We start from the raw sequence: 434,487 nt of genomic DNA, 5'->3' as shown, positions 1-434,487 counted from the left end.
GCAATAAACTTTTCACCCTTATGCTCTACAGTAATCTTTACTTTCCCTAAAGCTTCTTGTCCGCGAGATACACTGTTAATATTATACTCAACAAGCTTGACATCAATATTTGTAATGCTTGCAATTGCAGAATAAAGTGCATCAATAGGACCAGAACCAACAGCGCTTGACTTAAACACTTTATCACCTTTCCGTATTTTCACACTAGCTGAAGGAAAGCTTGTGTTGCTAATAACTTGTAAGTCATCGAAGCTGAAAAATTGCTCGCTATAATGTGTTGCATTTATATGATTTGCATCGTGTTTTTCATAATATTCTTCCACAATTACATATAAATCATGGTCATATACTTCTTTTTTAGCATCTGCTAGCTTTAAAAAACCTTCAAAAACACCTTCAAATTCATTTGTCGAAAGACTGGAGAATCCTAATTTTTCGAGTGCATTTTTTACAGCATGTCGACCAGAGCGTGCTGTTAATACCAATTCCATATCCTCTAGCCCAACATCCTCAGGGTGAACAATTTCATAGGCATCGCGCGATTTTAATAAGCCATCCTGATGAATACCTGATGAATGGGCGAAAGCATTCTCTCCTGTAATCGCCTTATTTACTTGAACATCCAATCCCATAAAGCTCGATACAAGACGAGATGTGTTCATAATTTCTTTGGTCTGAATATTTGTATGCACATCATATACATCGCCCCGTGTTTTAATCGCCATTACGACTTCTTCCAAAGCTGCATTCCCTGCACGTTCACCGATGCCGTTTATCGTACATTCTACTTTATCTGCCCCGTTTTTAATTGCCGCCAAAGTATTTGCCGTTGCCATACCTAAATCATTATGACAATGCACGGATAATAACACTGAATCATCTGTATTTTTCATCCGATAGGCAAGTTTGCCAATCATTTCTCCCCATTGCTCTGGCTCAGCATAGCCTACTGTATCAGGTACATTAATCATTGTCGCGCCAGCCTTCATAACGGCCTCGATTGTTTTCCATAAATATTCAAAATCTGAGCGTGAGGCATCTTCTGTTGAATATTGTACTTGTGGTAGTAACATTTTTGCATACTTAACAGCATCAATACCAATTTGTAATATTTGATCCTTTGATTTGCTAAACTTTTTCTCAACATGAATATCTGAAGTACCAAGCACCATATGAATCATTGGATTTTCTGCATATTTCACCGCGTTATAAACCGAGTCTATATCTGCTTTAACAGCACGTGCTAATGCTGTAATCATAATATCACTTGTATTTCCCACCTTTTCAGCAACCGCCTTAACAGCATCAAAATCTCCTTGGGAAGATGCTGGGAAACCTGCTTCAATAATATCAACACCTAATTTTTTTAGCTGTTGTGCAATCTCTACTTTTTCAAATAAATTCAATTTTGCCCCCGGTACTTGCTCCCCGTCACGTAATGTCGTGTCAAACACCCAAATTTTTCTGCTCATTTCCAGCACTCCTTCTTCTCATGTATTTTTTGAAAATCAATTACAGCTCGGTTTAATTGCTTTCAGTTTTTTTCGAGCTTACTCGAAAAACCCTTACTGAATCCATTGTTGATAAAGCATTCAGCTCGTTGCAAAAAACATGGCTGAATTAAAACAAAAAAACCCGTCTCTAATTAAATAGAGACGAGTTTATGCTCGCGGTACCACTCTAGTTGGCTTCCCATTCATGAAAAGCCCGCTTCATCAACAGCTAACACTGTTTATCCCAATAACGGAGGAAACCGATTACCCTTACTATTTGTTCAGGGAATAGCTCATGGACGAGTTCAAAATGTGCGTCTACTGATTTTCACCAACCATCAGCTCTCTAAAAGTACACAATCATTTTTACTATTTCCAATCAATGCTTAAAATTTATTGTTAAATAGCATAGTATATGACTGAAAATAATTTGTCAATAATATTTTGAAAATTTTATTTTTTCGGCATTTTTATAGATTTTTTCATATGCTAACTGTGATTTTTAAGGATTTATCTACGTTTTCTTCTAGATAATCTATGAATTCTAATATCAAAACTAATATACTGTCTTTTAAATTTTTTAGGTGTATAGATATGCCCTTTGAAAATTTTGCTAATAACTATGTTTTCTATGCATAGTAAAAGCGCCCAAGCACTTCTGCTGGGCGCTCTGCTTTATAATGCTTTTTGACCTTGGCTTTGAACACAGTTTGGGCAAGTGCCGTACACTTCCAAACGATGTGAATTCACTGTAAAACCTGTTACATGTGAAGCAAAATGCTCCACTTCGTTTAAGCCTGGGTAATGGAAATCCACAATTTTACCACAAGTTTCACAAATCATATGATAGTGGTCGCCTGTTGCAAAATCAAATCGACTTGCTGCATCTCCATAAGTAAGTTCCTTTACAAGACCTACTTCTCGAAATACGCGCAAATTATTATAAACTGTTGCGACACTCATATTGGGAAACCTATCTTCAAGCGCTTTATATATATCATCTGCCGTCGGGTGATTCATTGACTGAATTAAATACTCTAAAATCGCATGACGTTGTGGAGTAATCCTTACACCAGTAGCCTTTAACGTGTCTAGCGCATTGTTTAAATGCATTTTAGACATCGCCATGCACCTCTTTTCATACATAATTATTAATTTATAATTGTTACAATTAGTGTATCGAATACAACTACACTCTGTCAACAATTGCTTCCCCTAATTAAGTAGAAGTTCATTCAAAAAAGCGAATATTCACATAATATCTCAGCAAAAGCTTCTACAAATTATTCCAAAATTTTCTCGTTAGCTTGAGAAAATTGAAGTAGGCACTATTAAATTAATAAAGAAAAAAGAGGCAGTCTTAAGAATTATAACGCAAAAAAATATTTATTCTCATTTAAAAATATTATATTCTCAATTAGGCTTAATAACCACGTAATAAATCGATTTTATTTTCTAAATTACGCTCACCCTGTAGCCATTTTTTTAAGCTTGGCTCAAAAATTTCAAGAGCCCGTTCTACATAGCGGGATGAGTGACTCGAGAAATGTGGCGAAATCGTTGCATTATCCAGCTTCCATAGTTCGCTGTCCTTTGGCAATGGCTCCACTTCAAATACATCTAAAACGGCATGCCCTATTAGCTTATTTTGAAGAGCGCGTACTAGCTCCGCCTCTTTTACTACATTGCCACGACCAAAATTCATAAAAATTGCATTTTCCTTCATCAACTCAAAATGCTCGTATGTTAATAAATGCTTCGTTTCCTCTGTGCTTGGTAGCATCGAAATAACAATATCCGCCTTTGGCAAATGCGCTTTCAAGTCAAGAATTGCGTATGTTTCATCCATTGATTCAATTGATTTCCCACTGCGATTACAGCCAATTGTGTGCACACCAAAAGCCTGTAAAATGCGCCCGATTTCTGCACCGATTGCCCCAGGGCCGATGATAAGCGCAGTAGAGCCATTTAGCTCTGATAGACTTGTTTTTTTATTCCATTCTCCTTTTTTCTGCTGCTCATAAATAAATGGCAGTCCGCGTTTTAACGCTAAAATATGCGCTAACACGGATTCGGTCATTGGTTTCTTATGAATTCCTCGTACATTTGAAACAAAGATTCCTCGTTCAGCAATTGCTTGTGCAGGCATTTTTTCTACACCAGCAGACGCCACAAAAATCCATTGTAATTTATTTGCTAGTGCAATATTTGCCGCCGTTAAATCCTCTCCATATGTCACAACAATATCCGCCTCTGCCAGCTGTTCCTCACGCAGCTTCGCATCAAACACAAAGTTTACCTCTGGGAATTCAGCTACTAGCGGCTTTTGTAAATCCTCTCTCGGTTCAAACGTAAAATAAACATGCATTACACATTACTCCCTTCACGTAAAAAAGTTAAAACATCCTCAATATGATTTTTAACACGCACTTTGCGCCATTCCTTTACTACCACTCCGTTTTCATCGATTAAAAAAGTGGAGCGCTCTATCCCCATAAATTCACGTCCGTACATTTTTTTCAACACCCATACCCCATATGCTTCTGCAACAGAATGGTCACTATCGACTAATAATGAAAACGGTAAATTATATTTCTCAATAAATTTCGTATGCTTTTTAGCATCATCTGCACTAATTCCTAATATGATTGCATTTAACTCTGAAAAATCTTTGTAGGCATCACGAAAATCACATGCTTCTGTCGTACAGCCTGGTGTCATATCTTTAGGGTAAAAATATAGCACAACATTCTTGCCTAAAAAATCGTTTAAGTGCACAGGCTGCCCCTGTTCATTTTCTAGTGAAAATTGTGGTGCCTGCTTATGTAACAATGTCATCTTTATCCGCTCCTTTTCAGTATATTTGCGCCTTGATTAACTTTGCTCAGAAATTTCATATGCCCAATGTTAACCTTTACTCATTTTCTATCGTACCGAACTATGTCCATCCTTTCAAATTCTTTGGCATGAAATGAAAATTCGGTCTACAATAGAAGTGAATCAAACTATTTGGAGGAACAAAAAATGAGATACGCAAAATCAGAAGCTTTACATGAGGAAGCATTACAACATATCGTGGGTGGCGTTAACAGTCCATCACGTTCTTATAAAGCGGTGGGTGGTGGAGCACCTGTCGCGATGGCATACGGAAAAGGAGCCTATTTTTATGACATAGATGGCAATCGTTATATCGATTATTTAGCAGCATACGGACCTATCGTTACAGGACATGGACATCCACATATTGCAAAAGCAATTGCCCATGCAGCAGAAACAGGCGTGCTTTTCGGTACAGCGACAGAGCACGAAGTAAAGTTTGCGAAAATGCTGAAAGAAGCAATTCCAACATTAGACAAAGTTCGTTTTAACAATTCTGGTACAGAGGCAGTGATGACAACAGTTCGTATTGCTCGTGCCTATACAGGGCGTACAAAAATGATTAAATTTGCAGGCTGTTACCACGGTCATTTTGACCAAGTATTGGTTGCTGCTGGTTCCGGCCCGGCAACATTAGGCTCACCTGACTCAGCAGGGGTTCCCGAAAGTGTTGCGACAGAAGTAATTACAGTTCCATTCAATGACCCGGAGGCATTTAAGCAGGCAATGGTACGGTGGGGTGAGCAAGTAGCTGGTATTTTAATTGAGCCAATCGTTGGTAATTTTGGTATCGTGGAACCAAAGCCTGGATTTTTAGAGCTCGTTCATGAAATAGCACAACAATATGGTGCATTAACTATTCATGATGAAATTATTACTGCATTCCGCTTCCATTATGGCGCAGCACATACGATGCTTGGTCTAACACCAGATTTAGTGGCGCTCGGAAAAGTAATTGGTGGCGGTTTACCAATAGGTGCTTACGGTGGCAAAAAAGAAATTATGGATACAGTTGCGCCATTAGGACCTGCCTACCAAGCAGGAACAATGGCTGGGAACCCAGCATCAATGCAAGCAGGCATCGCATGTTTAGAAGTACTAAGACAGCCTGCTATTTACGATAAGATGGACCAGCTAGGGGCTATTTTAGAAAAAGGCATTTTAGAAGCAGCTAAAAAGCATCATGTAACAATTACAGTGAATCGTCTAAAGGGTGCATTAACTATTTACTTTACAAGCGAAAAAGTAGAAAATTATGAACAAGCAGAAATGTCTGATGGTGAAACTTTCGGTCGCTTCTTCAAGCTTATGCTTTCACAAGGCATCAACTTGGCTCCTTCAAAATATGAGGCATGGTTCCTAACTACTGAGCATACAGAAGAAGATATTATTGAAACAATCGCTGCAGTTGATTATGCTTTTTCACAACTATAAATAGGTAAACCGGGGTGTCCGAAAAGTGGTTTAACGTGCCACTTTTCAAATGTTGTTTTATTGAAATGTATCTCATTCAGAAAAACTCTCTAATGTTGAAAACACTCAATTCAACGCCTTTGTATGGACATGAAAGTGAATATGTAAAACCATATTTTCTGTAATCACAGAGTGGGTTTTGACTTTCTGGATAGCCCTGCTTTACTAAAAGAAAAGGGGATCGCTATTATGAAATTCGGTGCTCGAATTTTAAAAACTGGTGTCGCTATTGTTTTCGCGCTGTTTTTAGCTGAATTATTTAATTTGCCATCGCCCGTATTCGCTGGGATTGCTGCTATTTTTGCGATTCAACCATCTATTTACCGCTCTTATTTAACTATTTTAGAGCAGGTACAGGGCAATTTAATTGGCGCTATTGTTGCTGTAGTATTCGGGCTGTTGTTCGGTCATCACTTAGTTGCTATCGGAATCGCAGCAATATTAGTTATCGGGATTACGATGAAGCTAAAGTTAGAAAAATCATTAACACTTGCACTTGTTACAGTTGTAGCTATTATGGAATTTCAGGGGGATGACTTTTTAACCTTCGCACTTATCCGATTTACTACAGTAATGGTTGGTGTTTTTGCAGCATTTATCGTAAATTTAGTTTTCTTACCACCGCGCTACGAAATAAAACTATTTAAAAACATTAATTCTATGCAAGATGATATTATTCGCTGGAGCCGTCTCGCTGTGCGTCAAGCAAGCGAGCATACATCTACAAAAATCGCATTAACAAAATTAAAATCGCGTCTATCGCAAATCGATGTATTGTATGAACTTTATAAAGAGGAACGTAGATATTTAAAAAACCAAAAATATGTCAAGGCACGGAAGCTTGTTGTTTATCGCCAAATGATTACGGCATCTAAAAAAAGCCTAGAATTATTACAACGTCTGCATAAACATGAAAATGAACTATCAAATTTACCTGATGCCCTGCTAATTATTATTCAAGAGCGTGTTGATTTGTTATTAACGTATCACGAGCAGTTATTGTTAAAATTTACTGGTAAATTGCGCGCAGACCATTCTACATGGGTGCGGCAGGAGGAGCATTTACAGCGTACAGAGGTTATGGATTTATTTATTAAACAAATTACGATAGCAAAGGAGTCTGAGAGTGAAGAGGAATTTTCAAGCTACCACCTCCTTTACATTTTATCGCGCATTTTAGATTACGAAGAAAACTTAGAGCATCTTGATAAATTAATTATGTCTTATCGAAACTATCACAGCAAAGAAGCAAATATTGATTTAGAGACAGAGTTTTATTAGAAGGGCGTTTCCCAAGCTGTACAGTTACTGACTTGGGAACGCTCGTGATGGCGTTTATTTAAAGAGTTCATTCTTGGAAAATAGCGCTAAGCCCCCTGTTTTTCATATTTTCAAAGCAAATACAAACAAAAGCGTTCAAAATGCCGGCAACTGCCCGGCTGTTTTGAACGCTCGCTATCTAATTCTTCATCTTCGGGTCTAGGGCATCTCGCAAGCCATCTCCCATTAAATTAAAGCCAATAACAGTAAGCATAATTGCTAAACCAGGGAAGACCATTGCCCACGGTGCATTCAACAGAAAAATACGTGCATCTGCAAGCATTTTGCCCCATTCAGGTTGCGGTGCTTCAGCGCCTAGCCCTAAAAAACCTAATGCTGCCGCTTCGATAATTGCTGTTGCAATAGCTAACGTTCCTTGGACAATAACAGGGGTCATCGAGTTCGGCAAAATATGCCGCCATAAAATACGTGAATTTTTCATTCCAATCGCCTTAGCTGCGTGGATATATTCCTCCTCTTTAATGGATAGCACGCGTGATCGAATTAAACGACCAAAATTCGGTACATTAATAATCGCAATAGCAATTAAAGCATTGCGCAAAGATGGCCCTAAAATCGATACAACTGCAATTGCTAATAAAATACTAGGAAATGCTAGCATAATATCGAAAAGGCGCGAAATAATTGTATCCACCCATCTTCCATAATAGCCCGCAATAATCCCTAAAAAACTCCCCACTGTTGCTGATATAACTACAGCAAAAAAACCAACAGTTAAAGAAATGCGTGCACCATGTAAAATACGTGAAAAAATATCCCGCCCTAAATCGTCTGTACCAAACCAATGCTCAGCCGATGGGGCCAATAAACGTTGTGATAAATTTTGATCATTAATCCCTTGCGGTGCAATGAATGGACCCAAAATTGCTAGAAGGACGAAAAATATGACGATAGCTGTTCCAATTAGCGCCGATTTACTTTTACGAAAACTGCGCCATGCCTCTTTCCAAGGTCCAGCTACCTTATCTTGTTGTACCATAGTAACATTGCTTTTCGATGCAATTTCAGACATATTTTCCCCTCCTCCTAGTTGTATTTAATCCTTGAATCAATCACTGTATACAAAATATCAACGATTAAATTAATCATGATAAATAAAAATGCTACGATTAAAATCCCTGACTGGATAACAGGATAATCACGGTAGCCAATCGCCTCGTAAATATAGCGTCCTATACCCGGCCAACTAAAAATGGTTTCTGTCAAAATTGCCCCACCTAATAGCATCCCTGTTTGGAGTCCGACAATCGTCAACACTGGAATTAGTGCATTTTTCAATGCATGTTTATAAATAACAACAAACATTTTTTGTCCTTTTGCACGTGCAGTTCGCACAAAATCTGAGCGCATTACTTCTAACATTGAAGCTCTCGTCATACGTGCAATAATAGCAGTCGGAATTGTCGCCAGTGCGGCACCAGGTAAAATTAAATGTTTTAACGATACGACAAATTGATCAAAGCGACCTTGCAACAACGTATCAATTAAGTATAAATGCGTAATTGCCGATACAGGATCGCGTACTTCCTCTCGCCCGGATGTTGGTAGCCATCCCAAATTAATACTAAAAATCCATTGTTCCATTAAACCTAGCCAGAAAATGGGCATAGATACGCCAATTAGCGCTACAACCATCGCAATATAATCGAACCATGAATTTTGAAACCATGCGGAAATAATCCCTGCATTCATTCCGACAATAACAGCAATAATCATTGCAAAAATAGCAAGCTCAAATGTCGCCGCTAAATAGGGCCATACTTCCGATACAATCTCCTGTCTAGTTCTTAATGATTCACCTAAATCACCTGTTAAAATACCTTTTAAATAATCAAAGTATTGTATGTACCAAGGATTATTTAAACCTAGTTTCTCACGCAATGCTGCAATTGCTTCAGCCGTTGCCTGCTGTCCTAAAATTACTTGGGCTGGGTCACCAGGAATCGCTCGAATAATTAAAAATACAATAAACGTCATTCCAAGAAGAACCGGAATTAAATGCAATAAGCGTTTGCCAATGTAGTGAAGCATGATTCTTCACCCCTCTATAAAATCTTGTTGTCTATATACAGTTGTCCGAAAAGCAGACTGGTGTGCCACTTTTCAGACATCAAGTTGTAATTGCATTAAAACATTCACCATTTAGAAAAATGAATACACCCTTTGAAAAGTTAACACTGAATAATTTACTTTTAATTTTAACTTCAATTGCTTAAAAGTAATTTCAACTTTTTCACAATTTTTCTGCAAGGTTGATAGTATTTCGTTTTCATGCAGATGCATCTAGAAAATCGGGGCGTCTGAAAATTCCATTTTATTTTGACACCGCATTAAAATAAAGGTTTTCATCACTCCACTTTACTGGAGACAAACACTGTTAAAGCCAGTGTTCATCTCAATTTAAAAGAGGCGTTCTCTATTTATAGGAGTCAAGATTTTATAAAACATCATCGCTACTGACCAAAATGCCGGCTATGCACGGCTTTTTGGTCAGCCCCCCTATCTCACTACTCAATTGATACATTTAATAATTTGTCAGAGCCTGTTGGATGCGGTAAGAAGCCTTTTACTTCTGCTTTCGCAGCAAGTAATGGCGTCGAGTGCGCTAACGGAACCCAAGGTGCTTCATCATGAATAATTTCCTGTGCTTTTTTGTATAGCTCAATACGCACATCTTCATCTGTTTCAGATTGTGCTTGAATTAATAATTTATGTGTTTCTGCATTTTTGAAGTATGAATAGTTGTTGCTACCGATATTGTCTTCATCTAGTAATGTATAAATGAAGTTATCAGCATCCCCATTATCACCAGTCCATCCCAACATAAATGCATCTGCTTCCCCATCTTTTGCTTTATCTAAATACGTAGCCCATTCATATGTGACGATTTTCGCTGGCATACCGATATCCGCAAGATTTTTTTGGATAACTTCAGCTACTTTTGCACCATCAGGCATGTATGGACGTGGTACAGGCATCGCCCATAGTTCAATCGGTGTTCCATCATAGCCTGCTTCAGCTAATAATGCTTTCGCTTTTTCTGGGTCATATGGATATCCTTCAATATCGTCGTTATAGCCACTAATTGAAGGTGGCATTGGATTTTTCGCCACTTGTGCACGCCCTTCAAAGAACGCATCGACAATACCTTGCTTATCAATCGCATAGTTTACTGCTTGACGTACTAATTTATTATCAAAAGGCTTACGTGTGCTTGTTAATCCTAAGTAACCAATATTCATAGATGGTCGCTCAATTAATTGTAAGTTTGCATTCGATTCAATATTTGCACCATCTGATGGATTAATACCATCTGCTAAATCGATTTCATTTGCTGTTAAAGCATTCAAGCGCGCTGAATTATCTGGAATTGAACGGAAAATAACTTTATCAAGCTTCGGTAGCCCGTCTTGCCAGTAATCTGCAAATTTTTCAATTGTAATAGAATCATTGCGCTTCCATTCTACAAACTTAAATGGACCTGTTCCTACTGGGTCATCGCCAAATTTATCGCCCGACGCCTCAAATGCAGTTGGTGAGGCGATACCAAATGGACTCATCGCAAGATTTTTCAAGAATGGCGCTTGTGGACGTGATAGTGTGAATACAACTGTATAATCGCCCTCCGCCTTTACATCTGTAATAATATCTTGCCCCTCTGCTTTAAACATCGAGTTGAAATAGTAGAAATCTTCCTCTGTTCCACCTTTCCAGCGATTAACATTTTTCACGACTGCTTCTGCATTGAAATCTGTCCCATCGTGGAATTTAACACCTTGCTGTAACTCAAATGTGTATGTTAAACCATCATCACTAATATCCCACTTCGTTGCTAAACCCGGGTGAATTGTCGTATCTTGCTCACCAAAGTTTAACAATGTTTCAAAAAGATTTTGTGTTACTTTAAATGATTCACCATCTGTTACGATTGCTGGATCTAAAGAAACAGAATCTCCCCCGCGACCAAATACTAAAATTTGAGGCTTCGATGAAGTTTCTTCATTGCCATCATCTGTGTTATCCGCATTATCTGTATTGTCAGTATTTGATGACGAGCTATTGTCTCCATCTGTTTTGTCAGCACCGCAAGCTACTAAAAAGATAGAAAGTACTAATAACAATAAACCAAGTAGCCAAAAATTCTTTTTCAAATGAACCCCTCCTAAATTTTTTATATCTATTATCATCGTTATCTATCATTTATATAAATGACAGGCAACAGAATGACCAGATTTAACTTGCTTAAATTGTGGAATTTCTTGCTTACAAATATCCATTGCCATAGGACAGCGTGTATGGAAAGCACAGCCCGTCGGTGGATTAGACGGACTCGGGATGTCCCCTGTTAAAATAACCTGCTCACGCTCATAGCTAGGATCTGGTATCGGCACAGCGGAGAGCAATGCTTGTGAATAAGGATGTAGCGGCTCCGCATATAAATCTTCACTATTTGCTAGCTCCACCATTCTGCCAAGATACATTACTCCCACACGATCACTAATATGGCGGACAACACCTAAATCATGTGCAATAAAAATATATGTTAGTTTTAAATCTTCTTGCAGCTTTTGCATTAAATTTAATACTTGTGCCTGAATTGATACATCGAGTGCCGATACTGGCTCATCTGCAATGATGAGTTTCGGATTTGTCATTAGTGCTCTGGCAATACCAATACGCTGGCGCTGCCCTCCACTGAATTGATGCGGGTAGCGTTTCGCATGGTATGCGCTTAAGCCTACTACTTCTAAGTATTCGATTACTTTACGCCTACGTTCTTCTGCATTTCCGATACCATGAACAATTAAAGGCTCTTCTAAAATTTTCTCTATCGTATGACGTGGATTTAGCGAAGCGTATGGGTCTTGAAATACCATTTGAATATCGCGCCTAGCCTTTCGCATCTCCTCACCTGAAAGGGAGGTTAACTCCACCCCATCAAAAGTGACTTTACCACCTGTCGGCTCATGCAGCCGCATAATCACGCGCCCTGTTGTCGACTTTCCACATCCTGATTCTCCCACAATCCCTAATGTTTCACCTTCGTATACTTCAAATGATATGTCATCAACTGCTTTCACATCTCCAACTTTTCGTGCTAACATACCTGCACGAATCGGAAAATATTTCGTTAAATTCTCAACTTTCAATAATACGTTCGTCATTGACATGTCCCCCCACCTCTGGCTGAAGCACTGCTTCATGCTCTGAATCTAGTAAAAAGCAGCGCGCTGTATGCGCTTTCTTTTTACTATAAAGTTCTGGATTTTCGACACTACAACGTGGGAAGGCGTAGGCGCAGCGCGGTGCAAAACGACAGCCTTGTTCAATAGAGCCAGGTTTTGGCACATTGCCAGGAATGGAATACAATGCATCCTTTTTATAGCGCATATCTGGCACTGACTGAATTAGCCCTTTCGTATATGGGTGCTGTGGATTATTAAAAATTTCTTGAACAGGTGCTTGCTCTACAATTTGTCCTGCGTACATGACAATAACGCGTTCACATGTTTCTGCCACAACTCCTAAATCATGCGTAATTAATAAAACAGCCGTTTGCAATCTTCTATTCAAATCTCTCATGAGCTTTAAAATTTGCGCTTGAATTGTTACATCTAAAGCTGTTGTAGGCTCATCCGCTATCAATACCTTTGGGTCACAAACAAGCGCCATAGCAATCATAACCCTTTGACGCATCCCCCCAGATAGCTGATGCGGATATGAGCTTAGCAGCTCTTCTGCACGTGGTAAGCCAACTAACTTCAGCATTTCTATCGCTCTATCTTTAACTTGTTTTTTCGTCCATTTTTTATTATGAATACGTATCGCTTCAATCATTTGATTGCCAATTGTAAATAACGGATTTAGCGATGTCATAGGCTCCTGAAATATCATTGCAACATCTCTTCCTCTAATTTTTCGCATTTCTTTTTCAGAAAGTGTCGCTAAATTTTTACCATCAAGTAAAATTTCACCGTTTGTAATTTTCCCCGGCGGGCTTGGCACTAACCCCATAATCGATAATGAGGTAACACTTTTACCACAGCCTGATTCCCCCACTATAGCTAGAATTTCACCTTCCTCTACAGAAAAGCTAATGTAATCGACGGCGGCAATCCTTCCATCGTCTGTAAAGAAACTCGTCTCTAAATCTTTCACCTCAAGAATTTGCTTTCGGCTCATCTAGCTGCCCCCTTATTCATAAAATACATAAAATAGTATGTAAACCATCTATTTTGAAAACTTAATTAAATTATTCATTTTTTCGAATAGTTAGTTATTTCATAATATTCTATTTCACCTTCATTGTACAGAAAATTCTGTAACTATTATTCTACAAAAAAATACGAAATCCTTTTTAGAATTTCGTGCTCCGTGCAAATCCCTATAATTGCGAGGTATATACATACTCCACTTACTATATATCATCCTTAAAACGAAAATTCGTGTAAGGTTTTTCTCACACGAATTTTATATCTAGCTATATGCTATGTAGCTATTATTCAAGTTTTTGCACTTGAAACAAACTATAATAAGCGCCCTGCTGCTGCATCAATTGCTCATGATTACCTTCTTCGACAAGTTGTCCATGCTCAATAACGAAAATTTTATTTGCATGTGTAATTGTTGAAAGGCGATGAGCGATAATAATCGTTGTGCGATTATGTGCTAGACGCTCTAGCGATTCTTGGATTAATGCTTCACTTTCTAAGTCAAGCGCGGATGTCGCCTCATCCAATATAAGAATCGGAGGGTTTTTCAAAAATACACGAGCAATGGCAATACGTTGCTTCTGCCCACCAGATAGCTTGACGCCGCGCTCACCGACTTGCGTATCATAGCCATTTGGCAAATTCATGATGAAGTCATGAGCGTTTGCCGCCTGAGCTGCCGCAATAATTTCTTCCTCTGTAGCATCTGGTTTCCCCATTAAAATGTTATGCTTAACAGAGTCGCTGAATAAAATATTATCCTGCAATACAATACCAATTTGCGAGCGTAGTGATTCAAGTGTCACATCTTGCACATTCATACCATCGATTACTACAGCACCCGATTTCACATCGTAAAACCTTGGAATCAAGCTAACAATCGTTGATTTCCCTCCACCGCTCATTCCTACAAAGGCTGCTGTTTCACCAGCTTTAATTGTAAAATTGATATTTCGTAAAACGTTTTGCCCCTCATCTTCATAGCGGAAAATAACATCTTTAAATGCCACTTCCCCCGCTACCTTTTTTAAAGGCTGAGCGAGCTCTTTATCGACAATATCATATTTTTCATCAAACAATTCGAATACACGATCCATCGATGCAATCGATTGTGTTAATGTAGTTGAAGAGCTTACAAGTCGGCGCAACGGACCATATAGACGTTCAATATAAGCGATGAATGCGACCATCACACCGAGCGATAGGTTTTCATGTATTACTTGGTAGCCTGCATAAGCAATGACTAATAGCGGTGCAATATCTGTAATCGTATTAACGACTGCGAATGATTTTGCATTCCATTTTGAGTGGTCTAGCGCTTTATTTAAAAACTCTCCATTCGTCTCATCAAATATTTTTTGCTCATGGCGCTCTAAAGTAAAGCTTTTAATAATGCTAATTCCTGCTACACGTTCATGCAAATAACTTTGTACACCTGCTAGTGCCTGCGAACGTTTACGTGTTAAATCACGTAATTTACCGAAAAAGTATTTCACACTGAACGCATAAAGTGGGAAGGAAATAAGTGCGACTAATGTAAGCTTTACATCCATCGTTAGCATAATCGCTATGGCAATCAAAATCGTTACCAAGTCAAGCCATAAATTCATTAAGCCAATCATCACAAAGTTTTTTGTCTGCTCAACATCATTAATGACTCGCGAAATAACTTCCCCTGCTCGTGTATTTGAATAATACTTTAAGCTTAATTTTTGCAAATGTGTATACAATTCCTTACGAATATCAAATAACACCTTATTGCTAATATTTTGTGCAAAATATTGACGATAATATTCAATTGGTGGGCGAATAATAAAGAACACAATTAATGTTCCACCTAGCCAATAAACAAGCTGCTTCGTCATTTCCGCCCTTGTTAGTGTATCCGAGCCAATAATATCATCAATCACAATTTGTATAAGCAACGGAATGAATAATGGGATTGCAAATTTTAAAACACCAATAATAATTGTTAATATCAATTCCAAAGTATATGGCTTCACAAAGCGCATATATCTTTTCATACTGTCCAAGTGCTTCTCCACTTCCTTTTTAATACTTCGATTGTCTAAATATTGATTATAACAAATTTAAAAGAAAATCTGTATCTGGCGATTCGCTTTCAGTACTAAAAGACAATTGCTCCTGCGGTTGAAGATTTGCTGAATCAAGATAAAGTGAAATTTCTATCAGTGGGTGTTCTCCCCACTGATTGTTAGTTGAATCATTCGGGCTTTTACCGGCAGTTATTCTCCAACTTATTATTAACCCGATTTCACTCAAGTCTTGAAGTGGGAGGCTTACTGCCCGTTAATGCGGGATAAAATACAAACGAAACGTCCGAAAAGCAGTGCTTTAGCACGCTTTTCGGACGCCTATTATGACCTATTTTCCCCTTGAATTTCACGGTTTAGATGATAGCGATTTGTCCATACTTCGATAAAATCAGGTGCAAATGGACCTCTGCGCTGTTGAATCCAGCTTATTAGCTTGGCTACATTACGCTTTAAAATTTTATCAATTACTTCAGGATAAGCCATTGCTGTTTTATGCTCTTCATACTCGTCCTCATCTAGTAATGTGTATGACATATCCGGGAAAACCTTTACATCTAAATCGTAATCGATGTATTTAAGGGAATTGCTGTCATATACAAATGGTGAACTCATATTGCAATAATAGTACACACCATCTTCGCGTAGCATACAAATAATATTAAACCAATGCTCTGCATGAAAATAACAAATCGACGGCTCTCTCGTCAACCAAGTTCGCCCATCTGATTCTGTTACAAGGGTCTTTTCATTTGCGCCAATAACGACATTTTTAGTTCCCTTTAGCACCATCGTCTCTTGCCAGATACGATGAATGCGACCATTGTGTTTGTAGCTATGTATTTGTATCGTTTCTCCTTCTACTGGTAATGCCATATCAAAGCCCACCTTTTTGTCCACCATTAAGCAATTCTGTCTCGACTCCTACTGACTATTTTCTTCTGAATCGAGATAAATATTTATATTATAATGTAACATTCATATTTTATTATAGCAATCGTTCAGATAAACGTGTAGTGAGAAAACACAAAATTATTAAAAACAACAAATTGGCCAAACAAGCAAGAAGGGCGTCGGGAAAGTTTTGTTTTCCCGACACCCCTCTTTTATAACTATTTCGTTTCTTCGTTTTGGTTGCCAAAGCTTTTCTTCGGCTGCTGTTTACCAGCATATTGATTATTTTTTTCCATCTCGCGGAAATCTGGCTCTGTTGCAAACTCCTCGCGTTGTGTAGGGTTTTGATTTTGCCCTTGCTCATTGTTTTGACGATTGCGTTTCATCTTCAAATCACCTCCGTGCTCATTATTGTGCGCGCGATAAAGTGATTTATACATCCATTTTTGACCAAATTTTTAACATTGGGACGGGCATCGGCAAATTTGCTATTTGCTCCTTTGTAAACCACTCCCTATTTTCAGATAAAATAGCTGTTGCTACTGTGTAATAGCTATCGATATGCCATGTTAAATGTGAAAAAACATGCTTGAACTGGAGTATAAGCTTTTGTTCACCTATTTCCACCCCATATTTTTCTGTTATATTTTCTTTACCTCGCTCCAACATCGGAAATTGCCACATATCAGCAAGTAATCCCTTTTCTGGTCGCCTCTCTAATAAATAGCTACCCTCATTGTTTTCAATAACAATTACATCATAATTAAGTTCTTTCATTTTCACTTTCTTCGTTTTCACAGGCAGCTCCGCTGCATCACCTGCTTCAAATGCTATACAATATTCGCGTACAGGGCATAATAAGCATTTAGGAGAAGTCGGTGTACAAATTAATGCGCCTAGCTCCATCAATCCTTGATTAAAGGAAGATGCATTTTCTGGGTCAATTAAAAAATCAACTGCCTCCTCAAAGACTTTGCGCGTTTTTTGTAAAGCGATATCCTCTTTTATATGTAATACCCTGCTTAAAACACGCATTACATTACCGTCGACTGCATGTTCTGGCTTGCCATAAGCAATACTAAGAATGGCACCTGCTGTATAAGGACCAACACCTTTTAGCTTGGAAATATCTGCTCGGTTATCGGGTACAACGCTATTATAAGTTTCAACAACTTCACGTACACCTGCCTGTAAATTGCGAGCACGTGAGTAATAACCTAGCCCTTCCCACATTTTTAAAAGCTCCTGCTCGGGTGCATAGGCAAGCGTCTCGGCAGTTGGAAAGCGCTCAATAAAACGATTGTAATAAGGAATAACGGTATCTACACGTGTTTGTTGTAGCATGACCTCTGATACCCATATATGGTAAGGCTCTGTCGTCTGTCGCCAAGGTAAGTCTCTTTTTTCTTTATTAAACCATTCGACTAAGGCGTGTCGAAATTGTTGCTTATATTCGTAATTCACAGTTTCCTCCGCTTATTTTAGATTTTCTTTCATTGAAAAAGGGTATATGATAGAAGTAATAAGATGTCCTTAGATAAAGTGAAACTTCAATCAGTGGAGGTTTTCCTCATCCCACTGATTGTTAGTTGAACCAATCGGGCTTTTACGGGCAGTTGATCTCTCACTTATCCTTAAGCCGATTTTCACTTAAGTCTTGAAGTGGGAGTTTTACTGCCCGTTAATGCGGAATAAAAGGAGATGATAAATTTTGGATTCTGGTACACATTTAGTTATGGGCATTGCACTTGGCGGCTTAGCGCTAGCTGACCCCGTCGTTGCAAACCATTCCATCACATTTACTGCAGTAATGGTAGGTACAATTATTGGTTCACAAGCACCCGATATTGATACTGTGTTAAAAATGCGTAATAACGCTATATATATACGTCATCATCGAGGAATTACTCATTCTATTCCCGCTACTTTATTATGGCCTCTCCTCATAACGGCTATTTTATCGTTAATTTTCCAAGATGCCAACAGTTTTCACTTATGGCTCTGGATTCAACTTGCTGTCTTTCTTCATGTTTTCGTTGATATTTTTAACGCTTACGGCACACAAGCATTACGCCCATTCTCGAAAAAATGGGTGGCATTAGGTGTTATCAACACATTTGACCCATTTATTTTTACAATTCATTGTATTGGTCTTTTACTATGGGCCTTCGGGGCAAATCCAGTTTTAATGTTCAGCATTATGTACTTTATTATTTTTCTATACTATATTCTACGCTTTTTCGTGCAAAATGCTGTTAAAAAAGCAGTCCATGCGACAATTCAGGATGAGGAATTTGTTATTGTTGCACCGACAATGCGCTTTTTCAATTGGCGCGTAGCAGCCGCCTCTAAAACGCATTATTATGTAGGAAAAGCTTACGGACGAACAGTCAATATTTATGACAAATTCGAAATTCACCCACTACCTAAAACGCCGCTTATAGAAAAAGCTTTGAGCGATTCAAATTTAGCAGCCTTTGTCTCTTTCTCTCCTCTTTATCGCTGGGAGATTTCCGAGCTTGACAATGACTTAACAGAGGTTCGTCTAATTGACTTGCGCTATCGCAGCAATAATCGTTATCCATTTGTTGCTGTAGCACACTTAAATGATGATTTAGACATCATCACATCATATACTGGATGGATTTTCACAGAGGATAAGCTGCAAAGGAAGCTACAAATTGGGGCAAGTGATTAAAGGTGTTCGAAAAGTCGTGCAGTTGTCGGCTTCTCGAACACTGTCGGTAGTGCTTTGAGAAACTGTTTGCTTATTAAAGTGGAGAGAGCTTTCTTTGAAAATAAAAGAAACATAGGGACTAGCGATGTTTCTCCTGTTGTTAAAGTGAGAGTCTAGAACAATTTGTTTTGATAGTGTACAGTGTCTCCTTTTTTCACTTAGGGGAAATGCCAATAATACAATTTTGTAGCAAAGCATTGCAAAAAAATTTTTATCTCTCCCCTTTTACTAAGGAAAACACTGCAAAAGTCTGGTTCCTCTCTTTTCCAAAGAAATCACTCGCTATTTTCAAAACCAAACATTTTACAAAAACACTACCGCTAGCGGCCCAAATGCCGTGTAGTTGCCGGCATTTGGGTCACCCTTACTCATCACTATTATTTAATAAATGTGCATATTTTGGATTTTTGCCCGCAAATTCATGTAGCTTGTCACCGTAGCTCTCTATTAGTTGCTTTACAAGGTTTGCCGTATAGTCGGCTCCCCGAAACGCATAACCCGCTTTTGCGGAAGTTGCCTCAAAATCACTCCACAGCAACTCGACCCATGTGCGTGCACGCCCTTTTGATAGTGCTGGATTTTTTTTCAGCAAATGCGCTGTTAACTTTTCAATATGCTGCTCCATGTTATTTCCCTACCTTCATCGGCAATAACATGGCTACAGGCAACGCTTCCTCATAGCGCTCACTGCCTAGACGATGCCCCCAAGCAAAGCGTCCTTTTAAGCGGTCAACTTTAAAAAACTCTCCCGGCGCACCGTCAATACGGTACATTTCACCGAGCACGATTTTATCTAAATCCACTAAATAAGATGCTGCCATAATTGCTTTTCGGTCATAAACGGCAAACTCATTCATAATGCCTAGCTGCTCTGCCTTGCGTGCCTTTTCTCTCAATGCCGCAATTTCTACTCGCAACTCCTGCCCTGTCATAGCTGCATAATTTTTTTCCATTACTCTTCATACTCCTTATGATTTATATAGCTATTAATAATTTCAATTGGAAAGCCTTTTTGATAAAGTGCCTGCTTCACTTTCATATGTAGCTCAATGCCTTGCAGCTTCGCTGCATATTTACGCCAAATTTTATCGCCCTGCTCTTCAATTAAATGCTGCCACTCCTCATCTTGTCGCTCAATCGTTATTTGTTCAAGCACTTCTTGTACAATTGTAAACGAATATCCTTTGCGTACAAGTACATCTTGTATTTTTTGCTTTATTTGAGCTGGCGTTCGCCCTTTGCCTCCACGTACTTCCTTTTCTGCTAGCTGTAGGGCAAGTTGTAGCTGGTCCTCATGTGTAAACGTTTGTAACACCTGCTCTTGAAGCTTTTTATCAATCCCTTTTTTCATTAAATCCTGCTTGATTGCACGTGGCCCCTTACTTGCTGTTTTTTTCTTCGTTTCTAGCAAGGCTTTCGAATAGGTTTCATCGTTTAAAAACCCTAGCCGCTCTAACTTGCGAACAGCTTCTAAAACAACAGCCTCCCCATGCCCTGCATCAAGCAATTTTTTTTTCACTTCATATTCGCTACGCATTTGAAAGCTTAAAAAATGCAATGCCTTGCTAAACGCCTTAGCAATTTCATCCTCATACGTAATTTCATCTATATCAAATTGCTCAAGCACCTTGCCTTTTGTCAATCCAAATTGAATTAGCGTTCCTTCGTCTACGGCAAAGGCATATTTTTCATTCAAATAAATATTATAGCGCTCTGCATTGTTTTTTTGACGCCCTATTTTCGTAATAACAAACATGCCTTCTTTCCTTTCTTCTACGAATTATCTTTAGTATACAGGTTTTTTTGCAACCTTTCACGAATACAGTATGAAAGGCAAAAGGAGGAGATTACGATGAAAATTGCAATTGCAGGTGGTACAGGCTTAGTTGGTCATACACTTACAACTTTGCTACAACAACAAGGGCATGAAGTCATCATTTTAACTCGTGGACAGCCAAAGCTTGAAAAGGGCGTACACTATGTTCAATGGTTAAATGGTGTATTGCCCCTTGAGCAACTTGAAGGCATTGAGGCATTTGTCAATTTAGCAGGTGTTTCTCTAAATGATGGACGTTGGACCGCTGAACAAAAAGAAGCAATTTATAATAGCCGCATGACCGCTACCGAAGAAATGCTACGCATTGTGACGCAGCTAGGAGCACCTCCTCAAGTTATTGTAAATGCGAGCGCTGTCGGTATCTATCCTATTTCTACAACGGCTACATATAATGAAACATCAACACAACGGGCACAGGATTTTTTAGGAAAAACAGTGACAGATTGGGAACAGAAGGCACTTCTTGCAAAACAATTAGGTATTCGCACATGTTTAGCTCGTTTTGGTGTTATTTTAGATAAAACCGCCGGTGCACTGCCATTAGTCGTTATGCCTTATAAAATGTTTGTTGGTGGTACGATTGGTTCTGGCAAGCAATGGCTGTCATGGATTCATGTCAATGATGTGGCACGAGCTATTTTATATTTAATTGAAACATCTTCACTTGAAGGTCCGATTAATTTTACAGCACCACATGCACAGCGGATGAAAAGCTTTGGAAAAACAGTAGGACGCGTTTTAAATAGACCGCATTGGTTACCTGTGCCAAGCTTTGCACTCCAACTTGCACTTGGTGAAAAAAGTGTGCTCGTCCTAGAAGGTCAACATGTTGTGCCCGATAAGCTAGTTGCAGCAGGCTTTACTTTCCAATTCCCTACACTTGAACAAGCACTTCGTGATTTGTATAAGTCTTAGCTTTTTGTGCAACCTACTTAGAAAGTGAAACTTCAATCAGCACTACTGATTGTTAGTTCGGGCATTTACAGGCTATTAGCGCACAGCCTGTAAATGCTACATTGAAAAGGGAGGCTTGCACGAATATGTGGAAACATCATTTTTTAGGCATCATGCTTATTTGCGCAACAATCGTTACATTTATGCTATCAACAAACTCTACTGCACAGGCAGCTGAATATCATTGGGGCTTTAAGCGTTCAACAAATAACGAGCCCGCACAGGCTGGCGCACAGCTCGATGCACTGCTTGACAAATATGGGGCTATTTACAAAGGAAAGCCTGACGAAAAAATTGCTTATTTAAGCTTTGATAACGGCTACGAAAACGGCTTTACTGAAAGTATTTTAGACACATTAGCTACCGAAAATGTCCCAGCAACCTTTTTCTTAACAGGGCATTATTTAACGAGCGCCACGGATTTAGTAAAACGCATGGTGGCGGATGGTCATACAATTGGCAATCATTCTTATGGACATCCAAATATGGCACGACTTTCTGATAGCGAAATGGTCGCTGAATGGCAAAAGTTTGATCAGAAGTTAAAGGAGCTAACAGGTATTGAACGTACTTATTATGCCCGACCACCAGAAGGAATATTTAATGAACAGCTATTAAAGGTAGGCAATGAGTATGGCTATCGTCATATTTTTTGGTCTGTTGCCTTTAAGGATTGGCTGAAGGATGAGCGCCGCGGCTATAAATATGCCTATGATGCCCTAATGCAGCAGCTACATCCTGGCGCAGTTATTTTAATGCATACAGTCGCACAGGATAATGCCGAGGCATTGCCCAAATTTATACAGGATGCAAAGGCTCAAGGCTACACATTTCAATCATTAGATGACCTCGTTCTTGAATATGAAGGTGTCACATTACCTTAATCTTTTTTTTTCATCCCACCATGCGTTATAATGGTGGGATGAACTCGTATAAGGATGTGAAAGCAATGAACCAAATAACAATGACACTCGGGCAAAAATTCCCTTTAACAATTAAAAGACTTGGCATTAATGGAGAGGGCGTTGGCTTTTTCAAGCGCAATGTTGTGTTTGTCAAAGGCGCATTACCTGGGGAAGAAGTAACGGTAAAAGTAACAAAGCTGCAACGCAATTTTGCCGAAGCGGAAGTTTTAGCAATTCGTAAAAAAAGCACTGATAGACAAGAGGCTCCTTGCCCTGTTTATGATGAATGTGGGGGCTGCCAGCTTCAGCATATGAATTATGAGGCACAGCTAAGAAATAAACGTGATATCGTCATACAAGCACTCGAAAAATATGTGCCGCAAGTAGCAGCAAACGCTATTATTCGCCCAACAATCGGTATGGATAACCCTTGGCATTACCGCAATAAAAGCCAATTTCAAGTGCGTAAAGAAGGCAAACGCGTATATGCTGGACTCTTCGCAGAAGGCTCCAACAAGCTCCTTAATATTAATGATTGCCTCGTGCAGCACCCTGCCACATCGAAAATTACGGTCGGCACTCGTAAAATTTTACAAAAGCTCGGCATCTCTATTTATGATGGCAAAACATTAAATGGATTAGTACGTACAATCGTTGTGCGTACAGGTATTCGAACAGGTGAAACACAAGTATGCCTTGTAACTACACGCAATGAGCTTCCACATAAAGCGGAATTAATCGAACGTATGAAAAAGCTAGATCCATCTATTGTATCAATTACTCAAAATATTAATCGTGAGAAAACATCACTTATTTTCGGGGATGAAACAATTATTTTAGATGGGAAAGGAACAATTCACGAGGAGCTTGGTGAATTAGCATTCGATTTATCTTCACGTGCCTTTTTCCAGCTTAATCCCAAGCAAACAGTGCACTTATATAATGAAATAAAAAAAGCAGCAGCACTAACTGGGAAAGAAACAATTGTCGACGCTTACTGCGGTGTCGGTACGATTGGCTTATGGCTAGCACGTGATGCAAAGGAAGTACGCGGCATGGATATCGTACCAGAGAGCATAACTGACGCAAAGCGCAACGCCCGTAATCACGGCTTCAAACACGCGCGTTATTATGTAGGTAAAGCAGAAGACTTGCTTGCCCGCTGGCGTCGCGAAGGCTTCACGCCAGATGTTATTACAGTAGACCCACCGCGTACAGGGTTGGACGCAAGCTTCATCCAATCTGTTTTAAAAATTAAGCCGAAGCGTCTTGTCTACACGTCTTGCAACCCTTCCACATTAGCGAAGGACTTACAGCAATTAACGAAGCTGTATAAGGTGGAATATTTGCAGCCTGTTGATATGTTCCCACAGACTGCACAAGTTGAGGTTGTTTGTAACATGGAATTACGCAAGTAAAATAAAATGTATGTTGCAAAGTGGCTGTCCAAAAAGCCGTGCATAGCCAGCATTTTAGACAGTAGCGATGATGTTTCGCAAAATGTTGATTCCTATAAAGTGAACCTCCAATCAGTTGGGGTTTTCGCACATCCCCACTGATTGGTGATAGAGGTACACAAGCGTTTTCGCATCCTGCGAAAACGCTTGTGTGACCAACATCGTGTTGGCCTCATTCTTAGTTTTTACAGGCTGTTTGATTCCCCACTTAAACATCTTGATTTTATCTGCTATTTTGAAGTGGGGGTCTGTGCTCCTGCGGTTACTCGTCGCAAACAAATTTGTTAATACGGGATAAACAGAGAACGCCTCTTTTAAAAATTTGATGAACATTCGCTTTAGCAGCGCTATCCTTCAGTAAAAGGGAAGCGATGAAAACATTGATTTCAATGCGGTGTCAAAATAAAATAGGCTTCTTGGACAACTCCTTGTTATATGGAATTTGAGTAAAATATAATATAATGTAATTGCTTAAACTGATTAATATTTTTAATTAATAAACTAGGTCAAGTAATGCTTCATGTAAATAACCAAGATAGTTGGATAGAGAGGGGAGGCAGAGTTGATTCTGCGAAAACATATATGAAAAATAGACATATTTTCATAATGATAGGATTATTTATACTCATATTATCAGGCTCTCGTATTTTATGGGAGGCTACGTTTCAAAACCTCTCACATACGCAAATAGAGAATGGACAATTGGATTTGCTGGATTGGAATACGCAGGAGGAGGAAGTTCTGTTGCTTGACGGGGAGTGGGAGTTTTACCCGTCACAATGGTTGATAGATGATGAACCGCAAACTAATTCAAGCAATCAACAGAGGAAGCTTGTTCAAGTACCAGGTAGGTGGAATGAGGGCCTTTATGATGGAGCATCAACTCCTTATGGATATGGTTCCTATCGCTTACGTATAATTGTAAATCCGACTGAGAGGATGAATTACAGTCTATACGTACCAAGTGTACGTAGTTCTTCTGAATTATATATTAATGGGCGACACTTGGCCGGGTCAGGACAAGTAGGTAAAACTGAAGATGAATACAAAGCAAAAAATTTGCCCTATTCAGCAACCTTCACAGCAGATGAAAATGGTGTAATTGAAATTGTTATTCAAGCAGCAAATTTTAAAGATGTTCGACGAAGCGGTATGATTCGATCGATAAAATTTGGTTCAGAAGCGGCCATGTCTACTGAAAGAAACTTGTCTTTATCCATGCAAGTATTAGCTTCAGTAATATTCTTAATCCACTCGGTTTATGCCTTTGTTCTATATTTTTTAGGAAATCGTGAGAAAAAGCTGCTATCCTTTTCTTTGCTTTTGTTATGTATAACGTTAATGAATTTAATAAGCAATGATGAAAAATTATTTCACCTACTATTTAATGTTGGATATGAGTGGGATTTTCGTTTAGCAAATGTGACAATTCCGATTGCTTCCTTTGCGTTGTTACAGTGCATAGACCATTCTAAGCTGTCTTATAGGCGGATTATGACATACATATACTCGATTGTCTGCATCGGGATGGCCATCATTACTTTGTTTTCATCTCCGACTCAAATTATGATGTTGTTTCCTGTTTATTATCTATTGGCAGGATTTGCAGTTGCTGTCGCGCTATTTGCGATAATTAAAAAAATTTATATAGATATCACAGGTAACGTTTTATTATTACTTTCCTTTACAGCAGCCATTCACCATTTTATTTGGGGTATCTATTGGAGAGAAGCGGGCATAAGTATTGTTCATTACCCATTCGATTTGATTATTTCTATTGGTTGTTTTGCCTCCATTTGGTTCAAGGATTATCTTAAAATGCATGCTGAAACAGAGAAACTTGCATTAAGATTACAAAAAATGAATGAGCATAAAGACGAATTTTTAGCGAACACCTCCCATGAGTTTAAGAATCCACTTCATGGGATGATTAACATGTCTCAATCAATATTAAATAGAGAAAGACATCTATTAAAGAACAGAAGTGTCCATGAACTTGAAACAATTTTAGCGGTCGGTCGGCGGATGTCATTGTTATTAAATGATTTACTTGATGCCGCAAGCCTTAGGGAGGGGCATCCGCGTCTACAGAAAAAAAATATTACGATTCAGCCCATTGTCACTGGTGTAATCGACATGCTGCAATTCCTTGTTGAAGTCAAGCCAGTAAAAATTGTTAATCAAATTCCAGAGGATTTTCCACCTGTGATTGCAGACGAGAATCGGGTCAATCAAATTATCTATAATTTACTTCACAATGCTGTGAAATACACGAATGAAGGTGAAATTTGCATTCAAGCTAAGGTAGAGGATAAAAAAGCGTTTATTATGATATCCGACACAGGGATAGGAATGAACGAGAATTTTATGGAACGTTTGTTTCAACCTTATGAGCAAGCGGCAGATGAAGCAATGAATGAAGGCGGCCTTGGATTAGGTTTGAATATAAGTAAACAATTAGTTGAACTGCATGACGGACAACTAGAAGTATCGTCAACAATTGGAAAAGGGTCAAAGTTCACCTTCTCACTAAAGTTGGCCCCGTTGGATGAGTATGAAAAAAATAAAAATATTTCATCCATGAAAGGTCAGTACACCACATTTCAAAGAAAGTCTGAGAGTCATGTAATTGAAACTTCCATCGATTTGGCGAATCTAGAAACATCAGTTGCTACAGATCAAACGACATTAATGGAGGCAAAGTCCGCGCAGCCATCCATATTAATTGTTGATGATGATCCGATTAATCTACAAGTGCTTCAATCGATTTTATCAGTTGAACAATATGAAATCACTATCGCGACGAGTGGAAAAGAAGCTCTTGAGAAATTAGATGGAAAGGAATTTAGTTTAGTTATTTCTGATATCATGATGCCACAGATGTCTGGCTATGAGTTAACCAAGAAGATTCGTAATCGTTATTCACCTACAGAGCTCCCTATCTTACTACTTACCGCTAGGAGTGAGCCAAATAATATACAAGCTGGTTTTTTAGCTGGTGCTAACGATTATGTGACAAAGCCTGTTGAAATGTTGGAGTTTAGATCGAGAGTTAAGGCGCTCACAACTATAAAAAAAGTAGTTCGCGAACAATTACAATTAGAGGCTGCATGGTTACAAGCTCAAATTCAGCCCCACTTTCTATTCAATACATTAAATTCAGTCATTGCATTAAGTTCCACCGACTTAGATAAGATGAATGATATGCTAAATAATTTGAGCGATTTTTTAAGAAGCAAATTTCAATTTCAAAATATTGAAGGGTTAATCCCAATAGAAGAAGAATTAAATATTGTGCGATCTTATCTGAATATTGAACAAGTGCGTTTCGGCGATAGATTACAGGTTGTTTGGAAAATGGATGAATATAAAGATCTCAAGATTCCTTTCCTGACAATTCAACCCTTAGTAGAAAATGCCGTAAGACATGGAATTATGAAGCGTATCAGTGGAGGAAAAATCGTTATTAGAGTTTCTGTTCATGAAGATTATGTTGAGATTTCAATTGAAGATGATGGTGTTGGTATGGATGATACTCAATTACAAAGCTTATTGGAAAGAAAGAATGATAACCAGACGAGCATTGGTTTAATTAATACGAATCAACGATTAATGAGACTTTTTGGTACAGGTCTTCAAATTAAAAGTGCACCAAATCAAGGGACAGTAGTATCCTTTGTTGTGAAAATCTAGTGTCCGATGGTAATCAATCATATGCAACGATTCTTTTATACTTGAGTAACATGATGTATCTTTATTCAAAAAGATATTTGTATTGAAATGAATTATGTTCACATGCACGTATCAATTTAAAAGAAGAAGCAGGGATATAATTAGTTTCAGTCCATTCAAAAAAAAACGAAGTTGCGACATGCAATTTCGTTTTTTGTACTTTATATATAGAGGGATTATCCCTGTGTTGCCACATACACTTCACATATCGTGAAGTTGTCGCACGGTTAGATTAGTATAATTAAAAAGTGAGCTACACCTCAATTGTTAGACACATCTACCAATTCAAGATGCAATTCAAACAAACATCGCAACCTTCATTCCAAGGAACAAAATTTCATTTTACCTCACGATAAAGCGCATTGTCAATAATAAATTTGTGAATTTTTCAGAAAAATGTTATAATAATTTTACAATTGTTTTTTCAATCGTATTCCTAATTCCGCTGTACTTTTGTAGATAGAATTATGGATGCGTTTTTTTATATCTATTTTTTATGGAAGAAAAGTTCAAGCAATTGTATGGGTTTCAAAAGAAGTTAGTTGGATAAAATCACTAATTATTAACTAATAGTAACCGATTTTTTTATTCTATAAGGAGGGCTAAAATAATGAATCTAATCAATAAGAAAGTTACACACAAACGTTTTGGCACAGGGAGTATAGTTAAACATAATGACTCCACTATCGAAATACATTTCGCAACGGAAAGTAAAAAGTTCATTTTCCCTGATGTATTTGGAAAACACCTAAAACTGCATGATGAAAGTGCTGCTAATTCACTTGAAAAAATTATACAGCAAAGAGAAATAGAACAAAAAAAGGAAGAACAGAAGAAGGAAGAAGAAAAAAAACTTCAACGAAAAAAACAGGAGCTCCGCTTGGAATATGAAAAGCTTATGAATAACCATAAACTTCATCCCAAATCACAAATGGTTTTTTGGTGTGACATAGAAGAACAGAGTAGTTCTTTTTCAGAGTGGAAGGTTTTTTCGGGTGTAATAAAAAGCGGTACTAACAAAGGGAAACCAAACAAACCGATTCGCTTGCATCAAAATAGCGCTGTCCTGTTAACGGCAATAGATTCCAACATGCCTGAAAAAGACAGATGTATTTTAGGTGTCTATATGGTGAATGAAGATTTTATCGGTAAACTTTGTGAAGATGGCTATATTCCTGCTCATTCAAAATACAAACTCCAACTTACAGAACAAGAAGCAAATCAGATGCTATTTTGGAAATACTATGTAAACGAAAAATCTCCGCAGAATATGACATGGAAAACAGGCAAATACCGATATTTCGACAATTTATGGATGGCTCAAATTTTGCACGATATAGTCTCATTGAAAAGTGACCCAACGGAACGAGAGCTAGCACAACAGTTTTTAAAACACTTTTGTAAAATGAATCAGATAACAGAACAGGAGTTATCAAAACCTGATGGTGCATTAATGCGTATTTAGACGTTAGCCCAAAGATAATAAGAATAACAGGAAACTTTACTAATAGCAAACAGTGCTTGTCTCTGTTTGCTATTAAGTGTGTAAATAAACATTCAAGCGATAGTAACTGACACTATCCAGTAATATAAGTTAATATTTAAATTAAATTGTCCCCCCTCATATTGTATTACCATATCCCCTCTCGACATATGGAGTGTTTGGTGAAACTAATTAACAATTACGCCAAAGTTAACTGACCTCATCACGAAGGCTTCTGTACCTGTTGCCTTCCTATCGATACAAAATAATTTGCTCCTGCGGTTACTCATCGCACTATACCCTGCTGAAAGAAGTTAAAGCCTATCGTGTATTTTACTCTCCAAAATCTACTCCTTATATCGAAAATCTAACCACTTATCCGAAAATTTCGCATATGCAAATTTTTCTATGCTACATTAATTATAGCGAATTCGATTTGAGGTAATAAGGAGGCCCCCAATTGAAAATTCAATTAACAATTAACAGTGCCTTAGAACAAACAGAGATTCATATATATGCAAAGGAATATAATGAACAAATTGAACAGTTGATGAAGCAATTAAAAGCTGCCAATACTGTGCATGCAGGTGTAATTGATGGTTATTTACAGCAAGAAATTCATTTGCTCAAAATCACTGATATTTTTTCTATCTATGCCGAAGATTCGAAAATTTACTTGCAAACAGATGAGCAAGAATATGAAGCGAAGCGAAAATTATACGAGCTAGAAAAACAATTAGCGAAGGATTTTGTCAGAGTAAATAAATCGACACTCGTCAATATTCACAAAATTTCCTCAATCCAAATGGGTAAGATTGGAACAACCCAGCTTTTGCTCGAAAACGCTACGAGCATTCCTGTAAGCCGCAAATATTTAAAAGACTTGAAGCGCCATCTCGGCATTGGAAAGGATTGATAGAATGAAAATTTTACGCATGATTGTTATCGGCATACTGATTGCACTTAGTAGCTCTTATATTTTAGTAACAATTAGTGTACTTTCTGAATCAAACACGCTTATATCAGGTGAAGCACTACTTCAACAAATCATTATTGCTACAGTTTTAGGTGCTGCCATTGGACCGCTATCTCTGCTTTTTGAGGCTGAACGTATACCTTTTGCATTACAGCTTCTCTCTCACCTAATTGGCGTAACCCTTTTCGTAGTAGTTGCTGGTTATTTCGGTGAATGGTTTACTCATTTTGGAATCGTCAATGTACTCATCTCAGAGGCAATTATTTATTTTATCGTTTGGACGATGATGTATTTACTACAGAAGAAGGATATCGAACAAATTAATAAAATGATTCAAAAGCGAAGGGGGCAATGAAAGTGAAAACCGTTATCCAAGTTGAAAACTTACGTAAGTCCTATGCTAAAAAGGAAGCTGTAAAAGGCATTTCATTTTCGGTTGAACAAGGCACATTTTTCGCCTTTCTTGGTACAAATGGGGCGGGTAAATCAACAACAATTGAAATTTTATGTACCTTATTAAAAAAATCTAGTGGTGTAGTAACGATTAATGGTCATACTCTCGATAATAGCTCTAGCAATGCTGAAATTCGCAAGTCGATTGGTGTTGTCTTTCAACAAAGTCTGTTAGATGAGCGTTTGACAGTATATGAAAACCTAATGCATCGAGGAAAAATGTACGGACTGTCAAAAATACAGCTACTCGAAAACTATCAGTTTGTTTTGAATTACTTAAATTTAAAAGATATTGAAAAACAAAAATATGGCACATTATCTGGTGGGCAAAAAAGGCGAGTGGATATTGCGAAAGCACTCATCCACCGCCCTACTATTTTGTTTTTAGATGAGCCTACGACCGGACTTGACCCACAAACGCGCCAATTTGTCTGGCAAACAATTAAACAACTACAGGAACAAACTAATATGACTGTTTTTTTAACAACACATTATATGGAAGAGGCTGCAATGGCTCATAAAGTAATTGTGCTTAAACAAGGTGAAATTGTCGCTGAAGGGACTCCTGACGCTTTAAAAGTGAAATATGCCTATGACCAGCTCGCAATTTCCTTCCATGAATTTTCAGACGGGATGACATGGCTTAGAGAAAATAGTATTAGTTATATAGAAAAACAAGGCATTTTTACAATTCGAGTCCAATCTACATTAGATGCATTAGCATTATTAAATCGATTAGAGCCTCTCATTGCATCCTTTGAAGTAATAAAAGGTACGATGGACGATGTCTTTGTACGTATTATGGAACAGGAGGAACCTTATAATGGAAGCGCTATTAAGCCTAGTTGGACGTAATAATAAAGTATTTAGACGTGATAAAGCAGCCGTTTTTTTCTCATTATTATCAGTTATTATCGTTATTGGTCTTTACGCATTATTTTTACAAAAAACACAAATTGATTCACTTCAACAAACAACAGAAGCAACGCCCGAGCTTATTACAATGGTGAATGAATGGTTTGTAGCGGGACTGTTATCAATTATTGCGATTTCATCCACACTTGCAGCATTTGGGATTGCAATAAAGGATGTTGAATCAAAGGCAACAGCAGATTTTCTAACAGCACCTGTTTCCCGCGCGACAATTCAAATGAGCTATGTGCTCAATGCATTTATTATTGGCTTGTTTTTCACTTTCATTGCCTTTATCATTTGTGAGATATTTATTGTAGTCGCAGGCGGTACTTTGTTAAGCATCTCCTCTTTTCTAAAAGTTAGCGGACTATTAATTTTATCTGTCCTACTAGCTAGTATAATGAATTTTTTCTTTGTACTTTTTATTAACACTCAAAATTCCTTTGCAGCCTTGGGCACTATCATTGGGACACTTAGCGGTTTTTTATGCGGTGTCTATGTCCCCATTGGTGCACTACCAAGCTTTGCACAAAATATCATTATGTACTTCCCCGTTAGTCATACTACTTTACTATTGCGCAATGCCTTTATGGAAAACTCACTAATTAAAGTATTTGCAGAAGCACCTACTGAAGCAATAGAGCAGTACAAATTAATTTACGGCGTATCCTATGAACTGCATGGCACTGTGCTTAATCAATCAACAAGCTATATGATTATTATATTTACTACTATTATACTTACAGGGGTGTCTATTTCGATTTTTAAATTAAGGCATAAATAATCTAATTGCCATTACGGTTGGCGCTCTTTCCACACGCAAGAGCTCCAACTCATATTTCTGAACTTACTAAAAGTGCATTTATCCCCTACGCTTTTCCTGTCGGAAGATTTACTTTGCGACATGTAACCATATCACCTCCGCTTCAATAAGCTAAGAGATAACCTTGACAATCCCAATATTTATATAATTAATAGGCGTGATAAATAATCTGTATAAAATATAAAGGCCTAGCAAATCTCTAGCTTCCCTCTCATAATTCATGGTACTATTTTCCTCATACAAGGAAGGATGATTTACTTGAAATTTGATAAATGGACTAAACATATAATAGAAATAATCGGCTTCCCTTTTACATTAACTAATAAATACATTAATAGAAAAAGACAAATAAATGAAATCGGTCAGCGAATTAAAGTTGAGGATAAATTCATACACGCAATCGTTTACGGTAAAAGCGATGCTTCTTACACTGTAATATTGGACGCTGGACTAAGCTGCTGTTCTTTAGATTGGCATTATATTCAGCCACAGCTATCTGATTTTGCAAAGGTTCTCTCATTTGATAGAGCAGGCTACGGCTGGAGTTCGACAGTAAACACACCGTATACTAGTGAAGATGTTGTAGCCGATTTAATACATATACTTAAGGAATTACAGCTAAAGCCTCCATACATTTTAGTTGGGCATTCCTTTGGTGGATTAAATATGAGATTATTTGCAAGTAAGTATCCAGAGCAAGTTGCCGCATTAATTCTTATTGATGCTATACATGAAAAAAGATACTTAAGCAATGAATGGGACAGCGTTCGTAAGAAATCACACAAAAAGAATCTTAATTTATTTAGATTCGGTTACTTAACCTCTGGAATAGGTCTCCCAAAGCTGTTAAAGCAACCTGTCGGACGCAAATATCTTCCAGAGCCTTATCAAAAATACATCGACTACATAGGGTACCACCCTAAATCATACGAGGCTGTGTATAAGGAATTTTTATATAGTGAGGAATCGGCTTTACAAGTCAAAAGCTCAAAAGCTTTGAGCACAGACTTACCAGTAGTTATTTTGTCTTCAAATAATGCAGACCCTACTTGGGTTGAACACCAAGGCTTGTTAAGTCAGCTAACTCAAAATACAAGACAAATAAAAACAAATCATCAACATTCGATTCATCTAGAAAATCCAGATTTAATCATTGAAACGATTAAAGAACTTATGAATTAAAAAGCTAGCCTCGCCTATTAAGCGCAAATGCTAAGAAATTTTTTTATCAGAAAATGAATCGGAGTTGAGTTAATGGGAAATATCGATATTTTTGAAATGATTGCAAGCAGCTATGATACGAGCGAAAGAACGGAAATTGCGAAACTTGCGGCAAATGCCATTCGTGAGCGTTTAGTCAATGCTACAACTAAAGATGCTATTGATTTTGGCTGCGGCACAGGCCTTGTAGGCATGTATCTACTAAATGACTTTCAATCTGTGCTATTTCTTGATGCATCGCAAAATATGGTGAAGCAAATACAACAGAAAATTACGGAATTTGATATTCAAAATGCATCTACATTATGTGTGGATATTGAAAATGAAAGCACAAAAAATTTGCAGGTCGACTGTATTTTCATGGCACAAGTATTATTGCATATTGAAAATACGGAATTCGTTTTATCAAAATTATATGAAATGTTAAAGGCAGATGGGCATTTGTTCATCGTTGATTTTGATAAAAATGGAAATATCACTTCAGACATGGTACACAATGGCTTTGAGCAAAAAAGGCTAGCAGAACTTTTAGCTAAAATTGGTTATAACAATATTCAATCTAAAACTTTTTATTATGGCGAAAAAATCTTTATGGCACAGGATGCTTCAATGTTTATTTTGGATTGTAAAAAATAAGGAATTTCATTGTACAATATTCTGAAACTTTGCTTACCTCCATTCGTATAGCAACTAAAGGAGGGATTTAATTGAAGAAATTTATAAGTTTTATCGGTATTTTCATAGCAGCTTATATCGCACTACAAATCGCTTCAGGTATGCTTTTAACATTGCTTTATAAACCAACACTCGATTTAATAACAGCTCCTTTATCATCAGAGGTTTCCTTTGGTGTTACAGGGACAAGCTATGTAGTAACGTTCTTTCTACCAATTATTGCAGCATGCTTAGCATATGGTGCTACTAAATTACTTGAGCGAAAAATAATATTTTAAAAAGAGCTAATGAAATAAGTAGGGAGTTGATGATTTGTTAAAGCTTTATATTACTAGACACGGCGAAACCGTATGGAATACCGAAGGAAGGCTACAAGGCTGGCAAGATTCTGACTTAATGGAAAGCGGTGTTAATAATGCTCTCGCCCTAGGCAATCGTTTAAAAGACGTAAAATTTGATGCCATTTATAGTAGCCCTAGTAAGCGAGCAACAAAAACTGCTACCCTTATTAAAGGCAATCGAAACCAACTAATTATTGAAGAGCCAAACTTGAGAGAAATCTTTTTAGGTGATTGGGAAGGTCAGACACATGAGGATGTAGAAAGACAGCAGCCAGAAGAATATCATGCGTTTTGGCATGCGCCCCACTTGTACAACCCGACATCTGGCGAAAGCTTTGAACAACTGCAAGCAAGGGTCACAGACTTTTTAAATCAACTAATCTCGCAACATAGTGCTGGAAATATTTTAATTGTTACACATACTGTATTTATTAAAATGTTATTAGTGTATTGTAAAAAGCAATCTATTGAACAATTATGGACCCCTCCTTATATACATGATACAAGCTTATCTGTTATTGTGATTTCCAATGGGCATATCAATATCATAATGGAAGGCGATATACACCATCGAAGTAGGGAATTGCTCAATGATTAGGCAGGCTGTCGGTGCTATCATATTTCACCAAGCTGAAATATTATTAGTACATAAAGTAAAAATAAGTACAATTCGAGATATGCAAATACAAGGTGAGTGGGATTTCCCAAAGGGCGGTATTGAGCATAACGATAAAAATTTAGAGGCTGCTCTGTTAAGAGAGCTTATGGAAGAAACAGGTTCTGTCAAATATAAAGTGTTGGAACAATTAGACGAGAAAATTATTTTCCATTTTGCTGAAGAATTTACGCACAAAACAGGCTACAAAATGCAAGAAACAACGATGTTTGTCATTGAATACACGGGGGACCGCTCCGATTTAATGCCACAAGACAATGAAATTAGAGCCATTGAATTTTTTAGCCCTAATGAAACACTTGCCAAATTAACACATCAAGACACCAAATTGTTTTTTGAAAAAGCTCTGAAAACATTAATCATATAAAATATGTAGTAATCGTAGGTGATACAATGAACTATATTATAAAACATGGTAGAAATTTTATGGCGATTTCAAATAATATAGAAGCAGATTACCATAAGCACTGGCTACTCCAAATATTTCTAAGTAGTCAAAAAGATTTTAATATTGAAGTGAATGGGCAGCTTATTTCTTGCAGTGCCATTATTGTAAATATGGATACACCTCATTTATTTGACGCTGAAGGAGAAGCTCATTTTACGATGCTGATTGACCCTACAACAGAGCTTGGGCGTGTACTTAGGAGGAAGTTATTAGAGCAGCCCTATTATATTTTCCCAAACGAAAACATCATCACTATGCAGCAAGCTTTTCAAAATGCTCTTGAACAAAAAAATCATACTACTATTATTTCCTTTGTTAAGAACATCATGGCTCAATTCGATTATCACCATATGAAGAATTTTGATAGTCGTGTTATGAAAGTATTGTCTCTTTTGGATAACTGTCCACATGAAGATGAATTTCATCAAATAAAATACTTTTCCCAAAAAACAGGGCTTTCTGAAAGTCGATTAGCACATTTATTTAAAGAAGAAACAGGTATTCCACTAAAAAGCTATACTGTTTTGCATAAACTTCAAATAGCATACGAAGCCATTTTTAATGGAGTTAGCCTGACAACAGCCGCGCTTGACGCTGGTTTCAATAGCCCATCTCATCTTGCATATACGAATAAAATGATGACTGGAATGTCTGCAACAAATATCATTAAAAATAGCGAGTTTTTGAAAGTTTACTAATAAGTACTTTGATAAAGTGTAATCAAACTAGAAGGAGGATTACACAATGAATAAGTACTTGCAAGAAACCCCATTACTGAATTTTTCCCATAGCTCAATACAAAAATTAATAGAGGCTATGCAGTGGGCAAACGAGAGTGATTTTCAGAAAATCAAAAAAATATACAATTTTGTGCGCGACGATATTGCCTTTGGATATAACAAAGACGATGCTATTCCCGCTTCAGAAATTTTAAAAGATAGATATGGGCAGTGCAACACAAAAGGAATATTATTTATGACATTATTGAGAGCAGTTGGAATACCTTGTCGAATTCATGGCTTTACCATTGATAAAAAACTGCAAAAAGGGGCTATGACAGGCCTAATTTACCAGCTCGCACCACAAAATATTGTACACAGCTGGGTGGAGGTGCAGTACGACGGACATTGGTATAACATCGAGGGCTTTATATTGGATAGTAGCTATTTAAAAAAGCTTCAAGAAAAGTTTGCTGATTGCGAAACTAGTTTTTGTGGCTACGGTGCAGCTACTAATAATCTTCAAAATCCACAAATAGACTGGGATGCGAATGATACTTATATTCAAAAAGAAGGCATTAATAATGACTTTGGCGTATTTAATTCACCTGATGAATTTTTCAAAAAACATCAACAGCGGCTGTCACCTTTTAAAAAATGGATTTATCAAACTATTATACGCAAATTGATGAACCGCAATGTAGAGAAAATTCGCAATTGAATTATAGTCGTTTGGATATTAGAGAAGGGGCATCCCAAAAGTAGTGCATTGCTGCTTTCGGGATGCTTTCTCATCAAATGAATCATTAGATAAAGTAGAGAAAAATAAGATGGGGCTGTCCAAAAAGCCGTGCATAGACGGCAGTTTGGACAGTGGCGATGATGTTTCGCAAAATGTTGATTCCTATAAAGTGAACCTTCAATCAGTGGGGGCTTTGCCCCCCACTGATTGGTAGTTTCACCATTCGGGTTTTTACAGGCTGTTTGATCCCCCACTTAAACATCTTGTTTTTATCTGCTGTTTTGAAGTGGGGGTATTACAGCCTGCTCCTGCGGTTACTCGTCGCAAACAAAATTTGTTAATACGCGATAAACAGGGAACGCCTCTTTTAAAAATGGGATGAACATTGATTTTAGCAGTGTTATCCTCCAGTAAAAGGGAAGTGATGAAAACATTGATTTCAATGCAGTGTCAAAACAAAATGGACTTTTCGGACAACTCCTTTGAATTTTCAAAACAAGCATAAAGCTCATTTTTCAGTGTGCTGAGAAGAAGCCCGACTTTTTGGGCAGCCCTTTTCTAACTTCAACACAATTTGTGGTTATTTCATATAGGTATTCAATGCTTTTTCAATATCGTTATTTAGTTTGTCGATATCCACTGTTGTTACTTCGATATTTTCGATTTTATATTTCTGTTTTAGCTGAATAATTCTGCGGACGCTATCATTAATTCTAGCTTCAGCTATTTCTCCATTATTTACTGCCGCCTTAATTTCTTTTATTGCTGATGTTACACTAGAAAAACCATGGGCAATTAAAATAATATCATTGCCAGCCTTTACAGAATCTACGGCAGCTTGCCCAATATCATAATGATTGGTGATAGCTTTCATTGTCATATCATCCGTCATAACAACGCCATCGAATCCAATTTGCTCCCTTAAAATATTTGTAATTATTTCCTTTGACATCGATGAAGGATATTTCTGATCAATCATTGGTAATAAAATGTGAGCTACCATAACTACATCTGCCCCATTTTCAATTGCCGTTTTAAACGGAATTAGCTCTAGCTTATTCAAATCATCTAAGCTTTTTGTCACCTTCGGTAATTCTAAATGGGAATCTACAGTGGTGTCCCCATGCCCAGGAAAATGCTTAATAACAGGGATTACCTGCTGAGATTCTAGTCCTTTCATCGTTTGAACCCCTAATTGACTAACAATATCCGGATTATCTGAAAATGAGCGATTACCGATAACTGGATTATTCGGATTGCTATTGACATCTAGCACTGGCGAAAAGTTAAGATTGAAGCCAAATGCTTTTAATTGCTGCCCTAATAATTTACCAACTTCAAATGAAAATTCAGGTTGGTTGATATTTCCAATTGCATTGTTCGATGGGAAATTTTTCAGTGGCCCCGGCAGTCGGACTACTGTGCCCCCCTCCTGATCGGTTCCAATAAAAATCGGTAGACGGTTATCCACATTTGCTCTCATCAAGTCATTAATAAGCGTTACTGATTGGTGGGGTGTTTCTAGATTATTAGCATAAAGAATCACTCCTCCAATCTTGAAATCCTGAATCAAGCTTGTTGTTTCCTGTTGAAGTTTTATGCCTGAAACCCCGGCAAACATCATTTGGCCAATTTTTTCATCCAATGACATTTGCTCAATCATTTCAGCCACTTCATCCTTTAGTTTTGTATAAACCGAAATATGATGAACACTAGGATTGATATCGATTTCTGTCGGTTTCGGTAGTATCCATTTTAGTTGATATGCCGGATTTACTTGGTAAACTAAAATAATCTGATTGGCCGTCTGATCCTGGTAATAACGAACTTCAGTAGGTTCACCCATACTATTTTTAATATCGGCTAAATGAATTTTCTGTATATTTGCATGAAAGGAACGGATATCAAAAGCTTGCGCATCTTGATAGCCGATTGTCACAGCCTTCTGTAAATAATCCTCATATATTCCATCTGCTATATCGGCTACTTGCTGCGGCTTCCCCCACTCCTGCTGAACCCCTTGCCTATCTGTCTCTCCAACAACGAATGACACATTTGGCACTTTGCCCTCTTGCGCAGAATCAATAATACGCTGAATAATTGTCTCCAAATTTTCAGATTCCTCCTCTTGAATTGGAGTTGGAGCAGGTTTAGAATCATCAGCCTTTTCTGGCATTGACCCTCTCTTCATACCAATAAACAAAAGCACTCCGGTTAGAACTATTATGAGAACTAGGAGTATACCCCATCTTTTTTTCCACATACCGCAAACCTCCTTATCCAGCATAATGCTAAAGGATGATGAAAAATACTAACATTCATTTATACGAATGTTAGTATTTACATTAGAAATTTTTATATTCTTTGCTGAATTGTGTGAGAATTGTGTGCGTGCCTGGCACCTTATTTTTTGAACTGAATATGATGCAAGTTCGCAAAAACGCCACCTGCTGCTACAAGCTCATCATATGTTCCTTGTTCCTCAATACCCTTCTGAGTTACAACGAAAACCTTATCTGCATTGCGAATTGTTGCAAGGCGGTGTGCGATAACAAGCGTTGTACGATTTTCTGCTAGCTCTGCTAGAGATTCTTGAATAATCATTTCTGTCTCAGTGTCTAAAGCGGATGTCGCTTCATCCAAAATTAAAATTGGTGGGTTTTTCAAGAACATTCGCGCAATCGCTAGACGCTGTTTTTGGCCGCCTGATAGTTTCAAGCCGCGCTCGCCAATTTGTGTTTCGTAACCATCGGGTAAGCCTTCAATAAATTCCTTCAAATGGGCACGATTAGCAGCAGCTTTTATTTCTTCAAAGGAAGCACCAAGCTTTCCATACTCAATATTTTCCCGAATCGTCCCTGTGAATAGGAAAACATCCTGCTGCACGATACCGATTTGCTCGCGTAATGATTTTTGTGTCATATCGCGCACATCCAAGCCATCAATAGTAATTGCCCCATCACTTATATCATAGAAGCGTGGAATTAATGAGCAAATCGTCGTTTTCCCCGCACCACTCGGACCAACAAAGGCAATTGTTTCACCAGCATTTAAGGAAAACGAAATATCTTTTAGCACCTGCTTCGTCTGGTCATAGTTAAAGCTCACATGCTCAAACGTAATATCACCGCGCAATGACGTCACATCAATCGCATTTGGCTTGTCCAACACTTCAGGCTCCTGCTCAATTAAATCGCGGAAGCGCTTGAAGCCTGCCATACCTTTTGGATAAAGCTCAAGTAATGCACTAATTTTATCGATTGGCTTAATTAAGACATTTGTATATAAAACAAAGCTCACTAATTCCCCCGCTGTTAACAGTTCATTATAAGTCAACCATGCGCCGACAACGAGTACGACAAGTGTCAAAAGTCGAGTCATCATATAAATACCTGAATGTGTGCCAGCCATCACTTTATAAGCATATAATTTTGCAGAGCGGAACAGTCCGTTTTGCTTGCGGAAGCGAGACATTTCAAAATCTTCATTTGTAAAAGATTTGACAACACGCACACCAGATACACTATCCTCAACACGTGCGTTAACATCGGCGATTTCACCGTACATCTTTTTCCATGCTTTGTTCATTTTAATATTACTAAACGTTACGAGCCATGTTAAAAATGGCACCATTACAAGTGCAATAAACGCTAATGTCGGATTGATGTTGAACATAATCGTAAATGCCCCGATAAACGTCATAATTGCAATAAAGAAATCCTCTGGGCCATGGTGTGCAAATTCACCGATATCAAATAAATCATTTGTAATACGGCTCATAATATGTCCTGTTTTTGTATTATCAAAGAAACGGAATGATTGCCTTTGCACATGATTAAATAGCTCTTGACGCATATCTGTTTCGATATTAATCCCAAGCTTATGCCCTAAATAGTTAACGATGAAATTCAAGAACGTACTTAAAATATATACGAGTAATAATAGTACGCTAATTTTTACAATCATTCCCCACTCGCCCGTCGGTAGCAATTTATCAATAAACCATTGCACAGCAAGCGGAAAAGCAAGCTCTAAAATCGCAACGATAATAGCGCTCGAAAAATCGACCATAAACAGACGTTTATGCGGTTTGTAATACGAGAAAAATTTTCCTAGCATTGTTTTGTCCTTTCTTGTGTTAACGGTAATTTACGTCCAAAATAGAAAATGATAATAAATATGGCTGCTAGCATAGCAGCAATGAATAGCAAGAAACTCATACTATCTACTAATTGTAAATAGCCCCCACCGAGAAATGGACCACTTAAGCTACCTAAGCTAAAGAAAATACCGCATAGTAAATTGCCATTTGGCAATAATTCCTTCGGTGTTAAATCTGTCATATACGTTATACCGAGCGAAAACATCGTGCCGACACACATTCCGGCAAGTGCAAAAAACATGACGACACCCCATTGCAAATGCTCGACGAAACTACATGTGGCAAAGATTACAGCTCCACTGAGTAAACCACCTAAAATCACCTTTCGTCGCCCAATTCTATCTCCAAGCATCCCTAAAGGAAGCTGCAAAGCGATTGTACCTATAGAAAATGCTGCAAGCACAAAGGAAACCATCGACACTTCAAAGCCTTTGCGCAAAGCATACACCGGAAAAATAGCATTTAATGAAGACTCTAAAAATCCATAGATAAAAGGCGGTAAAAATGCTACCCACGCATAGCGAAATACCAGCTTATAACGTGTCATGCTACTTGCCTGCTTTGTATCCCCCTTTAAAGCTTCAGGATGCTCATTCGCTAAAAAAAAGACAAGTGACCAAGCCAATAAACAAAGCACTGATGATACAACAAACGGCAACGCCTGTGAAATTTTAATTAAAGGAACAAAGAACGGGCCTAAAGCGAAACCAACGCTAAATGACAAACCATATATTGCCATGCTACGCCCTAATTTATGCTGAGGTGTAGAGGCCGTTAGCCATGTTTGTGTCGCAAAATGTAATGCATGATCACCAATACCTATAAGCAACCGGAGGAAAAACCAAAACATTATATTCTTCCATAATGGAAATGTCGCAAGTGAAATAAAAACAAGCGCTCCCCCGACTATAATCGTCGGCTTATAGCCAAATTTGCGTAGCGGCTTTTCAATAAAAGGAGAAATTAGCAAAGTGCCTATGTATAAGCCTGTTGCATTCAAGCCATTTAATGTTGTAGCGACACCATCTTGTTCAAAAATTACCGCAATTAATGGCAGAAGCATTCCTTGCGAAAATCCTGAAATGGAGACAATGGCTACTAAAATCCAAAATCGTTGCTTTTCATATGTTGCTGCCATCCATGTTGCCTCCGAAAAATTCTCTTTTCATCTATTAAAATATTGTACCATTTTTTCTACGGAAGTCGAAGTAAAGTTTGAATGGAAACAAAACAAAACCCTAGCAAACTTTATCTCTAAAAGTTTACTAGGGTTTTAAATTTCACTTATATCCACTAATTTTTGTATAAACTATTCCCTAGCTTCTTACTAGAAAATGTTTAAACTCCCTCCCATTCATCGTATATTTTGGCTACATGTTTTTTCCGATCAACCCTTTCTTTCATTTATTAAGATTACATTAACACAAAGTTAGAATAATGTAAATATTCTGAACAAAGAATTTTAAAAAAACTTTTCCTAAACATATGTATAATAGAGCTGATATCTTATTCAGAAAGGGGGCATATGATGAAGCCTATTACAAATAAAGAGCAGCAAGTTACCTATTTAAAAGAGCGCCTAGAAATTTTCCTTGAAGTGCTAGATGCCATTGACCCAGAAACGACAGAGCTTGACGATATCGATCGCCTTATTCAAATGATGGATGATTTAGAGGATAAAATGGAGCAATTCCACCAACGAACTGACATAGAAGAATAATTATCTAAATCAATTACGCCTCAGCATAATTGCGTTCAGATTTTTCGAGCTGTTTGGTGGAAGTTACCCTAAAGCCGTTACGTCCTGTGACAACGCTTAACTGACCTGCATCGCGCAGGCCTCTCTCCAAAATCCGTGAGAGTTTAGGTCAACACGATGTTGGTCACTCAGTCGTTGCCACAGGATACGCTAGTTTTAAACTGAGTTCTTCTTCATCAGCGGGCGCTAAAAGAAGTTAAAGGAGGAATATCGTCACTTAAGACGCTCCCCTTTTTTTAGTGGTCTGAAAGGAGTATAATGATGTTGGACACTTCATCTAGTAAAATTATTACTATTTGAAAATAACACATTTCATTACTATTTTTCGGGGGGAAAAATAACATGTCATATTTAGAAACTTTGGAGAAAAGCCTGTACAATTTAGTAACAGAAACATCTACAAACTTACCAAAAGACGTGCGCCGTGCGATTAAAATGGCAAAAGAGGCCGAAAACGCTGGTACACGTGCTGCAATGAGTTTAGATACGATTACAACAAATATTGTCATGGCAGAAGATAATGTCTCTCCAATTTGTCAGGATACAGGTTTACCAACATTCAAAGTATATACTCCTGTAGGCGTAAACCAAATCGAAATTAGAAAGGCAATCGAAACGGCGATTGCTGCGGCAACAGCTGATGCGAAATTACGTCCAAACTCAGTGGATTCATTAACTGGGAAAAACTCTGGAACAAATATTGGCGCTGGCCTCCCAGTAGTAAAATTCGAGCAATGGGAAAATGACTACATTACAGTGAAGCTCATTTTAAAAGGTGGCGGCTGTGAAAATAAAAATATCCAATATTCCTTACCTGCCGAATTGGAAGGCTTAGGTCGTGCAGGACGCGATTTAGATGGCATTCGTAAATGTATTTTACATGCTGTTTGGCAAGCACAAGGTCAAGGTTGTTCAGCTGGCTTTATCGGTGTAGGTATCGGCGGCGACCGTTCAGCAGGCTATGATTTAGCAAAAGAACAATTATTCCGTCATGTGGACGATGTCAATCCAATCGAAGATTTAGCAAAGTTAGAAGATTATATTGTAAAAACATCTAACACATTTGGCGTAGGTACGATGGGCTTCGGTGGCGAAGCAACATTATTAGGCTGTAAAATCGGTGTAATGGATCGCTTACCTGCTTCATTCTTCGTATCAGTAGCTTATAATTGCTGGGCATACCGTCGCATGGCAATTGATATTAATCCAGCAACTGGTGAAATCATCAATTGGCACTACCAAGAAGGTGAAAAAATCACATTCAAAGAAGAAGAGCAAACAGCGGCAACTACTGACAATGACAGCCAAGTTGTTGAATTAGTCGCACCAATTACAGAAGAAAAAATACGTTCTCTTAAAGTGGGCGACGTTGTAAAAATTTCTGGTCGCATGTACACAGGGCGTGATGCCATCCACCATCACTTAATTGGTGACGGTGTGGAGGCTCCTGTAGATTTAAACGGTCAAATTATTTACCACTGTGGTCCAGTTATGGCAAAAGACGACGAAGGTAACTGGGTAGTTAAAGCAGCAGGTCCTACAACATCAATTCGCGAGGAACCATACCAAGGCGATATTATGAAAAAATTCGGTATCCGCGCTGTTATGGGTAAAGGCGGCATGGGCCCAAAAACATTAAAAGCATTGCAAGAACATGGTGGCGTTTACTTAAATGCTATCGGAGGCGCTGCTCAGTACTATGCTGATTGTATTAAATCCGTAGATGGCGTTGATTTAATGGAATTTGGCATTCCAGAAGCTATGTGGCACTTAAATGTTGATGGTTTCACAGCAGTTGTTACAATGGATTCACATGGAAACTCGTTACACGCTGACGTTGAAAAATCTTCACTTGAGAAGCTAGCACAACACGCTGAGCGTATATTCTAAAAAAAATTAGGCTGTCCAAAAAGAAATTCCTTTTTGGACAGCCTTAGCTTCTATATTCAATATTCCCCAAAAAGCTTATGTTCCGATTGCTTTGCTTGCGGCCCAAAAATAATTCGCTCCTCGATGGTCGCAATATCCCGTCGCAAAGGGAGTTGTCCGAAAAGTCTATTTTGTTTTGACACCGCATTGAAATCAATGTTGTCATCGCTTCCCTTTTACTGAAGGATAACGATGCTAAAGCCAATGTTCATCCCATTTTTAAAAGAGACTTTCTCTGTTTATAGGAATCAACATTTTGCGAAGCATCGTCGCTACTGCCCAAAATGCCGGCTATGTACGGCTTTTTGGGCAGCTTCTTTTTTGCTTTTAATTTGTCATATAATAGCGTGTCAATTTTAAATTTATATTTATCCATCCCAGATGCCCGTTTAAGCCCTCTATTCTCCGCTCCTCATCCGTTACCACTATCCCTTTCATATTCATTTATACTTCAGCATGATTATTTTTATTGCTTTTTTTTATAATTACTCATATACTTTAATTATAATAATTCTAATTTAGAAATTAGACTAATCTAAATGAAAAACATTATCAAATAGCTAATAGTTTGTTAAATGAAAGTGAATTTCATTATCAAGGAGTGTTCATATGGATATTACTAATCGAGAAAAATTATCAATAAATGAGAAAATAGCAGAGCATAAAGAATTGATTGCTGCACTTGTTGCAGGCTTCATTATCGTTCTTGCTTGGCGTATGGATAGCAGTGGTCAATCAACAGCTGCCATTATCGCTTACTTAACCGCCTTCGTAATTGGTGGCTATGCAAAGGCAAAGGAAGGTATAGAAGATACAATTGAAAATAAAGCATTGAATGTGGAAATTTTAATGATTTTAGCTGCTATCGGTTCAGCAATTATCGGTTATTGGACAGAAGGAGCGATATTAATTTTTATTTTCGCAGTAAGTGGAGCGCTAGAAACTTATGCGATGAATAAAAGCCATAAGGAAATTTCTGCACTCATGGCATTACAGCCTGAGGAAGCATGGCTAGTGAGAGGCGGGTTTGAACCAATTAGCGTTCCTGTTGCCTCACTAAAAGTCGGAGATCATATTTTAGTAAAGCCCGGGGAGCGCATACCTGCCGACGGTACTGTCTTTAAAGGGGTATCTACTGTTGACGAGGCTGCTATCACTGGGGAATCTATGCCGATAACAAAAAATATAGAGGATACAGTTTTTGCTGGTACAGTTAACTTAAATGGTGTGTTAACGATTAAAGTATCAACACTTAGTTCGGAATCTTTATTTCAAAAAATCATTACGCTTGTACAGTCTGCGCAAAGCGAGAAATCCCCCTCTCAACAATTTATCGAGCGCTTCGAGGGAGTATATGTAAAAGGTGTGTTGACAGTTGTCGCATTAATGATGTTCCTACCTCATTTTTTATTAGGCTGGGATTGGACGACAACATTTTATCGCGCGATGGTGCTGCTTGTAGTTGCTTCACCGTGTGCTTTAGTTGCTGCGATTATGCCTGCTACACTAGCAGCGATTTCAAATGGAGCAAGGCACGGTATTTTATTCAAAGGTGGTTTACACTTAGAGCATTTAAGTGTATTACGCGCTTTGGCAGTAGATAAAACAGGTACATTAACTCAAGGTACACCTGCTGTAACGGATTTCATCGTCCGTAATGAAGAACAACGCATGCATACATTAGCGATTTTAGCTGCCATCGAAAAACACTCAAATCATCCTCTCGCACATGCGATTACCGCATATGCTCATGAGCAACGCGTGGAAAAAATAGAAGCAGCTATTGAGGATGTGCCGGGCTTTGGAATCAAAGCAGTTATCCACAACAAGCAATATATTGTAGGAAAGCCTGATTTCGTTGGTTACGAGGCTTCACAAAACTTCGCAAATGGGGCTGCGGAAAAGCTTGCTTCACAAGGGAAAACGGTTATCTTTTTAAAAGATGAGGAAGGTATTGTAGCGCTCGTTGCGATGCAGGACATCGTACGAGAAGAAGCAAAACAAGCTGTTGCGCTACTGCAAGAGCTCAATATTAATGTTACAATGCTCACTGGGGATAATGAAAAAACGGCTAAAGCAATAGCCGCACAGTCTGGTGTCGATGCGTATGTTGCTGAATGTTTGCCAGAGGTGAAAGTACAGTATATTAAAGAATATCTTACAAAATATAAAACAGTCGCGATGGTTGGTGACGGTATCAACGATGCTCCAGCGCTTGCTACTGCTACAGTAGGTATTGCAATGGGAGGCGGTACAGACGTTGCCCTTGAAACAGCCGATGTTGTACTAATGAAAAATGATTTATCGAAAATTGCCTACGCTGTTAAGCTATCACGTAAAATGCAACGTATTGTAAAGCAAAACATTATCTTTTCATTAAGTGTTATCGTTTTATTAATTGCATCAAACTTTTTCCAAGTAATTGATTTACCTCTTGGCGTTCTTGGCCATGAAGGAAGCACCATTTTAGTTATTTTAAATGGCTTGCGCATGTTAAAAAATATATAGAAGAGGAGTTGTCTGCAAGCAGGCTAGGGCGCCGCTTACAGACAACTCCTTCTATGTTTATTGAAAGGTTAAAATTTATCAAACAAGAAATGTTCCCTTATTCTCCTTCGCTTTCTTGGCTAAAAAGAGGTTTTGCAAAGCTGCATTTAATAAGCCGCCTAAAATTAAAATCATCCCCGTTAAATAGAGCCATAGCATGAGCACAATCACCCCTGCGATACTACCATATGTAGCACCGAAGTTGCTAAAGCTACTAACATAAAATGAAAAGCCATATGTTAAAGCTAACCAGCCTAAAGTAGCAAAAGCTGCCCCTGGAATAATGCTAATTAATGAAAGACGCGGGTCAGTATTTGGCACAACCCAATACATTAATATTAATACCGCGAAAATAATGATGTTTGGCATAATCCAGCGAAGCAATGTCCAAGTGGATTCAAATGAACTTTCTATCCCAATATAAGAAAATATAAAGCTACCAATCTGCTTACCGAAAACAGGAAAGACTAGTGCGATTAATATAATGCCTATAAAAGCTAATGTAAAAAGAAGCGCCCATAAGCGATTGACTACACCTGATTTTCCTTCTACATCATAAGCACGATTCAAGCCTTTAATTAATGCATCAATGCCGCGTGAGGCCGACCAAACTGTACCGATAATCCCGAGCGATAATAGCCCGCCATTCGTCGTCGTTAAAATCTCACCAACTATATTTTCTGTCAATACATATACTTCCTCGGGCATAATATCTGCCATAAACTCAAACACTTGATGACGCTGTAGGTTCAAATACGGTAGCAATGTAACTAAAAATATAAGTAAAGGAAAAAATGATAACAGAAAAAAGTAGGCAAGTTGTGCACCCATTCCTGATATATCAGCACGTTTCACACGTGCAAACATATCTTGAAAAAAACCTTTTGGTGTTGTGACATCAATATTAGCCTCTGTGGGCGCAATAAAGGATTTCCAGAAGGCAATAGTGCCTGATGCATTCTTTTTAAACTCTTTCATCAAGCTCTCCCTCCCTCTGCTCCTTACTATGCATTACTTTTTGAAAAAGCATCCTTCGTTTCAGTTACCAAGCTCTTTACTGTATTTGGTAATGTTTTCGCATCATCTACATGCTCCATAATAGAGGCGATATTGTTTGTTACATCCGCATATAGTGACTGAGCCTGCTCCATTTTCGTTTCAATTAACTCCTGCAATTCATCACGATTTTGCGAATAATAAGAAACCGTTTCCTTAACCTTTTTAGATGTTTCTATTGTATGCTGGCGCGTTTGCTTATCTAACATGCTAAGTGCTGCTCCCGCCAATGCACCGAAAATGATAGCTGGTACTAGTTTACTTTTCATTACTTTTCCTCCGCTCTTTCGTGTATTATTCCCAATTCTTTTCAAAGTAAAACGTTACTTACTGTTATTGTAACTAAATTTCTCTATTTTTGAAAGCATCCCTACATTCGCCGTTATTCATAAAAATATGTTATAATAGGTCGGATTAATCCATTTATTTTGAAAGGTAGGCTAACAATGGACTTAACAATCCCATCTAAAGAGAATGTTATTTATATGGTTGAACAAATTAAAGAAAAACTACGCATGGTAAATGTCGATGCAATGAAATCTGAACATTTCAATGAAAAGCACTATGAAGATTTATGCTATTTGTACGAAATGGTGATGAAGCGCGATACTTTCAGTCCTAGTGAAATGAATGCGATTGTCGCTGAGCTAGGCTCTTTGCGTAAATAAATAGGAGCGTCCCAAAAGCAGTGCGGTTGCCTGCTTTTGGGACGCTTATATTTGTGTCTTATAAAAATAATGAGTAATTCAAAAGATAAATAGCTGTTTTTAAAAAGTTATAAACAGTAAATCAAGCGGCTTTCATGTTGCATTTAAAATGAATAAACAAATATCAGCTTTTCGAACTCACTTCACCTTCAATACTAAAAAGCGTTGCTCTGCAAGAATCACAAGGGACGGAGTTGTCCAAAAAGTTCATTTTGTTTTGCCACCGCATTGAAATCAATATTTTCATCGCTTCCCTTTTACTGAAGGATAACGCTACCAAAGCCAATGTTTATCTTATTTTTAAAAGGGGCGTTCTCTGTTTATAGAAATAAACATTTTGTGAAACATCATCGCTACTGTCCAAAATGCCGGCTATGCGCGGCTTTTTGGACAGCCCCTCCTTTTTTTACATCTAACTCTACTGAACTTCGTGTATTACTGCGCGGCTGCTTGAATCTCCTCAAACGCCCAATGCGCTGGTTGAACATCTGTAAATAATGGTGCATGTACATCTGTTTGTAGTTGTTGTTCAAACAATTGATTTAATACCTTCACCGCCTGTGCACGTGTTAAATCACCTTCAGGATTGAATGTTGTTGCACTCGTACCAGTCATAATATTAAGTGCATTTATCTTCGCAATCGCCGAAGCAGCCCAATGGTTTGGAGCCACATCTGCAAACGTCATTGCTGCATTTGATGTCACACAGTATGCCACTGTACTATCCTCTGCACAGTTCCGTTCAATCCAACGCACAGCTACTGCTGCCATTTGTGCTCTTGTAATAGAACCATTCGGATTGAATGTTGTTGCACTTGTCCCTTGGAACAAGCCCTGTGCCCTCACATACTCAATTGCATCCTTTGCACCGTGCTTTGTCGTATCTGTGAAGCTTGCTTGTACTTCTGAAATTTCATTATTTGTTAAGTAGCGCGCTAACATACTTGCCATTTGCGCTCGTGTGACAGGTGCATTCGGACGGAATGTTCCATCTGCATAGCCTCGAATATATGGTATCGATATTTTTTCTTCTACAATTTCCTCTGCTTTCGGCATATACAAAATTGAGAATGTTGAGAACTTCGTTACTTCAAATTGAATGCCGCGCACACCTTCTTTAAATGCTACGATTTGTCCGCGTACTACTTCCTTCGTACCATCACTATGCTCGATATACACCGCTAAATTATCTAGCTGCTCCTGTGTCACATCATTTGGTAATGGCAATGTTAATGTCACAGGACGGTTTTGCATATTTGTTTCGATTGTCATTGGTTGACCAAGCAATGTTACCGTTGCATTACCCGCTAATTGTTGCACCGCTTCCTCTTTTGCTACTCGTTCTTCTAGCTGTTCCTGTCTTTCTCTTGATTTAACTGGCACAATGCGGAAATAAAGGTCTTCATTAAAATCTGCTAAAGAAGTTGCAGGAATAGCTAGCTTTACTGTTTCCATATCAATTTCTAATCCTGTTTGTCCCTGTGCAAGTAATTGCGCTGCTTCTTTTTCAATATCAATTGTTGTTTCACTCACTTGTTGCTGCTCATCTGGAATGACAATACGTGATTTCTTGTTTTCTCGATTCGCTAATTTTTCAATTGACTCACTAGCATTTGTCGCTGTAAATTTCACTGTATCTTTTACTACATCCCCACTGCTATCACGATTAATCACCGTTTGCACAAGTACCTCATCTGGGTTGCTCGCATCGACTACATTTACCGTAATTTGGTTTGATGTAGATGGCGCTGGTGTAGTACTTGGTGTAGATGGCGCTATTACATTTGGTGATGCAACATTCCACTTTGCATAAAGTGTTATATTTGCTGTCACTTTGTCTGTTGCAAAATTCCAAGCCGTTTGGAATGTCGGCTCTTTGTACCAGCCCGCAAATGTATGATTAGCCTTTGTCGGAGCAGCTGGCGCTGTTATAACGTCATTTTGCGATACAGTTTTAGATATTACAGCACTACCACCATTTGTGTTAAAGGTAACTGTGTAAAGCTCTAGTAATGGTTTTAAATAAAGTGTCATCGCCTGTGGTACTGTTTTATCCCATACCTGACTAATTTGCCCGTCTACATACCACGCCAAAACAATGTTGTTAAATTGCATATCAAATAGTTCATTTCCTAAAGTAGGGATTGCGCCTTTAAATTCAATTTTCACAATTTTATTATCATAAAAGCTTCTATCATTGATTTTTTTAACGGTCGAAGGAATGCTAATATTAGAGATTTCGTTACCTAAAAACGCATCAGTTCCAATTATTTGTAGTCCCTCGTTCAGCATTACTGTTTGCAGCTTACTGTTATTAAAAGCATAACTTTCTATAACTGTTACAGTAGAAGGAATTGTAATGCCTGAAAGACTCGTTTCAGCAAAAGCATATTTCCCAATTTTTTGTAAGTTCTCTGGTAATGTCACTTGTTGTAATTCATGCTTGTTTTTAAAAGCATTAGCCGCAATCGCTGTAACGTTTTTTCCATAAATCATATGAGGGATTACTAGCTCAGTAGGAACTTTACCTTTAAATCCTGTAATAGCTATCGTTCCATCGCCATTATCAGATGTAGTAAATAGACTGTTATCTACCCATTTCGCATATAATGTCACATCTTCTGTTACTGTATCGGTCATAATATCCCAAGGAATTTGTAAATTCTTATCCTTGTACCAACCAGCAAATGTATAGTCTATTTTTGTCGATATTTCTAAGCTTGGTAATTTTTCTCCCTCAGCAATTATTTTAGCTGCAATCGGACTTCCTCCATTTGTTTCAAATAGTACTGTATAAGTAGTTGGTGCAACAGAATACATCGACATCGCCTGTGGAACACTTTCATCCCATCGCTCTGTTAAAGCATAATCTGTAAACCAGCCTTTAAATTTAGGATTGCTTAAATTTTGTTGCCCAAATGCCATAATACCTATTGTATCGACTGCTCCTTGAAACACGACCTTTTCCAATTTATTCTCTAAAAAGGCCCCTTGCCCAATAGACGTTACGTTTTTCGAAATAAGTACATTTGTCAAATTACTGCCGTCAAATGCAAATTCTCCAATTTGTGTCACACTTTCTGGCAGGGTAATCTCTGTTAGCTTATTATTAAAAAATGTATAATCCTCGATTTTTGTTATGCCATCAGGTAAATGAACACTTGTCAATTGATTGTCACTAAATGCCCACTCCCCCATAAAAGTGACACTATTTGGTATCGTTAAATTTGTTAATTTATTTCGTTGAAATGCCTCTTTTCCTATCTGCGTTACAGTGGATGGTATCTGGACGCTTGTCAAATCATTTCTTTTAAACGCTAAGCCTTTGATTTCTGTTATTCCTTCTGGCATTGTGACACTATTTAATTTATTATTTTCAAATGCGGAATCCTCAATAACCGTCACTTTTTCAGGTATGACAATATTCGTTAGTTTATTATCCATAAACGCACCGATTCCGATAGATTCCACGCTGTTCGGTAAAGCGATATCGGTCAATTGATTATCCCCAAACGCCAAAGCCTCAATATTCGTAATACTTTCTGGTAACGTGACATTCACTATTTTATTTTCATAAAAAGCAAATTCATCAATATATGTGACGCTATTTGGAATTGTTATTTCTGTTAATTTATTTCTTGAAAAAGAACTATAATTAATTATTGTCATATTTTCAGATAATCTTAAGTTTGTTAATTTATTATTCTCAAAAGCAAACATACCTATATCTCTCACATTATCTGGGATAATAAGTGATGTTAATTGATTATCCTGAAAGGCAAAGCCTCCGATAGCTTGCACGCTATCGGAAATCGTTAAGCTTGTCAATGCATTGCCAGCAAACGCTGCATAGCCGATATATGTGACACTATCTGGAATCACTATATTCGTTAGCTGATTTCCATTGAAAACATAGTCAGCAATTGACTCAAGAGCGCTTGGCCATGTGACATTTTGCAGATTATTATCTGAAAATGCAAATTGCCCTATATAGCTTACATTATCGGGAATCACTATATTCGTTAGTTGATTTCCCCAAAAAGCTTTCTCGCTAATCCATTCAAGCGTACTTGGCAATACAACACTCTGCAAATTTCCGTTCCTAAATGCTTCGTTGCCTATTCTTGTAACATTGATTCCATCAATTTCCTCAGGAATTATTAAATCTGTCGGTAGGTCCCCCTGATAACCTGTTATTGTCCATGCATCGTCGCTATTTTTGACTGTCGTAAAAGGATTCGTCCATTTTGCATATAACGTCATGTCCCCTGTTATCATATCTATAAAATCTAATTTGTCTGTTAATTCTGGATTTTTATACCACCCATCAAATGCTAAGCCCGGTTTCTCTGGTCTTTGCCAAATATTTAAAAAATCATTTTCCAAAAAAGTTACGGATGGAAATGAATTACCGCCATTCGATTCAAAATGAACGGTAAAGGTTGCAGGTGTTGTGGAATAAATCGTAAAGTCTCCAGGCGGCACATCTCCATTCCATGGATTTGTTAGTTCAAGGTTGGTAAACCATCCCTCAAAGCCCCCGTCTATTACTTGACTACTAAATGCGTCAGTGCCAATTGTTGCTGTCACCCAATCAAATCTAACCATTCTCAAATTATTACCTGCAAATGCTTCCTCCCCAATATACTCCACTGTATAAGGAATATGTACGAATGTTAATTGTTTATCGGCGAAAGCGTGAGCAGCGATTCCTGTAACTGCTACCCCCTCCAAAGCATCAGGTATTAAAAGATTGGCTGGTGGAGTACCATTATACCCTGTAATCATTCCTTCATTTCTATCAAATACAAATAAGCTGTTATTGGCTTTTGCTGGTGCTGCAGGCAATTGAGTTAATATAAGCATCACCATTAATACAATCAAGCCCATTTTTTTCATTTAGCTAACCCCCATTACATATGTTGTTATATTTAGTATAAAAGAAGTATGAATACTCTTGGCGTTAAGATTTCTTAATGTTCATGTAAGAAAAAAGTCCACCAACCTTTATTCCCAGTTGGTGAACTTTTATTTATCTATTACTATTGTGCTGCTGCTTGAATATCGTCAAACGCCCAATGTACTGGTGTCACATCTATGAATAATGGCGATTGAGTGCTTGTTTGTACTTCACGTTCAAACAATTGATTCAATACTTTAACTGCTTGTGCTCTTGTTAAGGCACCTTCAGGGTTAAAGGTTGTATCGCTTGTACCTGTCATAATGCCTAATGCATTCACTTTAGCAATCTGTTCAGTTGCCCAGTGATTTGCTTTAACATCTGTGAATGACAAAGTTGTATTAGACGCTAATTCTTCACCTTGCTGTTCCATCCAGCGTACTACTACTGCTGCCATTTGCGCGCGTGTAATTGTTCCATTTGGATTGAATATTGTAGCTGTTGTACCTTGGAACAAGCCTTGTACTTTTACATATTCAATCGCATCCTTTGCCCCATGCTTTGTTGTGTCGGTGAAGCTTGCTTGTACTTCTGGAATTTCATTATTTGTTAAGTAGCGCGCTAACATACTTGCCATTTGCGCTCGTGTGACAGGTACATTCGGACGGAATGTTCCATCTGCATAGCCTCGAATATATGGTTTTGAAACAAATTGCTCCTCATTTGGCTGTTCGCCTATTTGTTCTTGTGGCATATATAAAATCGAGAATGTTGAAAACTTCGTTACTTCAAATTGAATGCCGCGCACACCTTCTTTAAATGCTACGATATGTCCGCGTACTACTTCCTTCGTACCATCACTATGCTCGATATACACCGCTAAATTATCTAGCTGCTCCTGTGTCACATCATTTGGTAATGGCAATGTTAATGTCACAGGGCGGTTTTGCATATTTGTTTCAATTGTCATTGGTTGACCAAGCAATGTCACTATTGTGTTACCTGCAAGTTGTTGTACTGCTTGCTCTGTTTTTGCACGTTCTTCTAGCTGTTGTTTAGTCTCAATTGATTTTACAGGAATAATGCGGAAATAAAGGTCTGTAGCAAAATCCAATAAAGATGTAGCAGGAATGTCTAATTTCACTACTTCCATATCAATGCCTAAGCTCGTTTGTCCTTCCGCTAATAGTTGTGCTGCCTCTTGTGCAATATCAATTGTTGTTTCGCTTACTTGCAATTGTTCATCTGGAATCACGATACGTGATTTCTTGTTTTCTTGATTCGCTAATTTTTCAATTGACTCACTAGCATTTGTCGCTGTAAATTTCACTGTATCTTTTACTACATCCCCACTGCTATCACGATTAATCACCGTTTGCATAAGTACCTCATCTGGGTTGCTCGCATCGACTACATTTACCGTAATTTGGTTTGATGTAGATGGCGCTGGTGTTGTGCTTGGTGTAGATGGCGCTGTTACATTTGGTGATGCAACATTCCACTTTGCATAAAGCGTTATATTTGCTGTCACTTTGTCTGTTGCAAAATTCCAAGCCGTTTGGAATGTCGGCTCTTTGTACCAGCCCGTAAATGTATAACCTGCTCTCGTTGGAGCTGTAGGTGCTGCGATACCTTCACCTTGTGTTACAGTTTTTGGCTCTACATTAGTACCACCATTTGAATTGAATGTAATGATATACTTTGGGAAACCTACAGAATAAATTGTCATTGCCTGTGATACAGTCCCATCCCATAATGCAGATGGTTGCATAGTGCGATTTGTATACCAGCCTGTAAACTCCGGTGTTACCATTTGTCCGCCAAAGGCTGTACCATTTATCGTAGTTACAGCTCCCTTAAACTCGACCTGTCCTAAACTATTGCCTTTAAATACTGTATCAGCAATTTTTTGCATTGTAGATGGTATCGTAATACTTGTTAAATGATTCCCTGAAAAAGCGGATACTTTTATTTCTCGTACCCCTTCTGGGATAACAACACTCGTCAAGCCTTTTTGCATAAAAGCAGTTATACCAATAATGGTCACAGGCTTGCCATTGATTTGTGGAGGAATCACTAAGTTTGCTGGCACTTGCCCCGTATAACCTGTAATCGTTACTGTGCCATCCCCATTGTCTGAGGTAATGAATGGACTCGGTGCTGTTAATTGTTTAGAGTAAATTGTCATTGGACTTGCTACCGTTCCGTCCCATGGCACTTGTAGTGAATCGTCTTTGTACCAGCCTGTAAATGGTTGATTTAATATTTGTTGATTAAAAGCCGTTTCTCCAATTGTAGTGACAGCACCTTTAAATTCCACTTGCTCTAAATTATTCTGACCAAAGGCCGTTCCCTGAATTTCGATTACTGTAGATGGGATTACTAAAGTTATTAATTTATTAGTATGAAAAGCATTCGTTTCGATCTTTTCTACCCCTTCAGCAATATCCACATATGTTAACTCATTTACAGCGAAGGCGGCTCCTTTAATAATCTTTACAGAGCTAGGAATCGAAATATTTGTTAGATTGTTCATTAAAAACGAGTTATTTCCAAGTTCTTGCACACCATTCATTATTTCTACATTCAGTAACTGGTTTTTTTCAAATGCGGAAGTACCGATTTTTTTAATTGTTGATGGTATAATTAAAGTCGTTAAATTATTCCCTCTAAAGGCAGCTGTCCCGATTTCCTGAACTCCTTCTGGAATGATGACACTTGTCAATCCTTTATTAGAAAAAACATTCATAAATGTGTTATTTCCCCCGATGGCTATCACATCTTGACCATTAATTTGCGCAGGAATAACTAAATCCGTAGGTATTTGACCTATGTAGCCTGTAATTGTTACTGTGCCATCACCATTGTCGGAAGTAGTGAATGGACTAGGCGATGTCCAGCCTGCATATAGCGTAATATTTTCTGTTACTCGGTCAAGCGCAAAATTCCAAGGAATTTGTAATTGCTCATCCTTATACCAACCTTCAAATAAATAACTATCTTTTGTCGGATTAGCTGGTTTAGCTACAAGCTCTCCACTCATTACTGTTTCATTTGCGATTACACTTCCACCATTTGTTTCAAATGTTATTTCATATGTCGGTTGTGCTGTCGTATAAAGTTTTAGTGCTGTTGTGACACTTAGTTGATCCCAAGGAATTGACGGGTTTCCATTCACATACCAAATAGGTTGGTCAACACCCCCTTGGAATTTAAAGGCATCTACTCCAACTGTAATTGAAGTCATTGGTTCTTTAAATTCAATTTTATTTAAATTGTTAGAATGAAAAGCACCTACATTTATTACTTTCAAGCTAGATGGAAATATAATACTTTCAATTTCATTCATTCCAAAAGCAAAGTCTCCTATATTTTCAATAAGACTTCCTTCTTCAAATTCAACGGCTGTTAGTTTATTTGCTATAAAAGCACCAGTTCCTATATCGGTAACACTCGCAGGAATAATTATATTCGTTATTTTATTGAAATCATTACCAATGGCACTTGCAAACGCCTCATTCCCTATTCTCTTTAAATTAGACCCTAGTTCGAAATGGACTGATTCTATATTATTCATTTGAAAGGCACTATTTCCTATCGTTTCAACAGAAGAAGGAATGGTAACACTTTTTATACCTCTCGATATAAATGCTCCAATCCCTATAGCGGTTACTCTTTTTTCGATATTGTCGGCAAAAAGCATCTCAGGAATAACCAAATCCTCTGATGGAAGTTGCCCAGCATAACCGATAATAGTTAATGTGTCATCTGGATTTGTCATTGTTAAAAATCCTCCATCGGCCTTCGAAGACACTAACCCCAACTGCGACCAAATAAGTATTGTAATTATAAAAATGCTGCTCCATTTTTTTATCATCCGTGATTCTCCTTTTTTTGTATGTCTCGTTCTATCTAGTATAAAAGAATCATGTATTTTTGTAGCGTTAAGATTTCTTAACATTCATCTTAGATTTTTAGAAGAAATCTTGTTTTAATAGGTCGAGCTATCTAGTATAATCCAACTAAAACAGTGTTCAATCAGTGAGAAAATTCAATGCTGAAAGGATTTTCAAGATGAAAAAAATATTGTTGTTATTTGCTATTGTTATTGCTTTACTAGGAATAGCTAGTGTTGTCTATTTATTTACCCAACCAAATACGGACGGACCTCAAGCGACTAAAGGTGTGATGGACTTGCGACATTATACATTTCGCGATAATGCACCTATAAAGCTAGATGGAGAATGGGAGTTTATTCCTAATCAATTGATCGATAGCTCATTGTTTGATACGTATGAAAGCTATGTAGTTGATGTCCCTTCTATTTGGACTAACTATACTGTTGATGGGCAGGAATTACCATCTTTTGCAAGCGGGACTTTTCGACTTAAAATTTTAATTAGTGATTATGAGGAAATTTTAGGAGTTAAAACGAGCACCATCCGCATGTCGAACACACTCTATATAAATGGGAAACGCATTGGGCAAAGCGGAGAGCCTGCGGAAGATAGCGGCTATATACCACATAACACACCTTATACAGCCTATTTTTCACCTAATCAACAGGAGCTCGAATTGCTTTTACATGTAGCCAATTTTGATTATGTACCAGGTGGAGGGATTGTCAGTTCGCTGTTTTTAGGAGGCCAGATGAGCATTATGAAGCTGCGTGAAGCGGCGCTTTTCTATGACCTTGTCACAATGGCAGCATTTTTAACAATGTTTATTTATTTTTTAGGCTCCTACCTTTATTCTAGGCTAGGCATTGAGCAGCTTTATTTTGCCCTCTTTTGCTTTGCTGGTGCACTTTACACCCTTACACATGGTGAAAAGCTTTTATTAACTCTAATCGATATGGGCTATGCTCCATTTCAAAACTTACAAATGATTTCAAGCGTATTTGTAGGGTTCTTTATCTTATTATATTTTTATCGTGCCCTACCTAAATATATGAATCGTCAAATAGTAAGAATCCTAAGTATAATAGGTGTTGCACTTATGCTTATCGCAATGCTACCTGCATCAATCAATTCTTATTTACAAAGCATCAACTCATTATATATATTTGCGAATATCGTTTATATTTTCTATGCGCAAATTATGGCGATTTATAAGCATGCTACGGGGGTTATGTATTTGACGCTAAGCTCAGTAGCGATTTTCCTTTATTTTATCGTAGCGACTTTTAACACACATATCAGCTTAGAATTAAATGCTTTACCACCATTGCTACCGTTTATTTGTTTGACGATGCTCTCTTTATATATTTCCCATCGCTTTGCTGATTCTTACTTAGAAAAAGGTAAGCTGACTGAAGCACTTATACGTGTAGATAAATTAAAGGATGAATTTCTTGCTAAAACCTCTCACGAATTCCGAACACCTTTACATGGGATAATGGCGATTTCACAGTCTATGTTGACGAGTACGAAGAAAGCCTCCTTAACAGTTGAACAAAAGGAGCAAGTGTCACTTATGTTTAATATTTCAGAGCGTCTATCACATTTAGTCAACGATATATTAGACTTCTCTAAACTAAAGGAGAATGAGCTGACATTGCGGATAACGACTGTCGATTTATTTGCTGTTACTCATATGATAGTCGGTGTGTTGTCCTACACACTCAGTAAGGATGTAAAAATTATCAATCGTATTAAGCGTGGACATTTTGTACAAGCAGATGAGGACCGACTTAGACAAATTTTATATAACTTACTTCACAATGCAGTGAAATATACAAATAAAGGGCAAATCGAAATTAGCTGTTACGAGGAGCAATCATTCGTTACGATTCAAGTGAAGGATACAGGATGCGGCATCGCTCCAGAAGATTTAAAGGTAATCTTTAAGTCCTTTCAGCAATTAGAGCATTCTGTTGCTGGTACAGGATTAGGCTTGCATGTAACTAAAGAGCTTGTTGAGCGACAGGGTGGGAAAATTGATGTTGAATCTACTGTTGGAAAAGGCACTAGTTTTTTTGTGACTTTACCAAAGGGACAATCGTCAAGTGAAGAGCTTCCAATGCGCTCTCCACAAATATACGAACAGCCTTTTTTATCATTTCCGCAAATTGTTGAAAAAACAGGTATGAAAAGAATTCTCATTGTGGATGACGATGCTGTCAATCTGAAGGTGCTTCTTGATATTCTTACACAGGAAAACTACTCCATTATAGCGATTGATGATGGACAGCAAGTTTTTAATTATTTAACACAATATCCTGATATTGATTTATTAATTTTAGATATTATGATGCCCAATATTTCTGGCTACGAAATTTGCCAACATATTAGAAAAAACTACACATCAACAGAGCTACCTATTTTAATGCTGACTGCCGCTCTTCGTCCAGAGGATATGGTAGCAGCCTTCCAATCGGGCGCAAATGATTTTTTGCACAAGCCACTCGACATCATCGAGCTAAAGACACGTGTGCGCAATTTAATTTTATTAAAGGATTCTGCTGAAGCAGCAATTACAATGGAATCCGCATTTTTACAAGCACAAATTAAACCACATTTCGTTTACAATGTATTAAATTCAATTTTATCACTTAGCTATTTAGATTTAGAGCAAGCACGTGCTATGATTACAAATTTCGCCATATTTTTACGTAGCAGCTTCTCATTTGAAAATACGAATAGCCTCGTGCCGCTAAAAAAAGAGCTAGACCTTATTCAAGCTTATGTCAATATTCATCAAACGAGATTTCCTGCACAGCTCCAGCTTGATATACAAGTAGATGAAGAGATAACAAGTAGCTTAATCCCACCATTGCTACTACAGCCTTTAGTAGAGAACGCATTAATCCATGGCTTGAAGAAAAAAAAGGAAGACGGCAAGCTATCAATTCATATCGAAAAGCAACAGCAGCAAATTATATTTACAATAAGTGATAACGGTATTGGGATTGAGCAAGAGCAACTAGAGCATATTTTTACAGAGGATGCGATGCGTAGTCAAAGTGTTGCTTTACGCAATATTGCAAAGCGTTTAAAAAAATACGAGCACGCCTCTATTACCATTAACAGTACAGTGAATCAGGGCACTACTGTTATCATTAGATTCCCTATTTTATATAGCTTAAAGGAGTGATTCCTATTGTTAAAGGCTTTAATTGTTGATGATGAAATATTAGCTATAAATTTATTGGAGGCACTTTTGCATGAAGGTCAGCTTGTACAGATTGTCGGGAAATTTTTGAATCCAATAGAAGCGTTGGAGCAAATCCCTATTTTGCAGCCCGATATTTTATTTTTAGATATTGACATGGCAGATATGAATGGGATTGAGCTTGCCAGTACATTTGAATATGCAACACAGCGAATTGATATTGTTTTCGTAACAGCCTATGAGCATTATGCCCTCGAGGCCTTCAATGTTCAAGCAGCAGATTATATTTTAAAGCCGCTTGATAAAAGTAGATTGTTAAAAGCCATCGATAGAATCCAACAGCGTCGAAAAACAAGCAATATAGAGCATTCTACAGAGCCTACAATTATTGGTGCTCTTCATTTCCATATACACTCGGGAAAAGTATCGATTAACAATACGATGCTATCGCTAGCAACAAAGGAATTTCAAATCTTATTCTTTTTAGCCCAGCACGCTGGGCTAACTTTCCCAGCATCCGAGCTCTATCAACTTATTTGGGATGAGGATAGCATCGGTCAAACACAGGCTTTACGAGTGCACATTAGCAATTTGAGAAGGAAGCTAGAAGCGATTCCAGGCCACCATACACAAATTGTAATGGAGCGAGGACAAGGTTACCGTCTTACTTTCCAGTAGAGACGCTATATCGCTTATTATCATGGTAAATTAATTCCTAGCCCTCTTGTAAAAAAAGCCTAAACAATTAAGTGTCCGATGCTGCACCATCTTCCAAAATTATTTAGGCTTTTTTATTTTTAGCATAATATTGATTATTTTTGCATTAAGGCTACAGCGATTCCTGCGCCAACTTTTGCGTTATGCTTCACTAATGCGATATTTGCATCTAATGATTTTCCTTCTGTTAGCTCTTTTACTTTACCTAGTAAAAATGGCGTAACATCCTTACCAGCGATGCCCTTTTCTGTTGCTTCTTTTAATGCACCTGTTATAATGCCGTTAATAAAGCTGGCTTCCATTGAATGTTCGACAGGAATCGGGTTTGCAACGATTGCACCACCGCGTAAACCTAAATCCCATTTCGCGCGCATCATTGCCGCTACTTCCTCAGCAGAATCAGCACGGAAATTTACTGCAAATTCGCTTTCTCTCGTAAAGAATGCTGGTAATACATCTGTTTCGTAGCCGATAACAGGTACACCTTTTGTTTCTAAATATTCTAATGTTAAACCGATATCTAAAATAGATTTTGCGCCTGCACACACAACTGCTACCTTTGTCATTGCAAGCTCCTCTAGGTCCGCTGAAATATCCATTGTCGTTTCAGCACCGCGGTGTACACCACCGATACCTCCTGTTACGAATAACTCAATGCCAGCAAGCTCTGCACAAATCATCGTAGCTGCAACCGTCGTTGCACCTAGTTTTTTCGTTGCGATTAAATAGCCTAAATCACGGCGTGACGCTTTCGCTACACCTTGCGCATTACCGAACATCTCAAGCTCTTCATCGGATAAACCAATTTTAATTTGCCCGTCAATTAAAGCGATTGTTGCAGGTACTGCTCCATTATTACGAATAATTTGCTCCACTTCACGCGCAGTTTGCACGTTTTGAGGATAAGGCATGCCATGAGAAATAATTGTTGATTCTAATGCGACAATCGGTAATCCTTTTTCCTTTGCTTCTAACACTTCTTGTGAATAAGATAAGTATTGTTTCATTTTAAATTCCTCCAATTTTTATATTCATTTTGTTTTACTAGGCGTACTGTTGTATTGGCCTGTAATGTTTTTGCTGCATGATACAGTGCAAATTGCGCCGCTTCGTGTAAAGTATCACCTTGCATCACACCGTGTAAACAAGCACTTACAAAGGCATCACCTGCACCTGTTACATCCTTAATATCATTAATTTTATATGCACTATAATGCTGGAGCTTATCCCCTTCTCCAACTAGCACACCTTTTCCACCTAAAGTGAGCACAACATGCTCTGCACCTTTTTCCAGCAATGCCCTTACAGCCTCTTCGTAACTTGCCTCATCCTTTAAAGTCATGTGTAAGTATGTTTCTGCCTCATCTCTATTGCAAATAAAATAAGTCACACCTTGTAAATCATCTGGCATGCGATTCATTTTAGGTGATGAAACAGGAACGATTGCTAGTGGAATATTACGCTCCTTGGCAAGTTGCTGAACATACATTACCGTTTCCTTTGGACAGTTTAAATCAATAATTATAGCTGAAGCATTTATTAATGTTGCCATATGCTTGTCAAGTAGGCTAGGTGTCAGCGCTTCGTAAATAGCCATGTTTGCTAAGGCAATAACTAAATCACCGTCTTTATCTAATACCGCTGTATAAGAGCCTGTTTGCTCCTTTTCTAACTTTTCAATGATATCGAGCTCAATAAAAGCACGACTAGCTTGTTCAATCATTTGCGCATCGGCATCATGCCCAAGTGTCGTTAACAATTTCACTTGATTGCCTAAGCGCCCAAGATTTTCTGCAATATTACGTGCTACGCCACCAACGCTTTCGTTTGCTGTTACGGGGTTGGACGTCTCTAGCTGTACTTTATTTGTAATATGCAATTTGCGGTCGACATTTGCTCCACCGATAGCAACAATGGATTGTTTGACCGGCAAAACATATGCCCGACCAATAATTTCGCCTTTTTTTATCAATCCTGAAATAATATTTGCGAGAGCTGGACGTGACATATTTAACACTTCTGCCATTTCCTGCTGCGATAAATAAGGGTTTTCTTGGACTAACTGTAATACAAGTTTCTCCTTGTCATTCATTGCAACTTTCCTCCTCTCAAACTTTTGTTTAAATTATAAACTTTTGTTTATTAAATGTCAAAAAAAAAGAGCTATAAAAGACGAAATTAATTTTTTCAGTCTTACACATAGCTCTTTTTCTTCAATTATTCATGAATCTCACTGCCGTCCTCTAATATTAATGGCTGGATTAATACTTCAACACGGCGATTTTGGGCACGCCCATCTACTGTATCGTTGTTAGCAATCGGCTTGAATTCACCAAATCCTCTAATACTAAACTGCTCTGAGTCTAGCTCGGGATTACTGTCGATTACATTTTTCAGGAAATTAACTGCGCGCATGACAGATAGCTCCCAATTGGACTTAAACTCTGCGCTGTAATGAGGAACATTGTCTGTATGCCCTGTGACAATAATACTTCGCGGTGTGTCCAACTGTAAAATTTTTGATAGCTCCTGTGCAATTGCTGCATATTCTGGCTTGACATTTGCTTTACCCGGGTCGAAAAGCACGCTATCGCGAATTCGAATGAGCACACCGCCCTCTTCTGTCCTGCTCGTTTCAAACTGCTCTTCTAGTTCATTAATAGCAATGAATTCATCAATTCGCCCTTGAATTTGCTGCAGCTCTTCTTGGTCTCTTAAATACTTTACTGTTTGTTCTGTGATTTCACCGCTTATTGCATCTGGATGATCTGGAATAGACGGATTATCCAATACTCCGGCCCCACCATCAAATATTTGACCAAATACTTGCGACATTCTTTCTAGCTTCTCTTGGTCTACTGAACTAGAAGCAAAAAGAACAATAAATAGAGCTAATAACAGCGTTAATATATCAGCGTATGGAACTAACCATGACTCATCAATATGTTCCTCATGCTTTTTATGTTTTTTATGCCTCTTTGCCAAGGCCACCCGCCCCGCTTTCCATGATTTGCTTACGTTCTTCTAAAGGTAAGTAAGAAGCTAGCTTTTGCTCAATTACACGTGGTGCCTCTCCTTCAAGAACAGATAAAATTCCTTCAATCATCATGCGCTTTTGCTTCGCTTCTACAGAGGATTTTCGCTTCAATTTGTTAGCAAATGGATGCCATAATACATAACCTGTGAAAATCCCTAATAATGTCGCAACGAAGGCGGCTGAAATAGCATATCCTAATCCATCTATATCACTTAAATCTCGCAAGGCAGCAATTAAACCTACTACAGCCCCTAGTACCCCTAATGTTGGGGCATATGTACCCGCTTGTGAAAAAATCGCGGCTCCACTAGCATGGCGATCCTCCATCGCCTCTACTTCCTCTGATAGTACATCGCGAATATAATCTGCATTTTGTCCATCGATAGCAAGCGTTAAGCCATTTTTTAGAAATGGGTCTTCAATCTCCGCTGCTTTGCTTTCAAGGGCAAGCAACCCTTCTCGACGAGCTAAATCAGCCCATTGAGAAAACATTTTAATGATTTCTATATCACCTGTTAACTTTGTTTCTGTAAATAGCACTTTAAATAGTTTTGGTACTCGCTTTAATTCCTTCATAGGAAAGGCAATTACTACTGCGGATATTGTACCAAAAATAATGATTAAAATGGCAGCTGGATTTGCTAGCGCACCTAAGCTTACCCCTTTTAATATCATACCCGTCAGTAGTGAAACAAATGCCAAAATTATACCTATTAACGAGGAAAGATCCATTATGTATAACCTCCAATAACCCATACTTTTTATTTAATAATTGTATTCTATCATTTAGTATAATCTTATTTGCATTTTTTTTCGATGCATTAATGCATTTTTCTGCAAATTTCGGTATATTTGATTAGATGGTATCAATACATTTGATTTTTATCATATAAATATTGGAGGACATGAGAAAATGAGCACAGTCTTTGAAGAAAATTTATTAAAATATGCTGAACTCGCTGTAAAAATAGGAGTAAATATCCAAAAGGATCAATATCTCTTTATTCAAGCTTCTACAGAGGTAGCGCCATTTGTTCGTTTAATTACAAAAGTAGCTTACGAAAATGGTGCACGTCAAGTATTTGTTGATTTTACAGATGATGAAATCGCACGTTTGCGCTATGAGCTGGCGCCAGAGGATTCCTTTGATTTCTTCCCAGAATGGAAAAAACTTGAACGCGAATCGTTAGCTGAACAAGGGGCCGCATTTATGTCCATTGTTTCGCAAAGCCCAGATTTATTAAAAGGTATTGACACGAAGCGTATTGCGGCAAATCAAAAAGCAGCAGGCATGGCTTTAAATAAATATCGCCAATATGTGCAATCAGACAAAATTAGTTGGACGGTAATTGCCGCAGCTTCTAAAGAGTGGGCTGCTAAAGTATTCCCAGAGCTCTCAGCAGATAAGCAAGTGGACGAGCTATGGGAGGCAATTTTCAAAGCGACTCGTGCTGACTTAGAAAATCCAGTTGAAGCATGGAAGAATCATGATAATACACTACATGCAAAAGTGGATTATTTAAACGCTAAAAAATATGAAAAGCTACACTATACAGCTCCCGGCACAGATTTAACAATTGACTTGCCGAACGGACATTTATGGTGTGGTGCAGGTAGCGTTAACGAGCGTGGTCACGAATTTATGGCAAATATGCCAACGGAAGAAGTATTTACTGTACCGCATAAAACAGGTGTAAATGGTTATGTTTCTAGCACAAAGCCATTAAGCTATGGCGGTAATATTATCGACAACTTTAAATTAACTTTTGAAAATGGTCGAATCGTTGGTGTCGAGGCAGAGCAAGGTGAAGAAATATTAAAGCAATTAGTAGAAACAGATGAGGGCTCGCACTATTTAGGGGAGGTGGCACTTGTTCCACATCAATCCCCAATTTCAGCATCAGGTCTATTATTCTTTAATACTTTATTTGATGAAAATGCCTCAAACCATTTCGCTATCGGCAGCGCCTACGCATTCTGCCTAGAAGGTGGCAAAACAATGTCACAGGAGGATTTATTAGCAAATGGCTTAAACCAGAGCATTACACATGTTGACTTTATGGTTGGCTCAGGTGAAATGAATATCGATGGTATTAATGCTGACGGTGAAAAAGAGCCAATATTCCGCAATGGGAATTGGGCATTTTAGTCGAAATTGCCTTCAAAATGTTGACATAAGTTCAGCTATTAAATTCGAATAATATGAATTAGCTCTACTTTGATAGCATGCTTTCATGTATAATATTAAATAATGATTGTATGAAGGGAGATATAAAGTAATGTTTATTTTTAATCATCATCATCCGCTTGCTGCCCCGTACTTAACAACGGTACTTGGCTTTACAGTAGTTCTTTTAATTTCTGTATGGTTCTTTATTCATTACTTACGTGTAGGCTTAAATTCAGCTGATTCTACTCGTATTGATAGTAAAAAATAATAAAATGAACTACGGGGCTGTCTCAAAAGACGGCCTCGTTTTGTAAGTGTACTAAAAAAATTGATTTTCACCTCCATACTTTAACCTCCTAAAAAAGCTGCTAAACCTAATATGACTCCTATTTTCAAAGAAGCTCTCCAGCCATAGCTTTTTTGATGAAACATCATCAAAGGCAGGCGATGCACACCTCCTTCCCCCTTGATGAAGATATACAGCCGATAGATATACCTCAATGAAATTTAACATTTAATATTTCCTATATACAATTGGAGTTGCCCGAAAAGTCCATTTTGTTTTGCCACCGCATTGAAATCGATGTTTTCATCGCTTCCCTTTTACTGAAGGAGTACGCTGCTAAAGTCAATGTTCATCCCATTTTTAAAAGAGGCGTTCTCTATTTATCGCGTATTAACAAATTTGTTTGCGACGAGTAACCGCAGGAGCACATACCCCTACTTCAAAACAGCAGATAAAAACAAGATGTTTAAGTGTGGGATCAAATAGCCTGTAAAAACTAAGAATGAGGCCAACACGATGTTGGTCACACAAGCGTTTTCGCAGGATAGCTTGTGTTCCTCTATCACCAATCAGTGGGGGCAAAGCCCCACTGATTGAAGGTTCACTTTATAGGAATCAACATTTTGTGAAACATCATCGTTACTGACCAAAACGCCGGCTATGCACGGCTTTTTGGTCAGCCCCTATTTAACTTTTTCAACGTGTATTCCACATCTTTCGAAAGGAGAAAATTTCTGTACCTATTGCTTCACCTTCAGCATACAAAACATTTGCTCCTGCGGTATTGTCATTTCTCTCATTGCAAAGAGAATGTTCAAAATGGCTTTTTTAACATACTCTTCTTTTTGTGCGGATGTCGTCATTTTTGAAGGAAAAGACTGCAATTTTACTATTTGGCATTCTTCCTCTTTTGCTTTACAATTTAGTAGTAAAGGAAAGGGGCAACTATATGACTTCATTACAAGATATTTTAAATTTTAATGAATTTTTCGTAGCACATAAACAATATGAGCCTTATATTACGACTAAATATCCTGATAAAAAAATCGTTATCCTTTCTTGCATGGATACACGACTCGTTGAATTGTTGCCAAAGGCGATGAATTTGCGCAATGGCGATGTGAAAATTGTAAAAAGCGCTGGGGCAATCGTCAATCATCCATTTGGCGGTATTATGCGTAGCTTGTTAGTAGCTGTTTATGCCCTACAGGCAGATGAAATTTATATTATTGGTCACTATGATTGTGGCATGAGTGCTGTTGATCCAGATCAAGTGCTTGCTAGCATGAAAGAACGTGGTATTAGCCAAGAAACGATTGATATTATTAGCTATTCTGGCGTTGATTTGCGTGAATGGCTACGTGGATTTGGAGATGTAACAACAAGCGTTTTAAAAAGTGTCGACATCGTCCGTTCACATCCTTTAATGCCTAAAGGTATACCTGTTCATGGACTTGTCATCGACCCAAGTACAGGTCGCCTAGACTTAGTACAGGATGGGCACGAATTTCTTTAATAAGAAAGAAAGTGTAATCTGCGTTTGAGAAATGTTTAAAGGCTATGTTTTCGGACTTTCAAAGAATGCCTATACTTTAAGAAAAGCACATGTTTAGCCCAGACGCTTCTCAAATGCCAAAAGCTTACTTTAAAAAACAAGAGCTGTATGAAAAATGCCTATTTTTCATACAGCTCTTTTGAATCCTCTACCAATAACGCATACATATAGTGGTCTACCCATTGTCCGTTAATAAATAATAGCTTACGTAATAGCCCCTCTTTAACAAACCCCGCCTTCTCTAACACGCGAATAGAAGCTGTATTAGCCGGCGCTACATACGCCTCGACACGATGGACTCCCACTTGCTCAAAGGCAAATCTCACAACTGCTTTTGTGGCCTCTGTCGCAATGCCTTTTCCAGCAAAATGCTGATCCATTGAATAACCAATAAAAGCGCTTGAATAAGGAAGTTGTTTTACTGCATATAAAGAAATGTGCCCAATTAAACGATTTGTTCCTTTTACAAATATACCAAAAGAAAACTCACGCTTTTCCTCTAACAAATATAAACTTTCTATAATTTTTTTGCGTTGTGTTTCCACTGTATAAAAATTAGGATGATGTAGTGGCTCATATGTTGACCAAAAATATTTATTTTCAGCTAACAATACAGCCAAACTAGGTGCGTCCGCTTCTACTAAAGTTCGTAAATCACATCGTTCACACGCAATAGTAATCACCGTATCACCTTTCTTTTGAAATAAGCTTAAAAAATCTTTTAACATTTTTTATACATCGCTAAAGAAAGCGCCTTCTCCTAAAAATTTTTTCGTAAGTAAAAACAGATTATACTTTACCTCATATTGGCAGACTGTAAGGCATCAATTTTATGAGGCTAATATCTAATAGAGCCACCTGAAAAGTCATTTTGAAATGGCTTCTTTGTTCCGAAAGCGAAACGGTAGGTACACAAAATGGACTTTTCGGACAACTCCTTACTTATTTATACTTTCGCCTTTTACTTTTTACAACATTTTTCGGCTTAGTGACAGTTTCTTTTACCTGCTCCTCTGCTACAATTGCCTCTTCCTCAAATTGTTGAGGGATATTGTCCAATTGATTGACTAAATGCAAGCCTCTTCTTTCCGCTTCCTTCTCTATATGAGCTAGCGTTTCCTTTAATACTTGCACACGTGCATATAATTTATCATTTCCAGGTATTAAAACCCAAGGAGCTCGCTTGCTATCAGTTTTAGCGAATATATCATCTGCGGCTGCTGTGTAATCTTTAAATTTTTCTCGATTGCGCCAATCCTCATCTGTTAGCTTCCAAGCTTTATAAGGATCCTCCGCCCGTTCAGTAAAACGTTTTAACTGTTCATCCTCATCGATATGTAACCAAAACTTAATAACGATATATTCACCGTCCGTTAGGAGTTTTTCGAAGTTATTTATTTCTTCATATGCCCTACTCCACTCGTCTTTTGTAGCAAAGCCTTCTAGGCGCTCAACAAGCACCCGCCCATACCAAGAGCGGTCAAATATCGCAATTTGCCCATGCTGTGGTAATTTACGCCAAAAACGATGTAAATAATTATAACGTAGCTCATGTGGCTGAGGAGCAGAAATTGGATGCACGACTAATCCGCGAGGGTCTATACGCTCTGTTAATCGCTTAATTGCGCCACCTTTGCCAGCAGCATCCATTCCTTCAAATACAAAAATTAAGCCAATTTTATTATTAAATAAAAACTGTTGTGCATTGAGCATTTCATATTGCAGCACTTTAAGTTTCTTTTTATACATTTTTTTATCCATGCTTAATGTTAAATCTAAATCGCTTAACTTTTTCAATTTTCCCACTCCTTAATCAGTAAATTATTATTATTCTATCCTATTTAGAACGACAAGCATATAGGTAAGCGGTGGAAGTATTTAAAAAACTATAAAAAGTAGCCAGTGTCCAAAGTGCCAACTACTGTATGATATTTTGGACGTCTATCCTGTCTTTTAGTTGTGGGAGCGAAATAAAAGATATATAATTTTTTACGGAAAGGGGAGCGCTATATGGCTCGAACTACATTTTTGTTCAGCTCTACAATTTTAACAATACTTTTTACAATACATACATTTTGGCGTCATTTATTCGGGTTTTCAACATTGGACAGCATCAATCGTTTACCCCTATTATTTTCTCCCGCTAGTTATGTATATTTATATTGGCTAGCTGTTTTTATAGGATTAATAATATACTCTCTACGCAAACGCCATCAAACTTCTATACAACTGTCATTGCTTCTATTAGCTTATATTTTTCTCATTAGCTTTTTCGTCAGTTGGCATGCGGAGCATCATATTATCGCGCTTTTACTATTAATGATACAGCTTCTTTCGCTCTTTATGCTTTATCGGACATATTCCTTAAAGAGGAAGCCGCGACAAGAGCGCGTAGCCATCTCATTATTTTTTGGCTGGATGCTATTTTTAACATATGTCTTTTTCTCATATACGATGGTTTATAATAATTGGCATGGCTTAGGGTTAAGTAATGCTTTATGGGCTGTTATTTTATTAACTATCGGGGCTGCAATGGCACTTCATTTTCGATATCGTTATTTTGATAGGCTACTACCTTCCATATTTATTTGGGGCTATTTAGGTATTGCATGGCATAATGGGTTTGAAGAGCTATTTGTAACAGCTGCGGCGCTATTTTTAAACGCTGTGCTTGTCGCCTCTCTTATTTTTTCGAAAAGCAAGAATAATTAATGCTGTAAAAAAATCAATTACACTTCGGTATAATTGATTTTTTCAAGCTGTTTAGCCGTCCAGTGACAAAGACTGAATTCCTCTTTATCAGCAGATGTTTGAACACCTGCTGAAATGAGCTTAACAAAGGTATTATCTCGCTAGCTGTAGGGTTTGGAAACTTCTATATCTGTCGCCTTATTATCGGTATAAAAACACGTGCTCCTACGGTTATTCGTCGCAAAAAACATTGGTCCTAGATGTTAATTATGTGGTTAGCATAGAGGGAGCTTCTTAATGTTTTCAACAAAACAGCAAAGAGCTGTATGATAAGCGGTTTATTCATACGCTTTTCATACAGCCCCTATTTCTTTAATCTTCTAGCTCTGTTAAAATTATTGGTTTATTCTTTGTCACAATAATAGAATGCTCAATTTGTGCAACAAGTGATTTATCTGGAGTAATAAATGTCCAACCATCACCTGCTTCAACGATATGCTCTGCCTTCGCTGAGATAAAAGGCTCAACAGCAAGCACCATACCCTCTGTCATAATTGTTGAATCCCACGCATCATAGTAATTTAAAATATGGTCAGGTGCTTCGTGCAGTGAACGCCCTAAACCATGTCCTGTTAAATTCATAATGACTGTTAGCCCATTTGCATTGGCCTCACGCTCAACCGCTTTTCCGATTTGATTCAATTTTGAACCTGCTTTTACTTTCGTCATTGCACGTTCAAAAGCAGATTTTGCTACAGTACACAATTTTTCCTTATCGGCATAGCCTTCACCAACAACGAAAGAGATGCCTGTATCTGCAAAATAGCCGTTGTAGGAGCCTGATACATCAATATTGACTAAATCGCCCTCTTGAATTACTTTATCACCAGGGATACCATGTGCAACCTCGTGATTCACACTAATGCAAGTATACCCCGGGAAATCATACTCTCCTTTAGGTCCAGACAGCGCACCTGCCTCCTCAAACATGCGTCCAGCTATTTCATCTAGTTCTTTTGTTGTAACACCTGGCTTCGTAGCAGATTTCATCGCCTCACGGATTTCCGCGACGATACGACCAATCTTTTTAAACGCATCTAATTCTTCTTGAGTAGTTACAATCATCTTAAACGCCCTTCCTTTAAAGAAAATCTTTAATTACTATACCACAAATGTACAAATAAATTGTATATTGGACTTCCACCAACAAAATTATAAATTTTCTGAAGATTTTAATAATTAAGCATTTACTCAAACGCATGAGGTGATGCAATGACAAGCTTAGCTATTTATTTTGTATTATTTATCATCCCTATTTTCATTTTAACATCTATCATTGTTAAGTTATTACTTAATAATTTTAAAATGACAGAAACAAGGTTATTAAGTATTGCGTTACTAAGTTTTTGCTTTGTATTATTGGGAAGCTTTTTACGTTATACTTCCTCATTTCAATACGTCCCATTTTATACTTCGATAGTAATTGGTTTGGGTATTTTAGTTTTCCTTTCTACTCTTTTGCATTTAGTGTATGTATTACTAGTGAAATATTGCCACCTTCAAACAAGTTGGTTAATCGATATTCTTTTTTACATGCCCGTATTATTTCACGTAATTGCCCTTTCTTTAGGCTTTCGTTTATCTGCTGATATTTTTTATAAGCAAGGTCTTTGGATTTATCAAAGTATGTATGCGGAGAAACGACGTATTAAAGCATTATTAAAAGAAACGCTTTAGGAAGCAACCGTGCTAAGTCGGTATTTTGGTCGTTTTTGGTATTGCTTATTCAAATCAATTATGCCAAGGCGTAAAATTTAAAATAAGCATAAAGCTAATTTTTCATTGTACTGAGGAGAAGCTCGATTTTTGAGACAGCCCTTTCTTCTTTGCTAAAATCATCAATTATAAATGGTTTGATTAGGAGGTTTTTTTATGAATAGGCTTTCCATATATTCAATAATTCTTGCAGTTTTAGGCATGCTATTTTTTATTCTTTCAAGTGTGTCAGTAGGGTGGAATAGAAGTATAGCTACGCCTGGAGGACCACCGCCTCTTACTACTTGGGAGGTAACCTTGTTTTATATATTTTGTGGCGTAGGACTGCTTTGTTTTATCTTGAGCTTTGTAGTGGGGGTTTTAGGCTTCAAAATGAAAACAGGGAGTAGATTATTAAGATATATAGGTCTTCTATTAGTCCCAATTATCCTAATTTGCTCAATATCCTTTGGACTGCTTATTGCTATAGCTCTTGGCTGAAAATTTCATTCATTTTCATCAACTACCAAAGGGAGTTGTCCGAAAAGTCTATTTTATTTTGACACCGCATTGAAATCGATGTTTTCATCGCTTCCCTTTTACTGAAGGATAGCGCAGCTAAAACCAATGTCCATCCCATTTTTAAAAGAGGCGTTTTCTGTTTATCGCGTATTAACAAATTTGTTTGCGACGAGTAACCGCAGAAGCAGGCTGTAAGACCCCCACTTCAAAACAGCAGATAAAAACAGGATGTTTAAGTGGGGGATCAAACAGCCTGTAAAAACTAAGAATGAGGCCAACACGATGTTGGTCACACAAGCGTTTTCGCAGGATGCGAAGATCCTAGCTTGTGTTCCTCTATCACCAATCAGTGGGGGGCAAAGCCCCCACTGATTGAAGGTTCACTTTATAGGAATCAACATTTTGTGAAACATCATCGCTACTGTCCAAAATGCCCGCTATGCACGGCTTTTTGGACAGCCTCCCTACCTCTATATCAAATATTCGCTAAAATGCTGTACCTATCGCTTCGCTTTCGGTACAAAGTGGTCGTCTCAAAATGATTTTTCAGATACCCCCTTGATATTTTACTTTATGCTACCTTTAATAGTCTTGGCGCAGTTGAAAACAATAAAGAGCCTACAATTATTGTTAAAATAGCAGACGGAATCATATGTGTTGCATTATAAATAATTGAGTAAATCCATGGGTTTTGGTCTCCTGCATATTGAGAGAAGAACACAACACCTGATAACACATGCGTAATAAACGAAAGAGTAGCACCGAGCAAAACGCCTATCGTCATATATTGTGTAATCGCTTTTTTATTTTTTTCATGAAGCGCATTTAATAGTGGCTTGCGCATTACTGCTGCCAAACCAACTACCGTTGAGGCTAGCCCAAAATCTAAAACGGCCTGAAACCAATGCAAAATATAGCCGCCCATCATCGCACTGATTATCCCCTCAAGAAATCCTGTTGCCATACCAGCAAGTACACCATGTCTAAACGCTACTAATACAATTGGTAGCATGCCAAAGCTTATTGAGCCGCCCTGTGGAAGACTAAATGCCAGCTTGCCTAAAATAAAGCTAAGTCCTGCCATAATCGCGATTTCCATTAAAATTACTAAATTTTTATTGTTCATAACAAGTCTCCTTTCTTTTGTTCATTGGAACCAAGAGGAAGAATAGAAAACAAAAAAGCAATGTTAGGACAGAGCCTAACATCGCTTAGAAGTCGGTTTCTATCCACATCCCTACGCAAGCTTTAACTTACAGGTTCAAAGAGTCAGTACAACGAGTGTACAATCTCAGCCGACTTAATCGGCTCCCCTTGTGGTCATATGATGATTTATTTGTTAGAACAGTTTCATTGTACTGAATATCGCTTTGTATTTCAATACGTTTTAGTGGATTACTGAAAGTAGTTAACTAATGCATATCTAGTTATTCAGCTACTGGCTTTTTCAATAAGCCAACAATAAGCGCTGTGACAATGGAACCTACTATTACTGCTAGCAAGTATAGGATTGGGTTTCCTTCAACAACAGGGAAAACGAATACACCACCATGTGGCGCAGGAAGTCCAATACCAAATATCATCGTTAATGCCCCTGCTACTGCTGCACCTATAATTGAAGCTGGAATCACTCGGACTGGGTCTGCTGCTGCAAATGGAATTGCGCCCTCTGTAATGAAAGATGCGCCCATAATATAGCATGTTTTCCCTGCATCTCTTTCCCTTTTGGAAAATTTGCGTTTGAAAAATGTTGTCGCAAGTGCTAAACCTAATGGTGGCACCATACCCCCTGCCATTACTGCTGCATGTGGTGCAAAATTTCCCGCATCAATCATAGCGATACCGAATGTAAAGGCCGCTTTATTAATCGGTCCACCCATATCAACTGCCATCATACCACCGAGCAATAAACCAAGCATAACTAAGTTTCCTGTCCCGAGGCTAGATAACCACGATGTAATTGCCTCATTTACCCCTTTTACAGGCTCAATTATAATGTACATCATAATAAGTCCTGTAAATAAAATGCCAAATAGAGGATAAAGCAGTACAGGCTTAATTCCTTCTAGTGACGTAGGCAATTTATCAAATACTTTTTTCAGACCAAGCACTAAATAACCCGCTAAAAACCCTGCAATCAAACCACCTAAAAAACCTGCCCCACCTGTTGCTGCCATGAAGCCACCAACCATCCCCGGTGCAAAGCCTGGTCGGTCTGCAATACTCATCGCGATAAATGCCGCTAATACTGGAATCATTAAACCAAATGCATTACCACCACCGATTGTGTTCAATGCTTCGGCAATTGGATGATAAGAAGGATCTGTCGGGTCAAATGCTTTAATTCCAAACATAAACGATATTGCGATTAAAATACCGCCACCAACAACAAACGGAAGCATATTTGATACACCATTCATTAAGTGCTTGTAAAAGCCTGAGCGCTTCTCCTTTTCTGTTCCTTCCTGTTTTCCTGTTGCTGTATGAATAGGTGCATCTTGCTCTAACGCACGCTCAATTAACTGCTGCGTTTTTCGAATGCCATCTGCTACTGGCACTTGAATCACATGCTTCCCAGCAAAGCGTGCCATCTCAACCTGTTTATCTGCCGCTACAATAATAGTCGTCGCTTCCGCAATCTCCTCTGCCGTTAGCGCATTTTTCACACCTGTTGAGCCATTCGTTTCAACTTTAATATCCACACCCATTTCAGCAGCCTTTGTTTTAAGTGCATCAGCAGCCATATACGTATGAGCAATACCTGTTGGGCACGCAGTTACAGCTAAAATTTTTGCCCCGGGTGAAGCTACTGACTTTGCTGACACTATTGGTTGTTCTTCATCCTCATGATCCTGACTATCAATAAGTGCTAAAATTTCATCCTCTGATTGTGCCTTCAATAACTGCTCACGGAATGCCGCATCCATTAATAACATCGATAAGCGCGATAATGTTTCTAAATGCGTATTGTTCGCCCCCTCTGAGGCAGCTATCATAAAAAACAAATGACTTGGCTGACCGTCTAATGCCTCAAAATCAACACCCGCCTGTGAGCGTCCAAAAGCGAGTGCTGGCGTGCGCACTGCGTTTGTTTTAGCATGTGGTATCGCCACCCCTTCCCCGATACCTGTCGTACTTTGTGCTTCGCGTGTTAAAATAGCTTCTTTAAAGGCTTTAGCATCTACTAATCTATTAGCCACATCTAATTTCGATACTAGCTCATCAATCACCGCCTCTTTAGATGTTGAAGCTAAATTTAAAATCATCGTATCTTTTTTCAACAGCTCAGTAATCCTCATCCTTCTCTCCCCCTTATACGTGAATTAATTGAATTTGCGGCAGTAGCTCCTCTACTTCTGCTTGCGTACATAGCTCTAATGAAAAGGCCGTAGCACTACCAGAAGCCACCCCATACCGAAATGCCTGCTGCACATCTCCCATGCGAAAATAACAACTCAAAAACCCTGCCACGACAGAGTCGCCTGCACCTACTGAATTTTTCAGTACACCCTTCGGTACATTTGCATAAAGCGCCAACTCCTTGCTGAATAACAAAGCACCAGCACCAGCCATTGAAACAATCACATGCTGTGCGCCCATTTCAACAAGTCGCTTCCCATAAGGAATTGCCTCTTCTATAGTTTCTATCGTGACATTAAATAACTCACCAAGCTCATGATGGTTCGGCTTAATTAAAAATGGGCTATTTGGCAAAACATTTAATAATACTTCGCCTGTTGTATCAACAACTACCTTCGCACCTTTTTGCGTCACTGTCGCTGCCATTGTTTCATAAATTGTTGCTGGCAGACACTGTGGAATACTTCCTGCTAATACAAGTACATCCCCATCAGCCAATCGATTAATTTTATTCAATAAATTTGCTAGCTCCAGCTCTTGAATTGTCGGTCCACGTCCATTGACTTCCGTCTCCTGTCCCGTCTTAAGCTTAATATTAATGCGCGTATCCTCTTGAACATGAACAAAATCCGTCGCTATTCCCTTTTGCTGTAAGGCATTCACAATATAATTACCTGTAAAGCCTCCTACAAATCCTAATGCCTTGCTATCTGTCCCTAATCGCTTCAACACTTGCGATACATTTATTCCTTTGCCCCCTGGAAATTTTGCTTCTTTTTGAATAAGATTGAGTGCACCTAGCTGAAAAGGTGTTACTTCCACGATATAATCAATAGATGGATTTAATGTCATCGTGTAAATCATGCTTCGACCACCTCTACTTTAGTTTTTGCATGCAATGTTTTTTGCATATTATTTTTAATTTCATTTGTAATAATTATCGCTTCCTGCAAGTCAGCTATTTTAGCAAAATATACTTCCTCGAATTTCGAAGCATCTACTAGCACATATGCTTCCCGCGCTAATTGTATAGCTGCTTTTTTAAGCATCGCTTCTTCTGGATCTGGCGTTGTATAGCCATATTCAAGGTGTACACCATTTGCCCCAATAAAGCATTTATCAAAACGATATTGCTCAAGGCTAATTAGCGCACCACGTCCAATCATTGCCTTTGTTTTATGCTTAATTGCACCACCGATTAAATAAGTTTTAATATTATTTTCTATTAATAAATCAAGATGATGCACACTGTTTGTGACAACAACTACTTCTTTCTGCTGTAAATAAGGAATCATTTCATAAACCGTCGTTCCAGCATCTAAATAAATGCAATCACCATCATCTACAAAGCTCGCTGCATAAGCAGCAAGTGCTTTTTTCTCCTGAAGGTTTTTGAAAGATTTTTCAGAAATACTTGGCTCAATTAATTTGCCTTGCAATCTTGAAGCGCCTCCATGAATGCGCTTTAATATTTTAGCGCGCTCTAATTGAATTAAATCTCTGCGGATTGTTGATTCGGACGCTTTCGTTATTTCAATTAATTCTTGCATCGTTACAATCTCTTGTTGTTTTAAAAGCTCACGAATTAAATGCTGTCGCTCAACTGTTAGCATCGTTCCACCCCCAACTTACTATTAGCTATATAATAATTAGAATTATAAGATTAATCAACAACTTTATTTCAAATTCATTCAAAATAATTCATATTTCTTCACGAAATCTTTTTGAAACTTCTATTTGTCTTCATACGTAGATAAAATTAGATTAAAGTAAAATTTTTATAGGGGATGATTTCATGGAGGACCGTAAAATTTTAAGTGCACTTAGTTATTTGAGTATCTTCTTTGCACCATTTATAGCGCCAATTATTGTATGGCTAGTATCGAAGGATGAAGAGGTTCGCTATCATGCAAAACGCGCACTGATTTCACATGTTATTCCTATTGTCATAGGGATTGCTGTAGGTGTTTTCTTTATCTTCACTACGATATTTGGTGGGGCACAGGAAGATGCGACTTTATTTTTTGCAGGCTTTGGTGGGATGCTGCTTTATGGATTAATTTATTTAGCATTCGTCATTTGGAATATCGTTCAAGCGGTGCTAGTATTCCGTAATGTTTAACGGCAGAGTTGGTAGGGTATAATAAAAGCACTAATTGAAAGCTTTCTCTGAATCAAAATAGAAGGAGCGAATATATTATGAAACTCGGTAAAATTGTAAAAACGGCTATAAAATGGGCACCAGTTGCTTATCCAATCATCAAAAAAATACTTAACGATAAGAAACAGCCAACCGTTCGCCGCAAATAATGTGACTCTTTCATCAATAACGGCTGTCTGGAAAGTAATGTAGTTCCGCGATAATTCGTCGCAAAAAATCTACAACTTCTAGACAGCCGTTTTTTATATGCTATACACTTGGCACTTTAATCGTGGTTCGACTATAGCCTTCCTTCAATTTCTCAACATGCAAAACAGTCGAAATGGCTGCCTTTAGCTCAGCTACATGAGAAATAACGCCAATCATGCGACCTGATTTTTGCAAGTCGATTAAAGTATCAATCGCACGCATTAATGATTCTTCATCAAGAGACCCGAAGCCTTCGTCAATAAACATCGTATCAATTTGCACATTGCCCTGAAAGCTTTGAATAATATCAGCCATGCCTAACGCTAAACATAGAGAGGCATTAAATTTCTCTCCACCAGACAATGATTTAACATCGCGAGTTTGCCCTGTATAGCTATCATATACGTCTAAGCTTAGCCCACTTTGTCGTCCATGCGATTCTTGGCGGTCAGAGCATACTAATTGATACTGCCCATTCGATAAATGTTTTAGGCGGTGATTCGCCGCCTCAGTAATTTGCTCTAAATAGCCCATTTGTACATAACGTTCGAAGGAAATTTTCCGCTGATTTTGCCCACGCAACACATTATAAAGCATGATTACTTCATTCGCCGTTTGTGTTAACGAATGAATTTCATCCGCTATTTGCAATAGCTTGTCTTTATATTCTAAACAAAGTTGCTTGTAATTTTTTGAGGTATTGGCAGTTCGTAACGCCTCCTCATATGCCTCCTTATATGCTTGTAGCTGTTCCTGTGCAGCTGTTATATCTACCTTTTCTGCATTAGCTAATTGCTGCTTTTCTTGCTCGACAAACAACGTTAAAGCATGTAGCTCATTTGTATAGTTCATATATTCCTGTTGTAATTGCTGTATTTGCTGCTCTGTACGACATGAGTTGACAAACTCTTCCTCTGTCGTAAATCCTAATTCTTGTAGTTTCTTGTTGAATTGCTCTATCACTAATACAAGCTTTTGCTGTAATTCTTCATGATGTGTAATTGATAGCGTGTACGTTTCTGTTATTTTCAAATAGCTAGCATAGGATTCATCATAATGCTTCTGCGCATTACTTAATGCTTGCTGTAATACAAAGAGCTGCTGTTGCTTTTGCTGATATGTTTTCTCTAGCTGCTTGATGCTACTAATCGCTGATGGCATACTTAAACGTTTTTGCTCTAGTACCGTTTGCTGCTGAATAAATCCATGTTGAACTTGCTGTAGCTGTTGCTCATTGTGTTTTTGCTCTTGTTCATGCTGAATAATTGTAAGCTGCATATCCTTTAGCTTTTGACGACAGTCTACTAAATTTTCCGCTACATGTTGCAATTGTATGATTTCATCCTTGCCCTGCTGATAACGCGTTAAATAGGTGGACTCCTCAGCAATTTCAGCATCTAATTGCTGAAGCTGCTGTTGTAGCTGCTCTTGCCCTTGCAATACCAATTGATACTCTGTTGTAAGCTGCATATATTGCTTGTGTAGCTTGTCAGCTCGCTCTTTAAATAACTGTAATTGTTGTTGCTCCACTTGCTCAGTTGCATTGTCATTAATCGCAGGATGCTCCGTACTGCCACAAACCGGGCACGGTTCACCAGATACTAGCTCAAGTGCCAGCATATGCGCTTGATTTGCTAACCACCGCTCCATTTCTCGTTCATAATGCTGCTGTGCTTCCTCATATTGCTGATTGATATTTGTGAGCTGCTCAGCCAATTTCTGCTCCTTTGCAGTTGTATCTCCTAAGTTTTTAAATAGGGCTACCACTTCCTTCAGATATTGCTGCTGTTCTAATAATTTCGGTAGCCTTGCCACTTGCTCTTCTTGCTTTTCAATCGAATTTTGCTGTTCATTCATTTGTTGCTTCAATTTTTCAATCTGCTCATTAGCATGATGAATATTTTTTTGCTGTAAATGGAGCTGTTGCTGCTGCTTTTCAACAGCGCTGGCTAGCAATGCGATTTCCTCATAAAGCGGTTTGATTTTTTCTAGCTCCTTCAGCTCCTGCTGATATGTTAATCGTTCATTATCTCGTTCTTTTTCTGTTTGTAATATGGCATATGCTTGTTGCCGCTCTTGTTGTAACTGCTCTTTTTTTGCCAATAATGTCGTTAACATAGCCGCTTTATTAGCCTCTTCCTGCTGTAGCTGTGTACATTGTTCAGCTATTGGAATAAGCTGCTGTGCCTTCGTAGCCGCCTCATATTGCCTTTTCTTATTTTCAAATAATGCCAGCTCTAGCTTTTTAGCTGCAAGTTCCCGCTTCTTTTGCTCAAAATTCTCGATTCGCTCATTCAGTCGTTGCCATTCTAAAACAATTTTTTGCTGCTTCTCATGTTGTGCAAATGTTTCTTGATAATGCTTAACATCAGCATCTGCCTTCAATTCATAGTAGTGTAGTTCCTGCTCTAAAGCCTCATCAATTTGATATAAATTAGACTCATCTTGCAAACGCTCAAAAAGCAATGAATCGCGTTTCGGTAACGCTCCTACAAGTTGTTCTACATAGCTTTCACTGCGTGCAATAGCCATTTTTTGCTGCTGCTCAGCCTGTTGCTTTTTCTGTTCAAGTTTTTTAGCAATTTCTCCATAGCGCTCCGTCTTGAAGATTTTTCGTAAAATTGCCTCTTTATTTTCTGATTGTGAGGTGAGTAGCTTGCGAAATTCACCTTGTGGTAACATAATAATTTGGCTAAATTGGTCGTAGGATAAGCCAATTAATTCCTCAATTTTTTTATTAATATCCGTTACTTTTTGCCGCTCAACAGCGGGTTGTTCTACCCCATTTTCTTGTAATCGCATAAATTCATATGCTTCGCCTGTCGCTGCCTTACGTCCCTTTTTTATATGCGCTAATTGACGCTTTACACGATACGTAGTGCCGCGCACCTCAAAAACAAGCTCTACTGCTGTATGCATATCATCCTCAGCAAAATCACTGCGCACCGATTTATTTTCTTTGCGATCTTGTCCGCTTGCCGCACCATATAAAGCAAAGGTAATACCATCAAAAATAGTCGTCTTGCCTGCACCTGTTTGTCCCGATATCACAAATAAACGATGTTTTTGTAGCTCACTAAAATCGATTACCTCCTTATGCTTATATGGCCCGAATGCTTGAAGAGTCAAACGAATTGGCTTCATTTCACTTTTTCCTCCTCACGTTCTTCCTTTAAAAGCTCCTGTAAAGCTTCATCAAATAATTTGCATGCAATAGCTGAGGGTTCCTCGCCTGTCATTTCCTTCATAAAGCCTTGAAATAATGTACGTTCATCTAGTTGGTCACGCATTGGTATTTGCTCTTCATCACGTTCCAAAAACATTGCTTTTCTCTCCACATGCAATGCATTTTTATAAACTGTACGTATTTGTTCCATTGCACCAATTACTGGTGTCGTATCAATTAGACGAACAAAAACATAGTCCTCACTTTCTTGATGGCGTAAAATTTCCTGCAAAGTACCCTCTACAATACGCAAATCTCTGCGAGGAATAAGTGGGCGTTTCGTTACGGTAACTGTACCATCAGCGGCTAAGTCTATAATTAGGAAGCCTTTTTCATGATTAGCCTCTGATGCTGAATACTTAAGAGGTGAGCCTGCATAACGTATCGTTTCATTCAGCACATAATGTGCGCGATGTAAATGCCCTAACGCCGTATAATGAAATGGTGCAAAATAATGGGCATCGACACATTCTGAGCCACCGATAACCAACGGTCGCTCTGAGTCGCTTGTATTCTCTTGCTTATCACCATTTGGTGTTACGAAGGCATGGGCAATAGCTATATGGCGTGCATCCGAATTTAAAGTTGGCATAATTTGCTCAATCACTTTTTTCATCGCTTCATCGTATGTAGTGATGCTATCATCCTGCAATATGGTCTTTACTATTGCTGGCTCCGTAAATGGAATGAAGTGAAAATGAACTTCACCATGTTCATCATTTAAAATGATTGGCTGCCATATAGCATTTATCTCTCCAGCGATATGTAAGCCTGCTCGTTCCATTAACTGACGTCCGAACTGTAAGCGAGTAGGACTATCATGATTGCCCGCAATAGCTAGAACAGGAATTTTTCGCTGCATTGTAATTTTACTTAATATATCATCTAATAAATCCACTGCCTCTACTGGAGGTATGGCACGGTCATACAAATCACCAGCGATAATAACAGCATCCGGCTGTTCTTCATCAATCGCTGCAATAAACTGCTCTAAAATAAAGCGCTGCTCGTCTGTCATATATACACCTTGTACAAGCTTTCCTAAATGCCAGTCTGCCGTATGAAAAATTTTCATGATAGCAACTCCTTATAAAAAATCAATAGGGGTGTTTGAAAAGTCAATACACACCGACTTTTCAAACACCCCTTATACTACTAATAATTTGGCGTCAATGCACCTTTTGTGATGTCTTCCATATAGTGACATGCCGCTTGATGGCCTTCTTTCATCAAGTCGGATGTACGTAACACTGGCTCCTCTGTACGACATTTATCTGTCGCAAATGGACAGCGCGTATGGAAACGACAGCCGTTTGGCGGGTCGATTGGTGATGGTACATCACCTTTTAAAATAACCCGCTCTTTTTTAGCATCTGGATCTGGAACAGGAATTGCTGATAGTAATGCTTTCGTATATGGGTGCTGTGAATTTTCAAACAAGCTAACCTTATCTGCAATCTCTACAATTTTCCCTAAATACATAACGATAATACGGTCTGAAATATGTCGTACTACCCCTAAATCATGCGAGATAAATAAATATGTTAAGCCATATTCATTTTGTAATTCCTCTAATAAGTTTAAAACCTGTGCCTGAATCGATACGTCTAGTGCAGATACCGCCTCATCACAAATAATTAGCTTTGGATTTACAGAAAGCGCACGCGCAATACCAATACGTTGACGCTGACCACCAGAGAATTCATGTGGGTAACGGTCCGCTTGATATGGACGTAAACCTACCGTTTCCAAAAGCTCCTCGATGCGCGCACGTCGCTGATTGGTTGGCAATACATTTTGAATTTGCATCGCCTCGTTCAGAACAGACGCTACTGTTTGACGCGGATTTATCGAAGCGTAAGGGTCCTGAAAAATAATTTGTAAATCTTTGCGGAACTTACGCATTTCTCCTTTAGAAATCTTAGTTAAATCTGTACCTTGGAACTCTACAACACCTTCTGTAGGCTCCTCCAATCTTAAAATAGCACGGCCAGTTGTTGATTTACCGCAACCTGATTCTCCTACAATACTTACAGTTTCACCTTCATAAACTGTAAATGAAACACCATCCAGTGCTTTTACGTGGTTCACTGTACGACCAAGAAAGCCACCTTTAATCGGGAAGTATTGCTTTAATCCCTCAACCTTTAACAGTTCTTTTTTCGCCATATAGCGTCACCTCCGAATCGCCATCCCACTCTTCTGAGTACATCCAGCAACGAATTTGCTCGTTATTGCCCTTCTTTTCAAGCACAGGTGGCTTAGTATGACAACCCTCCGTAGCCACTGGGCAACGTGGTGCAAAACGACAGCCTACAGGCATTTCGTGTGGGCTTGGCACCATTCCTTTAATCGGAATAAGCTTTTCTTGATCCACATCGTGACGCGGTAAAGAGTTTAGTAGCCCCAGTGTATATGGATGCTTCGGATTTTTAAATAACGTACGTACATCCGAGTATTCTACTACCTGACCTGCATACATAACAGCTACATAGTCACATGTTTCTGCTACTACACCTAGGTCATGTGTAATCATAATTACAGACATGCCTAAGCGATTTTGTAAATCACGAATAAGCTCTAAAATTTGCGCTTGAATTGTTACGTCAAGAGCAGTTGTTGGTTCATCCGCAATTAAAATTTCTGGGTCACACGCCAATGCCATGGCAATCATAACACGTTGACGCATCCCCCCTGAAAGCTCATGCGGATACTGTTTTACACGCTTTTCAGGAGAAGGAATTCCTACAAGTTTCAGCATATCTACCGATTGCTTCATTGCCTCTTGCTTGGAAATCTTTTTATGAATAATAAGTGTTTCACTTATTTGTTGTCCTACTGTATAAACAGGGTTTAACGAAGTCATCGGCTCCTGGAAAATCATTGAAATTTGATTTCCTCGAATATCACGCATTTGTTTATCCGATAGCTTCAGTAAATCTTTTCCTTTGAAAAGAATCTCGCCATCTTTAATCTTCCCGTTTTTCGCTAAAAGGCGAAGAATTGATAAAGATGTAATACTTTTACCTGAACCAGATTCCCCTACAATACCAATTGTTTTTCCTTTTGGTACGACAAAGCTGACACCATCAACCGCACGTACCTCACCACCGTCAGTTGAAAAAACAGTTTGTAAGTCATTCACTTCTAAAATATTTTCTAATTGTTGTGTCACAATGATTCACCTCATTTCACCTTAAACTAATTCAAGTCGATTCGTTTATTTAAGAATTTATATGAAATATCTACAAGTAAGTTTACTAGTACGAAAATGACCGAAATAACTAGTACGGTTCCTTGCACAATTGGGAAATCCCGCTGCCTAATCGCATCGATTGTTAGACGTCCCATACCGTTAATTGCAAAAATCGTTTCTGTTAAGACCGCTCCACCTAAGAAGCCACCAAATTCAAGTCCAATTACTGTTACTACAGGAATTAAAGCATTTTTAAGTGCATGTCGATAAATAACAATACGCTCTGAAACCCCTTTTGCACGAGCTGTACGAATATAATCTTGTCCGATTACTTCAAGCATAGAGGAACGGGTCATACGAGCGATAATAGCTGCCCCACCAGTACCTAACGTAATAACTGGCAGCACCATTTGTCGCCATGACTCACCCCAACCAGAAGGTCGCATTTGAACAATTTCGAAGAGCCATTCAGGCATAGGTATACCGAATGGTAAATTCCCTAATGCGAACCATTGAATTAATACTAAACCGAGCCAGAAGTTCGGCATAGATAAACCGAATAAGGCGATAATCATTATGAAAATATCTGTTAATGTGTAATGGCGTACAGCAGAAACAATACCTGCAATTAAGCCAATAAACACAGCCAAAACCGTTGAATATACTGCTAATTCTACCGTAATCCAAAAGCGAGCTGAAATTTCATCCATTACAGGGCGACCACTACGAACCGAGTTTCCTAAGTCCCCTTTTACCGCACTTGTCAGAAAGCGACCATACTGTACATATGCTGGGTCATTTAACCCTAATTTCTCACGTAGATTTTCAATTGTTTGCTCTGAAGCTCCTTCACCAGCCATTACGCGTGCAGGATCCCCAGGAATAAGGAACATCAATGAAAATACTAAAATCGATACCCCAAGTAATACTGGAATCGTTTGTAACAAACGACGAATAATATATTTTGTCATAGCTGCCCCTCCTTTATTGCTTCATTTTTGGATCTAGTGCATCACGTAGACCGTCTCCGAATATATTAAATGCTAATACAACAATAACAATCATCATACCCGGGAACATTACCATATGACTTGCATTATGCATATAAGTACGCCCTTCGTTTAACATTGCGCCCCATTCAGGCTCTGGAGGCTGTGCACCTAAACCTAAGAAAGCTAAACCAGAGGCAGTTAAAATAGCTGTTGCAATACGCATTGTTGCTTGAACAATAATTGGTGACATAATATTAGGTAAAATATGTAGGAAAATAATACGCCCATCACTTGCACCGAGTGCCTTTACAGCATCTATATATTCCAATTTTTTCACTTGCAGCGTAGATCCCCGAACAATTCGGGCAAATGCTGGCACAGAGAAAATACCTACCGCAATAATTACATTTGTTAAGCTACCACCTAATACAGATACAATTGCTAATGCTAATAAAATACCTGGGAAAGCAAGCAGAATATCCATAAGGCGCATCGTAATCGTATCAACTAGTCCACCATAATAACCAGCAACGATTCCTAATACTACACCGATAACTCCACCGATAAATACTGATAAAAACCCTACCTTCAATGTAAGTTGTGTACCGAAAATAATACGAGTAAATATATCTCGTCCAAAATTATCAGTTCCAAACCAATGGTCCTTTGATGGTGGTTGAAGTTTATTCACTAAATTTTGCGCATTTGGATCTGTTTTCAAAAACATTGGACCAAATATACCAACTAGTATAATGAATAAAATAATTAAGCCCCCAACTACTGCAGCCTTATTTTTCAGCAATCTCTTTGAGAAGGTTTTAAAAGCCTCTACTCGTGGATTACTTCTTGTTGCGCTTGAAACCTTTTCAGTTTGCACGCTCATTGTGATCACCCTTTCATTAATCAAACTGTTCAGATAATTGCATTTATCGTTAGATACCTCGGCTTAAAATGCATTCAGACTATTTAAGTGAATATACAAAAATCTGTTACATCCGCCAAATACTTATCTTACCATGCAGCGGGAGCTTTCTCCTCTTAAATATTAAATATTTGTCTTATTGCTGTAAACATAGCACACAACTACTATACTTACTTGCTGGTGCTACACCCTTTAGTCCACATAGTTACGGTGATTTGTACAAACAGAAGAAGTATATGCCGGCGCTTTTTTACACCAAAAAACATTTGCTGAATGAAGATAAAATTTAATCAGTATGAATAACAGTATATATATGAATATAGTGCCTTTTCAATAGTTTTTTTGATTGTTTGAAATATAAAATTACTTTTTGGTGAATAATTAGTTTGACAAAATTCGATATTTTTCACTATAAGACCTTATGAAAACACGCGTTTTGAAAGGGTTTTCATAAAAGTTTTTTTAAGTTGTAAACGCTTATCTGCTAATTGAATTCAGAGAAAAATCTTTATTTTTAAACAATTGATTGCCTGTTAATAAAAAGGTATGGTATATTCTAACCAGATGTTACAAAAACGTAATATTCTAGAATAATTTTTTTGAAGGGGGATTTTCCATATGACATTTTCAAAAAAGTCACTATGGTTACTCTTCTTAACTTTAACGCTAACACTTGTTTTAGCAGCTTGTGGTGGCGATAAGAAAGAAGAGACAGACAACGGTGGTACTTCAAACAACAACGAAGGATCACAATCGGAAGGAAGCGAAACAGCAACTGAAGCTGGTGGCGATTTAATTATTGCTGAATTATCAGATGCTTCATCATTAGACCCACACGGTTCAAATGATGTGTCATCTTCAAATGTTCAAGGTAATATTTATGAAACTTTAGTTGTACGTGATGCTAACGGTGATTTAGCACCTGGCTTAGCAGAATCTTGGACACAAGTTGATGACTTAACTTGGGAATTCAAGTTACGTACTGGTGTTACTTTCCACGATGGCGAAGCATTCAATGCAGATGCTGTTAAGAAAAACTTTGATCGCGTATTAGACCCGGATGTTGGTTCTCCACGTGCATTCTTATACGAAATGGTTACAGAAGTAAAGGTAGTTGATGAAACAACTGTACAATTTGTTACAGAGTATCCATTCTCACCATTACTTGCACACTTAACGCATAACGGCGGTGGCATCATTTCTCCAAAATCAATTGATGATGACTATGCTGCAATGACTGGTGATACAGCAGCAGGTTCTGTAATCGGTACAAACCCAGTTGGTACTGGTCCATTCAAATTCGTTTCTTGGACGCCAGGTAACGAAATTAAATTAGAGAAAAATGCTGACTACTGGGGCACGCCAGCACATGTTGACACTGTAACAATTAAAGTAGTTCCAGAAATGGCTACACGCGTTGCTGAGCTACAATCAGGCAATGCCCATATTATTGGTACTGTTGAGCCTAACCAAGTAGCAAATGTAAACGCTTCAGGCGTTGCAACTGTTGATGAAACACCATCAACATCTTTAACTTATATCGGTTTCAATACACAAAAAGCACCATTTGATAACAAGCTTGTTCGTCAAGCGATTTCAAAAGCAATTGACCGTCAAACTTTAATTGATGGTATTTATGAAGGTTACGGTATTCCAGCAATCAGTCCACTTTCACCAGGCATCTTTGGTTATACAGAGGACGTAACACCGACAAACTATGATATTGAAGAAGCGAAAGCTTTACTTGCAGAAGCAGGCTATGCTGATGGATTCAAAACAACACTTTGGACAAATGACAACCCTGCTCGTCAAAATGTTGCGGTTGTTTTACAAGATGCTTTAAAACAATTAAACATTGATGTAAGCATTGAAGTAATGGAGTTCGGTGCATATTTAGAGAAAACAGCTGCTGGTGAGCATGATATGTTCATCCTAGGATGGTCAAACGCTACTGGTGATGCTGACTACGGTCTATATGCATTATTCCACTCTTCTCAACACGGTGACCCAGGTAACCGTTCATTCTACTCTAACACTGAAGTAGACGAATTATTAAATGCTGGTCGTCGTGAAGCAGACCAAGATGCTCGTCTAGGCATCTACACTGACGCAATCAAAATGATTTCAGACGATGCACCAATGGCATTCGTTTTACACCCATCAATTTTAACTGGTGTATCTGATAAAGTGTCAGGCTTCCGCGTAACATCTGACAGCATGTACCACTTAAAAGACGTTAAAATTAGCCAATAATCGCTAATAATAACCGAAAAAGCTACCTCGGAAATCGCTAGGCGATTTTCCAAGGTAGCTTTTTTATTTCCGTATTTAAACAATTCACTTCCCTAAAACGGGCTCATACGCATATCCAATTCTGTTGTTATTTTTTCTATTTGTAGCAAACTTTCAAATGACAATGGGTTTGGCTGTGGTAACTGCTCTTTTGTTAATAGTGTTTGATTAAATTTTTGTAAAAATGCATTCGCCATCACTAAATAGCCTTCCATTGTCGGATGGACATCTGAAATATTTGGCAAGTACGCTTTAGCATTTGCTGCAAAGACTTCTTCAACGGCAATAAAATGCGCACCATGTCGCTCAGCTTGCTGCTGTAAAATTTGATTTAACATACGCAGCTGCTGCTGTGTGCCTTCCATTTGTGTAGGATGTACATGCGGGTATGGGAAGTAATAGCCCATTACATAGATTGTAGCATGTGGTGCATATTGCTCTAGCTTCTCTAAAAGTACTCCTATATTTTGGCGTACTTGATTCAAAGAAAAATCGGCTGCTAGCTGCGAAAAGCTCAATGTTCCCGCCTGTGGCCGATGTTGTACAATTTGCAATAAATCATTTGCTCCTGCTGAAATCGTAACAATTGTCGCCTTTGACAACAGCGCTTTTGCATCAGGCTGCTCTATTCGCTGTAAAACATTCGCCACTGTATAACCTGGAAATGTTAATTCCTTTGAGTAAAATTGCAGCTCATTTGTCCATGTAAGTTGCATCGCGATTAAATCCGTATAGCCTGTATCAATTTGTCGATATGGAGTTTGCCCCGCAGCTAGTGAATCCCCTAGTGGAATATACACTTCCTGTGCCTGCACCGTTGTAGCACCTAGCAATAGCAAGATGACAATAAGCCATTTTTTCATTGCCTCACCTGCTTAAAATGCCCAGCTTCCTTGACGGAAAATTGGCTCATATGTGCCATCCTCTAATTCACCGTCAATATCCATCTCACCGCTACCAATCATAAAGTCCTCATGTGTAATAGATGTGTTGATACCTAACGATTCAAGCTGAGCTTGTTCAAGCTCACGTCCACCTTCGTAGCAGGTCGGATATGCTTCACCAATCGCTAAATGATTTGATGCATTTTCATCAAACAATGTGTTGTAATACAAAATATTTGAAGCTGAAATCGGCGATTCATGTGGTACTAAAGCAACTTCGCCTAAATAGCACGAGCCTTCGTCCGCATGAATTAATTCCTGCAATAGTTCATTACCAACCTCTGCCTTCGCAGCGGTAATTTTCCCCGCCTCAAACGTCAACGTAAATTGGTCAATGATGTTCCCTTTATAAACTAGGGGCTTCGTATTTGATACTGTGCCGTTTACACCATATTTCGCTGGCAGCGTGTATACTTCCTCCGTTGGCATATTAGCAATAAAAATTGTTCCTTGTGGGGTTTTACTACTACCGCATTGCCAAATATGCTTCTCCGGTAGCTCGATTGTTAAATTTGTACCAGATGCTTTGTAATGTAGCTTTTTATATTTTTTACTATTTAACTTTTCGGCTCTCGCCTCCAGATTTGCAATATGGTTTTGCCATTGCGCCACAGCATTTCCTTGCCCAATATGCACCGTTGCAAAAATTGCCTCCCATAAAGCGTTTACTTGCTTATCTGCAGCCAAGCTTGGAAATACTTTTGCCGCCCATTTTGTAGATGGTACAGCAATAATCGACCATGCAATATCATCATTCATTACCGCTTTTCGATAATTCACAAGCGCACTTCCTGCTGCCTTTTGCTGTGTGGCAAGTTTTGCTACATCAATACCTGCTAATAAGTCTGGGTCCTCAGCATCAATCCATAATAATGCTCCTTGACGTGCAATTAATTCCTCACGCTGTGCAACAATCCACTGTGGAAACTTGTTAATCTCCTCTGTTGTTGCATGCTCAAAAAATGCGCGCTCAAATACTGCATCCGTTAAATTAACATGTACACGCCCTGCACCTGCCTCATATGCTTTTTCTACAACTAAGCGTGTAAAATCTAACGTATCTGTCGATGTATTAATTAATAAATACTGCCCCTGTTGAATGTTTACCCCTACGCGTACAGCTAGCTCCGCGTACTCAGCTAATTTCTCCTCAAATGTCATAGTAAATTTCCCCTTTATTTGTTAATTGTTTTTGAGTTTCCTTCGATTAGCTCACCTTTATGCCATATCTTTTGAATCGCTTTAAGTCCTAGTTCACGCAGCCATTTCTTATATGTTTTTTCATCGCGATATGATAGCAATGTCAACACTTCACCATCTGCACCAGCACGCCCTGTTCGACCAGAGCGGTGCGTATACTGCTCAATTGTACGGGGAACATCTACATGTATAACATGTGTTAATCCGGTAATATCTAATCCTCGTGCGGCAATATCTGTAGCAATTAAAATGCGAGCTTCGCCTTTGCGAAATGCATCTAATGTTTTCTTGCGCTCTTCCTTTTTCATATCAGAATGAAGCGCAACTATCGGTGCTTCTTTATAGGATAATTTACTTTGCTTCATTAGCACTTGGTCAATATTATTAGCAAATGCTAATGCGCGCACACCCGAAATATTTGCTAAGCGACGTAGCAAATCTGTTTTATCTCGCTCATCCACCTTTATAAATGAATGAACAATTTTACCGACCTTGACCATATCTTCAGGCTTAATTTTAATATTTACTGGCTCAAACATTAGTCGTTCTGCTACAATTTCAATTTCCTCTGTAATTGTCGCCGACACGACAACAACTTGGCGCCCATATGCTGCCCCATCTATAAATGACTTTACAACAACGCGATATTCACGGCTTAATAGCTGATCACACTCATCAAGTACAACCGTTTCAATTTCCTTTAATTTTAGCTTTCCGGAACGGGCTAGCTCATTTAAGCGCCCTGGCGTACCTACAACAATTGTCGGCTTCTTTTTCAGCTTTTCAATTTGACGGGCTGCATTTGCTCCACCAATTAATTGCTGGACGGTAATTTCTGACCCTTCAGTCCACTCACGAATGACATTTACAATTTGCATTGCTAGCTCTTGCGATGGTGCAACGATAAGTGCCTGTGTCTGTTTTTTGCTACCGTTTACTTTATTTAAAATCGGAAGTACATATGCTAATGTTTTTCCTGAACCAGTTGGTGATTCTGCTACGATATCTTTCCCATCTAGCATTGCTGGAATCATTTCCTGCTGAATTTTCATTTCTTGCTCAAATGTCCACTTTTTTTGTAATGTTTCATTCAATAATTGAATCGCCGACATGATTATACCCACCTTCATCTTACTTATTGTATTAGTTAGTGTATCATATTTTTTCATATAAACGATAGCGTCCCAAATGCTCACGGTTGCTGACATTTGGGACGCTATCGGTGATTTGCCTTTTAAAAGAGTTACTACACGCCTTTAATTATTTACTTCATAGCCACATGCAATAATCGCTGCTTCTGCAAGAACGAGTAGTGAGTCAATATAGCCTGCCCCTAAACGCAGCTCCTTATTAACGATTGATAGCTCCGTACAGCCTAACACAATAAAATCGCATTGCTGCTGCCACAATTCCTCTTCAATTGGTTGCCACAATTCCCTACTCACATCTTTGCCTGCTTTCACATAATTATAAATAACAGTCATTAACTGTTGCTGCATTGCCTTTTTTAGCAAAACTGGCTCAATATCTACCTCTTGCAATGCTTGTTGATATACGCCTGCCGCTAAAGTGCCATCTGTCGCTAAAACCCCTACTCTCTTTGCCCTATGCTTACTAGCACGTTTGGCCGTCTCTCGAATCATATGCAAAATCGGCACAGGACAAGCTTCCTGCATATCGTCATAAAAAGTATGCGCCGTATTGCATGGGATACAAATAATATCAGCACCATATGCAGCAAGCTTTTGTGCATCTCGCTGCAAGTATGGTACAGGGTTTTCTTTTGTTCTATCTAAAATATAAGCCGTGCGATCAGGAATTGTTGTGTCATTATCGATGATTGTGTGTATATGCTCTTGGTCTTTATTTGCTAGCGTTCGGCGCACAATCATTTCGCCGATAAACATTGTTGCAAGCGGACCTACACCGCCAATAATACCTAGTGTTTTTTTCATCTATTCAGTCAAACCTTTATTGTTAAAGTATTTCTTATATTTTCGATAGTAATTTAAGCTGTTGAGTGTAAGCTTTGCCCAACGCTTCATATTCATATCCTTGCTATAAAATAAGGAGTTAGTAAATTTCCCTTGACGAATTAAGCTTTTCGCTTCCATTTTCATTTTTTCATTGGAAGCATATTTGAACAATACGCCTTTCGGAATAATCATCCATAAATGAGGGTTGTCGCCATATGTTAACTGCTGCTTAATATTTAACATATAATCATCTGCGACATATTTCATTAAATTATAGCCAGCCGCTGTTACATAATAGCTAGAGCGACCGTTACGTAAATTGATTTCAAATAGCTTATACTGTCCATCGCGCGTATCGTATTTCATATCAAAGTTAGCAAAGCCTGTGTAGCCAATATCCTCTAAAAAGAAGCGTACTTGGTCCATTAACTCCTTATCATACGTCGTAATAATCGCTGCATAGCTCCCAATACCTTCGGGTGAATGCTCCTCTAAAATTGGGTTGCCTAAGCACATTAGCTTCACTTTTCCATCCTTCCCTACATACGCATTAAGTACACGCATATACGAATCATCGCCGGGAATAAACTCCTGAATAATTAATGTATCCTGATAGCTCGATTGATAAATTGCCTTTAAAATAGCCTTTTGCTCAGCCTCATCATGCGCTACGAATACTTTCTTTTTTCCTGGGAATGAGCAGGCCCAATAAGCTACCGAGTTCGAGGCTTTAATAATAATTGGGTAGCTAAAAGGGGGCTCAAAATGCTCATAGTTTTCCACTGTGACCGTTGTCGTACCCGGGTATTTAAAGCCATATTTATCACACATTTTATAGAAGTTTTCCTTCAATAAAATTTGATCCATTAGCTCTTCATCGATATACGGCACGGTGAAATAGTTTTGTAGTGCTGGTTTATTTTTAATAATTAATTTTGCATAATCATCACCACATGCTAATAGTAACAGTTTTTTCCCCTCATATTGCTGTGCGATTTTTTCTAAGGCAGGTAAAAATACATCATCTTCATTTAAACGGTCAATTGCTTGGAAGTTTAAAATACTGCTATCTTGCGTGGCTGTTAAATGTGAGCGCCCTAGTACAAGCGGGCGAATACCGTATGCCTCAAAAAAAGAACGAGCCATACCATAAGCGTTCATATCTGATCCTAATAATATTGGTAAAAATGGTTGTTCCATTGATTTTTTCAACTCTCTTTATTTTGTTTTATAGGCTTTAGTGTATCATATTTTAGCCATTTCTTACGCAAAAACTCTTTACAAAAAGACAAAAACATAAAAACAGGCTATTATATTTATAGCAAAAATGTGGATTCACCTTCCCTAGCTTAAATCTGTATTTTCAACTTCTTTCAGCGGATGTTTGGACACCCACTGATAAAGAAGAACTCAGCCTAAAACAAGTGCTTGCTAAGATAACGAATGAGTGACTAACATTGTGCTAACCTGACTTGCGGTGGATGTCATAAATTTTGCAGAGAGGACTGCGTGATGCAGACCGGTTAAACATTGCTACAGGATATGACGGTTTTATGTGAACTTCCACTAAACAGCTCGGAAAAATCTGGACTAGAGTTAATCAAGGCGTAATTGATTACTCATTGCTATGTCTAGACCAACTAGAGTTTTTATAATTTAATAAAACAAGCGTTAGTTTTCCACATAATAAATACAGAGAAGGAAGTGATACGATGCAACAAACTGCTGAACAGCTACAAGCGCTAGAATTAGAAATTATACAAACATTAGACATGCTAATCCATTTAGCAATAGAGGAAAAGCATGCTGAAATGAATATAGCCTTTGCTAAATTACTAGCAAAAGTACAGGAGGCTAGCTTGATAGATTATCAACTAAACATACTTGTCGAGCCACAAGCCTACGCGACTGAAACATGTCTCCTCCTACAAAGCTTGCAAGAAGCAAAATCAAAGCCGCGCAAAAGGCATAAGCTTCTAACACATCGCATGATCCTGAAAATATGGCTCCGTAAAAATCAACTTTTTAGAAAAGAATTTTTGCCGCAAATGTTCTAGGCTGACATCTTCACACACCCTTTGCAACGAGTAACCGCAGGTACACATTCTTTTTTATGCCAAAAGCAAAGCGACAGGCACATATGTTTTTTAGCGAATATTGAATTTGAAGGCTAAAATCGTCTGAAAAGGAGCTGCCCAAAACAACTTTTGGGACAGCTCCTAGTTTTTTAGCTCATATTGTTTATTTTTCCATTGCTGAAACCAGCTTATTATCTCTACATCGGGCTCTATCGCGAGCTGTTCTTTGAGCATTTTCTCTAATAATACATACTGCTCCTCAACCGCACTCTTATTCCCAATTGCATCATAGAGCTTCATCAATGTGAAATAATGCGATTCCTCCTCTATATTTAGCTTTTGTAGCTTCTTTTCAATTGCAATTGCACGTTCAAATTTTTGTTCTTTTATATAGAATTCACTCAACTCTAGTGCATGTTGGAGCCACAATCGTTTTAAATGCTCTCGCTCACTTTCTGCCCAAATATAATCACAATCATTTAAAAAGTGCTCCTTATAAGCATTTACAGCCTCCTCATGCTTTTCATATGTAGCATTTGAAAGAGCTGGTAATGCTTTAAGCTGCTTTCTCCATTCATGAACATCGACAAGGACATTTCCTAATTGCAGCTGATAGCCTGAATCAAATAATGGGCTAGAGATTGAAATATCGTGCAAATTATATTTTTTTAATGTTTGGCGAATGGTAGAAATTGTTGTGTATAGGTGATTTACAGCCTTATTGACGTCCACACCTTCCCAAAACATTTCTAGTAATGCATCTCTCAAAATTGTTTTTTCATGATTAGATACCATATAAGCAAAAACTTCCTTTGCCTTCGCTGTGCGCCACTTCATTGCCTGCACTTGCCCGTCTGCTAGAACAACTTTAAGTCCACCAAAAAGTTGAAGTAAGGTGCTATTGTTTTTAGTTATTAGCTTATTGCTATAGATTGATTGCAATCTAGTCATCGTCTTATGCAATCGCTCTTTTCGTACAGGCTTTAGCATATAGTCAATCGCATGTACATTAAACGCATCAATTGCATAACGATCATATCCCGTAATAAAAACAACTTCCACATCCGGTTGAATTTCTTGAATTTTCTCGGCAAGCTCTAAGCCGTTTAAAACAGGCATTTCAATATCTGCAAAGATAATATCAGGCTTCAGTTCATTTATATTTTCCAAAACCTCTAATGGATTTGTAAATTCACCGACAATCTCAATCGGCTGTATTTCGCAATTGATTAATAGTTTCTTTAAACGTTGTATTGGTAAAATTTCATCATCTACAAGTATTACCCTCAAGGTACATCCTTCCTCCTTCCAATTATCACCTTTACAATATTGACCTTAATTCAAAAATTAAAGGAAACACCCTTGTGAAACAAATAAAAACTTCCTTGCAGCTCAAGAGTGATATAAGTCAGTTAATCATTGGCGCGTATAGTACCATTTTGAGCTAACTTCGAGTAATTAGCGCGAAAAGAGTTAGCCCAATCATAATCCATTTTAAAATGGCTTTTACACTTTAGTACATCATATTATACTCTTGGTAAAGTCTAATATTTGATGTAACATACTTATATATCGGATGTTTAATAAATATTTTATTCGTAAATAAAAGTATTTCAATAAAAATGGAGCGATATTCTATGCTTACTAGAAATCGAAAATATAAACGAGTACTACAAATTACAATAATTTTTTCACTATTTATTGTATTACTTTTTTCTTTACGCTTTAGCTGGTTGCATTACTTTTCCTTTTCCAATGAAGCTGAGATTAACAAAGGCGTATTAGATTTCGAACAAATCCAAAACACTAGAGAGTTTAAAATGCATTTAGATGGTGATTGGGTTTTGTTCCCTAACATTTTACTTATTTCAAAAGATGCAATGCAATCTGGTACATCCCTTTATTCCCATTTACCAGAAACATGGGATCCGTACATTGAGCAAAAGCCAGGTCATGTGCCTTATGGTTCGTATTATTTAAAAATAATTAATGTGCCTGACTTGCCTATTATTTATAGCTTAACCATTCCAGCGAGCCTTTCACCTTACACTCTTTATGTGAACGAAAAATATACCGGTAGCCATGGAAAGCATACATTGAATCCTAAAAAGCCATCTGAGGACCCTAGACCAGCTACTTACCATTTTCAATTGCAGCCCGGCGATAATGAAATTATTATTTCTGGCTTTCATATGAATCAGCATCTACCAGGTGGATTAACAACATCACTTATTTTTGGCGATTCGTATTCTATAGATCAAATAAAATGGTATTCAATTATTGCACAAATAATCGTTTGCGCATTTATTGTTTTTTATGCCCTATGTGCTATTTTACTATTAATTTTAGGAGTAAAGAGAAGTGCTGTCGGCTATTTTTTACTTTTAATTACTTCCTTGTTTATGACTATTATTCTTTCCAGCGATAAGCTTCTTCTTTCGTATGTAAAAATCGACTGGGTATCATCAGCGAAAATATTACAGTTTTCCTATGCCATGATGTTACTTTGGCTAATATTGTTTTTTAATGAATTAACAAAAAAATACATTAAAACTAAAATATTAAACATTTTTGCTTTCATTTGCTTTGTTTATTTATTGTTGATTGCAACAATGCCAATTGATTTTATTTACTATATGGAATTTATATTTTATATGCTTTTCGTTATCACAGCAATTTTGCTAACAGTTTTTATTTATAAAATTGCTTTACTTCAGCGCAAAGGCTATATAATGTTGCTTTTAATAGCTGCGGCACTCATTAATCATAGTGTATTTTTAATCCTGAATCATTTTGTAACGACATCTTATACTTATTATCCATTTGATTTACTAATTGTTGTAACAGCTTTCTTAGCCTTTTGGTTTATTAGCTATTTTTATAAATCATCTAAATCGGAGCAACTTGCTAGCAATCTCCAACAAGAGATGTATAGGAAAGATGATTTTCTTGCCAATACGTCCAATGAGCTGCGTACACCTTTACAGCATATGCTAAGTATCGCCCAATCTTTATTAGCCCAAAAAGAACAGCATGACCTAAGGCTATTAGTAACAATTGGTCAGCATATGTCCTTTATGTTGGATGGTTTACTCGATTTGATTCACCTGAAAGAACAAACAATTAAACTGGAAATTACCCCTGTTAATATTAACCAGATTGTAACGAGTGTTTGTGATATGTTCCAACTAGCCATTAAAGACAAGCCGCTAAAGCTGCTTATTGATTTCCCAGCAGATTTACCGCCAGTGCTAGCAGACGAAAATCGCCTTATTCAAGTATTCATTAATTTAATTCATAACGCGATTAAATTTACCGATGAAGGCTCTATTACAATTCATGCCAAAGTGTTAGGCAATCAGCTTTATATTTCTGTTATAGATACTGGGATTGGAATTGAGAAGAGCAAGCAATCTCTAATTTTTGAACCCTACGAGCAAGTTGAGGCGAATATCACCTCACATGCTCATATTGGCTTAGGGCTCGGTCTAAGCATTAGTAAAGAAATTATTGAATTGCATGGTGGCTCTCTTGATGTGACATCAACATTTGGGATTGGCTCTACCTTTACATTTTCTCTACCAATCGCAAAAGGGTTAACGCTTGGACAAAGTGAGTCTTCACTTGAACAAAGCAATAATTTATCAAAATATATCTTTTTACAAAATGATTTAACTGAAATTGTGCAGGAGCTCGCCGTTTCAGCTAGTGAGCATGTAGCAACAGCTAACCCAGCCCATATTTTGCTTGTCGATGCAGACCCTTTGAGCTTACAAGTATTATTAAAAGCTTTAACAACTGAATTTTACCAAATCGAAACAGCAATGAACGGGATAGATGCACTTGCTAAAGTTGAAAAACATAGCTTTGATTTAGTAATTTCAGATACGGTATTGCCACAAATGTCAGGCTATGAATTGGCAAAGCAAATTCGTCAACGATTCTCTATTTCAGAGCTACCTATTTTATTTTTAACGGCGCGCCAGCAAAGTGAAGATATTCGACTTGCCTTTTTAAACGGCGCAAATGACTATGTGAAAAAACCAATTGAATATGTTGAGTTGAAATCTCGCGTCGATGCGCTTATTCAAGTAAAACAATCTAGTGAGGAGCGATTACGCTTCGAGGCTGCATGGTTACAGGCACAAATTCAGCCACATTTTTTCTTCAACACACTTAACGCAATTATTTCATTGCATAATGTCGACAATGAAAAAATGGAGGAGCTATTACTCGCCTTCAACGACTATTTACAAATGAGCTTTAATTTCGAAAATGTTGACTTACTCGTACCTATTGATTATGAATTAAGGCTTGTGCGCTCTTACATGGCAATTGAACAAATTCGTTTTGATAATCGAATTGCAATCGTATGGGATATTCCAGATAATATTGCATTTTCTGTCCCGCCTTTAGCGCTACAAACACTTGTCGAAAACGCGGTGCGCCATGGTCTATTAAGCCGTCCAGAAGGTGGTACAGTTACACTGCGAATTATAGAACATGCCGAACATTATCTAGTCGAAATTATCGACGATGGCGTTGGCTTTGAGAAAAAGTTAATTGACCCAAAAGAAAGTGTTGGACTTACTAATACGGAGCAACGTTTAAAGCAATTATTTGGCGTAACGCTAACCATTGATAGTGTTGTCGGAAAAGGGACAACAATTTCCTTCCCGATTCCGAAAGAAAATCATTAAGCTTATTTTCAATTCAACTACAAAGATTTTCAAATACTTCAATAGAATGCAGCTAGCTAACACTTTTATTTACCGACAGCCATTTGCACTTTACCCCGCATTAACGGGCAGTAAGAGACTTAAGTGAAAATCAGCTTCAGAATAAATCCAAGGTCCACTGCCCGTAAATGCCCGATTGGTTCAACTAACAATCAGTGGGGAAAAGCATCCACTGATTGAAGTTTCACTATATTGAAGTATTTATTTAAAGCAAGCTTGAATACTCAAAACAAGCCTGCTTTACCCTTATATTCGATTTTGTAACTTCTTTTTTCGTCTATTTTGCCATTGCTGATACCAGCTCGTTACTTCCTTGCTTGGCTCTATTGCTAATTGCTCCTCTAATACTTGCTTTAATAATGTATATTGCTCTTCGACTGCCTCAGCGTTATTTAATATGTCATATAGCTTCATTAACGTGAAGTACTGTAACTCCTCATCTACATCAAGTAATTGCAGTTTTTTTTCAACCGCAATTGCTCGTTCATACATTTGCTCCTGTATATAAAATTCACTGAGCTGTGAGGCATGCTGACGCCACATTTTCTTCAAGCGCTCTCGCTCACTTTCAGCCCAAATATAATCACAATCCATTAAAAAATGATTTTTATACGCATTAAATACACGCTCGTGCTCCTCGTATGTATCCTTTGTCAAATTCGGAAGTGCTTTCAACTGCTTTATCCATTCATCTACATCAACAAGTACACTACCAAGCTGCAATTGATAACCTGAATCAAGCAATAAACTGGATATTTGCATATCCAAACCGTATTGCTTTAATGTTTTTCTAATAGTATAAATCGTTGTATAGAGCTGCTTTATCGATTTCTCTATATCTACTTCAGACCAAAATAATTCGAGTAGCATATCCCTTGATATAGATTTTTCATGTCGAGATAATATATAAGAAAAAATTTCCTTTGCCTTTGCTGTACGCCACTTCATTGATTGCTCTTGACCGTCCGAGGTTACAACCTTAAGCCCTCCAAAAAGTTGAAGGGAAGTACTATTGCTCTTCTGAATCTGCTTATCACTAAGGATTGTTTGAAGTCTCGCCAGCGTTCTATGCACTCGCTCCTTCTGTACAGGCTTCAACATATAATCAATTGCATGAATATTAAATGCATCTATCGCATAACGATCAAATCCAGTAATAAATACAATTTCCACAGACGGCTGTATTTCCTGAATTTTTTCAGCAAGCTCCAATCCGTTTAAAACAGGCATTTCAATATCTGAAAATATAACATCAGGCTGCAAGCTTTTAATATTTTCATATGCTTCGATTGGGTCATTGTATTCTCCAACGATATCAATTTTCAGTAACTCATTTTCCAATAATAATTTTTTCAACAGAGATATTGGTAATTTCTCGTCATCTATTAATAATACTCTCAACAAGCGTACTCCTTCCTTTTTTTACCTAATATGTTAAATAAATTGACACCTCTTTATATTTCTACTAACTTATTACAATATTAACTATTGGTTAAGCTCTCTATTTAGTGTAACATATTTTTATATCGTACTAATTCGTCAACATTTAATTGGAAATTAAAAGAAAATATGGAGTTCTATTAATTATGATAAAAAAACAGGATTATTATTACAAGCTGAAAATTATTGCTATCGCTTTGCTATTTTTTTTACTGCTTTTTTTTATGCGCTTAAGTTGGGTCAACTATTTTTCATTCGCAGACGAAGTCGAAATTCAACAAGGGGTTATGGATTTTGAACAAATTAATAACAGCGAAAGCTTCAAAGTGTATCTTGATGGAGAGTGGGAGTTTTTCCCCAACACTATACTTGTTACGAAAAAAAATAAAAATTCCATTCCTATATACTCACATTTACCCGAAACATGGGACACGTACATAAAACGCAAACCTGCTACGACACCTCATGGCTCATACTATTTAAAAATTACCAATGCACCAGATTCAGACACACTTTACGGTCTGACAATACCTGCTAGCCTATCCTCCTATACACTTTCTGTTAATAATACACAAGTTGGTGGATACGGTAACTTGGTTAATTTAAGAAAAACTGGCACGGATACTAGACCTGTTACTTATTATTTTTCACTACAACCTGGAGATAATGAAATTATTATTGCTGGCTTTCACACAAATGAGCATACATCTGGCGGTTTAACAAAATCACTTGTTTTTGGTGATTTGCATTCTATCGAAAATTTAAAGTGGTATTCTGCTGTTACACAAATTATTGTTTGTGCCATTTTTCTGTTTTATCTACTTTATACGATTTTACTATTTATTATTGGTATACGAGAAACTGTGTTGCTCTATTTTTCATTACTCGTTCTATCAACATTTGTTACGATTGTTGTATCTAGCAATAAGTTACTTTTATGGTATGTACCGCTCGATTGGATTTCGTCGACGAAGCTGTTTTTCTTTTCATATATTATGACGATGCTTTGGTTTATTTTATTTTTAAATGAGTTAATAAAAAACTTTGTGAATACAAAACTACTGAATACGGTTATCGCCTTTTGCTTTATTTACTTATTATTTATTGCGGTTGCACCTATTGACTATATTTTCTATACAGAAATAATTTTCTATTTATTATTTTTCATTTCACCTATCATTCTAGCAATGATTATTTATAAAGTAGCGATATCTAGACAGAGAGGCACAATCATACTGCTTTTAACAGCTACAGCGATTATTAATAACTCATTATTTATTATTATTAATCGATCATTAACAACACCATATAGTCATTATCCTTTTGATTTGCTCATTGCGATTACAGCCTTATCTGGTTTTTGGTTTATGCGTTATTTTCATATATCTGTTCAATCAAAGCAGCTTTCCATTAAGCTTCAACAAGAAATGTATCGCAAGGATGATTTTCTCGCTAATACATCTCATGAGCTGCGTACACCGCTCCAGCATATGCTAAGTATTGCGCAATCGCTATTAGCAAAAAAAGAGCAGCATGATTTAAGACTGTTAGTGACAATCGGTCATCATATGTCGTTTATGCTGGACGGTTTACTAGATTTAATTCATCTAAAAGAACGAACGCTTAATTTGCAAATTAAGCCAATTAACATACAACATATTGCGGCAAGCGTTTGCGATATGTTCCAGCTTACAATTAAAGGAAATCCGATAAAACTCATTATTGACTTACCGCCAGATTTACCACCAGTGCTGGCTGATGAAAATCGACTTATTCAAGTGTTTATTAACTTAATTCATAATGCCATTAAATTTACCGAACAAGGCACTATAACAATTCATGCCAAAGCGATAGGCAATCAGCTATTTATTTCTATTACAGACACAGGGATTGGAATTGAAAAGAGCAAGCAAGCACTTATATTTGAACCGTATGAGCAAGCTGACGCAAATGTTAAATCCTCTCGCCATATAGGATTGGGGCTCGGATTAAGCATTTGCAAAGAAATTATAGACTTACATGATGGCTCCCTTACTGTGACTTCTGTAATTAATGAAGGTTCTTGCTTTACATTTTCTTTACCAATTGCAAAGGGCTTAACAGTAAATCAGGTTGAGGCTACTACTAGCAGTACATTATCGAAGTATATTTTTTTACAGGATGATTTAACCGTTGTGGAGCAGGAACTGGCTTCCACAGAGGATAAAGCTACTCCCCCAGTTAGCTTGGCAAATATTTTAATTGTGGATGCAGATCCTTTAAGCTTACAAGTACTATTGAAAGTGTTATCAACAGCTTCCTATAAAATTGATACAGCCTTAAATGGCACAGAAGCCCTTGAAAAAATTTGTGAACATAGCTATGATTTAGTGATTTCAGATATTATGTTGCCACATATGTCAGGCTATGAATTAGCGAAACAAATTCGCGAGCAATTTTCAATTTCAGAACTACCTATTTTATTCTTAACAGCGCGTCAACAAAGTGAAGATATTCGACTTGCTTTCTTAAATGGTGCAAATGACTATGTGAAAAAGCCAATTGAATATATTGAGCTCAAATCACGTGTCGATGCACTTATTCAAGTAAAGCAGTCAAGTGAGGAGCGATTGCGCTTTGAGGCTGCATGGCTGCAAGCACAAATTCAGCCTCACTTCTTCTTCAACACATTAAATGCTATTATTTCCTTGCACGGTGTGGATAATAACAAGATGGAGAAGCTATTACTTGCCTTCGGTAATTATTTGCAAATGAGCTTCGACTTTCAAAATGTAGATTTAGTTGTCCCAATTGAATATGAGTTAAAGCTTGTACGCTCTTATTTAGAAATTGAACAAATTCGCTTTGGAGATAGGATTCAAATTATATGGGATATACCTAAAGGCTTAATATTAAATGTGCCACCACTCTCTATTCAAACGTTAGTAGAAAACGCAATCCGTCACGGCATTTCACCACAGCGGGAAGGCGGTACGATTACGATCCGTATTACGGAATCTGTCGAGGAATATAAAGTAAAGATTATTGATAACGGAGCTGGCTTTAATACATCTGGTCCTCGCAAGCAAGGTGGTGTTGGTCTCATTAATACCGAGCAGCGCATAAAACAAATTTTCGGCACAGAGCTAGTTATAGAAAGTATGGTTGGAGTTGGAACAACAGTTACATTTATCATCCCCAACTCCCACACCTCTTTAATTAAATAAATGCTAAAATAAAGTGTCGGGCAAGGGACTGTCCAAAAAGCCGTGCATAGCCGGCATTTTGGACAGTAGCGATGATGTTTCACAAAATGTTGATTCATATAAGCAGAGAACGCCTCTTTTAAAAATAGGATGAACATGGGCTTTAGCAACGTTATCCTCCAGTAAAAGGGAAGCGATGAAAACATTTATTTCAATAAGGTGTCAAAACAAAATGGACTTTTCGGACAACTCCCTAACCCGATACTTTTTATAGAAAAATTTTAGTTCCTCCATAATCCAAACTTTCTTTCATTCAAAATACCATCATTTTTAATTTCTCCTCACGATATACACGAAGCTGCCCAAGAAGGAGTCGCATTGAAAGTGGGATTTTTGCTTCTTCTCTTTCACTTACAGGAAACACTGCTCAATCCTTTGTTTTACTCATTTTCAGAGAAAGCCCTCTAGCAGCCCTTTTGCTAAAGCACCATCGGCAGCATCCAAAATGTTAGCTATACACAGCATTTAGGACGCCTCCTTTGAGGTTTGTTTAATATTTCGAATGCTTCTTAGCGCCCTATATCTCAAGGGATATTACCCCTTGCCGTTAAGGGCTTAAAAAACTAAGATGAAGGATGAGGTGATTTCATTGCAATATGCAATTTTTGGAGATTTACATTCACATAAAAAGCATACAGAGCTTGTCTTACAACATATACAGGAGGTTGCGCCAGATGCTGCGTTGTTCGCTCTAGGCGATTTATATGAGTGCATAATAGGCAAGCGCAAGGCATTAACAGCTCGCAATATTCCTTTAAAGGAAGCGGCAATTATTAAAAAGGAGTTTGAGAGGTTACTAACCTTTCCTTCTGTTATTGGCAATCAAGAAGAGCGTATCGCTCTTGTAACAGGCTCACAGTATTTTTTACAATATGAGGAAAAGCTTTATATAGAGAATGCTATGCTTATTCATGGGCATCAATTTGAGTGGAATGAGCAATTTGAGCCGACCTTCCCACAATTTAATACCCCATTAGTCTTTTTTGGTCATAGCCATCGAGCAGCTATTTATATTGATGGTACACGCACAGCAGTTCCCTATCATCAATCCCTCTTTGTCGGGGACAGGCATTATGTAATTAATGTGGGAGCTGTTGTTGAAACACTGGATTGGTGCTTGTATGATAGCGAGGCAATGACTGTTACATTTATGCGGGTAACGTAATTGATTAGAAAGGGGAAGAAGCAGGTGGGGCTGTCCAAAAAGCTATGCATAGCCGGCATTTTGGACAGTAGCGATGATGTTTCACAAAATGTTGATTCATATAAAGTGAACCTTCAATCAGTGGGGGCTTTGCCCCCCACTGATTGGTAGTTTCACCATTCGGGTTTTTACAGGCTGTTTGATCCCCCACTTAAACATCTTGTTTTTATCTGCTGTTTTGAAGTGGGGGTATTACAGCCTGTTAATACGCGATAAACAGAAAACGCCTCTTTTAAAAATGGGATGGGCATTGGTTTTAGCTGCGTTATCCCTCAGTAAAAGGGAAGCGATGAAAACATTTATTTCAATGCGGTGTCAAAAAACGGGCTTTTGGGACAACTCCTTTTGCTGATGTTTCATCAAAGAATTATATAGATAAAATAGAACTTCGCAGCTTTCTTTTAATTTTAAAAGAAAATAAGGGGAAAGCCAATTTTTAACTGTATAGAGAAAAAGTTCCACTTCGAGACAGCCCACTTCCTTTTTTCCGCTATTGACCAGGTATTCGGTAATTTACTTTATATATTTCTTCTTTTCATTAATGAATATAGCCTGTAGTTCCTGTAATTTCTCAATTACAATATTGGATACTACTGTTAGCTCGTCTAAATAATTTTCTGCTAATTTTCTGTCGCCCTGATGATAGGCTCTGATTGCTTTTTTGGCAATATCATGTACTTCAATATGGGGTTGCTCTAACTCTTTATATGCTCGTTCATTTGCTAATAATTCCTTGCCAATACCGTAATACCATATACCTAATCGTGATTCTTTTGGTGATTCAATATCGCTTTCAGTCATTTGCTCGAAGCCAAGCATTAAATTATAAATGCGCCAGCGCCATAAAAGATGGTCGGTAATATTGAGTGCGATAATATCCTCTTGGCTGAGAATAAAGTTTTTCGCAATTGTCGTCGAACGATATTCCTCAATCATTTTGCTAAGCTTATAAATCGCTGCACCCGTATCAAAAGTAATGTCCTTGCTGTGAACTGTGCTGTCTCGAAGATTATGATTGCGCGTCGAAATATCTGAAGCGACTGTTGCTTGATGCTGCGTAGCTGTCGCAATCTCAGTAAAATGAGCTCCCTGCTCCTGTAAGCTTTGATTTAATGCTGACAAGGTTTGTGAAATACGAAGCACATCGGATACACCTTCGTGTAAATCCTGTGCAGATTGCTTTGTAAGTAGTTCAATATTATTCGTAATATGTAAAAGCTCTTGAATATCAGTGTTAATTGCTTCTACAGATTGTTTAGTATCGTCCGCTAGCTTTCTGATTTCATCCGCTACTACAGCAAAGCCTTTGCCCGCCTCTCCTGCACGTGCTGCCTCAATTGACGCATTTAATGCTAGTAAATTTGTTTGGTCAGCAATGCCTTTAATTAATGTGATTAATTGTGTAACCCGTGTCACACGCTCCATTAACTGCCCAACATCTTGCTGCACCTGCTGTTGTCCTCGGTCCGTTTGTTGCAGCATAGCAGTAATGTCCTCTAACGCAGTTATATCCTCACCTAATTTGCCTAGCGAATGCTGGGTGCTTTGTGATATTTCCTCAATAGAGGCGGATACTTCCTCAATACTTGCGTCTAGCTCGCCCATTAAGTCACTTGTCGAAATAATGTCCTGCTGCTGCGTGCCTTGAAAATCTACTAACTCCTTAATTTGCTCAAGCTCTGTGTTGTATTGAATAATTTCTCCTAAACCATTTACTACCGAGCTACCCTGTATTTCAATATATGTTTCGACAATAATTTGTTGGTCAATTGTTACTAAACTATCGTAGGCTAAAATAATATCTAGCATTTGCACAGGATTTTTCCGATATTCTTTCACAATAAGCGGAATGATTAATTGATTAATTAATGTGTAGGCTGAAATCATCCAGTTTGGCAATACGCCTATCCGTGCATGTGTATAAGCAATTTGCCTACGTTTAAAAACATAATCAATATTTAGTTCATCTTCAAACAAGCTTTTAAAATGTTGGTCAAAAACTTTCTTTAAACGCTCTATAGAAGTATGCTGATGGATAATTTGATTGAACTCTTCAATATCCAACAAACGACTATAAAAATTATCTAATATATACTGGTGATGCTGATGATAAATATCAGCTATCCTTTTTACGGATTCTCGTCGAATTTGAGAAACAGCTAGAAAATCTAGCTTTTCCTGAAAACGTTCGTTTGTTTTAATATCTGAATATTGCTGCTGGTGAAAGTAATCGTACTGTTCAATGCCTTTTTTTCTACCAAACATAGCTTATTCATTTCCCTTCTGCCAGATATTTTTCCTCTAGACGAAACCTAAACAATTTGCTAATGGACAATCAACCGAATTTTTGACGATAACCGCATTTTTTACATAATTCCTCTACTGCCTCACGACGAGAAAAACCCTCTACGATGCGATTCGCCCGCTCACTATCGACAATATCGCTAAACGATGTTTCATGGATATTTCCTAAATCAATAACGCCCTCTCCGTCTAGACAACAAGGAACTACTGTCCCATCTACTAAAATAGCAGCATGGCTACGAAGTGCATGGCAAAAGCCTTTGCCGTCATCCTCTGGTGCTAGAAGGCTTGGCCACCTAAATTCATGGTCTTGGTTTAAATAAATATTGCGTGCAATTTTTATACCCTTCCCCGGCTCCACACGTTCCTCAATCAAATAGTCTAAATGATATTCGCGTTCAAGCATTTCTAACGTTTCTCGGTTTCTTCTTGCCACAATATCGGGAACCTCATTTTTCTGTAAATTCCATAATCGATAGGAGATGATGACATTATGCTGTTGAACCTCACGTACAAAATGTAAAATATCACCTAAATATTTTTCTCGATTTTCAGAACCTTCATGACCGTCAAAACTGTGGAGGGAAAAATTAATTTGGCGCAAAGCAGGCTTCCCTAATAGCTTGTGGAAATTTTTTTTAATGAGTGTACCATTCGTTGTAATGTTAACTTTAAAGCCTTTTTCATGTGCGGCATCAAGCAACTGATCAATGCGTGGGTGAAGTAATGGCTCTCCCTTTACATGTAAATAGATATATTTTGTATGTGGTCTAATTTCATCTAATATTTTATTAAATTGCTCTAATTTAATTAAGCCTTTTGCTCTTGCAGTTGGTGGGCAAAAGCTACAGGCTAAATTGCAAACGCTTGTTATCTCGATATACACTTTTTTAAATGTTTTCATATATAAATCACCATTTCAAAATTATTCGCCTACTCTATCTTATCAAATTTTTATTTCTTTGCATGTGAAATGCTTCACTGGCAAACGCAACTTTCCTGTATATTTCCTCTCTTTCGTAGCCATATTTAAGAAGAGGAGGAATGTATATTGACTATGACTGAAAATACACTAGCAATTTATGCTTTAGGCGGTATGAATGAAATTGGCAAAAACATGTATGTAATTGAATGTGAGGAAGATATTTTTATTATTGATTGCGGCGCTAAATTTGCGAATAATAATTTGTTAGGCGTGGATTTAATCGTTCCAGATATCACTTATTTACAGCAGCAGCATGCCCGTATTCGTGCACTGATTGTAACTCATGGGCACGAGGATCATATTGGTGGAATTCCATATGTTTTACAAAGATTGAATGTGCCTATTTATGCAAGTCGTTTTACACTTGGCTTAATTGAATTGAAATTGAAGGAGCATAAGCTTTTACGGGACACACAGTTAATCGAAATTGATGAAAATGCAAGCCTGCAATTTTCATCAGCAACAATTAGCTTTTTTAACATAAACCATAGTATACCCGATTGCTTAGGCGTTGTTTTTCAGACAGCACAAGGAAATATTGTGCATACGGGAGATTTTAAATTTGATTTCACGCCCGTCAACGATAAAGCGTCTGATATTCATAAAATGGCGGCTATTGGAGAACAAGGAGTACTGGCGCTTATTTCTGAAAGCACCAATGCAGAGCGCCCTGGTATGACACCATCCGAGCAGCTTGTAGGTGAAAATCTAAAAGATGCTTTCACGAAGGCGACAAATAAAATTTTCGTGACGACCTTTGCCTCCAACGTCAATCGGATACAGCAAATCGTTGAAGCAACGATTGACACAAATCGCAGGCTTGTCTTACTCGGGCGCAGTATGGTAAATGTCGTATCTGTCGCCATTGAGCGAGGTTATTTACGCATTCCACATCGCTTATTAGTCGATGTACGCGAGGCCCAGCACCTTGCTCCAGAGCAAATTGTCGTTTTATGTACTGGGAGTCAGGGCGAGCCACTTGCTGCACTTGCCCGTTTAGCTAATGGGCGACAGCGCGACTTGCAAGTGCACCAAAACGATACAGTTATTTTTGCAACTTCACCTATACCGGGAAATGAAAAAAATGTTTCTAAAATTATCGACGATTTATTTTATCTCGGTGCAAATGTTATTTACGGCTCAGCTAGCACAACAGGCATGCACGTTTCTGGACACGGCTATCAAGAAGATTTAAAGCTCATGCTGACACTTATGAAGCCTAAATATTTAATTCCGATACACGGGGAATATCGCATGCTTTACAAACACCGACAGTTAGCGCAATCAGTTGGTGTAGAGGCTGAAAACATTTTCATTTTGAAAAACGGAGAGGTTGTCGATTTTATACACTCCACCGCGCAGCAAACACGCCTTGTTCACGCTGGCGAAACATATGTAGATGGAGTAGGCACTGGAGAGGTTGAAAATATCGTCCTGCGCGATCGTCAGCAGCTAGCTGAAGATGGCATGCTCGTTATCGTCTTAACTCTTGATCAAGAAAACGGACAACCACTAGCTGCCCCTGACACGATTTCACGAGGCTTTGTTTATGCAAAAAATGCAGAGGGCCTACTGTTGGAAATAAACGACCTCGTCCTCGCATCTATTCAGCCATTTAAAGATATAAATATTAGAGGTATGCAGCACGCCATCAAAAAATCAGTTGGTCAATACCTTTTCACTGTAACACGTAAAAAACCAATGATTTTGCCAATTATTATTGCCGTTTGAAAAAGGGCGTGCAAAAAACCGTGCAGTTGCCAGCTTTTTGCACGCTGTTGGTAGTGTTTCTTGAAAGAATTCACTCGGATAAAATAGCAAGTGGATTCTTTGAAAATAGGAGAATCACTCGATTTAGCAGATTTCCCTTCGAATGAAAGTGAATAAATGAAAATCGAAAAGACGGGGCTGCCTTTTTGGACAGCCCCTCTCTAAATGAAAGCGAAGAAACGAAAATCTCCCTTTCACTATAAAAATAATTTTGTTTCTGCGGTCTTGTCACTATTGTTGTCGTAGTAAACATCGGCTCCTGCGATTACTCGTCGCAGTAAATATTGTTGAAAGAAGTTAAATCATCTTTAATAGCGCTTCCTCTCCCGTCATTCCCGGTACAATCCCCTGTTTTTCTGCTTCATATGTGACGGATTCGAGGGGCGCCTTTAACAATTGATCAATTGTTTTTACCCCGACCGCGCGTCCAGCAATAATTTTACGTTCGGCTAAACGCTCATTTAATAACGTAATATCAAGCGCACCACACATTATATAGCCCTGATCATTCGACACGGTTAATAAAGTTGTGTTTGGCAAATAAACCGTGACTGCTGTAAAAGAATGTCCCTTAATATGCAAAGCTTCAATTGCGACGATATGCACCTCTCCTCTCTTGTTGTATACATATGGCAACAAGTGAAAAGATGTGCCTACGAAATTGTGTGTAAATTGTGTGAGTGCCTTGTGTGAGTGCCTGGCACTATTTTCTACACGAGAACATCACAATCTCACCATCAACATACGTTTCTAAATGCACTGGGCGCCCCCATAATTTATAAATATAACGTAGCACTTCCTCTAAATATTGCTGGTCTAGCTCCATCCCTTCATAACAATGCTTTAAATAGAGCTCGCCACCTCGTTTAAAATCTCCATCCACCACAACAATATATGGGAAGCCACCGTTGACACGCATCGATACTAATTGATTGCTTATAGATTCATATTCTTTATCGGTAATGCGATATTCGTTGCCCTCTTTCGCAAATACGTATAAATCCTCTCGCTCCACAAGCTCCTTTGTTAAATAATTGCGTAGAAAGGATGTGTCTGAGTCGATTTCTCGCACTTCAAATATTTTCTCCCGTCCTGAGTTCGGCTTAATACCGCGCTTTTGCATCTCCTTTGTCGGTTTATTATAGCGTTCCTCAATATCCTCAAAAATTTTCAGACCGAGGTAGTATGGATTAATCGATGTTTTTGATGGCTGTACGACGCCCGCATTCAATTTTGCATAATCTAGCGTTTCCGCCGTTGTTAAATCTAGCTCTCTTAATATACGTTGATGCCAATAGGTTGCCCAGCCCTCATTCATAATTTTCGTTTCAAGCTGTGGCCAAAAATAAAGCATTTCCTCCCGCATCATCGTCAATATATCACGCTGCCAATCCTCAAGCTCTCGACTATGCTGTTCAATAAAAATAAGCAAATCCTTTTCTGGCTCTGGTGGGAATGCTTTCTTTTTTTGTGGCGACTCGGACTTTTGACGTGGCTCGTCGATATGCCATAAATCATCGTATGGCGTAGAGCGAATATTTGGGGCTTCCTGTTTTTCTTCCTCTACGATTTGCGGACGGATAATAGCTGGGTCAATATGCTCTTGAATCGCTAGCACTGCATCTAAAAACTGTTCCACTTCATCTTTACCGTACAACAGCTCATACTTAGCAATGCGCTCTGCTGTTGCGGTCATACTTTCCACCATGTCGCGGCGCGTGTTGGAAAAACGCACATTATTTTTGAAAAAATCGCAATGCGCTAGCACATGTGCAATAATTAATTTATTTTGCGTTAATGTATTCGTATCAAGGAGAAATGCATAGCAAGGATTTGAATTAATAACAAGTTCGTAAATTTGACTTAAGCCTAAATCATATTGTAGCTTCATGCGATGAAATTGCTTCCCAAAGCTCCAATGCGTAAAACGTGTAGGCATACCGTAAGCACCAAATGTATAAATAATATCTGCAGGGCAAATTTCATAGCGCATCGGGAAAAAATCTAAGCCAAAACCAGTTGCCACCTCAGTAATTTCGTCAATCGCTTTTTGCAGCGCCTTTTCCATTACTGCACTCCTTCTTTTTTAAAAATGCTTTTTAGCGCATCGTAAACCTCTGATTTTCGCTTAATAATATAATGGCGAAACTTCGGATGCTCAATTTTACTATAAGCGGACATTAGTGCAGATGTTCTACTATAGGCATTCACCTCGCCATAACCAAACATGCTGGAAATCTCCATTAATTGCTCTATTAATTGTAGACAGCGCTCGTTATCTGATGATAGATTTTCTCCATCTGAAAAATGAACCGGATAAATATTGTAGCGTGATGGTGGGTATTTTTCATTTATTAATTGCAATGCTTTAGCATAGGCTGAGGAGCAAATCGTGCCGCCACTTTCACCTTTCGTGAAAAACTCCTCTTCCGTTACAACTTTCGCCTCTGTATGGTGGGCGATAAATTCAATATCAACAGCACTATATTTCGTACGTAAAAAACGCGTCATCCAAAAGAAAAAATTTCGTGCACAAGTCTTTTCAAAAATACCCATCGAACCACTTGTATCCATCATTGCTAATACAACTGCACGCGATTCTGGTTTCACAACCTCATCCCATGTTTTAAAGCGTAAATCATCTTGGTGAATAGGGTTAATTGCCGGCTTTCCTTTCATCGCATTACGTTTAATTGCCGTTAAAATAGTCCGCTTTTTATCGATATTGCCCATTAGACCCTTTTTACGAATATCGTTAAACTCAATCTTATTTGTCGCTATATTTGCTACTTCTTTCTGTTGTAAATTAGGCAAAGCTAGCTGTTGAAATAATATTTCCTCCACATCCTCCAGCCGCACCTCTGCCTCGTAATAGTCTTTTCCCGCTTCCTTGCCTGCCTCTTTTCCTTGTCCTTGCTGTGCTTTACCATCCCGCGCAACGACATCGCCAACTTGGCTATCCCCCTGTCCTTGCCCAACATGCTTTGATTTATCTGTATTGTAACGAATTTTATATTCATCTAAAGAACGAATTGGAATTTTAATCACCTCTCGCCCCTTAGACAAAATAATGCTTTCCTCACTAATTAACTCTGGTAAATTATTTTTAATTGCCTCGTCAATTTTCTGTCGATGGCGTTCTTGGTCCTGATATCCTTTACGATGGAGGGACCAATTTTCTTTTGAGATAATGAACTGATGTTGCTGCTTGTCACTCATTTTATCCACACCCATCTGCAAATTCGCTTTTTTGAAACCTCTTACTGATTGAAGTTTCACTTTATACTATGCACCCTTGACCAAATTTTGAACTTTATTCTTGAAATAAATCAGCTATGATTAAAATCAACTACGCTCCAGCTAGCTCTTGTCCAAACTCTTTTCGAGCAAATGAGGGGAAGGTTAACCTAACGCCGCCACAATAATTGACCTACGTCATGCAGACCAATCTGTGATATTCGCCAGAAGTCTAGCCAACACGATGTTGATTACTCAGCCGTTATTTTAGTTTGTAATGACCTTAGACTGAGTTCCTATTTTTCAACAAATGTTTGAACACCTGCTAAAAAAAATAGCCTAATAGATACATTCTTTCTGTCATCTATGAAGATGGCAATTTCTGCATTCGATGCTTCGCTGTCGATACAAAAAGAGTTTGCTCCTGCGGTTACTCGTCCCAGAAAACAGTGTTGAAAGACGTTAATCGCTGTATAATAGAAATAGAGAAAACTAGAAAGAAGGTATTGCAAATGTGGGAGCAATGTATGATTGAAACAGCGCGTGGCACTTTTGAGGTGTTTAAAAAAGGGCATGGACAACCAGTATGTGTTACACATCTATATAGTGAATATGATGTACGAGGTAATATATTTGCAGATTTGTTCACGGAGCATGCGACAGTTTATTTAGTTAATTTAAGAGGCTGTGGCAATTCTACAGATGACCTTTCTCAGTTTAACTATAGCATGGGACATACAGTTGATGATTTAGAAGCAATTCGTCTGGCGCTTAGATTGGAGAAATGGATATTTGCTGGGCACTCAACTGGGGGAATGCTGGCATTAAAATACGCCACGATGTATCCAAATAGTCTTGTACATATTGTTGCTGGAGGGTTATGTGCTTCTTCCGAATATATGCGCCATCCTAGCAGTATCTATTGCCCAACTAACTCTAATAATCCGCGCATTAAGGAAATTATTGCGATGCTTAGAAATCCACAATCGACACTTGAAGAAAGACGTGCTGGTAACAAAGAATGGGCTTTAATGTCCCTCTATCATGAAAAGCATTATGACACAATGTTAAGCCGTCCTAATAGTGGAAAAACCGTATCAAAACGGCTTGATTACTTTTCATATGAAGAGCTACCTACATATGACCTGCGACCTGAATTGCCGGATGCTGCTACGACAGCCTATATTTACTGCGGTTTGCACGATGCACAATGCCCGTATGAATTTTCTGCCGAGGCAGCCGAACTTATGCCGAATGCTACACTACAAACCTTTAGGCAGAGTAATCACTCGCCTTTCATCGAAGAAGAAAAAGAATTCCATCAATTTATAGCAACGACTTTTAAGTAAAAAGAGCAGTATGGGAAAATCGCTTCCCATACTGCTCTTTTTGGTTTTTATTCCATGTTTTTAAGGTTTTATTCCACGTTTCCGAGCCTTTATTCCACGTTTTTTTAGATTTATTCCACGTTCTTAAAATTTGGATTAAGTCAGCAACTGCATAACCTTTTGGGCGCTCCCTTTCCTTAACGATTCAATAAACTGCCTACGTAGCGCAGTAGCTCGTTGGCTGAGGTTGTGTTGTAGCCGTGCTCATCGACGAGCGTTGCGACAACCTCGTTGATTTTTTTCAATTGTGCCTCGTCTGGTGTTTGTGAGGAGGTTGTAATTTTTACGACGTCCTTCAAGTCAGCGAATAGCTTTTTCTGAATCGCTTCACGCAAACGGTCATGTGAATGATAGTCGAAGCGCTTGCCCTTTCTTGCAAAGGCGGATAAGCGAATTAAAATTTCTTCGCGAAATGCCTTTTTCGCGTTTTCAGATACACCGATTTGCTCCTCAATTGAGCGCATTAGCTTTTCATCTGGATTCATTTCTTCACCTGTTAATGGGTCTCGCAACTTGTTTTTATTGCAAAATGCCTCGACATTGTCAAGATAGTTGTTCAATAATGTTTTAGCAGATTCCTCGTAGGAATAAACAAAGGCTTTTTGCACTTCCTTTTTCGCGATTTCATCATACTCTCGACGAGCGACCGCAATATAATTCATATATTTTTTACGGTCCTCCTCTGAAATAGAGGCATGCTGGTCTAAGCCGTCCTTCAAGGCACGTAGCACATCTAATGCATTGATTGATGGTACTTCCTTACGAATAATAGCGGAGGAAATCCGATTAATTACATAGCGTGGGTCAATGCCTTGCATTCCTTCATTTGGATATTCCTTTTTCAATTCCTCGATATCGACCTCGTTATAACCTTCGATGCTCTCCCCGTTATAAAGACGCATCTTTTTAACAACATCGACACCTTGTTTTTTCGGCACTTCTAATCTCGTTAAAACAGAAAAAATCGCAGCAACTTTGAGCGCATGTGGTGCGATATGTACATGTGCCATATCGCTGTCATGAATCATTTTTTCATAAATACGCTCCTCTTGGCTCACCTTTAAGTTATAAGGAATCGGCATAACGATAATACGTGAATGTAAAGCCTCATTCTTTTTATTGGCGATAAATGTGCGGTATTCGGTTTCATTCGTATGAGCGACAATCAATTCATCCGCGCTAATTAAAGCAAAGCGTCCTGCTTTAAAATTGCCCTCCTGCGTTAATGATAATAAATGCCATAAAAACTTTTCATCAAGCTTAAGCATCTCCTGAAACTCCATCATACCTCGATTTGCTTTATTCAGCTCCCCATCGAAGCGATAAGCACGCGGGTCAGACTCCGAGCCATATTCGGCAATCGTCGAAAAGTCGATGCTCCCCGTTAAATCGGCAATATCCTGCGATTTTGGATCAGATGGGGTAAATGTACCTATTCCTACTCGGCGATCCTCTGAAAAGAAAATACGCTCCACTCGCACTTCCTCAATGCGTCCGCCATATTCCTGCTCAAGGCGCATCGTATTTAATGGGGACAAGCTTCCTTCAATCCGAATCCCGTACTCCTCATAAAAAGCATCTCGCAAATGATGGGGAATTAAATGTAATGGGTCCTCATGCATTGGACAGCCTTTAATGGCATAAACCGCTCCGCTCTCTGTACGTGTAAAGCGCTCCAAGCCTCGTTTTAGCATTGTTACAATCGTTGATTTCCCGCCACTCACAGGCCCCATCAACAATAAAATTCGCTTGCGCACATCGAGTCGTTTTGCAGCAGGGTGGAAATATTCCTCTACCAATCGTTCGAGAGCCGTCTCTAATCCAAATATTTCGTGTCCAAAAAAATGATACATCTTTTGTCCATCCTGCTCCTCGACACCTGCAGTTTTTAACATATTATAAACACGTGAATGAGCAGTTTGTGCAACTTCTGGTCGCTCTTTAATAATTTCCAAATAATCCGCAAAGCTACCTTCCCACTTCAGGCGATTTTCTTCTTCCCTGTAATTTTTAATTTTATTTAAAATGCTAATCGCTTTTCCTCCATTCAAGCCTTTATTTTACATCGTATGAACGTGGTCGGTTGTTGATTACCAATTATTCTATATAGATAGCTCCGCGCGATTACGTCCAGCTTTTTTAGCGCTATATAATGCAGCATCCGCATCCTGAAATAATTGATGCAAATCATCCTTTGTGCAAAGGGGATTCACAGCAATCCCAATACTAACGGTCACATATGGCGAAATTGGTGAAGCCTTATGTTGAATCCGCTGTCGTTCAACCACTTTGCATATTTTATTCGCAAAATGTAGCGCCGTTTTACGTTCCATATCAAACATTAAATAAATGAATTCCTCTCCGCCAAAGCGTCCTACGAAATAACCTTCCCCCGCAAGCTCCTTCAAAATCGCGGCAACTTCCCGCAATACCTTATCCCCCTCTAAATGGCCATAATAGTCATTAAAATGCTTGAAGGCATCGATATCCAATAACATCGCTGTTACATGGCGTGGCCCAGTGCCCATTGTAGCCTCTACATAATCATATAAGCCACGGCGATTGGGCATCTCTGTTAGCTCGTCATGTGTAGCTAATAATTGCAAATCACCATTCATCCCTGCCAATTGATTATTTGCTTGTAATAATAGTTGCTCCTGCTCAAACAGCTTATAATAGCCTTGATAAATGAAATAAGAGCCTGCCACACTAATAACAATAAATAATACAATATTAATCATATGCGCAAATACAACTGCTTTATCAAGCTGTATAATAGCTAAGCCACCTAGCAAGTAGAGCGTAGGAATGCTTTGGAGAAAAATAAAATATTTTAGACGTACATGGTACATAATTGCGACACCAAATAAATTAATTAAATAGGCAGTTACTTGCCCGTAAGAATTTTGGTCTAACAAAGTAATTGTGGCTCCCCACATCAGTGTAAAGCAATAATAACCCCACATAGTGTATTTGATTAACCGATAATGATGTAGTTTTTTATCTATTGTATTTAACAACAAAAGAAATAAAATAGAGCATACAAGCAAAAGCAAATAAAAAAACAAATAAATATTCCAAGTAACTTTACTTTGCACAACGTTTATTACGATTAATAGCGACTCAAATATAATGGCTATCCAAGCAAAATATTTAGCACGATACATATTTTGCATTGTAAATTTTTTATTAATTTGTTGTATGGCGATTTCCATTACACTCCTCCCCCTATACAGAAATTATCAGGTTAACTTTAGTTTTGATTCAGCGGATTTCCTTTTTAAAAACTCTGGTCAACATGAGGTCGGTCACTCAATCGATGCATTCGAAGATTGAGTTTCTCTTTTTCAGCGGGTGTCGGGATGCCCGCTGAAAGAAATTAAATATTCAATTTACCTGTTTTCGCATCGTATACAGTAATATTTTATGTATATCGCCCATCCAATTAAATTTCTCTGTTAATTCTTGCTGTTCTTTTTGTAGTCGTAGCCAATATAGATTTTCTGTTAGCATATATTGCTCTAATTGCGGCAATGCTGTAAGTATAGTTTGTACTTGCTCAGAAATAGCTTGCCATCTCACTAAGTGAGTGATAATCTCCTGCTGCGTTTCAATTGTAGGAAGCTCTATAATTTGCTGCTCAAACTCTTCAAATTCCAATGATTGTGCCTGTAAATAATAAAATAAATATTCACTTAAAATAATTGATTCGTTTGGGATAATAGCCATAATATTTTCTCCAATGTAGAGCTCCTGCTGGCAAATATGATATGCGCCTTGCACTGGATATATTAAAATTGCTCCTGCCGGCACTTTCGTTAAATACATATCCTGTTTCGCATCAGGCTGAATTTTCGGTAAGTGTTGCATACTTGCCAGCAGTCCCCAATTTTTACTATTTATTAACGATATGCCCTCATTATTGAAAAAACATGTAGGTGGTATAGCTGTTCCTGCTACAACCTTTACAATATCCCCCAATTTATATTGTTGCATTGAAATACTCCTCCTATTTATATAATTAATATATCCTACTTCATTTGTACCATTATAATATAACTTTTACTTAATGTACTATTTTAAAGGTATCTCCATTTAAAATGTTTTTCACTAGCTTTTAACTTAGAGGTGAAATGATATGTCAGATTTTTTAAAGCTAGTGGGAGAACAGCTTCGTGCAATTCGAATTGCAAAGGGATTGAGTCAAGAGGAAGTAGCAGAAAGAACAGGTAAAATTGGCTTTAGTAAAGGACGTATTTCCAATATCGAAAATGGGCAATCAAATATTACATTAAGCACGCTAGAAAGCTTAATGCATGCATTAGATATTGCACCAGATGAACTTTTTAATTTTCAAACTTTAGCAAATGTTGCAGATATCGAAGAGAAAAATTTAATGTTGAGCATCCATCATTCACTTCTTAGAGACCGTAACTTAGACGAAGTAAAATATGTCGTTCGCATTACTAAGGATTTTTTAGATACGATGGATGCCCAAATAAAAAAGAAGGGTGTGTCAGACAAGCCATTTTGAGGCACTCCCTTTACGGCTGGTAATCGCAGAAGTAATAATTTTTAGCAAATATTTAAAGGCTGCCCGAAAAAAACTTTCGGACAGCCCTTTCTTTTTTTATGATGCAATACTATGCGCGATATTTATTTGTTAGCCCTCTTAAAAAGTAACGTGCAAAGCTATCGCCACATTCTTTATAATTTTTATGACTTGGATTGCGTAAAATTGCCCCAATCTCACCCTTCGACACTTTAATACCTCCACCATCATCGATTAGCGCAATAACATCTTCGCTCGTTAATGCCAAGGCGATTTTCACTTTTTTAAATAGTATATTATTCGAGCTTTCCTGACCTGTCGCTTTTGGTGGTGCTACTGGTTCCCCTTCAGCCGTAAGCTGAGGGCCCCGCTTAAATGTAATAAAACCATTCAAAAATGCTTCAAGCATTTTATTATTACATTTTTTATAATTTTCAGGTGCTTCATCATCTTCTTTCACCTTAATTAGCATATTCATCACATCATCCTTTGTGACTCCTATACCACCAAGCCTAAAAATTTCTATCATATCTATATTTTTAATATCAAACGCATAGCGTAGGCGAATTAAAATATCGTTGTTTGTCATAAAATATATGTCTCCTTACTGCTTGAAGTTTCACCTTATTGTATCAAAAAAATTTGATATTCGTTAGCATTAGTAAACAACAAAGGTTTCTCAAAGCCCAACTAGTTCACTTCTCACCTTTACACGAAACTGTTCTTCTGTTAAAAAGGCTAATTGAAAGCTATTCAAGTTTTTAGCTAACTTTGTTTGCTCCAATATTGATAAATCATTTGCAAAGAAGGCTAACTCTGTCCTGTTTTGTTCCTTATCTGTTGCATACATAGCAATTGTTAAAACAAATGCTGTTGAACCGCCCTTTTGCCCTAGCTGTGCAAATAACTCACTATTACTCGGTCGTTGCATTAATTGCTCCATGACCGGATCAAGATATTTATAAACCTCTTCGCTAAAATAAGATTTATCATTTAGCTTTTTCATAATCGCAGCATAGTCCTTTGTCGTAGAACGATGTAGTCGGTCTGACCAAACCTTTTGAATATCCATTGTCAATGTTTTTCGTACTTGTTCCTTCTCTTGCTCAGTCAATGGCTCTGTAAGCCAATTTTTATGAATAGCAGTTGCTCGTTGTCGGTACTCATCCATATCCATCTCTTGCATCGCTACTAGCAATTCCTTACTAGACAAGCTTTGCTCGCTCATTAACTGAAATGGTATGTATAACGGACTTGTTAATGGATAAATCTCATCATGATGAACTAGCTCTAATTTCTTTAATGTTTCGTTCAAATTTTCCAAGCCTAATCGATAGATTAAATAATCCGTATTGGCATTTGAGCTATAGGCAATCATTCCATTTGCTACCTCATACAATGGAACTCCCTCTTTCTCATATTCCTTTTGCACCTCGGTTAGCCAAGCCTCATGTGCCCCCCCATCTGTTTTAGCAATATAAAATTTATCCAGCTCCTCTAAGCTGATGATTTGATTCGGGTCAATTTTCCCATCAGCTACCTGCTGTGCATACTCAATTGCAACAATAATTTTTACCGTACTTGCTAAAGGTAATGGCTCCTTCTCATTAATATTAACCCAATGCTCATCATTGTAATTAATCACCATGGCAACATTACCTTTCGCTGCATTTTCTTTTAGAAAATCAATGATATATTCAGGTTGTTCAGCTTTTATTTCTTTAGTGAACATATACATCCCTATGCCGACTATTAGAACAAGCACAATGACGATACTTACAATGCTCCATATAACTATTTTCAATTGAGTGCCCCTCCCTTTATTTCTAATTACTACCTTTACGTTTTACCTCTTTTAAAGTTTCATGCTATCGCTATCAGTTTGTTGAAAAAAATAAACAGGGCACGAGGTAGCTTAAAAGCAATGGAAAACATAGGTATTATTTTGATAAAGAGCCAGATGTGTTGATTAGCCTTTATTTTACAAAAAGAGCCTAGGAAATTTGTTGACTTCCGTTGCGGGGGACGCTTTCTGCAGGCACGACCTCAACTAATTTATTTCGGTTGTCACCGAAATAAATGGATTTTCAGCTCGAGGTCAACAGGATGTTGGTCATGGAGGCGTTGCCGCAGGACGCGGCAGTTTTAGCCTCCCTACACTTTGTCCTGCTGGAAGGCTTTGCTTTGCGGCGAGTAATCGCAGGAGCACTCGCCCCCTTCACTCCAATCAACAAGTAAATCCTTTATTAACAGTGCATTCTCTACCTTAAAACACACGCATCCATATCCAATATTTTTATAATCAACACGCCTGATAAAAAGCAAAAGAAGCATCTGAAAAACAGTGCTTTGCACGCTTTTCAGACGCCTCCATTTTCTTTGCCCAAAGTGTTTACAAAATTTTATTAATGGGCATTCATTTCTTCAACAATTTCTTCTCTAGTTAATGCTTTTGGATAGTATGTTGGCCAATTTTCCATTTCTTCTAATAATTTTGCACGATCCTCGCCAAAGTAAATATGGAAATGTCCTGATACTTTATCAGAAATAATATGATCGCTGAATTGAACATATTTCGGTGCTTTGGAATCATTGTCAATTTGCTTAAATATATAACGAACGCCACGATTCCCTTTTTCGTATGTTAAAATTTCATATCCATCGTACTCATATGTCCCTGTCAGCAATTCCCCATCTTTATGAAATGTCATAGTCTTATTAGTAATATCAATATGCGTGACATCTGTTTGATAACCAATTGTGTAATATTCCTTATATTCTTCTGCCGTTTTATCTCCATGCAATGCTTTATGCTCAAAGACCTTATCAAGTGTGCCATCTTGTAAATATGGATAAACCGACTGCCACTCACCTTGCCAATTTGTTAATGGACGATTTGTAATATCACTATCTTCAAAATAGCCTTTAGCAATTTGTTTGTCTTGCTCTGTTTGTTCCCCGTGGTCATGATTATGGTCATGGCTATGGTCTGTAGCCTCAGAGCCTACTTCCCTATCCTCCTTTGCCTCCTCTTGACATGCAACTAAAGTAAAAGCCATTGTAGCAGCCGCAAATGGCATTAACCATCTTTTATTCACAATACTCCTCCTCAAATCGTAATGACTACGATTTAAAACTATATAGTAATCATTACTGTTTGTAAACAATTTTATTCACAAAACGTAATCATTACTATTTATATTGACAAATATCCTAAATAAATTATATATTATAAATCGTAATCATTACTTTTTAGGGGTGTTCATTAATGAAAAAAATTCCTGTTACTGTACTAAGCGGTTATTTAGGAGCTGGCAAAACGACATTATTAAATTATATTTTAGCTAATCGGGAGGGGCGCAAACTTGCTGTTATTGTCAACGATATGAGTGAGATTAATATCGATGCACAGCTCATTGAAGATGGTGGATTTTCTCGCACGGAGGAGAGCTTTATTGAATTAACAAATGGCTGTATTTGCTGCACTTTACGTGAAGATTTATTAATTGAAGTAGATAAATTGCTGCAAAATCAAGAGTTAGATGGAATAATAATTGAATCAACAGGTATTTCAGAGCCATTACCTGTAGCACAAACTTTAACGATAGCTGATGATTCTCTCAATATTACATTGAATAATCGTTGCTATATTGATGCCATGATAACAGTCGTGGACGCAGCACGTTTTATGGATGACTATGAAAGCGGTGAAACATTGTTAGAGCGAGCTCAAACAGATGACAAATTGGACCAACGTGATGTTTCTGATTTACTTATTGATCAAATAGAATTCGCTAATATTCTTATTATTTCCAAAGCAGATATTGTCAATCCATCATATATTGGCGCGCTGAAGGAACTGTTAAAAAAGCTCAATCCAGATGCTGAAGTTATTACTGCTATGAACGGACAAGTCCCATTAAATAATATACTAAATCGTAAATTATTTGATTTTGAAAATGCGAGCATGAGCGCTGGCTGGATTAAAGAGCTTAATAATGAACATATCCCCGAAACCGAGGAATACGGCATATCTTCCTTTGTTTATCGACGTCAACGTCCGTTTCACCCTGAACGCTGGCATGATTGGTTAGCTAGCTTCCCAAGTGAAATTATCCGCTCTAAAGGTTTTTTCTGGCTTGCTGGTCGCAATCTTGCTGGATTAGTTTCCCAAGCAGGAGCATCAATTCAATTTCAGGCTGCTGGGCAATGGCTTGTGGATTTACCAAAGCATATGCAAAAAATAGCTTTTGAACAGGACCCCGAATTACAGCTACGTTGGCATGAGCAATTCGGTGATAAACAAAATGAAATCGTCTTTATTGGTATCGATTTAGATGCTTCAAAAATTACGCAGCAATTAGATGAATGCTTGTTAACTGATAATGAAATGCAGCAAAATTGGCTGCAGTTTATTGACCCATTACCCCCTTTTGTTGCAAGTATTTAATTTGTCGCTAAGGAGATAAAATAAGCGCAGTTCAAATTTGAACTGCGCTTATGAACATATTTAATTGGTAGTCATTGTAGTTTTTTATTCCACGGTGTGCCTAATTTCGGTAAAGCCCAACGGTCCAGTCCATACCATCCGGCAACCTTCCATGCAAGCACTAGCCATGTTGCAAGGATAAATAGCAATGGATTGCTACTTAAAGTTCCTGCAAATAAGAAACTCACATTCATAAATGCGCCAAAAAAGGCTGCAATCCCAGTTAATAAGCCAAAAATCAATCCTAGACCTACTAAAAGCTCTCCGTACGCAACAACGAACGAAAGTAGTTTTGCATTCGGTAGCACACTGTTTTCTAAAAAAGATGCATACCATCCTGTTACATCAGCTGTTTCTTGTGATTTGGAAAGTGCCCCCATTACAAATCCTTCAAGTGCCTTCCCTCCATTTTCACCAACCCATGCATCGTTCTGGATTTTCCCCCAACCTGCTGTCAGCCATATGTACCCGACATAAAGACGAATAATTAACCAAATAATTGCAGAGCGGGTATCACTAAACAAAAAGCTTGAAACTGGATTTTCAGGGATATAAATAGTAGTTTTATTTCTCATAAATTTTTCCTCTCCTTATAGATTCATTATATATTTTAATAGTAAAACTTTCTATAGAGTTCTGTAAATAATGATATTGCAAGAATAAATATATTAAAATACCCATTATTTATCAGTAATCTTTTGTTATATTCATTAATCTATATGTAGGAGAATAATAAATTCTTTGCGAGATTTATATTCACTATCATGTCAATATTATTTTCAATGAATGCTTAATAATTTTCTATGTTTTTTCTTTGTCAAAAATCAATTCCCTAAAATTTTGTTTCGTTTAATTTTGATTTCACTGGTAAAATATAATCAATAACTACCTTTTCTCCACGGCTTAATGGAATAGAAAATCGTTCTTTTGTATATATTTCACACCAATAAAAATATTCATGATTAATTTCTTTTAGAAATACATAATGGATTAATATATAATTATAGTTAAAACCTATCATTTTGAATATAAATAATTGGGAGGAAGTTCAATGGAACTAAGACAATTGGAATACTTTATCGTATTATGTCAAGAACTGCATTTTACACGTGCGGCTGAGAAACTGGGGATCGCCCAACCTTCTCTTAGTCAGCAAATTAGCTTGTTAGAACATGAAGTAGGGATGCCTTTATTTGATCGCATTGGCAAAAAAAATATACTTACTGATGCAGGCAAAACATTGCTCCATCACAGCTACAATGTTTTTCATGAAATTTCGCAGGCACGTGCTGCAATTAGCGAGCTTCAGGGATTGGAGAGGGGAACACTCAAAATTGGCTCTCTACTCACAGTTGTTAATTACTTGCTGCCCCCAACAGTTATCAGGTTTCACAATGCTTATCCTAATATAGAGCTTTCTGTACAAGGACTACGGACCGGAGATATTTACAAAGGACTTTTACAAAATGAATTGGATTTGGGTATCGTTTTTTTACCATTGGAACATGAAGACCTAGAAGGTATTCCTCTCTATAAAGAAAATCTTGCTTTTGCTGCACCTATAGATCATTTCATTGCAAAAGAGCAATGTGTATCACTTCAAGTTTTAAAGGAGATACCATCTATTTTATTGCCTGAAACCTATTTTCTACGACAAGTTGTGAACGAACAGTGCCGCTTAATGAATTTCACACCCAAAACTGTGCTTGAAATGACGACAATGGAATCTATCATTCAAATGGTAAGTAAAGGCGTTGGCGTTACGATACTACCAAAGGCTTACCTAGATTATATTGATAATATTCATATTAAAACGATTCCTATTCAAGATCCAGTAATCACTACACAGATTGGCATCGCCTATCGCAAGAACAAACATTTATGTGCTGCTAGTCGTGTTTTTATGGAACAATTGATTAACACAATTAAAGATGAACGCTTTAACTAGAAAATTATCAGGAATAATTTTTATGTTTTCAATATTTTTTAGTACAAATTTAATGGGATTAACGGCTTGGTCAATTTCTTCTTTCATAATTAATAAACTTGATGCCAGGATGATTACATAGGTTCTCTTAGTTATCACTAATTGTCGTTGTTGCAGCAACTTTTGAATTATTGAGGCAATCGCTTCTTGGCATTCAATACCAATTAAGAAATCAAGCCCTCTTATATCTTGTAAGTGCCGAATTGGTCTGGCAAACACTACAATACTTATCTCCCAAGCGCTGTATATACCTGTGCTTCAATATCATTTAATTGTATAAGAAATATATTTTGCGTCGTATATGGATGGTGCACAACTATACTAGTGGTAGAGCTTAGACCAAGCACCCATTTTTCCTAGAAAGTTTTTAAATTAGCTTGAATCCCAGCACCTCCCCTTGCCGCAGAACCCGCTATTGAAAAGTTCTAGGCACCCACATATAATCAAATCCCCTCTTGTTTATAAATCTAAATTTTCTTTGCCTTTCATTTGTGACCAAGCGTTTACCCATCCATCGAAATAGAGTATATTTACGCTGCTATTTAAATAAAATTACCTTTTAAAAAACTCTTTTGTTTTCTTTAGTGCTAAAATGAAGCGGTCGACATCTTCTTCCGTATTGTATAAGTAAAAGCTGGCACGTGCAGTAGCACTAGCTCCAAAGTGTCGCATTAACGGTTGGCAGCAATGATGCCCAGCGCGTATTGCTATACCATAAGTATCAAGAACCGTAGCTAAATCATGCGAATGTACATTTCCTAAATTAAACGTAACCAACCCTAAACGCCCATCATCAGGTCCATACATTGTCACATCTTCAATTTGTTTCATTTGTCCCACCGCATAGCTAGTTAATTGTTTATCATGCTTTTCTATCGCATCTATTCCTATTCCTTCTAGAAAGTCAATAGCTGCAGCTAAACCAATTGCACCTGCGATAATTGGAGTTCCTCCTTCAAATTTCCACGGCGATTCTTTCCAAGATGCATTATATAAATCAACATAATCAATCATCTCTCCTCCAAATTCAATTGGTTCCATCTTCTCAAGCAATTTCTTTTTACCATACAACACTCCAATACCAGTTGGTCCACACATCTTATGACCTGAAAAGGCATAGAAATCGCAGCCCAAATCCTGAACATCCACCTTAATATGAGGGACACTTTGTGCACCATCCACTATGAGGACAGCACCATGTTTATGAGCAATTGCAGCCATTTGTTTCACTGGGTTAGCAATTCCCAATACATTAGAAACATGCGAAACGGCTACAACTTTCGTATGGGATGTAATTACTTTCTCGGCATCTCCAATAGAAAATGTTCCGTCATTTTGTAGTGGGATATATTTTAACTTAGCTTTCGTTGCTTTTGCTACTTGTAGCCAAGGTAGCAAATTACTGTGATGTTCCATTTCGGAAATCACAATTTCATCCCCTTCCTTGCAGACAGCCCGCGCATAACTACTAGCTACTAGATTTATAGAGGATGTCGTGCCACGAGTGAAGATAACTTCTTTTTCCGTCTTTGCATTAAGAAAATTGGCTACTATTCTCCGTGCTCCTTCATAAGCATCTGTAGCACGTGAACTTAATGTATGCACTCCTCTGTGTACATTAGCATTATCTTGTACATAGTATTGTCGCAATGATTCAATGACTTGAAGCGGTTTCTGTGTTGTCGCTGCGTTATCCAAATAAACTAGAGGATGCCCATGAATCTTTTGATTCAATATCGGGAACTGTTTTCGTATATTGATTGATTCCATTATTATTCCTCACCCTATACTTTTGACATTACTAAGCGCTTGATAATGAGCCTTGATTGTATCTTCAATATCTTCATCGGAATGTGCTGCCGATATGAACATCACCTCATAGGGTGTAGGGGCAGTCAAAATCCCCAAATTCAGCATACTCGTATAATATTTTTTAAAAACTTGCATATCTGAACTCTTAGCTGTTTCATAATCAACAACCTCTTGTTCTGTAAAAAAGGTAGAAAGCATAGAGCCTACCCTATTAATCTTTAATGGCACATTTGTCAATTCCGCGTTTTGTTTGAAACCTTCTTCTAATCTTGCTGCTTTTCTTTCCAACTCATCATAGATTTCACTCTTCTCCAATAACTGAAGGGTTTTATATCCAGCTGACATGGCAAGTGGATTCCCCGATAATGTTCCTGCTTGATAAATCGGTCCGACAGGGGCTATCTGCTCCATGATTTCGCGTTTGCCTCCATAAGCGCCTACAGGTAATCCTCCTCCGATGATTTTTCCCAAACAAGTAATATCAGGAATGACTCCGTACAGGCTCTGTGCCCCATGATAGTCTACGCGAAAACCAGTCATTACTTCATCAAAGATAAGCAAGCTACCGTACTGTTTAGTAATTTCACGTAACAATTGAAGAAATCCAGGTTTTGGCGGCACGACTCCCATATTTCCGGCAACTGGCTCGACAATAACGGCTGAAATTTGTTCTCCGAATTGTTCAAAAATATGATGAATACTCTCCATATCGTTATAAGGTAATGTAATAGTATCAGCAGCGACGTTATTGGATACCCCCGGACTATCAGGCAATCCTAATGTAGCGACACCTGAACCAGCTTTGATTAGCAAAGCATCTGCATGTCCATGGTAACCACCTTGAAATTTAACAATTTTTTGCCTCTTCGTATATCCTCTTGCCAAACGTAATGCACTCATTACAGCCTCTGTTCCAGAGTTAACCATTCGTACCATTTCAATAGATGGAACAATTTCACATATTAATCTAGCCATTTTCACTTCAATTTCAGTAGACAATCCAAAACTTGATCCATCGCTTACTGCTTTCTGTATCTCTTTCTCCACTGCCGGATGGGTATGCCCAAGTATCAAAGGTCCCCATGAACATATATAATCAATATACTTATTTCCATCAACATCAACTATGTGAGATCCTTGACCCTTTTTAATGAAAACAGGAAGAGAGTCAACTAATGAAAATGCACGTACCGGGCTGTTTACTCCTCCAGGAATCACATTTTTTGCTTGTTCGAATAATGCTTTGGAATAAGAATCCACTCTTTTTATATTCATTTATTTCCCCTCTCAGTGAATCTTCTGTTCATATAAGGTGAACCTCGAAGTTATTTTCTTGACCTCATCACTAAGCTGTTTAATTAATTTTGAATCTTGTGGGTTTTTCAATGCTCGTGAAATAATACTTGCTATCTCTATCATCTCATCTGGTCCCATTCCTCTTGTAGTTACGGCTGGTGTACCAATGCGTATTCCACTCGTTATTTGTGGACTTGCCGTATCAAATGGAATGGCGTTTTTGTTTACCGTGATGCCAATCTCATCAAGGAGTAGCTGCGCATCCATTCCAGTAATGTCGATATTGCGAAGATCTAAGAGGATAAGATGATTGTCAGTACCTCCCGATACAACGTTTAAACCCTCTGCTATTAGCGCTTGAGCTAATACTTTTGCATTCTGTAGTACATGTTTCATATATTCTTTAAATTCAGAGGAGCAATTTTCTTTAAATGCTATCGCTTTGGCAGCAATCATATGCATAAGCGGACCACCCTGAATAACTGGAAAGACTGCTTTATCAATTGCTTGTGCCCAGGATTTCTTACATATGATGACTCCTCCTCTTGGACCTCGTAGGGTTTTATGCGTTGTCGTTGTTACAAAATCAGCATATGGTACAGGGTTTGGATGTAAACCAGCTGCAATAATACCTGCAATATGCGCCATATCTACAAGAAATAACGCATCTACCTCTTTAGCAATTTCAGAAAAAGCTTTGAAATCAATTGTACGTGGATAAGCACTTGCTCCCACTACAATCATTCGAGGTTTATGTTCATGGGCAAGTTTCCTCACTTCATCATAGTTTATTAGGTGAGTCTGTTCGTCGACGCCATAAGAAACAAAATGATATAGCTGACCAGAAAAGTTAACGGGACTTCCATGTGTTAAATGACCACCATGTGATAAATTCATGCCCAAAATCGTATCTCCTGGATTTACAGCTGCAAAATAAACTGCTGCATTAGCCTGCGAACCTGAGTGTGGCTGTACATTGACGTGTTCTGCATCAAATAATTCTTTAACTCTTTCTCTAGCCAATTCTTCTACTATGTCAACATACTCGCAACCTCCATAATATCTTTGTCCAGGATATCCTTCCGCATATTTATTTGTGAGGACTGTACCCATCGCTTCCATAACAGCTTCACTAACAAAGTTTTCTGAAGCAATCAATTCAATTTTATCGCGCTGCCGATATAGCTCCTGCTGAATTGCTTTTGCTATAGCTGGATCTTCTTTAAGCAAATTCTCCATTTATATTTCCTCCCTTATGTATGAATTTATTACAAAATGATTTTTTTACATATGAATTTAGAATTCAAATTCTTTATTTATTCTTTTAATTGGAATCTTAATTTGTAAGTTCAACATATATGATTTAATATTCTGTACTTTTTTATCGTAAGATTGATTAAAAAATCTCATTGTTATTCTTAACAACGAGAGTGACATCCTGAAAATTTTATTTGTTGGATATTAAATAATGCTAGTTAACCTCTTATTAAATTAATCTCTCATTCTTTGATATTGAGGATTAAACATCGTAACATTTCATACCTTTTCAAATTTAACTTATTAAATGTATGTTTTAAAAAACCTTTTTGAAACTAGGGGAAGGTGCCCAAGAAGCACCTTCTTTTAGTATTTATCCCTTAACATCAGCTAAACTTGCACCAAAATTGATATGATATACAGCTTTACCGATTACCAATGCTGGCACTGATTTTACACCAGCCTTTTCTGCTTCTTCTATACGATTCTGGTCAGTGCCAAGATGCACAACTTCTGTAGTAGTCTTTGATTTGTCAAGATAATCTAGAATCATTTGCTCCGCCTCTACACAAACTGGACACCCCGCATGATAAAAAATTGCTTTTGTCATATATATTCATCTCCCTATAACTTTTTCGTAGCATTGCTACTTAATTCAAATTATAGAAAGAGGCCTAAAAGTAAACAATCTCAAATTACCTATGGTATCCATAGGTAAAACTAATTGAATTCTTTAGTAACATTGTCCAATTTTTATCAAAGTTCTTTATTATTTAAAAATCTAAAAAATTAAGAAGACTGAATAGATTGTTATTAAAAGTGCGTTCTTTTCCTTCCGTTGTCACCGTACCATCTTCATTTGGCAAAAACATTTCCCGACGTTTTTCCATGTTTGGAATGACATATTTTAGTTCCATCATTAGCAACTTCTTTTCATTATAAATTTGTTTTCACTTATACAAAGCAGCTTAAATCAAATAAAAGGACGGGAGCGAGAGGAAAAAGTATTCATTGTGAATCACTGCTTATTCTAAATTTAGTTTGATTCAGCCAAAATCTGGCAGTCATTTTATATAAAAATCTTTATTTTCCTATAGGCTTTAAGACTTTTGAAATGGAGCAAGTTGACGAATAAATCATTCTTTTTCCTCTCCTTCATACCAAATTGTAAAATAGAAATACCCCGATACTATCAAATAAACTTCCTAAAGTTAGTTTCTTCATATTCCACCCCCTTTTCTCCATTTTTAGGCGTAAAAAAAAGACGTTCATTTTATTTGAACGCCTTACAATGTTTTTATTCTATTGTGTTCCCACACCCCAGATTAATTACCACTGAAACGGTAATGTGGTTTTTCAGTACTTTATTTCTCGTTTTTTCACCTTCTCCTACAAACACGAAATGCTTGTGAAAGTGTTTAAAACTAAGGATTTCTATATAGTTTCTCTTTGTAGCAACGATAAACACTCCACGTATGTGAAGTGTTTTTACAGTGTGTATTTATTTTAATTCCATGTAGCAAACGACTTCCACATGATGTACTTAGGCTATTCTGAAATCGGATAGAACTATACAACACTCTGTGTTTATACGACTTCAACATCTAATGTATCAACCCTAATGATTATTTTGATTAGGCTATTATATGTTTTTATATATCTCTTTTATTTGTAATTCTTTTCTATCCCAAAACTCTAATGCTAGTAGCATGTACCTAATAACATCATGACCGGTTTTAATGAGACATTTACCTTCACGAATCATTCTATTAATAAATTCCTTGTCATTAATTAAATATATTTTTTCACAGTATTCATAAATATCTTCAAACGACTTTAAATATTCCTTAAGAGTTTCCTTGTTTGATCCAGCGTTTGTTAAAATATACGAATCATCTTTTTGTACATCCTGTAATTCGTAATAGCTATTTAGGTAAGCAATAAAAGTATCTGCCCTATCCAGAGAAGCATAAACACCATTATTTAGACACCATCCTTTAAACCCCTGCATATCACCTTTAGTCTGCATTAATGAGAAATTGACTAGTTTATGATGGGTTTCTCTGCATTCTTCCAAGAGACTCATTGAGTATTTACACATTCTTGAACCTTCCTCGTATTTTTCTTCTATCATCCTCTTAAAAATCGAATACTTTTTTGGATTGAAATTAAAATCGCAATCTCCTGATAGATTTGCATTTTCACCTGGATACGTATCACCTAACTGATATTTTATTAAATTATTTCCGGATAGTAAATAATATCTATTATCGTATGGCCATCTTTCTTTAGGTTCATTATAATAAGTTTTATTTTTATAATTGCATAATACTAGACTCTCCAGATTTTCTAAAGTATATTGTTCCGATATTTTACAAACCCCATTTTCATTAAAATACACCTTGCGATAATGTTCCCAAGCCTCTAAAGAAGAGTCTGGATGAAAATTCGTATTTTTACCATCTACGCTACCTTTATCTGTTACTGACTTATTAATAAAATTCATTTTTGCATCCTCCTTTAAATCATTGCTTTATCTTTGAACTATACTTACTACTTTTTCTCTGACCCCCATTCTTGCCTTTCACAACATTACTTCTATTGATTTTTTCCGACTGCACCGCTTTAAATCTTTCTTCAGAAATAATAGGAGGATGGCTATTTTCAGATAAATAGTGCACCTCATGGTCTCCCTTATCTAACAATCTCACAATTCCTATATATTTCTCATTACTTAGCATTACATCAATTGTCCTTTTGCTCCAGATGTCTTTTCCAGTTGGTGTTTTAATTCCTCGTTTTTCTAACTCTCTCTTTATACCAATAATGCTAAGCCCGCCTAAATACAGTTCAAAAATTAATCGAACATTTTTAGCTTCATCTTCCTTAATGATCAGTTCTCCATCTGTATCATTTTCATAGCCATAACATTTTCGGTTATATAATTTTGATGTGCCTTGTGCTGCATGACGTCTATAACCCCATTTAATATTTTCACTACGGGATTCATTTTCTGCTTGGGCAATGGATTCAATAATGGAAATCATCAATTCACTATCTGTATCGGATGTATCGAGTCCTTCCTGTTCAAATATGACACGAACTCCATGTTCTTTTAGTTTATTCAGTGATTCTAGCACCTCAACTGTATCACGACCAAAGCGACTAATATTTTTAGTGATAACAATTTCAACATTTTTAGCATGACAATCTTCTAACATACGATTAAATTCTTTTCTCTTTGAACCAGATTTTCCTGATGCAACATCTATATAAGTATCGACAAGCAACCAATTCGGGGTTGTGACTGTTAACCTAGTAAGTGCAGATACTTGGTTTGTTAAACTATTTAATTGTTCCATGCTATTTGAACTGACCCGGCAATAGATCCCTACTTTCTGTTGACGTTTGACAGGCATTGGCGGAATGAAATGAACCTTTCTATTTTCAGACATTGTCTTTATCCTCCAATAATCAAATTTAGACTAACCATATTTAATATACTTTTCGCAATATTGATTAGTCTAAATATAACATGAATTATCCCAGTTATCTATCCTGTCAACTCTCCTATTCAAAATCTGATCTGTCAACTCAACCCTAATTTTCAGCCTTTCTAACCCCAATAACAAAAAAAGGTTCCACCCGTTTATTCACTTAAAATAAACATAGACGAAACCCTATAAACCTTATTATATCAACTCTTTAACTACACTTATTCATCCACCCTAGACATCAATGCTACCACCTCAACATGGGTACTATGCGGAAACATATCAACAGGCTGGATTTCCTGTGTTTTATAACCACCATCCTCCAAAATCCTTAAATCACGCGCCAATGTGGCAGGGTTGCATGATACATAGACAACGCGCTTTGGTTTTTGTTCGATAATTGTGTTTAATAGTGCTTCATCACAGCCTTTGCGTGGTGGGTCAACAACGAGCACGTCTGCCTCCTTGCCTTCCTTGTACCAGCGTGGAATGATTTCCTCGGCTGGACCTGCTTCGAAGTAGGTATTTGTGAAACCATTTAACTCAGCATTGCGCTTAGCATCTTCAATCGCCTGTGGCACAATTTCTACACCCATAACTTGCTTTGCCTGCTTTGCTAAAAATAGCGAGATTGTTCCGATGCCACAATATGCATCAATGACGCGCTCATTGCCTGTTAGCTGTGCATAGTCTAGCGCCTGCTTGTAAAGTACCTCTGTTTGTATCGGATTCACTTGATAAAATGAGCGCGCTGAAATTTCGAAGCGTACATCTCCAATTGTATCTTCAATTACATCCTTACCCCATAATGTAGTTGTTACATCGCCAAAAATAACATTCGTTTTATTTGGATTAATGTTTTGGACGATTGATGTAACATTTGGCAGTAGCTCCCGAATTTTTGCGACTGCTGCCTCCGCTTGTGGAAACTTATGTGCCATTGTTATGAGTACGACCATTACTTCATTTGTTGCACGCGCTTTACGAATCACCACATGACGTAGCATTCCTTTATGTTTTTCTTCATTATAAGGGGAAATTCCTAATGCGATTAATGCGTCCTTAAAGTCAGTCATTATGATATCCGCCTCAGCTGTTTGAATCAGGCAACGGTCCATATCGACAATCATATGTGATTTCGTTTTATAAAAGCCTGCGATAGGCATTGTTTCCCCCTGAGCAAAAGGAATCTGCGATTTATTACGATAATGCCAAGGCTCATCCATCCCTTTTACAGGTAATACTGGGGCGTCAATTTTGCCAAGGCGCTTCATCACATTTTCAACCATGCGCTGCTTCCATTTCAATTGTCCCTCATAAGACAAATGCTGAAGTTGACAGCCTCCACATTGTGCAAAATAATCACAAGGGGCCGCCACACGCTCAGTTGAAGGTTCAAGTATATCAAGCACTTTCGCAAAACCATAGTTCTTCAATACTTTCAGCACATGTACTTGCACAAGCTCCTCTGGCAATGCACCTGCGATAAATAATGGGAACCCCCCAACCTTTGCTACCCCATTTCCATCATGTGTCAAATCCTCTATCGTAACTGTTAAACGGTCATTTTTCTTTACTGGTGCTGTCATTATATATCCTCCATTTCAATGCCTTTATTGTAGCATGCAACCTACTCCGACAAAAGAATTGTGTAAATTGCTAAATTGTGTGTAAATTGTTTGCGTGCCTGGCACCGAAATTTGTTTGTGTGCCTGACACCGAAATATAGTATAATAGAAATAGCACCTTTAGATTAACTTTCCAAGGAGTATTGAGTAAAATGGCTGTATTAATAATCGGCTCCCTTAGTAATGATGTCCTTAGACTACAAAAATATTTCAAGCGTATAGAACTAATGAATATCCATTGCTTTACAACAGCTGAAGCTGCGATTCAATTTGACCATCTATTCTTAAAAGATGACATACAAGTAATTGTTTATGATGCCAAGTTAACTTTAAACAATTGTGAAGAGCACTGTCAGAAAATTGAGGCTTTAAAGGAGTGGAGTGGTGCGCCTATCCTACTTTCTACCTCCTATGAAAAGCCGATAATTCTTGACAGATTGTTTGAAGTGGGCATTTTTGATTTTATTTTAAAGCCGTTTGACTTTACTCACTTTAAAACACGTGTTCATGTAGCATTGAAATATTACGCAGAGACAAGGCTGCGTAAACAGCATCAATATAAATTAGCAAAAGATTTAGCAATTGCAAAAAATGTGCAGAAAAATGCCTTACCTCCAGCGTTGACTCTACCTCATATTGAATTAGACGGGATATATGTTACTTCGCAGTCGCTTGGTGGCGATATGTATTGTTGGTTTGAGCTGAATGATGATTTAACAGCCGTTATTTTATTTGATGTAATGGGACATGGCATTGCAGCATCGCTTATTACAATGTCTATTCGCTCCTTATTAAAAGGTATAATAACGAAGCTAATAGACCCCGTGTCAGTGATGAAGGAGCTTAATGCTCAAATTTATGAATTATTTTCTACAGATGATTTAGACAATTTTTTAGTAACTGCAATTTATATGTTAATTGATAAAAAAAATCGCACATTGCAATATGTTAATGCCTCTCATCCCGCAGGTGTATTATTCGGCAAATATGGAGAAACTGTTGCGTTAGCAGCAAACTCACCTATTCTTGGGCTATTTCCTGCTATTCAAGTAAAGGCAAAGCGAGTGCGATTAACGGGCTGGCATCGAATTATTTTATATACGGATGGACTACTCACTTTACATGATGACCAAGAGGTCGATTTAAGCTTCTTCCATTCCTACGCATCTCAAAATAATAGCTATGCACTGCAAAAATTTGCTCAAAAATATGAATTAACAGACCAACAATTCGAGGACGATGTAACAGTTGTTTCAATTACAATTACATTATAGGTGTGGTGATGTTTAATGGAATTTATGCTTAGCATAGCACCGAATCAGCAATCGATTTTTTTTATTGATCAAGTAATGGAAAATTATACGCAGCTCTATAACATTTCAGATGCTCGCGATATTTGCTTTGTCACACATGAGCTTGTCATTAATGCAGTGGAAGCGATGAACAAAGCTAATAGGCAAGAGGATATTCAATTACACGTTTTATCAAATGATGAGCAAATAAAAATTACGGTAGCTGATTTTGCGGAGGGGATACCACAGGAGCAATGGCAATCCATTCTTGAACCAGATTTAGGAGAAATGTGCTTTTCTGACCGTGGACGGGGTTTCTTCTTCATCATCCATATGGTTGATAAATTATGGTTTGAGCAATTACCTTCTTCGCAATTTTTAGTTGGTATTAAAAAAAGTTTAATAGATTAAATATTACTGGGGGCTATACATAATGAAGTGGTCAATTCGTAATAAAGTTAATATCGTTATTTTTTCCTGTATTTTATTATTGGCCTGCATTTTGGGTGCGGTGAACTATTATGTGACAAAGAAAAACCTATTAGAAAGTGCCAATGAAAAGCTCGTATCCGACGTTCAATTAAGCTATTACTCTCTCGATTCTAGCATTCCGGGCGATTGGGACATCGTAAATGGAAGCCTTTACAAGGGCTCTGTTAGCATGGAAGAAAACTACGAGGTACCTGACCAAATTGGTGAACTAACAAACGGCAATGCAATGTCTATTTTCCTACATGATACACGTGTCTCAACAAATATTATTGAAAACGGAGAACGTGCATTAGGCACAAAAGTTTCTGATGCCGTTGCTGATGTTGTATTAAATAAAAAAGAACGTTTTCTTGGTACAGCTACCGTTTTAGGAGAACCATTCCAAGCCGCATATGATCCGATTTTTAATAAAAATGGAGAGGTAATTGGGATTTGGGCTGTAGCCGTCCCAACTGCTCCGTATACAAAAATTGCTGCAACCTCTGCCATTGAAAATATTGTGATTTCTTTAGTAGTAGCCGTAATCATCACAATTGTTATTGGCTTTATTATGCAGCGCCTTATTGTTACACCAATCAATATTTTACGCAATAACGCTAATGAATTAGCAAACTTAAATTTAAAGGTCGACCTACTAAAAGCAAAGGGCAATGATGAAATTGCCGATTTGGCGATGGCATTTAGCAATATGAAAGAGCGTTTAACAGACACTGTCACAAATGTAGCGCAAAATGCCAATGAAATCGCAAACTCCTCCCTTGCTTTAGCAGAATCATCTCAACAAACGAATGAGGCATCAAGTCAAATTGCTACAACGATGAATGAAGTAGCAGCAGGCATTACAACACAATCCGAGCAGGCAGAGCAAATCGTTAGCATGATGCGCGATACAATTAACCAAGTAGAAAATAGCTTAACGAGCGCTGAGCAAAGTCTTGCTAATGCACATGAATCAACAGTTATTGCCCATGAAGGCGAGGCGGCTATTAGCAAAGCAATTCAACATTTAAGCACTGTAACAGAAACAGTCAGCTATGCAACAGATTCTATTCAAAAGCTTGGTATGCGTTCTGAGGAGATTGGTGGGATTATTACTGTCATTACTGATATTTCCGAGCAAACGAACTTGTTGGCACTAAATGCTGCAATTGAGGCAGCAAGAGCTGGCGAACATGGAAAAGGCTTTGCGGTTGTTGCATCAGAAGTACGTATTTTAGCCGAACAGTCGAAGGAAGCAGCGCAACAAATCACAGAGCTTATTAAAGACATTCAGGCTGAAACAGCAGTAACAGTCCGCACGATGGAAAGTAATTTATCTGCCGTAGAAGAGCAGGTTGTTATTATTAATAAAGGTGGCGAAGCCTTGAAAGATATTGTTGAGAAGACAAGTACAACAGAGACTGGCGTGGCACAAATGAAAAATGCCTTTGCAAATGTCAATACTAATTCTCACAATGTCCAAGATGCCATTTATAATATATCTGGAATTATTGAAGAATCTGCGGCTGCTTCAGAGGAAATCGCAGCTGCTTCAGAAGAGCAATATGCAACAGTAGCTGAAATGGCTGAAAGCACAGCAAATTTAGCAACGATTGCTGACCGTTTACGAGATGAAGTGAATAAATTCCAGTTTTAATAGGAGGATGAAGGACGATGGAACAAAAAGCAGCGACAATGCAAATAACGAGCAAGCCTCACTATATTTCCATAGCATTTTCTGGAAGTCTAGAATACGGCTTAATTGAGGACATCAAAAAACAATTGCAATCACAAAGCTTTCAAACAGAGCTTGGCTTTATTTTAAATATGAGTCACGTAAAAAACATTGATAGTACAGGCTTTGGAATGATTGTCAATTTCGCAAAAAAGGTTTCAATACAAAATCAAAAAATCGTTATTATCGTTGTAGATAGCTTTGTTCGTAAACTTTTTGCTATTTCACAATGCGATAAAATATTCCCTATTGTTGATAATGAGGATGCCGCGCTAAAGGTCATCCAAGGTTCTAGCGATACCGAATTATCCATAAACGAATACTAAAATGAGGGCGTCCCCTAAGCCGTGCAGTTGCCGACTTAAGGGACGCTTTCGGTTGTGTTGTTTTAAGGAGCGACTTTGAGTGAATTGCAAGGGCTTTCTTTGAAAACGGAAGGAAACACTGGTTTTGACGGTGTTCATCTTAAGTAAAAGAAATCCTTACTTTTACTCATCCGTGGGAAACTATGTTGATAGGCTAAGTTTTCCTTTATATAAGGTCTAGCAGATCTTGCCTCAATAAAAAACTAAAATTTCCCGCCGCTTCCGCTATAGGAGTGACCGCCGCCTGTTGTGCCACCTCCACCACTTCCACCTCCCGAATTACTTGAAGGTTTTTTCGTTTTTGTAACGGTTGTGCGTAAAAAGCGGTCATGTTTTTTTGTAATGCCTGAGCCATTCGGATTAAAGTAATCACGCTCAGTAGTGGTCATTCTTCCTCCTGAACTATAAGCCATTAGACCGACGATAATAGCTGCTAGTAAAATAGCTGCCCCCAATTGAAACCACCAACGGAAGAGGATGCTATTTGGCCCGTAGCCCATATATTCATGTGAAGCAATAATAAAATGACGGAATGCCCCATAATAATCTCCATTTGACAAGCTCGGTGTTAATTCCTCGCGAATGACCGATAAACGCCCATCGTCTAAATAAACCTCAGCCTTTTTGAAACCTGATAGGAAAACATCGCGCTCCTGCATATCAATGGACAGCATCGCCGTATTGCCATGTGGCTTATTATAGCCTGGCGCTTCATTATCATAAAAGTCTTCCATGTAACCCCTAATACCTTTACCATTTGTCCCATCGACCGTTAAAATAAGAAAAGCGGTTTTATAATCCGCGCTAAGCTCCTTAGCTAAGCTTTCTAATTCCTGCTTTTCCTCCGCTGTTAAAAGATTGGCATAATCGAAAATGTATTGCGTTTGATTAGTAGATTCAGCAAATGCAGAGGGCTGCCACAAGGTAACTAGTAAAATAAAAAATGCGAAACATTTTTTTAGCATACTCATAAATAGCCCTCCCCAACCAACGTTGCAATCACTTTCAATATAATGAAAGTGCTCGCTGCAATTCCGCCAAACCAAGCAGCAGCCTTCCCCTTACTAATAGGTGGCTTACCTACTACTTTTCCTGTATAACCATTCATTGCAAAAATATATTCTGAATTATTATAGTCATGGTAAATCATCCATACAGGCAACAGTACATAGGCACTATTTTTTTGATTTATATTAATATCCTTCATTTTATAACTGACTGTACTATAATTTCTCAAATCGCTCTTAATATAATTATCTACATATTCTTGAACTCGTTTTTCTACACGCGGTAGCATCTCTTTATCTGTATAATTATATTTCTCTGCAATATAACCTGCTAAATAAGGTGTTTTAAAATCCTTCAGCTCATGAAAAGGGAATGGCTCAATTTTATCCATTAATTCATCATTCATTTTTTCCGAGGCATCTGCCGGAATTTTTGAATAATTCAAGTTAACTTCGCGCATAACATCAAAATAGCTTGTTTCCGTATAATTATAATCACCTTTAGAGTATGTACGTACTACTGTGCCAACCGCCTTCACCTTTGCATGACTATTTATATCATAAAGCCAAAATGGCACGTACATCCCTGTAATTGTTTTTACACGCTCTGCCATGGCAAATTCCTTGGGCATTAGTAACCCCCTGCCACACCATTTTTTAAAAGCCTTTACTGCCTCTTTTTCACTTATTTTAAAGGGGATGACTTTGGACGGAGCTAAATTACCCGATAAACGATCCGCAATGACTACAGCTGACTGACAAAAGCTACAGTTCGTTGCTGTCGTTTCTGCCAATGTAATTAACACTGCCCCACAGTTATTGCAATGGTACTCCTTTGCCTCATCTTCCGCAAAGGTTGTCTTAATTAATTCCTCAGGATAATTTTCAATTGTATCCTCTCTGCCGCAGCTTTGACACGTAAGTTTTCCTGTATCTGCATCGAAGCTCATATTCCCAGCACAGCTTGGGCATGTGTAATGTAAAATCACTACCTTCCCCCCTTTTGAAATTTACTTGTTTTAGTCATTATAATCTACAATACATAGAAAAAAATAGAGGGCTGAAAGAAAAATAGAATTGTCCTGCTTTCTGAACAGCCATCCTTCTTGACGCAAAAGAGCTGCCTCAAAATTGCTTTTCAGGCAGCTACTTTCCCGCATTTCACTATACGCGATCTTCTTCTCGAATTTCTTCGATTGGAACAAATATTTCAATATGGCGTTTCAAGTTTTGGAAAACAGCTGGCGCATCGCCACCGTATTCACCATCTAAGTTTAAATGTACTCCCTCATCAGAGGATACAGTTACCCTGCTCGCTTTTCTATAAATAACATGAGGGTCATTTAAGTGCTCACCGCGCAATGCTAATGAGGCTATTTTAATAAAATCAGGAATTGAACACTCCTTCAATATCATTACAGTAAATAATCCATCGTTAATAGAAGCATCTGGTGCAATTTTTTCAAAGCCGCCAACAGAATTCGTTAAGCCACATAGAAACATCATCGCATTTCCGTCGAAAACTTCATCATCGATTTCGATTCTCATATGCGTTGCTTTAATTGATGGAATCATTTCAATGCCTTTTAAATAATAGGCAAGCTGACCAAGCACCGTTTTCATTTTGCTCGGTACCTCATACGTCAACTCAGTAATACGACCACCTGCTGCAATGTTGATAAAATAACGCTCATTATTCAATAAGCCTACATCTACAGGCAATGTATCGCCATTTATAATAATATCCACAGCCTCGTCAATTTTACGCGGAATATGGATGGCACGTGCGAAATCGTTTGTTGTCCCCATCGGAATTAAACCGAGGCGTGGGCGCTTGTCAAACCCACTAATTCCCGCTACCACTTCATTTAACGTGCCATCGCCACCTACTGCGATGACAATATCGAACTCCCGTTCAACCGCCTCTTTAGCAGCTGCTGTTGCATCCCCTTCACAAGTTGTTGCATGACAGGAAGTTTCATAGCCTGCTAATTCTAGTTTTTCTAATACCTCTGGTAAATGCTTTTTAAATGCCTCGCGACCAGAAGTTGGATTATAAATGATTCGAGCTCGCTTCATCTCTTTAACCATCCTACAAATTTATATTTTCTTCTACAACATTGTAACGTTTTTTTGAATATAAATGTTGCCTATAGGATTGTCGAAATTGCTTTTTTAAAATCTTCATAAACATATGTCCAATTTGTGCTGTCCTCTACATACTGATTACGCATATTGACATACATCGCTTTTTGCACCTCTTCAAATGTTGGGTCTTCCTTATCTGGCAATTGTGCACGAGCGTCCATTACAAATTGCTGTAGCTCTGGTGCTCTTGGCCCCCATTTTCCAATCACTTCCCCTGCTTCATTCAACAGTAAATAAATCGGAATGGCACGACCACCGTTCGTTAAATATTTGTCGATTAAATCTGTATCTGCATCGCGTAATGTTGCACGCATCTCTATGCCTGCCGCCTCCGCTACTTTACGTACAATCGGATTGTTTAGCATGGCATCTCCACACCAGTCCTCGGTAATCGCTAAAATATGCACATTGCTATTTTTTAATTGCTCAATAAACGCTTCATTCGGTACAGCAAATTTGTCATAGATAGCAAAACTTTCATCTTTCAATGTCGACATCTCGTCCATGTATTGCTGGATAGAAACCGCCTCTTCAAAATATTGTTGTTCTGTTTTCATTTTGAGATTCCTCCCTAGTGCTTTTATTTTCTATTGTGCATCTTTTGCTAGTTTTTCACAACTAATTGACTCTCACTATAATAAGATTTCTTAACAACTTGAATAATTGATATATCAATTATTATAGCTATTTTGACGGTATAAAGAACAATATACCAAAAATCAACTATATTAATCTAAAAGATGTATAATTCTAATCGACATCTCAAGATATTTTGTACTCTACTGAAGATTGAGAAAGAAATATTATTACTTTATAGTTAATATAATAGTATACGAATAATTCTTTGTGACAAAAGTAAAACAAGGAAAAATAAGTTATAACAGTGCAAAAACAACAAAATAACCAGTGAATATTCTCTATTCTTTAACAAATAATCAACAAAATTATTCAGAAGGCTGCTTATAGTCGGTAATATATAATTTCATATGATGGCTTGCTGAAGGAGATACATAAACAGTTGAATTCAGATGGTGCGGAGGAAAATGCATATTCGATTATTGCTCATTGGAACTGGAAGGTACTAAATTATTTTAGAAGATTGAGAATGGTGATAACAATGATTGAAGTAATTAGAATACCAGATGAAGATCATCAAGCAGCAACAAAAAATCGCAACAATATTGAACTGCACTCCCATTGTTAGACACATCTAATAATTGGAGTGCAGTTTTTATATGTTGGTTTAATATTTAAATTAAAAAACATATTTTCTATTTATCAGGAAACTACACCATTTGCATTGCATATAAAATCTGTATTTAATGTGTGATAACTTGTAAGACCAAGGTAACTTAGACTTCCACCAATTGTGAATGTATAAGTTCGACCAGCATCAATGATTCGAGCATCTACTCCTGTTCTAGAAAAAGTACCTTTTGAAGCAGTATTGCTTAAACTAGCATAGCCCGTAAATACTTGTCGACTACCAGATAATTGTGTTGTAAAGTATGCTGATACTGTTATATTAACAGACGTTGAACCATGGTTAATACCAATCGTATGTGCTGCATAGGAAGTTGAGAATGGAATTATTTCATTTGAATGATTCTCAATGTTAACAGCGTTAGCTTGTGTTGCATCGATTGCTCTTTGTTTAAATATTTCTAGTGAAACCCAATCTTCTTCCCTGAAGTCATTAATTGGAGTAACTTCAATATCTACTAGACTGTCTCCCCATTGAACTGTGGATTTTACTTCATTTAAAATTTCAACATATTGTTGATGTAGTTCTTCTTTTTCTTTTTGACTTAACTCAGCTGCTAACACTTTACCATTGTTTGTGATAAAGAAAATGCAAGTGATAGCGAAAACAGTTGTGAAAAATTTGTAAATTACCATTGATTTATTTCCCATTTTATCCTTCTCCTCACTTTTTATAATAATTAAATAATATACTTTTTTCAATATTCTGTCAATAAAATGATATAGAAATTTTGAAAATCCATCCATTTTAATTAGTTATTTTTTCAATAATATTTAGTTCTACATCTAAAATTGAGATTAAAAAGCAGTAGCAGCAGGAGCAATTAAATTCTAATATTTTGCTAATTCATCAACCTATTGATTATTAATTTGCTCAAGTAACACTAAGAGAAGACATGTCAAATAAACGCTATCACTAATATATGAACTACATCTCAATTGTTTCATATATTAAGTTATAGTTTTCCTATAACCAAATTTAGTGTAGAAGGCAAATTGAAAGCTGTTTTAAATTATTTAACCAGAATGAAAGTAATTTTTTTGACATAAAAAAACTCCCCATTCAGTCCAGGGCACTGAAAAACCTACGTTTTTTTGACGGTTTAGTTGTTCAAACAAAAATAAGGCACTTTCCATTCAATCACGAATAGAAAGTGCCTTATTTCTTCGCCTATTACTTACTCTTTTTCGTTTAGTCATTTCAATGAAGAGTGTCATTCTTGTGATCAGAGGTATTCTAGTTGATTGGAATGGAGGTGGCGACCTGCAGGAACAGCACGTGCGGAAAATCCAATGATCTGCGCCGCCGTTTAGGTGCAGTTCATTTAGTTGGAGCCGTGCCCGCGGAAAGCGTCCACCGGAATGGAAATCAACGACATCGAAGAAAAGGGCATGTTGGAACGAATTTTCGTTCCAACATGCCCTCCCTATGATTCAATGACTTTTTCAGTGCCCTCTCCAAAAAGTCGTGCATTGCCGGCATTTTGGACAGGAGCGAGGAGGTTTCACAAAATGTTGATTCATTTAAACAGAAAACGCCTCTTTTAAAAATAGGATGAACATTGATTTTAGCAGTGTACTCCTTCAGTAAAAGGGAATACATGAAAACATTGATTTCAATGCGGTGTCAATTTTCGGACAACTCCTACTGTTTTACATCTTATACAAATGACAGGCTACTTCGTGCCCATCCTGCAAGGTAACAAACTGTGGCTGCTTTTCTTTGCATATTTCCATACAAGAAGGACAACGCGTATGAAAAGCACAGCCTATTGGGGGATTCTCTGGGTTAGGTAGCTCCCCTTTTAACTCTTCTACTTCTCCTGTTTTTGGATGGATGGAAGGAATAACAGATAATAACGCTTTTGTATATGGATGGGAAGGATTCGCATACAACATCTTCTTATCAGCTATTTCTACAATTTTCCCTAAATACATAACTGCTACTCGATTGCTAATATGTTTTACAACACTCAAATCATGAGATATAAAAATATATGTTAGTCCTAGCTCCTCCTGTAAGTCTTGCAGCAAATTCAGTACTTGCGCTTGAACTGAAACATCTAATGCCGAAACTGGTTCGTCTGCAATAATTACATCTGGCTTCAAAATTAATGCTCGAGCGATGCCGATTCTTTGGCGTTGACCTCCGCTAAATTCATGTGGATAGCGCTGTGCTACCTTTCTACTCAAGCCAACCTTTTCTAACATTTCATAGACTTGTTCCTTTGATTCTGTGTTGTATAGACCATGTAATTTTAAAGGCTCCGATACAATTTGATAAATCGTTTTTCGTGAATTAAGTGAAGCATATGGGTCTTGAAAAATCATTTGGAATTGCTTGCGAATGGATTTCATTTCTTGAAATTTTAATTTTGTAATATCTTTCCCATTAAAATAAACTTGACCGCTTGTTGGTTCAATCAACTGTAAAATTGTTCGACCTAAAGTAGATTTTCCACAACCTGACTCTCCAACAATTCCAAGTGTTTCACCACGATATAAATTAAACGATACATTATCTACCGCTTTGACATATTGCTTACTACGACGAAAAAGAGAGCGGGTAACAGGATAATGCTTTTGAATATTTTTTACTTCTACAATTTTATCCATTAGTTGTCCCCTCCTTCATTGCATCATCAAAAAGCCAGCAATTAACAAAATGTTGATTGTCTATTTTATATTTTGCTGGGGAATGCAGATAACAATTTTCACTTGCAAAGGAGCATCGATTTGCAAAGCGGCATCCTTGCTGAATTTCCCCTGGCTGTGGAACCATCCCAGCTATCGTTTCCAATCGCTCAATTTCATTATCTAAAGTAGGAATAGATTGAATGAGCCCCTTTGTATAAGGATGCTTTGGATTCGAGAAAATTTGCCGAACAGCCCCCTCCTCAACTACTTCCCCAGCATACATAACGATTACTCGATCACATACTTCCGACACAACTCCTAAATCATGCGTAATAAGTAAAATAGAAGTTTGATATTCCTGCTGTAGTTTCTTCATTAAAAGTAGAATCTGTCGTTGGATTGTAACATCAAGTGCTGTTGTTGGTTCATCTGCAATTAATAAATCAGGTTGACAAGACATCGCCATTGCAATCATGACCCTTTGCCTCATCCCCCCTGATAGTTGATGCGGATAGTCACGCATGATTTGCTCTGCTCTAGGTATACCGACTTTCTTTAGCATTTCTATACTTTTTTGAAATGCTTCCTTTTTACTAACTGCTTCATGTGCGCGTATCATTTCAATTAGTTGAAAGCCTATTGTAAATACCGGATTTAAGGAGGTCATAGGGTCTTGGAAAATCATTGCTATTTCTTTACCACGTATTTTTCGGTAATTCTCTTCAGAAAAATGTACTAGATTACTTTCTTTATATAAAATCTCACTGCCTTTATCTATTTTGCTAAACTGCTGAGGGAGCAACCCTGTAATAGCTAGCGAAGTCACGCTTTTACCACAGCCTGATTCACCTACAATGCCTAACATTTCACCTTTTTTCACTTGAAAGCTTATACGATTAATCGTTTGAATATATCGCTGATTTTTCAAAAAGGATACCGAAAGATTATTTACTTCTAGTAAATTAGCCATAATGCTCACCTTCATATCATTTATTACTTGCTTTGTCCCTCATAAATTGCAAAACTAAGCGGTCAATATAGCCCTGCTCTTGAAATCTTTCATCAAAGTTTTCAACTAATTGATATTCTTGCAGTTTGCTATAAAATTGCTCGTCGGATAAATTTTTTTCATTCACATACTTTAAGTCGTATAATAGCTGATTAATTTCCTCCTGCAACGGCTTATCAATTGTTAATAAATCCTCTTCCTTTGTTCGATTAAAATATAGACAATGCAAATCATATAAACGAAGAAGCTCTTTTACTGGCTCCTCATGGTCGTCTACCCTTAAATCGACAGCTTTATCATTGTAACCCCCATAGCTCCCGTTCTCCTTAGCAATAAGTAAACTAGCTGACTGTTTCCCTCTAGCGTCTCCTCCAGCTTTATCACCAGCTAGCAATGCCTTGAGCAATCGCTCTGCTAGTGTACCATTTGACTGAAATGCTTCTACCATCTCTTCAACAACATTTTCTCCCGCTAAAATATTGCCTTGAGCCGCAAAATTGACGCCATGCTTTCCACCAGCCCATGCATAGCTGTGTCTTCCTGTAAATGATGCACTACCACCTTTCGCATCCACAATTCCAATTTGTCGATACTCCTTTTGTTCATCATCTTTTATAAGCTGCTCTATAGCTTGTTCAGGTGTAAGCCCCTGCTCCAATAAAGCTAGCCCATCTGGTCCATAGCTTAAATTTGCCCAAGATTGAGTGGCGATTGCTCCAACCCCCGCTTTCGCATAGGGAACAACTGCACCAACAGCTAGAAATTTTGAAGCTACAGCTATGCCCAGCTCTCCTGTCATAGGGTCAAAGCCAACAATCGAAAATGTATTTAATTTTATATTTTTGTTCATTTTTTTCACCTCTTATTTTATTTTAGGGTCAAGCGCATCTCTCAACGCATCTCCTAATAAATTGAAGCATAATACAACAATAAAAATACATACACCGGGAATTAAGCTTACATGTGGTGCCATTCGAATATACTTTTGCCCTTCGCTAAGCATTACTCCCCACTCTGCTTGGGGTGGCTGGGCTCCTAGCCCTAAAAAACTCATACCTGAAGCAGCCAAAATCATCCAGCCAACATCTAAGCTTATGGCAACAATTAATGGGGGTAAACTATTCGGCAAAATATGATGAAAAATAATATGAAAATGATTCGCACCTAAAGCCTTTTCAGCCATTACAAATTCCATTTCGCGAAATTGTAATGTACTGCTTCTAACAATGCGAGCATAGTAAGGTATACCTACTATACTAATGGCAATCATCGTATTCATTAGACCGGGTCCGAGTGTAGCTATAATCGCAATCGCTAATAAAATATAGGGAAAAGCCATTAATATATCTATAAATCGCATAATAGTAGAGTCTAGCCACTTGCCAAAATAACCTGCAATCAAACCTAAAATTGTGCCGAAAAACAAAGCAATCGCTACAGCAAATATCCCCATGCTAATGGATACTTTTCCTCCATGCAACACCCTACTAAAAATATCTCTACCTAGCTCATCTGTACCTAGCAAATGATTCTCTGCCCCTATAGGTTGCAAACGATTTCCTACACTTGTTAAATCAGGATCTTGAATGGGTAAAATTGGAGATAGATAAACTGTTAATAAAATAATGATTAAGATGCTTCCGCCAACTAAAGCGGTCTTATCCCTTACTAGCTTTTTAAAAGCAATTTTCCACGGACCGTCAACTTTTTCTCGCACTCCTTGTTCATATACATTATGGTGTTGATTAGACATGTTCTCCCCCCTTATTTGTACGAAATTCGCGGATCAATTAAGGCATATAAAATATCGACAATTAAATTAACAATCACATATGTTGTCGCTACAAATAATATAATGCCTTGTACAAGCGGGAAATCCCTTGCTAAAATACCATCAATCATCAAAGTACCTATTCCCGGCCATGAAAACACTTTTTCTATTAGTACAGCTCCGGCTAATAAAAAGCCGATTTGCATCCCAATTACTGTAATAACAGGGATGAAAGCATTTTTTAATGCATGCATAAAGATTACGCGATATTCCTTTATTCCTTTCGAACGTGCAGTACGGATGTAGTCGTTTTCAAATACTTCTAACATACTCGAGCGTGTCATTCTTGCTATGACAGCCCCTACTCCAGCTGACAGGGCAATTGATGGTAAGATAAGATGCTTTATTAAATCTGCTGTTGAATCTATCCCTGGAGAATTCATACCTGAGATTGGTAATAAATTCAACTCAAGCCCGAAAAGAATTTGCAGTAGTATTCCTAGCCAAAAAACAGGTAAACAAAAGCCGATTAAAATCATAATCATCAACGTTCGATCAATGAAGGTATACTTTTTATACGCTGAAATGATACCTATGACTACGCCTGATACAATTGCTAAAAAGGCACTTGATAATGTCAATAGCAATGTTGCTTTAAAGCGCTCAACCACTAGAGGAAACACATCCATTTTAAGTTGAATGGACCTCCCCCAATCGCCTAAAAAGATATTACCAATCCACGTAAAATACTGTTTTAAAAAAGGTTCATTCAACCCTAAATCTTCTCTCAATTTTTCAATGGATGCTTCAGTTGCTTTTGGTCCTAAAATAATTTTTGCTGGGTCTCCGGGAGCCAAATACATAATTGCAAAAACAAGAAAAGACACTCCAAGCAGTACAGGAATTAATCCAACTATCCTTTTTAAAATATATTTCGCCATTAAAGAGCCTCCTTGTTAAAATAAAGCAGCCTTATACGAAAAAAATTTAGTAATAAGGAGGCTGTCTGAAAGGTTTGTTTCTACGTTTACTGGTCGCAGAAAACAAGGCTAACACATCCCCTCTCAGACAGCTATATTCTATTCAACTTTATTTAATCTTTGCATTACTAAATCGGAATACACCTGTCGGATGTAGCTTAAAATCAACTAAATTTGGATTTGCTAAGACAATTTGTTTTTCATAATCTAAAACTAACCACGGTGCTTCTTCCATTACAATTTCTTGTACTTTTTCATACATTTTTGTTCGTTCTGCTTTATCTGAAGTAACCCTAGCCTCTTTCAATAATTGATTTACTTCATCATTGTTATAGTAGGAATCATTAAACCCTTTAAGTGGCCATTGCTCTCCACTTAATAAAATATATAGGAAGTTATCAGGGTCACCGTTATCACCAATCCAAGACATTTGATGTAAATCCATTTCCGCTTCTTCTATCGGCACAAAAACTTTATCTAAATATGTGCCCCACTCAAATGTTTGAATGTTTAGCTTCACCCCAACTTGTGCCAAATCAGCTTGGATTGCAGCAGCCATTACTTGTGGCTGTTGCATACCTGAGCCCGATTCTGGAATCCAGTAATTTACTTCAAAACCATCAGGGTAGCCTGCTTCAACTAATAACTCTTTCGCTTTCTCTGGGTCATAAGGGTAGTTTTTCACATTTGGATTATGCCCCCAAACATTTGGTGGAACCGGGCTATTGGCAAGCTCACCTGTACCTTGAAGCAAACTATCAACAATAGCCTCCTTGTTTACAGCGTAATTAAATGCTTGGCGAACTTTCACATTATTAAATGGCTCCTTCTGTGTATTAAAAGCTGTCCACCACACATGCATACCAGCATCCTCAATTTTTTGTACTTTATCGCTGCCTTCGAGACGTACTAAATCATCAGGTGGCACATTCACGATTAAATCGATATTGCCCGATTCCAATTCAGCTAGCCTTGTTTGCGCTTCGGAGATTGGCTTGAAAATTAATTTCGAAATTGTCGGCTTATCTCTGAAATGCTCCTCGTTTTTTTCTAAAATTACTTCTACTCCCGGATTCCAGCTAACAAATTTATATGGACCTGTACCTACAGGATTTTTAGTGAAATCCTCTTGATATTTTTCAACAGCTTCTGGACTAACAATACTTGCAGAATGCATTGCTAGATTACTTAAAAATGGCGCAAATGGCTCATTTAAAACAATCTTTACCTCATATTCTCCTAACACTTCAACTTCTTCTACCATTCCAAATGTAAAATCAGCATATGCATATTGACCTGTATGATGCATCGGATGATTTTCATCTATTTGCCGTTCAATGCTAAACTTTACTGCATCCGCATTAAAGTCTGTACCATCATGAAACTTTACATCTTTTCTTAATGTGAATACATACTCTAATCCGTCATCAGAAATATTCCATTTTTCAGCCAAACTCGGCTCTATTTCTGTACTTCCGTCTTTAAATCGAACGAGTTGATCATAAAGCTCCATTGCAGCTCTGGACGAGTTATAATCAGATAATTGATGCGCATCAAATGATGTAGGTTCTGCTTCCAAGCCAATTACTAGTGTATCCTTATTTGTGTTGGTTGCCGCTCCATCACTACTTTGCTTATCATCGTTAGAACATCCCGCGAAAATAACAGCTAAAAAGATTAAAAAAATGAGTTTATTTAATTTCACAAATTTCTCCCCCTTTAGTTTATTGCACATATCATATAAAAAAATGAGACTAAAAAGTTGAACTTTTTTAATCTCATTTTGCACTTTATTAATTTAATTTGAATATTCTGAAATTTAAAAGATAATAAATGACATTCATTGCGATAAAAATACTTAAAATTGTAATTCCATTAAATTGACAATAATAAATTACACTACCAGCTACTACACCAATTATTAATAAAAAAATTTTTTGTTTATCAAGCCAAGTTATCGTTGGACGCTCTAATAGTAAATTAGATAAAAAAGAAGAAATTATACTAATAATGAGCATGCCAGAAAAAATAATAAAATAAAACTTAGGAATTTTATTGCTTAAAAAATGGATAATATAAAACTGAAATGTTTCATAAGGTATTCTGTCCGTAATCGCTACTAACGTCATAGTTGAGGAAGTTAAAATGAGTGAAAAACCTATTAGGCCTATAATAATCGGATTAGAAAATGAAAACTTGCTTTCAAACATTGAAATTAGCGCAATCGTTTTTAGAAAAACATATACAAGAACAATACAAAAGATAGTGATTGCACCTTGCTGCTCCCAATGAACAACTGCTGGAAAATAATGCAGTAAATTATGATATACCGTTTCGAGCCCCCTTTGTAAATAAATGAAGTTCGATATACCAACAGTAAAAATAAAAATATTTGCGAATCCTATGATGCTTATTAAATTTCTCCTTTTGATGAGAGAATGCTGAAAACGTCTATATAAAAAATAAAAAATAACTAACAATGCACTAAATAATAAAATATGTAAAATTTCCAGCACATTTAATAGCAGCAATAATAAATAGGTCGTAATAATCGTTGTCTCGGCAATTACAATAGGATAAGCAAAGTTTGAAAAATTTTTTCCAATATAATAACGTGATGCTATGTACGCCATACATACACCGATAATAAAGGCGGCTCCTATGATTGGTCCCGTTAACACGCCTAATTGATGCACAGTGTCTGTTGATATTAACAAGAGAAACGGAAATATAAAACCACTTAATATAACAAATAAATGCATGTCTACTCCCCTTTCATCTGACTTCTATAGTCTTGTGGTGTCATCTTTTCATATTTTTTAAATACACGATTATAATAATTTTGGCTATTAAAGCCTACCTCTTCTGAAATTGCTCCAATGCTTTTTTCACCTTCTAACAGCAGTTTTTTAGATTTTTCAATTCTATATTTCATAATATACTCTGATAAAGTTGTACCTGTTTGCTCTTTAAATAAATTACTCAAATAAGGTGGGGATACGAATAATGATTGGGCAAGTTCACTCAATTTAATTTCCTGCTTATAATTATTTCGCACATAAGATATAACCTCGTTTACAATTGCATGATAATTTTTAGAATGCGGGATAACCTCATTAACGTATTGGCTTAATAAATTAATTAACTCTGATTCGATAATCGGCTTTACTAAATAATCCTTCACTTTTAGCTGAATCGATTGCCTTGCATATTCAAAATCCTGAAAGGCAGAAATCATAATAATATCCGTTTCGGCACTTTCCTTTAAAATTTTCTCTGCTAACTCTAGCCCTGTCATGCCCCCTAATAATATATCCAGTAAAGCTATATCAAACTTATAATCATTTATTAATTTCATTGCTACTGTACCACTATGAACAACATGCAATTGTGCAAAAGGGAAATAATTCGCTATTACTTGTGATAGATATTCCGTAAATATTACTTCATCATCTACAATTAATATATTCATGCTCGCTCCTCCTTACTTTAACTCTTGCATATTTGAAGGATTCCATCTACAAAAAACTTTTACACCACTTCCTACAGCTCTTGGTAATATTTTCAGCTCCGCATGCTTGCCATAAAGTAAATTTAATCTTGTCTCAATATTGGATAACCCCGTATTATACTGAACTTCAGTATCAATACCTCGACCATTATCCTCAACTATTAAACATATATCATCTGTCTCCCTATAAAGTGAAATCTTTATTTGGCAAACTTCCATTTCAGCATCAAAACCATGTTTAAAAGTATTTTCAACTAATGTTTGAATTAAGTAAGGAATAATACTTTCCCCTAATAGTTTTTCATCTACTTCAATGTTTGTATGAAGGCGGCTTCCAAAACGCATAGATTGAATATTCAGGTAATTTTGTGTATGTTTTAGTTCATTATAAATTAAATGTGTGTGGTCCTTTATTTCATACTTATATTTTAAAAACATAATGAATTGCTCCATCGATTGAATCAACTCATCATATTTTTTTAAGCGCAACAAGCTCATTAAGGTATTAAGAACATTAAATAGAAAATGGGGTTGAATTTGCTGGCTTAGCTGATTGTATTTACTCACTTCCAACTCTTTCTCTAATCGAATTTTTCTATTTTCTACAGCCAAAATTTCAACTTCTGATTCCTTCAATAAAAATAATATGAAGCCTACTAAAAATAAAAAAGGTGTTAGTATGCTACTGATAATAATGATGAAAAAAATCTCATATGAAATGATAACGCTCCCCCACTTTCCTTAGGCAAATACATTTCAAATATTCTAACCTATTAACTACAAATTGTTAAGCTCTAAAAAAACCCTTTATTATTTTGTAACTTATCGGTACTAACGTATTTTAAATGTGGAATTTCTCCCCTCCAATAAAAAAGCTACCTCGAAAAGTCATTTTTATAACTTTTGAGATAGCTTTTTTAATTTATTCATGATTAACGCTTTGCAAGCTCCTCTAATAAAATTTGGTTTGTTAATTGAGGGTTTGCTTGGCCTTTTGATGCTTTCATTATTTGACCTAACATCGCTTTAATTGCGCGGTCTTTACCTGCTTTATAGTCTTCTACTGATTTTTGGTCATTGTCTAAAACCTCTGTTACGAAGCCTAAAATAACAGCTGGGTCAGAAATTTGTACTAAGCCTTTTTCTTTGACGATTTTCTCAGCATCACCGCCGTTTGTTACAAGCTCTGTAAATACTTTTTTAGCGATTTTTGAGGAAATTGTACCATCCGAAATAAGCTTAATCATGCCTGCTAAGTTTTCTGGCGTTAAGGCTGTATCCTTTAATTCTTTTTGCTCTGCATTTAAGTACGCAGATACATCGCCCATTAGCCAGTTTGCTGCTAGCTTTGCATCAGCGCCAATTGTTACAGTTGCATCAAAGAAATCAGAAATATCCTTGTTAATTACAAGCACTGCCGCATCATAAGCTGTTAAGCCTAGCTCTGACTCATAGCGTGCTTTGCGTGCATCTGGCAGCTCTGGAATAGAGGCTTTAACACGCTCTAACCATTCGTCATCAATTGATAAGCGCACTAGGTCAGGCTCTGGGAAGTAGCGGTAATCGTCTGCACCTTCTTTTACGCGCATTAAAACTGTTTTACCTGTCTTCTCGTCAAAGCGGCGTGTTTCTTGCTCGATTTCTCCACCAGCACGTAGCACCTCTGCTTGACGTACTTCCTCATGCTCTAAGCCTTTACGCACAAAGTTGAATGAGTTTAAGTTTTTCAGCTCTGCTTTTGTACCAAATTTCTCTTGACCGTATGGACGTAATGAAATATTTGCATCACAACGCAGTGAGCCTTCCTCCATACGGACATCTGATACGCCTGTATATTGAATAATTGATTTTAGCTTTTCTAAGTAAGCGTAAGCTTCATTCGGTGTGCGAATATCTGGCTCAGAAACGATTTCAACTAATGGCGTTCCTTGACGGTTAAAGTCTACTAAAGAGTAGCCATCAGCATGCGTTAGTTTACCAGCATCCTCCTCCATATGAAGGCGTGTAATACCAATGCGTTTTTTATAGCCGTCAACTTCAATTTCAATCCAGCCATTTTTACCGATTGGCTTATCAAATTGTGAAATTTGATACGCTTTCGGGTTATCTGGATAGAAATAGTTTTTGCGGTCAAACTTTGTTTCCTGCTCGATTTCCATATTTAATGCAAGTGCTGCACGCATTGCAAAATCAACAACATTTTTATTTAAGACAGGTAATACACCTGGATAACCTAGGTCGATTACTGACGTATTAGCATTGGGTTCCGCACCGAAATGGTTTGGTGAGCTTGAGAAAATTTTTGATTCTGTTTTTAATTCAACGTGTACTTCTAAACCAATAATTGTTTCAAAGTTCATTTTATTTTACCTCCCAAATTTGAGGTGTTTTCTTATGAAAATTTGTCGCTTGCTCATATGCATAAGCTGTACGATAAATTGTTTCTTCATCGAAATGCTTACCGATAATTTGTAAGCCTAATGGCAGGTCATTATCGAATCCACATGGTATTGAAATTGCTGGTACACCTGCTAAGTTGATTGGAATTGTCAAAATATCATTTGCATACATCGTTAATGGGTCATTGACGTTTTCACCAATTTTAAATGCAGCTGTAGGCGTTGTAGGTCCAATAATTACATCAAAGCTCTCAAACACTTTGTCGTAATCTGCTTTAATTAATGTACGCACTTGTTGCGCCTTTTTATAGTAAGCATCGTATGTGCCTGCCGATAATGAGTATGTGCCAAGCATAATGCGGCGCTTTACCTCATCACCGAAACCTTGTGCACGCGTTTCTTTATATAGCTCCATTAAGTTCTTTACACCTTCAGCACGGAAGCCATAGCGGATACCGTCGAAGCGGGAAAGATTCGATGACGCTTCTGATGATGATAAAATATAGTAAGCTGCTAATGCGTATTTTGAATGTGGTAAAGATACTTCTTCCACTGTTGCACCTAAGCCCTTTAATACTTCCAATGCATCCAATACGGATTTACGCGCTGCTTCGCCCACACCTTCACCCAAAAACTCCTTTGGTACAGCGATGCGTAAGCCTTTAATGTCGCCGTTTAAAGCAGACACATAATTTGGTACAGGGACATTGGCTGATGTCGAATCATTTTCGTCTACACCAGAAATTGCCTCAAGTAATAATGCATTATCACGTACGTTACGCGTAATAGGACCAATTTGATCAAGCGAAGATGCAAATGCAACTAAACCGTAGCGCGACACACGACCATATGTTGGTTTCATCCCTACAACACCACAATAAGCTGCCGGCTGACGAATCGAGCCACCTGTGTCAGAGCCCAGTGAGAAAGGAACCTCTCCTGCTGCAACCGCTGCCGCAGATGCACCTGATGAACCTCCTGGCACATGCTCAACATTCCAAGGGTTCTTTGTCGCCTTGTAATAAGAGTTTTCAGTGGAAGAGCCCATTGCAAACTCGTCCATATTTAACTTCCCGACTGTTACCATGCCCGCCTCGCGTAGCTTTTTCACAACTGTCGCATCATAAATTGGAATAAAGCCTTCTAAAATTTTAGAGGCACATGTTGTTTCTAAGCCTTCTGTTATGATATTATCCTTTACCCCAATAGGTAAACCGAATAATGGACCTCGTGCTTCAAATGGCACTTTATCTAACTCCGCCGCTTGTGCAGTTGCTTGCTCTTTATTTAATGCTAAAAATGATTGTACATCCCCATCTAATGCTTCAATGCGGGCATATGCTTCATTTGTTAGGTCAGCGATTGTTACTTCGCCTTTATGTAAGCTTTCTTGCAGCTCTCCCGCTGATCGCTCAAATAACGTCATCTATATAGTCCTCCTACATTTTAGTTTACACGCTTTTCTTTAGTCTAAAATGGACGGTACCTTTACTTGTCCCGCCTCTTGTTCTTTAACATTTAGCATCATTTTTTCCTGTGCTAAACCTTGCCCTGCTACATCTTCACGCATTACGTTTACCAGTGGTAAAACATGTGTCGTCGGCTCCACATTTGTTGTATCTAATTCGTTTAGCTGCTCTGCAAAATCAGTGATTTTACCTAATTGCTCAGCAAACTTTTCCGCTTCTTCTTCTGTAATGGCAAGTCGTGCTAAATGAGCAACATGCTTTACTTCCTCTTTTGTTAGTTTCGCCATTTTTTACACCTCCGAATAAAGTTAATCATAAGAGTTATCATAACATTTTTTATTATAAAAATCACAATTTATTCATAAATATGAACAAAAGGCGTGTCGCTGTCACGTTCTTTTTTTATTAATACTTCCGGTCCATTTACGGATGTCACACTTACTGTTATTGCCACATCTTTAGGCAACTGCTTCAACATAACATCTGTCAAATATTGTGTGAACCCAATAATTTCAGTTGTTCCATAAAATTGTATTGGAATTTCAACTTCTAAATTTTGAAGCTGATTATTCTGATAAAAGCCTGTCCCAATAACGCTTGTAAAGTTCGAGAAATATTTATCAATATCCTGCTTAAATTTTTGGAAGCTTGTATTCATATCACGATAAATATCAGGAGGTGAACTCATCGGAAATGTAACATATGCCTCATTAATTTTTTGCCATTCACCTAAAGCGTTTTTTCCGCTATCCACAACGCTATAAGCAAAATATGTGCCCGGTACAATTGAATTGCGTGGCTGTTGCTTAAATAAACCAATGACAATCGGTACATCTGCCAATTCTGCGCGTGCTCTTAATCGAGATACGACCTTTTCCGCAATTTCTATTGCAGCTTTTTCCAGCTTTTCATTAGGAATTGGCTCCTCATAATATTCTCCGTACTGCTCTTTTTGGTAGTAGTAAATCGAATTAAGTGCAAGTCCAATTGATATACCGCCAAGTCCTACTTTATTATCATCTGTCATTGTTAAGTAGTTTTGCTCTACAATATGCGATAAATATACAGGTGCTTCCACCGCTTTAATAGTTGGTTCAAGCTCCTTTCCATTCGCATCTAAACTAGAAGGATTCAACCCCTGTAAGTCCTCACGCTGATTCGTCGTTTGATTTTCGCGTGCCAGCCAATAGCTTACTGTATTTGCAGATAAGTTTTGCCCTTCTTGAAAAAAGTACTTTTCCGTATCAAAAACATTTTGTGAAATACGCATTAAGCCATTTTCAACTTCTTTAATATCATACTTTGTGTAAACATTTGAAACAATTAAGCCACGGCTCGCACTTTCCTTATAAGGTGTAAGCGTTCTATAATAGTTTTCACTTAATTGTCTACTTGTAATATGTGCTGTTTCTACTTCTTCTGCATCCTCTGTTTGCTGTAAAACTTCCGTATTCTGCTTGAAGGAAGGTGTACAGCCAGCTAATATAATTGCTACTCCGAGCGCCGATACCCAGCGAAATCGAGTCATCAGTCAAGCTCCTTTACTATTGAAATTGTTCGATTAGACGCTGCTCATCCCAAATCTCAATCCCTAGGCTTTCTGCTTTTTCAAGCTTTGAACCTGCGTCTTCCCCTACGATTACAAGATCTGTTTTTTTACTTACACTTCCTGAGACAATGCCACCTAACTCTTCTATTTTCGCCTTTGCTTCGTTTCGTGTCAATTGCGATAATTTCCCTGTTAAAACAATCGTTTTTCCGGCGAATGGGTTTGCTCCCGCTTCAATTTGCACTTTTTTTCCTTTATAGCTCATATTTACGCCTACATCTTTTAGGCGTGCAATAAGAAGCTGGACATCCTCATTTGAAAAATAATTTACAACAGAATCCGCCATTTTGTCACCAATTTCATGAATCGCCATTAACTCTTCTGACGTTGCAGCCACCAGCGCTTCCATTGTTTCATATTGCTCAGCTAAAATTTTAGCTGCCTTTTCACCGACATGACGAATTCCTAATCCAAATAGTAGACGCTCTAAAGAATTTTCCTTTGAACGCTCTAGCGCCTCTACTAAATTGCTCGCTGATTTTTGCCCCATACGCTCTAATTCAATTAACTGATCAATTTGTAATAAATATAAGTCAGCTACATTTTGAATATAGCCTTCCCTTAGCAACTGCTCAACAACCTTTTCCCCTAAGCCATCTACATTCATGGCATTACGAGAAACGAAATGTTTAATTCCTTCTGCAATTTGTGCTGGACATGTCGGATTCACACAGCGCAGGGCAACCTCCCCCTCAATGCGGATAAGCTCACTATCACAAGCAATACAATTTGTTGGCATTACATAAGGTACAGCATGCTCTGGGCGTTGCTCTAATATTACTCCTACTACTTCTGGTATAATGTCGCCTGCCTTCCGAATAATAACTGTATCGCCAATTCGTATATCTTTTTCGCGAATTAAATCCTCATTGTGCAACGATGCTCTTCCTACAGTAGTGCCAGCCACTTGTACTGGCTCTAAAATTGCTGTAGGCGTAATAACCCCTGTACGTCCTACTGTTAAATCAATATCAAGCAGTGTCGTCACCACTTCTTCGGCAGGGAATTTATAAGCAATTGCCCAGCGGGGACTTTTTGCTGTAAAGCCTAGCTCATCCTGCTGCGCAAAACGATTTACTTTTATAACTATACCGTCTATTTCATAGGGTAGTTCAGTGCGCTTTTCTGTCCATAATTGTATAAACGATAAAACTTCCTCTATTGTTGCACACGCTTGACGCTCTCGGTTCGATGGAAAACCTAATTGCTGTAAATAATCAAGCATTTCACCATGGCTATCTAAGCCGTAGACTTCACCGTCACCACCAACTGAATAAATAAACGTAGACAATTGACGACTCGCTGCAATTTTGGGGTCGAGCTGACGTAAAGAGCCTGCTGCTGCATTTCTTGGATTAGCAAATAGCTCCTCGCCTCTCTCTGCCCGTGCCCTATTTAAAGCGTCAAAGGATTTTTTCGGCATATATGCCTCTCCACGCACTTCAATTGTTACAGGCTCCTTTAAACGAAGTGGGATGGCGCGAATTGTTTTTAAATTTGCTGTAATATCTTCACCAACTGTGCCGTCTCCGCGTGTCGCTCCTTGCACAAAAACACCATTTTCGTAGCGTAGAGCAATCGCTAAGCCATCTATTTTTAATTCACAAATATAAGAAAAATGCTCTCCAATCGCTTGTCTTACTTTGCGGTCAAAATCGCGTAACCCGTCTTCATTAAAAGCATTTGAAAGACTAAGCATCGGGTAATTATGCGTCACTTTTTTAAAGCCCTCAAGCACAGTTCCCCCAACTCGTTGTGTAGGAGAATCAGGATATATAAGAGAAGGGTTTGCTTCCTCTAATGCAATCAGCTCATGTAAAAGCTGGTCATAGACAGCATCAGGTACAGCCGGCTTATCTAACACATGATAAGCATAATTATAATCATGTAATAATGTATTTAACTCAGCAATTCGTTTTTCAATATCCATCATCTTGTTTCCTCCTACGCTTTCGTAATAGGGGCAAATTTGGCGAGCAATCGTTTAATCCCTATTTGTGGGAAGGCAATATCGAGCTCGGTATTTTCTCCTGTCCCTTTTACACTCACTACTGTTCCTGTCCCCCATTTACCGTGAACCGCCTTATCTCCAGCCTTCCAGCCATGCTGGTCACCACCAGTCGCCTGCTGATGAGTAATACGTGAGGTCCTTTTTTGAGCAGCCGAGTATTGCGGTGCTCGGTCATAACGATTTGCGCGGAATGGCAAATCATCTGTCTGTGTATAGCCTCCCGATTTACTAGTATGCTCTAATATCCCCTCTGAAATTTCATTGATAAAGCGAGAGGAAGGGTTATAGCTAGAGCGTCCGAAAATTGTACGTGAGCTAGCGCTTGTTAGGTACAGCTTTTCTTCCGCTCTTGTAATGCCGACATAAGCGAGGCGACGCTCTTCCTCCATCTCTTCTGCATTTTCTAATGCTCGAGAATGAGGGAAAATATTTTCCTCCATCCCGATAATGAAGACAACAGGGAATTCCAATCCTTTCGCTGCATGCATCGTCATTAAAATAATCGTGCCTTTTGCCTTTTCTTCTTCATCTAATGAATCAATGTCTGCAATAAGTGCTAAATCCGTTAAAAAAGCAATGAGCGATTTATCCTCACTACGCTCCTCAAATGCCTTTGTAACAGTTAAAAACTCCTCTATATTTTCCAAACGACTTTGCGCTTCAATCGTTTTTTCACCTTGTAACATTTGTCGATAGCCAGAGCGTTCAATTACTTCCTCCACAAGTTCTGTTACTGTAAGTGTTTCTTGCTTATTCGTTAAATCTCGAATCATCTCATAAAATTTTTCGGCTGATGCTGCTGCTCGCCCTGTTAAGCCCATAAATACAAGCTCCTGCATTGCATTAAAAATAGAGCGCTCTTGCTCCAATGCATAAAATGCCATTTTTTCAAATGAGGTAGCTCCTATATTCCGTTTCGGCTCATTAATTATACGTGCAAGTGAAATATCATCATCGTTATTGGCAATTAATCTTAAATAGGCAAGCAAATCTTTAATTTCCTTACGATCATAATATTTTGTACCGCCAACAATTTGATAGTTCATGCTCGATTTTTTCAGCACATCTTCCATTGCACGCGATTGTGCATTCGTTCGATATAAGACAGCAAAATCATCTAGCCTGCGATTTTCCTTCCGAATAAGCTGCTGAATTGTTTGTACAACATATTGTGCTTCATCCGTTTCATTATATGCCTTGTACACGACAATTTTATCGCCCTCATCATTGTCTGTACGCAACGTTTTTTTATAGCGGCTTTCATTGTTTTCAATTACTTCATTCGCCGCCTGTAAAATGCGCTTCGTTGAACGGTAATTTTGCTCAAGCATGATAACCTTTGCATCAGGATAATCCTTCTCGAACGACAAAATATTTGTAATATCCGCACCGCGCCAACGATAAATAGATTGGTCTGAATCACCAACAACACAAATATTGCGGAATTTTTTTGCTAACAGTTGAACTAACTTGTATTGGGAATTATTGGTATCTTGATATTCATCCACATGTATATATTGAAATTTATTTTGATAAAACTCTAATACTTCTGGTACGCTTTCAAAGAGCTTAATTGTCGTCATAATCAAATCGTCAAAGTCAAGTGATTGATTAATGCGCAATTTTTTTTCATAGCCCTCATATACTTTCGCAGCGACCTTTTCAAAAGGATTATGAGGATTCATATTTGCCTGAAATTCGCTTGCTGTAATACAAGCATTTTTCGCTGAGCTAATCGCATTTAATACCGCGCGCGGATCGTATTGCTTAGGGTCTATATTAAGCTCTTTAAGAACATTTTTTACAACTGTTAACTGGTCTGCACTATCTAAAATTGAAAAGCTTTTTGAATAGCCTAGTTTATCTATATTACGACGCAATATTCTTACACACATCGAGTGAAAGGTAGATACCCACATGCGCTCCCCAGTACCGTTTCCAAGTAGATTATCAATACGTTCGCGCATCTCGCGCGCAGCCTTATTTGTGAACGTGATTGCTAAAATCTTTGAGGGGTATACTTCCTTCTCTACTACTAAATAGGCAATTCGATGCGTTAACACACGTGTTTTCCCTGAACCTGCCCCTGCCATAATAAGCAGAGGTCCCTCTGTATTTTTTACCGCCTCTTGCTGCTGCGGATTCATACCAGCAAGCAAATTCTTTGTAATTTGCTCCATTATTGCACCACCTCACAGAACGTTTGTTCTCATTATATCATAACACTTTTTACAGCATCAACCGTTTTCAATGCTGCCTGTAAATCATCATAAATTATATTGCCTACAACGACCGTATTCGCAATCGCAGCCATTTCAGCAGCTTGCTCTGCCGTTGTAATACCGCCACCATAAAATAAAGATGTATTTGTCAATACATTTTTAGCTGCCTTCACAAATTCGACATCGCCATATATGCCGCTATACTCTAAATAAAAAATTGGCAGCTTAAAATAATTTTCTGCCATACGTGCATAAGCAACTACATCCTCTATTGACAAATCTGTTTGCGCCTCTGTTGCATATGCTACTTTACAATCTGGGTTAAGCACGCAGTACCCTTCAGCAACAAGCTCTTCCCAAACCATAATATCGCCATATTCCTTTATTGCAGCATGGTGTAAGTCCTTTACCCATTTAGTATTTGTACTATTTAAAACAGATGGAATAAAATAATAATCGTAGCCTGGTGTAACTGATTCAATATTCGAAATTTCAAGTGCGATTGGTACAGTAAACCTACGTACACGTACTAATAAATCAAGCACACTGTCTAATGTTACATCGTCCGTACCACCAACTAAAATTACATCTGTACCTGATTCACATATTTTTTCTAAGTCTTCATCAGAAATATATTTTGCTGGGTCTAATTTAAACACATGTCTCCATGTTTTATGTTCCACAGTATGTCATCCTTTCTCTAAAAGTTCATCGATACAAGTATAACGCAATTAGGTCAATTGCGCCTCGGCTGACGTTAATCTGTTTTTTAACTCTCGATAAAGTGAAGCTTCAATCAGTGGATTCTTTTCTCCACTGATTGTTAGCTGAACCATTTGGGCTTTTACGGGCAGTTGGTCTCCCGCTTATCCTCTTGCCAGATTTTACTTAAGTCTTGGAGCGTGAGGCTTACTGCCCGTTAATGCGGGATAAATAACAAAAAAGGTGTTTTGAAAAAGCAATCGCCTACCTGCTTTTTCAACACCTCTTTTAATCAATTACGCCTTGGCGTAATTGTGACCAGATTTTTTCAAGTTGTTGGGTGGAAGTTAACCTAAAACCGTCACGTCCTGTGACAACGGTTAATCGACCTGCGTCATGCAGACCTCGCCCTTCAAAATCTGTGACACCTACTGGAATCAATCCTATCTCGCCACCTATAGAGACGAGAGGCTTTTGTACCTATACCTGTCGCCTTGCTTTCGGTACAAAAAACATGTGCTCCTGCGGTTATTCGTCGTAGTAAACGTTGCAGAAAGATGTTAATAATAAAAAAGAGGCGATTTACCTTGAAAGGCCTCTTCAACTTTAAATAGCACACCAATTTAGTACGCAGATGCAAATGGCATTTTATTTATGTGTAAATGGTTTTTCATCAGGGTAAAGACGACCTAACATTTCATCATACATATCGTTACCATAATCAAAACATCGGCGCACACGTGAAATTGTAGCGGTAGAAGCACCCGTTTCTTTCTTGATTGTTTCATATGTCTTTTTCAATCTTAGTAAATGCGCTACCTCAAAGCGTTGCGCTAAGGATTGAATTTCACTAATTGTGCATAAGTCATCGAAAAATTTATAACATTCCTCAATATCTTTTAGCTCTAATACAGCTTTTAACAACTGATCTGTTTGATGTCCACGAATTTTTTCGATTTGCATCTATTTATCCCCCTCTCTTTATTCCGAATACGTTACAGCAGATGCTAGTCCCGGCGTTGTTGGAACAAAGTGAATCCAGGATTTCCCTTGCACTAATTTAACTTCACTACCATCTTCCTCTAGTGGCACTAAAAATCCGTCACTATTTTTCCACTTGATTTCTCGCATCATACCATTTTGGAAAATATACGCATTTCCTCCTGCCGATATATCAATATCACGACGACCAACACTGTCAATTACGCGATGCGGCATTTCAAAAAATAGTATATTTGATAGCTGAATCTCTTCACCTGTTAAATAATCTGTCGTAACAGTATTAGCGGAAAATCTTTTATACTGCCCCGTTTCCTGATCATACACATATGTGCTATTGAAAGAGCTATTTTGGCTATAACGAACCATCGCTTCATTTGCTCTAACACCTATTTTAACATTATCTTCATCACGATAAAAAGGATAAAACACTTTTTTACTGTAAATCATTGAAGCGCCAACCTTTTCTGCTCCTGCTAATACATTTTCACCAGAAATATAGGAATTATGGGGTGCTTGACGATTAGATGAACGCTTGAAATATGTACCATCATAATGCATTCCATTAATATTTGAAACAACACCATTTGCTAGCATTGATTTAGCCTCAGGGCTATAACCATGCGCTATATAAAATGCGTCTAAACCTTTTGCAATATCAATAAAATAAGAGCGGGCGCTTCGAATAGGTCCGATTTGCTCTGGTATTGTCGATTGGTAAAGTGCTAAAAAGCGAGTAACATCTCCCTCAGCCAACATCTCATAAACAACATCGGCCGACGCTAAGCCCGATTGTGGTCTAGCGGCGGGATGATTATTAATTGTTGCTAAAATCGGGCGTTGCTCTATCTCCTCCGCAACACCCTCACCTGTAAATGGCGTTTTGAAAGGAAGCTCAGCAACTTCCTCTGTTGATTCCTCTTCCGTATCTGTTTCTTCAGCCTCTACCTCACCAATAACTTCTTCTGGCTCTTTTTCTTCCGCTTTATTACCGCAGCCTGCTATTAAGAAAACTGCACATAAGCTTGCAAGTAGCTTTAATTTTATATCCATTATTTTTCTCCTTATTAACGCATAACTGCTGAAAGTAGCACTCGATTTTTTAACACATCAAACAGCCCTTTACGTGTAATACGAATATATGGTAAATGTGTTGACTGTAAAAATAGCAATGTATAAATTGCATCCGTATGATGATAGCCACGTTCACTAAGGGCTTCCTTTAACGCTACTTCTTTAGCAATTAACGTTTCAACATCCCCATTATATAGACTGCCAGAAATCGCTAAGTCAATTGATGCAATAATATTTTTATTCTCTGTTAATAAAATTCCACCATTTTGCTCCTTTAATTTCTTAAAGGCAAACTTCATTTCTTCAATGCTCTTTCCTATTAAAATAATATCACCTGTCGTAGAATACGATGATGCAAAGCCTTGTACACTTGATGCAAAACCTTTAATCATTGTGTTAATGCGCCATTTTCCTTGGCGGTCTATAAGCATTAAATAACTTTCATCATTTGCCGAATCTAACACCGCATTGTGATTGAGGTGCGGAATGCTATATGGCTTTGTGATAACATCGTTAACCATTTCAATTCCGACTGGCATCGAAAACTGAAAATCTTCATCACATAAGTCAAAATCCATATTTAATTCACCAAATGCAGACCAATCAATCGTTGGCAATGACAATACTTTACGGTTGTCACGCTTCAGCCACACTCCTTTTGAAAGCACCGCCTCTGGTGTAGGTGAAAATTCGTCTTGTAAAATATTAAGTGATGCATAGCGACCTGTAGCAACTAAGCCATGTAACCCTGACATATTATAATAGCGTGCGATATTATACGTTGCCATATTATATGCATCAATTGGTGCTACACCTGCCTCCAGTGCCTCTCGAATACATTTATCCATAATTCCGTCCTGATAAAAGCTTGGCGTTGAACCGTCTGTCGTCATCATTAGATGATCAAATACATTTAATTGCTTAGCAACAGCATCCTTCAGTAATTGCGGTAAATCAGGTCGAATTGAAGAATGGCGAAGTGTCACAGCATAGCCATGTAATAGACGACTTTCTACTTCCTCAATCGTCATTGCCTCATGGTCACCATCTGCTCCTAACAGCTTCATACGTACCAATGTTCTTTCAGATGCTCCAGGAAAATGACCCTCAATTTTCTTTCCTTTTAACTTTGCCACTTGAATCCAATGTAGCATTTGGTCATCACCACGCAGTAACTTTGGCCAAGCAGTTAATTCCCCACCAAGTAAGACAGAATCTTGGTCTAGCCATTCCAAGACAGAGGCTGTCGAATACATTTCCCCCTCAAGCTCTGTTTCAGTTTGTGAATCAAAACGTGCCCACCAATAAAATGAAAACGGCAATTGTCGCAATTGATTCAATAATGAAAACGCTTTCTTGTTGTCCATTAAAGCGGCGAACGTCATATTATCCGAGATAAATGCCGTCGTGCCTGTTTGTGCGGCAAAATCAGCAAAAGATTGTGGATTATATAGTTGAAATGGATGTACATGTGGCTCAATATAGCCGGGTACAATTGTTTTTCCTGCTACATCGATAATCTCTGTTCCTTCTACAAGTACTGGCATGCGTTCTCCCACATAGACAATACGGTCATTTAAAATCCAAATATTACCTTCCACCCATTTTTTAAATATACTATGCAAATAGCGCGCATTTTTTAATACTATCGTCGGTGCAACCTTGCCATCAATAACAGCAACTTGCTCTCGAATATTTTTAATTTTCCAATTAGTTTCCGGCATGGCAAAACGCCCCCTTTTTTCTGATACATTTTCTATAGAAAACGAAGCATACTATTTACGTAACGCATCGCCTTTATCGTATCACAGCACTTTCATAAAGCAAAGCGCGAACAAGTTAAAATCTGTGACATCCGCCGGAGACTTTAATTTCTTTCAGCGGGTGTTTGGACATCCGCTGAAAGAAATTAAAAGGAGTTGACTATTTTTGTTAGAAGAAAATATTTCAGAACGTAACGCTTTTATGCGCCTAATTTGTGGTGTCACAATGACAGCCTGTGGTGTTGGTCGTATTGCCCATCGCCCTAATTGCTGGACAGGTCATCTTGTAATTGCGGCAGGTGCTATGAAAATTGCTGAAGGAATTTTCCATTACTGCCCGATGAAAGCAATGTTTGGAGGCAAACAAGAGCATATGCACTAACAGTCGGTAATAGGGGATTAAACGGATAGGGCTGTCTAGAAAAAATGCTTCTGCCATCACTCGTTGCAGAAAACATGGCTAACACGCCACTTTCTAGACAGCCACTATTCTTTAATATGAATCATTTAGCGATTCATAAAACACTAACTTTAAAGCGACTTCCCATCTTTTCTTTTTATTGCAATGTACGCCAGCCGATATCTTTGCGGAAGAAGAATTTATCCCAGCTTTCCGTTTCAATTGCTTCATATACTTTTTGTTGTGCCTCTAGCAATGTATCGGCTTTTGCCGCTACAAGTAAGACACGACCACCATTTCCTACATATGTGCCATTTACTAGCTTTGTACCAGCATGGTACACGGCATATTTTTCACTTATCGTTTGTAAATTCGGTAATGCATTGCCTTTTTCTACATCACCAGGGTAGCCTTCTGCTGCGATAACTACACCTAACATTGCTTCATTTGACCATTGTAAATCAAAATATTTTTCAGACATTAAAGCTTGCATAAACAAGCCAAAGTCAGATGCCATGCGCGGCAGTACCACCTGTGTTTCTGGGTCTCCAAAACGTGCGTTGAACTCAATTACTTTTGGACCTTTTGCCGTTAAAATAAGCCCTGCATAAAGAATACCTGAAAAAGATACGCCTTCTTCCTCCATTGCTTTTACAGTTGGCTCTACAATCTCAATATAAGCTTTTGAAACAACTTCTTGTGGAATTTGAGGTACTGGCGAATAAGCACCCATACCACCTGTGTTCGGTCCCTTATCTCCATCGTAAGCGCGCTTATGGTCTTGCGCGATAACCATCGGATAAATTTGCCCTTTATGTACGAAAGACATAAATGAAAATTCTTCACCATCTAAAAACTCTTCAATTACAACACGTGAAGAAGAGTCACCAAAAAGCTGATTGCCAATCATATCATTGACCGCATCAATTGCCTCTTGCTCCGTTAGCGCAACTATTACACCTTTACCTGCTGCTAGTCCGTCCGCCTTTACAACGATTGGTGCCCCCTGCTCCTTAATATAAGCAATAGCAGGCGCTGCTTCTGTAAATGTTGCATATGCAGCCGTCGGAATATTGTATTTTTGCATAATTTCCTTGGCGTAGGATTTAGAGCCCTCAATTTGAGCTGCGGCCTTTGTCGGACCAAAAATCGTCAAGCCCTCCTGCTGAAAATAATCTACAATGCCTGCTGCCAATGGCTGTTCAGGTCCAACAAATGTTAAATCAATGCTTTGCTCCTTTGCAAACGCTACTAATGCAGCAAAATCCATTGCATCAATTGCTACTACTTCAGCATCCGCTCGCATCCCATCATTACCAGGTGCAACAAATACTTTCTCCACTGATGGCGCAACACTAAACTGCTTAGCAATTGCATGCTCACGCCCCCCACTGCCAATTACAAGAACTTTCATTTTTCTCTAACCTCCCGTTTATCATCATAGCCTTTACTTATTTTTCGTTTTTTATGACTTATCTGTGAATTCTCTTTTCCTACAAAAAAACGCCCGCTATTGCAGCGAGCGTTTTTATCATTATTTACACAACAAACGTACCCGACCAAAATAGTGCTGTTGCTTAAATATGATAATTTGCGATTAATTTCCCCCGGCCAAAGTGGATAATTTAATCGCAGCTTTTTTTACAGCATGTCCGGCCAAAGGCATGCTGTTTTTATGCCCGCCTAAAAGCTAAGGCATTTTTCATAACGCTTCTGTTGCTTCTCCGACCAAAAGTAGCAACGAAACATTATTCTATTATAACCGCTCTATTTTACTTATGCTATTGTTTTTTAGTGCTTGAAGTGGCGTACGCCTGTGAATACCATTGTGATGCCATATTCATTTGCCTTGTCAATTGATTCTTGGTCCTTGATTGAGCCGCCTGGTTGAATAATTGCAGTAATACCTGCTGCATGTGCCGCCTCCACTGTGTCGCCCATAGGGAAGAAGGCATCCGATGCTAAAGCTGCACCTCGTGCCTTCACACCCGCTTGCTCAAAAGCAATCTTCGCCGCGCCTACACGATTCATTTGACCAGCGCCCACACCTAATGTCATTTGGCTGTCTGCAACGACAATTGCATTTGATTTCACATGCTTCACTACAGCCCAGCCTAATTTTAAGGCATTCCATTCTTCCTCAGTTGGTTTACGGTCCGTTACTACATCGATTGTTGCATCATTAAAGCCGAAACGGTCTGGCTCTTGGACAAGCAAGCCGCCCTCTACGGATACGACATTGAATTGGTCTTGCTTCGCTTGTGAGAAATCAATTGTCATTAGACGGATATTTTTCTTCGCTGTCAAAATGTTCAATGCTTGTTCTGTAAATGAAGGTGCAATAATAATTTCTAAGAAGATGCCGCCAAGCTTTTCAGCTGTTGCTACGTCCACTTCCTTGTTTAATGCAATAATGCCACCGAAAATAGACGTTGGGTCTGCTTCATATGCTTTATTGAATGCTTCTTCAATCGTTGCGCCAGTGCCGACACCGCATGGGTTCATATGTTTAACTGCGACAGCAGCAGGCATCTCGAATTCCTTCACAATTTGCAATGCCGCATTTGCATCTTGAATATTATTGTAAGAAAGCTCTTTACCGTGCAATTGTTCTGCAAATGCAATTGAAAAGTCAGAACCTAGACGCTTTTGATAGAACGCCGCCTTTTGATGTGGGTTTTCACCATAGCGTAAATTTTGCTTCAATTCATAAGTTAAAGTTAGGCTTTCTGGGAAATCTTCCTCTGTTAAATAATTTGAAATGTATGAGTCGTATGCTGCTGTATGACGGAATACTTTTGCTGCAAGCTTGCGGCGTGTTTTATGCGTCGTTGCCCCATTTGCCTTAAGTTCTTCCAATACTTGCGCATAATCTGCTGCATCTACAATGACCGTTACATATTGATGATTTTTCGCAGCAGAACGTAACATTGTAGGTCCACCAATATCGATATTTTCAATCGCATCATCCAATGATACATTAGGCTTTGAAATTGTTTCAACAAAAGGATATAAGTTTACACAAACAATCTCAATTGGCTCGATTCCATGCTCATTCATTTGCGCTTGGTGTGAAGCATCATCAAATTTTCCTAAAAGGCCTCCGTGAATTAACGGATTCAATGTCTTTACACGTCCATCCAAAATTTCTGGAAACTTTGTTACTTCATCGACTGCTGTTACAGGTACATGATTGTCCTGTAACATGCTTTTTGTACCACCAGTTGATAAAATTTCATAACCTAATGCAACTAATTCTTTTGCAAATTCTAAAATACCTTCTTTATTCGAAACACTAATAAGTGCACGTTTACCCACGATAAAATCCTCCAATTTATAATCAATTATACCTCGGCTAACTCTCGTCCAAATTTCCCCGAGCCGACCTGCGACATCCGTGCAAGTTTAGCCAACAAGATGTCGGCCACCCAGTCATTATGTACGAGTGATGCTTTTAGACTGAGTTCCTTTCTAGTGGCAAGTATCCTACTATAGCCGATAAAAATGTAGGGGCTACCTTGCCGCGCAGCCCCGTCTTTTATTGAAATAACTGTTGCAGTGTAGCGGTGTATAATTTGTGCTCTGCTTTATGAATTCGCTCCTCTGTTTCCTCGCGTGACTCGGCAATATCTACTGCTATCTGTGCGATGATTGGACCTGTATCCATGCCTGCATCTACAAAATGGACTGTCACACCTGTTACCTTTACACCATGCTCAAATGCTTGTCCAATCGCATCTTTCCCAGGGAAAGATGGAAGTAAAGACGGGTGAATATTAACGATGCGGTTAGGAAACGCTGCTAATAAAGTTTCCCCAATTAAGCGCATATAGCCTGCTAAAACAATCCATTCAATCTTCTTTTCTTGTAATGCATCAATAATCGCCTGCTCATAATGGGCCTTTGAAGGAAATGTTTTCGGTGCTAGCTCTAGCACTGGGATGCCTAGCTCATTGGCACGCGTTACTACAAAGGCACCTGGTTTATCTGTTATGACTAGCTCAATTTTAGCATCTAGCTCACCGCGCTGAATGCTTTCTGCAATAGCTTGAAAATTGCTACCGCTGCCTGACGCAAATACTGCTATTTTCGTCATTACACTAAACTCCCGTCATGCTCACCGTTAAAAATCACGCCCTCACCCTTTACAACGCGACCGATTACATAGGCTTTTTCGCCATTCGCTTCAACAGCCGTAAGCACTTTGTCAGCATCTGCTGCTGGTACAGCAATAACAAAGCCAATACCCATGTTGAATACATTATATAAATCCTTATCAGCTAACTGACCTTTTTCCTTTAAAAATTCAAATACAGGCAATACTGGCCAAGAGCCTAAATCAACCTCTGTAGCTAGCCCTTCTGGCATCATACGTGGCAAGTTTTCATAGAAGCCACCACCTGTAACATGTGCACACCCATGTACATCCGCTGCTTTAATTGCTGCTAACACAGGCTTCGCATAAAGCTTTGTTGGCACAAGTAAGGCTTCACCGATAGGACCTAATGCCTCATAACCTTCTATTACTTGGTCTACTGCATAGCCATTGTCTGCAAAAACAATTTTGCGGACTAATGAATAACCATTAGAATGCACACCGCTTGAAGCTATCCCAACAAGCACATCGCCCTCAGCGATTTTTTCACCTGTAATAATAGCGCTCTTTTCACAAGCACCTACTGCAAAACCTGCTAAATCATATTCATCTTCCTCATAAAGACCTGGCATTTCTGCTGTTTCGCCACCGATTAATGCTGCGCCTGATTGCACACAACCATCTGCAACACCTTTTACGATTTGTTCAATTTTTGCTGGCTGCGCCTTGCCGACAGCTACGTAGTCTAGGAAATATAATGGCTCTGCGCCTTGTGCAACGATATCGTTGACACACATAGCAACACAGTCGATACCGATTGTGTCGTGCTTATCAACCATGAAAGCTAGCTTTAGCTTCGTTCCGACCCCATCAGTACCCGAAATTAATACAGGCTCCTTCAAGTTTAATGTAGACAAATCAAACATACCGCCAAAGCCACCAAACGTGCCCATCACACCTAACCGTTTTGTACGTTCAACGTGAGATTTCATACGCTTTACAGCTTCATAGCCAGCCTCTATATTTACACCTGCTTGTTCATATGCTTTCGACATGCGAAAAGCGCCTCCTTTGTTGGATTAACCGATGATTGAAAGCTGTCTTTATATGACTTCTCAAACAGCTCCATCCGCATTTTATTGACGTATTTCCCATTCAAAAAAGGACTGACTTTGTGGTTGCCCAAATTTGAAAGGGAAATACGTATTTCTTTTTAACTTAATAATTCTTTTTCATGTGGTAAAAGTGTATCAGGAAAAATTTCAGTTGGGTATTTCCCACTAAAGCAAGCTAGACATAAACCGCCATTTTCATCTTCAAATGGGCGAGCGATAGAATCAATCATGCCCTGCGCAGATAAAAATGTTAATGAATCTGCCTCGATAGCCTGTCTAATTTCTTCCACATTATGGCTTGCTGCGATAAGCTCTTCATGTGTCGATGTGTCGATACCATAGAAGCAAGGGTCTGTCATTGGTGGTGATGAAATAACAACATGCACCTCCGCTGCTCCTGCCTCCTTCAACATTCTCACAATGCGTTTTGATGTCGTTCCACGAACAATCGAGTCGTCTACCATGACAACACGCTTGCCCTTCACTACTTGAACAACCGGTGATAATTTCATTTTTACCCCGCGCTCACGCAATTCTTGTGTTGGCTGAATAAATGTGCGTCCTACATAGCGATTTTTAATTAAACCAAGCTCATATGGAATCCCACTCTCTTCCGCAAAGCCAATCGCTGCAGAAATACTTGAATCTGGCACACCTGTCACTACATCGCCCTCAATATGAGCACATTCTCTCGCTAGCTGTTTGCCCATACGTTTACGTGCCATATGAACATTAATACCATCAATATCTGAATCTGGGCGCGCTAAATATACATACTCCATCGCACACATTGCACGACCTTGCATCTCAACGAAACGGTCAGATGTGATACCTTGGTCATTAATAATTAGTAATTCCCCCGGTTCAATTGAGCGAACAAACTCTGCACCAATTAAATCAAAGGCAGATGTTTCAGAAGCAACAACCCAACCATCTCCAAGCTTCCCTAAAGATAATGGACGCAAACCATGTGGGTCTCTTGCAACAAGCATTTCTTCCTTCGTCATAATTAACAATGAGTAAGCACCTTTTAATAGGTTCAAAGCCTCTTTTACTTTAGCGCGAAATGGAGAGAGTTTGCTTTTCTTAATTAAGTGAGCCACGACTTCTGTGTCAGAGCTAGAATGAAAAATACTTCCTTGTCTTTCTAAATATTGCTGTAAATGACTCGCATTTACTAAGTTGCCATTATGGGCAATTGCTAGACTGCCAGTAGAAGAATGAAATAATAATGGCTGTACATTTTCAATGCCGCGCGCGCCACCCGTAGCATAACGCGCATGGGCAATTGCAGCCTTACCATTTATTCTTTTTAATTTATCTTCATTGAATACTTCGCTTACTAAGCCTTCACCTTTTTGAATACGAAGTCCTTCACCATCTGTTACAACAATACCAGCACCTTCTTGCCCGCGGTGCTGTAAGGCATGTAAACCGTAATAGCTTAGGTGAGCAGGATTTGAGTTGCCCCAAATCCCGAATACACCACACTCTTCGTTTAAGCCTCTGATTTCAGCAAGCATGGAATTGCTCCTTTCCAAGCAGAACGGAACTCTTCGACTGTCCCTTCCACAAGAGTGGCTGTTTCTCCATTAATTGTAATTTTTTCATCATTTGTTACTGTACCAATTTTCTTCGCATCTGCTACTGCTGCTTCAAAGCTAGCTGCATTTTCTGCTTTTACTGTCACGATAAAACGTGATTGTGATTCAGCGAATAATACTGTTGTTGCTGAACCTTGTAATGTTATATTCACGCCAAGCCCTTGCGCGGCAAATGTTTTCTCCGCCAGTGCTACAGCTACGCCGCCTTCTGATACGTCGTGCGCTGACTGTACTAAATTGGCACGAATCGCCTCTAATAATGCCTTTTGACGGGCAGCCTCAACTTCTAAATCAATTGCTGGTGCCTTACCTGAAATCTTGCCCTCAACTAATTTTTGTAGCTCAGAGCCACCAAATTCAGTTTTCGTTTCACCTATTAAGTAAACGATATCACCCGCTTGCTTCACTTCCTGTGTTGTCACATGCGCTAAATCTTTTACTAAACCGACCATACCAATTGTTGGTGTCGGGTAAATAGCCTCACCTGAACGCTCATTATACATCGACACGTTTCCGCCGATAACAGGTGCATCTAACGCTAAACATGCTGCGGCAATACCATCTGCTGACTTTTGTAGCTGCCAAAATACTTCAGGTTTCTCTGGATTACCAAAGTTTAAGCAGTCCGTAATCGCAAGAGGCTCTCCACCAGAACATACGATGTTACGTCCAGCCTCCGCTACCGCAATTTTACCGCCTGTTTCTGGGTCTAAGTAAATATAACGAGAATTACAATCCGCTGTAATAGCTAACCCTTTATTTGTTCCGCGCACACGTACAACTGCTGCATCCGACCCCGGTCCAACAACTGTGCTAGTACGTGCCTCAGAATCAAATTGACTATATGCCCATTCCTTAGAAGCAATTGTAGGAGTTTTTAATAATTTTACTAATGTTTCTTTATAATCTGTTACAGTAGGCTCAGCATTTTCCATCGCCTGATATTGAGCAAAATACGCTGGCTCAGCATCTGGCATATAATAAACTGGCGCCTCCTCGGCAAGAATATCTGCTTGTAACTCCGCTACTACCTCGCCTTTGTGTAATAAACGCAGCATTTTATCATCTGTCACGTGTCCAATTGCCACAGCTTCTATATCATGACGCCCGAAGATTTCCTTCACTTCGTCCTCACGACCGGCTTTAACAACAAGTAGCATACGCTCCTGTGATTCTGAAAGCATCATTTCATATGCTGTCATATTTTCTTCTCGCTGAGGCACTAAATCTAAATTCATTTCAACACCAGTACCCGCTTTTGAAGCCATTTCTGCTGATGAAGAAGTAAGACCTGCTGCACCCATGTCTTGAATACCGACTAAAGCGTCAGATTTTACAGCCTCTAAGCAAGCTTCCATTAATAGCTTTTCTACGAATGGGTCACCCGCTTGTACTGGTGAGCTTTTTTCTGCCGAATCATCTGCTAATTCAGAGGAAGAAGCCGTTGCACCGTGAATACCATCACGCCCAGTTGGAGCGCCTGCATACATAATTGTGTTACCAACACCCGCTGCTACACCGCGCTGAATATCTTTATGGTCAATTAAACCGACAACCATTGCGTTAACAAGTGGGTTACCTTCATAGCAAGGGTCAAACTGTACTTCCCCTCCTACAGTTGGCACACCAATGCTATTACCATAGCCTGCAATACCTGCTACTGCCTCTTTAAATAAGTATTTTACACGCTCTGACTGTAATTCACCGAAGCGTAAAGAATTGATTGCTGCGATTGGTCGTGCACCCATTGAGAAAACATCGCGTAAAATCCCACCTACACCTGTTGCTGCTCCTTGGTAAGGTTCGATAGCAGATGGGTAGTTATGCGATTCCATTTTAAATACAGCACCTTGACCGTCACCAATATCAACAATTCCCGCTCCTTCACCAGGACCTTGTAATACTTGAGGGCCAGTTGTAGGGAATTTACGCAATACAGGTTTTGATTTTTTATAAGAACAGTGCTCAGACCACATGACAGAAAATAAACCGATTTCTGTCCAGTTTGGTTGACGACCAAGCTTTTCTACAGCTAAATCGTATTCCTCATCTGTCATACCCATATCTGCATAAATACGCTGCTCTTTAATTTGTTCTGGAGTTGGCTCGAAATTATTTGTTGACATGTTGTTCCCTCCACTGCTTTACAATTGATTTGAATAATTTTAATCCATCTGTACCACCGATAATTTGCTCTACTGCACGCTCCGGATAAGGCATCATCCCTAGTACATTTCCTCGTTCGTTTACAATACCCGCAATGTTTGCTAAGGAGCCATCTGGATTATTACCTGAATAAGTGAAAACAATTTGATTGTTTTCTTTTAATTTCGCTAACGTTTCCTCATCACAGTAGTAATTACCATCTTCATGTGCAATTGGAATTGAAATAATTTCTTCTGCTTCGTATTCATTCGTAAATAATGTATTATTATTTTCAACCTTTAATTGAACTGTACGGCAAATAAAGTTAATTCCTTTATTGCGTAATAAAGTTCCCGGTAAAATGCCTGCCTCAGTTAAAATTTGAAACCCGTTACTTACTCCTAGCACCGGCTTACCTTGTGCTACAAATTCCTTTAAAGCCGGAATAATATTTGACTGAGCAGCTAGTGCACCTGGACGTAAGTAGTTGCCATAAGACGCACCCCCCGGTATTAATAGAGCGTCGAAGCCTGCCAATGATGTTTCTTTATGAGAAACATACTCTACTTCTTCCCCCAATTGATCCTTGACCGCATGATACATGTCTAAATCACAGTTTGAACCTGGAAATACGAGTACTGCAAATTTCATAGATTAGGCCTCCTCGATTTCGTAGCGATAGTTTTCCATAATTGTATTTACTAATACCTTTTCACAAGCTTCCTTCACAATTGTGTCAATGTCACGATCCGTATCAGCAATTGTTAGTTCTAAATATTTTCCTACACGTAAACTTTGTACTTCCTCATAGCCTATTTGCTTTAAAGTATTGCTTGCTGCAGTTCCTTGTGGCTCAATAATACTTTCCTTTAACGTTACGTAAATTTTCACTTTTTTCACTGTTGTTTCCTCCCATTTATCTTGAATATAATGATTTACCTATGCTGGCAATGCTTACTACACATCATCAGCCCAAATTTCTGCACCTTTTATTTCTTGTAAGGTTACCTCAATATCATCTGTCATAATCGTAACATGTCCCATTTTCCGATTAATCTTCGCTTCAGCCTTTCCATAAAGGTGAACAGACCAGTTTGGATATTTAGCTATTGAATTCGTTAATGGAATAATATGCTGTCCTAAAACATTAATAGAAACTGTTGGCGCCCATAGCTTCGGCTCACGCAGTGGCCAGCCACATACCGCTCGTATATGCTGTGCAAATTGAGAAATATTACACGCCTCAATTGAATAATGCCCAGAGTTATGCGGTCTTGGTGCTAGCTCGTTAATCACAAGCTCCCCATTTTCTAAAACGAACATTTCAACAGCTAATGTACCAACTAAATTTAGAGAATCTGCTATTTTTGTAGCTGCCTCTGTAGCTTTTTCATAAGTTGTTTGCGCAATACGCGCAGGGACAATTGTTTCATGTAAAATGTGATTAACGTGAATATTTTCTCCAACAGGCAAGCAACATGTTTGCCCTTGTCCATTTCGTTGCACAATTACAGAAATTTCTTTCTCAAAAGGGACAAAACCTTCTGCAATGCAAACAGAATGTTCGAATAACTCTTCTGCTAATGATAAATCAGCCGTCGATTTTAATAGCTGCTGACCTTTCCCATCATAGCCTCCACGAGCAGTTTTCACGATACATGGAAAGCCAATTTCGTCAATTTTCGCCACGAGCTCAGCGTAGCTCTCTGCAACAACATAAGGAGCAACTGGACAGCCTGCCTCTACAATTGCTGCTTTTTCCGTTACGCGATTTTGCGTAATGCGCACAAGTTCAGCGCCTTGTGGTACATAAGCAATTTGTGTTAATCGCTTTAAACCTTCGTAATCAATATTTTCAAATTCGTAAGTGATGACATCACTTACTTCTGCTAACTCCTCAAGTGCCGCCTCGTCGTCATAAGCTGCCACAATGCGAATATCAGCAACTTGTCCACAAGGTGAATCCATGGCTGGCTCTAAAACAGCAATTTTAAAGCCTGCTTCCTTCGCTGCTAAAGCCATCATACGTCCTAATTGACCGCCACCAATAATACCGATTGTTTGCCCTGGATAAATAACTTTTGTCACTGTAATTCACCTGTGCTTTCTAGCACCTGCTCTTTAATCACTTCGCGGCGCTTTTCTAAACGCTCTGCTAGCGCTGCATCTATTATTGATAAAATTTGTGCTGCAAGTAGACCAGCATTCGTCGCCCCTGCTTTACCAATCGCCACAGTTGCAACCGGTACACCACCTGGCATCTGGACAATTGATAATAAAGAATCAAGACCATTTAATGCTTTGGACTGTACTGGCACACCAATTACTGGTAATGTTGTTTTCGCAGCTACCATTCCTGGTAAATGCGCTGCACCACCAGCACCAGCAATGATTACTTGAATCCCTCGTCCACGGGCTGCCTCTGCATATTCAAACATTAAATCTGGTGTGCGATGTGCTGACACCACCTGCTTTTCATAAGGTACTTGTAGCTCATCCAATATTTCGCATGCATGCTTCATTGTTTCCCAATCGCTAGAACTTCCCATAATAACGCCAATCTTTGGACTCATCATCTCGCACTCCTTAAATTTTAATAAAAAATCCTCGAATAGTTTGCTTTCTATGTACTAGAAAGCAAACTACTCAAGGATCGAATAATAAAAGAATCTGCTTTCTTTTTATATCATTCTAAAATTGAATAGTTGCTTCCCAACATAGTCCGGAATTTACGGTACCGGGTAGAAACACTAAAGCCATATCCTTTAGCATATATGCGGGTAAAATGTTTTCCTGTTCACATTTTAACAAGCCTTTTCTATAAAATCAACGCAAAAATGCGAACGATAAATTTTCAGAAAACATTAATGTTCGGAATTAACAACTATTCGTTTCGTAGTATACCTTTAAATTGAATTTTTTGGCGCAAATAGGTTGGTTGCCCATCCACTAAATGAAACATTGGCTCTTCTTTCCTTCCACCTATCGAATAGCCATCTCGCTCCATTCTCTCTAGGCATTGCTCAATTGTTTCACCTTCCTGCACCTCATACCAAACCTGCTTTTTTGACAATGTTGTTCATCCTTCCAATCGTCCATCTACTATCTCTACTATAGCATGAATGAGCATGAAATTTTGTCAAATGTTTGTCACTTCTTTAAGTAGATGCTCTATATATGCTTTATCAATTGATTTTCCCTTTGTTTTATAGAGGGCATCTTTATAAATAACTGTCTCCTCATCATGAATTGCTAGCTGCTGTGCTATCCCTTTGTCCGTATAAATTGTGATACTGTAATGATACCCTTTTAAATCTTTGGCAGACTGCTCTTTTTGAATTGTAATATCAGTTAAATTCAAAAGGATTTGTGAAATTTGCGCCGCATTCGTTACTTCCGTTTTTTCACCAGTAAATCCATTCGTTATTTCGATTTTCAATACTTCCTTTTCTTCAACTTTTAACAACTTCTGTGGAATATAAGAAACACCCATCATAACAGTAACTACACATATAAGTAGTATACAGCTCGCTACTATTTTTCTTTTCACTTTCAGCGCCTCCTTTTCCTATTTGACGCGCAATATTAAATTTCGTTTCAAATGGAAATACTTTAAGGAACTTATCCATACGAATAACGTCTATATGATTCATTAAAGAAAATGGAGATTTACTATGCAAAAAAGAACAAAACCTAAAATGAAAACTTGGAAAAAGGTTGTATTATTTTTAATGGCCTTTTTAATAACTGGAGCAGCTTGCTACGGGGCATTCACATATTTCTCCTTCCAAAAAGCTGTTGAAAAAATGCAAGCACAGGAGCATCCTAATAATAATGAAGCAATTATTTCAGATAAGCTCCCACATATCGACCCTTTTTCCGTTTTATTGTTAGGAATTGATGAGCGAGAGTATGATGTCGGGCGAAGTGATACGATGATTGTCGTCACAGTAAATCCAGAGCAAAAAACTGTTAAAATGCTAAGCATACCACGTGATGCACGCGTTGAAATTATTGGCAACAACACGGTCGAAAAAATTAATCATGCCTACGCACGCGGTGGCATACCAATGTCAATTGCTACAGTAGAAAACATTTTAAATATACCGATTGATTATTATGTCGCCATTAATATGGAAGGCTTTTTACAAATTATTGACGTATTAGGTGGAGTCACAGTTAATAATGATTTGGATTTATCTCATCGTCAATACAGCTTCCCGAAAGGTGAAGTAACATTGGATGGCGAGGAAGCACTTATCTTCACTCGCATCCGCTATGAGGACCCACGTGGTGATTTTGGCAGACAATTACGCCAAAAACAATTAATTCAGGCGATTGCTGAAAAAGCAGCAAGCCCCTCTACTTTATTTAAGTTAAATGATATTTTTGATGTACTAGGCGATAATGTACAAATGAATTTTCCAATGAATAATTTATACCAATTGCAGAAACTTTATGCCAATTTAAACAAAGACATCGATCAGCTACAATTTGAAAAAGGAGACGGCCAGCGCATCGATACGCTTTGGTACTATATATTTGATGAGCAGGAGTTAATAGATATAAGCAGTAGCCTACAGCAGCATTTAGAGATTGAATAATTATAAACAAACCCGAACAATTTGATTTGTTCGGGTTTTTGCGAAGAAAGAAATAATATTGCTGAAATTTTACCTTAATTAATTTTTTAAATATTATACATAAAAATAATATACGGAATAGTTAAGTTGATTTCCAAATCCATCTAGCCTCAACATTACCAAAGACCTGTATTATATTAATTAATAATACCCAATGAAATTTCCAAATAAATTTGGTCTAGTTCATCAAAGGTTGCATAAGCATATAAATGAGATTGATTTATTATATGTTTGGGGTGAATGTTAAGATGGATATGAATAAACCGTCGTCTGGAAATAATAAACCCATTAATGAAAATAGTAAAAACATACAATTGGAGCAGTTTCGTATAAAAAATACAGGAAAGCCTATGACGACAAATGAAGGGCTGAAAGTATCTAATGATGAACAAATTTTAACAGCCGGTGAACGCGGACCTTCATTGCAGGAGGACTTCCATTATTTCGAAAAAATGACTCATTTCGTTCGCGAAAGAATACCTGAAAGGGTTGTTCACGCAAGAGGATATGGAGCACATGGTGAATTTGAATGTTATCAATCAATGAAGCCATTTACAAAAGCAGGATTTTTGCAGGAACCTGGAAAGAAAACACCTCTTTTTGTTCGTTTTTCGACGGTACAAGGTGGTAGAGGCTCGAAGGACACTGCAAGGGATTTACGATGTTTAGGTGTTAAGTTTTATACAGAAGAGGGAGTTTATGATTTAACTACAATTGCCATGCCTATACTCATAAACACTGATCCGATGAAGTTTCCAGACGTTATACATGCATACAAACCCGAACCGCGAAGTGACATCCCAACAGCTGCCGGTGCACACGATAATTTTTGGGATTATGTAGCTAATAACCCGGAGGCACTTCACATGACTTTATGGGTTATGTCACCTAGGGGGATTTTAAGAAGTTATCGAATGATGGAATCTTGGTCAATTAATACGTATCTATTTGTCAACGAACAGGGATTAAAGACCTTTGTAAGATTTGTTTGGAAGCCTGTGCTTGGCGTTCACTCACTGCTTATGGATGAGGCTCAGAAAATTGGGGGTATCGACCCAGATTTCCATCGCCGTGACCTGAGGGAGGCCATTAATCGTGGTGCTTATCCCGAATATGAATTGGGTGTTCAAATGATTGCACCAGAGGATGAGTTTAAGTACGATTTTGATATTTTAGATCCTTCCAAGTTCTGGCCAGAGGAGCTTATTCCTGTACATCTTATCGGGAAAATGACTTTAAATAAAAATGTAGATAATTTTTTTGCAGAGGTGGAACAAGTAGCATTTAACCCTGCAAATGTAGTACCTGGAATTGATTTTTCTAATGACCCCGTTTTGCAAGGAAGATTAATTGCTTATCAAAGTGCCCAATATCATCGACTTGGGGGAGCGAATTTTCAGGATCTCCCTATAAATCGTTCATTATGCCCGTTTCATAATAATCAACGAGATGGTTATATGAGGTATCGTATTGATGTGGATCAAGTGAATTACCACAGAAACTCAATAGCAAATAACACGCCATACACAACTCCCCCTAAAGATGGCGGCTATGCCCATTACCCAGAAAAAGTAGAAGGACACGTCACACGCCAGCGCAGTGAGTCGTTTTTTGATTTCTTTACACAGCCGAGAATATTCTGGAATAGTTTGACCTCCATTGAAAAACAACATACTATAGATGGATTAAGTTACCAAGTTGGTAGCGTTATCAGAGCATCCGTTCGTCAGCAAGTTGTTGATTTGCTTGTCAATGTTGATCAAGAAATGGCTTATATTGTTGCAGATAATGTTGGTGTAAATCGTCCAAGCGGAACCCAAGTTCCAGTTTCAACGAGTTACCCCTCCCTAAGTCAGAGTAATACACCTAAATATGCCTATACACAAAAAGTAGGAGTTTTAATTGGTAATGGATTTAATGGCCAAGAAGTAACAATCGTGCTCAATTTCCTACAAAATAATGGTGTTTTCTTTGATATTATAAGTGAGCAGCTTGGTACAGTTACTGGAAATGATGGAACAAAAATTAAAGTGAATAAAACATTTCTCACATCTAGCCCATATTTAGTCGATTCAATTTATATCGTCGGTGGGAACTCCGAATATCAAGTAAAATTCATGCGTGACGTTTCTGATTTTGTTCAAGAAGCATATAAACACTATAAACCAATTGGTGTTGCCACGACTGGGCAAACTTTTATACAAACATCGAAAAATAATAATTTAGCTGGAGTAGTATTTGCCGCAAATAATCCAAATTTCGAAAGGGAGTTTGTCACTGCTATCGCCCACCAGCGCTTCTGGAATAGGACATAATGACCTTATATCAATAGAGAGGCTGTTATAGATATAACAGAGAAGGCGTCTTAAAAGCAGTGTATTACCTGCTTTTGAGACACTCCTGTTTTTAAAGATAGCTTGGTTATAGCATAATAATTATTATTACAGTAATTGGCTCTTTTACAAATCCAGCATACTTCAAAGGCTAATTGAGAAATTCTCTTTATTATAGAGTATTTCATATATGAAGAATATGTTATTAATGTATTTTAAGATTCTATCAATAAGTTTTGTTTTTTTATCAATGCATTTTTATGTGCTATCAGCAAGTAGCTAAAAATAGGTCACTATTTAGCAATCGCTTGATAATAGACAGTAAAAGCAGATATTTTAAGTTTATAGATAAGCACGATAGTTAGTTATTCCATGTTTTTCGAAGTTTATTCCATGTTTTTCGAAATTTATTCCACGTTTTTCAGCTTTTATTCCATGTTTCCTAAAATTTATTCCATGTTCGCTCTTTTTCTTCCTAAAGACTTCCTCTTTTCCATACAAAAAATTTACTAAGTTATCAGTGGTTTGTCTTGTGAAGCAATGTCCTACTCTCACAGGGGGCATCCCCAAGCACTTTAACGCAGCACAGCTGAGCCGCGGATTCCTTCGTTGTCCGCGTCGCTTGCGGTGCTCATGTGCGTTGCACATTCCGCTCCGCGCTCCTTGGCGCCTCGGACTCCTTGCTCTTCTGCACTTCTTGAGCTTGTATTCGATTAAAAGTGTTTTGCAATTGTTTACCTCCAATCACGCGCCGAGCTGACCTTCGGTCTTTGGTAGTTGGGGGCTTCTTTTCCATATAAAAAAACCACTGATTCCTCAGTGGTTTTGATTGCGAAGCAATGTCCTACTCTCACAGGGGCGCCCCCAACTACCATCGGCGCTTCAACTCAGTACAGCTGAGCCGCGGATTCCTTCGTTGTCCGCGTCGCTTGCGGTGCTCATGTGCGATGCACATTCCGCTCCGCGCTCCTTGGCGCCTCGGACTCCTTGCTCTTCTGCACTGCTTCGGATTGTATTCGATTAAAAGTGTTTGCAATTGTTTGCTTGCAATTACGCGCCGAGCTGACCTTCGGTCTTTGGTAGTTGGGGGCTTCTTTTCCATACAAAAAACCACTGATTCCTCAGTGGTTTTGATTGCGAAGCAATGTCCTACTCTCACAGGGGGAAGCCCCCAACTACCATCGGCGCTAAAGAGCTTAACTTCCGTGTTCGGTATGGGAACGGGTGTGACCTCTTTGCCATCATTACTTCACTTGCACGTGGATGTGCTGGCGTCTAAGTTACCACAGGATGTGGTGCTTTTAGTAGACGTTCCTTACTCAGCTTCCAATCTACTGCGCTACTCTTCGTCAACTGCACTCGCTCATTCAGTCATGTACTTTAGTACATTCCTTCAATCGCTCCTTTGTTTCCTCGATTAGCTTGTGTCTTGAAATCCTTGTTTTTAGAAAGTGTTTGTTCTTTCAAAACTGGATAAACGAACATTGAAACAAGTTTTAATTGTGGTTAAGTCCTCGATCGATTAGTATTCGTCAGCTCCATGTGTCGCCACACTTCCACCTCGAACCTATCTACCTCATCGTCTTTGAGGGATCTTACTTACTTGCGTAATGGGAAATCTCATCTTGAGGGGGGCTTCATGCTTAGATGCTTTCAGCACTTATCCCGTCCATACATAGCTACCCAGCGATGCCGTTGGCACGACAACTGGTACACCAGCGGTATGTCCATCCCGGTCCTCTCGTACTAAGGACAGCTCCTCTCAAATTTCCTACGCCCACGACGGATAGGGACCGAACTGTCTCACGACGTTCTGAACCCAGCTCGCGTACCGCTTTAATGGGCGAACAGCCCAACCCTTGGGACCGACTACAGCCCCAGGATGCGATGAGCCGACATCGAGGTGCCAAACCTCCCCGTCGATGTGGACTCTTGGGGGAGATAAGCCTGTTATCCCCGGGGTAGCTTTTATCCGTTGAGCGATGGCCCTTCCATGCGGAACCACCGGATCACTAAGCCCGTCTTTCGACCCTGCTCGACTTGTAGGTCTCGCAGTCAAGCTCCCTTGTGCCTTTACACTCTACGAATGATTTCCAACCATTCTGAGGGAACCTTTGGGCGCCTCCGTTACCTTTTAGGAGGCGACCGCCCCAGTCAAACTGTCCGCCTGACACTGTCTCCTACCCCGCTAAGGGGCACGGGTTAGAATTTCAATACAACCAGGGTAGTATCCCACCGACGCCTCCTTCGAAGCTGGCGCTCCGAGATCTCTGGCTCCTACCTATCCTGTACAAGTTGTACCAAAATTCAATATCAAGCTACAGTAAAGCTCCACGGGGTCTTTCCGTCCTGTCGCGGGTAACCTGCATCTTCACAGGTACTATAATTTCACCGAGTCTCTCGTTGAGACAGTGCCCAGATCGTTACGCCTTTCGTGCGGGTCGGAACTTACCCGACAAGGAATTTCGCTACCTTAGGACCGTTATAGTTACGGCCGCCGTTTACTGGGGCTTCAATTCATAGCTTCGCTTGCGCTAACCACTCCTCTTAACCTTCCAGCACCGGGCAGGCGTCAGCCCCTATACGTCACCTTACGGTTTTGCAGAGACCTGTGTTTTTGCTAAACAGTCGCCTGGGCCTATTCACTGCGGCTCTCATGCGCTTGCACGCTCAAGAGCACCCCTTCTCCCGAAGTTACGGGGTCATTTTGCCGAGTTCCTTAACGAGAGTTCTCTCGCACACCTTAGGATTCTCTCCTCGACTACCTGTGTCGGTTTGCGGTACGGGTACCTCCCACCTCGCTAGAGGCTTTTCTTGGCAGTGTGAGATCAGGAACTTCGTCCATACGGACTCGTCATCACAGCTTGGCGTTAGAGTGTGCGGATTTGCCTACACACACGCCTTACTGCTTGAACAGAGACAACCAACGCTCTGCTTACCCTACCCTCCTGCGTCCCCCCATTGCTCAAACGGTGGGGAGGTAGTACAGGAATATCAACCTGTTATCCATCGCCTACGCCTATCGGCCTCGGCTTAGGTCCCGACTAACCCTGAGCGGACGAGCCTTCCTCAGGAAACCTTAGTCATACGGTGGACAGGATTCTCACCTGTCTTTCGCTACTCATACCGGCATTCTCACTTCTAAGCGCTCCACCAGTCCTTCCGGTCTGACTTCAACGCACTTAGAACGCTCTCCTACCACTGACATCGTAGATGTCAATCCACAGCTTCGGTGAATCGTTTAGCCCCGATACATTTTCGGCGCAGTGTCACTCGACCAGTGAGCTATTACGCACTCTTTAAATGATGGCTGCTTCTAAGCCAACATCCTGGTTGTCTAAGCAACGCCACATCCTTTTCCACTTAACGATTACTTTGGGACCTTAGCTGGTGGTCTGGGCTGTTTCCCTCTTGACTACGGATCTTATCACTCGCAGTCTGACTCCCGTGTATAAATATCCGGCATTCGGAGTTTGTCTGAATTCGGTAAAGCGAGATGCCCCCCTAGTCCAAACAGTGCTCTACCTCCGGTATTCTCCATCACGAGGCTAGCCCTAAAGCTATTTCGGAGAGAACCAGCTATCTCCAGGTTCGATTGGAATTTCTCCGCTACCCACAGCTCATCCCCGCACTTTTCAACGTACGTGGGTTCGGGCCTCCAGTAAGTGTTACCTTACCTTCACCCTGGCCATGGGTAGATCACCTGGTTTCGGGTCTACGACAACGTACTCCTTCGCCCTATTCAGACTCGCTTTCGCTGCGGCTCCGCTTTCTCAGCTTAACCTTGCACGTTATCGTAACTCGCCGGTTCATTCTACAAAAGGCACGCTATCACCCATTAACGGGCTCTAACTACTTGTAGGCACACGGTTTCAGGTTCTCTTTCACTCCCCTCCCGGGGTGCTTTTCACCTTTCCCTCACGGTACTGGTTCACTATCGGTCACTAGGGAGTATTTAGCCTTGGGAGATGGTCCTCCCGGATTCCGACGGAATTTCACGTGTTCCGCCGTACTCAGGATCCACTCTGGAGGGAATGAACTTTCGACTACAGGGCTTTTACCTGCTCTGGCGGACCTTTCCAAGTCGCTTCATCTACTTCATTCCTTTGTAACTCCGTATAGAGTGTCCTACAACCCCAAAGAGCAAGCTCTTTGGTTTGGGCTTTTCCCGTTTCGCTCGCCGCTACTCAGGGAATCGAATTTTCTTTCTCTTCCTGCAGGTACTTAGATGTTTCAGTTCCCTGCGTCTGTCTTCCATACGCTATGAATTCACGTATGGATACTATGCTATTAAACATAGTGGGTTTCCCCATTCGGAAATCCCCGGATCAAAGCTTACTTACAGCTCCCCGAGGCATATCGGTGTTAGTGCCGTCCTTCATCGACTCCTAGTGCCAAGGCATCCACCGTGCGCCCTTAATCACTTAACCTATTCAGCTTTCAATACACATCGTATGACTGCGTCAGCTTCATTCACTCTGTCAGTCACGTACTTAAGTACGCTCCTTCTATCGCTCAATCGCTTCCTTGTCCTACTCGTGTCTTGAAACCTTCATGTTAGTTACAACTTATCTCATAAAAGAAATAAGATTTAAGAACTTACACGATCAATTACTTGATCTATTTAAAACTTGTTACTTTCAATGTCGTTTTATCCAGTTTTCAAAGAACAAATAGGCTACCTGCATTTGCTTCCTCGCGTATTTGCGACGAGTAACCGCAGGAGCACAATAAGAAGTATTCATCCGTTGATGAACCTTCAAAACTGAACAGCAATCCGTGAATGTTATCTCCGTAGGAGATATTCCGAAAATATCCTTAGAAAGGAGGTGATCCAGCCGCACCTTCCGATACGGCTACCTTGTTACGACTTCACCCCAATCATCTATCCCACCTTCGGCGGCTGGCTCCAAAAGGTTACCTCACCGACTTCGGGTGTTACAAACTCTCGTGGTGTGACGGGCGGTGTGTACAAGGCCCGGGAACGTATTCACCGCGGCATGCTGATCCGCGATTACTAGCGATTCCGGCTTCATGTAGGCGAGTTGCAGCCTACAATCCGAACTGAGAACGGTTTTATCGGATTAGCTCCCCCTCGCGGGTTGGCAACCGGTTGTACCGTCCATTGTAGCACGTGTGTAGCCCAGGTCATAAGGGGCATGATGATTTGACGTCATCCCCACCTTCCTCCGGTTTGTCACCGGCAGTCACCTTAGAGTGCCCAACTGAATGATGGCAACTAAGATCAAGGGTTGCGCTCGTTGCGGGACTTAACCCAACATCTCACGACACGAGCTGACGACAACCATGCACCACCTGTCACCGTTGTCCCCGAAGGGAAAACCATGTCTCCATAGTGGGCAACGGGATGTCAAGACCTGGTAAGGTTCTTCGCGTTGCTTCGAATTAAACCACATGCTCCACCGCTTGTGCGGGCCCCCGTCAATTCCTTTGAGTTTCAGTCTTGCGACCGTACTCCCCAGGCGGAGTGCTTAATGCGTTAGCTGCAGCACTAAGGGGCGGAAACCCCCTAACACTTAGCACTCATCGTTTACGGCGTGGACTACCAGGGTATCTAATCCTGTTTGCTCCCCACGCTTTCGCGCCTCAGCGTCAGTTACAGACCAGAAAGTCGCCTTCGCCACTGGTGTTCCTCCAAATCTCTACGCATTTCACCGCTACACTTGGAATTCCACTTTCCTCTTCTGCACTCAAGTTCCCCAGTTTCCAATGACCTTCCCCGGTTGAGCCGGGGGCTTTCACATCAGACTTAAGAAACCGCCTGCGCGCGCTTTACGCCCAATAATTCCGGACAACGCTTGCCACCTACGTATTACCGCGGCTGCTGGCACGTAGTTAGCCGTGGCTTTCTAATAAGGTACCGTCAAGGTGCCGCCAGTTACTACGGCACTTGTTCTTCCCTTACAACAGAGTTTTACGATCCGAAAACCTTCTTCACTCACGCGGCGTTGCTCCATCAGGCTTTCGCCCATTGTGGAAGATTCCCTACTGCTGCCTCCCGTAGGAGTCTGGGCCGTGTCTCAGTCCCAGTGTGGCCGATCACCCTCTCAGGTCGGCTACGCATCGTTGCCTTGGTGAGCCATTACCTCACCAACTAGCTAATGCGCCGCGGGCCCATCCTGTAGCGATAGCAAAACCATCTTTCAACTTTAAAACATGGGTTTTAAAGTATCATTCGGTATTAGCCCCGGTTTCCCGGAGTTATCCCCATCTACAGGGCAGGTTGCCCACGTGTTACTCACCCGTCCGCCGCTAGCGTTACTTCGGTGCAAGCACCAAAGTAACACTCGCTCGACTTGCATGTATTAGGCACGCCGCCAGCGTTCGTCCTGAGCCAGGATCAAACTCTCCATAAAAAGAATTTGAGTAAGCTCAAATTTGTATCTGTCGCTTCGCTTTCGATACATTAAAACATTTGCTGGCATCTTCATTCGATGTCCAAAATTGTGTTTCATCTATTCAATGAAACTTTATTCATTCACGTCTTGCTTGTTCAGTTTTCAAGGTTCATGTGTCGTTTTAAGCGACTGCTTAATATATTAAAACAAATAAATCTATTTGTCAACGACTTTTTATTTTTGTTATGCGTTTGTTTCGCAACAACGTTTATTAATATACACCTATATCATTCTATATTGCAACCATTTATTAAAAGAAAAAATATTCAGATTTTAATGCCGATAGAAATATTTAGTTTCTTCCTATTTATATAAATCGTAGTAAAGTAATTTCCCTTGTCAAATCTGTACAGTTTGATTCTTTGACTTCGGTACGATTACATCAATTATTTCTAATATATTTAGAAAACGCATCTTCAAAATCTATCATAAATTCCTTCGTACTTTAATTTGGCTGTATACAAAATTAGTCCTCTGTATAAATCGAGCTACAGCAGCCAATAAAAAAGAATAGCTATTACTAACGATGGGAAAGACATGATTAAAAGATTTTCTATACTATTATCACGCTGCTTGCTTCTTTCCCTTGTATCTGCTGTTTGATTAGCTCGCATGCGATCGCCACTAATAAATGCACCTGATAACAACATACTAATTATTAATAAAATTAATCCTACTCCACCAGCAAACCCTACTATCTTTTGTGTGCCTCCTGAAATAAGTGCCACAATTACTGCACCAACAGCTATTAGAACACCGTAAAAGAAGTACTTTCTTTTCAACCTCATCCCTCCATTCTTTGTTATTAATGTTATACGCAAACAACTACATTTTGGTTTCACCTTTAGATGCAAAAAGCTACCCAAACGCATTATTCGTCTGAGTAGCTAAGGTATTAATTATTAATGAGCCGCTGTCGCAAGGTAAAGTAAGAAGATTAAACCGAATACATACATTAATGGGTGAACATCTTTTGCTCGACCTTTAACAATCATTGTTAATGGATAAAATACGAAACCAATCGCTACACCTGTTGCGATAGAAAATGTTAAAGGCATCATTAACATCGTAAAGAATGCTGGTACAGCCACCTCGAATTTTTCCCAATCAATTTTACCAAGTGATGCAACCATTAAAACACCTACAACAATTAAAGCAGGAGCTGTTACGGCAGTAGTGACAACACTTAATAGTGGTAAAAAGAATAAAGATAACAAGAATAGTACACCTGTTACGATTGAAGCAAAGCCTGTACGAGCACCCGCAGCAACACCAGACGAAGATTCAACGAATGAAGTAATTGTTGATGTACCGAAAATAGAACCGATGATTGTTGCAATTGAATCAGAAATTAACGCTTTACCAGCACGTGGCAATTTATTATCTTTTACGAAGCCCGCTTGATTCGCTACAGCCATTAATGTACCTGCGTTATCAAAAAAATCTACAAATAAGAATGTTAAAATTACTGAAAGCATTGATAATGTGTAAAATTCAGCATCACCAAACGCTGAGAATAACGCTCCAAATGTTGGCTCAATTGATGGAGGTGCTGCTAGAATGCCTGATGGCAACTCCACTAAACCAAAAATCATACCTGCGATTGCAGTGATGGCCATCCCTAAAAATACACCTGCTTTTATACCACGAACCAAGAAAACAACCGTAATGATAATACCGAAAATCGCCAATAAAACTTGTGGGTCTGTTAAATTACCAATCCCAACAAATGTTGCAGGATTAGCAACTACGATGCCAGCATTTTTTAAACCTATGAATGCAATGAATAAACCGATACCTGCACCAACAGCTAATTTAAGCTCTAATGGAATAGCATTAATTAATTTTTCACGCAAACCTGTTAATGTTAAAATTAAGAAGAATACACCTGATACAAATACGGCAGCTAATGCATGTTGCCATGGGCTACCATTCGTTAAAATTACCGTATAGGCGAAGAATGCATTTAAACCAAGACCCGGAGCCAATGCTAATGGATATCTTGCAAAAATCCCCATAATAAATGAACCGATAGCTGCTGCAACTGCTGTAGCAACGAATACTGCCCCATAGTCCATACGAAGTGCTTCTGGTAAATTTGGAATATCATCAAGCGTTAATGTTAATGGATTGACAATTAGAATATAAGCCATCGCCAAGAATGTTGTAAACCCACCAAGAATCTCTCTACGGTAGTTTGTTCCAAGTTTATCAAACTCGAAATATTTTTTCATTGTGAATTGCGCCTCCGTTAATCGTCTATAATCCTTGGAAATAAAACCAACTAAAGAGACATGCCATTTCCACAAAAATGACATGTCTACGAATAAAGTATATGTATATTACAATACAAATCTACTTACATCGTAGTCAAATCATTTACGGTGATTTGGTAGAAACTCGCGAGCCTATTCCCGCTATTATACGACGACGTTATTTAATTTACATTCAATAATATATCATCTCATTTTTCATTTTTCAACTCATTTCCGAACATTTCACCAATTTATCTTTATAAAGTTCGTGAAAACGCATTATTTTTATTTTCAAATCCAATTATTTCAAACATTAATAATGAACAATCCCTTTTCATTTTTATTTTCTTACTATTTAATCTGCATTTTCCTGCATACTATATAGTAAGAAAAGCCCTATGCTACACCACTTATAGCAAAACACTGTCTATTTTCTTAAATATTTCTTATTATAATATATAGTTGGAAAATTCAGCTTTTTAAAGGAGATGGCAAGCTATGTATGAAAATATTTTACGTCACCCTGGCCCTACACCAATTCCAAAGCGTGTAGAGTTGGCGATGAACAAGAGCATTATTAGTCACCGAACACCAGAATTTGTTGCACTTTATCGTGAAACTGTTAACTTAGTAAAGCCTGTATTCGGCACTAAAGAAGAAATATTATTTTTACCATCTGGTGGTACTGCGGCACTTGAAGCTGCTGCTGTGAATACTGTTTCAGCTGGTGAAAATGTTGTTGTCATAACAGTTGGTGCATTCGGTGATTATTTTGTTTCTATTTGTGAGCAGCATAAATTCCAAGTACATAAGCTAGAGAAAACTTGGGGCGAAGCATGTAACGCCCAGGAGCTGCGTGACTTTTTAAAGCATATACCGAAAGTCAAGGCTGTTTTTATAACATACAACGAAACATCTACAGGGGTTTTAAATCCAATTGAAGAATTAACAAAAGTTGTACGCGAAGAAACAGATGCGTTAGTTATTGTAGATGGAGTAAGCTGTATTGGTGGCGTGACAGTGAAAATGGATGAATGGGGTATTGATATTTTAGTAACAGGCTCCCAAAAGGCGATGATGTTACCTCCCGGCTTATCATTAGTAGCTGTAAGTAAGCGAGCATGGCAAGTTATCGAGGCTAACCAGACACAGTCCTATTATTTAAACTTACTTAGCTATAAAAACTGGGCTGAAAAGGATATGACGCCGAACACGCCTGCTATTACGCTATTATATGGCTTAAACGAGGCATGTAAGCTCATTGCAGAGGAAGGTGGAATTGAACAAACTGCCAAACGCCATCATGTGATGAAAAAAATGGTGCGTGCTGCAATGATGGCATTAAATATCAAGCTATTAGCAGAGGACAGCTATGCTTCGCCAACAATTACAGCAATTAAAGCACCTCAAGGTATCGCATTAGGTGACTTTGTAGCACATTTGAAATCAACGTATCATCTTGACTTTGCAGGTGGGTTGGGCCCGTTACAAGGCAAAATTTTCCGTTTTGGTCACATGGGCTATTGCTTCCCTAGTGATGTGCTACAAGCCGTTTCATTAATCGAAGCTGCTCTACAAGACTTTAAATATGACTTTACACCAGGCGCAGGCGTACTTGCCGCACAAAAAGTATTTTTAGAAAATGCAAAATAGTAAATAAAGGAGGCGCTTTATTAGCTCCTCCTTTATTTGTTAGGAAATTGAAGATAATATAAACTACATAATATTGCTTCGTTTTGGCTTGCAAACTTATAAAATTTAAGCAGCCTCGTACAAGATTGGATGAATGCAATTAACTAGCCGGAAAGATGGTGTTAACCTACATGGATACTACAAATCATTTGATTAAGGAATATGTAGAGTCTCCTGAAAAATTAAAAAGGATGTACAAAAAAGTTTTAATGGTTGTGAGTTTATCACAAATTTTTGGTGGAGCAGGTCTTGCTGCTGGTGTCACTGTAGGTGCCCTGCTAGCCCAACAAATGCTAGGAACTGACGCATTTGCTGGATTACCCTCTGCCCTTTTTACATTAGGCTCTGCAGGTGCAGCTTTTATAGTTGGGAGGCTTTCTCAGCGATATGGGCGGCGTGTAGGTCTTACTTCAGGCTTTATTGCTGGAGGACTTGGAGCAATTGGCGTTATTATAGCTACTTTAATTAATAGTGTTTTTTTATTATTCTTATCGCTTTTCATATATGGCGCGGGAACCGCGACAAATTTGCAGGCTCGTTATGCAGGAACTGACTTAGCAGATAAAAAGCAACGTGCTAAAGCAATAAGTACTACGATGGTTATGACGACATTCGGTGCTGTTGCAGGACCAAATCTAGTTGAAGTTATGGGAAAATTCGCGCAGCTCTTTAATATTCCCTCATTAGCTGGGCCATTTATATTATCCGCTGTTGCGTATATTATGGCGGGCTGCATACTTTTTATTATGCTTCGCCCAGACCCCCTACTCTTAGCTAAAGCAATTGAAGCTCATCAACAGCAGCAATCTGATGGAATAGCCCCTGCTATTACATTCAGCAATAAAAAAGGAATTATTATTGGTGCAGTTGTTATGATTCTGACTCAAATTGTCATGGTCGCTATTATGACAATGACACCTGTTCATATGCAGCATCATGGTCATAGCTTAGGTGCAGTAGGAATCGTTATCGGCTTTCATATTGGTGCAATGTATCTCCCCTCACTTGTAACAGGCGTTCTAGTAGATAAAGTTGGTAGAACAGCTATGAGTATTGCATCTGGTATTACATTATTACTTGCAGGTCTATTAGCCGCTTATGCACCAAGTGATTCGATGTTTATTTTAATAGTCGCCCTTTCATTATTAGGTTTAGGCTGGAATTTCGGATTAATTAGTGGAACAGCCCAGATTGTTGATTCCACAGAACCCTCCTCCCGCGCTAAAGTACAAGGTACAATCGATGTTTTCATTGCACTAGCAGGGGCGTCGGGTGGGGCACTTTCAGGAATCATTGTTGCGAACTCTAGTTTTACTACCCTATCCTTAATCGGTGGCATTTTATCATTATTACTTATACCTGTTATCATATGGTATCGCAAAGCATGAGGCTATAGCGCCCTCTTTTCATTTAAGGAAAGCGTCTCAAAAACAGTGCATTGCCTGCTTTTGGGACGCTTTCGGTGATATTTCATCAAAGAAAAATAGAAAGACATTTCTAAAACACTGGTTTAGTAGCTTTCCTTTGAATTAAAATATGTGAAAATCAAATTTTTATTGGAGTGAAAAAAAGGAGTTGCTTTTTTAAACAGCACCTGGAAGTTACATCAAATATGATTTGGTACAGTAAAAGTAACCGTAGTCCCCACATTCACTGCACTTTTAAGCTCTAAACCTTTGCCGTAAGACTGCTTCAAACGTTGCTCAGTATTAACAAGCCCTATCCCTCTTTTTTGGTCGGATTGAATCGTGAAAATTTGCTTAACCTGTTCCTCATCCATCCCTACACCATTATCGATAACAGAAATTTCCGTATAGCTGTCATTTTTACGAATTCGTATAATGATTGTTCCTCCGTCGATTCGCTTTAATATGCCATGGTTGACCGCATTCTCTACTAACGTTTGAATTGACAAAGGTGGAATCATTACATTTTCGACTTCATCAATTTCCCATATTACATATAACTTGTTTCTAAACCGCTCCTTTTCAATATATAAATAGGATTCAATCAATTCAAGCTCAGATTCAAGAGAGACAAGTTTATCTACATTTTTCAAATAGAAGCTACTTTGCAAATAAATTGTGAATTTATCGAGAAGCTGAATCATTCTCGACATATCTGTTTCGCTTAATGTAACAATTGCATTCAGTGTATTTAATAAAAAATGTGGGCGTATTTGAGCCTGCAACCATGCCGCTTCCATTCTTAATCGCTCATTAATAGATACTTGTAAATTAGTTAGCGCATGCACCCGCGCATTTAACTCTATAGCATCAACTGGTTTGACAACATAATCATTTGCCCCTGCTAAAAATCCAGTATAAATATCTTCCGTAAGTCCACGAGCGGTTAAAAGCAATATTGGAAGCTCAGCCATGGAAAATTTTTCACGAATCAAACGAGTTAATTCATATCCAGACATATTCGGCATCATTACATCTGAAATAATTAAATCCCAGTCATTCCCTTCAAGCCTTCTCAACGCTTCTTTTCCGCTAGTAACAGTTTCTACCTCATATTCATCCTCTGAAAGAATATTTGTTAACACCCTTAGATTCACTGGGTCATCGTCAATTGCTAAAATTTTTGGTCTATATGACGATAATGTACTTTTAGTAGCTGTTTCAATCACTGCACTCGCAATTTCGTTTAAAGAAGACTCATCTTTATCTATAAGTAAAGCCGTTGCTATCGGCTTTTCAATTGAGCCTCCCGCTAGCGGTAATGTAAATGCAAAGACTGAGCCCTCGCCTAAAACAGAGCTCGCTCGCAATGACCCACCATGTAGCTCCACTAATTGCCTGCAAATGCTTAACCCAAGACCGAGCCCACCCCCAATAGCGGTAATACTAGAATCCCCTTGTTCATATGGTTCAAAAATAACTTGGAGTGTTTGTTCATCCATTCCAATGCCCGTATCTGCAATATAAATATGGGCCATTCCATCCTTCGTATCGGCAGTAATAGTAATTGTACCTTCCTCTGTGTATTTAACGGCATTATGAAGAAGATTAAATAAAATCTGAATCAAGCGATTTTTATCCGCAATTACATGAGGAAAGTCATTTAAAATACTCACTTCCATTTCAATGTTTTTATTTTCGATAAGCACTTTAAGCATATCGATAACACCTATGGAAATTGCTTTAATATCTATATTCTCTAGTTGGAGTTGAATTCGATGCTCCTTCAGACGAGTAATATCCAATAAATCTTCTATTGTCCTTGACATATGGTGCCCAATTGTTAGTTGAAGAGCCAAATCGTCCTGCATTTTAGCATCTAGCTGTCTTGATTTATTTCGTAAAATAGACTGTGTAATATTAATGATTCCGTGTAATGGATTTCGAAGCTCATGCGATGTATTCGCAAGAAATTCGTCCTTTCGCTTAATCTCTTTTTGAAGTTGAATAGCAAGCTCCTCATTCGAAGCATTTAATGCTAATAATTGCTTGTTTTGTTGCTCCGTTTTTTGCGTCCTCTCTGCAAAATCTTTGCTCATAAGGATGACATTGAGCAATACATAAACACCAACAGCCGGCAGCATTAATTCCCATGATTGATACCAATTTTTCCCGATTGCAAAATCATTAAAAAAGGCTAAAAAGATAATGCCCATTCCAATTAAATTAATTTTTGCATTTCTATTTTGATTACGAATGCTCTTATAAATTACATAAATTAAATAGAAAAAGGTAGGAACAGCTAAATAAAAGACTTGAAAAAAGAGCGCTTGGAAAAATACCGGTTGTGTAAATAAAGTTGTAACAATAAGCGCTGTATGTACAATAGCTAGCACGTAAAGCACCCTTTTTGAAAACTCCTCTTTATGCCAATGCCATAATAAAATGACATAGAATAGCGAACTTGCCTCTGTCAATATGTATTCTAATCTAGTCCCCCATAACCAAGACATTTCTGAAAAAATCAGTGTATAGTAAAACGGAACCGCGAATAAAGCGCGCGCAGAAATAAGCATAGAAAACATACCAAATATAAAAAATGCCTGCTCTTGTCTACGATGTAAAGAAAAAAGAACCATAAACAAACCAATGATAAAAATACTGCCGTTAATAAAAAGAGTGACGATTGTATTTATATTAAACTTCCGCGAGACAGTTGATGCTTCCCCAAAATAAATCGAGTTTTCAAGTCCACCACGAATATGCTCAAAGCTAGATACTTGAATCGTGAGCAATACCTCATCTGATTGTACAAAAAAATAGCCTATGCTCGGTGACATTTCCGATGCATGTGAAGATGCGTCTTGCCCAACTACACCATTTCTAGAGATTTCATCTTGGTCTACAAAAAAGGTGTACGCACTGTATTGATAAGGTATATAAATGGCTAACGCTTGCCCCACATATTCTTCAGGAATTTTAATTGTTGTACTATATGTCCCAAATGAATTGGTATTTCCCATATGGGTTTGAAATGAACTTGGGAGTGTAACGACTTCCCCCCGTTGCGATTTCACTTCGTCTGGCGTTAATAATTTTTCTTCAAAAAAGTGCCATTCACCATCTAAATTTGTATAAAAATCTTTCGTTTGGAGCTGGTCACTGAAATCAAATACCCCCGACGCAGCAACCCTACAGCTAGCTATCAACATAATTGAAAATAAGGCTGCTATACATACTAATACATATCGTTTATACCTAACTAACAAATAGCTCATCCTCACTTCATGTACTTATTCCCTTACTTACCGACCACTTCTCTCATAAATATATTAACCTCATATGAAAATACAAAAAACCCATTTTGAAAAAATTCATCAAAATGGATTTTTATTAATAAACTTTCATGAACATTGGTTCTTTTCATTAATAATATGGTGATATCATTATATACACTAACACACCTGTAAAACTAACATACAGCCAAAGTGGCATCGTCCAGCGTGCAATTTTTCGGTGCTTTTCTTTTTGCATATTCAAACCTCTGCCTAGCGTAACTAAGGCTAGTGGCACAATCAATGCTGCAAGAACGATATGTGTAAGTAGCACAAAATAATAAATATACATCAATATACCGTCTCCACCATAGCTAGTCGATTCAGCCATCGCATGATACGTTAAATACGAAATACAAAATAAAAATGTAGAGACAAATGCAGCAATAATAAATGTTCGATGCAATTGAATATTTTTCTTTTTAATCATAATTAAAGCAATCAGTAAAAAGAGAAATGTAAAGCTATTCAAAAACGCATTTAGCATCGGCAATACCGTTAATTGCATGCCCAAAATTGTACCGTCCGTACTTTTCGGCAAAAAGTATGTCCCAAAAATAACCCCTATTACAACAATAGATAAAACCCAAATCAGCGGATTATAATTTCGCTGTTTTACATTATTCATCTGTTTTCAACTCCTAAAATAGCCTAACCAATTTTTTAGCATCATTACAATAAATTATACTACATCTAAACTAAAAGAAATGAATTATTTGTCACGATTTAGTGGCGAAACTTAGAAGTAGAGCGTTCAAAAAGCCATGTAATAACAGTAAAAAAGCTGCCATCTGTAAAATCCAGATAGCAACTTCCGCTATAATCTATATGAGCTACGGTAAACAATTTTATCCCGTATTAACAAATTTGTTTGCGACGAGTAACCGCAAGAGCAGGCTGTAAGACCCCCCCACTGATTGAAGGTTCACTTTATTACTAATAAATAGCTATCGGCCCATATGGACCTTCGATAATCTCGATTTTCGTTTCGAAAATATCGGTCAAAACTTCCGCATTCATTACCTCTTCTACCGTTCCAAAAGTGGCAATTTGTCCATCTTTCATCGCACAAATTCGGTCAGAATATTTAGCTGCAAAGTTTATATCATGCATTACAGTTACAATTGTTCTTCCGAATTCAATAGCAGCATGTCTTAAATGCTCCATCATTTGAACAGAACGAGCCACGTCCAGATTGTTTAGAGGCTCGTCCAAAAGCACATATTCCGTCTCCTGACACAAAACCATTGCGACATATGCCCTCTGTCTTTGCCCACCCGAAAGCTCATCTAAATACCGATTTTCCAAATCAGTCAAATCTAAAAAATCAATATATTTAGAAATAATCGCCTCATCCTCTTTCGTTAATCTCCCCTTTGAATAAGGAAAACGTCCAAATCCAGCTAGTTGTCTAACAGTAAGTCGCGTTACAAAATGATTTTCTTGTCGCAAAATCGTTAATACCTTTGCTAAGTCCTTTGATTTTGATGCAGAAACATCCATATTCGCTACCATAATTTTCCCTTCATCCATATTTAAAAGTCTGCCAATCATTAAAAGTGTTGTAGACTTTCCCGCGCCATTTGGGCCAATCAATGACGTCAGACCCGCTTTCGGTATTTCAATATTCAAAGGTCCTATTTTTACTTTATCCGTATACAATTTTCTCGCATTATCAATTTTTATCATAGAGCCCTCTTCCTTAAAATAACAGTTAAAAATATGATTCCACCTAATAGTTCAATAATAACTGAAACTACACCTTGCGCATTGAATACATGATACATTAAAAAGTATGCACTCGTTATTACTAAAAATCCGATAGCAAGAGCCATTGGGAAAATATATCGATGGTCGTAAGTTGGCGCTGCTTGATAACTCAAAGTTGCTACTAAAAATCCATAGAAAGTAAGTGGTCCAATCAAAGCGGTTGAAATTGACATCAAAATCGAAACTAATATAAGCGTATAAATGATACTCGATTGATGCTTTACGCCAAATGAAGTTGATACATCCCTCCCAAGTGACAGTACATTTAGCTTCTTAGAATTAGCAAGAAGTAATAATGCTACAATTATGACCATTGGAATTACGATTGGGAAATATTCAGCATCTGCATTATTAACAGAACCAAATAATCTTGCCTGTAAAATATCAAACTCAGAAGGTGCTAACAGTCTTCTCATAAAAGTTGAGATAGAACTCAGCCCTGTTCCAATAATAATTCCAACTAAGAGCATAAGCTGTAGATTTCCGTACTTTCCAGAAAGTAACCATCCATAAAGAATTAAACTCATCAAGACCATTACAATTACTTGAAAGAAAAATGACCCTGCACCACTAAAATTTATTAATGCACTCGCTCCAAAGAAAAATATAGTACTCGTCTGAATTGTTGAGTAGAGCGATTCAAACCCTAAAAGTGAAGGAGTAATAATTCGGTTATTAGTAATCGATTGGAAAGCAACCGTAGATAAACTCTGACAAACTGCCGCAATAATCATTGCCACAAGCGCCACAATCCTTCTCATAACAACAGGGATAAAGGAAGGTGAATCTATTGGAACAGGATTGTTATAAACTAAAAGCCCATACGAGGCGAGGATGCCTAAAGCAATCAATGTAATAAGCAAAATCCAATAGCGCTTTTCTTCTTTTTTAGAGCGAAAAGCTCGAGCTGACCTTTTTTCAATAGATAGGCTAGATTCGATTTCAACATTTCCTTTATTTCTATAACCTAACGCGTTCATCTTTCTAGCCTCCTAGGTTTTCTTTGTCTCAATAAAATAGCAATAAATACGACTGCCCCGATTGTGCCAAGTATTAAAGAAACAGGTACTTCGAAAGGTTTGATAATTGTTCGAGAAATAATATCACAAACAGTAATCGTCCCCATTCCAATCACACATACCCAAGGCAAATTACTTCTTAGGTCGTCTCCTCTAAACATTGAAACAATATTCGGCACAATTAAACCTAAAAATGGTAAATTCCCAATAACAGCAGCAACAATTCCAACTGCAAAAGAAATAAGCCCTGTACCTAAAAGAACAATTCGATTGTAATTCACGCCAAGACTTGTCGCAACATCTTCCCCTAGCCCAGCTAAAGTTAAGCGATTAGCATAAATAAAAATAAGCAATGTCACAATGACAATAAGCCATAAATATTCATATCTTCCAACTTGGACTGCCGCAAAAGAACCGACAAACCATGTTTCAATATTTTGCGTCGCTTGAAAAAGAAGTCCGATGAAAGTAGATACAGCGGAAATAACTGCGCCTAGCATCAGCCCAATGATTGGGACAATTAAAGACGAGCGTAGCTTAACTCTTCTTAAAAATAAAAAGAAAATCATCGTTCCTATAAAGGAAAAAATGATAGCACCAGTCATTCTTAATAGTAATGTCGGTGCAGGAAATAGTAAGTATACAAAAAGAAGGCCTAAACCTGCCCATTCAATCGTTCCTGTTGTAGTAGGTTCAACTAAACGGTTCTGTGTAATCAGTTGCATAACGAGCCCTGCCATTGCCATGGCGGCTCCCGTAAGCATCAATGCCGCCGTTCTCGGAACGCGAGTAATGAAAAACATCTCCATTCCATCCTCTTGTCCACGTATATCATAAACTCCCGTAAACAGTGAGATAATCCCTAAAATAATAACAACTATGACCGTTAGTATAAAAGGTTTTGTCCATATTTTATTGTGGTTATAAAGCTGGGGCTGAGAATTACTCTCAACCCCGGCAATTATGTTTTTCGGCACTATGTTATACTCCTTTACACTATTTCAAAGTGTTTGCAAGGTTTTCAAATAACTCTAAATACGTTTGGAGTGATTCATTTGTATAAGTGTCATTTGGCGCATAAATAATTTGCCCTTTAGAAATAGCTGTTACATTTTGAAGTGCAGGTGAATTATCAATAACGTCCTTGGCAGGAACAGAACCACTTTCAGCAGATACTGCCGCATCACGGTCTAATACGAAAATCCAATCCGGATTGCTTTGTGCAATAGCTTCAACAGAAACTTCATCGCCTTGGTGGTCTGAAGTAGATTTGTCAACCTCTAATGCTGGAGCCCATCCAAAGATTTCGTACATTGGTCCCCAAACACGTCCAGAATGTGGAGCTGCGAAACCAATATTACCACCAGAAACAATCACACTCATTACTTTATCTGTTCCATTATAGGCAGATTTAGCATCTTCAATCGCTTTATCAAAATCAGCTACTAATTGTTTCGCTTCTTCATTTTTATCGAAAATTTGTCCTAATGCGATTGTAGCATCTTTCAGTCCATTTACTAAATTTGCACCAGGTGTAGCTGCTTCCTCAGAAACATCAAAATTAAGGTCAATAACAGCAGCGTTTGGCACTAATTTTTTGATGTCTTCATAATAGCCAGCAAATCGTTGACCAACGATGACAAGCTCAGGGTTTGCAGCAGCAATAATTTCAAGGTTTGGCTCACGGTGATTCCCAATATTTTGAATCGTTTCATCTTTTACATATGGTGAATCCGCAGGCATTACATCCTTTGGCACAGCAACTAATTCAATATTCCAATCTGATAAAGTTTCAAAAGTTCTATTATCTAAAGCAATTACATTCTTTGGATTTATAGGAACAGTAACCGTTCCATGAACATCAGTGATTTCAACCGTCGTAGGCTCAGCAACTTCTTCACTCTCATTAGTAGACTCTGACCCTTGGTTACTTTCACTGCTTTGGTTCGTTTCATTACTTTGATTACTTTCTTCATTGTTCGAAGTTGAGCAAGCAGCTAACATTAATGTTAAAACTGCCACCATAATCATTAATTTTGAAAACATAGATTTCTTCATACATATACTCCTTCATCCTATAATTTATTGCGAAAATGATATAGTCAATAGATTATGTTTAATTGCAATTGGTATTGATAATCATTTTCAATTGAACGTTCTGTGGATTAGTATAATCATTAATTATGTGAAAATCTTGTGAATGACTAAAAATGATATATTTTCTCAAAATAATAAAACACGAGTATCATTGGCTAAAGCCATTGATACTCGTGTTTTTCAAATCTATTTAATATTGTAAACTACCCTTTATCGTACTTTTCAATCATAGAATAGCCTCTGCCATGGATTGTTTGTATATAGCGGTCTTTCTTCTCACACTTTAGCTTTTTTCTTAAATACCCGATATATAAATCTACTACATTTTGATTGACTGCTACATCATATCCCCAAACCTGATCTAACAGCATTTCACGACTCAATATTTTATTTTTATTTTTGATTAAAAATAAAAGTAAGTCGTACTCGCGCTTAGTAAGGGGAAGATTCTCACCACCTTTTGTTACAATGCTATGAGATTCATCAACTAAAAGGTCTTTAAACTGAAAGAGATTGGTCACGTTTGCCCGAATACAATCCTCTCGTCTTAATATAACTTTTATTCTTGCCACTAATTCTTCTTTGGCAAATGGTTTTCTTATATAATCATCTGCTCCTGCTTTTAATCCTGCTATGCAGTCCTTACTAGATATCTTATCGGTCACAATAATTATTGGTGTCGTTTTAACCACCCTTATTTGTCTACAAATTTCTGGTCCAGATATACTTAACGAATCCCAATCCAATACGATAATATCCCAATCCTGCTCATATACTATATTTAAACCTTCATTTTCATTATGAAGTGTTACGGCGAAATAACCTTCTTGTGTTAAACCACTTACGATTTTTTTTGCTAAAGACCGCCCGTTCTTGATTACCAACACCCGCTTCATCTACAGTCACCTCTACTTCACTACCTAAAATAATTTATCTCAAAAGAATATCAGATTTATAAATCTTAAATTTCTAAAAAATATTATAACAACTTATTAAGATAGATTTATGTAAATTACCAGGTGTGTTGATTAGCCTTTATTTTACAAAAAGTGCCTAGGGAATTTGTTGATTTCCGTTGCGGGGGACGCTTTCCGCAGGCATGGCTTCAACTAATTTATTTCGATTGTCACCGCAATAAATGGATTTTCAGCGCGAGGCCAACAGGATGTTGGTCATGGAGGCGTTGCCGCAGGACGAGGCAGTTTTAGCCTCCCTACACTTTGTCCCGATGGAGTCGCCACCTTCACTCCAACCAACAAGTAAATCCTTTATTAACAGTGCATTCTCTGCATTAAAACACACGCATCAATATCCAATATTTTCATAATCAACACACCTGAAACAATTTCTTACTCTCAAACTATTAAGACGATAAGACGAGCACCTATGAAAACCTTATAAAAGGCTAGTTAATGTTAGCCAAAAAGGTCCCTTATGTTCGTGTAACTGTTAAAGCTTTGATTCAATATATATTGTAATGAGTTTTTTGTTTATAGTAAATATTTTACTTCTATTCTATTTTTAGAAGCAAGCGTACTTTCTCTTCTCATGATTATTCTCTAAGCATTTTTATAAGCAATATAGTTATTTTTGATACTTCTATAACTTATAAGATAATGTCAAAATAAATTAACTTTCAATCAAGTCATTCGCTAAACTGTAACAAATTACCACCAAACGCTATTTTAGTAGTGAAGCTCGAAGAATTAACAAAAAAGGAGTTAGGAACCCTTATAATCAAGGGTTTCTAACTCTCCTACTACTATTCCCACTCAATCGTCGCAGGTGGCTTACTTGTAATATCATACAGCACGCGGTTAACATGCTTTACTTCATTGACAATACGTACAGAAATTTTCTCCAATACATCATATGGGATGCGTGCCCAGTCCGATGTCATGCCGTCGATAGAGGTTACGCCGCGAATGCCGATTGCATAGTCGTATGTGCGACCGTCGCCCATTACGCCTACAGAACGAATATCTGGTAGTACCGCGAAGTATTGCCAAATATCGCGCTCAAGGCCTGCATTTTTAATTTCTTCACGTAAAATATAGTCTGCTTCACGTACAATTTCTAATTTTTCCTCTGTTACTTCACCTAGCACACGGATACCTAGACCAGGGCCTGGGAATGGTTGACGCCATACTACTGCTTCCGGCAAACCTAATTCCAACCCTAATGCACGTACCTCATCTTTGAATAAAGTATTAAGGGGCTCAATTAGCTTAAACTTCATATCCTCTGGCAATCCCCCTACATTATGGTGAGATTTAATTGTTTGTGCTGTCGCTGTGCCTGATTCAATGATATCTGTATAAAGCGTGCCTTGCGCTAAAAAGTCCATGTTATCTAGCTTTGCTGATTCCTCGTCAAATACATAAATGAATTCGTTACCGATGATTTTGCGCTTTTGCTCTGGGTCTGATACACCCTTTAGCTTGCTCATAAAGCGCTCCCGAGCGTCAATTTTAATTACTTTCATCTCAAAGTCTTCTGTGAAAGTTTTCATTACTTGCTCTACTTCACCTTTGCGGTTTAAGTTGTGGTCTACGAACATACATGTTAATTGATTGCCAATTGCTTTATGGATTAATACTGCTACAACTGAAGAGTCTACACCACCTGATAATGCACAAAGTACTTGTTTGTCGCCTACTTGCTCGCGAATTTTAGCAATTTCAATATCGATAAAGTTTGCCATCGACCAGTCGCCCTTCGCACCACACACATTAAACACGAAGTTTTTCAATAAATCATTGCCATGAACAGAGTGACGTACCTCTGGGTGGAATTGAACTGCATATAGCTGACGCTCTACATTTGCCATAGCAGCTATTGGGCATGCAGGGCTTGTAGCCGTTATTTCGAAGCCTGCCGGTACTTCTGTTACGTGGTCACCGTGGCTCATCCAGACGATTTGCTCCTTTGGTAAATTTCCGAACAATTTGTTCTCCTGCACGATATTAATTTCTGCTTTACCGTATTCACGAGTTTCCGCGCTTTCTACTTTACCACCTTGTGTATGTGCGATTAATTGCATACCATAGCAAATACCCAAAATCGGTAAGCCTAAATCGAAAATAGCCGAATCTACTTTGAACGCTTCGTCATCGTAAACAGAATTTGGACCGCCTGAAAATACGATTCCTATCGCGTTCATTTCTTTAATTTCTTGCGCTGTAATTGTATGTGAATGTAATTCCGAAAAAACACCGAATTCACGAATACGACGCGTAATTAATTGATTGAACTGACTTCCGAAATCGAGAACGACAATCTTTTCTTGCTCTTTTATTAAAGGAGTTGCCACAATTTTCACCTCTTCTAGTATATTTAATGCAGTCTACAATCACGAAAAACGCGTGGAAGTCATGCTTTCTACGCGTTCATTTCTAGTAAGTAGTAACACCACATTTTATTTTTTAAATTTTAACCGTTAATAAAAGGAAAATCAACTGCTAGCAAAATTGATGAAATATTCTTTTTTTATTAAAGGAAACTCTCCAAAAAAACCAAAATCCACCGAAACAAAAGAACAGTGCTTTCAATTTTTTAAAAAGTTAATCATTTTAACTCAATTGAAAAAGGTAATTGAGGTAAAGAATGCACCTATCCCTAAAATAAAAACCGGGATATTTTCCAATGGAATACATAATATCTGCTTTTAAAAAGGAATATACCTTTAAATTAGAAATTCTAGCTATTCTGATACATTGCTAAAACTTCCTCTAACTCGTTAATTAATCTCTGTATTAAAGGTTTTGGTGAGACTACTTTAATATGTTTACCCATTTTACTTAATAAAGAGGAAATAAAATTCAAATCCTTTTCATTCACATAAGCTTCAAAGAGATACATATTATCGTTTATAGGAGAAATCGTTACACTATCCCAAAGATGATTCTTTAGCATATTGAGACCTCTCTCCTGACAATGAATTTCTATTTTAATTTTATTATCAGGACGAAAGATAAAAATAGTGCAATAAAAACAAAAAAGAGCTGTAAACCCTTGACACAAAAGGGTTTACAGCTCTCCTATAATTACTCCCACTCAATCGTGCCGCCTGGCTTTGGAGACAGGTCGTAGCATACGCGATTGACATGCTTTACTTCATTAATGATACGGTCTGTAATTTTTAATAGGATTGGCCAGTCAATTTGTTCAATAGTTGCTGTCATTGCATCTACTGTATTAACTGCGCGAATAATGACTGGATATTCGTATGTGCGCTCATTGTTGCGCACACCAACAGATTTAAAGTTTGGTACGACTGTGAAGTATTGCCATACTTTTTGGTCCAATCCTGCAAGCGCAAATTCTTCACGTAAAATGGCATCTGATTCACGTACTGCTTCAAGGCGCTCAGGTTCAATTTCACCTAACACGCGCACGCCAAGCCCCGGTCCTGGGAATGGCTGGCGATACACCATATCATGAGGAAGTCCAAGCTCAACGCCACATGCACGCACTTCATCCTTAAATAATTGGAATAATGGCTCCACTAATTCAAATTGTAAATCCTCTGGAAGTCCACCTACATTATGATGCGATTTTACAACTTTATGCGTTTTTGTACCTGATTCTACGATATCTGGGTAGATTGTCCCTTGTGCGAGGAAGTCAATTCCTTCAAGCTTGCGTGCCTCCTCTTCAAAGACACGAATAAATTCATTACCGATAATTTTACGTTTTTCCTCCGGCTCACTTACACCTTTCAATTTTCCTAAAAAACGCTCGCTTGCATCTACATAAACAAGGTTTTCTTCAAGGTCCTTTTCAAACATAGCGATAACGCCCTCAGATTCATTTTTACGCATTAAACCATGGTTTACGTGCACGCAAACTAATTGTTTCCCAATTGCTTTAATAAGTAATGCTGCTACAACAGATGAATCCACACCGCCTGACAGGGCTAAAAGCACCTTTTTATCGCCAACCTGCTGACGAATTAAAGCGACTTGGTCCTCAATGAAATTTTTCATATTCCAGTTAGCCTCAGCTTTACATGTATCAAAAACGAATTCCTTTAAAAAAGCTTTCGTTTCTTCCTCGTTCGGCCATTTAGTTAATGTTTTGGATGCTTTAGTTGATGGGTGGTCTACGCTAATAACAGGAATGTCTAAATTATAAATTTCATCTAATACGTCGATTGCTTCGCCATCAACGATATTATTTTCACCGCCATTTAAAATAATTCCTTTAACCGTTTTTAAATCTTGAATATTTTGAGCGGTAATATCATGTGGATGGATTTCACTATACACACCTAAATCACGAATCCAACGAGCAATCGTTGTGTTTTCACTGCTTCCTAAATCTAATACTAAAATATTGTCTTGCTTCATCCCGACACAACCTCCTATTAATGCTATTTACCCCGCATGAACAGGCAGTAATCTTTTTCGAAAGCTAGGTACAGGACGCTAATTTTCAAGTTTACTACCTGTCAAAGCTTGATTAGTAAATTGTAACAACCAGCAAACAAGATAAAACCCTCTGCTGGTTGAAGTATCACTTTATTCTACTCTTTTTAAGGCTTTCTGAAAAGTAGCTGCTGTACAACTTTCCAGAAAGCTGTTTGAAGTGTTCCTTACGAACTTGCTAATTGATGAAAATCTGTATAGTAAATCACTAGCCCTTTGTACGGTTAATTAAATACGCCCAGTTTTCTTTTAGCTGCTCATAATCTAGTGCCTCACCCTTTTCGCTATAAATCATGCGCTCATAAGCCTCTGTTAAAATTGACATATCCTTCGTACCGAAATGCTCGTCTACTTGCTGCGCAAAGTTTTTCAATGTTTGATTGCTTTGACGTTTAAAGCCATAACGCTCTAATTGCTTCAATAAGCGCGTATAAGATAAATCAAAATTCCCTGCATCCTGCTTTTTCTGGCGCTGCATTTGTACATATACGGTTGGCAACCATTTACGGCGGCGGCGATACAACAAGAAGCCTACAGCAGCTAAAGCAATCATTAATACAATCAACCATTTTTTATTTTTCTCGTTTAATATGCTTGAAGTAGTTGCTTTTGTTTCTTCATTTTGTGTTGCTTGCTCCAATTCCTCTCTTTGTTGTTGCTCTAGCTCTCTTTGCTCCTCTGTTACGAGCTCATCTTCGTTTTCTGTTAGCTCTACGTCATAATCAATAGATGCTGGACTAGAGAAGCCAATTGTTGGCTCGAACGGCATCCAGCCGACACCATCTACATATACCTCTACCCAAGAATGGGCATCGTTGTTTTGCACTTCATATATGTAGAGCCCATCATCTGAACGACCAACTTGCTCGCCCCCTACGAAGCCTTTCACCCATCTTGCAGGGATATCAACAGCGCGAAGCATGACAACCATTGCTGTAGAGAAATTGTCACAATAGCCTCGCTTTGTTTCAAACAAAAATTGGTCTACATAGTCTTGGTCTTCTGCAGGATATGCAATATTTTTCGTGTCATAGCTAAAATCATTTTGCTGGAAGTAGCGCTCAATTGCTCTTGCCTTATCATACGTTGTACCGTAATCGCTAGTAATTTCCTCAGCTAGCTGACGCACACGCTCCGGTAAATTATGTGGCAATTGTAAAAAACGCGCATCCACTACCATCCTCGGCATATTTTTATCCTTTAATGCGGTGAAGCTATATGAAGGCTCACTATAAACAAGCTGATAATGGTCGAGTGCAACAATATTATCTTGCACAACTGTTTGCAACTTTTCTGTTTGTCCATTTAAAATAGTATATCCATCAAACACGACTCGTTGTAGACCGTATGGCTGCAAAATAAATGGGAATTCCTCTAGCGGGAATATTTCTGCCTGTTTTGGCTCCTCACCAGTCGGAATCGAAAGCGGCAATATCGTATTAGATGGAAGTTCCATTTCAAAATAGGAACTATTGTCCACAACCCAGCCTTTTGTCGTATAGAAATCCTTTGTTTCTACACGCCAATATTGCCTTTTTTGTGCATGTGCTCGAAAGACGACTGTATCATCCTGTGAAAAGCCCCCGCCTAAGGTCTCATCATTTTCACCGTAGCCGACCTTTCCTTCTACAGCTCCACCTCCATTTCCTTGCCCTGTTAGGCTTTTAATAAATGGAACAGGATCTGACCATTGTGGTGATGCTTTTGGTAGCAAGAAAGCGACAAAGCCAGCTAAACAAACAAATACAATAACAGGCATTAAATAATGCATATAAGATTTTCTTTGCAGCAATGTCCCCATCGTCGTAGTAGAACGCTTCAAGAAAAGAAAGGCGGTTAGCATTAAACCGAGCAACATAACTTTTACAATTGCGGCTTTCCCGTCATAATCACTAAATGTATCAAGTGTTGCAATAAAGAAAACTGTTAACAATAGGAAATAGAAGACACTCATATGTACAGTAATCCAATGATGAATTAAATAAACGAGCATCCAAATTAGTATTAAAAACAGTAATGTACGAAATGGATTGGACACTTCAGTGAAATTTCTTTGCAATAGCTGAAGCATATTCCACTGCAAATCGCTATATAAAAAGTGGAGCCCCTCTGTTGAAAAAAATGAAAACTCACTATACGCCCTTATAATAAAAAATGCGATATAGCCTATTTTAATAAACCATGTGATGAAAAGTGGTAAGCCTAGCAAAGCAAGTGCTAGTGAAAGAGCAATAAAAAGAAGAAAATAATAGTCGTATCCTGTGTTCGTCAGCTCCATAATCGGATTCAACCATTCTCGTAAAATGACGAAAATAATTAAATAATAAATACCATATTCTAAATAAAACCTTACATCCTTTTTCACGGTCTATTCACCTCCGTGAATGCTTGACTAAACATATCCTCAGTTAAATAAATCACTCGGTTTTGTCCTATCGTGCGGTATGTATTTGTCATGCTTTTTAATTCATCTTTCGTAACAATAACAAAGCAAATAATTGCACGTACATGCTGTGCTTTACTTAATAATAATTGCTGACATTCCTTCGTAAACTCACCTGTCACGATAATTAAAATGGATTGATTCAACCCTTGGTATCTGCTACGTACAATTGTTGACGCTGTGTCCTCTCCACTTGCCTGAACGATAGCTAAATGACGCATCACTTTTTCTAGCTGTCCGTCTGTTCGTACAACAGGCAGGTACAATCGATTTTCTCCTGCTGTAGCAAATGAGACCTCCCCGTTATGCTTCACGATTGATTGCATAATAGAGGCAGTTAAGCTAACCGCCTCTTCAAAATGCTTGACGGATGATTGCTGAATACAAACGAGTAAACGCTGTGCTTGGCGGTCTTCAAATTCCTTTGTGCGCAGTGTCCCATCCTTCGCAAAGGATTTCCAATGAATCCACGAAAAGCGGTCACCTGGCTGATAATTTCGGACACCTGTTGCCATTGTTGTATCTTTCAATATCGTATATTTAGAGGCTACTGTCCCTTGATCATACTGCATTTGCATTGTAGAAAATGGGATTGCAACGGTTTTCGGATAAACGAGAATTGCATGCGGCGCTTCTACATTTTTCTGACGGATTGCCCAGCCGAAAAAATCGGTCACTGTAAATGCCAAACCTTGAAAGCGATATTCACCACGCGTCACATTTTTAACTTCATATGTCCACTCAAAGTATCGTTTGAAGCCAACAAAAATTAATTTACTATTATCGTTTAGATGATGCTCCTCCGCCATTTCGCGAACAGTCAAAAAAGCCAATGGAATTCTTGTATTGTTACGAAAGCCTACCGTTATTTGCAAATCATCGCCATGCTTTGCGTAAGATGGATAAATATTACGCTCCGTTATTGAAAATCTCAACGGTACGATATACAGCATGATTGCATAAAGCAAAAATGGGCTTATTACAAAAAAAATAAACCAACTTACAAAGCCACCTTGAAACATCGCATAGCAAAATAAGGCAATCGCAAGTATTACAATACTTACTAATTTAATATTATTTCGAATAATTGTATAAACATTCGTCATTGTTCACCATACCTTTGAACAGGTACTCTGCCCCATTCAACAATACGCTCCATAACCTGTTCTGCTGTAATCCCTTCATAACGTGCTTCTGGCTGCAAAATCAAACGGTGGCTAAAGACAAATGGCGCTAAATATTGCACATCATCAGGCGTTACAAAATCTCTTCCTTTTAATAAAGCGTAGGCTTGTGCTGCTTTCATTAAAGCAAGTGAGGCACGCGGGCTTACACCCAAATAAATTTGTCCATCACGACGCGTTGCGCTAGCTAATTCGACAATATACGTTTTAACGCTATCTTCGATATAAACTTGCTTTACCTCATGCTGCAATGCTAGTAGCTCTTCTAAAGAAAGCACCGCCTCAATCTCTTCAATTGGTTGCTTGTACTGTGCCCTTCTTAATACTTCTACCTCCTCAGCTACTGTCGGGTAGCCCATTTTAATCTTTAATAAAAAGCGATCAAGCTGCGCCTCAGGTAATGGGTATGTCCCCTCGTATTCAATTGGATTTTGCGTAGCCATAACGAAAAATGGCTTTGCGATTTTAAGCGTTTCACCATCAATTGTCACAGACGCCTCCTCCATCGCTTCAAGCAAGGCTGATTGCGTTTTTGGCGATGTTCTGTTAATTTCGTCTGCCAATATAATATTACCGATAATTGGACCTGCTCGGAATTCAAATTCCAATGTTTTCGGATTATAAACTGAAACCCCTACAACATCCGAAGGCAATAAATCAGGTGTAAATTGAATTCTGCGGAATTCCGCACTAACTGATTTCGCCAAAGAACGAACCATCATTGTTTTTCCTACACCGGGAACGTCCTCTAATAACACATGTCCTCCAGCGAGCAGAGCAACAACGCTAAGTTCGGCAACCTCCTTCTTCCCTATCATGACCTTTTCTATATTTTTTATAATCGCTTCTATTTGATGATGCATCCTATGTCCCCCTTGCAGCAATAGCAATTTTTTGAATAATCAAACATGTATTAGCATAATTATATCTAGACTTTCATGAAAAATCCTTCAATATAACCTATGTTGTCCACCAATCATTTGATTTTAATCAGCAGGGAGTTGAAACTTTCTGCTAATACTTTAAGAATAGCTAAAAGCACTTTTAAACACAACTAAAAGGAGATAGGGTATGCAATGAGCAGTACAGTTGCCGACTTGTTGCACACTGAAGATGGTTCTTTTTTACATCTTTCATTTTATTAAAATTCTTTGTAAAATAAAAGCTAATCAACAAAGCGTTTCATCAAGCAGGGAACTACACTGTTTGGTGAAACGCACTCTAAATTGAATTTCGGTATGTGTAATGGCGACTTTTGATATTGCTCGTATAATTAACCACTTGAGACGCTACGATAAGACGGTTGCGAATCATCGCGGAGTCTGCATTATACTGCATGCCTTTAATAATAAGGCGTGGGCTATTTTTTAAAATAATGCCTTTATTTTTCTTATTTTTTTTATTATTCGCTAGGAAAGATTCATGATTGGACTGCTGAAACGGTGGGCGATTGTTTTCATCCATCACCTGTCCAAAAGCATCGCTAGCCTGCACATAATGGCGCGTGTCGCGAAACATATTATTATGCGTAGCACTTACTCTAGACGTGCGCATTACACATACCTCCTTTCAATTTCAATAGAATTACTTGTACTATTTATATCGTATTTTTGTGTAAAAAATAAAGCTGGCGTAATAAATAGAAAGGCCGAGCTATTCAGGAGTGCCTTTTAGCGTTCCATTCATAGTTCGGCTCTATTGTTTTCTCATTTCCAAAAATCATCAAAAATCGTAATTGGCATATGTCGTTTATGCTGTGAACGCAAATAGTGCCCTTCTAAAATGGCGCGCGCATCTGCTGGTATTTCTTTACCTTCCAAATAATCATCAATTAAATCATAGGTGATGCCAAGCGCTACCTCATCAGGTAGTGCAGGACGGTTCTCCTCTAAATCCGCTGTCGCCACTTTAACGTATAAATGCGCTGGACAATTTAAGTGCGCTAAAATTTGCTTTCCTTGGCGCTTATTTAAACGGAAAATCGGCATTAAGTCTGCGCCACCATCTCCAAATTTTGTGTAGAACCCTGTAATTGCTTCAGCCGCATGGTCGGTGCCAATCACGACTGCATTATGCATTGCAGCAATCGAAAACTGTGCTTTCATACGCTCCCGTGCCTTTTCATTGCCCTTCACAAAATCGCTTAATTGGATACCAGCAGCAGTTAATGTGTGTACACTTGCATCTACTGCCGCTTTAATATTAATTGTGTAAATATGCGTCGGCTGAATAAATTCTAACGCATCTTGGCAATCTTGTTCGTCAAACTGATTACCGTATGGTAAGCGAACTGCCCAAAATGCATATTTATTTTCGCCTGCCTCTGCATTTAGCTCATCTACCGCTAGCTGGGTTAGCTTGCCAGCAAGCGTAGAATCCTGACCGCCACTAATCCCTAGCACAAAGCCTTTAATAAAACTATGCTTCTCGGCATAGCTTTTGAGAAAATCAATTGTTTTACGAACTTCCTCTTGTGGGTCAATCGTTGGTAAAACCTTTAGCTCTTCAATAATTTGCTGTTGCAATGTCATTTGTCAACACCCCTTATGATTGCTCCAACTTTTCAACCATTGCACGCGCCTCATTAATATTGCGCATTTTATTATCCCAGCATTTTTGACTTAAATCTACAGGATACTCCTCTGGATTTAATGAACGCTTATACTCATCCCACAGCAGCTCTAAATTGTCCTTTGCATATTGGCGAATAGTTGTAAGCGCTGGGTTTTGATAAATAATCTTCCCATCTTCAATTACTTTTACATGCAAGTTTTTCGCTTCAAAATTCGTGACGAATTTTGAGACAAATGTATGCACAGGGTGGAACATTTTAATGCGATTTTCCTCCTGTGGCAGCTCGTCCTCCATCGCAATATAATCTCCCTCTGACTTGCCTGTAGCGCGGTCGATAATGCGATAGACCTTTTTCAAGCCCGGTGTCGTTACTTTTTCAGCGTTTGCAGAAATTTTAATTGTATCCTCCATCACACCGTTTTCATTTTCAATTGCTACTATTTTATAAACAGCTCCTAACGCTGGCTGATCATATGCAGTAATAAGCTTTGTGCCAATCCCCCACATATCCACCTTTGCCCCTTGTGCCTTTAAATTTAAAATTGTATATTCATCTAAATCATTCGACACAATTACTTTCGCATCTGGAAACCCTGCCTCATCAAGCATACGACGTGCTTCCTTTGATAAAAAGGCGATGTCCCCGCTATCTAAACGAATACCGACAAAATTAATTTTATCCCCAAGTTCCTTTGCTACTTTAATTGCACTTGGGACGCCTGATTTTAATGTGTTATACGTATCTACTAAAAAGACGCAATTGCGATGTCGCTTCGCATACGCATGAAAGGCGTCATAATCATTTTTATATGCTTGTACAAGCGCATGTGCATGCGTGCCCGATACAGGAATATTAAACTTTTTCCCCGCGCGCACATTTGATGTTGATTCAAAGCCACCAATTACAGCAGCTCTTGCCCCCCACAATGCAGCATCCATTTCCTGTGCACGTCTTGTTCCAAACTCCATGCCTACCTCATCTTTTATCACTTGCTTAATACGACTTGCCTTTGTTGCAATAAGTGTTTGGAAATTAACGATATTCAGCAGGGCAGTTTCAACTAACTGCGCTTCAATAAGCGGTGCCTCAATGCGCATAATTGGCTCATTGCCAAAAGCAAGCTCCCCTTCTACCATTGAATAGACTGTTCCTGTAAAGCGAATATCTTGTAAATAGCTTAAAAAATCTTCCCCATAGCCTAGCTCTTCACGCAAGTAAGCAATATCGCTTTCTGTAAAGTGGAAGTTTTTTAAATAATCAAGCGCACGCTCAAGTCCTGCAAAAACAGCATAGCCATTGCCAAATGGTAACTTTCTAAAATATAGCTCAAACACAGCCTTTCGATTATGCACATTATCTGCCCAATAACTTTCAGCCATATTGATTTGATATAAGTCCGTGTGTAACGCTAAGCTATCATCTTGATACTTCGTTCCCATACAAAATCCCTTCTTCCGAAACATATTAGTCATAGTATACACTATTTTAGAATTTTAATCGGCTCGAATGTTTGTGCTTAATGATATACTTTATCGTAATATCATGAGAAAAAAGGAGACTGCTATGACCGTTTCACACGTAATCAAATTTGAAAATATTAGCTACCAAATAAATAAACAAATGATTTTAATGAACGTATGCAATTAATTAAAAATTCTTTTAATTGATGATGTTCTATACTTTGGTAGCATATTCGCCTAAATATGTTATAATAATTTAGATTTATATTCTAAAAATAAAAGGAGCACAGTTTATGCTATTACGTGACTTTTTTATCCACTTATCAGAAAACCAGCTTTTAAATAGCGCAGCACAAAAGTATGGCTTAAAATTAGGAGCTCAAAGCGTCGTTGCAGGCACGAATATCCCTGAAGTAATCGAAAGTATTAAACAATTAAATGCACTTGGCATTTCATGTACAGTAGATAATTTAGGTGAATTTGTTTTCGAAAAATCTGAAGCTACAAAAGCGAAAGAGCAAATTTTAGCTGTCATTGAAGCGATTCATACTGAAGGTGTAGATGCACATATCTCATTAAAGCCTTCCCAGCTTGGTCTAGATATCGATATTGATTTCTGTTATGACAATTTACGTGAAATCGTGGCAAAAGCTGCTGAATACGATATTTTTGTTAACTTTGATATGGAAAACTATGACCGTTTACAAGTATCTTTCGATTTAGTCGAAGAGCTTTCTAAAACATATGATAATGTCGGCACAGTAATCCAAGCATACTTTTTCCGTGCGAAAGAAGATATTGAAAAATTCAAGGACTATCGCCTCCGTATCGTAAAAGGTGCATACAAGGAATCTGAGTCTGTTGCATACCAAGATAAATTAGATATCGACTTAAACTACATCGAATTAATCGAATATCATTTACTAAACGGTAAATTTACGTCAATCGCTACACATGACCACAATGTTATCGAACATGTGAAACGCTTTGTAAAAGACCATAATATCCCAAATGATAAATTCGAATTCCAAATGCTATACGGCTTCCGTAAAGAAATGCAAGTCACTTTAGCAAAAGAAGGCTATAATTTCTGTACGTATGTACCATTCGGCAAAGACTGGTACGGCTACTTCATGCGCCGTCTTGCAGAGCGTCCGCAAAACTTAAATCTTGTAACGAAACAAGTATTTAACAAAAAAACAAACACAATTTTAGCTGTCGCAGCAGGCGCTTTTGCATTAGGTCGCTTAACAAAAAAGAAAAAGTAAATTTTAAAAAGAGCCTGTCCGAAAAGTGTATATCTTTTCGGACAGGCTCTGCTTTTATAATAAATATTCGCTAAAAATATCTTTTCAGACGATTCTTTTTGCATACCCTTATTTATATTACTAATAGTTTAATGCTCATTCGGGCAAAATTATTAGAAAAATTCACTTACTTACCACATTTTTTCGGGATTTATTCCATATCTCATTTATTCCAGCCCTTTTCTTTAAAACGAGCGATTGCTTCAATGCGGTTGCTGACGCCTAGCTTATCTAAAATCGTGGAAATATAGTTGCGCACTGTACCTGCGGATAAATAAAGCTCAGCCGCAATTTCCTTGGTGGTTTTGCCTTCTGCCACTAGCTCTAACACTTGGCTTTCACGCTCTGTTAAAGGATTTTCACTATCATCCTCATAAACGAAGTCAACAAGCTCCGGTGCGTAAATTTTACGACCATCCATAATTGTGCGAATCGCATGTACAAGCTCCTCAATCGGGCTGTCCTTTAATAAATAGCCGCGCACTCCTGCTTTACGTGCACGTTCAAAATAACCAGGGCGAGCGAATGTTGTTAAAATGATAATTTTACATTCATGCTCTCGTAGCAATTCTGCTGCATCAAGCCCGGTTTTTACAGGCATTTCAATGTCCATAATACAAATATCAGGCTGTAGTTCAGTTACAAGCTTAATCGCCTCTTCACCGTTTTTCGCAAGACCTACTACTTCCATATCTTCCTCTAAGCTAAGCAAGGATTTCATCGCACCTAGTAACATTCCTTGATCCTCAGCAATGACTATTCGTATCATTTCGTCTCACTCCCTTTTTGATGCGTTATCGTAAGTGGTACGCGAATTGTTAACAGCGTTCCATTATCACTTACTAGCTCAACCGTTCCATTGATAAACTCCAATCGTTCCTGCATCCCTTTTAAGCCACTACCAGCAGCATGAAAGCGCTCTGGTAAACCAACTCCATTGTCCTTTATAACGATAACCACTTCATTATCTGTTTGAGCAATTGTAATATCACAGCGCGATGCCTTACTATGCTTGACAACATTTGTGACAGCCTCTTTCATCGCCATACTTACAACATTTTCAGACAAGACAGGCATTTGTAGCTCATGCCCTTCATTGTGAAGAACAAACTCAATTTCAGCTGCCTTCAAAATTTGCTCGATACGATACAATTCTTCTTCGATTCTGACAGCTCGCATATCCGCAACAAGCTCCCTCACTTCCTTCAGTGCAATTGATGCCGTATGACGGATATCTTTAATTTCAACTATCGCCTGCTCAGGCTTCTTTTCCACAAGACGCATTGCTAAGTCACTTTTCAAACCGATCATTGATAGCTTTTGCCCAAGTGTATCGTGCAAATCTCGCGCAATACGCTGACGTTCCTCATGAATAATAAGCTCTGAAATACGCTCGCGAGCCGTTTCAAGCTCACCCTCTAAATTTTCCTGCTTATTGCGTGTATAAAGTGTAAATGGGAGTAGTACAACACCAATAACTGCTAAAATAATAAACGGTGTCTGTGCTAAAAACATATCTAAATAAATAAAATAGCCCGCTACTATGGATAGCACAGTAAAGCCAATATGTAAACCATACATAATATAAAACCCGACAGGTCGCCTTATATTACCGATAAAAAACGCGGTGAAAAGCGATAAATATACATAGCCAAAGACCAATGTCATAATAACGTTAAGTACCATTTGAAAGCTGAGCCACATATACACTAACCCGCTCCTCGATTTAAAAGAAAAGCGATGAAATACGAAATAGAGCAATATTAAACAAGTGCCTAATAAAATATGCCAAATAGAAAAAGACCTAACGATAAAGAAAAATGGCATAATGCAAAATATAATCCATATATAAATACTTAACCATGGGCTTTTAGGAATAATGCTATACCAACTTTGCATAAGAACCTCCTTTCTCTGAAAATAAACTTCCTTGAATATGTATTATACCAAAGTGCTCTTCCATATAGTTGAAAAAGGTGTTTTAAATCTAGATAAAGTGAAACTTCAATCAGTGAAAGCTCTCCCCACTGATTGTTAGTTGAATCATTCGTACTTTTACGGGCAGTTAATCTCCCACCTATGTCTTATGCGGACAAATGGTAAAGCTGCTCAGAAAGTATAGCCTTTCTGAACAGCCCCTTGGTAATTATGCCTGTATAGGTTTTTTATTGCGCAGTGCAATAAGTGCGTTTGCTTCCTTAAATGTTACAAACTTCTTGCTATCTGGGTCATATAATTTGTAACGGATTGATTCCAAGCTTGTTTTTAATGTAATTGTCGTCGCATGCTGCAACGGTTTTACATTTTCATGTGCAGCCTCTAAATGGTAGTTTGGAATACGTGGTGCTAAATGGTGCACGTGGTGGAAGCCGATATTCCCTGTAATCCATTGTAAAATTTTTGGGAGCTTATAGTACGAGCTTCCTTCTACAGCCGCCTTTACATAATCCCAATCTTCCTCGAATTCGAAATAAGAATCCTCGTACGTATGTTGGATATAGAATAACCAAATCCCTAAAGAACCTGCAATAAATAATGTCACACCATAAACAAGTAAAAATGCTGCCCAGCCAAATACGAATATTAAAGTCGCACAAATTGCAATTAACACAAGTGTTGTAATATGTGTATTTATGCGCTCTTTCTTCTTAGCATCGCTACGGTTGAAACGGTTTAATACTAAGACCATATAAAGTGGACCTAAGCCAAACATTACAATTGGATTGCGATATAAGCGGTAGCCAAAGCGACCTAGCTTCGATTTCTCCACATATTCTTCCACTGTTAGCATGTCAATATCACCGATTCCGCGCTTATCTAAATTTGAGCTTGTCGCATGGTGAATTGTATGCTCTCGCTTCCATTTTTCATATGGGAAAGATGTTAACACACCTGTAATAAAGCCTACTCGGTCATTTGCCTTTTTACTTTTGAAAAATGAGCCATGTGTACAATCATGGAAAATAATAAATGTACGTACAAGAAAGCCCGCTGCTATTGCGCTACATACTACGCTTAGCCAAGGTGAATATTGCATTACATAAAACGCAAGTGCCCATAATGCTATTAATGGAAATAAAGTATTGAATAGCTGTTGAATACTTTTTCTCATTTCTGATTTTGCAAACGGCGCTACTTCCTTGCGTAGCTGCTTTGTTTTTTCAGCATCTGTAAGTGCCAAGTGAACCCCTACCTTCGTTCGATTTATTAACTTTATATTAAACAATCGCTCCAAAGATAAGTAGACATAAATATCACAACTTTTTTATGACAAGTGTCATATGACCAGGTACTAATTGGTAATGGAATCATCTACAAGACGATGCGTTAGCCAACTGTTTTATGACAAATAAACATAGGAACACCTTTTCAGACATGTTCATTCACTAATTACTGCTGTTAATAAAACGCAAAAAACGCCGGCAACCGCACGGCATTTTTTGCGCCCTCTCTTAGACATTGAAATAGCGAGCATCTGGATGTGCAAAAACGATTGCAGATACGCTTGCTTCAGGCTCCATCATGAAGCCATCTGTTAGCTGCACACCAATTTCTTCTGGCTTTAACAAACCGAAGAGCTTTTCTTGGTCCTCTAAATTTGGACAAGCGGGATAGCCGAAGCTAAAGCGCTGCCCTTGATATTTTGCAGCGAAACGGTCGCGCATTGTAAAGTCTGTTGCATCTGGGAAGCCCCATTGGTCGCGAATTTCTTGGTGAATACGTTCTGCAAAGCCTTCTGCAAGCTCAAGTGCTGTTGCTTGTAGTGCGTGACTTTCTAAGAAACGCCCTTGCTCCTTTAGCTCGCGTGCCTTATCACTTACGCCGTAACCAGCCGTGACAACCATTAATGCGATATAGTCCATTTCACCACTATCAACTGTTTTCAAGAAATCAGCTAAACATAAATATGGCTCTACTTGCTGGCGCGGAAAAGTGAAGCGCTCAATTTCAGTTTTCGCATCCTCTGGACTATAAATAACTACATCATCTCCATCTGCTTGAGCAGGGAAAAACTGATACATCCCCGATGGCTGGAAGGTATCACTTTGTAAATAGCCTGTTACAAGCTCATGTAACTCAACTGCACGGCTATCACCTTCAGCTAAAAATTTGTCGACATTGCCCTTTAAGCCAAGATGATGTCCTATCAATGTACGCAAATTTACGTAAGGCTGTAGATGTGCGACAGAATAATTACGCTTAATGCGACGCGTCAAGTCCTTTGGTACAAATACGGACGCGTCCTCCACCGTGCGAACCAACTTCTTTGGTAGCTCTGGCTTTGGCTTAGCAGCGCGCTTTTCATCTGCCTCCATACGCTTATCACGCGCATCGCGAATTTCCTCTAAAAGCCCTTTGCGCTCCTCTTTATTCATTAATCGATTGGCAAAGTCTAAGCCCTGCATTGCATCCTTTGAATAAATAACAGGTCCGTCATATTCTGCGGCAATTTTCGTTTCAGTAAAGCGACGTGATAATGCAGCACCACCTACTAAAATTGGTATATCAATGCCAGCTCCTTTGAAGTCCTGTGCAGTTAATACCATTTGCTGAGCAGATTTTACAAGTAAGCCTGATAAACCAACAAAATCTGGCTGCTCTTTGCGAATTGCTTCAATTAATTCAGATGGTGTCACTTTAATCCCTAGGTCAACTACTTTATAGCCATTATTGCTTAAAATAATATCAACGAGGTTTTTCCCGATATCATGCACATCACCTTTTACCGTTGCTAAAACTAATTTCCCTTTGCTTGCAGATTCATCGTTCTTTTCCATGAATTGCTCTAAATGGGCAACCGCAGCCTTCATCACCCCTGCTGATTGCAGTACCTCTGCTACAATTAATTGGTTATCATTAAAGAGGCGACCTACTTCTGCCATGCCGTCCATTAAAGGTCCATTAATAATATCTAACGGTGTTTCGAAAATTTCCATTGCGGCATCTAAATCAGCAATTAAGCCTTCCTTCGTACCCTCTAAAATATAATAAGCTAAGCGACCTTCCACTGTTTTTGGAATATCTGCCTCTGTTTTTTCCTTTTTCTTATCGCGATAAAAATCAGTAAAGACCGCAAGTGTTTCATCATTCGTATTGAAAATTAAATCATTCGCTAGCTTAATTTCATTTTCAGGAATTGATGCATATCGCTCCAGTTTTTCAGTGTTAACAATTGCATAATCAAGACCAGCCTGCGTACAGTGATATAAATAAACTGCATTTAATACTTCACGTCCAACAGGAGGTAAACCAAAGGAAACATTACTTACCCCTAGCACTGTTAAGACGCCTGGTAATTTTTCTTTAATCAGACGAATACCCTCAATCGTTTCCTCAGCGGCTCCGATATACTGCTCGTCTCCTGTACCAACAGGGAACATTAATGGATCAAAAATAATATCCTCTGGTGAAAGGCCCCACTTTTCAGTTAACAGCTTATAAGAACGCACCGCCACTTCCAATTTACGCTCACGTGTTACAGCCATTCCTCGCTCATCAATAGTACCGACTACGAGGGAAGCCCCATATTTTTTCACAAGCGGCATTACTGCATCAAAGCGTTCTTCTCCATCCTCTAAGTTAATGGAGTTGATAATCGCTTTCCCTTGCGAAAACTTCAGCGCTTCCTCCATTACCTTCTCATCTGTCGAGTCAATTACAAGAGGCACTTTTATTTTCTTCACTACCTCTTGCATAAAGTCACGCATATCCGCTACCTCATCACGGTCAGGGTTGGCCAAGCAAATATCAATTACATGCGCCCCGCTTTTTACTTGTGCACGTGCAATTTCTGCGGCCTCCTCAAATTTCCCATCAATGATTAAATTTTTAAATTTACGTGAACCAATAACGTTTGTACGCTCGCCGATAAATAATGGACGCATTGACTCGTCGTATTGCAATGGCTCAATGCCTGACACAGCATGTCCTCCGATAGATTGCTGAGGCTGACGTGGTGGGTGACCATCTACCGCCTCGCGAATTGCTGCGATATGTGCAGGTGTCGTACCACAGCAACCACCGACAATATTTAACCAGCCCTTCTCCGCAAAGCCTTGCAGCTTTTTCGATAATGATTCAGGTGTTTCATGATAGCAGCCATTTTCATCAGGCAAGCCTGCATTCGGATAACAGCTTACATAGCTTGTGCTTAACTCTGATAATGAGCGAATATGGTCTGTCATAAACTCTGGCCCTGTTGCGCAATTCAGACCAACTGATAATGGCTTCACATGCTCAATTGAAATATAAAAAGCTTCAATTGATTGTCCTGCAAGCGTTGTACCCATCGGCTCAATTGTTCCAGAAATCATAATCGGGAGCTCTTTTTGTAGTTCCTTAAACGCGCGATTTATACCGATTGTTGCGGCCTTTACGTTGAGCATATCTTGGCTCGTTTCTAATAAAATTAAATCTGCTCCTGCTTCGATAAGTGCATGTGCCTGTACATAAAAATTTTCTTCTAGCTCATCGAAGGTAATACCACCTGTAACCGATAATGTTTTCGTCGTTGGGCCGATTGCACCTGCTACGAAGCGTGGCCACTCAGGTGTAGAAAGTTTTTCTGCTTCCTCTTTGGCAATTTCCACAGCACGTTTATTAATTTCAGTTGCCTTATGCCCTAAATCATATTCATTTAATACGAGGGGCGTACCACCAAATGTATTCGTACTAATGATATCTGCCCCTGCTTCTAAATAAGCACGGTGTATTTTGTGCAAAACATCCGGACGTGTTAGAACAAGATTTTCGTTACAGCCATCTAACTCCTCGCCCCCAAAATCATCATATGTTAAATTTTCATTTTGCAGCATTGTGCCCATTGCGCCATCAATTATTAAAATGCGCTTTGCTAATTGTTCCTCAATCGGATGATTAAACATTTGTTTTAACTCCTTTTTGTGCATCTACTTGTTTCACATAATCCATTAATTGCAGTGTCATATCATAGCGTAAAAACGGTGTAATTAAGTAAATACCGTTGAAGTATTCACAGGCTGTATCAAGTAATTCCTGCGCAATCGCCACACCTTCAGCGGTTGCTCTCGCCTTTTCATCACCGCAAGCTTCCATACGCGCTAGCGCTTCATCAGATAATTTAATCCCCGGTACCTCATGATGTAAAAACTCCGCACTCTTAAAGCTCGTTAATGGCATAATACCAATATAAATTGGCGCTTCTAAATGCTTTGTCGCCTCGTATATTTCAATAATTTTTTCCTTCGTGTAAACAGGCTGTGAAATAAAGTAATCCGCCCCATGCTCGATTTTTTTCTCTAAACGGCTTACCGCACGGTCCAACACCCGCACATTCGGATTAAAAGCTGCCGCGACAGAAAAATTAGCCTGTTTACGCAATGGCTTCCCTGAGAAAGAAATTCCTTCGTTTAACTGTTTAATCAACGAAATGAGCTCCATTGATGATACGTCATAAACGCTTGTTGCCCCGGGGAAATCCCCAACTTTTGTCGGGTCACCTGTCACCGCTAAAATATCGTGCAAGCCAAGTGCATCTAAGCCCATCAAATGCGATTGTAGCCCGATTAAATTGCGGTCACGACATGTCAAATGGGGCAAAGCACGAACCCCGTGCTGCAATTTTAAAATAGAGGCCATCGCAATATTGCTAATACGCGGTGAAGCAAGGGAATTATCGGCCATCATCACTACATCTGCCCCAGCTTCATAGAGCTCCTTTGCCCCCTTAATAAAACCATCAATTTCTAAATGACGTGGCGTATCCAATTCAACAATAACCGAACGTTCGCGCTTTACTTTTATATGTAAAGGCTCCTCGACAGGCGGCTCTGGCACACGCACAAACTCTATACTAACAGGTTTTATTTCTTTTTCGGTCAAAGGTGTGACACCTGCTAAACGCTTCTTCACTGCCTCCACATGCTTTGGCGTCGTACCACAGCAACCACCAATTAATCGAACGCCTTGACCAACTAACTCTACAGCCGCACGTGCAAAATAATCTGCCTCCGACTCATACACAACGCGCCCATCCTCTACATCTAGTAGAGAAGCATTTGGATAAGCAGAAAGAAAGGCGCGCTCTGGCAATTGCACTGTTTCCATCGCTTGAATGGAGTGATACGGTCCTAAGCGACAGTTCATACCGACAACATCTGCTCCAAGTGCATCAAGCTGTGTCAACGCATCATTCAAACGCATTCCGTTTTGTAGGATACCCGGCTCATGCATCGATAATTGGGCAATAAGCACTTTATCAGTTAATTGGCGTAGCATATTAACAGTCGCTGCTAATTCCTCAAAGTCATAGTACGTTTCAAGCAGCAATCCATCTACCCCACCTGCTAACAAACTTTGCGCTTGCTCTTGAACCGCCACTAAAATCTCCTCTAATGTCGCGTCACTTTTTCGAATACCGCGCACACCACCAATCGTACCAAGCACAAATTGCTCACCTGCACCAACAGCCGCCTTCGCTAGCTTCACGGCTGCCTCATTAAATTCCTGCACTCGGTCCTCATAGCCATAACGCGCTAATTTAATAGCGTTTGCCCCGTACGTATTCGTTTGAATAACATCTGCTCCAGCAGCAATATATTCACTATGAATCTTTTCTACAATTTCAGGTCTTGTAATATTCATTTCCTCATGACAATAATCCAATCCATATGAATAAAGCAGCGTACCAATTGCACCGTCCGCCGTTAATACTCTAGTTTGTAATGCTTCACGTAGCCCCATTTTATATCCTCACTTTCCTAATTGCACCTTGATTCTAGATTTTCATCTACTCAAGGCTATAGTTTTGTATATTTGCAAAAATCAAAAAAGCCTTCTCTAAATGTATATTTAAAGAAGGCTCTACTTGTTCACGTCGTTCCTTCTCATCTGTCGGTATAACACCTGCTGGATTTAGCACCTGACATCATTGTTGGTTGCTGAAGCTTCATTGGGCCAGTCCCTCTGCTTCTCTCGATAAGAAATTTTGAATATTTATTAAATTCTTATTGTTCATTATAGAGTAGTGTATCGCATTTGAGAAGTGTTTTTTACGAAACATACGAAATATCCTACTATATCGCTATCTATTCTTGCTTATTCTAGCAATTACCTTCGCTGCTGTATCGCGTCCGTTTTGAATACATGCGCCGATACCTACACCATAATAAGAGCAGCCTGCTAGCAGCATGTTTGGGTAATGTTCTGCCATTTCCTTCTCTACCGCTTTTAGGGCATCTCGATGTGCCAGGTCATAGCGTGGCATTTTATCAATCCACTTTGTAATATTTACTACGCTCGGCTTGTCATCAATATTTAAGCTCAGCTTAATATCCTGTAGAGCAATTTCCGTTAGTTGCTCATCTGACATAGCTGCAAGCTCCTCATAGCGGGGATTGCTATCTTTATAAAATAAACGTACTAGTAAATTGCCGTTCTCTGATGTATGTGCCCATTTACGACTCGTCCAAGTAGATGCATTACATTGCAAGTCGCTATTATGCGAAACAATAAAGCCCGTTCCATCCGCAGGTAAAACAGAGTCTGACACATTAAATCCAGCATAGAGTGTAAGAGCAGAGCCATTTGTAAATTGTTTTAAATGATGTGTCAACTGCTCATTTGTTAACAATTGCTTCACTGTTTCATTCGGTACTGCTAAAACAGCTATATCCGCAGCAATCATTTGTCCAGTATCTAGCATAATTTTATAATGCCCGTCATCCCTCGCAACCGATGTCACTGCTACCCCTTTCATAAACTCCACCTGTGGTAAGCTTTCTTCTATGCGATAAATAAAAGCTGACATCCCCCGTTGGAACGAAATAAACTTTTTATCTGCTGCTTTTTCAAATTGTTCGCGATGCGCTTTAAAGCCAGCCATAATACTACCGTAATTATTTTTATAATCTACTAAATAAGGCAAGGTCGAGGCAATTGACAATTCATATAAATTACCTGAATAAACCCCTGCTAAGACGGGCGCAATTTGCTTTTTAACGATGCCTTCACCTAAAAAATATTCCAAAAACTCACCAATAGAGCTATCCTTTGTAAAACGGTCATTTGCAATCTCCGCATCTTGTAAAACGCGCTGTTTTTCATCATCTGTCAATAATGTACTAGCCATTAAAGACTCCTCGCTCATCGGAATACCAAATGTAGAGCCCGCTGGAATAGCATGTAACTCATTATTTGTATGAATATATGAGATTCCTGTCGCATTATAAACAAGCTCATCCTCAAACTGCACTTCACGTACTAAATCAAGCACTCCCGGATGGCGTGCCACAATTGAATCCGCACCTGTTTCCATAATGAACTCATCGATTTGCTGAGAGCGAATTTTTCCACCTAATTCCTGATTTCCTTCTATAAGAACAAGCCTCGCATCGATATTTTGCTCCTGCACCTGTCGTGCCAAGTAATGCATTGTAGAAAGCCCTGTAATACCGCCACCAATAACTACAATCGTTTTCATTGTTGTCTCTCCTTGCTAAACGTCAATTTCTCTTATTTTTAGTATAGCTGTTTTTACGTTAAATTTCAGATTCGTTCTGTGACAAAAATGATAAGTTTAGCCGGAAATCCATAATTCCCCTGACTATCCAGTATTTGCGCCCGCAAACTATAAAATTCACCAGATTCATTGCTGATTTTGCCTGCAAATATGCTTGATTTGCCCATAAATTTTCCCAATGTAGCTAAGCAAAAAAGCCGATTCGTCACACAAATTGTGGAACCAATCGACCTTTTAACAATAATTAACTTTTACACAAGCTCTTTCGCAACTGTTGCTAGCGAATCGACGGAGTGTGAGACCTCATTAAATGCAGCTCCTAAATCATCGATGACTTGTCCAATAGTATGGACTTCTCGTCCTACTAGACTATTTTTTTGCTGTTGCTCTTCCATTGCTACTAAAATTTGTGTAAATCTCTGCGCAGTTTCTGACAGACTTTGCTCGCCTAAAGCAACTGCGGATTGAATGCGCTGCATAGATGACAAAAGCTTTTCCGTCTGAATATTAGAGCTTTGTAAAAGAGTCGCAACATTCTTAGTAGATAGCTTCGTTTGCTCCGACAAATTTCGCACTTCGCCCGCTACAACGCTAAAGCCTTTTCCCGCCTCACCTGCACGTGCAGCCTCTATTGCAGCGTTTAAAGAAAGCAAATTAGTTTGATCTGCTATGCTAGTTACAATCGCTATGATGCCTTCCATTTCCCTAGAAATCGTGACTAACTCATGAATATCTAGCGCAATTTCATCGACGGATTGAATAATTTTCTCCATTTGCTGCAGTGACCGGTTAATTTGATCATTCCCATCATTAGCACAACTCGTTGCATTACTAGATATTTGCAATGCTTGCTCAGCATAATTCACAACCCCCTCAGATTGCTCATGTAGCTGGCTAACAGCAGCCGAAGTTTGATCTGCAACAGCTACCAAATTTTCTGTAGCCTCTACAATTTGGCAGCTTATATATTCTTTTTGCTCCTCATGTTTAATCTTAGTTTGCTGAACTACGTTTTCAAACTCCTCTAACACAATTTGCTGTTCAAAATTTAATATTTTTGAAACTGCCCGCAATGTAGCAAATTGGTCTTTTGGATGTTCAATCTCTTGTTCTACAATTTCCATTAAATTAATAAATAAGTTTTGAAATGCGCCTATATAGTACTTTGTCGGCAAACCGATATGCACATGTACCTGTGCAATTCGTTGACGCTTTAAAAAAAATTGCTCATCAATTTGACCGCTAAACATCTCGCGAATATGTTTTTTCAACGTCTTTTTTAATCTTTCTACAGAACTATTATCATCAATAATTTTTGTTAAGCTTGGCTCCATACCGATGGCATCGTAAAAATAATCAACAATGGCCTCAATATTTTCCTCCACATATGGCTGAAACGCTTTTAAAAACTTCAAATCATCGTCTGTCATTTGCAGCATTTTTATTTGCTTTGCGATTTTAGAACCTTGGTCTATACGCATTTCAACAGCAAAATGATTGAGATGCATACGTTCATTCTTCTCTTTTTTTCTCAAGAACATAGCAACACCTACTTCTATTATTGTTTTTTATCGATTCCCTCTCTTAATGTGTGAATTTCCACTTGTAAAGCTTTTGAACGCTTATCGAAATAATAGATTCTATCTGCTGCGCGATTTAGGCCTGTATACTCGACTGCTGTCATTTTTACTACATCCTCACAAAATAAACGTAAAGTGCGAATACCCGCCTCCATTTTTCGCACCTCTTTACCGAATGTAATAATACCGTCAGTTGATGCTTGGTCTTTTTTAAGCTGACGTTTATGTGTGAAAATCATTTGATCTAAATGATGAAAGCGTTGCTGTTGCCTTTCCTGCATTTGTTGAAGCGTGACGTTATGTTGCTGTTGATCTTTACTATAAATACTATGTTCAGGTACCCTTAGCTGCTCCATAATTGTACACAGTGCTGTAATATCCTCCTGCTGCTCCAATAAAACTCTTTGTAAATCACGTGTTTCCTGATTCCCTACATCTTGTATTGAAAGTTGCTCGCTCATATTATCACATCCAGACTGTCTTAATTTCATTTATTTAAAGTATAATAATACAGTACTTTAGACAGGGAGCAGAAGTTTGCACTTACTTGAATTAACTATGCCCAAACATGCTTTTATAATCTATTTCACGTTAAATCGATTTTTTAAACATTTTACCTACTATGTTTATTTACAATAATTTTTTAGTATATTATACCCCTTATCAAAAAACTAACCAAGAGTTCTATAGTATCTATATATAAATATTTAAAAAGGACTTTTGAATTACCAAACAGGTAATGTTGACTATTTCACTTTTGCTGCTTGATGCCATCTTCGTGCCTCTTGTTCATTGCGTGCAACAATTATACCGCTTTCGTAATGCTGAGCTAGCTGTAACTTCGCCTCTGTATCACCGAGTAGTGCTGCTTGCTTAAAATAATGAATTGCTTTTACTCCATCTTGCATGCCGAACTGTGGCTCCGCAAAAATATAGCCCAAATTAAACAATGCATCGATATGATGTACTGTAGCTGCCTTTAAAAAAAATGCAATAGCCTTTTGTAAATTGTACTGCTGTCCTAGCGAACCTTCTAAATAAACCATACCAACACGGTACTGGGCCTCTACATATCCACCGTTTGCGGAGCTTAAATAATAATGGAATGCACGTTCTTCGTTTATTTTCGTTGCTAAGCCCTGCTCATGCATTATGCCTAACGTAAACATTGCCTCCACTACACCCGCCTCAGCTGCCTTCCTAAACCAGTAGAAAGCCAATTGTTCGTCTACTTCTACACCTTCCCCATTCAAATACATATCCGCCAAGTTATTGGCGGCATCAGCATGATTTTGCAACGCTGCTTTTTTATAATAATTCAATGCTTTATGCTCGTTTTCCTCTACGCCAAGCCCTTCAAAATAATAATTGGCAAGCTCATATTGTGCCTCCGCCTCATCTTCTATTTGCTGTAGCCATAATACTTTCTCTTTGTGCCAGCCATTGTCTCCATAAAGCTGCACTAGTTTATAAATGGCTTCCCGCTCACCGCGCTTTGCCATCTCTAATTGCTTAAACCAAAAAGCTTGCTCATCTTTAGGTAGTTTGGTAATTAATTTCTCTTGCTGAAACAAATTGGTCACCTCATTTGCCTTGTTGCTCGTGTAATAATGATTCAATTAAAAAATTTTTAAAATCATTTGCCGCTGGTGAAAGATAGCGACTTTTCACCCATGAAAGCCCTATTTTTCGATAACATGCTGGTTCACTTACTCGTATTTTCTTTACATTAAATTGGTCAAGTCCCTTCACATTTGGAATTAATGAGACACCAAGCCCTGAGCCAACAAATCCTGCAACAGTATGCATTTCTTCAGCAGAGAAAGTTGTATTTGTAGTAGTTCCAACCGATTGGAATAATGTATCGACCATTTGTCTTAGCGAATTCCCTCGTTTAATTGAAATAAATGGGTCGTCTTTAATTTCAATTAACTTTATAAATTCCCGCTCTGCTAAAGGATGATTTTCTGGCACAATAACAAAAAGCTCCTCGGTCCAAAGCTCTACCCAATCAATTTCTAAAAGTTTCGATTCAATTTTTTGCGATAAGCATAAATCAATATCCCCATCCTCTAAAAGCTTTAATAAACGTAGCGATGCTGATTGTGTTAAGGTAAATTGCATATTCGGATATTTTTTTGAGGTTTGCGCCATAAGCTCTGGTACAACCTCCATACCAAGCGTATGTATAAAGCCAAAGGACACCTCTCCAAAGCCCGGTTTCGTAATTTCAGCAAACTCCTGCATTACTTTACTATGCTCAGCTAAAATAATATCTACGCTTTCTAAAAATAATACCCCATAACGATTTAAAAAAATTGAGCGACCTTGTCGGTCAAACAAAGGGACGCCTAATTCTTGTTCTATATTAGCAATCGACTTGCTTAAGGCAGGCTGGGAAATACTCAGTTTCTCTGCGGCTTGCGTCATATGCTGCAATGTTGCAACTATTTTAAAATAATATAATTGTTGAATTTCCATTTTAACCCTCCTATTAATAACCAAATGGAATCAAAATGATAGAAATAATAAATTGTATTTATATTTTTTCACTACTATAATAAGCTGTAATAACAGCATCGTATAACAAAAAATAAATAAAATTACAAGAATTAAAATACATTTTTCTTAAAATTGTCATATTCTAATCTACAAAGGAGAACTTATTATGAAAATTGTTGCCCCAAAGCCTTTCACAATTGAAGCAGGTAAACGTGCAGTACTATTATTACATGGTTTTACAGGTAATACGAATGATGTAAAACGTCTTGGTCGTTATTTATCAGACCGCAACTATACAGTACATGCACCATTATATAAAGGACATGGTAGTGACCCAACAACATTAATTCAAACAAGCCCGAAAGAATGGTGGGATAGCGTAATTGAGGGCTATGACACATTGCGCAATCTTGGCTATGAGGAAATTGCTGTAGCAGGTGTTTCGCTTGGTGGTATTTTCTCATTAAAGCTTGGTGCAGAGCGCCCAACAAAGGCAATTGTTGCAATGAGTGCACCAGCCATTGCCAAAAGCACAGATAGCCTGCAAAATCGCGTAATTGAATATACGATTAATTATAAGAAATTATCGGGTACATTTGATGAAGCAATTGATAATCGCTCAAGCATTGCAAATGCAGTTAAAATGCCATCTCTTAAATATTTACAAGGCATGATTAACGACACAAGTGCAAAACTTGAAAGCATTCAAACACCTGTCCATATTTTACGCGGCTTACAGGATGATGAATATTATTGTGAAAGCGCAGACCTAATTTATAGCTCTGTCAAATCACGTATTAAATCAGTCAAAACATTTGTCAACTCTGGACATATTTTAACATTAGGTCAAGAGCGCGAACTCGTTTTTGAAGAAGTATATCGCTTCTTTGAAGGATTGAAATGGCAAGGATAGCTTATAGTTTAGCTGTACCTACTTTTAAGAAATCGTTTATATAGCAATTCGGGCTGAGCCTCTTGCGGGACAGCCCTCCTCCCTTTTCCTGAATAAATACGGAGGGGCTGTCGGGATAAACAGGTGTCAACCTACTCTCCCTACAGCCCCTTTAATCACTCAAACAAAGTTGCAAAAACAAACTCTGTAATTATTTTCGCTGCTTGTGCACGCGTTAAATCATTCTTTGGCGCAAACATGCCATCACTAACACCTTGTGTAATTTCCATGTCGTACAACAATGTAATTGCTTTTTGTGTTTCACTATCGTAGCTCACAATATCTTTAAATGGTGCTATTTTTTCTGGCTCATATGTTTCTTCAAATATATATTCATATAGACGCGCAATAATAAGTGCCATTTGTGCACGTGTTATTTTTTCTTCTGGCTTTAAGTAATTGCCATTCCCCTTCATAATGCCCGCTTCGTACACTACGGCAATTTCCTGCTGCGTTTTTTCCGCATAGCTAGAAATATCTTTGAAAGGTGCAGCTTCCGTCGCCTCTGTATTAATAATGCGTGCAATAATAGATGCTATATGCACACGCTTCAACGCTTGGTCTGGCTTAAATGAGCCATCCTCATAGCCATTCATTAAGCCTGTTGTTGCAACAAAAGAAGCATATTCCTCTGCCCAATGTCCCTCCGTATCAGTAAAGGTTACATATTCAAACTCTTCAAAATCATCCTCATAGGCAAATAAAGAATAATAAATTTCAGTTAAAAATAAATCTGCCACTAATTGATAGCCTGCTTCGCTTAAATGAATATTTTGCGGATTTGGCAAATATGTTTTAAAATCACCCGCAATATAGTCAGCTGTATTCACAAAAATAGCTAATTCATTATAAGACACATCTTGAATTGTTTTATTAATTGCTGATACAAGTGTATCTAATTGAATTTGTAAGCTTTCATCTAAATAAGGGAATGGATTATAGTAGCCCATAATGAATACCGTTGCTTCAGGATTAATTGCTGCAATTTCCTTTAAAATGGCTTCATAGTTTTTTCCCATTTGCTGAATTCCTTCAAAAACACTTTGCAAGTCAAACGCTAATGTTTCCTTATCAAAATGCTTTAGTATATCATTTGCGCCTGCGCTAATTGTAATCACTTCTGCATTCGCAATAGCATCTCGTATTGCAAGCGAGTCACTTTGTGGCCCATCTACATTATAAATAGGCTTAGTAACATTGTTTTTAATATCGTTTAATACATCCTCTGTCGTATAACCAGGATAGGCAAATCCTTTATTATATGAGCTTAAATTATACTCCTCTGTCATACTGTATGCCAGAAAATCTGCATAACTAAGCCCAAGCTCACCTGTTTCTTGAATACCAGCTGCAAGTGAATCACCTAATGCTAAATAATCAAAGCTTTCTGCTTCTTGCGCACTTACAGATATCGGTAAAGCCAATTGTAGTACTAAAAATAAAATGGCAACTAGTTTAAATGCCTTCATTTCCATAATCTCCCCTTTATTCATAATCACAAACGTAAGTTTTAACAGCTTGACCACGTTTTTACTAGTATACAATATTCATTATATTTGAACACTAGGGATGTCCGAAAAGGTCACCTTATTTTTGATATAATGTTTTGTCTATTCTTTTTAAATTCAAAGGAAGTTGCTAGATTCAGTGTTTTCACTCTTTTAACAAAACATCACTAAAACGTCCGAAAAGCAGTGCTCTACACGCTTTTCGGACGCCCTCTACCTTTTTTGAATATTAAAATTATCCCCTAGCAATAGCCAATTTTGTGGGAATGGTAAGCCTAGTCGCCAGTAAGCAATTCCCCTAACATTTAGCTTTTTCATTAAATCAAACTTTGCTTGAATCGACCTAGCATCTTCAAACCAAACAATATGCGATTGCCCCTCCTCGTTAACATAATGGAAGTAAGGAGCTTGTGCCGTTGTATCGTATTGAATGGCTGCATGATAACGCTTTGCTAGCTCAATTGCCCTTTGTGGACTCAGTGCAGTCGCTCTTGTTTGCCCCTGTACGAATGGTAAAGGCCAATCATAGCCATATAAATTTTGCCCCATCATAATTTTACTTGCAGGCATTTTCGTTAAAGCATAATTTAATACGCGCTCCACTTCGTTAATAGGTGATACTGCCATTGGTGGCCCTGTAATATAGCCCCATTCATACGTCATAAGTACAACGAAATCAACAACTCCCCCGATGGCACCATAATCATGTGCAATTTGCCATGGTCCCTGTGCTTCATCGCTTGTTTTTGGCGCAAGGGCTGCCGATACTAAATAGCCTGCTGGGTGGAACTTTTCGGTTGCCCGTCGTAAAAATTGTACATAAGCCTCGCGCTGACTTGCTGGTAATGCTTCAAAGTCGAAATGAATATCCTTCACATTTCCAACACGCCTTGCCTCATCCAAAATATTATTCAGCAAAACCTCCTGTACAGCGCTGCTCTGTAAAATATCCTGTGCCAGCTCTCCGCTAAAACTACCTTCTTCTAAATTCGTTACAACAAGCGACATCACTGCCTCTGACTGGCGTGCAATATCAGGAATTTGCCCTGCTGGTGGTACCTTTAATGAACCGTCTCTACGTGCTTCATAGCTAAAAAGAGCTAAGTATGTCAAATACGGGCTAGCCTCTCGCGCTTGATTAAGTACCGCCTCACTAACTGTATCTCCCCTTGGCTCAATATAAGCTAATGCCTCTGTATTGCTTTTCGTTCTAGGTGGGATATACAATCGTAAACCAACTGGCAATGTTTGATACGGATTAATGCCATTAATTTGTGCTAACGTCAAATAGTTCATTTGAAACCTCTGAGCAATTGACCATAGACTGTCCCCTGCACGCACAGTATAAAAATGTCCATATATTGGAACGACTAATGCCTGCCCTACAACAAGCTGATCTGGCTCTGGAATTTGATTGGCCTGAACAACTACATCCACCGTCGTACCATAGCTTTGTGCAATGCTCCACAAACTTTCCCCAGCTCTTACCACATGAATTTGAATCGCGGCTCCTCCTATCAATCAATTATGCTATCTGCATTTTATGATTTGGAAAGGGATTTCATGAGGAAACATCATTAATTGCAATTGAATTTTTTAAGTGGGGCTGTCCCAAGAGCCGTGCATAGCCAGCTTTTGGGATAGTAGCGATTATCTTTTACAAAAAAATAGAGAGCGCCTCCTTTAAAAATATGATAAACACGGGCTTCAACGATGTTTACCTTCGATAAAAGAGAAGCAATGAGAAGCTTTCATTCAATGCTTTGACAAAATAAAAGGGACTTTTCAGACAGTCCCAATTTTATTCTACGTTTTCCGATGTCTACCTACCAGAAATTAGTTAAAAATTCAAAGAGGGCTATCCCAAGAGTAAGCATTTCACTGCTTTTGGGACACCCTTTATTTTTATGTTACATTAAAACATTATAATTATTTTCAATTGTATGACGAATATTGGCAACATGAGCCTTAATCTCTTTTTCTGCACCTTCAGCATCACGATTACGTAGCGCCTTTAAAATTCGTTCATGTTCCTTTAAAGAGCTCTCATTTCGCCCTGGCACTAAAATTGTTTTGAATTGCAAACGCTTCAATTGTTGCTTAATTATGCGCACCATCTCAACGGCTTGCTGATTATTTGACGCCTTATAAATACAGTCGTGAAAAAGTAGATTTTTCTTGGAATAGGCATCAAATTGATGTGCATGTAGATTATCCTTCATCTCCTGTAAAATACTTTCTAAAAACGCTAAATCCATATCTGAAATATTTATTGCTGCATCCGCCGCGATAAGACCTTCAAGCACCTCACGAATTTTTAAATAGTTTCTGATTTCGTCTAAAGTAAAGGATTTTATAGTAGCACCTTTATTATTTTCAAGGAGAACTAAATTTTCTTGCTCCAATTTCAATAATGCCTTTTTAACCGTATTTCGACTAACACCGATTTCTATCGCTAAATCGTTCTCTATTAATTTTTGAGAGGGCTGATATATTCCTTCTAAAATTCGTTCTTTTATTAATTCATAGGCAATTTCTGATGGTCTTTTCAAAATAACACCCCATTTCGTATTAGTCATCCCTACATCTTTTTTGCACAGTTAGCAGGGGTTTCTGCGCAAGTCAAAATTAATTCTATATCTTATTTTAATGTAGATTCCATCGTTTAGAAAAGCTTCTTTAAATAATATTTTGAAAGGACTACTTGTTGACAACACTTGGTAGCCATGTTGTTAAAAACGGAATATACGTGACAAGCATTAGGACAATAATAGAAACAATAATAAATGGAACAATCGCTACAATCAGCTTCTCCATTTTTACATTGCCCACACTTGAGGCAATAAATAAACCTGCCCCAACTGGCGGTGTAAGAAGCCCAATTGTGGCATTCAAGCACAGCATTACACCAAAATGCACTGGGTCAATTCCAAAGCTGTGAACTAACGGCATAAAAATTGGAAGCAATATAATCATCACTGCCAGCTCGTCTAAGAAAATACCCGTAATTAATAAGAAAATATTGACTAACAATAAAAAGATTAACGGGCTCGTTGTCAAATCTCCCATTATAGAAACTATCGTTTGTGGGATGCGTTCAAATGCTAAAATCCAACCAAACATACTTGCTGTCGACATTAATAATGTCACTACCGCTGTAGCAATTGTCGCATTAATCAACAATTCAGGGAAGCCTCGAAACTTCAGCTCGCGATAAAAGAACTTACCAACAATAATGGCAACAACACAAGCCACAGCTGCGGATTCAGTAGCTGTAAAGACGCCCGACATCGTTCCGATAATAATTGAGGCTGGTACTAATAATGCTGGGATGATATTAACAAGTGAAGTAAATACTTCATTCCATGGTGCTTTTTCCGATTGTGGATAATTATTTTTAATACCTAATATCATAATAAGCACAATAAATGACAGTGCCAGTAAAATACCTGGAAAAATCCCTGCCATAAACATATCATTGACAGAAACACTAGCACCTACTGCATAAATAATAAAGAGCATCGAAGGTGGGATAATTGGACCTAATAAGGCAGCAGATGCAGTAGTCGCAGCAGCAAATTCACGCTTGTAACCCGCCTTTTCCATTTCTGGAACCATTATTTTACTCATCATCGCTGTTTGTGCAGTGGCGGAGCCGATAATTGAAGCTAAAAACATATTCGCTACTACGTTAACATACGCTAGACCACCTTTGAAGTGTCCAACGCTTTTTTTAGCGAATTCAATTAGTCGCTTCGTTATGCCAGAAGCATTCATTAACTCTCCAGCTAGCATAAATAATGGAATTGCTAGTAAACTAAAACTTTGCACACCAGAAAAAAGCTGCTGTGACACATTTTTAAGTAAAAAGGTTTGCCCCGTTGTAAAAATATAAACTAAGCTAATAATACCAAGCACTATTGCAATAGGTACTCGCATAATAAGTAAAATAAAGAATGCTAGAAACGTCCATGTCATTCTGCCTCACCTCCCCCAGAGTCAATTGATTTATTACTCGTATAGCTGAATCCTTTAATTAGGTGATTAAATGCATGGATCAATAAGCATACAAGTCCAAAGGGTACTGCTAAATAAGGTAAAAACATCGATATTTTCAGCCCCGGCGATATTTGCGTTTTGATAGATGGATTTGTCAGCCATTGAATAGCCATATAAGCAACAATTCCAGCAAAAATAATGACAGTCGCATAGCCCACGATGATGAAAGTACGTTGCCATCCTATGCTTAATCTATCGAACACCAGCTCCAAGCTTGAGGCCCTCATCGTTTTAATGCTCATGCTTCCCCCAACAAATGTTAACCAAATTAACATATATATCGCTAACTCATCAGACCAAGTAAGCGGATTATCAAAAATATAGCGAAAAGCTACACCAAGTGCTATACTGCATAACATTGTTGCCATTAAAATAACAGCCAAAATTCTTTCCATTTTATATAAAGCGTCGCTTATAACGGAAATTATTTTCATATGGCTCCCCCTTAGTACTTAGATATCCAATTAGACCAATTTAAAAATAGAAAAAAGGAAGAAGCCGTCTGCAAAACCATTTTAAGACGGCTCCTTATGCCGAGGTTAGTAACTAACAATATATGCTACTACCAAGCTAGAGCTGTCCGGAAAGGTCCATTCTTTTCGGACTAACATCTAGTAAAACTACATTTTCGGTTGCATTAGAAAGACCTCAATCTTTTTAGACAACTGCCTTCTATTTATTTTCAAACAGGGCTTAATGGACAGCCAATTTGTTATTTGTTTGCATCGATGAAATCTTTAATTGTCGCGTTCGAAGAAAATTGACCGTATACAGATTCACTTAAACTTTTAAATTCATCTACATTTTCAAGCTCATTTACAGTTACACCAAGTGTTTTTAACTCCTCTAACAGCGAGTTATCTTTTGCAATTCCCTCTGTTACGCCCCACTCAATGACAGAGGCCCATGTGTCCGCAATAATTTGGCGGTCTTCATCACTTAATTTATCAACTGTTCCTTTAGAGCCAATAACAATTTCAGGAAACACAATATGTCCTGATAAAGTTAAAATATCAGCCGCTTCATAAAACTTTTGTGAAACTGCGGCATTAAAATCTGTATCCACTGCATTAATAACGCCCGTTGATAATGATGTATATACTTCTGGTAAAGGCATGGAAGTTGGTCCTGCATTAATTGTTTTATAATATGACTCAAAAACAGGGCTTCCTGGAATTCGGATTTTTAAGCCTTTAAAATCGCTAACACTTTCTAATGGCTTTTCAGATAAAATATGCCGTTGCCCCGCAAAAAACAGTCCGTAGCCAACCATGTTTTTTACTTCCAAATCCTTCATCATCTGCTTAGCAGGCTCGCTATTTGCTGCATCTGCCGCTGCCTGTAAATCATCGAAAAGAAAGGGCATAAACCAGCCGTTTAAAGATTCTGAAATACTAGACATTGTCCCATTACTTAAAATAGCAAAATCCAATGTGCCTGATTCTACTTGCTGTTGCATATCTGCTTCTTTCCCAAGCTGGTTAGCAGGATAAATGTCAACCGTCATACGGCCATCTGAATTCTCCTCTAATTTTTCTGCAAATCTTTCTGCCACACTATATTTAATATGGGCTTCTGTTGCCTCATGTCCTAACTTAAATTTATACGTTTGTCCTGCTGCTGATTCTGTATTTATATTTGATGAGGAATCTTCTTTATTGTCCCCACACGCCCCTAATACAACCGTCAGTAATGATAACCCTAAAATTAACAACCATTTTTTCATAATGTGCCCCCTTTGTTTTTGCAAATATTTTTTAATCCACACAATTTTTAAAGTACTGCCGTCATTTCAAATTGAATACGCAAACCTTTTTTTAAGCTTTTTTCTGTTGTATGTCTAGCAGGTCGATTGTTTTCATTTGGAAACATTTTCAACCACTCGACGTTTACGTTATCTTTATATTTACGGTCAACCATATACACACTTAGATGAGCAATGTCATCCGTAGTTCCCCCCGCAGCCTTCATAATTTCACGTAAATAGTGAAATAGATTACGAATTTCCTCATCTATATCCTCTGGCACTATGCCTGTTTCTGGGTCTGAGCCAATGATAGCTGACGAATATACCATATTTCCAACTCTCACAGCAACAGGTATTGGATTGTCATGCCTTGACCCTGAAATATGAAGAACCTCACGCTTTGCCATTTTGCTGCACCTCCGCTTCTGCTTCATAGTAAACAACTCCCTCAGCCTCCAAAACAGAGCGTAAATTGTAAAAATCTAAGCTTATTTGCCCACTTTCAATTTTGGCAATTGTATCAGATTCCTTCTGTAAACGAGCATTGGAAAGCTGAAGTGTTTTTTCAAAATCCTCTTTTTTTACAACGACGATACCGTCATCGTCTGCCATAACAATATCACCTGCTGTAATAATAGCTCCTCCACACACTGCTGGTGCATTTACCCAGCCGCCTTTAATTTTATTAGTTCCTTGAGACAATACTTCTTTTGTCCAAACTGGGAAACCTAGTTCTCGAATTTGGCGCACATCTCGAATACCACCATCCATAATGACACCTTGTACGCCCTTTTTCATAAGTGCCGTTACAATTAATTCTCCAATCATCCCTGCAATCCCATTGCCCTCCGTTGTAATTACTAAAATATCGCCCGGCTGACAAACTTCAATTGCAGCATGAATCATTAAATTATCACCTGCTGGACAAATAACGGTCACTGCTGGTCCAACAATCATCTTATTCGATTGAATAGGCTTAATATTTGGATTTACTAATCCCTGTTTTCCTTGCGCTTCATAAACAGTTGAGACATCTAGCTTCCCATATTCAGAAAGGAGCTGTTGTGATGGTCTTTCAAAATTTCTTACTACATATTTTTGCATTATAGAAGCTCCTCTCCTACGAGTGGGAAGAAGCGAGAAAATGCTTCTGCTTGTTTATAGCTGCTATTACCTGAGCAGCGGCGTGCATGATTGCCGCGCAGCTCCGCTTTATAGCCGTAATAGCTAATTAAATGTCCTTGTGCTTTAAAGCATTGCATAGCGGCTTGCTTCTTCTCATATACATCCGAAATATCTAAAATAACATCCGGATTAAAGCTTGAAATTTCTGATTGATGCGGCTCAAATCCAAAGATTTTCGCTTGCTTCACCGTTTTTGTACCTTCAAGGCGCACACCATTCGATGTAGATAGCACTGATGCATCAAAAACAAACTTGGAAACAGCCTCATGGTCAGGATTAAATGCATCACGTGGCCCATGTGAAATAATAATATGTGGCTCGACAGCACGAATTTTTCGCACTAAGCGCTCCATTCTTTCTTCATTAAATTCCATATGATAATCTTGGAAGTCCCAAATTTCGATTTTATCCTCTGTTAACCCTAAGCATTTTGCTGCTGCGAGTAGCTCAGTTTTACGGGTTTCTTTTACATTTTCAAGCGTTTGTCCTTCTATATTCCATAAATCATTCGATTCGCCACGTGCTCCGTAGCTTAAAACGACTAAGTGTACATTTGCTCCGTACTGTGCATATTTTGCGATTGCGCCACCCCCTCGCCATACGAAATCTGCTGCATGTGCACTTACTACTAATACATTTGTGTTTGAATTAATCATTGTTAATTTCCTCCTAAATCCTTACTTATTTTCTTTAACAATAGGTGTACCATAAGTGTGGAATGTTTCAATCGTTTTATTGCCCCATGCCTGCCCACGCTTGCGGTCTTCTTCCGTCCATGTAATCGGCTCAAAGTCTGGGTCTAATACTAAATAGCCTCCAGAGCAAATCTCAATTCGATTTCCACCAGGTTCATAAACATAGACAAAATAAGTTTGGTTAATTGCATGCTTGCTTGGTGCGAATTCGATAAAAACATTTTGGTCAATAAATAAATTTGCTGCACGCCATATCCCTTCATTTGTGTCTACAGATAAAGCTAAATGATGAAAGCGCCCTTTTGTTCCAGTAGCGTCCCGCGAATATACGAGCTCATACGATTTGGCGTTAGAGCGATACCATACCGCACCTCTTGTACCATTATCGAGTACAATTTGCTCCGTCAACTTCATCCCTAAAACATGTTGTGCAAAGTCCCCATCAGCATCCGGATTGGAGGACAGGAAATTAATATGGTCTAAATTTTTTACTGCTGCACCTCTTCCGATAAATTTTTGATGCTGATTTTTTAATGTTGGTTTCAAATGCTCCGGTGCTTTGTATTTCTCAGTTTCAAAATACAGCTCCATTAAATGACCATCCAAGCCTAAATATTGGTAAGCACGACCATGACCAAAATCACCGTCAATCCATTCACCTTGTATACCTGTTGCTTCAATCGCCTGCACTCGGCGTTCTAATGCCTGTGAACTTCTAACCCTGAAGGCAGTATGACCAACACCCGGCTCATCAGATTGAGTCAGAATGATTGAATAATTTTCGTAATCATTCCAGCATCGCATGTAAGCCTTTTCATCAGTACGCTTAACAATTTCAAGTCCCATGCTTTCATAAAAGAATTCAATGCTGTCATTTAATTTTGGCGTTAAGAGCTCCACATGCCCGATATGAACAATATCGTCAAAATGCTCTATAGGATTTTCTGCCATTCTATTACCCCCTAACAATATTGTTGAACAATTTTGTAAATCAATTATAATCTTATATTTTAAATTAAGTCAATACTATTTTCTAATAATTCTAAATTTATAGTTCGAAGTGTTTTTTCTTTACATAGTGTTCTAACAGTGAATGCAATTTTTTCAAGCAAATTTCATTCAATCGAGTGCTTTAAAATAGCTTTTTAAGCACTTGACTTTAAATAAATGGCTAATTAAAATGAGGATTGTTCAACAAAATTGTTTACGGATGTGAACGGATATGAAATTTTACTTTGTTGTCTTTCTAACTTTTCTTTTTCAAATAGCTTTAAAAGGGAATATATTATTGGCATCTCTCTACGGCTTGCACTTACATGCTAGTCCATTCATGCTTGGGGGAATTATTGCTGCGGGCTCATTATTTCCGATGTTGCTCGCCTCTTTTGCAGGACGCTTGTCAGACCGGCTTCCACTCAATCTTCTTCTAGCAATTGGGATGATTGGAAGTGGTCTTTCACTTCTTACTATTTACTTGTTTAATAATAGTTTAATAGCTCTTTTAATAATTCAGCTTGCTTTCGGCTTATTTCAAATTATTACTGTCGTCAGCAGTCAAAATCTAGTCGGTGTGTTAAGCACAGAAAAAATGCGCACAAAAAACTATGCCTCCTATACATTAAGCGTATCGTTTGCGAATTTTTTTGGTCCTTTATTAGTTGGGTTACTCATCGACTTATCAAGCTACTCCTATGTCTATTTACTACTCGGGGGAATTTCTATATTGCCAGGGGTCATTTTTTTATTTATGCGACTTCAAGCTTCCTTCAATAAAAAAGTGACCGCTGTAGAAATCAGCTTTTATGAATTACTTGTTCATCCAGATTTAAGAGTTGTTTTTGTAACAAGTGGTGTTATTTTAACGGCGGTCGGACTATTCGAGTTTTATTTCCCGATATACGGAAATACAATTGGACTTTCAGCATCAATTATTGGCACACTCCTATCAATTAATGCTGTTGCATTTATTATTAGTAGGTTGCTAATGAATAAGCTACAGCGTCACTTCAGCCCTGAGCAAATTATTGGTGGGTGCCTTATCATTGCAGGAAGTGCCTTTTTCCTACTTCCATTTATGACAGCGATTCCTCTATTAGCGGTCATCTCTTTCATCATGGGTATAGGACTAGGCTGTTGCCAGCCACTATCAATCGTCATGGCTTACAACAGTGCACCAGCCGGACATACTGGCGAAGTTCTCGGAATTCGTTTAACGGTTAACAAGGCTGTCCAGTTTGCAGTTCCTATCATTTTTGGCAGCATTAATTTTCTTGGTTTCTTCCCAATCTTTTGGATGAACACACTACTTTTGTTATTCAGTGGCAAATCCTTGCTCAAAGATAATTCAAAATAAAAACCCGGCAATTCTTATGTAGAAGTGTGAATATTCTGAATCGTTTGCGTGCCTGGCACTCAGTAAATAAATTCAGCAGGATTATTTTTTTCTTAATTGGGTAATTAATAATAGTAAGTTGATTAAGAAAGCGAGGAAATCATATGAAAAGATTAGCAAAATGGTTGATTATTCCGTTAAGTATTTTCCTATTAACCGCCTGTAATAATGATAAAGTAACGGAAGTACCTGTCACAACACCTAGCAATCCAGATAATGCGGCAAATGGCAATAATCCTGCGGCTGCTTCGCCTTTTGCCTTTACACAATTTTCGTTAGAGGTAACTTACGGTTTAACAGAAAAATACGAGGTTGATTATGAGGTTGATAAAAAGGGAACTGAGGCAGAAATTGATGACAAAATAAACGGTGAAAAGCTAAAAGGCAATGATGCTTTTGCCAAGCTAGAGCCATTATTCCAAGCGCTAACATTTGATGCAGCAACGGACAATGCCACAATTGCTTCCGAAATATTAACGGTATTTGAATTGCCTACAGACTATACAGAGTTTGAACTTGAGGTACGCTTTACTGATGGCACAGAAAAAGAGTTTAAGCGGACTCAATAAAGTGAACTTTCACCCCCCACTTCACCAATCGGATTTTACAGGCTGCGAGAACTTTATTATGTTTTAAAATAAGGTCTTACAGCCTGTTAATATGCAGTGTGAAGAACTCTTTTATTAGCTTAGGATACAAAATCGTCATTTTTTATATAATATAATTAATTTAGACTATTCCCAACAAAGAACATTTGTTCTAAAATGAAATTAACTTGAATCTGGGAGGTCTTTATATGACTAATAAGCCATCTTTACAGCTACCAAATGACTTTGAACAATATCGCACAATCATTGAAGAAACGATGCAGCCTGTTATTGAAATCAACACAACTGAATGTAAAACATCGCTATATGAAAGTAAATTTGAAGGCAATCCTTATTTCCCTTTAACAATGAAATATCCTACAAATAACGAAGGGCAGCCATTAAAATTACTTGCTCAAATCAACTTTGCAGACGTACCAAAGCATTTACCACATTTCCCAATCGAGGGTATTCTCCAATTTTATATTGATGGCTATGATGATGTACTAGGAATGGATTTTGATAATGGACAAAATCCAGCCGGCTTCCGCGTTATTTTTCACGAGCAAATTATTCAGGACGAATCACAATTAATGCAGGATTTTTCTTTTGTTAAACTACAAGGTGAGGAATTATATTTTCCTGTCGAAAAGGAAATGGCATTATCATTCGAAGAAAGCTTCGAGCCTTTAATGATTGATGATTTTCGCAGTAATGAGGTTTATGCAGCAATCCAGCAACAAGTGGAAGAAGACGTAGAATTAGAGGATAAATTTTACGAAACATTTAGCGGTACAGGACACAAAATGGGCGGTTACCCTTTTTTCACACAAGAAGATCCTCGTGCTTATGGTGATTACACTGACTCTACCATTTTGCTATTACAAATAGATAGTATTGGTAACGATATTATGTGGGGAGACTGTGGTGTAGGTAATTTCTTTATTACAGAAGCTGATTTACAGCGTAAAGATTTTAGTAATGTCCTTTATAATTGGGACTGCCATTAAAAACAAGCCAACATTAATCCCTTCCTAACAATCAATTTCGCCTGCCGTGTATCATTTTTCGGCAGGCGTTTTGCCTTTTAGCATGATAATTTATTAATAATTCCGTAAAATACTAAATCCTCGTACTTCCCATCCTTTATAATATGGTCCTTTAATATGCCTTCTTGCCTCATCCCAATCTTCTCCATTACTTTCCCTGAAGCTGGATTTGTTGCAAAATATCTCGCAAACACTTTGTGCATCTTTTTTTCTTTAAATGCAAATTGCACGATTGCCTGTGCTGCCTCTGTTGCATAGCCTTTTCCCCAATACGGCTCGCCAATCCAATAAGCAAGCTCACCTTGATTAAAATGTTTATTATGCGACAAAGCAATCGCTCCATATAACTCCCTTGTTTCCTTATCCGTTACCGCTAATTCGTAAGATCGGTCCTCTACAAAATTCTCATAATGATACTCAATCCACGTTAGCGCATCCTCTATCTTATATGGATGCGGCAAATACAAGGTGCTTTTATAAATATTATAATTATCGCACAGGGTCGCTACACGCTCCGCATCTGTTTTGTCAAATAACCTCAGAACAAGCCTATCTGTTGTTATTGTCATCATTTCTCGATTGTATTCCATTAAAATTCCCCCTATTCATGACACAAACTGTATGACTATTCTAACTTTTCACGCACAAAAAAACCATCTCTTATTTAATATTAAATAAGGGATGGTTTTTGAATTGTATTAAGTTTTCAGAATTGTTTGCGTGCCAGGCACTTACATCATGCCAGGCATTCCGCCCATACCGCTCATATCAGGCATTCCACCGCCTGCACCTGCTGGCTCCGGAATATCTGCTACTACTGCTTCAGTTGTCAAGAACAGGGCCGCTACAGATGCTGCATTTTGTAGTGCTGAGCGAGTTACTTTTGCTGGGTCTACTACGCCTGCTTCAACCATGTTTACCCACTCGCCTGTTGCTGCGTTGAAGCCGATGCCTACTTCTTCGCGTTTTAGGCGGTCAACAATAATTGAGCCTTCTAAGCCCGCGTTTTCAGCAATTTGGCGTACTGGTTCTTCTAATGCACGTAAGATGATTTTCACGCCTGTTGCTACATCGCCTTCTACTCCGTCTAATACTTTTTCAACCGCGCTGTAAACATTTAATAATGCAGTACCTCCACCAGAAACAATACCTTCTTCAACTGCTGCACGCGTTGAGTTTAATGCGTCCTCGATACGTAGTTTACGCTCTTTTAATTCTGTTTCTGTTGCAGCACCAACTTTAATTACTGCTACACCACCAGCTAATTTTGCTAAGCGCTCTTGTAATTTTTCTTTATCGAATTCTGAAGTTGTGTCTACAAGCTGTGCACGAATTTGACCAACGCGTCCTTCGATTGCTGCAGAGTCGCCTGCACCCTCAACGATTGTTGTGTTATCTTTTGATACAACAACTTTTGCCGCGCGACCTAAAGATGTCATATCAGCTGATTTTAAATCTAAGCCTAAGTCTTGTGTAATTACTTGAGCGCCAGTTAAAATCGCGATATCTTCTAGCATCGCTTTACGACGATCGCCAAAGCCCGGTGCTTTAACAGCTACCACATTAAATGTACCACGTAATTTATTTAATACTAATGTTGCTAATGCTTCACCTTCAACATCTTCCGCGATAATTAACATCGGGCGACCTTGTTGTACTACTTGCTCTAATACAGGTAAAATCTCTTGAATATTGGAGATTTTTTTATCAGTAATTAAAATAAATGGATTATCTAATACGGCTTCCATTTTGTCTGTGTCTGTTACCATATAGTGAGATGCGTAGCCGCGGTCAAATTGCATACCCTCTACAACATCAAGCTCTGTTGTGAAGCCTTTTGATTCTTCGATTGTAATAACACCATCGTTACCAACACGTTCCATTGCATCAGCAATATATTGACCAATTTCTTCATCTGATGAGGAAATTGCTGCTACTTGTGCAATCGCTTCTTTATTTTCTACTGGACGAGAAATTGATTGAAGCTCTGTTAATGCTGCTGCTACCGCTTTATCAATACCTTTGCGAATACCTACAGGGTTTGCACCAGCCGTTACGTTTTTCAAGCCTTCGCGAATCATCGCCTGCGCTAATACTGTTGCCGTTGTTGTACCATCACCAGCAATTTCATTTGTTTTTGATGCTACTTCTGCTACAAGCTTTGCACCCATGTTTTCATATGGATTTTCAAGTTCGATTTCTTTTGCAATTGAAACACCGTCATTTGTAATTAAAGGTGAGCCAAATTTTTTCTCCAATACAACATTACGCCCTTTTGGCCCTAATGTTACCTTTACTGCATTTGCTAATTTATCTACACCTTGAAGCATTAATGAACGTGCTTCTTCTGCGAATTTAATGTCTTTTGCCATTATCAAAAAACCTCCTGAAAATAATTATCCATTCGTGTTATATGCTGCTGTTTGCCAGCTCATTACTCATTCATATGCGAGGCAAGCATCCACTTGCCCGCCCCTAACTCTCTTTAAAAGCAGTTTTTAATTAACCAATAATAGCCAATACGTCACTTTCGCGTAAAATTAAGTACTCTTTACCGTCATATTTTACTTCAGTTCCTGAGAATTTTGAGAAGATAATTTCGTCTCCCTCTTTCACATCAAGTTCAACGCGTGCACCGTTATCTAATACACGGCCTGTCCCAACTGCTACTACTTTACCAGTTTGTGGTTTTTCCTTTGCCGAGTCTGGTAAAACGATACCGAATGCCGTTTTTTCCTCTACCTCAACTAGTTCGATAATGATACGATCACCTAATGGTTTTAACAAGTGAAACAACCTCCTACAAAATATTAAATCTTTGGATTTATTAGCACTCATTCATATGGAGTGCTAACACACTTACTATATTAAATAATCTATAAATTTTTTGCAAGTAAGAACTACAAAAAATTTTCAATTCTCTTGAACTTCCTCTACAATAAAGAAAGCATACCGTATTATAGTTACAGAAAGTAGGTTTTATGCACGTGACTTCTATTCGTTCAACAAAATTCAAAACACAAAAAACAGCACTCTATTTATTGCTGGTATACATTGTTGCTCAATTATCAAGCCTTGTTCTATTTATTCCAGGTACTAAAGACTTTTTCCTAAGTTTTGTATCCGCTTCAGAACATAAGAGTTTTGTTTTAGCCGCTTGGTGGAACACAATCGCTTTTCTGATTGCTTTAGTTATTATGATGTTCCTAATTCGACGTGATAAAAATTTCTTTACTATTTTTAAAGGACAACGCGCTTCAGTTGGTTTCACAATTGGATGGGGCGTTATCGGTGTTTTTTTAGCATTTTTAGGCCAGATTGTCGCTTCGCTAATTGAAGTTTATTTGCTAGGCATTGAAGCAGGCTCTGACAATACAGCATTAATTATGGATATTACTCGCATTGCGCCAGTTATGATTATCACTTCAGTATTATTAGCCCCTATTTTAGAGGAGCTCATATTCCGACGTGTCATTTTCGGCTCACTCATCCAAACACAAAACTTTTGGATTGCTGCATTAATTAGTGCACTTGTTTTTGCTGTTATTCATCGAGATTTACCGCATCTATTAGTATACACAGTGATGGGGCTGATTTTTTCATTTTTATACTATAAAACAAAACGCCTATTAGCACCAATCATTGCACATATGGCGATGAACGGCTTAGTTACACTAGCCCAATTAAACATAGATAAAATACAACAAATGACAGATTCTCTTCCAAAATAAAAGAAGACACTAAAAAGTCGATTTGTCACAATAACTGTGATATGAACTGCACCCAAATTTTTAGACGCAACTAACAATCGGAGGTGCAGTTCAATACAAATCGACTTTTTTAAATACGAGGAAAAGTATGATTTATAATCAATTATGCCTTGGTGTAATTGCCTGTAACTATCCAAGACAACAGCTCCTCTTTTAAATATAATGGAAAAACCTTCACTTTACGCTAAGAAACAGTCACTATAGCTAGTGTTTATCACGTTTTCAAGGAAACTCTTCCCCATTTTAATTAGCTATATCCTTGATGAAGTATCATAAGAAAACGTCCGAAAAGCAGTGCTTTATCTGCTTTTCGGACGCTCTCCTCTTATCATTTATTCATCTCTTCCATTTGTCGGCGCTGTTCTGCTAACAGTGCCTCCACTTGTATTTGCTGTGTCGCCTCTTGCTCTTCGCGTTGGCGCTGCTCCTCTGCTGCTAAAAACTTCTTATAGCCTATTTTCGAAATGACGATGCTCACCTCATATAAAATAAATAATGGAATCGCAACAATTAAATTCGAAATAAAATCAGGTGGCGCTAAAATTGCTGCAAGGACAAACAGCACAAAATAAGAGTATTTACGGAATTTCACCATTAATGCTGGATTCAAAATACCGATGCGCGCTAAAAATAACGTCACAACTGGCAATTGAAAAATAACACCAAAAGGTAAAGTCAGTGTTAATAAAAAAGAGAAAAAATTATCAATCCCTAACGTTGGCTGAATTTCTAAGCTATTCGATAAGTTCATCATAAAACGCATGACATACGGAAATAGCACGAAATAAGCAAAGGCTATCCCTATCAAAAATAAGAGAAATGAATAAGGGATATATTTGAGCGTCGCCTTGCGCTCCGTTTCAAGCAAGCCGGGTGTAATAAACGACCATAGCTGATAAAGCAAGATAGGTGACGTGAAAATAAACGCCACAATAAACATCACCTTTAAAAATACCGCTAACGGGTCTGTCGGTGCAAAGGCATTTAATGTAAATTGAGCTGCCTCATCGCTCGCTTGAATAAATTTAATAATGGGCTCTGTTAAAAAAAAGCTACCTACAAGCGCCAAAACAAAGAAGAACGCCGTAACAACAAGGCGACTTCTTAATTCTTCAATATGCTCTATGACAGTCAGTTCTTTTGGATTCATATATAAGACATCCTTAACTTACTTAACATTATCGTTATCTTTATGTTCAATAACTTTCTTTTTATCGTCATCATCGTCTGCCAAGCCTTTAGTTGCTTGTCTGAACTCGCGAAGTGTAGAGCCCATCGCCTTACCAAGCTCTGGAAGCTTCTTCGGTCCAAAAATTAGGATGGCAACAACACCGATAATAACAAGGCTTACTGGTCCAATCGCATTCAAATGGATTACCATTACGCCACCTCCTCTATATGTACATTTTAACGTATTATGCCCCATTTTGCTAATACATTACTTGTGAATTATTTGCGTCAATTACGTATTAAATAAATGAGTGCCTGCAATTCTACGGACAAATCAATATTCATTAATTTCATCGATTCGGGCACATTTAATCGTATCGGCGTAAAATTTAAAATGCCTTTTGCATTCATTTGTGCTAAACGGTCTGCCATTGCCTGTGCAGAGCGTGCCGATACAGTTAATATCGCTAATTCCGCATTATATTTCTCGTACATTTCCTCTAAGCGATCAGGGTGAAATACCGGAATACCACTAATTTCTGTTCCCTCCTGTGGCGCTTTTGAGTCAAAGGCTACAACAATACGTGTATTATGGTTTTTTTGAAAATTATATTTTAAAAAGGCATTTCCTAAATTTCCCACTCCGATTAATGCGACATTCGTTGCTTCATCTTGATCAAGTGTTTCTCTAAAAAACTGCAATAAATGCTGAACATCATAGCCATAGCCTTTTTTGCCAAGTGCACCAAAATAAGAAAAATCTCTGCGTATCGTTGCAGAATCTATTTTCATCGCTTCACTAAGCTCTTGCGATGATACGCGTTGTTTTCCTTCATTCGCAAAGTTTTGTAAAAATCGGTAATATAAAGGAAGCCTCTTCGTAGTTGCTTGTGGAATTTTCGTTTCTTTGCTCACACACAATCCTCCTGCAATCTAGTTCGAAGTCGTTTTCATCTTACTAGACATGGACGAATAAGTAAAGTATCCATCATTGCGCCAAGCATGCGTATCTATTACACTAAAAGCATGAACTGAGGTGTAACTATGATTGTTTTACAAGTAAATCAACTATATAAATCATTTATTACGGATGAAATATTAAGCGGCGTTAAGCTAGAAGTACAGCATCGTGACCGTGTTGCACTTGTTGGACGCAACGGTGCTGGCAAATCCACTTTATTAAAAATTATCGCAGGGCAAATGTCTTATGACTCTGGTGAAATCATTATTCCAAAGGATATTAAAATCAGCTATTTAGAGCAGCATGCTGGTCTTGATTCAGAATTATCGATGTGGGATGAAATGATGACCATTTTCACCACACTACAGCAAATGGAACAAAAGCTCCGCGCCTTGGAGCAGCAAATGGCTGAACCAACTGTTTATGAAAATCAAGAAGCCTATGCAAAACTAATAGCTGAATATGACCAATTGCAGCACGATTTTAAGGATGCTGGTGGCTATCAATATGAGGCGGATACACGCTCTGTTCTTCATGGTATGCAGTTTTATCCCAAGGACTATCAGAAGTCAATTCGCTCCTTATCTGGTGGACAGCGTACGCGTTTAGCCTTAGCTAAGCTGCTTTTATCAAAGCCTGATTTGCTCATTTTGGACGAGCCGACAAACCACTTAGATATCGAAACACTAGCATGGCTTGAAAATTACTTAAAAGGGTATGATGGTGCAATTTTAATCGTTTCACATGACCGTTACTTCCTAGACCAAGTCGTCTCCATTGTTTACGAAGTATCGCGTACACGCGTGGCGAAATACGTAGGTAATTACAGCGCATATTTAGATGAAAAAGCTAAAAACTATGAGCGTGATATGAAAATGTATGAGCGACAGCAAGATGAAAAAGCTAAGATGGAGGCGTTTATCCAAAAAAATATCGCCCGTGCATCTACAACGAAAATGGCACAAAGCCGTCGTAAAATGCTAGAGCGTACAGATTGGTTAGAAGCTCCCGATGGCGATGAAAAATCAGCTAGTTTCGGCTTCACAATTGATAAGCAAAGCGGCAATGATGTGCTGGCAGTGGATGCACTTGCTGTCGGCTATCAAAACAAGTTGATTTCTCGCAATAACCAGCTACGTTTGTTCCGCGAAGACCGCGTCGCACTTGTTGGCCCAAATGGTGTCGGTAAATCTACTTTATTAAAAACAGTTGTAGAAGATTTACAGCCACTTGCTGGTGAAATTCGCTACGGTACAAACGTCCAAATCGGCTACTATGACCAAGAGCAGGCAAAACTAAACTCCAATAAAACGGTGCTACAGGAGCTTTGGGATGAATGGCCATTAATGAACGAAAAGGATATTCGTACAGTGCTTGGGCGCTTTTTATTTAGCGGAGATGATGTAGGAAAACCTGTTAATGCTTTATCAGGTGGCGAAAAAGCGCGCTTAGCCCTTGCCAAACTAATGATGCAAAAAGCTAACTTCCTTGTGCTAGATGAGCCGACAAACCATTTAGATTTAGATAGTAAGGAAATTTTGGAAAATGCTTTAATTGATTACCCAGGCACTTTGTTATTTGTATCACATGACCGCTATTTTATTAATCGCATTGCGACAAAGGTCATCGAGCTATCAGCAGACGGCTCTTTCGAATACTTAGGTGATTATGATTACTATGTTGAGAAAAAGCAAGAATTAGCTGAGCTTACTGCAATGAAAGAATCCTCAACAGTGGAGGTAGCAGTTGCAACAAAAATTTCAACATCTACAATTGATAAGGATGCAAAGAAACGCGAGCGGCAAATCCGCCGTCAATTAGAAGAACTTGAAAGTAAAATGGCAGCATTTGATGAACAAATTGCTGCTTTAGAAGAACAGCTATGTGATCCTACCATTTTTTCTGACCATGAAAAGGCATTTGAAGTACAAACCGAGTTAGACGCTGTAAAAGAAAATCACGAAATGCTCGAAATGGAGTGGCTTGAGCTCAGTGAGGAGCTTGAAAATTTATAAAAAAGATGTCGTCTGAAAAGTCATTTTGAGACGACATCTTTGCGAAGTGGATAGTGATAATTTATTGCTATTACCACGTTTTAGCAAATATTTAATATAGAAGTAAGGGCTATCCGAGAACATGTACACTTTTCGGACAGCCCCTTTATTTTACCCTTCTTAATGGCTTTCTATATTTTAAATCACGATAAGCGCCATACGTGCCGTATGCCCAGCCAAAAAATAGCGTAATAGCTGCTGCAATTAGCAGATTCAAAATATTAGCATAAGACTTTCTCGCACGAAATAGCCGGTAGCTCCCTATACGAATACTCTCAAACAATTTTTCAATATCGCTTCGTCCATAAACGAGCGCTAGAGGATAACAAGTAATTGCTACAAAAATAAGTAAGGTTGAGAATGAATATAAAATATAAGTACCGAATACAGTGATACTAAGTAGCCACAAGATAATACTTGCTAAAATCGCACCAAAAATTAACAGCATAATCATTGCACGTTTATTTTGCTTCGACAATAGATTCCCCCCTCTATTTACACATTTGCTTTCTATTTTATCATGATTCAGTAATGTTTACTGCGACGAAGTAATCGCAGGAGCTAAATTCTTTTGTACCTAAAGCGTAGCGAAACCCCTGTCCCCTATAGATAGTGAGGTAAATGTTTCACTTACTTTCAACTCAACAAATATACTAACATTTGCTAAATCAAAATAAGCCTCTTGCAGTTATTACAGATTTCAAACTAAATGTAATTACCCAAAGCATAATTGATATTACATATATATTGGTCAATATACAAATTTCGATAAAATTTGCCCACAATTTTATTCACATTTAAAGTGTAGTCATATCAACATATCAACAGACTTTTCCACATTGTCCACAATTAAAATTAAATTTTTCCACATCACTATGAGGAAAACCACATACTATATATTGATAAATCACAACTTACCCACAAGTTATCCACAAATTGTGCATAAGTACGAATGTTCTTATTGACATTTTGCATTTTTCCACTTACAGCCTGTGGATAATTTTCAGAAAACTTAAACGTTTTATACAATGCTACATTCTAAGCAATTCGACAACAAGAAACAATATACTTTTACATTATGCTAAAATGCAATTAAAAATGACTTGAAGGAAAGACCAATTAAAGGTAACTAAAAAATTAGTATTTTCAATCTATAAAACAATTCTTCTAAATGGCTTGTATTTCAATCCAAAAGAAAAAAGTTGTCTGAAAGCGGCACGCTAGCCTGCTTCTGGACAACTCTTTCTTGTAGTAGATTCAGTAGGGAGGGTGTCGCATTGTGCAACAATGGCTAACTTGCCCATAAAGCGGAATTTATACATCATTGCGCTAACACTGAATTAATTTTACAACCAGCTTTTTAATTCCATACCAGGACGGCCGTTCATCATCATGTTTCCACGCACCCCAGCTTCATACATTTTCGCACCTGCTGCTCCAATCATTGCCGCATTATCTGTACAAAGCTTTAATGGTGGCACATAGAACGGAATTCCTTCCTGCTTAAAGGCTTGTTCAAGCGCAGAACGCAAGCCTTTGTTGGCAGCAACACCACCTGCCGCAATCACTTGTCTTACATTAAATTCACGTGCTGCACGCAATGTTTTCGTCGTCAATACTTCTACTACGCTATCTTGAAAGCCTTTTGCTACATGGGCTGCTATAATCTCTTCATTGCGTTGATTCATATTATGCTTATAGTTAATAACCGCAGATTTCAACCCGCTAAAGCTAAAATCGTAGCTCCCCTCCTCTAACCAAACACGTGGGAAGGATACTGCTTCTTCTGTCTCATGTGCCAAACGATCAATATGTGGCCCACCCGGATATGGTAAATTCAGCACACGTGCCACTTTATCATATGCCTCACCAGCTGCATCGTCACGTGTCTCACCAATTAGCTCGAAATGACCATGCTCCTTCATATACACAAGTTCCGTATGACCACCCGACACAACGAGTGCAATTAATGGGAACTGCATTGGCTGTACTAACGCATTCGCATAAATATGTCCCGCAATGTGATGAACACCTACAATCGGTAGCTCGTGTGCCCATGCAAATGCCTTCGCCGCATTAATGCCAATTAATAATGCCCCTACAAGCCCAGGGCCTTCCGTAATTGCGACCGCTGTTAGTGCACTTGGTTGCAAATCAGCCTGCAGTAACGCTTCCTCAATAACGAGTGTCACTTGCTCGACATGGTGACGTGAAGCAATTTCAGGTACAACGCCACCGAAGCGTTTATGGCTATCAATTTGCGACGCTACAATATTTGATACAATTTCTGTTCCATTTTTAATAATTGCAGCTGCCGTTTCATCACAGCTTGTTTCAATTGCTAATATATATTGATTTTCCATTTATAATTTCACCCACATGACAAGAGCATCCTCTTGATTATCAGTATAATATCCTTTTCTCAGGCCCCCACCTTGGAAGCCTAGCTTATAATATAAATTTTGCGCTACAATATTCGACACGCGCACTTCCAAGCTCATTGTTTCCATATTCGCTTCGCGTGCCACACGCATTGCCTCACGCATTAAACCTTCTCCAATTTTTCTTCCGCGTGCTGACTCAACTACTGCTACATTTGTAATTTGCGCTGCATCAATCACAAGCCAACTTCCACAAAAGCCTAGAATCTCACCATTTTCCTCAGCCACTGTGTAATAAGCAAATTGATTTTCTGTCATTTCGTAGTAAAAGGAATCTAACGTCCATGGTGTCGGAAATGCAGCAACCTCAATCGCATACACAGCTTCAACATCTGCTATTGTCATTTTGCGATATTGCACCATTGTCTATTTGCTCTCCTTTTGCTCTTTCAGCCAATTTGCCTCCGCCTCTGCAATACGACGATATTTCGGTACGAAGGAATGCGTCGCTGAAATATCTGGTAATTCCTTTTCCATCGCTAATGCAACGAGCTCTGATGCACGTGGCAAGCGCAAAGTAAATGGAGCAAAAATGGCTTGCTTTCCTAGAGCTTGTTCAATTTGCTCCTTATAAAAAGCCACATCCTCACCGATAAATAGCACGCTTTCCTTATATTTTTTTACTTGCTCGAATAAGCTTTCAATAGAATAATGACCATCCTCCAATAGCATCTCGGATGTTTGACCACGATAAAGTGCTGCATAGACATGCCGGCGTCTTGCATCAAACAAAGGGCATACAATACCATTAAATAGCCGCCCATTAGCAGCTAGCACTTGTAAGCTTGATACACCAACCAATGGCTTTTGCATTGTCCATGCCAATGTTTTTGCTAGCGTCACGCCGATACGTACGCCTGTATACGCTCCTGGTCCTTCAGATACTGCGATTGCATCAATTGCTGTAGGCTGAATGGATACTTTAGCACAGAGCTCCTCAATTGCAGGCATCGCACCTGCCGAATGTGTTATTTTAAGATGCTGAACTATTTCTGCTAGTATTTTCCCATCTTGTACTAATGCAATTGATAACGGTGCATTTGCTGTTTCAATTCCTAACCAAATCATTTTATTAACTCCTCACAAAGCTCGACATAACGAGCACCCACCGGCTCCAAAATAAATAATCTTTCGTGCTCCCCGATTCGCTTAATTGTAATTGCTAAGCGCTCTTTCGGCAAATCCTCTTTGATTAAATGCGCCCACTCTACAACTGTGACAGCATCGCCATAAAAAATTTCCTCCCAGCCTAAATCTTCATCGCTATCCGCTAAACGATAAACATCTAAGTGGTTTAAAGGCAATCGACCCTCGTATTGCTTCATAATTGTAAACGTCGGGCTATTCACTGTCCTCTTTATACCTAACCCTTTTGCTAATGCCTGTGTAAAAGTTGTTTTACCAGCTCCTAGGTCGCCCTCTAAGGTGATTGTATATTGTGGCTCTAATCGTTGTGATAATGCATGTGCGAATTGCTCTGTTTCATGTAATGATTGTATATGCTTTTCAAATTTCATATTATTATCCTTCCCGAAAATACATTATCCTTAGTTTACTCGAATACGAAAAAATGTTCAAAATTTCTACATGCTAAAGGGCTGTCTGAAAAGGATGTACCTTTCAGACAGCCCAGTTTCTAAAATCAATTACGCCTATGTGTAATTGATTTCAGTTTTTTTGAGGCTGTTTGGTTTGGTGGAAGTTGACCTAAAAGCATCACGTCCTGTGACATCCACTGAAAGTAAGATAACTCTGTACCTGTCGCCTTACCGTCGTTACAAAAATAATTTGGTTCCTAGCGAAATTGTCACTATCCTCGTCACAAAATGACTTTTCGGACGGCCTCTTTCATCGTGTTGAATGCCCTCGTAATTCAAGTACCTTTTTCTCAACAAGTCGGTCATTTTGAAAATGTATTTCGTAAGCTTGTGTTAATCTATCTTCATCTTGCCAAATGTATATACCTTCTTTTTGAAGTGTACCTATACCTTTTGCTGTATTTACAACATCGAGATAGCTCATGCCTTCCTCTAGCTGATTAAATTCCTGCTCACTCATATATTTTTGCCATATATATGCGTTAGAATCTTCTATATCAATTAGCTTTCCTTGTTCATAGGCCGCACAACTGCTTAAAACGAGCGCAATAGCCAACACGCCACTAAATTTCTTTAGCATACGCCTCACCCCCGACACTCTATAACAATACATACCCATTACGAACAATTCAAAAACAAATATTTCGACAAAATTCGAGCGGTTCATAAAATAAAAAAAGCCTTTATAAGCCTATACTGCTTATAAAAACTATATAAATGGCGGTCCCGACCGGGATCGAACCGGCGATCTCCTGCGTGACAGGCAGGCATGTTAACCGCTACACCACGGGACCAATTTATTAATCTATTTTATCGACATTTAATATATTAACATTATTTATTATCTTTTTCAATCGTTTGTTTTAAAAATACACCTCTTATTTTAGAAGAGGCGTATTTTTGGCCAACCCATTAAAAATTGCTGTGCCCGAGCTCTGCCAATTGCAATTAACTCTTCTTTCATGTCATCATCCATAGTAAACTGTGTGGCACTATATTCCTCCACCGGAATAAAAATAATATTTCGTTCATGCCTTCTCGATATATAACGCTGATCATGTGCATCTTTCATTGTGGCGAAAAGCGACTCAAATAATTGTAGCCCATTATTAATTTTTCTAGACTGTTGATGCTCTGCACTTGAACTAAGTTTAATCCCTAGTAAAGGCCGTATTCTTTTCCCATTGCGATTATCAAATATCCAAAAAGGAAAATTACTTAACACACCACCATCTACTATAACCGATTCATTATTCCTTACTTTTAAAATTACAGGTTCAAAAAAGAATGGAATGCTACAGCTCATTCGCAAAGCACGTGCCACGGAAAAACTGTTAGCATCAATTCCATAGCTAATTAAATCATCTGGCAACACAATCATTTTCCCATTCGACAAATCTGAAGCAACCACTTTCAATGACCCTGGAGGCAAATCTGAAAATGTATAAATATTGCGATTTGCTAGTTTTTTATAAAACCATTTTTCTAACGCAATTCCACGATATATGCCAAGATGTCGATATACATTAAGCCACTTTAAAAATGGAAAATTGAATAATGTTCTGCGACTATCTAAAAGCGACGTTAAATTTAATTCATCTAATAGCTGCTCTATTTCCTTGGCACTATAGCCCGCTGCAATAAATGCCGCCATAATTGCCCCCGCACTAGTCCCCGCTACCCGTTTAAAGCGATAGTTTTGCTCTTCTAAAACTTGATATGCCCCAACTAAAGCAAAGCCCTTCAAGCCTCCACCAGAAAAAACGCCATCAATTAGCATTATTCTCCTCCTACCTTATTGTAGGTCCATTCATCTAAAAATATTACTCTATGTAAAAAAAACAGAGATGTTTTGCTAAAAGAACACTCTTATCCTAATAAAATTTAAAAAGCTGGTGAGAAATAGGGCTGTTCGAAAAGGGTTTAGCTTTACGAACAGCCCCATTAGAGATTTGTTCCTTCGATAGTCACAATGAATTATCACTGTCCTCATCGCAAAAGACGTGTCTTATAAATAGCTTTTTAGACACGTCTTTTCCTATCATCTTTATTTTATTATTGTTCAACTTCCTCTTCAGTCACATCTTCTACTTTCGGAGGCATAACTGTAACAAGTGTATAATCATCTTCTGAGAGTATTTTAAAGTTGACTTGCTCTCGAATATCTACTACCGCAATCGAACTACCAATAGTTAAATGTGAGATATCGATTTCGATAGATTCTGGAATATCAGCAGGCTTCACAAATATTCTAACCGTTAAGTTGGGTTGCATTAAAATGCCTCCCTCTTTCACGCCAGAAGATTCGCCTATTAATGTGATTGGTACATCTACTTCCAATTCATAATCCATATTAATTGCTTGGAAATCAACGTGAGTAATAGTATTCTTTAATGCGCAACGCTGTACTTCACTTATAACAGCATTCATACTTTGTTCATCTACCGCTAACTTAAAAATATTATTTAAGCCACTTCCAACAATCATTTTCGAAACCTTTTTTGCATCTACAAAAATCGGTGTCGTTTCTGTTTGATAGCCATAGACAACTGCTGGCACCCCGCCATTTTTTCGAATCTCACGCAAAATAGCCTGAGATCCTACCTTACGTTTTGTAGCTTGTAAAACAATACTCATACTTCCTCAATTCCTTCCAATATATTTTTCGGCTAATTGTTTTAAACAATCAATCGACTTGAGCATGTGATTTCTCAATCACATACTAAACCCTTACCTCAAATAAAAAAGAAACAACCCCAGTAATCTTTACTGGAAAAAGAAGTGAAAGTTTATTTATGCAAGCATTAAAGAAACTACACTTTCCATTATAGGCGATTTTTAGTATAAAGCAAACTTACCGCTTTCCCTATAACTTTCCAGTCAATCTATCTGACTAAAAACATAAGGTAATTGAATATTTTATGTACCCCAAAACAGGATTTAAGTAAAATGATTGTCCTTAAAGATGCTTCTTCAAGTCTTTTACATTTATAAATGTATTTTAAGATTCTATCAGTAAGTTTCGTGGTTCTATCAGTAACATTAGCAGCTCTAACAGTAAGTCGCCAAAATAGCATCTGAAAAGCCGCGCAGTTACGGCATTTTGAACGCTAATGATTGTTGTTTGCCTAGCAAAAGTCTGCTAAAGCAACAGTTCTTCTAAGTGAAATGCTAAAAATTTTCTTGCAATACGTCACCTAAAATAAAAGGTGTGCCTTTCAGATAACTTTTATTAATAAAAAGTGACAGCCGATAGTTTAAATTTATTTATAATAGGCTCCCAGCGGTTCGTTATTCCATGTTTTTCGAAGTTTATTCCATGTTTTTATGAGTTTATTCCACGTTTTTCAACTTTTATTCCATGTTTTCTGAGATTTATTCCATGTTCGCCCTTTTTCTTCTTGGTAACTTCCTTTTTTCCATACAAAAAAACCACTGATTCCTCAGTGGTTTTGATTGCGAAGCAATGTCCTACTCTCACAGGGGGCACCCCCAACTACCATCGGCACTTCAACGCAGCACAGCTGAGCCGCGGATTCCTTCGTTGTCCGCGTCGCTTGCGGTGCTCATGTGCGATGCACATTCCGCTCCGCGCTCCTTAGCGCCTCGGACTCCTTGTTAAAAATTAGGTTCAACGTCAAATGTTGGGGTGAGGTAAAATTCACGTCACCCCAAATGAACCCCGATATTTCTATACCGAATGTTTAATAAGATTTTTGCTTTGAAGTGATCGAAACGCCGAAAGCCATATGCGTTGCGTTTCATCACTTTTGTTCTGTTGTTAATGCCTTCTAAAAATCCATTGGAATAAGGGAAGTTAAAACTGTTCAAAATCTCTACCTGCCAGTTTCTAAAAGTTTTAATGGCCTTTAAAAACGCATGAATCTGCTTCGTTTCCACTTCCTGATAAAATACTTCTAACCGCCTTTTTACTTCTACTACATTTTCTGCTGTTTTAGCCCAGTCAAACCATTCGCAATAAGCTTCTTTCAGTTCGTATGCCTGCCGTAATTCTTCAGACATCCCCAAATAACGGTCCACATACCAGCGTTCTTTTCGGGTCAGTTTAGATGCCCGTTTATAGAGCACATGACGCATCCGCTTACACTTCTTCCGGTCATATGCGTGCCATTCCTTCTGCACTTTTCGCCGTACCTCATCCAACGCCCAGTAGATGTACCGGCAATAGTGGAACCGGTCTGCAATGATGACGGGCCGACTCAATGCTTTTTTGACTGCTGCTTTGAAGCTTGGATTCATGTCCATCACCACCAGCTCCACGCCCTGACCATATTGGCGCAGATAGTCCTGAATCGTTTCTTTCCGCCGGTTGGGTAGGATATCAAGCGGCTCCCGGGTTTTTGCATCCGCAATGATCAGTTGGAATTTTCCTTCGTCTGTATCTCCTTTATATTCATCAATCGCAATGGCTTTCGGCAGGCGCACGCCTTCTGCCATATGCGTTTTTGCGGCTGACTGAAAGCGGCGGATGATGGTGGAACTAGAGGCGCCGAGAACCTCACCGGCTTCTTTAAACGTCTTGGCTTTCACGGAGCGCACCTGTGCCACCTGATTCCATTCCTTTGTGAAGCGCTGATACCTTTCCACAAATGGAGCGTGTTCAGAGAACCTTTTTCCGCAAGAACACGCATAACGGCGCCGTCTGTAAAACAGGCAAGTCAACCGTTCAAACCACTTCAAATGCTTGACTTTCTGCATGCGGTAATCATGGATTTTCTGTGTAGTTTCCCCGCAGTTCGGGCAGCGATGAGGTTTTTTAGGAAGAGACACATAAAGGCAAGTCCGCTCTCCAAGCTCCTCCACCTTCTCGATAATAACTCCTTTTAATCCAGGGATATTCATGATAAAATTCATATGCACGTCTCACCTTTCTCTTACTTGTTTCTCAACAATTCAAGTATAAAAGAAATCGGTGAGTACGTGTCTTTTTTTATCCAAATTGTGTGTACACCCCAACAAATATTATAGAACCAAAAATTAAGCCATTGTTTGCCTCCGATTACGCGCCGAGCCGACCTTCGGTCTTTGGTAGTTGGCGGCTTCTTTTCCATATAAAAAAACCACTGAGAAATCAGTGGTTTGTTGTTGCGAAGCAATGTCCTACTCTCACAGGGGGAAGCCCCCAACTACCATCGGCGCTAAAGAGCTTAACTTCCGTGTTCGGTATGGGAACGGGTGTGACCTCTTTGCCATCATTACTTCACTTGCACATGGATGTGCTGGCGTCTACGTTACCACAGGATGTGGTGCTTTTAGCAGACGTTCCTTACTCGGCTTCCAATCTACTGCGCTACTCTTCGTCAACTGCACTCGCTCATTCAGTCATGTACTTTAGTACATTCCTTCAATCGCTCCATTGTTTCCTCGATTAGCTTGTATCTTGAAATCCTTATTTTTAGAAAGAGTTTGTTCTTTCAAAACTGGATAAACGAACATTGAAACAAGTTTTAATTGTGGTTAAGTCCTCGATCGATTAGTATTCGTCAGCTCCATGTGTCGCCACACTTCCACCTCGAACCTATCTACCTCATCGTCTTTGAGGGATCTTACTTACTTGCGTAATGGGAAATCTCATCTTGAGGGGGGCTTCATGCTTAGATGCTTTCAGCACTTATCCCGTCCATACATAGCTACCCAGCGATGCCGTTGGCACGACAACTGGTACACCAGCGGTATGTCCATCCCGGTCCTCTCGTACTAAGGACAGCTCCTCTCAAATTTCCTACGCCCACGACGGATAGGGACCGAACTGTCTCACGACGTTCTGAACCCAGCTCGCGTACCGCTTTAATGGGCGAACAGCCCAACCCTTGGGACCGACTACAGCCCCAGGATGCGATGAGCCGACATCGAGGTGCCAAACCTCCCCGTCGATGTGGACTCTTGGGGGAGATAAGCCTGTTATCCCCGGGGTAGCTTTTATCCGTTGAGCGATGGCCCTTCCATGCGGAACCACCGGATCACTAAGCCCGTCTTTCGACCCTGCTCGACTTGTAGGTCTCGCAGTCAAGCTCCCTTGTGCCTTTACACTCTACGAATGATTTCCAACCATTCTGAGGGAACCTTTGGGCGCCTCCGTTACCTTTTAGGAGGCGACCGCCCCAGTCAAACTGTCCGCCTGACACTGTCTCCTACCCCGCTAAGGGGCACGGGTTAGAATTTCAATACAACCAGGGTAGTATCCCACCGACGCCTCCTTCGAAGCTGGCGCTCCGAGATCTCTGGCTCCTACCTATCCTGTACAAGTTGTACCAAAATTCAATATCAAGCTACAGTAAAGCTCCACGGGGTCTTTCCGTCCTGTCGCGGGTAACCTGCATCTTCACAGGTACTATAATTTCACCGAGTCTCTCGTTGAGACAGTGCCCAGATCGTTACGCCTTTCGTGCGGGTCGGAACTTACCCGACAAGGAATTTCGCTACCTTAGGACCGTTATAGTTACGGCCGCCGTTTACTGGGGCTTCAATTCATAGCTTCGCTTGCGCTAACCACTCCTCTTAACCTTCCAGCACCGGGCAGGCGTCAGCCCCTATACGTCACCTTACGGTTTTGCAGAGACCTGTGTTTTTGCTAAACAGTCGCCTGGGCCTATTCACTGCGGCTCTCATGCGCTTGCACGCTCAAGAGCACCCCTTCTCCCGAAGTTACGGGGTCATTTTGCCGAGTTCCTTAACGAGAGTTCTCTCGCACACCTTAGGATTCTCTCCTCGACTACCTGTGTCGGTTTGCGGTACGGGTACCTCCCACCTCGCTAGAGGCTTTTCTTGGCAGTGTGAGATCAGGAACTTCGTCCATACGGACTCGTCATCACAGCTTGGCGTTAGAGTGTGCGGATTTGCCTACACACACGCCTTACTGCTTGAACAGAGACAACCAACGCTCTGCTTACCCTACCCTCCTGCGTCCCCCCATTGCTCAAACGGTGGGGAGGTAGTACAGGAATATCAACCTGTTATCCATCGCCTACGCCTATCGGCCTCGGCTTAGGTCCCGACTAACCCTGAGCGGACGAGCCTTCCTCAGGAAACCTTAGTCATACGGTGGACAGGATTCTCACCTGTCTTTCGCTACTCATACCGGCATTCTCACTTCTAAGCGCTCCACCAGTCCTTCCGGTCTGACTTCAACGCACTTAGAACGCTCTCCTACCACTGACATCGTAGATGTCAATCCACAGCTTCGGTGAATCGTTTAGCCCCGATACATTTTCGGCGCAGTGTCACTCGACCAGTGAGCTATTACGCACTCTTTAAATGATGGCTGCTTCTAAGCCAACATCCTGGTTGTCTAAGCAACGCCACATCCTTTTCCACTTAACGATTACTTTGGGACCTTAGCTGGTGGTCTGGGCTGTTTCCCTCTTGACTACGGATCTTATCACTCGCAGTCTGACTCCCGTGTATAAATATCCGGCATTCGGAGTTTGTCTGAATTCGGTAAAGCGAGATGCCCCCCTAGTCCAAACAGTGCTCTACCTCCGGTATTCTCCATCACGAGGCTAGCCCTAAAGCTATTTCGGAGAGAACCAGCTATCTCCAGGTTCGATTGGAATTTCTCCGCTACCCACAGCTCATCCCCGCACTTTTCAACGTACGTGGGTTCGGGCCTCCAGTAAGTGTTACCTTACCTTCACCCTGGCCATGGGTAGATCACCTGGTTTCGGGTCTACGACAACGTACTCCTTCGCCCTATTCAGACTCGCTTTCGCTGCGGCTCCGCTTTCTCAGCTTAACCTTGCACGTTATCGTAACTCGCCGGTTCATTCTACAAAAGGCACGCTATCACCCATTAACGGGCTCTAACTACTTGTAGGCACACGGTTTCAGGTTCTCTTTCACTCCCCTCCCGGGGTGCTTTTCACCTTTCCCTCACGGTACTGGTTCACTATCGGTCACTAGGGAGTATTTAGCCTTGGGAGATGGTCCTCCCGGATTCCGACGGAATTTCACGTGTTCCGCCGTACTCAGGATCCACTCTGGAGGGAATGAACTTTCGACTACAGGGCTTTTACCTGCTCTGGCGGACCTTTCCAAGTCGCTTCGTCTACTTCATTCCTTTGTAACTCCGTATAGAGTGTCCTACAACCCCAAAGAGCAAGCTCTTTGGTTTGGGCTTTTCCCGTTTCGCTCGCCGCTACTCAGGGAATCGAATTTTCTTTCTCTTCCTGCAGGTACTTAGATGTTTCAGTTCCCTGCGTCTGTCTTCCATACGCTATGAATTCACGTATGGATACTATGCCATTAAACATAGTGGGTTTCCCCATTCGGAAATCCCCGGATCAAAGCTTACTTACAGCTCCCCGAGGCATATCGGTGTTAGTGCCGTCCTTCATCGACTCCTAGTGCCAAGGCATCCACCGTGCGCCCTTAATAACTTAACCTATTCAGCTTTCAATACACATCGTATGACTGCGTCAGCTTCATTCACTCTGTCAGTCACGTACTTAGGTACGCTCCTTCCATCGCTCAATCGCTTCCTTGTCCTACTCGTGTCTTGAAACCTTCATGTTAGTTACAACTTATCTCATAAAAGAAATAAGATTTAAGAACTTACACGATCAATTACTTGATCTATTTAAAACTTGTTACTTTCAATGTCGTTTTATCCAGTTTTCAAAGAACAAATAGGCTACCTGTATTTGCTTCCTCGCGTATTTGCGACGAGTAACCGCAGGAGCACACAATAAGAAGTATTCATCCGTTGATGAACCTTCAAAACTGAACAGCAATCCGTGAATGCTATCTCCGTAGGAGATATTCCGAAAATATCCTTAGAAAGGAGGTGATCCAGCCGCACCTTCCGATACGGCTACCTTGTTACGACTTCACCCCAATCATCTATCCCACCTTCGGCGGCTGGCTCCAAAAGGTTACCTCACCGACTTCGGGTGTTACAAACTCTCGTGGTGTGACGGGCGGTGTGTACAAGGCCCGGGAACGTATTCACCGCGGCATGCTGATCCGCGATTACTAGCGATTCCGGCTTCATGTAGGCGAGTTGCAGCCTACAATCCGAACTGAGAACGGTTTTATCGGATTAGCTCCCCCTCGCGGGTTGGCAACCGGTTGTACCGTCCATTGTAGCACGTGTGTAGCCCAGGTCATAAGGGGCATGATGATTTGACGTCATCCCCACCTTCCTCCGGTTTGTCACCGGCAGTCACCTTAGAGTGCCCAACTGAATGATGGCAACTAAGATCAAGGGTTGCGCTCGTTGCGGGACTTAACCCAACATCTCACGACACGAGCTGACGACAACCATGCACCACCTGTCACCGTTGTCCCCGAAGGGAAAACCATGTCTCCATAGTGGGCAACGGGATGTCAAGACCTGGTAAGGTTCTTCGCGTTGCTTCGAATTAAACCACATGCTCCACCGCTTGTGCGGGCCCCCGTCAATTCCTTTGAGTTTCAGTCTTGCGACCGTACTCCCCAGGCGGAGTGCTTAATGCGTTAGCTGCAGCACTAAGGGGCGGAAACCCCCTAACACTTAGCACTCATCGTTTACGGCGTGGACTACCAGGGTATCTAATCCTGTTTGCTCCCCACGCTTTCGCGCCTCAGCGTCAGTTACAGACCAGAAAGTCGCCTTCGCCACTGGTGTTCCTCCAAATCTCTACGCATTTCACCGCTACACTTGGAATTCCACTTTCCTCTTCTGCACTCAAGTTCCCCAGTTTCCAATGACCTTCCCCGGTTGAGCCGGGGGCTTTCACATCAGACTTAAGAAACCGCCTGCGCGCGCTTTACGCCCAATAATTCCGGACAACGCTTGCCACCTACGTATTACCGCGGCTGCTGGCACGTAGTTAGCCGTGGCTTTCTAATAAGGTACCGTCAAGGTGCCGCCAGTTACTACGGCACTTGTTCTTCCCTTACAACAGAGTTTTACGATCCGAAAACCTTCTTCACTCACGCGGCGTTGCTCCATCAGGCTTTCGCCCATTGTGGAAGATTCCCTACTGCTGCCTCCCGTAGGAGTCTGGGCCGTGTCTCAGTCCCAGTGTGGCCGATCACCCTCTCAGGTCGGCTACGCATCGTTGCCTTGGTGAGCCATTACCTCACCAACTAGCTAATGCGCCGCGGGCCCATCCTGTAGCGATAGCAGAACCATCTTTCAACTTTAAAACATGTGTTTCAAAGTATCATTCGGTATTAGCCCCGGTTTCCCGGAGTTATCCCCATCTACAGGGCAGGTTGCCCACGTGTTACTCACCCGTCCGCCGCTAGCGTTATTTCGGTGCAAGCACCAAAATAACGCCCGCTCGACTTGCATGTATTAGGCACGCCGCCAGCGTTCGTCCTGAGCCAGGATCAAACTCTCCATAAAAAGAATTTGAGTAAGCTCAAATTTGTATCTGTCGCTTCGCTTTCGATACATTAAAACATTTGCTGGCATCTTCATTCGATGTCCAAAATTGTGTTTCATCTATTCAATGAAACTTTATTCATTCACGTCTTGCTTGTTCAGTTTTCAAGGTTCATTTTACTCTATCGACACAAACATTACCGACAGTTATTAAATCTTAACATATCGTTCGTTTATTTGTCAACACTTTTTTTGGAGCGGGTGATGAGAATCGAACTCACGACATCAGCTTGGAAGGCTGAGGTTTTACCATTAAACTACACCCGCATATTTTTTTGGCGCGCCCGACAGGAGTCGAACCCATAACCTTCTGATCCGTAGTCAGACGCTCTATCCAATTGAGCTACGGGCGCTAAATTATTATCTTACTTGGTGCGGCCGAGAGGACTTGAACCTCCACGGGGTTGCCCCCACTAGGCCCTCAACCTAGCGCGTCTGCCATTCCGCCACGACCGCGTTCAACTTCCTATTTAAGTTTACTCTATATAAATAAGTTGAAAATGGTGAGCCATGAAGGACTCGAACCTTCGACCCTCTGATTAAAAGTCAGATGCTCTACCGACTGAGCTAATGGCTCGTGAAATGGCTGGGGTACTAGGATTCGAACCTAGGCATGACGGAATCAAAATCCGTTGCCTTACCGCTTGGCTATACCCCATCGAAATGGCGGTCCCGACCGGGATCGAACCGGCGATCTCCTGCGTGACAGGCAGGCATGTTAACCGCTACACCACGGGACCTTAAATAATTCAAATGTAAAATGCAAATGGTGACCCGTACGGGATTCGAACCCGTGTTACCGCCGTGAAAGGGCGGTGTCTTAACCACTTGACCAACGGGCCATTGGCTCCGAAGGCAGGGCTCGAACCTGCGACCAACCGGTTAACAGCCGGTTGCTCTACCACTGAGCTACTTCGGATTAATTGTTATTCAATCAGCAATAACCTTGCCGACTTTTTCTATTATAGACACCTTATTTCTTATAGTCAACATTTTTTATATATTTTTCGAAAATAATTTTTTGTTTGATTGAAGTAATAAATTTTTTTCAATTATAAACGATTAATTAGCAATTAATCAACACATTCGCCACCGCTACTCAGTATAGATTATTTATGTTAAGCAAATCGCGCCTCGACATTTGCTACAGCAATAGGATTTTACATTGACTTTTCTTTTTCTTCTATATAATTGTCCACAGTCAAGACAGCGATAATGATAATAAGTTATTTTGCCGTTTTCTTCCTTTTCAATTGTGGAGCAAAAACGAGGAGCCCCTACTTGTTTTAATAGGTTACGAAAATCTGCATCCCGATGTTGATAGCCTTTACCTTGGATATGTAAATGATAGTGACAAAGCTCATGCAAAATAATCCCGGTTAACTCATCGATACCAAAGTACTCATAATAACGTTTATTTATTTCGATATTATGACTATGTAGCATATAGCGCCCCCCTGTCGTTCTTAGGCGTGAATTAAAAGAAGCTTTATGCTGAAAAGGCATTTGGAAATATTGCTGCGATAATTGCTCGACTAATTGCTGCAATTGTGAATCCTCCATCTTTATCACCTCCACAAATTCATATAATCAATGTCAACTTAGCGTAATTATATTTGACTAACTTCGTTTTAAGCACATCTCATGAAATTTATGGCATCCGCCGGAGGCTTTAACTTCTTTCAGCTCGCCACCTATTGAGGTGGAAGATTTCTGTACCCGTCGCTACAAAATATTTTCCTGAAAGAAGTTAAGCAATGAAAAGAACTGTCAAGAAAGCTGTTCATTAGCCATGTTTTCTGTGACGAATAATTGCCAGATGTGTACTTTCTAGGTGCTCTCTTCTAACGGTTTATTATATGCTTTGCTGTGGTGGTAGCATTGTTAAAGAAATGCGCCCCTTGTCTACTTCTACCCTTTCTACCCAAACTGTCACAATATCCCCAAGTGCAACAACTTCAAGCGGGTGTTTGATTCGGCGTTTTTGCAATTTGGATATGTGTACAAGACCATCCTGCTTAACACCAATATCTACAAAGGCACCGAAATCAACTACATTTCGTACCGTTCCTTGTAATTCCATTCCTACTTTTAAATCTTCCATTTGTAAAACATCTGTTTTTAATAATGGCTGAGGGAATGCATCACGTGGATCACGGGTAGGCCTCATTAGTGTATCTACTAAATCCTTTACTGTTACTTCTCCGATATTTAAGGCTTCACTTATTTCCTCAATCGAAAGCGTTGAAATTGCATGTTCAGCCTTTTCAGTCCCTACATCCTTCTTCGTCAAGTTTGCCATTTGTAAAATTTGCTCTGCTAACGCATAGCTTTCAGGATGGATGCCCGTTGCATCAAGCGGGTTTTTAGCATCTACAATACGTAAAAAACCGATTGCCTGCTCATAAGTTTTAGCACCGAGGCGAGGAATTTTCTTCAATTGTGCACGTGAAGTAAATTTCCCACTTTCGCTACGCGCATTGACAATATTTTCTGCAACCGTTTTTGATAAGCCCGACACATACTGCAACAGGGATGCTGATGCTGTATTAACGTCTACCCCTACTTGGTTTACCGCTGTCTCCACTATAAATGTTAAGGATTCCGCTAGTTGTTTTTGCGATACATCATGCTGATATTGTCCAACTCCTACTGCCTTTGGTTCGATTTTCACTAGCTCTGATAATGGGTCTTGTAAGCGGCGTGCGATGGATACCGCGCTGCGTTGCTCAACTTGTAAGTCGGGGAATTCTGCACGTGCTACATCAGATGCTGAGTATACCGAGGCGCCTGCCTCGTTGACAATAACATACGCTATATCTGTTGTCTCCCGCTCCTTTATTACATCTGCAATGAATTGCTCTGTTTCACGTGAGGCAGTACCGTTTCCTATCGCAATAATCCCAATCGGATAACGGTCTAGTATTTCATTAACTACTTTTTTCGATTTGGCAACATCAGGCTTTGGCGGATGTGGATAAATCACTGTCACTTCTAACATTCTTCCCGTTTCATCTACAACTGCTAGCTTACAGCCTGTGCGATAAGCAGGGTCAACGCCAAGAACCATTTTGCCGCGCATCGGTGGCTGCAACAATAAATTCCGCAAGTTTTCTGCAAAAATATGAATCGCCTGCGCCTCCGCCTTTTCAGAAAGCTCATTGCGCAACTCCCTTTCAATAGAGGGCTGAATTAAACGTTTATAGCTGTCAGCAATCGCCTCCTTTACTTGAGCGATAGAAGAACATGAACGATTCTTTGGAATCCATTCGTTTTCCATTATTTGCGTTGCACGCTCTACTGGCACAACAATCGATACTTTTAATATCTCTTCTTTTTCCCCGCGATTAATCGCTAAAATACGGTGCGGAACGATGCGATTAATTGGCTCCTCGTAGCTGTAATACATTTCAAAAACATGCTTTTCATCCTTAGCTTCGTTTTTGCTTGCTGTTTCAATTTTCCCCTCACGCCATGAAAGTTTGCGCAAACGCTCTCGAATCGACGCGTCATCTGCAAAGCGTTCCGCTAAAATTGCACGGGCCCCTGCCAAAGCATCTTCAACAGTCAACACCGCCTTTTCTTCATTTACAAAGTTTTGTGCTTGTTCCTCTATATCGCTATTTGTAAATTGCATCATCAAATCTGCAAGTGGTTCTAAGCCGCTCTCCTTAGCAATCGTCGCCTTCGTTCTGCGCTTTTGTTTATATGGTCGATATAAATCTTCTATACGTTGAAGAACTGTTGCAGTTTGAATTGCATGCTGCAATTCTTCTGTCAGCTTACCTTGTTCATCAATTAAGCGTAATACCTCTTCTTTTCTTTTTTCAAGCTGTTGGATATATTGATAACGGTCGTCAATTGCTTTAATTTCCACTTCATCTAAAGAGCCAGTTGCTTCCTTTCGGTAACGGGCAATAAACGGTACGGTATTGCTATCTTCAAGTAACTTGATAACCGCTTCTACTTGATGTGGTAAGACGTTTGTGTCTGCTGCAATTAGCTTAAACATTTGTTTGTTGTCCAAATTGATCACGTTCCTTCTTACAAAATTCACGCTAACAAAAAATCAGCGCGCTAGAATGAACCATACAAGAACAGTTTGTCCCTATCGATAGCAAAGCATCAGATACAAGACTCCCCACTTCAAAGCTGTAAGTGGGCAATGAACTGCCTATGCAAATATGATTCGTGAGAGCTAACAATCTATTGATTGCCCTATCACTTTATTCTAACACGCTGATTTTATTTTAACTATTATTGACTGTTGCAACAGCATCTTGTAATTTTTTTATCGCTGCTCTTTGAATTCTGGACACATGCATTTGCGAAATACCCAGTTGGTCTCCCGCCTCTTTTTGACTAAGCTGCTTTAAATATGTAAGCTCGATTACTTGTTGCTCACGCTCATTCAAAACATGCATAATTTCAGACACAATGATTCGGCGATTTGCCGTTTCGAACTCCAAATCCTCTTTTCCAACAACATCGAACAATGTTACTGTGCTCCCATCTGAATCCGATTCTATCGCATGGTCCATTGAAAGCGCTTGGTAACCGCGCCCCATTTCCATTGCTTCAAGCACCTCCTCTTCCCCCACCTCCAAATAGGTAGCTATTTCTAGAATTGAAGGCGAGCGCTGAAGCTCTGTCGTTAAATGCTCCACTGTCGATTTGATACGTGGGCCTAATTCTTTAATGCGGCGCGGTACGTGCACATCCCAAGTCTTATCGCGTAAAAAACGCTTAATTTCGCCGATAATAGTAGGTATTGCAAATGCCTCAAAGCTTCGTCCCACAGTCGTATCGAAGCGCTGCATCGCTCCAAGTAAACCAAGCATACCAACCTGTACAGTATCCTCATAATAAGTTTTGCCAGCAGCATATTTACGCGCTAACGCCTCTACTAATTGTTGATAATGAAGCACTAGTTCTGTTTGGGCGGTATCGTCCTTTGTGGCTTGATATTGCGCAATCCATCGAAGCACCTCTTCATTTGAGGTTTCATTAGGTAATGATTCTCTCGTCATATTCCTCCACCTGCTCTCTTGTGACATACTTTGTCATGAAAACAGTGACGCCGCCCTCATTGTTCACCTTTACTTCATCCATTAACGCTTGCATTAAATAGAGTCCTAAGCCCCCTTCACGTAGCATCGATACTTTTTCATTTTCATTGTACGGGCCGATTTTCGATTTAATTTCTTCAAAATTAAAGCTATTGCCATAATCCGCTACCATGATTTCGATTTTATTGTCGAATAATGCGCAACCAATGACAATTTCGCCCTCTTCTGCATCGTGATAAGCATGATGAACGACATTTGTAACAGCTTCACCTGTCGCAATTTTCAAATCTTCAATTTCGTCATAACTAAAGCCGAGACGTAGCGCCAAACCTGAAATCGTTAAACGAATAACACTGACATATTGCGGTTTAGCAGGAACTCTTATTTCAATATAATCAAATGCTTTCATTATTAAACTCCACCTTTGTATTCGTTTCGATGTCCATTAGCTCACTTAAACCAGTAATTTCAAATAAACGAACTAGGCGAGCTGTTAAGCCAACTAGTTTAAAATGCGCATTTTCTTTCACTACTCTTTTATAAAATGCAACGAAAATCCCTAAACCTGTGCTGTCTAAATAGCTAACCTTCGATAAATCTAGTTGGACTAATGAGTCTTTCTCAATCTCAAGAGCCTCTAGTTCCTCACGTAAAATAGGGGCAGTATACGTATCGATTTCACCATCAATATATCCATTTATTACTTGCCCATCCTTTTGAAACTGCACATTTATATTCATACCTTTAAAGCACCTCCGTCATAACCTATACAACGATTCCCTTTCCTCAAGATTTTAAACGTTACTTGCGCATTTATTTTTTTAAAATGACGACAGTAAAATCATCATCCAATCCATCCTCTTGCAATTCCTGCAATTCTTCATATATTTTTTCACACATTTCTTGCGCACTTAAATGGCGATGCGTAAGAGCTAACTGCTCAATAATTTTTCTTGAATCGATTTCTTCATCATGGCGAAATTCTGTGACACCATCTGTCATCATAATAATAAAGTCGCCTTCATAAAGCGGAATCTCAGTTTGCTCATATTTCACTTCAGGCATAATACCTAGCAACAACCCCTTTGCACCTAAACCATAGAATGCATTATCCGCAGCATTGTAATAAATAGCTGGCTCATGCCCTGCCGAGCCATATGTAAATATGCTTCGCACTAAATCAAGTCGCCCATAAAACATTGAAACGAACATGCTGTCATCTACGCTTTTTTCAATAATGCGATTCAATACTTCTAGTACATAGGCGGGGTTAGTTTCTGCATACTCCAGCGTGTCGAGCCCATACTTCACCATCGACATACAAAGCGCAGCAGGCACACCTTTCCCAACAACGTCCGTTACAGCTACCCCTACATAATTTTGTTCATCTATTGAAAAATGAACGTAATCACCGTTCATTTTGCGTATCGGGATAGAAATCATTCCAATATCGATGGCATCAATTTGCGGTACTGTCGTTTTTAATAGAACGCTTTGAATTTTAGCCGCTACATTCATTTCAATCCGCATTTCTTCCTGTTGCTCTAGTAAAATTTGATGCTCTTTTAAAGTTAAGCCGAAATAAACCATTATTTCGATTAAAAAATCATAGCCGTCCTTACTCACCGCAGGCAGCTCTGGAAATATTTCTTCCATTACTTGCTTATGCATATGTATTACTTCTTCTGGTGCTATATTTTTTTGAATCAATTGTCGAATAAAGCTTTGCCCAATATACAAATTTCGCTCTGATTGATTTTCAATATAGTCTGTGAGAATTTTTTTATATTGAATTTTTAGTTCTCTCATACAATGTTCCCTATCACAACCATTTTTTTACGCGAACAGTTGTCCCTTCTTCTAATTGTGATTGAATCTCTATATCATCCATTAATCTTTTAACACCTGGTAAGCCTGCACCAATGCTACCTGATGTTGAAAAGCCATCCTGCATTACAGTGCGTACATCCTCGATACCCGGTCCTTGGTCAGTTGCGGTTATCGCTAAACCAATTTTGCCATCTTCCTCTATTTTTTCTATTGTAATCGTTCCAACACTGGCATATAAATAAATATTGCGTGCCAGTTCGCTAATAACTGTCGTAATACGAGCTTGATTCACAGTATCAAAGCCTATTCGTTTTGCTTCGTTGCGCCCTATCTCACGTGCAGTAACAATATCCCATTCAGTTGTAATATTTACTGTTGATTTCATATACTCACTGCCCTTCAATCACATTATCAATTACGCCTCTGCTAACTCTAGTCCCAATTTTTTGAGTTCACTGGTGGAAGTTAATTATTGTCACGTCCTGCGACAATGATTAACTGACCTGCATCATGCAAGCCTCCCTTCAAAATCTGCAACATCCGCTGCAAGTCTAGCCAACACGATGTTGACTACTCAGTCGTTACCTGAGTATGCGATGGTCTTAGACTGAGTTCCTCTTTGTTAGCGGATGTTTAGATACCCGCTGAAATGGGTCTATTGCTTGTATTCACTCGCTACTTGTAGACCTGAGAGACTCCTGTATCTGGCGCTTCGCTTTCGATACAAAAAGAATTTGGCCCCTACGGTTACTCGTCGCAAAAACATCGCTGAAAGAAGTGAATATCTATTTTAACTATACCGTATAATCATATTTTGTAAAATTTATTTGTAGAAGCATTTGAAGGCACTGCTTTTCGAACATTTCATAATCAATCTCATTGAAAGTACAGCTATTTTAAAGAGAAATCTGCTCATTTTAGAAGTTTAAAAACGGGGAATTAAGCAGATTTTTTTAATAAAATTAACCTTCCCTTATATGAAAGCAATTTTCTCCAAAACAAAACACCGCTGCAACCGCAACGGTGTTTTGTAATTATGTATTAAAAACTTACGAGGCCTAAACTAATACCTAATGCCATATCAACTTTTTCCATTAATTCATCATCAAGCTGTGTAATACGGTCTGTTAACCGTGATTTATCAATAGTACGCAATTGCTCAAGCAAAATTACCGAATCGCGTTCAAAGCCATACTTCTTGGCATCGATTTCGACATGAGTAGGTAATTTTGCTTTTTGAATTTGCGCAGTAATAGCAGCTATAATGACAGTTGGACTAAATCTATTACCAATATCATTTTGAATAATCAGTACAGGTCTTGTACCACCTTGCTCTGAGCCTATAACAGGTGATAGATCTGCAAAAAAAACGTCTCCACGTTTTACGCTCAAATTGTCATCCCCCGCTAACGAGACGCCGCTCCACCATATGTTCCGCTTCATATTCTGCATGCAGGCATTCGCTGCAAATCATCAGATTAATATGCGACATTTCCACATAGCCCTTTTCTAAAGCTTCCCGTATTTGATTTGGTTGTGTCTGCTTCACTCGTTTAGATGTTGAAACATACAGCATTTCGCCATTATAGAAATCGCTTTGGGCAAATATTTGTTCAATTCCTAGTAATGGCCCGTTTGAAGAATTTATATTCTCTCTATTTTTCGTGTACACAACAAGCACCTCCACAAAAGACCGCAAAACTTCTGCTTTTCATAATTTCATTCTATCACTGAATACATGCAATGAAAAGACAAGAAATCTAAAAAACTGACAAACTCTGTTTTAAAAGCGGTTTTTGTCGAAAGTACAATTATTTTAGCTAGTATATATCCTCGGCACTCGGTTTGTTATAATACATGGTATTTCATAATTGATTGTCTCGAGCTTATTTGCCCATTCATCTAGTGAGATCGTTACATTTTGTTGTGTACCTATTAATGTCACTTTCTCTCCAACAGTATATGCTTTTGGAAGTAAAATCATACATTGATCCATGCAAATTCGACCAACTATCGGAGCGCGCTGTCCGTCAATTAATACTGTTTGTCCTGTTAATTTACGAAGTAGCCCATCTGCATAGCCTATCGGCAATGTGCCGATAAAAACATCCTCTTCTGCCGTATAAGTTGCGCCATATCCAACAGTTTGTCCTGCCGCTAGCTCTTTAACATGTACTAATTCTGTTTCCAATGACAGCGCAGGCTTCAAAGCGAATGGTAGATATTTTGCTACATAATGAGAGGGTGCTAAGCCATACATTGAAATACCGAATCTTATCGCATCATATTGAAGCGCTTTGTCTTTGACTAATACTGTCGCAGTATTAGCTACATGTATGAGGCGCGGCTTAACAGCTAGCACTTTCAACATATCGTGAAACAGCTCTACTTGCTGTTCGAAATGCCCTGTATTTTCCTCGTCGGCAGTTGCGAAATGGGTGAATACTCCATCTATCTCCATTTGCCCTGCTGCGACAATCGCTTCTTGCAAAAGTTGCAGCTTCTGTATAGAAGTAACACCAATTCTCCCCATGCCTGTGTCAATTTTTATATGTAGCTTTAATTTGTTTGTTAAGTGGAATAGTGCTGCTTGCTCGACCCACTCTTTCGAAAAAACAGTAAGAGAAATATTATTTTCAGCAGCATAAGTAACAAATGAAACAGGGCTTGCTCCGAGTACTAATATGTCAGCAGTAGCTATATGCGAACGAACATGAACGGCCTCTTCAGGTGTAGCAACCGCCAATATTGTAGCGCCTGCCTGCAATGCAGCTTGTGCAACGGCTATATCTCCATGACCATAGCCATTCGCTTTTATAACAGCTATGATTTGCACATCTGGTTGTAGGTGTTTTTTTAGTTGTGTGATGTTTTTTTGAATAGCTCGTAAATCAATTATCGCTTTCGTTGGACGGTAATATTGAATTTCTTCCATATGCTTTGTACCCTCTTTACTCAAATTCTAAACATTTAAGTAGTAATAGCCCTTTTTCAGCGTAATTATGTATAGATATAAAAATCCATACATAATTACCGCGTCAACAAGTAGTATTGCCACCTACTAAATTAAAATAAGGGCTATTACTGAACAACTAATCTACTTCATTTCACCAGATGTAACAGAAGCTGCTACTTCAATCAGTTCTTCTCTTGTCATCTTACTAGAAGCAATGAAAAATGATATGCCGTCACGTTCCCAGCTAATCGAATTATCTGTAATTGCACCAATAGCAAACCCTAAATCAGCCGGATCTCCAGGAGCAAAGACAGGTACAGTCGAATCTATTGGTACAGCAGGCTGCTGCATCAATGTGAATGCTTTTTCACCTTCAAATGTTAAAATAACACGCTCTATTCCATCTTCTCGAATCGTTTGTGAATCAACTAACTTCGTATGATCCCATTGCAGTATTGGATAATGCGTCTGAAACGCCTCACTATTTGTTATATCGGCACTTGCTGCTTCTTTTTCTTTATTTTCTTGAAATTTTTCAACAGCATAGTCCTCTGCCTTATGTGTTACGCCTAATTTAACATCATTAAAAGTAATTGAAATTTGTTCCTCGCCTGCCTCATTTAAAATTGCTACACTTTTTGGGAGCATTGATTTTTTATCCACCGTTACTAGCTGTGTTGACATACCTGTTTTGTCCGAGTTACGTGTCGCCGCGGTAAAAATATAAGTATCCTCGCCATTTTCCATTTGCAATCCTTTATCGGCTTGTATATCTTCTGCCAATGCGCCAATTAAGTACGCTTGGCTATTTTGCTTCGGCCAATCACTTTGAAATTTATATGTTTTCGATAGCGCTGGTGTAACGACGAATACCCCTTCCTCATTTCGAACAATCATTTGTGTAATATCCTCATTTTGCGCGGTTACTTCCACTTTGTAAAAGTCAGGCTTGGTATGCCACACTTTCACATCATACGCACGAGGCTCATTGCCAGTCTTAATTTCCATTGAAGCAGTTAATTCGTAGCCCTTTGTTTCTCCCCATTTTTCTCCAATTTTTTTCACAACGTCCTCTTGCGATGCTTTACCACATGCCGCCAAAAGGAAAATACAACAGCCAATCATAAAAATGATTTTTCGGTAGTGCACAATCCCACCCTTTCTCCACTTTCGCTCTAGTAATTCAGCATATGGAGTGTTACGTCAAAATATGTCTTATTCCATTAAGACAACTTGAGCAGCTGCTACTGTTTGTGTATGGGTAATTGTTACAAAGCCCTTTACACGCTTAGCATCAAAAAATAATTCGGGTGCACCTTGCTTGTTTTTTAAAATTTCAATTTGCTGTAATTCACAGCCTTTGCCAATGCCTGTACCATTGGCCTTTGCATAGGCCTCCTTTGCCACAAAACGCCCTGCCAAAAATTCTACTTGTCTTGCAGTAGATAGCTTTGCAAAAAGCATTTGCTCACGAGGTGTTAAAATACGTAGCATAAATTTTTCAGAGCGTTGCATCGCTTTTTCAATGCGTGTTAGCTCAATGATGTCTAATCCAATTCCTTTAATCATCGCCATGTTATTCCTTTCATTATTTATCCTAACCAATGTATAATTAACATCGAGGTGGAAAAATGTTTATTCGTAGAGAAAGTTTTCAACAGTATATTAAAATGTATCCCGTCGTTTCAACTATTATTGCTTTAAATATTATAGCTCATCTTGTCACACGCATTCCCGGTCTTGGCACTGAGCTTTTTTATGCGGGTGTTAGCCACAATGGCTTAATCGCTGCAGGTGAATGGTGGCGGATGATTACGTCCATGTTTTTGCATGCAGGCTTTTTGCATATTTTATTTAATATGTTTTCACTTTTTTTATTTGGGCCTGAGCTAGAAAAAATCGCTGGCAAAATGCGTTTTTTAACAATTTATTTTCTTGCAGGCATTTTCGGAGGCATCGTTACATTTGTAACACAGGATGCAGACTATGCGAGCGTTGGGGCTAGCGGGGCAATTTTTGGTATTATCGGGGCGTTCGGAGGACTTTTATTCTATATGCGACATGTCATGCCGCAGCTTCGCCAAATTATTCTTCCAATCATCGTCATTAGTGTAATCATGACGTTTTTACAGCCAAATATTAATATCGCCAGTCACCTAGGTGGACTAGTCACAGGCTTCGCACTAGGGCTATTTTATTTTAAACCTAAAAATATGCTACGTTGGCGACAATAATGCCCGGCTGCTAATTGATTTCTTTTTTGACATACAAACGACTGTCAGAAGAACATTGCAAATGCACGCTCTTCTAACAGTCGTTTTATTTCGTATTATGAGCTGGAAAACTTATCGCTCATACCAGCGCATTAACTCATCAATGCATTGCTCATCCATATGATAAGCCTTCGCAGATGCCCCAGTTGCACCTGACATCACAACAATTTTCGCTGATGCAACACTTTTTCTCTTTTGGAAATAATTTTGCTGTTGCTCCGCAATTTGAATGCGGCGTTTTTCTGCAATAAACGTTACGCGACTAATCGTTCTATACATAATCGTAATTTGCTCACTTGAAATTTTAAAGCGAGCTGTTTTAAATTGCCATAGCCCTAACAGCAATACAGGTATTATTAATAATAAAGACAGCATACCGTACGGGAAAAAGAAGTATGATAATGCAGCCATTAGCGGGACAAGCCATACAAAGTCAATCCGATAAAAGTACGGTCGTGCACGCTTTGGTGGTCGTATCGCTTCCTCTAAATTCAAGTCAAAATGAGGAAATAGCTGCTGCAATGGCTGTGCCATTTTCTTTCTTGAAATTAAAGGAAATAAGACAACTGTTTTATCTTTTTCTCCTCCAAAGCCACCCCCAGCACTTTCTACAATCACCGCCGCTAAGCCAAATATTTGTCTAAATGGGTTTTCAACAATTTTAATTGCTTGTACACGATTTAAAGGAATCGTAATACGTTTTTTCTCTAATAAACCACGCGTTATAATAAGACGCTCATTTTCCTCAGATACTTCAAAATTATAATAGTTAATAAATGTAATTACTACAGATACTAGCCATGCAATTAATAAACCAAAAATAGCAAGTATAACAATTAATAAAAAGCCAAAGCGTAATAATTGCGCCATCTCTTCATAAATCCAATCATACGGAATAAACTCCGAAAACTGCGAAACAACAGCCAATACCCCAGCCAATACAACCCCAATACTATTCGAAGTAGTTGCTAAAACTACTAAATCCTTTGGTGACATTTTATGAATGAGGCGTGTTGCCTGTAACTCCTCACCTTCTACAACATGCTGCGCTATTTTTATTTTTTTTGTTTCATTTTCAATAAAATCTGCAGCCTCGCGTGTAATAGCTGTAAGCTCAGCCTCTGCCTTTCCAGACTTATTACCCGCTGTTTCAACCGACACCTGCACTAAACCAAAAATACGGTGAAAAATACCTTCTTTATAATTTAAGCTTTGAATACGGTCATATGGGATAAAGCGCTTCTTTTTAATAAATAAGCCGTGCTGAACCCGCAGCTCATTATCCTCAAACCAATAAGTAAATGTCCACCATTTAATAATGCCATTGAAAAACGAGAAAAGAATAATAGCTGATAAGATGATAAGCGGTATCATTGATTGAAAGAAGCGCTCGTCACGAAAATTCAAGCTAAAATTAAAGCCGTTTGCTACAACAATGATTACAATTGGAATTAACGAGTCCTTTAAAGCTTTTGCGCAGTTAATAATAGCCGATACAGGATGCAATTTATATTTAGACATCTTCTTCCGCCACCCTTGCCAGTTCCGAAATTTTAGCACGCAGTTCGTCTGCATCTGCCGTAATTAACATCGGAATCACATGCGTTGTTGCAGCAGAGGAGATTGAAATATTCGCCAAATCATATTTTTTTAATATTGGACCTTGTCCTGTATCTACATGCTGTACACGCACCATTGGTATTAGTGTACGTTTGACAATAAACAAGCCACTTTGAATTTCAATCTCCTGCTCACGCACTTCATAACGCCAAATACGCCAACGGATATTTGGAAAAATCCATATTTCTAATAAGGCGATTATAATAACAATCGCCGCAGCTATAAAATAAATATATTTCGGCCATTCAAAATAGTATGTAGCAAAACTAACTGCTCCAGCAATGATAATAGCTACTAGTGTTTCTAGTATGCCGTATAGTCGCCAAACGGTTAATCCTTTTTTAGGAATTTGATATTTTGGTTCCGTTCTCATTTCTCCACTTCCTCTCCCTTCCATTATACGTATGAATACTATATTTGTTTCAAAAAAATTCAAAAGTGCCAGGCACGCAAACAATTCAGAATTGTTTTTGTGCCTGGCACTCTAATGACTAGTCTTCGCGACGGCGTGGGCGGCGACTTCCGCTGCTTTCACGACGGCGGTCACGGTTGCGGTCTGACGATGGACGATTGCGGTCGCGTCCACGGTCACGGCTACCACCACGGTCATTACGGCGGTTGCGGTCATTGCGACCACTGCCACCACGACCTTGTTGTGAACCACGCTCACGGCGCATCGGCAATGGACGCTCTTCTGTAATTGTTACAGGTGTTGCATCTGGCTCACGTGTCACAGATTTTAATGCCGCAGCGATTAAATCAACTGCATTATAATTTTCTAATAGTTCCTCCGCCAATAAGCGGTAATCGCTAAGCTCAGCAGATTGCACTAATTCCACTAAGTGTTCAACTGATTGCTGTTGTTGACCTACTAATGCTTCACTCGTTGTAGGTGGCTTTAATGGTGTCATACGCTTTTTCGTCGTTTCTTCAACGATGCGTAAATAGCCCATCTCACGCGGTGTGACGAATGTAACAGCAAGACCTGACTTACCAGCACGACCAGTACGACCAATACGGTGTACATAGCTTTCTGGGTCCTGTGGAATATCAAAGTTGTAAACATGCGTTACACCTGAAATATCAAGACCACGCGCTGCAACATCTGTCGCCACAAGAATATCGATTTGGTTTTCTTTGAATTGACGCAATACAGAAATACGTTTCGCTTGGCTTAAATCACCATGAATCCCTTCTGCATTATAACCACGTAAGTTTAATGCTTGCGTTAACTCATCAACTCGACGCTTTGTACGACCAAAAATAATTGCTAATTCTGGTTGGTGCACATTAATAACGCGACATAAAATATCGAATTTTTCACGCTCTTGTGCTTTTACAAAATATTGCTCGATATTATCAACCGTTAATTCTTTTGCCTTAATTTTTACGATTTCTGGCTCCTGCATGAATGTTTCCGCAATTTTGCGAATCGCTGGAGGCATCGTTGCTGAGAATAGTAATGTTTGGCGATTTGATGGTACGTTTTCTAAAATCGAATTAATATCATCGATAAAGCCCATATTTAACATTTCATCCGCTTCATCAAGTACTAATGTTTGCACATCTTCAAGCTTTAATGTACGGCGATTAATATGGTCAATAATACGTCCCGGTGTACCAACGATAATTTGTGGTCTGTTTTTCAATGCACGAATTTGGCGCCCGATTTCCTGACCACCGTATACAGATAATAACTTCACACGTTTATCATATCCGATTTTATAAAGCTCTTCCGAAACTTGAATTGCTAATTCACGAGTTGGAGCAATAACTAATGCTTGGATGTTTGGGTTTTTAGGGTCAATTTTCTCAATTAGAGGAATACCAAATGCGGCAGTTTTACCAGTACCAGTTTGTGCTTGGCCAAGTATATCGCGACCATCTAATGCAAATTTAATTGTACCTTCCTGGATTGGTGTTGCTTCTTCAAATCCCATACGCTTCACTGAGCGTAATGTAGATTCACTAATATTTAATTCTGAAAAATTTGTCAAACTCTTCAATCTCCTTTTTTCCTTATAAGTTGACAAATGGTTACATTTTCAGATGAAGTGTCGGCAAAATCGAGCCTATATGTGGAACGGTTTCCGTTACGTAAAAATTCTCTCTGCGCTTCCTGAACATTGCGCAGAAGCTTTCTTAATATGAAAAGGAAAGCCCGGTCGTTGCCGAGCGGTTTAATTCTACTTAGGTAATCAACATCAAATATGAAAACTATAGAATGAAACCGTTAAATTCAAAAAAAAGCACTCTTCACTATGTAATCTGAAGAGTCTTCGCACAAAATGTATCCATTGCTTTACATAGTCTATCACGTGCACAGACAGTATGCAATGATAATGCTTAACTTAATAATCTGACTTTTTACGTTGTGCAAAGAAATGCCAGCACCTCACAAAACCATTCTTCACAATCATCGCTATAACAAATATGATGTTTACCATTTGCCGATAAAAATAAATGCTTCTCTTCCGTTCGAATACTGTCAAATAAAAAATGGGCTGCGATATGCGGAACAATGCCGTCCTTCTCTCCTTGGATAATAAATGTGGGCACATTGATATGCCCAATATAAGGCTCGACCTTTTTCACAATGCGCATAAATTCAACCATCGAACTTAGTGGGACAGTCATTAGTTTGCGCTCATAGCGTTGAAATAATTCATTATTTTTTAAATGTCCTTTTACTGCCTCTTTTGCCATTTGGCGCAAATCCTCTAACATTTGGACTGGGCTCATATACTTAATGGCCGCACTTAATAGTACTAGTTTTTTCACAGGGTAACGCTTCGCTAAATATAAAGCGATAACACCGCCCATCGAAAAGCCAATAACCGTAATCTCATCGACCTTTTTAGCTAGCTGGCGATAGGCAATTTCCGCATCCATTAACCAGTGCTGTGCCTTATAACCACGCATAGAAAGTTCCTCCCCGTGCCCACAATAAGTAGGTGTCACAATGTCACATTTCATATGCTGCCGTAAATATTCTGTTAAGGGCTCGATTTCATATGGTCCACCCGAAAAGCCATGCAGTAATAAAATTCCTTGCTTCACCTTGCAACACCAACCTTTCTATCTCTTTTACCCCACATTAACGGGCATTACGACTCTCACTTCAAGACTTAAGTGAAAATTCGCTAAGGATGATTAGCTTCCCATAATTGCCCGATTGGTTCAGCGGGGGCACTGATTGAAGTTTCACCTTATATTGCCCAATTTGCAGAAACAAAATAGCATGTCAGAAATATTTCCTAACATGCTAACCCCGCATTCATGGACAACACAATATGCTAAAGCGATTTGCCAGTCACTCGCTTTTGGAAATCAAATATAAGATTGCCATAGGCTTAGCTACTTACGTTCAACTTTACGACAGATAAGTCAAAATTGTTTCGAGCTTCATGCCGCGCGAGCCCTTTAATAAAATAATGGACTGCTCACTAGCATCAGCCTGTATTTTTTCAACGATTGGCATATAGTCTGTCTCGCTATAGATTATATGCTGCGCATCAAATGTTGCAGCCAGTTTGTCGTATAGCCATTTCATGCGAGTACCATATAAACAAATGTATTGCACAGCCGTTTTATCTATATATTTCGCCATATTTTCATGGAAGGCTTGCTCGTCATCTCCAAGCTCAAGCATGTCACCAAGCACAAGCCATTTTTCAGGTCGGATAGTCGTTGTTTGCATAAAATCAACTGCTGCGCGCATTGATGTTGGTGCAGCATTATAGGCATCATTTATAAATAATAATGTACCCTTTGGCACTAATTGCATGCGCATATTTGTTAATTCAATTTGTGCCAGTGCTGTGCGAATTTGCTCATCTGTTAAATTCATCGCTTTACATATAAGCATCGCAGCTAACGTATTTTTCACTTGATGCTTACCTAAAATAGGAATTGTAAAATCGCCTTGTATTAAACCATCTACCGTAAAGCTACTGCCCTCTTCCGTAGCTGTAATATGAGTGGCATAGAGCTCATGCTTCGTATTAAAGCCAAATGCTTTTGCCTCCGTATAGGCATCCTCCGCCACTAAATTGCACAATAACGGTTCGTCTCCATCGTAAATAAGGAAGCCCTCTTCGAGTAAGCCTTGCGTAATTTCATATTTCGCTTGTGCAATGCCCGCACGCGAGCCTAAATCTTGCATATGCGCTTCACCAATATTTGTAATAATGGCCAAATGTGGACGCGCAATACGGGCTAAAAGCTCAATTTCACCAAAACCACTCATGCCCATCTCTAGCACTGATATTTCCGTATCTTCATCAAGCTGTAAAATAGTAAGTGGCAGCCCTAACTGGTTATTGAAATTACCGATTGTTTTTTGCACTTTAAAATATGGCGCTAATGCACTCGCTACGATATCTTTAGCAGAAGTTTTGCCATTTGAGCCGGTAATACCGATAAATGTCGCCTTATGCTCACTGCGATAAGCAATAGCCATTTGTTGCAGCGCTTGCTCAGCATCATCAACAAAAATTAACGGCAGATCCTCTGGTGGATTTGGCTCATCGTTAAGCCATAAGGAAGCAGCAGCCCCTTTTTCAAATGCTTGCTCAACAAATTTATGACCATTCACTGATTCACCTCGAAATGGCACAAATAAATCTCCAGCTTGAATTGTACGAGTATCAATTGAAATACCTGTTACAACAACATCCTCATGTGTTTGCTCATCTATTTTTAACCATGTAGCTAACTGCTTTATTGTTTTTTTCACGTTTTATCCCACTCAATCTTTGTTGTACTGAAGCTGCTGCTTTTCTTCATAGCGCTCTACAGCTAATTGAATTAATCTATCTATTAATTGCGAATAAGGCACATCTGTATTTTGCCATAGCAATGGATACATGCTAAAAGGTGTAAAGCCCGGCATTGTATTCACTTCATTAATCAATACCTTATCTTCTGCTGTAACAAAGAAATCTGCACGTACAAGCCCTGCACAATCTAATATTTTAAATGCACGCTTTGCCATATCTTTTAGTTGCTCAGATGCTTGCGTAGAAAGTTCAGTAGGTATAATTAGCGCTGTTGAACCATCCTTATATTTTGAGTCGTATGTGTAAAATTCTGTTGTAGGTTTAATTTCACCCGCTACAGACACTTGTGGCTCATCATTGCCTAACACTCCTGCTTCAACCTCGCGGGCAACTATCCCTTGCTCAATAACTATTTTACGGTCATATTGAAGAGCAAGCTCCACTGCCTCGATTAGCTGCTCACTATTATTTACTTTACTAATTCCTACACTTGAACCTAAGTTTGCTGGCTTAACAAATAACGGCCAGATTAATTGCTTTTCACATTTTTCTACGATACTTTGCGGATTGCTCTTCCATTCACTTCGTATAAAATAAATATATGGAACTTGCTGTAAGCCTGCTATTTCAAACAACTGCTTCATGATAACCTTATCCATAGCAGCAGCAGAGCTTAATACGCCATTCCCAACATACGGAATATTTAATACTTCAAACAAGCCCTGTACTGTTCCATCTTCTCCATTTGTTCCGTGCAACAGCGGGAAAATGACATCAAATTGAATAGCATTATGCGCTTCAATAAATTCCGTAATATTATTTGGCTTGCTTTCTTCTCTAGTAAATTGTAATTGCCCCTCAGTTTCTACAGGAGCTGTTAATTGGGGACCTGTACGCCATTCACCGTCCAATGTAATATAAATGGGATACACTTCATAGCTAGTAAAATCGACAGCCTTAATAACCGCTGTTGCTGTCGATAGCGATACTTCATGCTCCGCAGATTTCCCGCCATATACTAACCCTATTTTTTTTACCATTTTATTTCCCCCTAATATTATCAATTAATCCTCACAAAACGTTCTAAAACTAACTAATTAATTAAAATCTGCTCATCATACGGCTGTTTAATAATATCATTCAAATCGTCCCAAACTTCATCTGGAAAATCGTAGTCCAGTAATGTTCTAATTTCAATGCTGTAACTGGAATTAGGCTTCTCTTGCTTGCTTAACGATAACAACGCGCCCTCCTTCATATAATGACGCCAAGAGCGCAATACATTTGCATCAATTGCTGGTATTCGTTTGGCAGATTTGCGTCGCCAGAAGTTACCAGTGCCTTCCTTTTCCCTCACCATTTGATTCAATAAATTGGCAATAAGATGCTCCACATCTGCCAAGAAGCGGAAATATATTTTAGTCATTTGATCTTCAGGCGCAGCATAGTAAATATAACGATTTTGTAACTTTTGGAAAAACGGCGAAGCAAGTGGCTCTTTTTTATGACCAATATACAAAAGCTCGGCCTGCTCTAGAGGCGTTAATTCATTTACTTGCTGCTCGTTGTGAAAATCTAATAAACATAAATCTCCTTTTAAATCCGTTCGTGCAAAGCCCGGTAAATCTTCTGTTGAAATAAAATCTAGCAGTGTATGCATATTAAAAGAACCATCTTCATAAGCGTGCTTTATTAAAAGTAAATTTTTTAATGATGCTGCAGAAGACAGAAATTGTTTATGTGTTAACCTACTGAATATCACAAAGTGGTCAACATCATTCATATGTACATACAAATGGTGCATATAATCCTCTGCCGCCCTCATTTTTCTTGCCACTGCCTACCCGCTCCTTCAATTCCAATAATACTCCTATTATATGCCTATTCCTTGTTTTTTTGAAACATTTTAAATAATGTATCGTCTCAATTCTTACCGATTCAAAAACAGCGACTTCTAACTAATAGCAAATATTTTACTTTCCTTAAGGTGCAATTGTAAAAAATCGAACAAACAACCGTTGTGATTGCTTGAAATTTCACTACATATTACTTAGTTTGCAGTATTTTTTCATATAATATGATAAAATCAATTACGCCTCGGCTAACTCGGTGAATATTCATGATACAGCTTAGTCGTTCGCACCAAAACTTTGAATTAACTACTCCAATAAGACGCAGGTCTTTTAAAAGGAGTTCCTTTTTTTCAGTGAGAGCTACAGCATTCACTGAATCAAATATCAATCATGCAATTAAGCACTTATGAATAAGGTGAATTTTATGGAAAATAATCGTCAATTTATGAAGCGTTTTGATTGGGCACTTGCTGTCATATTACTAATGTTTCTCGCCATTAGTTTATTAGCTATAGCATCTGCTCAGACAGGTGGACAATACGGAAATTATAATTTTGTGCCAAAGCAATTACAATGGTATCTCGTAGGTGCAATTATTATTTCCTTCGTTATGTATTTCGAGCCAGACCAATACAAAAAAATGTCTTGGTATTTATATGGTATAGGCATTTTACTGCTAGTCGTTCTTCTTTTCATGCCCGACGGTGTCGGACAAATTGCTGAAAAAAAAAATGGAGCTAAAAGCTGGTATCATATCCCCGGTGTAGGTAGTATTCAACCTTCAGAGTTTATGAAAACCTTTTTCATTTTAGCTACAGCGAGGTTAATTAGTAAGCATCATGAAAAGCATTTAATCAGGTCATTAAAAACAGATTTTATTTTACTTGCTAAAATCGGGATTACACTCATGATACCATTAGCTTTTATTATGCAGCAGCCCGATCTTGGTTCATCGCTTGTTTTTATCGCCATTACAGCAGCACTTATTATTGTAGCAGGTATTTCATGGAAAATCATATTACCTGTTATTGTTGGTGGTAGTGCTATAGGCGGTGCACTACTTTGGATGGCACTTTATATGCAGGATTTTTTAGAAAAAACATTTGGTTTCAAATCGTATCAATTTGCCCGCATTTATTCCTGGCTCGACCCATATTCGTATTCTTCAAATGAAGGTTATCATCTTATCACTTCGCTTAATGCGATTGGCTCAGGGGAAATTTTTGGTAAAGGCTTTCAAGGTCGAGAAGTATACGTATCAGAAAACCATACCGACTTTATTTTTGCAGTAATCGGCGAGGATTGGGGCTTTGTCGGAGCAAGCTTTGTTATTTGCTTATACTTCTTATTAATCTATCATTTAACTAAAACGACATTACTGCTGAAAGACCCATTTTGCACATATGTTTGTGCCGGTATCATCGCAATGATTACATTCCATGTTTTTGAAAACATCGGTATGACGATTCAACTTCTTCCAATTACAGGTATCCCATTGCCATTCATTAGCTATGGCGGAAGCTCGTTAATGGGGAATACACTCGCAATTGGGCTCGTCTTTAGTATGCGATTCCACTATAAAACATATATGTTCTCTGGTAATGACGATGATGAATAAAACCTTGTAGGGGCGTCTGAAAAGCGTGCAGAGGCAATGCTTTTCAGACGTTTTTGAAATAATACTTTTTTTAAAAGCTGAATTACACACCTTTAATATATTTGCGGCTGGTCCGTTTAATTGACGATTTTAATTTTTGTGATAAGGACATAGTTTTGTCCACGTGTTTTTATTGCTCGAAATATATGATACAACGAAGGAGCCGTCTCAAAATGATTTTTCAGACGGCTCCTTCACTCTTTCTTATGCTTGTTGTGCTTGTGGTGATTGTACTGGTGGTGTCAATACTTTCAAAAGCTCGATGCGAGATTTTGTAACAGTTGCGTTCACACCTAACTTAGATAAATTTGAAACAATTTTCTTTAAGTCGATTTCTTTCGCCATTTGCTCCACCTCAGCCTTTTTATAGAATATATCAATTATGCCTCCACTAACTCACTTCCAGATTTTTTGAGTAAAACCGAAAAAGCTTTTCTTTAAAATCTGTTACATTTACTAGAGGCCTACCCTAATTCAGTAGTAGTAATTAGGATAACGTTTTAGGATAGTAGAAAGTTTCACTCTTTAGAGGTCTGACTTGTTTTTCTATACATATCATACCATTAATTCTCACTTGAAAATTTATCAATTATGTTACAACTGCGTAAATTATTATTATCTAGCCTATATTAACTGTGACTGCAATTCTCTCTACCCACTTATACAATATGCTCCATTTCTATTATTTTATTCATCAAATTCTACATCAATTACTGGGGCTGTCCAAAAAGCCGTGCATAGCCGGCATTTTGGACAGTAGCGATGATGTTTCGCAAAATGTTGATTCCTATAAACAGAGAACGCCTCTTTTAAAAATGGGGTGAACAGCAGCGTTATCCTTCAGTAAAAGGGAAGCGATGAAAACATTGATTTCAATGCGATGGCAAAACAAAATGGACTTTTCGAACAACTCCTTTTTTGGGATGGTAATGGAAAACTTCCGTAACTGTGCTTGTCAGTACAAAATATGTGCTTCCGCTGTCTACTCCTTACAAAAAACATTACTACATCGAGATACCTTTCTTAAAACAGTCTACATATGCTACTATTATTTAAGGTATTGTACATATCTTTCGTGTATTCAAAAAATTAGGAAGTGGGTGCTGCTATGCTTACTGTTATAGAAACTAGCTTTGTTGCTCTTATTATTTTAGTGCTCAATATTTTATTTGCTATCGCAGTTATTTTTTTAGAGCGCAAAGACCCATCATCTTCATGGGCATGGCTATTAGTATTATTTTTCCTTCCGGTCGTTGGGTTCATGTTATATTTATTGCTCGGTAGACAGCTTAGTAAAAAGCATTTTTACCGTTGGGAAGGGCGCGAAAGCATCGGTATTAAAGCATTAATTGATTATCAAATTGAGGCTATTAAAGAAAATAAACTTGAATTTCGTGGAGAGCATATCGAAGCACATCAAGATTTAATTTATATGAATTTAATTACGAATCATGCTGTTTTAACACAAGATAATCATGTCGATATTTTAAATGATGGCACCGAAAAATTTGAGCGACTCATTCAAGATATTATGCATGCCAAAGACCATATTCATATTCAGTACTATATTTTCAAGCTTGATAATATAGGTAAGCGAATTTTTGATGCGACGGTTAAAAAGGCACGACAAGGTGTGAAAGTTCGCATCTTATATGACGAAATGGGGTCACGTAGTGTACGGAAAAAGCAGTTTAAAGAGCTGTTAAATCTCGGTGGGGAAATAGAAGTATTTTTCCCTTCTATCTTACCGCTTATTAATCCGCGTTTAAACTATCGAAACCATCGCAAAATCGTTGTAATTGATGGACGCATTGGCTATATTGGTGGATTTAATGTTGGAGACGAATATTTAGGCTTAAACAAAAAGTTTGGTTACTGGCGCGATACTCATTTACGTATTGAGGGAAGCGCCGTCCATCCTTTACAAACTCGCTTTTTACTCGATTGGAATCAAGCAAGTCACCATCATCGTGTAAAATATGCTGAGCGCTATTTTCCTGTTATCCCTCAAAAAGGAACAGCGGCACTACAAATTGTGTCAAGTGGACCTGATACAGATTGGACAGTTATTAAAAATGGCTACTTACGGTTAATTGCAGATGCCAAAAAATATATTTATATTCAATCACCGTATTTTATTCCTGATAGCAGCTTTTTAGATACGATTCGTATCGCCGCATTATCCGGAATCGATGTGCGAATTATGATTCCAAACAAACCAGACCATCCTTTTGTTTATTGGGCAAATTATTCATATGTAGGACTTTTGCTAAAAGCAGGTGCACGTATTTATCAATACAATAAAGGTTTCATTCATTCTAAAATGCTCGTAATCGACGATGAGGTTGCTTCAGTTGGTACAGCCAATATCGATGTGCGCAGCTTCAGTTTAAATTTCGAAGTCAACGCCTTTATTTACGACCGACCAATTGCGCATTATTTAGCAGAGGCATTTGAGTCAGATATTTTCGACAGTACTGAGTTAACAAAAGAAATTTACGATAATCGTTCAAACGTAGTAAAATTTAAAGAATCCATTTCTCGATTACTTTCACCCATTTTATAAGATGAATCTTTAATCGCTACACGTCCATCTACTGAATAAAAAAATGGCTGCTGAGAAAGCAGGCTCATCCCTGCATTTCTCAACAGCCATTTTATTATATTCGTGAAGTTTTTATTTGCTTAATAGCTCTTTTATTTTATTCCTAAATACTCTTCTAATGTTATGTCTGCTTCGAAAATTGCTTTTGCCATTTCAAGACCTATATAACGAAAATGCCATGATTCATACATATAGCCTGTAATGTTTTCCTTGCCCTGTGGGTAGCGTAAAATAAAGCCAAACTCATGAGCATGCTGATGTAGCCACTTTCCTGCAGCCGTTTCACCAAATTCACTTGTCAACCATAAGCTTTCGCGCCCTTTCTCCCCTATATCATAAGCAAGGCCTGTTTGATGCTCAGAATAACCCGGACGTGCACTATAACGATCTGCCGCTTTTTGTCCATCTCTGTTAACATAATTTGTATATAATGTTGTTTGATATTCATAGGAGCGAAAACCACTAAATGCTACAAGATTGAACCCTGCTGCCTTTGCACCCGCAAGCATTTTTTCTAATGCCACCTTCGCCTCAGAATTCTCTCCTGGATTATACGTCTTCGGTAAAGGGTACTCTTTATTTGCGATTAAAACACCCTTCACGTAAGTCGGTTCCGTTGGCTCAATATGCGTTACCGGATAGCCGCTTTCATCATACTCAGTTCGTTTTGGCTCCTCCTTTGATTCTACTGGCTGCTCCTCTTCCTCTAATTGCGTGCCATCTTTTTCATCTAACTCTTCTTGTTCATCTACTTCAGTAGGAAGCTCAGTAGAATTGTTATTTACATCCTGCTGCTCATCAACAGGCGACTGTAATGAAGGATTAGTTAATTCTTGCTTTTCTTTTACTGTCAACACAATGGCACTAATAATCAATAATGAAGTAATTGTAATAATAACGATTTTCCAAGTATCACTTGTTTTTTTCGTTCGATTGCCCCTCATTCCTGCGCCTACTTTCCTTACTTAATTTTCTATCACTTTGTAACTAAAATAAAAACTACGACAACTGTTGCCAAGCCAAAAAATATGGCTAAATTCCGCATCCACTTCGCTTCCTTCACATAGCCTTGACGCATAAAGCTACGATAGCGAAAGAAATTTGAAAATGTAAACATAACCGTTAAAAACAACACGGCTAAATTAAAATTTTGTTTAATAATAAAAAATATAGCTAGTGCACTACTAGCTATGACTAGTAGCATAGATATTACTTTCTCGTTCATAGTGTTTTCCCCATTATTTCTGCTCTGAATAATATTTTCGTCCGATATATGTTTGAATGATTAACAGCAAACCACCAATTGACCAATATAAAGGTAATGCCGCCATTGATGAAAATGAAATAATCACAATCATAATTGGTGAAATGTACATAAACATTTTCATTTGTGCCTTTTGTGCTTCAGGCACTGTCCATAACGATACTTGCGCTTGAACCATATACACAATTCCAGCAATAACCGGCATAATGATATCAGGTGAACCTAAACTGAACCATAAAAATGGATGTGACTTCACATCTGGTGAATATAAAATGGCATAGTAAAGTCCCATAATAATCGGCATTTGAATTAATATCGGTAAACAGCCCATATTTAATGGATTGATATTATGTTCACGGTAGAGTGCTAGCATTTCTTGTTGCATCTTCGCTTGCTCTTCCTTCGATTCAGCCTCTTTCATTTTTTGCTGGATTTCCTCCATTTTCGGCTTTACAATATCCATTTTCGACTTCATTGCTGCTTGCGCTCGGTAATTGCGTAGCATAAAGGGCATTAATATTAAACGAATACCTACTGTTATTGCAATAATAGCCATACCATAGCTTCCGTTAAATAGGTCATTCCCTAAAAAATCTAGCAATCGATCCATCGGCTTTACAAAAAAGCTATAAAAAAAACCTTCTTGGTTCTCGACTGCCTTACAGCCACTTAATAGTAAGCTTAGGCTTCCTAGCATACCGAACAGCATTATTTTTTTCATACGGTCACCTTCTAAAGTTGTTAATATGGTGAGTATACAGCAATCTTTTCATGTGCTCAATTATTTGACTATATCAATTACATCAAAGCTAACCTCAGCCTAAATTTTCCCGAGTTAATTGTAACACGGTTAACTCGCCTACGTCGTGCGAGGCTCGACTAGTTATTCAGTCATTACCATAGGTGGTGGTGTTAGACAAAAATTCCCTCTGTCATTTGATTAATCAAAATAAATAGAGCTGCTGAGATATATTTGCAATCCCAACAGCCACTTTTAAAAATATTAAACATTTTCTATCTTTTTATCAACCATTTCAAAGCGGTAAAAATTGTGATGCTGCTCATCTCGGAAATGCTTCGGCGTAACGCCAGTATATTTTTTAAAAATACGCGTAAAATAGCTTTGATTACAAAAATGGAATTGATTTGAAATGGAAGTAATGCTTTTATTCGTATGCCTCAAATAATACTGTGATTCTTCAACGCGACGGACGTTTAAATACTCAACCAATGTAATGCCAACATGTTCTCGGAAAATACGTGATAAATGACTTGTACTAATATGAAAGTTATTTGCAATATTTTCCACGGTTAAATCTGTTTCTAATTCATCATTTATATACATAATAACTTTATTAACAGTTTGATGGCTAAATGTCGGCTGCTTACGGTCCGCAATGAAATACACATAAAATTCTATTAAATCATCCGCGAACTGTAAAAATTCAGCATCCTTCATTTTATTTTCAATCATGTCAGCACAAGCTAAATTAAATGCAAATGCCTTTTTAGGAGGTACTTGATTATCGAGTAGCTTGCGTGCAACAATTGATGATAAAACCACAAAATAGTGGCGTACCGCTTTAATCATTTGTTTGCCGAAACGAATAGATAAAATATCAATTAATGCACGTAACGATTCTTTCGCCTTTGTCTCTTCTAAATGGTAAATTTCAAATAATAATCTCGACTCTATAGCAAAAAAATCTTCCACACCATCGTATTGATTAATATTATCAATTTCCTGAAAATAACGTTTAGATATTGTTCCTGCTATCGATTGTTGTGGTTGCATAATATATCCCATCTTTCCTAAAAAATACTCTCATACCTTCCTAGATTCTTAGTTGTTTAACAAGATGTATATTTTTGTCATAATCAATTACGCCTTTATATGTAGTTGCGTCCAGATGCTTTCAAGCTGTTTCATGGTAGTTAACCTAAAACCATCATGTCATGTGACAACTGTTAACTACCCTGCATGGCACAGGCTTCCCTTCAAAATCTGTGACATCTAGGCCAACCCAATGTTGGTCACTAAGTCGTTATTTTAGTATGCCATGTTCTTAGAGTCCCTATGATTCAGCAGGTGTTTGGACATTAGCTGAAATGAGTCAAATAAAGGCATTCATCTCGCTACCTACAGAGGTGGGAGATTTCTGTACCTGTCGCTACGCTTTCGGTACAAAAAATATTGCTGAAAGACGTTAAAACCATTACTCAGAAACTATATTTTCGCTAAATCATTAGATATTTTTTAGTAACTACAGTGAATATTACCATAATTTATGTTTTTTTATCAACCAATATTTTTTATTTCATTAGTTGATTTTTACTATTGTTTAAAAAGCTAAATTGCTATTCCCTTTATTTTACTAAAGCACTATTTTCATTTAGAACAAAAGCTAAAAGTCTTTAGCGAAAATATGAGTAAAGTCGAGACCCCAATCTACAATTAGATTTCTTTTAGCCCACGACGTCATTCATTATTATAGTAAACTTGACTCAACAACATCTAAACAAAACTTAAAGCTATATAAATATAAAAGAAGAAACAACATAGTTTTCCATTTTAAACCTAATGTAGAAAAATTAATCTATAAAATAACTTATTCAAATCCAATATAAAATAGGATGATTCTCCATTCATCCATATCATACAGTAGATTTTCATTGTAAACAGATTATTTTCACAGCTATAGCTTGCAAGAATAATTAAGCATACTGTAAATAAATCGTTTAAAATATCGAATTTTCCGAAAACTTTAGCATCTTTGTAGGAAAAAGCATGTAATCACTACATTATTCTCAAATCTGCTATAGCATAAATGTGAACAAATATAGTAAAATAGAGGATAAAGACTTTATTTATAAAAGAGGTGTCGTATCATGGATCCAAAACAAGTGGAAGAAATTATGGAAATTATTAAAGAATTTTTCCCTGAGGATACATCAATTGCAATTTCAAATACGGATGAATATTTATATTATCAACCCAGCAAAAGAGTTGACTTAAAAATTAAACCTGGCGATCCGGTAAAAAAGGGTTCCGCGGCATTTCAAGCTCTTACTTATGGGCAAAAAGTAAGCACCTATATAGAACCTGAGGTATTTGGAGTACCCTATTTCGGGATGAGCATTCCTTTAATGGAAGAAGGTGAAATGAAAGGCGCAATAACAGCCGTCTTCCCTCAAAAGCCGTCACCGTTTTTAACAAACTACATTACAATTAAAATAGACGACTGCTGGTACCCAATTAAACACAACCAAGTCATCTATTTAGAAACACAGCTACGTAAAACATATGTTAAAACAATGAATCGCGCAGGCTATCATCGCTTGAACTTAAGCGATTTGGAGCTATTTTTAGCGCCTGACTCTTTCATTCGTTGCCACAGGTCATACATCGTAAACATTGATTTTATTGATGAAATTCAACCAGACTCTCACTCAACGTTTTTACTTATTATGAAGGATGGGACACGTATCCCTGTAAGTCAGCGTTACGCAAGCTACTTCCGTCGCTCACTCGGCTTTTAAATAATTACGGACGCGGAATTGCCGCCAGAGGCTTAGACCAACATGATGTTGGTCACTCAGTCGTTATCTTAGTATGCATTATTCTTAGACTGAGTTCCTCTTTAATAGCGAGTGGGTGGACACCCGCTGAAATAGGTTTAATGCATATGACCTATAGGGGTTGAGACTTCTATATCTTTTACCTGTCGCTACGCTATCAATACAAAAAACATGTGCTTAAAGAAGCTAACATCAGTATCCGGTTATATTTACATACCGCTACAAAATCTCTAATATATCGCAAATTCTCTTTTTTTCTCGCTTAAACATTTTTTAAGCACTTTCATGTACAAGGTGAAGAATTTGTGACAATTTAGTGATAATATGTGGTGGTATGTATTTTAATAACTGTTTTTAAAAAACAGAAAATTCAAATTTCTTTTTAATTATGTCTTAGCCAAATCTGTCCAGATTGTTTCAAGCTTCATTATCACTTCTGCGACATCGGTCTAAGGCTTAGACTAACACCTATGTTGGTCATTCAGTCATTGCCACTAGATGTGGCTAAGTTCCTCTCAGCAAGTGTTGGAGCACTCGCTGAATTAGGTAAACGAAGCATTTTCTCTCTATCTTATATAGTAGAGAGAATCTTATGCGCTAGTCCAAATAAACTTTTTTTGCGAAGGAGGATTTTCAATGGATTCAAGAATTGAAAAACGCTTAGGGGTAAAAGAATTAGCTAATAAAATTGTTTCTGCTGCTGAAGCTGCTGCTCTTATTCAAGACGGCACTGTAGTAGGTATGAGTGGGTTTACACGTGCTGGTGACGCAAAAGTTGTACCAGAGGCCCTTGCAGAACGCGCAAAAAGCGAGCCATTAAAAATTGACGTTTACACAGGAGCATCACTTGGTCCAGAGGTTGACAATCATTTGGCAACTGTTGGTGCAATTCGCAAGCGTGGACCATTCATTGCAGATGCAGGTATTCGTAACTTAATTAACTCAGGTCAAGTAACTTATGTGGATGCACACCTTTCTCATAATGCTGAATTAGTACGTCAAGGAATTATTGGACCAATTAAGCACTTAATTATTGAGGCTGTTGCCATTACAGAAGATGGCTTAATCATTCCAACAAACTCAGTTGGAAACTCGCCTATTTTTGCACAATATGCAGAAAATATTATTGTAGAGTTAAATATTTCTCATCCAGAATCATTAGTAGGTATTCATGATATTTATATCCCTGGTGAGCAAGGTGCTCGTGAGCCAATTCCAATGACAAATATTCAGCAACGCATTGGTGAAATCGGGATTCGCGTGCCACTTGAAAAAATTCAAGCAATTGTTATTTCTGAAGAGCCAGACGCACCTTCATTAATCGTACCGCCAGATGAAGAAACAGAAACAATGGCAAATATTTTATTAGACTTCTTCCGTTCTGAAATTAAAGCAGGTCGCTTAACAAATAGCTTAATGCCTTTACAATCAGGTGTAGGTTCTGTTGCAAACGCTGTATTAGAAGGCTTTGCTGATTCAGAGTTTGAAGATTTAGTAGTTGCTTCTGAAGTATTACAGGATGCTGTATTCAACTTAATTGATGCAGGTAAAGTTAAATTTGCTGCTGCAACATCGATTACACTTACTGAAGAATTACAGAAAAAAGTGTATGGCAACCTAGAAAAATATGCTGATAAAGTAGTATTACGTTCACAAGAAATTTCGAACCACCCAGAGCTTATCCGCCGCTTAGGCTTAATCTCTATTAACACAGCGCTTGAGTTGGACATTTACGGAAATGTAAACTCTACTCACGTTTCAGGTACAAAAATGATGAACGGTATCGGTGGCTCAGGTGACTTCGCTCGTAACGCTCGTCTAGGTATTTTCGTAACAAAATCATACGCAAAAGGCGGCGCAATTTCTTCTATCGTACCAATGGTTTCTCACGTAGACCATACAGAGCACGATGTAGACGTAATCGTTACAGAGCAAGGTATTGCTGACCTACGTGGCTTAGCACCGAAAGAGCGTGCACAATTAATTATTGAAAACTGTGTACATCCAGACTTCAAAGAGCAATTACGCGATTACTATAACCGCGCTGTTGAAGCTACTGGTAACCACCAAACACCACATATTTTAGAAGAGGCTCTTTCTTGGCACGTAAATCTTGCTAAAAACAAAACAATGAAGCAAGAAGTACCTGCTCAAGCTTAAAAACCAATTACTCATGAGTATAATTGCGGCTAGTTTTGATTCAGCGGGTGCTTATACACTCACTGAATCAAGGCCAAATAAGCATTAATCTCACCATTTGTAGCTGTGGAAGTTTACTGCTGAATCAAAATAAAAAGACAAAATCTGTTCAATCAGATTTTGTCTTTTTTTATTGAAAAAATGATATAATTAATTATTGAGAAATATTATCAAATGGAGGCTTACTATGCGTTTCTTTATATATGCTATAATTTTCTTCTCATTTTTCGATTTATTTACACAGCTACCTGTGATGAGTACCTTTGCAGAATCTGTTGGTGCTACACCATTTATAGCAGGACTTGCTGTAGGTATGTATTCATTTTCTAATACATTCGGCAATATTTTATCAGGTTTTTGGACAGATAAAAAAGGACCGTTCCATGTTCTTGTGATTGGTTTATTGCTAACAGGGGGCTCCCTTTTATTATATAGACTGGTTGAGGAACCTATACTTCTATTAGCGATTCGTTTTGTTCATGGTCTAGTAGCTGGGTTTATTGTTCCTGCAGCCTTTACTTATTTAGCAAATGCTACAGAGCAAACAAAACGCGGGAAAAGCAGCGCAATTTCTGGAGCGTTTGTCGGGATTGCTGCAATTGTAGGACCCGCGTTTAGCGGCATTATGGCGAGCCGCCAAAGCGTACCGTTTGTTTTTGGCATTACGGCTACTTTCATGCTTATTTTAGGAATTTTAACGCTTGTTATACTGCGTAATACAAAGATTACTAAATCAAGCAAACAGGAGCGAATGATTCCTGTAAGCACATTTTTCCGCAACAGCGGAACCTTAAAAGCATTCACAGGTGCATTCTTCCTGATGTTTTCCCAAGGTGTTATTGCATATCAATTGCCTTTACATGTGCAATCACTAGGCTTTGACTCACGTATGAGTGGGATGCTGATGAGCACCTTTGGCATTGTAGCAGTACTCGTTTTTGTTTTACCGACAAACCGCATTTTTGATAAAGTGGCCCCTAGCTATACATTGGCAATTGGCATTGGTTTAATGGGCGTTAGCCAACTTATTTTAAGCCAATCAAATAACAGCGGCATGTTATACGCCGCACTTGCTTGCTATGGTATCGGATTCGGTCTATTATTCCCATCGATTAACTCTTTGTTAATCGACTCTACATCTTCTGAGGTACGAGGGAAAGCATATGGCTATTTCTATGCATTCTTCTCATTTGGTGTAGTTATCGGTTCATCTTTACTGGGATTACTTGCATTAAACCATACACAAGGCTTTATTTTAACGGGGATTATTTTATTAATTTTCGCTGGTGTAAGCTTAATTAACTTTAGCAAGGTAAAACAAGCTGCGCATTAAGATTGACTACTAGCTAATAAAACCATAAATTAGCTGTATAAGAAAGCTGAACATCTCCTTAGCACAGTGAAAAACTAACGTTATGCTATTTTATCCCGCATTAACGGATAGTAAGACTTCCGCTTCTAAGACTTAAGTAAAAATGCGCTAAGGGTAAGTGGGGATGGGGGAAACCTCCACTGATTGAAGTTTCACTTTATTTTAAATTCAAAAAAAGTTGCTAAACCCAATGTTATCCCATTTCCAAAGAAATTCTTTTCTATTTTATCCAGTGATTCCTTTGATGAAGCATCATCGAAAGCGTCTCAAAGGCAGGCAATGCGCTGCTTTTTGGGACGCTCCTCTTCGATAAAAAATCTAGCCTTACAACTTCTAAAAGAATATTGGTTGTTATTCCAATAAAAAAGTAAAGGTTGTTTGAAAGCGGCGTGCCTGCCTTCAAACAACCTTCTCCCATTTATTCGAGTATTATATTTCAATTTTTGCATTACGTTAATTCTTCTTGGTCATTTTCATTGTAGTATTGCACCGCTGTTTGTGCTCCTTCCGCAATCATATTATTTTCGCGAATTTCTGTCGTATTTGCGCTACCAGCGGTTTCAGCCAAATCTTGTAGCGGTGTTTCTTCCTCCATTGATGCTCCATTTCCTTTCATTCCATCCATCATTTCAGTCGCTTTAGCTTTAGCATCCTGAATATAGCCCATTAGCTTGTCTCTATTTTCCTTTTTACTTAAATAACTTGCTGCTCCTGCTACTAATCCTGCAATAACAACGCCTTTTCCTTTTAGTTTTGCCATTATGATTCCCTCCACTGTTCTTATTGTTATATGGAAGTTATACCCTACCGATTTATAGTTTAAACATTCTATCAGGCAGCTCACATCTAAAAGAAGTTAGATAGCGTCTATTTTAGTATATTTTTATGAAGAATGTTTCTATTTCTTTAATTTAGGGTATAAAAATAATATCAATGGAAAGGGGCGATGAAAAATGTTTAAATTTCAAGACATACAGTTTGGCGGACAAGAAGTATTATCAATACTAGGAGCTGCAGGCGTGTTAACATCGCTCGTGTACTTCTTTGTATTTTAATACGAATATTTAGACATTTTAAAGTTGAAAGAAAGGGCTTTAAAAGCAATGTTTGCAATCTTTAAAAGTTTATATTTCAATAAAAAAGCAAAGAGGTTATCCGAAAAGGCGGCGTATTAGCCAGTTCTCGGATAACCCTTTATTTTATGCCTTCACATCGTTATATGCATCACTTTTCTCGAAAGAAGCGACTACATAGGAGCAAATTGCATGCATTTTCAAATTATTTTCGCGTGCGTAGTCTGCTGCTTTATCTAACAGCTTTTTTGCTACCCCTTGTCCGCGCAATTGGTCTGATACGTATGTGTGATCCATATGCATCACACCGTCTCTCTCAGACCATGTAATCTCAGCTAAACGCTCGCCATTCTGCTCATATTCATAAGCTAAATGTCCATTATGATTGACTAAAGTAAATTCCACTATATCCATCCCCTTTAAATTATATTAATTACGCCTTGGCTAACTCTAGTCCAGACTTTTTAGAGCTTTCCCCTTCGAAATCTGTGACCTCTGCCTGAGCTGGGTTCAACATAATGTTGGTCACCCAATCGTCTGCACAGGTGTTACAGTGTTTTAGACTGTCATCCTCTGATTCAGCAGGTATCCCCACACACAAGTTATTTAAACCACGAAGAAATAGTTTCTATTAATTTATTAAAAAAGTTTTTTACACCATTCCAAAAACCTTCGTCTTGAAGAATAGGTGCAAACTTTTCTTCAATTGTTTTACTTAAATCAGATAACTGTGATGATAGCTTTGAAAAATCAATATCAAGCGAGCGAATACGATCCATTAAATCAATTAATAATTGACGGTCTTGCTCGCTCAAATTAATTTGCAATCGCGATAATTGCTCTTCTACAATTTGTTGAACTTCTTCACGAGATACAGGCTTTTGCTCTGCAATTACTTTTTTAATTTCCGTTAAAAGTTCTGCAACTTTCTCATCAGAAATACCAGCGCTATCCGCAATCGATGTCGCAATATTTAACTCCTCATTTGCTACATCTGTGCGCTCAATATCAAGCTTCTCGCCTGTTTTCACTTCGTATGCCTTATAAATACCTACTAAAGCTGAATGACCTGTCACTGGCTTCGGTGCTGCTATTTCTACAATTGCATCCTCGATTCCAGCTGTTACCATTGCATTGGCATAAATTTCAGCTGTTACTTCGGTAATATTTTCCGGTGTTAAAATACTAATAACTAGTCCTTTGCCCTCTTCTTGTCGCGTAATCTTTGCCGAAGAATACATGCGAGAGCTAGCATTACTATTTTTAATATATTGTACTAAATCATCACCAGATACAGTCACTTCATCAATTTCAGATTCTTCATTGACGCGAAATGCCGTTTTCATTATTTCTTTTTCCGCATCTGAAAGATTTGCACCGTATACAACAATTGGTACACCAAGTTTTTCATTTATTGGCTTTTGTGTTGTGGCGCTAGCAAGCGGCGCAAATACCGCTAAAGCTAACACTGTTATAACAAGCTTTATTATCCATTTTTGCTTCATATTTTTACTCCCCTCAAACACTTCACTATCTATTGTCGGTAATTCGTATTATCATACGTCTTTCCCTTGTCTATTAGTACGTGTTTAAAAGTAAAAGGTTGCAGGAAGCCTTGTAGTGCTTATAGAAGCTCTGTCCAGCCATCCTGTTGTTTAATTTTTCCTGCCTTCATTAATGAGCCTAGTGCCCGTTTAAAAGCGCCCTTACTCATCTCAAACATTTCCTGAATTTCCTCTGGTGTCGATTTATCACCAAATGGCATTTTGCCACCAACACTTTCTAAATAAGCGTAAATTTTCTCTGCATCATCACCTAAGCGCTCATGCTTACGAGGAAGTAACGAGCCATTAAGTGAGCCGTCTTCCTTTACATCAATCACGCGCACTTGTACGTCTTGTCCTAAGCGTGGCTCCGCCTTCATTTCTGATGAATGAACAAAAATGCGGTATGGCGTATCAATCCCAATTAAAAACGACCCTACAGGCAATAAGCGATACGGGCGTGCTATAATGTTTTTATTATACATTTCATCAAAAGCACCCTCATAAAGTTCATTCACTTTTTCCTCGGTTGCTAAGCGACCAAATAAATCACCGTTGCGGTCTGTGCGAAGCGTCATAAATAAATGGTCACCGGGCTGCGGCCAAAGCTCTTGTAATGCAGGTAAATCCTCCGCTTTAACAATTACTTCACGTGATGTTCCAATATCAACAACTGCACCTTCACGAGTTACTTTTAGGACACGTGCCCAATTGTACTGTCCTTCTAAAATTGTTGGTAAAGCTGTTGTTGCTTGCAACTCTCCTCGGCGGTCTGCATATAAAAATACGGTAATGCGCTCCCCTGCAGCGACTGTCTCCGCCACTTCCGACATATTTAACGGAATTTCTGCATCACCGTTTGTTAATACATAGCGAGAGCCTTGTTGTTCCAATACAGTTAATTCTACAACTTGCCCTGAGCGTAATTCATTCATCTTTCGCAAATTCCTTTCTGCGTCTTATATATTTTGCTGTGCCTTCATTGCATCTAGCTTTGCTACAAAGTCCTTCTCTTCTTCCATTAGTTGTACCAAATCTGCAATTCGGTCAATTGCATTCCAGCTTAAATGGTGTTCGATTCCTTCAACGTCCTCATAGATACGCTCCTCGTCTACACCAATAATACGTAAAAATTCCTCTAGTAAATCATGCCTTTGTACAAGTCGTTTACCTAATTTTTCCCCTTTTGGTGTAAGTGTTAAACCTCTATATTTTTCGTATACTAAGTAGCCGTCTTTATCTAACTTCTGAACCATTTTTGTAACAGACGAAGGTAGAACAGATAATGCTTCTGCGATGTCGGACACTCGTGCATACCCTTTATTGTCAATTAATAAATAAATTTGCTCGATATGATCCTCCATACTTGGTGTTGGCATATCCGATAACCCCTCTCTTTCATATCAATTAGCCCCTGGTTAACTCTAGTCCAGTTTTTTGGAGCTATTTAACCTGCATTACGCAGGCCTCTCTTCAAAATCTGTGACATCTTCCAGAATCTTAACTTGAATCAGCAGAAATTTAAGACTTCCTCTAATTTAATAGCTTTTCTTACATTTTTCCCAGCACTTATAGATGCAGGTAGACTTTTGCTGATTTTAGTTAACTATCTTCAGTTTACTACATATTCAGGCGAAAAGTTAACTGAAAACGGTGATGTTCTAGAGGGCTATTGAAAAAATAGATATTTGCATGCTTTTTCTAATAATCACAGACGCTTTTATTAAGTATTTTCTACTAATGGTTTCTTTTTTAGATGGATTTGAGAAAAGAAGTTACTTATAGTATTGTTTCTGTATTAGTATTTTCAAATCAAAATAGGGAGATATAAATGAGCGTAAAAATAAAATACCAATGGCGCATCACAAAATATAATCCAATCCACCGAAACGAGCATGGATATTACACAATAAGCTCTGAATGGACTAGCTCTTCAGATATTGGGAAATATATGTATGATGGACTATTAACATTGGAAAATTACATCAAGGTTGAAACTGCCTATATTGATACAATTATAAGGTTTTTAGAGGCGAACAACATAAAGTCGATATGGATTCCTACAGTAACTTATATTGATACCAATAAAGAGTCCACCTTGTATGACAAAGAATTTGACAAGCTTTACTTACAGGATGACCAAGAAGTTTCTATAGCGCACGTTGGTCTAATTGCTAAAATGGTGCTACGAGAATTCATTCATTGTAATTTTATAACAAGGAACTTCTTTGTCCATTTTGGCTACGATTACTATTTATACATCGGCTCAAATAGCTACTACGATGAACCATTGAGATTCACTGAAGCACAAAATTTATTTGTAGAGGAAATGATTTCACCTTATTATACAGAAGAGAAAGATATGGTAAGGTCTGTGATTTGGACCAATATCGAAGATGATGTGGTCATTGGACAAGAAATATTACGAAATATTTCATTAAAGGAATACCAGAAATCATTGCGTCTTTCAACACTTCATCCTGTAACAGGTTCCTTTTCAATAACAAAAGATAATTTTGAGTTCTTCCAGAGCAAAATGCATCATCAAATGGATTTTACTAAGTATAACTATTATTTAGATTCAGAGTATTCACCTAATTGTAAAACAGCCCTCAATTAGCATATTGGCTAATTGAGGGCTGTTTTTGTAATCATTTGTTGTGATTAAAATCTTGTCCAACTTCATAAATCGCACGGATAATTTCTTTATTAATCGTCTCAATATTTTGTGGTGTGTTTAATACGTTGAACGCTTCAGCTCTTGCTACGTTTGATGTAACATAGTGCGGTGGTAAATTATTTAATGCTTCGGCAACAATATTCATTTCACATCGTTCACAATGACAAAACGTTTGATACTCTACTCCATAAAGCAAAAATCGAACGAGTCCACGGACAATTTCTTCAGTAACATTCATTAAAAATGGTTGTGTCATTTACATCGCCTCAATCGCTCATGTACTATGAAGCTCCCAAAAGTTTTGTGCTAGTACATCTTTAAATCTGTTTCCTTATCATATAACATCATATATTATGTTGCAAATAACTTGTTCGCCACTATAAAAATAAAAATTCAATCTGTAAAATAATGAGAGGTCTTTCTATAACCTAGTTTCATATCACTTTCATTTCACCTATCCATTGCTATATAAACGAATTTTTAGTATTTTAGAAAAATAATACTTACAATTAAGTAAAATACACTAAAATAAAAAGTGCATGAAATCAAAAATTTCCAATTTGATTTCATGCATTTTATTAGTTATGGGAGTCATCTTAAAAATCAAACTTCTCCACAGCACAGTAAAAAATTAGCTATACGCTTATTTTAAATTCAAAAAAACCGCTGAGCCCAGTGTTTTATCCCATTTCCAAAGAAGCTTTCCTAGATGAAACACCACCGAAAGCGTCCCAGAAGCTGGTAATGCACTGCTTTTAGGACGCCCCTGCCTACTGTTTATTCAGTAAACGTAGTGAGTTTAATACGACAAGCAATGTCGCACCCATATCTGCAAAAATCGCAATCCATAGTGTGAGCCAGCCTGGAATAACTAGCAATAAGGCAATTAGTTTTAGTAATAAAGCAAAAGCAATATTTTGTTTAATGATTGACAATGCTTTTTTACTTAAGCGCATCGTATACGGAAGCTTTGTTAAATCGTCGCCCATTAGCACGATATCGGCTGTTTCTAATGCTGCGTCTGTGCCCGCGCCGCCCATTGCAATACCGACAGATGCTGTTGCAAGTGCAGGCGCATCGTTCACGCCATCCCCTACCATCGCCACCTTGCCGTATTGCCCTTGCAATTCTTTGACCGCTTGCAATTTATGCTCTGGCAGCAAGCCTGCTCGCACATCTGTAATGCCAAGATTCTTTGCAATTGTCTGTGCAGTTAATGGTGCATCGCCCGTTAACATTACGCTATGCTCAAGCTGTGAAACAACCTCTTTACTTTCCTGACGCAGTTGGTCAGCAATTGCTAATATACCGATACATTCACCATCGCGTGCTGCAACAATAACAGATTGCCCTTCAGCCGCGAAATCTGCAATTTGCTCTGTTAGCTCTTCATTAATAGATGCGAGTGAACTAATCCAATTGACACTACCTACTGCAATCTTATGCCCTTCCACCGTTGCATAAGCGCCTTTTCCAGTGACCGATTGGAAATCTGTAGCATTCGCTATTTCCACATGTAGTGCGGCAGCTTTTTTCAACACTGCCTGTGCCAATGGATGCTGAGATTTTTTTTCTACAGCACCAACTAGAGCTAATAATTCCTCCTTTGGAATTATCGTCGTGATAATTTGTGTTACTTCTGGTGTACCTTTCGTTAATGTGCCTGTTTTGTCGAAGGCAACTGCATTAATATGCCCTAACTCCTCTAGGTAAACACCACCTTTAATCAATACCCCATGTCTTGCGGCATTCCCAATCGCTGTAACAATTGCGACGGGTGTTGAGACAACTAATGCGCACGGACAGCCAACGACAAGCACCGCTAAGCCTTGATAAATCCATTCTAGCCAATTGCCTGTAATAAGCGATGGAATAATTGCGACAAGTATCGCCACAACGATAATCGCTGGTGTATAGTATTTCGCAAAACGGTCAACAAATTTTTGAGATGGTGCTTTTTCCGCCTGCGCTTCTTCTACTAAATGAATAATTTTTGCAATCGTTGTATCATGTACAAGCTTCGTTACTTTTACTTCAAGTGCACCCTCTTCATTCAATGTGCCTGCGAATACCTCGTCATTTAGCGTTTTATGAACGGGAATCGACTCACCTGTAATGGACGCTTGATTGACAGCAGATGTACCACTTATAACAATACCATCCATTGCAATTTTTTGCCCCGGCTTAACGATAAGAATATCTCCAATTTGAACATCCTCTGTCGGAACCTCTATCTCATGCATATGGTCGCCATGTGTGCGCTTAATCAACGCAATAGGTGGTGCAATATCCATTAATGTTTCGATAGATTGACGTGCCTTATTCATCGAATACGCCTCTAACGCTTCACTTACAGCGAATAAAAAGACAACAACTGCCGCCTCCTGCCACTCCCCAATAATAGCCGCACCAATAATTGCAATTGTCATTAATGTTTTCATATCGAATTCAAAACGTAGTAAATTTTTAAAGCCTGTTAAAAACATCGCATGCCCACCGACAACAATTGCCCCTATATAAAGACTTACGACAAGCGCACTGTCCTCTTCGTAAAATGAGCTCATTATAACAGCTGCAAGTACAAATAATAAAGAGAGACCTGCAAAAATATTCTCCTTACGCTTATAAAAAGGAATTGTTGTTTTTTGGCGGTCATTTATTGATTTAACTTTAATGCCATCAAAGGCACCTGCCTCTTCAAGCTGCTCAACAGTCGCGTCACCAACAACTGTTAGCTTTGCTGCACCAAAGTTGAGCTGTACGTCCTCAACAGTCGTAATGTCTCGAATATTACGCTCAAATTTTGCCGCACAATTGACACAAGACAGATTTTCAAGACGATATTGTTGCTCTTTTGTAGCCATTTTATCTGTCCTCCTCCGCATGCTCATAGGCAATTTTCACAATTTGATAAACATGGTCATCCGCTAATGAATAATAGACGAGCTTTCCTTCACGATGCGATTTGGCTAAACGATTTTCCTTTAAATAACGTAAATGATGGGAAGCTGTTGCCACAGACGAGCCAATAATTTCTGCAACATCACACACACATAACGCTTCTTCTATTGTTAACGCATAAGCAATCTTTAATCTTGTTTCATCCGCCAACGCTTTTAAAAACTTCGCCACATGCCCAAGCTCCGGCAACTGCCCCTGCACACGCGCCACCGTTTCTTCATTGCTTTTCGTTACTTCACAAACATCCTTCATGCCCCGCTCACCTCATTCAAATATCCATTTGATTGTAGTATATAATATATGCACGAAACATTCAAATGTTTATTTGAATGTTGGGAGGGCTGTCCAAAAAGCCGTGCAGTCGCCGGCATTTTGGACAGTGGTGATGGTGTTTGAATAAAATATTAGCTTATTGAAATAGTGGAGGCTTATTTTGAAAATGAGGAAAACATGGGATTAGCAGCGATAAAAAGGACAAAATATACAATTATAAGTTCCGTATACAATCCATTTTACCCTTAAAATTCCATAGAAATATGTTACAATTTTAAACGGAGGTGGTAATAGTGAAAAAAACAATAAAATATTCACTGATAATAGCTTTACTGTTCGTATCAATCTTGATGCCCATTCATACCAACGCATTTACTGATGGAGAAGAAAATCTAGATGTTTATACTGAAGCGTCTAATGATTCCATCGTCCCTTACGCAGATTTTATCTATAGTAATAAGGTCAAAAATGATATGGGGTTTGCTTGTCGTGCATTTGCGCGAACATCAACGAATCATGTTGCATCATTATTAGAAACACCATTTATTAACGAAAATGATGAACTAAACTCTACTGATACTTCTATAGAATTATTTAATGTTAATTTAACAAGTGAAGTTAGAACATCTAAACAAGGTTCGAGAATCGTCATGGTCGCTGGCAATCACTTAACTAATCATGGCTATTGCCATATTTTTATGCGTCATATGGAAAATTCAAATGGCAATAAAAAGTATTCAGTTAATGGTGTTTCTCAGTTTACAATAGCTCGATATCCATCTCATATAATGGATATTATTATGGATGTTGTAGATGGCACTACACTCTTAGTACCTGATACAAGTAAGAATGGTAGGTATTACAAAATAAAAACTATCGGCGAAGAAGGTAATCAAAATGTAAAAGTTATTTTACAGCGCGGCTCTAGCATGACTGGATTTGAAGCATACGATTGGGTAGTTATCACTACATATCCAGTTTTCTAATTAGTTAATTTATACTGATTATTCCTACAAGTATTAATTGATTTTTTAACATCATCTCATCAATTTATGATAGATTGATGAGATGATGTATTTACATTTTCAAGGAGGAAATATAATGGAAAGAAAGAAAATTTTTATTGATCAAACAATCGGAAAAAAAAAGCTTGATACAAGTAAAATGGACGAATGGACGCCTGAGGATTGGAAGGAATACTTCCCAGATGAAAGTGAGTATACAGGCATTCAAGTTGATTTAATTCAACATAAAGACTTTTATTTAAAAGTCACATTAATTTATATCCATGAAACTGAAAAAAATACATATATAGAATTCGAGGCACAAAATAAACTACCAAATGATATTCTTATCCAATTTGGCAAATGGCGGATGGACAATCAAGGGTTTGACTTATCGAAACGGACCCCCATATTAATTCCAACAAGACTTGAATCAATTGCCTTTTCAGAGCATGTACACTTTATGTTCATGGAGAGTGGCTTTGCGATGGAAGTTGATATTTTAGATGCTACTAGTTTAGAGGTTTTAGAAGCGTATGATATTGAAGTCAAAGTATATCATAGCTAGCTATTTGCACAAAAAGCGCATGAAATGACCTCTAATCATTTCATGCGCTTTATTTTATTGTGCCTTCAAAATTAGCTCGTAGGCTGGATCAATTTCACCATTAATATACGTGCGGTGGTAGCGACCGTATACCCAACGTGATACTTGGTTGTCATACCATTTCGATTTAAAATGTCCACTTTGACCCGGTGCTACAATATGGTCTGTGTATTTCAAATCTGCTAAATCCGCTACAAAGCGCCATGATGCACCGTGGTTAACATAGCCATTTGCATCATTCGCAGCAGCTTGCACTGTTACACGTGAACCACCAACCGCCATCGTTTCTGGGTTCACATACGAGGCGATAAAGTCAGATGCACTTGCAAGTGGGTGTTTAAATAAGATTTTATGGTAGCTTCCCCATTGCCATTTCGCTACAGATGTGCCGTATTTCACTTGTAAATCTGCAACGGCACGCTCAAATGAGCCATATACTAATTCATCTAAACCACCTGCCTGCTCAATCCATACGCCTTCATTACCCGCATATGCATTGCGCAGCATTTCATCCATAATTTGATATTTACCCGGCATCATTTCATAAACGTCTGCAGGCATTTGGTCTTTGAAAATTGTTTCTTTAATTTCTTCAATTAAGAAATGCCAGATAAGTGGCTGTGCATCATCCCGATTATCATACAGCTCCCATTCTTCCATTAACGAGATAATATCAGCATATTTGCCCTCCGCATCATTTGCTTTAATCGTTTGTAGGAAGCCTGGTAAAAATTCAGCTGCATATAAATTTTTCTTGTCCATTTGCATCGCCTTCATTTCTGCTTTTGTAAAGCCTTCATACACTTCATCAGTTTCTTCATCAATTGTGCCGATGCTTTCTTTTACTGATTCAATCATTTCGACAATACGCTCATAGCGATATGGCTGTGCCCAGAACTTTGTTATATGATAAGGGTATTCATCCCCAATAATTTGGTTGTTTGCCGTGGCAATATAGCCTGACTCTGGGTTCACTACTGTTGGTAATTCATCATAAGGAATAAAGCCTTCCCAGCCATATTCAGAAGAATCCCCTGGTACTGGCAGTTGACCATCGCCTTTTTTGCGAATTGGAATGTCACCGTTTGCTTTGTAAGCAATTGTACCGTCCGTTGAAGCAAAGACGAAATTTTGTGCTGGTGCGCGGAAATCGTTTAATGCTGTTTCGAATTCCTCCCAGTTGGACGCTTTATTAAAGCCAATAATTGCGCGCAGTTCTCTCGTTGGCTGCAATGCCGTCCATTGCATAGAGAATACGGCTGTTGGCTCCTCTTCCTTAAATACTAGTTCTGAAATAATCGGACCGTGACGAGTTTCAACAACCTCGAAATCAATTGTTTTTCCACCCTTTACTTTGATTGGCTCGTTTCTGACAATCGCATCTTCCCACTTGCCGTCATACTTGAATTGTTTAGGGTTATCAGGGTTCGGTGTCTCGATATACAAGTCTTGTACATCCGGACCAACATTCGTTACTCCCCATGCAATTTTTTCATTATGTCCTAAAATAATTCCCGGAATCCCCGCAAAAATAACACCACTCACATTTTGTTCTGGTGATTGTAAATGCATTTGATACCAGATCGATGGTGTATTTAATCCTAAATGCGGGTCATCTGCTAATAGCGGTTTACCTGATTCTGTTAACTCGCCCGATACAACCCAGTTATTGCTACCATTAAACTCATTTGGCAATAATTCTACATTGAAAGCACCTGCTACATCAACAGGATTATTTATGTTTGCTTCAATAATCGATTTCGCATCTTCTGGATAATGAATCATTAATTCTTCAACTTGCTCTTCTGTATAATTTTGCAAAGCCCAATGGCGGAATGCTAGCATATTCCAGTTTCCACCTAAATCATAAGCCATAAATTTACCGATTGTTAAAGAATCGACAGGTGTCCATGGCTCCGGCTCGTATCCTAGCAGCTTAAACTCATATGATAGCTTACTAGTGCCCTTTACTTCATCAATAAAGGCATTTACACCTTCTGCATACCATTCTAAAATTTGCTGTGCCTCAGCATCATACTCATTCCACGATTGCTCAGCCGCATGTCGTAAGCTAAATGTACGGAAAAATTTATCTGTTGATACCGCATTTTCGCCAATTACTTCCGCTAATCTACCGCTCGCTTGGCGGCGTGATAAATCCATTTGAAATAGACGATCCTGTGCCTGTACATAACCTTGCGCCTTGTATAAATCAGCCTCTGATTGCGCTACGATATGTGGTACACCCATGCCATCGCGTGTCACTTTAACATCTGCTTCTAATATTGATAAATCAACTTCTCCTTCAATTTTCGGCAAGGAGTTTGCCACATACATATGTACGCCTGCTACTGCCGCACCAGCTAAAATAATTAAAATGCCAACAGTCCAAATGGCAATATTAATTATTTTTTTGCTCTTTATTTTCCCCATAAAATCCACCTCTCTATCAGATTGCGTCTACTTCTAGTTTTAATAGGATAGGACAATGATCACTCCCTAAAATTTGTGAATGAATATCCGCCTCCTGTACATGCTTCATAATGCGCTCTGACACAATAAAATAATCGATGCGCCAACCAATATTACGCTCGCGTACCTTATTCATATACGACCACCATGTATAAACATCCGTACGCTCTGGATACAATGTGCGGAATGTATCACAGAAGCCTGCGTCCAGTAACTCCGTCATTTTGGCACGTTCCTCTATCGTCACACCGGAGTTTCCTTGATTGGCCTTGGCATTTTTCAAATCAATATCACGATGTGCCACATTTAAGTCACCACAATAAATGACGGGTTTTTGTGCATCAAGTTGCTTCAAATAGAGCGCTAATTTTTCTTCCCATTCTATGCGGTAAGGGAGCCTTGCTAAATCACGCTGCGCATTCGGCGTATAAACATTTACCAAATAGAAGTTTTCGTATTCCAACGTAATAATACGCCCCTCTACCTCATCTTGTTCATCACCAACTCCGTAATACACATGCTGTGGTCTGTGCTTTGTAAAAATAGCAGTGCCAGAATAGCCTTTTTTCTGTGCATAATTCCAATATTGATAATACCCTTCCAGTTGTAAATCAACTTGTCCTTCTTGACATTTCGATTCTTGAATACAGAAAAAATCTGCATCCATCGCATGAAAATAATCCAAAAAGCCTTTCGTTATACATGCGCGAATACCGTTGACATTCCATGAAATAAACTTCATTTAATTACTCCTTATCAATTATGCCTCGGCTAACTCTCGTCGGGATTTTAAATTGTGCAAGCACAATTTAAAATTCCCTATATCCACCAGAGGCTTTATTTTGATTCAGTGAGTGTTTGATACCCGTTGAATCAAGGGCCGAATAAGCATTCATCTCTCCACCTGTAGGGGGGTTTTCTATATTGAAGCTTCTCTTTCGATACAGAAACATGTGCTCCTGCAGTTACTCGTCGCAAAAAACATGTGCTCCTGCGATTACTCGTCGCAAAAAACATTGCTGAAAGACGTTACAAGCTTATGCGTCTTCACCAACAATTTTTACTTCAAGCTCTAAATCAACATCGAATTTTTCCTTTACAACGCGTTGTACCATTTGAATTGTTTCGATATAATCTGTCGCCGTTGCATTGTTTTTATTAATAATAAAGCCCGCATGCTTTTGCGACACCTCTGCACCCCCGACACCTTTTCCTTGCAAATCGCTATCTTGAATTAATTTTCCCGCAAAATGACCAGGCGGGCGCTTAAACACACTTCCTGCTGAAGGGTATTCTAAGGGCTGACGTGACTCTCTTTGATGCGTTAAATCAGCAATTTTCGCATCAATCATATGCTGTTCACCACGCTGCAATTGGAAAGTCGAGGATAAAACATAGTAGCCCTCTTTAGCAATAACACTTGTACGGTAGCCTAGCTCTAATTCATCCTTCGTCAAGACGATGCGTTCCCCGTCTTTCGTTAACACGACTGTTTCCACAATTACATCTTTAATTTCACCACCATATGCTCCAGCATTCATTGCCATCGCACCACCGATTGACCCCGGTATGCCGCAAGCAAATTCCAAGCCTGTTAAGCTCTCGGCTGCCGCATATTTCGAAACATCCTTCAGTAATGCGCCTCCTTGTGCAAAAACAAGACCTTCTGTTATTGAAATTTTATTTAATTTAGAAAAATTAATGACAATACCACGTACCCCACCATCTCGGACAACCATATTCGAGCCATTTCCAAGCATTAGTAATGGAATTTTGTGCTGGTGTGCATATTTCACAATAGCCTGCGCCTCTTGCTCGGTATTTGGCATAACGAGAATATCCGCATGACCACCTAATTTTGTCATTGTATACGTTTTTAATGATTCATTTATTTTAATATTTGAAGGATTGATGATTTGTGATAAATCATTTACCCACTGTTGTAATGTCATAAAGCAATTCCTTCCCTCTATTGATTATACCTCTATCTAAATTATACTTTCTAAGTATCTGTTTTTATGACTTATTTGACAAGTAAATTGTCGCTTACAACCAAGTTTGTGACCATTTTTCTATTTCGCGAACTGCCCCCAGCAGTGACTGCCCCTTTTCTGTCAATTTATATTCGACACGAACTGGTGATTCAGCATACACTTTGCGCTCCACAATTTCTTCCCTTTCAAGCTCTTTTAAACGCTCAGACAATAAGCGCCCGCTTATCGGAAGGGCCGATTCAATCTCATTAAAGCGCTTCGGACCATCTATTAACTGATGAATAATAAGTATCGTCCAACGCTTCCCTAATAACTCCATTGCCTTTGCCAGCCGTGGACATAATTTTTGTTCAGTCATCCTTATTTCACCTCTATCCTTTCTATTTTAACGACATTTCATTTGAAAGTAAAATTGTGTGAAAATTGTGTGTGTGCCTGGCACCCAAAAGATTCGGAACTTTTCTTGATTCTACTCGTATAAAGGGGAGGGGGTGCTTTATGGAACAGACTTCTAAAACAAAATCAGGTGCTTTTCAATCATTTGTAGCTTTATTAAAAAGCTTAAATTGGCCCATTGGCATGATTATTTTAGCATTATCTATTACATTAGCAGAAACTATTGCTAGCCTTGTTTTACCATTAGTAACAATGAATTTAGTTGATAATTTGACCGCTGACTTATTCAATTGGCGCATGCTTGCAATTATTTTGGCTGTTTTCATCGTGCAAGCAGTTGCTGGAGGGGTGTCATTTTATTTATTGACGTTTATCGGGGAGCGAATCGTTGCGGATTTACGTGAGAAATTATGGCATAAAGTGTTGCGTTTGCCTGTCAATTATTATGATACGAATGAAACAGGTGCAACGATGAGCCGTATTACACAAGATACGACTACATTAAAAACGCTGATTACTCAGCAAATGGTACAAGTCATTTCTGGTGCTATTTCCATTATCGGTGCAATTATTTTGCTTTTTATTATCGATTGGAAAATGACGCTCATTTTACTTATTAGCGTACCGGTTTCGCTGCTTATTATGATGCCGCTCGGTAAAATTATGCAGAAAATTGCCATTGCTACCCAATCTGAAATGGCTTCTTTTTCCGGTTTACTTGGACGTATTTTAGCAGATATTCGACTAGTAAAGGCATATAATGCAGAGTCCTTTGAAAACGAGCGAGGTAATAAAGCAATTCGCTCTCTATTCGGCTATGGTTTGAAAGAAGCGCGCGTTCAGGCACTTATCTCTCCAATCATGACATTGTTAATGATGCTTGTCCTTGTTGTTATTTTAGGCTATGGAGGAACACAGGTAGCAAGTGGTGCTTTATCTGCTGGTGCGCTTGTTGCAATTATTTTTTACTTGTTTCAAATTATCGTGCCTTTTGCTCAAATGGCTACATTTTTCACATCATTCCAAAAGGCAATGGGTGCAACCGAGCGCATTCAGGAAATTTTCTCTATGCCTAGTGAAACGAGTGCAAAAGCTCAGCCCGCAACACAGGGCACCATTACTTTTGACAATGTAAGCTTTCAATACAATGAAACAAAGCGAATATTGCAAAACCTTAGCTTTACTGCCTCACCTGGTACAGTAACAGCACTTGTCGGACCAAGCGGTGGTGGAAAGACAACAATCTTTTCACTTTTAGAACGTTTTTATGAGCCAACAAATGGGCAAATTACATTTAATAATCAGCCGATTTCTACTTTTGATTTACAGGCTTGGCGCAGTAAAATTGGCTATGTTTCACAGGAAAGCCCATTATTAAGCGGGACAATTGCAGACAACATCACATATGGTATGAAGCAGCCACCTACTGAGGAGCAATTAAAAGCGGCCGCTAAAGCGGCAAATGCACTACAATTTATCGAGGAATTGCCGGAAGGATTTGCTACAGAAGTTGGTGAACGTGGCATGAAGCTATCAGGCGGACAGCGTCAACGCATCGCCATTGCAAGAGCCTTGCTGCATAATCCACAAATTTTACTTTTAGACGAAGCGACATCTAATTTGGATAGCGGCTCAGAAATATATGTGCAAGAGGCGCTTCAGCGCTTAATGCACGGTCGTACAACATTCATTATCGCACACCGTCTAGCCACTATTTTGCACGCTGATACAATTTTATTTATTGAAAAGGGTCAAATTACGGGGCAAGGTGCACATGAGGAACTCCTTGCCAAGCATCAACTGTACCGAGAATTTTCAGCAGGACAAGGGCTTGCTGAATAACAATTAAAATAGTAACTATTTTAGTGCAGTTGTAAAAGCCGTCTGGAAGGTACTACTTTCCAAACGGCTTTTTATTCTTTATTTCAATAAAAACTTCCCAAAACCATTCGCATCTGGTCCGATATATTCAATATTGTTTCCTTCTGGAATATAGTTTTTTGCTACATCAGCAGTAAGAAAAACTACTCTTATATTTTCAGGGAAGGCTACAAACTTCCAATTATTATTTGCTTGTGGGTTGATTGTACCTTTTTCAATAATATAGTCAATAATTGCTTGACGGTTTTCATGAGCATACACCGTTAAGTTTGATTGATCCTCTTTCACAAAATTAGCCCCGTAAGAGCCACCTACACGGTAGTTATTCGCAATAATTAAAAATTCTTGTGACAAATCAATTGGCTTACCATCGAATTGTACATTTTTAATCCGGTTTGCAGTTTCATCTACGACATTACCCCGACGGTCGTATTTTGCTGGGGATGTTACATCGATTTCATATGTTACGCCATCTAACACGTCAAAATTGTATGAGCGTGCCTCTGAATCAATAATATTTTGCTCTTCTGTTTTAGTCGGGTCAATCGTGGCAAACACACCTGCTGCCATTTCTAACCATTCAATTACATCTGCACCTGTTACTTTAACAGTGGCTATCGTATTGTCATAATGATAAATATCAGCCATGTTTTTAATTGCTAACGGGCCTGCTGGAATATTTGTATAGTCGCTTGCATTGTCACGAGAGCCTGCTTTAAACGGTGCGCCTGCTGATAAAATTGGCAATTCAGCGTCTACTGTCCCCTTAAGCTGATTTTGAATAAACCAAGTTTGCGCCTGTGTAATAATCTCAATTGCCGCAGTATCCTGCACTAAGCCGAAATAGCTATTAATTGGTGCTGATGTTTCACCAACTGCGCGACGAATATATTCTAAAGTTCCTTCATGTGCATCCTGAATAGCAGCTATTACTTCTTTGGATGGTACTAACTCATCACGCTCAATGGAACGAATTTCACCTGTACCATTTGTTACAATCCACTCACTCCCTTCAAGCTCTAACTCCAAATCAATAACACCCAAATGACTACCATATGCACCAGGCATAACTGTTGGTACACCATTAATTGTTCCTTTTTCTTGATTAACATTCACTAAATCTTGATAATCACCTGGAAACTGTAAATGGGAATGTCCTGTAATTAATGCATCTACACCTTCTAATTGTGTAATTTGATAACCTACATTTTCATTACCTTGCACATTTTTATCAGAGCCAATACCAGAATGCGAAAGTACAATAATTACATCCGCTCCAGCAGCCTCCATGTCAGGAATTACTTTTTCTAATGCATCCAGTGGCTGATCGACTGTTACTTTACCCGTTAGATGAATTGCATCCCAGCCTAAAATTTGTGTAGGCACGATACCTGTTACTCCTACTTTAATCATATGCTTATCGCCGTCTTCATCAACAACCTCACGCGATAAAATAGCATATGGCTCAAAATAATAATCACCTGTTTTCGCATCGCGCACATTTGCATTTACCCAAGTGAACTCTGCATCATCCATTACCTCATTCAAATAATCTAAGCCATAATTAAATTCATGATTCCCTAATGTTGCGGCATCATAGCCCAAAGCATTAAGTGCTGCTACTGCTGGATGCACCTCGTCTGGCTGCAATTTTGCCTCAAGCGCTTTATAGGAGCCTAATGGTGTACCCTGAATTAAATCACCATTATCGAATAATAAATGGTTCGGGTTTTCAGCACGCGCTTCGTCAATTAATGTAGCTGTATTTGCTAGGCCTATATCCTTTGCCTGTTGGTCTAAATAATAATTATAGTCAGCTAAATTTGTATGAATATCTGATGTACCTAAAATACGTAAAGCTACTTTTGCCTCATCTTCTTCAGCTAATGTGGCTGCGTTATTGTACTGCTCTACAAAGCGTTTAACGATAAGTTCCATTTGTTGCTCAGTCACAATTTTCGTATGGTTAATCGTACCATCTGCAAAGCCATTCAAAATTTCTAATGCCGCTGCATTCGCCATATCCTGCTTATGGGATGCATGAATTTTTGCATTATCGGCAAATTTAGTCAATATACCGAGTGCTGCATTTTCTGTTGCTAAGCCACGTGCCGCAATAACAAAGGCATGTAATCGTGTTAATTTTTCATCTGGTGCAAAGGTGTCTGTCGATTTACCGTTAATTAAATTTAGTTCAACTGCCTTTTCCACATATGGCGCTAACTCCTTTGATACATCTTTAAAAGTAACGGTAGAACCATCCCCCAACTCCACACCTAGTTCCTTAATCAATTGCACAACATAATCACCACGCGTAACAGATTCCTCTGCTGCTTCAGCAGATGTCATTCCACCTAAGCCTGCCGCTAACATTAATGATGCTACTGTCCCTGTGAAAATTTTATTCTTCATTTGTGTCACTCCTTGTCATTTATAATCAATTACGCTTCAACGTAATTGCAACCATATTATCCTAGATTCACTTGAAAACTTCTCTTCAAAATCTATGACATCCCAGAGCTTGGACCAACATAATGTTGATTACTCAGTCGTTCCCTTAGCATACCGGGTGGTCCTACACTGGGCTCCTCTTCATCAGTAGATGTTTGAACACTCGCTAAATAGGTCTAACGCTTGCCTTTCATCTCGTCACCTATTATTCTGCGAAAAGACGTTAAACCAACTTACTTGAGGAAAATGCCTACTAATCACGAATTGGCTTTTGTTTTTTACTAGTCTTTATTTCATTCCACCTTATTTTTCCTTATCTTAATATTAAATTAATTCTAACTTTAGTAACATGATATAAAACGCCTATTTTGGCTAATGATAAAAAAAGCACATGAAATCAAAATTCTGATTTCATGTGCTTGTATAACTTGCCCTAGTTTGCCTAAATATTAAACCAATACAGCTGTTAAATTTTTCGCTACAGTTTTTACTTTTTCTAAACCTTCTGCAATAATTTCTTGTGCTTTCGCTGGGTTTGCGTTATGCCCTTCGATAACAACTTCGTCTACTTTTTGCATACCATAAACGCCACCGATTACGTTGTTAATATAATTAACAGCCATTTCGGAGCCTGCAGCCTCTGGTGTTGAATAAATACCACCGCGAGCTGATAAAATAATATATTTTTTGTCCGTCATTAAGCTTACTAAATTGCCGTTTTCATCATATTTGAATGAATAACCTGCGCCGTATGTGTAATCGATAAATGATTGTAATGCTGCTGGAATTGTTAAGTTCCATAATGGGAATGCAAATACGACTACATCTGCTGCTGTTAATGCTTCACGTGATTTATTGAAAGATGCTAATGAAGCAGCTTCCTTTTCGTTTAACTCTTCGCCTGCTTGTGCTTTACCGAAAGCGTTAAATAGCTCTTGTCCGAAATATGCTAAATTTTCTTCAAATACATCAAATGTTGAGAATTCAATACCTTGAGCTTTTGCTTCCTCAACGAAAGCCTCGTACATTTGTGTTGAGACGCCATCTGGGCGGTTATTTGCTTTTATTACTAATACGTTTGTCATTTATAAATCTCCTTTTAAATATACATTTCTGTAATATCTCGAAATCAAGACATTACATATAATAATAGAGCAGTAAGAAAAAATCAATCATACTGCTCTAAGACTTTTGACTGAAATTAATTATATACACATTTAAAGGACAAACGTTCCTGTTCTCTTATTCAATATCACATACGCCATCTTCGCAAAGCGCTCCTTGACCGCCAACTATATTTAACTTACGTTGCAGGCCAGCCTCTACCGCGGCCTTTTCAACTGTTTGCTCAAATAAATGTTGCGGCTGTGCACCTGAAATACCGTATTTATTATCAATGACGAAAAACGGTACACCACGCACTCCTAGCTGACGAGCTATTTCAATATCAGAATACATTTCTTCCTTATATTCATCGCCCGCTAGCATTCCTTTCGCCTGCTCACCGCTTAAGCCTACTTCCTCAGCCAAAGCTACTAATACGTCTGTACGTCCAATCGCCAGACCATCTAAAAAATGAGCCTGTAATAGGCGTTCGTTCATCTCTGCACCTTTACCCTGCTCCTCTGCCCATTTAGCTAAACGATGTGCCTTAATCGTATTCGCTGTTTTCATACGATCAAAATCGTAATTTAAGCCAACCTCTTTTGCTCGCTCTACAACATTTTGCGTCATCGCCTTTGTTTGCTCAATTGACATATTATATTTTGCCGCTAATGGACCGTAAATCGACTCCTCCGCATCAACAGGGGTTGTCGGATCTAATAAATAGCTTTTGTATTGCACTTCAATTTGTTCCCCATAACCACTCACTTCGAGCGCTTGCTCTAATTGCTTTTTTCCAATATAACAAAACGGACAAACGTAATCAGACCATACTTGTATAATCATTGCCTCCGCCTCCTTTACTATTCCATTGTACAAATAAGCAAATATATTATTCAATTTTTTTGACTTGTGAATAGTGACAGGAAAATTTCCCTATACTGTATGTTAAATATAGGTAAGGGGGCATTTTATGCAACAATCATTATGGCTTCATCACACAACACCAATAACAACATCAACTTTATCGTCCGATACAGTTTGTGATATTTGTATTGTTGGAGCTGGTTTAAGTGGGGTTTATACAGCTTATTTACTTGCACAAGCAGGATTGCGCGTCATTGTTTTAGAAGGAAAAAGCATTGGTGAAGGAGCAACAGCGCATTCCACTGGTAAACTAACAGCGCAGCATGGACTCTTTTATCATACATTAAAGGAAGAAGATGCTAAGCTTTACTATCAAGTAAATAAAGCTGCGATTGAACAGTCGCTTGAAAAAGCAGACAAAACAACTTATAACACGGCCACATCATTTATTTATACAACCGAAATGGACAACCGCACTTTATTAGAACAGGAATACGAAGCATACAAGAAAATCGGCATCCCATCCAGTTTAACAAATGATACGGAATTAACAGATAAGGTTCAACTAGCCCTTGATATGCAACGCGAAACACAAATTCATCCTGTTCAGTTTTTACTACATTTCGCAAGGCTAGCGCAGCAGGCTGGAGCCCAATTTTTCACACATACACGCGTTACGCAAGTTACAGATAAACCGACTGTAACAACCGCTGAAGGCTACACAATTGCCTGCAAAAAGCTGGTATTATGCACGCATTACCCAATCGACTCCATCGCTGGTTTAAATACTTTGAAGTTGACAGTAGAGCGCGCCTATTTGACGGCAACAACATGTTCAGACCTTTTACAAGGGCAATACATTAGCATTGACTCACCAGCTCGTACAATTCGTACCGCTCAAATCGACGGGCAGTCTTATTTTGTTTATGGAGGTACATCCCATACGGCTGGAACAGAAAGTGACACAATGAAGTATTATGACACACTCGCTCAAGAACTCGACAGTAAATTTGACCTATCTGAACCTAGCTTTTTATGGAGTGCCCAGGATATGACGACACCTGATAGTATCCCCTTTGTCGGTCCAATGATAAAGGATTCTCCAATTTATATTGCAACAGGTTTTAAAAAATGGGGACTTTCAAGCTCACTAGTAGCAGCGGAAATATTGCATGGCTACTTTACAAAAAATGAGCACCGCGCTACACAACTATATATGCCAAGTCGCATACAAGGGCGTACTGTATATGACATGCTCATAAAAGCAGGCTTTATTAGTGAGCAGTTTATTGCAGGCTATATGACGCGCATGTCAGCACCAAAATGTACTCATTTAGGCTGTAAAACCCGCTGGAATGAAGCGGATGAAACATGGGATTGCCCATGTCATGGCTCTCGTTTCGATAAAAAAGGGAATGTGATTGAGGGTCCAGCTGTTTATCCGTTAAAATTAGAAAATGGTGGGGTCTGAAAAGCAAGCTTACGTGCCCCTTTCCGGGAAACTTTTGTTGTTTGACTGGAATATTTGCAAATTAGAAATATGTCAGTGTTCTATGAAAAATATAAAATAATATATGAAAATACCCCTCACACTTCCCCTCCTTTATATCTTTTTATAAAAGACTTCCTGAAAATCTAAAAGGGCAGTCGAGATTTTATTTACCATCTCGACTGCCACCCTTTTATTTTAAGCCTTCTGTTAATACAGGAACAATTTGCTTTTTACGTGATACGACACCTGGTAAGCTAATACGTCCATCAATAATTGTTGCGCCAAAGCTCGCAGCCGCCTTTTCTGCTACATGTCCAACTGCTACCGCTGTAGAGTCGTTATTTAAAATATCTGTCACGACAAAGAAGAATAAATCTAAGCCATTCTCTTCTGCATTTTTTGTTAATAATGTCTCTAGTTCAGCTTGACGTCCTAGCACATCTTCAATATCAACAGCGTTTATTTGTGCAACTACCGCTTTGTAATTACCGAAATCAAAGCCTTTTGCATCTAATGATAATAAATCTTCTAATGATTTATCCGATAAATCTGCACCGGCTTTTAACATTGCTAACCCATATTCTGCTACATCTACACCTGCGATAGCAGCTAATTCCTCACCTGCTTTTACATCTTGCTCTGTGCATGTTGGCGATTTGAATAATAATGTATCTGATACGATGGCAGACAGCATTAAACCCGCAATATTTACAGGAATTTCCACATCGTTTTCTTTAAATAATTTATTTAAAATTGTTGCTGTACAACCTACAGGCTCCGCACGGAAATAGAGCGGGTCTGCAGTTTGGAAGTTCGCAACACGATGATGGTCAATTACCTCTAAAATTTGCACTTCTTCAATACCGTCAGCAGATTGCTGGAATTCGTTATGGTCTACTAAAATTACTTGATTTGCTTCTCCCGTAACAGCGCTAATAAAACGCGGGGCATTGAAACCAAACTTTTCTAAAGCAAACTTCGTTTCGTTATTAATATCTCCTAAACGTACAGCCTCTGCCTCTACACCTAATTGCTGCTTTAAATACGCATAAACGATTGCTGATGTAATCGTATCTGTATCTGGATTTTTATGTCCGAAAACTAATGTCTTGCTCATGATATAGCCTCCTAATTTATCTATGCTTATTAACAAGCTTATTTTATCACAAATTCTATCTTAAATTGAATTCGAAGTTTAGCATTGAAATAAAGCAGATTTCTAAGCTTCTCTAATTTAACAAAGCTTTTTACTTTAATTACTTAAATATTATTAGGCGCTATTAACTTAATTTGTTCTTTCTTTATTAGTCTATTCATCCTCTATCCGTAATTTAAAACGCTCCAAACTTCCTACTCGCTAAAAAAAAATCATAGTCGTAACTCCTTTTTAACTTCGTATGTTAGTATAAATGCAAAAAATTTCAACATTAATTATTATTTTTTTGACGCATATGTTAAAATAATCGTATATATATTAAATTTAGTCATAGAAATGAGGATAGCAATGTCTAAAAAGATGGAAAAGAAGTATATTCCATTAGCTGAGTTCTTTCAGAATGCAACGCAAAGTGAAATTACATTAACATATGAAGCAATTGAAAATATTATGGGCCAAGCGTTGCCAAATGCAGCTTATTTGAACTTGAGTTGGTGGAAAAAAACGAAGCCACCACTGACACATTACCAATCTTGGGTTAATGCCAATTATAATGTAATTGATGTTCAGTTAGGGCAAGCCGTAACATTCTCCCGTTTAAAACAAGCACGAAGTGATGAGAATGATGCAGACGAAAATTCACAGGCTTCTATTATTCGGTTAATTGAAACAGAAGATGCTCGCTCATTTATTCGCCTGCAAGAGCAAATTTATGCACAATCTGAGTTTGAATATTATGAACCAAATGTTCAACATCTAACAGTGCAAGTTGTACGCAAGCAGATGGCAGAGTGGCGCAAATTTAAAAGGCAAACGATACTCCTCTGCATTACTAATGGTGAATTTGCAGGCTATTCACGCATTACTGGTTATAAAGAGCAGCGTCTACAGCACGCAGCTACAATACGTATCGGTGTATTAAAAAAATTTGAAAACACAGGCATCGGTACAGCATTATTACAAAATAGTATAAAATGGGCACAGCAAAATGGTGTTGAAAGACTTGAAGCAGCGATAATGTCCCATAATAATAAAGCCATTGTCCTTTTTGAGAAACAGGGCTTCGCAGTTGAAGGTACGAAAAGGCATTCAGTAAAAATTGATAATGATTATTATGATGAAATCATTTATAGTAAGCTAATTGATTGATTTATCAAAACGCAAAGGGAGCTGTCTTTTCAAGATAGCTCCCTTTATCTGGATAATTAATTTGAGCTGCTGAGAAAGAAATTCCTTTCTTAGCAGCCCCTATTTTTCACCTATTCACGCTGACGATAAGCCAAATCTTCTTTCATTCTCTTTTGTAGCTCACTATACCCTGAAAAGTCCATAGCATAACAAAATCGGATAACTGTCGACTCGCTTACCCCTGCTATTTTTCCGACTTCAGACGCTATCTTTGTCGTTACAATACTTGGGTCATTCAATACGAATTGTGCAACACGACGCTGGCCTTTGGATAATCGAATAAAACGCTTTTTAATGCTCTCACAAATACTCATACTCTTCTCTCTACCCTTTCTCATCTATTCTCAACTAGCTTAATTGAACATACATTAACATGAATAATCATTATATTCAATGTTTTTTCTGAAAAATCTGTCACTATTTGATTGAAATAACCACTTGCGCTTCTGGCTCAATTGCCATCATCGTCAACGGTCTTGTTTTAATAAAAGGTTGACCTGCGTTCGCTTTATATTTCAATTGATATTCGTTACGTCCAACAGCTTGTACAACATCTGTCACAATCCTTTCTCCATTTTCCAGCACTACAGCAAAAGGATGCGTTCTTAAATCCCCATCGAACGGGAAGTCACTATCAATTAAAAATCTTAAAGTTGCTTCGTTCCCATCTTGTTCAACATTCGTAATCACTATATCCCCCATAGCTCCTAGGTCAATTTTTTGAGGTAGCTCATTAGATAATGGCACAATAATATCCTCAACCACCTCATCTATTTTTGGTCCAGAATAATAATATAACCGTAACTCTGTCACATCAGGTGCAAGTGGCTCTAATATATAAGTCCATGCCAAATCGTAATCCGTTCTTCCCTCACCTGACTTCTCTAATATTTTCAATGGAACCCCGTTTTGGTCTGTAATCGTCTCAGATATAGACAAACCAATAGGATAGCCGACTTTCTCTCTTATCTCTCCTGTAAATTCTACTTGTAACTTTGTTGAAGTAGTTGAAGTTTGAGCACTCTTTACTTCAAAAGCAATCCCGTTCATCATACCCGTTTGTCCAGCTTGCAATATACGATGATTATTTTTTACTTTCTTGATTGGTGTTTCAAACGTCCAATCACCTACTACTCCAGCAATCATGTCTATTTTTAATGTTAAGTCAAATGCATCTGGCAAGTCCTCATCAAAGCGAAAACCGTATAGAGCGCGATATGAACCATCTTCCTCGTGCAAAGATGTTATACTCCCTCCTGTATTCAGCCATTCGCCATTCACGAACATTTCCATCTTGCCTATTTCTTGATATTCAGGCATTGAATAAATCACATTAATACGCGCACCATCATAAACAATTTCTTCAAAAGTAACTGAGATGCCATTACTTGTCACCGTTTTATTTAACTGAATCGCATTATTATCTGATAATGCTTTATGCAATCCTTTATCCTGCTCCTCAATTTTATAAACAAAGCTCATAAATGGGACCTTCGCAAGTGCATTGCCAACTGTCGGTGACACAAACCCCGCACCTAATACGAGTAAAATTGCTGCGACGGATGTTAATACTCCCATCGCTAATATATTTCTCGGCTTTTTCTTAGATACAACAATCCCTTTGCTTATTGCTTCATCCAATTTTTGCATCGGCACTTCCATTTCATCAATGGCTTTTTTAATATTGTTCTCCATACAATACGCCCCCTTTATTCAAAAATTTTTTTAATTGTTGCAAGCCTCGATGGACATTTGTTTTTACTGTCCCCTCTGGATACTCAAGTAACTCTGCGATTTCTCTAGTTGATAAATCTTGATAATATTTTAGCAAGATTACCGTTTTATACTTCTCCTCTAGCTGTTCAATTGCATGTAGTAAATCCATACGTTCATCATGGCTAAACGTCTGTCCTTGCTCCTTTACATTTTCTTGTATTAATACAATTTTGCTATTTTTACGTAAATGCTCAAGCGCTGTATTAATTAAAATTTTCATAAGCCAAGTGGAAAAGTATCGCTCATCTTTCACGCTATTTATATTGGCATAGGCCTTTGTCACAGTTTCCTGTACTACATCTAGCGCATCATCCTCATTTTTCATATAAATATACGCCATTTTATATAGCTTCACTTTTTCATCTTGTATTAATTGTAGAAATGCGTCGCTATTTCCTTTCTGCGCCTTTTTTAACAATCACCTTCACACCCTCTCTTTCTATCTACTTATTAGATGAATAAGTAAGACCTTTTGTTTCAAAAAAATAAAAACGTCCCCAAAATGTGCTGCGCACTGCTTTTAGGGCGTTTTGGTCGTGTTTCAATTAATTATGACTCAACTAACGCTAGTCTGAATTTTTGGGCTATTAACCTAGAACTTGCATGCCCTGTGACATTTGACGAAGGCTAGAGCCAGCACGATGCTGTTCATTCAGTCGTTATGACAGGACATGATATTCTTAGACTGAATTCCTGTCTTTGGATAAAAAAATTGGCTCTTGCGGTTACTCGTCGCAAAGAACATCGCTAAAAGAAAATAAAATTATGGCTGTTTAAAATAATATTAGATTGCTTTGAAGACGTGATAAACATGGAATTTAGCGGCGTTTCTCTGGGGAACTTTCGTTGCATAAAAGAAGGGACCGCCTATTTAGACAGCCCCAGCCCAAACTTCTATTAAACTAGTTTGCTTCAGAGTTAGTTGTTTTGCAACACAATTATCTTGCTATATCTTCAGATATTACCTCTATTCTAATTCCAACTGCTTTGTTTCCTTACCTAAAAATAACACTGCTAATACTCCAATTAAAATTGCGACACAGAAAATCGCAAAAACCGAACCAATGTCATAGCCTTTTGTTATTAATGACCCTACTAAGAGTGGACCGAAAATACCACCTACACGCCCTACAGCTGCCGCCATACCTGTACCTGTACCACGAATAATCGCTGGATACTGTTCCGGTGTGTAAGCATATAATGCTCCCCATGCTCCTAAATTAAAGAATGATAGTAGCATCCCTGAAACAAGTAAAATAGTTACAGATTCTGCATTTCCAAAGACAAAAGCACTTGCTGCTGTTCCGATTAAATATGTTACAAGTACAAATTTACGTCCGAGCTTCTCAATAAACCAAGCTGCAGTAAAGTAACCTGGTAACTGCGCTAGCGTCATAATTAACACATACTTAAAGCTGGAAATTAAATCGAAGCCCTTCCCAACCATTACGCTTGGCAACCATAAAAACATTCCATAATATGAAAATACAACTGCGAACCATAGCACCCATAACATAAATGTTGAACGTGCATATGGCTTTGACCATACTTCGCGAATATTTTGCAAGACAGAACGCCTTTTAGCCTCTACCTTCGCTGTAAACTGCGGAGAATCAGGTAGCTTCATGCGAATATAAATCGCATAAAATGCTGGCAAAGCAGTAATAATAAGCGCAACACGCCAGCCTTCAATTGGCCAGAATGTCGCTGGAATAACGAAATAAGAAATGATTGCAGCTAGTAGCCAGCCACCTGCCCAAAAGCTCTCTAACAACACAACAACGCGACCGCGCTCCTTTGTTTCAACGCTTTCAGAAACGAGTGTCGAAGCAACTGGTAGCTCTCCTCCGAGTCCCATTCCAACGAAAAAGCGCAAAATCAAAAATAATACTAGCGTTGTCGTTAACGCAGATAGTCCGCTTGCAACCGAAAACAATATAAGTGTCCACATAAACACTTTTTTACGCCCTACTTTGTCAGCAAGTACACCAAACATAAGCGCACCTACTGCCATTCCAATTGAGTTGATACTACCAATCAAGCCCATTTGTGCAGGGTTTAAACCCCAGTCTATTGCGAGTGCAGCAATGACAAAGGATAAAATGCCGACATCCATTGCATCAAACATCCATCCAACACCTGCTACACCAAGTAATTTATTGCGTGAAATTTGCATTTCTTGCTGTTTTACCATAATATAACCACCTGTCTTTACACTTGTATAAGCATGTATACTATACACCTATTTTTTAATTGTGACAATATTGTTTAAATTAAATTGTTGTTTTACTATTGAAATGATAGAGCTAGAGGTTTACAATGTCTTGTATACAAAAACAACTGTTCTTTCAGAAAGAACAAAAGGAGTCATGTTTGATATGTGGAAAGGTTTAATTGAAGAATATAAGCAATATTTACCTGTTACTGAAAAAACACCTGCTTTAACTTTAAATGAAGGAAATACGCCATTAGTGCATTTAGTTCATTTATCAAAAGAGTTAGGTATTGAGTTATATGGAAAAATCGAAGGTGCGAACCCAACAGGCTCCTTTAAAGATCGTGGCATGGTGTTTGCTGTTGCTAAAGCCGTTGAAGATGGCGCAAAATGCGTTATTTGTGCCTCTACCGGTAATACATCCGCTGCTGCTGCTGCCTATGCGACACGCGCAGGTATCAACTCTGTTGTAGTTATCCCTAAAGGAAAAGTAGCTCTTGGTAAACTAGCACAAGCAACAATGTACGGCGCAAAAATTATTGAAATTGACGGCAACTTTGACGATGCTTTAAATATCGTACGTCGCATTAGCGAAACGACACCTGTTGCCCTCGTTAATTCAGTCAATCCATACCGCATTGAAGGGCAAAAAACGGCTTCTTTTGAAATTGTTGATGCACTTGGAAAAGCACCAGATTTCTTATGTATTCCTGTTGGCAATGCAGGAAATATTTCTGCCTATTGGAAAGGTTTCAAAGATTATAATGAAGCAAAAAACTCAGGCTTACCAAAGGTGCTTGGCTTTGAAGCAGAAGGTTCTGCAGCAATTACGAAAGGTGAGCCAATTGCTACTCCCGAAACAGTTGCAACAGCTATACGTATTGGCAATCCCGCTAGCTGGAAATTAGCAGAGGCAGCACGAGACGAGTCAGGTGGTATTATTGATTCTGTAACAGATGAAGAAATTTTAGCTGCTTATAAATTAATCGCTGGTAAGGAAGGTATTTTCGTTGAACCTGGTTCAGCCGCTTCCCTTGCAGGCGTGATAAAATCGGTGAAGGCAGGTCTTATTCCACAAGGTAGTCAAGTCGTCACTATTTTTACTGGTAACGGCTTGAAAGACCCAGATACTGCAATGAGCGTCTCAACAGTAGACTTAGTATCGTTGAAAAGCGATGAAGAAGAAATTCGCGCATATATTGAGGGAACACTATGAGTTGGCAAATTAAAGTTCCTGGCAGTACAGCAAATCTAGGACCCGGCTTTGATTCTATCGGGCTCGGTTTGTCACTTTATTTAACATTGCAAGCAACCCCGCAGAAAGAGTGGGAATTTGTCCATCAAGGCGAACATGTGCCAGCAGATACAACAGTAGAAAATCATTTAATCTATCAAATTGCCAAGCAAGTGGCTAGGCACTACGATAAGGAATTACCGGGTTGTCATGTCGTAATGACAAGCGAGTTACCTTTGGCTCGTGGCGTTGGTAGTAGCGCAGCAGCTATCGTTGCAGGAATCGAGCTAGCCAATTTGCTATGTAATTTAAAGCTTACAATACAAGATAAACTCAATATTTCATCACAAATTGAAGGGCATCCTGACAATGCCACAGCCTCTGTTTTAGGTGGCTTAACGATTTCCTCTATGACAGAGGATAATATAGTTGATACGATTCATGTACAAAATATGGATGTGGCTTTCGTGCTATTTATTCCAAATGTAGAATTAAAAACAGCAAAGGCACGGAGCGTCCTTCCTACTCAGCTAGAGCGTTCTTATGCAGTAAAGGCAAGTGCTGCTGCAAATATGCTTGCCGCCTCGCTTATTGCTAGAGATTACGAGCGAATCGGTCGCTATATGGAATCCGATTTATTCCACGAACCTTTCCGCGCACAGCTAATTCCTAGCTACATGGAGATTCGCCAAGCAGCTAAACAAGCTGGCGCATACGGCACAGCATTAAGTGGCGCTGGCCCAACGCTTATTTCAATTATACCGCCAACACTTGCTGACGAATTTGTTGTCAGCATGCAAAAGCAATTCCCTGAGCATCGTATCGTTTTAACGACAGCAGCTAAAAAGGGAAGTACGATTACACCATTATAATTTGCAAGGGGGCGTCCCAAATGTAGGCAATACACCGCCTTCGGGACATCCCCATTTTTTTGTAGTTTCATAACTTCCAAGCTATAGAGGCTGTCCAAAAAGCCTTGCATAGCCGGCATTTTGGACAGTAGCAATGATGTTTCACAAAATGTTGATTCCTATAAACAGAAAACGCCTCTTTTAAAAATGGGAGGAACATTAGCTTTAGCAGCGTTATCCTTCAGCAAAAGGGAAGCGATGAAAATATTGATTTCAATATGGTGTCAAATCAAAATGGACTTTTCAGACAACTCCATTCTTACCTCCAGTCAATAGCTTTTTATTCTACATTTTCTGCGTTCTATTTCTCGTTCCTGTCAAAGCTCCATTAAACCTTACTCTACTAAATCTATGCATACTTTTTTGATAAATTGGGTATAGTACTATCACTTGATTGGAGAAAGGGGAAATGTTAATGAAAATCGCAGTTATTGGAGCTGCCGGTCAAGCTGGCAGTAATATATTAAGAGAGTCAATTATGAGAGAGCACGATGCAACAGCAATAGTACGCAACCAAGCCACTTTAAAGGAAGATGTACAAACGCTCGAAAAAGATTTGTTCGAGCTAACAACGGCTGATATCGAAGCATTCGACTGCATCGTTAATGCCTTTGCCCCCAAAAGTGGCGAAGAGCATTTGTATGTAGAAGCAGGTAAGCATTTAATATCTATTTTGCAGCCATCGCAAACACGATTATTAGATATCGGTAGCTCTGGCTGTCTATTTACCAATAAAGAGAAAATATTACGGCTGCTCGACAGCGAGGAATACCCGGCACAACTAACAGCTGCCGCTAAATATCAACTGCAAAATTTGCAGCAGTTGCAACAATCCTCTATATCATGGAGCTTTATTTGCCCTGCCCTCATGTTTGATGCGGAAGGTCCACGTACAGGTCACTATATTACAGGTCATGACTATTTACTAATGAACTCCCAGCATAACAGCTATATTAGCCAAGCTGATTTTGCAGTAGCTGTAGTCGACGAAATCGAAAATGCTAAACATATTAATGAAGCCTTCACAGCAGCCTCTGAAAACACAACCTCAGCTAGTTAATATAAATACTCTTAAATAAGGCTAGCGACCTAAGCTATGTTGAAACATCAAAACATAACTTAGGCTTTTTTTTGCTAAATTGTAGTCAATTTTCAGAATTGTTTGCGTGCCTGACACCCTACTTCATATTTTCTTTCACTCCCTCATACGCTGTACAAAGCTTTAAAAGGAGGATTTTATGAAAGACAATACTAACGACAACAACGAAAACAAAAAGCTAGAGCAGCTCGATGCCTACAAAGTAAATAATGATGGCACAAGGATGACGACGAATCAGCGGGTGCGAGTGTCCAATGATGAAGAATCTTTGAAGGCGGGGTTACGCGGTCCTACGTTGATGGAGGACTTTCATTTTCGTGAAAAGATTACGCATTTTGACCATGAGCGCATTCCAGAAAGAGTCGTTCATGCGAGAGGTTATGCAGCTCATGGGGAATTTGAACTGTATGAATCCATGTCTGAATTTACAAGAGCACATTTCTTGCAAAAGGCTGGCACAAAAACGCCTGTTTTTGTGCGCTTTTCGAATGTTGTTGGTAGCTCAGGCTCTAACGATACAGCGCGTGATGTGCGCGGTTTTGCGGTGAAGTTTTATACAGAGGAAGGCAATTTTGATTTGGTCGGCAACAATATCCCGGTGTTCTTTATCCAAGACGCTATAAAATTCCCTGATATTATCCATGCAGTTAAGCCAGAGCCACATAATGAAATACCTCAAGCTTCCTCTGCTCATGATACGTTTTGGGATTTTGTCGCAAGCAATCAAGAAACAGCACATATGATTATGTGGCTAATGTCCGATAGAGCGATTCCGAAAAACTTCCGCATGATGGAAGGCTTCGGCGTTAATACGTTCCGCTTTGTCAATGCGGCTGGTCATAGCAAATTTATTAAATTCCACTGGAAGCCCGTTCTCGGTGTGCATTCACTAATTTGGGACGAGGCGCAAAAAATTGGTGGTGCAGACCCTGATTTTCAGCGTCGTGATTTATGGGAAGCTATTGAGGCAGGCTTTTACCCTGAATATGAATTAGGTGTGCAAATGCTCGATCCAGCAGATGAATTTAAGTATGATTTTGATATACTTGATGCGACAAAGCTTTGGCCAGAAGAGCTTATTCCAGTTAAAAGGATTGGTAAACTTACATTAAATCGCAATGTGGATAATGTCTTTGCTGAAACAGAGCAAGTAGCCTTTCATCCAGGCAATGTCGTACCGGGTATCGATTTCTCAAATGACCCGCTACTACAAGGTCGTCTGTTTTCTTATTTAGATACACAATTATTACGTCTAGGCGGCCCTAACTTTACTGAAATACCGATTAATCGTCCTCTTTGTCCTTTCCATAACAACCAGCGTAATGGCTTTAGCCGACAAATGATTAATGTTGGTCAAGTGAGTTACCATAAAAACTCATTAGCTGATAATACACCTGCAACAAGCACTGCTGCTGAAGGAGGATATGTTCATTTTCCAGAAAAAGTAGAGGGACGTGTCATTCAAGGACGTAGTAAGTCCTTTGATGATTTCTTTTCGCAAGCACGACTTTTCTGGAACAGTATGTCACCACCGGAAAAAAAGCATATTGTAGATGCTTTTTCCTTCGAGGTAGGCAAGGTAAATGTCCGCAGTATTAGACAGAATGTAGTCAATATGCTTGCTAACATTGACTATACACTGGCAACCACGCTTGCTGAACGGCTAGCGGTGAATAAACCAACACAGCAGCAAATTGATGTAACTGCATCTTCACCTGCCCTTAGTCAACAAAATACGATATTCGTTCCCCAAACATTGCGCGTAGCTATTATTATCGGCAATCAATTTAATGCGCAGGAGCTAGAGCAAGTGATGAAGGAATTTAAGCGTTATGGCGTACGCTATCAAATTATTGCAGAAACTTTTGAACCAGTGAGAGCAGCAAATGGGCAAACTTTCGAAGTGGATGCAACCTTTTTAACAACATCGCCTGTCCTTTACGACGCACTATATGTTGTTGGTGGAACAGCAGCTAATCAGGCGAAATTTAATAGCGATATGACAGCTTTTATTCGCCAAGTTTATCAAAACTATAAACCTATTGGCATCGCCACAACAGGCGTCCCATATTTTAATGCTACGCGTGCCAAAGCAAGTGAAGGTATTCTTTTTGCCACAGCGAATCCAAACTTCTCACAGCAATTTATCCAAAATATCGCCAAGCAACGTTTTTGGGAACGAGATATTTATATTTGAGGCATAAAAAGCACAGGAAATCAATGTTTTACAATAGATTTCCTGCGCTTTTTTATCTACGTTAACAACACTAAGCTAATTGCCATTACAGCCATGCCCGCAACTAAGCCATAAATAGAAATATGCGTTTCATCATATTTTTTAGCTGCTGGTAATAGCTCATCTAATGAGATAAATACCATAATCCCTGCCACGCCAGCAAATACAACACCAAACATAACATCATTTAAAAATGGCATTAAAATTAAATAAGCAACAAGTGCCCCAATAGGCTCTGCTAAGCCAGATAGTAAAGACAAGCGGAAGGCTTTCATTCGAATACCTGTAGCAAAGAATATCGGCACTGCAACGGCGATACCTTCTGGAATATTATGAATTGCAACAGCAATCGCAATTGCAATTCCTAAATTCGGGTCCTGTAATGCTGACATAAATGTGGCAATACCTTCTGGAAAGTTATGAATAGCAATGGCAAGTGCGGTAAAAGTCCCCATTTTCATTAGTTTATCTGCATCTGCAAGCGGCTTGCTTTCAATAGCATTTACATCTTCAACCGTACGCACTTCATGCGGATTATTTTTCTTTGGAATAAATTTATCAATAAGGGCGATAAAAATCATTCCCCCGAAAAAGCCGACCAGTGTCATCCAATAACCATTTGTTGCACCGAGTGCTGTCGTCAAAGCATCTTTCGCCTTTACAAAAATTTCAACAAGCGATACATAAATCATCACCCCTGCAGAAAATCCAAGGGCGGCAGATAAAAATTTCGTATTTGTTCTTGATGTAAAAAACGCTATTAAACTACCTACTCCTGTTGCTAGCCCTGCAAACAATGTTAAGCCAAGTGCCAATAATACATTTCCGTCCATAAATATTTCCTCACTTTACTAAGTTAATCGTATTATACGCAAGCAGTTTCCTTTACGCAACTTTATTTTACTAGGAAATATTTTATGGGCTTATTCAACTTTCCATCAAATACAAAATAAAGTAACTTTATTTTTATAATTACGACTAATATATAAAGGAGAGATATATATGAATATTTTAATTCGGATTGGAATGTTTTTTCGCTGTTACTTGTACTAATAGGATGCGATAGTGTAAATTTGTCCAAAGCTACAAATTATGAGGAAGCTCCACCCGCTTTAAAACTAACAATCGAAGAAATTGAAATTAGAACTCATAGAGGAACTTATGCTTGGAGCTATTTTGATAAAAGCACAGGACAACAAGTAACTGTTCAAGCAGACCACGCACCTCCTACCGAAATGGTAAATATTGAACAAGGGACTAAAGTTAATCTATCGCAGCCTATAAAGCTAGATTTCGAAATAGAACCAACACAGTATGAAATAAGACTATGGAACAGTAGCAATATAATTAAAACATACAATTCATTTGGAGAAATAAAAGAAAAAGGAAAATATATAATTGAAATAGCAGGAACTTGGGGAGATAACATAGCTACCTATGTAGTAGCATTGGAAATTGAATAATAATTAAAATTCGAATGCTGCACCAACGAAAAAAGGACTCAGTTCTTTTTGAAAGCTAAGTCCTTTTTATATGCGAATTTTCCTTTTGCATATTTATATCACTCTTTTGATGCTATTCCGCAATCACTACAACTTTGGTTCTAAAGTTTAGCGCGCTTCCTGCGCTCATACCATAGCATACAGACGATAAACCATGTATAGCCCATGCTCCAGCCTGCCAATACATCCGTAGCAAAATGCCGACTCTCAGCAATGCGAGATAAACCGATTAAACATATTAAAATTAATGCGACTGCCCAAATTAGCAAGGCTTTCTTACTACGATTCAGCCCCTCTGATAGCAAGTAAGCAATAGTTAATAAATATAAAGCGCCCGTCATTGAATGTCCTGATGGAAAGCTGAAGGACAAAAGCTGGTCTACCATATCTGGACGGGGACGCTCAATCCATTTTTTTAATAACTGATTCAAAACATTGCCTACTGCAATTGTTAGCACAATAAAGGCAACCCCATCGTAATTGCCCTTCCTCCATTGCCAAATAACAAGAATTAACGCTACAATGACAACAAAAATTGGCTCACCAATGTAATGGAAAAAAATAAGTAGTTCATTGCCACGAAGTAGCTGCGCCCACTTATCATCGAAATTGATGAAAGACGGCGTTTCGTATGTGAATCGTAGCATAATAAATAAGCTTAAAGTAACGATTGCTAAGCCATAAATCCATTTTTTCATCTGTACTCCACCCTTTTAAATTATCCTAATCCTCTCAAATCATCCAATTTATCTGACTCGATAGTTAGTATAGATACATTCAATAATATAATCTACCTGCTCAAATGCAGCTTGCTCTAATTCTGACTTATCATCCACATTATACTTTCCCCATTGTTCCTCTGATGCCCAGTAAATAAGCACTATAACCTCTTCTCGACTGATATCCAATTTTTTCACATACAATTCTCGACTTAGAAAGCCTTGTTGCCGCTCCATACAAGATGGACCCTCATCTTGCTTACGTACAAAGCGTTCGATTACTTTATATGAATTCCCCGCCGTTACAATAAAGCGCTTCATTTGAACGAACATGTGCATATCCCCTTCTTCAAACCATTTCATATCGTCATAGAAATAGCACTATCTATATTAACATATACGGATAAATCGCCTTCTGTCACTATTTTGAGCTAATCCATCACAGATAATCTTCAAGCTACTCCATCATTTTATTATGCTAAGAAAAATAAGATGTTTCAACGCTTTTTATCCCACATTAACGGGCAGTAAGCATCCACTGATTGAGGTTTCACTTTATTGTCATAAAAAAATCATATTGTTTTTTTTAGCAATATCAATTAGAATGAATTAGTCGATAATGATAATCATTATCAATAAAAGTCGAGGTGAGATACTTTTTGAATACACGAGCTTTAAAGCGGACAAGTACTAGCAAACTCTATTATATATTTATTTTGCTATTAATTTGTGCCATTATACTGTCAGCTATTTTCTCCTTATCGATTGGGCAAGTGAGTATACCATTTAAACAATCAATGGATATACTTTTACACACTTTAACAAACGGCAAACTAGGCTCCCTTGAGCTAACGCAAAATGAATCCTATTTAAATATTATTTTGCAAGTGAGAATGCCGCGCATTATTTTTGCCTTACTTATTGGCGTTGGACTTGCCTTGTGTGGCGCTGTGATGCAGGCGGTTGTACAAAACCCTCTTGCTGACCCATACATACTCGGAATTTCCTCTGGCGCTTCATTAGGGGCTACCTTTGCTATCCTTGTAGGCTTTGGCAGTAATGCGTTACTTGCTCAATTTGGGGTAGCATTTGGTGCCTTTACAGGGGCCATCATCACTTCAATGGCAGTTTTATTGTTATCAAGTATTGGTGGTAAAGCAACATCTGTAAAACTTGTCTTATCAGGGGTAGTCATAGGTGCTCTATGTAGCTCCTTTTCTAGCTTAATCATATTTTTTGCGAATAATGCAGAAGGAATTAAAACAATTACTTTTTGGTCTATGGGAAGCCTAGCTTCTGCTAGCTGGGAGAAAACACCGATTTTAGCGTTTATCGTTGTACTTGGAGCAGCCTTTTTCCTGTTCCAACATCGCATTTTAAACACGATGCTACTCGGTGATGAATCGGCGATTACACTAGGTATCAATTTAAGTGTTTTTCGCAAGCTTTATATGGTGCTTGCTGCACTCGTTACAGGGACAATGGTCGCCTATGCGGGAATGATTGGCTTTGTTGGATTGATTATTCCGCATATTGCACGTGGCATTTTTGGCGCTGACCATAAACGACTTATGCTCGGCACATTATTATTAGGCGGGTTATTTATGATATGGGCTGATATATTATCAAGAACCCTTATTACAAATGTTGAGCTACCCATCGGTATTATTACGTCTGTTATCGGTTCACCACTGTTCATTTATATGATTATCAAAAAAGGCTACAATTTCGGAGGGTAAATGATGGAACTAACAGCACAAAATATTGCCGTTTCAATCGGAAAAAAGGACATTGTCAAAAATATTTCGGTCATCGTGAAAAAGAAGCAATTCGTTGGTCTAATTGGTCCGAATGGCTGCGGAAAATCTACCTTGCTTAAAAGTATTTATAAAAGTTTAGCCCCACAGCAGGGAACCGTGTTTTTAGATGATTTGAATGTTTTAAAATCATCCGAAAAAAAAGTGTCACAGCAGCTAGGTGTAGTAGGGCAATTTAACGAAATGCACTTTGATTTATCGGTTCACCAAATGGTCATGCTAGGCAGAACGCCACATAAAAAAATACTTGAATCCGATACGGCTTCAGATTTTGAGATTGTAGAGGAGGCTTTGACACGCACAAATCTTCAAGCTTATAAAGAACGTAGTTTTCTCTCCCTGTCAGGCGGTGAAAAACAGCGTGTCATTTTAGCAAGAACAATTGCGCAGCAGCCTAAATTTATGATTTTAGACGAGCCAACGAATCATTTAGATATTCGTTATCAGCTTGAAATACTGTCATGTGTGAAGGAATTAAATATCGGAGTGCTCGCCGCTCTGCACGATTTAGAGATGGCAGCAAATTATTGCGATTACATTTATGCAGTCAAAGATGGTGAAATCTACGCTCATGGTACACCCGCGGAAGTATTAACACCAACGACAATTGAAGCTTTATATCATATACAATGCCAAACATACATTAATCCTGTGACAAAGGGATTGGGATTTGCTTATGGCTTAGGAGGAGCATTATGAAAAAGAAATCATTATTAGCAATTGGTTTAGCTACAATGCTATTGCTAGCAGCATGTGGCAATTCAACGGAACAAAAAACAGAGGACACAGCAAGCGAGGCACACTACCCGCTTACAATTGAAAACTTTGCAAAACCTGAGGGTGGCGATGCTTGGTCGAAAAAGGAGCAAGTATTCGATAAGGCACCAGAGCGCATTATGGCAAATACTCGCCCAGCCGCGGAACTATTATTACATCTAGGATTAGGCGATAAAATCGTTGGTGTTGGAGCAGATTTCGGTGCACCAGACACTACTGTTGCTGACGAATATGCGAAGTTACCGATTTTAAGTGATGGCTATGTCGGCAAAGAGGTGACACTAGGCACAAATCCTGACTTAGTGTTTGGACGAGGTGGATTATTTGACAATGCCGATTGGGGTGTTGGCACAGTCGATTCATTAAACACTATGGGTGTTAAAACATATGTATTAGAATCGTCTGTTACAGGTGGCACGTATGCTTCGATTTATAAGGACATCGAAAATCTAGGTGAAATTTTCAATGTGCAAGACAAGGCACAAAGCTTTATTGATGAATTAAAAGAAAAGCAACAATTTATTGCAAAAAGCTTAGAAAGCATTACAGAACATAAAACTTTTGCTTACATGCATACGAATGACCCAGATGATTTGTATGTTTGGCCAGCTAACGGCGAAACATTTTTCCATGATGCCTTTAATATGATTAAATTGGACAATGTTTTTAAAGAGGAAACAGGTAATATAAATCTTGAAACATTAATAGCTACTAATCCTGATGTTTTAATTTTACCTAACTGGGATGGCTCAGACTTAACAAAAGTACGAGATGCTATTTATGAAAATCCAAAACTATCTAGTATGAAAGCCATCCAAAATAAACAGATTTATATCGTTGATTACAACTATATGTTTGGCTATGGCTACAATACAATCGATGGCATGGAAATACTAGCCAAAGAAATGTATCCAGAGTTATTTCAATAATATGTTGGAGTCGTCTTAAAACCATTATTAGACGGCTCCTTTACGACGAGGTCTGCAACTGGGCGCAAGATTTTCGCATATAGGCTTAAGTTATCTGAAAAAACTTAGACTGTAATGTTTCTTTCCATCACAATTGGGAAAAGAATATTTAATACCACATTATTATTTAAGGAGATGTTTTAAATGGATTACCGTATTGAGAGAGATACAATGGGAGAAATTAAAGTACCTGCAAACAAGTTATGGGGGGCGCAAACACAGCGCAGTAAAGAGAATTTCCAAATCGGTACGGAACAGATGCCGATTGAACTTATTCAAGCAATGACAATTCTGAAAAAAAGTGCAGCTACTGTCAATGAGCAGCTTGGCAAACTCTCTCCTATAAAAGCACAAACAATTCGACAAGTTGCCGACGAAATTTTATATGGTCAATGGGATGACCAATTTCCACTTGTTGTTTGGCAAACAGGTAGTGGAACACAAACGAATATGAACGTCAATGAGGTTATTGCCAATCGAGCAAATCAACTATTAGAAGAGACTGATGAAGGCGCTATTATTCACCCGAATGATGATGTTAATAAATCACAAAGCTCAAATGATACTTTCCCAACAGCACTACATATCGCGGCTGTTTTAAAAGTAGAAGATTATTTACTACCTCGTCTACGCCTATTAAAAACAACACTTGCAAATAAGGCGGAGCAATTTAAAGATATTATTAAAATCGGACGCACTCATTTACAGGACGCTACTCCTTTAACATTAGGTCAAGAAATTAGTGGATGGGTAGCGATGCTTGAAAAATCCGAGCATATGATTCAACACAACATTCAATACATGAAGGAACTGGCTATCGGCGGTACAGCAGTTGGTACAGGTATTAATGCGCATCCAGAATTCGGTGAGCGTGTAGCGACGGAGATTAGTCAATTAACAAACCGAACATTTATATCTGCTGCAAATAAATTCCATGCCTTAACAAGCCATGATGAAGCTGTTGTTGCACACGGCGCATTGAAGGCACTCGCTGTAGATTTAATGAAAATTGCCAATGATGTACGCTGGCTAGCGAGTGGACCACGCTCAGGGATTGGAGAAATTACTATTCCAGAAAACGAGCCGGGCTCATCTATTATGCCCGGTAAAGTCAATCCAACACAAAGCGAGGCATTAACAATGGTTGTCACACAAATTGTTGGTAATGATGCAACTATAGCCTTTGCTGCCTCACAAGGAAATTTTGAGTTAAATGTCTTTAAGCCTGTTATTTTATATAATTTCCTACAATCGACACAGCTACTAGCAGACGCCATGAAATCCTTCAACAATCATTGCGCTGAAGGCATCGAACCAAACCTAGAAGTGCTACAGCATAATTTAGAAAACTCTTTAATGCTTGTCACAGCATTAAATCCTTATATCGGCTATGAAAACGCAGCAAAAATCGCCAAAAAGGCTCATCAGGAAGGCACAACATTAAAAGAAGCTGCTATTGCCACTGGCTTATTAACAGAAGAACAGTTTGACGAATATGTCGACCCAGCAACAATGATTTATCCAAATGTGAAGTAGGTTGCGCGAAACCAGCCGTGCAGTTGCCGGCCGGTTTCGCGCTTTGTTTGGTGTTGGAGTAAAGTGGATTGCTTGAGGTAGTGTAGAAGGCTTCCTTTGTAGTAGACATTAGGTTTAGCAGTAATGTGGGATAGGCTTTTTTAATGTCTTGCTAAAATCAAAAAGAAAGCGTCCAAAATGCCAGCTACTGCAAGGCTTTTTGGACGCTTATTATTAGTTTAATTCATTTAAGATTTCATCTAACTTGTCTGACTCAGTCGTTACACCGTTAGAAGAGAAGTACCAGTTTACACCATCAAGGTAAACGATTTTACCTTCTTTGTAAGCACGAGTTTGTTTGATAATATCATTTTCGATATCAGCTTTAATTGTTTCTACATCAGAAGCTGTACGGTCAACAATTAATAATACTTCTGGGTCAACAGAAAGGATTGACTCATAAGAGAAATCCGAACCGTGTGAAGATGATTTAATGTCAGTTGTAACTGGTTTAAAACCGAAGTCATTGTACACGTATGCAAAACGAGATTCTGGACCATTATCGAAACCAGAGATTTTTTTGTCATTGTACATTGCTACTAAAGCATTCTCATAGCCAGCAGCTTTTTCTTTCACAGCATCAACTTTAGCTTGTAAGTTTGCCTTTAACTCTTCCGCTTTTTCTTCTTTGTCGAAGATTTTAGCAGCTAAATCTACTGTTTCGAATACACCGTTCACATAGTTTTCGTTATCAGAACCAATGAATACTACGTTTGGTGTAATTTCTTTTAACTCTTCATAGAATGTAGATTGGCGACCAGAAATGAAAATTGCATCTGGGTTAGTAGCTGCTACTTTTTCAAAGTCGATTGCTTTTAAAGAACCAACGTCTGCTACTGAATCCGTAACATATTTTTCTTTAATATGTGTTGGGATATTTCCTTTACCGCCGTTTGCAGCGATACCAACAATACCTTCAACACCTAAAGCATCTAATGTATCTAAGAAACCGTAATCGAATACGATAATATTTTTAGGCATTTCTTCAAATGTTACATCTTCGAAGGCAACTGATTTACCATCTTCTGTTTCACGACCTGCTGATAAAGAAGATACTGTCATTGGGAATGCAGAAGCTTCCACAGTTTCTGTATTTTCAGTTTCCTCAGTTTGTCCTGTTGCAGCTTGGTTGTTTGTTTCGTCTTTTGAGGACTCCTCATCAGCACCACATGCTGCTAACATTAATGCCAATGCTGGCACAGCTAAAAACTTCCATTTTTTCATTTCTACTATTTCCTCCTATTTTGCCTACCATTGAGTGATAGTGATAATCGTTTTCATTTGAACAATCACTAGTCTACCCCAACTGTTTAATGTTGTCAATTGTTTTTCTGAAATTAATACTCATTCTCATTTAATTCACAAAATCACTGCATAAGTGATATTTTTTACACAATTAAGTATGAGAATTAAAATAGACGCAAATACGACAGCCATCTTGGTCTTGAACAGGAATATGCATGTCATACACTTCACGTAATGCTTCTGAGTTAATGATTTCATGTGTTGGACCATCTTTTACAAGACGTCCGTTTTTTAAAGCTACGATACGGTCAGAATAGACCGAGGCAAAGTTAATATCATGCAATACAATGACAACTGTTTTGCCTAGCTCGTCTACTAACTTTCGCAAAATCTTCATAATTTGTACGGAATGCTTCATATCTAAGTTGTTTAATGGCTCATCTAATAAAATGTACTCCGTATCTTGCGCAATCACCATTGAAATAAAGGCACGTTGCTTTTGACCACCTGACAATTCATCTAAAAATTTGTCCTGCATATCGCCTAATGTCATATATTCAATCGCACGATCAATATGCTCCTCGTCCTCTGCTGTAAGACGCCCCTTTGAATATGGATAACGACCAAATGCCACTAGCTCACGCACTGTTAAACGAACGTTTAAATGGTTTGATTGACGTAAAATCGCTACACGTTTCGCAAAATCATTCGATTTCATTTTTTTCACATCGTTTTGATCTAATAATACTTCTCCAGTATCGGCAGCAAGTAAGCGGCTTACCATTGATAATAATGTTGATTTACCTGCACCGTTAGGGCCGATAAATGATGTGATGGCTTTCGGTTGAATTTTTAACGTGACATCTTCCACGACTGGCTTTTTTCCAAAGCTTTTAGAAAGTCCTTTTATTTCAATCATGCTGCTCTCCTACTTTCTTTCAGTATTAGATAAATAAAGTATAGACCTCCGACAAAGTTTATAATGACACTTATCGTCGTGCTTAAATGAAAGACATGAAGTACTAGGAATTGCCCACCGACAAGCGCGATAATACTAATTAAACTCGCCCCCACAATTAATACGGAATGCTTGTACGTTGCAAAATATTGGTATGCCAAGTTCGAAACGATTAACCCTAAAAATGTAATCGGACCAACAAGAGCTGTAGAAGTCGCAATTAAAACAGAGGATAAAATTAATACTTTTAATACAATTTTATCGTAATCAATTCCTAGATTCATCGCATTTTCACGACCTAGTGTCATTACGTCTAAATCGCGTAACAAGCGATACCCGTAAATAAAGGCTGCACCTAAAATGACTACAGCAATAAGTAAAAGCTCCGTTTTCACATTCATAAAACTGGCAAATAAACGCGCTTGTAAACTTTCATATTCAATTGGGTCAATAATCACTTGCAAAAATGTTACTAAACTACCGAGTAACGTTCCGATAATCATCCCTGCTAATAACAGCAAGAAAATTGGGTATTTATCGGCACGGAATAGAAAGCGATATAAAATCAATGCGAATAGCACCATCGCGAGAATTGATAAACCGAAGTTTAAATAGCGGCTTACAACAAAAATGGATGCAGAGCCAGCAGTAAAGAAAATAATTGTTTGCACAACTTCATACATCGAGTCAACACCCATCATAGAAGGTGTTAATAAACGGTTATGTGTAACAGTCTGGAATGTGACAGTCGCGTAAGCAATCGCTGTACCTGTAATGACCATTGCTGCGATGCGCTCTAAGCGTTTCGGAAAGGCGTAGCTAAAGCCGCCTTGAATATTATAAAAGGCAAATAACAATATACAAATAATCGCAATAACTGCTAAGATTATGAGTTTCGTACTACTTTTTCGCATATGCTTTCCCCCTAAACAACATCACTAAGAAGATTGCACTGCCAATTACTGCAACCGTTGTATTGACTGGTATTTCGAAAGGATAGACGATAAGACGGCTTAAAATATCACACATTAATAAAAATGCAGCGCCTAAAAAAATCGTATGGGGAATCGTTTTTCTTAAATTGTCTCCTAAATATAATGAAACTAAATTAGGCACGATTAACCCTAGAAATGGAATAATCCCAACTGTGAGTACAACTGTTGTTGAAATAATCGCTACAATCACTAAACCTAAATTTAATACAGTGCGATAGCTTAATCCCAAGTTTTTAGCGAAATCCTCGCCCATTCCAGCAACAGTGAATTTATTCGCATATAAATAAGCTAATATAATTGCTGGTACAGCTACATAAAGTAATTCATAGCGACCTGATACGACAAGTGTAAAGCTTCCTAAAAAAAATGTATCCACACTTTGCAGAACTTCTGCCTCATAAGCAATAAATGTTGAAATAGCTCCGATAATATTTCCGTACATAATTCCGATAAGCGGAACAAAAATTACATCCTTAAATTTAATGCTTTCAAGCAGTCGCATGAAAATCATCATGCCGATAAGTGCGAATGCAAAGCTGAAGATAATTTTCTCCATATAGCCAACACTTGTGAAAAACACCATCGATACAACTATGCCTAGCTTAGCGGCGTCCAGCGTCCCCGATGTCGTCGGAGATACGAACTTATTACGGCTTAAACTTTGCATAATTAAACCTGAAATCCCCATCCCTGCCCCTGCAAGAATAATCGCCATTAATCGTGGCACTCGACTCATTAAGAAAATTTGTGCTTTATCTGAATCCAAATCTAATAAATCAGACGGTTTAATGTCGATAGCTCCGATAAATAGTGATATAAAGGATAAGATGATGGTTGCCACTACAAGCATCCAAAGTCTCATTTCATTCTCCCACTATTCTATATTTATATTTTTGTTCTCACTGAAAATGAGAATCATTTTTCCATCCATTATTATATAGTTACCAATAGTGAAAATCAAACTCTCTATTTTTAAAAAGCAATAATATGTGATAAAAACCGAGCAAAATTACAGGTATGTATAATATTTATTCTATATAACTAAATAATTTTATCCCTTTCATTTTTCATATCCATATACAAAAAAAATTGGCTATCTACAGCTACTCATAACAAAGAGGGCGTCTCAAAATAGCTTTTCAGACGCCCCCCTTTTCCCTTATTGTTTTTTAAAAATTCCTTATCATTTTTAATAAAGGAGTAGGTAAGCCCCTCTGAAAGTATGTAGATTTTTTGAACATATCAAAGTTCTTCAAAATACAATATTCACAGGGCAAATAAAGAACGCTTCACAAGTAAATAATGACTAATCTGCTCGTCTTTCTTCATTAAATGAATTATTTTATAACCTTGCTCGAACATTTCCTGCAAAATGTGACGTGTTTTATAGCGCCAGTCTTCTGCTAGAGCCGGGCTTTCGATTTTTATTTTTTGGAAATTAGTTGGAATCGGCAATAAATAAGCATCTTGAATAAATGTTTCCCCTTTTTGAAATTTACGCTCCGAGTCAAGCGTCGGTAGACCTGCAACATTCAAATTCCAGTCAACAACTGGCTTTGCTTCGTCTAGCAATTCCTCTACTTTCGCATCCCAGCGTAAATAATCATTATCAACAAGCTGCCATTCTACATATAAGCGGTCGGTTGATAGTGCGCGATTGAACACGTCCTCCATTTCACCATAGCAATTTTCAATATACGTATCACTGTGACCACGTAGTTTTGAAAAATTCAAAAATCCACTGCGTGCTTCTAGCGGATCAAATGTCCAACGACAATTGCGGTAACCACGTTCAATCGCCATATCTTTTAAATAGATTTTTAATAACTCGCCTACCCCCTGCTCACGATAATTACGCTTCACACCTAGCATATGGGAGTACAAATAAACCTGTTTGTCCATATAACCCGGACAGCTATAATTAAAACCAACTAGCTCCTCACCTAAATAAGCACCTAACACGATTCCACCGTTGCGAATCGTCGCAATCGTTTGATGAACAGTAATACTACTTACAGCCCAAATTTCATATTCTAGCATGCGCACTTCCTCAATTTGCTCAATTGTAGTTAATTCCTTTATCGTCAATGATTTCAACATATTTCTTCTTCCCCCTTTGTCATACTTCATTGCTTATCATATGTCGCTCTACAGAATACACCACAATATAGGCCGTTTCGTCCCCCTATCTGCTTCCTTCTACAAATCATACCCCTTTTCTTAATATTTTGTAAATTTAATTATATACTACTGCTATGCATTTCAAATAGCCTAGATTCTATAATTCCTTTTAAACGGTTATTAGTAAAGCAAAAAACGTCCGAAAAGCAGTGCTTTGCACACTTTTCAGACGCCATCTTAGAAAATTATTTCACACCGCGCATCGCTTTAGAAATAAGCGGTGTACATATTAATAAAATTAAGCCTAAAACAATGGATGCCCCACCAATCATACCAAAATAAGTGGCATCGCTCACAACTTCATAAACGCGAACAAGCTGTGCATTAATCGCTTGTGCTGCCGCACTTGCTAAAAACCATAATGACATTGTTTGTGCTGCGAATGCCGCTGGTGCTAGCTTTGTTGTTGCAGATAGACCAACAGGCGATAGTAACATTTCACCAACTACTACTAAGAAGAATGATAATACTAACCACCAAGGGCTAATTAATGTTTCACCACCAGATAAAACAGATGGAATCACCATTACGAAAAACGATAGACCCGCGAAAAATAATGAAAAGACAAATTTCATTGGTGTAGATGGGCCTCTATCTCCCCATTTTACCCACAATAATGCAAACAGAGGTGCTAGCACAATAACGAATAATGGGTTTAAAGATTGGAACCATGCTGCTGGAATTTCGAAATTCCCCACCAATAAGTTTGTGCGTGTATCGGCATATGTAGCTAATATCGTTGCACCTTGCTCTTGAATCGCCCAGAACATTACCGCTGCAACAAATAACGGAATATATGCTAATAAACGTGATTTTTCATCTTCTGTTGTTTTTGGACTGCGGTACATAATAATAAAGAATGCAGTTGGCAACGCAATCCCTAGCGTTGTAATTAATAAACTAAATGCTGCAACCGTTAAATTATCTGTTGCATATGCAACAGCACCAAGTGCAATAATGACTACGATTCCTATTGCAAAATTGCGAATAGCTTTTTTCTTATCTTCTTTATCCATTGGATTTGTTGGTACACTGCCAGCTAGACCTAAATTTTTCTTAGCAGTCATCCAGAACATGATTAAACCAAGTAACATCCCGATAGCTGCAATCGCAAAGCCGTAATGGAAATTCAATTTTTTAGAGACAGCACCAACAATTAATGGCGCAATAAATGCTCCCATGTTAATACCCATAACAAAAATACTGAAACCTGCATCGCGGCGATTATCGTTTGGCGCATACATATCACCAACAACTGCTGATACGTTCGGTTTTAATAACCCTGTCCCCATAACGATAAAGAACATCGAAATAAATAATGAGGTTAAAGCCCCTGGGAATGATAAAATAATATGCCCTAGCATAATTAAAATACCGCCATAAAATACAGCTTTCCTTGTTCCCCAAACACGGTCAGCTAACCAACCGCCAATCACGCCTGACATATAAACTAACGATCCGTAAATCGCCATAATCGAGTTCGCTGTGACACGATCTAAACCAAGCCCGCCTTCATGTAACTCATAGTACATGTAAAAGATTAAAATGGCACGCATTCCATAATAAGAAAAGCGCTCCCAAAACTCTGTAAAGAATAATGTAAACAAACCTTTAGGATGGCCAAAGAAACCTTTTTGCGGAACAGACTTAACTATCTCTTCCTTACTATACATAAAAATGCCTTCTTCCGTTTAATGTTTCTAAAGTTTCTGACAATCAATTGCGCCTCGACTAACTCTTGTCCAGATTTTACCGAGCAAATGGATGAAAACCGTCATGTCATGTGACAACGATTAACTAACCTGTGTCATGCAGGCCTCTTTTCAAAATCTGTGACATCCGCCGGAGGCTTAGGCCAACACGATGTTGATTACTCAGTCGCTGAAGCAGAGCATGGCACTCTTAGACTAAGTTCCTCTTTATCAGTGAGTGTCCTGCTACCCGCTGAAACATGTCTTTAATGATGACATGCAGCTCGCCACCTATGGAGATGGAGACTTCTAACAAAAATATTAATAGCATAATTGCAATCATCAGACAACTTCAATTTACTACATTAAAGCATATGAATTTGTTTTTCAAGTATAATGTTTTTTATTAGAAATTTGATTATATATCGTATATTATATATATTCTGAAAATAAATTATTATTTAAACTATTTGATAATATAATTAAAATCCCCATATTCCCTATTGCGAAATAACTTTTCCCACCGATAAGCAATCAATATCTAGCTGTAATTTCCATCATGATTTTTGTCACATAGTCCTCCTCACGCTTTTTGACAACCGCATCATAAATATATTCCTCATAGACGTATTGTCCCAATTCATAGCCTTGCTTATGCATCACTTTAAATAATCTTTCGTATGTTTGATGCAAGGTAGCTGTCGTCCCTTTATGGTAGCCTACAAGGAAATCCCCGGCAATTGCCTTAAAGTATGGGTGGCCCTCCCTCGGGGAAGGCTGCTCTATATATAAATGACTATAATTTGTATAATTGCCCGCAAGCACCTGCTCCCTCTTTGTCATTCCTCCTATCGGGTAGCCTGTATCTAATTGAGAACGGTCTAACTCATCGATAAAATCCGCAACATCTTTGACAAATTGCTCCTCTGTGGCATTTTCTATATTCCTACTTAAATAAAATATTGCCTCAGGATAATGCTCGACTGTAATATCATCAAAACTAATAGTAGCAGCTTCTTTAAGCGTAGCAATTTTAACTTTAATAATTTCTTCTATTAATTCTAGCTCCCGCCGTTTATGAGCGACAATTTCTTGTTGTTGATGCATTAAAGCTAAAAATGTTTCAGGCGATTGCTCTGCTAAATAATTTTGAATATCTTTTAAAGACATGCCAAGCGTTTTTAAAAGCTCAATTACACTAAAAAAATCATACTGTGCAATGGAATAATAGCGATACCCTTTGTCATCCTTTAACACCGGTGATAACAAACCAATTTGATCATAATAAATAAGCGTTTGCTTATTGACCTTGCATATTTTAGCAAACTCACCTGTTGTAAAGTATTTTACGTTCTTATTAAACATTTCCATCCTCCTTGACTATATAGTTACTATATACATTATATTTGTTTACGAAACAAAATAGAAAGGTTTTGATAGGATGTTTACTATAGGTAATTTTTTATTTTCACCCACCACAAATTGCCATACAACAATTTATTTGTATGGTCCACTGACAGCTAGCTTTACTAGAGAGCTAAATATTAAAGGAGAAAAAGCGATTGATAAGGGAGGTCATTTCCTATGACTACCATTAATGCAATCGAAACAAGACCCGTAAGACCATTATTTTTCTCTTACTTATACCCAGCATTGATAGGGATGTTACTTATGTCAGTCAATATTTTAGTTGATGGCATTTTTGTTAGCCGAGGTGTTGGTGCAGCAGCTTTAGCAGGAGTAAATATTGCGGTTCCTATTTTTTCTGTTTTACTATCTATTTCTCTTTGGATTGGGATGGGCGGTGCTACGCTCTTTTCAATATCCCTCGGCGAAGGAAATAAACAGCGTGCACATCAAGTATTCACGCTTTCTTTTACGATGATGATTGCGATTGTAACAGCAATCATCGCTTTGCTTTTACTGAATTTAAAGGAAGTTGCTTATATTTTTGGAGCCGACCATACAACTTATCCTTATGTCCAACAATATTTGCATATTATTTTAGTGTTTGGTCTATTTTATACAATTGAAAATTTATTAAGCATTTTCATTCGCAATGATGGTAGTCCGAAACTCGCAATGGTAGGACTTATTACAACATCGGTACTAAATATTATTTTTAACTATATTTTCATTTTTATGCTTGATTATGGCGTCAAAGGCTGTGCTTTAGCAACAGCACTTTCAACAATCGTCGGCATGCTTGTATTGTTTCTGCATTTTTTTAATAAGAAATCTGAACTTAAGTTCGTACGCCGTTTCTTCCATTTTCGCACAATGAAAAAAATTATGACAATTGGCTTTCCAAGCTTTATCGTTGAAGCCTCTATGGCGCTTATCATCATTCTTTTCAATATTACATTTTTACATTATTTAGGCTCAAACGGTGTGACAGCCTATGCGATGGTGAATTATATTCATGCTGTATTATTAACAGTATTTTTCGGTATCGGGATGGCACTACAGCCTTTAGTCAGCTATCATCATGGTGCCAGACTGACGAAACGCTTAGCTGCATTACTGAAAATCGGGGTTAAAACAGCCATTATTTTTGGTTTATTAACAGCAATTATCGCCATGCTATTCCCAGCACAGCTAATGAGTGTATTTGGCAATAATAGTACGGATAAAATACAATATATGGCAATTCAAGGCTTCGCACAGTTTGCAATTGGCTATGTATTCCTTGGTGTCAATATGGTGTTTGCAGAATTCTTCCAATCCATTGAAAAAATTCGCCTTGCGACAATAATTATGCTACTACGTAGCTTCATATTATTTATTCCAGTGCTCCTGCTTTTACCGCAAATTTTTGGCGCACAGGCCATTTGGTGGACTTTCCCTGTCGCTGAAGGTTTAACAACATTATTAATTATCATTTTTATTGCACTAAGAAGGCAAAAAGTATTCCTTTAAATTTAAAGAGGGTGTCCAATAATAAGTCGTGCATAGCCGGCTTATTGGACACCCTTTTCATTTGTAATTTCATTATTCTACTACATAGCTGGCATACTTTTGGTAGTCTGCTTCCTTTAACTCAAGGCTTAGTAATGTCCCTTGCTCCTCATATGCGGTGTTAAAAATTGTCGCATGCTCATTTAGATAGGAAACGACTGCCCCTTCATCATAGGGGATGAGCATTTTACATGCGATATAATCCGCAAAAATATGTGCGCGAATCATTGTCAGGAGCTCTTCTAAGCCTGTACCCTCCTTTGCAGCAATCCACAGATTATCTCCACTCATTAATGGATACTCCACACCCGCTAAGTCTGACTTGTTGTAGACGTAGATTGTCGGGATTTCTTCTACTCCAACCTCTTTTAAGGTTGTATTTGTCACATCCATCATAAAGCGATATTCCTCATTTGATACATCTACAACATGTAATAGTAAATCTGCCTCTCGTGCCTCCTCAAGCGTGGAACGGAAGGCTTTCACTAAATGATGCGGCAGCTTGCTAACAAAGCCTACTGTATCTGTTAGTAAAAATGATTTATGGTCCTCTAGTTCAATATTGCGTACAGAAGTATCTAACGTAGCAAAGAGCATATCTTTTTCAAATACTTGCTTGTCCTCCTGCTGCCCTACTTTCGCTAATAACTGGTTCATAATTGTAGATTTACCAGCATTCGTATAGCCAACAATTGATACGACAGGTACGGCATTTTTGCGTCGTTGCTTGCGCTGTGTTTCACGCTGTGCCTTGACATGCTCTAAATCACGACGTAATTTAGCAATTTGGTCCTCGATTTTTCGACGGTCAAGCTCTAGTTTCGTCTCCCCCGCACCACGGTTTTTAAAGCCACCTCCTGTACCACCACCTTGACGTGATAAAGAGGCATGTAAGCCTACTAAACGAGGAAGCATATATTGTAATTGCGCAAGTTCTACCTGCATTTGCGCTTCCTTTGTTTTTGCACGACGACTAAAAATATCGAGAATTAGCATTGTACGGTCAATCACTTTACATTCGAGGTCACGCTCTAAGTTGCGAATTTGTGATGGCGATAGCTCATCATTAAAAATAATGATATTGGCATCCGCCTCCTCGTAAAATGCCCGTATTTCCTCAATCTTCCCTGTCCCTACATAGTGAGAAGGCGTAACACGCTCTAAATTTTGCGTGACGCTCCCTACTACTTCGACATCCAACGCCTCCGCTAAATTGGCAAGCTCCTCCATTGAATAAGCAAAATGCTCATCATTTTTTAAATTTACACCAACTAATATTCCGCGTTCTTCTATGCTTTCAATTTCTCTCATCGACATAATCTTCCTCCTAGTTGCCCTAATCCTAACATAACAAATATGTGAAAAGCCATTATGTTGTAAAGTTTTAAAAAGAGGCTTTTCTAATAGAGGCTTTTTCGGAAAAGATAGCTATTAACTAAAGATAAATTAACAGGAAATTTTAGAATATTGCTACCTAAAATTTATGCCGTCTTACGTCAAAAGATTAGTAAAATAAATATTATCTCAATAAAATAAAACTTCAATCAGTAGGGCTTTTACGGGATAAAAAGACAAGTCAATTTTGGTGTACTATAAAAGATAGTACCTAAAATAGCCCTAGGCAATTTATTGCTTAGAGGTCTTTATACATTATAAAATATATTATTAAACGAGGGAGGTTACTATGAAAAAAGCTAATACTATTTTAATAAGTTTAATTTTTGGACTATTGGTTTCCATAACAATATCTATTTTAATCCTTTCTATACTTTCTGTATCCATTGGATCTTCAACAGATAAATGGCTTTATTATGTTCTATTAATACCAACTATGATTGTTTTTGGTTTCTTAGGTTCTTATTTCCACAATAAAGAATTAGATAATTTGAAAAATATAGAAATATGGAAAATTAGTTTGATAAGCGTATTATCCATAGGTTTAACAAGTAGTATTATTGGTGGTATTATTAGTGACGTTATTAAAATTGGAAATTTACAAGCTATTAATTATAAAGGTAGAATCCTTTGGGGTTTCATATATTCTATAACTTCACTACCTATAACAATAATAATTGGTAAACTAATAATTATTATTTTTATTCGATTAATTAAATCAATAAAAAGCGCCACCCCAACAAAGAAATGAAGGTGAAACACTGGATGTAATATAGAGTCATGGGCACACTTACGCTAAGTTAATAAAATAATGTAAACGAGAGTGCAAACAAACTGTGGCGGAGCTCCATCGCCCTAGTGTATTGTAATGATTTTTTAAAATCAACTTAATGATTCTTCGATGATTGAATTGCATTCCTAACACCTCTTTAATATTATTTTGCACAAAGGTTATCCACAAATTTATCTCACAAAAAAACGTTCAACTAGCCGGCAACCACACAGCTAATTGAACGCCCTCTACTATTTTTCTTTTTTCAGTAATTCAAGTGTTTGCTCAAACTCAGCTTCAATTTGAGGGTCTTTCTTGTATGTTACAAGAGAAACAACGACTGCTACGATTAAGCAGACGAAGAAGCCTGGTACAATCTCATATAGAGCGCTTGATAATGCAGGAATTTTCCCCCATACGAACGCTGTCACAGCACCCGCTATCATCGCCGCTAATGCACCAATATTCGTTAGCTTGCGCCAATAAAGAGATAATAAAATTACAGGTCCAAACGCTGCACCGAACCCAGCCCAAGCAAATGAAACTAGTTTTAAAATAGAGTTTTCCGGATTCCATGCTAAAATAACAGCAACAACTGATACAGCTAATACGGCTAAACGTCCCATAAATACATAATGCTTATCAGACGCTGATTTATTAAATAATGCTTTGTAAATATCCTCTACAAGAGCAGAAGATGTTACGATTAATTGTGAAGAAATCGTACTCATAACTGCAGCTAAAATAGCAGCAAGCATAATACCTGCAATGAATGGATGGAATAATAATTGACCCATAACGATAAATACTGTTTCTGCGTCCTTTAATTCCCCTAGAGTTGCCGCATTTTGCTGATAATAGGCAACACCAACTAATGCTGTACCGATAGCACCAGCTAAGCTTAAAATCATCCAGCCAATACCGATACGGCGCGCTTCCTTCGTTTCTTTAACAGATTTAATCGCCATAAAGCGCACAATAATATGTGGCTGACCAAAATAACCAAAGCCCCATGCAAGTGAAGATACGACACCCGCTACCGTAGCAGTTGACGCAAATAAGTTTAAATGCTCTGGATTAACAGATTTAATTGCTTCCACTGTTTCTCCAATACCACCTGTGTAAAAGATACCGAAAAGCGGTACTGAAATTAGTGCTAAAAACATGATTAATCCTTGTAAAAAGTCCGTGTAACTTACAGCTAAAAATCCACCGAATAATGTGTATCCTACTGTTACAGCTACAACAACAAGCAAGCCTACATGATAATCATAGCCGAAAGAGCTATCAAAGAATTTTCCTCCTGCTACCATACCTGACGATACGTAGAACGTAAAGAATACTAAAATGATAATACCTGATGCAATACGAATTAATTTTGTATTATCACGTAGACGGTTATCTAAATAACTCGGAATCGTAATCGAGTCATTCGAAACTTGCGTATAAACGCGCAAGCGAGGTGCGACAACTAACCAGTTTAAATAAGCACCGATTGTTAAACCAATGGCAATCCATGCCTCTACCATTCCTGATAAATAAATTGCCCCTGGTAACCCCATTAATAACCAGCCTGACATATCAGCCGCTCCTGCACTTAATGCAGTTACAGCAGGGCCAAGTCCGCGCCCGCCAAGCATATAATCGTTTAAGTTAGATGTTCTCTTAAACGCATACCATCCGATCACTACCATTGCGACCATGTAAATAATAATAGCTAATAACTGAAAGCTGTGATCTGACATAATACCCCTCCTTTTGAAAAATGCTTTTTAATAGAAGATTACTATCAAAAAGTCTTATAATAAACATATAATTTATTGCATAGCAAAACAAGTAGTTTTTCGTTTGATTTACTTAACTTCCTTATTCAGAAAATTCCCCCACTCTGCCTTTTTGATGTATTTAAAATATAAATGCTTTTATTCCGTATTAACCCTACTTTAACACTTCAAGGATGGTCAAAGTGCTTTAAGTGAGGGATGAAGAAAATCCTCCTGAGCTGAAAGTTTACTTTATTGTTATACCCACTATCTTTAGCTTTCACACAAATAATTATGATACACTAATGTCAATTTTATAAATAAAGAAGGTTATGTTATGGAATTTCAAGATATGAAAGAAAAATTTTTAACACTTTTAAATAATCAATCATTAATAGCCGCAACTATTAGTCAGCCTCGTTTAAAGTCAAATGATTTAAGGCGAGTGCGGCTAAAGCCTATCGAGCTTAAGGGTATTTATACGATTCAGCTTGAATATCAATATGAACGTATTTTGAAGCATGAAAATATACCTGTAGATTTATTTGCAGCAAAGCTTGAACAGTTGTTGGAGCAATTTCGCCAAATTCATGCACAATTTACTGACCAAACACTGCATATTCAGCTATCAAAGAAAAATAAAGTATTATGGAAATCTGAGCAAACGAAGGAAAATAAGAAGGTCAATTTAGCACATAATCGCCAAAAGCAATATTTATTAGAAGAGACAACAATCCATCCATTTCTTGTGCGTCTTGGTGTTCAGGCTGAAAACGGTGCAATTAAAAAACAAAAATACGATAAGTTCAAGCAAATCAATCGTTTTGTAGAATTTATTGATGATGCGCTTGATTACTTGCCAAAAGACCGCACTATCCGAATATTAGACTTTGGCTCAGGCAAGTCTTATTTAACATTTGCCCTGTATCATTATTTAAAAATAGTAAAAAATTTAGATATTCACGTGACAGGTCTTGATTTAAAGAAGGAAGTAATTGAAGAATGTAATCAAATTGCCCAAGATTTAGGCTACACCGACTTGCAATTTTTAGTTGGAGATATTCAAGATTTTAATGATGAAACAGCTGTCGATATGGTCGTCACATTACATGCCTGCGACATTGCAACAGATATGGCACTTGCCCGAGCGGTAAAATGGGGAGCAAAAGTTATTTTAAGTGTTCCTTGCTGCCAGCACGAGTTGAATCGCCAATTGCTGTCACCTGCATTAGAAATTATGACACAGCATGGCTTAATTCGTGAACGCTTTGCTGCATTGGCAACTGATTCTATCCGCGCCCAATTATTGTCACTCGTTGGTTACGAGGCACAATTGCTCGAATTTATTGATATGGAAAACACACCAAAAAATATTTTGATTCGTGCCTACTATACGGGCAAAAAACCAAGTGCTGACGACCGGACTAAATACGATGACTTCATCCAATTTTTAAGCGCTAAGCCATTTTTACAAAATGAACTACAAGGACTTCTCTGAAAAACCATTTTAAGTAGCACTCTTTGCGATGAGGATGGCGGCAATGTATTTTGACCACCTTAGAGAAGCAAATTCTTTTGAACCAAGCATAACGTTATATAGAAGTCTCTCACCTTTATAGGCGGTGAGTATTACACTCATTGTCAGCGGGCTCCTAGACGCCCGCTGACAATGAGAAGACTATCGCACACATGCATAACTTCTAACTGAACAACTTTATTTGGGACACTAGACTAGAGTTAGTTAAGACGCCATTGATTATAGGAGCCGGACTATCATTTTCAAATTATTGGTAAAATCCTTGTGTAACGTCAGCTGCGGTTTAATATTTTTGAATCTATAACCGCAATTAGGGATTTGTTACAGTAATATCCTCCATTAAACATAACAAAATTTGTAAAATAGCAATATAAATCACCATTTTCCGCTTTAATTGCAATTTACATTACCTTTACAATCAAAATTTGTTTATTGTATACACTATGTTGTTGCTGCATACAATATGAACGAAAACCTTATTCTATCAATATTTCCCGCACATATTTTTGCTAATGACTCCGAATATATATTCAAGTATGAACAAAATAAATATTACAGCAGTGTAAAAATTGTAAATAGAAAATAAAAATATATTGATTTCATTAAGATTTTGTTATTATTAGGAGAGAAAATTTTCATATATGCTTAGGAGGCATTCCATGTTTAGTTCAAGAAAATCAGATCCATTTTTCGCAGCACTTCATAAAATTGCTGAAAATATGAGAGAAGCAGTTCATTATGCAAATGACTACCGCATTGAGACAGTGGCAGATTTAAAGGAAATCAGCATTCGTATGAAGCAATACGAAACAGATGGCGATAAATTAATTCATGAATTAATCGTTATGTTAAATAAATCATTTATGACACCCATTGAGCGTGAAGATATTTTAGCATTAGCAATCCGTATGGATGATGTTTTAGATGGGACAGAGGGCTGTATTGCTCACTTCGAAATGTTCTCATTAAATGAAATTGATGATTCAATGCGCAATTTCTTAGGATATATCGTAAAAAGCGCAGATGAAATTGTCAAAGCAATGACGCTTTTAAATAAAAAAGATTTAGTTGGTATGCGTCAACATGCTATTTTAGTAAAGGATTATGAACGCCAATGTGATGAAGTATTACGCTCATCCATTAAAAAGTTATTCCTAAACGAAAAAGATCCAATTCGTCTAATTAAATTTAAAGATATTTATGAGCAATTAGAAGAAATTGCAGACCACTGCCAAAATGTAGCGAATACTATCGAAACAATTATTATGCGCAACGCGTAAAAGCAGGAGAAATAACTAATGGAAACAATATTAATCCTTACAATTTTAGTCGTTATTTTTGCGCTAGCATTTGACTTTATTAACGGCTTCCATGATACAGCAAACGCCATTGCTACTTCAGTATCGACACGTGCATTACCACCTCGTACTGCGGTATTAATGGCTGCCATTATGAACTTTGTTGGAGCGATTACATTCGTTGGTGTTGCAAAAGCAATTGCAAGCGATATCGTCGATCCATTCGCATTATCGACACCTGAAGCACCCTTAATCGGTTCTGTCGTTATTTTAGCAGCATTATGTGCAGCGATTACTTGGAATTTATTAACTTGGTACTACGGTATTCCATCCAGCTCATCACATACGCTAATTGGTTCAATCGCTGGTGCAGCGATTGCTGCTGCTGGCTTTAATATTTTAAACTATCAAGGCTTCATTAAAATTATTCAAGCGCTTATATTCTCACCATTTATTGCGTTAGCAGTTGGTTTTTTAATGATGTCATTGTTTAAAGTAATCTTTAAAAACATGAACCTTTATAAAACGAACAAAGGCTTCCGTACAATGCAAATTGGTACAGCGGCATTACAAGCATTTACCCACGGTACAAATGATGCTCAAAAGGCAATGGGTATTATTACGATGGCTTTAATCGCTGGAGGCATCCAATCACACGATGAGGTACAAGGCTGGGTGCGTTTTGCCTGTGCACTTGCAATGGGTCTAGGTACTTCTGTTGGTGGTTATAAAATCATCAAAACAGTCGGCGGTAAAATTATGAAAATTCGTCCAATTAACGGCGCAGCAGCTGACTTATCATCAGCAACTGTTATTTTTGGTGCAACGCTACTACATTTACCAGTTTCAACAACGCATGTTATTTCATCTGCGATTATGGGTGTAGGTACTGCGCAACGTGTAAAGGACGTAAAATGGGGAACTGCTCGTAAAATTGTTATTACATGGGTAATTACAATGCCGATTTCAGCAATTATGGCAGCAGGTTTCTACTTCCTACTAAATCTTTTCTTTTAACGAATACTATTGAAACGTCCGAAAACACTGCTTTTCGGACGTTTTGTTCGTGTTTTATGAAATAATAGCCATGTAAAAATAAGCGACTTGTTTCAAAAGATAATAACACCAAATTCAACAGCTTTTCTTGTGAATTTTCCATTGCCTTAAAACCTCTCAGCCTTTTCACACACCTTTTATTTTATAGAAATTGTACTCAACCTCAAAACCTTGTAAACTCTTAAGTAAGAAAGGGGTTTCTATTATGCAGAAATTTTCTATTTTCGTTACTAGACATGCGAAAGCGATTGTTAGCATTTGGATTGTCTTTTTCCTCATTATGGGCTACTTTGCTCTACAACTACCAGGTAAACTACAGGGCGATGGCTTCTTTGTAAAAGATGACCATAGTAGAACAATGCAGGAATTAAGTGAGACATTCGATTTACCAGCTAAAACGATTTTCGTCCTATTTGAAAATAAAACAAATGATGAAATTACAGTAGCACTCGAGAAGCTAGAACAAGTCGAGACAATTAAAGAAATTGTCTCCCCTATTGGCATTTCGCAATTGCGAAAAGATAATTATGCCTATGCGATGTTGCATTTTGGCAATGATGTTAGCGACTATTTTCCAGTAGTCGATGAAATCCGCGATATTTTAGCATATGACAATCACATATCTATTACAGGTGAGCCAGCTATTTCAAAGGATATTAATGTGGCTAGCCAAAAAGATTTGATGCAGGCGGAGGCAATCGGTTTACCTATCGCCTTAATCATTCTTTTATTGGCATTTGGTACTGTCGTTGCCTCGCTCCTCCCTATTATTATAGGAGCCGCAACAGTTATTGTAGCATTCGGTGTTTTAACCTTATTTAGTGGTACCTTTGATTTGTCCATCTTCATATTAAATATCGTGCCAATGCTTGGGCTCGCTTTAAGCATTGACTTTGCCCTATTATTTATTAATCGTTACCGTGAGGAGCGCCATACGAAAAGCATCACACAAGCTGTGCAAATTGCGATTCAAACAGCTGGTCGTTCCATCGTTTTCTCAGCATTATGCGTAATGATTGGGCTAGGTGCAATGGTCGTTATCGAGGTAGAAATTTTCCAAAATATCGCATTAGGTGGCTCTGTTGTCGTTTTTTTAGCTATTATTTCAGGCTTAACATTACTGCCAGCAACAATTGTTTTGCTAGGTGACCGCTTAAATAAATGGCGATTAATACGCGTCACACAGGCCACATCAAAGTGGCAAGCATTTGCAGCCTTCGTTATGCGTAAACCAGTGCTTATTATCGTTGTCGCATTTGCATTACTAGGTGCTGCAATGATTCCAGTGAAAGACATGGACTTAACGATTCCATCTAAGGAGTCTTTACCAAGTGCGTATGAATCCCGCGCAACGTTTGACAAAATGGAAGAGGCATTTGATTTCGGTGCAGATGCGGTCGTTTACTTACTGGCAGAACGTGAAGATGGTTGGGATAATGAAGATGGCTTAACGAAAATCCTTGCTATTCAACAGCAGCTAGAGCAGGAAGCGCTTGTCAAACAAGTTGATTCGCTGTTTACAGCAACACAGATAGATTCTGTGGAAATATGGCAAGCAGCTAACGCTGATCCAAATAGTCAAGGTCTACTCCTTGCTGCACAAAGTCATTTTATTCAGGATGATAAAATGTATATGGCTGTTCACTTAGATACAAATGGTGCATCAACTGAAGCACAAGATTTCGTACGTGAATGGAAGAATAAAGATTTAGATGTCTCCTTCTCATTGGCTGGTGCACCGAAATTCAATCAAGAAATTTTCGATGAAATAGCTAATAAAATCGGGCTTGCATTAATTATTATTATGATTACTACATTCATTATTTTAATGATTGCATTCCGCTCGATTTTAATTCCGGTCAAGGCGATTATTATGAATATAATTGGGCTTGCTTCGACATTCGGTCTCATCGTTTATATATTCCAATATGGGCATTTCGGAATAGAGGCAGGCACTGTTGTGCTCATTATGCCTGTAATTGTTTTCTGCCTAGTGTTTGGGCTAAGCATGGACTATGAGGTGTTTTTAATTTCACGTATTCAAGAGGAATATTTAAAAGGTGCGAATAACACGAAAGCAACTGTCGATGGGCTTGTCTCGACAAGCAAAATTATTACGTCCGCAGCATTGATTATGATTGTTATTACAGGTGCTTTTGCTTTTACAGACGTAATGCCTGTTAAACAAATCGGTGTCGGTATAGCGATTGCAATCGCCATTGATGCAACAATTATTCGTTTAATGCTCGTACCAAGCTTAATGAAATTATTCGGGGACTGGAATTGGTGGTTGCCATTCACGAAGCGTGGCAAATAGGGGAAAGTTGTCTGCTTACGAGCGAATTGCTTTCTTTTATGAGCGAATTTGCCTCACTTATGAGCGAATTCACATGCTTTATGAGCGAATCGGGTTTTTTAGTCGCTTCTCTTTTCACCGCTATTATCGAAGCAACAATAAAAGCGTCCAAAATGCCGGCTTTGCACGGCTTTTTGGACAGCTTCCTCTAACCTTTTTCTTATTCAAAAATATTTGTATACCAAGCTTTCGCTGCTTGTACCTCTGGCATCGTAAGCTGATGACCATGATTGAACCATGCAGTTTCGACATTTGCACCATGCGCCTGTAACATTTGCTGTAATTGCTCTGATTCCTGTGGCGGACACATGAAATCATTCGTTCCAGCACCAATCCAGACATCTACATTGGACAAGTTTGGGATTTCTGCCTCGCGATTTGGTACCATTGGATGATGTAAAATTGCTGCACGCAATGCATTTTCGTGATGGAACAATAAGCTCCCTGCAATATTTGCTCCATTTGAATAGCCAATCGCAATGACTTGATTTTGGTCGAATTTATAGTCTACCGATGCCTGCTGTACGAAATCCTTTAATTCCTTTGTACGGAATAATAAATCTTCCATATCAAATACACCTTCCGCAACTCGGCGGAAAAAACGTGGCATGCCGTTTTCTAACACATTGCCTCGAACGCTTAATATATTCGCATTCACATCAATTTCCTTCGCTAAGCCAATTAAATCTTGCTCTGTCCCACCTGTACCATGTAGCAATAATAATGTACGTCCATTTGTGCCATGCTCAAAAATATGCTGCATGTTCTCCACCCTTTCATTATCTCGAATTCAAGACAATTATAGTTGGTGCTTTGTCTGGCGTCAATAAACTTGACTCGTCTGTTGATATTGGTTCACCATCTTGATTCGGCGCCTCATAAAAGTTAAAGAACAATAGCATAACAATAGCCACAAGTAATGAAGCACCAACAATTATGCTGACAAGCATCAGTGCAAATTTCTTTCCATCCATTTATAGCTCCTCCTTACTTTGAAGGTCTAAATCCTTCTTCGCGTAAATACTCCTCTGCCGCCTCGCGTGTACCAAAAGCTTCCTCTAAATTATTTTGATGATACACAGCCCATGAACGATTTTCATAAATTAGCTCTAATTGTGTGCCTTCACGAGAACGCCATAGCTCAACAATCGGCTCTTCCTCTGCATCTTCAGATAAATAGGCGATAGAGGCTGCAATAATAGTACGTAATGCTTGTTCACCGTAGTCACGAATGTTGACAAGCCCTTTATCATTCGCCTCTTTTTCATACTGTAATAAATCGCCAACAAACACAAAGCCATTGCCGTTTGGATGCAATTTTTCAACAACGATTGTCTTTTCATACAGGCTATTTTCAAAGTGATAATTCAATCTTTTTAATGATATTTCTTTTTTCGTTAACTCAGGGAATGTTTCAATAATCGCCTGCTTTTGTTCAAATGTCAGCATAATATGCTCCTTTTAATAAAAGTTTTTGAAATGTTATAATGTTTTCGTTGCCGCATCCTTAATTTTAGTGCGCTCTTCATAAATATTTTTTACAATTACTTTTATAACCGCATATGTTGGGATAGCAATTAAAATGCCGATAAATCCAGCAATATTTCCTGCCGCCAAGATGATTGTAATTACTGTTAACGGATGGATATCAAGCGATTTCCCCATAATATTAGGTGTAATCAAATTGCTCTCAATTTGCTGCGCTGCGAGGGTAATAACAGCTACCCAAACAACTAAGATTGGCTTTTGAATAAGCGCAATAATAAGTGCTGGTATAAGTGAAATCCATGGGCCAATGAATGGAATCATATTCATAAAGAACGCCAATATTGCTAGTAGTAACGAGTAATCTAAATCAATAATTAAATAGCCAATATACATCATTAATGCGAGTAAAAAGCTAATTAACACTTGTCCCTGTACATAGCTGCGCAATACTGAATCGATATCTTCTAACGTCTTCTTAATCCAAGAACGACGCTCTCCAGTAAATAATCCATAAAGACGAGGAGCAAACTTTTCATGGTCCTTCAACATAAAAATAAAGAAAAACGGCACAAGAATAAGCGTAAATGTCGCAGATACCGCGCCACTGACAACAGTTACAATCATTTTGCTGCCCTTTACAGCGATATCTTGCACAGAGTTAGAAATGGAATCAACAAACTGTTCGACTTGTGGTGGCCAATGGTCTTTATTTGCAAGTACATAGTCTGTCGTTTCTTGGATTTTTTCTCCAATATACGGTGCATTATCAACTAAATTATTCACTTGCTTTGAGATTGGTGTACCAATTAACAATAAAAAGCCTGAAAGCCCTGCTACTAATAGCACAACAATAATAATTAAGCTCCCCCATCTCGGTACACCCCGCTTCTCAACAAGGCGTTGTAGCGGCTCTGTAACATAATAAAGGACGCCCCCCAACAACAAAGGAATAAAGACTGTTTTTAAAATAATTATAAACGGGCTAAAAATAGCACGAATTTCTATAAAATACTTCACAATAAGCAGTGATAGTAGCAAACCGATTGCTAATTGAAACCATAATTTCTTTGTCATATTTCCACCCCAATCATCATCTATCTATTAGCAATAATCGCATATAGACCAAAAAAATACAATCTTTGATAGCTAAAAAACACATTAATATGGTAGCTTAATTCATCTAAAATACAAAAAGGTATAGAAAAGCAAATGATTCGCTTTCCTATACCTCTTTTATGTCAATTATGCCAAGGCATAATTTCTTCTAGATTTCTCCTAGTTATTTGACAGAAGTTAACCTCAAACCGCCACGTCCTGTGACACCCACCAAAGCTCGAGCAGTTGGTGAGTGTTTGGACACTTGCTGAAATCGTTATAATGCTTGCATTCGTCTCGCCACCTATCGAGATAGAAGATTCCTGTACCTGTCGCTTCGCTTTCGATACAAAAACAATTTGGCTGCTGCGGTTACTCGTTGCAAAAAACATTGCTAAAGGAAGTTACAATTTTGCATCATCGATTGAGTTTAAGTAGTCTTTAATCGTATCAATAACTGACTCCACACAGCCTTCTTCAAATGGCGAAATTAAGCCTGCTTCGCGAACTAAGTTTGTGAATGATTGTGAGCCACCTAAACCACATAAATGTACATAATCTTTCCATGCACTGTCAAAGTCCTCACGTGAACGCTTCCAGAACTGGAATGCGCAAATCTGTGCCAATGTATAGTCGATATAATAGAACGGTACGGAGTAAATATGACCTTGACGTTGCCAGAAGCCACCCGCCTCTAGGTATGCATTGCCATCGAAATCACGATGTGGTAAATATTTTTCCTCGATTTTCTTCCATGCTGCCTTACGTTCAGCAGGCGTCATTTCTGGATTTTCATAAATAACGTGCTGGAATTCATCTACTGCCACACCATACGGCAAGAATATTAGCGAGCCACTCAAATGTGTAAATTTATATTTATCTGTTTGCTCTTTAAAGAACAACTCCATCCACGGCCAAGTGAAAAACTCCATGCTCATAGAATGAATTTCACAAGATTCATGCGTCGGCCATAAATACTCTGGGATACCTATATCACGGCTTGAGTATACTTGGAAGGCATGACCTGCCTCATGTGTTAATACGTCAATATCACCTGATGTTCCATTGAAATTCGAGAAAATAAATGGTGAATTATAGTCGTCGATAAACGTGCAATAGCCGCCACTTTCCTTCCCCGTCTTAGCAACTAAATCCATTAGCTCACGGTCAATCATAAAGTTGAAGAACTCACCCGTTTCCTTTGATAGCTCCTCATACATTTTCTTACCATTGTCTATAATCCATTCAGGAGAACCTTGTGGCTTTGCATTGCCTGTTAAGAAATTTAATCCTTCATCGTAATATTTAAAATCTTCAACACCGATACGCTTCGCCTGACGTTTATATAGCTCTGTCGCTACAGGTACGATAAAATCACGCACCTGATTACGGAATTTTTCCACCATTTCAGCATTATAATCAATGCGATTCATCTTAATATAGCCTAGCTCCACGTAATTTTTATAGCCTAGCTTTGTCGCGATTTCATGGCGCAACTTTACTAATTTATCATAAATTTCGTCGAACTTATCACCATGCTGTGCAAAGAAGTTAAAGTTCGCTTCTCTTGCCTCTTTACGCACATTACGATCTAGCGATTCTCCGTACGGTCCTAATTGCGCAAGCGTCAATGTTTTACCATCAAATTCGATTTGCGCAGAGGCTACAAGCTTATTATATTCTGAGACAAGTTTATTTTCCTGCTGCATTAATTCAATTACTTCTGGCGAAAAGCCTTTAATTTGATTTTCCGCTAATGCGAAAAGCTGCTTACCCCATTTCTCCTCAAGCTGTTCACGAAACGACGATTTTACTAGCTCCTGATAATACTCAAAAATAATTTCCTCTGCTTGCGGCATTATTTCATCTAAATAATCACGCTCAGCTTGATAAAATGCATCGTTTGTGTCAATTGATGCACGAATATAAACTAAGTTCCCCTGTGTTGAAAAGGTATTACGATACGCATTAATTTTCTCAATTACCACGCTCTGTTCTTCCACATTTTGTGCGCTTTTAAAATCCTCAATTAACGCACGCACCGCCACCTTCATTTCATCTAAATTCGGGCGCTTATACTCATAATCTTTAAATGTTATTCCCATGATGTCCCCTACCTTTAAATTATGTTTGAATCCACTACCCCTCGGCTTCCATCTTTTCTCTCTTCCTATCACATCCACCGACGACCTATCACGATTTTGCGAGCCCCCATCGCCCTCGCCTTCGCACACAACGCACTACTAAATCACGATAAACAAATTCACTATTAATTATTTACTACCATCTTCAATTTTGCAACTATTCTGAAAGAATATTAATTGTAGTAAATTGTCAGAATTGTTTGCGTGCCAGGCACCTATACTTTAAATTGATTAATAGCCTCCTGTAAACTATTAATCTCGCCTGTTAACTCATTCGACGAATTTGTCACAAGCTCTATAGCTCGTTGCTGCTCCTCTACAGAAGCCGTTACATCCTGTGTAACAACTGCGTTTTTCTCACTAATATGGGCAATGCTATCCATCGAAATAAGCATTGCATTTTTAGAAGTGTTCAATTGATTCACACTCGCAGACATATCGTTTATTATAGCTGTAATATGCTCAACCGCTTTTTCAATTGCCTCAAATGAGCTTTGTGTTGTTTCCACTGATTCACGCTGTTGTTGTACAATCAATGATGCTTTCTCCATTTCATGCGTCACAACATTTGTTTCCATTTCAATCCCTCTTAATGTATTACGTACGGAGCTAGTCGCCTGGTTCGTTTGGTCTGCTAGCTTGCGCACCTCCTCTGCCACTACCGCAAAACCTTTGCCATGCTCACCCGCTCTAGCAGCTTCAATGGAGGCATTCAGTGCCAATAAATTTGTTTGGTCTGAGATTTCATTAATCGTGCCAACAATGCCTTCAATTTCAGCTAGCTTTTGCATTAAATTATTGAACACATCTTGCACTTGTGTCATAAGCTTATTAGATTCCTCAGAGCTTTGCTGTAAATGCTGTAAATTAGTTAATCCTTGCTCGTTCGATTTTCGCATTTCTACGGAAGAAGTTAAAATTAATTCATTTTTTTCATGCAGTACATCAATTTGAGCTGCAAAATCAGCTGTCGAACGATTTGTTTGCTCCGTATCTAGCGCTTGCTGTGTGGCTCCACTTGCAACCTCTTCTACTGCGTTAACAATATTTTCACCTAATGCAGTCGTTTCTTCCGCAACAGCGGATAAATTGCTAGAGGTCGTTTGAATTTCAGAAATGGCATTCTCCACATCTGTAATAAGTGTTTTTAAATGTACGACCATATTATTAAAGCCATTATTTAAAACACCCATTTCATCTTGTCGCTGCAGTTTATCTATTGTAACTGTTAAATTACCATCTGCTACTTGACTCACACTTTGTGATAATTTTACTAATGGAGTTGCCAAATGACGTGAGAATAAAGTGGCAACAATCCCACCTGCTGCAATTGACAAAATAAGTGTCACGATAATTACTTTCACTAAATGACTCACGGGAGAATTGAAATCTTGCATATATGTACCTGAAGCGACAATCCAATTCCAATGCGGGTCTAGCTTTGAATAAATCAATTTCGGTGCAATAACAGTTTGACCTGGTAGCTCAAAATCATAATATGTAAAACCCCCGCCTGCTAATGCCTTTTCTTTTACTTCACGAACAAAATATTGACCTGAGCTATCCTGACTATCCCATAAATTATCTCCCTCGCGAGTAGGATGACCTAATACTGTTCCATCATGGTCTAGAATATAAATATAGCCATTTTCACCCAAGTCTGCTGGATAAGTTATTGGACGCTGTCCTTCCGCATTTAGGGCACCAATTAACTGCGATTTAACAAGTTCCTGTGCCTCCTCTAATGTAACCATTCCGTTTTGAACTTCAGTCTCAGCAATTGCAATTAATTCTAATGATGTTTCTACGCTGTTTTTAATAACTGTCTTTCCTACTTCGTCCATCCCCTGCTTTGCTGTCGAGTAGCTTACAATGCTAATAATTAAGCTTGGGATAAAAAAAATTAAGAAAGAAAATATTAATAATTTTCCCTGTATCGATTGCAAAAAGCGTATCATTTTAACCATCCCCCTGTCTTTCTCCCTAATAATATATAATTATTACATAAAGTGAAAATTTCACAATAACAAATATTTGATTCGAATAAAGAGGTGAGCAACTCTAAAGACAAAGGCTTCTTAACTTATATTCATTACAACAAGTATTGTTAACAAGAAAATATTGTACTTCTGAATAGTCCCTACTTATTACACGAAGGTATAGGACTGGTGATGATTAATTTAAAAGAAAGGGAGGTTGTCCAAAATATGAACACCTCCCTTACTCATTATTCATTTTATGTCCTAAAATGATTTTATCAATTACCCCTCATTGTAATTGTGTCTAGATTTTTTCGAACCATTTGATAGAAATTAACCTAAAATCGTCATGTCACGAGCCAACGGTTAACTGACCTGCATCACACGGCCCCTCCAATATCTGTGACATCCGCTGTAAGTTTGTCCAACACGATGTTGGTTACTTAGTCATTATCGCAGGATGCGATGTTTTTTAGACCGGGTTCCTTTTTATTAGCATGAGTCTTCTGTAGCTGTTGCTACAAAAAGATTTTGCTCCTACGGTTACTCACCGCAGTAAACATCGCTGAAAGAAGTTAACCAATTTTATAATTTAAATTTCTCTATTTCTGTGATAACGTCTTTTGAAGTAGTATCGAGCTGTTCTACTACCTCGCTTAATTTTTCAACCATATCTACTTGGATATCGATTGATTGTGCCACTTCCTGTGTTTGCGTCGTTGTATTAGTGACAAGTTGGTTCATATCTTCAGCAGATGCTAATATCTCCTCAGAACTTGCCGACATTTGCTCTATAACCGCAGAGTTTTCCTGAATATTGTTATTTACTCTCAGAACAGATTGTAAAATACTTTCTAGGTTTTCACCGATAGCTGTAACTGCTAAACTTCCCTCTTTTACCTCTTCCGTACTTACAGCCATTTCACTTAAAGCACGCTCTGCAATTTCTAAAAAGCTTTGTAAATGATGGTGAATATCGTCCGCGGAAGTTCGCGACATCTCTGCTAATTTACGTACCTCATCTGCAACAACAGCAAAGCCTTTACCTGCCTCTCCTGCTCTTGCTGCTTCAATTGCCGCATTTAATGCAAGTAAATTAGTTTGATCGGCAATGCTTGTAATAACAGTTACCATTTCTTCTATTGAATGGAATCGTGCTCCCATTTCGCGTACTTGCTCTGACGTCCTTACAACTGAAGACTCTACATTATGAATTTGCTGCACCACTTGCTTTGAATTTGTCGTACTCTTTTCAACAAGCTCTGTCATATCACTTGAGGATTCTGCAATATCGCTCGTTGTATCAGCTAATCTTTGAATGCCGATTGCCATTTCACTCATCGCCTGCATAACCTCATCATTGCTAATTTGTTGCTTTCCACTGCCTTCTGCAATTTGTGTGACACTTGCAGCAATTGTGTTATTCGACTCACTTACATGATGAGCTGTCGCATTAATATCTTCAACGACCTGCTCTAAACTATTTGTTTTCGAATGAATTGTTTCAAATGTTGCTGAAAGCTGTCCCAGTGCATCTGTGAAATCTCTTGCAAATAGCGAGATTTCATTGCCATTTGACATATTGATATGAGATACTACTTCGTTAGCATCTTTAATATTGCCTTCTGCTAAATACGTTGCTGATTCCTTTAAGGATTTTAAAGGGCGCAATGCGCTATTAATATAGTAATAAAGTATAGCTAAGCCTAAAATGGAAATAAGGCTAAATATAATAACAACAGTCGGTATAATTTCTTTTGAAATTAGACTACTTACTACATCAACATAATCTGCATCTATATCTATTCCTAAATAAAAAGCTACCTCACCATTTGCATCTTTTACGGGAATTGTTCCGGAAATAAATTGCCCAAACTCGCTTTCGATTACATCTGTATAATAGTAACCATCTTCCAAAGCTCGCAAAAGATCTGCATTGGATGTCGCACTTGATTCACTGCTAATAGTAGCTGCATTTTCATGGTCATCCGCCGGCATGCCATCCACTAAAAAGACGCCATTACCTTCTTTTCCATTTGTAGGTGCAGCAAATGTATATGCATATAATACGCCGTTCTTTTCACGCAAATCATTTAATTGCTCACGTAATCTCCAATATAATTCATTTTCTTGCGGTGAATTCGCTAGTTGCTTATAGCCTTCAACATCCATATATTGAGCCATATTTTGTGCTACTGTCACACTATGTTCTCCTAATGTTGCCTTTACAGATTTCTTCGTGTTGTAGCTCATCATAAAAATATTAGAGACAATTAGCACAATAAATACTGCAATAATAATTGCTATAATTCGGCTCGCTAATCTATTTGTTCGTTTCATAAGTAGTCTCCTTTCATATTTTTTTATAGTTAATCAATATTGTGGCTTATTTCGACAAATTTCACAATAGCAAAAAAAACTTGCATTTCAACCTTTCACAATAAGGCAATGAAAAAGACCGCCAAAAAAGTAATTACTTTCTTGACAGCCTTAATCTCTATATCACATATCCGTTAAAAAGCTTTGCTAACAAAAAGATGCCACAGTAAAGCTATAAGACGCTTATTTTCTATTCACCTAAATCAGCGTTGTGGTAGACGCGTTGCACATCCTCTAAATCTTCAAGAGCATCAATCATTTTTTCGAATTTTACTAAATCGTCGCCTGTTAATGCTACTTCTGTCATTGGAAGCATCGTCAATTCTGCCACAGCAAATTCTTCGATACCTGCTGCTTTTAACGCTTCTTGCGTCGCATGGAATTGGTCTGGTTCTGTGTAAACGATAATCGTCCCTTCCTCATCCATAATATCACGTGCATCCAAGTCTGCTTCCATTAGAATTTCTAGTATTTCGTCCTCTGTTTTGCCTTCAACACCAAATACGGCTGTGCTTTGGAACATATGCGCCGCTGAGCCACTTACACCCATATTACCACTATTTTTCCCAAATGCCGCACGCACCTCAGAAGCAGTGCGATTGACGTTGTTCGTTAAAGCGTCAACAATGACCATTGTGCCACCTACGCCGAACCCTTCATAGCGTAACTCATCAAATTGCTCATCTCCGCCGCCCTTTGCTTTTTCAATTGCCTTTTCAATAATATGCTTCGGTACAGAATACGTTTTTGCACGCTCTAAAACCGTTTTTAATGCACGATTAGATTCTGGATTTGGTTCGCCAGATTTTGCCGCAACATAAATTTCACGACCAAATTTCGCATAAATACGGCTATTCGCTGCGTCCTTCCCTGCTTTTTTATCCTTAATATTATTCCATTTACGCCCCATCAGATTCACTCTCTTTCAATCATATCTAAATTCATTTATGAAACGAAATAATGTTTTAACTTATTTATTATACATAATAAGTAAAGAAATTTAAAATACTGCGTTTCATATTATGCTATAAATTTGTTGCATTAAATGTGTCTCCGCCCTGCAATGTACCATTTTTATAGCCATTCGTAAACCAGCGCATACGTTGCTCGCTCGTACCATGTGTGAAGCTTTCTGGCACCACATAACCACGTGCCTGCATTTGCAATGTGTCATCTCCTATAGCATTTGCGGCGGTTAATGCCTCTGCAAAATCGCCTTCTTCTAAGTAGCCTTTGTTTTGCACATGATGCGCCCACACACCCGCTAAATAATCAGCCTGTAATTCAAGGCGCTTCACCTGCTCATTGTATTCTGCATTTGAAACTTTGCCATTTAATGAATGTACTTTTTGGGAATAGCCTAATAACGTTTGTACATGGTGACCTACCTCATGTGCAATCACATATGCCATCGCAAAATCTCCGGGTGCTTTAAAACGATTTTTCAATTCACTATAGAAGCTTAAGTCGATATACAGTTTATAGTCAGCTGGACAGTAAAATGGTCCGACTGCAGCGCTTTGCAAACCACAGCCCGAGCTAACGCTATCCGTAAATAACACGAGTGTTGGATTTTTATAAGTCATGTCATTGCTTGCAAAAATTTGCGCCCATACATCCTCGGTATCTGCAAGCACAACTGCTACAAATTCTGCCAGCTCCTCCTCCTCACGACTTGGTGTGTATTCCTCTGTCATTTGTCCGTTTTGTGTAATGCTTTTCGTTACAGTGTTTAATACATCACCAGCATCTCCACCACTAATCAATGTATAAATAATGACAATAATAATTCCAACACCACCTAGGCCACCGCCAACTTTTCCAGCACTCATCCCCCGGCGGTCCTCAACATTGCTGCTTTTCCGCCTTCCTTTAACATCCATAATTTATCCCTCCTCCGACATATCCTTTGCTCTATTTGTACCCTTTTTTAAAGAATTATAACGATAATAAGATACTCATTTTATCGTGTCATTTGAAAATAGATTTATAAATAACAACAAAATAGCTGATGCCAATAAGAGTACACTGGAAAAAAAGCCGATTCACACCAAAACCTTCAGTGTAAATCGACTTATATTTTGGCTACTAGCTCTTCTGCATATCTGCTAAAACCTTCTCCAACAATGCCTCACAGCCCTCTAAGCAAAGATTATATGTTTCTTGAAAATCGCCTGTATACCACGGGTCTGGTACATCTTTTTGATGTGCAGTTAAATCTAAGAAACGGAAAATCTTTGCATCATTTGGCTGTTTAAGCATTTTACGAATATTGTCCACATTGCTTATATCCATTCCAACAATATAATCAAAATCCGCAAAGTCACCAATTTTTAGTTGGCGACATTGCATCCCTGTTGTTGCAATACCATATTCAGCTAACTTTGCCTGTGTTCCCTTATGTGGCGGTTCACCGACATGCCAATTACTTGTACCTGCTGAATCCACTGTAATTTGCTCACTTAAACCACGCTTCATCAGTAAATCGCGCATAACAGCCTCTGCCATAGGTGACCTACAAATATTGCCTAAGCATACAAATAATATCCGCACCCACTGAGCACCACCCTATATTTTTGCTTGTAATTCTTCTGTTAGACGCTGAAACTCCTGCTCTAAAAACTTCGTCGCCTCATCGCGAGCTTCTTTACCGCTCTCTACTGTAAAAGGCTTACCATAAATTAAATAGCCCTTTTGGCGTTTCAATACCTCACCTACATTACGTGGACCGATATAAGCAGCTGGTACAATTTGCGTCTTCGCTAGCTGGGCAATCGTTACTGCCCCCTGCTTTAAATCATTATTTTCCGTAGAACGCGTGCCGCTTGGGAAAATCCCGACAACTTTGCCTTCCTTAATAAGCTGTCGTGGAATTTTAATAACACTTGGTCCTGGATTATCTCGGTCCACTGGAAAAGCATTTAATTTGTCAATTAACCAACCAAGCCCTTTCATTTCAAACAACTGCTTTTTCGCCATAAAATGAATTTCGCGAGGATACACGGATACACCTAAATTAATAATATCAATATAACCGGTATGCGTACACGCAATGACAAAGCCCCCGTCCTTAGGTAAATTCCCTGCATCGTAAACCTTCGCCTTTGCACCATTTATTTTCAAAATTACCTTACAAATATTCGCTGCTAATTTATACACATCATTGCCCTACCTTATTTTTTAATACTTTTATTTTAATAAAAAAGAGGCGTACTTTCAATTAAGTGTATTGTTTTGCGATGTCCTGTACTAAATTTTCTAGCCAGCTATCAAGTTTTGAAAACTGAAAGCCTGCCGCTGCTGCTTTATCATTTTTCATATACCATGATTTAGGGACAGCATACGGCGAACGTATTTCATCATCACCCAAAAGTGCGATTTTTGCCCGTTTGCCTGTAACCCGCTCGACTAAGGTCATTAATGCCTGTAACGTCACAGCCCCCGTTGCCGTCGCATTAAAAGGCCCTTCTATAGTCGCTTGCCCAGCCCATAATAAAAATCTTGCTGCCTCATCCGCTTGAATAAAGGACATTTCAGCATCCATATTAACAAAGCCAATCGGTTCTTCTTGCGCTACCCGCTTCACATGAAAGTGTAATCGCTCCGTATAATCATCGACACCCATAACAATTGGAAAACGCACTGCTACAATTGGAAATTCAGCATATTTAAAAAATACAGCCTCGGCTTGACGCTTGCCCTCTCCATAAGTGAAATCTGCCGAATCCCCCATACGAATCGTATAATTATATGGGTCAAAGTCATGCTCAACTTTGACATTGCCATCAATTTCATATGTTGATAGAGTTGATGTGAAAACAAGCTTCCCAATTTTCCCGTTAAATATATCACAAAAAGCCTTCGCCTCATTTGGAGAGTAGCAAATATTATCGTATACAATATCAAACATGCGATTTTCCATAAATGACTGTAAATCAGGCTCTTTTGTTCGATCGACAATGACATGCTCCACCTTGTCCCCAAATGGGTTACTTGAATTTCCTCGCGTTATAATTGTCACTTGATGTCCTTCAGCTATTAAAAGCTCAACTAATTTACGACCGAAAAATCGCGTTCCACCTAATACTAAAATATTTTTCATACAATACTCCCCCCTTGTTATACTTCCCCAACTAAAATATCCACATCTATCGTAATTTGTGGCAACTCCACTGCCGCTATATTTTCAATATGCCAACCCATAGGTGTCATTTGCAATAGCTTTGGTGCAAGCTCTGTTGCTAATGGCACTGTGTAAGTAATACGCTGCACATTTACTTTAGCAAAGCTTTCTTTAAATCGTTCGACTGTCTGTGCATTAGAGTAGCTTTCTTTTTCAGAATCAGCAAATGCTTGGACGCGTATCTCTTTTAAATAATCTGTCTGTGGCACGACTTTAATTACTTTGCCATTTGGGTTAAGCAGGCGTTTAAATTCCTCATAATTAGCTGGTGACAAAATATTTAAAATTGTCGTAAAGCTTTCTGACTGAAATGGACTATTTGCCAAATCACCGACACACCATATTTTTTCGCTATAAAATTTCGCAGCAGCTAAAATACCTTCCTTCGCAATATCGATACCAACACCAAGTGCATTCGGTAACTGTGTACAAATTCGTGCTAAGTGCGAGCCTTCACCACAGCCTGTATCTAAAATCCGTTGCTCACCAGTTAGTAAATCTGCAATTGCCTGCTGTAGCGGGTCATAAAGACCGCTCGCAATCACCTGCTGACGCGCTTCAAATAATTCTTTGCTATACATTGATACTACTGGTTTTGTCATAAAATTCATATAGCCCTGCTTTGCCATATCAAATGAATGTTTATTCACACAACTCATAGTTCCCGTATCATTTAGTTGCATTTCCATCTGACAAAATGGACATGCAAATATGCTAATATATTGCTTTATATAATAAATACTTGCTTCCTTTTTTGATAATTGTTTCATCATCTTCTCCTGCAATCTTTTTCTCTATTGTACAGGAAATTGTTTTGAAAAGAAGGTCGATTTGCTTCTTTCCAAAAGCCAAATTCAGCTATTTTTTGCAAACGACTATTTTGTTTCATACTTTTAAGCAAAATCTTATCAGCTAGTCGCGTTGAGCATTACCAACTATCCCATTTTGTCTTTAGCAAGCCAATTTCCTTTAGTAAACTAACCATTAGTCTATCTTTTTCGCCCTGTAACGCTTCATCAGTACAAGCCGAGTGAGATGCATAGTTTAATTTTTTCGCTTCTCCTAATGTGGATTCTTCAAGAAAATTTGTCGCATTGGCATCCTCAAAGCATTGAGGTGCAATATATGTTTTAATCGTATGCTCTAAAATAACTCTAGTATGTGCAGATGGAAGAGTTTCTCTAGGTATAATGAAACTTATTAAAATAACAACAATAATTAAAGCAGTAAGCATGGCTACTCCTCTACTTTTTTTCAATCGCATAAACTCACTCCTTAAATAGCAATTTTATATCTTTAATCATTTCTTCATACGGCACATTAAGCCCATTGTAATCCTTAATAACGATGCCATCTTCATTAATCAAATAAAAAGATGTGCCATGTATTACTTGTGTGTCATCAGCAGGCTTTCTAGCAATCGTTTTAAAGTTTTCTAATGCAAACTGTTCGATTGTTTCTTGTGAATAACCTGTTAATAAGCTCCAGCTAGTTAAATCTGCACCATAGCTTAAAGCATATTCTTTTAAAACTTCTGGCGTGTCTATTTCTGGGTCAACACTAAAAGACACTAATTCTACATCCAAGTTCTCCTCATGAAGTTTTTCTTGTAGCTCAGTCATATTCGCCATCATCGGGAGGCAAACTGTCGCACAATTTGTAAACACAAAATCGGCTACCCATATCTTGCCTTTTAAATCCGCTAATCCAAACTCCTGATTTTCTTGATTTGTGAATATAAACTCTTTTAACTCCCAATTAAGCGGATTTTTCACTTGCTGACTACAGCCTAGCAATAAAATAGTTAATAGAAATACTGAAACTAATAATTTTTTTGGCAATATTTTCACTACCTTTCATTCAAATAAGTTACACCTCGGCGTAAGTGTGTTTAAATTTCTTTGAGCTAATAGGTGGAAGTTAACCTCCTAAAACCGTCATGACCTGTGACATTCGCCGCAAGACGCGATGTGCTTAGGCTGAGTCCTTCTTTGTCAGCCTGTGTCCTGTCGCCTTCCGAAAGAAGTCAAACACTAATTAAGCATTCGTATAGAAATTGGCGTTATTCTATATCTGTCGTCTTTAGTCATTTTGCTTTCACAATGTGAGGAAAGCGAGGCCCACGTTTAGTCTTGACGCTGTTGAAATGTCAAAAATTTATACCTTTTTATTCTTTAAAAATCTGGTAAATCAAGGTGGCTAACATCATCATAAGTATTGGTCATTGCCAATCGAGATGTCAATGTGAGCTAGCCTTATTTCACTTTTTCTTCTATCATATAACACACATATAACACATTTTATAAACATTTTTGACACTTTTGAAATAAAAAAGGCTATCCGAAAAGGTGTTCCTTTTCAGATAGCCTTGACTCCTATAATCAATTACGCCTCGGTGTAATTACATCCGGATTTTTTCAAGCTGTTTCTATTGCTAAATGCGTGGCAGTCCTTCTATCCTTCAATACATCATATGCTGCCTGTATATTTTCTGGAGAGATTAGCTCCTCTTGTCCTCGGAATTGAGCAATCCAGCCTTTTAAATCTTTTGTCTTCAATACATCTACTTTTGTAGAGTGCAACTCAATTTTTTGGAAGGAGCACTCATTTGTAAAAATAACGATTGTCTTATATGCATCTGCCTGTATAGTCGGCAGCAAATCACGTAATTGATAAGTATAGCGCTGCGTTAGATGGATTGGATTTGGGAAAGATTCCTTTTTTCCCTTATATAGTAGCTGTGTCCATTCAATATCCTGTTCGCGTCCAGCAATCCAACCTTTTTTCTGTTCAACATTTACTATATAAACCCCTGTGGAGTGCATAATAATGGCATCTACAGGCTGTTCATTTGGAACTAGCTGAACATCAAATAAAATATCATACTTTTCTTGTGTGGCCTTTAATTCCTCTGTCAATTTATATAGTGAGCGAACTCTACTATTACTTAATACTTCGAAAATAGAATATGATGTCGCTTTACTAAACAAAGAATCATCATATTTATAAATAACAATCATGACTAAACTAATTAATAAAAAACCAAATAGTAGCATCCAAAACATTTAGCGTGTCACCCCATGTATCAATCGTCTATTACTGTCATTGTAACAAACTTACAACTACTTGACTACGCACCATTCGAACTATAGCAGCCAATTATTTTTGTGCAATCGTAATGCTGCCTAGCTCCGTTTTTAATTTAACAAGATTTTCCCCTGTACCATAAACAATACGCTTGCCACTTTCGCCATAAACAGAAATCTTACCGAGCTCTGATTTTGCTTCAACTGTAGCGTTATCAATCGCATTCTTTGTTAAAACATCTATTCTACCTACGCTTGTTTTTAGCTTTAGCGGCTTCGTGATGCTTTCGACATCCATATTAATTTTGCCAGCCTCAGAGCGCGCATCAATTTCCCCCTGAATATTAATTAAATCTACACGTCCGGCTTCAGACTTCACATTCCAAGTTTCTGCAATGCTATTTTCAATAATAACTTTTCCTGCTTCACTTTTTACAATAGCTGTCGTTGCGTGAACAGATTGAAGCTCTGCTTTGCCAACACTCGACTTTACATTTAACTCCCCAGCTAAAACATTTTTCAACATTGCCTTGCCGACAGTTGTATGACATTTAATTTCTTTAGCCTGTAGCCTTTCTATAACAGAGCCACCAATTTCATTTTTAATCACGATGCTTTGATACAGCTTTTCTGGTACATAAATCATTGCAGTAGCTGCGCTTTCTGTATTAAAGTTAAAATTAATTTTCAAGCCAAAAATTTTAAATGTACTTTCAGCCCGTTCAATTTTTACGGTTAATGTGTTATTAACAATTTCTACATCCGTTGTATATTGCTCACCTTTACTTTTCACTTCCGTATAAAATCTACCCGTCGGAGACGGTAATAGCTGTATAGAGGCAAGCTCACTATCAATTTTAATATGATCAAACGCCTCCTCCTTCACAACATTCGCTGTTTGTACAAACTCCTGCTCAGAATAAGCCTTCAATATTTCCTCGGCTAATTCATTTATATCACCTAATGAGTCAATCATTTCCTCGATTGCTTTTCCTTCTGCCTGACCGCTTGCAAAATATTCCTTGAAATCCCGAATGATATCTTGACGCTCATTATTATTTAACTTTGCTAACGCTTGCTCTAGCTGGCTCAAAAATTGTTGTTCCATTATTATTGTTCCCCCTTATTTACTAAATCGTTTACCGCCTGATAAAATTGTTGCCACTCCAACTTTTGTGTGTCTAGCTGTTCCTTCCCTGCACTAGTTAACTGATAATACTTTCTCGCAGGTCCTTCTGTCGATTCCATCATATACGTTGTAAAATAACCTTCCGCAGTTAGCCTGCGAAGTAACGGATAAACCGCTCCTTCAGAAATATCGATTTTGCTAGAAATCGCTTGTACAAGCTCATAGCCATACATATCACGCTTTTCCAACAATGCAAGCACACATAAATTCAGTACACCCTTTTTAAACTGTGGATTCACTTCGCTCCCCCTCCACTATTATTTATTAATTAGTAGTATAGCATTTACTATTATTCAATGCAAGGTACTAATTTAAAAATAATAGAGGTGTCCAAACAGCAGTGCTTCGCCTGCTGCTTGGACGCCCCCTTTCGGATTTAGCAAATGAAAAAGGAAATTTACGCCACAAACCTTATGACAAATCGACTTTTCAGTGCCTTCCTTTTGAAATGTCCTATTTTACAGTTCTCAATGATTTCATGCTTTTTTTGAATGTCCATAGTAGCAAAACACTTGCAACAGCAATGCTCGCGGATAAATAGTACGTCTTCCCACCACTAGCTGTCAGTAACCAAGTAAAGAATAACGGTCCGATAATGCGCCCTAAACTGTCCATTGAATAAACAACTCCTGCTGCTGTACCATACATTCCCCCTGATTCCTTTGAGGCTAGCGATGTATTCAAAGTGCGGGCAAGTGCATTACCTGCCGTAAAGACACAAAGAGCTGCCCCTGCAAAAAATAAGCTATTCGTAAACGGCAGCATGAATAGACCAATTGCTGTAATAATTTGTGCAGCCATCAACCACTTTGGCTCATGCCCATCTTTCACTTTGCGAACAACCATTCCTTGAATAAAAAAGTCGACAAAGCCACTAAATAAAAACAGCGAGCCAATTTGTGCAGATGTAATTTGAATTGCATCCATTTGGAAGAGCTGCAATGTCGATTCAACACCTGCTAACAAAAATGTCACTACAAATGAAAAGATAAATAAATATCGAATGCGGTAGCCAAATAGCTTGCCAGCAGCCATTGGAATAATTGCACGCCCCTCTGTTTTACGGTACGTATCTGGCTCTTTTAATACGGCTAATGCATAGAAAAACAGGGCGAAAATTAATATTGCCGATACTGTAAACGGCATCCGAATACTTATTTCACCAAGTAAACCACCGATTGCTGGTCCGAAAATAAAGCCTAGACCAATAGACATCCCCATAAAGCCCATATATTTATTACGGTTATCTTCATTAGAAATATCTCCAATAAAACCTGTTACAGCTGTATATAAAGCTCCAGAAAACAAACCACCAACAATGCGAGAAGCATAGAGCATTGGCAGTGAATGGATAAACACCGAAACAAGCATAAAGCTTAAGCTAAAGCCAAGTAAGCCGACTAATATTAATTTTTTGCGCCCTACTTTATCAGATAAACGCCCCCATAAAGGAGCTGTAAAAAAGCTAGCAAGTGAATAAATCGTCAACAAGCCACCAACATGCATCGGATGAAAATCTTGCTTCACAATGACCTCTGGTAAAACAGGAATAATTAAACCAAATCCTACATAAACGAAAAATTGCACAGATACGAGCAAAAGAATAGCTTTATTCATTATGTTTTCTCCTTCTATCAATTCCACTTACATCAATGACCCTTAAATTTTAGACTAAATTACTTTCGACGAATTGAATAAGTTTTTTATAATCCTTTAAATGGCGATTACAGTATGCCGCGTCAGCACAAATGTACTGACTATATGATTTATAAGCATCCGCTTGTCCTTTTACCTTTGCTGTAAAAAGATGAACATTTGAATGCTCGTTGCAAATCGCACAAACTCCCTTCGTATTTGCATCGCTAATTGTCCCTCTCAAGCCTATAAAATCATTCTCATGCTCAATAATAATATATTGGCGGTGTGTACCGGAATCCTGCCATGATAAGTAGCTTATGCCTCTCCAATCAATTTTGCTCAAATTTGGCATTTTAAGCTTCTTTTCTTTTTTAAACAGCTTTTCAATATCCTGTTCAGAAATTTGCTTAAATGGAATCGTATATATTTGTAGGTTTTCAATAAATAATGTTACATCTAGACGATCATCTACTGTTTCAATAGCTTTTCGCAACGTTTCTTGATTTTCTACAAATGGCATTTTTTCATTCAATGCTACTATAGCAAGCTCTCTAACTGTCGACAATATATTCATATCCTTTGATGAGGCTTTGGCGTTTACTATTTTCACTAATTGCTGTTCAATTAAACGAACTTCCGCAACAGTTAAAAATGGAGTCATCATTCTAACACTTCCTTTATTAAAAAATCTTATTATTACACTAACACGAACTATTTATTTTAACATGCTATATCCTATTATATAATAACAGTAGCGTACTTAAAGTGAGGTTTTTTTACATGCAAACAAAGACAATCGACATTTCCGCATATGTTGAAGCTGGCAATATTATTTGTCCCCAGCTAGCAATTCCCTATAAACAGGCTTTTATAATGGGTATTTATACAGACCAAGCTAAAATACAACATGTACTAAAGGCCTTTATGAAACAGCCAAATACGTATATTCATTTAAAAGATGACAGTCTTTATGAGCGTTTAACAGTGAAGGAGCATGTCGCGTTCTTCAAAAAGCTGTTCAACTCAACTGAATCAGTCGAAGAATTATTACAGCTTATTAACCTATTTGATTGCCAGAATATTAAGATAGATAAGCTTTCAAATAGCAATCGTCAATTACTTCATTTCTTAAAGCTTTATTTAACACCTGCCTCCATCGTTGTAATTGAAGAACCCCTTCAGAACATGGAAGATTTTTCAAAACAATTAATTGTTCAATTATTTGAAAAAATGGCACAGAAAATGATTTTATTACTTTCTAATAATTTAGAGGATTTATTTATTTCCTGTCATGAAACAAGTCGCTTGGATGCAGATGGTTTGCGATTATTGGATGTTGTAGGACAAGATATAGCACCAAATGACACAGCCGTATTCTCTCCAATAAAGATTGAAAAAATCCCAACAAAGAAAAATGACAAAATTATTTTATTTAATCCACCTGAAATTGACTATATAGAAAGTGTGGAAGGAGAAGTATCAATTTATGTGGCTGGGGAGGCATATCCCTGTTCATTAACTTTAACAGAGCTTGAGCAACGACTTTTACCTCTTGGCTTTTTCCGATGCCACCGCTCCTATATTGTCAATTTACAAAAGGTGCGTGAAATTATTACATGGACTAAAAATAGCTATAGCTTATCCATTCATACAACAACTAAAACTACGGTACCTTTATCTAAAAACAAGCTTGCCTCTTTAAAAGAGCTTATCGGAATTTAGCGAATTTCCGGGGAAATAATCTGCTCCATTCAACCTTTCTATTCCTCTTATTACCCTTATTTCCCCTCCTTTCGTCATAAACTTAATGCTCATTTTCTTCCGATACATTACATTAAGAACATAACGAATACGGAGGGGAAATACAAATATGACAACGATTATTGATGTTCGTCACTTAAAAAAAGCATTCCAACAATCCAATGCTTTAGCAGATGTTACATTTTCTATTCAAAAAGGAGAAATTTTTGGCTTTCTTGGTCCTAGTGGCTCAGGTAAAACAACAACAATTAAAGTTTTAACTGCACAGCTCCATAAAGATGGTGGCGAAGCATTTGTTTTCAATATGCCTGTTAGCGCTATGCAAAAAAGTGAAAATAGGAAAAAATTCGGCATTTTAACAGATAACAGTGGTCTCTATTCACGTTTATCTATTGAAGAAAATTTAGCACTTTATTGCAAGCTGTATGATGTGCCTACAACAGCGATTAAAGAAGCCCTTGAATTTGTCAATTTATATGGAGAAAGAAAGAAAAAAGTGAGCATGCTGTCAAAAGGGATGACTCAACGCGTTTTATTAGCTAGAGCTATCTTGCATAAACCTGACCTACTATTTCTAGATGAGCCAACCTCTGCACTTGACCCTGTTAATACAGCACATATTTACAAAGGGCTACGCGCTTTAAATGAGCTTGGTACAACAATTTTTCTAACTACTCATGATATGCAGGAGGCTGAAACATTGTGCGACCGTGTAGCCTTTTTAAATAAGGGCAAAATTCAAGCAATTGGTTCACCAGCACAATTAAAAAAACAATATAGCGAGCAAACGATAACTGTTGAATTACATGATGGTACATCTCAGATTATTAAAAACGACGCACAAAATGCCCAATTGATATACGATTGGATGACAAACAATCAAATTTCGCGTATCTTTTCAAACGAACCGACTTTAGGTGATATTTTTATGCAAATTACAGGGAGTGACTTACAATGATGAACATTTCATTTACACGCATTCAAGCGATTTTCATGAAAGATTATAAGGAGTTTTCACGCAACTATGCCATTTCAGTAATGATATTTGTTCCACTTATTATGACCTTTCTCTATCGTGATATAGGGCTAGATGTAGCACAAAAGTTAATGTTCCCTCTGGCTATTACTTTCGGTATGGTTACAGCCTTTATACAGGCTGCCTTAATCGCCGAGGAAAAGGAACGCAACACATTGCGCAGTCTATTATTGTCGCCTGCTTCACTTGCAGATATTTTAATTGGTAAGAGTGCACTTGTCTCCGCTATAACAGCGATTATCATTGGACTATGCTGTTATATCATAGGCTATATGCCTAGCGCTGCTATGATAGTTGCCCTAATTTTATCAACATTATTTTATGCTGCTCTAGGAACAATTTGTGGCTTATTCGCAAAATCAACACTTGAAACAACATTCACAGTATTACCAGTAGTAATTATTTTCCCATTTGGTCCAATGCTTTTAATGTTTGCAGAGCGCTTTTCTGTATTAAATATTGCTAAATGGTTACCTAGCTCCCAATTAGCAGACTTAGCTCAAGGCGATATTTCAATACCAATTATAGGAATTTTAATATGGACAATTGCTGCTTGGGTCATTGCAATTATACTTTGCAAAAAACGCATGGTTGATTAATTGAAACTTCTGTTATAATTCAGTTGTATAGTAGAAGGAAGGTTAGCCAATGCCATTTGATTTAGATATATCACTTATTATTATTTTAATTTTCTTTGGTTTTTTAGCAGCTTTTGTTGATTCTGTTGTAGGTGGTGGGGGGCTTATTATGCTACCAGCCCTGTTATTTACGGGGCTTAGTCCTGCCTCTGCTGTAGCGACAAATAAGCTAGCAGGCACACTAGGCTCTATGACGAGCACCATTACATTTTATCGCTCTGGAATGCTTGATATTAAATCGGTCTATAAATGGTTTCCATTATCATTTTTCGGGTCCATGCTTGGTGCATGGACTGTCCATTTAATCAATCCAGAAATTTTAAAGCCATTAATGCTTGTTATGCTAGCAACTGTAGCTGTCTATACGATTTTTAAAAAGGATTGGGGACATCTTTCTACCTATAAAAGCCTGTCACCGAAAAAGCTTTTAATCTTTTTGTGCGTGCTCTTTATTATTGGCTTTTATGACGGCTTTTTAGGTCCTGGAACTGGCTCATTTTTAATTTTTGCCTTTCTTATCGTTGGCTTTGATTTTTTGAAGGCAGCAGGCAATGCAAAATTTTTAAACTTTGGTAGCAACATCGGTGGATTGCTTATGTTTATGTCACTGGGACAAGTAAATTATACATACGGTCTAATTATGGGGGTGGCACAAATTGCCGGGGCTATATGTGGCTCGAAATACGCAATAAAGCGAGGTAGCGGCTATGTCCGCATATTATTTATCATCGTTACTATTACATTGCTCGCTAAAAATGCTTATGATTTTTTAAAATAGGAAATGGGTTGTCTGAAAAGTCATTTTAAGACGTCCCCTTTGCGTAAAGGCTAGCGACAATTTATTTTGGCTAATGCAAGAATATTTAATAGAGAAGCAGGAGGCTGTCCAAAAAGCCGTGCATAGCCGGCATTTTGGACAGGAGCGATGATGTTTCACAAAATGTTGATGCATATAAACAGAGAACCCCCCTCTTTTAAAATGGGACGAACATGGGCTTTAGCAGCGTTATCCTTCAATAAAAGGGAAGCAATGAAAACATTTATTTCAATGCGGTGTCAAAAAAATGGACTTTCCGGACAATTCCCCTTCTTTAGCGCTTTATTCTTCCTATATACTTTAATGCATTTTCAGACGGAACAAGCATCCTTTTGTCATTGCGTTTTTTGCGAATTGCATAGGCCTTATAAAAACAACGCTCCGCATTATCAACATTGCCTTGCTCTAAATAACATTTCCCTTTAAACTGCCATATACTGTCCTCAAATTGCTGTAAATTATGAGCATCACAATAAATTAATGCTTGTTCAAATATATTTAGTGCTTTTTCATAGTCTTTTGTATGTTTAATTGTTTCTCCATAGTTAATCAATGTTAGTATGTACTCTACTCCGCCTTTTGGTTCAAAATAATCAAGCGCTTCTTTTATGTAATATAATGACGTTGCGATACATCCTACTAACCTATTTAGATAGCCGATATTGCGATATGTTCTAAACTTTATATCGCCTTCCGTAGTTGGCTGTAGTAGAAGAAAATCACCTAAGCGAAGGGCAGCATAGAGCTTATCTGTATCTGAGCATTTTTCACGTAAAAAATCATTTTCATCAATAAAAACTAATTGTCTGACTTCGTTAAGCCTCTGATCAAAATCGTTTATTGGCATGAAAACCCTCTCCTTAGCTTTCTATTACACTGCAATTATTGAATATTGAACCTCTTAGCTGAAGTCACAAGTTTGCACAGGCCCTAGTCAAAGCTGGAAACAAGATAAATGAAAAGCATGCTGAGATGCAACATGCTTGATTTTATACGTATTACTGCCCTTCAATCGCTAGTAATGCCTTCTTCAGCTCAATCCCTGCGCTAAAGCCTGTTAAAGAGCCATCTTTTCCAATTACTCTATGACATGGCACGATGATAATTACAGGGTTCGCACCGACAGCACCGCCCACTGCTCGTACTGCCTTTGGATTCCCGATGCGCATAGCAATATCAGAATAGGTGCATGTCTCACCATAAGGAATTTGCTGTAATTCTCTCCATACACTTTCCTGAAAAGGAGTACCCTTATAATACACAGGAAAATCAAATTGCTGTCTTTGACCTTGAAAATATTCAGTGAACTGTTGTATATAAAGCGCTAGCTTACTAGCGTCTTCTTTCACTTCACTGTCTTTATAATGCTTCTTAGCCCATACAAGCAATTCTTCTTCATTTTCATGTAGTGAGCCAGTATAGCATAAACCTTGCTCCATCGCTGCAATAACAAACTGAATATCTCCATAATAGAAGCTTGTCCAGTAGATTGGTTGTGACATTGAAATTCCCCCGTCAATTAGCTCATTTCAGCAGTTGGTCCCATTACTGGAGGTACTGTTAAACCTGCTTGGCGCAATAAAACCGTCATTTGACCACGGTGATGTGTTTGATGGTCAATTAATACTCTAAACAATGCACCACGTGGCATAGAACCTCCAAATGCAGGTACATCTTCTGTTAGTTGCTCATCTGTTAGTGCTGGAATTTCTTTTTTATATGCCTCAATGACCATTTCATATGCTTCCACAATGTCTGCCACAGTATTAGGCATCACCATATCTGGCCCAGGTGCAGGAATTTGCAAGCCTGCAAATTGACCAAACACACCTGCAGTTCCAACTAAATGCCAAGCTAACCAGCCTAATGAATTATGTCCTTCTACAATTGATTGACCCATTTTTTCATCTGTAATTGCCTTTAATACATTTAATGTACCTTTTGAGGATACATGCCAATCCTTTGAAAAATCTTCCACTGTACGATACATATCAAAACTTCCTCCTATTCTGTTTATGAGATAATGTCTTGTTTCACTTTATGTACAGCATAATCAAAAAAACAACAAATTTCAAACAGTTTGCTAGCTTATTTGAGATATTGCTCTAAAGTGCGCCATGCTTCAATTTTCTGTTCAAAAGTTTTAATATTCTTTCCCGGAATTGGGCTTGTTGATGGCATTTTTTCATAATCACGCCCAGCTAATATTTCCAGCCCTACATGCCTCTTAAATACATCAAACGACTTAGCACCATTAAATAATACAGCTTTGATTTGAGGATAGCGCTGAAATAGCGATGAGAAATCATTTGCTACTTCATTTCGGATATTCGCATCTAAGCTTCCTTGCCTCTCGCAAGATTGAATCGCATCCCATAAACCGATTCCCTGCTCTTTCAATAATGCAATACGTTGCGCATAATCCTCTGTTATATTTTCCCCAGTAATTGCAGCGATAATTGGCCAAAAATGATTGCGTGCATTGCCATAATATTGCTGCTTCTCTAATGACTGAACGCTTGGCATTGAGCCAAGAATAAGCACTTGAGTGTCGTCATCAATAATTGGTAACAAACTATTTTGTCGCATTGCACTCACCTTCTTCCTTTATTACCTAAAATCAATTACATCTCAGCTAACTCTCGACAATATTTTTTCGAGCTTGCAAGAAAATCTCTTCCAAATCTGTGTCATCCGCAAGAGGCCTAGACCAACATGACATTAATCACGCAATCGTTATCTTAATATGCGATGTTCTTAGACTGACTTCCTCTTTTTCAGCAGGAGTTTCGCCCCCCTATAGAAATGTGGAATTTATGCACCTCTACCTATAGCCCTGCTTTCGATACATAAAGAATTTTAACCTTCGCTAGCACAATAAATTATATTATCCTCATCGCAGAAAAAAATTGCTTTAATAAATTAAATGTAAAAACAATTGTAGGCAAAGTCAACTTAGACTTTGCCTACATCCTAATTATTCTGTAAATTTCACATGTTGAATTTTGTAAATACCTGTTGCATCAATAGAGAAATCAGTAATTTTTTTGCTTACACCAGTCAAATAAGATTGGTGATGAATAAATGCCGCAGGAGATGCTTCATTTAATAGATTTTGTAATTCTTTATAGTAACCTAGACGTGTATCGCTATCTGTTTCTACGCGAGCCGCATCTAATAATTTATCTACTTCAGAATCTGAGAAACGAGTACGGTTATTGTTGCCAATATCTGATGTATGGAATAATGGATATAAAGCTCCATCTCCGTCACCTGTTGACGCAGACCATCCTAAAATGAACATATCGTGGTCACCAGCACCTGTTTTCTCTAAGTATGCGCCCCATTCCATTACTTCAATGCTTACCTCAATGTTCAATTGCTTTAATTTTTCTTGTAAAACAACTGCAATTTGCTGACGTTGTGGGTTATCATTTGTCCAAATTGACGTTTTGAAGCCATCTGGGTAACCAGCTTCAGCAAGCAATGCTTTTGCCTCTTCGATGTTGTAATCTTGAGGTGTAATATCATCACTATAGCCCCAAATCATTGGTGATAATGGACCTTTAGCAGCTACACCAAAGCCATCGAAAACACCTTGTAAAATTTCTTCGCGATCAATCGCTTTTGAAATTGCTTGTCGTACTTTTACATCATCAAATGGTGCCTTTTGACTGTTGAATCCGATATAAGCAATAGACATAGATGGCTGTTGCGTAACCGTTGCAAATGATTCAACTAATGGAACTTCCGTTGGTTGTACAGGGTCAATAATATGTGCATTCCCAACTTCTAAGTCGGCAGCGCGTGTTGCACTTTCCGGAACAGTTTTAAATACCGCTGAATCGTATGCTACTTTGTCACCCCAATAGTCATCATTTTTTACTAAACGAATTTCTTGACCTGGCGTCCATTTATCAAATTTTAAGAAGCCTGTACCAACCGGATTTGCGTTTACATAAGCACGAAGCTTCGATGAATCGCTACCCGCTTGATTGTAATCCTCTTCAATAACAGCCGGGCTAATCATTAAAGAACCCGGATGTGTTAATGCTGCTAATAATGCCCCATAAGGTGCTTTTGTTTTAATTTGAACTGTGTACTCATCTACAACTGTAACTGAGTCGATTGGCTCAAAGTTAGTAGCACGTGGTGAAGCTACTTCAGGGTCTAATAGACGATCTAAGTTAGCTTTTACAGCATCTGCATTAAAGTCTGTTCCATCATGGAATTTAACACCTTGACGCAATTTTAACTGTAACGTTAAATCATCAACATACTCCCAAGATTCTGCTAGTTTCGGCTCAAATTCTCCTGTATCAAAATTACGAGCTACTAATGTTTCATAAATATTACTTTGAACGTTAGCAGATGGTACGTCATTCGAACCATGTGGATCTAGCTCGACTGCTTCGGATAATACTTCTAGAACAAGTTCGCCACCCGCTACTGTACCTTGATTATCAGTATTTGTTGTGCCGCCTTCTTTATCTGTTTCTTTTTCTGCTTCTTTGCCTTTATCATCATTCCCACCGCATGCTGCAAGCACAAGGATAAGTGCAGATACTAATAGCAATAACCAAAATTTGTTTTTCTTCATTCTCAAAGCCTCCCTTTATAAGCTAACTTTCAGAAAATTAACTTTTTTAAATATTATCCGAATTTTTAATAAAAATCAACCCTTCTACATAAATATAAAGTTTATTTTAAATAAATATAAAAAAAATTGTCCAAAAAGCACTATCTTTCAGACAATTTTCGCTGTTTCATTAAAATTTATATGATACTATTTTGATTCATTAAGTAATAACTGCTATCTAATTTTATGTCGTTTATTTTTCCCCATCATCATCTTTATTTTCCTCTTCAATGCTTTGTACATCCAAATCTATATCGCCCTCGAATTCATAAAGCTCAAATAATGATATATATTCATCAATAATTGCTTGTGTATTTTTAAGCTCCCCTAATATAACAGAATTTAAATTTTGTAGTTCTTGCGTTTCAAGTTGTTTTTGAAGTGAAGCTTTTCTCGTTTCTAGCTGAATCAAAAACTGTACAATGCGTTTTCGGCGAAATGTCTGTGCACCTCCCCCACGTTCTCCATGATGCTGTCTCCTACGGCCATGCTCTCTTCTTTCACCACGCTGTAAACCTTCAAATTGTCTAATAAGTCTATCTCTTCTCAAATTAATCACTCCTAATTTTTAATCTTCTACACTGACCAAATTAAATTGTATACAAATGTATACATAAAATCAATTGAAATAACACGCTACTTTTACTCGTATCTTTTAAGTAATAGCTTTTATTAAAGAAGGGATTTCTTGCAAAGTTTAAACGCAAGAGCAAAGGTCTTGTATCAGCTAAATATAAATCGGTGGCATCGTATTGAAGACCAATGCCATTATGAGTGAAAACGGAAAATTTTTATATGTGGTTGAATATGTATTTTAAATAGTTTAAAGTATACAAGTGTATACAAATCAACTATATTGTTATTTAAGGAATTAGAGGTGTTTAAAGATGAAAGCTACTTGGAAGCTTCGAAAATACATTAATCCATATATTATCTTTGCTATACTTGCACCATTAACGATGCTAATAGAAGTGGCAATGGATTTAATACAGCCTGCTATTTTACAGAAAGTCATTGATAACGGAATTGCAAATGACGATACGAAATATATTATTAGCATGTTTGCGCTAATGATTTTTTGTGCCGTAATAGGATTTATTGGCGCAATTGGCTGTTCTATTTTTAGCTCTAAGGCTGCAGTTAATTTCGCAACAGATATACGTCAGGATTTATATGAAACAATCACATATTTTTCAGAAAAAAACAAAGACCACTTTACCTTAGGAAAATTAATTACTAATTTAACGATGGACGTTGAAACTGTTCAACGTGCACTACTTATGCTATTAAAAATATTCGTGCGTGGGCCATTTACATTTATCGGAGCAATCTTTTTCGTTTATTTAACAGCACGTGAATTATTTTCAGTGTTACTTTACGTCGTGCCATTGCTTGCTATTAGCGTAATCGTTATTACACAGCTTACTGGGAAATTTTTCAGAAAAGTACAAGAAGTAATGGACCAAATGAACACGAAAGTACAGGAAAATTTAGCAGGAATACATGTCATAAAAGCATTTAATCGTAAAACGCATCAAATCAAACAATTTCTAAAAATAAATGGGCGTTTAACAGAAAGAAATATTACAGCAGAACAAGTAGTCGGAATGCTTATGCCACTAACAGCACTCATTGTAAACATCGGGCTTGTATTTGCACTTTGGACAGGTGCTATCAAAGTAGAAAACAATACAATTGAGGTCGGGGTAATTTTAGCATTTATCAACTATTTAATGATGATTATGCAAGGTTTAATGAGTTCAAGTAACGTACTCATTCAAATTGCCCGTGCAATCCCTAGTGCTGAGCGTATTGTCACTGTTTTAGAGGAGCCCAATGACATAGTCAATTTTAATGATTCAATCATAACAAGCCCACAAGGAGAGGTGGAATTTAGAAATGTAAGCTTTTCTTATACAAAACAGGGAGAACCCGTTCTTAAAAATATTTCCTTTCATGTGAAGGTTGGTGAAACAATAGGCATCATCGGAATGACAGGTAGCGGAAAATCAACAATTATAAAAATGCTACCAAGAGTTTTTGATGTTGATAGTGGGGAAATCTTCATCGACCAGCAACCTATCCAAAACTATGATTTGCAAAACTTACGCAATGCAATTGGCTATGCCCCACAAAAAGCAGCATTGTTTTCAATGTCGATTGAGGAAAATTTAAAATACGGCAAACTGGATGCAAATATCGAGGAAATAAACGAAGCATTAGAAGCTTCATGCGCAGCCGAATTTGTTGATAAGCTTTCAGATAAGGAACAGCATGTGCTTACACAAGGTGCAACGAATCTTTCAGGCGGACAAAAACAACGCTTAGCAATGGCACGTGCATTTATTAGAAAACCAGCTATCCTTATTTTGGATGATACAACATCAGCAGTTGATGCGATTTCAGAAAGGAAAATTCAGCAGGCTATCGCGGAAAAGTTCCCTATGAGCACAAAATTCATTGTCTCCTCAAAAGTATCTTCCATAAAAAAAGCAGACCAAATTCTTGTAATAGATGATGGCAGACTAGTAGCGTCTGGTAGTCATGAACAATTACTCAAGTTAAGCAAGCATTATCAGGAGATTGTAGCAACACAGGCAGAAAAAGAGGGAGTGATTTGACATGTCTAGTCAACAAAAGCAAGGAACTAGAACGGGATTAGAACGTGGAGGGCACTTTCGCGGACCTGTTGTAAAGCCAAAAAATCAAAAGGCTACTCTCAGTCGCATTTGGAGTTATTTACGCCAGCAACGATTAGGTATGCTTTTAGCTACCCTTTTTGTTATTACATCCTCTATTCTAAATTTATTAGGACCTTTACTTATTGGAATTCTTATTGACCAATATATTATTCCCGGGAATTTATCTGGAACGGTAAGAATGTTAATCATTTTAGCGGTTATTTATATTGCCTCCTCCCTTTTCTCATGGCTACAAACCTTTGTCATGACGCGCGTGTCTTTAAGGTCGATTCAACGATTGCGAAAAGAGCTATTTATTAAAATTCAAGCAATGCCACTTTCATTTTTTGATAAACGACAACAGGGCGATTTAATGAGTAGAATGACAAACGATATTGATAATTTGCATATGGCGTTATCTCAAAGTGTAATCCAAATTGTTTCATCATTATTTACAATTATCGGTACGGCGATTGCGATGTTTTACTTAAATTGGATTTTAGCTATTGTGTCACTAACGATTATCCCAGTCATTGTACTTATATCGAAACAAATTATTAAAAGAAGTAGTGTCAATTATAAAACAAGACAACGTGACTTAGGTAACTTAAATGGTTATATCGAAGAAACAATTTCCAATTCAAATGTAATCACTTTATTTGGAAGGGAAAAGGAAACAATTGAAAAGTTCAAGCTAGAAAATGAAAAATTACGCGCTTCTGCTTTAAAGGCTGAGATTATATCTGGCTTTTTAGGTCCGATTAATAACCTTTCAAATAACTTAGGCATCGGGTTAATCATCGGTGTTGGCGCGTTATTAGCTGTATATCAGCTCGTAACCGTCGGTGTTATTGCAGCATTCGTCACTTACTCTCGCCAATTTTTCCGTCCAATCAATCAATTATCGAATCTTTTAAATACATTTCAATCTGCCATCGCAGGGGCCGAACGGGTATTTGAAATATTAGACGAGGAAGAAGAAGTAGCAGATATTTCGAATGCACTTGAAAAAGAGCAATTCGTTGGAAAGGTTGAATTTCGAAATGTTCACTTTTACTACAGCAAGGCAAAGCCAATTCTCAAAAATATTACGTTCCAAGCTAATGCTGGGGAGACAATCGCTCTTGTTGGTCCGACAGGCTCTGGTAAAACAACAATTATTCAATTATTAAATCGATTTTATGATGCAAAGCAAGGACAAATTTTTATCGATGATGAAGAGATTACAACATATAAGTTAGAAAATTTGCGTAGCTATATAGGCGTTGTATTACAAGATACGTATTTATTTTCTGGCACAGTGCGTGATAATATTCGATATGGTAAATTAGATGCAACTGATGAAGAAGTGGAACAAGCTGCTAAAATTGCTTATGCTCATAATTTCATTAAATATTTACCTTATGAATACGATACAATGCTCGTTTCAGGGGGAATGAATTTAAGTCAAGGACAGCGACAGCTAATTGCAATTGCACGGGCAATTCTTGAAGACCCGGATATTTTAATATTAGATGAAGCGACTTCAAGTGTTGATACAATGACAGAAGTGCATATCCAAAAGGGGCTTAACAATTTAATGAAGGGGCGTACAAGTTTCGTTATTGCCCACCGTCTCAAAACAATCGAAAATGCCAATCAAATTCTTGTCATTCAAGATGGCTCAATAATTGAACAAGGCAATCACGAAGTGTTAATGGGCAAAAAAGGGTTTTACGCTAATCTACAAAATCAATTACAATTATAATGGGCGTCCGCCATGCCGTGCAGTTGCCGACATGGCGGACACTTTCGGTGATGTTTGTTTAAAGTATCGGCTTGTTAATGATAGAGAGCACTTTATTTGAAAGGGTAGCTGGTGGTGTTTCTTCTAAGGTAAGCCTAAGAAATCAGCAACCGCAAGGCTTTCGGCACACCCTCCCGTATTATAGACGAGTTAGTTTTCTCAGTTTATTATCTATCGTTATCCCTTTCTCTTGGATTTCAAGCCTTTTGAAATTTGTTTCCATTTTCGTTGTTCGTTCTGTTTTACTTGTATATCTGTTTTTCGCTCGATATAGGCTAACTCGCGTTGTAGCTTAAAATAGCTTTGAAGACGTGCTTTTTCTAGCATGCCCTCATCGATTGCCTGCTGTACAGCACAATGCGGCTCTCCCTTATGTGTACAATCCCTAAATCGACATTGTCCTGCTAATTGTTCGATATCTTGGAAGCTTGATGCAAGACTATCCGATTGATTCCAAAGCTGCAATTCTCGCATTCCCGGTGTATCGATTAAAGATCCTCCTGAGCTTAACATCACAAGCTCACGATGTGTTGTCGTATGTCGCCCTTTAGCATCATCCTCTCGAATGCTCGAAACCTTCATGCGCTCCGTACCTAAAAGTACATTTGTTAGCGTAGACTTCCCAGCTCCTGAAGAGCCAAGCAATGCCCCTGTCACCCCTTCCGGGAATAATTCGCGCAAACGCTCAAAGCCAATTCCTGTAACCATGCTTGTCACGATAATTTCAACACCAAACGCAACACTTTCCACTTCCTTAACAGAGTGCGTAGCATCCTTACATAAATCCGCCTTCGTTAAAACGATAACTGGCTTTGCCCCTGAATCCCATGCTGCGACTAAATAGCGCTCTAATCTACGAATGTTAAAATCCTCGTTTAAGCTCATTACGAGTAGAACAATATCTACATTTGCTGCTACAATCTGCTCCCCAATTTCCAAGCCTGCTACCTTACGTGAAAAGACGGACTTGCGCTCTAGCAGCTTATGAATAATGGTCTTTTCCTCTCCCGGCATTTGCTCCACTAGCACCCAATCCCCTACTGCTGGATAATCTTCTCGTGCAAAGGCATTGTATGCAAAATTACCTGCGATTGTTGCAAGCCACTCTCCCTGCTCTGTAACTACACGGTAAGAATGCTTGTGCTCCAATACAACGCGTGCCGGTGTATATTTTTTGTATTTGTCTTCCAAATTATTAATTTGCTCACTAAAAAATGCTGTTAATCCTAATTTACTTAATTCCAATGTGTATTCCTCCTAAAATGTACATAAAAAAGTCCTGAGCTGCCATTCAGCAGTTCAAGACTTTTACACACATAGGAGCTTTACTCCATTAACGAACAGGAAACTTATTTGTATCTGAATACAAGATAATAACGTTCGTAAAAGCTCGATGAATTCAACTAACAATTAGCAGAAATGTATTCCACTATTTGAAGTTTCAATCGATTTAGAGCTAAATAAGTATACGTCAATACGTACACTGTAGGCGTGTGAAAGAGAACAAGCTGAATGGCAGTTTGTCAATCGCAATCATATTCATCATGTCACAACACCTACTTCCGATATTTAGTAATTTCAATATACCGAATTATTTTTTAAAAGTCAATTTGATTTGTAATCAATGTATTATATTCTTCCTCAATTCGTGCCACGTCAATGCGTTCAAACAATGCTGTAACAGCTTGCAATCGCACTTGCACTACAGTCTGTTCCCGCCACTCAATTTCTTCAATTTGTAGCATTGCGCGAATTTTCTCTGTTGAAAATGGTAAAAACGGCTGTAATAACTGTGCTAAGTTTGCGATGATATACGTACAGGTTGCTATTGTTTGACTGGCACCTCCTGCATTATCCTTTACTTGTAGCCACGGCTGTTGCTCATCAAAATAACGATTTGCAGCACGTACATAATTAAAAACTTGCTCTAATGCCTCCTTAAAGTGTCCTTGCTCAATAAGTGTACCAACGCTACCATATAGCGCAACTGTACGCTGACGAATCACTTTGTCAATTTCCCCATTTGGCACAATCCCGTCAAACGATTTCTCAATAAACTTCAATGTGCGATTGACAAAATTACCATATGCACCAAGCAATTCTCCGTTATGACTGTAAATAAATTCTCGCCATGAAAAATCAGCATCGCGATTTTCAGGTGCATTGGCTGTTAGAAAGTAGCGAATTGAATCTGCATCATATTTTTCAATCATATAAGGAATCCATACCGCCCAATTTTGACTAGTTGATAGCTTTCTTTTTTCTAAAGTTAAATATTCATTTGAAATAATATTCGTTGGTAATGATGGATTGTTCAGTCCCATTAAAATTGCGGGCCATATTACACTATGAAACGGAATATTATCCTTACCGTGAATGTAATAGGAGGTTGTTTCCTCATTCCACCAATTTTCTAACACTTCACCATGTTGACGTGTCCACTCCATACTTGCTGTTAAATAACCTGCGACCGCTTCAATCCAAACGTAAATTTTTTTATCTCGGAAGCCATCTACAGGCACTTCAACACCATTTGGCAAATCGCGTGTTACAGCACGGTCTGGAACACCTTCTGCCAGATACCGCTCTGTTAATGCAAGTGCATTATCACGCCAACGCTTTTCACTTTTTGCTCGTTTCACAAATTGCTCCAAAGTAGTTTGAAATTTGCTAAAAGCAAAATATAAATGCTCCGTTTCTTTTATAACAGGCTTATTACCGCAAATTTTACAGCGCTTTTCCAATAAATCGAGCGGATCTAAAATGGCTGAACAAGCATCACATTGATCGCCTCTCGCCTTTGCACCACAATTTGGACAAATTCCTTCTACCAAACGGTCAGGTAGAAATTGTTGGTCTGCTTCACAATAAGCCTGCTCCACTTTTTGGCTATAGAGATGCCCATTTTCCAAAAGATGTAAAAATAATTGTTGAACAGCTTGGTGATGGTGTATTGCATCTGTTCGCGTATAAAAATCATAAGTAAAACCTAGCTGCGTAAAGCATTTTTGAAACTCCTCATGATAATGTTCAGCAATTGCTGAGACAGTTGTATTTTCTTGACTTGCACGAATGGAAATTGGCGTACCATTACAATCACTACCAGATACATATAGCACACGCTCCCCTTTTTGTCGGTAATAGCGTGCTAAAATATCTCCTGGTAATAATGCTGCAATATGCCCTAAATGCAAAGAGCCATTCGCATACGGCCAAGCTCCCCCAATAACAATTGTCATCATAAATCCTCCTTTAAATGTAAAAAAACGCCCTAATCTAAAAAGATTAGGACGTTGAATTAACGTGATACCACCTATATTCACTAATAGCTCACACCATTAGCCTCATTCAGTACGTCGCATGCGAGATACTGCTGCTGTTGTAACGAGTGCCTTTCTCGTCGTAGCCTACTATTCGTTCGGTACGCAGCTCCGAGGCCATTTTCCACTAGGTTTGTTTGCTTCATTTCCACCATCAGAAGCTCTCTATCAAACGTCCCTACTATACTTTCCTCTTCAACGCTTTTCGTTTCAATTTGAAGTTTATCATACATACAAATAAAATAAAATGCAAGCTTTTATTCGGCTCTCTTAAATGATTGCTCGCGTGTAATTGGTTGACCAATAAAAACATGGTCTAATATCGCTTCTGACGAGCCATTGTGTAGCAACACAATTTCCTGAACATAAGGGAAATTTTCAAAATAAGATTCAGCGAGCGAACCCATAAACATCTGCCCACCAGCTGAGCCCTGCACTTGTAATACCCCATCATCTAAATTTAATATAAGCGTGCTATCATTATTTGCAAGTTTATAATCTACCAAGTTCACCTGTTCAAAGACAACTTGGTCAAAAATAAAGCGAATGACGGATTGCTTTATTTCTTCAGGATACTCAACCTCGCGAGGAATAACATACTCTGCATTGGCATCCGATTCATAAACTACAATTGTTTGCTCCTGTGTTGCCTCATGGCCTTTTTTAGCATCATTTTGTGAGCAAGCTGTTAATAAAATTAAAACGAATATAGACATCCATAGCCATTTCTTCATCTAAACCACTCCTTTGTCTTATCTCATAAGGTGAATCCCCAGATTTCCTCCCTCACTGCAAATCATTTAGCTTCATCAATCATTTTTTACAAGGGGCTGTTCAAAAAGCCGGGCATAGCTGGCATTTTAGACAGTTGCAATGATGTTTCACAAAATATTGAATCATCTAAGCAGAAAACGCCACTTTTAAAAATGGGACGAACATTGGCTTTAGCAGTGTTATCCTTCAGTAAAAGGGAAGCGCTGAAAACATTGATTTCAATGAGGTAGCAAAACAAAATGGACTTCTAGGACAACTCCAAGATCTTACAGCCTATTAATACGGGATAAATGCAGAGCCCTCAACTATTGTCTGGGCTGGTAAATGCAATAAATCCACTGATATTAAGTCTTTTTTCTGCTGAAAGGACTTTACTAATCTATACCCAATACAGTAACCAATCCAACTAGGTAATTTCTCATGATTTCCAAATAAATAGGGCTGATGCTTCTCTATATCAATTAGCTGTAAAGCTGGTATAAAATGCTCCTGCCAAATCGGCAGCACTTGTTCTACTGTATAATACTTCGTCCATGGTGACAACCATCGCTCACCATATAGTTCCTCTACGGCGCATTCCGCCAAGCCTTCAATAACCAGTGAATCTTGTAATGACAATTCATTAGGCTTGCGCTTTAAATAGTATAGACGACAAACATGATTATATTCATGTGCTAACAGTGCGTGTAGCTCATCTACCTGCAATGCTTCAGACACAAATAAAAAAAGCCCGTTCGAATAAGCTATGCCATTTTTCTTTGGTGCTCCTTTTGTTATTGGAAAAATATAAATTGGTATATCAGGGCCATGCCATAAATTACGCAAGCGCTCATACTCCTGTTCAACAATCGACCATATTTCTCTATTTCGTAATAACCGCTTAGCCTGCCGCCATTCAAATGGTTGAAACAGCCCATTGCTTAATAACTCGTATTGAATGGCCTCTTTGGATGCCCAAGGAAATAGCTTTTGCAATGGCATACATAACTCATCACAATGGATTTCTACCATCTTTGTAGTGTTTTCTTTGCTACATAATGCAACTACCTTTGCAAGCATTGGAGCCGTTTCGATTACGCCCAATATTCCTCACCCTTTTTCCTTAACCTATGCGATGAATGATTGGCGTGTGTCTATCAATGAATTTGCAATACACGCTAATTTTTCACTGTAAAATAGTGATAGTAATGTTTTATTTTATTATGTTCCTTCTCGTACAACTACTATTTCCAATGGGAAAACGAAAAATTCAGTTGACTTTTACTGAAATAATAGTATTATTTTTTTGAGTGATAAAGATTCTCATTATCAACTTAGAAAATTAAGTGAGGGAAATAAAATGCAAAAAATTAAAAATTCCTTGTTCTTATTAATGCTTATGTCGGCAATGGTCTTCGTTTTAGCTGCATGTGCTGATTCATCAAACGAGGAAACACCTGCAAAAGAAGAAGAACAAGTAACAAATAATCCATCTGAAGCTACGGACGGTCAACAATATCCAATTACAATTAAACATGCTTTCGGCGAAACAGTTATTAAAGAAAAACCTGAGCGTGTAGCGACAATCGCTTGGTCAAACCATGATGTTGCATTAGCACTAGGTGTAGTTCCAGTAGGTTTCTCAGCAGCTAACTACGGTGTGCAGGATGGTAGCGGTATGCTTCCTTGGACTGCTGAAAAGTTAAAAGAGCTTGGCGAAGAAAATCCAAACATCTATCAAGATACGGACGGTTTAGATTTTGAAGCGATTGCTGACTCTAACCCTGATGTTATTCTTGCTGCATATTCTGGTATTACACAGGAAGATTACGATACACTAAGCCAAATCGCGCCTGTTGTTGCCTATAAAGAAATTCCTTGGGTGACTTCTTGGCGTGACCAAATTGAGTTAAACTCTAAAGGGATGGGGATGGAAGCAGAAGGTAAACAATTAATCGCGGATACTGAGAAGTTAATCCAAGATAAAGCAAGCCAACACGCTGACATTAAAGGTAAAAAAGCTGCGTTCGCTATGTTTAATGCAACTGACTTATCAAAATTCTATGTATATACGCCAGCTGACCCACGCGGTGAGTTCTTAATCGAGTTAGGTATGGAGTACCCTGAAAGCATTACAAATCAAATTGCAGATAAAAGCAGCTTCTATATTGAATTAAGTGCTGAAAATGCAGATGCTTTATCAGATGTGGAAATATTTATTGTTTATGGTGATGATACAACTTTACCTGCTTTACAAGCTGACCCTATTTTAGGAAAAGTACCTGCTATTCAAAATGGTAGTGTTGTTGTAGTCGGTGACAATACACCGCTTGCTGCTGCCGGTACACCGAGCTCGCTATCAATTGCCTATACAATTGATGAATATTTAACATTAATCTCAGACGTAGCAAAAAATCTGAAATAATATGAATAAGTTACAAGCTACCGAAAATAAGCAGTTATTTGCTCCTAAACATTTTGGTAAGGTTTTGATACTTCTTATCATTTTACTTGCGGTATGTATAATTGCTTCACTTGTATTCGGTTCTCGTACAATTGGCTGGGCTGGACTGATGGATGGATTATTCCATCCTGACGTCGAGTCCCATGAGGCCAATGTTGTTCGACAACGAATCGCCCGAACAATTTTTAGTTTAATGTGTGGGGCGGCATTAGGTGTTTCTGGGGCACTGATGCAATCCGTTACGCGCAATCCAATTGCAGATCCAAGTATTTTAGGGGTAAACACAGGGGCATCCCTTTTTGTTGTTTGTGGCATTGCTTTTTTAAACATTAGTTCTGCAAACCAATATATATGGTTAGCGATAGCAGGGGCTATTATTACTGCTATTTTTGTCTTTGGAATAGGCTCTATGGGGGCAAGCGGGGCTACGCCATTAAAGCTTGTACTTGCAGGTGCTGCTACAAGTGCTATTTTGTCTTCATTAGTCGTTGCGGTTATGATTCCTCGAACAAATGTCATGGACCAATTTCGATTTTGGCAAGTTGGAAGTGTCGGTTCTGGAAGCTGGGATGCGATTCAATTATTTATTCCATTTTTAGTAGTAGGCATAGTGATTGCCCTCTTTACCGCGCCAGCATTAAATGCTTTGGCACTTGGTGATGAGGTAGCAACTGGATTAGGTGTTCGCACTGGTTCATTACGAATATTTGCAGCATTAGGCGGCGTTCTTTTATGTGGGGCTGCCACAGCTCTAGCAGGCCCAATTGGCTTTATCGGCTTATTAGCGACTCACGTTGTCCGCCTAGTCATTGGACCTGATATTCGCTTTATTATTCCAATGTCTGCTCTAACAGGGGCTATTATTTTAACATTTTCAGATGTTTGCGGCCGACTTCTTGGCAGTCCTGGTGAGCTAGAGGTTGGTATTTTAACAGCCTTTATTGGCGCCCCTATTTTAATTTTAATTACGATGAAAGCGAAAATGCGTGCGTTATGATAAATAATACATTGAAATCTATAATGGAAGGCAGACAACGAAGAAAAAGACGCTTTGTGCTAACAACGTCTGTGCTCACTGTTATTTCAGTAATACTTTGCGGCACAATGCTAATGCTTGGCAACACGATTTATCCTCTTCAAGATGTTATACGTGTGCTCTTAGGTCAAGATGTGCAAGGAGCCTCTTTCGCTGTAGGTACAATTCGCTTCCCTCGAATGCTGGCAGGCGTGTTTGCTGGCTTTGCATTTGGTGTAGGTGGTTATACTTTCCAAACAATACTGCGTAATCCTTTAGCCAACCCGAATGTTATCGGTATTACAGCAGGTTCAAGTGCTGCTGCTGTATTTTGTATTATTGTCCTCCAAGCAAGTAATACTGTTGTGTCCCTTGCTTCAATCATTGGTGGATTAGCTACTGTACTTATTATCTATGCATTATCAAAAGGCTCTTCTTTTTCAATTGGCAGATTAATTTTAATCGGAATTGGTATTCAAGCAATGTTGAATGCATTCATCTCTTATTTAATGCTAATTGGCAATACACACGATATTCCAGCTGCAATGAGATGGTTAAGTGGAAGTTTGAATGGGGCAAAAATGGAAACTTTATTTCCATTAATTATTGCTGTCCTTCTTTTCACACCTGTGCTTTTATTTTTCGGAAAACAGTTAGAAATGCTTGAGCTTGGTGAACAGGCGGCTACCTCTTTAGGTGTAAACACAAATCAAACGAGATTTATTTTAATTATTTGTTCCGTATTAATCATTGCGCTTGCCACAGCAACGACAGGACCGATTGCCTTTGTTGCGTTCCTTGCTGGACCAATTGCCAAAAGGTTAGTTGGTGTTGGGTTTTCAAATATACTACCAGCCGGTCTAATTGGTGTTATTTTAGTATTGGCTGCAGACTTAATTGGTCAATTCGCATTTACAGCTAGATATCCAGTAGGTGTTATTACCGGAATCATTGGTGCACCTTACTTAATTTACTTGTTAATTCGAATCAATCGAAAGGGAGATATATAATGAAACCAACACACACACTTTTAGCTGAACATATTGTATCTGGTTATGAACAAAAAATGATTTTAGAAGATGTCAGCATTGGTATTCCTAGCAATAAAATCAGCATTATAATTGGTGCCAACGGTTGTGGAAAGTCCACATTATTAAAAACGATGGCGCGCCTTATTAAACCGACAGGCGGTCAAGTTATACTAGATGGCAAATCAATTCATCAAATGCCACCAAAGCAATTAGCACGTGTGCTAGGACTTTTACCACAGTCACCTGTCGTACCAGAAGGTATTACGGTTGCCGATTTAGTCGGACGCGGTCGCTTCCCTCACCAAACATTATTTAAAGGCTGGTCAAAGCAAGATTATGAAGCAGTTGCAGAGGCACTTGAAATGATGAACATTACAGAATTTGCCGACCGAAATATCGATGAGCTATCGGGTGGTCAGCGCCAGCGTGTCTGGATTGCGATGGCATTAGCGCAACAAACAGATATTTTATTTTTAGATGAGCCGACTACATTTTTAGATATTACATATCAAGTCGAAATTTTAGATTTGCTAACAGATTTAAACAAAAAATATGGTACAACCATTGTGATGGTACTACACGATATTAACCTTTCTGCTCGCTATGCAGATTACTTATTTGCATTAAAAAACGGACGCTTACTTGCAGAGGGGGCACCTCAAAGTATTATTACAAGCGAATTAATTAAAGAAACCTTTGATTTAGATAGCATGGTAATCGAAGACCCTGTTTCAAAAACACCTTTAATTGTTCCGGTTGGGCGTTATCATTGTGTATAATTGAGTCAATTACTCATTTTAAAAAGTGTAAGAAGTTGTTTTGAAAAGCGTGTGAACACACAATCTTTCAAACAGCTTCTTTTATATTTATCCCTTCTTGTCATAGTCAACTAGCTTATGTCTAGTAACGATTTCTACATATATTAAGATGTATGACGGAAAAAGGAGGGAAAAATTATGAGCAGAGCAGAAGTATATGATTTATGCTGTCAATATCATGGAAAAAGAGTACGTATTACAGATACGGATGGACGCGTACATGTCGGACGCATTACGAACGTCGACCGTAGAATGGTTTGGCTTGAGCCCGACAGAGGATTTGGTGGCTATAGCTTAGGCTTTTGGGGCTATGGTTATCGCCCAGGCTTCGGCTACGGCATTGCAATTGGAGCTATCGCAGGTATCGCCTTAGCATCCTTGTTCTTCTGGTAAGTGCAAAATCTTTCTGTTCATGCAAGGTACTCTACTAGATACCTAAAAGTTCGTTTGCTTTTGCCAACGCATTAAAGGGGCGTCTGAAAAATCATTTTTAGATGACTACTTCGCGACGAGGATAGCGATAATTCATTGCGACCACCCTAAGAGCAAGCATTTTCAACAAATATTTAATATAAAAGATAAGGCTGCTGAAAAATAAACACCGCCAAAGCATATGTTCTCACATTTTCAAAGAAAGTCGCTCTCTATTTCCACAAGCGAACATTTTGTCCCGCATTTACGGGCAATCAATGAGGGATGAGAAAAATCCCCAGTGATTGAAGCTTCACTTTATCAAAATATCACCGAAAGCGCCCAAAATGCCAGCAACCACCTGGCTTTTTGGGCATCCTCTTCTAACTAGCCATCAAGCGCTTTTTGATTTGCAGTGCAATGATTTCTAAAACAATCGCTACAATCAATGCACAGTAAGTTATCATGCCGACCTCATATAAATCATAATAGAAGCTTGAGGACATAAATAGCTCGAAGCCAATCCCCCCCGCTGCCGCTGCTGCTCCCATTGCGATAGCTACACCGTAGTTCGTTTCAAAACGTAAAAACGTCCACGATACAAGATAGGAGGCGGATTGTGGCAATACACAGTGGAAAATAATATGCCACCAGCTAGCGCTAGCTGCACGCAGCGCCTCAATTGTTCCTTCTTCAATTTCCTCGAAGGATTCTGCATAGGCTTTCGTTAAATAAGCCATTGTATGCAGCATCATCCCAAGCACTGCCGCCACAGCCCCTAGCCCTGCAACGATAGCAAAAATTAATACCCAAAGTACAGTTGGCACTGCACGAATAACAGAGTTAAATGCAATAATCGCATTGGACAGACCTGCTGGCGCTAAATTTTTCGCTGTGTTAATTGCTAAGAAAAAAGAAAGAATTGCGCCTAATATCGTTGATAAAAAAGCTAATGCCAATGTAATCAAAATTTGTGTAATCGCTGTAGCAAAGGTAATTTGATTAAAGGCAGGCTGCAAAAACATCATTTTCAAATTATCCAATGTATAAAAAAGCGCTGTTGGCCAATCAATTGCCGAATATTTTAAGAGAAAGGGACCTACTAATGTAAAGATGGATAAAAAAATGATGACCACACGTACCGTAATTGTCGCCTTTGTCATTGTGCGCGTTTTGATTTTTCCATTTTTAAGATAAATCCCTTGCAACAAAGATGTGTGCTCCATTATAAAATCATCCTCCTTACTTTATTTGAGGCAAATTCAATCGCAATGACAACTATGATAATTGACAATGTAATTAAACCAAGTGTACCGTAATCTAATCGCTTATAATGCAAGTCGAATAAATAACCAATCCCCGTACCTGTTAATAATCCAATTAATGTCGCACTGCGTATATTTGTTTCAATCATATAAAAGAGCCAGCTCAGCATTTGTGGCATCGTATCTGGTAAAACACCTTTAAAGACCATTTGAAAATAAGTAGCACCCGTTGCATTTAAGGCTTCCACACCATCTGCGCTTGCCTCGTCAATTGTTTCCATAAACATACGCACTAACGTGCCAAATGTAGAAATAAACAATGCAAAATAGCCTGTTACCACATTATGACCAAATGAAATAACTAGCACTAACGCCCATGCAACAATAGGAATATTACGAAATACAGAGGCAATGAAGCGTGTACAAAATGCTATGGTACGATTAATTTGTGTTGTTTTAGAGCCAAAAATGGCAAAAAAGAAAGCACATATAGCTGCTGTTGTTGATGCAATTACGGATAAAACAATCGTCTCCCATAAGCGCGATAGCACCTTTGGCAAATTTTCCATAGCTGCTGCATCGGGTATAAGATTTGTAGCAATCCAAGTAATCGTTCCGGGAATTGATGCGACACCTTTAAGTAAATCAAAATCAGTTATTATCGAAGAGCCGTACACAATTACTAATAAGAGCACAATAATGCCTGTCATCTTCCATTTTTTCATTCTTAAAAAATTGGTCATTGTCATTGTTTCCTCCGTCTAACACTATTCAAAAATAAGCTCATCTACTTCTGCACCATAAATATTGCGAATATCCATTTGATTTAAGCGCTTCGGTAAATCGTCGAACAATTTTGAGCCTCGATTTAAACCGATAATGCGGTCAGAATATTTCAACGCTACATCTACTTGATGTAAGTTCACAAGTACTGTTATACCCATCGACTGAGAAATTTCCTTTAAATGATCCATAATAACCTTTGAAGAATTTGGGTCGAGCGAAGCAATTGGCTCATCGCATAATAATAATTTCGGCTGCTGTACAAGTGCTCGTGCGATACCAACACGTTGCTTCTGACCGCCACTTAGCTGGTCACAACGCTTATATACATGGTCCTTCATTCCAAGCTTCTCTAAAATGGATAACGCCAATATTTTTTCTTCCTCTGTATACAAGCCTAAAATACCTTGTAGCGTCGATTTGTAGCCAAAGCGACCATGCAATACATTTTCAAATACCGTTAGGCGCGAAACTAAATTGTAGTGCTGAAACACCATGCCAATTTTTGTGCGTTGTTTGCGAAGTGCTGCTTTATTTAATTGTGTAATATTCGTTCCGTCGAAAATGATGTCTCCGTCCGTCGGTTCAATCATGCGGTTAATGCAACGTAGCAATGTTGATTTTCCCGCACCTGATGGTCCAATAATCGAGACAAATTCCCCTTGCTTTAACTGTAAATCAATATCTTTTATAATTAGCGTTTTCATATCATAGCTTTTTTCAATATTGCGCAATTCCAAAACAGTTTGCGTGACAATTGCCGCTTCTTTCGTCACCCCTTGCTCTGCTGGGCGATCTAACGTAATCGTTGGCATCATTTTCTTCCCTTCTTTATCAAAATAAAGTGAAACTTCAATCCGTGGGGGTTTTCCTCATCCCCCACGGATTGTTAGTTGAACTACTCAGACAATTTTCGGATTGGGTCAAACCAAGCATCATTTACTTGTACAAAGCGCTCGTCTGCTGATTTAGAAAACAGACCAATTTCCCCCGAATCCTTTGGTACGAAAATCGTTTTATTATTTGCTGTTTCATCCGAAATTAATAGCTCTGTTAGCTTCGTAATTTCTTCTGCTGTTAATGCAGATGTGTTTACTACAAATGGCGAGTTTAATACAGGTGTAGACGAAATCAATGTAAATTCTTTACCAGGCAAATTATTAAACGGTGCTGCTGCATCGTCCTTTACACGGTAAACTGCACCTGCCGTATTCGGTTCACCTTCCACTAAATCTACGTATGCTGAGACACATGTATCACAAAAAGCGGACACATCTGAACGCTCCATTAACATATTCACCGCTGAACCTTGGTGAGAATCGCCAAATAGCACTTCTGGGAATAACGCATTGGACTCGATTAAATCGTCCTGTTTCAATGATTTATAAGCATCCTGTTTCGAAAAGTGTGCAACGATTGAGCTAGAAGGCACTTTAAAGCCTGATGTTGATGATGCGGATACGAATGACATTTTTTTATTCGCAATTGTATCAATTGAGAATTCACCATTTACCTTATATTCATCAGCTTTATCCTTTGGAACTGCTAACCAACTGTAATAAACTGCATCCTCCAATGTACCTGAACTACCAGAAGGTACAACGATTGGCTGCACATCTGCGCTTTTATTGTTCGCCTCGATATAACCTTGTGGACCCATGAAAGCGACTTGTGCATTACCACTAGCAATCGCTTCAATAGCAATCGCATAATCTGTCGTTAATTTTTGTTCTACTTTGCGACCTGTTGCCTCTTCAAAAATCTTGCCGAATGCATCGCGAGCACCAGCCATTTCAGAACCTGATTCATTTGGATACCATACCATCACTAATGGCTCATTCGATTTAGACTTCGCTGCATTTCCATTAGATTCATTAGCAGCCACTGTACCTGAAGATGTACCTTCCTCTGAGTTACAAGCAACTAGAAAAATTGCACATAAAATCATCGAAAATAGTAAAATCCATTTTTTGCTCATGTTATGCTCCTTTTTTCGTACAAAATTTAGTAGACGTGCTCTACATGCAATATTTAATCATAATTAGCCAATAATAAAAGTAGTTCAGCAGTTTCTTAATAATCATTAACTAAGCATTTACAAATTGCGGCATATACAAATGTTGCATCGTATATTTACCAAGCGCGATTTCTGTGCCATATCGACCGTGGTAATCAGAGCCACCTGTCATTAATAAGCCATGCTTGTTTGCCATCGTTACAATTCGTTCATAATCCTGTTCATTATGATCTGGATGTACTAGCTCAATACCATCTAGCCCCTCCTTAATCAATTCCTCTGCAATTTCATAGGAATCAAGTTGACCGGGATGTGCCAGCACAGCAATACCTCCATCTGCTTTAATCGCACGCAATGCAGCGAATACATCGACATAGCGAATATCGCTGGCAGCTACGCCATTATTTTTAAACAATGACCTATACAATGTTTGATAATCCTTGGAATCAAAAGACGCAGTCGTTAACACATCCATAATATGCTGTTTGTAAAGCACATTTACTTTAGCTATACGCTCGTATGCCTGCTCCTCTGTAATGGCAAAGCCCGCCTCCTGAATTTGATGCATTTGCCAAAGTGTATGCTCATGACGACGATTCAACAATGGCTGACAAAGCTGGCGAATATGCTCACATGAACCTTGTAATTGATAGCCTAGCATATGCACTTTGCGACCACGCTCAAAATCATAGGCTGAAATCTCTATACCCGGAATAAAATGAATATTATACTTCTCGGCAAGCTGCTGTCCTTCTTCAAAATGATGAACCGTATCATGGTCAACGACACTAATATGTGTTAAACCTACTGTCTTTGCTTGTCGAAAAAGCTCCTCTAACGTATTTGAGCCATCCGAATATGTGCTATGCATATGCAAATCAACCTTCATTACACAAGCTCCTTTCCTTGTATTTTTTCCATATGAAAGACGTTGTCACATAAGCCTTCCATGAACTCTAAATCATGAAAAATACCAATTAACGTCGTGCCGTTTGCTTTGAGCTTTTCAATTGCCTCTCGCACCTTCAATTTAGATGCTTGGTCAAGACTTGCTGTCGGTTCATCCAGCAGTAATAAACGCGGCTCTTTCACAATAGCACAGGCAATATTTAAACGGAGCTTTTCACCGCCAGAGAACATATTCGGATAGCTATTCCATAGCGCCTCGTCTATATCAAAATGCTTTAGTGCTTGTTGTGCCTTCGGTGTAGCCTCTGCCCTCGATACGCCTAAATCAAGCAGCGATTGCTCGACTAGCTCCAACGCTGTTGTACGTGGCATGACATTTAAAAATTGCGAAACATAGCCAATTTCATGCTTGCGTAAATAAACGACTTCACGCGCTGTTGCCTGTACTAAATCAATCGTGCCATACGCCTCAGATTGAAATAAAATCTTGCCCTTCTGTGGCTCATATGTGCGATAAATGCTTTTTAAAATCGTTGATTTCCCACTCCCACTTTTTCCGACAATGCCTAAAAAGCTACCTTCGGGAACATGCAATGAAACGTCTTGCAATGCTGGCAATGTTCTACTTAAATGATGAATCATAAAGCTTTTATGCAAATTTTCTACGGTTATCATCCTCACACATCCTTATCGATAATTCGTTCGTAAAATAACTTTACCGTCGACAATTGTTGTTGTCACAACAGGATAGCCATCTGCCATTTGCTCAATAATGATAATGTCTGCCTTTTTTTCTACTGCGATGGAGCCAATCTCATGCCCCATATTAACAGCTTTTGCAGGATTTATCGTCACAAGCTGGAATAGGGCGTGTAAGTCCTCATCGTATTTACTAGAAAGCTCGAAAATACCGAGCAGCATCGCCGGTGGATAGTAGTCGCTACAAATAATATGAATAACCCCTGCCTGAATGGCCTCTGCCGCACTTAAATTGCCTGTATGCGAGCCACCTAATAAAATATTCGGTGCACCCGCTATCGTTTGTAAGCCTAATCGTTTCGCTTCCTTCGCCACATCTAACGTAATTGGAAACTCACTAATCGTCGTGCCATACGATTGAACAAGTGCTAGCTTTTGTATATCGTCATCATCATGTGAGGCAACGGCAATATTATGCGAAATCGCTAAACGACTTAGACGCTCAATATCCTCTAACGTAATTTTTTCCTTATCAATTTGCTCTTTAATTAACGTGTCTGCCTCATGCTCTGTCATTGAGCGATAGCCACGCATAATGTTTTTATATATTTCTAAATTGCGATACTGCCCTTGCCCCGGTGTATGGTCCATAAACGACAGTAAATGTACTTTACCATCTAAAATATTTTCCTCTAACTGCTGTAATTGACCGACTGAATCAATTTCAAAGCGTGCATGTAAGCGATGACGAATTAAATGTGGCTCATCATGCGAGGCACTGATAGCATCAACGCATTTCTGCACATTTTCGGGATTGCGAATCGCCTTATGCGAATATTTATCATCGCCATAGTATGACAATGAATGAAAGATTGTTGTAATCCCATGCGTCATTAAAATACGCTCACTTTCACGCAAGCCAATATTCATGTTCATTACTGAATTGGGACGCGGGCTAACAATCGTTTCAATATAATCTGAATGAATATCGACAAATCCTGGTGACACATAACCCCCATTGGCATTAATGACCTCTACTCCATCTAGCTGGACATCCGCTTGATGAACAATTTGTTTAATCACCGCATCTTCAATGAGGACAACGTGGTCATATAAAAATTGCTGCTCTGTTACAATCACTCCATTTACAATGGCAATCATGGCAAGTCTCCTTATTAATTAAATTTCTATCTGTCAGCTTGTGCTAGGGTATTATAACAATGAATAAACTAGCTGCTGCGTATAGGCATGCTGTGGGTCCTCTAATACTTGGTCTGTCAAGCCATGCTCTATAATCTGACCATTGAGCATAACAATTGTGCGGTCTGCAAGCATACGTATAACAGCTAAATCATGTGAGACAACTATCATTGAAATATTCAATTCACGTTGGATTGACTTAATTAAATCAAGCACATCTGCCTGTACTGATAAATCTAGCCCTGTCGTCACCTCATCAAGCAATAAAACAGGTGGGTTATTGGATAAAGCTTTGGCAATTTGTACCCGCTGCTGCATACCACCTGAAAAGTTTTTAGGTGCTTCCTTGCTACGGAAAAGCGGAATATTGACATGACCGAGTAGCTCTAAGCTGCGATTTTCCATATTGCGCACATGACGATTCCCTGCAGCAATTTGCTTTTCTGCAATATTACTCATCGAAGAAAACTCCATATTTAAGCCAAGCATGGGATTTTGATAAACCATGCCGAGTATTGTATTACGAATAAAACGTTGCTGCTGACGAGATTGCTCGAAAATATTTGCTGTACCATCTTTAAAATCCTTTAATAAACCAACACCACTCGTAATTTGCTCATCAAAATACAAGCTCTTCATTAAAGTTGACTTACCGCTACCACTTTCCCCAACAATGCCAAGTATTTCGCCACGATACAGCTCAAAGGAAATATCGCGACATGCATAAACTGTTTTACAAGCTGGACAATAATTTTTTTCTAACCGAACATTCTCGCCTCGACAATGGCTACAGCCCTTTCCATACTGCTTTGATAGCTTGTGAACTTGTAATATTGGTTGCTCCCTCATTGCTTCACCGCCACCTTTCGCGCCAGTACCTCTTCCATATAGCTCGTATCATTACATAAATAGTATGTTTCGCCTGTTTCCTCATCTGTTAACTCATCTAAGAAAACATTCGATAAGCCTGTTTCACGGCAAATTTTCCCTGCAAATTGCTCCACTACGAATGGATAGTCCTCAAAGGCAAGTGATTGCACATTAGTGTAAGGGGGTACAGCATAAATTTTCTTCTCACGCCCTGCCCCAAATAGGATAAGCGCTTCGTTGTGATGAATTTTTGGATTATCAAAGCGCGGAATCGGACTTGGATTCATTACATAGCGCCCATTTACTAGCACAGGATAATCGGCTCCTTGTGATGTTTGGTTATAACGCATAATTTGCTCAAAAAGCATTAAATAAGCGCCGCTATATTCCTTTTCTGCATGATAACGCTTCGTTTTATATTCACTGCGCTCAATTGCACGCAATGGCTCTGGCTCTGGCACTTGCAATACAAGAATTTGCTCCTTTGTAAGTGGCACCTCTGGAATACGATGACGTGATTGAACAATCGATGCCTCCTGCGTGTGCGTTGTCGTTTGAACACCTGTTGTTTTTTGTACAAGCTTTTTAATATTGACTGCATTGACCGAGTCATCTGCTCCTTGGTCAATTACTTTCAACGTATCCTCCTTACCAATAAGCGCCAATGTCAATTGCAGGCCACCTGTTCCCCAGCCACGCCCAATCGGCATTTCACGCGAGGCAAAGGGGACTTGATAACCGGGAATCGCAACGCCCTTTAATATCGCACGTCGTATTTCCTTTTTCGACTGCTCATCTAATAATGCGAATGGCACTTCTCTCATAGCATTTTGCCCTCCCTTTTAATCGCCCTCATTTGCTCAAGCTTCGATTGGAATGTGACATAATGAGGCATTTTTAAATGCGAAATAAAACCTGTCGACTCAATCGTATCTATATGCAGTAACACAAATTCCTCATCATGAATCGCTGTATCTCCCCCGACCTCTAATGCATGGTCAACGATAGACATCGCAATTGCCTTCGTTTCATTTTGACCGAAGCATGCACCGTAGCCCACATCAAATTCCACTACTTGCTTATCTTCTCCATTGACATTCACTGGAATAAATGATTCTACCTCTGTTAGCTTAATTGCTCCAATATAATACGGATCTTCCCCATCATCTAACGCAACGTGAATTGACTGCCACCCAACTCTTACTTCCCCAACTGTTGGATGTGATGCACCATAGCCGCGCAAGCCTGCATAGCCAAGCGATGTAACAGTGCCTGTTTGCCCACGCGTTAATGTTTGTAAACGCTGGGAGCGACTTGTCGGGAAAGCTATGCTCTCCTTTGTAATATCACTTGGCTCAGCATCATTTTCAGGAAACTCTCGGATTAACCCTTCCTGACGCAAATAATCCATCACTTTTGGTAATCTTTCCAACTGTAAAACACTATTGTCTGGCACTTCAATCGCTTCAAATTCAGCCTTTTGTGCTGCTACATCTTCTACTGTTTCCTGCAATAAATCGAAATTCAGTAAGCGGTGTAAATAATCATGAGATGCACCTAAAATTTGACCACCTGGAATATCTTTAAAGCTAGCTGAAATGCGACGTAAAACAAACATGCTTCGCGCATCTGTAGTCGTTGAATAATACAATCTCGGCAATGTTGAACGATGGGCACGTAGTAAAAAAATTGCCTCCTCCACATTGCCCTCGCTTTGCTTCATCGCAAGCGCCGCTAACTGCTCACTGTAGAGACTACTCTCTGACATCACTTGGTCTAAAAAACCCCGCATTGTCGCCTGTAATGTTTCAACAGCCACAAAGGCTCCATCTTTAACTCGCTCATACTGTAAATGCTCTAATGATGCCTCAATCGCCTCAGCACCACCACGTACCGCTACATATGCCATTAATTCGTCACCTCACTGATAGTCGTTGTGCGAGGGAGAGCAATAACCCGTCCGCTACGCTCAATAAAAATACAGTCAATACCGAGCGGAAATTCTTTGTTTTTACTTGCACGTAATGCTAAAAATTCCTTACATACAGCAAGCTCCACATTTTCTACTGTAGCAATACCTGGACCTGTTAGCTGTGCTACAATCGTTGCTGTCGCCTCATCTAGCTCCATAATAATCGTCGCAGATTTTTGAGGGTCAATTAAATTACCGACTTTGGCTAACTCAACCGCCTTTAATAGCTGCTGTCGCTCCGCACCATGAGGAATAATAATGAAGTCAGCCTGCTCTAAAGGCTCAATTTGCCCACCTGTCAATGCCCGTAATGATTGATTAATTTCTCGATGCTCATTAGCTGTTTGGAAGCTTACTTCACCGTCTAGCAATGACCTACAGACTGTCACCGTTTCTCCATATAGGTTATTCACCGTATGACTGCTTTCCAACTTTCCTGCTGTACCAGGTCTTGCAAAACAATTTAGCAATATACGAAATGCACGTTGTGTAAAATGTACGGCTTCCATGCTGCTCCTCCTTAAGTAGCCATCGTATCGAAATTGACTTTTGTTCGCTCGATGGATTGTTTAATTTTCTGCTGCTTCGTGTGAAGTTGCTCAGCTAACACCTCAAAATGCGACGCCCATATAAGCGTTTCTGGTAGCTGCGCACTATAAGCTGCATCTATAATTGCCAATGCCTTTGACAATTCTGGCTCAGATTCCCTCACTAAGCCAACGCCATAAGCATTCCCAATCCTCACCTTCGTTTCGGTAACCAATACTTCCCCTATATAAAACAATGATTTTTGCGCTGTTTCACGCATTTTGACCATAATAAGTCCTTCTTTTGGTGGGCTAATTTCCTGCACCTCATATTGCTCGCAAATATTAGCTGCTAGTTGTAATGCAAGCTCTCTTCCTACTTCAATTAACAACTTTGTTCGTTCAGCTCTTTTCATCATGCCAGCTCCTTTCAACACCATCCTAACTTGTCGCCAAGCTGCCTAGTGAAAAGGTTTCGTGAAGAATATGTAAAGACTCTTTACAAGAAAGGCGCCAAGCTGTAATGCTGTAGAGATATTTCGGAAAAAACTTTAAAGTTCACGTTTTCAGCCTGTCAAAGATTGCACAGGGCTAGAGTTGTCCGAAAAGTCCATTTTGTTTGACACTACATTGAAATCAATGTTTTCATGGCTTCCCTTTTACTGAAGGAGAACGCTGCTAAAGCCAATGTTCCTCCCATTTTTAATAGAGGCGTTCTCTATTTATATAAATCAATTTTTTGCGAAACATCATCACTACTGTCCAAAATGCCGGCTATGCACGGCTTTTTGGACAATCTTATATTAAATATTCGCTAAACAATGCTTGTACCTATCACTTCGCTTTCGGCACATAAAACAGTTGCTCCTGCGATTACTCGTCGCAGTAAAACATTTGCTCCTGCGATTACTCGTCGCAAAGGGAACGCCTCAAAATAACTTTTCAGCCGACCCTTTATCGCTAAAAAAAAGACTGCCTGAAAAGTAGCATGTTCGCCTACTTTTCAGACAGCCCCTACCTATTTTTCATAGTTGGAAAGAAAAACGGTCTGTACGATAAATTATTTCTGTGTACTCCAATAATTGATTTTGCTCCTGATCCCAATTGTCTGATTCAACCTTTACAAGCGGTACGAGCACCTCACAGCCAAGCAAGGCACGCTCCAATTCATTTGGAAATGATACTAATAAATTAGAAAAGCTGCTATGGAATTGATTAATACCATTACTTTTATAAAAACTATACATCGACGTTAATCGATTATTTGCCTGCTTAATTTGCGGGAAATTATTAGCAATAACATAGGACCGATGAAGTGCCGCAGGTTCACCGTCAATAAAGCGCAAACGCTCCACTAAATAAATTGTATGCTCAGGTACAATTTGAGGCTTACTATAAATTGCATGGCTAGCTGGTACACGCTCTAATTTTGTTACGATTGATTTATAATTGCCTGTCTGCTTCCGCATTTTTTCACTAAAGCTCACATCGCCTGTCATGACAACCTCTAGCGTTTTTCGTTGATGCTTTAAAAAGCGTCCCACACCTTGCTTCGAATAAATATAGCCCATTTTTTCAATGAACTGATAGACATTGCGAATTTTAATTCTTGGTACTTTAAATTGCTCTACTAACGCTAGCTCGCTTGGCATTTTATCATAAAATGAAAATGTACCGTTCAAAATGCCTTGTAGCAAATAATCCTTCACCCGTAACTCTTCTTGATCCACCCTTGTTCACCTCTACTAGATGATTACTTTACGATTTTACAGCCTAACTTTATCGTAAAATGTTTTAACTAACTACACAAGTGAATGACGAGCATGCAATTTCGCTGCTAGCCTTAGTCCCCCATGTACTGCTGATGCTTTTTTGCAAAGTGTAAAGATTATATTAAGAAATTGTAATGGGGGGCGTTGCTATGAATAAAAGAGAATCTTGCTTGGGTGGTCAGTTCACTAATTCGGTTGAAATACCATCCACTCTCTCACATTAGCGTGCGCCATTTGATTGGATTGCAGATTTATTCCATGTTTTTCGAGGTTTATTCCACGTTTTATTAGTTTTATTCCACGTTCATCTCAAAGTCCAAGTTAAGTGCCCTCAAAAGTTACAGTCCAAAATGCCGGCTATGCACGGCTTTTTGGACAGCCCCTAGAACACAACTTTAAATGGATTCGCTTAATTATGTTTTTTCCCCAAGCGACTTGGCCAGTAAGACCATTTCCCAAATAGAGTAATAAGAGCTGGTACGAGCAACGGACGAACAATAAACGTATCTAATAAAACACCTACAGCCGTAACGATACCAAATTGTACTAATAGCTGAATTGGTAATGAGGCTAACACGGCAAATGTACCTGCCAAAATTAAACCTGCCGACGTAATGACTGCACCAGTAGACGCTACCCCCTCCGTAATCGCTTGCTTATAATCCATCCCTTGATGCCTATTTTTCCAAATATCCGAAATCATAAAAATGTTGTAGTCATTGCCTAATGCAATAATAAATACAAACGAATACAACGGAATAGCACTCGCTATCGCCTCGTGTCCTAAACCATAATGAATAATAAGCCAGCCTAAACCAAGGGCTGCAAAAAATGATACGAGTACTGTCAGCATTAATTGGATCGCCGTAATAACTGCACGTAAATATAAAAGAAGTACAGCTAAAATAATAGCAATCATCACAGGCTGGATGAGCTTTTCATCATCCTTTTGCACTTTCTTTGTATCTAGTTGCTCGCTCGTTTCGCCACCAATCCAAAACTTATTATCTATAATAGTTGCTACTTCCTGCTTCATTTGTTCAACATCTTCCATAGCCTCGTTTGAATATGGGTCTTTATTCAAATCTACCTCATACAATATAATATTTGTATTCTCACTACCTACACGCGGCTCCTGAACGGTTGCTACATACGGTAAGTTACGAAGCTGCTCTCCAATATCCACAGACTTTCCTTGTGTATCAATAATAATTTGCACAGGCGCTAATTCACCTGCCGAAAAATTATCCTCAATCAATGCAAAACCTTCACGTGACTGTATATCCTCTGGGAAGGAAGAAAGTAAATCATAATTATATTGAATTTTTGTTGAAGTAAAGGCTAATGCCAGTAAAAAGATACCTGCTGTTATAACGACAAGCCAAGGCTTACGTGTAACAAATAAACCAATTTTGCGCATTTTAGCATGACTTTCTTGACGAGGCTTATATTCCTTCCCCTTTTTCTGTGCAAGCAGCTGTTCTTCTTCAACTGTCCGTGGAACAAAGGGCCAGAACGCTTTGCGACCTAATACAGAAAGGAGCGCAGGTAATAGAGTCAATACCGCAATCATCGTTAAGAGCACACCAAAGCTAAACGGCACAGCAAAACGCTGAAAAGCACCGTAATCAGCTAACGCAAGTGTCGCTAAGCCAATTACAACAGTAAAGCCACTCATAAAAATAGCACCCGCTGAATCACGTACAGCTTCAGCAATCGCTATAAATTTATTACTTTCCATTAATAATTTATCGCGATATTTCGTAATTAAAAACAAGCAATAATCTGTACCTGCACCAAACAATAACACAATCATAATTGAAATTGCCTGTGCATCTTTATGAATCCATCCATTTTCCGCCATATAACCAAGCAATGGACTAATGACTAAAAACGCTATACTTACTACAATAATTGGAATAAACGCTAAAATTGGTGAGCGATAAATCGCCAATAAAATAGCTAAAATTAAAATAACTGTTGCAATCATTAACTGTATGTCTGCTGATCCAAAAAGTGAAGCTGCATCTACTGAAATGGCGACCGGACCCGAAAAACGAGCAAGTAAGCCACCTTCATCTAAACCTTTGTCATATGGATTTTCATTCATTACCTCTGTTGTATAAGCTGTTATTTGTTCTAAGCTCTTTTTAAAGCTTTTTGAATTCGTATCTGTTGCAAAAAAAACTGGTGTTACAAGTGAGCGTCCGTTTTCTGATAGAGCTCCTAGCATCGCCTCAGGAGGCAATTTTGCAAAAGGTGGTAAAGCCTCCTGCCCCTCTAATGGCCCAGCCTCTAATTTTGCATATAGCGCTTGGATGTTGGCTATATCTGCTAGTTCTAAGCCCGTTTCCTCATACCACACCATTAATAGTGGCACACCAGCATCTGATGCAAATTGCTCCTTCATAATTTGCTTTGCTTCGATTGACATCATATCAGTAGGCAATTCATCACCAGCGAAGTTTTCGACACTATTTACTTGTGGTAATGTCATCGTTAAAGCAATTAATAGAGCAAGCCATATTCCAAGTAATGCCCATCTTCCTTTTTTGCCCCCAACAATCTCTCCAAAACGCTGTAATGGATTGTGTTTCATCAAAACCTCTCCTTTCCTATAATAAATATATACCTTTTCATAAAACTTGGAAACGCGAAACTTTCTAGCTAAAGGATTGTTTTTTCATTATAGTTAAAAGTAGAAAGGATGTGGCTGTATGCAATTAACTATTTATTGCGAAACCCCATATGCGAAAGAAATTTCTTATTTATTCGCTAAAAATCCAAATAATTTACATGAAAGACATGAAAAAGGACATGCTGTACGCTTCGTTTATCATAAGCTAACAGCGCATGAGGTAGAGGCTACCATTTTTGTGACCCCTGACCCGCTCGCGCTCGTTGGACATGAACGTGCATACGATATTACACATTATATTAATGACCGCAGCTTTGCGGCGAGCAGTATTTTTTTATCGCTTATTCGCAAAATGCTCGGCACTGCGCTAAATGGTAAACCACAGGAGCAGTACGTAGCATTCGCTGAACAGGCTTTCCCTTTCAGCTTTGAATTTGGTCCTATAGCTACGAAGCTCACAAACGAAGAAATTCAGCAGTTGTTTACACCACTTGGTTTCAGTGTTGAAATAGAGGCAATTTCAGCCGCGCAACGAGCGCGCTTTATTAAAATTAGTGCACTAACTACTTTGCAGCAGGCATTGCAACAACTTTTTGTCCTTATTCCTGTAATGGATGATTATAAGCATTATTTTATTGATGAGGCGGAGCGCGAACGATTGGAGCGTTATGGTGAGGGCTGGCTAGAGCAGCATCCCGAGAAAGATTTTATTTATAAAAAAGCATTACGCTTCCGTCATCTAATTAATGCACAGCCTACTTCTACAGCAAAGCCTTTACTCAGTACACAGCGCTATGAGGCAATTGTCGAACAAGTCAAAAAACTACCGCATCAATCTGTTGTCGATTTTGGGGCTGGTGAAGGGAAATTAACAGCCCTACTAAGTGAGCTATCAACAATTCAAGAGCTCATTGCAGTAGAGCCAAGCGAGGCTGCCATTCGAAAAGCAACAAAGCGCTTTGAGGAGCTTGACACAGTTATAATGCCACGCATTCAATGGGGCTCATTATTCTATCATGACTATACTTTAGCCCACAAAGATATTCTAATTTTATGCGAGGTGATTGAGCATATTAATGAGGAACGCTTACCAAAAATTATGTCAATGCTACTGCAGCAATATGCGCCAAAAGCATTAATTATTACTACTCCGAATGCGGATTACAATAAAGTATATAAGCTAGAGGAGATGCGTCATGAAGATCACCGCTTCGAATGGACGCGTCAACAATTTGAAAGCTGGTGTGCTGCAATGGCACAGAATACTCCTTATTCAACTACCTTTTACGGCATTGGCGAACAACACACAGCGCACGGTACACCAACACAAATGTGCATTTTTAAACGAACGGAGGGACTGTAATGCAGCTTCATTTACCACATGCAGCCATTGTGCTATGTATTGGTCCATCTAATAGTGGAAAATCAACATTTTTGCAAAATCTTGTTGCCAATAATAGCATTGCACTAAGCGAAATCGTTAGCTCAGACGATTATCGAATGACGGTCGCAGACATTGATTTTATCAATTTTCAAGGAGCTTCGAAGCAAGAAGCCGATTTATTATACGAGCAATATGCAGCCATTTCAGCAGAAACATTTCATATAATGGAGCAGATTATTATTGCGAGAGCAAAACTGAATCGCTTAACATTTGTGGATGCGACACATTTGAACGCCAAGGAGCGTGAAATATATTTTGCTATTGCCAAAAGACAGCATATAGCCATTTACGGTTTACTCTTTGACGTACCACTAGAACAATTATTAGCACGTGATAAGGAGCGCCAGCGACCTAGAGGAGCAGCACGCATTAAACAACAAGTTCGCAAACTAAAGGATGAAAAGCGCTTGCTAAAAAAGGAGCCCTTCACAAAGCTTTATACAATTCGACCAGAGGAGCAAGTCGAGGTAATTCGCCACCCCTCAGATTTACACATTGAGCTTGGCGCAGGGGTTGATATTATTGGAGATATTCACGGCTGTTATGATGAAATGATGGCTCTTATCAAAAAGCTAGGTTATATCGAGGAAAACGGCCTTTATAAGCATCCAGAGGGACGTAAGCTGATTTCCGTCGGCGATATTATGAGCCGCGGTCCAAAATCACTCGCAACAATGCAATTTTGGCTGAAGCAAATTGAGTCAGGGCTAAGCTATATGACAGATAGTAATCACGGCTGGAAAATTGCGCGCTGGCTAGATGGAAAAAGCGTACAGTTAGCACATGGAGATGAAATGGTTGAGCAAGAAATGCAGCACTTCGAGCAACAGCACGGTGCGAATGACACAGCGCAATTAAAAGAACGCCTTGCTAAAATGCTATTGCATGCACCTTCTCATTATATTATTTTGGAAAATGGAATTGGTAAAGCTATCGTTACACACGCTGGTATCAAAGACCATTATATTGGAAAAAACTCACCTCGCATTCGCGATTTTTGCCGTTACGGCGATGTTATTGGAACAAGTGACACAGGACGACCGATTCGTGCAGATTGGTACACTAATCACCAAACATCTGAATTAATTATTTGGGGGCACGAGCCAAAGCTAAAGCCCTTAAAAATTAACAATACAATTAATATCGACCAAGGTGTCGTCTTCGGTGGACAGCTAACAGCACTGCGCTATCCTGAAGGTACCTTCGAGGCAGTGGATGCCTACGAGAATTATGCAGGTGAGCAGCAAAACCCTTTATTAGAAGCAGCAGAAAAGCATTTCCAAGCACCAAATATTTATGCTTTCTTAAACGGCTTTGAGGTTGCTACGACACATGGCGAAAATGTTTGGATTGGCGACGGCTATGCGAAAGCCGCAATCGACACCATTTCACACTATACTGTGCCTATGGAGCAGCTTGTTTATATTCCGCCAACGATGAGCCCAACACCACAAACATCACAGCATGAAGATTATTTAGAGCATCCTCTAGAGGCTTTTGCCTATTATAAAAAGCATGGCTTGACGCAGCTTATTGCGGAGAAAAAGCATATGGGAAGTCGCGCTGTATTTTTACTTTTCAAAGATGAGCAAATTGCGAAAGAATGGGTCGATAGCGAGACGCTTGGCATTATTACAACACGCACTGGGCGAGCCTTTTTCGCACCAGAAGCTCACGCTATCATCGTGCAAAAGTTACACGCAGAATTAGTTGCCAAAAACTATTTCGAAAAAATGGGAACAGATTTCGTTTTATTAGATGCGGAAATATTACCTTGGAACTTAAAGGCTCAGTCGCTTATCGATAAGCAGTATGCACACGTTGCAGAACATGCTTTAATGGACCGCCAAAAGCTAGCTACAAAGCTACAAACAACACTTGTCGATGTCGCTGATTGGCAAAAGCAATATAAGGAGTTACTCCGCAACGCCGTACGTTTCGATGCAGTTTATCAAAATTATTGTTGGTCTGTAGATGATTTATCAAGCATTCAAGTTGCTCCATTCCATATACTTGCACATAGCAACGGAACGTGCTTCCATCAGCCACATACATGGCATATGGAAATGAATCATTGGCTTGCTCAAAATTCAACTATCTTTATTCCAACAGAGTATAAAGTCATTGAGAACGAGCAGGATGAGCAAAAAGTGATTGAATGGTGGGAGGAAATGACGGCAGTCGGTCACGAAGGAATCGTCATTAAGCCACTAGCCTTTATCCCTAAAAGCAAAGGGAAACTTATTCAACCAGCAATTAAAGTGCGGGGGCGTGAATATTTGCGCATTATTTATGGAATGGACTATACAGACCCGCACCAGCTAACCCAACTAAAAAAGCGCAATCCAAGCAAGAAAATGAAACATGCCTTGCAAGAATTCGCTCTAGGCTTAGAGGGCATCGAGCGCTTCGTCCAAAAAGAAAGCATGGCACGCATACATGAATGTGTACTAGCTACATTAGCACTAGAAAGTGACGCGGTAGACCCTCGACTATAGATGTTAAAAAGCGCCCCAAAGCAGTGCATTGCCAGCTTTCGGGGCGCTTTTGATGATGTTTTATCAGGGGGGATAAAAGAAAAAAGGTTCCATTGAAACTGAGATAAACGCTAAGTTTAGCAGCTTTCTTTTGATTTTAAATAAGTGCAAAACTAATTTTCCAGAAAAGTTTGTTTTTTGAGATAGCCTTTCGTGCTTGGTAGCTCTACAACCACGCTTCAATACAAAATACTTTTTTTGCCGTTGCATCAAGCCGTATCTTTTTGCCTATTGCTAGCGGGTGCATCGGGTGCGTATGACAGCAATCGAAATCAGCAAGTATCGGCATCTTTTTTCCATCTAGCTGCTCTAATAAAAGCATAAGCGGTGTAGCATTTTATTCCTCCTTTAATAGCTGTAGGACTTTCTCAGTAGATGTAATTAACGAGTCAATGCCTTTATCCTTTCTAATAGCTAAAGCCAATTTCAAAAGCTCCTTTGCTTGAGCATTGTCTCCCAGCTCCATTAAACATTTTGCCTTGTGTTGATAAATAAAATCCTCATAATTTTCAATATTGTGCGCTCTCTGAATTGCCTGTGCATCTTCAAATAATTTTAATGCTTTCTTATGCTGATTGTTATATTTATATGCCTCCCCTAATCGAATAAGTGTAACCATGTTGCGAGCAGGATTTGCCTCTACTTTTTTTAGGCATTGTTCTAAATAAAATATTGCCTTATTAGCTTGATTTAAAATGCGATAACAATAACCAAGCGAGCCTAATAAATAGTACTGCTCCTCCTCGTTATCTATCTGCTGTAGCAGTACCTCTGCTTGCTGTATAAATACCTGAACTCTAGCAGGATTATTAGTTTGTTCACGCAAATATTGCTGCTCATCAAAGTAAACTGTTGCATTTATAATTAAGAAATTCTGTTTCAGTTGCTTCAATAGCATGACGTAGCCCCCTAAACCTATGAATTACAATATATGATACAAATGTTAGAGAATAAAGTAATGTTTCACTCATAAGCAAGGTCTTTTTCAATGCAATGTTAATAATAGAAGCGCCCAAAATCGTTGTTTTCACTTTGATTTCAAGCGCTTTATTTATAGCCCACTACTTAAATGCTCATGTATTAGCTTCCATTCATTTTTCTTATTTTTCACAAAAATATTTGTTGCTCTCCCTTGCCCTGAAATAAACTTCCCATTGTAATAACCAGAATAGCAGTAAGTATATAAGCAAGTGGCTGTATCTTGATTTGTTATGAGCCATTGAACATCCCTTGCTTCATATACTTCTTCTTTAATTGCTTCCCAAGCATTTTCAAAATAATGCTGTATTTCAGTCATTGTTGTACATTTTTTATCTGTGAACCAATAAACGACATTTGGATGAAGCATTCGTTGAACATTTGTAAAATCATGTGTATTCGTAGCTGATATATAATCATTTAATGCTTGTTCATACAAATTATTCATTTGTTTCCTCCTTCATAGCAAAAGCAATCTTGTACATGGTCATTCACCATGCCTACTGCCTGCATAAAAGAATAGCAAATCGTGCTACCAACAAATTTAAAGCCGTCCTTTTTTAATTGCTTGCTCATTTTATCGCTCATCGCTGTTGTTACAGGTACTTCACTTATCGTTGACCAATGATTAATGAGTGGCTCGTGATTAACAAATTGCCAAATGTAATTTGAGAAAGAACCATACTGTTGTTGCATGCGTAAGTAGGCTTGTGCATTTGTAACAACGCTAGCGATTTTCAGTCGATTCCGTACAATACGTGTATCTTCCTTTAATTCAGCTAATTTCTCATCTGTATATCGAACAATTTTTTCGGCATCAAATCCGTCAAACGCTTCACGATAGCCTTCGCGTTTTTGTAAAATCGTCCACCAGCTTAATCCCGCCTGTGCCCCTTCTAAGCAAATCATCTCAAAAAGCTTTTGGTCATCGTAAACAGGCTTGCCCCATTCATTATCGTGATATTCTACATACAATGGCTCGTCTAATTTTACCCAGCCGCAACGCTGCATAATAGCCCCTCCTTAATCTTGAAAAGTTATGACCGTACCGTCACTTAGCTGTGCATCAACCTCTTCAAACATTAATTGAAAATTCTTTGGTGGTTTTGCAATGCATAGCGCTCGTTCTTTTAACTGCTGATGATTCATAACTACCCCCAAATAGAATATACGTTCTCTATATTATAATTCAACCCTTCTTTTTATACAAGTATTTCCAAAGAAAAAAGAAGGGCATTTACTCACCCTTCTACTTCCTCTAAAACATTCAATTTCTTTTTATTCTTCAACTCCGGGTGTGCCATTTCAATTACCGAACGACGCAGCAATAATAAAACGATTAGCACTAAAATCAGCCCACTTACAATCAAAATAGATTGTGCAGGAAGCATATCGTATAAAATACCGTATATTAATGTTCCGATTGGCATCATGCTCATTGCCATCATTTCCACAATGCCAAATACACGCCCCTTATATTCCTCGTCTACTGATGTTTGCAATATCACCCCTACTGGCGTGTTTGTCACAACACCAAGCCCACCAGAGATAAACATCAGTGCTATATAGTATATAAAGTTTATTGTGTTGGACCAGCTAAATAACAATGGTACTGCTGTCATAATAACTGAAATTGCCATTAATAGTGTTGAACGTTTGACAACAACCATTGGGAATTTTAAATTGCTACGAGTGGCTAAATAAATCGATGCAACAAGCATGCCAATTGCGGCTCCCGCCTCGATGATACCAATTAATTGCGGCTGCAATTTTAAATTTGTTAACAAGACAAAACCGATTCCAACACTTATACATGTGAAAAATAAATTTAACCACAATGCTGTCCATAAAATCGCACGCACAACTGGCTTCTGCTTTAAATAAACAAATCCAGCCTTAAAGCTTTGTAGCATTGTTTCTTTTTGTGTCTGTTCAGATTGCGTCACAGATTTTTTATGCAGCGTGAAATTCATTGTTGATTCTAATAACAAGGCAATTGCCTGTGCAATAATAAAAATAAGTAAAAACATTTCCATTGATGCAAAACCAAATAACATACCACCAAAAATCGGTCCACCAATACCTGAAACAGAGTACGATAACTGGTTAAAGCTCATCGCCTTTTGCAGACGTTCTTCATCAACTAGGTTTGCAATAGATGCTGAAAATGCCACGCCCGAAAACGAACTAAAAACACTATTAAAAAATGTTGCCAAATAAATAACTATCAAAGATAAATCGACCATCCACGTGTATAAAAGTGCGATACTTACCGTTAAAACTACCCCTGCTTGCCCACCAATTACAAGCCATTTGCGTGGTACGCGGTCCCCTATTAGACCCGCGATAGGGGAAATAATTGTTCTTGGCAAAATGTTTAATAAAATATTTGTTGCGAAGCTCAAAGAAGAACCCGTTAAAGAAAGAATGTACATACTAATTCCAAATGCATATACATTAGAACCAAGTGAGCCAATCATTTTACTCACAAGGAATGTGTACAAATGATACGTTGATTTTTTGTACTTTAACTTTTCATCCATTTTTATCACGCCTTTTGTTTAATTTGATTAAACTTATTTTAAAACATTATTTTTAAAATTTCAACAATAAGTTTAATTAAATTTAAAATTATTTGATTATAACACTTCGAGTCAACCCCAATTTGTTTAATTTAATTAAATTAAATACCTTTTCATTATAATATTTGCTATAATCTTACGTAGTGAGGTGACCTTATGTTGAATATAGGTGCAAAAATAAAAGAGCTGCGCAAAGAACGAAAAATGACTTTAGCGCAAGTAGCAGGAGATCGTCTAACAAAAGGCATGCTCAGTTTAATTGAAAACGGCAAAGCTCAGCCTTCGATGGAGAGCTTACATTATATCGCCAACCAGCTTCAGATAGATGTTGCTGAACTCATGCAATCAGAGGATAACCAAAAAATACATGATACTTTCATGCGGGCTGAGCAACTATTCATGCAGCAAAAAAAGGAATTTAATAAAGAGCAGTATACGATAAAAGGACAAGAGCTTTTGCAGCTCATTGAGCCATTCATACAATCCGAGAGCTTGAAGGGAAATCATTATGAGGAAGTACGGTTATTAGAAATCTATTTAAGAGTACGCTATCGTTTAAAAATCGACCTTTCTATTGAGCCATTTTCACCTTTAACAAAAATGTATGAAAATGTTCATGCCTACTCGAAAATGCTCAATTGCTTCAGTCTTTTATGTGCTATTAGATTTAATATGCATCACTATGAGCAAGCGTTAGACTATTTATTAGAAGGGGAAAAATATCTAGAGCGCTACAATTATTTAATCGACGACCTTAGTAAGCTTGATTTTTACTATAATTTTACTGTCGTTTATGCTGCTTTATATAATGACCAAAAAACATTCGAGTATTTAGAACTCGCTTTAAAACTAGCGAAAGAGAAAAAAATATTATATCGCTTAAATGACTTTTATCGCTTTTCATTTTATTTGCATTGCTCCAATGGCGATGCTCAAAAAAGCCATGATTATTTAATGAAAATGAAAGCTTATTCCGCGGCACTAGAGGATTCCTCCGATGCTATCGCGACACAAATTTTAACGCTCGTTTATACGAATCAAATCGAGCAAGATTATGAAAAAGCTTTAGCGATTGCCATTGATTATTTTGATATACCTGAGGAAGCTTATGCAGACGCTAAAATGTTTGTCAATGGAGAATATGCCTATGCGCATTTACAGTTGCAACAATTCGCGCAGGCAAAAAAGCTACTCGAAAATTTGTATATCCCTGAAAATCACCAACATCCAGCAGATTTAGGTATTTTCTACCGCTCCTATGCTGTCCGTGCGCTATGCTATTTAGAAGAAGGAGACCACGAAAATGCCAAGCGTGACATATTGTACGCGATGGATGGGGTAAAAGAATTTAAAAATACTTTCGATAAGCAATTCATACTTCAAGCGTATGAACAAATTATGTAGAATGGGCGTCCCAAATGATGTGCGGTTGCCGATATTTGGGACGCTAGCGGTAGCTTTTTATAAACTATTTGCCTAAAAAATTTGAAAACGAGCAACACACTTTTTAATTGCTGTTATTGAAGGAGATTTGTATGAGAAAATTCGGGATTTTTTTATTGATTTTAATAGGTTGTATATTTTTGTTCGTAAGCCTTCAAAAAAAGAGTTTAGAAGATGATGTTGTGGAATATTTGATAACAGAAGCAAAAATAGAGCAGGATGATATTATTTCCAGTGAAGCGTTTATTTCTAATTTACAAGGAAGTAAAAATTTCATGGTTAGTATAAAGTTAAAAAGTGACCATAAAACTTATTTTTATTACAAAAAAGATGGGCGCATTATTCTAGAATCTTACGTTGAAAATGGAAGAGAACATGTTATGTCATAGTTTTTTATAAAGGGGAGTAGTCCACTTTGTTTTGACACCGCATTGAAATAAAGGTTTTCATCGCTTCCCTTTTACTGAAGGGAAACACTGCTAAAGCCAATGTTCATCCCATTTTTAAAAGAGGCGCTCTCTATTTATATGAATCAACATTTTGTGAAACATCATCGCTACTGTCCAAAATGCCGGCTATGCACGGCATTTTGAACAGCCCCATTTCATTTGTGTTTTGTTAAACGCTAAAAAAGACACCTCAGTCTTTTTCGGCAGCCTCCTGATTTTTAGAGGATGTCACTTCAAGCACATCTAACAGGAACATAAATAGTGGAATACCGATAATTAACCCCCACACACCAAAGAAATGCTCGGAAAATAAAATGACCATAAACGTATAGAATATCGGTAAATCTGTTTTTGCCGACATTAACTTTGGATTTAGGAAGTAGGCTTCTATAGCATGCAATACTGTAACAATAATCAGAATATAGACAATGTACATGAAGCCACCAATGCTATAGGCAATAATCGTTAAAGGAATTAGAGATATAATTACACCTGCTACTGGAATTAACCCAAGTACGAAAATCATCATTCCTAACGCAATTAAATGCGGGAAGCCCATAAAATATAAAACGATAACAGATAATATACAGTTCACCGATGCAATGATAAACTGCGCCTCAATAACTTTACCAAAAGAACGAATGAACACTTTAGAGAAGTACTGTAGCTCATCATATAAAGGAGCAATTTTACTATTTTTAAACTTCATCGTAAATTCAATAATGCGATTTTTATCTAGCATAATAAATAAGCTTAAAATTGCTGCAATTAACACTTGTAAAAGTAGCTTCCCAATATTCGTGATAT

At 38.4% G+C, this 434,487-nt stretch carries 368 protein-coding genes, 9 tRNA genes, 6 rRNA genes, 4 riboswitches and 2 other annotated features (2 of these 389 only partly in view); of the genes, 101 read left to right on the top strand and 282 right to left on the bottom strand.

What is annotated here, in order from left to right; translation table 11 throughout:
• From MHB51_RS15590 to bcp, 4 genes are all read right to left on the bottom strand, one after another.
• Positions 1–1,472, bottom strand: partial view of a 2-isopropylmalate synthase gene (locus tag MHB51_RS15590; protein ID WP_342558538.1) — the 5' portion only. It extends 100 nt beyond the left edge of the window; only the first 1,472 of its 1,572 coding nucleotides appear in the window; it begins with the start codon at positions 1,470–1,472; its stop codon lies beyond the left edge, outside the window.
• Positions 1,473–1,648: 176 nt separating this feature from the next.
• Positions 1,649–1,885 (bottom strand) — a binding site (T-box leader).
• A gap of 283 nt (positions 1,886–2,168) precedes the next feature.
• Positions 2,169–2,615 carry a peroxide-responsive transcriptional repressor PerR gene (perR, locus tag MHB51_RS15585; protein ID WP_201261968.1) on the bottom strand — a complete coding sequence of 149 codons (447 nt, stop codon included), beginning with the start codon at positions 2,613–2,615 and terminating at the stop codon, positions 2,169–2,171.
• 301 nt (positions 2,616–2,916) lie between these two features.
• The gene (locus MHB51_RS15580; RefSeq protein WP_342558537.1) at positions 2,917–3,861 is read right to left on the bottom strand and encodes a D-2-hydroxyacid dehydrogenase; all 945 of its coding nucleotides are present in this window, start codon (positions 3,859–3,861) and stop codon (positions 2,917–2,919) included.
• Positions 3,861–4,331, bottom strand: a complete 471-nt coding sequence (bcp, locus tag MHB51_RS15575) for a thioredoxin-dependent thiol peroxidase (RefSeq protein WP_066164926.1) — start codon at positions 4,329–4,331, stop codon at positions 3,861–3,863. The genes MHB51_RS15580 and bcp overlap by 1 nt, the downstream gene beginning before the upstream one ends.
• A 186-nt stretch (positions 4,332–4,517) precedes the next feature.
• On the opposite strand from bcp, the gene MHB51_RS15570 reads away from it, so the two are divergent.
• Positions 4,518–5,804: a glutamate-1-semialdehyde 2,1-aminomutase gene (locus MHB51_RS15570; RefSeq protein WP_342558536.1), complete on the top strand. Its 1,287-nt coding sequence runs from the start codon at positions 4,518–4,520 to the stop codon at positions 5,802–5,804.
• 228 nt (positions 5,805–6,032) lie between these two features.
• The gene (locus MHB51_RS15565; RefSeq protein ID WP_066164921.1) at positions 6,033–7,124 is read left to right on the top strand and encodes an aromatic acid exporter family protein; all 1,092 of its coding nucleotides are present in this window, start codon (positions 6,033–6,035) and stop codon (positions 7,122–7,124) included.
• Between the two features lie 178 nt (positions 7,125–7,302).
• On the opposite strand, the gene nikC (MHB51_RS15560) is transcribed toward MHB51_RS15565, so the two are convergent.
• From nikC (MHB51_RS15560) to mutY, 9 genes are all read right to left on the bottom strand, one after another.
• The gene (gene nikC, locus MHB51_RS15560; RefSeq protein ID WP_066164919.1) at positions 7,303–8,196 is read right to left on the bottom strand and encodes a nickel transporter permease; all 894 of its coding nucleotides are present in this window, start codon (positions 8,194–8,196) and stop codon (positions 7,303–7,305) included.
• Positions 8,197–8,210: 14 nt separating this feature from the next.
• Complete coding sequence (locus MHB51_RS15555; protein ID WP_066164916.1) at positions 8,211–9,215, bottom strand: ABC transporter permease; 1,005 nt, start codon at positions 9,213–9,215, stop codon at positions 8,211–8,213.
• Between the two features lie 476 nt (positions 9,216–9,691).
• Positions 9,692–11,335: an ABC transporter substrate-binding protein gene (locus MHB51_RS15550; RefSeq protein ID WP_342558535.1), complete on the bottom strand. Its 1,644-nt coding sequence runs from the start codon at positions 11,333–11,335 to the stop codon at positions 9,692–9,694.
• A 45-nt stretch (positions 11,336–11,380) separates the two neighbouring features.
• Positions 11,381–12,349: a dipeptide ABC transporter ATP-binding protein gene (locus MHB51_RS15545; protein ID WP_066164910.1), complete on the bottom strand. Its 969-nt coding sequence runs from the start codon at positions 12,347–12,349 to the stop codon at positions 11,381–11,383.
• On the bottom strand, positions 12,324–13,367 hold the full coding sequence (locus tag MHB51_RS15540; protein ID WP_107943668.1) for an ABC transporter ATP-binding protein: 1,044 nt from the start codon (positions 13,365–13,367) through the stop codon (positions 12,324–12,326). The genes MHB51_RS15545 and MHB51_RS15540 overlap by 26 nt, the downstream gene beginning before the upstream one ends.
• A 316-nt stretch (positions 13,368–13,683) precedes the next feature.
• On the bottom strand, positions 13,684–15,429 hold the full coding sequence (locus tag MHB51_RS15535) for an ABC transporter ATP-binding protein (protein WP_342558534.1): 1,746 nt from the start codon (positions 15,427–15,429) through the stop codon (positions 13,684–13,686).
• A gap of 345 nt (positions 15,430–15,774) precedes the next feature.
• A complete protein-coding gene (locus tag MHB51_RS15530) occupies positions 15,775–16,326 on the bottom strand; it encodes a DUF402 domain-containing protein (RefSeq protein WP_066164901.1) in 552 nt (183 codons plus the stop codon).
• 236 nt (positions 16,327–16,562) lie between these two features.
• On the bottom strand, positions 16,563–16,730 hold the full coding sequence (locus MHB51_RS15525; RefSeq protein ID WP_161485065.1) for a hypothetical protein: 168 nt from the start codon (positions 16,728–16,730) through the stop codon (positions 16,563–16,565).
• A 46-nt stretch (positions 16,731–16,776) separates the two neighbouring features.
• Complete coding sequence (mutY, locus tag MHB51_RS15520; protein ID WP_342558533.1) at positions 16,777–17,808, bottom strand: A/G-specific adenine glycosylase; 1,032 nt, start codon at positions 17,806–17,808, stop codon at positions 16,777–16,779.
• 247 nt (positions 17,809–18,055) lie between these two features.
• Between mutY and MHB51_RS15515 the strand changes: the two genes are divergently transcribed.
• Positions 18,056–19,042: a metal-dependent hydrolase gene (locus MHB51_RS15515; protein WP_066164892.1), complete on the top strand. Its 987-nt coding sequence runs from the start codon at positions 18,056–18,058 to the stop codon at positions 19,040–19,042.
• Between the two features lie 403 nt (positions 19,043–19,445).
• On the opposite strand, the gene MHB51_RS15510 is transcribed toward MHB51_RS15515, so the two are convergent.
• From MHB51_RS15510 to recX, 3 genes are read right to left on the bottom strand one after another with little or no spacing between them, the layout of a single operon-like run.
• Positions 19,446–19,706, bottom strand: coding sequence for a YfhJ family protein (locus MHB51_RS15510; protein ID WP_066164889.1), 261 nt, complete (start codon positions 19,704–19,706; stop codon positions 19,446–19,448).
• Position 19,707: 1 nt separating this feature from the next.
• A complete protein-coding gene (locus MHB51_RS15505) occupies positions 19,708–20,034 on the bottom strand; it encodes a YfhH family protein (protein ID WP_342558532.1) in 327 nt (108 codons plus the stop codon).
• On the bottom strand, positions 20,034–20,837 hold the full coding sequence (gene recX, locus MHB51_RS15500; RefSeq protein ID WP_066164883.1) for a recombination regulator RecX: 804 nt from the start codon (positions 20,835–20,837) through the stop codon (positions 20,034–20,036). The genes MHB51_RS15505 and recX overlap by 1 nt, the downstream gene beginning before the upstream one ends.
• Before the next feature lie 96 nt (positions 20,838–20,933).
• Here recX and MHB51_RS15495 point away from each other — a divergent pair, with 96 nt between their 5' ends.
• The 3 genes from MHB51_RS15495 to rlmD (MHB51_RS15485) all read left to right on the top strand — a co-directional run bounded on the left by MHB51_RS15495 (position 20,934) and on the right by rlmD (MHB51_RS15485) (position 24,195).
• Positions 20,934–21,833, top strand: coding sequence for a TIGR01777 family oxidoreductase (locus tag MHB51_RS15495; protein WP_342558531.1), 900 nt, complete (start codon positions 20,934–20,936; stop codon positions 21,831–21,833).
• A 125-nt stretch (positions 21,834–21,958) separates the two neighbouring features.
• Entirely contained in the window at positions 21,959–22,756 is a 798-nt protein-coding gene (locus MHB51_RS15490; protein ID WP_066164877.1) for a polysaccharide deacetylase family protein, read from the top strand.
• Positions 22,757–22,821: 65 nt separating this feature from the next.
• Complete coding sequence (gene rlmD, locus MHB51_RS15485) at positions 22,822–24,195, top strand: 23S rRNA (uracil(1939)-C(5))-methyltransferase RlmD (RefSeq protein WP_342558530.1); 1,374 nt, start codon at positions 22,822–22,824, stop codon at positions 24,193–24,195.
• A gap of 111 nt (positions 24,196–24,306) precedes the next feature.
• Here the strand turns inward: rlmD (MHB51_RS15485) and MHB51_RS15480 are convergent, their stop codons facing one another.
• On the bottom strand, positions 24,307–24,567 hold the full coding sequence (locus MHB51_RS15480) for a hypothetical protein (protein ID WP_107943662.1): 261 nt from the start codon (positions 24,565–24,567) through the stop codon (positions 24,307–24,309).
• A 273-nt stretch (positions 24,568–24,840) separates the two neighbouring features.
• Between MHB51_RS15480 and MHB51_RS15475 the strand changes: the two genes are divergently transcribed.
• The 13 genes from MHB51_RS15475 to MHB51_RS15415 all read left to right on the top strand — a co-directional run bounded on the left by MHB51_RS15475 (position 24,841) and on the right by MHB51_RS15415 (position 37,417).
• Entirely contained in the window at positions 24,841–27,927 is a 3,087-nt protein-coding gene (locus MHB51_RS15475) for an ATP-binding protein (protein ID WP_342558529.1), read from the top strand.
• Between the two features lie 649 nt (positions 27,928–28,576).
• On the top strand, positions 28,577–29,431 hold the full coding sequence (locus tag MHB51_RS15470) for a malate synthase (protein WP_342558528.1): 855 nt from the start codon (positions 28,577–28,579) through the stop codon (positions 29,429–29,431).
• Between the two features lie 478 nt (positions 29,432–29,909).
• Complete coding sequence (locus tag MHB51_RS15465; RefSeq protein ID WP_107943659.1) at positions 29,910–30,365, top strand: LytTR family DNA-binding domain-containing protein; 456 nt, start codon at positions 29,910–29,912, stop codon at positions 30,363–30,365.
• Positions 30,366–30,369: 4 nt separating this feature from the next.
• A complete protein-coding gene (locus MHB51_RS15460; protein ID WP_342558527.1) occupies positions 30,370–30,780 on the top strand; it encodes a DUF3021 domain-containing protein in 411 nt (136 codons plus the stop codon).
• The gene (locus MHB51_RS15455; RefSeq protein WP_201261967.1) at positions 30,777–31,733 is read left to right on the top strand and encodes an ABC transporter ATP-binding protein; all 957 of its coding nucleotides are present in this window, start codon (positions 30,777–30,779) and stop codon (positions 31,731–31,733) included. The genes MHB51_RS15460 and MHB51_RS15455 overlap by 4 nt, the downstream gene beginning before the upstream one ends.
• A complete protein-coding gene (locus MHB51_RS15450) occupies positions 31,702–32,577 on the top strand; it encodes an ABC transporter permease (protein WP_342558526.1) in 876 nt (291 codons plus the stop codon). The genes MHB51_RS15455 and MHB51_RS15450 overlap by 32 nt, the downstream gene beginning before the upstream one ends.
• Positions 32,578–32,874: 297 nt before the next feature.
• The gene (locus MHB51_RS15445) at positions 32,875–33,798 is read left to right on the top strand and encodes an alpha/beta hydrolase (RefSeq protein WP_342558525.1); all 924 of its coding nucleotides are present in this window, start codon (positions 32,875–32,877) and stop codon (positions 33,796–33,798) included.
• A gap of 72 nt (positions 33,799–33,870) precedes the next feature.
• Entirely contained in the window at positions 33,871–34,473 is a 603-nt protein-coding gene (locus MHB51_RS15440; protein ID WP_342558524.1) for a class I SAM-dependent methyltransferase, read from the top strand.
• A gap of 71 nt (positions 34,474–34,544) precedes the next feature.
• Positions 34,545–34,790, top strand: a complete 246-nt coding sequence (locus MHB51_RS15435; protein WP_066164853.1) for a hypothetical protein — start codon at positions 34,545–34,547, stop codon at positions 34,788–34,790.
• A 34-nt stretch (positions 34,791–34,824) separates the two neighbouring features.
• The gene (locus MHB51_RS15430) at positions 34,825–35,451 is read left to right on the top strand and encodes a histidine phosphatase family protein (RefSeq protein WP_066164850.1); all 627 of its coding nucleotides are present in this window, start codon (positions 34,825–34,827) and stop codon (positions 35,449–35,451) included.
• Positions 35,444–35,896, top strand: coding sequence for an NUDIX hydrolase (locus MHB51_RS15425; RefSeq protein WP_342558523.1), 453 nt, complete (start codon positions 35,444–35,446; stop codon positions 35,894–35,896). Before MHB51_RS15430 ends, MHB51_RS15425 begins: the two co-directional genes overlap by 8 nt.
• A 26-nt stretch (positions 35,897–35,922) precedes the next feature.
• Positions 35,923–36,675, top strand: a complete 753-nt coding sequence (locus MHB51_RS15420; RefSeq protein WP_342558522.1) for a helix-turn-helix domain-containing protein — start codon at positions 35,923–35,925, stop codon at positions 36,673–36,675.
• 46 nt (positions 36,676–36,721) lie between these two features.
• Entirely contained in the window at positions 36,722–37,417 is a 696-nt protein-coding gene (locus MHB51_RS15415; protein ID WP_342558521.1) for a transglutaminase-like domain-containing protein, read from the top strand.
• 601 nt (positions 37,418–38,018) lie between these two features.
• Here MHB51_RS15415 and nagZ read toward each other — a convergent pair.
• The 3 genes from nagZ to MHB51_RS15400 form a co-directional block, all read right to left on the bottom strand.
• Positions 38,019–39,614: a beta-N-acetylhexosaminidase gene (nagZ, locus tag MHB51_RS15410; RefSeq protein WP_342558520.1), complete on the bottom strand. Its 1,596-nt coding sequence runs from the start codon at positions 39,612–39,614 to the stop codon at positions 38,019–38,021.
• A gap of 227 nt (positions 39,615–39,841) precedes the next feature.
• Positions 39,842–41,557: an ABC transporter ATP-binding protein gene (locus tag MHB51_RS15405; protein WP_066164834.1), complete on the bottom strand. Its 1,716-nt coding sequence runs from the start codon at positions 41,555–41,557 to the stop codon at positions 39,842–39,844.
• Positions 41,551–42,738 (bottom strand): MFS transporter, encoded by a 1,188-nt coding sequence (locus MHB51_RS15400; RefSeq protein WP_066164831.1) that lies wholly within the window; start codon positions 42,736–42,738, stop codon positions 41,551–41,553. Before MHB51_RS15400 ends, MHB51_RS15405 begins: the two co-directional genes overlap by 7 nt.
• A gap of 387 nt (positions 42,739–43,125) precedes the next feature.
• Here MHB51_RS15400 and MHB51_RS15395 point away from each other — a divergent pair, with 387 nt between their 5' ends.
• From MHB51_RS15395 to MHB51_RS15385, 3 genes are all read left to right on the top strand, one after another.
• Complete coding sequence (locus MHB51_RS15395; protein WP_201261966.1) at positions 43,126–43,320, top strand: SE1561 family protein; 195 nt, start codon at positions 43,126–43,128, stop codon at positions 43,318–43,320.
• 381 nt (positions 43,321–43,701) lie between these two features.
• Positions 43,702–45,249 carry a fumarate hydratase gene (locus MHB51_RS15390; protein WP_066164826.1) on the top strand — a complete coding sequence of 516 codons (1,548 nt, stop codon included), beginning with the start codon at positions 43,702–43,704 and terminating at the stop codon, positions 45,247–45,249.
• Between the two features lie 648 nt (positions 45,250–45,897).
• Positions 45,898–47,796, top strand: a complete 1,899-nt coding sequence (locus tag MHB51_RS15385; protein WP_107943644.1) for a heavy metal translocating P-type ATPase — start codon at positions 45,898–45,900, stop codon at positions 47,794–47,796.
• Positions 47,797–47,874: 78 nt separating this feature from the next.
• Here the strand turns inward: MHB51_RS15385 and MHB51_RS15380 are convergent, their stop codons facing one another.
• Complete coding sequence (locus tag MHB51_RS15380; RefSeq protein ID WP_066164821.1) at positions 47,875–48,813, bottom strand: YihY/virulence factor BrkB family protein; 939 nt, start codon at positions 48,811–48,813, stop codon at positions 47,875–47,877.
• Between the two features lie 26 nt (positions 48,814–48,839).
• Positions 48,840–49,160, bottom strand: coding sequence for a hypothetical protein (locus tag MHB51_RS15375; protein ID WP_066164818.1), 321 nt, complete (start codon positions 49,158–49,160; stop codon positions 48,840–48,842).
• A 177-nt stretch (positions 49,161–49,337) separates the two neighbouring features.
• On the opposite strand from MHB51_RS15375, the gene MHB51_RS15370 reads away from it, so the two are divergent.
• Positions 49,338–49,559 (top strand): DUF1128 domain-containing protein, encoded by a 222-nt coding sequence (locus MHB51_RS15370; RefSeq protein ID WP_066164815.1) that lies wholly within the window; start codon positions 49,338–49,340, stop codon positions 49,557–49,559.
• Positions 49,560–50,033: 474 nt separating this feature from the next.
• Here the strand turns inward: MHB51_RS15370 and MHB51_RS15365 are convergent, their stop codons facing one another.
• Positions 50,034–54,497: a leucine-rich repeat protein gene (locus MHB51_RS15365; RefSeq protein WP_342558519.1), complete on the bottom strand. Its 4,464-nt coding sequence runs from the start codon at positions 54,495–54,497 to the stop codon at positions 50,034–50,036.
• 143 nt (positions 54,498–54,640) lie between these two features.
• Positions 54,641–58,375 carry a leucine-rich repeat protein gene (locus MHB51_RS15360; protein ID WP_342558518.1) on the bottom strand — a complete coding sequence of 1,245 codons (3,735 nt, stop codon included), beginning with the start codon at positions 58,373–58,375 and terminating at the stop codon, positions 54,641–54,643.
• A gap of 197 nt (positions 58,376–58,572) precedes the next feature.
• Here MHB51_RS15360 and MHB51_RS15355 point away from each other — a divergent pair, with 197 nt between their 5' ends.
• Together MHB51_RS15355 and MHB51_RS15350 are read left to right on the top strand one after the other, a co-directional pair.
• Entirely contained in the window at positions 58,573–61,593 is a 3,021-nt protein-coding gene (locus MHB51_RS15355) for an ATP-binding protein (RefSeq protein ID WP_107943641.1), read from the top strand.
• A 6-nt stretch (positions 61,594–61,599) separates the two neighbouring features.
• Complete coding sequence (locus tag MHB51_RS15350) at positions 61,600–62,289, top strand: response regulator transcription factor (RefSeq protein WP_066164796.1); 690 nt, start codon at positions 61,600–61,602, stop codon at positions 62,287–62,289.
• Positions 62,290–62,423: 134 nt separating this feature from the next.
• Here MHB51_RS15350 and MHB51_RS15345 read toward each other — a convergent pair whose 3' ends face one another.
• The 4 genes from MHB51_RS15345 to motA all read right to left on the bottom strand — a co-directional run bounded on the left by MHB51_RS15345 (position 62,424) and on the right by motA (position 66,097).
• On the bottom strand, positions 62,424–63,335 hold the full coding sequence (locus MHB51_RS15345) for a pseudouridine-5'-phosphate glycosidase (RefSeq protein ID WP_342558517.1): 912 nt from the start codon (positions 63,333–63,335) through the stop codon (positions 62,424–62,426).
• The gene (locus tag MHB51_RS15340) at positions 63,332–64,420 is read right to left on the bottom strand and encodes a carbohydrate kinase (RefSeq protein WP_342558516.1); all 1,089 of its coding nucleotides are present in this window, start codon (positions 64,418–64,420) and stop codon (positions 63,332–63,334) included. Before MHB51_RS15340 ends, MHB51_RS15345 begins: the two co-directional genes overlap by 4 nt.
• Before the next feature lie 125 nt (positions 64,421–64,545).
• The gene (motB, locus tag MHB51_RS15335) at positions 64,546–65,313 is read right to left on the bottom strand and encodes a flagellar motor protein MotB (RefSeq protein WP_342558515.1); all 768 of its coding nucleotides are present in this window, start codon (positions 65,311–65,313) and stop codon (positions 64,546–64,548) included.
• Entirely contained in the window at positions 65,297–66,097 is an 801-nt protein-coding gene (gene motA / locus MHB51_RS15330) for a flagellar motor stator protein MotA (protein WP_066164783.1), read from the bottom strand. The genes motB and motA overlap by 17 nt, the downstream gene beginning before the upstream one ends.
• A gap of 181 nt (positions 66,098–66,278) precedes the next feature.
• Between motA and MHB51_RS15325 the strand changes: the two genes are divergently transcribed.
• Both MHB51_RS15325 and MHB51_RS15320 read left to right on the top strand, forming a co-directional pair.
• Entirely contained in the window at positions 66,279–67,514 is a 1,236-nt protein-coding gene (locus MHB51_RS15325; protein WP_066164781.1) for an aminopeptidase, read from the top strand.
• 130 nt (positions 67,515–67,644) lie between these two features.
• Positions 67,645–67,803, top strand: coding sequence for a hypothetical protein (locus MHB51_RS15320; RefSeq protein WP_342558514.1), 159 nt, complete (start codon positions 67,645–67,647; stop codon positions 67,801–67,803).
• 758 nt (positions 67,804–68,561) lie between these two features.
• Here the strand turns inward: MHB51_RS15320 and MHB51_RS15315 are convergent.
• Positions 68,562–68,684 (bottom strand): hypothetical protein, encoded by a 123-nt coding sequence (locus MHB51_RS15315; RefSeq protein WP_342558513.1) that lies wholly within the window; start codon positions 68,682–68,684, stop codon positions 68,562–68,564.
• A gap of 86 nt (positions 68,685–68,770) precedes the next feature.
• Here MHB51_RS15315 and MHB51_RS15310 point away from each other — a divergent pair, with 86 nt between their 5' ends.
• On the top strand, positions 68,771–69,337 hold the full coding sequence (locus MHB51_RS15310; RefSeq protein WP_066164779.1) for a carbonic anhydrase: 567 nt from the start codon (positions 68,771–68,773) through the stop codon (positions 69,335–69,337).
• 158 nt (positions 69,338–69,495) lie between these two features.
• Here MHB51_RS15310 and MHB51_RS15305 read toward each other — a convergent pair whose 3' ends face one another.
• Both MHB51_RS15305 and MHB51_RS15300 read right to left on the bottom strand, forming a co-directional pair.
• Positions 69,496–70,104: a GNAT family protein gene (locus MHB51_RS15305; protein WP_107943639.1), complete on the bottom strand. Its 609-nt coding sequence runs from the start codon at positions 70,102–70,104 to the stop codon at positions 69,496–69,498.
• A 214-nt stretch (positions 70,105–70,318) separates the two neighbouring features.
• A complete protein-coding gene (locus MHB51_RS15300; RefSeq protein ID WP_066164969.1) occupies positions 70,319–71,137 on the bottom strand; it encodes a polyphosphate kinase in 819 nt (272 codons plus the stop codon).
• 249 nt (positions 71,138–71,386) lie between these two features.
• Between MHB51_RS15300 and MHB51_RS15295 the strand changes: the two genes are divergently transcribed.
• On the top strand, positions 71,387–72,088 hold the full coding sequence (locus MHB51_RS15295) for a hypothetical protein (RefSeq protein ID WP_342558512.1): 702 nt from the start codon (positions 71,387–71,389) through the stop codon (positions 72,086–72,088).
• A 351-nt stretch (positions 72,089–72,439) separates the two neighbouring features.
• On the opposite strand, the gene map is transcribed toward MHB51_RS15295, so the two are convergent.
• Complete coding sequence (map, locus tag MHB51_RS15290) at positions 72,440–73,192, bottom strand: type I methionyl aminopeptidase (RefSeq protein WP_066164776.1); 753 nt, start codon at positions 73,190–73,192, stop codon at positions 72,440–72,442.
• A gap of 147 nt (positions 73,193–73,339) precedes the next feature.
• Between map and MHB51_RS15285 the strand changes: the two genes are divergently transcribed.
• Positions 73,340–73,804 carry a hypothetical protein gene (locus MHB51_RS15285; RefSeq protein WP_342558511.1) on the top strand — a complete coding sequence of 155 codons (465 nt, stop codon included), beginning with the start codon at positions 73,340–73,342 and terminating at the stop codon, positions 73,802–73,804.
• A 1,111-nt stretch (positions 73,805–74,915) separates the two neighbouring features.
• Here the strand turns inward: MHB51_RS15285 and thiT are convergent.
• The 4 genes from thiT to MHB51_RS15265 all read right to left on the bottom strand — a co-directional run bounded on the left by thiT (position 74,916) and on the right by MHB51_RS15265 (position 79,317).
• Complete coding sequence (thiT, locus tag MHB51_RS15280) at positions 74,916–75,470, bottom strand: energy-coupled thiamine transporter ThiT (protein WP_342471874.1); 555 nt, start codon at positions 75,468–75,470, stop codon at positions 74,916–74,918.
• Between the two features lie 91 nt (positions 75,471–75,561).
• Positions 75,562–75,669: riboswitch (TPP riboswitch) on the bottom strand.
• Positions 75,670–75,771: 102 nt separating this feature from the next.
• Positions 75,772–77,643 (bottom strand): fructose-specific PTS transporter subunit EIIC, encoded by a 1,872-nt coding sequence (locus MHB51_RS15275; protein ID WP_342471873.1) that lies wholly within the window; start codon positions 77,641–77,643, stop codon positions 75,772–75,774.
• Between the two features lie 13 nt (positions 77,644–77,656).
• Entirely contained in the window at positions 77,657–78,568 is a 912-nt protein-coding gene (pfkB, locus tag MHB51_RS15270; RefSeq protein WP_342471872.1) for a 1-phosphofructokinase, read from the bottom strand.
• Entirely contained in the window at positions 78,565–79,317 is a 753-nt protein-coding gene (locus MHB51_RS15265) for a DeoR/GlpR family DNA-binding transcription regulator (protein WP_342558510.1), read from the bottom strand. The genes pfkB and MHB51_RS15265 overlap by 4 nt, the downstream gene beginning before the upstream one ends.
• A gap of 182 nt (positions 79,318–79,499) precedes the next feature.
• Between MHB51_RS15265 and MHB51_RS15260 the strand changes: the two genes are divergently transcribed.
• Both MHB51_RS15260 and MHB51_RS15255 read left to right on the top strand, forming a co-directional pair.
• On the top strand, positions 79,500–79,826 hold the full coding sequence (locus tag MHB51_RS15260) for a DUF4870 domain-containing protein (protein ID WP_066164752.1): 327 nt from the start codon (positions 79,500–79,502) through the stop codon (positions 79,824–79,826).
• A 77-nt stretch (positions 79,827–79,903) separates the two neighbouring features.
• On the top strand, positions 79,904–80,014 hold the full coding sequence (locus MHB51_RS15255) for a hypothetical protein (protein WP_235616092.1): 111 nt from the start codon (positions 79,904–79,906) through the stop codon (positions 80,012–80,014).
• A gap of 100 nt (positions 80,015–80,114) precedes the next feature.
• On the opposite strand, the gene MHB51_RS15250 is transcribed toward MHB51_RS15255, so the two are convergent.
• From MHB51_RS15250 to nikC (MHB51_RS15225), 6 genes are all read right to left on the bottom strand, one after another.
• Positions 80,115–83,198, bottom strand: a complete 3,084-nt coding sequence (locus tag MHB51_RS15250; protein ID WP_342558509.1) for an SMC family ATPase — start codon at positions 83,196–83,198, stop codon at positions 80,115–80,117.
• Positions 83,195–84,355 (bottom strand): exonuclease SbcCD subunit D, encoded by a 1,161-nt coding sequence (locus MHB51_RS15245; RefSeq protein ID WP_342558508.1) that lies wholly within the window; start codon positions 84,353–84,355, stop codon positions 83,195–83,197. Before MHB51_RS15245 ends, MHB51_RS15250 begins: the two co-directional genes overlap by 4 nt.
• An 80-nt stretch (positions 84,356–84,435) precedes the next feature.
• Positions 84,436–85,449, bottom strand: a complete 1,014-nt coding sequence (locus MHB51_RS15240) for a dipeptide ABC transporter ATP-binding protein (RefSeq protein ID WP_066164744.1) — start codon at positions 85,447–85,449, stop codon at positions 84,436–84,438.
• Positions 85,421–86,455: an ABC transporter ATP-binding protein gene (locus tag MHB51_RS15235; RefSeq protein ID WP_066164741.1), complete on the bottom strand. Its 1,035-nt coding sequence runs from the start codon at positions 86,453–86,455 to the stop codon at positions 85,421–85,423. The genes MHB51_RS15240 and MHB51_RS15235 overlap by 29 nt, the downstream gene beginning before the upstream one ends.
• Before the next feature lie 26 nt (positions 86,456–86,481).
• Entirely contained in the window at positions 86,482–87,447 is a 966-nt protein-coding gene (locus MHB51_RS15230) for an ABC transporter permease (protein WP_066164738.1), read from the bottom strand.
• 13 nt (positions 87,448–87,460) lie between these two features.
• Positions 87,461–88,351 carry a nickel transporter permease gene (gene nikC, locus MHB51_RS15225; RefSeq protein ID WP_107943628.1) on the bottom strand — a complete coding sequence of 297 codons (891 nt, stop codon included), beginning with the start codon at positions 88,349–88,351 and terminating at the stop codon, positions 87,461–87,463.
• 657 nt (positions 88,352–89,008) lie between these two features.
• Between nikC (MHB51_RS15225) and MHB51_RS15220 the strand changes: the two genes are divergently transcribed.
• Positions 89,009–90,643 (top strand): glutathione ABC transporter substrate-binding protein, encoded by a 1,635-nt coding sequence (locus MHB51_RS15220; RefSeq protein WP_342558507.1) that lies wholly within the window; start codon positions 89,009–89,011, stop codon positions 90,641–90,643.
• A 92-nt stretch (positions 90,644–90,735) separates the two neighbouring features.
• Here the strand turns inward: MHB51_RS15220 and MHB51_RS15215 are convergent, their stop codons facing one another.
• From MHB51_RS15215 to MHB51_RS15195, 5 genes are all read right to left on the bottom strand, one after another.
• Positions 90,736–91,545 carry an SGNH/GDSL hydrolase family protein gene (locus MHB51_RS15215; protein ID WP_342558506.1) on the bottom strand — a complete coding sequence of 270 codons (810 nt, stop codon included), beginning with the start codon at positions 91,543–91,545 and terminating at the stop codon, positions 90,736–90,738.
• Between the two features lie 12 nt (positions 91,546–91,557).
• Positions 91,558–92,787 carry an aminopeptidase gene (locus tag MHB51_RS15210; protein ID WP_342558505.1) on the bottom strand — a complete coding sequence of 410 codons (1,230 nt, stop codon included), beginning with the start codon at positions 92,785–92,787 and terminating at the stop codon, positions 91,558–91,560.
• Positions 92,788–92,801: 14 nt separating this feature from the next.
• Positions 92,802–93,938, bottom strand: coding sequence for a DEAD/DEAH box helicase (locus tag MHB51_RS15205; protein WP_066164724.1), 1,137 nt, complete (start codon positions 93,936–93,938; stop codon positions 92,802–92,804).
• Between the two features lie 144 nt (positions 93,939–94,082).
• Positions 94,083–94,781, bottom strand: coding sequence for an amino acid racemase (locus MHB51_RS15200; RefSeq protein ID WP_342558504.1), 699 nt, complete (start codon positions 94,779–94,781; stop codon positions 94,083–94,085).
• Positions 94,782–96,002 (bottom strand): ATP-grasp domain-containing protein, encoded by a 1,221-nt coding sequence (locus tag MHB51_RS15195; protein WP_107943623.1) that lies wholly within the window; start codon positions 96,000–96,002, stop codon positions 94,782–94,784.
• Positions 96,003–96,514: 512 nt separating this feature from the next.
• Between MHB51_RS15195 and MHB51_RS15190 the strand changes: the two genes are divergently transcribed.
• Positions 96,515–96,859, top strand: coding sequence for a hypothetical protein (locus MHB51_RS15190; RefSeq protein ID WP_066164716.1), 345 nt, complete (start codon positions 96,515–96,517; stop codon positions 96,857–96,859).
• A gap of 162 nt (positions 96,860–97,021) precedes the next feature.
• Here MHB51_RS15190 and MHB51_RS15185 read toward each other — a convergent pair whose 3' ends face one another.
• On the bottom strand, positions 97,022–98,170 hold the full coding sequence (locus MHB51_RS15185) for a response regulator (RefSeq protein WP_066164713.1): 1,149 nt from the start codon (positions 98,168–98,170) through the stop codon (positions 97,022–97,024).
• 332 nt (positions 98,171–98,502) lie between these two features.
• Between MHB51_RS15185 and MHB51_RS15180 the strand changes: the two genes are divergently transcribed.
• A complete protein-coding gene (locus MHB51_RS15180) occupies positions 98,503–101,580 on the top strand; it encodes an ATP-binding protein (protein WP_342558503.1) in 3,078 nt (1,025 codons plus the stop codon).
• Positions 101,581–101,865: 285 nt separating this feature from the next.
• Here the strand turns inward: MHB51_RS15180 and MHB51_RS15175 are convergent, their stop codons facing one another.
• Positions 101,866–103,020: a response regulator gene (locus MHB51_RS15175; protein WP_342558502.1), complete on the bottom strand. Its 1,155-nt coding sequence runs from the start codon at positions 103,018–103,020 to the stop codon at positions 101,866–101,868.
• Between the two features lie 185 nt (positions 103,021–103,205).
• Between MHB51_RS15175 and MHB51_RS15170 the strand changes: the two genes are divergently transcribed.
• Together MHB51_RS15170 and MHB51_RS15165 are read left to right on the top strand one after the other, a co-directional pair.
• Positions 103,206–106,265 carry an ATP-binding protein gene (locus tag MHB51_RS15170; RefSeq protein WP_342558501.1) on the top strand — a complete coding sequence of 1,020 codons (3,060 nt, stop codon included), beginning with the start codon at positions 103,206–103,208 and terminating at the stop codon, positions 106,263–106,265.
• 628 nt (positions 106,266–106,893) lie between these two features.
• Positions 106,894–107,469: a metallophosphoesterase family protein gene (locus MHB51_RS15165; RefSeq protein ID WP_342558500.1), complete on the top strand. Its 576-nt coding sequence runs from the start codon at positions 106,894–106,896 to the stop codon at positions 107,467–107,469.
• A gap of 552 nt (positions 107,470–108,021) precedes the next feature.
• Here the strand turns inward: MHB51_RS15165 and MHB51_RS15160 are convergent.
• Together MHB51_RS15160 and MHB51_RS15155 are read right to left on the bottom strand one after the other, a co-directional pair.
• On the bottom strand, positions 108,022–109,773 hold the full coding sequence (locus MHB51_RS15160; RefSeq protein WP_342558499.1) for a methyl-accepting chemotaxis protein: 1,752 nt from the start codon (positions 109,771–109,773) through the stop codon (positions 108,022–108,024).
• Between the two features lie 70 nt (positions 109,774–109,843).
• Entirely contained in the window at positions 109,844–110,716 is an 873-nt protein-coding gene (locus MHB51_RS15155; protein ID WP_107943616.1) for a radical SAM/SPASM domain-containing protein, read from the bottom strand.
• A gap of 153 nt (positions 110,717–110,869) precedes the next feature.
• Between MHB51_RS15155 and MHB51_RS15150 the strand changes: the two genes are divergently transcribed.
• Positions 110,870–112,528: a ribonuclease J gene (locus MHB51_RS15150; protein ID WP_342473218.1), complete on the top strand. Its 1,659-nt coding sequence runs from the start codon at positions 110,870–110,872 to the stop codon at positions 112,526–112,528.
• A gap of 336 nt (positions 112,529–112,864) precedes the next feature.
• Here MHB51_RS15150 and MHB51_RS15145 read toward each other — a convergent pair whose 3' ends face one another.
• From MHB51_RS15145 to yhbH, 3 genes are all read right to left on the bottom strand, one after another.
• Positions 112,865–113,167, bottom strand: coding sequence for a DUF1805 domain-containing protein (locus tag MHB51_RS15145; protein WP_066164960.1), 303 nt, complete (start codon positions 113,165–113,167; stop codon positions 112,865–112,867).
• 103 nt (positions 113,168–113,270) lie between these two features.
• On the bottom strand, positions 113,271–114,635 hold the full coding sequence (locus tag MHB51_RS15140) for a SpoVR family protein (RefSeq protein WP_342558498.1): 1,365 nt from the start codon (positions 114,633–114,635) through the stop codon (positions 113,271–113,273).
• Positions 114,635–115,786, bottom strand: a complete 1,152-nt coding sequence (gene yhbH / locus MHB51_RS15135; protein ID WP_066164958.1) for a sporulation protein YhbH — start codon at positions 115,784–115,786, stop codon at positions 114,635–114,637. Before yhbH ends, MHB51_RS15140 begins: the two co-directional genes overlap by 1 nt.
• 530 nt (positions 115,787–116,316) lie before the next feature.
• Between yhbH and MHB51_RS15130 the strand changes: the two genes are divergently transcribed.
• Complete coding sequence (locus tag MHB51_RS15130; RefSeq protein WP_066164687.1) at positions 116,317–117,153, top strand: alpha/beta hydrolase; 837 nt, start codon at positions 116,317–116,319, stop codon at positions 117,151–117,153.
• 176 nt (positions 117,154–117,329) lie between these two features.
• Here the strand turns inward: MHB51_RS15130 and MHB51_RS15125 are convergent, their stop codons facing one another.
• From MHB51_RS15125 to MHB51_RS15115, 3 genes are all read right to left on the bottom strand, one after another.
• Entirely contained in the window at positions 117,330–119,225 is a 1,896-nt protein-coding gene (locus tag MHB51_RS15125; RefSeq protein WP_066164955.1) for a PrkA family serine protein kinase, read from the bottom strand.
• A gap of 69 nt (positions 119,226–119,294) precedes the next feature.
• Entirely contained in the window at positions 119,295–120,407 is a 1,113-nt protein-coding gene (locus MHB51_RS15120; protein ID WP_107943613.1) for a GGDEF domain-containing protein, read from the bottom strand.
• A 172-nt stretch (positions 120,408–120,579) separates the two neighbouring features.
• On the bottom strand, positions 120,580–121,188 hold the full coding sequence (locus MHB51_RS15115; RefSeq protein WP_066164681.1) for a restriction endonuclease subunit S: 609 nt from the start codon (positions 121,186–121,188) through the stop codon (positions 120,580–120,582).
• Between the two features lie 142 nt (positions 121,189–121,330).
• On the opposite strand from MHB51_RS15115, the gene MHB51_RS15110 reads away from it, so the two are divergent.
• A complete protein-coding gene (locus MHB51_RS15110) occupies positions 121,331–121,726 on the top strand; it encodes a helix-turn-helix transcriptional regulator (protein WP_066164679.1) in 396 nt (131 codons plus the stop codon).
• 109 nt (positions 121,727–121,835) lie between these two features.
• On the opposite strand, the gene MHB51_RS15105 is transcribed toward MHB51_RS15110, so the two are convergent.
• The 3 genes from MHB51_RS15105 to MHB51_RS15095 form a co-directional block, all read right to left on the bottom strand.
• A complete protein-coding gene (locus MHB51_RS15105) occupies positions 121,836–122,333 on the bottom strand; it encodes a DUF1456 family protein (RefSeq protein WP_066164675.1) in 498 nt (165 codons plus the stop codon).
• A 90-nt stretch (positions 122,334–122,423) separates the two neighbouring features.
• Positions 122,424–123,548, bottom strand: a complete 1,125-nt coding sequence (locus MHB51_RS15100; protein WP_342558497.1) for a serine hydrolase — start codon at positions 123,546–123,548, stop codon at positions 122,424–122,426.
• A gap of 601 nt (positions 123,549–124,149) precedes the next feature.
• Positions 124,150–124,842, bottom strand: coding sequence for a metal-binding protein ZinT (locus tag MHB51_RS15095; protein WP_066164667.1), 693 nt, complete (start codon positions 124,840–124,842; stop codon positions 124,150–124,152).
• A 170-nt stretch (positions 124,843–125,012) separates the two neighbouring features.
• Between MHB51_RS15095 and MHB51_RS15090 the strand changes: the two genes are divergently transcribed.
• Positions 125,013–126,194 (top strand): GTP-binding protein, encoded by a 1,182-nt coding sequence (locus MHB51_RS15090; RefSeq protein ID WP_342558496.1) that lies wholly within the window; start codon positions 125,013–125,015, stop codon positions 126,192–126,194.
• 71 nt (positions 126,195–126,265) lie between these two features.
• Here the strand turns inward: MHB51_RS15090 and MHB51_RS15085 are convergent, their stop codons facing one another.
• The gene (locus MHB51_RS15085; RefSeq protein WP_107943608.1) at positions 126,266–126,808 is read right to left on the bottom strand and encodes a DoxX family protein; all 543 of its coding nucleotides are present in this window, start codon (positions 126,806–126,808) and stop codon (positions 126,266–126,268) included.
• A 476-nt stretch (positions 126,809–127,284) separates the two neighbouring features.
• On the opposite strand from MHB51_RS15085, the gene MHB51_RS15080 reads away from it, so the two are divergent.
• Positions 127,285–128,181 carry a LysR substrate-binding domain-containing protein gene (locus MHB51_RS15080; protein WP_066164657.1) on the top strand — a complete coding sequence of 299 codons (897 nt, stop codon included), beginning with the start codon at positions 127,285–127,287 and terminating at the stop codon, positions 128,179–128,181.
• A gap of 591 nt (positions 128,182–128,772) precedes the next feature.
• On the opposite strand, the gene MHB51_RS15075 is transcribed toward MHB51_RS15080, so the two are convergent.
• From MHB51_RS15075 to rlmD (MHB51_RS15040), 8 genes are all read right to left on the bottom strand, one after another.
• Positions 128,773–129,990, bottom strand: coding sequence for a cysteine desulfurase (locus MHB51_RS15075; RefSeq protein WP_107943607.1), 1,218 nt, complete (start codon positions 129,988–129,990; stop codon positions 128,773–128,775).
• A gap of 9 nt (positions 129,991–129,999) precedes the next feature.
• Positions 130,000–131,307, bottom strand: a complete 1,308-nt coding sequence (gene hemL, locus MHB51_RS15070) for a glutamate-1-semialdehyde 2,1-aminomutase (protein WP_107943606.1) — start codon at positions 131,305–131,307, stop codon at positions 130,000–130,002.
• A gap of 12 nt (positions 131,308–131,319) precedes the next feature.
• Positions 131,320–132,567, bottom strand: a complete 1,248-nt coding sequence (gene glyA, locus MHB51_RS15065) for a serine hydroxymethyltransferase (RefSeq protein ID WP_342471850.1) — start codon at positions 132,565–132,567, stop codon at positions 131,320–131,322.
• A 391-nt stretch (positions 132,568–132,958) separates the two neighbouring features.
• The gene (locus tag MHB51_RS15060; protein ID WP_342558495.1) at positions 132,959–133,195 is read right to left on the bottom strand and encodes a thioredoxin family protein; all 237 of its coding nucleotides are present in this window, start codon (positions 133,193–133,195) and stop codon (positions 132,959–132,961) included.
• A gap of 163 nt (positions 133,196–133,358) precedes the next feature.
• The gene (locus MHB51_RS15055; protein ID WP_161956447.1) at positions 133,359–133,505 is read right to left on the bottom strand and encodes a hypothetical protein; all 147 of its coding nucleotides are present in this window, start codon (positions 133,503–133,505) and stop codon (positions 133,359–133,361) included.
• A gap of 722 nt (positions 133,506–134,227) precedes the next feature.
• Positions 134,228–135,091: a hypothetical protein gene (locus tag MHB51_RS15050; protein ID WP_342558494.1), complete on the bottom strand. Its 864-nt coding sequence runs from the start codon at positions 135,089–135,091 to the stop codon at positions 134,228–134,230.
• A 19-nt stretch (positions 135,092–135,110) separates the two neighbouring features.
• Positions 135,111–136,040, bottom strand: coding sequence for a recombinase family protein (locus MHB51_RS15045; RefSeq protein WP_342558493.1), 930 nt, complete (start codon positions 136,038–136,040; stop codon positions 135,111–135,113).
• A gap of 260 nt (positions 136,041–136,300) precedes the next feature.
• A complete protein-coding gene (gene rlmD, locus MHB51_RS15040; RefSeq protein WP_342558492.1) occupies positions 136,301–137,668 on the bottom strand; it encodes a 23S rRNA (uracil(1939)-C(5))-methyltransferase RlmD in 1,368 nt (455 codons plus the stop codon).
• A 191-nt stretch (positions 137,669–137,859) separates the two neighbouring features.
• On the opposite strand from rlmD (MHB51_RS15040), the gene MHB51_RS15035 reads away from it, so the two are divergent.
• Genes MHB51_RS15035 through MHB51_RS15020 form a run of 4 tightly spaced genes read left to right on the top strand, consistent with a single transcriptional unit; the run spans position 137,860 to position 141,531 of the window.
• Complete coding sequence (locus MHB51_RS15035) at positions 137,860–138,981, top strand: SpoIIE family protein phosphatase (protein WP_107943603.1); 1,122 nt, start codon at positions 137,860–137,862, stop codon at positions 138,979–138,981.
• A gap of 15 nt (positions 138,982–138,996) precedes the next feature.
• Positions 138,997–139,410: an ATP-binding protein gene (locus tag MHB51_RS15030; protein WP_107943602.1), complete on the top strand. Its 414-nt coding sequence runs from the start codon at positions 138,997–138,999 to the stop codon at positions 139,408–139,410.
• Between the two features lie 22 nt (positions 139,411–139,432).
• Positions 139,433–141,127 carry a methyl-accepting chemotaxis protein gene (locus MHB51_RS15025; protein WP_107943601.1) on the top strand — a complete coding sequence of 565 codons (1,695 nt, stop codon included), beginning with the start codon at positions 139,433–139,435 and terminating at the stop codon, positions 141,125–141,127.
• A gap of 17 nt (positions 141,128–141,144) precedes the next feature.
• The gene (locus MHB51_RS15020; RefSeq protein WP_066164628.1) at positions 141,145–141,531 is read left to right on the top strand and encodes an STAS domain-containing protein; all 387 of its coding nucleotides are present in this window, start codon (positions 141,145–141,147) and stop codon (positions 141,529–141,531) included.
• A 242-nt stretch (positions 141,532–141,773) separates the two neighbouring features.
• Here MHB51_RS15020 and MHB51_RS15015 read toward each other — a convergent pair whose 3' ends face one another.
• The 4 genes from MHB51_RS15015 to MHB51_RS15000 form a co-directional block, all read right to left on the bottom strand.
• Entirely contained in the window at positions 141,774–142,541 is a 768-nt protein-coding gene (locus tag MHB51_RS15015; protein WP_342558491.1) for a TPM domain-containing protein, read from the bottom strand.
• Entirely contained in the window at positions 142,538–143,566 is a 1,029-nt protein-coding gene (locus MHB51_RS15010; protein WP_066164625.1) for a TFIIB-type zinc ribbon-containing protein, read from the bottom strand. Before MHB51_RS15010 ends, MHB51_RS15015 begins: the two co-directional genes overlap by 4 nt.
• A gap of 175 nt (positions 143,567–143,741) precedes the next feature.
• Positions 143,742–144,656, bottom strand: coding sequence for a diacylglycerol kinase (locus MHB51_RS15005; protein WP_066164622.1), 915 nt, complete (start codon positions 144,654–144,656; stop codon positions 143,742–143,744).
• 71 nt (positions 144,657–144,727) lie between these two features.
• Positions 144,728–145,282 (bottom strand): thioredoxin family protein, encoded by a 555-nt coding sequence (locus MHB51_RS15000; RefSeq protein ID WP_342558490.1) that lies wholly within the window; start codon positions 145,280–145,282, stop codon positions 144,728–144,730.
• A 437-nt stretch (positions 145,283–145,719) separates the two neighbouring features.
• Here MHB51_RS15000 and MHB51_RS14995 point away from each other — a divergent pair, with 437 nt between their 5' ends.
• On the top strand, positions 145,720–145,929 hold the full coding sequence (locus MHB51_RS14995) for a hypothetical protein (protein ID WP_342558489.1): 210 nt from the start codon (positions 145,720–145,722) through the stop codon (positions 145,927–145,929).
• 74 nt (positions 145,930–146,003) lie between these two features.
• Here MHB51_RS14995 and MHB51_RS14990 read toward each other — a convergent pair whose 3' ends face one another.
• The 21 genes from MHB51_RS14990 to MHB51_RS14890 form a co-directional block, all read right to left on the bottom strand.
• A complete protein-coding gene (locus MHB51_RS14990) occupies positions 146,004–146,690 on the bottom strand; it encodes a hypothetical protein (protein WP_342558488.1) in 687 nt (228 codons plus the stop codon).
• A 951-nt stretch (positions 146,691–147,641) separates the two neighbouring features.
• Positions 147,642–148,604, bottom strand: coding sequence for a dipeptide ABC transporter ATP-binding protein (locus MHB51_RS14985; protein ID WP_066164615.1), 963 nt, complete (start codon positions 148,602–148,604; stop codon positions 147,642–147,644).
• Entirely contained in the window at positions 148,597–149,595 is a 999-nt protein-coding gene (locus tag MHB51_RS14980) for an ABC transporter ATP-binding protein (protein ID WP_066164612.1), read from the bottom strand. Before MHB51_RS14980 ends, MHB51_RS14985 begins: the two co-directional genes overlap by 8 nt.
• 16 nt (positions 149,596–149,611) lie before the next feature.
• Positions 149,612–150,484 (bottom strand): DUF1028 domain-containing protein, encoded by an 873-nt coding sequence (locus MHB51_RS14975; protein WP_342558487.1) that lies wholly within the window; start codon positions 150,482–150,484, stop codon positions 149,612–149,614.
• Between the two features lie 12 nt (positions 150,485–150,496).
• Positions 150,497–151,387, bottom strand: coding sequence for an ABC transporter permease (locus MHB51_RS14970; RefSeq protein ID WP_066164608.1), 891 nt, complete (start codon positions 151,385–151,387; stop codon positions 150,497–150,499).
• Between the two features lie 11 nt (positions 151,388–151,398).
• Positions 151,399–152,346: an ABC transporter permease gene (locus MHB51_RS14965; RefSeq protein WP_066164606.1), complete on the bottom strand. Its 948-nt coding sequence runs from the start codon at positions 152,344–152,346 to the stop codon at positions 151,399–151,401.
• A gap of 148 nt (positions 152,347–152,494) precedes the next feature.
• Entirely contained in the window at positions 152,495–154,090 is a 1,596-nt protein-coding gene (locus MHB51_RS14960; RefSeq protein WP_342558486.1) for an ABC transporter substrate-binding protein, read from the bottom strand.
• Between the two features lie 88 nt (positions 154,091–154,178).
• Entirely contained in the window at positions 154,179–155,147 is a 969-nt protein-coding gene (locus MHB51_RS14955; RefSeq protein ID WP_342558485.1) for a hypothetical protein, read from the bottom strand.
• A gap of 2 nt (positions 155,148–155,149) precedes the next feature.
• Positions 155,150–155,857: a helix-turn-helix domain-containing protein gene (locus MHB51_RS14950; RefSeq protein ID WP_342558484.1), complete on the bottom strand. Its 708-nt coding sequence runs from the start codon at positions 155,855–155,857 to the stop codon at positions 155,150–155,152.
• Between the two features lie 12 nt (positions 155,858–155,869).
• Positions 155,870–156,532: a histidine kinase gene (locus tag MHB51_RS14945; protein ID WP_161956446.1), complete on the bottom strand. Its 663-nt coding sequence runs from the start codon at positions 156,530–156,532 to the stop codon at positions 155,870–155,872.
• Between the two features lie 296 nt (positions 156,533–156,828).
• Positions 156,829–158,256 carry an Asp-tRNA(Asn)/Glu-tRNA(Gln) amidotransferase subunit GatB gene (gatB, locus tag MHB51_RS14940; RefSeq protein WP_066164590.1) on the bottom strand — a complete coding sequence of 476 codons (1,428 nt, stop codon included), beginning with the start codon at positions 158,254–158,256 and terminating at the stop codon, positions 156,829–156,831.
• Position 158,257: 1 nt separating this feature from the next.
• On the bottom strand, positions 158,258–159,721 hold the full coding sequence (gene gatA, locus MHB51_RS14935) for an Asp-tRNA(Asn)/Glu-tRNA(Gln) amidotransferase subunit GatA (protein ID WP_066164588.1): 1,464 nt from the start codon (positions 159,719–159,721) through the stop codon (positions 158,258–158,260).
• 39 nt (positions 159,722–159,760) lie between these two features.
• Complete coding sequence (gatC, locus tag MHB51_RS14930) at positions 159,761–160,051, bottom strand: Asp-tRNA(Asn)/Glu-tRNA(Gln) amidotransferase subunit GatC (protein ID WP_066164584.1); 291 nt, start codon at positions 160,049–160,051, stop codon at positions 159,761–159,763.
• 68 nt (positions 160,052–160,119) lie between these two features.
• Positions 160,120–161,292 (bottom strand): CamS family sex pheromone protein, encoded by a 1,173-nt coding sequence (locus tag MHB51_RS14925; protein WP_342558483.1) that lies wholly within the window; start codon positions 161,290–161,292, stop codon positions 160,120–160,122.
• A gap of 16 nt (positions 161,293–161,308) precedes the next feature.
• Entirely contained in the window at positions 161,309–163,306 is a 1,998-nt protein-coding gene (gene ligA, locus MHB51_RS14920; protein ID WP_107943593.1) for an NAD-dependent DNA ligase LigA, read from the bottom strand.
• Positions 163,307–163,317: 11 nt separating this feature from the next.
• A complete protein-coding gene (pcrA, locus tag MHB51_RS14915; protein ID WP_342558482.1) occupies positions 163,318–165,564 on the bottom strand; it encodes a DNA helicase PcrA in 2,247 nt (748 codons plus the stop codon).
• A gap of 32 nt (positions 165,565–165,596) precedes the next feature.
• The gene (locus tag MHB51_RS14910; RefSeq protein ID WP_107943591.1) at positions 165,597–166,289 is read right to left on the bottom strand and encodes a heptaprenylglyceryl phosphate synthase; all 693 of its coding nucleotides are present in this window, start codon (positions 166,287–166,289) and stop codon (positions 165,597–165,599) included.
• A gap of 307 nt (positions 166,290–166,596) precedes the next feature.
• Complete coding sequence (locus tag MHB51_RS14905) at positions 166,597–166,749, bottom strand: hypothetical protein (protein WP_342558481.1); 153 nt, start codon at positions 166,747–166,749, stop codon at positions 166,597–166,599.
• 207 nt (positions 166,750–166,956) lie between these two features.
• Positions 166,957–167,271, bottom strand: a complete 315-nt coding sequence (locus tag MHB51_RS14900) for a YerC/YecD family TrpR-related protein (protein ID WP_342558480.1) — start codon at positions 167,269–167,271, stop codon at positions 166,957–166,959.
• An 18-nt stretch (positions 167,272–167,289) separates the two neighbouring features.
• On the bottom strand, positions 167,290–168,360 hold the full coding sequence (locus tag MHB51_RS14895; RefSeq protein WP_066164571.1) for a DUF3048 domain-containing protein: 1,071 nt from the start codon (positions 168,358–168,360) through the stop codon (positions 167,290–167,292).
• A gap of 14 nt (positions 168,361–168,374) precedes the next feature.
• A complete protein-coding gene (locus tag MHB51_RS14890; protein WP_342558479.1) occupies positions 168,375–170,105 on the bottom strand; it encodes an adenine deaminase C-terminal domain-containing protein in 1,731 nt (576 codons plus the stop codon).
• A gap of 205 nt (positions 170,106–170,310) precedes the next feature.
• Here MHB51_RS14890 and MHB51_RS14885 point away from each other — a divergent pair, with 205 nt between their 5' ends.
• Positions 170,311–170,526: a DUF2892 domain-containing protein gene (locus tag MHB51_RS14885; protein WP_066164566.1), complete on the top strand. Its 216-nt coding sequence runs from the start codon at positions 170,311–170,313 to the stop codon at positions 170,524–170,526.
• A gap of 175 nt (positions 170,527–170,701) precedes the next feature.
• Here the strand turns inward: MHB51_RS14885 and purD are convergent, their stop codons facing one another.
• The 12 genes from purD to MHB51_RS14825 form a co-directional block, all read right to left on the bottom strand.
• Positions 170,702–171,958, bottom strand: a complete 1,257-nt coding sequence (gene purD, locus MHB51_RS14880; protein WP_342558478.1) for a phosphoribosylamine--glycine ligase — start codon at positions 171,956–171,958, stop codon at positions 170,702–170,704.
• A gap of 377 nt (positions 171,959–172,335) precedes the next feature.
• Positions 172,336–173,862, bottom strand: coding sequence for a bifunctional phosphoribosylaminoimidazolecarboxamide formyltransferase/IMP cyclohydrolase (gene purH / locus MHB51_RS14875; protein ID WP_066164560.1), 1,527 nt, complete (start codon positions 173,860–173,862; stop codon positions 172,336–172,338).
• A gap of 220 nt (positions 173,863–174,082) precedes the next feature.
• On the bottom strand, positions 174,083–174,640 hold the full coding sequence (gene purN / locus MHB51_RS14870) for a phosphoribosylglycinamide formyltransferase (RefSeq protein ID WP_066164556.1): 558 nt from the start codon (positions 174,638–174,640) through the stop codon (positions 174,083–174,085).
• Entirely contained in the window at positions 174,640–175,695 is a 1,056-nt protein-coding gene (gene purM / locus MHB51_RS14865; RefSeq protein WP_066164554.1) for a phosphoribosylformylglycinamidine cyclo-ligase, read from the bottom strand. The genes purN and purM overlap by 1 nt, the downstream gene beginning before the upstream one ends.
• Positions 175,696–175,853: 158 nt before the next feature.
• Positions 175,854–177,278: an amidophosphoribosyltransferase gene (gene purF / locus MHB51_RS14860; protein ID WP_066164946.1), complete on the bottom strand. Its 1,425-nt coding sequence runs from the start codon at positions 177,276–177,278 to the stop codon at positions 175,854–175,856.
• Positions 177,254–179,485, bottom strand: coding sequence for a phosphoribosylformylglycinamidine synthase subunit PurL (purL, locus tag MHB51_RS14855; RefSeq protein ID WP_342558477.1), 2,232 nt, complete (start codon positions 179,483–179,485; stop codon positions 177,254–177,256). Before purL ends, purF begins: the two co-directional genes overlap by 25 nt.
• Positions 179,472–180,155: a phosphoribosylformylglycinamidine synthase subunit PurQ gene (gene purQ / locus MHB51_RS14850; protein WP_342558476.1), complete on the bottom strand. Its 684-nt coding sequence runs from the start codon at positions 180,153–180,155 to the stop codon at positions 179,472–179,474. Before purQ ends, purL begins: the two co-directional genes overlap by 14 nt.
• A 3-nt stretch (positions 180,156–180,158) precedes the next feature.
• A complete protein-coding gene (gene purS / locus MHB51_RS14845) occupies positions 180,159–180,404 on the bottom strand; it encodes a phosphoribosylformylglycinamidine synthase subunit PurS (protein WP_342558475.1) in 246 nt (81 codons plus the stop codon).
• A gap of 57 nt (positions 180,405–180,461) precedes the next feature.
• Positions 180,462–181,592: a 5-(carboxyamino)imidazole ribonucleotide synthase gene (gene purK, locus MHB51_RS14840; protein WP_342558474.1), complete on the bottom strand. Its 1,131-nt coding sequence runs from the start codon at positions 181,590–181,592 to the stop codon at positions 180,462–180,464.
• Entirely contained in the window at positions 181,589–182,077 is a 489-nt protein-coding gene (gene purE, locus MHB51_RS14835) for a 5-(carboxyamino)imidazole ribonucleotide mutase (protein ID WP_066164539.1), read from the bottom strand. The genes purK and purE overlap by 4 nt, the downstream gene beginning before the upstream one ends.
• Positions 182,078–182,202: 125 nt before the next feature.
• A riboswitch (purine riboswitch) is annotated at positions 182,203–182,302 on the bottom strand.
• An 86-nt stretch (positions 182,303–182,388) separates the two neighbouring features.
• Positions 182,389–182,577 (bottom strand): NETI motif-containing protein, encoded by a 189-nt coding sequence (locus tag MHB51_RS14830; protein ID WP_066164536.1) that lies wholly within the window; start codon positions 182,575–182,577, stop codon positions 182,389–182,391.
• A 66-nt stretch (positions 182,578–182,643) separates the two neighbouring features.
• On the bottom strand, positions 182,644–183,054 hold the full coding sequence (locus MHB51_RS14825) for a hypothetical protein (protein WP_066164534.1): 411 nt from the start codon (positions 183,052–183,054) through the stop codon (positions 182,644–182,646).
• 124 nt (positions 183,055–183,178) lie between these two features.
• On the opposite strand from MHB51_RS14825, the gene MHB51_RS14820 reads away from it, so the two are divergent.
• Together MHB51_RS14820 and MHB51_RS14815 are read left to right on the top strand one after the other, a co-directional pair.
• Positions 183,179–184,108: an LCP family protein gene (locus MHB51_RS14820; RefSeq protein ID WP_342558473.1), complete on the top strand. Its 930-nt coding sequence runs from the start codon at positions 183,179–183,181 to the stop codon at positions 184,106–184,108.
• A 287-nt stretch (positions 184,109–184,395) separates the two neighbouring features.
• Positions 184,396–186,462, top strand: a complete 2,067-nt coding sequence (locus MHB51_RS14815; RefSeq protein WP_342558472.1) for a catalase — start codon at positions 184,396–184,398, stop codon at positions 186,460–186,462.
• A gap of 1,154 nt (positions 186,463–187,616) precedes the next feature.
• On the opposite strand, the gene rrf (MHB51_RS14810) is transcribed toward MHB51_RS14815, so the two are convergent.
• The 5 genes from rrf (MHB51_RS14810) to MHB51_RS14790 form a co-directional block, all read right to left on the bottom strand.
• A 5S ribosomal RNA gene (gene rrf, locus MHB51_RS14810) occupies positions 187,617–187,732 on the bottom strand.
• A 250-nt stretch (positions 187,733–187,982) separates the two neighbouring features.
• Positions 187,983–190,910, bottom strand: a 23S ribosomal RNA gene (locus MHB51_RS14805).
• A 392-nt stretch (positions 190,911–191,302) separates the two neighbouring features.
• A 16S ribosomal RNA gene (locus MHB51_RS14800) occupies positions 191,303–192,857 on the bottom strand.
• Together the 16S, 23S and 5S rRNA genes form the textbook arrangement of a ribosomal RNA operon.
• Before the next feature lie 530 nt (positions 192,858–193,387).
• On the bottom strand, positions 193,388–193,681 hold the full coding sequence (locus MHB51_RS14795) for a DUF5316 family protein (RefSeq protein WP_342471813.1): 294 nt from the start codon (positions 193,679–193,681) through the stop codon (positions 193,388–193,390).
• A gap of 120 nt (positions 193,682–193,801) precedes the next feature.
• Positions 193,802–195,133 (bottom strand): NCS2 family permease, encoded by a 1,332-nt coding sequence (locus MHB51_RS14790; RefSeq protein WP_066165844.1) that lies wholly within the window; start codon positions 195,131–195,133, stop codon positions 193,802–193,804.
• Positions 195,134–195,246: 113 nt separating this feature from the next.
• Positions 195,247–195,347, bottom strand: a riboswitch (purine riboswitch).
• A 305-nt stretch (positions 195,348–195,652) separates the two neighbouring features.
• Here MHB51_RS14790 and MHB51_RS14785 point away from each other — a divergent pair.
• Entirely contained in the window at positions 195,653–196,807 is a 1,155-nt protein-coding gene (locus MHB51_RS14785) for an alanine--glyoxylate aminotransferase family protein (RefSeq protein ID WP_066165840.1), read from the top strand.
• A 170-nt stretch (positions 196,808–196,977) separates the two neighbouring features.
• Entirely contained in the window at positions 196,978–198,234 is a 1,257-nt protein-coding gene (locus MHB51_RS14780) for an MFS transporter (protein ID WP_342558471.1), read from the top strand.
• Positions 198,235–198,452: 218 nt separating this feature from the next.
• Here the strand turns inward: MHB51_RS14780 and MHB51_RS14775 are convergent, their stop codons facing one another.
• From MHB51_RS14775 to MHB51_RS14700, 16 genes are all read right to left on the bottom strand, one after another.
• The gene (locus MHB51_RS14775) at positions 198,453–201,521 is read right to left on the bottom strand and encodes an ATP-binding protein (protein ID WP_342558470.1); all 3,069 of its coding nucleotides are present in this window, start codon (positions 201,519–201,521) and stop codon (positions 198,453–198,455) included.
• A gap of 157 nt (positions 201,522–201,678) precedes the next feature.
• Positions 201,679–202,215, bottom strand: coding sequence for a DUF420 domain-containing protein (locus MHB51_RS14770; protein WP_066165837.1), 537 nt, complete (start codon positions 202,213–202,215; stop codon positions 201,679–201,681).
• Between the two features lie 308 nt (positions 202,216–202,523).
• On the bottom strand, positions 202,524–203,276 hold the full coding sequence (locus MHB51_RS14765; protein ID WP_342558469.1) for an ATP-binding cassette domain-containing protein: 753 nt from the start codon (positions 203,274–203,276) through the stop codon (positions 202,524–202,526).
• Positions 203,273–204,337 carry an iron chelate uptake ABC transporter family permease subunit gene (locus MHB51_RS14760; RefSeq protein WP_342558468.1) on the bottom strand — a complete coding sequence of 355 codons (1,065 nt, stop codon included), beginning with the start codon at positions 204,335–204,337 and terminating at the stop codon, positions 203,273–203,275. Before MHB51_RS14760 ends, MHB51_RS14765 begins: the two co-directional genes overlap by 4 nt.
• Positions 204,334–205,353 carry an iron chelate uptake ABC transporter family permease subunit gene (locus tag MHB51_RS14755; protein WP_342558467.1) on the bottom strand — a complete coding sequence of 340 codons (1,020 nt, stop codon included), beginning with the start codon at positions 205,351–205,353 and terminating at the stop codon, positions 204,334–204,336. Before MHB51_RS14755 ends, MHB51_RS14760 begins: the two co-directional genes overlap by 4 nt.
• 19 nt (positions 205,354–205,372) lie before the next feature.
• Complete coding sequence (locus MHB51_RS14750; protein WP_066165826.1) at positions 205,373–206,434, bottom strand: siderophore ABC transporter substrate-binding protein; 1,062 nt, start codon at positions 206,432–206,434, stop codon at positions 205,373–205,375.
• Positions 206,435–206,676: 242 nt separating this feature from the next.
• Positions 206,677–207,369, bottom strand: coding sequence for a response regulator transcription factor (locus tag MHB51_RS14745; RefSeq protein WP_107943749.1), 693 nt, complete (start codon positions 207,367–207,369; stop codon positions 206,677–206,679).
• Positions 207,370–208,235: 866 nt separating this feature from the next.
• On the bottom strand, positions 208,236–209,789 hold the full coding sequence (gene guaA, locus MHB51_RS14740) for a glutamine-hydrolyzing GMP synthase (protein ID WP_342473213.1): 1,554 nt from the start codon (positions 209,787–209,789) through the stop codon (positions 208,236–208,238).
• A 383-nt stretch (positions 209,790–210,172) separates the two neighbouring features.
• The gene (locus tag MHB51_RS14735) at positions 210,173–210,496 is read right to left on the bottom strand and encodes a WYL domain-containing protein (RefSeq protein ID WP_342558466.1); all 324 of its coding nucleotides are present in this window, start codon (positions 210,494–210,496) and stop codon (positions 210,173–210,175) included.
• 23 nt (positions 210,497–210,519) lie between these two features.
• Complete coding sequence (gene guaA / locus MHB51_RS14730) at positions 210,520–211,824, bottom strand: glutamine-hydrolyzing GMP synthase (protein WP_107943746.1); 1,305 nt, start codon at positions 211,822–211,824, stop codon at positions 210,520–210,522.
• 286 nt (positions 211,825–212,110) lie between these two features.
• Complete coding sequence (locus MHB51_RS14725) at positions 212,111–214,267, bottom strand: transglutaminaseTgpA domain-containing protein (RefSeq protein ID WP_342558465.1); 2,157 nt, start codon at positions 214,265–214,267, stop codon at positions 212,111–212,113.
• Positions 214,264–215,451, bottom strand: a complete 1,188-nt coding sequence (locus MHB51_RS14720) for a DUF58 domain-containing protein (protein WP_342558464.1) — start codon at positions 215,449–215,451, stop codon at positions 214,264–214,266. The genes MHB51_RS14725 and MHB51_RS14720 overlap by 4 nt, the downstream gene beginning before the upstream one ends.
• Positions 215,448–216,392, bottom strand: a complete 945-nt coding sequence (locus tag MHB51_RS14715) for a MoxR family ATPase (RefSeq protein WP_342471807.1) — start codon at positions 216,390–216,392, stop codon at positions 215,448–215,450. Before MHB51_RS14715 ends, MHB51_RS14720 begins: the two co-directional genes overlap by 4 nt.
• 358 nt (positions 216,393–216,750) lie before the next feature.
• Entirely contained in the window at positions 216,751–217,083 is a 333-nt protein-coding gene (locus MHB51_RS14710) for a hypothetical protein (RefSeq protein WP_066165799.1), read from the bottom strand.
• A 152-nt stretch (positions 217,084–217,235) separates the two neighbouring features.
• On the bottom strand, positions 217,236–218,060 hold the full coding sequence (gene nadE, locus MHB51_RS14705; protein WP_066165796.1) for an ammonia-dependent NAD(+) synthetase: 825 nt from the start codon (positions 218,058–218,060) through the stop codon (positions 217,236–217,238).
• A gap of 13 nt (positions 218,061–218,073) precedes the next feature.
• The gene (locus tag MHB51_RS14700) at positions 218,074–219,543 is read right to left on the bottom strand and encodes a nicotinate phosphoribosyltransferase (RefSeq protein ID WP_342558463.1); all 1,470 of its coding nucleotides are present in this window, start codon (positions 219,541–219,543) and stop codon (positions 218,074–218,076) included.
• A 314-nt stretch (positions 219,544–219,857) separates the two neighbouring features.
• Between MHB51_RS14700 and MHB51_RS14695 the strand changes: the two genes are divergently transcribed.
• On the top strand, positions 219,858–220,832 hold the full coding sequence (locus MHB51_RS14695; RefSeq protein WP_066165786.1) for a proline dehydrogenase family protein: 975 nt from the start codon (positions 219,858–219,860) through the stop codon (positions 220,830–220,832).
• A 202-nt stretch (positions 220,833–221,034) separates the two neighbouring features.
• Here MHB51_RS14695 and MHB51_RS14690 read toward each other — a convergent pair whose 3' ends face one another.
• The 11 genes from MHB51_RS14690 to MHB51_RS14640 form a co-directional block, all read right to left on the bottom strand.
• Positions 221,035–221,640, bottom strand: a complete 606-nt coding sequence (locus MHB51_RS14690; RefSeq protein ID WP_066165783.1) for a response regulator transcription factor — start codon at positions 221,638–221,640, stop codon at positions 221,035–221,037.
• Positions 221,637–222,770 carry a sensor histidine kinase gene (locus MHB51_RS14685; RefSeq protein ID WP_342558462.1) on the bottom strand — a complete coding sequence of 378 codons (1,134 nt, stop codon included), beginning with the start codon at positions 222,768–222,770 and terminating at the stop codon, positions 221,637–221,639. Before MHB51_RS14685 ends, MHB51_RS14690 begins: the two co-directional genes overlap by 4 nt.
• Positions 222,771–223,017: 247 nt before the next feature.
• On the bottom strand, positions 223,018–223,983 hold the full coding sequence (locus MHB51_RS14680) for a fatty acid desaturase (protein WP_342473212.1): 966 nt from the start codon (positions 223,981–223,983) through the stop codon (positions 223,018–223,020).
• 340 nt (positions 223,984–224,323) lie between these two features.
• Positions 224,324–227,755, bottom strand: coding sequence for a methionine synthase (gene metH / locus MHB51_RS14675; protein ID WP_342558461.1), 3,432 nt, complete (start codon positions 227,753–227,755; stop codon positions 224,324–224,326).
• Entirely contained in the window at positions 227,748–229,592 is a 1,845-nt protein-coding gene (locus MHB51_RS14670; protein ID WP_342558460.1) for a bifunctional homocysteine S-methyltransferase/methylenetetrahydrofolate reductase, read from the bottom strand. Before MHB51_RS14670 ends, metH begins: the two co-directional genes overlap by 8 nt.
• Before the next feature lie 140 nt (positions 229,593–229,732).
• Positions 229,733–229,833, bottom strand: a riboswitch (SAM riboswitch).
• Between the two features lie 99 nt (positions 229,834–229,932).
• Positions 229,933–231,330 (bottom strand): protoporphyrinogen oxidase, encoded by a 1,398-nt coding sequence (gene hemG, locus MHB51_RS14665; protein WP_342558459.1) that lies wholly within the window; start codon positions 231,328–231,330, stop codon positions 229,933–229,935.
• 65 nt (positions 231,331–231,395) lie between these two features.
• Positions 231,396–231,536, bottom strand: a complete 141-nt coding sequence (locus tag MHB51_RS14660; protein WP_342558458.1) for a hypothetical protein — start codon at positions 231,534–231,536, stop codon at positions 231,396–231,398.
• A gap of 84 nt (positions 231,537–231,620) precedes the next feature.
• Positions 231,621–232,910 carry a globin-coupled sensor protein gene (locus MHB51_RS14655; protein WP_342558457.1) on the bottom strand — a complete coding sequence of 430 codons (1,290 nt, stop codon included), beginning with the start codon at positions 232,908–232,910 and terminating at the stop codon, positions 231,621–231,623.
• 17 nt (positions 232,911–232,927) lie between these two features.
• The gene (locus tag MHB51_RS14650) at positions 232,928–233,440 is read right to left on the bottom strand and encodes a hypothetical protein (RefSeq protein WP_342558456.1); all 513 of its coding nucleotides are present in this window, start codon (positions 233,438–233,440) and stop codon (positions 232,928–232,930) included.
• Between the two features lie 255 nt (positions 233,441–233,695).
• Positions 233,696–234,523 (bottom strand): tetratricopeptide repeat protein, encoded by an 828-nt coding sequence (locus tag MHB51_RS14645; protein ID WP_066165765.1) that lies wholly within the window; start codon positions 234,521–234,523, stop codon positions 233,696–233,698.
• A 10-nt stretch (positions 234,524–234,533) separates the two neighbouring features.
• Positions 234,534–235,430: a LysR family transcriptional regulator gene (locus tag MHB51_RS14640; protein WP_342558455.1), complete on the bottom strand. Its 897-nt coding sequence runs from the start codon at positions 235,428–235,430 to the stop codon at positions 234,534–234,536.
• Between the two features lie 187 nt (positions 235,431–235,617).
• On the opposite strand from MHB51_RS14640, the gene MHB51_RS14635 reads away from it, so the two are divergent.
• A complete protein-coding gene (locus tag MHB51_RS14635) occupies positions 235,618–236,364 on the top strand; it encodes an alpha/beta fold hydrolase (protein WP_066165759.1) in 747 nt (248 codons plus the stop codon).
• Between the two features lie 155 nt (positions 236,365–236,519).
• On the opposite strand, the gene MHB51_RS14630 is transcribed toward MHB51_RS14635, so the two are convergent.
• The 10 genes from MHB51_RS14630 to MHB51_RS14585 form a co-directional block, all read right to left on the bottom strand.
• Entirely contained in the window at positions 236,520–237,872 is a 1,353-nt protein-coding gene (locus MHB51_RS14630) for an S-layer homology domain-containing protein (protein ID WP_066165859.1), read from the bottom strand.
• A 252-nt stretch (positions 237,873–238,124) separates the two neighbouring features.
• Positions 238,125–239,414, bottom strand: coding sequence for a glycoside hydrolase family 18 protein (locus MHB51_RS14625; protein ID WP_066165856.1), 1,290 nt, complete (start codon positions 239,412–239,414; stop codon positions 238,125–238,127).
• A 407-nt stretch (positions 239,415–239,821) separates the two neighbouring features.
• On the bottom strand, positions 239,822–240,463 hold the full coding sequence (locus tag MHB51_RS14620) for a GntR family transcriptional regulator (RefSeq protein WP_066165757.1): 642 nt from the start codon (positions 240,461–240,463) through the stop codon (positions 239,822–239,824).
• Positions 240,464–240,611: 148 nt separating this feature from the next.
• A complete protein-coding gene (locus MHB51_RS14615) occupies positions 240,612–241,889 on the bottom strand; it encodes a TRAP transporter large permease (protein WP_066165754.1) in 1,278 nt (425 codons plus the stop codon).
• On the bottom strand, positions 241,886–242,404 hold the full coding sequence (locus MHB51_RS14610) for a TRAP transporter small permease (protein ID WP_342558454.1): 519 nt from the start codon (positions 242,402–242,404) through the stop codon (positions 241,886–241,888). The genes MHB51_RS14615 and MHB51_RS14610 overlap by 4 nt, the downstream gene beginning before the upstream one ends.
• Before the next feature lie 278 nt (positions 242,405–242,682).
• The gene (locus MHB51_RS14605) at positions 242,683–243,696 is read right to left on the bottom strand and encodes a TRAP transporter substrate-binding protein (RefSeq protein ID WP_066165748.1); all 1,014 of its coding nucleotides are present in this window, start codon (positions 243,694–243,696) and stop codon (positions 242,683–242,685) included.
• Positions 243,697–243,743: 47 nt separating this feature from the next.
• Positions 243,744–244,124, bottom strand: coding sequence for a RidA family protein (locus MHB51_RS14600; RefSeq protein WP_066165745.1), 381 nt, complete (start codon positions 244,122–244,124; stop codon positions 243,744–243,746).
• Positions 244,111–244,821, bottom strand: a complete 711-nt coding sequence (locus MHB51_RS14595; protein ID WP_342558453.1) for a 4-carboxy-4-hydroxy-2-oxoadipate aldolase/oxaloacetate decarboxylase — start codon at positions 244,819–244,821, stop codon at positions 244,111–244,113. Before MHB51_RS14595 ends, MHB51_RS14600 begins: the two co-directional genes overlap by 14 nt.
• A complete protein-coding gene (locus tag MHB51_RS14590; protein ID WP_342558452.1) occupies positions 244,821–245,558 on the bottom strand; it encodes a PIG-L deacetylase family protein in 738 nt (245 codons plus the stop codon). Before MHB51_RS14590 ends, MHB51_RS14595 begins: the two co-directional genes overlap by 1 nt.
• 21 nt (positions 245,559–245,579) lie before the next feature.
• Positions 245,580–246,548 (bottom strand): VOC family protein, encoded by a 969-nt coding sequence (locus MHB51_RS14585; protein ID WP_342558451.1) that lies wholly within the window; start codon positions 246,546–246,548, stop codon positions 245,580–245,582.
• A gap of 271 nt (positions 246,549–246,819) precedes the next feature.
• Here MHB51_RS14585 and MHB51_RS14580 point away from each other — a divergent pair, with 271 nt between their 5' ends.
• The 3 genes from MHB51_RS14580 to MHB51_RS14570 all read left to right on the top strand — a co-directional run bounded on the left by MHB51_RS14580 (position 246,820) and on the right by MHB51_RS14570 (position 249,586).
• Entirely contained in the window at positions 246,820–247,950 is a 1,131-nt protein-coding gene (locus MHB51_RS14580; protein WP_342558450.1) for an MFS transporter, read from the top strand.
• Between the two features lie 143 nt (positions 247,951–248,093).
• The gene (locus MHB51_RS14575) at positions 248,094–248,558 is read left to right on the top strand and encodes a YusW family protein (protein WP_342558449.1); all 465 of its coding nucleotides are present in this window, start codon (positions 248,094–248,096) and stop codon (positions 248,556–248,558) included.
• A gap of 227 nt (positions 248,559–248,785) precedes the next feature.
• Positions 248,786–249,586 (top strand): YwqG family protein, encoded by an 801-nt coding sequence (locus MHB51_RS14570; RefSeq protein ID WP_066165730.1) that lies wholly within the window; start codon positions 248,786–248,788, stop codon positions 249,584–249,586.
• Positions 249,587–249,663: 77 nt separating this feature from the next.
• Here the strand turns inward: MHB51_RS14570 and MHB51_RS14565 are convergent, their stop codons facing one another.
• The 3 genes from MHB51_RS14565 to groES all read right to left on the bottom strand — a co-directional run bounded on the left by MHB51_RS14565 (position 249,664) and on the right by groES (position 252,412).
• Positions 249,664–250,215, bottom strand: coding sequence for a GNAT family N-acetyltransferase (locus MHB51_RS14565; RefSeq protein WP_342471802.1), 552 nt, complete (start codon positions 250,213–250,215; stop codon positions 249,664–249,666).
• A gap of 141 nt (positions 250,216–250,356) precedes the next feature.
• Positions 250,357–251,997 carry a chaperonin GroEL gene (gene groL, locus MHB51_RS14560; RefSeq protein ID WP_066165724.1) on the bottom strand — a complete coding sequence of 547 codons (1,641 nt, stop codon included), beginning with the start codon at positions 251,995–251,997 and terminating at the stop codon, positions 250,357–250,359.
• Positions 251,998–252,127: 130 nt separating this feature from the next.
• Positions 252,128–252,412, bottom strand: a complete 285-nt coding sequence (groES, locus tag MHB51_RS14555; protein ID WP_066165722.1) for a co-chaperone GroES — start codon at positions 252,410–252,412, stop codon at positions 252,128–252,130.
• Positions 252,413–252,606: 194 nt separating this feature from the next.
• On the opposite strand from groES, the gene MHB51_RS14550 reads away from it, so the two are divergent.
• Positions 252,607–253,356 carry a type II CAAX endopeptidase family protein gene (locus MHB51_RS14550; protein WP_342558448.1) on the top strand — a complete coding sequence of 250 codons (750 nt, stop codon included), beginning with the start codon at positions 252,607–252,609 and terminating at the stop codon, positions 253,354–253,356.
• A gap of 367 nt (positions 253,357–253,723) precedes the next feature.
• On the opposite strand, the gene tatC is transcribed toward MHB51_RS14550, so the two are convergent.
• The 3 genes from tatC to MHB51_RS14535 form a co-directional block, all read right to left on the bottom strand.
• On the bottom strand, positions 253,724–254,545 hold the full coding sequence (gene tatC, locus MHB51_RS14545; RefSeq protein WP_066165719.1) for a twin-arginine translocase subunit TatC: 822 nt from the start codon (positions 254,543–254,545) through the stop codon (positions 253,724–253,726).
• A gap of 18 nt (positions 254,546–254,563) precedes the next feature.
• The gene (locus tag MHB51_RS14540) at positions 254,564–254,776 is read right to left on the bottom strand and encodes a twin-arginine translocase TatA/TatE family subunit (protein ID WP_042479204.1); all 213 of its coding nucleotides are present in this window, start codon (positions 254,774–254,776) and stop codon (positions 254,564–254,566) included.
• Positions 254,777–254,853: 77 nt separating this feature from the next.
• Positions 254,854–255,480, bottom strand: a complete 627-nt coding sequence (locus MHB51_RS14535; protein ID WP_066165716.1) for a redox-sensing transcriptional repressor Rex — start codon at positions 255,478–255,480, stop codon at positions 254,854–254,856.
• Positions 255,481–255,609: 129 nt separating this feature from the next.
• On the opposite strand from MHB51_RS14535, the gene MHB51_RS14530 reads away from it, so the two are divergent.
• Positions 255,610–257,541 carry an ABC-F family ATP-binding cassette domain-containing protein gene (locus MHB51_RS14530; protein ID WP_342558447.1) on the top strand — a complete coding sequence of 644 codons (1,932 nt, stop codon included), beginning with the start codon at positions 255,610–255,612 and terminating at the stop codon, positions 257,539–257,541.
• Between the two features lie 145 nt (positions 257,542–257,686).
• Here the strand turns inward: MHB51_RS14530 and MHB51_RS14525 are convergent, their stop codons facing one another.
• From MHB51_RS14525 to acpS, 33 genes are all read right to left on the bottom strand, one after another.
• Positions 257,687–258,058 carry a hypothetical protein gene (locus MHB51_RS14525; RefSeq protein ID WP_066165710.1) on the bottom strand — a complete coding sequence of 124 codons (372 nt, stop codon included), beginning with the start codon at positions 258,056–258,058 and terminating at the stop codon, positions 257,687–257,689.
• An 868-nt stretch (positions 258,059–258,926) separates the two neighbouring features.
• The gene (gene tsaD / locus MHB51_RS14520; protein WP_342558446.1) at positions 258,927–259,943 is read right to left on the bottom strand and encodes a tRNA (adenosine(37)-N6)-threonylcarbamoyltransferase complex transferase subunit TsaD; all 1,017 of its coding nucleotides are present in this window, start codon (positions 259,941–259,943) and stop codon (positions 258,927–258,929) included.
• Positions 259,944–260,384, bottom strand: a complete 441-nt coding sequence (rimI, locus tag MHB51_RS14515; RefSeq protein WP_342558445.1) for a ribosomal protein S18-alanine N-acetyltransferase — start codon at positions 260,382–260,384, stop codon at positions 259,944–259,946. It abuts the gene before it with no gap.
• A gap of 3 nt (positions 260,385–260,387) precedes the next feature.
• Positions 260,388–261,089: a tRNA (adenosine(37)-N6)-threonylcarbamoyltransferase complex dimerization subunit type 1 TsaB gene (gene tsaB, locus MHB51_RS14510; protein ID WP_342558444.1), complete on the bottom strand. Its 702-nt coding sequence runs from the start codon at positions 261,087–261,089 to the stop codon at positions 260,388–260,390.
• Positions 261,086–261,538 carry a tRNA (adenosine(37)-N6)-threonylcarbamoyltransferase complex ATPase subunit type 1 TsaE gene (tsaE, locus tag MHB51_RS14505; protein ID WP_107943723.1) on the bottom strand — a complete coding sequence of 151 codons (453 nt, stop codon included), beginning with the start codon at positions 261,536–261,538 and terminating at the stop codon, positions 261,086–261,088. Before tsaE ends, tsaB begins: the two co-directional genes overlap by 4 nt.
• Positions 261,539–261,869: 331 nt before the next feature.
• On the bottom strand, positions 261,870–262,199 hold the full coding sequence (locus MHB51_RS14500; RefSeq protein ID WP_066165693.1) for a hypothetical protein: 330 nt from the start codon (positions 262,197–262,199) through the stop codon (positions 261,870–261,872).
• 138 nt (positions 262,200–262,337) lie between these two features.
• Positions 262,338–262,413, bottom strand: a tRNA-Asp gene (locus MHB51_RS14495).
• Between the two features lie 89 nt (positions 262,414–262,502).
• Entirely contained in the window at positions 262,503–263,399 is an 897-nt protein-coding gene (locus MHB51_RS14490) for a patatin-like phospholipase family protein (RefSeq protein WP_066165690.1), read from the bottom strand.
• Positions 263,400–263,674: 275 nt separating this feature from the next.
• Positions 263,675–264,256: a 50S ribosomal protein L25/general stress protein Ctc gene (locus MHB51_RS14485; protein WP_066165686.1), complete on the bottom strand. Its 582-nt coding sequence runs from the start codon at positions 264,254–264,256 to the stop codon at positions 263,675–263,677.
• A gap of 1,029 nt (positions 264,257–265,285) precedes the next feature.
• Positions 265,286–266,500 (bottom strand): ISL3 family transposase, encoded by a 1,215-nt coding sequence (locus MHB51_RS14480; RefSeq protein ID WP_342558443.1) that lies wholly within the window; start codon positions 266,498–266,500, stop codon positions 265,286–265,288.
• A gap of 227 nt (positions 266,501–266,727) precedes the next feature.
• A 5S ribosomal RNA gene (gene rrf, locus MHB51_RS14475) occupies positions 266,728–266,843 on the bottom strand.
• A 250-nt stretch (positions 266,844–267,093) separates the two neighbouring features.
• A 23S ribosomal RNA gene (locus MHB51_RS14470) occupies positions 267,094–270,021 on the bottom strand.
• A 394-nt stretch (positions 270,022–270,415) separates the two neighbouring features.
• Positions 270,416–271,970, bottom strand: a 16S ribosomal RNA gene (locus MHB51_RS14465).
• Positions 271,971–272,202: 232 nt separating this feature from the next.
• Positions 272,203–272,276 (bottom strand) — tRNA-Gly (locus MHB51_RS14460).
• Positions 272,277–272,285: 9 nt separating this feature from the next.
• Positions 272,286–272,362 (bottom strand) — tRNA-Arg (locus tag MHB51_RS14455).
• Positions 272,363–272,379: 17 nt separating this feature from the next.
• Positions 272,380–272,465, bottom strand: a tRNA-Leu gene (locus MHB51_RS14450).
• A 45-nt stretch (positions 272,466–272,510) separates the two neighbouring features.
• A tRNA-Lys gene (locus tag MHB51_RS14445) sits at positions 272,511–272,586 on the bottom strand.
• Between the two features lie 6 nt (positions 272,587–272,592).
• Positions 272,593–272,667, bottom strand: a tRNA-Gln gene (locus tag MHB51_RS14440).
• 6 nt (positions 272,668–272,673) lie between these two features.
• Positions 272,674–272,749, bottom strand: a tRNA-Asp gene (locus MHB51_RS14435).
• 27 nt (positions 272,750–272,776) lie between these two features.
• Positions 272,777–272,851, bottom strand: a tRNA-Glu gene (locus MHB51_RS14430).
• Positions 272,852–272,853: 2 nt separating this feature from the next.
• Positions 272,854–272,928 (bottom strand) — tRNA-Asn (locus MHB51_RS14425).
• Between the two features lie 194 nt (positions 272,929–273,122).
• The gene (locus MHB51_RS14420; protein ID WP_342471796.1) at positions 273,123–273,572 is read right to left on the bottom strand and encodes a SprT family protein; all 450 of its coding nucleotides are present in this window, start codon (positions 273,570–273,572) and stop codon (positions 273,123–273,125) included.
• A 292-nt stretch (positions 273,573–273,864) separates the two neighbouring features.
• Positions 273,865–276,036: a Tex family protein gene (locus MHB51_RS14415; protein WP_342558442.1), complete on the bottom strand. Its 2,172-nt coding sequence runs from the start codon at positions 276,034–276,036 to the stop codon at positions 273,865–273,867.
• A 223-nt stretch (positions 276,037–276,259) separates the two neighbouring features.
• On the bottom strand, positions 276,260–277,039 hold the full coding sequence (gene sigB, locus MHB51_RS14410) for an RNA polymerase sigma factor SigB (RefSeq protein ID WP_066169097.1): 780 nt from the start codon (positions 277,037–277,039) through the stop codon (positions 276,260–276,262).
• Positions 277,017–277,487 (bottom strand): anti-sigma B factor RsbW, encoded by a 471-nt coding sequence (gene rsbW / locus MHB51_RS14405; protein WP_066169099.1) that lies wholly within the window; start codon positions 277,485–277,487, stop codon positions 277,017–277,019. The genes sigB and rsbW overlap by 23 nt, the downstream gene beginning before the upstream one ends.
• A complete protein-coding gene (locus MHB51_RS14400; RefSeq protein ID WP_066169101.1) occupies positions 277,474–277,818 on the bottom strand; it encodes an STAS domain-containing protein in 345 nt (114 codons plus the stop codon). Before MHB51_RS14400 ends, rsbW begins: the two co-directional genes overlap by 14 nt.
• A gap of 73 nt (positions 277,819–277,891) precedes the next feature.
• Positions 277,892–278,887, bottom strand: coding sequence for a PP2C family protein-serine/threonine phosphatase (locus tag MHB51_RS14395; RefSeq protein WP_342558441.1), 996 nt, complete (start codon positions 278,885–278,887; stop codon positions 277,892–277,894).
• A gap of 13 nt (positions 278,888–278,900) precedes the next feature.
• A complete protein-coding gene (locus tag MHB51_RS14390; protein ID WP_066169105.1) occupies positions 278,901–279,293 on the bottom strand; it encodes an anti-sigma regulatory factor in 393 nt (130 codons plus the stop codon).
• Between the two features lie 656 nt (positions 279,294–279,949).
• Positions 279,950–280,300 (bottom strand): type II toxin-antitoxin system PemK/MazF family toxin, encoded by a 351-nt coding sequence (locus tag MHB51_RS14385; RefSeq protein ID WP_042476940.1) that lies wholly within the window; start codon positions 280,298–280,300, stop codon positions 279,950–279,952.
• 4 nt (positions 280,301–280,304) lie between these two features.
• Positions 280,305–280,526: a hypothetical protein gene (locus MHB51_RS14380; RefSeq protein ID WP_235616079.1), complete on the bottom strand. Its 222-nt coding sequence runs from the start codon at positions 280,524–280,526 to the stop codon at positions 280,305–280,307.
• A 198-nt stretch (positions 280,527–280,724) separates the two neighbouring features.
• Positions 280,725–281,843 carry an alanine racemase gene (alr, locus tag MHB51_RS14375; protein WP_342558440.1) on the bottom strand — a complete coding sequence of 373 codons (1,119 nt, stop codon included), beginning with the start codon at positions 281,841–281,843 and terminating at the stop codon, positions 280,725–280,727.
• Between the two features lie 162 nt (positions 281,844–282,005).
• Entirely contained in the window at positions 282,006–282,989 is a 984-nt protein-coding gene (locus tag MHB51_RS14370) for an outer membrane lipoprotein carrier protein LolA (protein ID WP_066169108.1), read from the bottom strand.
• A gap of 90 nt (positions 282,990–283,079) precedes the next feature.
• Positions 283,080–283,433 (bottom strand): holo-ACP synthase, encoded by a 354-nt coding sequence (gene acpS / locus MHB51_RS14365; RefSeq protein WP_342558439.1) that lies wholly within the window; start codon positions 283,431–283,433, stop codon positions 283,080–283,082.
• Between the two features lie 62 nt (positions 283,434–283,495).
• On the opposite strand from acpS, the gene MHB51_RS14360 reads away from it, so the two are divergent.
• Positions 283,496–284,098, top strand: coding sequence for a rhomboid family intramembrane serine protease (locus MHB51_RS14360; RefSeq protein ID WP_107943336.1), 603 nt, complete (start codon positions 283,496–283,498; stop codon positions 284,096–284,098).
• A gap of 111 nt (positions 284,099–284,209) precedes the next feature.
• On the opposite strand, the gene MHB51_RS14355 is transcribed toward MHB51_RS14360, so the two are convergent.
• The 7 genes from MHB51_RS14355 to MHB51_RS14325 form a co-directional block, all read right to left on the bottom strand.
• Complete coding sequence (locus MHB51_RS14355) at positions 284,210–285,658, bottom strand: PH domain-containing protein (protein ID WP_342558438.1); 1,449 nt, start codon at positions 285,656–285,658, stop codon at positions 284,210–284,212.
• Entirely contained in the window at positions 285,651–286,130 is a 480-nt protein-coding gene (locus MHB51_RS14350) for a PH domain-containing protein (RefSeq protein ID WP_066169114.1), read from the bottom strand. Before MHB51_RS14350 ends, MHB51_RS14355 begins: the two co-directional genes overlap by 8 nt.
• 118 nt (positions 286,131–286,248) lie before the next feature.
• Entirely contained in the window at positions 286,249–287,754 is a 1,506-nt protein-coding gene (locus MHB51_RS14345; protein WP_066169116.1) for a DEAD/DEAH box helicase, read from the bottom strand.
• A 370-nt stretch (positions 287,755–288,124) separates the two neighbouring features.
• Complete coding sequence (locus tag MHB51_RS14340; protein ID WP_342471793.1) at positions 288,125–288,817, bottom strand: alpha/beta fold hydrolase; 693 nt, start codon at positions 288,815–288,817, stop codon at positions 288,125–288,127.
• A gap of 313 nt (positions 288,818–289,130) precedes the next feature.
• Positions 289,131–290,495, bottom strand: coding sequence for a UDP-N-acetylmuramoyl-tripeptide--D-alanyl-D-alanine ligase (gene murF, locus MHB51_RS14335; RefSeq protein ID WP_342558437.1), 1,365 nt, complete (start codon positions 290,493–290,495; stop codon positions 289,131–289,133).
• A 12-nt stretch (positions 290,496–290,507) separates the two neighbouring features.
• Complete coding sequence (locus MHB51_RS14330) at positions 290,508–291,578, bottom strand: D-alanine--D-alanine ligase (protein ID WP_066169122.1); 1,071 nt, start codon at positions 291,576–291,578, stop codon at positions 290,508–290,510.
• Between the two features lie 53 nt (positions 291,579–291,631).
• A complete protein-coding gene (locus MHB51_RS14325) occupies positions 291,632–292,375 on the bottom strand; it encodes a hypothetical protein (RefSeq protein ID WP_342558436.1) in 744 nt (247 codons plus the stop codon).
• Between the two features lie 440 nt (positions 292,376–292,815).
• On the opposite strand from MHB51_RS14325, the gene MHB51_RS14320 reads away from it, so the two are divergent.
• On the top strand, positions 292,816–294,009 hold the full coding sequence (locus tag MHB51_RS14320; protein WP_066169125.1) for an FtsW/RodA/SpoVE family cell cycle protein: 1,194 nt from the start codon (positions 292,816–292,818) through the stop codon (positions 294,007–294,009).
• Between the two features lie 243 nt (positions 294,010–294,252).
• Here the strand turns inward: MHB51_RS14320 and MHB51_RS14315 are convergent, their stop codons facing one another.
• Positions 294,253–294,393, bottom strand: coding sequence for an Lmo0850 family protein (locus tag MHB51_RS14315; RefSeq protein WP_201261946.1), 141 nt, complete (start codon positions 294,391–294,393; stop codon positions 294,253–294,255).
• A gap of 763 nt (positions 294,394–295,156) precedes the next feature.
• Between MHB51_RS14315 and cls the strand changes: the two genes are divergently transcribed.
• Complete coding sequence (cls, locus tag MHB51_RS14310) at positions 295,157–296,614, top strand: cardiolipin synthase (protein WP_066169127.1); 1,458 nt, start codon at positions 295,157–295,159, stop codon at positions 296,612–296,614.
• Positions 296,615–296,745: 131 nt separating this feature from the next.
• Here cls and MHB51_RS14305 read toward each other — a convergent pair whose 3' ends face one another.
• From MHB51_RS14305 to MHB51_RS14290, 4 genes are all read right to left on the bottom strand, one after another.
• A complete protein-coding gene (locus MHB51_RS14305) occupies positions 296,746–297,597 on the bottom strand; it encodes a M15 family metallopeptidase (RefSeq protein ID WP_342471790.1) in 852 nt (283 codons plus the stop codon).
• Between the two features lie 32 nt (positions 297,598–297,629).
• A complete protein-coding gene (locus MHB51_RS14300; RefSeq protein WP_107943342.1) occupies positions 297,630–297,878 on the bottom strand; it encodes a hypothetical protein in 249 nt (82 codons plus the stop codon).
• Positions 297,879–297,891: 13 nt separating this feature from the next.
• On the bottom strand, positions 297,892–298,638 hold the full coding sequence (gene yidC, locus MHB51_RS14295; protein WP_342558435.1) for a membrane protein insertase YidC: 747 nt from the start codon (positions 298,636–298,638) through the stop codon (positions 297,892–297,894).
• A 282-nt stretch (positions 298,639–298,920) separates the two neighbouring features.
• Positions 298,921–299,715 carry a helix-turn-helix transcriptional regulator gene (locus tag MHB51_RS14290; protein WP_107943467.1) on the bottom strand — a complete coding sequence of 265 codons (795 nt, stop codon included), beginning with the start codon at positions 299,713–299,715 and terminating at the stop codon, positions 298,921–298,923.
• 1,091 nt (positions 299,716–300,806) lie between these two features.
• Between MHB51_RS14290 and MHB51_RS14285 the strand changes: the two genes are divergently transcribed.
• From MHB51_RS14285 to MHB51_RS14275, 3 genes are all read left to right on the top strand, one after another.
• The gene (locus MHB51_RS14285) at positions 300,807–301,457 is read left to right on the top strand and encodes a LytTR family DNA-binding domain-containing protein (protein ID WP_066169137.1); all 651 of its coding nucleotides are present in this window, start codon (positions 300,807–300,809) and stop codon (positions 301,455–301,457) included.
• 675 nt (positions 301,458–302,132) lie between these two features.
• Positions 302,133–303,656 carry a succinate CoA transferase gene (locus MHB51_RS14280; RefSeq protein WP_066169138.1) on the top strand — a complete coding sequence of 508 codons (1,524 nt, stop codon included), beginning with the start codon at positions 302,133–302,135 and terminating at the stop codon, positions 303,654–303,656.
• A gap of 226 nt (positions 303,657–303,882) precedes the next feature.
• Positions 303,883–305,028 carry an MFS transporter gene (locus MHB51_RS14275; RefSeq protein ID WP_107943343.1) on the top strand — a complete coding sequence of 382 codons (1,146 nt, stop codon included), beginning with the start codon at positions 303,883–303,885 and terminating at the stop codon, positions 305,026–305,028.
• A gap of 487 nt (positions 305,029–305,515) precedes the next feature.
• On the opposite strand, the gene MHB51_RS14270 is transcribed toward MHB51_RS14275, so the two are convergent.
• The 5 genes from MHB51_RS14270 to mntR form a co-directional block, all read right to left on the bottom strand.
• Positions 305,516–305,827 (bottom strand): hypothetical protein, encoded by a 312-nt coding sequence (locus MHB51_RS14270; RefSeq protein WP_066169143.1) that lies wholly within the window; start codon positions 305,825–305,827, stop codon positions 305,516–305,518.
• A 439-nt stretch (positions 305,828–306,266) separates the two neighbouring features.
• Complete coding sequence (locus MHB51_RS14265) at positions 306,267–306,545, bottom strand: GNAT family N-acetyltransferase (RefSeq protein ID WP_235616067.1); 279 nt, start codon at positions 306,543–306,545, stop codon at positions 306,267–306,269.
• A gap of 197 nt (positions 306,546–306,742) precedes the next feature.
• Positions 306,743–307,645: a DUF1002 domain-containing protein gene (locus tag MHB51_RS14260; RefSeq protein WP_066169147.1), complete on the bottom strand. Its 903-nt coding sequence runs from the start codon at positions 307,643–307,645 to the stop codon at positions 306,743–306,745.
• Between the two features lie 119 nt (positions 307,646–307,764).
• On the bottom strand, positions 307,765–308,619 hold the full coding sequence (locus tag MHB51_RS14255) for a S1-like domain-containing RNA-binding protein (RefSeq protein WP_342558434.1): 855 nt from the start codon (positions 308,617–308,619) through the stop codon (positions 307,765–307,767).
• A 24-nt stretch (positions 308,620–308,643) separates the two neighbouring features.
• A complete protein-coding gene (gene mntR, locus MHB51_RS14250) occupies positions 308,644–309,063 on the bottom strand; it encodes a transcriptional regulator MntR (RefSeq protein ID WP_066169152.1) in 420 nt (139 codons plus the stop codon).
• A gap of 452 nt (positions 309,064–309,515) precedes the next feature.
• Between mntR and MHB51_RS14245 the strand changes: the two genes are divergently transcribed.
• Positions 309,516–310,304, top strand: coding sequence for a hypothetical protein (locus MHB51_RS14245; protein WP_342558433.1), 789 nt, complete (start codon positions 309,516–309,518; stop codon positions 310,302–310,304).
• Positions 310,305–310,335: 31 nt separating this feature from the next.
• Here the strand turns inward: MHB51_RS14245 and MHB51_RS14240 are convergent, their stop codons facing one another.
• The 3 genes from MHB51_RS14240 to MHB51_RS14230 all read right to left on the bottom strand — a co-directional run bounded on the left by MHB51_RS14240 (position 310,336) and on the right by MHB51_RS14230 (position 313,577).
• Complete coding sequence (locus MHB51_RS14240; RefSeq protein ID WP_066169156.1) at positions 310,336–310,620, bottom strand: late competence development ComFB family protein; 285 nt, start codon at positions 310,618–310,620, stop codon at positions 310,336–310,338.
• A gap of 514 nt (positions 310,621–311,134) precedes the next feature.
• Positions 311,135–313,228 carry a heavy metal translocating P-type ATPase gene (locus MHB51_RS14235; protein WP_342558432.1) on the bottom strand — a complete coding sequence of 698 codons (2,094 nt, stop codon included), beginning with the start codon at positions 313,226–313,228 and terminating at the stop codon, positions 311,135–311,137.
• A 1-nt stretch (position 313,229) separates the two neighbouring features.
• Positions 313,230–313,577 carry a metalloregulator ArsR/SmtB family transcription factor gene (locus tag MHB51_RS14230; protein WP_342558431.1) on the bottom strand — a complete coding sequence of 116 codons (348 nt, stop codon included), beginning with the start codon at positions 313,575–313,577 and terminating at the stop codon, positions 313,230–313,232.
• A gap of 314 nt (positions 313,578–313,891) precedes the next feature.
• Between MHB51_RS14230 and MHB51_RS14225 the strand changes: the two genes are divergently transcribed.
• On the top strand, positions 313,892–314,584 hold the full coding sequence (locus MHB51_RS14225; protein WP_342558430.1) for a hypothetical protein: 693 nt from the start codon (positions 313,892–313,894) through the stop codon (positions 314,582–314,584).
• Between the two features lie 115 nt (positions 314,585–314,699).
• Positions 314,700–315,170, top strand: coding sequence for a hypothetical protein (locus tag MHB51_RS14220; RefSeq protein ID WP_342558429.1), 471 nt, complete (start codon positions 314,700–314,702; stop codon positions 315,168–315,170).
• 54 nt (positions 315,171–315,224) lie between these two features.
• Here MHB51_RS14220 and MHB51_RS14215 read toward each other — a convergent pair whose 3' ends face one another.
• The 4 genes from MHB51_RS14215 to MHB51_RS14200 all read right to left on the bottom strand — a co-directional run bounded on the left by MHB51_RS14215 (position 315,225) and on the right by MHB51_RS14200 (position 320,033).
• Positions 315,225–317,642 (bottom strand): penicillin acylase family protein, encoded by a 2,418-nt coding sequence (locus MHB51_RS14215; RefSeq protein WP_342558428.1) that lies wholly within the window; start codon positions 317,640–317,642, stop codon positions 315,225–315,227.
• 16 nt (positions 317,643–317,658) lie between these two features.
• Positions 317,659–318,423, bottom strand: coding sequence for an exodeoxyribonuclease III (locus tag MHB51_RS14210; protein WP_066169166.1), 765 nt, complete (start codon positions 318,421–318,423; stop codon positions 317,659–317,661).
• Between the two features lie 295 nt (positions 318,424–318,718).
• Entirely contained in the window at positions 318,719–319,633 is a 915-nt protein-coding gene (murB, locus tag MHB51_RS14205; RefSeq protein ID WP_107943350.1) for a UDP-N-acetylmuramate dehydrogenase, read from the bottom strand.
• A 94-nt stretch (positions 319,634–319,727) separates the two neighbouring features.
• Positions 319,728–320,033 (bottom strand): helix-turn-helix domain-containing protein, encoded by a 306-nt coding sequence (locus MHB51_RS14200; RefSeq protein WP_066169170.1) that lies wholly within the window; start codon positions 320,031–320,033, stop codon positions 319,728–319,730.
• 140 nt (positions 320,034–320,173) lie between these two features.
• Between MHB51_RS14200 and MHB51_RS14195 the strand changes: the two genes are divergently transcribed.
• Entirely contained in the window at positions 320,174–321,913 is a 1,740-nt protein-coding gene (locus MHB51_RS14195) for an ABC transporter ATP-binding protein (protein WP_342558427.1), read from the top strand.
• Positions 321,914–321,991: 78 nt separating this feature from the next.
• Here the strand turns inward: MHB51_RS14195 and MHB51_RS14190 are convergent, their stop codons facing one another.
• The 3 genes from MHB51_RS14190 to MHB51_RS14180 form a co-directional block, all read right to left on the bottom strand.
• Positions 321,992–324,364 carry a bifunctional 2',3'-cyclic-nucleotide 2'-phosphodiesterase/3'-nucleotidase gene (locus tag MHB51_RS14190; protein ID WP_342558426.1) on the bottom strand — a complete coding sequence of 791 codons (2,373 nt, stop codon included), beginning with the start codon at positions 324,362–324,364 and terminating at the stop codon, positions 321,992–321,994.
• A gap of 488 nt (positions 324,365–324,852) precedes the next feature.
• Positions 324,853–325,488 carry an FMN-dependent NADH-azoreductase gene (locus tag MHB51_RS14185; protein ID WP_342558425.1) on the bottom strand — a complete coding sequence of 212 codons (636 nt, stop codon included), beginning with the start codon at positions 325,486–325,488 and terminating at the stop codon, positions 324,853–324,855.
• Positions 325,489–325,645: 157 nt separating this feature from the next.
• The gene (locus tag MHB51_RS14180; RefSeq protein WP_066169179.1) at positions 325,646–326,353 is read right to left on the bottom strand and encodes a DsbA family oxidoreductase; all 708 of its coding nucleotides are present in this window, start codon (positions 326,351–326,353) and stop codon (positions 325,646–325,648) included.
• 127 nt (positions 326,354–326,480) lie between these two features.
• Between MHB51_RS14180 and MHB51_RS14175 the strand changes: the two genes are divergently transcribed.
• Positions 326,481–327,845 (top strand): FAD-dependent oxidoreductase, encoded by a 1,365-nt coding sequence (locus tag MHB51_RS14175; RefSeq protein ID WP_342558424.1) that lies wholly within the window; start codon positions 326,481–326,483, stop codon positions 327,843–327,845.
• 211 nt (positions 327,846–328,056) lie between these two features.
• Here MHB51_RS14175 and MHB51_RS14170 read toward each other — a convergent pair whose 3' ends face one another.
• Positions 328,057–328,983, bottom strand: a complete 927-nt coding sequence (locus tag MHB51_RS14170; RefSeq protein ID WP_066169183.1) for a manganese-dependent inorganic pyrophosphatase — start codon at positions 328,981–328,983, stop codon at positions 328,057–328,059.
• Between the two features lie 387 nt (positions 328,984–329,370).
• Here MHB51_RS14170 and MHB51_RS14165 point away from each other — a divergent pair, with 387 nt between their 5' ends.
• Positions 329,371–330,171, top strand: coding sequence for a GNAT family protein (locus MHB51_RS14165; protein ID WP_342558423.1), 801 nt, complete (start codon positions 329,371–329,373; stop codon positions 330,169–330,171).
• A gap of 110 nt (positions 330,172–330,281) precedes the next feature.
• Here MHB51_RS14165 and MHB51_RS14160 read toward each other — a convergent pair whose 3' ends face one another.
• The 4 genes from MHB51_RS14160 to MHB51_RS14145 all read right to left on the bottom strand — a co-directional run bounded on the left by MHB51_RS14160 (position 330,282) and on the right by MHB51_RS14145 (position 334,180).
• Complete coding sequence (locus tag MHB51_RS14160; protein WP_066169188.1) at positions 330,282–330,524, bottom strand: MurR/RpiR family transcriptional regulator; 243 nt, start codon at positions 330,522–330,524, stop codon at positions 330,282–330,284.
• 103 nt (positions 330,525–330,627) lie between these two features.
• Entirely contained in the window at positions 330,628–331,905 is a 1,278-nt protein-coding gene (locus tag MHB51_RS14155) for a DUF4179 domain-containing protein (RefSeq protein WP_342558422.1), read from the bottom strand.
• Entirely contained in the window at positions 331,889–332,404 is a 516-nt protein-coding gene (locus MHB51_RS14150; RefSeq protein ID WP_107943357.1) for a sigma-70 family RNA polymerase sigma factor, read from the bottom strand. Before MHB51_RS14150 ends, MHB51_RS14155 begins: the two co-directional genes overlap by 17 nt.
• A 549-nt stretch (positions 332,405–332,953) precedes the next feature.
• Entirely contained in the window at positions 332,954–334,180 is a 1,227-nt protein-coding gene (locus MHB51_RS14145) for an MFS transporter (RefSeq protein WP_342558421.1), read from the bottom strand.
• A 184-nt stretch (positions 334,181–334,364) separates the two neighbouring features.
• Between MHB51_RS14145 and thrC the strand changes: the two genes are divergently transcribed.
• The 4 genes from thrC (at position 334,365) to MHB51_RS14125 (ending at position 339,642) form a co-directional block, all read left to right on the top strand.
• Positions 334,365–335,417, top strand: a complete 1,053-nt coding sequence (gene thrC / locus MHB51_RS14140; protein WP_342558420.1) for a threonine synthase — start codon at positions 334,365–334,367, stop codon at positions 335,415–335,417.
• On the top strand, positions 335,414–336,307 hold the full coding sequence (gene thrB, locus MHB51_RS14135) for a homoserine kinase (protein ID WP_342558419.1): 894 nt from the start codon (positions 335,414–335,416) through the stop codon (positions 336,305–336,307). The genes thrC and thrB overlap by 4 nt, the downstream gene beginning before the upstream one ends.
• A gap of 454 nt (positions 336,308–336,761) precedes the next feature.
• Positions 336,762–337,406, top strand: coding sequence for an NAD(P)H-binding protein (locus MHB51_RS14130; protein ID WP_066169199.1), 645 nt, complete (start codon positions 336,762–336,764; stop codon positions 337,404–337,406).
• A gap of 178 nt (positions 337,407–337,584) precedes the next feature.
• Positions 337,585–339,642, top strand: coding sequence for a catalase (locus MHB51_RS14125; protein WP_342558418.1), 2,058 nt, complete (start codon positions 337,585–337,587; stop codon positions 339,640–339,642).
• Between the two features lie 56 nt (positions 339,643–339,698).
• Here the strand turns inward: MHB51_RS14125 and zupT are convergent, their stop codons facing one another.
• On the bottom strand, positions 339,699–340,514 hold the full coding sequence (zupT, locus tag MHB51_RS14120; protein WP_066169203.1) for a zinc transporter ZupT: 816 nt from the start codon (positions 340,512–340,514) through the stop codon (positions 339,699–339,701).
• 240 nt (positions 340,515–340,754) lie between these two features.
• Between zupT and MHB51_RS14115 the strand changes: the two genes are divergently transcribed.
• Entirely contained in the window at positions 340,755–341,144 is a 390-nt protein-coding gene (locus MHB51_RS14115) for a hypothetical protein (RefSeq protein ID WP_342558417.1), read from the top strand.
• Positions 341,145–341,284: 140 nt separating this feature from the next.
• On the opposite strand, the gene MHB51_RS14110 is transcribed toward MHB51_RS14115, so the two are convergent.
• Both MHB51_RS14110 and MHB51_RS14105 read right to left on the bottom strand, forming a co-directional pair.
• A complete protein-coding gene (locus tag MHB51_RS14110) occupies positions 341,285–341,881 on the bottom strand; it encodes a phosphatase PAP2 family protein (protein ID WP_066169207.1) in 597 nt (198 codons plus the stop codon).
• Between the two features lie 48 nt (positions 341,882–341,929).
• Entirely contained in the window at positions 341,930–342,265 is a 336-nt protein-coding gene (locus tag MHB51_RS14105) for a hypothetical protein (RefSeq protein WP_342558416.1), read from the bottom strand.
• A gap of 296 nt (positions 342,266–342,561) precedes the next feature.
• Between MHB51_RS14105 and MHB51_RS14100 the strand changes: the two genes are divergently transcribed.
• The 4 genes from MHB51_RS14100 to fumC all read left to right on the top strand — a co-directional run bounded on the left by MHB51_RS14100 (position 342,562) and on the right by fumC (position 347,000).
• A complete protein-coding gene (locus tag MHB51_RS14100) occupies positions 342,562–343,641 on the top strand; it encodes an iron ABC transporter permease (RefSeq protein ID WP_066169211.1) in 1,080 nt (359 codons plus the stop codon).
• A gap of 3 nt (positions 343,642–343,644) precedes the next feature.
• Positions 343,645–344,418 (top strand): ABC transporter ATP-binding protein, encoded by a 774-nt coding sequence (locus MHB51_RS14095; RefSeq protein WP_066169213.1) that lies wholly within the window; start codon positions 343,645–343,647, stop codon positions 344,416–344,418.
• Complete coding sequence (locus MHB51_RS14090) at positions 344,415–345,425, top strand: ABC transporter substrate-binding protein (RefSeq protein ID WP_066169215.1); 1,011 nt, start codon at positions 344,415–344,417, stop codon at positions 345,423–345,425. Before MHB51_RS14095 ends, MHB51_RS14090 begins: the two co-directional genes overlap by 4 nt.
• A 183-nt stretch (positions 345,426–345,608) precedes the next feature.
• Positions 345,609–347,000, top strand: coding sequence for a class II fumarate hydratase (fumC, locus tag MHB51_RS14085; RefSeq protein WP_066169217.1), 1,392 nt, complete (start codon positions 345,609–345,611; stop codon positions 346,998–347,000).
• Positions 347,001–347,213: 213 nt separating this feature from the next.
• On the opposite strand, the gene MHB51_RS14080 is transcribed toward fumC, so the two are convergent.
• The 7 genes from MHB51_RS14080 to MHB51_RS14050 all read right to left on the bottom strand — a co-directional run bounded on the left by MHB51_RS14080 (position 347,214) and on the right by MHB51_RS14050 (position 355,474).
• Entirely contained in the window at positions 347,214–348,263 is a 1,050-nt protein-coding gene (locus tag MHB51_RS14080) for a siderophore ABC transporter substrate-binding protein (RefSeq protein WP_066169219.1), read from the bottom strand.
• Positions 348,264–348,435: 172 nt separating this feature from the next.
• Complete coding sequence (locus MHB51_RS14075) at positions 348,436–349,203, bottom strand: ABC transporter ATP-binding protein (protein ID WP_066169221.1); 768 nt, start codon at positions 349,201–349,203, stop codon at positions 348,436–348,438.
• Positions 349,200–350,156 carry an iron chelate uptake ABC transporter family permease subunit gene (locus MHB51_RS14070; RefSeq protein WP_342558415.1) on the bottom strand — a complete coding sequence of 319 codons (957 nt, stop codon included), beginning with the start codon at positions 350,154–350,156 and terminating at the stop codon, positions 349,200–349,202. The genes MHB51_RS14075 and MHB51_RS14070 overlap by 4 nt, the downstream gene beginning before the upstream one ends.
• The gene (locus MHB51_RS14065; protein WP_066169225.1) at positions 350,143–351,099 is read right to left on the bottom strand and encodes an ABC transporter permease; all 957 of its coding nucleotides are present in this window, start codon (positions 351,097–351,099) and stop codon (positions 350,143–350,145) included. The genes MHB51_RS14070 and MHB51_RS14065 overlap by 14 nt, the downstream gene beginning before the upstream one ends.
• 404 nt (positions 351,100–351,503) lie before the next feature.
• Positions 351,504–352,337 carry a GNAT family N-acetyltransferase gene (locus tag MHB51_RS14060; RefSeq protein ID WP_342471778.1) on the bottom strand — a complete coding sequence of 278 codons (834 nt, stop codon included), beginning with the start codon at positions 352,335–352,337 and terminating at the stop codon, positions 351,504–351,506.
• 266 nt (positions 352,338–352,603) lie between these two features.
• Positions 352,604–354,091: a peptide MFS transporter gene (locus tag MHB51_RS14055; RefSeq protein WP_342471777.1), complete on the bottom strand. Its 1,488-nt coding sequence runs from the start codon at positions 354,089–354,091 to the stop codon at positions 352,604–352,606.
• Between the two features lie 552 nt (positions 354,092–354,643).
• Entirely contained in the window at positions 354,644–355,474 is an 831-nt protein-coding gene (locus MHB51_RS14050) for a MerR family transcriptional regulator (protein ID WP_066169230.1), read from the bottom strand.
• 219 nt (positions 355,475–355,693) lie between these two features.
• Here MHB51_RS14050 and MHB51_RS14045 point away from each other — a divergent pair, with 219 nt between their 5' ends.
• Positions 355,694–357,028 carry an MATE family efflux transporter gene (locus MHB51_RS14045; RefSeq protein WP_342558414.1) on the top strand — a complete coding sequence of 445 codons (1,335 nt, stop codon included), beginning with the start codon at positions 355,694–355,696 and terminating at the stop codon, positions 357,026–357,028.
• Between the two features lie 72 nt (positions 357,029–357,100).
• Here MHB51_RS14045 and hflX read toward each other — a convergent pair whose 3' ends face one another.
• Complete coding sequence (hflX, locus tag MHB51_RS14040) at positions 357,101–358,378, bottom strand: GTPase HflX (RefSeq protein ID WP_342559489.1); 1,278 nt, start codon at positions 358,376–358,378, stop codon at positions 357,101–357,103.
• A 373-nt stretch (positions 358,379–358,751) separates the two neighbouring features.
• On the opposite strand from hflX, the gene MHB51_RS14035 reads away from it, so the two are divergent.
• Positions 358,752–359,213: a hypothetical protein gene (locus tag MHB51_RS14035; protein ID WP_342558413.1), complete on the top strand. Its 462-nt coding sequence runs from the start codon at positions 358,752–358,754 to the stop codon at positions 359,211–359,213.
• A gap of 272 nt (positions 359,214–359,485) precedes the next feature.
• Here the strand turns inward: MHB51_RS14035 and putP are convergent, their stop codons facing one another.
• On the bottom strand, positions 359,486–360,979 hold the full coding sequence (gene putP, locus MHB51_RS14030) for a sodium/proline symporter PutP (protein WP_107943367.1): 1,494 nt from the start codon (positions 360,977–360,979) through the stop codon (positions 359,486–359,488).
• A gap of 355 nt (positions 360,980–361,334) precedes the next feature.
• Here putP and MHB51_RS14025 point away from each other — a divergent pair, with 355 nt between their 5' ends.
• The 4 genes from MHB51_RS14025 to MHB51_RS14010 all read left to right on the top strand — a co-directional run bounded on the left by MHB51_RS14025 (position 361,335) and on the right by MHB51_RS14010 (position 367,205).
• A complete protein-coding gene (locus tag MHB51_RS14025) occupies positions 361,335–362,495 on the top strand; it encodes an SAM-dependent methyltransferase (protein ID WP_342471774.1) in 1,161 nt (386 codons plus the stop codon).
• A gap of 698 nt (positions 362,496–363,193) precedes the next feature.
• Positions 363,194–363,814: a DUF47 domain-containing protein gene (locus MHB51_RS14020; protein ID WP_066169239.1), complete on the top strand. Its 621-nt coding sequence runs from the start codon at positions 363,194–363,196 to the stop codon at positions 363,812–363,814.
• Between the two features lie 18 nt (positions 363,815–363,832).
• On the top strand, positions 363,833–364,849 hold the full coding sequence (locus MHB51_RS14015; protein WP_066169241.1) for an inorganic phosphate transporter: 1,017 nt from the start codon (positions 363,833–363,835) through the stop codon (positions 364,847–364,849).
• A gap of 244 nt (positions 364,850–365,093) precedes the next feature.
• Positions 365,094–367,205: an MMPL family transporter gene (locus MHB51_RS14010; RefSeq protein ID WP_342558412.1), complete on the top strand. Its 2,112-nt coding sequence runs from the start codon at positions 365,094–365,096 to the stop codon at positions 367,203–367,205.
• 199 nt (positions 367,206–367,404) lie between these two features.
• Here MHB51_RS14010 and MHB51_RS14005 read toward each other — a convergent pair whose 3' ends face one another.
• The 20 genes from MHB51_RS14005 to MHB51_RS13910 form a co-directional block, all read right to left on the bottom strand.
• Complete coding sequence (locus tag MHB51_RS14005; protein WP_342558411.1) at positions 367,405–368,007, bottom strand: alpha/beta hydrolase; 603 nt, start codon at positions 368,005–368,007, stop codon at positions 367,405–367,407.
• 16 nt (positions 368,008–368,023) lie between these two features.
• Positions 368,024–368,218 (bottom strand): hypothetical protein, encoded by a 195-nt coding sequence (locus MHB51_RS14000; RefSeq protein WP_066169249.1) that lies wholly within the window; start codon positions 368,216–368,218, stop codon positions 368,024–368,026.
• A gap of 13 nt (positions 368,219–368,231) precedes the next feature.
• Positions 368,232–368,693, bottom strand: coding sequence for a hypothetical protein (locus MHB51_RS13995; protein ID WP_066169251.1), 462 nt, complete (start codon positions 368,691–368,693; stop codon positions 368,232–368,234).
• A 33-nt stretch (positions 368,694–368,726) separates the two neighbouring features.
• Positions 368,727–369,806, bottom strand: coding sequence for an AI-2E family transporter (locus MHB51_RS13990; protein WP_066169254.1), 1,080 nt, complete (start codon positions 369,804–369,806; stop codon positions 368,727–368,729).
• A gap of 425 nt (positions 369,807–370,231) precedes the next feature.
• Positions 370,232–371,932 (bottom strand): M3 family oligoendopeptidase, encoded by a 1,701-nt coding sequence (locus tag MHB51_RS13985; RefSeq protein WP_066169256.1) that lies wholly within the window; start codon positions 371,930–371,932, stop codon positions 370,232–370,234.
• 254 nt (positions 371,933–372,186) lie between these two features.
• Positions 372,187–373,929, bottom strand: a complete 1,743-nt coding sequence (locus tag MHB51_RS13980) for a methyl-accepting chemotaxis protein (RefSeq protein WP_342558410.1) — start codon at positions 373,927–373,929, stop codon at positions 372,187–372,189.
• A 606-nt stretch (positions 373,930–374,535) separates the two neighbouring features.
• Positions 374,536–376,290 carry a methyl-accepting chemotaxis protein gene (locus tag MHB51_RS13975; RefSeq protein WP_066169258.1) on the bottom strand — a complete coding sequence of 585 codons (1,755 nt, stop codon included), beginning with the start codon at positions 376,288–376,290 and terminating at the stop codon, positions 374,536–374,538.
• 229 nt (positions 376,291–376,519) lie between these two features.
• Positions 376,520–377,239, bottom strand: coding sequence for a YebC/PmpR family DNA-binding transcriptional regulator (locus MHB51_RS13970; RefSeq protein ID WP_066169260.1), 720 nt, complete (start codon positions 377,237–377,239; stop codon positions 376,520–376,522).
• Positions 377,240–377,354: 115 nt separating this feature from the next.
• Complete coding sequence (locus MHB51_RS13965) at positions 377,355–378,212, bottom strand: neutral zinc metallopeptidase (protein ID WP_066169261.1); 858 nt, start codon at positions 378,210–378,212, stop codon at positions 377,355–377,357.
• Positions 378,213–378,417: 205 nt separating this feature from the next.
• Entirely contained in the window at positions 378,418–378,882 is a 465-nt protein-coding gene (locus MHB51_RS13960; RefSeq protein ID WP_342558409.1) for a low molecular weight protein-tyrosine-phosphatase, read from the bottom strand.
• A 15-nt stretch (positions 378,883–378,897) separates the two neighbouring features.
• Positions 378,898–379,488, bottom strand: coding sequence for a lysophospholipid acyltransferase family protein (locus MHB51_RS13955; protein ID WP_066169265.1), 591 nt, complete (start codon positions 379,486–379,488; stop codon positions 378,898–378,900).
• 61 nt (positions 379,489–379,549) lie between these two features.
• Positions 379,550–380,431, bottom strand: coding sequence for an NAD-dependent epimerase/dehydratase family protein (locus tag MHB51_RS13950; RefSeq protein WP_066169268.1), 882 nt, complete (start codon positions 380,429–380,431; stop codon positions 379,550–379,552).
• 17 nt (positions 380,432–380,448) lie between these two features.
• Positions 380,449–381,282: a putative RNA methyltransferase gene (locus MHB51_RS13945; RefSeq protein ID WP_066169270.1), complete on the bottom strand. Its 834-nt coding sequence runs from the start codon at positions 381,280–381,282 to the stop codon at positions 380,449–380,451.
• A 158-nt stretch (positions 381,283–381,440) separates the two neighbouring features.
• The gene (locus MHB51_RS13940; protein WP_201261947.1) at positions 381,441–381,776 is read right to left on the bottom strand and encodes a hypothetical protein; all 336 of its coding nucleotides are present in this window, start codon (positions 381,774–381,776) and stop codon (positions 381,441–381,443) included.
• A 4-nt stretch (positions 381,777–381,780) separates the two neighbouring features.
• Entirely contained in the window at positions 381,781–382,353 is a 573-nt protein-coding gene (locus tag MHB51_RS13935; protein ID WP_342471767.1) for an SCO family protein, read from the bottom strand.
• Positions 382,354–382,929: 576 nt separating this feature from the next.
• Positions 382,930–383,577 carry a nuclease-related domain-containing protein gene (locus MHB51_RS13930; RefSeq protein ID WP_342471766.1) on the bottom strand — a complete coding sequence of 216 codons (648 nt, stop codon included), beginning with the start codon at positions 383,575–383,577 and terminating at the stop codon, positions 382,930–382,932.
• Between the two features lie 94 nt (positions 383,578–383,671).
• On the bottom strand, positions 383,672–384,706 hold the full coding sequence (locus MHB51_RS13925; RefSeq protein ID WP_342558408.1) for a DUF4097 family beta strand repeat-containing protein: 1,035 nt from the start codon (positions 384,704–384,706) through the stop codon (positions 383,672–383,674).
• Between the two features lie 2 nt (positions 384,707–384,708).
• A complete protein-coding gene (locus MHB51_RS13920; RefSeq protein ID WP_066169278.1) occupies positions 384,709–385,026 on the bottom strand; it encodes a PadR family transcriptional regulator in 318 nt (105 codons plus the stop codon).
• A gap of 214 nt (positions 385,027–385,240) precedes the next feature.
• Positions 385,241–386,404: an MFS transporter gene (locus tag MHB51_RS13915; protein WP_066169280.1), complete on the bottom strand. Its 1,164-nt coding sequence runs from the start codon at positions 386,402–386,404 to the stop codon at positions 385,241–385,243.
• Positions 386,405–386,453: 49 nt separating this feature from the next.
• Positions 386,454–387,089: a FusB/FusC family EF-G-binding protein gene (locus MHB51_RS13910; RefSeq protein ID WP_342558407.1), complete on the bottom strand. Its 636-nt coding sequence runs from the start codon at positions 387,087–387,089 to the stop codon at positions 386,454–386,456.
• 116 nt (positions 387,090–387,205) lie between these two features.
• Between MHB51_RS13910 and MHB51_RS13905 the strand changes: the two genes are divergently transcribed.
• The 4 genes from MHB51_RS13905 (at position 387,206) to MHB51_RS13890 (ending at position 390,638) form a co-directional block, all read left to right on the top strand.
• On the top strand, positions 387,206–388,147 hold the full coding sequence (locus tag MHB51_RS13905; RefSeq protein WP_342558406.1) for a LytTR family transcriptional regulator DNA-binding domain-containing protein: 942 nt from the start codon (positions 387,206–387,208) through the stop codon (positions 388,145–388,147).
• A gap of 148 nt (positions 388,148–388,295) precedes the next feature.
• Positions 388,296–389,144: an ABC transporter ATP-binding protein gene (locus MHB51_RS13900; RefSeq protein WP_107943376.1), complete on the top strand. Its 849-nt coding sequence runs from the start codon at positions 388,296–388,298 to the stop codon at positions 389,142–389,144.
• A complete protein-coding gene (locus MHB51_RS13895) occupies positions 389,141–389,821 on the top strand; it encodes an ABC transporter permease (protein ID WP_342558405.1) in 681 nt (226 codons plus the stop codon). The genes MHB51_RS13900 and MHB51_RS13895 overlap by 4 nt, the downstream gene beginning before the upstream one ends.
• A 49-nt stretch (positions 389,822–389,870) precedes the next feature.
• Complete coding sequence (locus MHB51_RS13890; RefSeq protein WP_342558404.1) at positions 389,871–390,638, top strand: TSUP family transporter; 768 nt, start codon at positions 389,871–389,873, stop codon at positions 390,636–390,638.
• Between the two features lie 313 nt (positions 390,639–390,951).
• On the opposite strand, the gene MHB51_RS13885 is transcribed toward MHB51_RS13890, so the two are convergent.
• From MHB51_RS13885 to MHB51_RS13860, 6 genes are all read right to left on the bottom strand, one after another.
• A complete protein-coding gene (locus MHB51_RS13885; protein ID WP_066169291.1) occupies positions 390,952–391,524 on the bottom strand; it encodes a tetratricopeptide repeat protein in 573 nt (190 codons plus the stop codon).
• A 151-nt stretch (positions 391,525–391,675) separates the two neighbouring features.
• Positions 391,676–392,179 (bottom strand): methylated-DNA--[protein]-cysteine S-methyltransferase, encoded by a 504-nt coding sequence (locus MHB51_RS13880; RefSeq protein ID WP_107943377.1) that lies wholly within the window; start codon positions 392,177–392,179, stop codon positions 391,676–391,678.
• A gap of 17 nt (positions 392,180–392,196) precedes the next feature.
• Entirely contained in the window at positions 392,197–392,667 is a 471-nt protein-coding gene (locus MHB51_RS13875; protein WP_342558403.1) for a DinB family protein, read from the bottom strand.
• Between the two features lie 98 nt (positions 392,668–392,765).
• Positions 392,766–393,266 (bottom strand): DNA-deoxyinosine glycosylase, encoded by a 501-nt coding sequence (locus MHB51_RS13870; RefSeq protein WP_342558402.1) that lies wholly within the window; start codon positions 393,264–393,266, stop codon positions 392,766–392,768.
• A gap of 388 nt (positions 393,267–393,654) precedes the next feature.
• Positions 393,655–395,277, bottom strand: coding sequence for a glutathione ABC transporter substrate-binding protein (locus MHB51_RS13865; protein WP_342558401.1), 1,623 nt, complete (start codon positions 395,275–395,277; stop codon positions 393,655–393,657).
• 232 nt (positions 395,278–395,509) lie between these two features.
• Positions 395,510–395,866 carry a hypothetical protein gene (locus MHB51_RS13860; protein WP_082799084.1) on the bottom strand — a complete coding sequence of 119 codons (357 nt, stop codon included), beginning with the start codon at positions 395,864–395,866 and terminating at the stop codon, positions 395,510–395,512.
• A gap of 337 nt (positions 395,867–396,203) precedes the next feature.
• Between MHB51_RS13860 and MHB51_RS13855 the strand changes: the two genes are divergently transcribed.
• Positions 396,204–397,937, top strand: a complete 1,734-nt coding sequence (locus tag MHB51_RS13855; RefSeq protein WP_342558400.1) for an ABC transporter ATP-binding protein — start codon at positions 396,204–396,206, stop codon at positions 397,935–397,937.
• Between the two features lies 1 nt (position 397,938).
• Positions 397,939–399,744, top strand: a complete 1,806-nt coding sequence (locus MHB51_RS13850) for an ABC transporter ATP-binding protein (protein ID WP_342558399.1) — start codon at positions 397,939–397,941, stop codon at positions 399,742–399,744.
• 216 nt (positions 399,745–399,960) lie between these two features.
• On the opposite strand, the gene rsgA is transcribed toward MHB51_RS13850, so the two are convergent.
• The 4 genes from rsgA to MHB51_RS13830 all read right to left on the bottom strand — a co-directional run bounded on the left by rsgA (position 399,961) and on the right by MHB51_RS13830 (position 404,960).
• On the bottom strand, positions 399,961–401,028 hold the full coding sequence (gene rsgA / locus MHB51_RS13845) for a ribosome small subunit-dependent GTPase A (RefSeq protein WP_342558398.1): 1,068 nt from the start codon (positions 401,026–401,028) through the stop codon (positions 399,961–399,963).
• 353 nt (positions 401,029–401,381) lie between these two features.
• Complete coding sequence (gene metG, locus MHB51_RS13840; protein WP_066169308.1) at positions 401,382–403,022, bottom strand: methionine--tRNA ligase; 1,641 nt, start codon at positions 403,020–403,022, stop codon at positions 401,382–401,384.
• A gap of 44 nt (positions 403,023–403,066) precedes the next feature.
• Positions 403,067–403,311, bottom strand: a binding site (T-box leader).
• Positions 403,312–403,360: 49 nt separating this feature from the next.
• Positions 403,361–403,837, bottom strand: a complete 477-nt coding sequence (locus tag MHB51_RS13835; RefSeq protein WP_066169312.1) for a hypothetical protein — start codon at positions 403,835–403,837, stop codon at positions 403,361–403,363.
• 316 nt (positions 403,838–404,153) lie between these two features.
• A complete protein-coding gene (locus tag MHB51_RS13830) occupies positions 404,154–404,960 on the bottom strand; it encodes a DUF2268 domain-containing putative Zn-dependent protease (RefSeq protein ID WP_342558397.1) in 807 nt (268 codons plus the stop codon).
• Between the two features lie 256 nt (positions 404,961–405,216).
• Here MHB51_RS13830 and MHB51_RS13825 point away from each other — a divergent pair, with 256 nt between their 5' ends.
• The 5 genes from MHB51_RS13825 to MHB51_RS13805 all read left to right on the top strand — a co-directional run bounded on the left by MHB51_RS13825 (position 405,217) and on the right by MHB51_RS13805 (position 409,577).
• A complete protein-coding gene (locus MHB51_RS13825; protein ID WP_342558396.1) occupies positions 405,217–406,281 on the top strand; it encodes an iron-siderophore ABC transporter substrate-binding protein in 1,065 nt (354 codons plus the stop codon).
• 1 nt (position 406,282) lies between these two features.
• The gene (locus MHB51_RS13820; protein ID WP_066169316.1) at positions 406,283–407,317 is read left to right on the top strand and encodes an iron ABC transporter permease; all 1,035 of its coding nucleotides are present in this window, start codon (positions 406,283–406,285) and stop codon (positions 407,315–407,317) included.
• Entirely contained in the window at positions 407,314–408,345 is a 1,032-nt protein-coding gene (locus MHB51_RS13815) for an iron chelate uptake ABC transporter family permease subunit (RefSeq protein ID WP_066169318.1), read from the top strand. Before MHB51_RS13820 ends, MHB51_RS13815 begins: the two co-directional genes overlap by 4 nt.
• Positions 408,345–409,145 carry an ABC transporter ATP-binding protein gene (locus tag MHB51_RS13810; protein ID WP_342558395.1) on the top strand — a complete coding sequence of 267 codons (801 nt, stop codon included), beginning with the start codon at positions 408,345–408,347 and terminating at the stop codon, positions 409,143–409,145. Before MHB51_RS13815 ends, MHB51_RS13810 begins: the two co-directional genes overlap by 1 nt.
• Positions 409,146–409,322: 177 nt before the next feature.
• Positions 409,323–409,577: a hypothetical protein gene (locus MHB51_RS13805; protein WP_066169324.1), complete on the top strand. Its 255-nt coding sequence runs from the start codon at positions 409,323–409,325 to the stop codon at positions 409,575–409,577.
• Between the two features lie 401 nt (positions 409,578–409,978).
• Here MHB51_RS13805 and MHB51_RS13800 read toward each other — a convergent pair whose 3' ends face one another.
• From MHB51_RS13800 to MHB51_RS13735, 14 genes are all read right to left on the bottom strand, one after another.
• Positions 409,979–410,821, bottom strand: a complete 843-nt coding sequence (locus tag MHB51_RS13800; protein ID WP_342558394.1) for an ABC transporter permease subunit — start codon at positions 410,819–410,821, stop codon at positions 409,979–409,981.
• The gene (locus tag MHB51_RS13795; RefSeq protein ID WP_342558393.1) at positions 410,821–411,609 is read right to left on the bottom strand and encodes an ABC transporter permease subunit; all 789 of its coding nucleotides are present in this window, start codon (positions 411,607–411,609) and stop codon (positions 410,821–410,823) included. The genes MHB51_RS13800 and MHB51_RS13795 overlap by 1 nt, the downstream gene beginning before the upstream one ends.
• An 18-nt stretch (positions 411,610–411,627) precedes the next feature.
• A complete protein-coding gene (gene phnC / locus MHB51_RS13790; RefSeq protein WP_268807883.1) occupies positions 411,628–412,461 on the bottom strand; it encodes a phosphonate ABC transporter ATP-binding protein in 834 nt (277 codons plus the stop codon).
• An 80-nt stretch (positions 412,462–412,541) separates the two neighbouring features.
• Positions 412,542–413,621 carry a PhnD/SsuA/transferrin family substrate-binding protein gene (locus tag MHB51_RS13785; RefSeq protein WP_066169330.1) on the bottom strand — a complete coding sequence of 360 codons (1,080 nt, stop codon included), beginning with the start codon at positions 413,619–413,621 and terminating at the stop codon, positions 412,542–412,544.
• A gap of 109 nt (positions 413,622–413,730) precedes the next feature.
• Positions 413,731–414,549: a PHP domain-containing protein gene (locus MHB51_RS13780; RefSeq protein WP_066169332.1), complete on the bottom strand. Its 819-nt coding sequence runs from the start codon at positions 414,547–414,549 to the stop codon at positions 413,731–413,733.
• Positions 414,549–415,250 (bottom strand): phosphonate C-P lyase system protein PhnL, encoded by a 702-nt coding sequence (gene phnL, locus MHB51_RS13775; RefSeq protein WP_066169334.1) that lies wholly within the window; start codon positions 415,248–415,250, stop codon positions 414,549–414,551. Before phnL ends, MHB51_RS13780 begins: the two co-directional genes overlap by 1 nt.
• Positions 415,251–415,256: 6 nt before the next feature.
• A complete protein-coding gene (gene phnM / locus MHB51_RS13770) occupies positions 415,257–416,429 on the bottom strand; it encodes a phosphonate metabolism protein PhnM (RefSeq protein ID WP_342558392.1) in 1,173 nt (390 codons plus the stop codon).
• Between the two features lie 51 nt (positions 416,430–416,480).
• A complete protein-coding gene (locus MHB51_RS13765) occupies positions 416,481–417,317 on the bottom strand; it encodes an ATP-binding cassette domain-containing protein (RefSeq protein WP_066169338.1) in 837 nt (278 codons plus the stop codon).
• Positions 417,314–418,162: an alpha-D-ribose 1-methylphosphonate 5-phosphate C-P-lyase PhnJ gene (locus MHB51_RS13760; RefSeq protein ID WP_066169340.1), complete on the bottom strand. Its 849-nt coding sequence runs from the start codon at positions 418,160–418,162 to the stop codon at positions 417,314–417,316. Before MHB51_RS13760 ends, MHB51_RS13765 begins: the two co-directional genes overlap by 4 nt.
• Positions 418,159–419,247 (bottom strand): carbon-phosphorus lyase complex subunit PhnI, encoded by a 1,089-nt coding sequence (locus MHB51_RS13755; RefSeq protein WP_342558391.1) that lies wholly within the window; start codon positions 419,245–419,247, stop codon positions 418,159–418,161. The genes MHB51_RS13760 and MHB51_RS13755 overlap by 4 nt, the downstream gene beginning before the upstream one ends.
• The gene (phnH, locus tag MHB51_RS13750; RefSeq protein WP_342558390.1) at positions 419,247–419,819 is read right to left on the bottom strand and encodes a phosphonate C-P lyase system protein PhnH; all 573 of its coding nucleotides are present in this window, start codon (positions 419,817–419,819) and stop codon (positions 419,247–419,249) included. Before phnH ends, MHB51_RS13755 begins: the two co-directional genes overlap by 1 nt.
• Before the next feature lie 11 nt (positions 419,820–419,830).
• Entirely contained in the window at positions 419,831–420,256 is a 426-nt protein-coding gene (gene phnG / locus MHB51_RS13745) for a phosphonate C-P lyase system protein PhnG (RefSeq protein WP_235616073.1), read from the bottom strand.
• A gap of 606 nt (positions 420,257–420,862) precedes the next feature.
• Positions 420,863–421,567 carry a GntR family transcriptional regulator gene (locus MHB51_RS13740; RefSeq protein WP_342558389.1) on the bottom strand — a complete coding sequence of 235 codons (705 nt, stop codon included), beginning with the start codon at positions 421,565–421,567 and terminating at the stop codon, positions 420,863–420,865.
• Between the two features lie 451 nt (positions 421,568–422,018).
• A complete protein-coding gene (locus MHB51_RS13735; protein WP_342558388.1) occupies positions 422,019–424,208 on the bottom strand; it encodes an MMPL family transporter in 2,190 nt (729 codons plus the stop codon).
• A gap of 118 nt (positions 424,209–424,326) precedes the next feature.
• On the opposite strand from MHB51_RS13735, the gene MHB51_RS13730 reads away from it, so the two are divergent.
• Together MHB51_RS13730 and MHB51_RS13725 are read left to right on the top strand one after the other, a co-directional pair.
• Complete coding sequence (locus MHB51_RS13730; RefSeq protein ID WP_342558387.1) at positions 424,327–425,610, top strand: methyltransferase domain-containing protein; 1,284 nt, start codon at positions 424,327–424,329, stop codon at positions 425,608–425,610.
• Positions 425,610–428,189: an AAA family ATPase gene (locus MHB51_RS13725; RefSeq protein ID WP_342558386.1), complete on the top strand. Its 2,580-nt coding sequence runs from the start codon at positions 425,610–425,612 to the stop codon at positions 428,187–428,189. Before MHB51_RS13730 ends, MHB51_RS13725 begins: the two co-directional genes overlap by 1 nt.
• Before the next feature lie 205 nt (positions 428,190–428,394).
• On the opposite strand, the gene MHB51_RS13720 is transcribed toward MHB51_RS13725, so the two are convergent.
• The 6 genes from MHB51_RS13720 to MHB51_RS13695 all read right to left on the bottom strand — a co-directional run bounded on the left by MHB51_RS13720 (position 428,395) and on the right by MHB51_RS13695 (position 431,749).
• Entirely contained in the window at positions 428,395–428,550 is a 156-nt protein-coding gene (locus tag MHB51_RS13720; protein ID WP_342558385.1) for a hypothetical protein, read from the bottom strand.
• 15 nt (positions 428,551–428,565) lie between these two features.
• The gene (locus tag MHB51_RS13715) at positions 428,566–429,126 is read right to left on the bottom strand and encodes a tetratricopeptide repeat protein (protein ID WP_342558384.1); all 561 of its coding nucleotides are present in this window, start codon (positions 429,124–429,126) and stop codon (positions 428,566–428,568) included.
• Between the two features lie 153 nt (positions 429,127–429,279).
• Positions 429,280–429,654 (bottom strand): nuclear transport factor 2 family protein, encoded by a 375-nt coding sequence (locus MHB51_RS13710; RefSeq protein WP_066169358.1) that lies wholly within the window; start codon positions 429,652–429,654, stop codon positions 429,280–429,282.
• Entirely contained in the window at positions 429,651–430,217 is a 567-nt protein-coding gene (locus MHB51_RS13705) for a DNA-3-methyladenine glycosylase I (RefSeq protein WP_066169360.1), read from the bottom strand. Before MHB51_RS13705 ends, MHB51_RS13710 begins: the two co-directional genes overlap by 4 nt.
• A gap of 12 nt (positions 430,218–430,229) precedes the next feature.
• Positions 430,230–430,355, bottom strand: a complete 126-nt coding sequence (locus MHB51_RS13700; RefSeq protein WP_268807885.1) for a hypothetical protein — start codon at positions 430,353–430,355, stop codon at positions 430,230–430,232.
• A 92-nt stretch (positions 430,356–430,447) separates the two neighbouring features.
• On the bottom strand, positions 430,448–431,749 hold the full coding sequence (locus tag MHB51_RS13695) for an MFS transporter (protein WP_342558383.1): 1,302 nt from the start codon (positions 431,747–431,749) through the stop codon (positions 430,448–430,450).
• A gap of 195 nt (positions 431,750–431,944) precedes the next feature.
• On the opposite strand from MHB51_RS13695, the gene MHB51_RS13690 reads away from it, so the two are divergent.
• Together MHB51_RS13690 and MHB51_RS13685 are read left to right on the top strand one after the other, a co-directional pair.
• Positions 431,945–433,192 carry a helix-turn-helix transcriptional regulator gene (locus tag MHB51_RS13690; RefSeq protein WP_342558382.1) on the top strand — a complete coding sequence of 416 codons (1,248 nt, stop codon included), beginning with the start codon at positions 431,945–431,947 and terminating at the stop codon, positions 433,190–433,192.
• Positions 433,193–433,323: 131 nt separating this feature from the next.
• The gene (locus tag MHB51_RS13685; RefSeq protein ID WP_342558381.1) at positions 433,324–433,620 is read left to right on the top strand and encodes a hypothetical protein; all 297 of its coding nucleotides are present in this window, start codon (positions 433,324–433,326) and stop codon (positions 433,618–433,620) included.
• Positions 433,621–433,870: 250 nt separating this feature from the next.
• Here the strand turns inward: MHB51_RS13685 and MHB51_RS13680 are convergent, their stop codons facing one another.
• On the bottom strand, positions 433,871–434,487 hold the 3' portion of the coding sequence (locus tag MHB51_RS13680; RefSeq protein ID WP_342559488.1) for an AI-2E family transporter. 418 nt of this gene lie beyond the right edge of the window; only the last 617 of its 1,035 coding nucleotides appear in the window; its start codon lies off the right edge, out of view; its stop codon occupies positions 433,871–433,873.

This window comes from Metasolibacillus sp. FSL K6-0083, from assembly GCF_038630865.1.
GTDB lineage: Bacteria > Bacillota > Bacilli > Bacillales_A > Planococcaceae > Metasolibacillus > Metasolibacillus fluoroglycofenilyticus.
The sequence above is the reverse complement of the archived record's forward strand: the minus strand, read 5'-3'. Positions and strand labels throughout refer to the sequence as shown.

Bases quoted from the DNA above. Each gene is read 5' to 3' on its own strand.
- fumC (WP_066169217.1), top strand. From the start codon at position 345,609: ATGGATTACCGTATTGAGAGAGATACAATGGGAGAAATTAAAGTACCT.
- MHB51_RS15555 (WP_066164916.1), bottom strand. From the start codon at position 9,215: ATGCTTCACTACATTGGCAAACGCTTATTGCATTTAATTCCGGTTCTT.
- MHB51_RS13965 (WP_066169261.1), bottom strand. From the start codon at position 378,212: ATGGATGTTAAAGGAAGGCGGAAAAGCAGCAATGTTGAGGACCGCCGG.
- phnM (WP_342558392.1), bottom strand. From the start codon at position 416,429: ATGATTGCCATTGTAAATGGAGTGATTGTAACAGAGCAGCAATTTTTA.
- MHB51_RS15460 (WP_342558527.1), top strand. From the start codon at position 30,370: ATGAAAATTTTACGCATGATTGTTATCGGCATACTGATTGCACTTAGT.
- MHB51_RS13995 (WP_066169251.1), bottom strand. From the start codon at position 368,693: ATGCTGACATTTGAACAAAAGCAGGCGATTATTGAAACATTCCCTGAG.
- MHB51_RS13725 (WP_342558386.1), top strand. From the start codon at position 425,610: ATGCAGCTTCATTTACCACATGCAGCCATTGTGCTATGTATTGGTCCA.
- MHB51_RS14565 (WP_342471802.1), bottom strand. From the start codon at position 250,215: ATGGAATACAATCGAGAAATGATGACAATAACAACAGATAGGCTTGTT.
- map (WP_066164776.1), bottom strand. From the start codon at position 73,192: ATGATTGTAACTACTCAAGAAGAATTAGATGCGTTTAAAAAGATTGGT.
- hemL (WP_107943606.1), bottom strand. From the start codon at position 131,307: ATGAATATAAAAAGAGTGGATTCTTATTCCAAAGCATTATTCGAACAA.
- MHB51_RS15285 (WP_342558511.1), top strand. From the start codon at position 73,340: ATGACAAGCTTAGCTATTTATTTTGTATTATTTATCATCCCTATTTTC.
- MHB51_RS14160 (WP_066169188.1), bottom strand. From the start codon at position 330,524: ATGAGTATTTGTGAGAGCATTAAAAAGCGTTTTATTCGATTATCCAAA.
- MHB51_RS14650 (WP_342558456.1), bottom strand. From the start codon at position 233,440: ATGAAATTAAGACAGTCTGGATGTGATAATATGAGCGAGCAACTTTCA.
- MHB51_RS13760 (WP_066169340.1), bottom strand. From the start codon at position 418,162: ATGAGAGAAGTGCCATTCGCATTATTAGATGAGCAGTCGAAAAAGGAA.
- MHB51_RS14400 (WP_066169101.1), bottom strand. From the start codon at position 277,818: ATGAATATAAATGTGCAGTTTCAAAAGGATGGGCAAGTAATAAATGGA.
- MHB51_RS14010 (WP_342558412.1), top strand. From the start codon at position 365,094: ATGCAGAAATTTTCTATTTTCGTTACTAGACATGCGAAAGCGATTGTT.
- MHB51_RS13795 (WP_342558393.1), bottom strand. From the start codon at position 411,609: ATGACAATGACCAATTTTTTAAGAATGAAAAAATGGAAGATGACAGGC.
- MHB51_RS14540 (WP_042479204.1), bottom strand. From the start codon at position 254,776: ATGGTAATCCATTTGAATGCGATTGGACCAGTAAGCCTTGTTATTATC.
- MHB51_RS15300 (WP_066164969.1), bottom strand. From the start codon at position 71,137: ATGGATAAAAAAATGTATAAAAAGAAACTTAAAGTGCTGCAATATGAA.
- MHB51_RS13820 (WP_066169316.1), top strand. From the start codon at position 406,283: ATGAATAAGTTACAAGCTACCGAAAATAAGCAGTTATTTGCTCCTAAA.
- MHB51_RS13700 (WP_268807885.1), bottom strand. From the start codon at position 430,355: ATGAATCATCAGCAGTTAAAAGAACGAGCGCTATGCATTGCAAAACCA.
- purD (WP_342558478.1), bottom strand. From the start codon at position 171,958: ATGAAAGTTCTTGTAATTGGCAGTGGGGGGCGTGAGCATGCAATTGCT.
- MHB51_RS14635 (WP_066165759.1), top strand. From the start codon at position 235,618: ATGAAAATTGTTGCCCCAAAGCCTTTCACAATTGAAGCAGGTAAACGT.
- MHB51_RS13940 (WP_201261947.1), bottom strand. From the start codon at position 381,776: ATGCGATTGAAAAAAAGTAGAGGAGTAGCCATGCTTACTGCTTTAATT.
- MHB51_RS14105 (WP_342558416.1), bottom strand. From the start codon at position 342,265: ATGAAATGGTTTGAAGAAGGGGATATGCACATGTTCGTTCAAATGAAG.
- MHB51_RS14020 (WP_066169239.1), top strand. From the start codon at position 363,194: ATGTTTAGTTCAAGAAAATCAGATCCATTTTTCGCAGCACTTCATAAA.
- MHB51_RS14320 (WP_066169125.1), top strand. From the start codon at position 292,816: ATGGAAAATAATCGTCAATTTATGAAGCGTTTTGATTGGGCACTTGCT.
- purN (WP_066164556.1), bottom strand. From the start codon at position 174,640: ATGACGAAAATAGCAGTATTTGCGTCAGGCAGCGGTAGCAATTTTCAA.
- MHB51_RS15160 (WP_342558499.1), bottom strand. From the start codon at position 109,773: ATGTTTGGTAGAAAAAAAGGCATTGAACAGTACGATTACTTTCACCAG.
- MHB51_RS15370 (WP_066164815.1), top strand. From the start codon at position 49,338: ATGGACTTAACAATCCCATCTAAAGAGAATGTTATTTATATGGTTGAA.
- gatC (WP_066164584.1), bottom strand. From the start codon at position 160,051: ATGGCGAAACTAACAAAAGAGGAAGTAAAGCATGTTGCTCATTTAGCA.
- MHB51_RS14980 (WP_066164612.1), bottom strand. From the start codon at position 149,595: ATGGCTAATTTACTAGAAGTAAATAATCTTTCGGTATCCTTTTTGAAA.
- metH (WP_342558461.1), bottom strand. From the start codon at position 227,755: ATGTTTAATCATCCGATTGAGGAACAATTAGCAAAGCGCATTTTAATA.
- MHB51_RS15480 (WP_107943662.1), bottom strand. From the start codon at position 24,567: ATGTTCATCAAATTTTTAAAAGAGGCGTTCTCTGTTTATCCCGTATTA.
- thiT (WP_342471874.1), bottom strand. From the start codon at position 75,470: ATGAACAATAAAAATTTAGTAATTTTAATGGAAATCGCGATTATGGCA.
- MHB51_RS14660 (WP_342558458.1), bottom strand. From the start codon at position 231,536: ATGGGCAAATCAAGCATATTTGCAGGCAAAATCAGCAATGAATCTGGT.
- MHB51_RS15075 (WP_107943607.1), bottom strand. From the start codon at position 129,990: ATGGAATCAATCAATATACGAAAACAGTTCCCGATATTGAATCAAAAG.
- MHB51_RS15080 (WP_066164657.1), top strand. From the start codon at position 127,285: ATGGAACTAAGACAATTGGAATACTTTATCGTATTATGTCAAGAACTG.
- MHB51_RS14985 (WP_066164615.1), bottom strand. From the start codon at position 148,604: ATGGATAAAATTGTAGAAGTAAAAAATATTCAAAAGCATTATCCTGTT.
- MHB51_RS15030 (WP_107943602.1), top strand. From the start codon at position 138,997: ATGGAATTTATGCTTAGCATAGCACCGAATCAGCAATCGATTTTTTTT.
- purQ (WP_342558476.1), bottom strand. From the start codon at position 180,155: ATGAAATTTGCAGTACTCGTATTTCCAGGTTCAAACTGTGATTTAGAC.
- tsaE (WP_107943723.1), bottom strand. From the start codon at position 261,538: ATGAAATTTGAAAAGCATATACAATCATTACATGAAACAGAGCAATTC.
- MHB51_RS15090 (WP_342558496.1), top strand. From the start codon at position 125,013: ATGAAAAAAATTCCTGTTACTGTACTAAGCGGTTATTTAGGAGCTGGC.
- MHB51_RS14360 (WP_107943336.1), top strand. From the start codon at position 283,496: ATGTTTATTCGTAGAGAAAGTTTTCAACAGTATATTAAAATGTATCCC.
- MHB51_RS13895 (WP_342558405.1), top strand. From the start codon at position 389,141: ATGATGAACATTTCATTTACACGCATTCAAGCGATTTTCATGAAAGAT.
- MHB51_RS15015 (WP_342558491.1), bottom strand. From the start codon at position 142,541: ATGAGTATGCTAAAAAAATGTTTCGCATTTTTTATTTTACTAGTTACC.
- MHB51_RS14485 (WP_066165686.1), bottom strand. From the start codon at position 264,256: ATGAGTATTGTTTTACAAGCTACAAAACGTAAGGTAGGATCTCAGGCT.
- MHB51_RS14095 (WP_066169213.1), top strand. From the start codon at position 343,645: ATGGAACTAACAGCACAAAATATTGCCGTTTCAATCGGAAAAAAGGAC.
- MHB51_RS13715 (WP_342558384.1), bottom strand. From the start codon at position 429,126: ATGCTATTGAAGCAACTGAAACAGAATTTCTTAATTATAAATGCAACA.
- MHB51_RS15420 (WP_342558522.1), top strand. From the start codon at position 35,923: ATGAACTATATTATAAAACATGGTAGAAATTTTATGGCGATTTCAAAT.
- MHB51_RS14275 (WP_107943343.1), top strand. From the start codon at position 303,883: ATGCGTTTCTTTATATATGCTATAATTTTCTTCTCATTTTTCGATTTA.
- MHB51_RS15395 (WP_201261966.1), top strand. From the start codon at position 43,126: ATGATGAAGCCTATTACAAATAAAGAGCAGCAAGTTACCTATTTAAAA.
- MHB51_RS14145 (WP_342558421.1), bottom strand. From the start codon at position 334,180: ATGGTAAAACAGCAAGAAATGCAAATTTCACGCAATAAATTACTTGGT.
- MHB51_RS14615 (WP_066165754.1), bottom strand. From the start codon at position 241,889: ATGACATGGACGTTTCTAGCATTCTTTATTTTACTTATTATGCGAGTA.
- purL (WP_342558477.1), bottom strand. From the start codon at position 179,485: ATGTCAACAAATAATTTCGAGCCAACTCCAGAACAAATTAAAGAGCAG.
- MHB51_RS13815 (WP_066169318.1), top strand. From the start codon at position 407,314: ATGATAAATAATACATTGAAATCTATAATGGAAGGCAGACAACGAAGA.
- MHB51_RS14550 (WP_342558448.1), top strand. From the start codon at position 252,607: ATGCACGTGACTTCTATTCGTTCAACAAAATTCAAAACACAAAAAACA.
- MHB51_RS14900 (WP_342558480.1), bottom strand. From the start codon at position 167,271: ATGCAAATCGAAAAAATTCGTGGACATCAAACAGATCAGTTGTTAAAA.
- MHB51_RS15325 (WP_066164781.1), top strand. From the start codon at position 66,279: ATGAGCACAGTCTTTGAAGAAAATTTATTAAAATATGCTGAACTCGCT.
- MHB51_RS14155 (WP_342558422.1), bottom strand. From the start codon at position 331,905: ATGGAGAACAATATTAAAAAAGCCATTGATGAAATGGAAGTGCCGATG.
- MHB51_RS14355 (WP_342558438.1), bottom strand. From the start codon at position 285,658: ATGTCTAAATATAAATTGCATCCTGTATCGGCTATTATTAACTGCGCA.
- MHB51_RS14685 (WP_342558462.1), bottom strand. From the start codon at position 222,770: ATGCAAAGTTGGTATAGCATTATTCCTAAAAGCCCATGGTTAAGTATT.
- MHB51_RS14220 (WP_342558429.1), top strand. From the start codon at position 314,700: ATGGAAAGAAAGAAAATTTTTATTGATCAAACAATCGGAAAAAAAAAG.
- MHB51_RS14715 (WP_342471807.1), bottom strand. From the start codon at position 216,392: ATGCATCATCAAATAGAAGCGATTATAAAAAATATAGAAAAGGTCATG.
- MHB51_RS13720 (WP_342558385.1), bottom strand. From the start codon at position 428,550: ATGCTTTTATTAGAGCAGCTAGATGGAAAAAAGATGCCGATACTTGCT.
- MHB51_RS14240 (WP_066169156.1), bottom strand. From the start codon at position 310,620: ATGACACAACCATTTTTAATGAATGTTACTGAAGAAATTGTCCGTGGA.
- MHB51_RS13945 (WP_066169270.1), bottom strand. From the start codon at position 381,282: ATGAAACAATTATCAAAAAAGGAAGCAAGTATTTATTATATAAAGCAA.
- MHB51_RS15390 (WP_066164826.1), top strand. From the start codon at position 43,702: ATGTCATATTTAGAAACTTTGGAGAAAAGCCTGTACAATTTAGTAACA.
- nikC (WP_066164919.1), bottom strand. From the start codon at position 8,196: ATGTCTGAAATTGCATCGAAAAGCAATGTTACTATGGTACAACAAGAT.
- MHB51_RS14395 (WP_342558441.1), bottom strand. From the start codon at position 278,887: ATGAGAGAACTAAAAATTCAATATAAAAAAATTCTCACAGACTATATT.
- MHB51_RS15380 (WP_066164821.1), bottom strand. From the start codon at position 48,813: ATGAAAGAGTTTAAAAAGAATGCATCAGGCACTATTGCCTTCTGGAAA.
- MHB51_RS14070 (WP_342558415.1), bottom strand. From the start codon at position 350,156: ATGCGAAAAAGTAGTACGAAACTCATAATCTTAGCAGTTATTGCGATT.
- MHB51_RS13850 (WP_342558399.1), top strand. From the start codon at position 397,939: ATGTCTAGTCAACAAAAGCAAGGAACTAGAACGGGATTAGAACGTGGA.
- nagZ (WP_342558520.1), bottom strand. From the start codon at position 39,614: ATGCCAGAAAAGGCTGATGATTCTAAACCTGCTCCAACTCCAATTCAA.
- MHB51_RS13980 (WP_342558410.1), bottom strand. From the start codon at position 373,929: ATGATACGCTTTTTGCAATCGATACAGGGAAAATTATTAATATTTTCT.
- MHB51_RS14760 (WP_342558468.1), bottom strand. From the start codon at position 204,337: ATGAACGCGTTAGGTTATAGAAATAAAGGAAATGTTGAAATCGAATCT.
- MHB51_RS15470 (WP_342558528.1), top strand. From the start codon at position 28,577: ATGAATCTAATCAATAAGAAAGTTACACACAAACGTTTTGGCACAGGG.
- MHB51_RS14060 (WP_342471778.1), bottom strand. From the start codon at position 352,337: ATGTTGAAATCATTGACGATAAAGGAATTAACTACAATTGAGCAAATT.
- MHB51_RS14035 (WP_342558413.1), top strand. From the start codon at position 358,752: ATGAAAAAAGCTAATACTATTTTAATAAGTTTAATTTTTGGACTATTG.
- MHB51_RS14330 (WP_066169122.1), bottom strand. From the start codon at position 291,578: ATGGTAAAAAAAATAGGGTTAGTATATGGCGGGAAATCTGCGGAGCAT.
- MHB51_RS14280 (WP_066169138.1), top strand. From the start codon at position 302,133: ATGGATTCAAGAATTGAAAAACGCTTAGGGGTAAAAGAATTAGCTAAT.
- MHB51_RS13925 (WP_342558408.1), bottom strand. From the start codon at position 384,706: ATGGAACAACAATTTTTGAGCCAGCTAGAGCAAGCGTTAGCAAAGTTA.
- MHB51_RS13970 (WP_066169260.1), bottom strand. From the start codon at position 377,239: ATGGGGCGTAAATGGAATAATATTAAGGATAAAAAAGCAGGGAAGGAC.
- gatB (WP_066164590.1), bottom strand. From the start codon at position 158,256: ATGAACTTTGAAACAATTATTGGTTTAGAAGTACACGTTGAATTAAAA.
- MHB51_RS14255 (WP_342558434.1), bottom strand. From the start codon at position 308,619: ATGAATGAATTACGCTCAGGGCAAGTTGTAGAATTAACTGTATTGGAA.
- MHB51_RS15120 (WP_107943613.1), bottom strand. From the start codon at position 120,407: ATGGAAATCGCCATACAACAAATTAATAAAAAATTTACAATGCAAAAT.
- MHB51_RS13805 (WP_066169324.1), top strand. From the start codon at position 409,323: ATGAGCAGAGCAGAAGTATATGATTTATGCTGTCAATATCATGGAAAA.
- MHB51_RS13915 (WP_066169280.1), bottom strand. From the start codon at position 386,404: ATGAATAAAGCTATTCTTTTGCTCGTATCTGTGCAATTTTTCGTTTAT.
- phnH (WP_342558390.1), bottom strand. From the start codon at position 419,819: ATGGAAGCCGTACATTTTACACAACGTGCATTTCGTATATTGCTAAAT.
- MHB51_RS14165 (WP_342558423.1), top strand. From the start codon at position 329,371: ATGTCTAAAAAGATGGAAAAGAAGTATATTCCATTAGCTGAGTTCTTT.
- MHB51_RS15035 (WP_107943603.1), top strand. From the start codon at position 137,860: ATGGCTGTATTAATAATCGGCTCCCTTAGTAATGATGTCCTTAGACTA.
- motA (WP_066164783.1), bottom strand. From the start codon at position 66,097: ATGGATCTTTCCTCGTTAATAGGTATAATTTTGGCATTTGTTTCACTA.
- MHB51_RS15305 (WP_107943639.1), bottom strand. From the start codon at position 70,104: ATGTTAAAAGATTTTTTAAGCTTATTTCAAAAGAAAGGTGATACGGTG.
- MHB51_RS14005 (WP_342558411.1), bottom strand. From the start codon at position 368,007: ATGCAGCATATTTTTGAGCATGGCACAAATGGACGTACATTATTATTG.
- MHB51_RS14575 (WP_342558449.1), top strand. From the start codon at position 248,094: ATGAAAAGATTAGCAAAATGGTTGATTATTCCGTTAAGTATTTTCCTA.
- guaA (WP_107943746.1), bottom strand. From the start codon at position 211,824: ATGAAGCAAGACAATATTTTAGTATTAGATTTAGGAAGCAGTGAAAAC.
- MHB51_RS14230 (WP_342558431.1), bottom strand. From the start codon at position 313,577: ATGAAGGATGTTTGTGAAGTAACGAAAAGCAATGAAGAAACGGTGGCG.
- MHB51_RS14925 (WP_342558483.1), bottom strand. From the start codon at position 161,292: ATGACTCGATTTCGCTGGGTATCGGCGCTCGGAGTAGCAATTATATTA.
- MHB51_RS14630 (WP_066165859.1), bottom strand. From the start codon at position 237,872: ATGAAGGCATTTAAACTAGTTGCCATTTTATTTTTAGTACTACAATTG.
- yidC (WP_342558435.1), bottom strand. From the start codon at position 298,638: ATGAAAAAAATAATGCTGTTCGGTATGCTAGGAAGCCTAAGCTTACTA.
- MHB51_RS15215 (WP_342558506.1), bottom strand. From the start codon at position 91,545: ATGAAAAAATGGCTTATTGTCATCTTGCTATTGCTAGGTGCTACAACG.
- MHB51_RS15365 (WP_342558519.1), bottom strand. From the start codon at position 54,497: ATGAAAAAAATGGGCTTGATTGTATTAATGGTGATGCTTATATTAACT.
- metG (WP_066169308.1), bottom strand. From the start codon at position 403,022: ATGACAATTGTTATTGGGGGAGCTTGGCCGTATGCGAATGGCTCTTTG.
- MHB51_RS14285 (WP_066169137.1), top strand. From the start codon at position 300,807: ATGGATCCAAAACAAGTGGAAGAAATTATGGAAATTATTAAAGAATTT.
- MHB51_RS14890 (WP_342558479.1), bottom strand. From the start codon at position 170,105: ATGCCGGAAACTAATTGGAAAATTAAAAATATTCGAGAGCAAGTTGCT.
- MHB51_RS14300 (WP_107943342.1), bottom strand. From the start codon at position 297,878: ATGAACGAGAAAGTAATATCTATGCTACTAGTCATAGCTAGTAGTGCA.
- MHB51_RS14720 (WP_342558464.1), bottom strand. From the start codon at position 215,451: ATGACGAATGTTTATACAATTATTCGAAATAATATTAAATTAGTAAGT.
- MHB51_RS14770 (WP_066165837.1), bottom strand. From the start codon at position 202,215: ATGAATAATGTAAAACAGCGAAATTATAATCCGCTGATTTGGGTTTTA.
- MHB51_RS15200 (WP_342558504.1), bottom strand. From the start codon at position 94,781: ATGAAAAAAACACTAGGTATTATTGGCGGTGTAGGTCCGCTTGCAACA.
- MHB51_RS13910 (WP_342558407.1), bottom strand. From the start codon at position 387,089: ATGATGACTCCATTTTTAACTGTTGCGGAAGTTCGTTTAATTGAACAG.
- MHB51_RS14130 (WP_066169199.1), top strand. From the start codon at position 336,762: ATGAAAATCGCAGTTATTGGAGCTGCCGGTCAAGCTGGCAGTAATATA.
- MHB51_RS14570 (WP_066165730.1), top strand. From the start codon at position 248,786: ATGACTAATAAGCCATCTTTACAGCTACCAAATGACTTTGAACAATAT.
- MHB51_RS15320 (WP_342558514.1), top strand. From the start codon at position 67,645: ATGTTTATTTTTAATCATCATCATCCGCTTGCTGCCCCGTACTTAACA.
- MHB51_RS13835 (WP_066169312.1), bottom strand. From the start codon at position 403,837: ATGAAGAAATGGCTATGGATGTCTATATTCGTTTTAATTTTATTAACA.
- MHB51_RS14530 (WP_342558447.1), top strand. From the start codon at position 255,610: ATGATTGTTTTACAAGTAAATCAACTATATAAATCATTTATTACGGAT.
- MHB51_RS14245 (WP_342558433.1), top strand. From the start codon at position 309,516: ATGAGCGTAAAAATAAAATACCAATGGCGCATCACAAAATATAATCCA.
- MHB51_RS14080 (WP_066169219.1), bottom strand. From the start codon at position 348,263: ATGAAAAAATGGAAGTTTTTAGCTGTGCCAGCATTGGCATTAATGTTA.
- MHB51_RS15190 (WP_066164716.1), top strand. From the start codon at position 96,515: ATGCAACAAACTGCTGAACAGCTACAAGCGCTAGAATTAGAAATTATA.
- MHB51_RS15150 (WP_342473218.1), top strand. From the start codon at position 110,870: ATGACTGAAAATACACTAGCAATTTATGCTTTAGGCGGTATGAATGAA.
- MHB51_RS14390 (WP_066169105.1), bottom strand. From the start codon at position 279,293: ATGAAATCAACAGTAAATATTACAACTGAATGGGATATTGTTACTGCA.
- MHB51_RS15025 (WP_107943601.1), top strand. From the start codon at position 139,433: ATGAAGTGGTCAATTCGTAATAAAGTTAATATCGTTATTTTTTCCTGT.
- MHB51_RS14050 (WP_066169230.1), bottom strand. From the start codon at position 355,474: ATGTTTAATAAGAACGTAAAATACTTTACAACAGGTGAGTTTGCTAAA.
- groL (WP_066165724.1), bottom strand. From the start codon at position 251,997: ATGGCAAAAGACATTAAATTCGCAGAAGAAGCACGTTCATTAATGCTT.
- purF (WP_066164946.1), bottom strand. From the start codon at position 177,278: ATGCTTGCTGAAATCAGAGGCTTAAACGAAGAGTGTGGTGTATTCGGG.
- MHB51_RS13870 (WP_342558402.1), bottom strand. From the start codon at position 393,266: ATGCGACAAAATAGTTTGTTACCAATTATTGATGACGACACTCAAGTG.
- MHB51_RS14025 (WP_342471774.1), top strand. From the start codon at position 361,335: ATGGAATTTCAAGATATGAAAGAAAAATTTTTAACACTTTTAAATAAT.
- MHB51_RS13875 (WP_342558403.1), bottom strand. From the start codon at position 392,667: ATGTATCGTACAGTGGAAGATTTTTCAAAGGATTGGCATGTATCCTCA.
- murB (WP_107943350.1), bottom strand. From the start codon at position 319,633: ATGACATTACAACAGTGGGTAAATGATTTATCACAAATCATCAATCCT.
- MHB51_RS15315 (WP_342558513.1), bottom strand. From the start codon at position 68,684: ATGACGACATCCGCACAAAAAGAAGAGTATGTTAAAAAAGCCATTTTG.
- MHB51_RS13710 (WP_066169358.1), bottom strand. From the start codon at position 429,654: ATGAATAATTTGTATGAACAAGCATTAAATGATTATATATCAGCTACG.
- MHB51_RS15250 (WP_342558509.1), bottom strand. From the start codon at position 83,198: ATGAAGCCAATTCGTTTGACTCTTCAAGCATTCGGGCCATATAAGCAT.
- MHB51_RS14185 (WP_342558425.1), bottom strand. From the start codon at position 325,488: ATGACAAACGTATTAGTAATAAAAGCAAATAACCGCCCAGATGGCGTC.
- recX (WP_066164883.1), bottom strand. From the start codon at position 20,837: ATGTTTGTTATTACGAAAATAGGGCGTCAAAAAAACAATGCAGAGCGC.
- MHB51_RS14045 (WP_342558414.1), top strand. From the start codon at position 355,694: ATGACTACCATTAATGCAATCGAAACAAGACCCGTAAGACCATTATTT.
- thrC (WP_342558420.1), top strand. From the start codon at position 334,365: ATGTGGAAAGGTTTAATTGAAGAATATAAGCAATATTTACCTGTTACT.
- perR (WP_201261968.1), bottom strand. From the start codon at position 2,615: ATGTCTAAAATGCATTTAAACAATGCGCTAGACACGTTAAAGGCTACT.
- MHB51_RS13880 (WP_107943377.1), bottom strand. From the start codon at position 392,179: ATGTCACAACCAATCTACTGGACAAGCTTCTATTATGGAGATATTCAG.
- MHB51_RS14600 (WP_066165745.1), bottom strand. From the start codon at position 244,124: ATGGCAAAGCGTGAGGTTCTTCATATTTCAGGGTCAAGGCATGACAAT.
- MHB51_RS15045 (WP_342558493.1), bottom strand. From the start codon at position 136,040: ATGTCTGAAAATAGAAAGGTTCATTTCATTCCGCCAATGCCTGTCAAA.
- MHB51_RS14785 (WP_066165840.1), top strand. From the start codon at position 195,653: ATGTATGAAAATATTTTACGTCACCCTGGCCCTACACCAATTCCAAAG.
- MHB51_RS14235 (WP_342558432.1), bottom strand. From the start codon at position 313,228: ATGGCTACAAAAGAGCAACAATATCGTCTTGAAAATCTGTCTTGTGTC.
- MHB51_RS13885 (WP_066169291.1), bottom strand. From the start codon at position 391,524: ATGCCAATAAACGATTTTGATCAGAGGCTTAACGAAGTCAGACAATTA.
- MHB51_RS14305 (WP_342471790.1), bottom strand. From the start codon at position 297,597: ATGAGGGGCAATCGAACGAAAAAAACAAGTGATACTTGGAAAATCGTT.
- thrB (WP_342558419.1), top strand. From the start codon at position 335,414: ATGAGTTGGCAAATTAAAGTTCCTGGCAGTACAGCAAATCTAGGACCC.
- MHB51_RS14815 (WP_342558472.1), top strand. From the start codon at position 184,396: ATGGATATGAATAAACCGTCGTCTGGAAATAATAAACCCATTAATGAA.
- MHB51_RS14680 (WP_342473212.1), bottom strand. From the start codon at position 223,983: ATGAGAAAAAGTATTCAACAGCTATTCAATACTTTATTTCCATTAATA.
- MHB51_RS13900 (WP_107943376.1), top strand. From the start codon at position 388,296: ATGACAACGATTATTGATGTTCGTCACTTAAAAAAAGCATTCCAACAA.
- glyA (WP_342471850.1), bottom strand. From the start codon at position 132,567: ATGGAGAATTTGCTTAAAGAAGATCCAGCTATAGCAAAAGCAATTCAG.
- MHB51_RS15495 (WP_342558531.1), top strand. From the start codon at position 20,934: ATGAAAATTGCAATTGCAGGTGGTACAGGCTTAGTTGGTCATACACTT.
- MHB51_RS14215 (WP_342558428.1), bottom strand. From the start codon at position 317,642: ATGGGGAAAATAAAGAGCAAAAAAATAATTAATATTGCCATTTGGACT.
- cls (WP_066169127.1), top strand. From the start codon at position 295,157: ATGCTTACTGTTATAGAAACTAGCTTTGTTGCTCTTATTATTTTAGTG.
- MHB51_RS14110 (WP_066169207.1), bottom strand. From the start codon at position 341,881: ATGAAAAAATGGATTTATGGCTTAGCAATCGTTACTTTAAGCTTATTT.
- MHB51_RS15170 (WP_342558501.1), top strand. From the start codon at position 103,206: ATGATAAAAAAACAGGATTATTATTACAAGCTGAAAATTATTGCTATC.
- phnG (WP_235616073.1), bottom strand. From the start codon at position 420,256: ATGATGAAAAGAGCTGAACGAACAAAGTTGTTAATTGAAGTAGGAAGA.
- hflX (WP_342559489.1), bottom strand. From the start codon at position 358,378: ATGAGAGAAATTGAAAGCATAGAAGAACGCGGAATATTAGTTGGTGTA.
- MHB51_RS14950 (WP_342558484.1), bottom strand. From the start codon at position 155,857: ATGAATATATTAATTGTAGATGATGAAGTAATATTTACGGAATATCTA.
- MHB51_RS14370 (WP_066169108.1), bottom strand. From the start codon at position 282,989: ATGATTGGCTGTTGTATTTTCCTTTTGGCGGCATGTGGTAAAGCATCG.
- ligA (WP_107943593.1), bottom strand. From the start codon at position 163,306: ATGATGGATATTGAAAAACGAATTGCTGAGTTAAATACATTATTACAT.
- bcp (WP_066164926.1), bottom strand. From the start codon at position 4,331: ATGACATTGTTACATAAGCAGGCACCACAATTTTCACTAGAAAATGAA.
- MHB51_RS14965 (WP_066164606.1), bottom strand. From the start codon at position 152,346: ATGGCGAAATATATTTTAAAAAGGATAGTTGGATTAATTCCTGTACTG.
- MHB51_RS14200 (WP_066169170.1), bottom strand. From the start codon at position 320,033: ATGACTGAACAAAAATTATGTCCACGGCTGGCAAAGGCAATGGAGTTA.
- purE (WP_066164539.1), bottom strand. From the start codon at position 182,077: ATGAGTCCAAAGATTGGCGTTATTATGGGAAGTTCTAGCGATTGGGAA.
- MHB51_RS14350 (WP_066169114.1), bottom strand. From the start codon at position 286,130: ATGAGAACGGAACCAAAATATCAAATTCCTAAAAAAGGATTAACCGTT.
- MHB51_RS13825 (WP_342558396.1), top strand. From the start codon at position 405,217: ATGCAAAAAATTAAAAATTCCTTGTTCTTATTAATGCTTATGTCGGCA.
- MHB51_RS13990 (WP_066169254.1), bottom strand. From the start codon at position 369,806: ATGACAAAGAAATTATGGTTTCAATTAGCAATCGGTTTGCTACTATCA.
- acpS (WP_342558439.1), bottom strand. From the start codon at position 283,433: ATGATTAAAGGAATTGGATTAGACATCATTGAGCTAACACGCATTGAA.
- MHB51_RS15155 (WP_107943616.1), bottom strand. From the start codon at position 110,716: ATGAAAACATTTAAAAAAGTGTATATCGAGATAACAAGCGTTTGCAAT.
- MHB51_RS15220 (WP_342558507.1), top strand. From the start codon at position 89,009: ATGACATTTTCAAAAAAGTCACTATGGTTACTCTTCTTAACTTTAACG.
- nikC (WP_107943628.1), bottom strand. From the start codon at position 88,351: ATGAGCGTGCAAACTGAAAAGGTTTCAAGCGCAACAAGAAGTAATCCA.
- MHB51_RS15265 (WP_342558510.1), bottom strand. From the start codon at position 79,317: ATGCTAACAGTTGAGCGACAGCATTTAATTCGTGAGCTTTTAAAACAA.
- MHB51_RS14420 (WP_342471796.1), bottom strand. From the start codon at position 273,572: ATGGAGGATTCACAATTGCAGCAATTAGTCGAGCAATTATCGCAGCAA.
- rimI (WP_342558445.1), bottom strand. From the start codon at position 260,384: ATGGTGCAATATCGCAAAATGACAATAGCAGATGTTGAAGCTGTGTAT.
- MHB51_RS13735 (WP_342558388.1), bottom strand. From the start codon at position 424,208: ATGAAACACAATCCATTACAGCGTTTTGGAGAGATTGTTGGGGGCAAA.
- MHB51_RS13755 (WP_342558391.1), bottom strand. From the start codon at position 419,247: ATGGCATATGTAGCGGTACGTGGTGGTGCTGAGGCGATTGAGGCATCA.
- MHB51_RS13810 (WP_342558395.1), top strand. From the start codon at position 408,345: ATGAAACCAACACACACACTTTTAGCTGAACATATTGTATCTGGTTAT.
- MHB51_RS14820 (WP_342558473.1), top strand. From the start codon at position 183,179: ATGCAAAAAAGAACAAAACCTAAAATGAAAACTTGGAAAAAGGTTGTA.
- nadE (WP_066165796.1), bottom strand. From the start codon at position 218,060: ATGACATTGCAACAGCAAATTATTGAAGAGCTAAAGGTTTTACCAACG.
- MHB51_RS14750 (WP_066165826.1), bottom strand. From the start codon at position 206,434: ATGAAGAAATCTATGTTTTCAAAATTAATGATTATGGTGGCAGTTTTA.
- rlmD (WP_342558530.1), top strand. From the start codon at position 22,822: ATGAACCAAATAACAATGACACTCGGGCAAAAATTCCCTTTAACAATT.
- yhbH (WP_066164958.1), bottom strand. From the start codon at position 115,786: ATGAGTGACAAGCAGCAACATCAGTTCATTATCTCAAAAGAAAATTGG.
- MHB51_RS13985 (WP_066169256.1), bottom strand. From the start codon at position 371,932: ATGGGAATAACATTTAAAGATTATGAGTATAAGCGCCCGAATTTAGAT.
- MHB51_RS14590 (WP_342558452.1), bottom strand. From the start codon at position 245,558: ATGATTAATTCAAACACAAATGTATTAGTAGTAAGTGCACATGCAGCA.
- MHB51_RS13865 (WP_342558401.1), bottom strand. From the start codon at position 395,277: ATGAAGAAAAACAAATTTTGGTTATTGCTATTAGTATCTGCACTTATC.
- MHB51_RS15545 (WP_066164910.1), bottom strand. From the start codon at position 12,349: ATGACGAACGTATTATTGAAAGTTGAGAATTTAACGAAATATTTTCCG.
- MHB51_RS15580 (WP_342558537.1), bottom strand. From the start codon at position 3,861: ATGCATGTTTATTTTACGTTTGAACCGAGAGAGGATTTACAAAAGCCG.
- MHB51_RS15505 (WP_342558532.1), bottom strand. From the start codon at position 20,034: ATGGAAAAAAATTATGCAGCTATGACAGGGCAGGAGTTGCGAGTAGAA.
- MHB51_RS15115 (WP_066164681.1), bottom strand. From the start codon at position 121,188: ATGCAACAATATAAATTGGGGGATATTGTAAAGGTTGTAGCAGGAACA.
- MHB51_RS14780 (WP_342558471.1), top strand. From the start codon at position 196,978: ATGGATACTACAAATCATTTGATTAAGGAATATGTAGAGTCTCCTGAA.
- MHB51_RS14180 (WP_066169179.1), bottom strand. From the start codon at position 326,353: ATGATTATACAAGTATGGTCTGATTACGTTTGTCCGTTTTGTTATATT.
- MHB51_RS15195 (WP_107943623.1), bottom strand. From the start codon at position 96,002: ATGGAACAACCATTTTTACCAATATTATTAGGATCAGATATGAACGCT.
- MHB51_RS14640 (WP_342558455.1), bottom strand. From the start codon at position 235,430: ATGGAAATTCAACAATTATATTATTTTAAAATAGTTGCAACATTGCAG.
- MHB51_RS15140 (WP_342558498.1), bottom strand. From the start codon at position 114,635: ATGGAAAAGGCGCTGCAAAAAGCGATTGACGAAATTACTGAGGTGGCA.
- MHB51_RS13950 (WP_066169268.1), bottom strand. From the start codon at position 380,431: ATGAAAAATATTTTAGTATTAGGTGGAACGCGATTTTTCGGTCGTAAA.
- MHB51_RS14955 (WP_342558485.1), bottom strand. From the start codon at position 155,147: ATGCATTTATTTGTTATATTAAGTGGTTTTATATTTCCGTTTCTCTTG.
- MHB51_RS13800 (WP_342558394.1), bottom strand. From the start codon at position 410,821: ATGGAGCACACATCTTTGTTGCAAGGGATTTATCTTAAAAATGGAAAA.
- MHB51_RS14090 (WP_066169215.1), top strand. From the start codon at position 344,415: ATGAAAAAGAAATCATTATTAGCAATTGGTTTAGCTACAATGCTATTG.
- MHB51_RS15440 (WP_342558524.1), top strand. From the start codon at position 33,871: ATGGGAAATATCGATATTTTTGAAATGATTGCAAGCAGCTATGATACG.
- MHB51_RS15450 (WP_342558526.1), top strand. From the start codon at position 31,702: ATGGAAGCGCTATTAAGCCTAGTTGGACGTAATAATAAAGTATTTAGA.
- MHB51_RS15255 (WP_235616092.1), top strand. From the start codon at position 79,904: ATGAAACTCGGTAAAATTGTAAAAACGGCTATAAAATGGGCACCAGTT.
- MHB51_RS13855 (WP_342558400.1), top strand. From the start codon at position 396,204: ATGAAAGCTACTTGGAAGCTTCGAAAATACATTAATCCATATATTATC.
- phnC (WP_268807883.1), bottom strand. From the start codon at position 412,461: ATGATGCCAACGATTACGTTAGATCGCCCAGCAGAGCAAGGGGTGACG.
- MHB51_RS15180 (WP_342558503.1), top strand. From the start codon at position 98,503: ATGGAGCGATATTCTATGCTTACTAGAAATCGAAAATATAAACGAGTA.
- tsaD (WP_342558446.1), bottom strand. From the start codon at position 259,943: ATGGAAAATCAATATATATTAGCAATTGAAACAAGCTGTGATGAAACG.
- MHB51_RS14970 (WP_066164608.1), bottom strand. From the start codon at position 151,387: ATGTCTAATCAACACCATAATGTATATGAACAAGGAGTGCGAGAAAAA.
- MHB51_RS15020 (WP_066164628.1), top strand. From the start codon at position 141,145: ATGGAACAAAAAGCAGCGACAATGCAAATAACGAGCAAGCCTCACTAT.
- MHB51_RS15540 (WP_107943668.1), bottom strand. From the start codon at position 13,367: ATGAGCCGAAAGCAAATTCTTGAGGTGAAAGATTTAGAGACGAGTTTC.
- zupT (WP_066169203.1), bottom strand. From the start codon at position 340,514: ATGGACGGAAATGTATTATTGGCACTTGGCTTAACATTGTTTGCAGGG.
- MHB51_RS14605 (WP_066165748.1), bottom strand. From the start codon at position 243,696: ATGAAAAAATGGTTGTTAATTTTAGGGTTATCATTACTGACGGTTGTA.
- MHB51_RS14055 (WP_342471777.1), bottom strand. From the start codon at position 354,091: ATGTATAGTAAGGAAGAGATAGTTAAGTCTGTTCCGCAAAAAGGTTTC.
- MHB51_RS14710 (WP_066165799.1), bottom strand. From the start codon at position 217,083: ATGCGCACGTCTAGAGTAAGTGCTACGCATAATAATATGTTTCGCGAC.
- MHB51_RS15130 (WP_066164687.1), top strand. From the start codon at position 116,317: ATGTGGGAGCAATGTATGATTGAAACAGCGCGTGGCACTTTTGAGGTG.
- putP (WP_107943367.1), bottom strand. From the start codon at position 360,979: ATGTCAGATCACAGCTTTCAGTTATTAGCTATTATTATTTACATGGTC.
- MHB51_RS15295 (WP_342558512.1), top strand. From the start codon at position 71,387: ATGGCTCGAACTACATTTTTGTTCAGCTCTACAATTTTAACAATACTT.
- MHB51_RS15360 (WP_342558518.1), bottom strand. From the start codon at position 58,375: ATGATAAAAAAATGGAGCAGCATTTTTATAATTACAATACTTATTTGG.
- sigB (WP_066169097.1), bottom strand. From the start codon at position 277,039: ATGACGAGAGAATCATTACCTAATGAAACCTCAAATGAAGAGGTGCTT.
- MHB51_RS14975 (WP_342558487.1), bottom strand. From the start codon at position 150,484: ATGAACAAAAATATAAAATTAAATACATTTTCGATTGTTGGCTTTGAC.
- MHB51_RS15405 (WP_066164834.1), bottom strand. From the start codon at position 41,557: ATGCTAGGAAAATTTTTCTCGTATTACAAACCGCATAAACGTCTGTTT.
- MHB51_RS14585 (WP_342558451.1), bottom strand. From the start codon at position 246,548: ATGGCAGAAAATCCTATAGAGCATTTTGACGATATTGTTCATATCGGG.
- rsbW (WP_066169099.1), bottom strand. From the start codon at position 277,487: ATGAAAGCATTTGATTATATTGAAATAAGAGTTCCTGCTAAACCGCAA.
- MHB51_RS14695 (WP_066165786.1), top strand. From the start codon at position 219,858: ATGCTATTACGTGACTTTTTTATCCACTTATCAGAAAACCAGCTTTTA.
- MHB51_RS13730 (WP_342558387.1), top strand. From the start codon at position 424,327: ATGCAATTAACTATTTATTGCGAAACCCCATATGCGAAAGAAATTTCT.
- MHB51_RS15355 (WP_107943641.1), top strand. From the start codon at position 58,573: ATGAAAAAAATATTGTTGTTATTTGCTATTGTTATTGCTTTACTAGGA.
- MHB51_RS15005 (WP_066164622.1), bottom strand. From the start codon at position 144,656: ATGAAGCGAGCTCGAATCATTTATAATCCAACTTCTGGTCGCGAGGCA.
- MHB51_RS15240 (WP_066164744.1), bottom strand. From the start codon at position 85,449: ATGGCGAAAAAAGAACTGTTAAAGGTTGAGGGATTAAAGCAATACTTC.
- MHB51_RS14315 (WP_201261946.1), bottom strand. From the start codon at position 294,393: ATGGCGAAAGAAATCGACTTAAAGAAAATTGTTTCAAATTTATCTAAG.
- MHB51_RS15275 (WP_342471873.1), bottom strand. From the start codon at position 77,643: ATGAGGATTACTGAGCTGTTGAAAAAAGATACGATGATTTTAAATTTA.
- MHB51_RS13905 (WP_342558406.1), top strand. From the start codon at position 387,206: ATGCAAACAAAGACAATCGACATTTCCGCATATGTTGAAGCTGGCAAT.
- MHB51_RS15570 (WP_342558536.1), top strand. From the start codon at position 4,518: ATGAGATACGCAAAATCAGAAGCTTTACATGAGGAAGCATTACAACAT.
- MHB51_RS15310 (WP_066164779.1), top strand. From the start codon at position 68,771: ATGACTTCATTACAAGATATTTTAAATTTTAATGAATTTTTCGTAGCA.
- MHB51_RS15230 (WP_066164738.1), bottom strand. From the start codon at position 87,447: ATGACAAAATATATTATTCGTCGTTTGTTACAAACGATTCCAGTATTA.
- MHB51_RS15050 (WP_342558494.1), bottom strand. From the start codon at position 135,091: ATGAATTTTATTAATAAGTCAGTAACAGATAAAGGTAGCGTAGATGGT.
- MHB51_RS13690 (WP_342558382.1), top strand. From the start codon at position 431,945: ATGTTGAATATAGGTGCAAAAATAAAAGAGCTGCGCAAAGAACGAAAA.
- MHB51_RS14745 (WP_107943749.1), bottom strand. From the start codon at position 207,369: ATGAAGCGGGTGTTGGTAATCAAGAACGGGCGGTCTTTAGCAAAAAAA.
- MHB51_RS14655 (WP_342558457.1), bottom strand. From the start codon at position 232,910: ATGTTCTTGAGAAAAAAAGAGAAGAATGAACGTATGCATCTCAATCAT.
- tsaB (WP_342558444.1), bottom strand. From the start codon at position 261,089: ATGATTTGGTTAGGAATTGAAACAGCAAATGCACCGTTATCAATTGCA.
- MHB51_RS15060 (WP_342558495.1), bottom strand. From the start codon at position 133,195: ATGACAAAAGCAATTTTTTATCATGCGGGGTGTCCAGTTTGTGTAGAG.
- MHB51_RS14580 (WP_342558450.1), top strand. From the start codon at position 246,820: ATGAAATTTTACTTTGTTGTCTTTCTAACTTTTCTTTTTCAAATAGCT.
- MHB51_RS14700 (WP_342558463.1), bottom strand. From the start codon at position 219,543: ATGGGAACGAAGTATCAAGATGATAGCTTAGCGTTACACACGGACTTA.
- MHB51_RS14610 (WP_342558454.1), bottom strand. From the start codon at position 242,404: ATGAAAATAATTTCCGTTATAAGCGACGCTTTATATAAAATGGAAAGA.
- MHB51_RS14210 (WP_066169166.1), bottom strand. From the start codon at position 318,423: ATGAAGTTTATTTCATGGAATGTCAACGGTATTCGCGCATGTATAACG.
- MHB51_RS15105 (WP_066164675.1), bottom strand. From the start codon at position 122,333: ATGACAAACAACGATATTTTAATTCGCCTACGCTATGCGTTTGATATT.
- MHB51_RS14690 (WP_066165783.1), bottom strand. From the start codon at position 221,640: ATGATACGAATAGTCATTGCTGAGGATCAAGGAATGTTACTAGGTGCG.
- MHB51_RS15475 (WP_342558529.1), top strand. From the start codon at position 24,841: ATGATAGGATTATTTATACTCATATTATCAGGCTCTCGTATTTTATGG.
- MHB51_RS14490 (WP_066165690.1), bottom strand. From the start codon at position 263,399: ATGCTAATTGATGGCGTTTTTTCTGGTGGAGGCTTGAAGGGCTTTGCT.
- MHB51_RS15345 (WP_342558517.1), bottom strand. From the start codon at position 63,335: ATGAAACAATACTTATCTTATTCACAAGAAGTGTTAGAAGCAAAGGAA.
- MHB51_RS15455 (WP_201261967.1), top strand. From the start codon at position 30,777: ATGAAAGTGAAAACCGTTATCCAAGTTGAAAACTTACGTAAGTCCTAT.
- MHB51_RS15530 (WP_066164901.1), bottom strand. From the start codon at position 16,326: ATGGCATTACCAGTAGAAGGAGAAACGATACAAATACATAGCTACAAA.
- pfkB (WP_342471872.1), bottom strand. From the start codon at position 78,568: ATGATTTACACGATGACATTAAATCCATCTATTGATTATATCGTGGAA.
- MHB51_RS13890 (WP_342558404.1), top strand. From the start codon at position 389,871: ATGCCATTTGATTTAGATATATCACTTATTATTATTTTAATTTTCTTT.
- MHB51_RS15000 (WP_342558490.1), bottom strand. From the start codon at position 145,282: ATGAAAACAGAACAACAATATTTTGAAGAGGCGGTTTCTATCCAGCAA.
- MHB51_RS14170 (WP_066169183.1), bottom strand. From the start codon at position 328,983: ATGAGCAAGACATTAGTTTTCGGACATAAAAATCCAGATACAGATACG.
- gatA (WP_066164588.1), bottom strand. From the start codon at position 159,721: ATGACGTTATTTGAGCGATCAGCGGGAGAGCTGCAAGAAAGCTTACAT.
- MHB51_RS14670 (WP_342558460.1), bottom strand. From the start codon at position 229,592: ATGGGGCTACGTGAAGCATTACAAACTAGAGTATTAACGGCGGACGGT.
- MHB51_RS13685 (WP_342558381.1), top strand. From the start codon at position 433,324: ATGAGAAAATTCGGGATTTTTTTATTGATTTTAATAGGTTGTATATTT.
- MHB51_RS15260 (WP_066164752.1), top strand. From the start codon at position 79,500: ATGGAGGACCGTAAAATTTTAAGTGCACTTAGTTATTTGAGTATCTTC.
- hemG (WP_342558459.1), bottom strand. From the start codon at position 231,330: ATGAAAACGATTGTAGTTATTGGTGGCGGTATTACAGGGCTTTCTACA.
- MHB51_RS13975 (WP_066169258.1), bottom strand. From the start codon at position 376,290: ATGAAACGAACAAATAGATTAGCGAGCCGAATTATAGCAATTATTATT.
- MHB51_RS15375 (WP_066164818.1), bottom strand. From the start codon at position 49,160: ATGAAAAGTAAACTAGTACCAGCTATCATTTTCGGTGCATTGGCGGGA.
- MHB51_RS15055 (WP_161956447.1), bottom strand. From the start codon at position 133,505: ATGATGGAACTAAAATATGTCATTCCAAACATGGAAAAACGTCGGGAA.
- MHB51_RS15340 (WP_342558516.1), bottom strand. From the start codon at position 64,420: ATGAATGACAAGGAGAAACTTGTATTACAGTTAGTCCAAGAAAACCCT.
- MHB51_RS15385 (WP_107943644.1), top strand. From the start codon at position 45,898: ATGGATATTACTAATCGAGAAAAATTATCAATAAATGAGAAAATAGCA.
- MHB51_RS13785 (WP_066169330.1), bottom strand. From the start codon at position 413,621: ATGAGCAAAAAATGGATTTTACTATTTTCGATGATTTTATGTGCAATT.
- MHB51_RS14790 (WP_066165844.1), bottom strand. From the start codon at position 195,133: ATGAAAAAATATTTCGAGTTTGATAAACTTGGAACAAACTACCGTAGA.
- MHB51_RS14015 (WP_066169241.1), top strand. From the start codon at position 363,833: ATGGAAACAATATTAATCCTTACAATTTTAGTCGTTATTTTTGCGCTA.
- MHB51_RS14270 (WP_066169143.1), bottom strand. From the start codon at position 305,827: ATGGCAAAACTAAAAGGAAAAGGCGTTGTTATTGCAGGATTAGTAGCA.
- MHB51_RS15525 (WP_161485065.1), bottom strand. From the start codon at position 16,730: ATGAAACGCAATCGTCAAAACAATGAGCAAGGGCAAAATCAAAACCCT.
- MHB51_RS15245 (WP_342558508.1), bottom strand. From the start codon at position 84,355: ATGAAAATTTTTCATACGGCAGACTGGCATTTAGGAAAGCTTGTACAA.
- rlmD (WP_342558492.1), bottom strand. From the start codon at position 137,668: ATGACAGCACCAGTAAAGAAAAATGACCGTTTAACAGTTACGATAGAG.
- MHB51_RS14595 (WP_342558453.1), bottom strand. From the start codon at position 244,821: ATGCAAAAATATGTAGTAAGAAATTTTGAAAGACCATCACAACAGCTC.
- alr (WP_342558440.1), bottom strand. From the start codon at position 281,843: ATGGAAGAAATTCAATATTACCGTCCAACGAAAGCGATAATTGATTTA.
- MHB51_RS14065 (WP_066169225.1), bottom strand. From the start codon at position 351,099: ATGAGACTTTGGATGCTTGTAGTGGCAACCATCATCTTATCCTTTATA.
- MHB51_RS13780 (WP_066169332.1), bottom strand. From the start codon at position 414,549: ATGAAGGTTGATTTGCATATGCATAGCACATATTCGGATGGCTCAAAT.
- MHB51_RS13930 (WP_342471766.1), bottom strand. From the start codon at position 383,577: ATGTTTTGGATGCTACTATTTGGTTTTTTATTAATTAGTTTAGTCATG.
- MHB51_RS15085 (WP_107943608.1), bottom strand. From the start codon at position 126,808: ATGAGAAATAAAACTACTATTTATATCCCTGAAAATCCAGTTTCAAGC.
- MHB51_RS15210 (WP_342558505.1), bottom strand. From the start codon at position 92,787: ATGACATTTGAGGAGAAATTAGCTGAGTACGCGGAGCTAGCTGTACGC.
- MHB51_RS15110 (WP_066164679.1), top strand. From the start codon at position 121,331: ATGTCAGATTTTTTAAAGCTAGTGGGAGAACAGCTTCGTGCAATTCGA.
- MHB51_RS15510 (WP_066164889.1), bottom strand. From the start codon at position 19,706: ATGGAGCAGCATATTGAAAAGTTAACAGCGCATTTGCTGAAAAAAAAT.
- MHB51_RS15400 (WP_066164831.1), bottom strand. From the start codon at position 42,738: ATGGCAGCAACATATGAAAAGCAACGATTTTGGATTTTAGTAGCCATT.
- MHB51_RS15205 (WP_066164724.1), bottom strand. From the start codon at position 93,938: ATGTCGGCGATTCAATTATTGAATGAAACATTACAAAAAAAGTGGACA.
- MHB51_RS14000 (WP_066169249.1), bottom strand. From the start codon at position 368,218: ATGGATGGAAAGAAATTTGCACTGATGCTTGTCAGCATAATTGTTGGT.
- MHB51_RS14500 (WP_066165693.1), bottom strand. From the start codon at position 262,199: ATGCTAAAGAAATTTAGTGGCGTGTTGGCTATTGCGCTCGTTTTAAGC.
- MHB51_RS15415 (WP_342558521.1), top strand. From the start codon at position 36,722: ATGAATAAGTACTTGCAAGAAACCCCATTACTGAATTTTTCCCATAGC.
- purM (WP_066164554.1), bottom strand. From the start codon at position 175,695: ATGTCGAAAGCATATGAACAAGCAGGTGTAAATATAGAGGCTGGCTAT.
- MHB51_RS14895 (WP_066164571.1), bottom strand. From the start codon at position 168,360: ATGGATATAAAATTAAAGCTACTTGCAAGCTTATGTGCAGTTTTCTTA.
- mntR (WP_066169152.1), bottom strand. From the start codon at position 309,063: ATGCCAACACCAAGTATGGAGGATCATATCGAGCAAATTTATTTATTA.
- MHB51_RS15425 (WP_342558523.1), top strand. From the start codon at position 35,444: ATGATTAGGCAGGCTGTCGGTGCTATCATATTTCACCAAGCTGAAATA.
- pcrA (WP_342558482.1), bottom strand. From the start codon at position 165,564: ATGGAGCAAATTACAAAGAATTTGCTTGCTGGTATGAATCCGCAGCAG.
- MHB51_RS15490 (WP_066164877.1), top strand. From the start codon at position 21,959: ATGTGGAAACATCATTTTTTAGGCATCATGCTTATTTGCGCAACAATC.
- MHB51_RS14075 (WP_066169221.1), bottom strand. From the start codon at position 349,203: ATGATTGAAATAAAAGGACTTTCTAAAAGCTTTGGAAAAAAGCCAGTC.
- MHB51_RS15565 (WP_066164921.1), top strand. From the start codon at position 6,033: ATGAAATTCGGTGCTCGAATTTTAAAAACTGGTGTCGCTATTGTTTTC.
- MHB51_RS13695 (WP_342558383.1), bottom strand. From the start codon at position 431,749: ATGGATGAAAAGTTAAAGTACAAAAAATCAACGTATCATTTGTACACA.
- MHB51_RS14195 (WP_342558427.1), top strand. From the start codon at position 320,174: ATGGAACAGACTTCTAAAACAAAATCAGGTGCTTTTCAATCATTTGTA.
- MHB51_RS14125 (WP_342558418.1), top strand. From the start codon at position 337,585: ATGAAAGACAATACTAACGACAACAACGAAAACAAAAAGCTAGAGCAG.
- tatC (WP_066165719.1), bottom strand. From the start codon at position 254,545: ATGAATCCAAAAGAACTGACTGTCATAGAGCATATTGAAGAATTAAGA.
- MHB51_RS13705 (WP_066169360.1), bottom strand. From the start codon at position 430,217: ATGCAGCGTTGCGGCTGGGTAAAATTAGACGAGCCATTGTATGTAGAA.
- MHB51_RS14765 (WP_342558469.1), bottom strand. From the start codon at position 203,276: ATGATAAAAATTGATAATGCGAGAAAATTGTATACGGATAAAGTAAAA.
- MHB51_RS14175 (WP_342558424.1), top strand. From the start codon at position 326,481: ATGCAACAATCATTATGGCTTCATCACACAACACCAATAACAACATCA.
- MHB51_RS14190 (WP_342558426.1), bottom strand. From the start codon at position 324,364: ATGAAGAATAAAATTTTCACAGGGACAGTAGCATCATTAATGTTAGCG.
- MHB51_RS13765 (WP_066169338.1), bottom strand. From the start codon at position 417,317: ATGAGGGAGCAACCAATATTACAAGTTCACAAGCTATCAAAGCAGTAT.
- MHB51_RS14260 (WP_066169147.1), bottom strand. From the start codon at position 307,645: ATGAAGCAAAAATGGATAATAAAGCTTGTTATAACAGTGTTAGCTTTA.